This is a genomic window from Cronobacter dublinensis subsp. dublinensis LMG 23823 (assembly GCF_001277235.1).
Classification (GTDB): domain Bacteria; phylum Pseudomonadota; class Gammaproteobacteria; order Enterobacterales; family Enterobacteriaceae; genus Cronobacter; species Cronobacter dublinensis.
In genome coordinates this window covers 1,664,742-2,122,665 of the sequence record NZ_CP012266.1, presented here as the reverse complement: position 1 = coordinate 2,122,665, position 457,924 = coordinate 1,664,742, and the positions used below count along the sequence as shown (strand labels likewise).

Genomic DNA, 457,924 nt, shown 5'->3' with positions numbered 1-457,924 from the left:
CTTATCTTCTTCAGCCTGCATCTGACGGGCGACCCGGCGGCGGTGATGATGCCGCCCGGCGCCACATCGCAGGAGATTGCGGATTTCCGCCACGCGATGGGCTTTGACCGCCCCTTGCTTGCGCAATACGCCGACTACGCAGGCCACCTGCTGCGCGGCGATCTCGGCGACTCCCTGCGCTACGGCCAGCCGGTGTCGACGCTGATTGCCGAACGCCTGCCCGCCACCGCGCTGCTGGCGTTAACGGCGCTGGCCTGGAGTACGTTCGCCGGGCTGGCGCTCGGGCTTATCAGCGCGCTGTGGCGCGACAGCATCTGGGATCTGCTGGCGCGCCTGGTGGCCTTCAGTGGTCAGGCGGTGCCGGTGTTCTGGCTGGGGCTCCTGATGATTTTGTTCTTCAGCCTGCAGCTGCGCTGGCTGCCCTCCGGCGGCTACGGCGATCCGCTACAGCTCATCATGCCTGCCGTCTGTCTTGGCGCGTATTACATGAGCGCAATGGCGCGTCTGGTGCGCGCCAGCCTGATTGACGTGCTGGACCAGGAGTATATCCGCACCGCGCGCGCCAAAGGGCTCAGCGCCTGGCGGGTGCTGGTGCGCCACGGGCTGCGCAACGCGCTGATCCCGGTGGTGACGGTTCAGGGGATCTCGCTCGCCGCCCTGCTCGGCGGCGCGCTGGTCACCGAGATTATCTTCGCCTGGCCCGGTATCGGCCGCCTGGCGGTGCAGGCCATCCAGAACCGCGATTTCCCGCTGGTGCAGGGCGTGGTGCTGCTCGCCGCGCTGACGTTCGTGGTCGTTAACCTGCTGATTGATTTGCTTTATCTGGTATTAAACCCGAGGATCCGTTTATGACCGTTCAGCCGCATGCCGATGTGGATGCGACCCTGGAACTGCTGTCGTCACTCACCGCCTGGCAAAGCGTGGCGGATGAGCCCGCCGAGCAGCGGTCGCTCGCCGCCTGGCTGGAGGCCTGGCTTGTGGAGGCGCTGGACGCGCAGGTGATGCTGCCGGTCGCGCAGCAGCCCGCCGACAGCCCGCCGCTGGTGCACGTGCGCGTTGATATCGGCGCGCCCGACACGCTGGTGCTCTACAACATGTATGACGTGATGCCCGCAGACAGCGAGGGCTGGCAGGTCGACCCGTTCACCGGCGGCATTCGCCGCTGGGCCGATAAGGGCGACGTGTTTATCTCGCGCGGCGCGGAAAACAACAAAGGCCCGCTGGCGGGTATGCTCACCGTGGTGCGCGAGCTGTGGCAGAGCGGCATGCTCGCCACTAATCTTGAGATCCTGCTTGAAGGCGAAGAGGAGTGCGGCAGCGGCGCCTTACGTCGTTATCTCGCCCGCACGCCCTGCCCGGTGTCGCCTGCGCTCGCCGTGCTTTTTCCGTCGCTGTGCGAATATGGCGGCGGCGCGCCACGGCTGTATCTTGGCTTTACCGGCATGACCTCAGGCCGTCTGCGCGTCGCGGGCGGCGACTGGGGCGGCCCGCAGGCCGCCATTCACGCCAGCAACGCGGCCTGGATTGCCAACCCCGCCTGGCGGCTGGTGCAGGCGCTGGCCGCCATCGCGCCCGCCGGGCGCAACGGCGTGCTGGAAACGCTGCCGCTGGATGAGCCCGCCCTGCGCTGGCTCGACGAACTGGCGCCGCAGTTCAGCATTGCCGACGAGCTGACGATGCGTAAAAGCCAGCGGCTGACCGTTGAGGGCGACAGCCGCGAGGCGCTGGCGTTTTTACTTGGCAGCGCGGTGTTCAATCTCAGCGAAATCCGCACCTCGCCGCTGCCAGGGCGCGGTATTATCCCCCCGCTCGCCTGCGCCGAGTTCGCCCTGCGCACCCCGCCCGGCAGCTCGCCCTCGCAGCTGCTGGACGCCATGCGCGCGCAGCTCAGGATGCAGGCGATCGCAGGCGTGAAGCTTATTGTTGACGACAGCTATCCGGGCCGCCGCTTTTCCGAAGAAGACCCCGGCGTGCTGGAGCTGTTAAACAGCTATCACCAGCAGCAGGCCTGCCCGCAAATCTGGCCCTGGGCGCCCGGCTGCGCGCCGGCGTATGCCTTCGCGCCGGTTGCGCCCGCGTTTCTGATAGGCGGGCTTGGCTACGGCGGCAACGCGCACGGCGTGAATGAGTTTGTCACCCTGCGCGGGCTTACGCGGTTTACCCGGTCGCTTCGCGACTGGCTGCTCTCATTCTGACGGTTCAGGAGATACTCATGCGATTTCTGAGCGGCCCCCAGGTGGCAAGCCTCGGCGGGCTCGACCCGCACGCGGCGCTGCGCGATGTCACCGACACAGTAAGGCTGATAGCCGCAGGCGACGCCGTCATGCCTGCCGAAACGCACGTCCCGCTCGATACCCCGCCGGGCAAGATCTATGCGCTGCCCGCGCGCGTCGGCGGGCGCTTTAACGCCACGGGCGTGAAGTGGACTGCGCACCGCCCGCAGCCTCAGGACGGCCTGCCAATGGCGCTGACGGTAACGCTGATTAACCGTGCCGACAGCGGCCTGCCGGTGGGACTGGTGGAGAGCGGCGGGCTGACAGCCGTGCGCACCGCCGCCGTCTCGGCGCTCGCGCTGCGCCACGCCGCGCCGCGCCCGGTGAAACGCGTGCTGCTGCTCGGCGCGGGCGTCCAGGCGCGGGCGCATCTCGCGATGCTCAGCGCGCAGTTCCCGTCTCTTGAGGCGCTCGGCCTGTGGAACCGCACGGCGGAGCGTCTCGACGCCCTGAGCGCGGCGGCGCTGCCCTTTGCGTGCGAACGTTATCGCCATCCCGACGACGCGCAGGCGCAGCCGTGGGATGCGGTCATTACCTGTACCGGCGCGCAGCAGCCGTTTCTCGGCCCCGACTGGTTTACGCCCGGCAGGCTGGTGATGCAGATTGGCTATCATGAAGTGAGCTTTGCGGCCATTAAACGTGCCACACAGGTAGTGGTGGACGCCTGGGGCGAGTTTCGCCATACCAGCGCCAAAAGCCTGTTTCAGATGTATCGCGCTGGCGAATTCCCGGATGACGGCTGGGTGGCGGATCTTACGGCGCTGGTCAGCGGGCGCTGGCGTCCGGCCCCTGACGACTGCGTCTATTTTTCGTCGTTCGGCCTGAACGTGTTTGATATCGCGCTCGCCGCGCGCGTGTTGCAGGCGGCGGAGCGCGACGAGGTGGGCACGCCGCTTGCGCTGTTCGGCGCGCCTTAAGCGCTGTCGCGCAGGCGCAGCGCCTGATGCAGATCCGGCGCGCTGTCGATAAGCCGCCGGGTATACGGATGCGCGGGTGAGGCCAGCACCTGATGCGTCGGCCCTTCTTCCACGACCTCGCCAAGATAGAGCACCAGCACGCGATCGCAGAGCTGGCGCACCGCCTGGAGATCGTGACTGATAAACAGCACCGACAGTCCAAGCTTATCGCGAAGCTCTGCCAGCAGGCGCAGGATCTGGCCTCTGACCGGCAGGTCGAGCGCCGCCACGGCTTCATCCGCCACCAGCAAATCGGGCTCCAGCGCCAGCGCGCGGGCGATGGCGATACGCTGGCGCTGCCCGCCGGAAAACGCTGCCGGGCGTCGCTGCGCCCAGGCAGGATCCAGCCCTACCAGCGTCATTAATTCACTCACCCGCGCCGCGATGCCATCACCGTGGCGCAGCCCATGCACGCGCAGCGGCTCGGCGAGTTGCTCGCCGATGCTCATGCGCGGATCGAGGCTCGCGTAAGGGTCCTGAAAAATCATCTGCGCGCGGCGGCGCACGCGTTTCTGCTCGGCGCGACTCGCCTGCGCCATATCGACGCCGTCAAAGAAAATGTCACCGCTGTCCGCTCCGATAAGCCCGATGGCGGCGCGCCCGAGCGTGGTTTTGCCGGAGCCGGATTCGCCGATAAGCCCGACGATTTCGCCGCGCGCAAGGCTGAATGAGGTCGGATGCAGCACTCGCTGGCGCTCCGGCGGCACAAACGGCAGCCGCTGGCGGCGCGGAAAGCTTTTCACAAGACGGGTAACCTGCAACAGCGGCGGCGTCCGGCGTTCGATATCACGCGCCACGGGCGTTTGCGGCGTCGAGGCGGCGATGAGCCGCCGCGTCCAGTCCGCCTGCGGCGCGGTAAAAAGCGGCTCGACCGGGCCCTGCTCAACGATTTCCCCGCCGTTCATCACGCAGGCGCGGTCGGCGTAGCGCGCCACCACGCTGAGATCGTGCGTGACCAGCAGCACGCCCATGCCCATCTCCTGCTGGAGATTTTTTAAAAGCCCGAGGATCTGCGCCTGCAGGGTGACATCCAGCGCGGTGGTGGGTTCATCGGCAATCAGTAAATCCGGTTTGCCGCTGATGGCGCTCGCTATCATCACCCGCTGGCGCATCCCGCCGGAGAGCTGATGAATATACTGGCGCGCGCGCTTTTCCGGCTCGCCGATGCCGACATGACCGAGCAGCGCCACCGCCTCGCGCCATGCGGCTTTCCAGCCGAGCCCGCGATGGCGCACCAGCACTTCGGCTATCTGCTCGCCCACTTTCAGCACCGGGTTCATGCTGCTCATCGGCTCCTGGAAAATCATGGCGATGCGCCGTCCGCGAAGGCCAGCCGGGTATGGGGCGCCGGGGAGAATCGCGTGGGCGTCGTCAAAGCGGATTTCGCCGCCGCTCTGCCAGACGCCGCGCGGCAGCAGGCCGGTGATGGCAAGCGATGTGAGGGTTTTGCCGCAGCCGGATTCGCCGACCAGCGCGACCATTTCGCGGCGGTCAACGGTCAGACTGACGTCATGAAGTAATTCAGCCTGGCGACGTTGCAGGCTCAGATGGGATACGGTTAACAGCGGCACAGGCGGCTCCCGACAACAGGCTTTGGTCGAGCATATCGGCAGCCGCCGTGGTTAACAAGTTGTTATTGGGCTGGTTTATGATTCATCCTGGCCGACGCGAATAACCAGCTTGCCGAAGTTTTTCCCTTCCAGCAGGCCGATAAACGCCTCCGGCGCGTTCTCAAGGCCATCGACGATCTGCTCGCGGTAGTGGATTTTGCCGCTGGAGACCCACTGGCCCATTTCGCGCTGGAACTCCTCAATGCGGTGACCATAATCCTGATTGATGATAAAGCCCTGCATACGAATGCGTTTTTTAAGCAGCGTCCCCATCAGGAGCGGCAGACGATCCGGGCCGGGTGGCAGGTCGGTGGCGTTATAGCCGGAGACCAGACCGCACAGCGGCACGCGCGCGCCGGTGTTAAGCAGCGGCAGCACCGCGTCAAACACCTTGCCGCCGACATTCTCATAATAGACGTCGATGCCCTGCGGACAGGCGGCGGCGAGCTTATCGGCGAAATCCGGCGCGCGGTGATCGATACACGCATCAAAGCCGAGCTGCTCTACCGCGTAGCGGCATTTCTCTTCGCCGCCCGCCACGCCGACGACGCGACAGCCTTTGATTTTACCGATCTGCCCGACGCTCGCGCCCACCGGCCCGGTAGCCGCGGCGACCACCAGCGTTTCGCCCTCTTTCGGCGCGCCGATATCCAGCAGACCCATATAAGCGGTAAAGCCCGGCATCCCCAGCACGCCGAGGAACCAGGACGGATGTTCAGGCGAGCGGCCAAGCGGGGTCAGCTGTTTGGCGTCGCAGATGCAGTGATCCTGCCAGCCGCTATAACCGAGCACCCAGTCGCCGGGGCGAAAATCAGGGTGTTCTGACTGCTCCACCACGCCGACCGTACCGCCGACCATCACTTCGCCAATCTCTACCGGCGGTGAATACGACGGCGCGTCGCTCATGCGCCCGCGCATATACGGGTCGAGCGACAGATATACCGTGCGTACCAGCACCTGGCCTTCGCCCGGCGTGGCGACGGCGTCTTCCTCAAGGCGGAAGTTCTCCGCCACGGGCGCGCCGTGCGGACGGGACGCCAGTACCCAGCGGCGATTACGGGAAGCTTGTTGCGTCATGCTGTTCTCCTTTATTTTCAGGACATCCCCAAAGCGTAGTGCATTCACGTCAACTGGCGACGTTATTCAGACGCACAACCAGATAGACGCAGGGCGCGTCGCTTTGATTGATGAAATGGCATTCGTTCGGCGGGCCGAGCTCCAGGCAGTCGCCCTCGCGCATCCGGTGATGCGTGTCGCCTTCGCGAAACACCAGCTCGCCGCGCTGCACCCAGATAAGCTGGCGGGCGAAGGCGTAAGCCGAGGCGGGCATCGGGATATCGCTGCCGGCGGGCAGCTCCACCTGCACGAGATCGAGCGGCAGATCGGACTTCGGCGAGACGTGGCGGCGCAGGTAGTGGCTTTGCGGATCCTGCCAGACCGGCTGGTCCGCAAAGCGCAGCAGCCGCCCTTCGTTCATCTCGGCGCGGGCGATAAGCGTGGACATACTGAGCCCGAGCGCGCCGGAAAGCCTGCCTAACAGCGTCGCCGTCGGGCTGCTCTCGCCGCGCTCGATTTTATGGATCATGGCGCGCGAGACGCCGGCACGCTCCGCCAGTTCGGAGAGCGACCAGCCGCGCGTCTCGCGCTCAACGCGAATGCGCTCACCAATCCGTTGATTTAAAGTGTCGATTATATTATTCATTACGTAACATTATAGTGAACAACCACCGGGGTTCAACCATGCTTATTCGTCACGCCACCGCCGAAGACTGTGCCGCCATCGCCGACATCTATAACTACGCCGTACAGCACACTGCCGCCATCTGGAACGACGCCACCGTCGATACCGATAACCGCCTCGCCTGGTTTTATCAGCGCGGCAACGCGGGCTACCCGGTGCTGGTGGCCGTTGAAGGCAACAGCGTCGTGGGCTATTCCTCCTTCGGCGACTGGCGCGCATTTGACGGTTTTCGCCACACCGTCGAGCACTCCGTCTACGTTCACCCGGAGCACCACGGCAAAGGCATTGGCAAACAGTTAATGGCGCAGCTGATTGTCGAGGCGCGGGCCATCGGCAAGCATGTGATGGTGGCGGGGATTGAGTCGCAAAACGCGGCGTCCATCGCGCTGCATGAAAAGCTCGGGTTTACCATTACCGCGCAGATGCCGCAGGTCGGCACCAAATTTGGCCGCTGGCTCGATTTAACGTTTATGCAGCTCCAGCTCGATAACCGCCGCGAACCGGACGCCATCGGATGAATTCATCACTAAGTCTGCTGTTTCTCGCCGCCGCCGGCGCGGGCCTGGTGGTGCAGAATATGCTGATGGTGCGTATCACGCAGTCGGCGTCCACCATCCTGATTGCGATGCTGCTTAATTCGCTGGTGGGCATTGTGCTGTTCTGCGCCATTCTGCTGCTGCGTAACGGGACGGCGGGCTTTAGCGAGCTTATCGCCACCGTGCGCTGGTGGACGCTGCTGCCGGGCCTGCTGGGTTCGTTTTTCGTGTTCGCGAGCATCAATGGTTATCAGCATCTGGGCGCGGCCACGACCATTGCGGTGCTGGTGGCAAGCCAGCTTATCGGCGGGTTGCTGTTTGATATCGCGCGCACCAGCGGTCTGACGCTGCGCATGGTGGCAGGCCCCGTGGTGGGCGCGTTGTTGCTGGTGATTGGCGCCTGGCTGGTCGCCAGGCGCACGTTCTGAGGGTTACGCTTTCGGTTTCTGTCCGCTGCGGCGCGCGCTGACGGTCGCGAGCGCCGCCCAGTCGAGCTGTTCGTCGCCGTGGGCGAGCGCGTCGAGATAGTTATCGCGCAGCACGCCCGCGATGCCCATCGGCACGTTTTTACTCTCCGCCGCCTGCTGCGCCAGGCGCACATCCTTAAGCCCGAGCTTCATGGTAAACCCGGCGGGCGAATAGCGGTCTTCGGCAATCATCGCGCCATAGTTTTTATAGGCGGGCGCGGCAAACAGCGTGCCCGTCATCATCCCGAGAAAATCGCCTTTACCGACGTCATACGCCTCCACCAGCGCGGCGGCTTCGCCCATCGTCTCAATGGCGCTGGCGAGCATAAAGTTCGCCGCAAGCTTCACCGCCGCCGCCTGTGCCGGGCGGTCTCCAAACGGCCAGGTTTTCTGGCCCAGCACGTCGAACACCGGCTGCGCTTTTAAAAGCCACTCCGGCGAGCCCGCCGCCAGAATATTCAGATTGCCCGCCGCAGCGACATCCACGCGCCCCAGCACCGGCGCGGCCACGTACCCGACGCGGCGTTGCTGCGCGAGCGCTTCCATCGCCTCGGTAAAGGCCACCGAGACCGTCGCCATGTTGATCCACAGCGCGCCCGGCGCGAGCGACGCCAGCGCGCCCTGCTCCACCACGACGCTTTCGGTGACCGCATCATCGGCGAGAATGGTGATTAACACATCGGCGTCATAAATATCCTTGGGGCTTTGCGCCACCTGCGCGCCCAGCGCGCGCAGCGCGTCGGTCGGCGCGGGCGAGCGGTTCCATACTGTTACCGTAAAGCCTGCGTTGATAAGATTGGTCGCCATCGGCTGGCCCATGCCGCCGAGGCCGAGAAAAGCAATATGCATTTGAATTCCTTATAAAATAGTTCCGCCGCGGGTCAGCTCCGCCAGGCGTTCCGCCGCCTCGTGTTCGCGATCTTCTTTGTGCTGACGCCCGTGATGGGCAATGGCGGTGCGAAGCCGCTGCTGCTCGATATAGCGCTCCTCGCGGCTGAGCGCGGTATCGTCGCTGAGTTCAATCAGCAGTTCGTTCATGCGCGCGATTACGCGCGCTTCAATCACCGCGTCGACGCGGCTTTTGACGTCATCAAGGTGAGACATTCAAACCTCCTTAAACGCGTCGCCGCGGCAGGAGCCGCGGCGCAGTGCTTAGTTGATTTTCGCTTTCGAGAAGTCGCTGCCCATCAGGCTGACGCTGTACCCCGTCACGTTGCTGCGGGTCGCGTAGAAGGTGCGGCCATTGGCGAGCGGCACCCACGGCGCCTGCTGGTAGAAGATCTCCTGCGCCTGCTCGTAGAGTTTAGCGCGTTCTTCCGGCGCGCTGACGCGTTTAGCCTGATCGATAAGCGCGGTGTAAGGTTTGTCGCACCAGCGCGCGGCGTTGGAGCCGCTCTGGATGCTGTCGCAGCTCAGCAGGACGTCAGCGAAGTTATCCGGGTCGCCGTTGTCGGACATCCAGCCATACAGCGCGGCGTCGTGCTCGCCTTTACGGATACCGGAAAGATACTCGCCCCACTCGTAGCTGACGATTTTCGCCTTCACGCCCACTTTCGCCCAATCGCTCTGGATCATCTCGGCGATGCGTTTGGAGTTCGGGTTATACGGACGCTGCACCGGCATCGACCACAGGGTCGCTTCAAAGCCCTTCTCAAGCCCGGCCTGTTTCAGCAGCGCTTTGGCCTTCTGCGGGTCGTAGTCGTAATCTTTGAGATCCTTATTAAAGCCCATCATGTTCGGTGGGATGGGCGATTTCGCGACGCTGCCGCTGCCCATAAAGACCGCGTTAATGATCGACTTTTTATCCACCGCGTAGTTCAGCGCCTGACGGACCAGCACATTATCGAACGGTTTTTTCTCGGTGTTAAAGGCCAGATACCCGACGTTCAGCGCCTCGACGCTGTGCAGCGTCAGGTTTTTATCGGCTTTGATTTGCTCAAACTGCACCGGGCTCGGTGCCGGGATAATCTGGCACTCGTTGGTTTTAAGCTTGGCAAGCCGCGTCTCGACGTTCGGGGTAATCGAGAAGATCAGGTGTTTGGTCGGCACCTCGCCGTCCCAGTAGTTCGGGTTGGCGATATAGCGGATAAGCGAGTCGACTTTATACTGTTGCAGCGCATAAGGGCCGGTACCGATGGGCCAGTTATCGACGTTTTCCGGCGTGCCTTTTTTCAGCATCGCATCGGCGTATTCCGCCGAGAGGATCGAGGCGAAATCCATGCCCCAGTCTGCCAGAAACGCGGCGTTCGGCTCGCTCAGGGTGAACTGGACATGGTAGTCATCCAGCTTTTTCACGTCGGTGATGAGCTTATCGAGACCCACATCCTGGAAATATTCGTAGTTGCCCTGCGACACCTTGTGGTACGGGTGACTGGCGTCTTTCTGGCGCATCACCGAGAAGATAACGTCGTCGGCGTTGAAGTCGCGCGTCGGTTTGAAGAATTTATTGCTATTAAATTTCACGCCCTTGCGCAGCGTAAAGGTCCAGGTTTTACCGTCCGGGCTTACCTTCCACTCGGTGGCGAGCGACGGCACCGGCGTGTTGGTTTTCGGGTCGAAATTCACCAGGCGGTTGTAGAGCACCTGGGAGCTCGCCACAAAACTCGGCCCGGAGCTCGCGATTTGCGGGTTGAAGGACTCCGGCGATGCTTCGGAGCAGTAAATGATCGTATCGCTGTTCGCCGCGATGGCGCTTGCCGGTAACAGGGCGCTTAACAGCAGCCCGAGCAGTGTTTTTCCTGTCTTCATCTTGTGCCTTTTATTTTACTTTTCAGGAGGAAAGCCATCTCATCACAGCCCACATCAACTGGCAAATAACAAAAAACTGTAGCTTTATACCTTTCTGGCATTTTTCGCCTGAATATCAGCCAATTTTAGATAAAAATGATTTACGCTCTGGTTAAATCGCGTTAACACCGTGAATTTTTGCTTAAGTCAAGAAAATTCCTAAGATTCAATGACCCGAGAATTTACGCTTTTTCGCGTTTCTTTCACGCTTTGCTGGACAGGTCTATCGTTCAAAGTAGAGTCGTGAAAAAGTTTTTTCTTGCAGAGAGAATGACGTGGCAAAAATTCTATTGCGCAGTGGCGACCTCGATGACTTCCAGTCGGTAGGCGAAAATGGTCAGGCGGTCTTCGAGTCGGCGCTGCAAATCCGTGAAACGCTTCGCCTGCGTAAACAGCCGCTGGTGGAAACCCTGGCTATCCCTCAACTCAATGAAGAGGGCGATCGCGTGGACTGGTATTCGCCGGTCAGTGGCAAGGTGATGGGCTGGGCTTCCGCCAGCCATGAAGAGCGCGAGCGCGCCCTGCGCTTTCTGGAAAGCGCCCTTTCCGGCGCCCGCGCGCTGAGCAAGCGCTGCCTGGAGTCGGAAAAAACCGCCCAGCAGCTTTTTGGCGCGCTGCTCGCCAAAGCCGTGCAGTTCCCCGGCGCGAATTTCCTCTACCTGGTGGACGGCAAGCCGGTTATCACCTTCTGGGGCTTCGTTAACTTAAACCAGGGCGCGCGTGACGACGTGCTGGAGTGCCTGCGTGAAGCCGAGCCTGTCGAGCCGGAAATCCTCATGACGCCGCAGGACGAGCCGGAGCCAGAACCTGCGCCGGTTGTAATGACCGAGCCGGACGCCCCGCTGCTGGCTACGCCGCCCGTCGCACCGCAGCCGGCACCTGTCGTTTCGCCTGCCGTGCCGGCTCAGACCCAGGCCTCGGTGCTGGCGGCCTATACCACCGACGCTGACGACGCGCCACAGCCGCAAGAGACCACCCCGGCTGCGGCCGCGCCAGCTCGCCGCTCGCGTATTCCGCTCTGGACATGGCCGCTCGCCGCCGCCGTGGTCGTTGGCGCTATCGCCGCCCCGCTCACCTGGTACCAGCTGCAGCAAAAAGAGCCCGCCGCGCCGACCGTGCCGGTCGAGCAGATTAAGGCGCAGGAAATCGCGCCCGCGCCGGTGCAAGCGGTCGACGCGCCGCCGGTTGCCGCCGTCGCGCCCGCAACCACGCTGCCGCTCGCCGCAGCCCAGGTCACCCCGCCCGCCCCTGCGCCGGTGGTGGAAGAGAAGCCCGTCGCGCCTGCGCCGGTCGATAAAAACGCGCTGGTAATGGACGCCAATCAGGTGAAAGCGGGCACGACCCGTTTCCTTAACGGCACCTGGCGCCTCAGCATCGGCAGCCCGGACCCGATTACCGGCAAAGCGACCTCGATGCGTATTGAGATGAAGAGCAACAAAGGCAGCGCCCGCGTGACGCTCGGCGACAATATCGTCTGTCGCGCCGATCTGTTCTCGGGCCTGCACCAGTCCGGCGAGCTGATGATTAAGACCCGCGGCAAAGCCCGTTGCAGTGACGGCTCGCGCTACCCGATGCCGGAAATTTCCTGCAAAGCGGGCCCGAATGACATTGCTGAATGTACCGGTCGCTATGATGAAAAGACCGTTCTGCCCCTGACCATGAAGAAAGTGAGCGCCTGATTTATGCTGGCAAACCTGTGTGATTACAAACAGAGCGTCACCCTGATTGAAAACAGCGGGGTGCAGTTTCTTGATTTCGGCCTGACGCCGGTAGAAGCGCCCCACGACGGGCGTTTTGTCCGTAAAACCGCGAACGGGCCGCTGCTGCGCCTCGACTATGATATCGCCTCCGGCAAATTCACCCTGCCCGCCCGCAACGGCGGACAGCCGGAGGTGGTGAAACCGGAGAGCAGCGTCGCGCTGAGCCAGTCGCTCGCGATGATGGACGGCGTCTGGCTGCCGCTGCCGGTGCTGCGCTTCAACCCGCCGCGCACGTTCGTGCAGGGGCCGGATAACTGGGCGCGCGTGCAGATCCGCAAACTCAGCGAGCCGGACAGCGCGGGCAATACCCATCGCGTCACCCTCGCCTTCGATACCCAGATCCAGGTGGATGAAGGCGCGGCCTCGCAGCTTGCGCCCGTTGAAAACGACGTCCGTAACGGCACCCGCTTCGCACTCGCCTGGCGTGATGACGAAGTGGCCGATTTTCTCGACCAGACCTGGGTCGACGGCTGGCTGCGCGAGGCGTTCGCCCAGTATGCCGCCGCGCAGGAAGCGCGCAGCGAACAGGATGTGCAGCGCGCGCTGAAGGTATTTGAGTATCAGGCCCACTGGCTGAACGTGATGTCGCTGCTCGGCAACCAGCTTAACGTGCCGGAGCTGAAAATCGTCACCGGCACCCTGAGCTCGCCGGCGGTCGCGGTAGATCTCATCCTGGATGTCGGCAACACCCACACCTGCGGCGTGATCATTGAAGATCACGGCGAGGCCAACGACGGTCTGCGCCAGACCATGGAACTGCAGGTGCGCTCGCTGAGCGAGCCGCAGTTTATGAACGCGCTGATGTTCACCAGCCGTCTGGCGTTCGCCGAAGCGCGCTTCGGTAAACAGCATTTTTCGGTGGAGAGCGGACGCGACGAAGCGTTTGTCTGGCCCTCCATCGTGCGCGTCGGCGATGAAGCCCGCAAGCTGGCGATGCAGCGCCTCGGCACCGAGGGCAACAGCGGCATCTCCAGCCCGCGCCGTTACCTGTGGGATGAAACCCCGGCGGCGCAGGAGTGGCGCTTTAACCTGATGACGCCGAAAACCCAGCGCGAGCCGCTCGCGACCGCAGGCCCGCTGATGAACCTGATGAACGACGACGGCGAGCCGCTCTGGCAGTTGCCGCCGGAAGAGCGCCTGCCGGTGTTTTCGCCGCAGTACAGCCGCAGCTCGCTGATGACCCATATGCTGTGCGAGCTGCTCGCCCAGGCGGTGTGTCAGATAAACAGCGTCGCCAGCCGCCTGCGAATGGGCAACGCCAGCTCGCCGCGCCAGCTGCGTCAGCTGATCCTGACGCTCCCGTCGGCGATGCCGAAACAGGAGCGCGAGATTTTCCGCCGCCGCATGCAGGAGGCTATCGCGCTGGTCTGGAAAGCGCTGGGCTGGCACCCGCATGACGACGATTTCAGCGCCGAAAAAGGCCAGCGCCAGAGCCGCGTACCGGTCCCGGCTATCCAGATGGAGTGGGACGAAGCCAGCTGCGGCCAGCTGGTATGGCTCTATAACGAAGCGATGGTGCACTTCGCCGGCCAGACCGAGCGCTTTTTCGCAAGCCTCGCCCGCCCGGATCGCGAAACGCCGCCGGGCGCCACGCCGGGCCGTCAGCTGCGCGTCGCCTCGATTGATATCGGCGGCGGCACCACTGACATGGCGATCGCCGAGTACCAGCTGGATGACGGCGTCGGCAGCAACGTCAAAATCAGCCCGACGCTGCTGTTCCGCGAAGGATTTAAGGTCGCGGGGGATGACATCCTGCTGGATGTTATCCAGCGCTGCGTGCTGCCTGCGTTGCAGGAGCAGCTGCAAAAAGCGGGCGTCGCCGACGCCGCGACGCTGATGTCCACCCTGTTCGGCGATTCCGGGCGTATGGACACCCAGGCGATACTGCGCCAGCAGACCGCCCTGCAGCTTTTTATGCCGCTGGGCCACGCGATTCTGTCTGCGTGGGAGAACAGCGACCCGGCCGATCCGCAAAGCGGTCTCTACACTACCTTTGGCGAGATGCTGAAACAGCCGCCGACCCGCAATGTGCATAACTATCTCCATCTGGCGATTGAGCACGCGCTCCCCGCCGGCAGCCCGGCGTTTAACGTGCTCGACGTGCCGTTGCAGGTGAGCTTCAGCGAACTGGAAGAAGCGCTACATGCCGGTAAATTCAGCATCTGCGCGCCTATCCAGGCGCTGTGTGAGGCCATCTCGTACTACTGCTGCGACGTACTGCTGATAACGGGCCGTCCTGGCTGCCTGCCGGGCCTGCAGTCGCTTATCCGCCTGCTCCAGCCGGTACCGGTAAGCCGCATGGTGTGGCTGGATAACTACGAAGTGCATGAATGGTATCCGTTCAGTCAGCACCGCCGCGTCGGCAACCCGAAATCCACCGCCGCCGTCGGCGCGATGCTTTGCAGCCTGGCGCTCGACCTGCGCCTGCCGCGCTTTAACTTCAAAGCGGCGGATATCGGCGCTTACTCCACCGTGCGCTACCTCGGCGTGCTGGATAACGTCGTCAACACGCTGCGCGACGAAAACGTCTGGTATCGCGATATCGACCTCGACGCGCCGGGCGCGAAGCTCGATGCACGCTTACACTTTCCGCTGCGCGGCAACGTAACGCTCGGCTTTCGCCAGCTTGATAACGCCCGCTGGCCTGCCACGCCGCTCTATACGCTCTCGGTGAACTCGCCGGAGCTTGCCAAAGCCATCGCAGGCGACGGCGTGCTCAACGTGCGTCTGCAACTTACCGGCGGCGGCAAACAGCAGGCACCGGAAGGCTTTACCCTCAGCGAAGCCTGGCTTTCCGACGGCACCCGCGTGCCCCCGGAGCAGGTCACGTTTAAACTTAATACCCTGGCTGACCGTCGCAGTTCCGGCAGCCACTACTGGATCGACAGCGGGAGCGTTTATCTGAAATGACTGTTTCTACCTCCATGAACCAGAAAATCACGACGCCTGCCGCCCTGGCCCAGTGGGTCCAGAAGACCCGCGAACATGCGCCGCTGCTGGATGAAGAAGCAGGCCCCCTGCTGGCGCGCCTGAGCGCGCTTAACGCGCAGGCGCAGACGCTGAACGCACTGGCGAACGAACCGCGCACGCTCGGTATTTATGGTCATTCGCAGGCGGGCAAAGCGCATCTGCTCGCGACGCTTGCGAACGGCTCGCAGGGCCAGGTGGCCGTCGCGCCCGGCGATAAGCACCTCGACTGGCTCACGCATATCAACCCCGGCCACAGCGCGACCGCGATGGCCGTACGCTTCACCCGCACGCCGCAAACGCTGCCGGAAGAGTTCCCGCTGCGCCTGCGTCTGTTCAGCGAGGCGGAGCTGGTGCAGATTTTTCTCGCGCATTACCAGAGCAGCGGCCAGGCGCGCGCGGTGAGCGAAGAGGAGCTGCGCCAGCGTTTAGCGCAGCTACAGACGCTCGGCCAGACGCAACCGCACCCGGCCATCAGCGCGTCGGACGTCATGACGCTCGCCGCCCGCTGGCGAGAGCTCACTCCCGCGCGCCAGCGCACGATCGGCGATGACACCTGGCATCAGATGGCGCAACTGCTGCCCGCGCTGAACCTCAGCGAGCGCGTGCGCCTGTACGCGCTGCTGTGGGGAGATATCGCCGAGATGACGCAGCAGTTTGTCACGCTCGCCGAAGGCCTGCTGCTGGTCGGCCACGCCCGCGAAGTGGCCGCCCCGCTGAGCCTGCTGGTGGACAATTTTTCCCTGCCGGTTGAGGGCTTCCTGCTCCCGGCAGGCTCCGGCGAAGAGACGCTGCCGGACGAAGTCCTGGTGCGCGCGCTTGAACAGCAGCAGTTGCAGGGCATGGTCAGCCTGCCGCTGACTACGCTGACGCTGCTGTGCGCGGAGCTGACGCTGCCGCTCGCCACGCCGTCGGTGCCGGAAGGCGTCGATCTGCTCGACATCCCCGGCGCGAGTTACGGCCAGCAGGAGAGCCTGTATGCCAGCAAGACAGCGTTTCTGCTCGACTACTATCGTCAGCACCAGCAGCCGGACGTACTGATGGTGTGTAACGCCGTCCAGAGCCGCGCGGATATCGCGCCAGTGGCGCGCGCCCTGCTGCGCTGGGTGAACGCCACGCAGCCTGCCTCGCCGGACGCGCTGCCGGGCCTGGTGTGGGCGATTACGCCGCACGACGCGCGTTTTCTCGACGGCCAGCATCTTGATGAAGGCGTCCAGCGACTGCTCGGCAAACCGGGCCACACCTGGGGCACGTTACAGGCGCTCGATGGGCGCAACCTGCAACGCCTGACAGAGTGGCTGTCGCAGGCGCTCAGCGACAGTAGCCGCGCGCGGCGTCTCACGCTGCTTAAGGCGAACGCGAAGGCCCAGCCCGCGCTGCTTTTCAGCCGCTATCTGGCTCCGCTCTCCGCCGATGAAGCCACGCTGCGCGCCACTGCCGAGAACGGTGTGCGCACGTTGCAGCGCCAGGCCGCGCGCCACGGCGATCTGTTGCAGGCGCTGCTGCCGGATCCGGCCGCGCTGCAGGCGCTGTGCGAAACCGAAGAGCGCCATGAAGAGACGCCGCAGGGGCTGTTCAGTACCGAAATTGACCTCTTTGGCGAAGCGGTCGCTACTCGCCCTGCGGACGCTGCCTCCGGCGGGTCGCTGGCTCGTCGAGCGCATCGCCTGTGGGTGAACCATGTTCGCCAGTGGATGCAGAGCGAGGAGCATGCCGCGCAGCTCGGCGTCGACGCTGCCACGCTACACTGGCTTGGCGATACGCTGATTATCGCAAGCTACCGGCTGAACCTGGCCGGACGGCTGGAAGCGCTGGCCGCGCACGAAGGGCTCTCCGGCGCGCAACTGCGCGCTGAGCTCGGTAATTTCGTGAGCTGGCTCGGCTTCGAGCGCGTGCCGCAGGCGCAACGTCCGGCAAGCCGCGTCAACCCGAATGAGCGGCTGTTCGCCTCGTCAGTCGCCCACGACCAGCGCCTGACGCGTCTTGGCGAGAAACCGGTCCACGCGGCTACCCGTTACGTCTACGACTGGCTGGTGGCGCTCTATACCCGCGCCATTGAGAACATCGGCTACGAGCATCCGCTGGATATCAAACCCGCCGATCGCAAGACGCTCGCGAAAATCATCGGCCTTCGCTGACCCTGCCGCCGGCGCGTTCGCGCCGGCGTTTTATCGCCCTTCGGCTTGATTCCCCTGCCGGTTCTGATACTCCACCAGGCGGTTAACGCGCGCCTCGTTTCGCTCACCGCACCGGCTCGCCACAAAGGGCCGCCCGGTTGTCGCCGCCGCGCCCCAGGGCGCTGTGGTATCAAAGCCGGTATCAAATACGCTGTCGCGGACAAGCGCCTGGCCGTTGGCGGTGCGCCCTGGCTGATAGCCGGTCTCGCGCGCCCCGTGATCCCATGCCCGGCCCGCCTTCGCGTACAACGTTCGTCCAAACCCGCTGTCCGTTGTAAAGCGGCACTGCTGCACCAGAAAGCCCACGGGCAGGTTGTACGGCGTGGACGGCGCCAGCACGAAGGCCTCGCCTGCGCCACGCGAAGAGACGGTGTGGAAGTGAACGCGCTCGAACACGGCGCTCGCCGAACCAAAGACATAATCGACATCGCCTTCGAGATAACAATCGGCGACCCACATACGGCTGATGTGCGACGCCTCGCCCTGCGGCGCGCTGCGGCTGCTGAGCCAGAGCGTGTCCTGACGGCTGATAAGGCGCAGGCGTTCAAGCTGCACCCTGTCGCCGTCAGCATACAGCGCCACCGCCTGATGTGCCGCGCCGTCAACGTGGTCAAGCAGCGTATTGATGATGCTCAGGTTCACCAGCTGAATATCGTCACACTGCGCCATCACGACTGCGGAGGCGCGAGTGCCAATCTCCGCCGCGCCCAACGCGGCGATGCGCTGGTAGTCACGCCACGCCGGGTCGCCAGGCTGAAACTCGCCGTGCGCGTTGACCGCCGCCTGATACTGCCGCGGCGTAAAGCGCGCATCCAGCGCAAGCTCAAGGCGCACGTCATGGGGCGTCTCGCCGGTGCCATACAGGGTGACGGGCGGCGCACCGGCGGGCACATAGACCACGCCGCGATAGACGCCCGGCGCGATGGCTATCCATACCCGCGCGTCGCGCGGCCCTGACGCGACGGCCACGTTAACGGCCTGCTGCACCGTGCGGTACGGCCCTTTTCGCGCATCGACCTGCAACACGCGCCCTTCCGGTGGCGACGTGACCGATGCCGGGTGCCACGGCCCGTCCGGCTCCGTCAGCCAGCCGCCCCGCGCGAAGTAATGTTCCCGCGTGTAAGCGGCGGCCTCGTCGCGGCTCAAAACCGGGCGGGTCGACAGCGGTGCGGTTTTCAGCAGAGCTTCCGTCATTCTGTTCTCCTTGTTTAATTCAGTTGCATGGCTTAGTGGGTTCACTTGCGCGGCTTTGCCTGAACTGCCCGCCCGTTTCCGTGCGCCACCCGTGTGCGCCCGGTTCAACCGCAAACTTGCCGCCACTGCCAAACTGGTTATTTATACAGTCACAATGCCGATTTACGATGGTGTCAGCAAACCGGCGTTGCGGTTTTGCGAGGCCTCTTCCGAAGTCTGAAATCCAGGAAAAAGCGCAATCGCTTTTTGTTGCCGCTATGCTGAAATAGCGCTGCACCATCTGACTGAGGAAGGGTTATGAAAACGAAACGTCCGGGCGCAATGGCGCTCCTGCTTGCGGCTTTTACCGTCTGCGCCATGCCTGCGTTGGCTAACCCCGGCAACGGCAACGGAAATGGAAACGGCCACGGTAACAGCGGTAATCATGGCAATGGTCACGGCAATAACGGCAAAGGCGCCGACCACAACGCAAAACACAACGACAACGCATCAGGCCGTAAAAACTACGGCAAACCTGACCACGTCGAGTCAGATATCAGCTTCAGCCGCGCGCGCAGCCTGGCGGTGAATTATGGCCTCACCGGCTATGAGTCGCTGCCGCCGGGGATCGCCAAAAACCTGGCGCGCGGTAAACCGCTGCCTCCGGGCATCGCCAAAAAATCCGTACCGGCCAGTATGCTGAATGAACTGCCGTACTATCCGGGCTACGAATGGAAAATGGTCGGCGATAACCTGGTGCTGATTGCGCTCAGCACTGCGCTGGTGACCGCCGTTATCAATAACGTGTTTGACTGATAAACGCGTTAAGACGCGAAAGCCGGGCTCCGCCCGGCTTTTTTATGGGCGCGGGCTGAGCCCCAGCATGTCGCGCACCGCGTCCCGCTCCTGTCGTTCGCCCGCATACTCCTCGAAATTTTGCTCCGCGACCCTGATGATATGGTCGACGATAAACCGCGCCCCTTCGCGCGCGCCGGTTTCGCCCGCTTTCAGGCAGCACTCCCACTCAAGCGTCGCCCAACCGGGGTAGTCGTACTGCGCAAGCTTGCTGAAAATGGCCGTAAAGTCGATTTGCCCGTCGCCTGGCGAGCGAAAGCGTCCGGGGCGGTCAATCCACGGCTGATAGCCGCCATATACGCCGCTGTTCGCCGAGCGGTTGAACTCGGCGTCTTTGACGTGAAACGCGCGGATGCGTGAGTGCCAGTGGTCGATAAACCCGAGGTAATCCATGTGCTGAAGCAGCATGTGGCTCGGATCGTAAAGGATGTGGCAGCGTGGATGCTCGCCGGTGAGCGCCAGGAAACGCCCGAAGGTAGTTCCGTCATGCAAGTCTTCGCCGGGGTGCAGCTCAAAGCAAAGATCCACGCCCGCCTCGTCAAAGCTGTTCAGAATCGGCAGCCAGCGGCTCGCCAGCTCATTAAACGCCTCTTCCACAAGCAGCGGATTGTGCGGCGGCCACGGGTAGAAAAACGGCCAGGCGAGCGAGCCGGAAAACGTGGCGTGCGCGGTGAGGTTAAGGTTTTGCGAGGCGCGCGCCGCAAGCTTAAGCGTGCTGACCGCCCACTGCTGACGAGCCTGCGGATCGTGGCGCGCCGCCTCGGGCGCAAACCCGGCGAATGCCTTGTCATACGCCGGATGGATCGCCACCAGCTGGCCCTGAAAGTGCGTCGACAGTTCGCTGATTTGCAGCCCGACATTACCGAGTGTTTCGCGCACCTCAGCGCAGTAGTCAACGCTCTCCGCCGCTTTGGCGAGGTCGAAAATGTGCGGCAGATGCGTTGGCAGCTGCACCGCTTTATAGCCGAGCCCCGCCGCCCAGGCCGCCAGCGTGTCGAGCTGATTAAACGGCGGTCGGTCGCTGATGAACTGCGAGAGAAAAAGAGAAGGTCCTTGTAGCGTTTTCACTATCGCTCCTTATGCGCCTGCGCGCCTGTTCGCCACACCCGCGTTAAGCATAGCCTGGCGAGTGATACGCCAGGCGTATTACGCCCGCATTATCCATAAGCCATTGTTTTAGTAGGTGAAAGCCATTTAACCTAAATTTTTTTCGCGCCAGACCGATAACCGTCTGGTGGCAATCTTCTTTTTCAGAGATGCCGGGTCGTTGTGTCGCAACTTCACGCAAGGGAACAACATGTCAGTAAGGCGTTTTTCATTTCTCGTTTTCAGTCTGTTACTTTTTATCTTTCTCGTCAGTACCGTCTCTAACCTCTGGTCGCTTACCCGCAGCAACCAGTCGCTGGATAACGTGAATAAAGAAATTCGCGTGGTGCTTTCGGTGATTGACCCGATTAACCACAGCCGCACCCTGCGCGTGCGCCTGATGGAGGCGATGATCAACGCCTCTATTGGCGATGCGCAGAAAACGCAGGCGTCGCTGCAGAGCGCCAACGAGGTAATGCAAAAAGCCACGGCCGCGTTCAATAACTACAAAGCCGCTCCGGCAGTTGAAGGTGAAGAGGCGCTCGCCGCCCCTTATCGTCAGGCCTGGCAGGCGTATGTCGATGATGGTCTGCGTCCGTTGATGGATGCGGCGAGCCGCAACGACACCGCGCGTTTTAATCAGCTGGTCAGCACCACGATCCCGCAGCTGGATCGCCAGTTTGAAATCACGCTCGATCAACTGCTGGCGTTTCGCGAAAAATATGCCCAGCGTCTGAATCAGGATGCGCAGGACCGCTTTGTGAACAGCATCATCACCATCGCGGTATTTGCGCTGCTGTTTACGCTGCTGATTGGCGCGATGTTCATTCTGCTTAAGCGCCGCGTTCTGGCGCCGCTGGATGCCGCCCGTCTTCACTGCCAGCAGATGGCGGAAGGCGAACTGCACACCCCGGTGCTCTCCGGCTCGAAAGATGAAATCGGCGATATGCTCGGCTCACTGGAGCAGATGCGTCTGTCGCTGGTCGATATCATCGCGCAGGTGCGCGACTCCAGTCAGAGCGTGGCGCACGCCGCCGAAGAGATTGCCGCCGGTAACGTCGATCTCTCCGCGCGTACTGAAGAGCAGGCCGCGTCGCTTGGCGAAACCGCCGCCAGCATGGAACAGCTGACCTCGACCGTGAAGCACACCTCTGAAAACACCGCCGAAGCCAACAAGCTGGCAGGCAATATGCGCAGCGCTGCGCAGGAAGGCAATGCGATTGTCGAGGAAGTCGTGGTGTCGATGCAGGAGATTGAATCCAGCTCCAGTAAGATCGACAACATTATCGGCATTATCGAAGATATTGCTTTCCAGACCAACATCCTGGCGCTGAACGCCGCGGTGGAAGCCGCGCGTGCCGGTGAACAGGGTCGCGGCTTTGCGGTAGTGGCAAGCGAAGTGCGTAACCTTGCGCAGCGTTCATCGGTCGCCGCGAAAGAGATCAAAGAGCTTATCGAGCAGTCCGGCGAGCAGGTGGTGCTGGGCAGCGATCGCGTGGCGCGCGCAGGCGAGAGCATGAAGCGCATCATCGGTTCGATTAAGCAGGTGTCCGAGCTGATGTCGGAAATCGCGCTCTCTACCGGCGAGCAGAGCCGGGGAATTGAGCAGATAAACCAGGCCGTAGCGCAGATGGATTCCGTCACCCAGCAGAACGCCGCGCTGGTGGAAGAAGCCTCCGCTGCCGCCCACTCGCTGAAAGAGCAGTCACAGCTGCTGAATCAGGCAGTGGCGGTGTTTAAACTGAATTAAGACCACAACGACGTGACTGAGAGAGTTTAAGGAAAAACGCAAAGGCAGGCCGAAAGGCCTGCCTTTTTTTATGCTTACAGCGGTTTATCGAGCTTGATCACCCACAGCTCATTCTGCGAGGCGGGTTTCTCGAGCGGCTTAATGCCGATTTTGCTCGCGACCGGCTGACTGTCCAGCGTCAGATGGCCCTTGCCGTCCACGTTATAATCGTCCATCTCTTTTTTATCGCGCTGCGGCTCCAGCAGTTCCGATTGCAGACCGAAGTCGTTGTCGTTGATGACCGCGAGGGTTTGCGGGTCGATAAGCGCCAGCCCTTCGGCTTTCTCCTGCTGCCAGCCCGCCTCGCGCAAGTCCACCGCCAGCGTTTTACTGGCAAGCTTCACGCCGCGCGCGTTCAGCTTATCGGCATCGTCGAACTCCGGCGGCTGGGTGCTGTCAAGCGCGCTGAGATCGCTGGCCTTGCTTAAATCCACCACGTAGACGCGGTTGCGCATGGTTTTGTTTTTATCGCCGCCCTGCTCAATGAGCAGAATGCGGTGGTCGTCCAGCGCCACGATATCGCCGATTTTGGCATCTTTGGCTTTTTTATAGACGTCGATGTCAATCGGGTAGCCATACATCGCGGTTTTTCCGGTCGCCGGGTCGAAACTCACCAGACGCGTAAAGCGCGCGGTGTTTTTCGTTTTGCCGTCGATATCCAGCGTGCTCTGCACCGCCGCGATAATGCGTCCGTCCGGCATGCGGGTCAGCCCTTCGAAGCCGCGATTCGGCTGACGCCATTTGAGGATGTTCGGCAGCCCGCCCGCCACCCCCTCTTCGCCTTTACCCGCCTGCGGGCCGTGTTTGGCGATAATTGCGCCGCTGGCGTCGACATTTATGATAAACGGGCCATATTCGTCGCACAGCCAGTAACCGCCTTTGCCGTCCGGCGTGATGCCTTCGGTATCGAGCCCGCGTTTATCGCCCGTGAGGGTTTGCAGCGCATCGTTCAGCGCCAGTTCATTCGTGGCGCCGATAAGACCAGCGGGCAGCGGCAGACCGCTGATGTTGCCCTGCTCATCATGCAGCGGCATCGGGTCGCTCGCCTGCGCCTTATCTTTGCTGACGCGAATGGTCATCATCAGCGGCGTATAGTCGGGGCTGGCGAAGATTTTTGACTCCTGCTTGCCCATTTTCGGCGAGTCGGCATTTGGGCCGCGATCGGTCACGGTCGCGAAAATCAGGTCGTCGCCCTCTTTGCGCAAAAACAGCAGGCCGGAGCCCACGCCGACCGGCAGGCCGTCAGGAAACGCGCTCGCGTAGTTGCCGGAATAGACCACGTGATCTTCCTGCGGAAACGTGACCACAAAGCGTTCAAATTGCGGCGCGGCGGCCTGGGTGCAGAGCGGGAAAAGTGCTGAGAAAAGCAGCGCAAGGGGTTTGATTTTCATTATGCCTGAGTCCGGATTGGTCGTGGCACCTGTTATAAGGCGCGTGCGTGACAGATTAATGACAGCGCCGTTTTTCCCAGTGGATTCAGCGGGTCAGCGTCAGCCGCCGCGCATGCCAAAGCCGTGACGCCGACAGAGCGGACAACGCGTCTCGCCCTGGTGCCAGGCGCGCCAGGCTTCGCCGCACTGCGCGCAGCGGGCGTGATAAATCGTATAGCGGATAGCCGTCCCGGTATCGTCTTTACCCAGGCGCACTGCTTCAGCCGGACACACCGCCGCACAGTCGCCGCAGCCGGTGCAGTGCGGCGGGTCGAGCGTCAGCGTCTGTTCGCTGAACGTGATAGCGCCTGCCATGCAGGCTTTCTCGCACGCCCCGCACAGCAGGCAGCGCGTGGTGTCAAGCGTCACGCGATCCGCGTTGCATAGCGCACCGGTGGCGCGACGCGCGGCAAGATTATGCGGTACGCGCCCGCGTTCGCCCTGCGCGCCCAGGAGACGGCGCTTCGCCCGGCCCGGTGTCTGGCTGACCGGCACACACACCCAGCCCGGTTCGCCGCGCTCGCGCAGCCGCAGGTTAAGCTCGCCGAGCGCGCGCAGCCAGTGCGGAGACTGCAACAGATCCACCGCGACGGCGCGGATACCGTAATGCGTATGCCAGAGCAACAGCTCTTCAACGGCGACCGGCAGCGTAAACGGCCCGAGCAGCACGCCGTCGTGGTAATGGCGTTGCAGCGGCGCGAGGTTTTCCAGCGCGTCCGCCGGGCAGACAAACAGACAGATGCCGCAACCGGTGCAGCGCTCCGCCAGCAGCGTGAGCGCGCCGTCGCGCCACGTCAGCGCGCCGGTCGGGCAGCGCGTGACGCACCGCTCGCAGCGGCTGTGGCGTAAGCGTTTTCTGGCGCAGCGTGCGCCCACGCCAGGCGGTGCGGGCGCGAGGACGTCAAAAACGCTCATCAGACGTCGATTCTGAAAAACGCCAGGCGGAGCAGCAGTTCGCCAAGCAGGATAAGCAGGCAACCGGTCGTCTGCCCGCTGCGCGGCCCGTGCGGGCGCGTCAGGTTTATCATCAGCAGCAGCGCCCCGCCCGACGAGCAGCACCAGCCCGCCAGCCGCAGCCCGGCGCTGGCGTCAAACGCGGCGAGTGACTGCAGCGGAAAAGTCACCGGTACGGCCGCATGGGCCAGGAAGTGATAATACGCAGGCTGAATCAGCAGACGGATGAGCACCGCCGTCAGCGCCAGCAGTGAAAGGCGGCGGCTGAGCGCCTGCGCCGTCTGGTTGTTTAATACCGGACGACACGCCAGACGCAGTAGCGTTAGCGCCGAACCGATCAGCACCACCGAGCCCAGAAACATCGCCCAGGTATTGACGTGCTGCCAGGTCGTCACCGACGCGTGGCAGTAAATCGAGGCCATCGCGACAACATCGGCAAGCCCCACCAGCGTAACGAGCCACAACAGCGGCCAGGGCGCGCGGCGTTTCATCATCATCATCAAAAAGCTTAAGCCGAGCAGCGCCATAAACACGCCCGCGAGCGCAATCTCCCGACTCAGCCAGGAGCTGGAGAGGTGGCGCAGCGCGTTAAAGGCGTTTAGCGGATAGCCGAGATGCAGCGTCGAGGCGATGAGTCCGAGCCCGGCGGCAATCCCCACGCCCAGCAGCGCGGGCCGCGTGACGAGCGTTGCCTGCCCTGAGCGCGGCATCAGCCCGGCGGTGAGGCAGAGCATCAGCATCACGCCCACGGCCCCCTGCATCAGTAACGTAAACAGCACTAATGGAAACTCATGCATCATGTTGCTCCTCCTGTTGCGCGCCCTGATGCGGTTTAATGACGAGGTTTGGCCGGGTAAGTGAGGATGGTGGTAGCCCCTGCACCTCGCTTAACGTGCCGTATTGCGCGCGAAGCCGGGCGACGGGCCCGAACTGGATTGCCCCGAGCGGACAGGTGGCGACGCACACCGGCGCCTCGCCCTGTGCGAGCCGGTCGATGCAGAAATCGCATTTCGACATCTGTCCGGTTTGCGTGTTGCGCTGCGGCGCGCCGTAAGGGCACGACCAGGCGCAGTAGCCGCAGCCGACGCATTTATCGGTGTTCACCCGCACGATGCCGTCGCCGGGGCGCTTATGCATCGCGGTGGTCGGGCAGTTGCGGGTGCAGATGGGGTCGGCACAGTGATTGCAGGAGACCGACAGGGTATAAGCGAAGACGTTATTAATCAGCCCGCCCTCGCCCGTCGGCGTGAAGCCGCCGCCGTTCACCTCGTAGACGCGCCGGTAGCGACGCCCCACCTCCAGATCGTTTTTGTCTTTACACGCCACCTGGCAGGCTTTGCAGCCGGAACAGCGTGACGAATCAATAAAAAAGCCCAGTTGCTCGTCGCTGACCGGGGCATATTCTTTAAACTGACTCATGTTTAGTCACCTCGACCAGCAGGGTTTGATGGGCATTGCCTTTGGCAAGCGGAGTGATGCGCGCGCTCGTCAGCACGTTCGGGCAGCCGCCGTTATCGACGCCCTGCGCGTCGGGCTGCCACCAGGCGCCCGCCTGCATCGCCACCACGCCGGGAATAATGCGCGGTGTCACCTGCGCCGGGATTTGCACCACGCCGCGATCGTTATAAATCCGCACCAGGTCACCCTGCCCGATCCCGCGCGCCTGCGCGTCCTGCGGGTTGATCCACAGCTGCTGACGTGCCACCTCCTGAAGCCACGGGTTGGCGTACTGCGTGGAGTTAGCGCGGTTTTTCCCCTTCCAGGTGATGAGCTGCAGCGGGTATTTCGCGCGCAGCGCGTCCTGCGGCCCCTCCTGCGCCGGAACATAGTGGGAGAGCGCCGGGATCTCCGGGTGATTCATCTCCCAGAGGCGTTTAGAGAAAATCTCGATTTTGCCGGAGGGCGTCGGGAACGGATGGTTTTCCGGGTCGCGGATATTCTCTTCGAAGGCGACGTAAGGCGGCGCTTTAAGATAGACATGCGGTTGTTGACACAGCCCGGCGAAATCCGGCAGCGCGTGGTCCGCCAGCGCCTCGCGGGTTTTCTCCCAGATATGCTCCACCCACGCTTTTTCGCTGCGCCCTTCGCTAAAGCGCGCTTCGACGCCGAGCTTGCGCGCCACATCGCGCAGCCAGTCGTAGTCAGAGCGGCGCTCAAACGCGGGCTCCACCAGCTTTTGCGACAGCAGCAGGTAGTTACCGGTGCCCCAGGTTTCGCCGATGTTCCAGCGCTCCATAAAGCTGGTTTCCGGCAGCAGCACGTCGGCATAGCGGGCGCTTGGCGTCAGGAAGAGATCGCTCACCACGATAAACTCCACCTTGCTGTCATCTTCCAGCACTTTCACGGTCTGGTTGATATCCGGGTTCTGGTTCGCCAGATAGTTGCCCGCGAGATTAAAGATGAATTTGATGTTGCTGCTGAGCTTTTCAGCGTCTTTCAGCCCGCATTCCTGCGTGACCTTTTGTGCGTCGTCGCAGGCCTGCACCCAGTTCATGATGGAGATTTTCTCCGTCACCGGGTTTGGCACGCTGTAGGGGTCGGCGCAGAAGAGCCGGTTGCCGATGCCGCCGTAGCCCGCCGCCCAGCCGCCTTTAACGCCGACGTTGCCGGTTATCGTGGCGAGCAGCGTGGAGCCGCGCGCGGTGCGCTCGCCGCAGATGTGGCGCTGCGGGCCCCAGCCCTGGATAAGCGCGGCCGGTTTCGTGGTGGCGTAATCACGTGCCAGCTGGCGGATGGTCTGCGCGGGCACGTGAGTGATGCGCTCCGCCCACTCCGGGGTTTTCGCTACGTTATCTTTCTCACCGAAGAGATATGCCGTCAGCGATTCGCCCGCCGGTACGCCGGGCGGCATGGTGCTTTCATCAAAGCCAATGGCGTGGCGCGCGATAAAGGCGCGCTCGTGCAGGTTTTCACTGATGATGACGTACATCATCGCGTCCATCACTGCGTTATCGGTGGTGGGCAGTAGCGGCACCCACTGGTCGGCGAGCGACGCCACGGTGTCGGAATAACGCGGGTCGACCACGATAAACCGCGTCCCGTTGCGCTTCATCTGCTGAAAGTAGTGGTTGGTGTGCCCGAAAATGGTCTCGTTAGGGTTATGGCCCCAGAGGATCACAAGCTTTGTCTCTGCGAGCGTATCGAGCGAGCTGCCGCTGGCGGCGGTGCCGTAGGTATAGGGCGTGGCCGCCGCGGTGTTGCCCATGCTGACGGAGTGGTAGGACTCCAGATAGCCGCCGGTCAGGTTGAGCAGCCGCCGCGCCATTTTATCGCCGGAAAACGCGCCGCCGGAAACTGCCGTGTCGGTGTGCATAAAGCGCGACGCCGGGCCATGTTGATCGGTGATGCGCCGCAGGTTATCGGCAATCAGCGTCGTCGCCTCGTCCCAGGTGATGCGCGCGAATTTGCCTTCGCCGCGTTTGCCGACGCGCTTCATCGGGTATTTCAGCCGGTCAGGGTGGTAGACAAACTGCCGGTAGCCGCGCCCGCGCACGCAGGCGCGCATCAGCGGCATCTCCGGGTCGACTTCATCATCCGGGCAGGTGGAGATGCGCGTGACCACGCCGCCTTGCACGTGGGCGCGAATATCGCATTTGCCGCCGCAGTCAAACGTGCTGCAGGTCGGCACCACCGTTTCCCCAGGCGCTGATTCGCGGGCGATTTGCGCCGCGCGCGCCGCCCCTGCACGGGTAAAGAGCGGCGCGGCCGCGAGCGCCGAAGTGGCGAGCAGAAAGTCACGTCGCGACCATCCGCCCTCACCCGACTCATCCTTTTCGGTTACTGGTTTCATCATGCTCCCTCATCAAAAGGGCGTATTCTGCAAAGCCCTGCGACGGGAAAGCTTGATGAGTATCAATGGGAAAAAACTGAACGGCGCGGAGCGGAAAGTTTCAGAAAAACGGGGGGGCGCAACGGCATGAAACAGCGCCGCCCGACAGAGGCGGCGCCGTGGGCGTTACTCGTTATGCTGCCATTCGCGGGCGTCTTTAACGTCATCCGGCGTAACCGGCGCGGCCTCGTTGCCAAAGCTGCCGCGAATGTAGTTGGTGACATCCGCCGCGTCCTGGTCGCTGAGCGCCCAGCCGTAGCCCGGCATACTGTATGGCAAATGGCCCTGGGTGACGGCGGTTTTTCCGCCCTCCAGCACCACGCGCAGCAGCGTCAGCGTGTTGTCGGCGTTGACCGTCAGGTTGCCTTTCAGCGCCGGGACCGCGTAATCCGCGCCTTCGCCGTTGCTGCCGTGACAGGTGGCGCAGTAGCGCGCGTAAAGCTGATGTCCGTTCTCCATTTGGGCTTTCGCGGCCTTCGGCACAGCCTTTTTCGTCGACTCGCTGCCCGGCAGGCTTAAGAGATAACCGGCTATGGCGCGGTTATCGTCGTCGCTGAGGTATTGCGTGCTGTTGGTGACGACCTCATCCATCGGCCCGCTGAGCGCCGCGTGTTTGCTGCGCCCGTCGCGCAACAGGACGGTGAGATCGTCCTGCGACATTGTCAGCCCGCGCAGCGACGGCGCGTACCAGCCGTTAAGGGCTTCGCCCGCAAGGAACTGCTCGTCGCTCTCGTCGAAGGCTTTCTCCTGCATGCCCACGCCGCGCGGCGTATGGCACGCGCCGCAGTGGCCCGGCCCCTGCACCAGATAGGCGCCGCGGTTCCAGGCGGCGCTCTTGTCCGCCCGCGGCGTAAAGGGTTTATCTTCGACGAACAGGCTGTTCCAGAGGCCGAGCGGCCAGCGCATCGAGAGCGGCCACGGGATGTCGCTCTCGCGATTCGCACTGGCCTGCGGGGTGACCTCGTTTATAAGGTAGTCATAGAGCGCGCGCAGATCGTCATCGCTCATTTTCGCGTAGGACGGGTACGGCATTGCCGGGTAGAGATGGTGACCATCTTTCGCCACGCCTTCGCGCATGGCGCGGGCGAACTCGTCATAACTGTAGCCGCCGATGCCGTGCGTCTTATCGGGCGTGATGTTAGTAGAATAAATATCGCCAAGCGGCGTGGCGAATTTCAGCCCGCCCGCGAGCGGCGCGCCGTCGGCGGCAGTGTGGCACGCCATGCAGTCGCCCGCGCGCGCCACATATTCGCCGCGCGACATCCCCTGCGCACCTGCCTGCGCCGCCCACAGAGCCAGCGCCAGAATCGTTAATCGTTTCATGCGCCCACCCTCGCCATGTCGTGCAACTCTTTCACCGCGCGGTAACCCTGGTCGATGGCCGAGTTCGCATACGGGCTCCAGTCGGCGTCGGAATTGGCAATGGTGATGCGCCCCACCGGCTGACGCGCTTTTTCGATGATTTTCTGCGAGCCCTCTTCGTCATCGAACAGCCCGCTGAAGAAATAGGAGTAACCGTGCGACCAACGGTTGACCGTGATCGCCGCAATATCGCGCTCGTGATCAAACCCGGCCTCGCCGAACATGCCCTGCAACTGTTCGCGGATCATCTTTTCATGCACCTCGAACGGCGTGCCGAGCAGAAACGCGCGCCCCTTGCGAAACTGCTCGCGGGCGCTGAGCCCGCTGCCGGGGAACGTCGGCACATAGACCATATGCAGCCCGATCGGCGCGTTCGGGTCGCGCGGATGCGAATAACCGCCCATATCCACCGGGTAGTCGAGCTTAACGCGGCTGTACGGCGCGGCGGGCGAGTAAATCTCATGGACGCCGAGTTTCATAAACGGCTGCCAGTTGCGGATGACGACTTTGCTGTAGACCAGCGGCGCTTTAACGTTCTGTTTCAGCGCCTCCTGCTGGTCGTGCGGGATTTCCGGCACCAGATACGGGATCATCATGTTGTAGCCCGCCATCACGGTCTGCCCGGCTTTCACTTTATGCAGCTTGCCGTCGCGCAGGTACGTTACCTCCACACCGCCCGCCACGTTAGCCGCGTGCACGCCGGTGCTGTTAAGACGCAGACGCACCGGCTGGTCGGGTTTATCGAGCTGGCTGTAGTCGAAGGTCGCCATCACGATATCGTCCATGCTGTCGCCGGGCGCCACCGCGGGGATGAGATGACGCACCATCAGGCGCGCCAGGCCAGCGTTGCCGTCCGGGAAGTGATAGATATAGGGCTCTTCGAGGTCTGCCAGCGATTCGGCGTCCAGCGGCGGGAGATCCATCCCGTCGAGCCCCGGCAACGCGCAGATGCGGGCGTCGCTCGCTGAGGTGCCGTCGATGCCGATCGCCTGGAAATCGTTGGTGCGCTGTTGGAAATAGCGAATGGCGCTGTCGCTCAGGCCCACTTTTTCGCTAAGAAACTGGCGGTAGCTGTGGGTGTCGAGCCAGGCGACTTTATCCTCAACGCGCATGCCGGCGAGATAATCTTTTTTCCCGGTATGCAGCGCGATTAACGCCTCGCGGTCCGCCTGCGGCAGAGGGAAGTCGTTAATAAAGGCGCGAATGTCGCGGGCGTTCATGCGATCGGGCGGGATATCGTCCGCCACCGCACGACCCGGATCGCCGCTCACGATTTTATCGACGCCAAAGTTGGTTTTATCGAAATAGACGCCGCGGCTTAAATTGAGATCCGGGTAGAAGGTCTGGTCGAAGCTTTTCGCCATGCGCTCGATGCTGACGTTGAGCGTCTTCAGCAGGCCCATCGCGGTTTCGCTGAAGTTATTCGCAGGCGACTGGAAAGACTCGCTGCCGCCGTAGCCGAGCACGGTTTTCCCGTCGACGTGAAATTCGTTACGTTTGGCGTGGCCGCCGAAGTCGTCATGGTTATCCAGCAGCAGAATGCGCTGCTGTTTGCCGCGCAGCTCCTGCCAGAAACAAGCGGCGGCGAGCCCGCTGATCCCCGCCCCGACAATCACCAGATCGTACTGCTCCTCCACCGGAACGCTGGTCGGGTCAAACCGCTTGCCTTCTCGCCCCAGCGCGTGCGCCTGTTCAAACGAGCCGGGATGGTTGCCGCGAAGCCCCGTCAGCGTCGGCGGATAGTAGAGCGACTGCGTCGCGGTTTGCGGCGAGGCGCGCAGCACGTGCCACGGCGTCATTCCGGCGGCCACGGTGATAGCGACGCCATTGAGAAAATCACGGCGGGTGATTGCCATAGAACTTCCTTAAAGGACAAAAATTATTGTTTTCAGTTTGTTATATAATGGTACAGAATTTTTGCCTGCCGGACACCCCGGCAGGCGTGGGATGGCGAAGGTTTATGCGGAAAGTTTGCCGGTCTGGGCGACTTCGTCAAGCCGCTGCTGCATCTCTTTTAAGTTATCGAGCAGATTCGTGTCCGCCTCGGTGGCCGTGTCGCCTTTGCCGGTAATGACAAAGTGATAATTTTCTTCGCGACAGGTGGCCGTGTATTCATAGGCCCCGCCCGGCTGCTGTTTTTTGTCGATGGACAGTGACATACATCCTCCTTTCAGGTCGTCATCTCTTAAAAGGTAGAGTATTTTCGTGCGTTGCGTCGGTTTGCGCGCCGGTTATGGGATGGCGGAAGGTTCGGCCCGTTCGCCGTTATGGTTCACAAAGAAAGGCGTTGCTATGAAAAACGGATTCATACTGGCGGGCGTGCTCCTCACGGGCTGCGGGAGCGTTGACGATCTTAGCGCGCGTTATACCTCCGAAACCCCCGTGTCGGTTGAGCGTCAGGGGCAGAATGTCTGTCTGCAACTCCCTCTGCTGCCGGGTGAGAAGATCGTCTCGGCGATGGTGTATAACGCCCGTGAGCCGTTGAAGCAGACGATTTTCCCTCCTGCGAAGCAGGCCGTCTCCGGCACGTTTTGCATCACGCCCGCGGAGTTTACCTTTGCGGCAGGCAACGATTACCAGGCGGTGATTGAGGTCAATACGGCCCGCGATAATAAAAAATCGACCCGCCGCGCGTTTGGGGCGGTGATTCGCTTTGCTCATTAGAATGCCTCGTTTTCGTGCGCGATAAGCAGCTGTTGCGCGCGGACGTGAAGCGCATCTGCCCTGCAATAAACGCGCGTGTTACCTGCCATTTCTGATGTCTGAATCGGTGTTAGCCAGAAGGTCTGCTTTTCACTCTCACAGGCACGGCCAACATCGAAATGCGTATGGTTGAGGCAACAAGACAGATGACCGCCAGGGTCTGTTGCATGGCCCGGTGAATGACATTGATTTCAATCGGAAAAATTAGATTACCATAAGTGTCAGTGATAGAATCGCTCGAAATATTTATACTTGTGATAATAATGAAGAGCGAAATCGATAACATTCAAATACTTAGGGCTGTCGCTGCGCTTATGGTGGTAACAAGCCATTTTCTCAGTGGCACTGTTGGCGGCATTTTCAAATATAACGGTGGGTTTGGCGTCGATATATTTTTTGTTATTAGCGGATTTCTGATGGTTTATACTCAAAGAGATGATAAAAATTCAGTCTCTTTTTTGACCTCACGAATCCGCCGCATTTACCCTTTATATATCATAGTTTCGTTACCTCTCATTTTAACAACGTTTCCATTAGAGCGTTTTCTTGCAATAGCAGGTAACTTTCTTTTACTTCCCGGCCTTAATTTTCCTCAATACCACATGGCCAACGATCCTGCCTGGACGCTTGTCTATGAAATGATCTTCTATGTGATGTTCACGGCATCTTTGCTGGTGACAAAAGAGCCTGTGAAAGTGAGTTTAATAACATGTTCAATAATCATATTATGCCTGTTATTTGTGGGCACACACCAAAGGCTCGGCTGGGTTAACCTCGGTTACATTCTTTCAGATAAATTGATGTTGAATTTTGCGGCAGGCTGTATTCTTGCACTGTTGTTTAAACATATAAATATCAAAGTGAACTTTTTTATAGGGGTATCGCTAATCGCAGTATTCTGTTATCTGGCGTTAAACACCTTAACCCCCTTTGAGCGCATCTATAAATATGGCCTCCCGGCGATTGCCATCGTTGCAATAGCATTGATAACGAATCCGGGCAAAGGTCATATTTATACTTTTTTCCATAAAATTGGCGATGCGTCATACAGTATTTACCTGACTCATATCTATGTAATAATTCTCTTTAAGCAGTTCGTTGCAACCAATCATCAAAATTGGTTTGTATTATATTACTCATCATTTTGCTTCATGGTGTTTGCAGTTTTACTTGGTATGCTAATTTGTAAACTGATTGAAAAACCAATGGATTCCTGGCTTAAACTCTTATTTAAAAATTTTTCTTTTGCCCGCCTCAACGCTAAGAGGAATGACGCATGAAAAGAGACTACTCCATTGATTTCGCGAGAGTCATCTCATGCTTTTTAGTAGTAATGACCCATGTCTCTGCGTACTGGAACTATAAGTTCCAGTCGGAGTGGGAAGTGGTGAACTTTTATAATTCTTTATCGCGATGCGCAGTACCTGTCTTTGTTATGATCTCCGGCGCACTTCTGATTAAAAAAGATATTCAGATTCTGGAGTTCTACAAAAAGAAAATTCCGCAGGCTTTTATCTATCTTCTTTCGTGGTCAGTTTTTTATTACGTCATTTTTAGTAATAATGAAAAAGGATTTGTTGATTTTCTTCAAACCTTTTTCACAAAACAAACCATGTACCATCTCTGGTATATTTATTTTATTGTGGGAATGTATTTGCTCACCCCTTTCCTTTCAATGATTTATTATTCACTGGATGAAAAGCAGCGTTTAACTGCCTTAATTTTAATACTTATTTTCTACCAGGCGAACTTATTCCAGTCACTGACCGGCATTAATCTTTCAGGGAAGTTTAATTTTGCCTACTTCATCACTCTGAACTGGTATATGATGATAGGAAAATATATCCATGACATAGTGCTGCGAGGCAATAACACCTTAAGAGTCCTTACGTTATTTTCTCTATCAATTTTTGCAACAGCGGTTTTTAACAGCTGGCACTCTCATTACATTGGCAAGCCTGTATCTACTTTTTTGGATAACTATGCGTTAAATACAGCAATAGCAGCAATGTGTATTTTATACCTTTCAAAAACCGAACTTCCTGAAAAAATTAAAGTTCTGGCATCCAAAATATCCCCTTACACTTTTGCGATCTACTGCGTCCATCCGGCTATACTCATACCGTTAAGGCCCTACGTCTGGGAATACCGGTGGGGAGGTTATATGGTAATATATTTGCCCTGAGTTTGTATTGTCATGTTTCTGCTTTCGCTGGCGGCTGCCGTTGTGCTCAAGCATACGCCTTTAATAAAAAGATGCTGCTAAAACCATTATAAAAGCAGGGTTATGAGAAGATGCAAGGTTTATCTCCTGGTCCAGGGACATCAGGTTTGATGTAGTGTGGTCAATGAAGGGGATGACTCCAGCGGCTATGCCAACCCTGGCACAGTTGATAAATGGTTTCACAGCCAGACCGCGTATGGATTACTCTCTTGGCGGAAGCCTGGCGGGATAACCCTAAAAGGCCTGATCAAATATCAGGGTAGGATATATCGCAATCTGTCTATATGTTGTGGTTTCAGCCCTTCAGCAATAAGCTGCTGAAGAACATCGTTAAGAGAGGGATGGCTGATTACCTCTGCTTGAGGAACTGTTATGGCTTCCGATATGCTTATTGCCCGTCTTGAAAAACGCATTGAAACGCTTGAGAAAGAAAACCTTGAGCTCGCCGAGTGGAAAAAAGAGATTCAGCAAGAGATCGATAATATAAAAGGCAATAATCAACATCTCATCATCAGAAGTGAACTCACCCTCTATACGCTTTCTGCGCTCATCACATCCGGTTCGCTGAAAGGCATTTCCATTGACCAGCTAATAGACGATGCGACATTTGACCCTTCAGACATTGGCGATGACGTCATTTCCAAAGAGAAAGAGATTGTTGCTACGGTGCTGAAAAAGGTAAAAGGCCTATAACTTGCTGTCTGATAAGGAGATCCGCAGGGGTCTCTTTATTATTAATCGACACTTTCCAAGGTTCATCTTCGCCTTTAATTGTGGTTCTGGCAATGCGACTACATCGAGGTGGTCATGCTGCTCCATACACATCAGCGAAAGCGGATGCTGACTGAGAGTGCACTTTTCTTTCCCCGCTCAAGGATTTGTGGGTAAGCGTCGCCGAATGCGAGCAGAGATTGACGCTGTCGCGTGATGGCGTTGACGTTCTCCCTGTGAAGTCTGATGCCCTCTTTTGGAATCCGCATAGCAATAATGTTATGATTGGAGCTTCCTGAATTTGAGAGTATAAAAGATTCTCGAGCGTTATGTAGCGTATCGGTTCAGCACAAAATTAGCTCCAACCGTGAAATTATTAAATTAAGATTTCTGCCAGGGGTTCCAATGTTAGCATCAAAAGATTTTCTGATGTCAGTCTATGAAAGATGCAATGAGCACATTAAAGAACAGTCTTCAAAAAGAGATCAGACTATAGCATTCTATCTGGTTATCCTGTCGTTTTACATCGGTTCATATACGTCCGTCAGTAAAATGATGTCCAGTGAATATTCAACCATCCTTTTAAATCTGGTTGTATGTTTGATTGGCGGAATGACAATCAGAACCCTTTCAGGTTTACGCTCATGGCAAATGCAATACACTGACTCTGCCCTGGCGCTTAATAAAATACTCTCAAGAGATAATTTTGATTTTAACGACGTTAATGAAAGCATAAAATCATTTTTTCTTCTACAGAAGAAAAAGTATAGCAATATGGGTTTCCGCAGGATGCTAAAAGGGATTGAAAACAGAGTCATATTTTGCATAATCTTAATCTCTGGATTTCCAACAGCGATACTTGTAAAAGAAACTTTCTTATTGCTAAAAGTTAACAATGAGATATTCACCAACCTTGTTAAAGTGCTCGTTTATTTAACGTACGTTTTATTCTATCTTTATAACACGCGAACCATCATACGACGTTCTGCTAATGAACCAACATGGATTGTTAATTTTGAATAAATTAATTTTTGAAAACAATGTGTTGTCGGTCTCAGTTAACGAACTGGGTTACCTTAAGATCAACCAGAAAAATGGTGGCGTGGTAATTATTCCTGCCTATAAAACCAAATATGCAATCATTCAACACTTGAGGAATGGTGAGGTTTTGCATGAATTTCCTCGCGGATTCCTTGAGCCTGCCGAAACGCATATAGAAGGTGCGGAAAGAGAACTAAAAGAGGAGCTTAACTTAGAATCAATCGATAGTTATTCACTCGGCCAATTAATAACCGACTCAGGATTGATAACCGATAAAATTCAAGCGGTGATTTGTAATGTTAATGACATAAGTCTGCTTAACCCTCAAAAAGACGAAGGTGTTATTTGCTGCGAATTTTACTCAAAGGGCGAGATCTTCGACATGATAAAAAAAGGTTTAATAAAAGATAACTTCACCCTGTCAGCTTTTATGCTGTTGATTGCAAAAGCATCAGATTAAGCTGTGGCGCTGAGGTTTAAAAAATCTCACCGCGCTTTGCTTAGCGCCAGAAACGCTTACTTAAGCCGTGCGTAATTATTATACTTAAGACAGCGCGCGCTCTCTTTTTTTCGACGGCATATGATGTCTTCACAGCAGGGTAAGAGTGATAACATATTACGTTGTTAATAGCGCTCATGATTAATCTTTTAGATATTCGGTTAGCGATTGACAACGAGAGTATTTGGCATTGCCATAAAATGGGTAACCATGGGAACGATATGATTATTAACAGCAGCAACATCGCTACATTTGACATTAGCAATAACCTGCATTTGGTCATCAAAATTGTGGGCAAAAGTCACAGACGCGGATCTGAATCCGCAATTAATTGTTCTGGTTTCAACATCAACAAGGAGTTAGTTGATGGCATGACTGTTGGTGAGTATCAAGAGATGATTAAAAGACGATTTCATGAATCTGATCCTCAGTTCTCACTAACCAAGCATCTGAAATACGATATTGAAAAAGGGTATTTAGAATTGCATGGGTAGAATTTATTCAGACAACATAAGGTCGCTACGGCGGCCTTTTTTATGACTCGCTTAAGCCATCGTCGATGGAGCAGTGAAGGAATAATATAGTGAGATGATCAGATGACCAGGTAGGCCTGAGGATTAGGGAAATCTACGACGGGTCGGTTATCTGATTGAATGCTCTTAACCAAAACAGGAGGCGAAGGCCTGTTCTGGTTAACGAGATATCTAGCCCTTGTTGTCTTTTTACCCCTCTCAGTAGCGCTTTTTCCAGCCGCCTGTTACCGGGTAGTGAAGCTGATGATGCTTGTTCCGTTCAGGCTGTATAGCCCGCTTCGCTTTATGGATTTGCCGTTTTTCTGCTTCACGCTGGCCGTCAGAGTTTCACAGCGGATTGAAAAATTCTGTTTCAGAACAAGCTGGATAGCTTCTTCAACGTCTTCCGTTTCATATAAATCCTCTGTTTTATCTCCGCCAGGGGGAACAACACGGTAAGCAATTTTACCGGTCGCCTTGTTTTCCATCATGACAGGATAAAGCTTGTCACCGCTGCTGTGTGTCAAAACCAGTTTTTCAGTATGTCTCATAGGTGCATCTCCTTTTTTGCGGAATTTATAAAGCTGAAATGGGAGACGCAAGAAAAATTTAAGCACACGGCGGACACCCGGCAAAACGTTACGTTTCGCGGCATCGACAAAGCATATAACGCACTGGTAAATCGCGGCCTGTCATCTACTGAGTCACACAAATGCAAAGGTTATTTTGTGGTCCATGCAAAGTGGCTGATATCTGAACACTCCCGATATCAGCCACTTCTCCCCTTAGTGTTTTATCATGACATGCCGCACCACGGTGTAATCTTCAAGTCCGTACATCGACATATCCTTGCCGTAGCCGGAGAGTTTCTGACCGCCGTGGGGCATTTCGCTGACCAGCATAAAGTGCGTGTTCACCCAGGTGCAGCCATATTGCAGCCGGGCGCTGAGGCGGTGCGCGCGGCCGACGTCGCGGGTCCAGACGGATGACGCGAGGCCGTATTGCGAGTCGTTGGCGTACTCCAGCGCCTGAGCTTCATCTTCAAACGGCGTGACGCTGACCACCGGGCCGAAGACTTCGCGCTGCACAATCACGTCTTCCTGCTTCGCGCCTGCCAGTACCGTCGGCTGGAAGTAATAGCCCGGCCCGTCGACTTTCTCCCCACCCGTCACCACGCGGATATGCGCCAGCGCTTTCGCGGCCTCCACCGCCTGGATGACGCGATTCAGATGCGCCTGCGAACTAAGCGGCCCGAGCTCGGTGCTTTCATCTTCCGGCGCGCCCGTTTTCAGGCTGCTGACCGCCGCGCCGAGCTTTTCCACCAGTTGGTCATAAATCCCTTTTTGCGCATAGATGCGGCACGCCGCCGTGCAGTCCTGGCCCGCGTTATAGAAGCCGAACGTGCGAATGCCTTCCACCACGGCGTCGAGATCGGCGTCGTCAAACACCAGCACGGGCGCTTTACCGCCGAGCTCCATATGGGTGCGCTTTATCGACGACGCGGTGCGGCTGATGATGTGCTCGCCGGTAGCAATAGAGCCGGTGAGCGAGACCATGCGCACTTTTTCATGACCAGTCAGCGGGTCGCCCACCGTCTGGCCGCGACCAAACAAGACATTCAGCACGCCTGCCGGGAAGATATCTTTTGCGAGTTCGGCCAGTTTAAACGCGGTGAGCGGCGTTATCTCCGAGGGCTTCAGCACCACGCAGTTACCCGCCGCCAGCGCGGGCGCGAGCTTCCAGGCGGCCATCATCAGCGGGTAGTTCCAGGGCGCGATGGACGCCACCACCCCCACCGGGTCGCGGCGGATCATCGAGGTGTGATCCGCCAGATATTCGCCTGCAGCAAGCCCGTTCAGGCAGCGCGAGGCACCGGCGAAGAAACGAAACACGTCGGCCACCGCCGGGATTTCATCGCCCGCTACGCAGTGCAGCGGTTTGCCGCAGTTTTGGGATTCGAGCTGCGCGAACGTCTGCGCGTTCTGCTCGATGACGTCCGCGAGTTTAAGCAGCGCCCCGGCGCGTTCTTTGGGCGTGGTGAGACGCCACTGTGTAAACGCCGCGTCGGCGGCGTTGACCGCCTCATCCACCTGCTCTGCGCTGGCTTCGGCAATCTCAATCAGCACCTCGCCAGTGGCGGGGTTATAGACGGGCAGGCGCTCGCCCTTGCCTTCCACCAGCGCGCCGTTAATCAGTAATTGACTCTGCATAGCGTGTTCCTTTGAGGTTATTTGCCGCTACCGGCGACAGTTTCATCATCGCGCGTCAGCCACCAGGCCCCGAGGATGGGGATCATGGTGAGGATCATGACGCACAGCGCCACCACGTTGGTTACCGGCACGTCGCGCGGGCGACCGAGCTGGTTCAGCAGCCACAGCGGCAGCGTGCGCTCGTGGCCTGCGGTAAACGTGGTGACAATAATTTCATCGAACGAGAGCGCGAAGGCGAGCATGCCGCCCGCCAGCAGCGCGGTGCCGAGGTTCGGCATAATGATGTAGCGAAAGGTCTGCCAGCCGTCCGCGCCGAGATCCATCGAGGCCTCTACCTGGCTCCAGGCGGTGCGCCGCAGCCGCGCGATAACATTGTTAAAGACCACTACCACGCAGAAGGTGGCGTGGCCGACCACCATCGTGAGAAAGCCGGGCTCAATGTCTGCCTGTTTGAATGCCGTCAGCAGCGCGATACCGGTGATAATGCCCGGCAGCGCAATCGGCAGCAGCAACAGCAGCGATACCGCGCTTTTGCCGAAAAACTCCCGTCGCCAGAGCGCGGCGGCGGCGAGCGTGCCGAGAACGAGCGCCAGCAGCGTCGCGATCAGCGCCACTTTAAGTGACAACGTCACGGCATCAAGAATATCAGCGCGCTGCGCCGCAATCTCAAACCAGCGCAGCGTGAAGCCCTTCGGCGGAAAACTAAACGCCGACTCTTCGGTGTTAAAGGCGTAAAGCGCGATGATCGCCAGCGGAAAGTGCAGGAAAATCACGCCGCCCCAGGCGGCGATTTTAAGCGGCCACGGCGCGCGGTCAGAGTGCATCGAACGCTCCCAGGCGCTTCACGAACGCCAGATAAACGGCAATCAGGACAATCGGCACCAGCGTAAACGCCGCCGCCATCGGCATATTGCCGATAGCCCCCTGCTGAGAATAGACCATGTTGCCGATGAAAAAGCCCGGCGGGCCCACCAGCTGCGGGACGATGAAATCCCCAAGCGTTAACGAGAAGGTGAAAATCGAGCCTGCCGCAATGCCCGGCACCGCGAGCGGCAGCACCACATGGCGGAAGGTTTGCGCGGGTTTCGCGCCGAGGTCGGCGGAGGCCTGCAACAGCGACGGCGGCAGACGCTCCAGCGCCGCCTGCACCGGCAGGATCATAAACGGCAGCCAGATATAGACGAACACCAGAAACCGCCCCAGCCCGGAGGTGGAGAGCGTATTGCCGCCGATGCCCGGCAGCGTCAGCAGCGCGGTGAGAGCCCCTTCGAGCCCCATATGTTGCAAAAACCACTGCGCCACGCCGTCGCGCGCCAGCAGCAGCGTCCACGCATAGGCCTTGACGATATAGCTCGCCCACATCGGCAGCATCACGGCGATATAGAAAAACGCCTTCAGCTTGCCGCGGGTGTAGCGCGCCATATACCAGGCCATCGGGAACGCCAGAACGGCGCAGGCGAGAGAGACGGCGACCGCCATCACCAGCGTGCGCACAATAATGTCGTAATTGGCGGGGTTAAAGAGCGCGCGCAGGTTGGCGAGCGTCAGATCCGGCGTTACCGACATCGTGAAGTCGTCGAAGGTGTAAAACCCCTGCCATAAGAGCGTCAGGAGCGAGCCGAGATAGACGATGCCGAACCACATCAGCGGCGGCAGCAATAACAGGAACAGCCAGAGCGTCGGCCGCCGCCAGAGGAGCGTCGCGAAACGCCGCAGCAGGCCGCCGCTGTGCGCGGGAGGTGGGAGCGTCATATCCATCTTACCCCTCGCTCAGCCGGATCATGGCGGCGCGCGCCCAGGAGGCCATCACCGCCTGGCCTGCGCACAGCAGCGGCGCATCCGGCGCGGGCGACGGATTGGCCTGGCTTACCAGCAGCGTATCACCGCTCTCAAGCGCCAGCTCAAAGCGCGTGGCGGCGCCCTGGAACTGCACCGCCTGCACCGTGCCGCGCACCTGGATTTCACCGGGTTCGTTAAGCCGGATATGCTCCGGGCGCAGCGAAAACCTGCCCGGCGCGCCGCCGAGCTGCTGCGTCAGGGCGTCGCTCAGCACGTTGGCGGTGCCGACGAACCCCGCGACAAACGGCGTGCGCGGGCGCATGTAAAGCTCGCGCGGCGCGTCGATCTGTTCGATGCGCCCGTTATTGAACACCGCCACGCGGTCAGACATCGACAGCGCCTCGCTCTGATCGTGCGTGACGAACACAAAGGTAATACCCAGCGAGCGTTGCAGGTTTTTTAATTCGACCTGCATCTGCTCGCGCAGTTTGAGATCGAGCGCGCCGAGCGGCTCATCCAGCAGCAGGACGCGCGGCTGATTGACCAGCGCGCGGGCGATGGCGACGCGCTGACGCTGTCCGCCGGAGAGCTGCGACGGTTTGCGCGCATGGGTAAAGCCGAGCGCGACGCGCTCCAGCGCCTCGCGGGCGCGGGCAAGCCGCGTCTTTTTATCGACGCCTTTGACCATCAGCCCGTAAGCGACATTCTCCAGCACCGACATATGGGGAAACAGCGCGTAATCCTGAAACACCGTATTGACGTCGCGCGCCCAGGGCGGCAGCTGGCTCGCCTCCTGGCCAAACAGGCGGATCGCGCCCTCGCTTAACTGTTCAAAGCCCGCAATCATGCGCAGACAGGTGGTTTTGCCGGAGCCGGACGGCCCCAGCATGGAGAAAAACTCCCCGTCTTCGATGGTCATGCTGACGTTATCCACCGCCCGCACGTCGCCATAGTGGCGGGAAACCTGCTGAAACTCCACTGCATAAGCCATACGTCCCCCGCGCTTAGCGACCGCCCATAATAGCGATGTAATCCTGCGTCCAGCGGCTGTACGGTACGTATTTCCCGCCCTGCGCGACCGGCGTTTTCCAGAAGGCGATTTTGTCGAAGAAGGTAAAGCCGTTGGTTTCGCAGCCCTTCTCCCCGAGCAGCGTGCTGGCCTTACAGCCTTCCGGCACCGCCGGGAGCGAGCCGAACCAGGCGGCGACATCGCCCTGCACTTTCGGCGTCAGCGACCAGTCCATCCATTTGTAGGCACAGTTGGGGTGTTTCGCGTCAGCGTGCAGCATGGTGGTGTCCGCCCAGCCGGTCACGCCCTCTTTCGGAAAGACGGTAGCGATGGGCTGGCCTTCGTTTTTCAGCGCATTCGCCTGATACGGCCAGGCGCTGGCGGCCACCACGCCCTCGTTTTTAAAATCGCTCATCTGCACGGTGGTGTCATGCCAGTAGCGGTGGATCAGCTGATGCTGATCGCGCAGCGCTTTCAGTACCGCGCCGTATTGCGCCTCAGTAAGCTGGTAAGGGTCGGTGATGCCGAGTTCCGGCTGGGTTGCTTTGACGTAGAGCGCGGCGTCAGCGATATAAATCGGCCCGTCATAGGCCTGCACGCGGCCCTGGTTGGATTTGCCATCCGCCAGCGCCTGTTTGACAAACAGCACGGCCCAGCTGTCCGGCGGCGTCGGGAAGGCTTTGGTGTTATACATCAGCAGGTTCGGTCCCCACTGGTACGGCGTGCCGTAGACCTTGCCGTTGAGGTTGAACCATTCGCCTTTTACCAGGCGCGGATCGACGTTTTTCCAGTTGGGGATAAGCGCAGTGTTAATCGGCTGGACGCGTTTGCCCATGATGAGACGCAGCGAGGCGTCGCCCGAGGCGGTAACCAGATCATAGCCGCCTTTGGCCATCAGGCTGACCATTTCATCCGACGTCGCTGCGGTTTTGACGTTCACCGCGCAGCCGGAGGATTTTTCGAACTCGGTTACCCAGTCGTAGGCTTTATCCGTCTGGCCGCGTTCGATGTAGCCAGGCCAGGCAATGATATCGAGGCGGCCTTCACCCTGGCCGAGTTGAGAAAGCGGCTCGGCGGCGCTGGCGATACAGGTCGTCAGGCACAGCGCGGCGGCCGCGCTAAGCGCGAAAGAATGGGTCATGGTCGTTACTCCTGTCTGAATTATTAGTCGGCCGCCGTGCCGTAAAAATATCTCCCAAAATAACCATATACAGGCGCGGATAAACGCGCCTGCGCACGCTTGCGGAATTTATTCAGGTTGTGACAAACCGCGCACTCTTTATTGTTTCGGTGCTGAAGTTGCATAAAAGCAGCTGCGTTTTTTCACAGTGTAGACAGACGCTTAGCGTTGTGAAGCGTTTTCCGTTAACTATTATGATTTCGTATGCGTCGGCCAAAGCACTATTAACAGAAATAATCCCTGCGCAATAAGCCTTACTGGCGCAGGGATTTTTATTTCGGCAATAACCTGTTCTTTATTTGAGAATATAAAAGACAATAAACGCGCGGATTATTCCGCGAGGGATCCGATAGCGCGCGGCGCGTTTTTCAGCGCCTCGCGGATAAGCGCGCCTAAAGTTTTCACCGCCTGCTCTTCGCGCTCGTCCCACGCCCAGGAGGCGTTGAAGCGAAAATAGTTATGCCAGAGATTACCGGTGGTGAACATTCTTCCCGGCGCGATGCTTATCTGGTGCGCCAGCGCGCGCTCGTGCAGCTTTCCTGCGTCGAGCGGCGCGGGCAGTTCGACCCAGAGAAAATAACCGCTCTCGCTGCGATGGATTTTCACCGCGGCCGGGAAATGCCGGCGCAGCGACTGCCACGCGGCCTGTTTGCGCTCGGCGAGAAGGCGGCGCAGCCGCCGCAGGTGCGTGTCGTAGCGCCGGGTGGCGAGGTAATCCACCAGCGCCATCTGCATTGGCGAACTGGTCGAGAGCGTGCTCATCAGTTGCAGCTGCTGAATGCGCCGCGCATGTCGCCCCGCCGCCACCCAGCCGATGCGAAAGCCGGCCACCAGACATTTAGAAAATGACGAGCAATGGAGCGTCAGCCCCTGATTGTCCCAGGCTTTAACCGGCAGCGGCTTTTCGCGCCCGTAATAGAGTTCGCTGTAGACGTCATCTTCGATAAGCACGACCTGATGGCGCGCCAGCAGCGCCATCAGCTGCTGCTTTTTCTCCGCGCTCAGGGTAAAGCCGAGCGGGTTCTGGGCGTTGCTCATCAGCCAGCAGGCTTTGACCGGGTAGTCCTGGAGTGCCTTCTCCAGCGCGTCGAGATCGATCCCCTGCTGCGCGTCGGTGGCGACCGACAACGCCTTAAGCCGCAGGCGCTCCAGCGCCTGTAACGCGCCGTAAAAACAGGGGTTTTCGATAATCACCCAGTCGCCGGGCTCGGTCACGGCCTGCAGGCTGAGGTTCAGGGCCTCAAGCGCGCCTGCGGTGATGACAATTTCATCCGGCGAAACATTCATGCCCTGCATCGCGTAGCGGCGCGCGATGGCGTGGCGCAGCGCCTCGTTGCCCGGCGGCAGGTTCTCAATAACGCTCATGGCGTTCGCCGATCGGCTGACGCTCGACAGCGACCGGTTGAGCTGCGCCAGCGGAAAGAGGCGCGGATCGGGGAACGCGGAGCCGAACGGCACCACGGCGGCATCGGTGCTCGCCTGGAGCACGTCGAAAATATAGGTGTTGATGTCGACCTGCTCGTCGCGCGTCACCTGTTCAAGCGCCTGCGGCGCGCGGGCGGAGGGTTTCGGCGCGACGTAATAACCCGACTGCGGGCGCGCCACGATGACGCCCTGGCTTTCCAGCGTCTGGTAGGCGTGGCTGACAGTCATAAAGCTCATGCCGCTGTTCACCACCTGCTCGCGCAGGGAGGGCAGCCGGTCGCCGGGGTGCCAGACCCCAAGCGCAATCTGGTCGGTTATCTGCTGGGCCAGCCGCTCATATTTTTTCATCGCACCTCGCGGCATCCGGCCGCTTTCACAAGGGGTTAACGTAAAACGATTATCATCGTGCCGTCTGGTTAGATCAGGCAAGCAAAATCGCAACTTTTTATTTAACTGTTATAGTCAAATAACGTCTTTCTGTTTCTGCACGTTCGTGCTGCCCCTGATTACCATTGTCGCGGACAACTTTATGTCATGAGGTTTGCATGTTTGGTTTAGATGCGTTTCATCTGGCAAGGATTCAGTTCGCTTTTACTGTCTCTTTCCACATTATTTTCCCCGCTATCACTATCGGTCTCGCCAGTTATCTCGCGGTGCTGGAAGGGCTTTGGGTAAAAACGAAAAATCCGGTCTGGCGCTCGCTGTACCATTTCTGGTCGAAAATTTTCGCCGTTAACTTCGGCATGGGCGTGGTGTCCGGCCTGGTGATGGCGTATCAGTTCGGCACCAACTGGAGCGGTTTTTCGCAGTTCGCCGGCAGCATTACCGGCCCGCTGCTCACCTATGAAGTGCTGACCGCCTTCTTCCTCGAAGCCGGTTTCCTCGGCGTGATGCTGTTTGGCTGGAACAAAGTTGGCCCCGGCCTGCACTTTTTCTCCACCTGCATGGTGGCGCTCGGCACGCTGATTTCGACGTTCTGGATCCTCGCCTCCAACAGCTGGATGCATACGCCGCAGGGCTTTGAGATCCACAACGGCCAGGTGGTGCCGGTGGACTGGGTGGCGGTGATTTTCAACCCGTCGTTCCCGTATCGCCTGCTGCATATGTCGGTCGCGGCGTTCTTAAGCAGCGCGTTTTTTGTCGGCGCCTCCGCCGCCTGGCATCTGCTGCGCGGCAACGACACGCCCGCTATTCGCAAAATGTTCTCAATGGCGCTGTGGATGGCGCTGATTGTCGCCCCGATCCAGGCAATGATTGGCGATATGCACGGGCTTAACACACTTAAGCATCAGCCTGCCAAGATTGCCGCCATTGAAGGCCACTGGGAAAACCCGCCGGGCGAGGCGACGCCGCTGACGCTGTTCGGCATCCCGGATATGGACGAAGAGCGCACCAAATACGCGCTGGAAGTGCCTAAACTCGGCAGCATCATTCTGACGCACAGCCTCGATAAACAGGTGCCCGCGCTGAAAGAGTTTCCGAAAGATGAACGGCCAAACTCCACCATCGTCTTCTGGTCATTCCGCATTATGGTGGCGATGGGGCTCTTAATGATCCTGCTGGGCGTGGTGAGCGTCTGGCTGCGCTATAAAAACCGGCTCTATACCTCGCGTCCGTTCCACCACTTCGCGCTCTGGATGGGCCCGGCCGGGCTGATTGCCATTCTCGCGGGTTGGGTAACGACCGAAGTGGGCCGCCAGCCGTGGGTGGTGTATGGCCTGCAACGCACGCGGGACGCGGTCTCCGGTCACGGCGATTTGCAGATGAGCCTGAGCCTTATCGCCTTTATCGTGGTGTATACCTCGGTGTTCGGCGTCGGCTACAGCTATATGGTGCGACTGATTAAAAAAGGGCCGCAGCCGCTGGATGATATTCCTTCCAGCACCGACGGCAGGCCAGCGCGTCCGCTCTCGGCGGCAGGCGAATCTCTGGAAAGCGCAGAGGAGAAAGCGTAATGGGTATCGATCTTTCCATCATCTGGTTTGTGATAATCGTCTTCGCCACGCTGATGTATATCGTGATGGATGGCTTTGATCTCGGCATCGGCATTCTGTTTCCGTTCGTGCGTGACGGCCACGACCGCGACGTGATGGTCAACAGCGTGGCGCCGGTGTGGGACGGCAACGAGACGTGGCTGGTGCTGGGCGGCGCCGGGCTGTTCGGCGCGTTCCCGCTGGCCTACGCCGTGATCATCGACGCGCTGACCATTCCGCTGACGTTAATGCTGATCGGGCTGATTTTCCGTGGCGTGGCGTTCGAGTTCCGCTTCAAGGCGACGCCAGCGCACCGTCCGTTCTGGGATAAAGCGTTTCTGAGCGGGTCAATACTCGCCACCTTCTGCCAGGGCATCGTGGTAGGGGCGGTGCTCAATGGCTTTAAGGTCACGGGCCGCACTTTCAGCGGCTCGGCGCTGGACTGGCTGACGCCCTTTAACCTCTTCTGCGGCGTGGGGCTGGTGGTCGCTTATGCGCTGCTTGGTGCGAGCTGGATAGTCATGAAAAGCGAAAACCAGCTGCACCAGAATATGCGTCGCCTGGCGCGCTCGCTGCTGCTGGCGCTGCTGGTCGTGATTGCCATTATCAGCGCCTGGACGCCGCTTGCGCATCAGGCCATTGCCGATCGCTGGTTTACCCTGCCGAACCTCTGGTTCCTGCTGCCGGTACCGGTGCTGGTGGCGCTCTTCAGCCTGTGGCTCTGGCGTCAGCTGGCGAACCCGGCGAGCCATACGCTGCCGTTCGTCCTGACGCTGGGGCTGATTTTCTTAGGCTTCAGCGGGCTTGGCATCAGCATCTGGCCGCATATTATTCCGCCGGATATCACGCTCTGGGAGGCCGCTGCGCCGCCCGCAAGCCAGGGCTTTATGCTGGTGGGCGCGCTGCTGATTATCCCGATAATCCTGGTGTACACCTTCTGGAGCTACTATGTATTTCGCGGCAAAGTCCAGCATGGGGAGGGTTATCACTGATGGAACATCACGATTCGCCATACTGGAAAAAACTGCTGTGGCTGGTGGTTATCTGGTCGGCCAGCGTGCTGGCGCTTGGTGCGGTCAGCATGGTGCTGCGCCTGCTGATGAGCGCCGCCGGGCTGAAAACGCATTAATCTCTCTGGGGCCAGCCGCGACGCTGGCCTTTTCTTTTCTGTACGCTTTCCCACTCGTCCCCCTGTTGTTACCCCCCGCAAAAACGCTTATCATTAAACAATCCATCCAGACGGATTGTTTAACATGAGCCAGGCACATCATCGTTCAAAATCACCGGAAATTGTGCGCCAGACGCTGCTTGACTGCGCCGCGCAGGTCATCGCCGAACAGGGGCTTACAGGCCTGACGCAGGAGAAAGTGATCCGTCGTGCTGGCGTCAGCAAAGGCGGCTTACAGCACCACTTTCCTACCCGCCAGGCGCTGGTAGACGGCGTAGTAGCGCAGTTACAGCAGGCGCTGCTTGAGGAGATCCACACGCTAATGGCGCAGGATCCCAACCCAAAAGGCCGGGCGACGCGTGCCTATATACATGCCTGTGTTAGAGCGATGCCGGACAGTGAACAGGCAGTGCATCGCGCGCTGATGACCGCGCTCTTCGCCGACCCGGCGCTGCAACAAAACTGGGGACAATTTATCAGTGAAACTTTGCCGCGCGATGAAGACGACAGCGCGGCACCTGACATCGCCCGGCGTCGCCTGCTCTGCCGCATGGCCGCCGACGGGCTCTGGTTTGCCGCGCTGTGCGGCGATCACACGATGCCGCCAGACGATCGGGCGGCGTTAATTGAGACACTGTTAGCCATGACGGAGTAACGTATGACCTGGGTGCTGCTATCGGTAGCGATTGTTTGTGAAGTGATTGGCACGACGTTTTTGAAACTGTCGGAAGGGTTCAGCCGCCTGGTCCCGACGCTGGTGACGGCCGTCTGTTACGGCATTGCCTTCTGGTGTTTAAGCGTCACCATGCGCACCATTCCGACCGGCATTATCTACGCCATCTGGTCCGGGGTGGGTATTGTACTGATAGGCATCGTGGGCTGGATCTTCCTTGGTCAGAAGCTTGACCTGCCCGCCATGCTCGGCATGGGGCTGATTATTGCGGGCGTTATCGTGATTAACCTCTTCTCCCGTGCAGTGGCGCACTGAGCGCGCGCCGGGCGGTTCCGCCCGGCCATCGCTTTTACTTATTATTCCCTCCCTGCCAGGCCTGAACGTATTGCTTTGCAAACCTAAGGATAATCCTAATACGGTAAATATATTTTTATTAGGCCCTCACATATAGTCACATCATTATTAAGCCTATAAGCGCAGCGGTAAATAATACGTTCAAATATACCCGCGATTATTTCCTACAAGTATAATCACTTTAAGAAACCAATTACCTCGACACGCTCATTTTCATTCGAAATTACGGTATGTATTTTTTTGTCATTTATATGGATGAGATGCGGCAATTATAAAATATAAAAAGCGCACCACATCGCACCGTGAATTCCTCCGCTACCTTATGCTCACCCTGGCTTTCAGGTTATTCATTCAACGAGGTTTATCATGGTGCAGCAATCGGCAGTGCTGGATAAAGTGGCTCCTGCCCAGGACCGGCTGACGGTCAGGGAGAAATTAGGTTTCGGATTTGGTGATGCGGCCTGCAATATGAGCTGGGGACCGGTGACCATGTTTTTAACCTGGTTCTATACCGATATCTTTGGATTAAACGCGGCGCTTATCGCGACGATGTTTTTAGTGGTACGTCTGCTCGACGCTTTTATCGATCCGGTGATCGGCGCGCTCGCCGACCGTTATCCGACCCGCCACGGTCGTTTTCGTCCGTGGATCCTCTACGGCTGCGTGCCCTTTTGCGCCATCTGTATCTTCGCGTTTTATACGCCCGATTTAACCGGCGGCGCGAAAGAAATCTACGCCTTCGTCACCTATTTATTGCTCTCGGTCCTCTACAGCACGGTGAATATTCCTTACTGCTCGCTCGGCAGCGTCATTACTGCCAACCCTGTTGACCGCGTGGCCTGCCAGTCCTACCGCTTCACGATGGCTAACAGCGCCGTGCTGCTCTGCTCGCTGACCCTGCTGCCGCTGGTGGATTATCTCGGCGGCGGCAACCAGCAGAAAGGCTTTTTTATTACCAACGCCATGTTCTCGGTGATTGGCCTGTGTCTGTTTTTACTCTGCTTTTTTAATACCCGCGAGCGCATTATGCCGCAGCGTGAAAAGCAGGAAAATATCGTGCGTAATTTCCGCTCGGCGTTCAAAAATGACCAGTGGTTAATGGTCGTCGCCGGAATGTTTATCGGCTGTATTCCCGCCTTTGTCTGCGGCGGCGCTACTATCTATTTCACCAAATATTTAATGCATCTGGATAACACCATGACCACGCTGTTTATCAGTATTGGCGTGGTGGCCTGCGTGCTGGGCAATCTCGCGACCAGTTTCGTCACCCGTTATATTTGCAAAGTGAAACTGTATATCTCGGTGGGCTTTATTACGGCGGGCATTTCGGTCGTCATTTATTTTGTTGACCCGCAAAATGTGATGCTGATCTTTATTCTCAACACGCTACGCGCCTGGATTGGGGCCATCACCGTCCCGGTATTCTGGTCGTTTATCGCGGATGCCGACGATTATGGCGAGTGGAAACTGAAAAAACGCATGTCCGGTATTTACGCCTCCGGCAACCTGTTCGCGTTAAAAGTGAGTCTCGCTATTGGCGGCGCCATCACCGCGCTGGTGCTCTCCGCCACCCATTATGTGCCGGAAGCCGCCGTCCAGACGCCCGCCACCCAGCAGGCCATTATGATGCTGATTACTTTTATTCCGGCCATCGGCGGCGTGCTGACCTCCACCATATTCCTGTTCTACAAGCTGGATAAAAAGACGATGCAGAAAATTCAGGATGACCTGAGCGTCGGGAAATATGCCAGCGATTCCGCCCTTCGTTAATAAGGAGACGTTATGACCACGTTATCGTTCACGCTCGACCCGCAGAACGTGATTTCCGCCATCGACCCACGGCTGTTTGGCTCGTTCATCGAGCATCTGGGCCGCGCGGTCTACACCGGCGTCTATGAGCCGGAACACCCGCAGGCGGATGAAGACGGGTTTCGCCAGGACGTGATTGATCTCGTCAAAGCGCTGCACGTCACCACCGTGCGCTATCCGGGCGGCAACTATGTCTCCGGCTTTAACTGGCGCGACAGCATTGGCCCGAAAGAAGAACGTCCGGTGCGCCTCGATTACGCCTGGATAAGCAAAGAGACGAACCAGTTCGGCATCGATGAATTCGCCCGCTGGTGCGAAAAAACCGGCGTCGAGCCGATGATCGCGGTCAACCTCGGCACCGGCACGCCGCAGGAAGCGGGCTATTTTGCGGAGTACTGCAATCACCCCGGCGGCACGACGCTTAGCGATTTGCGCATTCAGCATGGTCGCCGCGAGCCGTATAACTTCCACCTGTGGTGCCTTGGCAATGAAATGGACGGGCCGTGGCAGACCGGGCAGATGAACGCCAAAGAGTATGCGATTAAAGCGCGTGAAACCGCGAAAATTCTGCGCTGCATCGACCCGCAGGCGCAGCTGGTGGCCTGCGGCAGCTCAAGCTCGGCGATGACGACGTTCCCGGAGTGGGATCGCATCGTGCTGGAGGAGCTCTACGACTACGTCGATTTCATCTCCTGCCATCAGTATTACGAGAACGAAGGCAGCGAGACGGATTTCCTCGCCTCGTTTGTGAATATGGACAATTTCATCGAAACCATTGTCAGCACCGCCAACTATGCCAAAGCCGTGCGGCGCAGCAATAAAGACATGATGATTTCGTTTGATGAGTGGAACGTCTGGTATCTGCGCGGCGACCCGTGGGACGCGCCGATGAAAGATCCGGCGAACCGCTTTCGCGTTGCCCCGCCGCTGCTGGAAGACCGCTACTCGTTCCTCGACGCGCTGGTGATGGGCGGGCTGCTCTGCTCGCTGCTGAATCACGCCGACCGGGTAAAAATGGCGAGCCTGGCACAGCTGGTGAACGTGATCGCCCCGATTTTCACCGAGCCTGGCAAAGGCGCGCTCTGCCAGACGCTCTTCTGGCCGTTCGAAATGGTCGCCAGCGTCAGCGATGGTGTAGTGTTGCGCCACCAGCTGCCGGTGCCGACGTTCGCGAGCAAATATGGCGACGCGCGCAGCGTGCAGTCATCCGTCGTGTATAACGAGGCGCGCGGCGAAATTTACGTCTTTGCCGTCAACTGCGACTTCACCACCGCCTATGAACTGGATATCAACCTGCCCGCCTTCAGCGACTGCCGTCTGACGGAACATAAGGTGCTGCGCAGCGACGATCTCTACGCCAAAAACACCTTTGACGATCCGAACCGCGTGCACCCGGAAATCATCGATTACCCGCACAGCGGCCTGCGCGATAACCGGGTCACGCTCTCACCGCTGACCTGGAACCGCATCACGCTGTCGGTCGCCCGCGCGTAAGGCGCGCCCACTACCTCTGACAGGCCCGCACCGCCGTTTTCGGACGGCGGCAGGGCCGCCGTATGCCTGAAAACTGACAACAATAAGAGAGTCCCCATGAAAAAGATGATGGTACTGCCCTGCGTGTTTAGCCTGCTGGCCCCCTGCGCGATGGCGGAAATCAAAGTGAACACGCCGCAGGGCGACCTGAAATTCTACGGCGACGTGGAATTTAACGTCGACGCGGCGAGCCGCACCGGGCAGCTCACTTCGCTTCGCACCTCTGACGATAAAGACTGGAAGCCGGGCGATCACGAAAAGTGGGATGTCAACGGCCGCATTCTGCTGGGCGTCGATGGCTATCGCGAAAAAAATGGCAATTTCGCCGGGTTCACGGTGCAGCCGCTGGCGGATCTGTCCGGGCATACCAACCTCGATGACGCGGCGTTTTACTTCGGCCAGCCGCAGGCGTGGAAAATCAAAGTAGGCCGTTTTGAAGCCTACGATATGTTCCCGCTCAATCAGGACACCTTTATTCAGTACTCCGGCAACACCGCAAACGACATCTACGGCGACGGCTTCGGCTATGTCTATATGATGAAAGAAGGCCGTGGGCGCAGCAGCAATGGCGGCGCGGTGCAGCTGAGCGGCGAATACGGCAACTGGTATTTCGAGCTGAACAACATGGTGAAAGACGGCACCACGCTGTTTGCCGACGACGCCTATCACGGCAACGCGCTGGAGAATAAAAAGAACGTCATCTATATGCGCCCGGTTATCGCCTGGCGCGACGACCACGTCTCCGCCGCCGTCGCGATGGAAACCAACGTGGTGAGCAATGCGTATGGCTATAACGACGCCCAGGGGCGCTTTCAGGATCAGTCAGACCGTACCGGCTACGGCGCGACCTTTACCTGGAACAGCCTGAAAAACGACCCGGACGACGGCACGGTGGTGAACATCAACACCGCGTACATGGACGCCACCGACGAAACTGACTTCAGCGCCGGGGCCAACGTGCTGTGGCGGCACCTGGAGCTCGGGTATATCTACGCCCATAACAATATTGATGATTTCAATGTGTCGAGCGTCGGCGACGAGGATGGCCAGCTGAAATATCCGGGTAAATATGACATTCACACCGTGCATCTTTCTTATGGCTTCACGAATGTGATGGATATGGACAACTTCAATATTTATCTCGGCGCCTACTGGTCGCAGCTGTCGCTGAAAGACAGCGAGTATGACAACGACGGCGATAAAGACCGCTACGGCGCGCGCGTGCGCTTTAAATACTTCTTCTGACGCCCTCGCCCCTTCGCGCCACGCGAAGGGGCCAAATATATTTTCCGCATTTAGATAGCCATTTTTGTTGGTTCTCATCCCTGCCGCCCTGCGTTTTTATAACGTCGACAGACCATAAATAACAACGGACGATAAGGGACATTCACCATGCACTTCTCTACTACCGCGCGCGGCGTGGCGCTTGGCCTCGCGCTCAGCCTGACGGCCTATGCCAGCGCCGCTCCGGTTAAAGGCGGCACGCTGATTTATCTGGAGCAGCAGGCGCACACGACGCTCTATCCGCCAGCGGGCGGGTTCTACCCCAACGGCGGCATCCTCAATCAGATAACCGATAAGCTGACCTGGCAGAACCCGAAAACGCTGGAGATTGAGCCGTGGATAGCCGAGTCCTGGAGAAGCAACGCCGACAAAACCGAATACACCTTTAAACTGCGCCCCGGCGTGACGTTCTCTGACGGCACGCCGCTTGACGCCACCGCGGTGGCGAAAAATTTCGATACCTACGGCCTTGGCAATAAGACGCTGCGCCTGCCGGTATCCGAAGTCATCAACAACTATCAGCGCAGCGAAGTGGTTGATCCGCTGACCGTGAAGTTTTACTTCAGCAAACCGTCGCCCGGCTTTTTGCAGGGCACGTCGACTATCGGTTCCGGGCTGGTGTCGCTCAGTACGCTGGCGCGCAATCTTGATGAGCTTGGCGATGCGCGCCATATCATCGGCTCCGGCCCGTTTGTGGTGCAGAGCGAAACCCTGGGCCGCGAGGTGAATCTCATCGCCCGCAAAGATTACCAGTGGGGGCCGAAAAACGGCGCGCAGCAGGGCCCCGCCAATCTTGACGGCATTAACATTCTCGTGACGCCGGAAGACAGCGTGCGCATCGGCGCGCTGCTGGCAGGCCAGGCGGACGCCATTCGCCAGGTACAGGCGTATGACGAGAAACAGGCCGCAGACCAGCAGTTCCCGGTCTATGCCGCGCCAACCCGCGGCGTCAATGACAGCATCGCTTTTCGCCCCGCTAACCCGCTGGTGGCGGATCGCAACGTGCGTCTGGCGCTGCTGCACGCCACCAACGCGCGTCAGATAGTCGACACGCTGTTCTCGCCAAACTACCCGGTCGCCACCTCGGTGGTCGCCAAAACCGCGCCCGGCTATCGGGATTTACGCGCGAAGCTGACGTTCGACCCGGCGCTCGCCAACCGCCTGCTGGATGAGGCCGGCTGGAAAAAAGGCGCAGACGGCCTTCGCGCTAAAGAGGGCCGCCCGCTCCGTCTGACGGTCTATGAGTCGCTGCCCCAGCCGCAGAATAAAGAAGTGTTGCAACTGGTGGCGCAGCAGTGGAAACAGGTGGGCGTCCAGCTGAACGTGCGCGCGGGCGACGCGGGTACCAAAGCGCAGGACAGCCTCGACCCGGCCAAAACGCCGGTTAACGTGGTGGAAGTGGGCCGCGCCGACCCGGACGTTATCAAAAGCCAGTTTCATCCGCTCAACCGTGACGCGCTGCTGCAAAAAGGCGGCCTGAGCCAGAAGACCGATTTTCTTGACGACAAGCTCAACACGCTGCTTGCGACCATCGCTTCAGAAACCGACCCGCAAAAACGCCTCGCGGCGGCGGGCGACGCGCAGGAATACCTTGTCGATAACGCCTATATCATTCCGATTTTTGAAGAGCCGCAGGTGTACGCCGCCGCGCCGTGGGTGAAAAACCTGGCGTTCGAGGCGGTGGGCCGTCCGAGCTTTTACGGCGTCTGGCTGGAAAAACACTGATGGAGATGCGTTATCTGAGCGCACGCGTCGGTCAGGCGCTGCTGGTGCTGTGGGCGAGCTTTACCGTCTCTTTTGTGCTGCTGCAACTGCTGCCGGGCGATGCGATCGCCATTAAATTTCAGAACCCGGAGCTTGGTCTGAACGCGCAGCAGATAGCGCAGATGCGTACCGCCTACGGAGCCGACGCGCCGCTGTGGCGGCAATACCTCGAAAGCCTGGGCGGCACGCTGCGGGGAGATTTCGGCTACTCACTCCAGGCGGGCGTGCCCGTCAGCGCCCTGCTGGCGGCAAGCCTTCCGGCGACGCTGCGCCTCGCCGCGCTCGGGTTTACGCTGGCGCTGGTTATCGCCCTCGCGCTTGCCGCGCTCTCCACCTTAAGCGCCGGTCGCGCGTTACGCCGGTTTTTTGCCGCCCTGCCATCGCTGTTTGTCGCGGTGCCGACGTTCTGGCTCGGCATTACGCTCATTCAGCTGTTTTCTTTCCAGCTGCGGCTGATCCCGGTGATTAATCCGGGGTTCTGGGAGGGGCTTATCCTGCCGGTGGTGACGCTGGCGGTGCCTGTCAGCGCCCCGCTGGCGCAGCTGATGATCCGCAATATCGACGTGGTGCTGCACCAGCCGTTTGTCACCGTCGCCCGTGCCAAAGGCGCGAGCCATCGCGGCGTGCTGTGGCGTCATGTGGCGCGCAACGCCCTGCTGCCCGTGCTGACGGTCGCCGGGCTGCTGCTGGGCGAGCTTATTGCGGGCGCGCTGGTAACAGAAACCGTGTTCGGCTTAAACGGCCTCGGGCAGCTCACCCGCGACGCGGTGAACAATCAGGATCTGGCGGTGCTGCAGGCGATTGTGCTGGTGGCGGCGTTCGGGTTTGTGCTGATTAATCTGCTGGTGGATCTGCTCTACCCGCTGTTCGACCCTCGCCTGTCGCTTTCCCGGAGGACGACCTGATGACCACACTTGATGTCTCACACGTTAGCACGCGCCGGGCGCGCGCGCGGCGTATCCCCCACCTGCCGCTGGCGTTAACCCTCGCCTGGCTGACGCTGGCGCTGGCCGCGCTGTGGGCGCTGTTCCCGTCGTGGTTTACCGCATTCGATCCGCTCATCGGCACGCCGGGCGCGCAGCGTCTGGCGCCGGGCGGCGCACACTGGCTCGGCACCGATCAGTTGGGGCGCGACCTTTATGCACGTCTGGTGTGGGGCGCGTCGCAGACGCTTAGCGGCGCGCTGGCCGCCGTCGTGCTGGGCCTCGGGCTCGGCACGCTGTATGGCGTGTTGGCTGGCGCGGCGGGCGGACGTACCGAACAGTGGCTGATGCGCCTCGTGGATGTGCTGCTGGCGATCCCGGGCCTTCTGCTGGCACTGTGCGTCATTATTCTGTTGGGGTTCGGAACGGTGAACGCGGCGCTGGCCGTGGGCGCGACGTCGGTCGCAAGCTTTGCGCGCCTCGCCCGCGCCGAAGTGGTGCGGGTGCGCCACAGCGATTATGTCGAGGCGGCGCGGGCCTGCGGCGGCTCGTTCTTCAGCATTCTCTGGCGGCACATTCTGCCGAATTCGCTGACCTCGGTACTGGCGTACGCGGCGCTGCAGTTCGGTAACGCCATCCTTGCGCTCTCAACGCTCAGTTTTCTTGGCTACGGCACGCCGCCGCCCACGCCAGAATGGGGATTACTGATTGCCGAGGGCCGCAACTACCTTGCGACCGCCTGGTGGCTGACCACGTTCCCTGGCCTTGCGGCCATCGCCGTGGTGCTGGCCGCCAATACGCTCAGCCACCATTACACCCGGAGATCCTGATGAGCGAACCCGTACTTGACGTGCGCAACCTGAGCCTCGGCTGGCGTCACGGGCGCGACGTGCGCCGCGTGGTGCATAACGTCTCGTTTTCCGTCGCCCCCGGCGAAGTGCTGGCGATTGTCGGGGAGTCCGGCTCCGGCAAAACCACACTCGCGCAGACCATTATTGGTCTTGCCGGGGAAAACGGCGTGCTGCTGGCGGGAGATATCCGCCTTAATGGCGAATCGATAGCCCATGCCAGCCCACGGCGAATGAACGCCCTGCGCGGCCAGGTGATAAGCCTGGTGCCGCAGGATCCTGGCAGCTCGCTGAACCCGGTGAAAACCATCGGCGATCAGGTCGCGGAAGTGTTAGCGCTTCACACCCGGCTTAGCCGCGGCGAACGCGAGGCGCAGGTGGTGGCGCTGCTTGAGCGTGTCGGCCTAAGCGAACCGGCGCTACGCGCGCGGCAGTATCCGCATCAGCTTTCCGGCGGCATGAAGCAGCGCGTGCTGATTGCCATCGCGCTCGCGCTGAAGCCTGCGCTGATTATCGCCGACGAACCCACCAGCGCGCTCGATGTGACGGTGCAGGCGCGAATTCTTGATCTGCTCGACACGCTGCGGCGCGATGCCGGGACCGCCGTGCTGTTTATCACCCACGATCTGGCGCTCGCCGCCTCGCGCGCCGACCGCCTGCTGGTGTTTCGTCACGGCGAAATCCAGGAGATCGGCAGCGCGGCGCAAATCACCCACGCGCCGCGCGCAGCCTATACCCGCCAGCTCTTTGCCGACGCCCCGGCGCTCGCCCACGGCTTTCGTGCGCGCCCGGCGGTGAGCGGGCAACCGGCGGCGACGATCCGCGGGCTGACGCAGCGTTTTTCACTGGGGCATGGACATACGCTAACCGCGCTTGACGCGGTAAACCTGACGCTTGAGCGCGGCCTGACGCACGCGCTGGTGGGCGAGTCCGGCAGCGGCAAAACCACGCTGGCGCGCATTCTGCTCGGCTTTCAGACACCGCAGCGCGGCACGGTGACGATTGACGGCATCGACGTTAACGCTACTGACCGCGCCGCGCGCCGCCAGCTGCGCCAGACTATCCAGATGGTCTGGCAGAACCCGTATTCTTCGCTCGACCCGCGCCAGAGCCTGCTGGCTATCATCGAAGAGCCGCTTCGCAACTTCACCCGGCTTTCGCGCGCGCAACGGCGCAACAAGGTCTGTGAGATGGCGGAGCGCGTGGCGCTCGCGCCCGATCTACTGACTCACAAGCCGCACCAGCTCTCCGGCGGCCAGCGCCAGCGCGTGGCGATTGCCCGCGCGCTTATCTGCGACCCGCGGATTGTTATCCTGGATGAAGCCACCTCAGCGCTGGATGTCACCGTTCAGGCGCAGATCCTCACGCTGCTTGAAGAGTTGCAGAACGATCTTGGCCTGACTTACCTGTTTATCTCGCACGATCTCGCCACGGTGCGCCGCTTCGCGCATCAGGTTTCCGTCCTGCGCGCAGGTCGGATTGTGGAGCATGGCGACGTCGCCGACGTCTTCCGCGCGCCACAGAGCGACTACACGCGCCAGCTGCTGGACGCCATTCCGCTTCCCCGCCCGTTAAAGAAGGATGTCGCATGACAACAAAACGCTTAGGTTTTTTTACCCGTCTGCTGGACCGCGTCAGCGCGGCCGAGCGCTACCGGCTCGCGAGCGAGCAAATCCTCCATGCCGAGCGCTGCGGTTTTGATACCGCCTGGGTGGCGCAGCACCATTTTCATGAAGCCGAAGGCGGGCTGCCCTCGCCGCTGCTGTTTTTAGCACATGTCGCGGCGCAGACCCGGCGTATCCGGCTCGGCACCGGCATTATCACGCTGCCGATGGAATCACCGCTGCGCGTGGCCGAAGACGCGGCGGTGCTGGATCTCTTAAGCGAGGGGCGCGTTGAGCTGGGCCTCGGCTCCGGCGGCACGCCGTCGTCGTTCCCGCCGTTTGGGCTGAACAGCGAGGCGCGCGGCGAGGCCTATGCCCGCCATCTGGCGCTGCTGCGCGCGGCGCTGAACGATGAGGCGCTGGCGGGCACGGATAATCACCTTTACCCGCCCGCGCGGGGGTTACGCCAGCGGCTCTGGCAGGCGACGTTTTCGGTAGACGGCGGCGCGCGCGCCGGTCGCGCCGGTGACGGCCTGATGCTCTCACGCACGCAGCCGCGCCCGCAGGATGCGCCGGAGCTGCCGCTGGACGCGCTGCAAAATCCCATCATCGACGCCTATCTCGACGCGCTGCCTGCGGGCATCGCGCCGCGTATTATGGCCTCGCGCACCGCCTTTGTGACCGATAACGGCGAAGACGCTCGCCGCTTCGCCGAGGCCGGTCTGGCCATTCAGGCCGCGCAGTTCCGCGCCCAGGGGCATCGTCTGACGGGCGACACGCTTGCCGACTATATCGCCGCGTTCGATGCGCATCTCGGCACGCCACAGGAGGTTATCGTGACACTGTCACAGGATACGGCGCTGTTACGCGCCACCGACCTCTCCTTCCAGGTGCATTCGATCGATCCGCCGCACCCATTTATTCTGCGCTCCATCTCGCTGCTGGCGCAGCAGGTGGCGCCTGCGCTTGGCTGGAAACGCGCCGTCCCGGCGGCGGAAAACGCCACGCTTAACCCGATTAAGGAAACCTTATGACGCATCATGCCGATCTGCTCGATACCCTGGCCGGGATTGTCCCGGGCTCCCCACTGGCGCTGGCGCGCGCCACCCGCGAGGCCGCTACGCTTAACATCGCCCACAGTGACGAGGCGCTCTTTGAGGGTGGCAGCTCCCTGACGCGCACTGAGCGCCTGCACCTGGCGCGGGAGGTGGCGCGCTGGCACGAGGATGACGCGTTAAGCGCGCATTACGCGGCGGCGCTGGGGCACGATCCGGAGGCCAGCGCGCGCATCGGCGCGGCGCTGGGCTATGCGGAGATCCTCGCTTTTCGCCCGGTGCAGGCGACGGCGCAGGACGTCGCGACGCTCGGCACGGCGGGTTTTAGCGAAGAGGCGATTGTCACGCTGGCGCAGGTGGTTGCGTTTGTGAGTTTTCAGAGCCGCGCGCTACGCGGTTACCGGCTGATCAGCGGCAGAACCGTGACGGGGGATACTGCCGTACCGCCTGCGGGGCGCTGGCATACCGAGCCGACAACCCAGCGCGGCGAGTCCGCCCCGACGGCGTTTACCCAGGACGAACTCGGCTGGGCGCCGTGGGTCGCGCCAAAAGCGCTGGCGGCGTTCAGCCCCGATGAGCAGGAGACGCTGCGCCGTTTCGGGCATCAGGATTCCGACTATTTCCGGCTGCTGGCGCGTAATCTGCCGGTACTGGAAGCCCGGACGCTGACGGATAAAGGCATTTTCTATACGCCGGGCGGGCTGGCGCGGGCGGAGCGTGAGCTTGCCGCGACGGTGGCGAGCAAAGTGAACGGTTGCATCTACTGCGCCTCTGTCCATGCCCGCAAAGCAAGCCAGCTTTCAAAAGCGAACGACGCGGTGCAGCGGTTGCTGGAGGTCGCGCCCGGCGAGAGCCTGAGCGCCGGGCAGTCGGCGCGCTGGAAAGCGATTATCGATTTCAGCGCCGCGCTGTCGGCCACGCCTTCAACGGCCGGCGCGGCTCACGTGGCGGCGCTGCGCGATGAGGGACTGACCGACCTCGAGCTATTGGATCTGGTGCAGGCCACCGCGTTTTTCGCCTGGGCCAACCGGCTGATGCTGACCCTCGGCGAGCCGTTCATCCCGGCCTGACCGCGCCGGGCGTGAATGCCCGGTTTACTGGTCGTTAAAGGGGCTTTGGTGATTCAGCACGGCGTCGATGACCTGTAACGCGCCGCTCTGGTTGTTAGAGCCGGTCGCAAAACGCGCCGTCTCTTTAACCTCGGCCGCCGCGTTGTCCATCGCGAAGGAGTATCTGGCGAGGCGCAGCATTTCGAGATCGTTTGCGCTGTCGCCTACCGCCACGCAGGCGTCCGGCCCGATATTCCAGCGCGCCATCAGCCGCTCCAGACCACTCGCTTTATGCGAGCCGGGGATTATCAGGTCGACAAAACCGTAACCGCTGGTGACGGGCTTCACGACGCCTTCGAGCTCGTTATGCAGATTCGCAATCAGCGACGGGATCTGGTTGTCCGGCAGGTTCAGCGAGAATTTAAAGATGATGTCGTCGATAGCGAAGAGATCTTCGACCGGCTTCAGGCGGTGATAGTGCTTCGACATCAGACTAGTAAACGCCTGCGGCGCGCCCGCCTGGTAATAGGCGCTTTCGAGCCCGCAGACCACATAGTTGAAATCGCCCTGCGCCGAGAGCGTGGCGATCACCTGATGGTACTGCTCGCGGGTGAGTTCGCCGTGGTGGATACGCTCGCCGTGGTCATAAACCAGCGCGCCGTTTTCCGCGACAAAGGCGATATCGTCCTTGATCTCCGGGAAGAACGAGATGAGCTGGTAATACTGGTTACCGCTCGCCACCACGAATTTAATGCCCTGCTGCTTCAGCGCCGCATACTGCGTTGTAAATCTCTCTTTGTCGTACTGTTTGTTGTCGTTAAGAAAGGTGCCGTCCATATCTACTGCGATGAGCTGAATCTTCATACTGCCTCATTTAGTCGTTACCACATCAGCGGCTCATGCTAACACTGTTTCATCAGGTTTCCATATGAGTAAAGGCGTAATCATTTTCATATGAAAGTGCCCGCACCAGTGCGCGGCGGGATGCGCGCCACACAAAAGATGACCGGACGGCGAGCGCCCGGCGGGAATTAACGGCTGCGTTTGGCGTGGCGTTCCCAGTTTTCCTGTTTCGCCTCGGCAGATTTTTTCAGCGCCACATAACAGGCGCCGCTGCCGCCGTGGTGGGCGAGCGCGGTGCAAAACGCCTGCACGTCGTCAAGCTCGGTGAGCCAGCGCGCCAGATAGCTGCGGATGATGTTGGCGTGGGAGTTATCCTCGCGCCCTTTGCCGTGGATGATAAGCAGGTTGCGCAGCCCGTCGCGCTTCGCCTGGTGAATAAACGCGAAGAGGGTCTGACGGCACTGCTCCACCGGCTGGCGCAGCAGATTCAGGCTCGCCTGCTGGGTGTATTTGCCGAGCCGCAGTTTATCCAGCACGCCCTGCTGTAGCCCTTCGCGGCGAAATTCGAGCGGCGTTTTGAGCGGAACTATCTCCAGAAAACCGGTCGTGAGCGGGTTGTCGAGCTGCAGCGTGTCGATGCGCTGCGCCGGGCGGCGGGGCTGCGGCTTCAGCCACGGTGTGGCGTCAGCGTTCTTCAGCGGTTTGACATCTTCCATGGCGTCAAGAAAGAGTGATTTTTCGTCAGGGTTCACGGTCAATCCTCCGGGACGTCTTCAGGGCGCACACTATATCCTCCCTTTCAGAATGGCTCAATGCGCAGTAAGAGGGGGAAATATTTTCATCAGGCGCGGGGATTTACCGGGCGTTAACCTCGTTTCAGACGGTTTGCGCAGATCACATTATTTATCTGCCTTGTGCGTTAATGTTAAATATCTGTGAATGAAATCACCCCTTCGCTGTGACAATGTGCATTTCTATTGCTATATATTTCTTATCCGCATGTTAAGGAATAATAATGGCGGCAACGAAAGCCAGGAAGCGCTGCTGTGTGTACTGTGGGGCCTGAATATGATGTCTTCAGGCTCTATTTTTTATTTTCCGAAGAAAATAAAGTCCGCTCTGTTTTTTCTGAAAATGCAGGCGACACCGCGCAGACGTTTATCCCGCATCTTGCGCTCATGACGAGCCAGGCGCGCCACAATGGCCGCTTCGGGCAAGGGAATGCCCGCGACATCCCCCTCCGGCTCCTCCTGTGGCGGTATGGTGAGCGCCCCGCCGCCATGCTATTTTTGACGCCCCAACAAGGAGAACGCCCATGCTGACTTTACTGGAAGACAAAATCGACACGCCGCTCGGCCCCTTGTGGGTGATTGCCGATGAAGAGATGCGCCTGCGCGCCGTCGAGTGGGAAGAACACAGCGACCGCATGGAACAGTTACTGGCCATCCACTACCGCCAGGAGGGCTTTCGCCGCGTGCGCTGCGACAACCCCGGCGGGCTGAGCGACCGCCTGCGCGCGTGGTTTGCAGGCTCTCTGGCGGCGATTGATGACCTGCCGACCGCAACCGCGGGCACGCCGTTTCAGCGTGAAGTGTGGCAGATGCTGCGCACCATTCCGTGCGGTCAGGTGATGCATTACGGCGAGATGGCGCAGCGGCTGGGGCGTCCGGGCGCGGCCCGCGCCGTGGGGGCGGCGAATGGCGCCAACCCGATCAGCATTGTCGTACCGTGCCATCGGGTGATCGGGCGAAACGGCACGTTAACCGGTTATGCAGGCGGCGTGGCGCGTAAAGAGTGGCTGTTACGCCATGAAGGTTATTTGCTGATTTAATTTACCCTGTAAAATAATATTTTTTTGGAATTATTAAACCTGCCGTAATTCAGATGGATGCATTAAACGTCAGATTTAAACCAGGATCTTTTACCTAATTGCGCCATAGCTGGATTTACCTGTGCGGTCAAAAGATGTTAAAATTGACCAATATCAATTAAGGCTTGAGCGAACTTATGATCCCGGAAAAGCGAATTATACGACGCATTCAGTCTGGCGGTTGTGCCATCCATTGCCAGGATTGCAGTATCAGCCAGCTGTGTATCCCTTTTACACTGAATGAGCATGAGCTGGATCAGCTCGATAATATTATCGAGCGTAAAAAGCCCATCCAGAAAGGGCAAACGCTGTTTAAAGCGGGCGATGAATTAAAATCGCTGTACGCTATCCGTTCCGGCACCATTAAAAGCTACACCATCACTGAACAGGGCGATGAGCAGATCACCGGCTTCCACCTGGCAGGCGATCTGGTGGGTTTTGACGCTATCGGCACCGCGCACCACCCAAGCTTCGCTCAGGCGCTGGAAACCTCGATGGTCTGCGAAATCCCGTTCGAGACGCTCGACGATCTCTCCGGCAAAATGCCGAGCCTGCGCCAGCAGATGATGCGTCTGATGAGCGGCGAGATCAAAGGCGACCAGGACATGATCCTGCTGCTGTCTAAAAAGAACGCCGAAGAGCGCCTCGCGGCCTTTATCTATAATCTGTCGCGCCGTTTCGCCGAACGCGGCTTCTCGCCCCGCGAATTCCGCCTGACCATGACGCGCGGCGATATCGGCAACTACCTCGGCCTGACCGTGGAAACCATCAGCCGTCTGCTGGGCCGTTTCCAGAAGAGCGGCATGCTGGCCGTAAAAGGCAAATATATCACTATCGAAAACCACGAAATCCTGGCGGAACTGGCCGGACAATCCCGTAACGTGGCATAAGCTTTTTCCCTCCGGCCGGATCGTTAAATTTTGCTGATTTATTGATCCGGCAGGGAATTCTCTCCTGTTTCATTCACACCATATGGGTTACTCTTAAACGACAAACTGTGGGTAAGCAGTTGTAAGGAGACCCTGTATGGCAAGGTATCAAAACATGCTGGTGGCCATCGACCCCAATCAGGATGACCAACCGGCTCTACGGCGTGCAGTTTATCTACACCAGCGAATCGGCGGGCGAATCAAAGCCTTTCTGCCGATTTATGACTTTTCCTACGAGATGACCACCCTTCTGTCTCCCGACGAGCGCACCGCTATGCGCCAGGGTGTCATCAGCCAGCGCACCGCGTGGATCCGCGAACAGGCGAAATACTACTTAGACGCGGGCGTTCCCATCGACATCAAAGTGGTGTGGCACAACCGCCCTTTCGAAGCCATTATTCAGGAAGTCCTGAGCGGCGGTCACGATCTGCTGCTGAAAATGGCGCACCAGCATGACCGACTGGAGTCGGTGATTTTCACGCCCACCGACTGGCATCTGCTGCGTAAATGCCCCTGCCCGGTCTGGATGGTGAAAGACCAGCCGTGGCCGGAAGGCGGTAAAGCGGTGGTCGCGGTGAATCTCGCGAGCGAAGAGCCTTACCATACGGGCCTGAACGAGAAACTGGTGCGCGAGACGCTGCATCTCGCCGAGCAGGTTAACCATACCGAAGTGCATCTGGTCGGCGCCTATCCGGCAACGCCGATTAATATCGCCATCGAACTGCCCGACTTCGACCCGAGCGTTTATAACGACGCGATTCGCGGTCAGCACTTGCTGGCGATGAAAGCGCTGCGCCAGAAATTCAGCATCGGCGAGCGCATGACGCATGTCGAAAAAGGGCTGCCTGAGGAGGTGATCCCGGATCTGGCTGAGCATTTGCAGGCCGGGATTGTGGTGCTTGGCACTGTCGGGCGCACGGGCCTTTCCGCCGCGTTTCTCGGTAATACCGCCGAGCAGGTTATCGACCATCTGCGCTGCGACCTGCTGGTCATCAAGCCGGACGACTACCAGAGCACGGTGGAGCTGGATGAAGAAGAGGACGAGGACGACTGACGTCTCACCACCCGAAGAAAACCCGCCGGTCGGCGGGTTTTTTATTGCCTGAACGACTGCGACAGGCGTAAAAAAACCGCCAGCGGGCTGGCGGTTTGTCGGGGTTAACGCTTACAGCGCTTTGAGGATAGCATCCACGCTCGCTTTGGCGTCGCCAAACAGCATCTGCGTATTCTCTTTAAAGAACAGCGGGTTCTGTACGCCAGCGTAGCCGGTGTTCATCGAGCGCTTAAAGACGATAACGTTCTGCGCCTTCCACACTTCCAGTACCGGCATCCCGGCGATGGGGCTCTTCGGATCGTCCTGCGCGGCTGGGTTGACGGTATCGTTCGCGCCGATGACCAGCACCGTGTCGGTATCGCTGAAATCGTCGTTGATCTCATCCATCTCCAGCACGATGTCGTAAGGCACTTTCGCCTCCGCCAGCAGCACGTTCATATGGCCCGGCAAACGGCCCGCGACCGGGTGAATGCCAAAGCGCACCTTGATGCCGCGCGCGCGCAGTTTCTCGGTGATTTCCGCGACCGGATATTGCGCCTGCGCCACCGCCATGCCGTAGCCAGGGGTAATGATGACCGATGTGGAGTTTTTCAGCATTTCTGCGGTTTCTTCCGCCGTGATCTCGCGGTGCTCACCCACTTCTTCGCTCTCGCCCGTGGAAGAGCCGTCCGTGCCGAAACCACCGGCGATCACGCTGAAGAACGAGCGGTTCATCGCCTTACACATGATGTAAGAGAGAATGGCGCCCGAGGAGCCCACCAGCGCGCCGGTGACGATCAGCAGATCGTTGCTCAGCATAAAGCCCGCTGCCGCAGCCGCCCAACCGGAATAGGAGTTGAGCATGGAGACCACCACCGGCATATCCGCGCCGCCGATGGACGCCACCAGATGCCAGCCGAACGCCAGCGCGATAAGCGTCATCACAAACAGCGCGAAGACCTGCGTACCGGTGCTGTCGGTCTGCACGAAAATCAGCAGCAGGATGAAGGAGACGACCAGCGCCGCCAGGTTCAGCTTATGGCGATTCGGCAGCATCAGCGGTTTTGAAGAGATCTTGCCGCGCAATTTGCCAAACGCCACTACCGAGCCGGTAAACGTCACCGCGCCGATGAAAATGCCGAGGAACACTTCGGTCAGGTGGATATTCACCAGTACCGGCGCGAGGCCCGGCTCATGGTGCAGGTAGCTGTTAAAGCCCACCAGCACGGCGGCGAGCCCCACGAAGCTGTGCAGGATAGCCACCAACTCCGGCATTTCGGTCATCTCGACGCGTTTGGCGAGACGAATACCGATAGCGCCGCCGATGGCCATGGCGATGATTATCCAGCCCACATTGCTGGCGTACGGCCCGAAAATGGTCGCGATCAGCGCAATCGCCATCCCCGCGATGCCGAACAGGTTGCCCTGTCGTGAGGTTTCGTGTTTAGAAAGCCCCGCCAGGCTGAAAATAAAGAGAATTGCGGCGACGATGTACGCAGCCGTAACTAATCCTCCAGACATGAGTAACCCCTTAGTTCTTCCGGAACATTTTCAGCATGCGCTGAGTGACGGTGAAACCACCAAAAATATTGATGCTGGCGATAAGAATCGCGATAAAGCTGAGGAAGCTTATCCAGCCGCCGTCGCCAATCTGCAGCAGCGCGCCGACCACGATAATCCCTGAAATCGCGTTAGTGACCGACATCAGCGGCGTATGCAGCGCGTGAGAGACGTTCCAGACCACGTAGTAGCCCACCACGCAGGAGAGCGCGAAGACGGTAAAGTGACCGAGGAAATCTTTCGGCGCGACGTTCGCAAGCCAGCCAAACAGAATAATGGCGAGCGCGATAAGCGCATATTTACGCCACGGCGACGCGGGCGCTGGCGGCTCTACCGGCGCGGCTTTCGGCTTCGCGGCGGCCGCCTGCGGCTGTGCGGAAACCTGAATCGGCGGCGCAGGCCAGGTGACCTCACCTTCGCGGATCACCGTCACGCCGCGCACCACGACGTCGTCAAAATCGACAACCACCGCGCCGTCTTTCTCTTTACACAGCAGTTTCAGCAGGTTAACGAGGTTGGTGCCGTAAAGCTGCGAGGACTGGGTCGGCAGGCGGCCCGGCAGGTCGGTATAGCCAATCACTTTTACGCCGTTGGCGGTGACGAAAACCTCATTTGGCACGGTGTATTCGCAGTTGCCGCCGTTTTGCGCCGCGAGATCGACAATCACGCTGCCCGGCTGCATGGAATCGACCATTTCACGGGTGATAAGCTTCGGCGCCGGTTTGCCGGGAATAAGCGCCGTGGTGACGATAATATCCACCTCTTTCGCCTGGGCGGCGAAGAGCGCCATCTCAGCTTTGATGAACGCCTCGGACATGACTTTGGCATAGCCGTCGCCGCTGCCCGCTTCTTCTTTAAAATCGAGCTCCAGGAACTCAGCGCCCATGCTCTGCACCTGCTCTTTGACTTCCGGGCGGGTGTCGAAGGCACGCACGATAGCGCCGAGGCTGTTGGCGGCGCCGATCGCGGCAAGGCCCGCGACGCCTGCGCCAATCACCATCACTTTGGCGGGCGGCACTTTACCGGCGGCGGTGATCTGGCCGGTAAAGAAGCGGCCAAACTCGTGCGCGGCTTCCACAATCGCGCGGTAGCCCGCGATATTCGCCATAGAGCTCAGCGCATCCAGCGACTGCGCGCGCGAGATGCGCGGCACGGAATCCATCGCCATGACGGTGACGTTTTTCGCGGCCAGTTGCTCCAGCAGCTGCGGATTCTGGGCAGGCCAGATAAAGCTAATCAGCGTCGTGCCTGGGCGCAGCAGCGCGATTTCTTCTTCCTGCGGCGCGTTAACCTTCAGGATGACATCCGACGCCCAGACTTCGGCGGTTTCCACCACGCTTGCGCCTGCGGCGATAAACGCGTCGTCATCAAAACTTGCCAGCTTACCGGCATCGCGTTCCACCGCGACGCTGAAACCGAGCTTCAGCAGCTGCTCCACCGTTTTTGGGGTCGCCGCGACGCGGGTTTCCAGCGCCACCCGCTCTTTTGGTACACCAATACGCATAGTATTCCCTTCCATCGATTTTTAAGATGGTCTGTCACTCGCTTAGCAGACGAAAACGCCCGGCGAAAAAGCGCGGCGCCGTGGTGTTCGCCATCCATATCGTTGTCACAAACTTTCTATAACCTACTGAAATAAACGCCTTCGATCCACCGTCGGGGACAACTATTTAACGGTTAATGAGTGAAAGTGTAGCGGCTTCGCCGTCTGGCAGGGATTTTTGCTTAAAAGTCGCGGTCAGCCGCTACGATTGTGCGCTTTTAGGTATGCAAAAAACGATTCTGCGCGGCGTAAGCGGCGTGGTTTAACAATGATTTAACTTAAAAAGTCATAAGCTTTATCAATTTTAGTGGTCAGAGGACGATTTTCGCCACTCATAACCTGAAGTTATTTATAAACCGCACGTGGTAGCATCAGGTGTGAAAAATGGCGCAGACATCCGGCACCTTTCAATGCAATAATCAACGACTAACCATTTCACACAGGCTGTATCAGTACCTGTTTTGCGCAAGGCGAAGGACTATTTTTATGAAGCTCAAGCACACCCTTCTGGCGACCGCGCTGTTTACCGCGGCTTCGCTGTCAGCTCAGGCGGCGACAGAGTTAACGCCGGAACAAGCCTCGGCGCTGAAACCTTATGATCGCATCGTGATCACGGGCCGTTTCAACGCCATTAACGAAGCGGCCAACGCCGTTTCCCGTCGCGCAGACGCTATGGGCGCGGCGTCCTATTACATTCTTGACACCAGCGACACCGGCAACAGCGGCAACTGGCGAGTGGTGGCTGACGTTTATCGCGAAAACGCGCCGAAAGCCGACGCCCCGAAAAACCGCGTCATCAACGGCGTGGTCGAGCTGCCAAAAGATCAGGCCATCGCTCTTGAGCCTTACGATACCGTCACCGTGCAGGGCTTCTACCGCAGTCAGCCGGAAGTGAACGACGCCATCACCAAAGCGGCGAAAGCCAAAGGCGCTGCCTCTTTCTGGATTGTGCGCCAGGTTGACACCAATCAGGGCGGCAACCAGCGCATCACCGCCTACATCTATAAAGCCGACGCGAAAAAACGCGTGCTGCAGAGCCCGGATGCCATTCCGGCAGACTCTGACGCTGGCCGCGCGGCGCTGGCCAAGGGCGGCGAAGAAGCCAAAAAAGTCGAAATTCCGGGCGTTGCCACCACGGCCACACCGAGCAGCGACGTCGGCCGTTTCTTTGAAACGCAGTCCTCAAAAGGTGGACGTTACACCGTCACTCTGCCGGACGGCACGAAAGTCGAAGAAGTGAACAAAATCACCGCCGCGCAGATGGTGCCGTTCGACAGCGTCAAATTTACCGGTCACTACAGCAGTATGACCGATATCTCCTACAACGTGGCGAAACGTGCCGCGAAGAAAGGCGCGAAGTACTACCACATCACCCGTCAGTGGGAAGAGCGCGGCGGCAATATGACCATCAGCGCCGACCTCTACAAGTAAGACCTTTCTCTCAAAATAAAGCGGCCCTGGCCGCTTTTTTTGTTTTTCCGCTACATTTTGTGTATGCCGCATTGCAAGCGAGCTTCGCACTCCGTAAAATCCCGCGCCTTAGTGCGATCCACCATTTTTATGCGCTTTAGCACAATAATTATTCTGGATCTTTCCTTTTGCTAAACAGGTTGTCTATGGAAAAGAAGCTTGGCCTCGCCGCGTTAACCGCGCTTGTTTTAAGTTCCATGCTGGGTGCCGGGGTATTCAGTCTGCCGCAGAATATGGCCGAGGTGGCAAGCCCGGCGGCGCTGCTGATTGGCTGGGGGATTACCGGTGTGGGGATCCTGCTGCTGGCGCTGGCGATGCTGTTTTTAACCCGCCTGCGCCCTGATCTCGACGGCGGCATCTTTACCTATGCCCGCGAAGGGTTTGGCGAACTGGTCGGCTTCTGTTCCGCGTGGGGTTACTGGCTGTGCGCCGTGATTGCCAACGTCTCGTATCTTGTTATCGTCTTCTCCGCCCTGAGCTTTTTTACCGACTCCCCCGAACTGCGCCTCTTTGGCGACGGCAACACCTGGCAGGCGATTGTCGGCGCGTCCGTATTGCTGTGGGTCGTGCATTTTCTGGTGCTGCGCGGCGTCCAGACGGCGGCGAGCATTAACCTTGCGGCGACGCTCGCGAAACTCGTGCCGCTCGGCCTGTTTGTGGTGCTGGCCGTGATCGCCTTCCATATGCCTACTTTTACGCTCGATTTTACCGGTGTCGACCTCGGCGTGCCCGTCTGGGAGCAGGTGAAAAACACCATGCTGATTACGCTGTGGGTGTTTATCGGCGTGGAAGGCGCGGTCGTGGTCTCCGCCCGCGCGCGCAATAAAAAAGATGTCGGCATGGCGACGCTGCTCGCCGTGCTCGCGGCGCTCACCGTGTATTTGCTGGTGACGCTGCTGTCGCTTGGCGTGCTGGCGCGCCCGGAGCTGGCGCAGATGCGCAACCCCTCAATGGCCGGGCTGATGGTGAAAATGATGGGCTCATGGGGCGAGGTGATCATCGCCGCCGGACTGATTGTCTCGGTGTGCGGCGCGTACCTGAGCTGGACCATTATGGCCGCCGAAGTGCCGCTGCTGGCCGCGCAGTATAAAGCGTTCCCGCGCCTCTTCGCGCGCCAGAACGCGCGCAACGCGCCGTCGGCGTCGCTGTGGCTCACTAACGCCAGCGTGCAGATTTGCCTGGTACTTATCTGGGCGACCGGCTCCGATTACAACACGCTGCTGACCATCGCCTCCGAGATGATTCTGGTGCCCTATTTCCTGGTCGGCGCCTTTCTTCTGAAGATAGCCCACCGTCCGCTGCATAAGGCAATTGCTGTCGGGGCATGCATTTATGGCCTATGGTTGCTGTATGCCTCAGGCCCGATGCATCTGCTGCTTTCCGTGGTGCTGTACGCGCCTGGCGTGCTGTTTTTCCTCTACGCGCGCCGCACCCATGTGGAAAACGTGGCGCTGAAAGGACAGGAGAAAATTGTCATCGGCCTGCTGCTGGTCGCCGCGCTGCCAGCCACCTGGATGCTGGTGCGCTAATTTCCCTGTCCCCTTAGCTTAAGGAGAGTCATGGTGAAAAAACTGGATAAGCCCATTGTCATCACCGGTGCGGGCCGCCGAATCGGTCTTGCGCTGGCGCACCATTTTCTGGCGCAGCATCATGATGTGATTGTCAGCTACCGCACCCGTTACCCGGCCATTGACGTGCTGGAGGAGGCAGGCGCGGTCTGCATCGAAGTCGATTTCTGTCATGACGACGGCATTCTGGCCTTTGCCGAGGCGGTGAAAGCGCGCACCGCCCATATCCGCGCGCTGCTGCATAACGCCAGCGCGTGGCAGAATGAAAGCCCGAATGTGCCGCCCTCTGAAGTGCTGTGCGCCATGCTGCAAATCCATGTGCACGCGCCCTATCTCCTGAACTTCGCCCTTGAGCCGCTGCTGCGCGGCCAGGGCCACGCCGCCTGCGATATTATTCACTTTACCGATTATGTCGTGGAGCGCGGGAGCGACAAGTACGTCGCCTATGCCGCCAGCAAAGCGGCGCTCGATAACCTCACCCGCTCGTTCGCCCGCAAGCTCGCGCCGGAAGTGAAAGTAAACGCCATCGCGCCGTCGCAGATCCTCTTTAACGAGCACGACAACCCGGAATACCGCCAGAAGGCGCTTAACAAGTCGCTGATGAAAATCGCCCCCGGCGAAAAAGAAATTATCGACCTGGTGGATTATCTCCTCACCAGCCGTTACGTCACCGGACACAGCTACCCGGTGAACGGCGGCCGCCCGTTGCGTTAACCTGTTGAAGCGCCGTTGCTGGCGCCACGCGCCCGCCCGGTGTATCCTGGTGTTTTTACCGCAACGCAGAGTGCTATGAGCAAGATCGTTTTTGTTGAAGATGACCCGGAAGTCGGCGAACTGATCGCCGCCTATCTGGGCCGCCATGATATCGATGTGATTGTCGAAAGCCGCGGCGATCGCGCTGAGGCGGTCATTGCGCGCGAGAACCCGGATCTGGTGCTGCTGGATATTATGCTGCCTGGCAAAGACGGCATGACGCTGTGCCGCGATCTGCGCACCCACTGGCAGGGGCCGGTCGTGCTGCTGACCTCGCTTGACAGCGATATGAACCATATCCTGTCGCTCGAAATGGGCGCCAGTGACTACATCCTGAAAACCACGCCGCCTGCGGTGCTGCTGGCGCGTCTGCGTCTGCATCTGCGTCAGAACCGGGCCGCGCCCGCGCCGGGCGATGCGGCCCCGACACACCAGCCGCACAAGGCGCTGCGTTTCGGCACGCTGTGCATCGACCCGCTGAACCGCCAGGTGACGCTTGTCGGCGAGCAGATTGCGCTCTCCACGGCGGATTTTGACCTGCTATGGGAGCTTGCCACCCATGCGGGCCAGATTATGGACCGCGACGCGCTGTTAAAAAATCTGCGCGGCGTGAGCTATGACGGGCTGGATCGCAGCGTGGACGTCGCGATTTCAAGGCTTAGGAAAAAGCTTAACGACAGCGCCACCGAGCCGTATCGCATCAAAACCGTGCGCAACAAAGGGTATCTGTTCGCGCCGCACGCCTGGGAAAGCGACGCGTAAGGGCTGCGTCGCGCGTCAGTGCGCGGCGCAATTCTCAAAGATTAAATCTGCGCCATGCCGCCGTCGACAAACAGCTCGACGCCGTTCACAAAGCTTGACTCGTCTGAGGCCAGAAACAGCACCGCTTTCGCCACTTCATCAGGGTGCCCGACGCGCCCCAGCGGGATCTGCGCGTTAAGTTCATTTTTAACGCTTTCCGCCTGCTCGCCGCCGCCGAAGAGTTCATTCAGCCCCGCGGTGTTCACCGGCCCCGGGCTCACGGCATTGACGCGGATGTGGCGGTCTTTGAGATCGAGTATCCAGTTGCGCGCAAAACTGCGTATCGCCGCTTTGGTCGCGCCGTAGACGCTGAAAGCGGGCGTACCGGTAGAGCCAGCCGTAGAAGACGTCAGAATCACAGACGCCCCGTCGCGCAGCAAAGGCAGCGCTTTCTGCACCGTAAACAGCACGCCTTTGACGTTGGTGTCGAAGGTCTCCTGATAGTGCGCTTCGGAAATAGCCCCGAGCGGCGCGAACTCGCCGCCGCCTGCGTTGGCGAAAATCACATCGATATGACTGTGGCGCTGCTGCACCGCTTCATACAAGCGGTCGATATCCGCAAGCAGGCTCATATCGCCCCGCACTCCTGTGACATTGTCACCTAACTGGCGCAACGCGTCGTCAAGGGCAGCCTGACGACGGCCGGTAATAAACACATGCGCGCCTTCGCTGGCGAAGGCTTTGGCGGTCGCAAGGCCAATACCGCTGGTGCCGCCGGTGACGATAACCACTTTGTTGCTAAAACGTGCGTTCATAGCTCTATCCTCAGTAAGTGATGACGGGATGTCATGGGCAGAGAATAAGCGCTTCCCATGAGGCTGTGTACCAGGACAAAATGGTACCCTGCGTTCTGTTTGAGGAACGATCGTGCAACCCGATCTCAATGACTATTTTTACTATGTCGAAGTGGTAAACCACGGCGGTTTTGCGGCGGCGAGCCGCGCGCTGAAGCAGCCGAAATCGAAACTGAGCCGCCGCGTCGCGGGCCTTGAGGCGCAGCTCGGCGTGCGGCTGATTGAGCGCTCCAGCCGCCGTTTTCGCGTAACAGATATCGGCCAGGCGTTTTACGAACAGTGCCGCGCGATGCTGCTGGAGGCCGAAAAAGCCCAGGCGGTGGTCGCCCAGGCGCGCAAAGAGCCACAGGGCGTGGTGCGCTTCAGTTGCCCGACGGGCATGGTGGAGATTATCCAGGCGCTGCTGCCCGCCTTTATGAATCGTTATCCGCAGGTGAAGCTGCAAATCATCGCCACGGACCGCCCTGTCGACCTGATTGAAGAACGTGTGGATATTGCGCTGCGCGTGCGCACGGAGCTTACGAGCGACGCTGAGCTGATCATGCGCTCGCTCGGGACGTCAAACCGGATCCTGGTCGCCAGCCCGGCGCTTGCCAACCAGTTGACGGACAATATCGACAGCCTCGCCTGCTACCCGACGCTCGGCACCAGCGATGACCCCGGTGAAATCCGCTGGGCGCTGGAACATGAACAAGGGAAGCGCTGTCTGATTGACCATCAACCCCGGCTGAGCTGCGCCGATTTCACCGCTATTCGTACGGCGGCCATCGCCGGGCTGGGGATAGCGCTGCTGCCGGACCACGTCTGCGCGAAGGCGCTGAAAACAGGCGAGCTGGTGCGGGTTTATCGCGGCTGGCAGGGCCAGCGCGGCATTGTGCATCTGGTATTTACCACGCGTCGCGGTCTGCCGCCTGCCGTCAGGGCGTTTATCGACCATCTGGCCGCGAATTTTCCGCACACGACGTCGGCAATAAAATAACCGCCACGGCGGGTGAGATATCTCCATGAAAAAACTCTTTATTCAGTTCTATTTGCTGCTGTTTGTCTGCTTTCTGGTGATGACGATGCTGGTCGGGCTGGTTTACAAGTTCACCGCCGAACGCGCGGGCCGCCAGTCGCTGGACGACCTGATGAAAAGCTCGCTCTACCTGATGCGCAGCGAACTGCGGGAAATTCCGCCGCACGAGTGGAACAAAACCATCAAAGAGCTGGATTTGAATCTGTCCTTTAAGCTGCGGATCCAGCCGCTCAGCCAGTTCCATCTTGATGACATCAACAGCCGGCGCCTGCGCGAGGGCGACATTGTGGCGCTGGATGATGAATACACGTTTATCCAGCGTATCCCGCGCAGCCACTATGTGCTGGCCGTGGGCCCGGTGCCCTATCTCTACTTTTTGCACCAGATGCGGCTGCTGGATATCGCGCTGATTGCGCTGATTGCCATTTCGCTGGCGCTGCCGGTGTTTATCTGGATGCGTCCGCACTGGCAGGAGATGCTGCGCCTGGAGGCGGCGGCGCAGCGGCTCGGCGAAGGGCATCTCGATGAGCGCATTCATTTTGATAAGGCGTCCAGCTTTTCGCGGCTCGGCGTGGCGTTCAACCAGATGGCGAATAACATTAACGCGCTGATTGCCAGCAAAAAGCAGCTGATTGACGGCATCGCCCATGAGCTGCGCACCCCGCTGGTGCGGCTGCGTTACCGGCTGGAGATGAGCGATAACCTGAGCGCGACGGAGTCGCAGGCGCTCAATCGCGATATTGGCCAGCTTGAGGCGCTTATCCAGGAGCTGTTGACTTACGCGCGGCTCGACCGCCCGCAAACCGAGCTGCACCTGACGCACCCGGTGCTGCCCCGCTGGCTGCATGAGTATGTCGATGACGCGCGTTCGCTGCACCCCGAGCGCGAGCTGATGCTGTCACGCGTCGATGAAGGCGATTACGGCGCGCTGGATATGCGGCTGATGGAACGCGTGCTGGATAATCTGGTGAATAACGGGCTGCGCTACAGCGAGCAACGGTTGCGGATTGGATTGTCGTTGCAGGGCGCGCAGGCGACGCTTGAGGTGGAAGACGACGGCCCCGGCATTCCGGAGGAGGAGAGCAGCCGGGTGTTCGAGCCGTTCGTGCGTCTCGACCCGAGCCGCGATCGCGCCACCGGCGGTTGTGGTCTCGGGCTCGCCATTGTGCAGTCGATCGCCACCGCGATGAGCGGCCAGGTGAGCGTCGCCCAGAGCACGCTCGGCGGCGCGCATTTTCGTTTCAGCTGGCCGGTAGTGCCGGGCGACGGTAAGTGATGTGGGATGTGAATAGGTGCGGGTTAACGGCTGAGTGATGGCTGTGGCGTGGCGGGTGCGTGGCGCTTAGTCGCACTCCATGACAGCCCATCCTTAAAAATACCCCGTAGGGTGGGTAAGCGGAGCGCACCCACCATTTCGCCCCATCCTTTCTGCCCGACGCCAGAGATCGCTATGGCCAAACCCGGCAAAACTGTGCTAAACATAAAGTATGTTGTAACTAATGTGAGAACACGATGGCCCGCTACGATCTGGTTGAACGCCTCAATGTGACTTTTCGCGAATTAGAGCACGCGCTGATGGAAATGCGTGATGGCCTCGCGGACTGCCGTCTGCTGGCGGGCCGGGTATTTACCCTGCCCGAGGTGGAAAAAGGCAAAGAGCACGATCCGCTGCTCACCATTACGGTGACGCAAAAAATCGGCAAGGAGGCGCAGGACGCGGCGCTGCGTCACTTCACGCATCTGTTCATTCAGCAGCAGTCAGAGAAACGCAGCAGCAAGGCGGCGGTGCGCCTGCCAGGCGCGGTCTGCTTTAGCGTTAATGACGCGCAGCATCAGGCGCTGCACGCGTTGGCTGAGAAAATTAACACCCTCAAAGCAGCGCTCGAAGAGATCATCACCGTGGAATCCGGCCTGCCCTCCACCCAGCGTTTCGAGTGGGTGCACCGCTACCTTCCGGGGCTTATCACGCTCAACGCCTACCGGCGGCTGACGGTGCTGGATAACCCGGCAACGCTGCGCTTCGGCTGGGCCAATAAACACATTATTAAAAACCTGACGCGCGATGAGGTGCTGGCGATGCTGGAGCGCGGACTTAAAGCGCCGCGCGCGGTGGGCGGGTTAACCAAAGAGCAGTGGCACGCGAGGCTGACGCAGGAGTACAACGACATCGCCGCACTCCCCCAGAAGGCGCGGCTTAAAATTAAACGCCCGGTGAAGGTACAGCCGGTCGCGCGCGTCTGGTATGCGCAAAACCAGCGGCAGGTGCAATACGCCTGCCCGTCGCCGCTGATTGTACTGTGTCACGACACCCGCGGCGGCGCGGTGCCGGATATTGGCGAGCTGCTCAATTATGATGCGGAAAACGTGCAGCACCGTTATAAACCGCAGGCGGAAGAACTGGTCATGATGATCCCCCGCCTGCATCTTTACCTCGCGCCCTGATCAGGACTTCATGCTGCCCACCATCGCTTCCGGGCGCACCCAGGCGTCAAACTCCTCCTCGCTGAGATAACCCAGCTTCAGCGCGGAGGCTTTCAGCGTTAGCCCTTCTTTATGGGCCTTCTTGGCGATTTCCGCCGCTTTGTCGTAGCCGATATGGGTGTTGAGCGCGGTCACCAGCATCAGCGACTCGTTAAGCAACTGGCTGATGCGCTCGCGGTTCGGCTCGATACCGATCGCGCAGTGGTGGTTGAAGCTCTCCATACCGTCCGCCAGCAGACGCACCGATTGCAGGAAATTATGAATAACCATCGGGCGGAAAACATTCAGCTCAAAGTTACCCATCGCCCCGCCCATATTCACCGCCACGTCGTTGCCCATCACCTGACAGCAGAGCATGGTGAGCGCTTCGCACTGGGTCGGGTTGACTTTACCCGGCATGATGGAGGAGCCCGGCTCGTTTTCCGGGATGGAAATTTCGCCGATGCCGCAACGCGGCCCGCTTGCGAGCCAGCGCACGTCGTTGGCGATTTTCATCAGCGAGGCCGCGAGCCCTTTGAGCGCGCCGTGGGCATGCACCAGCGCGTCGCAGGTGGCGAGCGCTTCGAATTTATTCGGCGCGGTCACGAACGGCTGGCCGGTGAACGCGGCGAGCTCTTTCGCCACGCGTTCAGCGTATTCCGGGTGCGTATTAAGCCCGGTGCCTACCGCCGTGCCGCCGAGCGCCAGCTCCGCCAGATGCGGCAGGCTGTGGTCGATATGCTTAAGATTGTGCTCAAGCATCGCCACCCAGCCGGAGATCTCCTGGCCGAGCGTCAGCGGCGTGGCGTCCTGCAGATGCGTACGGCCGATTTTCACGATATCGGCGAAGGCGCTCGCCTTGTCGCTGAGGGTCTTGTGCAGCACCTTCAGCTGCGGGATCAGCTGTTCGCGCAGCGCGATAACCGCCGCAACGTGCATCGCCGTCGGGAAGACGTCGTTCGAACTCTGGCTTTTGTTAACGTCATCATTGGGGTGTACTTTGCGCGCCATCCCGCGCTCGCCGCCGAGGATTTCGCTCGCCCGGTTGGCCAGCACTTCGTTCATGTTCATGTTGGTCTGGGTGCCGGAGCCGGTCTGCCAGATGGCAAGCGGGAACTCCTCCGGGTGCGCGCCTTCCAGCACCTCGTCCGCCGCGTTGATGATGGCGTTGCCGCGCTCGGCAGGCAGCAGGCCGAGATCCATATTGACCTTCGCGGCGGCGCGTTTCGTCAGCGCCAGCGCCTCGATAAGCGCGGTCGGCATTTTCTCGGTGGAAATACGGAAATGTTCCAGCGAACGCTGCGTCTGCGCGCCCCAGAGTTTTTCGGCCGGCACGTCGATGGCACCCATGGAATCTTTTTCACTGCGGTAGGCGGTCATTACTTTCTCCTTGATAACAAAGATGGGATGGCTCACATGCTTCAGGAATAAGTATTGATGCGTTAAAAAAACCTGCACGGCGCTTTGTGCGCTCTTGTGGGGTGGTTATGTGACGGTGGTGGGATGTCGGGGGGCGGCGTCGCCTTACCCGACACACAATTAACGGCAATTCAGGCCGGGTAAGCGAAGCCACCACCCGGCCAGAGTCATCTTACTTCAGGCACGCCGAGCACTGCCCGGACTGGATCTGCTGGAAGAAATCGTTGCCTTTGTCATCCACCAGGATAAACGCCGGGAAATCTTCCACCTCGATTTTCCAGATAGCTTCCATGCCGAGTTCCGGATATTCGACGCACTCCAGATGACGAATACTGTTTTGCGCCAGTACCGCCGCCGGGCCGCCGATGCTGCCGAGATAGAACCCGCCATGTTTCTTACAGGCGTCGGTCACCTGCTGGCTGCGGTTGCCCTTGGCGAGCATGATCATGCTGCCGCCGTTCGCCTGGAGCAGATCCACATAAGAATCCATACGTCCGGCGGTGGTCGGCCCGAGCGACCCGGAGGCGTACCCTTCCGGCGTTTTGGCCGGGCCCGCGTAGTAGATCGGATGATCTTTGACGTACTGCGGCAGCCCCGCGCCGCTGTCGATGCGCTCTTTCAGCTTCGCATGCGCGATATCGCGCGCCACGATGATGGTGCCGGAGAGCGACAGCCGCGTGGAGACCGGGTATTGCGACAGCTGCGCCAGGATCTCGCTCATCGGACGGTTGAGATCGACACGCACCGCTTCGCCCTCGCCAGCGCGACGCAGCGCCTCGGGAATATACTTGCCGGGGTTGCTTTCGAGTTTTTCGATCCAGATGCCGTCGCGGTTGATTTTGGCTTTGATGTTGCGGTCCGCCGAGCACGAAACGCCCATGCCCACCGGGCAGGACGCGCCGTGGCGCGGCAGTCGGATCACGCGGATATCGTGCGCGAAATATTTGCCGCCGAACTGCGCGCCGAGGCCGAGGTTGCGCGCCTCCTGCAACAGCTCCTCTTCAAGCTGTACGTCGCGGAACGCCTGGCCGTGCTCGTTCCCCTCGGTCGGCAGTCCGTCATAATATTTGGTGGAAGCAAGCTTCACGGTTTTGAGGGTCGCCTCCGCCGAGGTGCCGCCAATCACAAACGCCACATGGTACGGCGGGCAGGCCGCAGTGCCGAGCGTGCGCATTTTCTCCACCAGATACGCTTTCAGTTTGCCAGGCGTCAGCAGCGCTTTGGTCTCCTGGTAAAGATAGGTTTTGTTGGCGGAACCGCCGCCCTTGGCGATGCAGAGGAATTTATATTCGTCGCCGTCGACGCTGTAGAGATCAATCTGCGCTGGCAGGTTGGTGCCGGTGTTGACCTCTTTGTACATATCGAGCGCCGCGTTCTGGGAGTAGCGCAGGTTATCCTGGGTGTAGGTCTCATACACGCCCTGCGCCAGCGCGGCTTCATCGCCGCCGCCGGTCCAGACGCGCTGGCCTTTTTTGCCCATGATGATCGCGGTTCCCGTGTCCTGACAGGTCGGCAGAATGCCTTTAGCGGCAATCTCCGAGTTGCGCAGGAATTGCAGCGCCACGTACTTGTCGTTTTCGCTGGCTTCCGGGTCGCTCAGGATGTCCGCCACCTGCTGCTGATGCGCCGGGCGCAGCATGAACGAGGCGTCGTGGAAGGCGTGACGGGCCAGCAGCGTCAGCGCCTGCGGCTCAATTTTAAGGATTTCCTGACCTTCGAATTCAGAAACGGAGACGTGATCGCGGGTTAACAGATAATACTCGGTCTCGTCCTTTTTCAGTGGAAAAGGCTCTTGCCAGAAGAAGGGTTTGCCAGACATTGCACTCTCACTTACAGCTTCAGTTATGAAATGTGTCATCCGCCACATGGTCCATGTGCGGCATAAAAAAGCGAGTCGCCACATGGTACACAATTTTTTAACAAAAACTGAGACTAAACCGACTTTTTGCCCAGCCGGGTTACATCGGTCCGCTTTATTGGTTTAATACCAAAAACTTTTTTCCTCCGAATACAGGGACCGATCATGCAGAAACTCATTAACTCGGTGCAGAACTATGCCTGGGGCAGTAAAACGGCGTTAACGGAACTTTATGGCGTGGAAAACCCGAACGGCCTGCCGATGGCGGAGCTGTGGATGGGCGCCCACCCGAAGAGCAGTTCGCAGGTACAGGACCCGCAGGGCAACACGCGCGCGCTGCGTGAGGTGATTGACGGCGATAAAACCGCCCTGCTCGGCGCGCAGGTGGCAGAGCGCTTCGGCGAGCTGCCGTTCCTGTTTAAAGTGCTGTGCGCCGATCAGCCGCTTTCCATCCAGGTGCACCCGAACAAGCAGGCCTCTGAAGAAGGCTTCGCGCGTGAAAACGCGGCGGGCATCCCGCTGGACGCCGCCGAGCGCAACTATAAAGACCCTAACCACAAGCCGGAGCTGGTCTTTGCCCTGACGCCGTTCCTCGCCATGAACGCGTTCCGCGAGTTTTCTGAGATTGTCTCCCTGTTACAACCCGTCGCGGGCGCGCATACCGCCATCGCGCATTTCCTGGCCGCGCCGGATGCGGACCGTCTGCGTGACCTCTTCGCCGGGCTTCTGAATATGCAGGGCGAGGAGAAATCCCGCGCGCTGGCGGTGCTGAAAGCGACCGTCGAGAGCCAGCAGGGCGAACCGTGGGATACCATTCGCTTTATCGCGCAGTTCTATCCGGACGACAGCGGGCTTTTTTCGCCACTCCTGCTGAACGTGGTGAAGCTCAACCCCGGCGAGGCGATGTTCCTGTTCGCCGAAACGCCGCACGCGTATCTGCAGGGCGTGGCGCTGGAGGTGATGGCGAACTCAGACAACGTGCTGCGCGCGGGCCTCACCCCGAAATATATCGATATTCCGGAACTGGTGGCGAACGTGAAGTTTGTCGCCAAACCGGCGGCGCAGCTGCTGACCGAGCCCGCGAAAAATGGCGCGGCGCTGGAATTCCCGATCCCTGTCGAGGATTTCGCGTTCTCGCTGCACGATCTCGGCACGCAGCCTGCGAGCCTGGCGCAGACCAGCGCGGCCATTCTGTTCTGCGTCGAGGGCGAAGCGGTGCTCAGCAAAGGCGACCAGCGCCTGACGCTGAAACCGGGCGAATCCGCCTTCGTGGCGGCGAACGAATCGCCGGTCAGCGTGAGCGGCGTGGGACGTCTCGCGCGCGTCTATAATAAGCTCAACTAAGTTACTGATCTTTTAAGCAAGGATTGCTAAGCTTGGTTGCATCTTTACCAGTCACGCCAGACGGACCGCCGTCTGGCTTCGTTTTAAGGGAACTGAACTATGAAAAAATCGCTGGTCGCCGTGGGCGTGATTGTCGCTCTCGGGGTTATCTGGACGGGTGGCGCGTGGTACACCGGTAAGCAGTTTGAGAAACATGTCGGCGAGATGGTGGCCGAGGCGAACGCGCAGCTTAAGCTCAGCGCGCCGCAGGCCGGGCTTGAGCTTGGCTACCAGGACTACCAGCGCGGCCTGTTCAGCAGCCATCTGCAACTGGTGGTGAAGCCCGCGGCGGGCCAGCAGGAATCGCTGCTGAAGCCGGGTCAGAGCGTCGTTCTGGATCAGGTGGTGAGCCACGGCCCGTTCCCGTTAGCCGATCTCAAAAAGCTGAATATCCTGCCGGCGATGGCGTCAGTGCACACCACGCTTGTAAATAACGACACCACCAAAGCGCTGTTTGCGATGGCGAAAGGTCAATCCTTCGCGGACGTACAAACCCGCATCGGCTACGGCGGCGCAACCTCCAGCGACATCAAGCTGCAGGCGCTGAACTACGAGACCCCAGAAGAAAAAGTGGCGTTCAGCGGCGGCGACTTCCAGCTTGACGCCGATAAAGACGGCAACGACGTGAGCCTGAAAGGCGAAGCGGACAGCGGTCTGGTTAACGCCGTTAACGAATATGGCCAGCGCGTGCAGCTGACCTTCAACGGCCTGAAGGCCGACGGCAACACGAAAATGACCAGCTTTAAAGAGCGCGTCGGCGAGCAGAAGCTGACCCTTGAAAAACTGGCGGTCGCGATTGAAGGCCAGGAGATGGCGCTGCTTGAGGGCATCAGCCTGAACGGCAAATCTGACGTGGCGAAAGATGGCAAGAGCATCGACAGCCAGATGGATTACGTCATGAAAAGCCTGAAGGTGCAGAATCAGGATCTCGGCAGCGGCAAGATGACGCTGAAAATCGGCAACATCGACGGCCAGGCGTGGCACCAGTTCAGCCAGCAGTATAACGAGCGCAGCCGCGCGCTGATGGCGCAGCCGGGCATTATGGACAATCCAGAGCAATACCAGCAGCAGGCGACCGAGATCCTCGTCTCTTCCCTGCCGCTGCTGCTGAAAGGCAACCCGGTCGTTACCATCGCGCCGCTGAGCTGGAAAAACGCTAAAGGCGAAAGCACCTTTAACCTGTCGCTGTTCCTGAAAGATCCGAGCCAGACACCGGTGAGTGCCGCGCAAAACACCCCGGAAGAGCAACTGGATCGCGTCGTGAAAAGTCTCGACAGCAAACTGGTTATTCCGGTGGATATGGCGACCGAGATGATGACCCAGGTGGCGAAACTGGAAGGCTACCAGCAGGCAGACGCCGAGAAACTGGCGGGCCAGCAGGTGAAAGGCCTGGCGGCGATGGGCCAGATGTTCCGTATCACCACCATGCAGGACAACAGCATCGTGACCAGCCTGCAGTACGCAAACGGTCAGGTGAACCTGAACGGGCAGAAAATGCCGCTGGCAGACTTTATCGGCATGTTCGGTATGGCCGGTCTTGGCGCGCCAGAGCCGGAGGCGATGCCAGAGCAAGGCGCGCCGGGTGCGGCGCCTGCGCCGCAAGCCCCTGCGCTCTCTGTCCCGCAGCAGTAATGCGAAACGGCCTCTGCGGAGGCCGTTTTTTATTGGTGCGTCTTAACGGTACGCCACCAGCCGCGGGCCCAGTATAAGGCTCCCCGTCTGTTCATCGCCGTGCTGAATGCGCTGCAGGATACGCTCCGCCACACAGTGGCCCATTTCGCGCGCGGGCGTCGTTACCCACGTCAGCGGAACCTCATCAAGCCGCTCTTCCGGCACGTCAGCGAACGCCGCCAGCGTGACGCTGTTTTCAAAATAGCTCTCATACCCCGCCTCGCCGCTCTGCCGCCCGGCGCGCATCAGGCCAAACCACGCGCCCATCGCGACGGTGCTGTTATGGCAAAGCACGGCGGTGATGGTTGGGTTAACGCGCAGCAGTTCGCTAATGGCTTCCGCCGCCGGTTTTTGCCCCGCCGGGCACTCGACTATCCATTCGCTGTGAAATGGCAACCCGTATTGCAACAGCGTCGCGCAGTAGCCGCCGAGCCGTTCGGCGCGGGTGAGCGATGAGCTCGCGCCGCCGAGCCAGGCGATGCGCTGATGGCCACGCCGGATAAGATGCTCGGTCACCAACCGCGCCGCCTGTTGGTTATCCGGCCGTACCGTGTCCACTTCATCGTGATGGCTGGCGCGCGAGGCGAACAGCAGCGGAATGCCGCGTCCGCGAGCCTGCGCCTGCCATGCCGCGCCCTGCCCGCCGCCGCCTGCCACCACAACGCCGTCCACGCCCTGGTCGAGCAGCGTATCGAGACAGCGCTGCATCTGCGCCTCGTCGCGCCCGCCCTGCAGCAAAAACAGCACTCTTCCCTGCGCCTCCAGCGCTTCGGAGAGCCCGGCGGTCAGTTCGGCATAAAACGGCGTGGTGAGATCGCGCACAATCAGCCCGATGACGCCGCTCGGCCCGCCGCGCAGCGCCGACGCCTGCCGGTTGCGCACAAACCCTAACTGCTCAATGGCGTCGTTCACCCGCTGCCCGGTCGCGCTCGAGATGCGTCCTTTGCCGCTCAGCACCAGCGACACGGTGGCAACCGAGACCCCCGCCGCCTGCGCGACATCATTGATAGTGATTCTTTTCGCCTGTGTCATTGACTACGCTTTTGCTCCGCAACAGCTAGATAAAACCTTTTACCTGAACGGATATTATAGCCGTCAGGCCTGGGTAATGTTCTGTGATTCAACGCGCATTAAACTTTGGTAAAACGTTTTATCTTGCGATCCTTCGTTCAGGCGATGGGATCATTTAACGCGAGGAGTCGTTTATGACGGCGAATACGGTACAAAAAATCACGCTGTGGGGGTTTATGCAGCAGCTCGGCAAAACGTTTATGTTGCCGGTGGCGCTACTGTCGTTTTGCGGCATTCTGATGGGCATCGGCAGTTCGCTTAGCAGCCATGACGTTATTACGCTGATGCCGTTTCTCGGTAACGGCGTGTTGCAGCTCATTTTCATCTGGATGAGCAAAATGGGCTCGTTCGCGTTCAGTTTCCTGCCGGTGATGTTCTGTATCGCCATTCCGCTGGGGCTGGCGCGTGAGAATAAAGGCGTGGCGGCATTTGCCGGGTTTGTCGGTTATGCGGTCATGAACCTCGCGGTCAATTTCTGGCTGACCGCCAAAGGCATTTTACCGACTCAGGACGCCGCGCTTTTGAAAGCCAACAACGTGCAGTCGGTACTCGGCATTCAGTCTATCGACACCGGCATTCTGGGTGCGGTGATCGCGGGCGTCATCGTCTGGCTGCTGCATGAGCGTTTTCACAAGGTGCGCCTGCCGGACGCGCTGGCGTTCTTTGGCGGCACGCGCTTTGTGCCGATTGTCACCACCGTGGTGATGGGGCTGGTCGGGCTGACGATCCCGCTGATCTGGCCGTTTTTCGCCAAAGGCATTACCGGGCTGGGCTGGCTTATCAACAGCGCCGGGAGCTTTGCGCCGATGATTTTCGGCACCGGCGAGCGCCTGCTGCTGCCGTTCGGTTTGCAGCATATTCTGGTGGCGCTTATTCGCTTTACGGAGGCTGGCGGCACGCTGGATGTCTGCGGGCAGAGCGTTTCTGGCGCGTTGACTATCTTCCAGGCGCAGCTCAACTGCCCGACCTCGCATGGCTTTGCCGAAAGCGCGACGCGCTTCCTCTCGCAGGGCAAAATGCCGGCATTCCTGGGCGGCCTGCCAGGAGCGGCGCTGGCGATGTACCACTGCGCGCGCCCGGAGAACCGGCATAAAATTAAAGGGCTGTTAATTTCCGGCGTGATCGCCTGCGTGGTGGGCGGCACCACGGAACCGCTGGAATTCCTGTTCCTGTTTGTGGCGCCTGCGCTCTATCTCATCCACGCGCTGCTGACCGGGCTGGGTTTTACGCTGATGGCGCTGCTCGGGGTGACTATCGGCAACACCGACGGCAATATTATCGACTTCGTGGTGTTCGGCGTGCTGCACGGGCTGTCAACCAAATGGTACTGGGTGCCAGTGGTGGCGGGCGTCTGGTTCGCGGTCTATTACGCCATTTTCCGCTTCGCCATTGCCCGCTTTAACATTAAAACGCCGGGCCGCGAGGCTGAAAGCCCGACGGCAGGCGTCGCCACGCCAGGCGTGACGGGCAAATCGGGTTATGACGTGCCCGCTATCCTGAAAGCGCTGGGCGGCGCTGAAAATATCACGTCGCTGGATAACTGCATTACGCGTCTGCGCCTCACAGTGAAAGAGATGTCGCTTGTGGACAGCGCCGCGCTCAAAGCCAACCGCGCCATCGGCGTGGTACAGCTCAACCAGCACAATCTGCAGGTGGTGATAGGCCCGCAGGTGCAGTCGGTAAAAGATGAAATGGACAGCCTGATGCATTCGGTTCAGGCATGAGCACGGGAGGCAACATGTTCGATTTTTCACAGGCCGTGGATCGCCGCGGCACCTGGTGTACCCAGTGGGATTACGTGGCCGACCGTTTCGGCGTGGACGATCTGCTGCCCTTTACTATCTCGGATATGGATTTCCCGACCGCGCCCTGCGTGCTTGAGGCGGTATCGACGCGGCTCGCCCACGGCGTGCTCGGCTACAGCCGCTGGCAAACCCCGGATTTCACCGGCGCGGTGGCGCACTGGTACGCCACGCGCTTTGGCAGCCAGATTGCGCCGCAGACGCTGGTCTACGGGCCGTCGGTTATCTATATGGTGTCGCAACTGATCCGTCAGTGGTCCGCGCCGGGCGACGAGGTGCTTGTCCACACGCCTGCCTATGACGCCTTCCCGAAGGCCATCGAAGGCAACGGGCGGCGGGTGCTGAGCGCCCCGCTCGCGCTGACCGACACGGGCTGGCAGTGCGATATGAGCGCGCTGGAAGCCCGGCTGGCGCGCCCGACGTGTAAAATCATGCTGTTGTGCAGCCCGCACAACCCGACCGGTAAAGTCTGGCGGCGCGACGAGCTGGAGGCGATGGCCGCGCTCTGCGCGCGCCACGACGTGCGGGTCATCAGCGATGAAATCCATATGGATATGGTCTGGCAGGGGCAGCACACGCCCTGGTGCGAGGTCGGGCTGGGACGCTGGGCGCTGTTCTCGTCGGCGTCCAAGAGCTTTAACATTCCGGCGCTGACCGGCGCGTGGGGGCTTATCGCGCACGAGGAAGACCGCAGCGCGTATCTGCAGGCGCTAAAAGGCCGCGACGGGCTGTCATCGCCTGCCGTGCTATCGCTGGTGGCGCATATCGCCGCCTACCGCGAGGGCGCGCCCTGGCTTGATGCGTTGCGGGACTACCTTTCGGAGAACCTGCGTTTCGTGGCGCAGCGGCTGAACGACGCGTTTGCGCAACTTCACTGGCAGCTGCCCGAGGCGACCTATCTCGCCTGGCTGGATCTGCGCCCTCTCGGTATTGACGACGACGCCTTACAGCAGGCGCTAATTACGCGCGAAAAGGTCGCCATTATGCCCGGCTACACCTATGGCGAGGCGGGGCGCGGCTTTATTCGACTGAACGTCGGATGCGCGCGCAGCAAACTTGAGCAGGGCGTCGAGCGGCTTATTTGCGCAATTCGCTCACTTTAGAGGCAAAAGGGGCTGTTTCGGCCCCTCTTTTGTTGCGCAACGTAGCTTTCCTGTCGCAAATATTTTTATAATGGTCTGCACTTTATTCTAAAAAAGAGTGCCATCATGATTGATACCCGCCTTCCCCTTACCGACCTTCACCGCCATCTCGACGGCAACATCCGCGCGCAGACCATCCTCGACCTCGGCCGCCAGTTTAATCTCGCCCTGCCCGCCGATACGCTGGAGACGCTGCGCCCGCACGTGCAGATCACCAAAAACGAACCGGATCTGGTGAGCTTCCTCGCTAAACTCGACTGGGGCGTAAAAGTGCTCGGCTCGTTAGACGCCTGCCGCCGCGTGGCGTATGAAAATATGGAAGACGCCGCGCGCAACGGCCTGCATTACGTGGAGCTGCGTTTCTCGCCAGGCTATATGGCGATGACGCACCAGCTGCCGGTGGCGGGCGTGGTGGACGCCGTTATCGACGGCGTGCGTCAGGGCAGCCGCGATTTCGGCGTTGAAGCCCGTCTGATCGGCATTCTGAGCCGCACCTTCGGCGAAGAAGCCTGCGTGGCGGAACTCGACAGCCTGCTGGCGCACCGCGACCACATCACCGCGCTGGATCTGGCAGGCGATGAGCTGGGCTTCCCCGGCAGCCTGTTCCTCAACCACTTTAACCGCGGACGCGACGCGGGCTGGCACATCACCGTTCACGCCGGTGAAGCCGCAGGCCCGGAGAGCATCTGGCAGGCAATTCGCGAGCTGGGCGCCGAGCGTATCGGCCACGGCGTGAAAGCGGTGGAAGATCCGGCGCTGATGGATTTTCTGGCCGAACAGGGCATTGGCATTGAGTCGTGCCTGACGTCCAATATTCAGACCAGCACGGTGGCGTCACTCGCGCATCACCCGCTGAAGACGTTCCTCGAGCATAACATTCTCGCCACCCTTAATACCGACGATCCGGGTGTTCAGGGCGTGGATATCGGCCATGAGTATCAGGTTGCGGCACCTGCGGCAGGCCTGAGCGCGGCGCAGATCCGCACCGCGCAGGAGAACGGCCTGAAAATCGCCTTCCTCACGGAGGCGGAAAAACAGGCGCTGATAGCGAAAGTCAGCGCGGCCTGAGCCGCGCCGCCAGGTCAGGAGGCTGAGGCCTTCTGGCCTGCTTTTTGTTCATGGCGTCGGGCGTAACGCTGCGCCATGACCGCACAGACCATCAGCTGGATCTGATGGAAAATCATCAGCGGCAGCACCATGATCCCCACCTGGCTTGCCGGAAACAGCACGTTGGCCATCGGCACGCCGTTCGCAAGGCTCTTCTTGGAGCCGCAAAAGACGATGGTAATCTCATCTTCTTTATTAAAGCCGAGCAGCCGCGCCGACCAGACGTTGATCACCAGCACAATGGCCAGCAGCACCAGCGACAGCACAACCACCGCGAGCAGCGCCATACCGGTCACCTGATGCCAGATCCCCTGCACCACTGCCTCGCTGAACGCGACATAAACCACCAGCAATATTGAGGAGCGGTCGGTCATGCCGATAAGCTTTTTATGCCTGTCGACCCAGCGGCCAATCAGCGGGCGCGAGAGATGGCCAATCACAAACGGCACCATCAGTTGCAGCACGATTTTGCCAATGGCATCGAGCGTATTGGTATCGCCCTGCTGAGCCTGCATCATCACGCCGACCAGCACCGGCGAGAGAAAAATCCCCAGAATACTGGACGCCGAGGCGCTGCACACCGCCGCCGCCACGTTGCCGCGCGCCACAGATGTAAAGGCGATGGCCGACTGTACCGTCGCGGGCAGCGCACAGAGATAGAGAAAGCCCATATAGAGCGACGGCGGCAGCACGCTGTGCGGAATAAACTGCATCGCCAGACCCAGCAGCGGGAACACCAGAAAGGTGCTGATAAACACCACCAGATGCAACCGCCAGTGGCCCATCCCGGCCAGAATCGCCTCGCGTGAGAGCTTCGCCCCGTGCATAAAGAACAGCAGCGCAATGGCGGCCGTGGTGAGATATTCGAATGCCGTTTTAACGCGCCCTTCGCACGGAAACAGCGACGCGACGATCACGACGCCTATCATAATCAGTAAAAATGTGTCGATTTTCAGGCGCTTCAGCCAGCTCATTGTCAGTTCCTTGTTCTGTTGCAGGTCAATCTACTTTGCAACAAAAAGCCGATCCTGGCGAGCGATGCGGGTAAAACGGTGCCGGCGCGTGAGGTGCCGTTGAGGGAATGTAACGACGGGAAGCAGCAAAACGCCCCGACGGCTCACGCCGGGGCGTTAACGTTTAGCCGCGCAGGCAGACCGCGGCGCGGCGCTTCGCGGATTCAATACCCGCCTCGATAAGCTCCATTACCACAATCGCCTGGCTCGCCGGCACCGGGTTCTCGCCTTCGCCGCGAATGGCGCTACGCACGCCCGCGTAGTAAGCCGGATAGTTGCCGGGCACCGTGAGAAGCGTCTGTTCATCCAGCATATCGCCGCTCGCAAGCGTCAGTACGCCGTCGCGCATGTCATAACCCCAGTTTTCCTGCGGCGGGCGCACGCCGGATTTCAGGCTTTCTTCCTGCGGATCGAGTCCGAATTTTACATAGCTGCCGCGGGTGCCGTGAACGATATAACGCGCCGATTCACCCGCCGCCAGCATAGTGCCGTGCAGCACGACACGCCGCTCCGGGTAGGCCAGCACCGCGTGGAAGTAGTCCGTCGCCTGCGCGCTCGGGCGCAGTTCGGCCAGATCCACATAAATGCTCACCGGCAGCCCGAACAACTGCACCGCCTGGTCTAACAGGTGCGGCGCCAGATCGTACCAGATGCCGCTGCCCGGCCCTGCCTGTTCGCGCCAGCGGTCGCGCACCTGCGGACGAAAGCGGTCAAAATGAGATTCGAAATAGGCGATTTCGCCGATTTGCCCTTCGGCGATGATCTGCTTAAGCGTCAGGAAATCGCTGTCCCAGCGGCGGTTGTGAAAGACCGAGAGCACCAGACCAAGGCTTTTCGCAATGGTTTCCAGCTCACGCGCCTGCGACAGCGTGACGGTAAAGGGCTTATCGACCACCACATGTTTACCGGCTTCGAGGGCCGCTTTCGCCAGCGGGAAGTGGGTATCATTCGGCGTGGGAATGACAATGAGATCGAGATGCGGATCGTTGAACAGCTGTTTGGGGTCTGAGACCACCGGCACACCTGGCCAGTCGGCATGCACTTTAGCGGCGTCGCTGCTGGAAACTGCGGCAAGTTCCATGCCTGGCGTACCGGCGATAAGCGGCGCATGAAAGGTTTTGCTGGCGTAGCCGTAGCCGATTAATCCCACCCGGACGATATCGTTCATGTTCATTCCTCTGCTGAGTTAACCGTGGTATTTGACACCATTCGCAAGCGTCCCTCAACGGTTTCCTCACGCACCGTAAATAAACGGTTTATTTCAGAATTTTCATCAGTTTTCTGACGCTCTTAAGCGCATTTTTCGCCAAAACAATCCTATTGTCATAAATGCGCTCGCTCACTACGGAGCGGGTCTTACGTGAGCGAATTAATGTTTTGGTGAAATAAGCAACACGACTTAAAAGAAATAACGTGGCGTTTATCGCGCTATTATTGGCGCACAAAAAACAGTGAATAAAAGATAAGCACGCCCGGGCGATGAAGAAAAACCCCTGGAAATGGCAGGCCGTCGCGGCGCGCGGCGCGGCCAGCCGCCTGGCGCAGCATGGGTAAAGCGCATTTACATATTGTCGTAAAAAGACGGGGGTGAGGTCGCGCCGGGATATTGCCAGCGTTAACGAAGCGCGTTACTCTTTTGCCTCTTAAGGCGTCGGGCCTGCGTTAATTCTCAAGGAAAACTCTTAAATGTTATTCAGGCTTTTATTAAACCTGCATAACCTCGTTTTTGCGTTTATTCTTTACCCGGCCCGCCTTTCTGGCGAATTCTCCTTATTATTTATTGCGCGGATATCCATTAACATGACCGTTCAGGATTATTTATTAAAGTTTCGTAAAATCAGCACGCTTGAAAGTCTGGAAAAATTGTTCGATCACCTTAATTACACCCTTACTGACAATCAGGAAATCATCAATATGTATCGTGCTGCGGACCACCGCCGTGCGGAACTGGTGTCGGGCGGGCGACTTTATGACCTGGGGCAAGTGCCAAAAACCGTCTGGCGTTATGTGCAGTAGGCTGAAAGGTGGCAATCAGACAGAAAGTCTTTATAATCTTTGCGCTGTAATTATTCTTTAGCCATTTGTTGAATTTATATCCCGGGAGGTAATATGACCGACGCGTCGCCTGTGCGCATCGGAGGCTGGTTGCTCGCCCCTCTCGCCTGGTTATTGATGTCTTTACTCAGCACTACGCTTGCCGTCGCGCTCTATGTGATGGGGCTTGCGTCCCCGCAACTCCATCAGGCGCTCAGCGCGCAGGGCACGTCCGGCGTGGTTCTCTGGTATGGCTCGATGCTGTGCGCGATGGCGATGTGGGGATATACGTTCTGGCTGACCATCGCCTTTTTCAAACGCCGTCAGGGCGTGCCGCGCCACTATATTATCTGGCTGCTGCTGACCGTCCTGCTGGCGATTAAATCATTTGCGTTCTCGCCGGTGAGCGATGCGCTGGCCGTGCGTCAGCTGCTGTTCCCGCTGCTGGCCGCCGCGCTGCTGGTGCCTTATTTCAAGCGTTCCGTGCGGGTGAAACAGACGTTTGTCCGGGCAAAATAACCTTACAGATTCTCCGTTGTCGCGCTCTGTCGGATGTCCGATAATGAGCGGCTTTTTTCGTTTCAGGTCGAATAATGACTGATTATTTGCTGTTGTTTGTTGGAACGGTGCTGGTCAATAACTTCGTACTCGTGAAGTTTCTCGGCCTGTGCCCGTTTATGGGTGTTTCCAAAAAGCTGGAATCCGCGATCGGGATGGGCATGGCGACCACGTTCGTTATGACGCTGGCGACCATTTTTTCCTGGATTATCGATCACCTGATCCTGGTACCGCTTGAGCTGGTCTACCTGCGCACGATGGCGTTTATTCTCGTCATCGCCGTGGTGGTGCAGTTCACGGAAATGGTGGTGCGCAAAACCAGCCCGGCGCTCTATCGCCTGCTGGGCATCTATCTGCCGCTGATCACCACTAACTGCGCCGTGCTCGGCGTGGCGCTACTGAGCATCAATCTTAACCACACCTTTATGCAGTCGGCGCTGTACGGCTTCTCCGCCGCCGTCGGCTTTTCGCTGGTGATGGTGCTGTTCGCCGCTATCCGCGAGCGTCTGGTCGTCGCCGACGTGCCGCTGCCGTTTCGCGGCAACGCCATCGCGCTGGTCACGGCGGGTCTGATGTCGCTCGCCTTTATGGGCTTTAGCGGGCTGGTGAAGTTCTGATGAACATGATTGTTATAGCGGTCGTCGCGCTGACGCTGCTGGCGCTACTGTTCGGCATGCTGCTGGGCTACGCCTCGCGGCGTTTCGCCGCAGAAGAAGATCCGGTGGTCGATCAGGTCGATGAGTTGCTGCCCCAGAGCCAGTGCGGCCAGTGCGGTTATCCAGGCTGCCGCCCTTATGCCGAAGCCGTCGCCAATAACGGCGAGCAGATCAACCGCTGCGTCCCTGGCGGCGAGCCGGTGATGCAGAAAATTGCCACGCTCCTTAACGTCGAGCCGCAGCCGCTCGACGGCGAAGCGGCCGCAGAGCCGGTGCGTATGCTGGCCGTTATCGACGAGCCGAACTGCATTGGCTGCACCAAATGTATTCAGGCCTGTCCGGTGGATGCGATTGTTGGCGCCACCCGCGCCATGCACACCGTGATGAGCGACCTCTGCACCGGCTGTAATCTGTGCGTTGACCCCTGCCCGACGCAGTGCATTGAGCTGCGCCCGGCCGCCACCACAACGGATAACTGGAAGTGGGATCTCAACACCATTCCGGTGCGTAACATTCCTGTGGAACATCATGCTTAAGTTATTTTCTGCGTTCAGAAAAGAGAAAGTCTGGGATTTCAACGGCGGCATTCATCCGCCGGAGATGAAAACCCAGTCGAACGGCACCCCGCTGCGCCAGTTGCCGCTGCCGGGCCGTTTTATCATTCCGCTCAAACAGCACATCGGCAACGAAGGCGAGATCTGCGTGGCACCGGGCGATAAAGTCCTGCGCGGCCAGCCGCTCACCGTGGGCCGTGGTCGGATGCTGCCGGTACATGCCCCTACCTCTGGCACGGTAACGGCGATTATGCCGCACCCTACGGCGCACCCGTCCGCCCTGCCGGAGCTCTCAGTGATCATCGACGCCGACGGCGAAGACCGCTGGATTGCCCGCGACGGCTGGAGCGATTACCAGAGTCGCAGCCGCGAGGCGCTGATTGAGCGCATCCATGCGTTTGGCGTGGCGGGGCTCGGCGGCGCCGGTTTCCCGACCGGCACTAAACTGCAGGGCGGCGGCGATAAAATCGAGACGCTTATCATCAACGCCGCCGAGTGCGAGCCGTATATCACCGCCGATGACCGTCTGATGCAGGACTGCGCCGCACAAATCATCGACGGCGTGCGTATCCTCGCGCATATTTTGCAGCCGCGCGAAGTCCTGATCGGTATCGAAGACAACAAGCCGCAGGCGATTTCCATGATGCGCGCCGTGCTGCACGGCGAGCATAAAATCCGCCTGCGCGTAATCCCCACCAAATACCCGTCGGGTGGCGCGAAACAGCTGACCCAGATCCTGACCGGCAAACAGGTGCCGCACGGCGGCCGTTCTTCGGATATCGGCGTGCTGATGCAGAACGTCGGCACCGCGTTTGCGGTGAAGCGCGCCATTATTGACGGCGAGCCGCTGACCGAACGCGTGGTGACGCTTACAGGCGAGGCCGTGGGCCGTCCAGGCAACGTCTGGGCGCGTATCGGCACGCCGGTGCGTCACCTGCTTGAACACGCAGGTTTTATCCCGACCAGCGAACAGCTGGTGATTATGGGCGGCCCGCTGATGGGCTTCACCCTGCCCGGTCTGGATGTGCCGGTGGTCAAAATCACTAACTGCCTGCTCGCGCCGTCCGCCACCGAGATGGGCGCCCCGCAGGAAGAGCAGCACTGCATCCGTTGCAGCGCCTGCGCCGACGCCTGCCCGGCCGATCTTCTGCCGCAGCAGCTTTACTGGTTCAGCGTCGGTCAGCAGCACGACAAAGCCACCGCCCATAACCTGGCGGACTGTATTGAGTGCGGCGCATGTGCGTATGTCTGCCCGAGCAACATCCCGCTGGTGCAATATTTCCGTCAGGAAAAGGCCGAGATCCGCGCCATCGCCGAAGAACAGCAGCGCGCCGCCGAAGCCAAAGCGCGCTTTGAGGCGCGCCAGTTGCGCCTTGAACGTGAAAAAGCCGCGCGCCTGGAGCGCCACAAGAAATCTGCCGCGCAGCCTTCCGGCCAGGATCAGGATGCTATTCAGGCGGCGCTGGCTCGCGTGCGCGAGAAAAAAGCCGATGACCGGCCGATTGTGGTCGCAGCAGGCGAGAAACCGGACAACAGCGCGGTGATTGCCGCCCGCGAAGCGCGCAAGGCCGAAGCCCGCGCGCGCCAGGCGGAAAAAGTCCAGCAGGAGATGGCGGCGAACAGCTCCGTTCCTGCGATGGAAGCCACCGAGCCGGTTAACGAAACCGACCCGCGCAAGGCCGCCGTTGAAGCCGCTATCGCCCGCGCCAAAGCCCGTAAAGCCGCACAGGCAGGCGAGAGCGCGCCGGTTGCGGAAACCCCTGCCGAGCCGGTTGATCCGCGCAAGGCCGCCGTCGAAGCCGCTATCGCTCGCGCCAAAGCGCGTAAAGCCGCACAGGCAGGCGAAAGCGCGCCGGTTGCGGAAACCCCTGCCGAGCCGGTCGACCCGCGTAAAGCCGCCGTTGAAGCCGCTATCGCCCGCGCCAAAGCACGTAAAGCCGCGCAGGCTGGCGAGAGCGCGCCGGTTGCGGAAACCCCTGCCGAGCCGGTTGATCCGCGCAAGGCCGCCGTCGAAGCCGCTATCGCCCGCGCCAAAGCGCGTAAAGCCGCGCAGGCAGATGAGAGCGCGCCAGTCGCGGAAGCGCCTGCCGAGCCGGTTGATCCGCGCAAGGCCGCTGTCGAAGCCGCCATTGCCCGCGCCAAAGCGCGTAAAGCCGCGCAGGCTGGCGAGAGCGCGCCGGTCGCGGAAATCCCTGCCGAGCCGGTTGATCCGCGCAAGGCCGCCGTCGAAGCCGCTATCGCTCGCGCCAAAGCGCGCAAAGCCGCGCAGGCTTGCGAGCGCGCGCCGGTTGCGGAAACCTCTGCCGAGCCGGTTGACCCGCGCAAGGCCGCCGTGGAAGCCGCCATCGCCCGCGCCAAAGCCCGTAAGGCCGCGCAGGCAGATGAGCGCGCCCGGGCAGCAAATGAAGAAGATGACGCGGACTCTGCGCGCAAAGCGGCTGTTGCCGCCGCGATTGCCAGGGTGCAGGCACGCAAGGCTGCCGACAAGGTTGTTAACGAGGATTAAATGGTTTTCAGAATCGCAAGTTCCCCTTATACCCATAACCAGCGCCAGACGTCGCGTATCATGATGCTGGTGACGCTCGCGGCCGTGCCGGGCATCGCCGCGCAGTGTTACTTTTTTGGCTACGGTAGCCTGGTGCAGATTCTGTTAGCCATCGTGAGCGCACTCGCCAGCGAAGCGCTGATATTACGGATGCGCAAACTCTCGCTGAAAAGCCGCCTTGGCGATAACTCCGCCCTGCTGACCGGTCTGCTGCTGGGCGTGAGCATTCCGCCGCTGGCGCCGTGGTGGATGGTTGTGCTTGGCACCGTTTTCGCGGTGATCATCGCCAAGCAACTCTACGGCGGGCTCGGTCATAACCCGTTTAACCCGGCGATGACAGGCTATGTGGTACTGCTGATTTCCTTCCCGGTGCAGATGACCAACTGGCTTCCGCCGCAGCAGATTGCCGCGACCGCACCTGGCTTTATCGACGCGTTACAGGTGATTTTCCACGGCGTGACCGCAAGCGGCGATAGCATGGCGCAACTGCGTCTTGGTATCGATGGCGTAAGCCAGGCTACGCCGCTCGATACTTTTAAAACCGGTCTGCACGCCGGGCACCCGGCGGGCGAGTTGCTGGCGGAGCCGATTTACGGCGGCGCGCTGGCAGGCCTCGGCTGGCAGTGGGTGAACCTCGCGTATCTCGCGGGCGGTCTGTTCCTGCTGGCGCGCGGCACCATCCGCTGGCATATCCCCGCGAGCTTTATCGCGACGCTCGCGATATGCGCGACGCTCGGCTGGGTCATTGCTCCGGAGAAATTTCTCTCGCCGCTGATGCATCTGCTCTCCGGGGCGACGATGTTTGGCGCGTTCTTTATTCTTACCGACCCGGTCACCGCCTCGACGACCAATAAAGGGCGTCTGGTGTTTGGCGCGCTGGCGGGCCTGCTGGTCTGGCTTATCCGCAGCTTCGGCGGCTACCCGGACGGCGTCGCGTTTGCGGTGCTGCTCGCCAATATCACCGTGCCGCTTATTGATTACTACACCCGTCCGCGGGTTTACGGTCACCGGTAAGGAGTCGTCATGCTAAAAACTATCCAGAAACATGGCGTGACGCTCGCCGTTTTCGCCGCGCTGACCACCGGCCTTACGGCGATGGTTAACGCGCTCACCAAAACCACGATTGAAGGCCAGGCGGCGCTGCAACAAAAACAGTTGTTCGACCAGGTGCTGCCGCCGCAGATGTATGACAATGATATTCAGCAGAGCTGCTATCTTGTGAATGCGCCGGCGCTCGGTCGCGGTGAAAAGCAGCTGTGGGTGGCGCGTAAAGGCGACACGCCGGTTGCGGTCGTAATGCAGGCCACCGCGCCTGACGGCTACTCCGGCGCTATTCAGCTACTGGTTGGCGCCGATTTCAAAGGCACCGTGCTCGGCACCCGCGTAACGGAACATCATGAAACGCCGGGGCTTGGCGATAAAATCGAAACCCGCATCAGCAGCTGGATCACGGGCTTTACCGGTAAAGTTATCCAGGGGCCGGACGACAGTCGCTGGGCGGTGAAAAAAGATGGCGGCCAGTTTGACCAGTTCACCGGCGCGACCATTACGCCGCGCGCGGTGGTGAACGCCGTGAAACGCGCGGGCCTGTATGCGCAAACGCTGGCGCCGCAGCTTTCCACCCTGCCTTCCTGTGGAGACACCCATGAATGACGTGAAATCGATTCTGGTTAACGGGTTATGGAAAAATAACTCGGCGCTGGTGCAGCTGCTTGGCATGTGCCCGCTGCTGGCCGTGACGTCCACCGCCACTAACGCGCTCGGTCTGGGCCTTGCGACGACGCTGGTGCTGACGCTGACCAACGCCTCTATCTCCGCGTTTCGCCGCTGGATGCCAGGCGAAATTCGTATTCCGATCTACGTGATGATTATCGCGGCGGTGGTGAGTATCGTGCAGATGCTGATTAACGCCTACGCGTTCGGGCTGTATCAGTCGCTCGGCATTTTTATCCCGCTAATCGTGACCAACTGTATCGTGGTAGGTCGCGCCGAAGCGTTCGCCGCTAAAAATGGCCCGCTGCTCTCGGCGCTCGACGGCTTCGCCATCGGCATGGGGGCGACCGGCGCGATGTTCGTGCTCGGCTCGCTGCGCGAGATCCTCGGCAACGGCACGCTGTTTGACGGCGCCGACGGCCTGCTCGGCAGCTGGGCGCGCGTGCTGCGCATCGAAGTCTTCCATACCGACACGCCGTTTCTGCTCGCGATGCTGCCGCCAGGCGCGTTTATCGGCCTCGGCATGATGCTGGCGGTAAAATACTTGATTGACGAGCGCATGAAGCGCCGCGCCGCGAAACCCACCGTGGTGAAGGCCAGCCCGGAAAAAGCGTCATGAATCAGGCCAAACGCATCGAGATCCTGACCCGGCTGCGTGAGAATAACCCGCACCCGACCACCGAACTGCACTTTACCAGCCCGTTTGAACTGCTGATCGCCGTTCTGCTCTCCGCGCAGGCTACCGACGTGAGCGTCAACAAAGCCACGGCGAAGCTCTACCCGGTGGCGAACACGCCGCAGGCGATGCTGGCGCTCGGCGTCGACGGGGTGAAGGAGTACATCAAGACCATCGGGCTGTTTAACAGCAAAGCGGAGAATGTGATTAAAACCTGCCGCATTCTGATTGAGCAGCACGGCGGCGAGGTGCCGGAAGATCGCGCGGCGCTGGAGGCGCTGCCGGGCGTCGGGCGTAAGACGGCGAATGTGGTGCTCAATACCGCCTTCGGCTGGCCCACCATTGCCGTGGATACGCATATTTTTCGCGTCAGCAACCGGACGAAGTTCGCGCCAGGCAAGAACGTCGAGGCTGTTGAAGAAAAGCTGCTAAAAGTGGTGCCCGCGGAATTTAAAGTCGATTGTCATCACTGGCTCATCCTGCACGGGCGTTACACCTGTATCGCGCGTAAGCCGCGTTGCGGCTCCTGTATCATTGAAGATCTCTGCGAATACGCGGACAAGGTCTGTGAATAATCATTGCGGCGGCGGATGTCACCTTTGTCACAACCGCCACGTGATCATCCTCGCGAGAGCCGTCTGCCCTGCCCTTTCTGCCGTCTATTATTCCGCCATAAATCAGCTCGCCAGGTTAATCGTTTTTTTTCGACAGGAATTTTCTATAGATTTGTGAGAATTATCACATTTGCAACATCCTGTTAAATTTTCGTTGTGTTATCAGACTGGAAGCCTTGATACGCCTCGGTTATCAGCGTCACTGATAATATAAATATCGGCTATTCTACGTTCTCAAGGGCTATATCACTGCCTCAAGGGTTAATCAGCAGAACATATAACCATATCGCGCTTCAGCACCGCTTTCAGCAGTTAAAAAACCTACAATAGCAATTATCATGAAATTTAACGCTGACTCTTAGCGAAACGACTTGCCGATTATCCCGCCCGGCTTATATGTAACAGATTATTACAAAAGCCTTGTGCCGGCGGTCAGGATAGTGAACATTACCCGCCGTTTCTCACTTCATATAACAATAAAAGCGCATGCCTCCAGGCACTACGCGCATACCACCCCCGCGGTTAATGCGGGCTGTAAAAAAAGAGGTATATGTGTCGACTGCAAACAAAAAACCAGCAGAAAGCGTGAGCATCAACGCTTTCAAACAACCGAAATCGTTCTATCTGATTTTCTCGATCGAGTTATGGGAGCGTTTCGGTTACTACGGCCTGCAAGGGATCATGGCCGTTTACCTGGTTAAACAACTGGGTATGTCGGAAGCGGATTCCATTACGTTGTTCTCCTCCTTCAGCGCGCTGGTGTATGGCCTGGTGGCTATCGGCGGCTGGCTGGGCGATAAAGTTCTCGGCACCAAACGCGTCATCATGCTGGGCACCATTGTGCTGGCTATCGGCTATGCGCTCGTCGCCTGGTCCGGGCACGATGCTGGCATCGTCTACTTTGGTATGGCGACCATCGCGGTCGGTAACGGCCTGTTTAAAGCGAACCCGTCCTCGCTGCTCTCTACCTGCTACGAGAAAGACGACCCGCGTCTCGACGGCGCGTTCACCATGTACTACATGGCTATTAACATCGGCTCGTTCTTCTCGATGCTCGCGACCCCGTGGCTCGCTGACAAATTCGGCTGGAGCGTGGCGTTCTCGCTTAGCTTCGTCGGTATGCTGATCACGCTGGTCAACTTCATCTTCTGCAAAAAATGGGTCAAAGATTACGGTTCTAAACCGGACTTCGCCCCGATGCACGTCGGCAAACTGCTGGCGACTATCGTCGGCATCGTCGTGCTGGTCGCTATCGCCACCTGGCTGCTGCACAACCAGGGTATCGCGCGTATGGTGCTGGGCGTGGTTGCGCTGGGTATCGTGATTATCTTCGCAAAAGAAGCGTTCGCCATGCAGGGTGCGGCACGCCGCAAAATGATCGTGGCGTTTATCCTGATGCTCGAAGCGATTGTGTTCTTCGTGCTCTATCAGCAGATGCCAACGTCACTGAACTTCTTCGCTATCCGTAACGTTGAGCACGCCATTCTCGGCATCACGTTCCAGCCGGAGCAGTTCCAGGCGCTGAACCCGTTCTGGATCATGATCGGCAGCCCGATTCTGGCCGCTATCTATAACAAACTGGGCGACCGTCTGCCGATGCCGTTTAAATTCACCATCGGTATGCTGCTGTGTTCTGGCGCATTCCTGGTGCTGCCGCTGGGCGCGAAATTCGCCTCCGAAGCCGGTATCGTGTCCGTTAACTGGCTTATCCTGAGCTATGCCCTGCAGAGCATCGGCGAGCTGATGATTTCTGGTCTGGGTCTGGCGATGGTCGCGCAGCTGGTGCCGCAGCGTCTGATGGGCTTCATCATGGGCAGCTGGTTCCTGACGACCGCAGGCGCGGCGATGATCGCCGGTAAAGTGGCGAACCTAATGGCGGTGCCGGAAAACGTTACCGACCCGCTGCAGTCGCTGGAAGTGTACGGCCGCGTCTTCATGCAGATTGGTATCGTCACCGGCGTTATCGCCGTGCTGATGCTGCTCACCGCGCCGCTGCTTAACCGCATGACGCAGGAAGATAAGCCGAAAGAAACGGAAACTGCGCACGCGTAATTTATTGAGAAACGCGTTTCAGGCCGTCAGATTTCATGCTGACGGCTTTTTTTTTGCCCGTTCGCGCTCTACCATAATTTTGTTTATTCATGAGAAGGGAGTATGGCCATGAAATTGTTTTACAAAGCCGGCGCGTGTTCGCTTTCGCCGCATATCATTCTGCGCGAAGCCGATATCGATTTTACGCTGGTGGCGGTGGATCTTGCCGCGAAACGCACGGAGAACGGCGAGGACTACCTGACCATCAACCCGAAAGGCCAGGTGCCAGCGCTGCTGCTGGATGACGGTACGCTGCTGACGGAAGGCGTCGCTATCGTTCAGTACATCGCCGATCTTGTGCCGGACCGCCAGCTGCTCGCGCCGGTGGGCAGCATGACCCGCTACCATACGCTGGAGTGGCTCAACTATATCGCCACCGAGCTGCATAAAGGCTTTACCCCGCTGTTCCGTCCGGGTACGCCGGATGAGTACAAAACTATCGCCCGCGAGCAGCTGCAGAAGAAATTTGAGTATGTAAACGAGGCGCTGGCGCAGAAACAGTGGCTGATGGGGCTGCGCTTCAGCGTGGCGGACGCCTACCTGTTTACGGTGCTGAACTGGGCGAAAGCGGTCGGGCTTGAGATGCAGGCGTTTGACAATATCGCCGACTACCAGGCTCGCGTGAAGGCGCGTCCTGCCGTTGCGGCGGCGCTGAAGGCAGAAGGCCTGAGCGCGTAACATCGATAAATGCCGCGCCCGTTGTAGGGCGCGGTTTTTTTTTACAGTTTCACCGCAGTGAAGTAGTGCTCGGGCTGCGCAATGCCATCCTGCGCCGCGACGACCTGCAACTCATACTCTTCCATGCGTTTGGTGGTCACCATGATGTCGTAGACGGCCGCCGTCACATGCTCCAGGGCTTCGCGAAGCGTCGCGCCCTGCAGCAGTTTCACCAGCAGCAAACCGCTTGTCACGTCGCCCACACCAACCGGCTGACGCGCGCCGAAATCCACCAGCGGACGGCTGATGTGCCACGCTTCTTCGGCGGTCACCAGCAGCATCTCGAAGCGATCCTGCTGAAAGCCTGCGCGCGCGAGATGTTTCACCAGCACAATCTGCGGACCGCGGGCGATAAGCTCGCGGGCGGTCGCCACCGCCTCGTCGACGCTCGCCACCGGATGGCCACTCAACATTTCAAGCTCCAGCAGGTTCGGGGCGATGATATCGCTCGCCGGCAGCGCGAAGCGCGCGTGAAACTCCGCCACGCCAGGCGCCACGATGCAGCCTTTTTCCGGGTGACCCATCACCGGATCGCAGAAATATTTCGCCTGCGGGTTGGCCGCTTTCACCTGACGGACAATCTCCAGAATCTGCTCGCCCTGCTCCGCCGACCCCAGATAGCCGCTCAGCACTGCGTCACAGCGCGACAGCTGGCCTATCGCCGCGATGCCCTGCACAATCTCGGTCAGGTGCGACGGCGGCATTACGGCGCCGGTCCACTGGCCATACTGCGTGTGGTTGGAAAACTGCACCGTATTGAGCGGCCAGACGTTGGCGCCCAGACGGCGCATCGGGAATTCAGCCGCGCTGTTGCCGGCGTGACCAAACACCACGTGAGACTGGATGGCGAGTATGTTCTTCATTTTTTTCCGGGTGAAACGAGAGGTCGGGTTAAAAATAAAGGGCGTGGTTTCCCACGCCCTTGACTGGCAGAGTCTTATTTCCAGCAGACGAGGCAGTAATTTTTCTTACCGCGACGCAGCAGCGTGTAGCGGCCAAACAGGCGGTCGCTGTCGCTAAAGGTGTATTCCGGGTCCGCCTGCTTCTCACCATTGATGGTGATAGCGTTAGAGGCAATGGTTTTACGCGCCTGGCCGCGGGACGGCTGCAGCTCGGAATCCACCAGCGCCTGCATGAGGTCAGCGCCTTTCTCCATCTCGATCATCGGCACGCCATCTTGCGCGAGCTGTTCGAAATCCGCTTCGCTCAGCGCGTTCAGGTTGCCGTTGAACAGGCTTTCAGTAATGCGTTTCGCGGCGGCAAGGCCCTCTTCGCCATGCACCAGACGCGTCACCTGCTCCGCCAGCACATACTGGGCGCGCGGCGCTTTGCCGCTGTTTTTATCTTCTTCTTCCAGGGCGTTGATCTCATCAAGGCTCATGAAGGTGAAGAATTTCAGGAAGCGATAGACGTCGGCATCCGCCGTGTTGATCCAGAACTGGTAGAACTTGTACGGACTGGTTTTCTTCGGATCGAGCCATACCGCGCCGCCTTCGGTTTTGCCGAATTTGGTGCCGTCCGATTTGGTGATAAGCGGTACGGTCAGGCCGAATACCTGGTTCTGGTGCAGGCGGCGGGTCAGGTCGATACCTGACGTGATGTTGCCCCACTGATCGGAGCCGCCAATCTGCAGCGCCACGCCGTGCAACTTGTTCAGGCAGGCGAAATCGTAACCCTGAAGCAGGTTATAGGAGAACTCGGTGAAGGAGATGCCAACATCATCGCGGTTCAGACGCTGCTTCACCGCTTCTTTGTTGATCATCTGGTTGACCGAGAAGTGCTTGCCGATATCGCGCAGGAACGTCAGCACGTTCATGCTGCCGAACCAGTCGTAGTTATTCGCCGCGATGGCGGCATTGTCGCCGCAGTCAAAATCGAGGAACGGCGCAACCTGACGGCGGATTTTATCCACCCACTCCTGGACGGTGTCTTCGGTGTTCAGCTTACGTTCGGTGGCTTTAAAGCTCGGGTCGCCAATCAGACCGGTGGCGCCGCCGACCAGTGCAACCGGCTTGTGCCCCGCCATCTGAAAACGTTTGAGGCACAACAGAGGAACCAGATGGCCCAAGTGCAGGCTGTCGGCGGTGGGATCGAAGCCGCAATAAAGGGCGATCGGCCCCTGCGCCAGTCGCTGCGCTAACGCTTCTTCATCCGTCACCTGAGCCACAAGGCCCCGCTCCTGCAATTGTTGAATTAAATTGCTGCTTGCCATCAATTTCTCCATGTATTTACGACTGCACCTTTGCCGGTACACGGCTTTTCGCCCACTGGCGAACGAATAGAATTCAGGGAGGCATAGAATAAAGCGCAAGCCCTGGGAGCGCCAGCGCTTGCATAAGAAAATCGCTCACTTACGGGGCGAGACGGTCGATTTTCCAGCCGTCGGCGTCGCGCTGGTATAAAAAGCGGTCGTGGAGCCGGTGCTCGCCGCCCTGCCAGAATTCCATCTGGTCGAGGCTGACGCGAAAACCGCCCCAGAAGCTCGGCAACGGCACCTCGCCCTGCTGGAATTTCTGTTTGAGTTCGAGGAATTTGCTCTCCAGCACGCCGCGCGCGGAGATGCGGCTCGACTGCTTCGACACCCACGCGCCAATCTGGCTGTCGCGCGGGCGGCTGTGGAAATATTTCACCACTTCCAGCGTGGAAAGGCGCTCCGCTTTGCCCGTTACCATCACCTGGCGCTCCAGCATATGCCACGGGAACAGCAGACTGATGCGCGGGTTATTTTCAAGATGGTGCGCCTTGCGGCTGCCGAGATTGGTGTAAAAAACCATGCCGCGCTCGTCGAAATGTTTGAGCAGCACGATGCGCTGGTACGGCTGGCCCTGTTCATCGACGGTGGCGACGACCATTGCGGTAGGATCCGCGAGTTTCGCCTCGCACGCCTGAGCGAGCCAGCGCTCAAACAGCGGCAGCGGCTGGTCGGTTAAATCGCGGCGGCGCAGCCCGCCTTTGGTATATTCGCGGCGCAGATGCGCAATCTGTTGCAGATGGTCAAGATCAGACATAGCGTTGAACCAGTGAGGATCGGGTGGCGCTATTGTGCGCCCCACCCGCTAAAATCTCAACGCTTCGGGTTTTGTAACTGACAGTGATTTAACACAATATTGTCACGGTAGTAGACCGTCGCCTCGTCGCCTTTCGACCAGAACGCATAGATGCCGTCGGTATAGCGCACGCCCGAGGCGGCGCGGCCTTCGTTGAGGTGCAGCACTTTATTATCCAGCACGAAACTGACCTGCTGGCGCGTGTGATTGAGCGACACCGTCAGCGGTTTATCATCGCAGCGGTATTCAAGGGTATCGGTGTGCATGCGCTCGACCATAGCGTCATAGTAGCTACAGCCAGCGAGCATCGCGGGAAGCAAAACGACAAGCAGTTTCTTCATGGCATATCCTGAAAGCGTATTTCTGGAGGGGGCCGGGCCCCCGTAACGCATTCAGTCTATCTGCCTGACGGCAGCGGAAAAGTCGGCAAAGTCCGATTATTTAAGGGGTTGGCGGGAAAGATAGCGCCCAGCACGCTCGCCTCGCGCGCGCCGGTAACCGACGGCAGGTTGCCCGGCACGCCGCTCAACGTGCGGTACGCAAGCCAGGCGAAGGCCAGCGCTTCCATATCGTCGCCGCGAATGCCCATCTCATCAGTGGAGGAGACTTCGGTGCCAGGCAGGAGCGCCGCGAGGCGCGCCACCAGACGCGGGTTGCGTCCACCGCCGCCGCAAATCATCAGCCGCTCCGCGCCGCCGCTGAGCTGCACTTCGCGGGAGATAGTGCTGGCGGTAAGCTCAAGTAGCGTCGCCTGCACATCCTGCGCCGCCAGCCCTGCAAAGAGCGACAGCTGGCGCTCTATCCAGCCGTAGTTGAAATATTCACGCCCGGTGCTTTTGGGGGCCGGGGCGGAAAAATAAGGGTCGCTCAGCATTTGTTGCAGCAGCGGGCGCACTACGGTGCCGCTCGCGGCCCATTCGCCGTCTTTATCGTAGGGTTTGCCCTGCTGGCGCCAGATCCAGGCGTCCATCAGCATATTACCGGGGCCGGTGTCGAAGCCTTTAACCGGCTGTCCTGGAAACAGCAGCGACAGGTTGGCGATGCCGCCGATGTTCAGCACCATACGCCGCTCCGTCGGGTGCGCCAGCAAAGCCTGATGAAAAGCGGGCACCAGCGGCGCGCCCTGCCCGCCGAGCGCCATATCGCGACGGCGGAAATCACCTACAACGCACACGCCGGTGCGCGCCACGATCTGATTGTTGTCGCCGATCTGCATCGAATGCGGCGCACTGCCGGTAGGTTCATGCCAGACGGTCTGCCCGTGGCAGCCGATCGCCATGACATCTTCCGGGTTGAGGTTTTGCTGCTGCATCAGCGCGTTAACTGCCTCGGCAAACAGGCAGCCGAGCTGGTTATCGAGCCTGCCGAGCTGCGAAAGCGTCAGCGGTTGCCCCTGGCAGATGTCCAGAATCGCCGTTTTGATGGCCTGCGGCATCGGCCAGCTCAGGCTCGCCTGCTGCGCCACCATATGTTCGTCAATGGCGGCGAGCACCACATCCACCCCGTCGAGGCTGGTGCCGGACATCACTCCAATGTAGCGACCTGATTTCATACGTAATCCTTAAACCCTGTGTGAAAACGCGCGACGCAACACCACGCCCGCCGGCAGCCCTCAATCATAAACATTCACCCTGATTCGGCAACGGAATAATCCCGGACCGGTAAAAAAGCCTGCTTTCACTACGATGTTGATTTGCCGTTCAGGCAGGGCATTTTACGATTTTTATCATTGGGGTTGTGATCAAAGTGAAATATCGCGGTCATATGCCATATAATTTGAATATGATGGATGCTCAGGTGAGCATTTGTTGGTGAACAGGAGATTTACATGATTTCACGTGTACTGGTTGTTTCGCTGGTAGGTTTAACGCTGGCGGGCTGCGTCAACAATGATAGCCTTTCCGGTGATGTCTATACCGCCTCTGAAGCCAAACAGGTACAGAACGTCACGTACGGCACCGTGGTGAACGTTCGTCCGGTCAAGATCCAGGGCGGTGATGATACCAACGTTATCGGCGCGCTCGGCGGCGCGGTGCTGGGCGGCCTGCTCGGTAACTCCGTCGGAGGCGGCAGCGGCCGCTCCATTGCCACCGCAGCGGGCGCCATCGCCGGCGGCGTCGCAGGCCAGGGCGTACAGGGCGCGGTGAACAAGACCCAGGGCGTTGAGCTGGAAATTCGCAAGGATGACGGCAACACCATCATGGTCGTTCAGAAACAGGGCAACACCAAATTCTCCGCCGGTCAGCGCGTCGTGCTGGCAAGCAACGGCAGCCAGGTGACCGTCTCTCCGCGCTAAGCGGCAAGGCGTTGTCCCGCGCAGAAACACAAACGGAGGAGCCTGTGCTCCTCCGTTTTTTTATGCGTTGCAGGTTGTCATATTGCGGTCAGACGCGCCGCTTACTCTTTCGCTGACAGTGCCAGAATGTTTTTCTCAAGGCGGGCGACGATGCGCAGCATCTGGTCGTGTTCTTCCTGCGTAATGCCGGAGAGGATTTCGCCGCGCGTTTTCAGGATAACGTCTTCAAGCTGCGTAATGATGGGCGCGGCTTTTTCCGTCAGTTTGATACGTTTGGCGCGGCGATCGCTGGCGCAGGTATGGCGGGCGATGAGCCCCTTCTCTTCAAGCTGATCGAGCGTGCGCACCAGCGAGGGTTGCTCAATGCCAATGGCCTTGGCCAGTTGAATTTGCGACTGATCGGGCGGCAGCGCGTGGATATGATGAAGTGTCACCCAGTGGGTCTGCGTTAATTCCAGAGGCTTCAGGCGATGGTCAATCAGAGCACGCCAGATGCGCACCAGTCTTGTCAGGTCAGAGCCTAATGGCGATTCCAATTTCATCTCCTTATAATTAGCTTGCTAAGTTATTATACTGATTTTAGACTAGTGTGCAGTATTTAGGTAGCTAAAACAAATAGCCCGCGCTGGCGGTTAATACCGCGACGTCTATAATTCTAGACCAGAACGGGGCATCTGAAACGGCTGCCATCCCTCCGGTTTTAAAGGATTAATGTCTCGTGATATCGCGCTTTTTCACTTCAGGGTTTGCGCTTTCCGATCTCGTCGCTGGCGCGTCGGTCTATTTCCCCCCGCTCTTCAAAGCCGTCATCCTCGGTTTTTTTCTCTGGCTGATGGTGCATCGCCTGCTACGCGACTGGATTTACGCGGGCGATATCTGGCATCCCACCCTGATGGATCTCTCCCTGTTCGTCCTGTCAGTCAGCCTCGCGCTGATTATCCTGATGGCATGGTGACCACATGCGACTGAAAACGCTTAAATATTTTTCCACGCTGCTGGTCGTCGCCGCGGCGCTGCTGGCAGGCTGGGTGGTCTGGAATTACTATATGCAGTCGCCCTGGACGCGCGACGGTAAAGTGCGCGCCGAGCAGGTGAACATCACGCCGCAGGTTTCCGGCGCTATCACGCAACTGCCGGTGCGCGACAACCAGAAGGTGAAAGCCGGTGACCTGCTGTTCGCTATTGACGATACACCGTACCGCATCGCGGTGCTGAACGCCGAGGCGCAGCTCGCCCGCGCGCAGACCGATCTCGCCAAAGCCAATAACGAAGCGAACCGCCGCCGCCATCTGCCGCAGAACTATATCTCCGCTGAAGATCTTGATACCGCCAATATCGGTGTTAAAGCGGCCCAGGCGGCGCTTAAAATGGCGCAGGCCTCGCTCGAACATGCGCGCTGGCAGCTTGAGCAGACGCGCGTTGTGGCGCCCGTCGATGGCTGGGTGACCAATCTTTCGAGCCGCGTGGGCAACTACGCAAGCCAGGGCCAGCCGGTTTTCGCGCTGGTGGACAGCCACTCGTTCTACGTGGTGGGGTATTTCGAAGAGACCAAGCTGCGGCATATCCGCGAAGGGGCCCGCGCGAAAATCCTCCTCTACAGCACCCATACGCCGCTGCAGGGCAAAGTGGAAAGCATCGGGCGCGCCATCTACGACCAGAGCGTTGAGAGCGAGGGCAGCCTGGTGGCGGATATCAAACCCAACGTGCCGTGGGTGCGCCTCGCGCAGCGCGTGCCGGTGCGTATCGCGTTAGACAGCCTGCCGCAGGGCGTGACGCTGGTCTCCGGCACCACCTGTACCGTGTCGCTCACCGACTGAGCGCGGCGCCGATGAACCTCGACTGGCTGACCTGGCAGCACTCCCCGTGGGGCAAGGCGACGCCCGCGCAATGGCGCTACGCGCTTCGCAACGGCATCGCGATGTCGCTGGCGCTGACTATCGCTTACGTACTGGAGCTTGACGAGCCGTACTGGGCGATGACATCCGCCGCCGTGGTGAGTTTCCCGACCGTCGGCGGCGTTATCAGCAAAAGTCTCGGACGTATCGCGGGCAGTCTGCTTGGGGCCAGCGCGTCGCTGATTATCGCCGGGCATACGCTTAACGATCCGTGGCTGTTTGTCTGGGCGATGGCGCTGTGGCTCGCGCTCTGTACCTGGGTTTCGGGCTATTTTCATAATAACGCTGCCTACGCCTTCCAGCTTGCGGGCTACACCGCCGCCATCATCGCTTTTCCACTGGTCAACACCATCGAGACCACGGAGCTTTGGAATATCGCCCAGTCGCGCGTTTGTGAGGTGATCGTCGGTATTCTGTGCGGCGGGCTGATGATGATGGTCATGCCGGGCCCGCCCGACAGCGTGACGTTTCTCGGGGCGCTGCGCAAAATGCAGGGACGCCTGCTGGAGCACGCGAACATGTTGTGGAAGCCGCAGACGACCGATGCAATCCGCACCGCGCACGAGGGCGTCATCACGCAGGTGCTGACGCTTAACCTGCTGCGCATTCAGGCCTTCTGGAGCCACTATCGCATCCGCCAGCAAAATCAGTTACTCAATTACCTGCTGCACCAGCAGTTGCGGCTGACCAGCTATATCTCCGGCCTGCGCCGCCTGCTGCTGAACTGGCCGCAACCGCCGCAAACTTTATGGGACGGGCTCGATACGCTGCTGGCGGAGTTGGGTCATCCTAAGCCCTGCCCGCTGCGCGTGGCGAGAGTTCTGGCGACGCTTGCGCCGCCTGAGGACGGCGATTTCCGCCATCTGGCGTTCTGGCTGCGGCTGCGCGATTTCTGCCGCGTCTGGATGAACTGCCAGCGCTGGATAGCCCGACTCGATGCCCCGGCTGCCGATACGTCGTACAGCGTGCCCGCCGCCCCGCCGCTGGCGCGTCACACTGACAACGCGGAGGCGCTCTGGAGCGCGCTGCGCACCTTCTGCGTCATTACGCTTATCGGCGCCTGGACGATTAACACGCGCTGGGAGGCGGGCAGCGGCGCGCTGACGCTCGCGGCGATAAGCTGCGTGCTCTATTCCGCCTCGCCGTCGCCGCACAATTCACTGAATCTCCTGCTGCGAACGCTGTTGCTGCTGACGCTTTTCAGCTTTGTGGTGAAATTCGGCCTGATGGTGCAGGTGACCGATCTCTGGCAGTTCCTGCTGTTTCTGTTCCCGCTGCTCACCACTATGCAATTGATGAAGCTGCAACAGCCGCGCTTTGCCGGGCTGTGGGGGCAGCTTATCGTCTTTATGGGCTCGTTTATCTCGGTGACTAACCCGCCGGTTTACGATCTGGCGGATTTCCTCAATGACAATCTGGCGAAGATTTGCGGCGTGGCGTGTTGCTGGGTGGCGTTCGCGGTGCTGCGGCCCGGCTCCGACCAGCGCAAAGGGCTGCGCCATATCCGGGCGCTGCGCCGCGGGTTTATCGACCAGCTCAGCCGCGCCCCGCAGCGTGGCGAAGCGGCGTTTGAATCGCTGGTTTATCACCACATCAGCCAGCTCAGCAGCAGTAAAGACGACGCCACCCGCCGCTGGCTGCTGCGCTGGGGCGTGGTGCTGCTTAACTGCTCGCACGTGGTCTGGCAGCTGCGCGAATGGGAAACGCGCGCCGACCCGCTGTCGCAGGTGCGCGATATCTGTATAGAAACTTTACGGGACGTGATGAGCGTGAAAGGCGTGCGTCAGCGGCCGCTCGCGGCGGCGCTCGGCGAGCTTGAACGCATCAGCCTCACGCTTGCCCGCCATCATCAACCCGATGCGCGTCGGCTGGCGGGGATCATCTGGCGGTTATGGTGCTCGCTGTCGCAGCTCGAACAGGCGTCGCCCTCGCCGCAGGAGGACAACGCCAGAGGAACGGTTAAATAACGCCGCAGGCGTAGCGCCCGCCGCCACCGCCCAGCGGCTTCGGATGATCGGCCATATTATCGCCGCCGATATGAATCATCAGGGCTTTGCCCTTCACCTCTTTCAGCGTTTTAATGCGCGGCGCGGTCACCGGGTCGGTGGCCTTACCGTCATTATTGACGGACAGCACCGGCAGGTCGCCTAAATGTCCGTCGCCGTCCGGCCCGGCGTGTTTACCGGTTTTTTGCGGGTCGAAATGGCCGCCAGCCGCTTCGGCCGCCGCCATCTTGCCCTCTTTCATGGCGGGCTCGCAGCTGCCGTTGGCGTGAATATGGAAACCGTGATCGCCCGGCGGCAGGCCGTTGAGGTCGGGCGCGAACTCCAGCCCGTTGTCGGTCTCGCTGATTTTCACCGTGCCGACGGACTGGCCGACGCCCTTTTCGGTCGCGAGGCGCATGTCCACTTCTTTACTGGCAGCCTGAGCGGCGCCGCATGTCAGCAGCACCAGCGCCGCCAGAGTCAATCGCTTCATATTCCCTCCAGTTTTCAGGTGAGTCCCGTTAAGTCTATAACACCCTTGCGAAACACACCGGAAAGCGGGAATAAAAGCATTACGGCACGTCGTAACCGAGCGCGGCCTTGCGGATGCGGAACCACTGCTGGCGGGAAAGCTCAAGCGACAGCGCGCCGACGGCGCTTTTCACACGTTCGATTTTACCGGAGCCGATAATCGGCAGCGGCTGCGACGGCAGGCGCATCACCCATGCATAGACCACTTGCTCAGGCGTCTCTGCGCCCGTCTCTTCAGCCACCTGCTGCAGCTCGGCGCGCAGCGGCGCATAACGTTCATCGCTAAACAGTCGACCGCCGCCGAGGCACGACCAGGCCATCGGGCGAATGCGCAACTGCTGTAGCAGATCCAGCGTACCGTCCAGCAGCAACGGCTGATGCACCGGGGAGATTTCCACCTGGTTGGTGGCGAGCGTAAACGGCAGGCGGGACTGTAACAGCGAGAACTGCGCGGGCGTGAAATTAGAGACGCCGAAATGGCGTACCTTGCCGCTCTTGTGCAGCGCCAGGAAAGCTTCGGCTATCTCATCGGCGTCCATCAGCGGATCGGGGCGATGGATCAGCAGCAGATCCAGCACGTCGGTATTGAGCAGGCGCAGCGAGTTCTCCGCACTGTGCGTGATGTGCGCGCGGTCGGTGATGTAGTGACCAATCGCGTTTTCCGGTTTCGCCGTGGTGGCGATGCCGCATTTGGTGACGATTTCCATTTTCTCGCGCAGGTGCGGCGCGAGGCGCAGCGCCTCGCCAAACGCCGCTTCGCACTGGTAGTCGCCGTAGATATCGGCGTGGTCAACCGTCGTGATGCCAAGCTCCAGATGCTGCTCGATAAACCCAACCAGATCGCGGGCCGCGTAGTTCCACTCCATTAAACGCCAGTAGCCCATCACCAGACGCGAAAACGTCGGCCCCTGCGGCGCCATAAGAATACGCTCAACCATAAGTACCTACCTCAGAAAGGAAAATTGCGGAGAATTATACGCAAGCGGCGCGCTTAAAACAGTGAAGGCTGCTGCGGTTCTTCGTCGGGCTCATTGCGACCGGCGCGCAGCTTACGCAGCATGCGCTGGCGACACAGGCGCAGCACATCCTGTTTCTGGGCGTCGCTCATTTTCTGCCAGTTGAAGCGTTCGTCGCGGCTGCGCATACAGCCGCGGCAATAGCCGCGCTCATCTGACTGACAGATGCCGCGACAGGGGCTGGGAACGGGGAAAAACTCGAGCTGCTCGGCCACGACGGCTCCTCGTTAACATGATAGTTACAATTGAAGCCCGAACTGCGCCGGGATGCAAGTCCGCCGGTGAATGCGCGTTCATCGCGCTATTCGCCAGTCCGTTGAGCCTTCGTTGAACCTGCGATGCGCATCGTTATGTCTGTGTTAAGGTTTCACTAATCTTTGCACCGTAGACTGCCGCCAACGTTAATGGAGTCTTGATAATGGCAACTCTGAAAAAATTTCGCTGGAGCGATCTGCGGTTTAACCTTGTCAGCGCCCTGCTCTTCACGCTGATAAACGCGCTGTTTATCGGCCGCTGCTGGACGCTAATCGCGCCGCAACATCTGCACGATGTGCTGTTCGCCGCCACCATTCCGCTGGTGCTGTTCTGCGCCTGGCTGGTGATTTTCAGCGTTATTAATCTGCCGTGGCTGCGAAAACCCGTCCTGGTTATTTTGCTGCTCGGCTCCGCCGCCAGTAGCTTTTTTATGTATACCTACGGGGCGGTCATTGACCAGAACATGATGGTCAATATCTTCGAGACCAACTCGCAGGAGGCCACGGCGCTGGTAACGCCGCAGCTTATCGCGTGGCTTGCGATAGCAGGCCTGTTACCCGCGCTGCTGCTGAGCCACGTCGAGGTGACTTCCGGTAGCCTGCTCTGGACGGCCCTGCGCCGCCTGGTCAGCATTCTCGCGAGCCTGCTGGTGATTATCCTGGTGGCGTCTCTCTTTTATAAGGATTACGCCTCGCTGTTTCGCAACAATAAAAACATCACCAAGATGGTCACGCCGGCTAATTACATCAGCGGCATTGTGAAATATACCCATTCGCGCTTTTTCGCGGGCGACCAGACGCTGGTGCGCATCGGCGAAGACGCGAAAAAAGGCCCGCTCATTCGCCAGCAGCCGAAAAAAACCGTGCTGGTGGTGGTGATTGGCGAAGCCTCCCGCGAGCAGAATTATTCGCTCGGCGGCTATACGCGCGACACCAATCCGCAGCTTAAAAAACAGGGCGTGGTGTTTTATCCGCACGCCACGTCCTGCGGCACAGAAACGGCGGTGTCGGTGCCCTGTATGTTCTCCGGGATGCCCCGCGCGCATTACGATGCGGAACTGGCGCACCATCAGGAAGGGCTGATGGATGTGCTGGCGCACGCGGGCGTCAACGTGCTGTGGCGCGATAACGATGGCGGCTGTAAAGGTGCCTGCAACCGCATTCCACATACAGACATGACTGAATGGAAGCTTAACGACCTGTGTAAAGATGGCTCCTGCCTCGACGACGCGCTGCTGTGGCGTTTCGATAACGTGCTGGATGGCATGAAGCAGGATTCAGTCATTGTTCTTCACCTGATGGGCAGCCACGGCCCGGCCTATTATCGTCGTTACCCGGATAATTTCCGCCGCTTCACACCGACCTGCGACACCAATGAGATCCAGGACTGCGATCGCCAGGCGTTAATCAACACCTACGACAACACGGTGCTGTACACCGACGACGTGCTGAGCCGCACCATTGATGCGCTGCGCAAGCGCGAGTCGACCATGAACACGGCGCTGGTTTATCTTTCCGATCACGGCGAATCGCTCGGTGAGAACGGAATTTACCTGCACGGCACGCCGTATCTTCTGGCGCCCGATCAGCAGACCCATATTCCGCTGCTGTTCTGGCTCTCCGGCGATTACGCGCGCCAGTACGGCGTTGATACAGACTGCCTCGCGAAGCGCGCGGCGACGGATGAGGTCTCTCAGGACAATCTCTTCTCCACCGTGCTCGGCATCATGAATATCCAGACTTCGCTTTATCAGCCACAGCAGGATATGCTTAGCGCCTGCCGGAAAAGTTAACGTTTCTGGCGCTTTTGAATAAGGCGACTTGCATTAGACCGACCGGTCTACTAAATTGGAACGTATGAACCGAACACCTGAACACGACACGCGCGAACACCTCCTTGCCATCGGCGAGCAGCTCTGCCTGCAACGCGGCTTCACCGGTATGGGGTTAAGCGAACTGTTAAAAACCGCTGGCGTGCCGAAAGGCTCCTTCTACCACTACTTTCGCTCTAAAGAGGCGTTTGGCGTGGCGATGCTGGAGCGGCATTACGCGCGCTATCAGGCCTGCCTTGAGCAGCACTTCAGCCCGGCGGGCCCGGCGCGCGAGCAGCTGATCGCCTGGTTTGAAGAGACGCTCAGTCACTATTGCCAGACCGGCAAAATGACGGGCTGTCTGACGGTGAAGCTTTGCGCTGAGGTGTGCGATCTGTCGGAAGATATGCGCGGCGCGCTCGATAAAGGCGCGGCTCAGGTGATGGACCTGCTGGCCGGCGCCCTTGAGCGCGGACGCGACGCGAAGGCGTTTACCTTCAACGGCAGCGCGTACCAGCAAGCTCAGGTGTTATACGTGCTTTGGCTCGGCGCCAGCCTGCAGGCCAAAGTGTCGCGCAGCGGCGCGCCGCTCGAAAACGCGCTGGCGCACGTCAAAGAAATGCTTTAACTCAGCGTCTGCCGCCGGCAGCGCTTTTTTATTTCGCCCGTTACAAGACGACCGGTCTACTCAGGAGTGACTATGCAAGACGAAAAGCTGTTTACCCCGCTGAACGTGGGCGCCATCACCGCCCCTAACCGCGTATTTATGGCGCCGCTGACCCGCCTGCGCAGTATCGAGCCGGGCGATATTCCCACCGCGATGATGGCGGAATATTACCGCCAGCGCGCCAGCGCCGGGCTGATTATCAGCGAAGCCACCCAGATCTCCGCGCAGGCCAAAGGCTACGCGGGCGCGCCGGGTCTGCACAGCGACGAACAGATCGCCGCCTGGAAGAAAATCACTGCGGCGGTACATGACGCCGATGGCCGTATCGCCGTGCAGCTCTGGCACACGGGGCGTATTTCCCACAGCAGCATCCAGCCGGGCGGCGCAGCGCCGGTTGCGCCTTCGGCGATCAACGCAGGCACCCGCACTTCGCTGCGCGATGAAAACGGTAAAGCTATTCGTGTTGACACCACCACGCCGCGCGCGCTGGAAACGCACGAAATTCCGGGCATCGTTGACGATTTCCGCAAGGCCGTAGGCAACGCGCGCGACGCCGGTTTCGATATGGTCGAGCTGCACTCCGCGCACGGCTACCTACTGCATCAGTTCCTGTCGCCGTCCTCTAACCAGCGCACCGATCAGTATGGCGGCAGCGTCGAAAACCGCGCCCGTCTGGTGCTGGAAGTGGTCGACGCCGTCAGCAAAGAGTGGAGCGCCGACCGCATCGGCATCCGCGTGTCGCCGATTGGCAGTTTCCAGAATGTCGACAACGGCCCGAACGAAGAAGCCGACGCGCTGTATCTGATTGAAGAGCTGAACAAACGCGGCATCGCGTATCTGCATATGTCCGAGCCGGACTGGGCGGGCGGCGTGCCTTACACTGACGAATTCCGCCAGAAAGTGCGCGAGCGCTTCGACGGTGCCATCATTGGCGCAGGCGCGTACAGCCGTGAAAAAGCCGAGGCGCTGATCGCCAAAGGCTTGATCGACGCTGTCGCGTTTGGTCGTGATTACATCGCCAACCCGGATCTGGTTGAACGCCTGCGTAAGAAGGCCGAGCTCAACCCGCAGCGCCCGGAATCCTTCTACGGCGGCGGCGCGGAAGGGTACATCGACTACCCGACACTGTGATCAAAATTGATAGCGGCGGCCTCCCGCCGCTATACTAAAATACTGTTTCATACAGACGTTTTATCACAGTCCGTTTATTTAAGAGGATCTTATGCGCTTACTTCATACCATGCTCCGCGTTGGCGACCTGCAACGCTCCATCGATTTCTACACCAACGTTCTCGGCATGAAACTGCTGCGCACCAGTGAAAACCCGGAATACAAATATTCTCTGGCGTTCGTCGGTTACGGCCCGGAGAGCGAAGAAGCAGTGATTGAACTGACCTACAACTGGGGCGTGGAGAGCTATGAGCTCGGTACCGCCTACGGCCACATCGCCATCAGCGTGGACAATGCCGCTGACGCCTGCGAGCGTATCCGCAACAACGGCGGCAACGTGACCCGCGAAGCGGGCCCGGTTAAAGGCGGCAGCACCGTTATCGCCTTTGTTGAAGATCCAGACGGTTACAAAATCGAGCTTATCGAAGAGAAAGACGCGGGTCGCGGCCTCGGCAACTGATCCCTCCGGCGGGCGTTCTGCCCGCCTTGCTGCATCCCGTCGTGAAATTTGCCATAATGCGCGCTGCTTTAATTCCCCAAACTTAAGAGACGCTGATGTCCGATAACGCTCAACTGACCGGTCTGGCCGACCGTTTTCGTGGCTTTTACCCTGTTGTCATCGATGTGGAAACCGCCGGTTTTAATGCGAAAACCGATGCGCTGCTGGAAATTGCCGCCATTACGCTGAAAATGGATGCCGATGGCTGGCTCACCCCCGATGAGACGCTGCACTTTCACGTTGAGCCTTTCGAAGGCGCGATCCTCCAGCCCGAAGCGCTGGCATTTAACGGTATCGACCCGCATAACCCGCTGCGCGGCGCCGTCAGCGAATATGACGCGCTGCACGCCATTTTTAAAATGGTGCGCAAGGGCATGAAAGAGAGCAACTGCAACCGGGCGATTATGGTGGCCCATAACGCCACGTTCGATCACGGCTTTATGATGGCGGCGGCAGAGCGCGCGTCGCTCAAGCGCAACCCGTTCCATCCGTTCGTCACCTTCGATACCGCGGCGTTAAGCGGCCTGGCGCTGGGCCAGACCGTGCTCGCGAAAGCCTGCATCGCGGCAGGCATGGCGTTTGACAGCACCCAGGCGCATTCAGCGCTCTACGACACCGAGCAGACCGCCCTGCTGTTTTGCGAAATCGTCAACCGCTGGAAACGCCTCGGCGGCTGGCCGCTGCCCGTGGCCGCTGACAGCGCGACGCCCGAAGACAGCGAATAAGCGCTATGCGACCCACAAAAAAAGCGGCCCCGAAGGCCGCTTTTTTATTCGCGCATGGCGTGACGCCATTACTCGGCAGCCGGCGCTTCCGGGTTGTGCTTCGCGGCCGTTTCTTTGATCAGCTGCTGGAGTTCGCCGCGCTGATACATTTCAATCACGATGTCGCAACCGCCGACCAGCTCGCCATCCACCCACAGCTGCGGGAACGTCGGCCAGTTAGCGTATTTCGGCAGCTCGGCGCGGATATCCGGGTTTTGCAGGATATCGACATACGCAAAACGCTCGCCGCAGGCAGACAGCGCCTGTACCGCCTGAGCGGAGAAGCCGCAGCTCGGCAGCTTCGGTGAGCCTTTCATGTACAGCAGAATCGGGTTTTCAGCGATCTGGCGTTGAATTTTTTCAAGCGTAGTGCTCATTGTCTTACTTCCTCAAGCGTCATTACGGCGTTAGCTTTACATTGTAGCGGCTCCGGAGCGTCTCGAAAATGCATAATCTTGCGCTTAAGCCCGGTGCCGTGCCGTGGTGAAAGAGACGCAAATAATAACACTTTTCTCACAGCTGCCGATATTCTCCTCTGAGGAGGCGCGCTAAAATGCGCGTCGACGCAGCGGTAACTGGCGAAAAATGTTGCGCAGGTTAACGAAACTGCACGTCGAAGATGATTTGCTGCTTAACTTTGGTCATTTTTTTAGATTAGAATCAGCAAGCTCTTAAATTTCATCCGTTGGCATGATTGCCGGCTTTATGCAGGGGAATGCTCAGTGGCGCGCAAAACAAAAATTGCTCTCACGCTCTGTGCTTTATTAATGACTTCATCACTGGCTTTTGCGCCGCTCGCGCAAGCGTCGGAGCAGACGCGCGCCTCAAAGGTGCAAAAAGCGCACGCCAGTACGGTGAAAAAGAAAACCAGCACAAAAACCGTCAGGAAAAGCAACAACGTAACAAAGACAAAAACGAAAACGGCGAAAACCGCCAGCGAGAAGCGAACCACCACCGCAAAACGCACCAGCAAGACCTCATCGACTGCCAGTAAAACCGCTTCCCGCCGCACTTCCGGCACTTCCGTTAAACAGGCCAGCACGCATCTGACTGCGCAAGCCTGTTCAAAAACCCGTAAAAACCGCAAAACCCGATGCGTTAACGGGCCGCTGACTATCGCAGATGCGCATAAAGCACGCGTGAAGAAAGCCCAGAACACCGCCATGAACAAACTGATGAACCAGATTGGCAAGCCGTATCACTGGGGCGGCACCTCGCCGCGCACCGGTTTCGACTGTAGCGGTCTGGTCTGGTATGCCTATAAAGATCTGGTGAAATTCCGCATTCCACGCACCGCGAATGAAATGTATCACCTGCGCGATGCCGCGCCGGTCAACCGTGGCGAGCTGGAAAGCGGCGATCTGGTGTTCTTCCGCACCCAGGGCCGCGGCACGGCCGATCATGTCGGCGTGTATGTTGGCAACGGCAAATTTATCCAGTCACCGCGTAGCGGACAGGAAATTCAGATAACCTCGCTCAGCGAAGATTACTGGCAGCGCCACTATGTTGGCGCGCGCCGGGTGATGACCCCGCGCACGATCCGTTAATCCACGGTCGCTATCAACAAAAACGGAGAAGGTCACCCTTCTCCGTTTTCTTTTTCTGCGTTGCCCGTTTTATTCCGCGCGACAGGCTGTTTGCGTTTCGCGACGCCCGGAGAGCAGCACCAGCAGCAGGCCGAGAGCGGCAATCAGCGCGCCCATCACCGGCACCACGCTGTAGCCGAAGCCCGCATGTATAACCGCGCCGCCCGCCGCCGCGCCAAGCGCGTTGCCAAGATTAAACGCGCCGATATTGACCGACGACGACAGTCCCGGCGCTTCGCTGGCGACACGCATCACGCGCATCTGCAACGGCGGCACCACGGCGAACGTCGCCGCCCCCCACACCACCATGCTGACCGCCGCGCCGATCTCGGTTTTCGCAAGCCATGGAATAGCCGCCATGATGACGATAAGCAGCATCAGAAAGCCCTTCAGCGTGCCGTTCAACGAGCGATCCGCGAGGCGCCCTCCCAGATAGTTGCCAATGGAGAAACCGACGCCAATCAACACCAGCATGGCGGTAACAAACGCCGCGCTGGCGTCAGTGATGTGGTGCAGCACCGGCGCGATATAGGTATAGAGTGTGAACATTGCGCCCGCGCCGAGCACCGTGGTCAGCAGCGCGCTCACCACCTGCGGGCGCATCAGCACCGCCAGCTCGCTTTTGACATCCGGACGCTCGCCGCTGCCGCCTTTCGGCAGGGAGAACCAGAGGCTCGCCATCGCCACCAGACCCAGCCCCGCGGTCGCGAGGAATGACATCCGCCAGCCAATGGTTTCGCCAAGCCAGGTCGCGGCCGGTACGCCGCCGATATTGGCGATGGTCAGCCCCATAAACATGGTCGCGACAGCGCTGGCCTGCTTATGTTTCGGCACCACGCTTGCCGCCACCACGGAACCCAGCCCGAAAAACGCGCCGTGGTTGAGGCTGGTGAGAATGCGCGAGGCCATCAGCGTCATGTAATCCGGCGCCAGCGCCGACAGAACGTTGCCGAGCGTAAAGATTGCCATCAGGAAAATCAGCGCGCTGCGCCGTGCGCGGTGCGACAGCAGCAGCGTCATCAGCGGCGCGCCGATCATGACGCCGACCGCGTAGGCGCTGATAAGCATACCGGCGGCGGGAATTGAGACATTAACGCCATTGGCGATGACGGGCAGCAGGCCCATCGGGGAAAACTCGGTCGTGCCAATGCCAAAGGCACCAATAGCCAGTGCCAGTAACGGAAAATTGACTTTCATTCATTACTCCAGAAATTGTACAACAGCGCCGGTTCCCCGGCGTCACAGCAGGATGCAGAAAGCATGGCATTTTCAGGCCGACAGGATAAGTAACCAAAACAGCAAAATATTATTGCCTGTGTGTTAAAGAACACGCGCAAGTTGTTATTAGCGAATCATAAGGGAATAACAGGAGAAAGAAAGGAAACGACGGGCGAAAGAAGCTAAAGCGCAGGAATAGCAAAAAGAATACGGGAGAACAGGCGCGTTCTCCCGCGACACGCTTAATGCAGAATGGCGGTAAACGCGCCCGCCACAATTAAACCCAGCACAACAACGGTAGTGACCAGCGAAAATTTCAGATCGGAACTCATGGTATTCTCCTTAAAGACCCCATAAAAAACAGGTAGAGCGCATTTTTGCATAAACGCGCCGAAAAATCCTGCGACATTTAGCCAGATATGCGTTTTCCCTCTTCCCCTTTCGATAAAGATAAGCCAAAATTCGTCGCTACTTTATTCGGTACCGGCCATCGACCCCTCCTCACGATAAATGTCGCGTTTCCCGGCATGCCGCACGTCCCCTCGTGGCACACAGGGGTGTGTACAGGCAAACGATTAACCCGTGATTTTACAGGGCTCAGCGAGGGGTCTGGAGTGATGATTAATGGCAACAATTAAAGACGTCGCGAAGCGAGCAAACGTTTCTACAACAACAGTCTCACATGTAATTAACAAAACCCGTTTTGTGGCGGAAGAGACACGCAACGCGGTGTGGGCGGCAATCAAAGAATTACACTATTCGCCGAGCGCCGTGGCGCGCAGCCTGAAGGTGAACCACACCAAATCTATCGGTCTGCTCTCCACCAGCAGCGAAGCGCCCTATTTTGCGGAAATTATCGAAGCCGTTGAAAACAGCTGCTTCGCGAAAGGCTATACGCTGATCCTCGGCAACGCGCATAACAATCTGGAAAAGCAGCGCGCCTATTTGTCGATGATGGCGCAAAAGCGCGTCGACGGTCTGCTGGTGATGTGTTCGGAATACCCGGAGCCGCTGCTCGCCACGCTCGAAGAGTACCGTCATATTCCGATGGTCGTGATGGACTGGGGCGAAGCCAGAGCGGATTTCACCGACTCGGTTATCGATAACGCTTTCCAGGGCGGCTATCTCGCAGGCCGCTATCTTATCGAACGCGGCCATCGCGATATCGGCGTTATTCCCGGCCAGCTTGAGCGCAATACCGGCGTGGGGCGTTTCTCCGGCTTTATGAAAGCGCTGGAAGAAGCGATGATCAAAGTGCCGGAAAACTGGATTGTGCAGGGTGATTTCGAGCCGGAGTCAGGCTATCGCGCGATGCAGCAGATCCTCTCCCAGCCGCAGCGTCCTACCGCTGTGTTCTGCGGCGGCGATATCATGGCGATGGGCGCGATTTGCGCCGCTGACGAGATGGGCCTGCGCGTGCCGCAGGATATTTCCATCATCGGCTACGATAACGTGCGCAACGCCCGCTTTTTCAGCCCGGCGCTGACCACTATCCATCAGCCGAAAGAGACGCTGGGCCAGACCGCGTTCAATATGCTGCTTGATCGCATCATTAATAAACGTGAAGAGTCCCAGACTATCGAGGTGCATCCGCGCTTAATCGAGCGCCGATCGGTGGCGGACGGTCCGTTCCGCGACTATCGCCGGTAATTCCTGCCGGGAGCCCTCTCAGTCTGGCTCCCGCAACCACTCCTTGTTCAGCGTTTCACTGTCCCCCAGATAATCCAGCAGCCAGCGCAGCGCGGGCGAGGCGTCGCTTTGCCGCCACGTCAGGCAGCAGGCGGCGTCCGGGAATGGATTTTCCAGCGTCAGCGCCCGCCACTGGCCGCGGTCCAGCCAGGGTTTGGCGAAATGCGTCGGCACCATGCCGATGCACAGCCCTTCGCTCAGCGCGTCGGCGGCGCAGTGCCAGTCCGGCACCACCACGCGATGCTGATTATCAAGCAGCCAGGTGATCCGTTTAGGCAGCGAGCGCGATGTGTCCTCCAGCACCAGCGACGGGTAATCGCGCAGGCTGTCGTCGCTGAGCGCGCCCGCGTGCTGCGCCAGCGGGTGATGGCTCGCCACCACGCAGCGCCAGCTCAGCATCCCCATATCCCGAAACGCGAAGCGCCCGCCCCCCACCGGCACCGCCTGGGTCGCGCCGATGGCCAGCTCCACGCGCCCGTCCGCCAGCGCGTCCCACACGCCGTTAAACACCTCCTGCGACACCAGCAGTTCGACATCGGAGAAATGGCGGTAGAAGTCGAGCACCAGGCGGCGCGTGCGCTCGGGCCGCACGATATTGTCAACCGCAATGGCGAGCTGTCCGCGCCAGCCATTGGCAATCTGCTGACACTGCTGGCGGGTGATCATCATTTTTTTGATAACAGAACGCCCTTCGCGCAGAAAACAGGCGCCGGCGGGCGTCAGCACGACGTCGCGATGCCGACGCTCGAACAGCGACACCGCCAGCCACTCTTCCAGCTGGCGCACCGTATAACTGACGGCAGAAGGCACGCGATGAAGTTCCGCCGCCGCCGCGCTGAAGCTGCCGTTGCGCGCCACCGCGTCCACCACTTCGAGGGAATATTCAGACCACATTTTTGCCTGCAAAATTTTTGAATGGAGAGGGCAAATATTAACGTTTCACAACGCGGTTTGCACTCCGTACACTCCTGGCTCTTTCGCGTATTACGAAGTGAGCAAACATTATGCGACCTACAAAAGGCTTTCTTTTCTGGCTGGCCGGGCTGAGCGTGCTCGGTTTTCTCGCCACCGATATGTATCTGCCTGCGTTCGCGGCAATCGAAGCGGATCTGCGCACCGCGCCGTCCGCCATTAGCGCCTCCCTGAGCCTGTTCCTCGCGGGTTTCGCGCTGGCGCAGCTGGTCTGGGGCCCGCTCTCCGATCGTTTTGGCCGTCGCCCGGTATTACTGGCGGGCCTCGGGATTTTCGCGCTCGGCTGTCTTGGCACGGTCTGGGTGGAGAGCGCCGGCGCGCTGCTGGCGCTGCGCTTTATTCAGGCGGTCGGCGTCTGTGCGGCGGCGGTCAGCTGGCAGGCGCTGGTGACAGACCGTTACCCGGCGCAGCAGGCGCGGCGCATTTTCGCCACTATTATGCCGCTGGTCGGGCTCTCCCCGGCGCTGGCCCCGCTGCTCGGCAGCTGGATCCTCAATCATTTCGACTGGCAGGCGATTTTCGTGGTGCTGTTCGCCATTACGCTGCTGCTGATGATCCCGGCGCTGCGTCTGCCTGCCGGCGCGCCGCAAAATCACCATGAAGGCGAACCGCTGAGCTTCGCCATGCTGCTGCGCTCGTCCACTTACAGCGGTAATGTGCTTATTTACGCCGCCTGCTCCGCCAGCTTTTTCGCGTGGCTGACCGGCTCGCCGTTTATCCTGCACGCGATGGGCTACAGCCCGGCGGTGATAGGCTTAAGCTATGTACCGCAGACTATCGCCTTTCTGATTGGCGGCTACGGCTGTCGCAGCGCGCTGCAAAAATGGCATGGCGAAAAGCTGCTGCCCTGGCTGCTGGTGGGCTATGCGCTAAGCGTGGTCGCGACCTGGCTTGTGGGCTTAAGCGACGCGGTAACGCTGACCACGCTGCTTATCCCCTTCTGCCTGATGGCGATGGCGAACGGCGCGATTTACCCGATCGTGGTGGCCGCCGCCCTGCTGCCGTTCCCGCAGGCCACTGGACGCGCCGCCGCGCTGCAAAATACCCTGCAGTTGGGGCTGTGCTTCGTGGCGAGTCTGGTGGTTTCCTGGCTTGTTGCGACGCCGCTGCTCTCCACCACCAGCGTGATGCTGGCGACGGTCTTACTGGCGGGTCTTGGCTGGTGGCTGCGCGGGCGTCACGTCCCGGCACGGTAATCAGGCAGGCGATAATATGACGTTTTTGTTATTAGCTTGCTAACTGTCAATGGTTGAATCATCGTATTGCGAGGCCTATACTGGTTCGCGGCTCTACGATAAACACCATAAATATTATGTAGTAACGGGAGCCGCTGGCTCCCGTTTTTCTTGAATGACTTTTCTGGCAAGGGTCATCGCCCTTCCTCTGTTCTACGTCGGATATCAGGCTCGCGGACCTTTCCGTGATATTTCTCACATACCGAAAATTGCGACTACGCTGTTTGAAGGTTCTGGTCACAGTAGTGATGGAGAAGCTATGAGTTCATCGTGTCTGGAAGAAGTCAGCATACCGGATAACCACTGGTATCGTATTGTAACTGAACTGCTCAGCCGGGCCGGGATCGCCGTCAACGGCGCCGCCCCCGCCGACATCCACGTGAAAAACCCCGATTTTTTTAAGCGCGTGCTACAGGAAGGCTCCCTCGGTCTTGGCGAAAGCTATATGGATGGCTGGTGGGAGTGCGAGCGTCTCGATCTGTTTTTCACCAAAGTGCTGCGCGCGGGGCTGGAAGACCAGCTCCCCCACCATCTTAAAGATACGCTGCGCATTCTCGGCGCCCGCCTCTTTAACCTGCAGTCGAAAAAGCGCGCGTGGATTGTCGGCAAAGAGCATTACGATCTCGGCAACGATCTTTTCAGCCGCATTCTTGACCCGTATATGCAGTACTCGTGCGGCTACTGGAAAGAGGCCGATAACCTGGAGGACGCCCAGCAGGCGAAGCTGCGGCTCATCTGCGAAAAACTGCAGCTGAAGCCCGGGATGACGCTGCTCGATATCGGCTGCGGCTGGGGCGGTCTCGCCGCGTTCGCCGCGCAGCATTATGGGGTTTCCGTCACCGGTGTGACGATCTCCGCCGAGCAGCAAAAAATGGCGCAGGCGCGCTGCGAAGGGCTTGATGTCACTATCCTTTTACAGGATTACCGCGACCTCGACGCGCAGTTCGACCGCATTGTGTCGGTGGGCATGTTTGAGCATGTCGGCCCGAAAAATTATGCCACCTATTTTGACGTCGCCGACCGCAACCTTAAGCCCGACGGGCTGTTCTTGCTGCATACCATCGGCTCGCGCAAAACCGATAACAATGTCGACCCGTGGATTGATAAATATATCTTCCCGAACGGCTGTCTGCCCTCGGCGCGCCAGATAGCGGCCGCCAGCGAGCCGCACTTCGTCATGGAAGACTGGCACAACTTCGGCGCTGATTATGATAAAACGCTGATGGCCTGGTACGAACGCTTTCTGGCCGCCTGGCCGGACATCGCCGATAACTACTCTGAGCGGTTCAAACGGATGTTCACCTATTATCTGAACGCCTGCGCGGGCGCGTTTCGCGCACGGGATATTCAGCTCTGGCAGGTGGTGTTCAGCCGCGGCGTGGAAAACGGCCTGCGCGTCGCCCGTTAAGCGCTCACCCCGGCTCACGCCGGGGCTTTTGCCACTCCCTCTTACCCGCTTTGTGACATTTCTCACGCTTTCACGACGTTTCCTTCAATAAAAGTGATCCCGGCGACAATCAGGCTACAGACACATGGAAACCGGTTTCCATTTTGTTTCACACTGAGCGCCATTCCCCTTGCCTGATAAAGGAAACGCCTCATGAGTCTGTACCAGAGTATGGTCCATGTTATTGAAAACAAAATTACGCCGCTGGCGGGCGCGATGGGTTCGCAGCGTCACGTGGTGGCTATCAGGGACGGCTTTCTCGCCGCCCTGCCGTTTATGATTATTGGTTCGTTTCTGCTGGTGTTTATCTTTCCGCCCTTCTCGCCTGACACGCAGATAGGCTTTTGCCGCGCCTGGCTCGATCTCTCGCTAAAATACCGCGAGCAGCTGATGCTGCCGTTTAACCTCAGCATGGGCGTGATGACGTTTTTTATCTCCGTCGGCATTGGCGCAAGCCTCGGCAAGCATTACCAGCTTGACCCAATCATGACCGGCCTGCTGGCGTTTATGGCGTTTCTGCTGGTGGCCGCGCCCTATAAAGACGGTCATATCTCCACGCAGTATTTCTCCGGCCAGGGCATCTTCACCGCGCTTATCACGGCGATTTACGCCAGCGAAATGTATGCCTTCCTGAAGCGTCACAACATCACGATTCGCCTGCCGAAAGAGGTGCCGACCGGCGTCGCGCGTTCGTTTGAAATTTTGATCCCGGTGGTGGTAATTGTCTTTACGCTCCACCCGCTTAACCTGCTGATTGAATCCACGACCGGCATGATCCTGCCGGAGGCGATCATGCATCTGCTTTCGCCGCTGGTCGCCGCCTCTGATTCACTGCCAGCTATCCTGATTTCCGTGCTGATTTGCCAGATTTTGTGGTTTGCCGGTATCCACGGCGCGCTCATCGTCACCGGCATCATGAACCCGTTCTGGATGGCGAATCTCTCCGCCAACCAGGCCGCGCTCGCGGCGGGTCAGGCGCTGCCGCATATCTATCTGCAGGGCTTCTGGGACCACTACCTGCTGATTGGCGGCGTGGGTTCGACCCTGCCGCTGGCATTCCTGCTGCTGCGCAGCCGCGCCGTACATCTGCGCACGATCGGTAAAATGGGCGTTGTGCCGAGCCTGTTTAACATCAACGAGCCGATTCTGTTCGGCGCGCCGGTCATTATGAACCCGATATTCTTCCTGCCGTTTATCCTGGTACCGATGGTCAATGCCGTACTGGCGTGGACTGCCACCAAACTGGGCTGGCTGGCGCAGGTCGTCTCGCTGACGCCGTGGACCACGCCTGCGCCGGTCGGCGCGTCATGGGCCGCCAACTGGGCCTTTAGCCCGGTCATCATGTGCCTTATCTGTATGGTGATGTCGGCGCTGATGTACTACCCGTTTGTCAAAGCCTATGAGCGCACCTTGCAGAAACAGGAAGCGGCCCAGAACGCCCCTGAAAGTGACACTGTCACTAATAATGCCTGATTTTACCCCGCCTGCCGTACCGGCAGGCGTCTGACTGAGCTATGAGGATGGATATGCACTACTCATTTCCTGAAGGATTCTGGTGGGGCAGCGCCAGCTCGGCGCCGCAAACCGAAGGCGAAAGCCTGAGCCACGGCAAAACGCCCACCACCTGGGACCACTGGTTCCGTCTGCAGCCGGAGCGCTTTCATCACGGCGTCGGCCCGGCGCACACCTCGACCTTTTATCAGCACTGGAAAGAAGACATCGCACTGCTGAAGGCGCTCAATCACAACACGTTCCGTACGTCCATCTCCTGGGCGCGCCTGATCCCGGACGGCACCGGCGCGGTGAACGAGGAAGCAGTTGCCTTCTACAATCAGGTCATCGACGAACTGCTGCGCCAGGGGATCACGCCGTTTATCAATCTGTTCCACTTTGATATGCCGCTGTCGCTCCAGGAACAGGGCGGCTTTGAGAACCGCAAGGTGATTGACGCGTTTGAAGCTTACGCGCGCACCTGTTTTGAACTCTTCGGCGACCGCGTGACCCACTGGTTTACTTTTAATGAGCCGATCGTGCCGGTGGAAGGCGGTTATCTCTACGATTTCCACTACCCGAACGTGGTGGATTTCCGCCGCGCGGCGACCGTTGCGTATCACACCATGCTGGCGCACGCCCGCGCGGTGAAGGCCTACCACGAGCGTAACGACGGCGGCGAAATCGGCATCATCCTTAACCTGACGCCCTCTTACCCGCGCTCACAAAACCCGGCGGACGTCAAAGCGGCGCATATCGCCGATCTGATGTTCAACCGCAGCTTCCTTGACCCGGCGCTGCGCGGCACGTACCCGGAAGATCTGGTCGCACTGCTGGGCGAGCACGATCAGCTGCCCGCCTGCCAGCCTGGCGACAAAGAACTGCTGGCGGCAGGTGTGGTGGATCTGCTCGGCATCAACTACTATCAGCCGCGTCGCATTCAGTGCCGGGATTCGCAGGTCAACCCGGACAGCCCGTTTATGCCGGAGTGGTTTTTTAGCGCCTATGAAATGCCGGGCCGCAAAATGAACCCGTACCGCGGCTGGGAGATTTATGAGAAAGGCATCTACGACATTCTCACCCGCCTGCGTGTAGAGTATGGCAACCCGCGCTGCTATATCTCGGAAAACGGCATGGGCGTGGAAAACGAACAGCGCTTTGAGCATGAGGGACAGATTCAGGACGATTACCGCATCGAGTTCGTGCGCGATCACCTGAAATGGCTGCACAAGGGCCTTAGCGAAGGCAGCCGCTGTCTGGGCTACCATATGTGGACCTTTATCGATAACTGGTCCTGGTGCAACGCCTACAAAAATCGCTACGGCTTTGTGTCGCTCGATCTGGAAAGCCAGAAACGCACGATTAAAAAGAGCGGTGAATGGTACCGCCAGGTGGCGGCAAAGAACGGGTTTGATGAGTAACCGCGTGGCGGCCTTCGCGCCGCCACACTTTGCAGGAATACACGATGTCCACCATCAATGATGTCGCGCGCCTGGCGCGCGTCTCCAAAGCCACCGTATCGAGAGTGCTGAGCGGCAATCGCGGCGTGAAGGAAGAGAGCCGTCTGGCGGTGCTGCGCGCCGCTGAGATGCTCAACTACCAGCCAAACGCCATCGCGCAGTCGCTCTCCAGCCAGACCACACACTGCATCGGCGTGATTTGCGCCAGTGAACACATTCAGCAGGCCACTTGCTGGCTGCAGGCGCTGGAAAAACAGCTCAGCCAGCGCGGCAAACATCTGCTGCTGCGTTTTGCCAGTTCGGCGCAGGAGGTGACGCGTGCGCGCGCCGAACTCGACTCGGGCCTGTGCGACGCGCTGATGATCGTCGGCGCCCGCTTCCCTCTGCCACCACTGGATGATGACGTTATCCTGGTGGACTGCCTGAGCGCCGCCACGGCGCAGGGCATCCAGTTTGACTGGCTCTTTGCCGCCCAGACGGCGGTGCAATATTTATGCAGTCATCAGCGGCGCGATATCGCCCTGATTAACTTCCCGGCGGGCGACGCGGCGGCGGAAATCCTGGAGGGGTATCGTCAGGCGGCGGAAAACCATCTGGTGCCGTTTCATCGCCAGCGCATTATTGAAGACGAACCGGTGTTGCGCATCGCGCTGCAAAAGCTTATCAACAGCGGCGTGAAGTTTAACGCGCTGCTGGTCACCGACGACAGCCAGGCGCGCGAGGCAATGGCGATGCTGCGCGAATACCGCTTCGCGGTGCCGGAGCAGGTTTTGGTATTTAGTCTTGAGAGTTCAGGCCGCGGCGTCGGGCTTGAGGGTGTGCCAGCCATTACGTATTCGCTGGAGAACATCGCCCGGCAGGCGGTGGCGCTGCTGGCGGGCGATGCGCCCGGCGAACGGGTGCGGGGAACGCTGGTGAGCGCCTGAGCCCACCAGCGCGCGCTTATTCGGCGGGATTAAGCTGTGCGGCGATAGCCGCGGCGGCTTCGCGGGAGGCCAGCACGCGTTCAACGGTATCCACAACCGCCTGGGTCTGCGGATCGATTTCGATATTGACCCGCTGGCCCAGTTTCTTCACGCCAAGCGTGGTGCGCTGGAGCGTTTCCGGGATCAGGTAAACGCAAAAGCGCGTCGCGGTCACTTCACCTACCGTCAGGCTGATACCATCAATGCCAATAAATCCTTTGTGCAGGATATACTTCATCAGCGTCGGGTCCTGAATTTTAAACCAGATCTGCCGGTTATTTTCCGACGTCAGGATCTTCGCAACCTCCGCCGTGGTCATAATATGCCCGGACATTAAATGACCGCCAATTTCATCGCTGAATTTCGCCGCGCGCTCAATGTTCACCACGTCGCCGGTCTGTAAATCGCCGAGATTCGTAATACGCAGCGTCTCTTTCATTAAATCGAAGCTGACGCGATTGCCGTTAATTTCCGTCACCGTCAGGCAGCAACCATTGTGCGCCACCGACGCGCCGGTCTCCAGCCCCGGCAGCAGCGCGTCCGGGAGCTCCACCACATGGGTGCGGAAATTCGGTTTTTCATCGATAGCGACCACTTTTGCCGTGCCCTGAACAATACCGGTAAACATATTTGCCACTCCTGGATTCGCTTAAATGGCGGCGCGCGGCCGCAAGATTCATAGCCAGAACAATAACAGGTGGAATATCCCGTTGCCAGTCTGCGCAGGGTTAAGCGCATTATTTCACTGGCTTAATAGTGAACTCTCGCTACAATAGTCTGACACATTCCCCTGCATTTTCTTCTCGCTGCCCGTTGCGGCGGCTTTTTTGTCTTTCAAATAACAACAATATACAGGTGTTCACGTGCAGAAGTATTTTGTCGAAGCGCGTCAGTTATTAGCTCTGGCACTCCCGGTGATTTTCGCGCAAATCGCCCAAACGTCGATGGGGGTTGTCGATACCATCATGGCGGGCGGCTACAGCGCCACGGATATGGCGGCGGTCGCTATCGGCACGTCTATCTGGCTGCCAGCCATTCTCTTTGGTCACGGGCTGCTGCTGGCCCTCACGCCGGTTATCGCCCAGCTGAATGGCTCCGGGCGTCGCGAGCGCATCGCGCATCAGGTCCAGCAAGGCTTTGTGCTGGCAGGTCTCGTTTCCGTACTGATTATGGTGGTGCTGTGGAACGCGGGGCATATCATTCGCGCGATGGATAACATCGACCCGGAGCTCGCCGATAAAGCGGTCCATTACCTGCGCGCGCTGCTGTGGGGCGTGCCCGGCTATCTTTTCTTCCAGGTGCTGCGAAATCAGTGCGAAGGGCTCGCGAAAACCACGCCAGGCATGGCGATGGGCTTTATCGGCCTGCTGGTGAATATCCCGGTGAACTATATCTTCATCTATGGCCACTTCGGCATGCCGGAACTCGGCGGCGTCGGCTGCGGCGTGGCGACAGCGTCGGTTTACTGGGTGATGTTTATCTGCATGCGTTTCTGGGTCGGTCGTGCGGGCTCGATGCGCGACATCCGCCAGCTCCCGGGCGCCAGCCGTTTCGACTGGCCGGTGATCCGCCGTCTGGCCCAGCTTGGTCTGCCAGTGGCGCTGGCGCTGTTTTTCGAAGTGACGCTGTTCGCCGTGGTGGCGTTACTTGTATCGCCGCTTGGCATCGTTGACGTAGCGGGCCATCAGATAGCGCTCAACTTCAGCTCACTGATGTTCGTGCTGCCGATGTCTATGAGCGCCGCCGTGACCATTCGCGTCGGTTTTCGTCTCGGCCAGGGCTCGACGATAGGAGCCCAGACCTCCGCGCGCACCGGTATTGCGGTGGGGATTTGCCTCGCTGTGCTGACGGCGCTCTTTACGGTGGTTTTCCGCGAGCCTATCGCTCTGCTTTATAACGACAACCCGGAAGTAGTCACCCTCGCCTCGCACCTGATGCTGCTGGCGGCGATTTATCAAATCTCCGACTCCATCCAGGTGATCGGCAGCGGCGTGCTGCGCGGCTACAAAGACACGCGCTCGATTTTCTTCATCACGTTTATCGCCTACTGGGTACTGGGGCTGCCGATTGGCTATCTCCTGGCACTCACCGACTGGCTGGTGGAGCCGATGGGCCCGGCAGGCTTCTGGTTCGGTTTTATTATCGGCCTGACCTCCGCCGCCATCCTGATGATGTGGCGCATGCGTTATCTGCAACGCCAGCCGTCTGAGTTCATTCTCGCGCGCGCCGCGCGCTAAACAATCCGCCGCCGCTTCAGGCGGCGTTTTTTTGCCCCGATGACGGGCATGACGCGCCGCGCCGATCACTTTGTCAGCATTCTGCGCAAATACGCGGCAATCGCGTGAAATATGAAAGAAAATTGACGTTTGCCCCTTGCCATGCGCCGGGGCTGCCGTTAATATTCGTCCCCGCTGTCACACAGCAATGCGTTCATAGCTCAGTTGGTTAGAGCACCACCTTGACATGGTGGGGGTCGTTGGTTCGAGTCCAATTGAACGCACCATCCTAATGTGCGTCCGTAGCTCAGTTGGTTAGAGCACCACCTTGACATGGTGGGGGTCGGTGGTTCGAGTCCACTCGGACGCACCATTCAGAAGTATCCTTGCGTATCCTCTCTTTTGATTCCAGGTAAGCTCTGTAATGTAACGCCTCTGCGTCACGTTTCTTTACGAGCTATCCCCTGTACGATCACTCCCCTGTGCTTCACGCTGTTGCTCATCCACAGGCTATAGCGGATCCGGTTTGCAGGCTATGCGAGCCAAGTATCAGTGACTGCCGGGTCAGGTGGATCTGCAGCACGACAGCCGGGTCGTGCAGCTAAATAATCATTTCAATCTCTCCTGACTTCGTAACGTGTTGCGCCTCTTACCCGCAAATAAAATATCCCCGCCCGGGTCCACTGCGGATAAAACATCTCCCGCTGGCTGTTGATATCCGACTACAGGGCGTCCGCCGCTTCTGCAATGGCCGACAGCTGCGCTATTTGCTCGAGACAGAGCGCGATTTCCTGTAGCGCCTTCTCACGGTCAAGAACCTACCCGGCGGCTCTTGGCTGTCCGTCGGCACAGATAAACAGCCCCTTCGCCACGCGGATCACGCCGTGCTCGTCGGTGCGCAATTCAAAGCCGGTGCGGCGCGGTTTAACCAGCACGTCCACCAGCCTCTACTCGCCGAGTTGGGTTTTGTCGTATTCGGTGGTGAGGTGGATATGCTTTTCGCCGGAATTGAATACCCGCATTGTTCTTCAACTTGAATATACAAAGCGTAAACATTTTAAAAGCGGGATTATCGCCGTTTTATTGTACTGACAATATGTTCTGCCATTTTTTCTATTTCTCCCTGTGCCATAGGGGGATTACTTCTGGCCTGCCTGCTATCGCGTATGACATAAAACAATAAGTCAGGCTCTTCTGGAGCTTCCCCTTTGACAAACGCCACGTAACCATAATCAATTTGTTTATCATAACGGGTAAACTTTGCGGATGCGGCAACCGCCTTACGATTATCCATATCAGGATAGCTAAATCCTTTACCATACAATTTAATATCGCGAAATGAATGGCCATATCGTACGTTCCAGAAATATGTGACATAGTCTTTAGCGCTCATGTTAGGATCCGGGCGTCTTTCTCCTGGCCCAGACGAAGGCCCTAAATCCTGGAAAAATATGGTTACGTCCGGATGGTTTTTAAGCCGATATGTCACTCCCATATTGCGCGACTCGTGGCCCGAGTCATTCGCAATAAAACCGTAAGGAAGACAGAATCCCTGTGGGGAAGGAACCTCGTAGAGATTGCGTGGTCGAAAGCGACTTAAAAGAGAAAGAACCTCTGGTTCACTTTGCTGCCATTGTTTTTCTGCGGTTTGCGATTTTTCGCCTGTGTCTTTTTGGTATTCCCCCCAAAACAAATACAACCGCCTGTTTTTATTTATATATACAACTCTGGCTCCGGGTATATATGCCGCGAAAGAGTCAGGATAAGTTTTGATGAGATAGTCGTATTTTCTTTTAAACTCCTCCTCAGGCGTCATCGCTTCATGGTAAAGCTTTAAATTACTTTTCTCGAGTTCTCTTGATGACTCCTTAACAAAAGAAAAATCGGCTTTCACCTTTTCAAGATAACCGGAGAAATCGATATATGAGTCCGCCTCCGATGAAATGCCAATCATATAATTACTGTAATAAAATGCTGTGAACTGCGCCTGGATGGCATCATTGTCCTGCCAGTAGTTATTTTTCCCGAAAGTGATCCTTGGTTCAGAGTATTTCTGTATTAAGATACCATTTTCTGTTTTAGGCTCCTTGTTTGGTTTGACAAAGTCATCGATTGGGTACAGGGCCACCTCTATATTATCAGGCAACTGTAACTGATAATACCCTACGCACTCCGTCCTCCACGTCATACTCATTGCATGAGAGGATAACCCCCCCCCTGCCAGAAGCAGAAACAGCAGATATTTTTTCATGCTTCTTTCCCCTTCTGTTCATTGTTAGCGGCAAGTTGTATGTTTTTATCATTGAGTCTGATATTATCAGCGATTAACCGCATATTAAATGGCACCAGGTTGTTTTCACCTTCAGTCCAGTAAACCGGTAATGCTGTGAAATAACCTTTAACACTATTTAATTCTTTAGCAGCTGAGAAATGGCGGGACCTGTTCTGCTGCCAGAAGTTCAGGGAAAAAGGCATTGCACCGCCGGCACTGCCTGTCGGTGAATTTATGGCCATAACCGGCCAGACAGAGGCTGCGATTTTTTTTGATTCAGCCTGCGAAGTTACACCTACATTTGCATAATTACGATCCACTGGCTGATAAATATAGTTTTTGGGAATGAATTCAAATATTTTATCATAAACTCTGGCATTCTCCTGCGCAATCTCCTGAATCTTTTCCCAACCCGTCTTTAGCGCCGGTTTATCCAGTACTTCAGCGCATTCTGCGGCTGCACTTCCCATCCATTTACGCCATGCCTTTTGCCTCAGGTCACGGGCAAATTTACGGAAGGGCACCGCCGTTCCACTTCCATCCAGATCGGTAAAACCGTGTTCGGTATCCGATATCATTACTGCCAGCTCTGAATCCCTTTCACCCGACAGACTTCTGTCATTGATATTCGCACTGCCCACAAGAACATAGCGATCGTCCACAATCATCAGCTTACTGTGAACGTAAATCTGCTCCGTCACCGCCGTTCCGTTCAGTTCCGCATGGTCGCGCAAATTTAATAGCGTCACATACTCATTACAGGCCTCAAGTGGAATATGGGTAAACGCCATTCCACACTGCGCTTCCAGCTCTGCTGCTTTTCGCCACCACTCCTTGCGGGGTATCCCCTGTGCTTCAAGCTGTTGCCTGACCCAGAGGCTACGGCGGATCCGGTTTAGCAGGCTATGCGAGCCAAATATGAGTGACTGTCGGGTCAGGTGGATCTGCGCCACGACAGCCGGGTCGTCCAGTCGTCCTTCCGGGTGAACCGGCAGCATGATGTAAAGATGAAAAGCCTGTTTCATGTGGCTTAAAATCGCGCGCTTAATCCGATCCCCCAGCCATTCCGCCACCGGATTTTGCGGCGTCTCATCATCCGGTAATAAACGGGTTGCCCAGGCATCAAACTTTGGATGTAGCTTGCTGGCAACCGGACTCAATTCACTCTCAGGGAGAATAGACGAATTTTTAAAATCAGAGACAAAAAACTGGTTTTCAATATAAATATAATGCTCAGCTTTACTGATAAGGAGGTGAATACTTCGCAGAATATCATCCTGTTTCAGCCGTGGCTCTGGAACAGCTTCAGGCATATTTTTATATTCGGCGAGACGCATATTTAGCGAGGCGCTACGCAGCACTTGTACCTGACATGTGCCTTTTTTATCGGAGCATGTAACGGGTAATCCCAGATCCGGGATAAAGGTCTGAAATGGATTTTTAGGGCAATGACGAGAATAACTGTTCCAGCGTAATACAAAGTTTTTTACCAGATCCTCCACTGCCGGGCCTTCTATTTGTACCTGGTAATCCTGCCAGGGCATTCTGGGCTGTATTTCTGGGTCAAGGTATGTACTGTCCTTCGCACTTCCCTGCGACTGCCAGAGCTGATGTTTTAGCACCTCATCAATAAGATGCTGCACGCTTTCTGCCTCTTTTTTTTCCGCTTGTTTCTGCTCTTCATATCGCTCCGGATGCGAGTATATGGAATCAGGTACAACATATTCCTCTCCGGGAGAGTAGCCGGTACTGTGTGATACAGGCGGAATACATGAGTTATATCTGTTCATGCCCTGTCTTCCATCCGCCTCAGCATGTAGACCATAATGATCATCGTAGCGACCGTAAGCCAGGTCAATACCCCCGACAAACGCCACATTTTCATCGATAATGACGCACTTCTGGTGATGGGAAAAGAAAATCTCAGATTGAGATTTTGCACACTGTATATAAAAAACCTGCCGTCCCAGATAAGTGTTCATTGCAGCAAATACGCGTTCTGTTGCAGTAGCATAGGTTTCAACCTGTCCCGGATTTTTCCATGGCATAATATAAATCTGTAAACCCGCGTTGTTTTTGGCCGCCTCCAGTAGTGCATCGACCAGCCGTATTCCCGGTGCCAGTTGCGCATCCCAGTTTATCTGCCAGCCAGTAATGTACAGGCATTTTTTAGCCTGCGTTAAGGTTTTAAGAAGCGCCGCAAAATATGCTTTTCCACCCAGAAACGCCTGTACAGCGTTACCCGCTGTATATTCAGCAAAGTTCTCTGACTGTCGTTCAGGACCACTGGTATAGTGCACCCAGTGGCTGTGAGTAGCCGTCGCGGTGTAGCTTTCTTCGCTTGTATCACTGAAATAAACACTGCACTGGTTCATACCATCGTCGAGTTTTAGCGTTTTCAAGTTATTTATCCTCCCTGAGTGATTCGAGCATTGTTCCACTTACTCGCTGTTCGTCTTTTATACACTCTTTAAGTTTTTCACCCGGAGCCGTATTGACCCAAAGACAGTTAAAGAATTGATGAAATCCCATAGAATCCTGCGTACAGAGATCTTTTGTGTCTTCCAGACTAGAAGCTGGAATGACACTGAAATAAAGATGATGCGCCCGATGCCCGAAAACCAGCCATAGTTGACCCTCATATTTTTTTGCCAGTTCTGCCAGTTCATATTGTTGCGTTTCAGACTCTAATACTTTGCCATCTGCATCGGATTGACCTTTCATCACTGTCTCATCCGTTGTTATTGCCTCCATATAAGAATCCGCGATAACGATCTGCCATTTACAGGCTGGCTGGCAAATCCCGTTGATACCTGGCGCATCAGAAATACGCAGAACTGGTTTTATTTTTTTATCCGGGCTCTGTGAGAAAAATAAATTCACGGGCGGCATCACCGGCAGATTTAATGGCATACTCACCGGGGCCGCAACCAGTGTCCGCTCCACCCGCCTTAAATAAACCTGCTCCGTTCCATACTCGATGTTACCGGCCTCCAGCTTCAGGTAGCTTCCGCCGCCGATTAACGTGATGCGCTTTTTACCTGCAAACGAAATATCACTGACTGAGGTCACAGTAAGTTTCTTCTGCGCTGCCAGCTGCAGGCTGCCGTTCTGCGCCTGCATCTCCACCGGACCTTCGCCCGATTGCAGACCGAGCGGCCCGCTGTGGGCGAACAGCCCGAGTTTCTCGCCGGCCAGCGCCGTCATATTGCCCATCACGCCCACGCTGATATCGCCCCCCGCGTTCACCGCCACGTTTTTCGTCGCGGCCAGCTGCAGGTGTTCGCCGCTGGTGAACGCGACGCCCTGCGGCGCCGCGACGTGGAGCGTATGATTCAGCGGTTTCAGCCGCTGGTTAAACATCTCCCGCTGGCTGTCGATGTCCGCCTGCAGGGCGTTCGCCGCTTCTGCAATGGCCGACAGCTGCGCTATTTGCTCGAGACAGAGCGCGATTTCCTGTAGCGCCGTCTCACGGTCAAGAACCTCCCCGGTGGCTTTTGGCTGTCCGTCGGCACAGATAAACAACCCCTTCGCAACGCGGATCACGCCGTGCTCGTCGGTGCGCAGTTCAAAGCCGGTGCCGCGCGGTTTGTCCTGCGCGTCCACCAGCCGCCCCTGTCCGAGCTGGGTTTTACCGTATTCGGTGGTGAGGTGGATATGCTCTTCGCCGCGTTTGTCCTCCATGCGCAGTTCATTCTGCGAGGGCGTTCTCAGGATATTCCGGGTGCGGTTGTCGCGGGTGACGACGTCAGGGTGTTCGGAATCATGAAAGGCATACGCGATATAGGGCCGGTCCGGGTCGCCGCCGTCAAAGGCTATCGCCACCTCCGTACCGGTCAGCAGCGGCGTGTGCCAGCCGCAGGTGTCACCGGAATAAGGTTTCGCCTGCCGCACCCACAGGTAGTTGTAACCCCAGTCGTTGCCCTCCCGGTCCACGTCAAGCCTCACCCGGTAGCGGCCCGTGTCGTCGAGCCAGGCGTAGGTGTCTTTCGGGTCGCGGCTTTCCACACGTGCCGGGAGAGTGCCGTCAATCACCGGGCGCGGAATTTCAGCCGGGCGAAAGCAGTAGCGCTCGGTATAGGGCATGCCCCATACCGACACGTGCAGCCGCGAATCGCGCGAGGCGCGAAAGGTCGCGAGCGTGATAATTACGCCTTCCCGCAGCGCGCTTATCACGTCCCCCTGCGGCTCCAGCACCATGCCCGGCGTAAGTGTTGAGACGTTGCTGAAGAGATGCACCCGCAGCGCATTGTTGAGCTCCCGCTCGTGGCGGATGCGCGCATAAAACGCCCCGCTCTCGCTTACAGGCTCAGGCCAGGTGTCATCGCCCTGCTCCCGGTAAGGCTCCGCGTAGCGATAGTGTTCTCCGCCCGTCACCGCTGCGCTGCGCACGCTGACGGTCGCGTCCAGCGGCGTGGTGGCGGTGGGATAGTGGTAATCACGGGTATGCACCCTGCCCGTTACGGCGTTGTGCCACGTGCGCACGCCCCAGACCGCTTCTTTCGCGCCATCATGCAAACCTGACGGCTCGCGGTACGGCAGGCGGACGTCGAAAAGATAATAAAGCTGGCTGTCTGCAAAAATCGTCACATCGAGCTCGCGGGCGGTGTCCATCTCCGTGCGCCACCAGATCCCCACTTCGGCAAGAATACGCTGAACAAACGCCAGGTCGCTTTCGCGCCACTGCGTGATGAGTTCCCGCTCCGGGTAGGTGCGGGTGAGCCGAAACTCAAAATCCGCGCCTTCCAGCCCGTGTTCGCGCAGCACCTGTTCCACGACTTCCGGCACAGAGAGGTTCAGAAACACCCGGCTCTGGCAGGTATACGTGAGCAGCGCCAGCCGCGAGGAGAGCGTCACGCCGTAGTGCGACTGATCCGCACTGGTGGCAAACCACTCCAGCGCGGTGATCACGCCGTACACTGCCCTGCCGCCGTGCATGTGCAGGCCCGCGTACTTCATCAGCACCTGTTCTGGCTCGATACTGGCCTGCGGCGTGGTAAATTCAATATGCCAGCAAAACGGTTCGCTTAGCGCGTCCCGCCCGCGAAAGCGCAGCACGTCGGGCGTGACGTCACTGGCATGGATCCTCAGCCTGTAACGCGACTGACCGCCTGTCGCGTTTTCCACGTTATCGCCTGTCATACGTCACTCCTTCCTGCCCACGAGATTCAGCCAGCCGTCGCCGGGCTCAATCACGCGCGGTTTATCCGGGTCGAGATCGTCGCGGGTCAGCACCAGACGCCAGCGGTTGTCTTTCAGATCGGGCTGGTTAAACAGCCCCACAACCGCCACAAACTGCGCGTTTTCATCCATCGGCATATCCAGCGTGACATTGCCGTTGGGCATGATCAGCAGCTCGCGGGAAGCCAGCAGATCGTCTTTCAGCACCGTGTCAGCGTCTTGTAGCAATGTGCCGTAATCGGCCGCCTCGACGTTTTTACGATCCTTAAGCTGGTAGATCCTTATCATGGTCGCGAGCGGCGTCTGGTCGCCATCCACGTTAAGCGCCGCGCGGGGAGCAAAATCGAGATGCAGCGTGCTTATCTTTTTATAAAACACCGATTTTGCCATGCTGATTGTGCCGTCTTTAACCGTCTGGGTAAGGCCACAACCGGCAATGAGGCCACAGAGCGCAAGCGTCAGCGCATGCCATCCTTTGACTGTGGGCATAATTCTTCCTTTGTGAAATGTGATTAATCAAAGCGGTAATCGCCATCCCTGGCAGGCGGCAATGTCGTACAGGCCAGTGCCGAATAGCCGCCCAGATTGACGGTGATAAAAACGCGATCATCGCTAAGCCTGCCTTCTCTGAGCCCCAGCAGGCCCGTGCGGCCAAGCTGGATGCGCCGGGGTCTGGTAAGCCTGGGTGCAGGTAACAGATGCACCGGTATGCGCAGGCGCAGCCGCGCATCGCTGCGATAACCGAGATACACTCGCATCAGCGCCAGCAGGTCGGCGTGAAGCCGCCCTCCAGGCAGCCAGTCTTCAGCTTCCTGCGGATGGTGGGTGGATAGCGTGACGAGCACGCGGCTATTCGCCTCACGCGCCGTTTTCCCGAGTGTCGCGCGCTGCCTTAAGCGAATACGATCTTCATTTCCCAGGCCGCTGCGCTGGGTCACCCGCACCTTCACGGGATCGTGCTCGTTAATCTCAGCATGGGTGTGCGAGGCCAGCAGGCTCACCAGCGCATGGATCCCCTCGGCATTACGCGTAGGCAAACGCATGGTGCCCAGCAGCGCCAGAAACCGGGAAACGGGTGTGGCGACATGTTCAGCCGTGCCGGGAATGCCAAGCCCCACCAGCCCCAGCAGGCATTGCGACGTCGCGTCCGTCGCACCTGGCTCGAACGTCGTGGGGTACGCATATTTCCGCCAGATGCGGTAATACTGCGTCGCGATGCGGTGACTAAAGATATCCAGAAACGATGAGACCGCTTCATACCCCTCGCGCCGCTGGGCGATGTCATCGAGATAACTGCCGGGTAGCGGTGAATCCACCCCGTACATGCCGAGAAACGTGGTGCGTACGATGGGGAATCCGGGGTGCGCGTCGTCGGTTTCCACCCGGCATAACTCACTCGCCGGAAACCCCATCCCCGGCCAGGAACAGAACCGCACCGGGTCATTCGCCGGATGGCTGGTTGTGCCGAGTCGCGGCCTGTCGGGTTGATCCTGCTCCAGTAACTGGCAGAAGCGGTAGAAATTGACGCGCCAGATATCGTCGCCTAATTGCTGCGTCAGCCCGGTATGCGCTGACTGTGGTTCTCGCGCCATCTCAGTCGTTTCCCTGTCGGTTGTAATACCAGCGTGAGCTGGTTAAAAAGATGCACATCCGCGTAGAGCGCGAAGAAGCGATGCAGCATTTCGCCAAAGAGGTTCACATCGCCCTCACCCGAAAAGTGTTGCGCGTCCAGCGTCACTTCAATATCCACCCCTCGTTGCATAAAGCCCTGTTCGAAGCGGCGAATAAGGGTGTGCTTCACGGCGACGATCGCCTCCAGACGCCGACGGTTCATTTCATCATCGGTCCAGTCGTAGAGCGCCAGCGTGCCGCGGAGCACCTCCGGGTTATCCATCATGCTGAGGAAGTTCGAGCCCAGATGGCTCATGACCCGCCAGTGGAAACGATCGTTCGCCGGCGGGTAAAGCGGCAGGGTGGGCACCGTGAGATTCAGCACGCTGACCGGCACTTTACCTGTCTTCACCACGCGGTCGATAAGCGTGCTTTCCAGTGCCTTGCGAGGTAACTGACCGTTAGTGCCGGTGATACGTATCGAGAGCGATTCCGGTTTCTCGGCCAGCTGTTCTGTCTCAAAGGAGCGACCGCCCAGAATGAGCCAGGTGTCGTGCAGCCCGGAGGGCCCGCGCTTCACACGGGTGTGGAAATAGCGCTCCGGGGCATCAAAGCGCATCATGCCGCCCCGGTGGCGAAAGCTGGTAAACGGCACATACGCATGCCTGCCGTTTTTAACCGCGCCGTAAATCTCATCGACACTGTAGATTTCGGTATGACCATCCTGAATACGCAATGGCCGCAGCAGGTATTCATTTTCGAGAGGATTGAGCGTCAGCGGATCGGCTTCCATGCTGAAGAGATTGATCACCGGCGCGCAATGCAGACGAAAATTCTCTGTTTCGAACGGCAGGTCGGCAGACCACGCCTCGCTGAGCACAATATCAATCTCAAACCCGTCGCTGTCGGCGGAAAGTCCGATGGACTCAAGCCCGCGCAGTTCAACGAACATAAACTTCGCCCGGAAGCTAAAATATTCCAGTAACAGCTGATAGCCGCTGAAGGCGGAATCCCCTTTCGGCCACAGCCGGCCGGTATCGTCAAAACCCATCGGGCGGAACCAGCCCTCAAAGCGCACGCGTTCAGCGTGGGTGCCCACGTGTCGGGCATAAATGGCATGCACCTGACGCGTTAACGCCAGATGCAGCGCCGCACTGATGGGGTACTCGGCGTTAAGAAAAATAGCCACTTTGTCGATGCCGGATTTCGTCCAGTCCACGTTCTGGCTGCACGCAAAACGCAGGCGAATGGCGGAGCGTCCGTCGGTTTCGGTGTGCAGGCGCGCCTCGGCCAGATGGAGCGGCTGTAGCGTGACCTCTCGGGTGGTACGGTACTGGCAGGCTGTTTTTTGCGGCCCGACCGGGCGCGATAACACGGAAAAGCCTTCTGGCAGCGATTCCGCCTGGCGAAGCCCGCGCCAGTCAGGTGAAAACGCCACTATCGACAAGGACGGAATGGTGCGCATGTAGTGCGGCCATAGCAGGCTCACGAGCCCTTCCGTCAGCTCGGGCAGGTCATCGTCAAGCTTTTCACGAAGCCGCCCCATCAGAAACGCAAACCCTTCAAAAAGCCGCTCGACGTAAGGATCGCGCGCGCCAGGTTTATCCAGATTCAGCATCGCCGCCCGGTCCGGGTGAGCCTGGGAAAATGCCTTTCCGGCTTCGCGCAGATAGCGCATTTCAGCCTCGTAGTAGCGCAGGGTTAAATCATCCATGCCCAAATTTCCTGAATTATATTGTTAACAATGACGGCACAGCCGCCGGAACGGAGAAGTCAGCGCGTCCCCGGCCCCGCCATGACGCGTTGTATGAAGGGGGGCGGGAGAAACAGGGCGCGCCTTTATTCGGCATCCTGCGCGGGCTCGTCCTGCGAAGGGGCTATATCTTCCTCGCTGAAAATCGTTTCAGGCAGCCGAAACCCCTGCAGTTTCAGTAGCGCGAGCGGTCCATCACCCAGTTCAGTACGCAGAATAAATTTCAATGGATCCCCTTGTGGCGTGAGCCACACCAGTTGCAGGCGGCTGCTGTCGAGCGGCGTGACGTGCGCTTTACCCAGCAGCCGAATAAAGCCCCACTTCCCGCTGTTATTGCTGTAAAGCTGCATCCCGCTGGTGACGGTACGCCAGCTCAGGTTGACGCCCGGATACCAGGTCTCTCCTGGCCAGACAAAATCGCGCCAGCTGTCCATCTGGTTGAAGTAGTCGAGCTTTTGCCCGTCCAGGGTGAGTTGCATGCGGGCAATATTGCGTGACGGGCGCGCCATCAGTTCAAAACGCACGCCAGCATCACCCTGCGCGAAAACCGTATCCGCAATAGCGGCCAGCTGATTAATCGCGTCCAGAAACGCCGGGTTCACGGTCATGCCCTGGCTTGCGGAAGGATCCACCACCCAGCGGTTGCCCTCCTGATGCAAAATTCCGCCGAGGTTGTTTTTCAGGAACGTCGCGATGCGCCCGGAATCAGGGCGCAGGAACTGCGCCAGTACCGGCAATGAGGCATCGCTACCGGTCGCTTTGAACGGATAACGTCCGGCAAAGGCGGTGTTCCATTGTTGAACGAGGGTGGTTTTCCAGCGTTCGTTAAGACCACTGGCGGCTGGCGCCAGCACCTGACGCCAGGCCAGATCCAGCGGCTGCACAAACAGAGCCTGTCCAAAGCCGCTCCATTCCTGGCCGAGACTGGCCGCGACCAGACTGCCGTAATCGCGGGTGTCCGTAAGGTCGATAGCTTTCCCCTCAAATACCGTCTGCGCCAGCCGCTGCGCCATCGCCTGGGGATCGGGTGCGCTGGTGACCTGCTGAAGCTTGAGGCGAACCTGCGTAACGCGGGAAAGCCAGGACTGGAAGCTCAGATTACCGCTCGCCCCCGCGCCGTCTTTGCCTTCCAGCAACCCCGTCAACGGGCCAAAGACGCTATCCAGCGGTCCTTGCGGCCCCTGCGCCTGTTTAAGAAACGGCTTCGCGCTCTGACTGCCAATCAGCTTTTTGGCGGAATCCACCAGCGTATCCGCCAGCGCCTCGGTTTTCTGGCCGGTCTGCCCCTGATAATTCAGCGTGTTCATGAGCGCGACCAGTGGAGACTGGCGCACATCGGCCAGCAGGGTTAACTGAGCGATAGATTCCGATAACGATCCCGCCTCGATCCACTGGATGCTGTTAACCATACTGAGCCAGGCATTGCCAAAATCGGTGAAGTAGCGCTCCGTGAGGCGCGCTTTCAGCGCCTGCGGCGAAATATCGTTATCCGGCAGGCGATCTTTATCGGTCAACACCCAGTCAATGGCATCGCGGCGGGATTTCACCACGTCATCAATGGCGCTTTGCACCTGTTCTTCCCAGGCCTGGCGGGTGAACATTCCCGGCACGACTTCGTCGGTGGTGAAGAGCGTGGAGGCATCGGTATCACCCGTGAGATCCGCGAGCTGTAAATCCGGCCAGTTGCTGGCGATACGTTTGAGCATCTCCTGATACAACCCCGCTTCGGCGTTTCGCTGCCCTATCTGTTTCAGCAGGATCTGGCGGACCGTGCCGACAAGCTCGGCATCCGGTCTGATTTTCCACGCCGGGTGCGCCGGAAGATTCTGCGCATAAAACGCCAGCAGTTTTGGCGACAGCTCGCGCCACAGGCCATCCTTCACGCCTTCACGTGTTGGCCAGAGGCCCGGCATCGTTCGGGCAAACCAGTCCGCCTGTACTTTGTCTGGCTGCGCCAGCATCAGATAGCCTTTCAGCAGGTCATAGGCGCGTGGCGCGCCCTCTGCTCTGGCCCTGCTGACCGGCGGCAGACGAACAAAGGCATCCAGTTGCTGGTGAAGTTGCGCGGCCATCGCATCCCGCATCAGCAGGGCATTGTTGTGCCCGTACAGCGGCCAGAGCGACGCCAGCAGGGCCTGATCCAGATTCAGCCCAAAGCGGGAGTACCAGGGCGCGCCGGTGGCCTGCCTGAACTGCAACCGCGCGATGGTCTGCTGCAGCACCAGCTGATTTCGCAGGCGCTGCGAAAGCGGCAAACGGGTATCGGCGGCAGTGCTGGCGGTGCTTTGCGCGAGATAAATATCGGTACGGTTAATGCCAAGCGACAGCAGCGTTCCGCCGCCCCACAACACCGCTAAAGCCAGTAAAAAAAGCTGTGCTGCCCGCAGCCTGTCAAGGCCCGTTTTTTTCGGACGCGCCTGCGCGCAGTCATCCACCACGGCCTGCCAGGCAGGCGAATTCAAGCGGGTATGCGCAAGCGCGCTGTGGCTTGCGGTTACAAGCGACGGGCTGAACAGCACGCCGCGTAACCGGCAAGCGCAAGGCCCGCGCATCAACCCTTCGAGCAATGCGCCAAGCCGGGATTTCAGCTCGCCCTGCAGCCGGAAGGCCAGATGCACTAAACCATCATGCCGCGGCTCGGCCAGCATCTGCGCGATACCGACCTGGCGCATCCGCGGCGTCAGCGTTTCAAGCGTTCTCATCGCGTCTTCTGTCGTGGCGTCTGGCCCAAACAGCATGGCCATGGCGGGATCCTTGCGCGCCTCCTGCGGCCATCGCGCCTCATCCGTCAGCCATAACCAGACCGGCGCCTGCCAGCCAAGTAAACGCGCGGCCTGATGACGATAGCGGGCAAACGCATCGCGCTCTGTTTCTCCCGGGAGTTGCTCGCTGTTCAGCACATGGATAATGCCGTCGAGCGGACAACGGGCGCCCAGACGTTGCAGCGCATGAAGGAATGACGCCTCCTGGGGCAAAAGCCCGTCGCCGCCGTAAATCAGGACATTGCCGTCGCCCTCCTGCCACAGCTCGCTACAGAGCCGCGGTGCCGCTTTGTGAATGTCGTCGACCGCGCCAGTCACCAGCAAAACACGCACTCTGCGCCGCCAGAATCGCCCATACCGTATCCGCAGGTGCTCAATGACCGGGGCTTCACTGAAAACAGCATCGGGGTTATCGTCCGGGCCTGGTAATATTTCCTCTTCCTGCCGCGCCGCCTGCGTTTTATTTTTCCCCCACTCCAGCCGTAGCCCCGCTCTGCCCGCATATTCAAAGGCTTTATCGATAAGCCACCCCATAAGGATCATGACGAAAGCCAGCAGCGAGCAGACCGTCAGGATACGCGGGCCGTCAAAGGGCCCTGCGCCGGTATGGCTGGCCACCCACTGCGGGCAGGCGTACAGAAGAAAAGCGACTATCGCTTCCAGAAACAGCAAAGCGGCCACTGTGGCGCCAATCAGCGATCCTTTTTTTACCTTAGACATTCCCTGGCGTTTCCTTTATTCCATGTTGACGGGAAAGAACGACAACCCACATTTCATCGTTATCAGCGACCGGCTGTGCGACGACAACCTGTTCACCACGCGCATCGAACGCGGCCTGCGCCATTGCGATCGCAAGCCACACTGACGCTTTTCCGGCATAGCCCAGCACCGGATCCAGCGATGTGTTTTCCCCGGTAAGGCTGAACGTCACGCCGTTTTTTTCACAGGCGGTATTCCATTCAGCCCCGGCTATCAATGAAGGCCCGGTCACCCAGGCGCCGCGAAGCGATTGCGCGGGAAGCCCTGACCACAGCAGCGCCTTTGCGAGTGTGTCGGTAAGCGTAGCGGGGCGGCCCTTTTGCGGGCGATGCAGTTGGATGGCGTCCGGGAACGCTCTGGCTTTACGATTGCTGAGGATGGCGGCGGTCACGGCATCCGCACCGCCATTCTGCGGTGCTGAGGGAAACGACAGGGTAATGGCGACCAGAAGCGAAGGGGTATCCCAGTGGCAATCCAGCCAGCAGTCCAATGCCGCCATCCCCGTCCCCGAAAGTGTATGAAAGTTTTGCCGCGTACTGGCGGCGAGACTTTCTTTAGCCGATGCGCTCAGCTGAACGGCTATTTCCTCATCACCATCAATCAGCAACCAGCAGGGAATGCCCGGTGGCAATTGCGCTGCGACCCGCGTAACCGATGCTGAAATTTTTGCGAGCGCGCCATCCAGCGCTTTCGACAAATCAGCCTGATAGTCGGACAGCGCAGCGTAGCGAACCGCCGCCCCGCCCCCGCGCGACGCGATAAGCGCCGGTACAGGCAGGGCGCGCGCCATAACATCAAGCAGCCTGACGGCTTCTTTTCCTGCGGCAGTTTCTACCGTGCTCCCCAGAATCCAGGCGCACCGTTGTCCGCGACGGATTTCATCGGCCAGCAGAATTTCACGCTCCTCATTTCGGGCACAAATCGCCCGCTGTTCCGCCTTGTAACCGATACGGCGCAGGCAGAAGATAAAACCCCACAGGCAGAGAGGCAGACCAAGCGCGGTAGACAAGAAATCAACACCGGCGCGTGCGGAAGGCCAGTTCCAGAACGTCATCACCGCCCCCGTCAGCATAAAAATCGCGAGCAACAGCAACCAGCGGCGCGTTACCGGCCGTTTAGCGAATGGCGCTTTTTTGGGTACAGCATCCAGCCAGACGGGCATGATCAGGCCACCTTCGCGGGAACAAATGAACTGATGAGACTGCAACCACAGGCACATTTATGCCCCTGAAACGCGACCGGAATGCCGTTATCAAGGTAACGGGGATTGCCCTCAATAATCACCGTCATCCCGTGTCCGGGAACGGGACAGGAGACTTTATCCCCTTTTCTGGCAACGCCAATCCCGCCGAATTTCATTGTCGACGAGCAAGTAACAACCGCCCCACCGTGGGTGGTTTTATCGCCTTTACGAATAATGGGTAACATCGCGGTAATGTCCTCTTTAAGGTTTTTAGCTTTTTGGGAGGGTGGGTTTCTGGTATTTAGCGAGCCGGGGTGTTTCCTGGAGGCTGTGTTATTCATTAACGGGGTTGATAGCGTTTTGGTTACGGGTGCTGATGAGTTTCTTTTATGTTGGTTTGGGGTAGCTGGCGGATCACGCACCATCAGCGCCTGCCGGATCTCATCCGCCGTCACTTTTCCGTCACGGTCGCCGTCAATCTCCGTCATCAGGTCGCAATAAAACGGCAAAATTATTTATCTGATTTTATAAAAACACCCAATGTTATTTTTTTATTTTAAAATCATCAGCTTTGATCCAATATAACGACATTCCCCCGACAGAGCCTTGTATTCTATTTGATAATAAAAACCATCATCGGACATATCAATCAAGTTAAAGGAATCATTTTTCACAAGGTACGCTTTTGAATTCTGATTTCCACTTGGATTTTTATACAAGCAAACTTTTTCTTTTAGTACATACCCGACAAGCTGCTTTCGGGACAAGTAATCATCACCACCTGACAAAATAGATTTTCTTACAAGCATGCCATTATTAAAATATCTTCGCTTGACCTCTAAACAATCCGAACACTTGTCATTAATTAATAAAACCCTTTTACCTGTAGCATCAACCTTGTATACATTGCTATTCCAAACACCCTGATCTCGCCATGTGCTTATAATTCTATCATCTGTATTGGAAATATTACAAAAATTTCCCTCTTGACCAATTGAAGGAAAATTATTAATTTTATTATTTTCAATCCCGAATAAAACATAGCATTTATTCACAACTCCATTGGTACCTAAAAACAAAAACTTATCCTTTAGCAAGGATTTGATTTTGACCTCGGAGTATCCTGATGAAATAAACTTCCTCGCTGACATTGGCATTTCATATCCACTGCAAGTATTAGCATTGCAAGTTTCAGCCAAAACATTTACGCTAACCATCGTGCCAACTATTGCCGACACTATATATTCACACTTAATCATAATTAGGTTGTAATTTTAATAGAGTTTATTTTAGTTGAGCAATGTAAATTGATTTGCGCTTATTAAAGCTATAGACAACATTTACATCAGGCCCATAGCTATTACAATTTAAGAGAATGCTCAAGCCTTCTTTTTCTACGTTTTGAAAGATTGATGTCATAAAGAAGCCAAAGTCACAACCGTATAACCCAGGGTCGATAACCTGAATCTTTTTGCCACTATCTTTTTCAATGACATTAATTTTATTAATTACGACGCCGTTCTTGTCTTTTTCATAAAGACCTATGAAAATATGTTTTTTTGTATTCCCCCAAAAAGGTATTTCAAGTTCGCTCGCGTCACCCCTTAAAACCCCATCATGCAGATCACTAACTTTTTTTAAATTTATTAACAATTTGGCCCCTCCCCCTTCCCATAAACCACCTAATCCATCAATATTTTTAACTAGTTTCATGGGACAATTCTTAGCTTCATACTTCTCACCCTGTACAATAAATTTCTCGAAATCATATTTACCCGAAACCTCACATAACCATAATTTATCAGCGGCCTGAACTCCATATAATGGGATAGGGGTGTTATGATTATCGTAATAGTAACTACCTTCAATGTTAATGTCGTTACTAAATTTATAATGCTGCAATGACAAATGGATTAAATATGGCCCAATGGAGCCCTGATAATTGTTTACATCATATAACATCTGATTAGCCCGAACCGGCATGCATAATAGCATTACAAAAAAACAAATAACGTTTAGCGTTGCATTCATAAATATACCACCCATACATGAGACTAAAAAACATCCTTAAAAACATTCTCTTCTCTAATATTTTTGAAATGCTCTCTTCTTTTTTCATAACTATCAGTATGCAAATTAACCTTAGCAGTAATTTTATCCACAATCACTTCAGTATCGCTCTGGTCAGCAATCCCATAAAGTTCCTCTCGAAGCCAAAAATAAACAGCCGAACGCGCACAATAAACACCCTTTTCTAACTCAGTGGGATTCTCAATAAAATCTACACTTGGGCTCCAGTGTTCTTTATAATGATCAGAAACATCTTCATAATTAACTTTACCGGTAAGATGGATTCCTCCCCTGCCTCTTTATTTACTTCCATTACTTGAAGAAATATTTTCATTACCTAATCTATTAGCATATACTCTGTCAGCAATTGAAATTTCATCTGCGTGTTTTATTCTCCCATTAATTTTCTCACATGAATACTTTCTTGGTTTATTCTCGCGTAAGAAAACATTTAGAAGTTCATTACAAACCACAGCCACCACATAAATAAAATCACTCTAATTGTTTAAATTTAAATATTTTATTCTCTCATTTGTTTTATCCAAAAGGCATTTTTCATATATAGCTGCAAACCCTGCACCTGTCCTTGATTCATATGTTTCGTAGTCGCAGCTCGCATCTCTCATCTTAATCCAGGCTAGCTGGGATTTTTTCAGATAAACATCGCGAGATTGTGCTTGCCCATAAAATTTCGCACCTTCTTTCTTATATTCTTGAAGCTGAATTATATAGATATGATTAAGCTCTTTGCCAGCCATTAAATAGTCGCCATTGATTTTTCTATAATATTCCTGTTCGTAATCAGAAGACGCCGCTTGCGCAGCATAACATATTAAAAAGAGACTATTAAAAACCACACCCAATAAGACCTTCATTATAAATAATCCTTCCTTGCATTAAATCGCTCAAGTGGTACACCGAAAATAGTTCGCAAACGCACATCTGATATATTATTTTTAAAGGCTTGCTCTCCCTGATTTAAATCATTAATGAAAATCTTCTTGTTGAAGGGCAGTTATCTCCTCTGAAGGTTAAATCAATCAAAACATCTTGAATTTTTTGTTCAAAATTATCAAGTTCAGCCGTCACCTTCACATTGTCAATATCCACACCTTTTAATAAAACCCTCTTAATTACTTTATGTTGGTATTAATACACTGCTTTAAAAAGGAAGTGCTGCTGTTTTCGTGTAAGCGCTTGCTCATTTGAAAGGACTTAAATTATTAAAGTATGAGAGAGTTTCAATACCTTGTTTCCACGCCTCTTGGCAGCAAAATTTTAAGCGATGCCGACAATGGTTGTGAATGTTTTTCCATTTCTTGTGAAAGGAACTCTAAATATGTAGTTGTTTGCTGACCTAGATCCAAACCTCGGCCAAATGTAACACCTGATCTGCCAATAACAGTACTTTTGTTATTAGGAACATGTGGACGTCTGGAAAAGTAGAGACTATCTTCTATATCGCTCCCTTCTGAATCGAATGTTAACTGGCCAAAAGGAACTGTAAGCCATTTAAGATCCATTTCATCATTACCTAATTCCTTCATAAACACCACCGGGTGAAAATGCCAGACAGCTTCATCCTTATCGAAGGGCGGTACCCGACCGAACTAGTAATCTGCGCCCAGCTCTGCTGACCGGGTTATCCCCCCTAATGCCTGCACAACCTAGGCTTCATACGGACTGTTCATCACATTTCCACCGCCCGCTTCCTCTAAAGGCTGGAACCGCTGTTTCGCCAGCTCGTAATGCCTGATTTCTTCCATTTCGGCTCGTGCCAGCCGCCCCCGTTCATGTTGTACCACCGTGTTTTTGTCGTATTTTCCGCTGACATTGTTGCTTCCTGTGGGAGAAGTACTCCGCCCGGGTTCGCGGCAAAGGTGTTGAGGGTGGCGTTGTCTTCGCTTGCGGCATAAAAATTCAATCCCGGCCGCTACAAAGTGATCATCGATTTAAAAATTTTTAAAACAACAAAATGTTAGATATTTAGCGCGAATATTTTTTAATTACGTATTGCTTGATAGAATTCGCATTTTTATACTTGAAAGTATGTTGCTCATTATCATAGCCTGACAAATTGATGTCGCCGCCTAACTCTTTGTTAACAAAGATATTCCCACTTTCATCATAAGTATACCCGTATACTTTATAACGTTTATCCCTCCCCGCCCCCCATGATACGAGAGTTATGATATTCATCTTTAAATTTAACTTCATGAAAAAAAGGGTGCAAATTGCCGGGGCCATGTTGTGATAATTATCTATCACATCGATAATCATCTCGCCATTCTTATCTTCACGTATAAACGTTAGCAAATCGCTTCTTATATATTTTACGGAAACATCTTTGACCCTCTTCAAAACATAAGGCCCTTGCTCAATTGCCTCGTAATCAACAATATATTCCCGCCGGGTGGTAGGATCAACTTTTAAACCATTACTGCCACGGTTGCATACTGCATTTGCCAGGTTAAAAGGATCAGCCCAATCTTTATTAGCACTACTGTAGGATTTCGCGAAAATTAAGTTCAAGTCGTTATCAAAGAAATATATGTTATCAAATAACAACACCCCATCAGAGGAAGACGAATCCATCCTTAATCTAATCCCGAATGCTTTTCCCCACTGACAAGAGAATGTATAGTTTTGCTCATCTTTAACGTTGTTAGCATTACCTTCAAGCGCAATATCAATATTCCTAACCTTTTTCGCATTCGTTATCTGTAATGAAAAATAATTCACACCTCCACTTTGATTAGATGGATATAATTTAAAGTCTATTGCATACGCTAATCGATATGAAAATAAAGCATACAGTAAGATCACATTAAAAAACTTCATTAAAAACTCCCTTTTGTAAAAAGTTAATGAGATTATTATATCTGTCAGCGTAATGATTATCATAAAGATTAACTATTCTTGTTATAGAATCTGACACACTCCTGCTAATCCCATTATCGGCTCTGCTATATAAATCATTGTGATCCCAAAAGTACAAAGCCGATCTGGCTGCATAAATTGGCTCAATCAAAAAATCGGGATTACTCTCAAAATTAACAGACTCTCCCCAAACTTTTTCGTGATATGTCGTAAAAGACCTGTAATTATTTTTAAAGGTTAATTGTTTCATTCCTCTTCCGCGATATCTCCATCCATCTCCACTATTTATGTCACCATTCCCTTCTCTATCCCCATAGGCTTTATTAGCAATGTTTTCTTTATTTGCTGACTGCCTACCTGGAATATATCCATCCTTACTGGCTTCTTCAGGATGATCACGATAATACTTAAACTTACCTATAAGCACTTCCGGCCTATAATTAAACCCCTCACTCAAATTAAAGGCTGGCCCAACCTCCTGATAGATTTGGGCAAAAAAATGATAAAGTCTTTCCTTAGTATTAATATTACACTTTTCTAGATTACTTGTGAATTCTGCAGCAAGAGTATCGAGTACAGCGTCCGATGCGCATTGAGGATCAGACCAAATTTCCCTGAGCATATCTCGTGTAATTCCTTTTTTATTTTTTCTAATAGCTTCCAAAAACACCACCGGATGAAAATGCCAGACAGCTTCATCCTTATCGAAGGGCGGTACCCGACTCATCCACTCCAGATCCGCCTGCCATTTCTCACAGTACGCCATCTCAAGCGGATCCAGCTCTTTGTAAAACCCTTCCCAGCGGCCTGATGAACGCCCTTTGCACCACTCGCTGTGATGTTTCACCACCAGACGGTTCACCACATTTCTCACCAGCGGATCACGCACCGTCAGCGCCTGCCGGATCTCATCCGCCGTTACTTTTCCGTCACGGTTTCCGTCCATTTCCGTCATCAGGTCGCGATAAAATGGCGGCACCAGGCCGTACTGATAATCCGCCCCCTGCTCTGCTGACCGGCTTATCTCCCCGAATGCCTGCGGGACCCAGCCTTCATACGGGCTGTTCATCATATCCCCACCGCCCGCTTCTTCCAGCGGCTGAAAACCCTGCTTCGCCAGCTCGTACTGCCTGATTTCTTCGACATCGGTTTGTGCCAGCCAGCCGCCCCCGGTCACGTCGTACCACCGCGTTTTCGCAGCGTCTTCGACTGATGCTGCGGCTTCCTGCGGAAGAAGACACTCCGCGCCGGTCCGGGCCGTGGTGACGGTAAAGACGGGCTCTGCCTCCGTCTCCTCGCGAACAGAGAGCGCCCTGCCCTTTGGTACCCGCAGCCACGTTATCTCCCCGTCCACTTTTTCCGGGTTGGTCAGAAAGGCGGGCATTCTGCTGTCGGCGCTCAGCACTTCCAGATGCACAAACCATTCTTTATCCACCCGCGCGGTGCGCTCTGAGGGCGATTCCGTACATCCCATAAACCCCACCGGCGCGCCAGCGCTGACTTTCCACTCCTCCTTTTCATTCGTCAGCACCACGGTATCAGACGCGCCCTGCTGAACAGCCTTCTGCATCCATTCCGGCATCAGCGCCCTGAGCTCGCCGTCCGGCTCCATCAGTTCCGCGTCCAGCGTCACCCAGTACTGCGCCTGTCCCGGCACATCCCCGTTCAGTAACCGCGCCAGGCCAAAGGTGGTCAGGGTGGCTTTGCCCGCCTTCGTGACAACAAAACGCCCCGTCCGGGCAACCACAACGCGGTCGCCGGCGTTGAGACGCTTTTTCGTTTTCGGCGGCGCCGCACAGGCCCCGGCCTCGTCCTGTGCCCCCTCCGGCAGACCGTACTGGCCGGGAGTATATTTACGTAGCGATATACCGTCATGCCCCTCACGCACCCTGTAACAGGGGGACGACGGATAGTCCGCCACCGGCGCCAGATGCATATACAGGCAGTAAAACGTCAGCCAGCTTTTTTCATTCTGCGGGTCGGGCTGACACACCGATTTCACCAGCACAAAGCTGCTGCTGTACCGCAGCGGTTGCCCGCAGTACGGCGCGGTCAGATATGCGTGGTTTAACCGGTACGCCACAATCGTGCCGTCCGTCATAAACGCCAGCGGCACCGGATCGCCGGTGTTCAGGGCGTCGGGGTTCAGTGCCGAAAACGGCGCAGAAATATCACTGATATGAATGCCGCCATGCCAGAGGTCATTGGCGCCCAGAAGCCAGGTGCCGTGCGCCTCGCCGTCCACCAGCCGCATCACGTCATCCACCGAACGAAACACCTGGCCGTCCGTGTCCCTGATGGGGTAACTGATCCTCATGATGTCTCCTTATCGTGAAAATCGGTTGCGCCGCGATGGCTGAACCGGCGCCTGCGAGGTTTTCCCGAACGTCTCCTTGACACTCTCCACTGAAGCCCCCGTCCCCGTCACCTGATACGTCGCCACCTTCATCAGCATGTCGCCCCGCGACCCGTGCTCAATACCGCTTTTGCTCAGCTTCAGGTACGAGCCGCCGCCGTTCAGCGTCAGCGTCTCCGGCGTGCTGATAACGATTTCATCTTCGTTGCTGATGATGCTGAACCGGTCGCGTGCAAACAGCGCCATTGTGTTGTTCTGCGCCTGGAGCTTTACGTCACCCTGCCTGGCCACCAGCTTTGCGCCGTCCTTGTGCACAAACAGGCCCAGCGCCTTTTCCACGGCGACGGACAGGTTTTTCACTGCGCCCAGGTCCAGATGCTGACCGGCGTTTATCATCGTGTTCTGCGTGCTCGTCAGCTGAAGATGTTCGCCTGAGCTCAGCGCCACGCCCTGCGGCGCGCTCGCCAGCACCACCGCAGACTGCAGCTGCGCCAGCCGGTTCTGCGCCAGCTTCACCTGCGTGCCGATATCGCCGGTCAGCGCCCGCGCCGCTTTCGCCGCGTTATTCAGCGCCTGCATCTCATGGTTGGCCCGGGTTATCTGCTTCAGCGCGGCCGACATCTCCAGCACCGGCCCCTGCGCCTTCAGCTGCTCGTGCGCCGACAGGTATATCCCCTTCGCCGCCCGCACCGCGCCGTATTCGTCCGTGCGCAGCTCAAAGCCGGTGCCGCGCGCCTGACGCCGCGCGTCCACCAGATGCCCCAGATTTAACTGGCTCTTGCCGAACTCGGTGGCGAGCTTGATGTGCTCCTCCTGCCGCCGGTCTTCCATCCGTAATTTGTTGTTCGCGGCCGTGCGCAGCACGTTGCGGGTGTGGTTGTCGCGCGTCACGTGGTCCGGGTGGGCCGAGTCGTGCTGCGCGTGGGCGATGTACGGACGGTCAGGGTCGCCGCTGTCGAAAGCTACGGACACTTCCGTACCGTCCAGCAGCGGCGCGTGCCAGCCATAATTATCTCCCGCATAGGGCTTTGCCAGCCGCAGCCACAGATACGCACAGCCCTGCTCGCGGTCGCGGCGATCGAAATCAAGCTTCACCCGGTAACGCCCGGTGCCGTCCAGCCAGGCATAGATGTCGCCCTTCTGCGCGCTCTCGACGCGGGCGGGTAGCGTGCCCGGGATGACCGGGCGCTTTATCAGCGGCGGGCGATAACAGACCGTTTCACGGTACGGGATCCCCTCAAACGTCAGAAGAAAGCTGCTCTTACGCGAACCCCGACTGCGAACGCGGGTAATGACGACGCCTTCTTTCATTGCATCGGGCAGGCTGCCCCCGGTTTCCAGCAGCTGTCCGGGCGCCAGAAGCGGACTGGTGCTGCGCCCGGCGATGCGGGACTGTCCGTTGAGAATGCGTTCATGGCGCAGGCGGGCATAATACGCGCCGGTCTCCGGGCTGTCGGTAACGCCAGCATTCAGAAAAGGTTCGGCATAATGATATACCTCGCCGGTGGTCATGCCGTCCGCGCTGCTGACAGACGCTGAGCTGTCCTGGGGCGTCAGCGCCTCGCGATAGTTATAGTCTCGCGTGGTGACGCTGGCGCTCACCACCTGATGTGCGGTATGAAGACCCCAGACGCTCTCCTGGCCGCTGTCGCTCATCCCCGCCGGATGACGCAGCGGGAGCGTGACGCCTGGCAGGTAGTGCGCCTGAGAATCCAGAAAAACCAGCACCTCCTTTTCAAGGCGGCTGTCCATATCAAAACGCCAGAAAATCCCCACTTCCGCGAGCAGCCTCTGTACGAACTCAAGGTCCGTTTCCCGCCACTGGGTAATCAGCTCACGCGGCGGGTATTCCCGCGACAGGCGGAATTCGAAATCTGCCCCTTCAAGTTCATGCTGGCGCAGCACGCTCTCCACCACTTCAACGACCGACTGGTTAAGGTAAATTTCACTGCGCCTGGTGTTGTGCAGAAGGGCGATACGCGGCACCAGGCGCAGGGTATAACGGGTCTCATCGGCCGAGGTGGAAACCCGCCGGAAGGACTGCACCACGCCGTAAACGGCGCGCACATCTGTGGCAGGCGCGCCGGTGAAGCGCGGAGTCTGGAATGTAAAGGCGCCGGGTTTTAACAGTAGCGATTCACAAGCGATATCGGCATTTTCACAGGTCAGCGCGATGTCGTAACACCAGGGCGCGCTCAGGGCCTCTTCGGCACGGAAACTCAGCACATCCAGAAAGTCACTGCATCCATGAACATCCACCCGGTAACGGGACTGCCCCAGAAGCTGCGCCGTCTGAGCGGCGGCCTTATCCATAATGACATCACTCATCTTCGCTCTCCTTTAACATCGGTCGAACCCTGCGACCATGCCCGCAGGCGGCGCGGGCGTATTTCAGCAGCTGCCTTCGGGCATGCTACCGCCCGTCGCTGTTACCCGTAGCGCACAGGGTCGGGGGATTCAGGTTTTTGCAAAGCCGCCCGCAGGAGGCTTTGCAACAAAAACAGACGGTTTGCTGACAGCCGGGGCGTCAGGCGGTGGTGCGCGCGTTCCTCGACGCGCAATAAATGCCACCAACTGACGCTCTCTCTGTCTTATTAACCAGCGCCCTCCCTCTGAGGCGGCGCGGGGGTATCGCCTGTCGCCTGACAGGCGTCCGCCTGCGGCACCAGACGAATTTCAACGCGGCGGTTCAGCGCCCGTCCCTCTGCGGTGGCGTTGCTGGCGACCGGGCGGCTTTCTCCGTAGCCCTGCACCGCAAAACAGCGCTCCGGCACGTCGCCGGTGTCGCGCATCCAGTCGCGCACCGCTTGCGCGCGCTTGAGCGACAGCTGCTGGTTGGCGCGCTCGTCGCCGACATCATCGGTGTGGCCCGCCACCACAATCAGCCAGCCGGGCTTCGCCCTGATGCCCACCAGGGCGTTTACCAGCACCTTTGTGGAGCCGGGTTTCAGCGCCCACTGGCCGGTATCAAAGAGCGAAAGACTGTCGAGGCGGACGGTGTGAGGCGCGGGATCGCGCGGTGCTGGCGGCGGAATATACGTATCGATTGCCTGCTGTAAGGCGAGCCAGAGACGCGGGCCGGTGTATAGCCCGAGCCCGTAACGCACCGGTTCCCCCTGCCGTTGCCAGCGCTCCAGAAGCAGCGCGTCTTGCCGGAGAACGTCAAGCAACCGGGCTTTAGGCGCATAGTGCGTCATGGGGACAGCGTTCCAGCGCGCCAGATCGCCGCCGATGCGCGCAATGAGCCGTTGGTTATTGGCAATCGAGAAACCCAGCGCAGACAGCACGCAGCACAAAAGCAAAATGATGACCCGACAGGGCGTTTTCCCGCCCTGAAGCGGTGCCGTACAGGGCGAGAGAAGCGCGAGCAGCGGGTCGGCAAACCGCGGCGCCGACGTACCGCGATGCGCAACGCCCGGCCAATGCAAACGGCTGCGCCGGTATAACCACTGCGGCCACAGCGCCTCCCGGTCAGAGGCGACGCCACCTGTGCGGAACGCCACCGCAAAGGGATGCACAGGCGGAAACAGGCGATCGAGTTTGGTCAGTTCATCCATGACCACCTGGCGAATAAACGCCACCGCTTCATTCAGCACAGGAAGCGCGAGAAGATTACTGGCCGTCTGCTGCCACTCCTCAAGCGATGCCTGCGGCGCGTTTTCAGGGCAAACAAAAGGGTGATTGCTATGCACAATGACCCACGGCGTATCTGGCCCCGAGAAGCGGCAATCGAGCAGTACTGGCAGCGCAAAACCTGTGAGCGATGTTAACGGGCGGATTTGCTGGCGCAGGCTTTTAAGCCCGGCACGAAATACAGCTTCATCGTTATGTTTATCCGCCAGACAGCAATACATCACCGCAAGCTGGCCGGTCAGAGCCGATCGGTGAGTCTGTAGCTCCCGCACAAGCGCGCAGAGCTCACCGGCATTTCCGGCGCGTAGCCAGGCGCCCTGAGCCGTATGACGAACCGGCTGCGTGGGAAAAAGCGCGTCCAGCCCATCCCCACACACCAGCACCACCGGGCCCTTGTGCGAGTCAGAAAGTAACGCGGCAACCGTGGTCGCCTCTGACGACGACGCCCTTCTCCGGCGCGTCGTCCACACTAGCTGGCAGGCGACGGCCACCATCACGACGGTTATCAGCCCCCGGATGGCTAACGGCAAAGGAATAAACGACCACAGCAGCCACAGTAGCGCGGTAAGGCTGATGAGCGCAGGCAGGAGACTGGAAACCACGAGCGGCTGGCGCATTTTAATGCACCCCCCCGAACTGGGCTGACAGGAGTGCCTGAAGCCAGAGATGTCCGCTCCACCAGACAATACCCGTCGTTATCACCGTTAATACGATCCAGAACCCGACCGAGCGCAAAAGGTTAAAACGTCGTTTTTTAGCGCCGCGGACGATCAGTGAGAGATCCGTCTGTAGCGGTGGAACCCGCGCGCTCAGGGCCTTTAGTGTCTCCTCGCGCTGAGTCTGACTGACGGTTTTCACCCCATAAAGTCCCTGAAAACCGAGCGACAGTACGCGGTGATAGCAGATAAGCACGGCCAATAACGGCGCAGGCTGGCGCAACACTTCGGCGATGCGATCCCACATAACTTCTCCCGCGTTTAATGAGCCAAAATAACGGGCCTGCAGGGGAACCGATCGCCACGCTTTGTAGCCTTCGTCGCTGACGCGTATCTCTCCCTCTTCATTCACGGCTGGCTTACGGTTCATTACCGTTTCATCCAGCAACGCGCACTGCGCGTAAGAGATATGCGCGATACTGGCGTCGTCATAACCCACCTGTTGCAGCGCGTCGCGCACCGCCTCAACCTGAGCGCAGCAGTGGTTATACAGCGCGTCGCCGTCAGGCACCGGAGAGCCGTAGCGCAACAGGGTGACGGTAAGCCAGGTGTCGGCCATCAGGTTATCGATATCAATTTCTTGTCTCATGAGCGCAGCACCGCAAAGAGTTCAATGTCGAGCGCGCCCAGCAGGGATGGCACATAGAACATGCAGACGCCCTGCTCCAGCATGTCGCGCGCCGCCGCGCTCTCCATATCCAGCGCAAAGTAGTGATTTTCCAGACGCACCGGCAATGCTGCTGGCACCCGCGTCACCGGGATAAGCGATATCCCGTTCAGCGCACTGACCGAAATGGCGTTCACCTCATCCGGCGACCCGGCTTTACACAGTTCAGGGAAGCGCTCGGCAATCTGCCAGGCGGGAATATCGGAACGAACGGAAAGGTAGAAGTCGGCTTCCTCACGCAGGCGCATATCGTGCAGCGTGGTTTTCCATGTCTGGTCATCAAGGCGGGTCATAGGCAGCGCGATGACCCGTGAAGGCAGACTGGCCTCCAGTAACCCGGTAATGAGATCAAACAGCGGTGGGAAGGTGTTTTCCGGCTCTTTATGGTCGTAGCCGGGGATAACGTCGAGGTCATGTTCGAGTGAAAATGTCAGCATACTGCCTGCAAGCCTTGCCAGTTCAGCCCAGACCTGCTCAGGATGGCGAGCCGGGAAGCGTTCGTATTCGCTCAGTACGCGCGCGTGTGAATTAAGGGCGTTGAGCAGCCAGAAGAGCGACACGTCAGCGACGGCGAAATCTGCCAGCCGCTCGTTACTTTCACGGCGCATCGACATCAGCCGCAGGCGTCGGGAACGCAGCTGACGGTTTAGCAACACCAGTCGCTCACGCAACATCGTGCTGGCGCAGAACAGCGCTACAGGCGGAATAAAATTCGCATCCTGACGCCAGCCGCCTTGCCCGTCACGGATAAGCCTGCTGACAGGACACGTCTGCCAGGCCTCATTACTTTCATGGCCAAACCGTAAAGCCAGATTGAAGTGGGCCACCGCGACCGATTCCTCTTCAGGCCCAAACGCATCGGGCAGTGAAACCCACTCTTCGCGATAGCGTAATGGCCGTTCAGCGACCGAATCGGCCGTCTGAACATTGATGATGCCCGGCTGCATCAGCGGCAGAGCCAGTAGCACGGTAATGCTCTCCTGACCGGCCAGCTCATGTGGGTGGAGTTCGCGAGGCGGCGGCGGTAAATCGCTGTTAAGCGTATCCACCAGCGTGCCGTCGGGCAGCCACAGGCGAAGATGACGCACCTGAATCCGCCCGGCAGACAGCAGCTCGTCATCGAGTTCGACACTCTCCACCCCCCACGGAAACGGTGATGACAGCGCCGAGATACCCGCATTCGTGAACGCTTCCCATGCGCACTGCTGCTGGAACTGCTGAGGGGACAGCAGCGCCCCCTCGTTCCACAAGGGTCGATAGATTTTCATGACACCTCCGCGCGTCAGGCTTTCGCTTTCGGCATCTGCGACACCAGCGACAGGCTGACGTCCATGCCTTCCACCTGGAAATGCGGCACCGCGTAGAGCCTCACGCGAAAGAAACCGGGGTTGTCCTCGATATCTTCCACCACCACTTTCGCGTCGCGCAGCGGGTGCGACGCCTGCAGCGCGTCTCCCGGGTCGGTCATTTCCGTCACCAGACTCCGCACCCAGGTGTTCAGCTCCAGCTCCAGCAGACGCCGGTCTTTGGTGGTGCCGATGTTTTCGCGCTGGATAAGCTTCAGGTAGTGCGCGATGCGCGACAGCAGGAAGATGTACGGCAGCCGCGCGTTGATGCGGCTGTTCGCCGTCGCGTCCGGCGTGTCGTAGCGCGCCGGCTTCTGGGCCGAGTTCGCCGAGAAAAAGCATGCGTAGTCGCGGTTTTTGTAATACGACAGCGGAATAAACCCGAGCCCGGCAAACTCAAATTCGCGCGTCTCCGGGATCATCACTTCCGACGGGATTTTCACCTGGCTGCCGGTGCCCAGATCGTAGAGGTGAATGGGCAGGTCCTGCACCGCCCCGCCCGCCTGCGGGCCGCGGATCTGCACGCACCAGCCGTTGCTGATGAAGCTCCTCACCATGTTGGCGGCGAACGCGAACGCCGCGCTGGTCCACAGGTATTTCCCGTGTTCCGGGCCTTTCACCGCCTCCACATAGTTAAAGCTGCGCACCGGCACGGTGTCCGGGCCGTACGGCAGGCGGCCCAGCACGCGCGGCAGCGTCAGACCGATGTAGCGGGCGTCATCGGTGTCGCGGAACGCCTTCCACTTGATGTACTCCGCGCGATCGAAGTGGTTGCCGATATCCTTGATGGCCGCCACCTCCTCCATGCTCTCTTTCAGGAAGAACGCCGGGCCGGCCGCGCCGATAAACGGCATGTGCGCCGCCGCCGAGACCTTCGAAATCGTGCGCAGCAGCGCGATATCCTGCGCGCTCGCGTCAAACTCATACGCGGAAATCACCGCGCCCACCGGCTCGCCGCCGGGGGTGTCATATTCCGCCGTGTAGGTGTGCCAGTAGAGGCCGCTCTGGACGATTTCCGGCGCGTCCTCAAAATCCTGGCGCAAATCTTCTTTGGCAATATCCAGAATTTCGGTGCGCACGTTCTGACGGTAATTGGTGCGGTCCACCAGATGTTTCAGGCCGCGCCACAGCGATTCCACCTTCTGGAACGCCGGGTGGTGCATCACCGCGTCGAGCTGGCGGCTGATTTGCCAGTCAAGGTCGGCGATGTGGTGATCGAGCAGCGTTTTGTCGAGCCGGTCAACCTGCTGGCCGGCGCGCTTCAGGCGCTCAAGGAAAACCTGCACCGCGGCGGTCACGCGCTCGCCGGCGGAGGCGTCGGCCAGGCTCTGGCTGTCCTGCCAGGCGTCGATATCGCCCAGGGACGTGACCGGCTCCAGGTTGATTTTGTCAAACAGCGAGGCGTACACGCTGCCCGTGGTGTCGCGCGCCGGCGCACTGCCGGCGGCAGAAGAAGGGGTGTTCTGAACAGACATCAGCATTTCTCTCGTTGATCCGTATTACCCGGTCCGCCTCAGGCGTGTTTCGGGGCCAGGGCCGCCAGTTCCGCGCGCAGGTTTTCGCTCAGCGCCGGATCCTTAAGAATGGTTTCCAGCTCTTTGCGGAAGGTGGCGTTATCGAGAAGATTCGATTTGAGATCGCGCAGCAGATTACGCATCGCAAGCATGGCGTTGAGCGGGGGAATTTGTCGCGCCACCTGCTCCGGCTCGAAATCTTTCATCCGGCGAAACGACAGGCGGATATTTTCCTCGCGCCCGTCCCCCGCAAGCGTATTTTCAACGGCGAGGCTGACGGCGGGCGCAAATTCGCCGAGCACGCTGTCAAAATTGTTTTTATTGACGTCGATTTTTTTACGTTCGCACAGCGGCCGGTTTTCCTGACCGTTGCTGAAATCGCCGGTAACTAACAGCTTCAGCGGCAGCTCAACGCTTTTCTGCGCGCCGCCGGTATGCAGGCTTAATTTTAAATTAATGCGGGCTTTCGGAATTTCTTCCTGATATGAACCAGACATAGCATGTTCCCTCATAACAGCAACCTGACGTTGGCGGAAAGCACAGGGAACATCAGCGACAATCCCTGTCACCTTCTTTGCCGGATCCTTAAAGGCAGTTAAAAATAATTATCTGGAGTATGTTACGCACGAAAGCAGGCTAAACAAGAGGCCCGATTCCTATATATGTTACGCAGCATTTCAAAATAAAAAATCAATCACAAATAGCGTAGCGCAGGCAAAGCCGCACGCTCCGCGCCTTTGCTGACGAGCCAGAAAAAAATGGCTTACAAGACTCTTTTTTACTGTATCTGATAATAAAAAATGGCGTCCTGAATCAGACATCATCACGGGGAAATTCATCTCTTCGCCACAGGGAATTATTAAATTCATCACGCCAATATATTCCACACTGAAATATCACGAGAATAATAAAATCAATTAAAAATAACACCCTCAGGACTCATGACAATATTGACTGACTCAATTGATATTTTAGTTATTATCATTAGGAGTTTGGTGTTCGGCGAATAGCGTAAGGTGCAGATAAACAATGCCCCGCCTTTTTTATTCGGGCACCGACTATAAAAAAAGGCCACCGCTAACCTGGCGGTATCTGTCAAAACGGACGGGCATCATCACCTTCACGCCCGTGCGCTTTTACCGGTTACAGGCCACTCAGCCGATCTTCATCCGCTTTGGTTAGCGGACGCCATGTCCCGTTACGGATGGCGGTAATCGCATACGCCGCGCGCGCGGTTCTGCCGTTGCCGTCCGGGAACGGATGCCAGCCGGTTATCCAGGCGTAAAGACACTGCGGATAGAGCGGCGAGCGGTCAGAGACGGCGCTTTTCGCCAGTTGCTGGCTGAACAACGCGCGCCCGGAGAAAGAGGATGGCACCGGCGTGTCGTTTGGCACAATACCGCGCGGCGTGGTGCTGGCGTTCGGCGCGACGCGGCGGTGCAGCTCGTCGACATCGGCGATAGAGGAGATGGAAAAATCAAAGTTAAGGTAGTGCGAGAGATAACTGGTGATAAGCGGCGCGGAAATGGCCGCCGAGTTCGAGGCCCCGGCAATCCACTGCGCCGCTTCCTTTATCATCTCCTCCTGCGACTGCGGCGCGGCGGCAGCCCCAGGATGCGCCGGACTCAGCCGCTCGAAGTGCGCGGCAAGGCGCGCCAGCTTTTTGCACTCCACTTTCAGTAAAACGCCGAGCATCTCTTTGTCCTGGACGTCCAGCGCGCGCACGGTGTGCGCGATAAGCTGGTCCGCCGGGCCGCTGCCGATAGCGTGAGACAGTTCGTTATAACCGTCGGCTTTAGAATAATCGCTGGGTTTCAGCATCAGATGTTCCTCATCTTTGATCCGGCAATCGCGCGTTCCGCTGACGGAACGAATAAAAAGACTTTCAGTATTGCGTGCCTGCGCAGGTTCTGCCCGGATATATGCCGCAAAATATTTTAACGCTGCCGCGATCCGCAAGTTTCAGATAATCCTCATAATGACGTGACTATCTCCGGCCTTAGATCATGACCAAACCGCACGCCATATCGGCACGCGCTGACCGCGCTGAGGGATGACGCCGCCGTCCCCCTTATAAATAGTAGGGGCATCCGATGCGGCTCACGCGCGTTTACCACGCATGGCATACTGGAGGCGAAGCCCTTCTCATGACCTTTAACTTTTAAATGGAATTAGCATGAAAAAACTGCTGCTGGTGATGCTGATGGCCGCGACTGTCGCAGGCTGCGCCCCGCTCTCGCCTGAGGGGTGTAAAAAAACGCGCGCGCTTGATCCGTGCATTTATAAAAATACGGGGCGCGTCCAGGATAAAGACATTTACGGCAGGCAGGCGGCCGGTATTAAAACCGCGCTGGATGCGGCGCTCGCCAAACCGCATGCCTGGAACGGCAAGCGCTGCACCGTCCATCTTGATTTCGAGAAAGATGGCCGTCTGGTCAATTTTATTATTAAGGATGGCGACCGTGCTTATTGTCAGGCGCTGAAAGAGGCCGCCGGGCGCGCTGCCTTCCCGCCCTTTACTGACGATCGCGTATATAACGATATGGGATCGGCGCGCTGGGATATGCAGGGACAACCCTGACCGTAAGCGTATTTCGCGCCGCGTTATCTGCCACGGCGCATCAGTTTCAGAACATCGTGTTCGCGTTCGCCGCCTTTTCCGGCACGTCCTGAATGATGTCCCAGTGTTCGACAATTTTGCCATCTTTCACCCGGAAAATATCCAGCACGGCCTGCCCGCGATCGTGACTGCCGTTAGTCGAATGGACCTGCAGCCAGACCAGGTCGCCATCGGCCGCGCTGCGGATCACCTTCGCGCGCGACTGCGGGTTATCGCGGAAAAATCCGCTGAAGTAATTAACAAACGGCGCTTTACCGTCGGGGACATCCGGATTGTGCTGACGGTAGTCATCCGCCACCACGTCCGCCGCTGCGGTGTCATGCTGATTGAAGAATCGATCGTAGAACGTGATAACACGCTGACGATTGGCCTCTTCAACGTCGCTCTGCCGCGCAGACGCCACAGCACCATTCGCTGTAAGCAGACTCGCCGCCATCAATAAACCCGCCATTGTCTTTTTCATCGGTGCTCTCCTGATGTCCTTAAAAGTTGTCTTTTCATACCTGGTCACGAAAATAGACCTTAACGGGCACGGATGGTACAGTGCCTCCGGGACCTCAACAAGAGGTCATTATTTTCTGACTCAGTCACACCAATGTGACTAATAACGCGGGGTTAACGCACCAGCATGACGAAAAACGAACGTGACGATATCGCCCAATACGGGCAGCCCTGCCCGATACGCGATGTCCTCAATCAGATTGGCGATCAGTGGAGTTTGCTGATCCTTGAGGCGCTGGCGGGGCGCACGGTGCGGTTTAACGAGCTGAATCGGGAAATCGGCGATATTTCGCGCCAGATGCTGTCGCGCACGCTCAAGCGGCTAGAAATGGATGGCTATATCAGCCGGACGGTCTATCCGGAAGTGCCGCCGAGAGTCGAATATCAGCTCACCGCGCTCGGCAGCTCCTTTCTGGAGCCTATGCAAAAGCTCGTGCAGTGGGCGGATGAAAACCACGCCCGTATCTGCCAGGCTCGCCGTCTGCATCACGAACAGAAACCGTCATAAGCACGTAACGGCGGCGCTGACAATTACCGCCCGCTAATCGCCCAGTAAACCGTGGCGACGTGCGGCCCCGATAACCTCCTGCGCCGACACCGTCACCCACCGTTCAGCGTCAGGCGTGCCGACCTCCTCAAGCCATGCGCCGACCATGTGGTAGCCCAGCGTGTAGCCGTACCAGCGGGGCAGCGCGCCGGTGCCGAAAAACCAGGCGGCATGGTCGTAGGGGACGCCACCCAGCGCGGCGACGCTTACTGGCGCGGCGGTTAAGGCGGCGCGGTCAAGCGCGCGCTCCCAGGGCTCCGGCGGGCTGCCCATCAGCCAGGCGACAAACTGCCCCGCGAGCCCTTCGCTCACCAGCGCTTCGCCAGGCGTCCAGCCGTAGCCGGGCCCGGCCATCCGCAGACAATGATGAACTTCATGCAGGATCTGCCTGCGCAGCGTGCCGTCAGTCAGTGAGGAAGGGAGATGCGGGTTATCAGGGTCAATGCCCATACTGAAAAGCGCGCCGTGATACGCGCGGCCCGCAAGGCCAATCTCCGGGATAACGAGACCGGGCGCGCGATGCACCAGAATATCGAGCCGGGGCGGCGTCATCACTGTCGCCAGCGTCTCGCAGGCGGCGGTCGTCTCATCAATTATGCGGTCGCGGTAATCGCCTGAATCGCCCTGCGCCTGCAGCCAGTGTAGTGTCCAGCGCTCCATCGTAGCGTCTCCTTTAGGGTGAGCGGCAACCTTAACAAGAAAGGCCACTCGCGTGGCCTTTTTCTTTTACATCTTCTTTTGCAACTTCTGTTACAGCTCCGGGAAGACCAGGTTATTGCCTGGCGCCTCACGGTGGAGATGGATAAAGTTCAGGTGGCGCTCGTACTGGTCGAGAATATCGATAATCACCTGCTCTTTGTTGTAGTCCATCAGGTCGTTGCCCTGGCTGCCCTCCAGCAGGAACGTCTCAAGGCGGAAATAGTGCGACTTCCCGCTCCGGGCCCGGTAGGTAAAGCCCGGCACCGAATATTGCTGCGGCCAGACCTGATAAACAAAATCCTGCTCCTCGCCAAGGTGCACGCGCAGATCCAGGTAGCCCAGCGGAGGCTCCTCATCTGCGTCCACTTTACGCAGCGTGACGCGCCCGCCGCGCAATTCCAGCTCCTTCGCGACATCCTGCATCGCCGGGAAAATCACCGTTTCCATCATCTGCTGGGTGTAACGCGCGCCCGGATAGTTCATCAGCCGTGACAGGCGCTTTTTCCAGCTCAGACGGTCATTGCCAGACGGAATATAAGGCGCGGTGTCGCGGCTGGCGCTGGCGCGGCGGTGATCTTCCACCTTCAGCGATTTGTAGAGCCCGGCCATGACAAAGAAAATCACGAAGCTGAACGGCAGGCCCATTATCACCGTCGTGTTTTGCAGCGCCGAAATACCATTGGTCATCAGCATGCCCATGGTCAGCACGCCGATGGCGACCGACCAGAAAATCCGCAGCCAGTTGGCGGCGTCGCTGTTGATGTCTTTAAGCTTCGAGGTGAAGTTCGCCAGCACCAGCGAGCCGGAATCGGCGGACGTCACATAGAACAGCATCCCGGTGATGGTGGCAACCGAGGCGCTCAGTTTAAACGCCGGATATTCCGCCAGCAGGCTGTAGAAGCCGCGCTCCGCATGGGCGATGACTTCCTGCGCGAAGCCTGCGTCGCCGTGGATAATTTCATACAGCGCGGCGTTGCCAAACACCGACAGCCACAGCAGCGTAAAGGTAAACGGAATAATCAGCGTGCCGAGCACGAACTGGCGAATGGTGCGCCCGCGTGAAATACGCGCCAGGAACAGCCCCACAAACGGCGACCATGCCACCCACCAGGCCCAGAAGAAAAGCGTCCAGCTGTTCATCCACTGGCGCGGCATATCAAAGGCGAACGTATCGAGTGTCATCCCCATAAAGCGGTTGATGTAATCCCCAATGTTCAGCACCAGCGCGTTCAGCAGGAAGTCGGTTTTGCCCATAAACAGGACAAACAGGATAAGCCCCAGCGCCAGGATAACGTTGAGCTCGGACAGAAAACGGATGCCCTTATCGACGCCAGACGTGACCGAAATCGTGGCGATTACTACCGACAGCACAATCAGCGCCAGCTGCGCCGTCAGCCCTTCGGGAATATCGAACAGCACTTTCAGGCCGTAATTGAGCTGCACCACGCCGATGCCAAGCGTCGTGGCGATACCGAAAATGGTGCCAATCACCGCCGCGATATCGACGGTATGGCCTATCGGCCCGTTAATACGCTTGCCAAAGATGGGGTAAAGCGCGGAGCGGATGGTCAGCGGCAGGTTGTAGCGATAGCTAAAGTAGCCCAGCGCGATGCCCATCAATGCGTACATCGACCAGCCCGTCAGACCGTAGTGGAACAGCGTCCAGACCATCGCCTGGCGCGCGGCCTCGATAGTCTGCCCCGCCCCTGTCGGCGGCTGCATATACTGCGTCACCGGCTCGGCGACCGAGAAAAACATCAGGTCAATGCCAATACCGGCGGCGAACAGCATCGCCGACCAGCTCGGCAGGCTGAACTCCGGTTTCGACTGCTCCGGCCCGAGCTTGATGTCGCCATAGCGCGAGCAGGCCATGAAAATCACGAACACGATATAGAGCGTGGCGGCCAGCATGTAATACCAGCCGAATGTCGCCGAGACCCAGTTGACCGCGAGCTGGATCCAGGCGGCGGACTGTTCGCTGAAGAGAATAGTGACCAGTGAAAAAGTCAGAATCAGCGCGGCTGACGTGTAGAACACCACGGCGTTAATTCTGTTTTTTTCACTGGCAGGTGGATTCGTCATCGGTTACCTCTGGTTAATGTTCTGTCTTCCTGTAATGAAAGTGCGTGGTCATGGTTAGCGGCCTCGCCAGGCCCTTCTCTGCGCCCTCCGATAGTTCACAACGGTGATTAACCGCAAGATAGCGTAGCGTACCGTTCCGCTTTTGCGACAATCCAATCACAACATCTTAACAATTTATTTTTTTATATTGAACGTCCAATCAAAAAAAGTTCTAATAGTCTTAACATCGTGGTGAAGCGGGAGTCCGGGGTCATGCCAAAAGTGGGAATGCAGCCGATACGGCGCAGGCAGTTAATTGATGCAACGCTTAGCACCATCAATGACGTCGGGATCAACGACGCCACCATCGCGCAGATTGCGCGCCGGGCGGGCGTCTCGGCGGGGATCATCAGCCACTACTTCAAAGACAAAAACGGCCTGCTCGAAGCCACCATGCGTGACATCACCCGGCAGCTGCGCGACGCCGTCGCCGCCCGGCTGAAACCGCTGGCGCAGGCCAGCACCGAGGCGCGTCTGCTGGCGATTGTCGAAGGCAATTTCGATGACACCCAGGTTCACAGCGCGGCGATGAAAGCCTGGCTCGATTTCTGGGCCAGCAGCATGCATCAGCCGCAGCTCGGACGGCTTGAGCGCGTCAGCAGCCGTCGGCTGTTTTCAACGCTCGCCGCCGAGTTTCGCCGCGAACTGCCGCGCGAACAGGCGCGGCTGGCGGCCCACGGGCTGGCGTCGCTGATTGACGGCCTGTGGCTGCGCGCGGCGCTGAGCGGCAAGCCGTTTAATCTGGACACGGCCCGCACGCTCACCACTCAATTCATTCGCCAGCAGCTGGCTGGCGCCGAGCACCCTTGAGAAGGAGGAATCATGTCCCGATTCGCAGAACAGCAGCTTTACATTGATGGCCACTTTGTCCCGGCAGCGTCGGGCAATACATTCCAGACCATCAATCCGGCGAACGGCGACGTGCTCGCCGACGTCCATGAAGCCGGCCAGGCCGACGTGGATCGCGCCGTCGAAGCCGCCCGCAAAGGCCAGAAAATCTGGGCCGCGATGACCGCGATGGAGCGCTCGCGCATCCTGCGCCGCGCCGTGGATATCCTGCGCGAGCGCAATGACGAACTCGCCGCGCTCGAAACCCTCGACACCGGCAAACCGCTGAGCGAAACCCAGGCGGTCGATATCGTCACCGGCGCCGACGTGCTGGAATATTACGCCGGGCTTATTCCCGCGCTCGAAGGGCAGCAGATCCCGCTGCGCGACACCGCTTTCGTGTATACCCGCCGCGAACCGCTGGGCGTGGTGGCAGGCATCGGCGCGTGGAACTACCCGATCCAGATTGCGCTGTGGAAATCCGCTCCGGCGCTCGCGGCGGGCAATGCGATGATTTTCAAACCGAGCGAAGTCACGCCGCTCAGCGCGCTGAAACTCGCCGAAATCTACACCGAAGCGGGCGTGCCGGACGGCGTCTTCAGCGTGCTCAATGGCCGCGGCGCGGTCACCGGCCAGCTGCTGACGGAACATCCGGGCATCAACAAAGTCTCGTTTACCGGCGGCGTCGCCAGCGGCAAAAAAGTGATGGCGAACGCGGCGGGCTCGACGCTTAAAGAAGTGACGATGGAGCTTGGCGGAAAATCGCCGCTCATCATTTTTGACGACGCGGATCTGGATCTCGCCGCCGACATCGCCATGATGGCCAACTTCTACAGCTCAGGCCAGGTCTGCACCAACGGCACGCGCGTGTTTATCCCGGCGAAACTGCAGTCGGCGTTCGGGGCGAAAATCGCTGAACGCGTGGCGCGCATCCGGGCGGGCGACCTCAACGATCCGGCGACGAATTTCGGGCCGATGGTCAGCTTCGCGCACCGCGACAACGTGATACGCTATATCGACACCGGCATCCGCGAAGGCGCGCGCCTGCTGTGCGGCGGCAAGCGCATGAGCGGCACTGGCTTTGATAACGGCGCGTGGGTCGAGCCGACCGTCTTCACCGACTGTCGCGATGAGATGACCATCGTGCGCGAAGAGATCTTCGGGCCGGTCATGTCGATTCTCACCTATGAGAGCGAAGAGGAAGTGATTGCGCGCGCCAACGCCACCGAATACGGCCTGGCGGCGGGCGTCGTCACCCAGGATCTCAACCGCGCGCACCGCGTCATTCACCAGATTGAAGCCGGCATCTGCTGGATCAACACCTGGGGCGAATCCGCCGCCGAGATGCCGGTCGGCGGCTATAAACACTCCGGCATTGGCCGCGAGAACGGGCTGATGACGCTGCAAAGCTATACGCAGGTGAAATCCGTGCAGGTCGAGATGACCCGCTTCCAGTCCGTATTTTGATTGATTTTTAACCTGAGGAACGACTAATGGAATTTGATTACATCATTATCGGAGCCGGATCCGCAGGGAATGTTTTGGCAACAAGACTGACCGAAGACAGCGACGTCACCGTATTACTGCTGGAAGCGGGCGGCCCGGATTACCGCTTTGACTTCCGCACCCAGATGCCAGCGGCGCTGGCGTATCCACTCCAGGGGAAACGCTATAACTGGGCGTATGAAACCGAGCCTGAACCGTACATGAATAACCGCCGCATGGAGTGCGGGCGCGGTAAAGGGCTTGGCGGCTCGTCGCTCATTAACGGCATGTGCTACATCCGCGGCAACGCGATGGATCTCGACAACTGGGCGCAGCAGCCTGGCCTTGCGCGCTGGACCTATCTCGACTGCCTGCCCTATTACCGGAAATCGGAAACGCGCGATATCGGCGCTAACGATTATCACGGCGGCGACGGCCCGGTCAGCATCACCACCTGCAAACCCGGCAATAACCCGCTGTTCGCGGCGATGATTGAAGCGGGCGTGCAGGCGGGCTATCCGCGTACCGACGATCTCAACGGCTACCAGCAGGAAGGCTTCGGCCCGATGGACCGTTTCGTGACGCCGAAAGGCCGCCGCTCCAGTACCGCGCGCGGCTATCTCGACACCGCGAAGCAGCGTCCGAACCTGAAAATCATCACCCACGCCACGACCGATCGCATTCTGTTCGATAACAAACGCGCGGTGGGCGTGGAGTATCTCCACGGGGCCAGCAACGCGCCGCAAAAAGTCACCGCGCGCCGTGAAGTGCTGCTCTGCGCGGGCGCCATCGCCTCGCCGCAGATCCTTCAGCGCTCGGGCGTGGGTAACGCGCAGCTGCTGAAACAATTTGATATTCCGGTCGTGCATGACCTGCCGGGCGTCGGCGAGAACCTTCAGGATCACCTGGAGATGTATCTGCAATATGAATGCAAAAAGCCGGTCTCGCTCTACCCGGCGCTCAAATGGTGGAACCAGCCGAAAATCGGCGCAGAGTGGCTCTTTAACGGCACCGGCATCGGGGCCAGCAACCACTTCGAGGGCGGCGGGTTTATCCGCAGCCGTGAAGAGTTCGCCTGGCCAAACATTCAGTACCACTTCCTGCCGGTGGCGATTAACTACAACGGCTCCAACGCCGTTGAAGCGCACGGCTTCCAGTGCCATGTCGGCTCCATGCGCTCGCCGAGCCGCGGCCATGTACGCATTAAATCGCGCGATCCGCGCCAGCATCCGGCGATCCTGTTTAATTACATGTCGCACGAGCAGGACTGGCAGGAGTTCCGCGACGCCATTCGCATTACGCGCCAGATAATCAACCAGCCCGCGCTGGATGAATTCCGTGGCCGTGAAATCAGTCCGGGCATCGACTGCCATACCGATGAACAGCTCGATGAGTTTGTGCGTAACCACGCGGAAACCGCCTATCACCCTTGTGGCACCTGCAAAATGGGCAGCGATGACATGGCCGTGGTGGATGGTGAAGGCCGCGTACACGGGCTCGAAGGGCTGCGCGTGGTGGATGCGTCGATTATGCCGCTGATTATCACCGGCAACCTGAACGCGACTACCATCATGATTGGCGAGAAGATTGCGGATAACATCCGCGGTCGCGCGCCGCTGCCGCGCAGCACGGCGAGCTATTTCGTCGCAGGCGATCGCCCGGTGCGCGGCGAACCGCAGCGGGCGTAACGCTCACCGCCGCCGGTCTCCCCCACCGGCGGCGCTTTTTTCTGTGTGTTGCGCCGGGATCTCGTCCCGCAACCAGGCTTCAAACGCTTCAAGCGCGGCATCGTTAACGCCGCTCTCCACAGGTTTTATCAGACAAAACGTTTTGCTAATCGCGGCGGTTCCCGGCCAGGGCGCCACCAGCGCGCCGCGCGCCAGTTCCTCTTCCACATACCCCTGCGGCACCAGCGCCACGCCCTGCCCGGCAAGCGCGGCGGCAATCGCCATCTCATGCAGATCGTAGCGCGCGCCCTGCGCCGGGTTATCGAGATGCGTACCGGTCTCCTGCGCCCAGCGCTGCCACGCGTCAGGGTTCTGGCGGCGCTGGATGCGCGGCAGGCGGTTTAACGCAGCGTGACTCCCCCCTTCTTTCACCAGCGCCGGGTGGCACACCGGCACCAGCCGCTCTTCATAGAGCCTGGTGACGCGCATTCCGGCCCAGGCGGGGCTGTCAAAATGCAGCGCGGCGTCAAAACCGCTGCCGCTCAGGATAAACGGATCGGTGCGCGCGGCGATATTCAGCGTGATGTCGGGGTGGCGGGCAGAGAAACGCCCGAGTCGCGGGATAAGCCAGCGGCTGGTGAAGGTGGGCAGCGCGGCTATCTCCAGGCTCCGGCCCCCTTCTGGCAGACCCATCAGATACTGGGTGTCGCGCTCAAGCCGCTCCAGCGTTTCGCGCACGCGGTGGGCGTAGCGCGCGCCCGCCGGATTCAGCCTGACGCGGCTGCCGGTGCGGTCGAACAGTTTGCAGCCGAGCAGCGCTTCAAGCTTCGCAATCTGGCGGCTGATGGCGCCTTCCGTCAGCGCCAGCTCCTGCGCCGCACGGGCGAAATTACCGTGGCGCGCGGCCGCCTCGAACGCCTGCAGCGACGCGCTGCCGGGGATTTTTCTGCGCACTGGCACGCCTCCTGCAACCGGGCCTGCGCCCGTCAGTGATAAAAAGTCATTAAGGGGTGCCATAGTATCGTTTCACAGCCGTGATAGCAGCCTTTAGCATGACGAAACGTCATTATGCCGCACGCCCAGGAGGGCTGTATGAACCGTCCCGCTTTTCCCTCACGCCAGATTGGCGAATTCCAGGTCACTGCGCTCAGCGACGGCACGATGCCGGTAAGCCTCGATCTGTTAGCGGGCATCTCGCCTGCCGGTGCCGAGGCGCTCCAGCGCGACGCTGGCATCGCCAGGCCCGACGAGATCCTCATCAATGGTTATCTGATTCGTGGTCAGGGACGCGTCATGCTGGTCGATGCCGGTACCGGCGGGCTAAACCAGGCAGGCGGAGAACTACTCGCCGCCCTGCGCGCGCTTGGCGTAGCGCCGCACGAGGTGGATACGATTTTACTGACCCACGGCCACCCCGATCATCTCGGCGGCCTGCTGGACCGCCAGGGCGCGCCGGTCTACCCGCGCGCCGCGCTCTGGCTGCACCCTTTGGAAGCCGCATTCTGGCGCGACGACGCGCGCTTGCGTGCCGCGAATGAGCGGGTACAGCGCGCGATATCGCTTGCCCGCCGCACGCTTGAGGGGTACGCGCCGCGCCTGCGTTTTATCACCGACGAGGCCGTCATCGCAGAGGGTATCCGCCCGGTCTGGCTGCCGGGCCATACGCCAGGCCACACCGGGTTTCGCCTCGATTCAGGCGGTGAAAGCCTGCTTATCTGGGGCGATATCGTGCACTTCCCGTCTGTCCAGTCCGCGCACCCGACGGTTTCCATCGCCTTTGACCACGATCCGGCGCAGGCCGCCGCCACCCGCCAGACCGTGCTGGCGCAGGCCGCCCGCGAACAGCTCATGGTGGCGGGAATGCACCTTGGCGCGCCAGGGTTTGCATACGTGCGCGACACTGCCGACGGCTATCGCCTCGACTATGCCGAACGCTGAACTCTTGTCGTGCCTGAGCCGTTACTCGTCCGGCGTGGCGGGCGTATAACGTAAATAGCCCGCCACGCCGCCACCGCCATCATTAGGATGGTGGATGCCTTCGGTCACGGTGATTTCAGGAAAATCAAAAGGTGAAATACCGTCGAGGCATGCGACATTCACGCCATACTGATCCGGATTCGAGCGCCGCTGGTGGAAGGTATAAATGCCGCAGACCTGGCAGAAATAGTGCGCCGCCTGGCGGGTATTAAAGCGATACTCCGTCAGTTTTTCCTTACCTTCCAGCACGGTAATACCGTTTAGCGGCGCCGACACCGTAATGGCGCCGCGCATCCGGCAATAAGAGCAGTTGCAGCGCCGGGCGGTATTCAGCCCGTCCGTTAATTCCACGGTAAATTTCACGGCACCGCAGTGACACTGGCCATTCATTTTATTCATCGTGCATTCTCCTCGCCTTAATGCGATATTCCCGTGCAGCCCCTCGCCGTTTCGCGAAGCAACCTTCGTTCATTGTGCGATTTCAGCCGCGATTTTAGCGCGGCGAGTTTCGGCAACCGGGAGGGTTAGCGTATATATACTCTGTATCTGCCTTGCTTATAAATGCTGTTGCCTGAACGCCGCCAGGGCGCGCGTTGTCGTGCGTGGACAAACACCCGTACTCAGGCCTTTACAGGCGCGTTGCGCTAATTTAAGACTACACAATATTGCCCGCGCTTGCGCCACTGATATGCTGGTCGGGCAAAGGAGGAATCTCATGAATAATGTGATTTACAGCATGATTGCCAAAATTTCGAAAATGGATGCGGAAGCGAAAATTCTGACGGCTCAGGTGGAAGCGCAGGCGTTATTGTTAAGCGCCATGCTAATGACCATCGGCAAGAACGGCGGCATGGAAGAAATGGTTGAAGGGGTCAAAAAAGCGATTAACGCGGCGCTGGATGCGGAAGATAATCCGTTAAAATCGGATACGGAATTATTACTCGCGCAGTTTAATGAACTACTTTCTGTCGCCTGCCTTCTCGATAAAGAGAAACCGGAACTGGATGTCGACGCCTTGCGTAAACTCTCATCGTCGCTGACCAGCGAGAAGAAATTCTGAGACCGTAATAAACCGCTACAGGGGCTTAGCCCCCGTAGCGAGGAATTAATAAAACTGCCGGATAGCGCTTTCGGTTTCCTGCGCGCTCACGAGGCTCGAAAACCGCGCTACCAGATACGTTTCGCCATCAAGCTTATAACTCTCAATTGGCAACTCAAGCGTGGCCCCCTTCTCACCGCTAATGCGCATGATTTCTAACTCATCGGCAACAGCAACATGCTCGACCTGTCCGCCAGGCAGAATGGCAACGACGTTTTTTGGCATAGGTTAGCCCTCAGTAGTGATTAGAAAACGACCTTAACACAGCCCTGAGCGCCGCGCCTGATTTTATAACCCGCCGCCGCACGCGGGTATTGCGCCCTATCCGCGCCGCAACCGACTCAGACTAAAGCCGAGCGCCAGCAGCGATGCGAGAGCCGCGACCCACAGCGCGAGCCGGACGCCAGAGGCCTGCGCCAGCGCGTCAGTGCCGGGCGCGCCGAGGGCGAAAATCACCCCCACCAGCGCCGCCCCCACGCACTGCCCGAACATGCGCATAATCGCCAGTACGCCGGAGGCGTAGCCGCTGTGCTCGCGCGAGGCGTTCGCCAGCATCTCGCGGTTATTGGGGCTCTGAAAAATGCCAAAGCCCGTTCCGCACAGTAAGCCGCGCAGGCTGATATCCCATGCGCTCGCGTGAGCAGGCAGCAGCGCCAGCGCCACGAGCCCCGCCACAAAGACCGCGAGCCCGACGGTGGCGATAAGCGACGGCGCGTGGCGATCGGCGAGTCGTCCGGCATGCGGCGCGACCAGCATAATACCCACCGGCCAGGCGGTGAACAGCAGCGCCGCGTTCAGCGCGCTGTAGCCATACACGCTCTGAAACAGAAACGGCAGCGCCACAAAGGTCATTCCCTGACTGATAAACGACGCCAGCGAGGTGAGCGCCGCAAGGGTAAAGCGGGGGCTGGCGAAAAGCTGCGGCGGCAAAAGCGGCTCCGGCGCACGCTTAAGACGCCAGACCAGCGCCGCGCCCGAAAGCGCCGCCAGCGCGGCCCAGCCGAGCGTGGCGGACAGCGAGACGGCGTCCGGCGCCATCACTGCCGCGCCCAGCATCAGGGCTGAAAGCAGCGCGCCCGACACGTCAAACGGCCCGCGCGCCGGGCGACGGGCCTGCGGGAGCGTGCGAAGCGTCAGCCACAGCGCGAGCGCCCCCGGCGCGAGATTAATGGCAAACAGCCACGGCCAGCCGAGCCAGGCCAGCAGCGCGCCGCCGAGCACCGGCGCAACCGCCGTGCTGGTGGCGATAAGCAGCGCGTTCATTCCAAGAATGCGCCCCAGCAGCCGGTTGGGGAAAATAGTGCGCAGGATAGCTGGCGCGATGCTGAGCGTCGCCGCCCCGCCAATCCCCTGCAAAAAGCGCATCGCCACCAGCATCCCGAGCGAATCGGCCAGCGCGCAGCCGAGCGAGGCCAGCGTAAACAGCCCCACGCCTGCGGCGAACAGCGTACGAAAGCCAAGCCTTCCCGCCAGCGCTGCGAAAATCGCGAGCGTCATGGCCGCCGCGAGCAGATAACCGTTCGCCACCCACACGGCGTCCGCCGCGCTCACCTGTAATTCACGCGCGATATCCGGCAGCGCGATATTCACCATCGCGCCGTCAAACACGGCCATCGTCGTGCTGGTCATCACCGCCGTCATCGCCAGCGCGCGCTCGCGCCCCGGCAGCCCTTCATCGCCGGGCAGGCTCGAAAAAAGCGTCATTATCACCTCAGCGTCATTCATGCTTGCGTTAACTCTACTTCCAGGCGATACATGGCGGAAGACGCAACGATTGCACTGTAAACCTGCATGAAACGCCATATCTGATAAGGCGCCCGGAGGGAATGATGAATGAACCGGATCTCAACCTGCTGTTCGCGCTGGATGTATTGCTTACCGAGAAAAGCGTGGCGGTGGCCGCGCGGCGGCTCGGCTTAAGCGCCTCGGCGATGAGTCGCACGCTGGGCCGCCTGCGCGACGCCACCGGCGACGCGCTGCTGGTGCGCGCCGGACGCCAGATGGTGCTCACCCCTTACGCGCAGGCCATCCGTGAGCGCACGCAGAGCGCGGTGTTCGAAGCCCGCGCCGTGCTGCGCCCCGCGCCGCAGGCGTTTGCTATCGCCAGCCACCAGCAGACCTTTACGCTTCGCGCCAATGACGGCTTTGTGGAGGCGTTCGGCCCGCATCTTATCGTCAGCGCCGCGCGTATCGCGCCCGGCGTGCGTCTGCGTTTCGCGCCGAAGCCGGCCAAAACAGACCGGCCACTACGCGAAGGCGACGCGGATCTGGAAATCGGCGTGCCGGGCGAGATGGGGCCGGAAATCCGGCTGCAACGGCTGTTCCAGGACCGTTTTGTAGGCGTGGTGAGGGAGGCGCATCCGCTGGCCGCGCGCCCGGACGTGACGGCGCAGGACTATGTCGCCTGGCCGCACGTGGTGGCCTCGCGGCGCGGGCTGCTCACCGGGCCGGTGGATGAAGGCCTTGCGACGCTCGGCCTTGCGCGCACCGTCGCCGCCGTGGTGTCGGGGTTTCCGGCGGCGCTGGCGGTCGCGCGCGCAAGTGACCTGGTGGCGCTGGTGCCCGCGTCGTTTCTGATAAACCTGCCGCCCGCACCCGGCATCGCGTGGTTTGACCTGCCGGTGCCGACCCGCCCTATCACGGTATCGCAGATGTGGCATCCGCGCTCAGAGGCCGACCCGGCGCACCGCTGGCTGCGACAGTTTGTGCTCGCCGAATGCCGCGCGCTGATGCCGCAGGGCTGAATAACGCGCAAAAAAATCCCCCTTGCGGGGGATTGGGATCGCGGTGCGGTTGACGCGTTTATCCTCGCGCGGATTCCCGCAGCCGGGCTTTCAGCGCATTGTACTCGTCAATCACATACTGCTCGGCGGCCCGCTGTTCGCGAATCGGCTCGACGCGCACGGCGCAGTATTTGTACTCCGGCGTTTTGGTGATGGGGCTTAAGTTTTCCGCCACCAGCTCGTTACAGGCGCCAATCCACCACTGGTAGGTCATGTAGACCGCGCCCTGGTTCGGCCTGTCGCTGACCTGCGCGCGGGTAATGACTTTACCTTTGCGCGACACCACCCAGACCAGCGCCTCGTCTTCAATGCCGAGCCGTCTGGCGTCGGCGCTGTTGATTTGCGCGTAGCCCGGTTCGTCGGCGAGCGCGGCGAGCGCGGCGCAGTTGCCGGTCATTGAGCGGCACGAGTAGTGCCCCACTTCGCGCACGGTAGAGAGCACCAGCGGGTAGTCGTCGTTCACCCGGTCGAGCGGCGGTGCCCAGTTGCAGGTGAAGAACTGTCCGAGGCCGTTCGGCGTGGAAAATTCCTTCTCAAACAGATAATCGGTGCCCTGATCGGCGTCCGATTCATCACGACACGGCCACTGAATGTAGCCGAGCTCACCCATTTTCTCGTAGGTCGCACCGTAGAAATCCGGGCACAGCGCGCGCAGCTCGTCCCAGATCTGCTGCGTATTGTCGTAATGCATCGGATATCCCATGCGGGTGGCAATGGCGCTGATTATTTGCCAGTCGGTTTTCAAATCCCACTTCGGCTCCACCGCTTTAAAGAAGCGCTGAAAGCCGCGATCCGCCGCCGTATAGACCCCTTCATGCTCGCCCCACGAGGTGGACGGTAAAATCACATCCGCCGCCGCCGCGGTTTTGGTCATAAAGATATCCTGCACGATAACCAGGTCCAGGCTCGCAAACGCCTGACGCACCGCCGACAGCTCGGCGTCGGTCTGCAACGGATCTTCGCCCATAATGTACGCCGCGCGCACTTCGCCATGCCCCACGCGGTGCGGCAGCTCGCTGATGCGATAGCCGGTATGCGCAGGCAGCGATTCTACGCCCCAGGCGCGGGCGAATTTCTCGCGGTGCGCCGGGTTGTTCACATACTGATAGCCTGGGTACGTATCCGGCAGCGCGCCCATATCGCACGCGCCCTGCACGTTGTTCTGCCCGCGCACCGGGTTGACGCCCGCGCTCGGTTTGCCGAGGTTGCCGGTGAGCAGCGCCAGGCTTGTGAGCGACCGCACCGTCTCGACGCCCTGGTAAAACTGCGTAACGCCCATCCCCCAGAGGATCGCCGCGCTTTTTGCCTGGGCGTAAAGCCGGGCGGCTTCACGGATCTGCGCCGCGCTGACGCCGGTTATCGCTTCTACCGACTCCGGCGTATAGCCTTCGACTATCTTGCGATACTCCTCAAAACCTTCGGTACGGGCGCTGACAAAGGCGTGGTCCCAGAGATCTTCTTCGATAATGACGTGGCCCATCGCGTTCAGGAGCGCGATATTGGAGCCGTTTTTCAGCGCCAGATGCATATCCGCAATGCGCGCGGTTTCGATTTTACGCGGATCGCAGACGATAATTTTCGCGCCGTTTTTCTTCGCTTTAATCACGCGATTGGCGACGATCGGATGTGAATCCGCGGGGTTATATCCGAAGACAAACACTAAATCGGTATTTTCAATGCCAGTGATGGAGTTGCTCATGGCGCCGTTACCGACCGACTGGTGCAGACCTGCAACCGAGGGGCCGTGTCAGACGCGCGCGCAGCAATCGACGTTATTGGTGCCGATCACCGCGCGGGCAAATTTTTGCATCACGTAGTTGGTTTCATTACCGGTGCCGCGTGACGAGCCTGTCGTCATGATCGCGTCCGGGCCATAGTTCGCTTTGATATCGCCAAGCCGCTGCGCCACATAATCGAGCGCCTCGTCCCACGACACCGCCTCCAGCCTGCCGCCCCGCTCGCGGCGGATCATCGGCGTTTTCAGCCGCGGCGTGAGGATCTGGGTATCATTGATAAAATCCCAGCCGTAATAGCCCTTCAGGCATAAGTCCCCCTGATTGGTTTTGCCCATTGCCGCTTCCGCCTTAACGACTTTGCCGTTATCGACGATCAGGTTGATTTTGCAACCCGACGCGCAATAGGGGCATACCGTGACGACTTTCTTCATCGGTCTTGCTCCCGGTTAACTGCGTAGATAGTGGCGCATATAATGCAGAAACCGTGCCAGCCGTTAACCCACTGCCGGATAAGGGAATTTTTTATGACGGGGAGTTGTGCGGGTGTCGAGAGCCGCGCCTTTCGTCAGAAGTGACGTGACGAAAGGCGCGGTACGGCTTAGCGCGCGGGCAGCGCGTCGTAGCCTTTAAGGCGATAGTTCAGCAAAGAGAGCGCCCAGCAGGCGATAAACAGGCCGACCACGATGAACCCGGCGTTGCCGAGATTGTCATTCACGCCCGCCACCAGCTCCCAGATGCCACCGGTGAGGCCGAATTTATCCATCAGCAGCCCCAGCGCCTCAAGACCGCCAATCACCAGCGCCACCACGACGGAGGTGCCCGTGATAGTCATGTTGTAGTAGAGCTTGCGCTGCGGCTTGCTGAAAGCCCAGCCGTAAGCGCCGACCATCACCATATTGTCGAGGGTGTCGATAAGCGCCATCCCGCTGGTAAACAGCGCCGGGAAGACCAGAATCGACCAGACCGACATGCCGTTTGACGCGCCCGCCGCCGAGATCCCGAGCACGCCAATTTCTGTGGCGGTATCAAACCCGAGACCGAACAGAAAGCCGACCAGGTACATATGCCAGCTTTTGCTCACCAGGCGGAAGGTGGCGCGAAACAGCCAGCTCATCGGGCCGCCCGCCGCGAGCGCGTCGGCGTTTTCGCTGAGCGGCTCGCCGCGTTTCAGCCTGCTGAAGCTCTGCCAGATGCCGCGCAGGATGACCAGATTCACCAGCGCCATCGCCAGCAAAAACACCGCCGAGACGGTGGTGCCGATAACGCCGCCCACCTCGTGAAACCAGGCCATATCGTCTTTTATGGCCGCCGCCGTGGCAGCAATGGCGATGGACGCCAGCACCACGATGCTGGAGTGGCCGAGCGAAAACCACGCGCCGACGCCGAACGGGCGTTTGCCCTGCTGCATCATTTTGCGCGTGACGGTATCAATGGCGGCGATATGATCGGCGTCAACCGCGTGGCGCAGGCCGTAGCCCCAGGCGAGCAGGCTCGCGGCCATCAGCGCGGGGCTCTGATGGAAGGCGAAAAACGCCCAGATCCAGGCGGCCAGGTTAGCGAGGCCGAGCGCGGCCACCAGAGCCAGCGCGCGCGCGGGAAGACGAAGCAGTTGAGTCAGCATGACAACATTCCTGTAAGTGAAGAAAACGTGGCGGCGGCGATCGCCGCCTGGCCGAACGCCACCGCGCCATCGCCCGCGGGCAACGTCTGTGGCAGCAGCAGCCGGAAATCGTGAAGGTAAAACGCCAGACGCTCGCGCAGCAGCGCGTTATGCAGCACCCCACCGCCGCAGGCGATTGTCGTGATGCCGTGCGCGTTCGCATGCAGACGCGCGAGTGCGGCCAGCCCACCGGCGAGCGCATCATGAAACGCCCAGGCGCGCGCGCCTGAGGGGGCGTCGAACGCCAGCAGGCTCGCCCAGAAGGCAGGCATATCAAACTCGCCGCCGCTAAGTGACAACGTCACACTATGCGCGACCGCGCCATGACGGCGCGCCAGCGCCTCCAGACGACACGCCGCCTCGCCTTCGTAGCTTTGCGCGCGAGGCGCCACGCCGAGCATGGCGGCGACCGCGTCGAAAAGGCGGCCCGCGGAGGACGCCTGCGGCGCATTAATGCCCCGCGCCACCGCACGAACCAGCGGCTGCCAGGGCTTATCAAGAAGCCCTGCGGCCTCAGGAAGCGTCTGCCAGTCGGGCACGAACGCCTGCCACTGCGCCAGCCAGTTTCGCCACGGCTGGCGCGCCGCCAGGTCGCCGCCCGGCAGCGCCACGGCAGGCAGCCCGCCCAGCCGCTCGCAGCGCCGGTAATCCACCAGCAGACACTCGCCGCCCCACAGCGTGCCCTGCTCGCCCATGCCGATGCCGTCGAGCGCCAGCGCAACCACCGGCCCGGCGTCGCAAGGCCAGCGGTGCTCGGCGAGGCACGCGGCGATATGCGCGTGGTGATGCAGCACGTGGAGCACCGGCAGGCCCATCGTTTCGCCGAGCGCGGTCGTGCGGTAGCCGGGGTGCGCGTCCACTACGATCTGCTGCGGGTGAACATCGTAAATCTCGCGAAACAGCGCCAGCGCCTGTCGCCACTGCGCTTCAGTCTGCGTGTCGCCAAGATCGCCCAGATGCTGGCTCAGCACCGCCTCGCTGCCGCGCGCGAGGCAAAACGTATTTTTCAGGTCTGCGCCCAGGCAGAGCGTGGCGGGCACCGGCGCAACGCCGGGCGGCAGCGGGAGGGCATCCGGGACAAAACCGCGCGCCCGGCGCAGCATCTCGCCGCTCTGGCGCATCACCGAATCATCCATCCGCTGCAAAATGTCGCGATCGTGCAGCAAAAAGCCGTCGGCAATTTCGCCCAGCTGCGACAGCGCCTGGGCGTTGGTGAGCGCGGGCGGCTCGCCGCTGCGGTTGCCGGAGGTCATCACCAGCGGGCATTCGACGCCCTGCATCAGCAGGTATTGCAGCGGGTTCGCGGGCAGCATGACGCCGGTCTCATTGAGCCCCGGCGCGATAAGATCGCACAGCGGCGGCAGACAGGCGTTATCCACCAGCACAATCGGCGCGGCGGGCGTGGCGAGCCGCGCGCGAATATCGTCATCAAGACGGGTGTCCACCGGCAGCATCACCGCCAGCGGTTTGGCCGGGCGCTGTTTGCGCGTGCGCAGGCGCGCCACGGCCTGCGGGTTTTGTGCGTCGCAGGCGAGATGAAACCCGCCGAGGCCTTTGATGGCGACAATCTGCCCGGCCTTTAGCGCGGTGGTGGCAGCCTGGAGGGCCGCCTCTTTTTCGGCATGTCGCCCGCCGCTAACCCAGCGCAGCTGCGGGCCGCAGTCCGGGCACGCCACGGGCTGCGCGTGAAAGCGCCGGTCGGCCGGGTCGCGGTATTGCGCGCTACAGCGCGCGCAGAGCGGGAAGCCCGCCATCGCGGTGTTGGGCCGGTCGTAGGGCATCGCGCGAATAATCGTGAAGCGCGGGCCGCAGTGGGTACAGTTGATAAACGGGTAACGCCAGCGGGGGTCAGTCGGGTCGTTGAGTTCGCGCAGGCATTGCGGACAGGTGGCGGCGTCCGGGGTTATCTGCGTACGCATCGCCCCGCCGCCGCTTTCCCGTATGGAAAACGCCTCTGGCCGTTGCGGCCAGCGAAACGGCGCGGCGCTGACGCTGTCGATACGCGCAAGCGGCGGACAGTGCTGCCAGAGCGCGGCGATAAACGCCCCTTCGCCGCCGGTGAGGCGCACCTCCACACCAGCGCCGTCGTTGCAGACGTCGCCCGCGAGTTGTAACCGCTGCGCCAGTTGCCAGACGAAGGGGCGAAATCCTACCCCCTGCACCCGGCCCTGGATGCGTAAAATCGTGCCGTTCAGATTCATGGTCGTATCAGAAAGCGCGGGCCTGCGCCCGCGCGGGTTGAGCTATACCGCCGCGGCGTCGCGCAGGCGCGCCTTCATGCTGGTATAGGTGGTCTGGACATAGGCTTCGGCATCGCGCTGATCGGCGATAGCCTCCACATTCACCGCGCAATACTTGGTTTCCGGCGTTTTAGAGACCGGGTCGAGATTATCCTGGGTGAGCTCGTTACAGGCCCCGATCCACCACTGGTAGGTCATGTAAACCGCGCCGGGGTTGATGCGCTCATTAACATCGGCACGGCTGATGACGCGGCCACGGCGAGAGTTAACCCACACCAGCTGGCCGTCGCGCACGTTAAGCCGCGCGGCGTCCTGCGGGTGCATCTGCACGCGGCCCGGCTCGTCGGCGAGCGTCTGCAACGCCGCGCAGTTGCCGGTCATCGAGCGGCAGGAGTAGTGCCCCACTTCGCGCACGGTACAGAGCACCAGCGGGTAATCGGCATCCGGCTGTTCCGCCGGCGCGCGCCAGGCCGCGGCGAACAGCTGACCTTTGCCGCTCGGCGTATCGAAACGATTACCGGCGTAGAGGTACGGGGTGCCAGGGTGATCCAGCGTCGGGCACGGCCACTGCACATGGCCCATGTCGCCCATTTTCTGATAGGTCACGCCGTAGAACAGCGGGCAGAGCTCGCGCATTTCGTCCCAGATCTGCTGGTTGTTGTCGTAATGCATCGGGTAGCCCATAGCGGTGGCGATAAGGCTGATAATTTCCCAGTCGCGTTTGACGTTATATTTCGCCTGCACGGCCGCCTCAAAACGCTGGAAGCCACGGTCGGCGCAGGTGAAGACGCCGCCGTGTTCGCCCCAGGAGGTGGCAGGCAGCAGCACGTCCGCCACTTCGGCGGTTTTGGTCATGAAGATATCCTGAACCACCACGAAATCGAGCGCCTCGAAACCCTGACGTACCAGGCCCAGATCGGCTTCGGTCTGGAGCGGATCTTCACCCATGATGTAATAGGCTTTGACTTTGCCTTCGAGCGCCAGGTGCGGCACTTCGGTGATGCGCACGCCGATTTTGTCGTCCATCACCGCCGGGTCGATGCCCCAGGCGCGCGCGAATTTTTCACGCACCGCCGCGTCTTCGACATCCTGATAGCCGGGGAACTGATTGGGCAGCACGCCCATGTCGCACGCGCCCTGCACGTTATTCTGGCCGCGCACCGGGCCGACGCCCACATGCTCGCGCCCCAGATTACCGGTGAGCAGCGCAAGGCTTGAGAGCCCTTTCACCACGTCCACCGCCTGGCCGAACTGCGTCACGCCCATGCCCCACATAATGGTGGCGGACGGCGCGGCGGCGAACGTGCGCATTGCCTGGCGAATTTGCTGCGCGCTGACGCCGGTCAGGTGCTCGACCACCTCCGGCGCGTAGTCTTTGACGGTCTCGCGGTACGCGTCCAGCCCCTCGGTATAGCGCGCCACATACTCTTTGTCATACAGCCCTTCTTCCAGCAGCACATAGCCGAAAGCGTTCACCAGCGCCATATTGCAGCCGTTGTTGAGTTGCAGGTGCTGGTCGGCGATGCGCGCGGTTTCAATTTTACGCGGGTCGCAAACAATGATTTTCGCGCCGTTCTCTTTAGCTTTCAGCACGCGGCGCGCCACGATCGGGTGCGAGTCAGCGCAGTTGTAGCCAAAGACCAGCAGGCATTTGGAGTTTTCGATATCGCCGATGGAGTTACTCATCGCGCCGTTGCCGAGCGTCTGCTGAAGACCTGCGACCGACGGCCCGTGGCAGACGCGGGCGCAGCAGTCGACGTTATTGGTGTTAATCACCGCGCGGGCGAATTTCTGCATCACGTAGTTGGTTTCGTTGCCGGTGCCACGCGAGGAGCCGGTAGTCATGATGGCGCGCGGGCCATACTGCTCTTTAATGGCCGACAGACGCTCTGCGGTGTAGCGGATCGCCTCTTCCCAGGAGACAGCTTTGAACGCGCCGCCTTTCTCGTAGCGGATCATCGGCTGGGTGAGGCGCGGCGTCAGCAACTGGGTGTCATTAAGGAAATCCCAGCCGTAGTAGCCTTTAAGGCAGAGCTGGTTCTGGTTGGTAACGCCTTCGGCCGCCTCGGCACGAATGATTTTGTTGTTATCCACGACGAGCTTGAGTTTGCAGCCCGCACCGCAGTACGGACAGACGCTGGTGATTTTTTTCATCAGTAACAGACCTGTTAAAAGTGAAATCGATGGCTTAAAAAGCCAGGGATGAGAGGCCATCGAGCGCGGCGCGACGGCGGCGTTCGGCGCTGAGCGCTTCCAGACGGTTGCGATCGATGCAGACAATGGCGTTGGTCGGGCACGCGTCGATGCAGGCCGGGCCTTCTGCGCGGTGATGGCAGAGATCGCATTTATTAGCTTCGGCTTTTTCGGCCAGCACGTTGAGCCCGGCGCCGCTGTTACGCACCACAGGGCGCACGACCACTTCCATCGCGCCGTACGGGCACGCGACCACGCAGGTTTTGCAGCCGATGCAGCGCTCCTGATGGACATGGACGAAATCGTTGTCACGGCTGATAGCGCCGTTCGGGCAGACGCTCGCGCACGGCGCGTCTTCACACTGGCGGCACATGGTCGCGGTGGAAACATTCACGCCTTTCACAACGTGAATGCGGGGCAGAAAGGTTTGCGGCGTGAGCGCGGCGCAGTCCTGGTTTTCCTGATGCGACACCACGCACGCCACCTCGCAGGTGCGGCATCCAATACATTTACTTGAATCAGCAATGATGAAGCGGTTCATCATAGTCTCCGGCTGTGGGTTGAACCCACTCGCTAATACACAATCCGTGCCAGATTTTATTTGCTTGATTTTATTAAGGATTATTTGCGAGGGAGTGCGTCAGTGGCGTGTCATCGACACTTATGACGATAGAAATGACGGTATGACGGGCACAAAAAAGCGGGTCTGATAACCCGCTTCGTCGGTCTTACACGGTTAATGCCTTATGCGCACAGCTCCGTTTCACTGTGGGCAGCGCTGATAATCTGTTGCAGCCCTTGTTTACGGTAGTAGTTGTAACGCTCATGAAACCAGGCGGATTGCGCCTCGCTCATATTGCCGGTGATGGCGTCGATATCGATACGGCGTCCTTCTCCGTTCATACGGGCAAAACTGCTCGCCAGAAAATCAAAGTTCTTGAACGAATAAATGTCTTGTCTGTTCATCAGTTTCTCCCTCCACTCCATCAACTGTATACGATGCAGAACCGCGCTTTTTTTATTCAGAAGATTCCTGGTAGCCAGAGGCCGGTTTCGGAGCTATCTGGCGGGGGAAATGCGGGCGGGACGGCGTGTGCACGTTGTGTACCCGCCCTGGAAAATATGAAAACGGTAGGGTAGGTGGTTTTGCTCCGGCTAAAAAAAATCGGCCGCGCCGTTTCGCCGCAGGCCGGGGCGCACCGGAGGGACCCGGTGCGAGGGCAAGACAATACAGGGACGTATTGTCTTGCCCGACCCGTGGCCGGAGGGAAAAAGGCGCGGCTTACCCGAAGGGGCGATTTTCTGCCGGGAGCCGGGATTGCAAAGGGGGCGGCAGCGAGCCCCCTTTGCACGTTCGCGTGAGGAAGACGCACATATAAACGCGACGTGAGGGCGAACGGAACCATTTCCCCGACCTGGTATATTTCTCTTCCCCCGGAGTTTTCCCAAAACGCAAATGGTGGGTGCGCTGCGCTTACCCACCCTACAATTCACCTTCTCATGTAGGGCGCGCACCCGCCATCTTCACTACGCGCCCTCTTCCACCGCCAGCGCCGCGAACCCGCCGTTGCCTTCCCACTGCGCCAGACGACCATAAACGGTATCGACGGCGTGTTTTACCGCTTCGGTCATCGGGTAATAAAATCCCACGATATCGGGCTGGATACCGAGAAAAATCACCTCGCCCACGTCCTCGCGCAGCTGATCCACCAGATAATTGAGCGGCATATTGTGGGTCGTCATCATAAACATTTCGGAGATATCGTCCGGGTCGATGAGGCGGATCTCGCCGGGGTTGAGCCCCATCTCGGTCGCGTCCACGAGGAGCAGTCGCTGCGGGCGCAGCTCGCGGATCGCGCCGATGTCATTCTCCGGTGCGCTGCCGCCGTCTATCAGCACCCACTCGCCCTGCGGCGCGACGCGGAATTTTTCGGCAAGCAGCGGCCCTGCGCCGTCGTCGCCCATCATGCTGTTGCCCACACATAATAAAACGTCAGTCACGATCCCTCCTCACCATCACATATACCGCCGGTTCACGCTGTATTGCCTGCAACAGCCCGAGCAGCTCGCGGCTCCAGACCTGCTGCTGTTCGTTCTGGCGCGTCATCGCCTCGTCAAAGGCGCGCGCCAGCAGCGTGACGTGATTCTGGTCGATAACGATTTCGCCATAGCGCGGCACGCCCTGCATCTTGCGCTGCGCCTCGCCGGGCGCGAGCGTCGCTATCCACGCCTGGTATGCATCAAACGGGCAGATCAGCGACGCCTTCAGGCAGTCAATCACGCCCAGATGGTGGCCAATCGCCAGGCTGTAATAGATAACCTGCTGCGCCTGCGGCGGCGTCGCGTCGTTTTCATCAACGAATTTGCGCGACAGCCTGCTGAACACTACGGTTTCGCTCATCCGACGCGCTCCTGGGCGACCACCTCGTCAAGCCGGGCGACGATTTCGCTCAGCCGCGGGTCGTTTTCCTGCGAGAGCCACCCGGCGACGCTGTCGCCGCCGAGCGTCAGGTGGCGCATATAGTCGTCAGCTATCTGGCGGCCATAGCGATATCCGGCCAGACGCCGGGCGGCGCGGTCAACCCGCACACGCAGCGGCTGGACCATCTCCGGATGGAGGATCTCCGCCGCCTGGTTGTCCTGCTCGCCCGGCAGGCGCGCGTGAATTTTCTGCTCCAGCAGGCCGAGCGCCATCGCAAAGCCGTAGAGGGTCGCGGCAGGCGTCGGCGGGCAGCCGGGGATATAGACATCTACCGGCACAATTTTGTCGGTGCCGCCCCAGACGCAGTAGAGATCGTGAAAAATGCCACCGCTGTTGCCGCAGGCGCCGTACGAGATGCAGATTTTCGGGTCGGGAGCCGACTCCCAGGCGCGCAGCGCGGGCGAGCGCATGGCGCGCGTAACCGCGCCGGTAAACAGCAGAATGTCGGCATGGCGCGGCGACGGCACCACTTTGATGCCAAAACGTTCGGCATCGAACAGCGGCGAGAGCGTTGCGAAAATTTCGATTTCACACCCGTTGCAGCCGCCGCAGTCGACGCGATAGACATACGCCGACCGTTTGATGTTTTTCAAAAGCGAGGTTTTCATGCGCGCGATGGATTCATCCACCGTCACCGGAACGGGAATATTGTTGCTGTCGCGTGGGCCGAGCAGGTTCATCACACCGCCTCCTTCATTTCGCGGGTCAGGTCGATAAGCTCTGAGGGCGCAAGGCCCTGCTGGCGTTTACAGTCAGGGCAGGTTTCAAAGCTGGCGCGGTGGCGCTCGGCGCGCGCATCGCCGTTGTGCGCGAGCAGCGCTATCGCGTAATCCACCTCTTTTTGCACCGCAAACGGCTGCTGGCAGACACGACAGCGGCAGAGCGCGAAGCTCGCCTGCTGGAGAAAATCCTCTTTACGCCACACCGCCAGCTCATACTCCGGCGTGAGGCGGATGGCCGCCGTCGGGCAGACCTCTTCACAGCGCCCGCAAAAGATGCAGCGCCCGAGATTGAACTGCCAGTCGAGACGGTCGTGTTCGAAGTCGGTCGCGACGGTTAAGGCGTTAGACGGGCAGGCGTTAATGCACGCCGCGCAGCCGATGCACTGCTGCGGATCATGCTGCGGCTTGCCGCGAAAATTTTTGTCGACCGGCATCGGTTGCAGCGGATAGGGCTGCGTCGCCACGCCGGTTTTTAATGCTTTTTTGATAAAGGTAAACATATTGTCTCCTGTCGCCTGCGCGACGGTTACCCGGCAGGTGCGCTTTGCTTACCCACCAGCCCACCAGCCAGCGGCACCTATTTCAGCGGCGAATTTTTACGCTCAATGCTGTAACGCTCGAGCTCTTTGTACGCCACCACCTGGCTTTTCTTCTTGCGCACATCCACCACCGTCATACGGTCGGTGCAGGAGTAGCACGGGTCGAGGCTGCCGATAATCAGCGGCGCGTCGGAGACCGTATTGCCGCGCAGCATATAGCGCAGCGTCGGCCAGTTGGCGTAGGTCGCCGCACGGCAGCGCCAGCGGTAGAGCTTCTGGTTGTCGCCGGTCATGCTCCAGTGGATGTCGTCGCCGCGCGGCGCCTCGGAAAACCCGAGCGCAAAACGGTTCGGGATATAGGTAAATCCTTCCACCAGCAGCGGGCCGCCTGGCAAGTTATCAAGCCCGAAATCGATCATGTTGAGCGCGGTGAACACCTCGTTGATCCGCACTTTGAGGCGCGAAATCACGTCACAGCCCTGCTCGCTGTGTACTTCCATCGGCAGCAGGCCGTAACCGACAAACGGGTGATCGGCGCGGGTATCACGGGCGTGCCCGCTCGCGCGCACCATCGGCCCGACATTGCTGAAATCGCGGGCGATCTGCGGGTCGAGACGGCCAATGCCCGCGGTGCGCTGCTCGATGTTCGGCGTGCTGAGCAGAATATTCACCAGATCCTGCACCTCGCGGCGCATCTGCTGGGCAAGCAAACGGGTCTCGATCATGTCGTCTTTCAGCAGGTCGCGGCGAATGCCGCCAATCAGGTTCATACCGTAGGTTTTACGCGCACCCGTAAGAATTTCCGCCATTTTCATGGAGGTCTCACGCACCCGGAAAAACTGCATAAACCCGGAATCGAACCCGACGAAGTGGCACGCCAGACCGAGGTTGAGCAGATGGCTGTGCAGGCGCTCCACCTCCAGCAGAATGGCGCGGATCATCTGCGCGCGCTCCGGCACCTGAATGCCCATCGCATTTTCCACCGACGTGGTGTACGCGGTGCTGTGGGCGAAGCCGCAGATCCCGCAGACGCGGTCGGAGAGAAACGTCACTTCGTTGTAGCCCATGCGGGTTTCCGCGAGCTTCTCCATGCCGCGATGCACATAAAAAAGGCGGTAGTCGGCGTCGATAATGTTTTCGCCGTCGACGAACAGCCGGAAGTGGCCCGGCTCGTCGGAGGTGACATGCAGCGGGCCAATCGGCACCACGTTGTTTTTGGCATCGCCCAGCTCGTTGATGAACTCGTAGGTCTCTTTATCGCTGGTCGGTGCCGGGCGCTGGCGGTAGTCCATGCTGTCTTTACGCAGCGGATAGAGATCGTCCGGCCAGTCGTCCGGCAGCACCAGGCGGCGCTCATCCGGCAGGCCGACCGGGATAAGGCCGTACATGTCGCGCACCTCGCGCTCACCCCAGACGGCGGCAGGCACGCGCGGCGTCACGGACGGGAACTCCGGTTTATTCGCATCCACCTCGACCCGCACGGTTATCCAGCACTTCACGCCCTGCTCCATTGAGAGCACGTAGTAAACGGCGTAACTGCCGCACAGCTTGCGCTCGTCGTTGCCGAACAGCACCGACAGCCAGCCCCCCTGCTGGTAGTAAAGAAACTCCACCACTTCCGGCAGATAATTGATTTTCACCGTGACCGTCAGCTGGTCGCGGGTTTGCCAGGCTTCATCAAGCACCACGCCGGGAAACGCCTCGTGCAGCGCGCGCAGATAGTGTTGCCCTGTTTTTTCTTCAGACATCGTTCAATTCTCTTATCACGCCGCCAGCAAGGAGACGAAAGCTAAAAAGGCCAGGCCGAAACCGGTCCAGGTGACGCGCGATACGGCGTTAAAACGCAGGCGCGCCATGCTGTTTTCAAACAGTGCGATGACCAGCACGCCCACCAGCAGTTTGATAACCGCCAGCGCGAGCGCCAGCAGGCCGCCGCTCACGGTCAGGCTCGTCATCTGCCCCCAGGGCAGAAACACGCCGACGAACATCTGCAACACCACCAGTTGCTTAAGGCTGATGCCCCATTTCAGCAGCGCGAAACCCGCGCCGCTGTACTCGGAGAGCGGCCCTTCCTGAAGCTCCTGTTCAGCTTCGGCGAGGTCGAACGGCAGCTTGCCCATCTCAATAAAGGTGGCGAAAGCGCAGGCGGCGAGCGCCAGCAGCAGCGGCAGGCTGCGCGCGACAGGCCAGTGGTAAACCATCGCGGTGATGTGGCTGATATGCGTCGAGCCCGCGACCGTCGCGGCGACCCACAGGCCCAGCAACAGAATGGGCTCCACCAGCACGCCGAGCATCGCCTCACGGCTCGCGCCGATCGCCGTAAACGGGCTGCCGGTATCAAGCCCGGCGATGGCGAAAAAGAAGCGCGCGATGGCGAAGAGATAGACCAGCGTAATCAAATCACCCGCGCCCGGCAGCGGCGAACCCACCGTCACCACCGGCAGCGCAGCGGCGATGGTCAGCATGACCGCCAGCATGGCGAACGGCGTGAAGCGAAACACCCAGCCAGCGGCCGCAGGGGCCACGCTCTGGCGGCCCAGCAGCTTGAACAGATCGCGATACTCCTGAAGCACGCCCGGCCCGCGCCGGTTATGCAGGCGGGCGCGCACCACGCGGGTCACGCCCGAAAGCAGCGGCGCGCACGCGAACAGCGCCAGCGCCTGAATGAGGGGGAAAAGGATGTTTTGCATGTCAGACTCCTCGTGAAATCACGACCACCAGCAGCACGGCCAGCTCGACCAGCGCCAGACGGCGACAGAGCGCGGGCAGGCAGGCGCTCTGCCAGCCAGGCAGCCAGCGCGCCGGGTTAAGGATATGGCGAAGCGCTATCAACGGCGCGAAGGCGGCCTTAACCGGCCGGGCGAAACCGTGCGCGGTGATAACCATCGCCTGTTCATGGTCATAGCCGCAGACCCAGGCGGATCCACGCGAGCGCGACGCCAGACGATCGCCTTTAAAGAGCGTCATCAGCAGGAACGGCAGCAGCAGCGAGCCCGCCAGCAGCAGCGTCATCACCGGCTGCGAGACGGTCGTGCCCTGGGTGACGAGCGGCAGCGGGACGGCGCGCCCGAGCAGCGGCAGCAGCCACGGCGCGGCAATGCCGCCCGCCAGGCAGCAGAGCGCCAGTCCCGCCACGCAGAGGCGCATCAGCCAGGGCGCGTCGGTGGCGTTTGCCGCCGCCGGGGTGCGCGGCGCGCCGAGGAACGTCACGCCGTAGACTTTCGCCATACACATCACCGCCAGCGCGCCGGTGATGGCAAGCCCTACCGCCAGCAGCGGCCCGAGCAGACGCGCGATAAACAGCGGCTGCGCGCCGAAGTCAAAAAACGCCTGGTAAATCACCCACTCGCCCGCAAAGCCGTTCAGCGGCGGCAGCGCGGCCATGGCCATCAGGCCCACCAGCATGGAGAGTGATATCAGCGGCATGGTTTTGCCGATACCGCCGAGCTTTTCGATATCGCGATATCCGGTGCGATGAAACACCGCGCCCGCGCCGAGAAACAGCGTGGTTTTAAAGAGGCTGTGGTTGAAGAGATGATAAAGCCCGCCGACCAGACCCAGCGCGACGAGCGCCGGTTCGCCCAGGGAGATCCCGGCAAGCCCGCTGCCAAGCCCCAGCAGAATAATGCCGATGTTCTCAAGCGTGTGGTACGCCAGCAGGCGGTTGATGTTGTGCTCCATCAGCGCGTAGAGCCCGCCGATAAACGCGGTCACCATGCCGAGCGCCAGCACCAGCACGGCGCACCAGAGCGGCAGCGCGGCGTTCATCAGCGAGACGACCAGAATGCCGTAGAGGCCTACTTTCAGCACCACTGCGGAAAAGAGCGCGGCGGCGGGCGCGCTGGCCTGCGCATGCGCCTGGACCACGCCGCCGTGCAGCGGCACGATGCCCGCGTGTAGCCCGAACCCGGCAAGGCCCAGCAGCCAGACGCCCGCGCCAAAGGGCTGTCCGGCCGTGAGCGAGCTTAACGCCAGGATATCGAGGGTGCCGTAGTGCCGCCACAGCAGCCAGCATGCCAGGGCGAGCAGCAGCGTGCCGAGCCGCCCGAGCGCGAACCAGAGTTTGCCGCTCGCGCTGTCGGGGGTCAGGAACACGGCGGCGAGCGCCACTATCTCCACCATGACCACCAGCGCGCCGAGGCTCTGTACGGTGACGGCAAGCGTCGCCGCGCCGAGCAGCAGAGTCATCAGCGCGCCGCTGGCGCGTGTCTCGCCATCACGCGGGGTGATCAGCGTGAAAAGGCAGATAAAGAGCCCCGGCAGGCCGAGGGTGGCGAGCCAGATGGCGTTGAAAGCCGTCAGGCGCACATCAAGAGTGCCGACTTGCGTGGCAAGCGGCCCGGCGCTGCTGTGGATGAGCAACAGCCCGCCCGCCGCACTCGTGCACAGGCAACCCAGCGCGCCGCCAAGCCCGGCAAGGCGGGCGCTGAGCGGCTTATGCCAGGCGGTCAGCAGCGCCAGGAGCAGCCCGGCGCCAAAAGCCCCCAGCGCCGCCTGATAAAAGAAAATCGCGTTCATTGTTCTCCTCCGCGCGGCTGTAACAGCAGCGACAGGTCGCCCAGGTCGGCGTTAATGGTCAGTTCACGTTTGCGGCGGCTGGCGCGCGCGATGTCGTGGTTATCGACAATCTTCAGCGCGCGGGTCGGACAGGTACGCACGCAGGCGGGGCCTTCCTCGTCGAACTGGCAGAGATCGCATTTCACCGCCACGGCGCGCACGCCGGGCGTCCAGTCGAGAAACGCCCCGACGTGCGCAGGCGCAGGCGGCGCGGGCGGCGCTTTCGGGCTGTTGACGTTGGCCGGAATATGCAGCGGTCGGCTGCCGGAAAATTCAATCGCGCCAAACGGACAGGCGATGCCGCAGAGCTTGCAGCTGACGCACAGGCTTTCATTAAGCTGAATAGCTCCCGCCTCGCGGGTGATGGCGTTCACCGGGCAGACCTGCGCGCAGGGCGCGTCTTCACAGTGGTGGCAGAGCTGCGGTGCGGAGTCTTTCTGATTACGCATAACCGTCAGACGCGGCCTGGATTGCAGTCCATGCAGGCGGTGCGTCTCTGAGCAGGCGGCCTCGCAGGTGTGGCAGCCGATGCAGAGCGTGGAGTCGGCAATGATAAAACGGTTCACCAGCGGTTCCTCAGGTGATAGTCATTTTTGACGAAAAGTGACGATGACGGGCGATTTCGACAGTCCCGACATGTCGTCCTGTTAATGTGACGACGCATCGCGGGCCGCCAGGATGTCGCTGATGCGCAGCGGCGCGTCGTGTTGTACCGCGTCGTAAAGCCCGTCATAGACTGCGCCGATTTGGTCCAGATAGTGCGCCAGCACTTTTTCGCGGTCGCGAATATCCACCGCGCCATCAAGCCGTCCCTGCGTGTCAAGCTGCGCGGTGGCGAGCAGCGTCTCATCGCGCCCGTCGCGGCGGGCTATCAGGTAGTTGATCGTGCGGCAGTGAAAGCCCTCGGCCTGCTCCACGCGAATAGCAAAATGCTCAAACAGAAAGAAGCAGAGCCCGTTCTGCGGCTCGCAGCCGAGCGAATGGTGCAGTTTCTGGCGCGACAGCGTGATCGCCTGGACCAGCGTGTTGCAGTAGGTGTGCCAGTGCGCCTGTAAACAGCGGTGGCGGTCGGCGATAAATTCCGCCTTCTGGCTTAATTCGGAAAGGATCATGGTTTCTCGCTCATTTAACAGAGATACCGCTGTTTAGCAGGAACCATGCCATTTTTTATCTTGCTGTATTTAAAAGATTTATTTCAAAACGTCACCTCACGCACGCTGTCACGACATGTCATTTCGACAGCCTCGACACCCATGACGACAGCCCGCCGTCCGTCGTTATCCGCACTGGCACTCTTATTGCATTACTGAGCGCATCGTATCGGAGGCGTTATGCATGAACTCACACTCTGCCAGCGGGCAGTAGAAATCATCGAACAGCAGGCGCAGCAGCTCAATGCGCGCAGGGTTACCGGCGTGTGGCTGGAGATCGGCGCGTTCTCGTGCGTCGAGCGCGGCGCGCTGGAATTTTGTTTTGAACTGGCCTGCCGTGACACCCGCGCCGAAGGCTGCGCGCTTCATCTCAGCCAGCAGGAGGCGCAGTGCTGGTGTCTCCACTGTCAGCGTGACGTGCAACTGCTGACGACGCTGGTTCGCCGCTGCCCGCATTGCCACCACGCGGATCTGCGTATCGACGCCGATGACAGCGTGCAAATCAAGCGTCTGGAAATAGAACAGGAGTAGAAAATGTGTACAACCTGCGGTTGCCAGCACGGCAACCTCTATATAGAAGGCGATGAGCGCGACCCGCACTCGCCGTTTCGCAAAGCCCCCTTCGCCGCCGCCCCGCACCTGGTCGCCCCCATCACCACGGTTAACCTCAGCGCGTTTACGCCCGCGGTCGCCCCGCAGGGGGATCTGGATTACGGTCATGGCGAGGCGGGCACCCACGCGCCCGGCTTAAGCCAGCGAAAAATGGTCGAGATTGAAATCAACGTGCTGGATAAAAACAATCAGATAGCGCAGCGCAACCGCCAGCGCCTCGCCGCGCGCGGGCAGCTGGCGCTAAACCTGGTCTCCAGCCCTGGCTCCGGCAAAACCACGCTGCTGACGGAAACGCTCAAACGCCTGCGGGGCACCACGGCCTGCGCGGTTATCGAAGGCGATCAGCAGACGGTGAACGACGCCGAGCGCATTCGCGCCACCGGCACCCCGGCCATCCAGGTCAATACCGGCAAAGGCTGTCATCTGGACGCGCAGATGGTGCAGGACGCGATGACGCGCCTGCCGCTTGAGGATAACGGCGTGCTGTTTATCGAAAACGTCGGCAATCTCGTCTGCCCGGCCGGGTTTGATCTCGGCGAGCGCCACAAGGTGGCGGTGCTCTCGGTAACGGAAGGCGAAGACAAGCCGCTCAAATACCCGCACATGTTCGCCGCCGCCTCGCTGATGCTGCTTAACAAAATTGATCTGCTGCCGTACCTGAATTTCGACGTTGAGAAATGCATGGCGTACGCGCGTGAGGTCAACCCGGATATCACCATCCTGCTGGTTTCCGCCACCCGTGGCGACGGCATGAGCGCCTGGCTTGCCTGGCTGGAGGAACAGCGATGTGCATAGGCATTCCGGGGCAGGTCTGCGAGCTGCTCACCGGCAACCTCGCGCGCGTCGAGGTCTGCGGCGTCACGCGCGAGGTGGATCTGACGCTGGTCGGCACGCATGACGAGGCGGGCATGCCGCGGCTCGGCCAGTGGGTGCTGGTGCATGTCGGCTTCGCCATGAGCCTGATTAACGAGCGCGACGCGCGCGACACGTTAGAGGCGCTGCAAAACATGTTTGACGTGGAGCCGGATGTCGGCGCGCTGCTGTATGGCGAGGAGAACCGCTGATGCGTTTTGTCGATGAATACCGCAACCCCGACCAGGTGCTGCGCTTAGTTGACCGGCTGCGCGAGCGCGCTGCCCTGCTCCCCACGACCGCGCAGCATCCGCTACGCATCATGGAAGTGTGCGGCGGCCACACACACGCCATTTTTAAATTCGGCCTCGACCGCCTGCTGCCGGAAAACATTGAATTTATTCACGGCCCCGGCTGCCCGGTTTGCGTGCTGCCGATGGGACGTATCGATAACGCCACCGAAATCGCCCGTCGCCCCGGCGTGATTTTTTGCACCTTTGGCGACGCGATGCGCGTGCCGGGCAAAAACGGGTCGCTGTTGCAGGCCAAAGCGCAGGGCGCGGATGTCCGTATCGTTTATTCGCCGATGGACGCGCTACACATCGCCGAACAGCATCCGCAGCGCGAGGTGGTGTTCTTTGGCTTAGGCTTTGAAACCACCATGCCCGCCACCGCGCTGACGCTGATGCAGGCGAAAGCGCGCGATGTGGCTAACTTTTACTTTTTCTGCCAGCACATTACGCTTATCCCAACCCTGCAAAGCCTGCTGGAGCAGCCCGATAACCAGACCGACGCCTTTCTGGCGCCGGGGCACGTCAGCATGGTGATTGGCACCGGGGCCTATGATTTTATCGCCGGACGGTTCGCCCGCCCGCTGGTGGTCGCCGGTTTCGAGCCGCTGGATCTGTTACAGGGCGTGCTGATGCTGGTGGAGCAGCGCCTCGCCGGTCAAAGCCGCGTGGAGAACCAGTACCGCCGCGTGGTGCCGGATGCAGGCAACCCGGCGGCGCAGCAGGCGATCGAGGCGGTGTTTTGCGTCGAAGGCGACAGCGAATGGCGCGGCCTTGGCGTTATTCCCCACTCCGGCGTGCGGCTGCGCGAGCCGTACCGCGCTTTTGACGCCGAGGCGCATTTCGCGCCCGCGCCGCAGCAGGTCAATGATTCGCCGCTCGCCCGCTGCGGCGATGTGCTGACCGGGCGCTGCAAACCCGCCGAATGTCCGCTGTTCGGCACGCGCTGCAACCCGCAAAACGCCTTTGGCGCGCTGATGGTCTCTTCGGAAGGCGCCTGCGCGGCATGGCATCAGTATCGTTCAGAGGAGTGTGAAGCATGAACACCATTACCCTCGCCCACGGCAGCGGCGGCCAGGCGATGCAGCAGTTGATCAACCGCCTCTTTATGCAGGCGTTCGACAACCCGTGGCTCGCCGAGCAGGAAGATCAGGCACGTCTGCCGCTGGCGGAGCTCACCGCAAAGGGCGACCGGATCGCCTTCTCAACCGACAGCTACGTGATTGACCCGCTGTTTTTCCCCGGCGGCGACATCGGCAAGCTGGCTATCTGCGGCACCGCCAATGACGTGGCGGTCAGCGGCGCGCTGCCGCGCTGGCTCTCCTGCGGGTTTATTCTCGAAGAGGGTCTGGAGATGGCGACGCTTGAGAATGTAGCCCATAGTATGGCCGCCACCGCGCGCGCCGCGGGCATTCAGATAGTCACCGGCGACACCAAAGTGGTGCCGCGCGGCGCGGCGGATAAAATTTTTATTAACACCGCCGGGATTGGCGCGATCCCGGCCGATCTCCAGTGGGGGGCGCGACAGCTTGCGCCCGGCGACGTACTGCTGGTCTCCGGCACGCTTGGCGATCACGGCGCGACTATTCTTAACCTGCGTGAAAATCTGGGGCTTGAGGGCGAGCTGGCAAGCGACTGCGCCCTGCTCTCGCCGCTCATTCAGGCGCTTCGTGCGGTGCCGGGCGTGAAAGCCTTGCGCGACGCCACTCGCGGCGGCGTCAACGCCGTGGCGCATGAGTTCGCGGCAAGCGCGGGCTGCGGGATTGAGCTTCAGGAGCGCGCGCTGCCGCTGACGCCTGCCGTGCGCGGCGTCTGCGAGCTGCTCGGCCTCGACGCGCTGAACTTCGCCAACGAGGGCAAACTGGTGATCGGCGTGGCGCGCGACGCGGCGCAACAAGCCCTGGCTGCGCTGCGCGCCCACCCGCTCGGGCGTGAGGCGGCTATTATTGGTGAGATGGTGGCGCAAAAAGGGGTGCGCCTCGCCGGACTGTACGGCGTGAAACGCACGCTTGATCTGCCGCACAGTGAACCCTTACCGCGGATCTGCTAAACCCTGTTCCTGCGCAAGAACCTGATAAACAGGCTGCGGATACAATATTGATTTACGTTTTCGCCTTTTGCGAACGATTCTGGATGAGCCAATGTCATATACACCCATGAGCGATCTCGGCCAGCAAGGGCTTTTCGATATCACTCGCACTCTGATGCGCCAGCCCGATCTCTGCGCGCTGGCGGAGGCGCTGAAATCGCTGCTTAACGCCACAGGGATGGCGGATCGGGTCAACATTCTGCTTTATCACCCCAAACATCAGCGCACCTGCTTTTACAGCGTCGACGGCGTCGGCAACGCGGTGACGTATGAAGATGAAACTGTGCTCTCTCACGGGCCGGTGCGGCGGCTGCTGTCGCGCCCTGAAGTGCTGCACTGCCGTTATGACGAATTCGCGGAGACCTGGCCGCAGCTCGCCGCGCTGCCGCTCTACCCGGCGTTCGGCTACTACTGTCTGGCGCCGCTCGCCGCCGAAGGGCATATTTTCGGCGGCTGCGAGTTTATCCGCGACGCGCGCGAAAGCTTTAGCGAAAAGGAGTTCTCCCGGCTACAGACGCTGACGCAAATCGTGAGCGTGGCGGCGGAACAGATCCAGACGCGGCTTGGCAACAGCCAGGATTACGCGCTGCTGTGCCGCGAGCGCGACGACTTTCGCATTCTTGTGGCTATCACCAACGCGGTGCTCTCCAAGCTGCATCTCGATGAGCTGGTGACCGAGATCTCTCATGAGATCCACCGCTATTTCAGTATCGACTCGATAAGCATCGTGCTGCCCGCCGCGCGCAAGGGCAAGCTGACCATCTACTCCACGCACTATGTCGATGAAGCCGCGCCGCTGCACGACCAGAGCGAAGTGCTGGAGAAAGGCACCCTCTCGGCCCGCGTGTTTAGCTCGCGCGAAATGCTGCTGGTGAATCTGCATCAGCGCGACGAGCTCGCGCCCTACGAGCAGATGCTGTTTGAGATGTGGGATAACCAGATCCAGACCATCTGCCTGCTGCCGCTGATGTTCGGCGAGAAGATGCTCGGCGTGCTGAAGCTCGCGCAGTGCGAGGAGCATATTTTCACCGCCGCCAATTTAAAACTGCTGCGCCAGATTGCCGAGCGTATCGCCATCGCGGTGGATAACGCGCTGGCGTATCAGGAGATCCATCGCCTCAAAGAGCGGCTGGTGGATGAAAACCTGGCGCTGACCGAGCAGATCAACAATGTGCCGGCGGATTTCGGGGAAATCATTGGCCGCTCGGACGCCATGATGGCCGTGATGAAACAGGTGGAGATGGTGGCGAAAAGCGACAGTACGGTGCTGATCCTCGGTGAAACCGGCACCGGCAAAGAGCTTATCGCGCGCGCTATCCATAACCTGAGCGACCGCAACGGGCGGCGGATGGTGAAACTCAACTGCGCGGCGATGCCCGCAGGCCTGCTGGAGAGCGATCTGTTCGGCCACGAGCGCGGCGCGTTTACCGGCGCCAGCGCGCAGCGCATCGGGCGTTTTGAGCTTGCCGACAAGAGCAGCCTGTTTCTGGATGAAGTGGGCGACATGCCGCTGGATCTCCAGCCGAAGCTGCTGCGCGTGTTGCAGGAGCAGGAGTTTGAGCGGCTCGGCAGCAATAAAGTTATCCAGACCGACGTGCGGCTTATCGCCGCCACTAACCGCGATTTGCGCCAGATGGTGGCGGACCGCGAGTTCCGAAGCGATCTCTATTACCGTCTGAACGTGTTCCCGATCCATCTGCCGCCGCTGCGCGAACGCCCGGAGGACATTCCGCTGCTGGTGAAGGCGTTTACGTTTAAAATCGCCCGCCGCCTGGGGCGCAGCATCGACAGCATTCCCGCTGAAACGCTGCACGCGCTGAGCGAAATGGAGTGGCAGGGCAACGTGCGCGAGTTGGAAAACGTGATTGAGCGCGCGGTACTGCTGACGCGCGGCAATGTGTTGCAGCTCTCCATGCCGGAGCTGGCGTTCCGCCCGGCGAAAAAAACCGCCGCCGCCCTCGCGCCGCCTGACGACGTGCGCGAGGGTGAAGATGAAGTCGCGCGCATCACGCGGGTATTGAAGGAGACCAACGGGGTCATCGCCGGCCCGAAAGGCGCCGCCGCGCGCCTCGGCGTGAAGCGCACCACCCTGCTTTCCCGCATGAAGCGGCTGGGGATCGATAAGGACGCGTTGTAACCGTCGGGGGTGGCGGGTGCGCACCCGCCATGCCCGCTTTATGCCACCCGCCTGGCCTTACTCGCCTTTAAACATCGGCGGCGGCTGGCGGAAACGGCGCGTGAGCCACGTCAGGTACGCAAGGCCGAGCGCCGCCCAGATAAGCCCCATCGTCAGCGAGCTTTTTTCAAGGTTCAGCCACAGCACCGCGACCGTCAGCGCGCCCACCAGCGGCAGGATCAGGTAATTCACCCGGTCCTTCCAGCCCTTGTTGCGCCCTTCCCGCAGGAAGAAATGATTCACCACCGACAGGTTCACGAACGTAAACGCCACCAGCGCGCCAAAGTTAATCAGCGCCGTCGCGGTCACAAGGTCGAACGACAGCGCGCTCAGCGCCACTACGCCGACCAGAATCACGTTCAGCGCGGGCGTGCGCCATTTCGGATGCACGTAGCCGAAAACCTTTTCCGGGAAGACGTTATCACGGCCCATCACATACAGCAGGCGCGACACGCTCGCGTGCGACGCCAGCCCCGACGCCAGGGTGTTGACAAACGTACAGCACAGGAACACCGACTGGAACAGCTTGCCACCAACATAGAGCGCTATCTCCGGCAGCGCCGCGTCGGGCTCTTTAAAGCGTCCCATTGTCGGGAAGAAGAGCTGGATAAAAAACGACGCCGCGATAAAAATCACGCCGCCATAAAGCGCGGTTAGGAAAATCGCGCGCGGAATAGTTTTCCCGGCGTCCGGCGTCTCCTCTGAGAGCGTCGTTACCGCGTCAAAACCGAGGAACGAGAAACAGACGATGGTCGCGCCGGTAATGATAGGCAACAGCTGCGCGTTCTCGCTGACAAACGGTTGTACCGACCAGACGGTGCCCGCCCCTTCGCCCCGATGCAGCCCGTGGATCACCAGAAAGATAAACACCGCGATGATCGCCACCTGCACCGTCACAAACAGGGTATTGAAGTTCGCCACCAGATTGACGCTTTTCAGGTTGGCGATAGTCATGATCCCGACATAGAGCACCACCCAGATCCACTGGGGCACGTCCGGGAACATCGCGGAGAGATAGAGCTTCGCCAGCAGAACGTTGATCATCGGCAGGAACAGATAATCGAGCAGCGACGACCAGCCCACCAGAAAGCCGACGTGCGGGTTAATCGCCTGCTGGGCGTAGGTGTAGGCGGAGCCCGCCGTCGGGAAACGCTTCACCAGTTTGCCGTAGCTGATGGCGGTAAAGAGTACGCCCGCCAGCGCCAGTAAATACGAGGCCGGGACGTGACCGTTGCTGATGCCGGAGACGATGCCGAAGGTGTCGAATACGGTCATCGGCGTCAGGTAGGCGAGGCCCATCATCACGACCTGCCAGAGTTTGAGCGATTTGCGCAGTTGCGGACGCGCCGCTACGTTAAGTTCGACATTAGTCGCCATCGCGCATCCCCCCTGTCGTCTCTGTGCGGCAGGGCGAAACAGAGGCCGGAGGGGAAAGTCGTTGCGTGCGCCAGGCACGTGGGCTGAAACACACGGCAGGCGCAGGCCCGTCATTACTGCGGCTCAGGCGGGTGCCCGCACGCAGCGGACAGACATAAAGTGGCACCATCTCATTATCCTCGTAACGTATCCTGAACGTCGTCTGTAAGCCGCTGTCGCGCGTTTTCCTTCACGCGACACCGGAACGCCGGCGCGACAGGCCCGGCGAGCTTTCGCCGCGGCCTTCTGTGGCGCGGCGCGGTGCGTGCTGAACCGCTGCGGGTATAGACTACCTGTAGCCTGGATAACGCCCGCCTGCCATCAACGCGGGTAAGATTTCCGGCCAACCGTCAGGCGTTTTTCAGCATCCACTCAATTTCCGTTTCGGTGATGAGCCGCTCAAACTGGATAAGCTCGTCGTTTTTACAGGCGTGAAACACCTCGCAAAAACGCGCGCCCAGCCGCTCGCGCATCGCCGGATGAACCTGGAATTCGTACAGGGCGTCGCTCTGGCGGATAGGAAACGGCGTTCCTTCCTGCTCCAGACCGTTACCTTCCACGGCCTCGGGCAGCGGCAAGTCGTTTTCCAGGCCGTGCACTATACCTGCAAGCACCGCAGACATCACGAGATAAGGGTTCGCATCAGCCCCGGCCACGCGATATTCCACGCGGTGGCTGTCGCGATCGCCGCAGGGAATACGCAGCGCCACGGTGCGGTTGTTGTGGCCCCATGAGGCCTGTGTCGGGACATACATGCCCGGCTGGAAGCGGCGGTAGGAGTTGACGTTCGGCGCCAGCAGCGCCATCGAGGCAGGCAGCATGTCGATCATCCCGGCGAGGGCCTGCTTCAGCAGCGCGGAATCGTCGCCATCCGGGAGCGCCAGCACGTTCTGGCCATTATCATCAACGATGCTGATATGAATGTGCATGCCGCTGCCGGCGTGTTCTTCATAAGGTTTGGCCATAAAAGTGGCCTGCATGCCGTGCTTTTCAGCCACCAGCCGCACCAGCCGTTTGAGCGCCAGCGCGTGATCGCAGGCCTGTAACACGTTGTCGGTATGGTGGAGGTTGATTTCAAACTGGCCCGGCGAGGCTTCCGCCACCGCGCCGTCGGCCGGGATTTGCTGCATTCGCGCCAGCTCGTCGATATCGCTTAGCACGTCGGCGAAGCGGTCGAGATTGTCTACCGAGTAGACCTGGCTTTGGGTGTTGCGATCCTGGGTGCCGGGCGCGCACGGCGGCTGGAGATAGCCTTCCGCGTCGCGCTGGCGGTCAATGAGATAGAACTCCAGCTCTACCGCTACCACGGGGTGCAGACCGCGCTGGCGCAGCTGCTGCCAGAGCCGGTTAAGCACGTTGCGCGGCTCAACGTCAAAGGGAGTGCCATCTTCATCCTGCATGGTCAGCAGGAGCTGGCCGAGATATTCCGGGTCGGTCGCCGACGGCACAAGACTCCCCGCCACCGGCACGCAGCGGCGATCCGGCTCGCCGAGATCCTGCCCCAGCCCCGCCTCTTCCACCACATTGCCCAGAATATCCATCGCAAAAACCGAGGCCGGGAAGTAACAGCCCTTCTCGACTTTCAGCAAACCTGCCACCGGGATGCGTTTGCCGCGAAAAGTGCCGTTAAGATCGGTGAGCATCACGTCGACATATTCCGTCAACGGGTAACGCTCCAGATAGGCATTGACTTCGCGGGCAAACGCACTGGTTCGCCTCTCTTCACTGTGACGCACAACATTCTCTACTTCCACGATATTGGTTTCCATGATTCACCGCCGTTGTTGCAGATGCCGATCTGCGCAGTCAGACCGTTCGATATAATTTCCACTTTTAGAATCTAGATGCAACAGAAATGTTTTTCAAATGTTAAATGACGTTTGAATTTTAGTTACAGCGCTGCTAGATTGAGAAAATATTGACCAGCAAGGCGGTACAAAGGCGTATTTTGTACATAATTTAGTCCAGCGCGAGAGGATAGTATGGGCATTATATTTAACAGGTCGTTAATTGGCGTAGTGATGTGCAGAAACAGTATCAAGGGGCACCCGAGTCAGACGTTGCAAGAGAAGTACATTAACGCCGTGCTTAACGCTGGCGGCTTGCCGGTGCCCCTGCCTCATATCGTCGCTGAGCCTGTTCTTCTCGATCAGCTGCTGGCCGAACTCGACGGGATAATGCTCCCTGGCAGCCCCAGCAACGTCCAGCCGCACCTGTATGGTGAAAACGGCGATGAGCCTGCCGCCGACCCTGGGCGGGACACTCTGAGCATCGCGCTGATTGAGCGCGTGCTGGAAAGGCGCATCCCCCTTTTCGCCATCTGCCGGGGGCTTCAGGAACTGGTTGTCGCGACAGGAGGGACGCTGTATCGTCGGCTGTTCGATGAACCGGCCCTGCTGGAGCATCGGGAAGATCCTGAGCTGCCGCTGGAGCAGCAATATGCCCCGTCTCACGAAGTGCAGGTCGTGCCGGGCGGGCTTATCAGCAAACTGATACCGGGCTGCAACACCTTTTGGGTAAATTCTCTGCATGGTCAGGGCGCCCGCACGCTCGGCGCGCGGCTGCGCGTGGAAGCGCGCTCGCCGGATGGCCTGGTGGAAGCCGCAAGCGTTGTCGATCATCCGTTTGCGCTGGGGGTGCAATGGCACCCGGAATGGAACAGCAGCGAATATGCACTCTCGCGGCTGTTGTTCGAGGGTTTTATTACCGCCTGTCGGGGGTATCGGGAAGAAAAGCCCCGACCCGCCTGACGTTACTATAAAGGAAGAAAATCTATGAGCGATGTCACCCTGGCGCCGGGGAAGCGTTTAGCGCAGATCCGCCAGCAACTGGGTTTGTCGCAGCGCCGCGTCGCTGAGCTTTCCGGGCTAACGCATAGCGCTATCAGCACCATTGAACAGGACAAAGTGAGTCCGGCCATCAGCACCCTGCAAAAGCTGCTGAAGGTGTACGGGCTCTCGCTGTCGGAATTTTTTGCCGAACCAGAAAAACCGGATGAACCCCAGGTCGTTATCAATCAGGACGATTTGATTGAAATTGGCAGCCAGGGCGTCTCGATGAAGCTGATTCATAACGGGAACCCCCATCGCACGCTGGCGATGATTTTTGAAACGTACCAGCCCGGCACCACGACCGGGGAGAGGATCAAACATCAGGGTGAAGAGATTGGCACCCTGCTGGAGGGGGAAATCGTGCTGACCGTCAACGGCCAGACGTTCCACCTGACCGCAGGCCAGAGCTATGCCATCAACACCGGCATACCTCATAGCTTCAGCAATACCTCGGCCGGGATCTGCCGCATCATCAGCGCGCATACGCCCACCACCTTCTGATAACCGTTCAGCGCGTTCGGTTATAGAAGACGCCGGGCGCGCCTGACACGGGCCGCATCTGACCTGAGCTTCACGGGCATGTTTGCCTGCGGGCTTCTGCGTCGCAAATTCGGGCGGCTTGTTCCGCTCATTACGCGCTAACCCTTTGTTATTACAGGAGAGGCTATGGAATTTCATAACGTAAAATACTGGCAGCATAAGGCGGCGCAGCTGTCCATCGAAGGCCGGCTGTTTTATCAGGGCGCGTATCGCCCGGCGGCGAGCGGCGACACATTTACGGTGTTTAACCCGGCGACCGGCCAGGCGCTGGCGGAGGTGGCGCGCGGCGCGCGGACCGATGTCGATAACGCGGTGGCCAGCGCCCGCGCGGTGTTCGGGCGCGGCGACTGGTCGCAGGCGTCGCCCGGCAGTCGTAAAGCGGTGCTGCTGCGCCTCGCGGCGTTAATGGAACAGCATCACGAGGAGCTGGCGCTGCTGGAGTCGCTCGACACCGGCAAACCGATCCGCCATAGCCTGCGTGATGATATTCCAGGCGCGGCCCGCGCCCTGCGCTGGTACGCCGAAGCGGTCGATAAACAGTATGGCGAAGTGGCCCCTACAGGCCCGGAGGCGCTGGCGATGGTCGTGCGCGAGCCGGTCGGCGTGGTGGCGGCGGTCGTGCCGTGGAACTTCCCGCTGCTCCTCGCCTGCTGGAAGCTTGGCCCGGCGCTCGCCGCCGGGAACAGCGTGGTGCTGAAACCCTCGGAGAAATCGCCGCTGAGCGCGCTGCGTCTCGCTGCGCTCGCCAAAGACGCGGGCCTGCCGGACGGCGTACTGAACGTGATACCGGGCTTCGGTCAGGAGGCGGGCCAGGCGCTCTCGCGTCATCCTGATGTGGACGTGATGACCTTTACCGGCTCGACCCGCACCGGCAAGCAGTTGCTCATAGACGCGGGTGAATCGAATATGAAGCGCGTGTGGCTCGAAGCGGGCGGCAAGAGCGCCAATATCGTTTTCGCCGACTGCCCGGATCTCGACCAGGCCGCGGCCGCGGCCGCCGCCGGGATCTTCTATAACCAGGGCCAGGTCTGTATCGCGGGCACTCGTCTGCTGGTGGAGGCGTCCATTAAAGATGCGTTTCTGGCGCGCGTGAAAGCGCATGCGCAAAGCTTCACGCCCGGTGACCCGCTGGACCCAGACACCGTCATGGGCACGCTGATCGATGACGAGCACGCCGCCAGCGTGCGCCGTTATATCGAGCTGGGGCAGGAACAGGGCGCGACACTGTGGCTCGATGGCCGCAACCAGCCGCACGGCGCGAGCGTCGGTCCAACTATTTTTACCGATGTCGATAACCAGATGCGCGTCGCCCGCGAAGAGATATTCGGCCCGGTGCTGGCCGTCACGACCTTCACCGACGAGCAGGAGGCGCTGCGGCTCGCCAACGACAGCGACTACGGGCTGGGCGCGGCGGTCTGGACCCGCTCGCTCTCCCGCGCGCACCGCATGGCGCGCCGCCTGAAAGCCGGTTCGGTGTTTATCAACAACTATAATGACGGTGATATGACCGTGCCGTTCGGCGGCTACAAGCAGAGCGGCAACGGGCGCGATAAGTCACTGCACGCGCTGGAAAAATTCACTGAACTGAAAACTATCTGGATGAGCCTGGAGCAGAGCCATGACTGAACATGTAAACAGCTACTATGCCGCAAGCGCTAACCCGCACGCGCCCTTCCCGACGCTGTCGGAGTCGGTGCAGTGCGACGTCTGTATCATTGGCGGCGGTTATACCGGGCTCTCATCGGCGCTGCATCTGGTGGAGCAAGGCTATGACGTGGTGCTGCTGGAGTCGGCGCGCATCGGCTATGGCGCGAGCGGGCGTAACGGCGGCCAGGTGGTGAACTCCTACAGCCGCGATATCGACGTTATCGAAGCGCGCTACGGCGCCGACACCGCGCGGATGCTCGGCAGCATGATGTTTGAGGGCGGCGAAATCATCCGCGAGCGCATTGCGCGTTACGACATCCAGTGTGACTATCGCCCCGGCGGGCTGTTTGTGGCGCTTAACCGCAAGCAGTATCTGGGGCTGATGGAGCAGAAGGCGAACTGGGAGCGCTACGGCAATACCGGCCTGGAGCTGCTGGACGCCGACGCGGTGCGCGGGGAGATTGCGAGCCAGCGTTACACCGGCGCGCTGCTCGACCGCAACGGCGGCCATATTCATCCGCTGAATCTGGCGCTCGGCGAGGCCGAGGCGATTCGCCAGCAGGGCGGCCAGATTTTCGAGCAGTCGGCGGCGGTGAGCATTACCCACGGCCAGCCTGCCGTGGTGAAAACCGCGCAGGGCCAGGTGACAGCGCGCTATGTGATTGTAGCGGGCAACGCCTATCTCGGCACCCGGCTGGAGCCCGCGCTCGCGCGGCGCAGTATGCCGTGCGGCACCCAGGTGGTGACGACCGAGCCGCTGGCCCCCGAGGTGGCCGCGTCGCTGCTGCCGAATAATTATTGCGTCGAGGACTGTAATTATCTGCTCGACTATTATCGCCTGACCGCCGACAACCGTCTGCTTTATGGCGGCGGCGTGGTCTACGGCGCGCGCGACCCGGACGATATCGACCGGCTGATTATGCCGAAGCTGTTAAAGACGTTCCCGCAGCTAAAAGGCGTGAAAATTGATTACCGCTGGACGGGGAATTTCCTGCTGACGCTGTCGCGGATGCCACAGTTCGGGCGGCTTGAGAACAACATTTATTATATGCAGGGCGACAGCGGCCACGGAGTGACCTGTACGCATCTTGCCGGAAAGCTTATCTCCGAGGCGCTGCGCGGCGACGCCGAGCGGTTCGATGCGTTCGCCACCCTCCCCCATTACCCGTTCCCCGGCGGGCGGTCGTTCCAGATCCCGTTTACCGCGATGGGCGCCGCGTATTACAGCCTGCGGGATCGGCTGGGCGTTTGAGTGTTATGGTGGGTGCGCTTCGCTTACCCACCCTACATCAAACGTGAGGCCCGCCATCTCCCCCTTCCTTTATTACACGCAAAAAAAAGCCGCCCCCTGGGGGGCGGCTTGTGGTCATCTTACTACTATCAGAAGCTGACTTTCAGCGTCACCTGGCCGCCGTAGCCGCCGGTGCCGGCGTCATCGATGGTTTTGGTGTAGCCGGCGCGTACGCCAAGCGTCACGTTGTCGCGGATCTGGCCGTCGATACCTACATCCAGCGCGGCGGCGGTGCCGTCCTGATCCGGGCTGAAGGAGACTTCGCTGCCTGCCACGCCTGGCGCGCTGACGTTAACATCGCCTTTGGAGTCGAACGTCTGGATGAAGGACGGACGCACCCACCAGCTGACTGGCGGCGGGTTGCCTGTGGTCTTCAGCGTCGCGTTGTTGCCAAAGCGCAGACCGGCACGGACCTGCTGGCTGTGACCGTCGCCAAACTGAACATCAGCCGCGTCGTCGCCACCATCTTTCAGGTTCACACCACGGTACTGGTATTGCACCTGCGGTTCGAGCACCAGACCGCTGCCGATATCAAACGGCAGGCCGGTTTCGAAGGAGCCGACATAGCCCCAGCCGTGCGTTTTCAGACCGTCCCCGTCGCGCGGGTTGGTGTCAAAGTTATGACGGGTGCCTTGCGCCACCACATCAACCCACCAGCCGCTTTCATGTACACCGTTGACATACAGACCGGCGCTGTAAGCGTCGTCACGTACCGTACCCGCTTTTGATTTCTCGCTGCGCTGTACGTCGATGGCAGAGAGACCCGCCGCACCGTAGATGCCCACGCCCCATTCCATGGAAGACGCTGTCGCTCTCCACAGGTCGCTACCGATCTGCAGGAAGGTGTAGCCGCCTTTGCTTTCCGGCGTGTTGCCGTTACGCAGATCAGACGCGCCGTGGTCATGGCTCAACTGACCGGCCTGGAAGCGTGCCCACATGTTGCTGCCATCCTCGCCAGGCGTGCGCGCCGCGTAACGACGGCTGTCAAGCGAGCCAAGCAGCGCGCTGTCGTAGTCCATCGCCTGTGCATAGAGCGAGCTGTAGAGGTACATGGCCGAACGGTAGTTCTGCGGGCCATTCTCGTTGCCGTTGCCGGCCGCCGTGGTCAGATACCAGCTTTCGCTGCCAGCGCCCTGACGCAGGCTGTAGTTATACGCACCCGCCTGCAGGTTGTTCGCCAGGCTAAACGCGTCGTCGGTGGTGGTCGCGCCGTTGATGGCGTTCACGACCTGAATACCGTCGCCGGTGGTGCGTGCGCCCAGACCGCCCTGGTTACGGATGGCGATGCGGGTGTTGCCGGTCGCAGTGCCGCCATCAATGATCAGGCTGTCGGTGGTGGCCGTCCCGCCCTGGAACAGGGTGTTCAGGGTGATGGTGCCGCCGTTGCCCGTCAGGTTAGTGACCGTCAGGGTTTTCGGTACGAACGCGCCGGTCGGCGTCTGGTAGTCGATGGAGCCGCCGAGCGTCAGGTTATTGAGCAGGGAGTCATCGGTCATCAGCCAGGTCGAGCCTGCGTCAACGGTCAGATCGGTCGGGTCAATCATACCGGTCAGCGTAGAGCCGTTGGTCAGCTGCAGCGAGGTGCCGAGCTGCGCGACAACATCGGTGACCGCCTGCAGACCGCTGAACACCAGGGTGCCGCTTTGCAGCCAGGTGCCGCCGGTCTGGTTAAGCACGCCGCTGACGGTCAGTTTGCCGTTGCCTTCTTTATAGAGGCTGCCGGTGCCGCTGACGTTCGCCGCGATGGCGTTGTCGCTCTGATCGGTGGTGACGCTCAGTTTGCCGGTGTTGATGACGTTACCGGAGATCGCCGAGCCGTCTTTCAGTTCGGTGTTACCCGTCAGGATGCCGCCATCCGCCACGCTGAGTTTACCGCCGTTCTGTACCACAGTGTTGTTCGCGATGCCGTCCGCCGCGACGCTCAACAGACCACCGCTTTCCAGCAGCAGGTTGTTGGCAATCTTGTTAGCGATGGAGAACTGCCCCAGCGCGTTCTTACCGTCAACCGTCGTGTTGGTGCCGGCGATGATGCCCGCGCCGCTGTTCAGGTCGATACTGGTCGCCGCCGCGTCATCCGCCACGGCCAGCATGCCGCCCTGGTGAATGATGGTCTGGTCGGCCACGCCGCCCTGACGGACAAACTGCATGCCGCCTTTAGTGACGGTGGTCGCGATAGCCGTGCCGCCAAGCGTCACGCTCTGGCTGCCGTTCTCGCTGACCGTTGAGGAAGCCACCGTGCCGCCTTTGTTGACAACCTGATCGCCGATCACGGTGTTGTCGATAACGATCGCGCCGTCATTAACGTTCTGGATCCCGCCCGCCTTGATGATGGTCGAGATAACCGTACCGCCGCTGTTGACGTTCTGCGTACCGCCCAGATTGATGGTCGTGCTGGTCGCCGTACCACCGGTCAGCACGTTCTGAATGCCGCCGTTCTCAATATTGGTATTGAAGGTCTGACCGCCGTTGTAGATATTCTGCACACCGGTGGAATAGAGGCCGGTGTTTTTCGCTACCCCGCCGCGGTAAACGTTCTGTACCGTGTTGGCCGAAAAATCTGCGCCGTCTGCGGTACCGCGCACGTTTTGGACAGAGCCGTTAATCAGCGAGGTGTTGACCGCCGTCGCACCTGCAGCAATGTTCTGCACCGCGCCCGTTTCCATTACCGTGTTGACGGCGCGGGCGCCGCTCAGCAGGTTTTGCTCGCCGCCGCGGTTACGGGTTTCGGTCACCACTGCGCCGTTGTAGACCGTCTGCTTCGCATTGTCATTCAGCCAGGTTGAGGTAACGTTCGCTCCTTCATAGACGCGCTGCTCCGCCCTGGTGATTTCCGAGCCCGTGGTGGTGCCATAGACATCCTGCAGGCCGCCATCGATAACAATCGAAACTTCAGCGTTGGCATTTTTATTGACTATCTGATGCCCGCCATTTTTTACAATGCTGACAATAGATGTGCCGTCAACGACCTGCAGGCCGCCATCCACGAAGGTGAAATCCGTGGTGCCGCCGGTAAAGACGTTTTGTCTGCCGCCGGTAGAGATGGTGCCGCCGTAGGTGTAGCCTCCCGAATTAACATTCTGCACGCCGCCTTTTTCGACGCGGGTCTCGTAGGCTTTACCGCCGTTGCCGATATTCTGGGTGCCGCCGAGCAGACGGGTCGCCAGGGCTTTCGCGCCGTTGTTAACGTGCTGCTCGCCGCCGTTCATCACGGTGGAGATAGCGACAGCCTGGTTGCTAAGGATCTGGGTGCCGCCTGCGTTAATCACGGTATTACGCGACCAGCCGTGCGGGTCGACAAGCTGCTGACCGCCGTTGTTAATTACAGCGTCAAAGGACTGGCCGTCCACGCGCTGTACGCCGCCGCTGTTGACCAGCGTGCCTTTCGCCTGGCCGCTCGCCATGATGAGCTGGACACCGCCGTCGCTGACGCTGGTGCCGGACGCGGTGCCCTCTACGAGCTGGGTGCCGCCGCCGAACACGGTGCCGTCAGACGCTGCGCCGCCGAGTTTCACATGCTGGACACCACCGCTGTGCACGATGGAGCCCGCCGCCAGACCGCCGACGTTGACAAGCTGCAGACCGCCGTCGTTGATGACCGCTGAAATCGCCGTGCCGTCAACCGCCTGGGTGCCACCGCTGTTGATCTGCGCGTCCACCGCTTTACCGGTTTCCTGGACGAGCTGCGTACCACGATCGCCGATGCTGGTGCCGGATGCCGTACCCGCTACCACCTGTGTGCCGCCGGCGAAGATTTTCGCGGTGGACGAGGCGCCGCCTTTGTTAATGTGCTGCAAACCGCCGTCAGTCACGACAGAGCCGCGCGCCAGACCGCCGTTATTGACGATCTGCGTACCGCCGTCTTTGACGATGGCGGACGTCACGGTGCCGTCAACGCTCTGGACGCCGCCACGGTTAACGTGGGTGTCGTTCGCCATACCGGTTTTGCTGATGAGCTGCAGACCGCCGTCGCTGATGCTGGTGCCGGACGCCATGCCCGCGACCACCTGTACGCCGCCGCCAAAGATAACGCCGTCGGAAGACGCGCCGCCGAAGTTAACCTGTTGCAGGCCGCCGCTGTTAACGGTGGTGGCGCGCGCCAGGCCGCCGCTGTTCACCAGCTGGATGCCATCGTCGTTAACAACCGTGGAGGTCGCGGTGCCGTCAACGCGCTGCAGACCGCCCGAGTTCACCAGCGATGCGAAGGCCAGACCACCCGTTTTCACGTGCTGGATAGCGTCATCGCCGATAACGGTTCTGCCTGCGGTGCCGGAAACAGACTGAATACCGCCAAGCAGCACGGAATCTGACGCCGCGCCGCCGAGTTTCACATCCTGGACGCCGCCGTCGCGCACGACCGTTTTATTGGCATGACCGCCGTTCTGCACCAGCTGGACGCCGCCGTCATTGATGGTGGCCGCGTTTGCGGTACCGTCGACATTCTGCAGGCCGCCGCTGTTAACCGTCGCGCTGACCGATTTACCGGTCGCTTCGATGTGCTGCTCTGCCCCGGAATCGATCTGGGTGTTGGACGCGGTACCCGCCAGCTGCTGGACGCCGCCGAAGAGATGTGCGTCTGCCGACGCGCCGCCGAGCGCCACGTGTTGCAGACCGCCGCTGTTGACCTGGGTGTCTTTCGCAAGACCGCCGCTGTTGACAAGCTGCGTACCGCCGTCTTTTACGACCGCGGAAATCGCGGTGCCGTCAACCGCCTGGGTGCCACGATAGTTGATCTGGGTGCCAGTGGCTTTGCCGGTGACCTGCACCTGCTGCGAACCGCCGTCGTTCACGCTGGTGCCAGCCGCGTTGCCAGAGACCTGCTGAATACCGCCGCCAAAGATAACGCTGTCGGAGGCGGAGCCGCCTTCAGCCACATACTGCAGGCCGCCGCTGTTGATAGCGGTGCTGTCCGCCTTGCCGCCGCGGTTAACCAGCTGGATGCCTTTGTCGTTTATCGTGGTGGTTTTCGCCGTACCGTCCACGCGTTGCAGACCGCCTGCGTTAATCAGCGTACCGGAGGCATTCGCGCCCACCTGGACATGCTGCACGCCGCCGTCGCCGATGACGGTATCGCCCGCGGTGCCCGCCAGCTCCTGTGTGCCGCCGAGCAGCAGGGAATTGGAGGCCGCGCCGCCGAGTTTCACATCCTGCACACCGCCGTTGCGCACGACCGTGCTGTTGGCATGGCCGCCAACCTGAATCAGCTGGGTGCCACCGTCGTTAACGGTCGCATAGTTTGCGGTACCGTCCACGTTTTGCAGACCGCCGCGGTTGACCGTCGCGCTAACAGAAAGTCCGGTCGCTTCGATATGCTGCTCTGCGCCTGAATCGATCTGGGTGTTGGATGCGGTGCCCGCGAGCTGCTGCACGCCGCCGTAGAGATGGGCATCCGCCGACGCGCCGCCGAGGGAGACATGCTGCAGACCGCCGCTGTTGACCTGGGTGTCTTTCGCCAGACCGCCGCTGTTAACAAGCTGGGTGCCGCCGTCTTTGACGATGGCGGAAATCGCCGTGCCGTCAACGGCCTGGGTACCACGATAGTTGATCTGCGTGCCGGTGGCTTTACCGGTCACCTGAACCTGTTGAGAGCCGCCTTCGTTTACGCTGGTGCCGGACGCGGTGCCGGAAACCTGCTGGATGCCGCCACCGAAAATCACGCCTTCCGAGGCTGCCCCGCCCTGCGCGATATACTGCAGGCCGCCACTGTGGATAGCGGTGTTATCGGCAAGGCCACCCTGATTGACGAGCTGAATGCCTTTGTCATTGATGGTGGTGTTTTTCGCGGTGCCGTCCACATTCTGCAGGCCGCCTGCGTTAATCAGCGAGCCCGTTGCCGAGCCGCCGGTTTTCACGTGCTGTACGCCGCCGTTGCCAATAACGGTTTCACCCGCGTTACCCGCGAGCTGTTGCGTGCCGCCGAGCAGGATAGAGCCAGAGGCGGAGCCGCCGAGTGCGACATCCTGGATACCGCCGTTACGCACGATGGTGCTGTTAACGTGGCCGCCAGTCTGAACGAGCTGTACACCGCCGTCGTTGATCGTCGCGTAGTTCGCGGTGCCATCGACATTCTGCAGGCCGCCGCTGTTAACCGTCGCGCTGACCGATTTACCGGTCGCTTCGATGTGCTGCTCTGCTCCGGAATCGATCTGGGTGTTGGACGCGGTACCCGCCAGCTGCTGGACGCCGCCAAAAAGATGTGCGTCAGCCGACGCGCCGCCGAGCGAGACATGCTGCAGACCGCCTTTGTTCACCTGGGTGTCTTTCGCCAGACCGCCTCGGTTCACCTGCTGAACGCCGCCGTCTTTCACGACCGCCGCGATCGCTGTGCCGTCAACGGCCTGGGTGCCGCCGTCGCCAATCTGCGTGCCGGTCGCTTTACCGCTCACCTGCACCTGCTGGGAGCCGCCCGCGTTAACGCTGGTGCCGGACGCGGAGCCTGACAGTTGCTGGGTACCGCCAAAGAGATACGCATCCACTGATGCGCCCCCGGCCGATACATGCTGCAGACCGCCGCTGTTCACTTGGGTGTTTTTAGCCACACCGCCGCTGTTGACCAGTTGCGTGCCGCCGTTTTTGACATTCGCGGAGAAATCAATACCGTCAACGGCCTGGGTGCCGCGGTTGTTAATTTGTGTACCGCGAGTCTGGCCAGTAACCTGCACCTGCTGGGTGCCGCCGTCGTTGATACTGGTGTCGGATGCGGCGCCGGAAACCTGCTGAATGCCGCCGCCGAAGATAACGCCATCAGAGGATGCGCCGCGTACGCTGACAAACTGAACGCCGCCGTTGTTAACGGTGGTGTAATGTGCGAAACCGCCGACAATCTGATGACCGCCATCGTTGACGACGGTGAAGTTGGCCATGCCGTCAACCGCCTGGGTACCGCCGCTGTTAATCAGCGTAGTCGTCGCGGTGCCGCTATTGAGCACATGCTGCTCGCCGCCATTGCCGACCACGGTATGGACCGCCGTGCCGTCGAGGCTCTGCACGCCGCCGTTCAGTATAACGGTACGCTGCGCCTTGCCGTCTTTTTCAATGACCTGCTGGCCGTTGTTGATGGTGGTGCCGGTCGCCACGCCCTGCTGGCGGACAATCTGCACGCCGCCGTCGGTGAGCGTGGTTTGCTGCGCCAGCCCGCCTGCGACGATCTGATTGCCCTGCGCGCCGATCGTATGATTAGTGGTCGTCCCGCCGACCAGAACCTGCTGGGTGCCGTTAAGCACCTGCTCGTCCTGCACCGACGAGGTGACATCGGGCGTGAATGCGAACGCCCCGCCGCTGGCAAGCGCGCTTCCTACCGCCGCCGTCAACAACACCGCTCCGCTGGCGCGCTTGCCCTTCGCTCGCGTGAGCTCAGAGACTACGATAAACGCGCGCTGGACTTCACTCCACACCAGCCGGTAACTGCAATTAAGACTTCTCTTCATGTTGATGCCCTCGAAACCCGCTCACACCCCGTCACGCGGCGTGTTGATTTGGGTCTGCCAATGCTGTTGTTTTGATGTCGAATGGGTTGCTTTTCAGAGAGATAAGCCGCCGTAAGTGGCCTATCACCTGTTTACCCGTGATAAAACGCGTGCACTCGTACTGCCGGTCCGTGCCTTTGTGGCGCGGACACCAGAAATAGTCCTGATGGTCAAAATTCAGACGCACGTCATCCCAGCAGCCGTTGCAAACGTGAGTGTTGATGACGCGCCAGGGGGTATAAAACTCGCTGCCGGGCAGGCTGAAGCCGCTTATCAGCACCACCGGAATGCGACAGCCCCAGGCAAGCCAGGAGAGACCGCTGCCGAGGCCGATGAAAAAGTCCGCGTGCTCAAGCAGCGCCACGCGGTCGCGCAGCGGCAGGCTGCCGGTGAAATCTTCCGCGCCGTGCGGGATTTTGTTCCAGACGTAGCCGCGCCCGACCACGCGCTCTTTGTCGATGCACAGAACGCGATAGCCCTGCGCTTTAAGAAATTCGATAACCTCATGCCAGCCGCTGCCGTTATTCCAGAATTTGGCCTGGCTCGTGGATTGCGTGGCGATGCAGACATAGGGTTCGGCAATCTGGCGCGGGGCGTTCTGGCGCAGATCGGGCACGATTTCGCTTGGGTCGACGCCGAGAATATGACCGGCAGTGCGGTGCAGGCCGACGGCGCGAAAATCAAACGGCTGTTTGTCGAGATCGCCCTGAAAGAAAAGCCCGACGCGCCAGGTGGCGTAAGGCGGCTCGTGATGGGTGCGCTCGCTTGCCCAGCGATCCGGCGCGTAAAACTGCAGTTCCGGGTAGACCGGCGCGAAAAGATCGATAATCGGCTGCGCCATGGTGCATTCCACCTGGCAGCCGAACGTCTGGCGAAAGCGCTCTGCATAAGGCACCCAGCCGACCAGGTCGCCCAGCGTGCCGGTCGGAAAGGAGATCAACACCGGTTTGTCGCGCATATCGAGCGCGTGATCGAGCAGCGGTTCACTGTGCCCTTTCTTCCAGACCTGCAGACGAAAAGGCACGTAATATTTTTTGGTGCTAATGACCCAGCCCTGCGCGATATCACTCGCGAAAAGTATATTTCCAGTTTCGTTGTCGCTTATTTCAACGCGCCAGTCGCCCGCAGGCAAAAGCAGCCGCGCGCCGTCATTGAAATCGTACAAAATGCCTTCAGGCCCCTGCTGCGTGGGTTTTTCCGGGGGTAAAATAAAGGCGTAGCCATTACTGGCAGATGAAGTGACCGTCATCGCCATACCTACCTTAATTATCAGTATCAGGGTTATGCTGCTATTAAATAATTAACCCGACGCGTTTCAGACACACGTCAACTCTCGGACGAGAAAAGCCCAAGACAGTTATTTATCTGACATCTTGCCCATCCATTGAGCCGTCCGAATGATGGTTTTAGTGTAGCTACATCGTTACTTATTGCAAATTTTTACCAAATATAAAAACCCTTATAAATCAAAGGCATGATGAAAAGTCACATAGAGTGACTTTTTACTAAAGCTAAACTTTACAAGCATTTAGCTCTCCTATAGAGACACCACTTTAGGATTATCCTCACCTTGCAATATGCAGATAAGGGGTTTTCGGGGCGGGAAAGATATATTGCGGAGCGGCAAGCGAAACGCGGAAAACATACTCTTTGTTTATTTTCAATAGGACAAAAGGAAGCGATGCGGTCTTTCTTATGTCAAATATTAGTAGGGGTTTTGGGAATCTGCAGGATTTATTAACGAATAAAAATTAAACAGCCCGGATATATTTGAAGGTGATAATAGTTATTTTTAACACCTGCTGTTAATCATAATATAGATCCCGAAACGTTTTGGTCCGGGAAATATATATCGCGCACTTCTTCCTCTATTTGCGAGCGCTCTCACAAGTTATCTGTACAATAAATGTCATGCGATAACGTTTTGTCATGCTTCCTTAACGGCTAAGCAACAGAAACGAAGCGGTGGAAGGTTTTCCATTATGAAACAGCGTTTTTAATTCCTTTCTGCGCTTGTGGAAGCTATAATGCGGGCATTCTAACTTGAATGGTTTCAGCACATTGGATAACGCCTTTACCGTCGAACATTCGCGCTCTCGCCGCCTGGCTGAACCTCAAGCACACTTTCTCCTGCACGCTTTTTTGATGTCACCTATCCTTAGGCTGTGGCATCACAACTTTCGCAACACAAGTTTACCCGACCGGCAGAGCACGCCGCAGGGCATGATTTCCATATCCTTCAACTAAAGATTAAGACTGTCATGAAAAAGACGAAAATTGTTTGCACCATCGGCCCGAAAACCGAATCCGAAGAAATGCTGACCAAAATGCTCGACGCGGGCATGAACGTGATGCGCCTTAACTTCTCCCACGGCGACTACGAAGAACACGGTCAGCGCATCAAAAACCTGCGCAACGTTCTGGCGAAAACCGGCAAGCAAGCCGCTATCCTGCTGGACACCAAAGGCCCGGAAATCCGCACCATCAAACTGGAAGGCGGCAACGACGTCTCTCTGAAAGCGGGCCAGACCTTCACCTTCACCACCGACAAATCCGTCGTCGGCAACAGCGAAACCGTTGCGGTGACTTATGAAGGCTTCACCAAAGACCTGTCCGTCGGCAACACCGTGCTGGTGGATGACGGCCTGATCGGCATGGAAGTCACCGCCATTGAAGGCAACAAGGTTATCTGTAAAGTGCTGAACAACGGCGATCTGGGCGAGAACAAAGGCGTTAACCTGCCGGGCGTCTCCATCGCGCTGCCGGCGCTGGCGGAAAAAGATAAAAAAGACCTTATCTTCGGCTGCGAGCAGGGCGTCGATTTCGTTGCGGCTTCCTTTATCCGTAAACGTTCGGACGTTGAAGAGATTCGCCAGCACCTGAAAGCGCACGGCGGCGAACACATCCAGATCATCTCCAAAATCGAAAACCAGGAAGGCCTGAACAACTTCGACGAAATCCTCGAAGCGTCTGACGGCATCATGGTAGCGCGTGGCGATCTGGGCGTAGAGATCCCGGTTGAAGAAGTTATCTTCGCGCAGAAGATGATGATCGAGAAATGTATCCGTGCGCGTAAAGTGGTTATCACCGCGACCCAGATGCTGGACTCCATGATCAAGAACCCGCGCCCGACCCGCGCTGAAGCTGGCGACGTGGCGAACGCCATTCTGGACGGCACCGATGCCGTCATGCTCTCCGGCGAATCCGCTAAGGGTAAATACCCGCTGGAAGCGGTCACCATTATGGCGACAATCTGTGAACGTACCGACCGCGTAATGACCAGCCGTCTGGAGTTCAACAACGACAGCCGTAAACTGCGCATCACCGAGGCCGTGTGCCGCGGCGCGGTGGAAACTGCCGAGAAACTGGCTGCGCCGCTGATTGTCGTCGCGACCGAAGGCGGTAAATCGGCGAAGTCCGTGCGTAAATACTTCCCGGACGCGACCATCCTCGCGCTGACCACCAATGAACTGACCGCGCGTCAGCTGGTGCTGAGCAAAGGCGTGGTGCCGCAGCTGGTGAAAGAGATCTCCTCTACCGACGATTTCTACCGTCTGGGTAAAGAAGCGGCGCTGGAAAGCGGCCTTGCGCAGAAAGGCGACGTGGTCGTGATGGTTTCTGGCGCGCTGGTACCGAGCGGAACCACCAACACCGCTTCCGTGCACGTCCTGTAATAATATCCACCTTTTTTTAAAAATGATTAAAAAGGCGCCGAGAGGCGCCTTTTAATTTGGCTTAAATAGACGCTGTGAATAAAAAAGCAAATCGGATTTCACTATTTAACTCTGTTTCTTTCTAAGATGAATCCGATGAAAGTTTGCTGTTTTCCTTCATTTTTTTTAATGATCCGCGCAATGTCGATGCTTCTTTGAGCGAACGATCAAAATTAAGCGCATTCCCATCAAAAAAATATTCTCAACCTAAAAAACTTTGTGTAATACTTGTAACGCTACATGGAGATTAACTCAATCTAGAGGGTATTAATAATGAATCGTACTAAACTGGTACTGGGCGCGGTAATCCTGGGTTCTACTCTGCTGGCTGGTTGCTCCAGCAACGCTAAAATCGATCAGCTGTCTTCTGACGTTCAGACTCTGAACGCTAAAGTTGACCAGCTGAGCAACGACGTGAACGCAATGCGTTCCGACGTTCAGGCTGCTAAAGACGACGCAGCTCGCGCTAACCAGCGTCTGGACAACATGGCTACTAAATACCGTAAGTAATAGTACCGTGTTAAAGAAAAATGGCGCACATTGTGCGCCATTTTTTTGTTTCTCTCCTGCCCCGCTTTCTCTGCACACTCCCGACAGGCTCTGCTACAGCAGAATTGCTCACACTCTGCCATTCGCGCCTTTTTACACCCTACTGCACCGTCACATGCGCGACAGGCTGTACCGCAGCCTCTGACAGCCCGACGCCCGCAGGCGGCGTGACCGTTGCCCTGACGCTCTGTATCGGCGTAATCTGCGCGGGCGACGCGCTGTGCGCACTCACCGCCACCGGATAACCCGCGCGGCGCGTCAGTGCGTTATCGACCGCCATGGCGTCAGTGCCTGCATCGTCAATAAACTGTCCGAAGGCGGCAGTAATGACGACCGGCATCGTCTGCGGATTGTCCGCGTCGCTACGCGACAGCGGCTGGTGCACTTCGACATAGCGCTGACCGTCCGGCTCGCTGGCATATTTCACCGGCTCATTGATTATCTGCACGCGCGTGCCCCACGCCACCTGATTAAACAGCGCTTTAATATCTGCGGCTCGCATCCGGATGCAGCCAGAGCTGGCGCGCAGGCCGATGCTGTTACGCGCATTGGTGCCATGAATGAGATACTCGCCGCCGCCCTGCTGTAAGCGCAGCGCAAAGCGCCCGAGCGGGTTATTCGCCCCGGCGGGTATCACGGCAGGCAATATGATGCCCTGCGCCTGCGAGCGGGCGCGCATGGCGGCCGTTGGCGTCCAGGTTGGATTGGGGATTTTCTGGATAATGCGCGTCGACATCACCGGCGTTTCGCGCCCGTTCAGGCCGATGCCAATGGGATACACTTCTACGCGGTTTTCGCCGGGCGGATAGTAATAGAGCCGGAGCTCGGCCAGATTGACGACAATTCCTTCGCGCGGCGTGTCCGGCAGCAGCATCTGCGTCGGGATGGTCAGCTCGCTGCCAGGCGTCGGCAGAAACGGATCGACCGTATTGTTGGCCTCCAGCAGCAACAGCACGCCGGTCTGGAACGTTTCGGCGACTTTCTCCAGGTTTTTACTGACAGCGGGCACGATATAGGTCTGGTTCTGACCAATCAGGCGGCTGCCGGGCGGCGGCAGCGGGTAGTCGACAGCGTGGGCCTGCGTCGCGCCCATTACCAGCAGCGCGAGCATCGGGAAGGAAAAAGTGCGTTTCATAAGCACGACCTGTTTTCACCGGCGCAGCCGGAATGCTGAACATCCGCGAAGCCCGCAGGGGCCGCGCGTGACAGGAGAAAGCCGTGCTTTAAGATTAGCTCAGGTCGGCGGCTTTCGCGCGAATAGCGCGGATCATCGCCTCTAAACCCTGCGAGCGGGACGGAGTGAGGTGCTGCGTCAGCGACATCTCTTCAAACCACGGGCGCACGTCGAAATTCATGATGTCCTGGGCGGTCATCTGCTGATAGAGCGCGAACACCACGGCGATAAGCCCTTTAACGATAGCCGCGTCGCTATCGCCGCGCATTTCAATCACGCCGTCGTCACGCGGTGTCATTACTATCCAGACCTGGCTCTGACAGCCCTGAATGCGATATTGCGGCGCGCGCTCCGCATCATCAAGCGGGGCCAGACGCTGGCCGAGCTCGATGATATAGAGATATTTTTCTTCCCAATTAGCGCAGCGGTTAAAGTTACGCAGCAGTTTCTCTTTTTCCGGCAAACCAGCCATTCTTGCTCCTTTCAGCCTAACAGACGATGAATGCGGATAAGCCCGGCCACCAGCCGGTCCACTTCATCTTCGGTATTGTACATCGCGAGCGACGCGCGGCACATCGCAGGCACGCCGTAGAACTCCATCAGCGGCATCGCGCAGTGATGACCGGTGCGCACCGCAATACCGTAGTTATCCAGAAAACTGCCCACGTCATAGGCGTGATGTTTACCGAGGTTAAAGGCAATGACGCCCAGGCGCTCCGCCGGGCCGTAAATCTGTAAATCCGGCACCGCCTGCAGTTCGCGCAGCGCATAGGCCATCAGCGTGCGTTCGTAGTCGTGAATGGCCTCAAGCCCGATGGCATCGACATAATCCATCGCCGCGCCAAGCGCGATAATGCCGCCGGTGTTAGGCGTTCCAGCTTCAAAGCGCCACGGCGCCGCCGCCCAGGTGGTGCCCTGCGTCAGGCTGACGGTCGCAATCATCGCGCCGCCCCCTTCCCACGGCGGCATCGCCTGAAGGATATCTTCTTTGGCATACAGAATGCCGATGCCGGTCGGCCCATAAAGCTTGTGACCGGAGAAGAGATAGAAATCGCAGTCGAGCGCCTGGACGTCGACCTTGTGGTGCATCACCGCCTGCGCGCCATCCACCAGCACTTTCACGCCCGCCTGGTGCGCGGTGGCGATAAGATCAGCGACCGGGTTTTCCGTGCCGAGCACGTTGGAGACGTGCGTCACCGCCAGCAGGCGGGTACGCTCGTCGATGAGCGAAGGCAGTTTGTCGACCTGTAAGGTGCCGTCCTGATTAATCGGCAGCACGCGCAGCTGCGCGCCCGTGCGCTCGCAGAGCATCTGCCAGGGCACGATATTCGCGTGGTGCTCCATCGCGGTGACGATCAGGTTATCGCCCGCGCGCAGCTGGCTGTTGCCCCAGCTGTTCGCCACAAGGTTAATGCCCTCGGTGGTGCCGCGCACAAAGACAATCTCTTCCGGCAGGCGCGCGTTAATAAACTGCGCCGCGCGGGTGCGCACGGCTTCCATCCGCTGGGTGGCTTCTGCGCTCAGCGTGTGAATACCGCGATGCACCGCCGCGTAGCCGTGGCGGTAGAACTCCGCCTCGGCCTCAATCACCGCCGTCGGCTTCTGGGCGCTGGCAGCGCTGTCGAGATAGGCCAGCGGCTGGCCGTTGACCTCGCGCGACAACACCGGAAAATCGCTACGCACTTTCTGTAGAGAAAAACTCATGCCTCTCCCCCTGCGAAGCGCTGGCCGATACGCGCCAGCACCTGCTGTTTAAGCGCCTCGTCGTGGATGCTTTCGGTCAGCTCCGCGGCGAACGCGTAGATAATCATCTGCTGCGCCGCCTGTTCGTTGATGCCGCGCGAGCGCAGATAGAACATCTGCTCGTCGTCGATACGGCCTACGGTGGCACCGTGGCTGCATTTCACGTCATCGGCGTAGATTTCCAGCTGCGGTTTGGTATCCACTTCGGCAAGGCGGCCCAGCAGCAGGTTGTTGTTGGTCATCTGGCCGTCGGTTTTGATAGCGTGCTGCGCGACTTTAATCAGCCCGTTAAATACCGCGCGGCCCTTGTCGCGCACGATGGTTTTATGCAGCTGGCGGCTGTTGCAGTAGCCTTTGTTGTGCTCAAGCCAGGTGCGGGTATCGCACACTTCGTTATTCACCGGCAGCGCAAGGCTGTTGACCCGCAACGTGATGTTTTCGCCGTTAAGCTGGGTGCTGGTGTTGTGGCGCAGCACGCCCGCGCCGAGCAGATAGCTGCTGCTGGCGGCGTGCGCATCCTGCGCGGCAATGAGGTCATTATGCGCGAAGTGCCAGCTTGCCGGGTTTTCAAATGCCAGTTTGTAGTGATTAAGCGTTGCGTTGGCGCCCACCTGCAGGGTCAGGCGCGCGCCGGTGAAGTGCGGTTGTTCGTCACGGCTGACGTAGTGCTCGATAACCGTCGCCTGCGCGCCTTCGGCGAGCTCCAGATGATGCCGGTAGTGAACCGTGTTGATTTCATCGCCCGCGCGGCCCGCGCTGATATGCATCAGCAGCAGCGCTTTTGACGGCTGCTGGTTACGCGCCACGCGAATGTGCGTCACGCTCTGTGCGAGGCTCTCGGTGAGGTGTAGAAACGCCTCTGGCTGCACCGGCGCGGGCAGCCCGCGGCGGCTGTCGCTCACGGTGATGTCAAAGCCGCTGTTGTCTGTTGCGTCGCTCAATTCAGGCGCGAAGCGGCCATCGACAAACACCAGGCGCAGCGCGTCCACGGGCAGCGCCAGCGCGTCAAACGCGGCGCGCTCAAGCGGCTGCGGCGCAGGCGTCACAAAGTCGTGCTTCAGCAGGCCGTCGAGCGGCGTGTATTTCCAGTTTTCATGCTTGCGGGTGGGCAGGCCGAGACGCAGGAGCTGTTGCAGATGGTCGCGCGCCTCCTCGGAGCGCTCCCCGCCCTGCGCTTCAAACAGGCGATGCCACTGTTGCAGCGCGTTACTGCTGTTCGGTAAGCCAGCCATAGCCCTGCTCCTCCAGCTGTTTAACCAGAGAGAAGTCGCCAGACTTCACGATCCGCCCCTGATACAGCACATGGACGAAATCGGGCTTGATGTAGTCCAGAATGCGCTGGTAATGGGTGACGATGATAAACGCGCGTTTGCCGTCGCGCAGCGCGTTGACCCCTTCGGAGACGATTTTCAGGGCGTCGATATCAAGCCCCGAGTCGGTTTCATCAAGAATGCACAGATCCGGCTCCAGCACCGCCATCTGCAGAATATCGTTACGCTTTTTCTCACCGCCGGAGAAACCGACGTTAACCGAACGGGTCAGCAAGTCCTCAGGCATTTGCAGCAGTTTGATTTTCTCTTCCATCAGATCCTGGAAGTCGAAGCGGTCGAGCGCGTCCTGGCTGCGATAGTCGCGCACCGCGTTAAGTGCGGTTTGCAGGAAAAACTGGTTACTGACGCCCGGAATTTCCACCGGATACTGGAAGGCCATAAAGATGCCCTCGCCCGCGCGTTCTTCCGGCGACAGCGCCAGCAGATCTTTGTCTTTGAAATGCACTTCGCCGCCGGTGATTTCATAATCTTCACGCCCGGCGAGCGTCGCGGAAAGCGTGCTTTTCCCGGAGCCGTTCGGCCCCATAATGGCGTGCACTTCCCCCGGTTTTACCTCCAGGTTTAAACCGCGCAGGATAGCCTTCTCTTCCACGCTGACCTGTAAATCTTTAATGCTTAACATGTCTTATCCTTTTTCTCGCCTTAGCCGACGCTGTGCTCAAGGCTAATGGCTAATAATTTTTGCGCTTCGACCGCGAATTCCAGCGGCAGCTCTGAGAAGACATCTTTACAGAAGCCATTCACAATCATCGAGATAGCATCTTCTTCGCTGATCCCGCGCTGTAAGCAGTAGAACAGCTGGTCTTCGCCGATGCGTGACGTCGTCGCCTCGTGTTCAAGCTGGGCGCTGTTGTTGCGGCATTCCACATACGGGAAGGTATGCGCGCCGCAGTCCGGGCCTATCAGCATCGAATCGCACTGGGTGAAGTTACGGGCGTTAGTCGCAGTCGGCATGATTTTCACGAGCCCGCGATAGCTGTTCTGGCTTTTACCCGCCGAAATGCCCTTCGAGATGATCGTGGATTTGGTATTTTTGCCGATATGGATCATCTTGGTGCCGGTGTCGGCCTGCTGATGGCCGCTGGTCAGCGCCACCGAGTAGAACTCGCCGATGGAGTTGTCGCCGCGCAGGATGACGCTCGGGTATTTCCAGGTGATCGCCGAGCCGGTTTCCGACTGGGTCCAGGACATCTTGCTGTTTTCGCCTTCGCACAGCGCGCGCTTGGTGACGAAATTCAGAATGCCGCCGGTGTTGTTGTCGCCAGGGAACCAGTTCTGCACCGTGGAGTATTTGACTTCGGCGTCTTTATGGATGATGACTTCCACCACCGCCGCGTGCAGCTGGTAGCTGTCGCGCACCGGGGCCGAGCAGCCTTCGATATAACTCACATAGCTGCCTTCGTCCGCCACCAGAATCGTGCGTTCGAACTGGCCGGTTTTCTCGGCGTTGATACGGAAATAGGTGGAGAGCTCCATCGGGCAGCGCACGCCCTTCGGCACGTAGATAAAGGTGCCGTCGGAGGCGACCGCGGCGTTCAGCGCGGCGAAGAAGTTATCGTTCGAGGGCACCACGGTGCCGATGTATTTTTTCACCAGCTCCGGGTGATCGTGGATAGCTTCCCCGAACGAACAGAAGATAATCCCCTGCTCCGCCAGTTTTTCACGGTACGTGGTGGCGACGGAAACGGAGTCGAAAATCGCGTCTACCGCCACTTCGCGGCCTTCGCGCACCGGGACGCCGAGCTGGTTAAATGCCTCTTCCACTTCCTGCGTCAGGTAGCTGTTGCTGTTGCCGCCCGGCTGCTGGACGGCGCCCGGCTGGGACGCACAGGCGTCGTCGCAATGCCCGCAGGACGGCGCGGAGTAGTAGCTGTAATCCTGATAATTCAGTTTGTCGTAATGCGCATGCAGCCAGTGGGGCTCTTCCATCTCCAGCCAGGCACGAAAGGCGCTCAGGCGAAATTCGAGCATCCACTCGGGCTCGTTGCGTTTGGCCGAAATAGCGCGCACCACCTCTTCGTTGATGCCGTTCGCCAGTTCATCGGTCTGAAGCCGGGTAAAGAAGCCCTCTTTGTAGTTCAGGGGGCCGCTCCAGGTGTTCACATCGTCAGTTGCTTCACTGTTACGGGACATAATTACTCCGCCTGGACCCCAAAACTTTCGCCGCAGCCGCACGCGTGCTGCGCTTTAGGGTTATTGAATTTAAAAATCTGGTTTAAGCCTTCGCGCACGTAATCCACTTCGGTGCCGTCAATAAACGGCATCGCCTGAAGCGGTACATACAGGCGCGCGCCGTCGGCCTCGAAAACGAGATCGTCGTCTTTGGGCTCGCTAACCGTGTCCAGCACGTAGCCAAACCCGGCGCAGCCGCTCTGTTTCACGCTAAGGCGCACCCCCAGCAGACCCGGTTTCTGCGCCATTAAATCGCGAATATGTTTCGCCGCGTCTGGCGTCATCGTCAGGCCCTGCCAGCTGAACTCGGCGGGGTTAAACGTACCTGCTTGTGATTCCATTGGTCTGCCTCCTGGAAGTGAGTGCCTGTCAGGCGATAACGCTATGTTAGTGATAATAATTATCACTTCAACCTCTGCGGATCAGGGGTATTCCCGTTAAAGGCACTTTTTGAACACTTTTATTAAGCATAGACCGTCCATGAGAGCCTGCAGCGGGCAAAATATGAGCCATAAAATTATTTATTATCAATAGATTACCAACCGGAACGCCGGAATTAATTCATCATGCCAGCGCCTGACCAAAACATGTATCGGTTATACCTATTTATATAATAGCGCCGCTGTGACGCAGGGGTTGGCGTAAAGGGCGGTTATGACGGGATGCACAGAGAAAAGAAAAACCCGGCGGGCACCGGGTTTCGGGAGAGGTTTACACCACGGCGGTCGTCAGCCGGGATGAGCAGCAAAGCCGGTTTTCGTCATCGAAAATCTCAATCTGCCACACCTGATGGCGACGCCCGACGTGCACCGCGCGACAGACGCCGCGCACGCGGCCGCTGCGCACGCTGCGCAGGTGGTTGGCGTTGACCTCAAGCCCGACGACGTTTTGCTCGCCTTCGGTGCACAGATAGCCCGCGACTGAGCCGAGCGTCTCGGCCAGCACCACTGACGCCCCGCCGTGCAGCAGCCCGAACGGCTGATGGGTGCGGCGGTCCACCGGCATGGTGGCTTCAATTTCGCTGTCATCCAGCCGGGTGAAGCGGATATCCAGCAGCCCGACCATATTGCTCGCGCCCATGGCGTTGAGCGCCTCAAGCGTCGCTGTACGTCGCCAAATCATACAATCATCCCCAGTAGCGCCTGTAACGGGTGTCGCACGCCGCTGCCCTCGATGCGTTTCACCTGACTGCGGCACGAGTAGCCGGTCGCGAGACAGCGGGCGCGCGGCAGGCGCTGCATCGCCTGGTGCCACGACAGCTCATAGATGCCGAGCGAGTTCTTATGGTTGTTGACCTCATGCCCATACGTACCCGCCATACCGCAGCAGCCGACATTCACGCCTTCAAGTCTTGCGCCAAACTTCGCGAAAATTGCCGCCCACTGCGAAGCCGTGCCTGGCAGCGCGGTCACTTCGGTACAGTGACCAAAGAGATACCACGGCTCGCCGCCGACCGGCGCGGCCGGACGCGCCGCCAGCGCCGTGGTGAGCCACTCATGCACCAGTTGCACATGGAACTCGCCGCGCTCCGCGCCCAGCGTCTGTTTATATTCATCGCGATAGCAGAGCACCAGCGCCGGGTCGACGCCCACCAGCGGCATGCCGAGCGCCGCCACGCGGTTTAAGAAATCCGCGGTTTTGCGCGCAGTTTTCGCAAAGCGCTGGAGGAAACCTTTGATGTGCTGCGCCTTACCGTTCGGCGAGAACGGCAGCACCACCGGCTGGAAGCCGAGCTTTTCGCACAGCCGCACAAAATCGGCCACCACCTGCGCGTCGTAATAGCTGGTGAACGGATCCTGCACCACCAGCACCGTGCGGGCTTTTTCGGCTTCGGGCAGACGCTCCAGCTCCTCAAGCGTCATTCCGGCGCTCCGATGCCCTACCAGCTGCTGCTGGAGCGTCGGCGTGGAGAGCAGCGGCAAGTCGACCATGCCGATATGGCGCTCGGAGAGCGTGCGCACCCACGGCTGGCTCATAAAGAAGTTAAAGGTTTTCGGCGCGCGCGCCATCAGCGGCGCGTAGCTCTCGACGGTCGCGATCAGGTGATCGCGCATCGGGCGCAGATAGCGCGTGTGGTAGAGCTGTAAAAAGCGCGAGCGAAAGTCCGGCACGTCGATTTTAATCGGGCACTGAGTGGAGCAGGCTTTACAGGCGAGACAGCCGCTCATCGCCGCCTTCACCTCGTGCGAGAAATCATATTCGCCGCGCTCAGCGTGCCAGCTGTTGCGGGTCCGCTCAATCAGCGAGCGCAGGCTGGCGCGCTTTTGCGGCAGGGCTTTTTCCAGTTGCAGCGGATCAACGCCGCGGTCGGCGAGCAATCGCAGCCATTCGCGCACCAGCGTCGCGCGCCCTTTCGGCGAATGAATGCGGTTGCTGGTGATTTTCATCGACGGGCACATCGGGCTTTTCACGTCGAAGTTAAAGCACAGGCCGTTGCCGTTACACTCCATCGCGCCGCGCCAGGAGGTGCGCACCGCGAGCGGGATCTGCCGGTCGAAGGTGCCGCGCTTGACCGCGTCCACTTTCATCATCGGCGCGTCCAGACCATACGGCGCGCAGATCTTGCCGGGGTTCAGGCGGTTATCCGGATCGAACGCCGCCTTGATGCGCCGCAGCTCGTCATACAGCGTGTCGCCAAAAAACGCCGGGCTGTATTCGGCGCGAAAGCCTTTGCCGTGTTCGCCCCACAGCAAACCGCCGTAGCGGGCGGTGAGCGCGACCACTTCATCGGAGATGCGCTTCATCAGGATTTCCTGCTGCGGATCGCACATATCCAGCGCCGGGCGCACGTGAAGCACGCCCGCGTCGACATGGCCGAACATGCCGTAGCTCAGGCCATGACCGTCCAGCAGCGCGCGAAACTCGGCGATGTAATCGGCCAGATGCTCCGGCGGCACGCAGGTGTCCTCGGCAAACGGGATCGGCTTGGCGAGCCCTTTGGCGTTGCCCAGCAGACCGACCGCCTTTTTACGCATCGCATAAATACGTTCAACGCCCGCAAGATCCTGGCAAACCTGCCAGCCGATAATGCCGCCCTGCCCCCCGGCCATAAATTCATCAAGACGCGCGCAGAGCGCCGCGACGCGTCCGTCGATAAGCGCCTCGTCATCGCCCGCGAACTCGACGATATTCAGCCCGAGCATCTCTTTATCCGGCACGTCGGTGATAAGTTCGCGCACCGAATGCCAGACGATGTCTTCGCGCGCCAGGTTCAGCACGCGCGAATCGACGGTTTCAACGGAGAGCGCCTGCGCCTCGACCATAAACGGCGCGCTGCGCAGCGCCGAGTCGAAGGAGTCATACTTAACGTTCACCAGGCGGCGCACTTTCGGCAGCGGCGTAATGTCGAGCCGCGCTTCAGTGATAAACGCCAGCGTGCCTTCCGAGCCGCAGAGGATGCGGGTCAGGTCAAATTCTGAAAGTGAGTCGTTAAAAACGTGGCGCAGATCGTAGCCAGTGAGAAAGCGGTTGAGCTTTGGAAATTTCTCAAGGATCAGCGCGCGCTGCTCGCGGCAGCGCTCCAGCACGGTGTGGTAAACGCGCCCAAGCGTGGTCTGCGCGCGGCCCAGCTCCTCGGCAAGTGCGGTCGGCATCGCCTGAGTGTCAAGGATGTCGCCGCCCAGCAGCACCGCCCGCACGCCGAGCACGTGATCGGAGGTTTTACCGTAGACCAGCGAGCCCTGCCCGGAGGCGTCGGTATTGATCATCCCGCCAAGCGTGGCGCGGTTGCTGGTGGAGAGCTCCGGCGAGAAGAAGTAGCCGTAGGGCTTCAGGTAGTCGTTGAGCTGATCTTTAATCACTCCCGCCTCGACCCGCACCCAGCCCTGCTCCGGGTTGATTTCGATAATGCGGTTCATGTAGCGCGACATGTCGACCACGATCCCCTGATTCAGGGACTGGCCGTTCGTGCCGGTGCCGCCGCCGCGCGGGGTGAAGATCAGCGTCTTAAAGCGGGGTTCGGCGGCGAGGCGCGCCATCAGCGCGACGTCAGCGGTGGAGCGGGGGAAAATCACCGCATCGGGAAGGAGCTGGTAGATACTGTTGTCGGTCGCCATCGTGAGGCGATCGGCGTAGTTCGTGGCGGTATCGCCGGTAAAACCCTGTTGCTCCAGTGCCTGCAAAAAGGTCAGCACCGTCTGTACCAGCCCTGGCGCCTGAGAAATTTGTGGGATCATCGATCTTGACCCTGCCTGACATTTTGATGTTGGAAGTTATCGTTTGCGTTGTGCATTCAAGGTTGTATCACATTTTTATATGTCACGCCCGCCAGAAATGCGCCGGGGCGGCGGCTATTCAAACGCCCGGAAATCACTCATCATAAGAGCGCCCCGACCGGGGCGGGAACGCCCTTTGGGCGTAACGCGTATGACAAAAGGTGAATGTGGTTTATGGTAAAACTTCGACAGCCCATGGACGTGCCGCAAATTCTGCTGTCCGTGTTGTTTCTCTCGGTCATGATCATCGCCTGCCTGTGGATTGTGCAGCCCTTTATTCTGGGGTTCGCCTGGGCAGGCACGGTGGTGATCGCCACCTGGCCGCTGCTGCTGCGGCTGCAGAAAATGCTGTGGGGCAGACGCTCACTGGCCGTTCTGGTGATGGTTCTGATGCTCATCATGCTGTTTGTTATTCCGGTGGCGCTGCTGGTCAACAGCCTCGTGGATAACAGCGCGCCGTTTATTCACTGGCTCACTTCCGGCCAGATGACTATCCCGGAACTGGCGTGGCTTAACAGCATTCCGTATGTCGGCAATAAGTTGTATCTCGGCTGGCACAATCTGGTGGAGAGCGGCGGCTCGGCCATCATGGCGAAAGTGCGCCCGTATCTCGGCACGACGACCGGCTGGTTTATCGGCCAGGCGGCGCATATCGGGCGGCTGCTGATGCACTGCGGCCTGATGTTGCTGTTCAGTGCCCTGCTCTACTGGCGCGGCGAGCAGGTGGCGTTTGGCATTCGCCACTTCGCTATCCGGCTCGCCTCGAAACGCGGCGACGCCGCGGTGGTGCTGGCAGGCCAGGCGATCCGCGCCGTGGCGCTCGGCGTGGTGGTCACGGCGCTGGTACAGGGCGTGCTCGGCGGTATCGGCCTTGCGATTTCCGGCATCCCTTACGCCACGCTTCTGACGGTCGTCATGATCTTAAGCTGCCTGATACAGCTTGGCCCGCTACCGGTGCTGGTGCCAGCGATTATCTGGCTCTACTGGAGCGGCGACGCCACCTGGGGCACCGTGCTGCTTATCTGGAGCGCCGTGGTCGGCACGCTCGACAACATCATTCGCCCGATGCTTATTCGCATGGGCGCGGATCTGCCGATGGTGCTGATCCTGTCGGGCGTTATCGGCGGGCTAATCGCGTTCGGAATGATTGGGTTATTTATCGGTCCGGTGCTGCTGGCGGTGTCGTGGCGACTCTTCTCGGTGTGGGTGCTTGAAGCGCCCTTGCCGGAAGATAATTCGGAAACTGTGATCGAAGCGCTGGAAGAGAGCGATAAAGAAAAAGTAAAAAAGTAAACTGAGGCGGGGAAACCCGCCTTTTACTTAAGTAATACTTATTAATTATTTGACATCCCCACTGGTCAGACCCGTGATTTATCGTAAATTCCGTTCTTTGACGCGTTAATAATTCATTAACGCTGAACTATTGAGACGAATCCGATCGACGCTAAAAAGGGATAAGCCTACTATTAATCCACGGTTATAAATCAACGCCTTGATTTATAAACATGGAAATCCCCTGAGTGAAACAACGAATTGCTGTGTGTAGTCTTTGCCCATCTCCCACGATGGGCTTTTTTTTATTCTTCCACTGGCTATTTATTGCTCAACATGACACTCACTCAGCATCCGCCAGCTATTTCCCAGCACCTGGGTTTCGCCTTCCACAATAACGGTGCCGCGACTGCGAATATCGCCGCTATTGGCCCCAACGCGAATGTCAAACTCGCCAGGCTCGACAATGCGTGCGCCATCACGACGCGTGAAACTGAGCATATCGACCGGCACGCGGAACGTAACGCGCGCGCTGGCGCCAGGGGCAAGCGTAACGCGCCCGAAGGCTTTCAGCTCCTGCACCGGGCGGACCATCGAGGCTACTTTATCGTGCACATACAGCTGTACCACCTCGCTGCCCGCCTGCGCGCCGCTGTTGGTGACGGTAACCGATACCTCCACCTCGCCCGCCATCGGCACGCGCGCCTGGGCGATGTCCAGGGCGCCATAGCGGAATTCGGTCCAGGTTTTGCCGTAGCCGAACGGGTAGCGTGAGCCGAAGTGAAACGCGTAAGGCGTGCCGCCGCTTTTGAGCTTATGGTTGTAGTAGTACGGCATCGCGCCTGCGCTTTTCGGCACCGACACCACTAACCGGCCCTGCGGTTCCGCTTTGCCGGTCAGCAGATCCGCAATCGCGTGTCCGCCCTCCTGCCCCGGCGCCCAGGCCATCACCCACGCCGCGACGCGCGACTCCAGCCCGCCCAGGTGATAAGGGCGACCGCCGGTCATCACGACCACGACCGGCTTACCCGTTTCCACCAGCGCCTCCAGCAGCTGTTGCTGCACGCCCGGCAGTTGCAGGCTGTCGGTGTCAGAGCCTTCGCCCACGGTGCCGCTCTGGAACAGCCCGGAGAGATCGCCGACAAACGCCAGCACCACGTCGCTTTGTCCGGCGAGCGCCACTGCGTCCGGGATGAGCGACACATCGTCTGAGACCGGCGACTGCTGCATCGGTTTTTCGCCGCTGTCGCCGGGGAACACCGGCGCGCCCGCCATGCGTTTCTCAATGATATGACAGCCTTTGGCATAGCCTGCGAGCGCGCCACCGAGCTGTTCGCGCAGCGCGGCAAGCGGCGTCGTCACCTGGCTTGTCTGCTCCAGCATATCGCTGATGATGAGATGCACCGGGAAGCTGTAGCCGCTCAGCAGCGCCAGCGGATCGTCCGCCGTCGGCCCGACTACCGCCACGCGCGGCGTACCCTGAAGCGGCAGCACACCGTTATTCTCAAGCAGCGTCAGGGAACGCGCCGCCACCTCGCGGGCGATGCGGCGCGTCTCGTCGCTTTGCAGCGTAATGGCGTTCTCATCGGCATACGGCTGTTCAAACAGTCCGAGACGGAACTTTTCGCCCAGCACGCGCGCCACAATTTTATCCACTTTTTCCATCGTGATAAGCCCGCGCGCCAGCGCCTGCGCCAGATGGCGCGCGCAGTCGTCTTTCGGCAGTTCGATATCCAGCCCCGCATTAAAGGCCAGCGCCGCCGAGTGCGCCGCGTCCTGCGCCACGCCGTGGTGCTGATGCAGCAGGCTTACACCACCGTAGTCGGCGACGATAATGCCGTCAAAGCCCCATTGTTCGCGCAATACTTGTGTGAGGAGGAAATCATCGGCGTGGGTCGGCACGTTATCGATATCGTGATACGCAGGCATCACCGAGCCCGCGTGCGCCAGCTTCACCGCCATTTCAAACGGCAGCAGGAAGGTGTCGTTGAGTTCGCAAAAGCCGAGGTGCACCGGCGCATGGTTGCGCGCGCCTTCGCTGAACGAGTGGCCGACGTAGTGCTTGAGGGTCGCGAGCAGATCCCGCTGCGGCCCCTGTAGCCCTTTCACGTAGCGGGTCGCCATCACGCCCACCAGCCACGGATCTTCGCCAAAGGTTTCTTCCGTGCGGCCCCAGCGCACGTCGCGCGACACATCGAGCACCGGCGCGAGGCCCTGATGACAGCCGACGGCGCGCGCTTCACGCCCGATAGCCTGCGCGGCCTGCTCCACCAGCTGCGGATCCCAGGTGGAACCGTAGTTGAGCGACGACGGAAACAGCGTCGCGTCTTTGCATAGCAGCCCCACCAGGCACTCTTCATGGAACATGGCGGGAATGCCGAGCCGCGTCTCTTCCACCAGCATTTTCTGCAGACGGTTAGCGGCGCGCACGCCCTCCCGCGGCGCGACGATATGGGTGCCGAGCGGGCGGGTTATCTGCCCCGCGCCGCGTTTCAGACGTTCGGTCAGCGCCGCCTGCTGGGTCGCGCCGGAAAACTCATCGCTCAAATCGGTTCGCTCCCGGTGATCGCCCTCCGGCGACAGCACCAGCCAGTAAGCGTGCATCTGGGCGAATTTCTCCTCCGGCGTCATGCGGGCGAGCAAATCGGCGACGCGTTCAGCCACCGGACGGGTTGGGTCCTTATAGATAGTCATCGGTTACTCCTGAATAGCAGGCTTGAGTGAGGCGGTGTCTTCACGCACCTGGCGCTTTTGCACCAGCTCCGCGGCGATGGCGGCCACGCGGCGGCTGCTGAGCTGATAAAAGCAGAGCAGCAGCGCCATCAGCAAGAACAGCGCGCAGGGGATAAGCGTGAACAGCGCATTAATGGTGGTTAGCACGCTGGCGCTTTGCGTGGCCTGGTTTGGCAGGTAATCGACCATGCCGAGGATCCAGCCCACGACCGCGCCGCCGAGCGCCAGTCCGAGCTTGATGGCGAACAGCGCGGTGGAGAAGACCAGGCCGTCGAGGCGGCGTCCGCTGCGGTGCTCTTCATAATCCACCACGTCGGAAAACATGGTCCATTGCAGCGGCGTCGTGAGGTTCTGAATAAAACTGAAGACGATATTGATGGCGAATATTAACCAGACGGCGGTTGGGGGAATAAAGAAAATGAGCGTGGCGAGCACCACAAAGCTAATAATGGTCCACTGGTAGGAGCGCACGCGGTCATATTTCCCGAGCAGACGCTCAGATAATAACGCACCGGTAAGATTCGCCACCATGCCGGAGACAATAAATACAAACACCAGATCCGGGCGTAGCAGAACATACTTAACGTAATACATTGTCGCGGAGCCGCGCGTGACGACCGCGGTTAATAATAAAATATTAAACAGGAAAATGATGCGCCACTGGCTGTTGGCCGCCAGCAGTTTTAAATCTTTCAGCATTGAACTGTTGGCGTCATTGGCCGGCAGATAACGCTCGCGGGTCATGAAAAAGCAGCAGAAGAACAGCACCACGCCGAGCGCGCCCATCAGGCCCATCGCGTAGAAATAGCCCTTCTGGGCGTTGCCGTTGCCGAGCCAGTCGACCATCGGCAGCGCAATCACGGTAACGATAAGCCCGCCAATAAAGGAAAGCCCGAAGCGCCAGGATTGCAGCGAGTGGCGCTCGCGCGGATCCATCGTCAGCGAGCCTGGCATCGCGCAATACGGCACGTTAATGGCGGAATACACGAGGCTCAGAATGCTGTAAGTGACGCAGGCGTAAACGATTTTCGTGGTCTCGCCCGCCTGGGGCACATAGAAGGTGATGAGACAGCTGACGCCGAATGGAATGGCGAACCACAGCAGCCAGGGGCGGAAGCGGCCATAGCGGGTACGGGTGCGGTCCACCAGCGCGCCGATGCACGGGTCGACAAACGCGTCCACCACCCTGACCAGTAAAAACATGGTGCCCATAATAGCCGCAGGCAGCCCGAAAACATCGGTATAAAAATAGGCGAGAAATAGCGTCGCGGTTTGCCAGACCAGCGCGCTCGCCATATCGCCTAAGCCGTAGCCTATTTTATCTTTTGTCGTAAGAGCAGAGGTGAGGTTCATTATTATTGGCCTTATCAACGTTAGAAAGCGTGTTGTCTCGCACGCAAACCACGGGTGCGATATCAGGCCTAAGTATTGTGAACGCGCTGCCCTCCAACAATTGCAGAAATCCACAGCCAGTTTATGATTTTTTGCTTTTTCCCGTATTTGTGATGCGGTGCAAATTACCCGCTGAAAATAAAAAACCCGCCTTCCGGCGGGTTTTTAAATATATCGCACTTATTTTTTAAGCTCGGCCAGGCTTAACCAGGTTTGCACCACAGTATCGGGGTTAAGCGACAACGAATCGATCCCCTCTTCCATTAACCAGGCGGCGAAATCCTCGTGATCCGACGGGCCCTGACCGCAGATGCCGACATATTTGCCCTGCTTTTTCGCAGCGCGAATAGCCATGGAGAGCAGCGCTTTCACGGCGTCGTTACGCTCGTCGAACAGCTCGGACACGACGCCGGAGTCGCGGTCGAGGCCGAGCGCGAGCTGCGTCATGTCGTTGGAGCCAATCGAGAAGCCGTCGAAATGCTCAAGGAACTGCTCGGCCAGCAGCGCGTTGGACGGGATTTCGCACATCATAATGACTTTCAGCCCGTTCTCGCCGCGCTTAAGCCCCTGACGCGCCAGCTCGTCCACGACCGCTTTGGCCTGATCCACGGTACGCACGAACGGGATCATGATTTCAACGTTCGTAAGACCCATCTCGTTACGCACGCGTTTCACCGCATCGCACTCCAGCGCGAAGCAGTCGCGGAAGCTGTCGGCCACATAACGCCCCGCGCCACGGAAGCCGAGCATCGGGTTCTCTTCATGCGGCTCGTACCGCTCGCCGCCCACCAGGTTGGCGTATTCGTTGGATTTAAAGTCAGACAGACGCACAATAACGCGCTTCGGCCAGAAGGCCGCGCCGAGCGTCGCGATGCCTTCGGTCAGGCGGCCCACGTAGAATTCCACCGGGTTGTCGAAGCCCTTCATCATCTCGCGGATCTGGTTTTGCAGCGCGGGCTCCTGCTGGTCGAACTCCAGCAGCGCGCGCGGGTGCACGCCAATCATACGGTTGATGATAAATTCGAGACGCGCCAGACCCACGCCTTCGTTCGGCAGGCAGGCGAAGTCGAACGCGCGGTCCGGGTTGCCGACGTTCATCATCACCTTAAGCGGCAGATCCGGCATGGTATCTACGCTTGAGCTTTTCACGCTGAAATCGAGCAGATCGGCGTAGACATAGCCGGTGTCCCCTTCGGCGCAGGAGACGGTAACTTTCTCGTCGTCTTTAATGCGCTCGGTGGCATCGCCGCAGCCGACGACCGCCGGAATGCCGAGCTCACGGGCGATGATCGCCGCATGACAGGTGCGCCCGCCGCGGTTGGTCACAATCGCCGCGGCCTTTTTCATAATAGGCTCCCAGTCCGGGTCGGTCATGTCCGTGACCAGCACGTCGCCCGGCTGAATGCGGTTCATCTCGCTGATGTCGTGGATAACTTTCACCGTGCCCGCGCCGATGCGATGACCGATAGCGCGGCCCTCGGCCACCACTTTGCCCTGCGAATGCAGCGTATAGCGCTCCATCACCTGGCCGCGCGAGCGCACGGTTTCCGGGCGCGCCTGCACGATAAACAATTTGCCGGTGTGGCCGTCTTTTGCCCACTCGATATCCATCGGACGACCGTAGTGTTTCTCAATCTGCACCGCCTGTTTCGCCAGTTCCTGCACCTCTTCTGGCGTGATACAGAACTGGTCGCGATCGGCCTGCGGCACATCCTCAATGCGCACCTGCTTGCCGTGCTCCTGGGTATCGGCATACACCATGCGAATTTTTTTCGACCCCATGGTCCGGCGCACGATCGCCGGACGGCCTTCCGCCAGACCCGGCTTGTGAACATAGAATTCGTCCGGGTTGACCGCGCCCTGCACGACCATTTCGCCGAGGCCATACGCGGCGGTGATAAACACCACCTGGTCGAAGCCCGATTCGGTATCGATGGAGAACATCACGCCTGACGCGGCGAGATCCGAACGTACCATGCGCTGCACGCCTGCGGAGAGCGCCACGCCGCGGTGATCGTAACCCTGATGCACGCGGTAGGAGATGGCGCGGTCGTTAAACAACGAGGCGAAGACGTGCTTCACCGCCACCATCACGGCGTCGATGCCCTGCACGTTAAGGAAAGTTTCCTGCTGGCCAGCGAACGAGGCGTCCGGCATATCTTCGGCGGTGGCGGAGGAGCGCACCGCAAAGGAGGCTTCGGCGTCATCGGCAGAGAGCTGGGCGTAGGCGTCGCGAATAGCCTGCTCCAGTTCCGGCTGGAAGGGCGTGTCGACTATCCACTGGCGGATCTGCGAGCCAGCTTTCGCCAGTTCAGTCACGTCGTCGATATCGGTTTTATCCAGCAGTTCATAGATACGCTGGTTAACGCCACGGCTTTCGAGGAACTGATTAAACGCCTCGGCGGTGGTCGCAAACCCGTTTGGCACAGACACGCCCATACCGGACAGGTTAGTAATCATTTCACCGAGGGAGGCGTTTTTGCCCCCAACTCTGTCTACATCATTCATGCCGAGTTGGTTATACCAAAGTATGAGCGATGACGAGCCATTGTTGGACATCGAAGCAATCCTTTTATGATATATGAACGGGATTAAGAAACACCTGACAGCTGTTTTAGCCTGGCATAGAAAAGGCGTGGCGAAAAACGGTGAATCGTTCAAGCAAATTGAAAAATTCAAATTTTCAGACAAATTCTGCTTTTCGTAACCGATTGATTAGGCTCGATTACTGTTTTGATCTATGATTTACAGTGATATTCGTGAAGTGAAACGCACCTTTCATTAAAAATAAAAACAGCGTTTCACTTTCAAAAATGAGAGAAATGCCATGCCGCGTACTCAGGCATTATTTTATGCTTGAGATGATGCTCAATCTGAATTAAGGACCGGTACAATGGATAATGTTGTCGATCGCCAGGTATTTTATATTTCCGACGGGACCGCGATCACCGCCGAGGTATTAGGCCATGCGGTGATGTCGCAATTCCCGGTCAGCATCAACAGCATTACCCTGCCGTTTGTCGAAAACGAAAGCCGCGCCAGAGCGGTGAAGGAGCAGATTGACGCCATCTACCAGCAGAGCGGCGTGCGCCCGCTGGTGTTCTACTCCATCGTACTGCCCGAGGTGCGCGAGATTATTCTGCAAAGCCAGGGCTTTTGTCAGGATATTGTCCAGGCGCTGGTGGCGCCGCTTCAGGAAGAGTTGCGGCTCGACCCGACGCCGGTGGCCCACCGCACCCACGGCCTTAACCCGGCCAATCTCATCAAATATGACGCGCGCATCGCGGCTATCGACTACACGCTGGCCCACGATGACGGCATCTCCATGCGTAACCTCGACCAGGCGCAGGTGATCCTGCTTGGCGTGTCGCGCTGCGGTAAAACGCCCACCAGCCTCTATCTGGCGATGCAGTTTGGCATCCGGGCCGCCAACTACCCCTTTATTGCCGACGACATGGATAACCTAAACCTCCCGGCAGCGCTGCGCCCGCTCCAGCATAAGCTGTTCGGCCTGACGATTAACCCGGAGCGTCTCGCGGCCATCCGCGAAGAGCGCCGCGAAAACAGCCGTTACGCCTCGCTGCGCCAGTGTCGTCTCGAAGTGGCCGAAGTCGAAGCGCTCTATCGCAAACACCAGATCCCCTACCTCAACAGCACTAACTATTCGGTAGAAGAGATAGCCACCAAAATCCTCGACATCATGGGACTCAGCCGCCGGATGTACTGATAAACTAGTACAAAGGTGCGATAATCTGTGTTACGGTGGCGTCATATGACCTGATGAATCCTTTAATCGCCTTGAATTCAGGGCGGATTGGTTTATCGTGATGCCCATCACTTCCGGCGCTGATGCCGATGAAGCAACAGATTCTGAGACACCCATGATCAAAACCGATGAACTTCGTACGGCGCGCATCGACAGCCTGGTAACCCCGGCTGAGCTTGCCGCGCGCTATCCCGTCACGGAGGCGGTCGCAGGCCATGTGCTTGACGCCCGCCGCCGTATTGAAAAAATCCTTAACGGCGACGATCAACGCCTGTTGGTGATTATCGGCCCGTGCTCGATTCATGACACCCGCGCGGCGGTCGATTACGCAGGCCGCCTGGCGCAGCTGCGGGATAAATATGACGCCCGCCTTGAAATCGTGATGCGCACCTATTTTGAAAAACCGCGCACTGTGGTCGGCTGGAAGGGGCTGATTTCCGACCCGGACCTTAACGGTAGCTACCGCGTGAACCACGGCATTGAGCAAGCGCGTCGCCTGCTGCTGGAGGTCAACGCGCTGGGCGTGCCGACCGCCACCGAGTTCCTCGATATGGTGGTCGGGCAGTATATTTCCGATCTCATCAGCTGGGGCGCTATCGGCGCGCGCACGACCGAGAGCCAGATCCACCGCGAAATGGCCTCGGCGCTCTCCTGCCCGGTGGGCTTTAAAAACGGCACTGACGGCAACACCCGTATCGCGGTAGACGCCATTCGCGCGGCGCGCACCAGCCATATGTTCCTCTCGCCCGATAAACATGGCCGGATGACGATTTACCAGACCAGCGGCAACCCTTACGGTCATGTGATCATGCGCGGCGGCAAAACGCCGAACTACCACGCCCAGGCCATTAACGAGGCCTGTCTGGCGCTGCGCGAATTTAACCTGCCGGAGCGACTGGTGGTGGATTTCAGCCACGGCAACTGCCAGAAGCAGCACCGGCGTCAGCTCGACGTCTGCGACGACATTTGCCAGCAGATCCGCGCGGGCTCTACCCAGGTGGCGGGCGTGATGGTGGAGAGCTTTATCGCCGAAGGCACCCAAAAAATCGTCCCCGGCACGCCGCTCACTTACGGCCAGTCGATTACCGACCCGTGCCTTAGCTGGGATGACAGCGAAACGCTGCTGGCGCGCCTTGCCGACGCGGTTGAGAGCCGCCTCTGAGCGCAGTGCTTTCCAGCGCGAAATAAAAAGGGAAACCCACGGGTTTCCCTTTTTTTTGCGACTAGCTTGAACAGCTCACTTCGAGATGTTTGCCCCAGTCCGGCGGGCGATGCGTATAGTCATCGTCGCGATCGGCGAAGGGGTTACGCAGCGCGTCGAGCAGGCGCGACAACTCGCTCGCGTCGTCGCGCTCCGCCGCCTCAATCGCACGCTGGGCGAGCCAGTTGCGCAGCACCAGCGCGGGGTTAACGGATTTCATTAGCCGCTGGCGCGCGTCATCCTCCACGCCCTCTTCCTGCAACCGCGCGCGATAGCGCGCAAACCAGGCGTCAAACGTGGCGCGGTCGATAAATTCATCACGCAGCGGCGAGGCCGCCGAGCTCTGCTCGGTCACGCTCAGCATGCGGAAGGTGCGCGTGTAGTCGCTGCCTTCGCGCGCCATTAGCGTCAGTAACTCGCGCAGATAGTCGTTGTCGCCCTCTTTCTCGACGGTGAAGCCGAGCTTCGCGCGCATCTGCCTGCCCCACTCGCGCAGCAGCGCGGGCTGGTACTCATCCAGCAGCGCGTTAAGCCGCTCCGCCGGGATTATCGGCGAGAGCGCCTGCGCCAGGCGTTGCAGATTCCAAAGCCCCACGCCCGGCTGGTTGTCGAACGCGTAGCGGCCCTGATAGTCGGTGTGGTTGCAGATAAAGCCCGGATTGTAGTCGTCGAGAAATCCGTAGGGGCCATAGTCCATCGTCAGCCCGAGGACAGACATGTTATCGGTGTTCATTACCCCGTGGGAGAAACCGACGCACTGCCAGCTCGCCATCAGATGCGCGGTGCGTGTGACTACTTCACCAAACCAGAGCGCGAAGCGGTCCTCTTCCTGCGCCAGATGCGCAAAGTGGTGCGCGATAACGTACTGCGCCAGCTCGCGCACCCGTTCCGGCTCGCGGCGATAGTAAAAATGCTCGAAATGGCCGAAGCGCACGTGGCTTTCGGCGATGCGCATTAACATCGCGCCGCGCTCGGTGGTTTCGCGTCGTACCGGCGTATCGCTGGTGACGATGCTGAGCGCGCGGGTGGTGGGAATGCCGAGGCCGTGCATCGCCTCGGAGGCAAGAAACTCGCGCACCGTGGAGCGCAGCACCGCGCGGCCATCGCCCATGCGGGAGTACGGGGTCAGCCCCGCGCCTTTAAGGTGCCAGTCAAATTTGCGGCCGTCGCTAAGCTGCTGCTCTCCGAGCAAAATGCCGCGGCCGTCGCCGAGCTGACCGGCCCAGACGCCGAACTGGTGGCCGCTGTAGACCTGCGCCAGCGGCGCCATACCGGGCAGCAGCGTTTCGCCGCCCCAGACGCCCGCCGGGCCCTGATAGTCAAACAGCGCTGGCGGCAGTTCCAGCGTCTGCGCCAGCGGCGCGTTGTGGCACAGCAGGCGGCTGTTACTGAGCGGCGTGGGGGTGAGTTCGGTATAAAAACCTGGCAGTTCGTCGCGCCAGGTGGCGGTAAAATGGGGGTTTTGGCTCATGGCTCCTCCTGCGCTAAGTGTAGTGCGTTATGGAGGGGTTAAACACAGCCCAGGTTTAAGGTTATTGCGCCATCGCGAGGGTCAGGACGAGGGTTTCGCCGTCCATTGCGGGCCATAGCGCGCCCTGCACGCCGTTAAAACCGAGGCTGCGCGCCTCTCGCACCGCCTCGTCGTTATCGACGCCCGGCAGGATCAGCGTCTGGCAACAGGGCCCGACCTGGTTGGCGATGGCGTACATAAAAGGCTCAAACATGCCGCCTGCGCGGCGTTTCTGTACGAATGTTTTATCGAGCGTGACGCGCCGGAACAGCCCGTCGAAAATGGCGCGGCCCGTCGCCGCCCCGGCACCAAAGTTACAAAGCGTTAACGGAAAATAACGAGACAAAGAAAACATACTTTTATTTTCTTTACCTTTATTAAGTTCAGGAAAATTCTCATTAATACCTAATTCAAGAAACGGTAATTGCGCGAGGCGCGCCCGTAACGTCGGGCTCGATAAAATGGCATTGGCTATCTTATGATCAATGCTTACCATCGCGAAAAGTGAATTTTTAATAAATGCTTCGCGCCACTTTTCGATCAAGCTTATTTTTTCGTAAAAAAGCATTAATCTTTCTTCAGGATTAATACGCGGGATAATAAATTCCGTAGGAAAGCGCACCTGCGCGTTGAGGCTGGTGAAATTGGCGATGACTTCCATGCCCAGCAGCCCCCCTGACGGATGGGCGGTCGGGGCGAACAGCAGATGAGACTGATACCGTGTATCGAGCGAAACAATCATATTGTCTGCCCTGCGCGTTATTAATAGGAGCCCGCTATACTGGATTAAGTCACTATCACGTGCAACCAGGTTGATTCTGTTAAACTATTTCTCTGGCCGTTTCGGTGCCAATTTCAGAATACTCCTTACAGAAAGAGCTTATCCTGGTATTTCATTTGACACCAGCGCCTGCGAGATCCTTTACAGAATCGCGCTCAATCATTTGCGGCATAAATATTTGCGGTTCACATTCTTCGTCCAGTAATTTTCGCGCAGCGAAACGGGCCATGTCGCTAATTGGAAAGTGGACGCTGGTCAGTCGTGGACGAACAAAATCGGCGCGCTCGCCGCTGTCATAACAGACGCACGAAATATCCTGACCAATACGTAAGCCGTGTTCATTCATCGCGAGCATGGCGCCAACCGCCATCTCTTCATTGCAGCAGTAAACGGCGCCCGGCGTGGCCTTCGCGAGCAGCGCCTGCATCTGCGCGTAGCCGCCCTGGAGCGAATAATCGGCCTCCAGACAGGCAACGGGCGTGAGTCCTGCCGCCTGCATGGCGTCAAGAAAGCCCTGTAACCGCAGGCCGCTGGAGGCGCGTGTCCGCGGGCCGTGCAGGCAGGCTATCGACGTATGCCCGCGCGCCAGGAGATAATGGGTGGCCAAAACGCTGGCGGCACGATGATCAAAAGCGACGCAGCGCGATTCCAGCCCCGGCACCTCACGGTCGAGCACGACAAAGCGCCGCCCCGCCGCCGCCAGCGCGCGCAGCGCGTCATCCTCCAGCATCCGCACATGCAGCAGCAGCCCGTCGCAGCGCAGGTTATAAAGCTGGCTGATGGCGTCGCGTTCGTTTTGCGAACTGTCGCGCCCCTGGGTCACCAGCAGCTGTTTGCCGTGGCGCTGCGCCTCGCTCTGTACGGCATCCATCATCGCGCCGAAAAAACCGCCGCGATAAGAGGTGGTGACAAGGCCGATGGCGTGGCTCTGGCTTGAGGCGAGCGCGCGCGCTGCCGGATGAGGAGCATACCCGAGCGCCTGAATCGCCGCTTCAACGCGCGCACGGGTGTGCGGTTTGACTTTACTGTCGCCGTTCACCACGCGGGAAACGGTGGCGCGGGACACCCCCGCGTGGGCGGCGACATCTTCCAGAGTAACCATCGGACGCTCCCTTTTATCAACGAGACTCCCTGATAGTATCCGAAATTAGCGCGCCGGGTGGTCTTATCCCTGAAATTGCGGCAGGTAGTCGCGATTGCGCGTCAGTACCTCGTCGAGCAGGGCCTGAGCAAGCGTCGCATCGCCCACCAGCGGGTTGGTGATAAGCGCCAGCAGGCCGCTTTCGCGATCGCCCTCCACCGCCGCCTTGATAGTGAGCCGCTCGTAAGTTTTCACCTGGGTGGTTAACGCGTGCATGGCTGGCGGCAGCGCGCCAAACACCAGCGGATGCGCGCCCTGGGCGTCCACCACGCAGTTGGTTTCCACCACGGCGTCGTCCGGCAGGCCGTGGATCGCGCCCCGGTTGGCGGTATTAACGACAAGCGTGGCGCCGCGATGGTTATGGATAGCATCGATGAGCTCCAGCGCCACCTGCGAGTAGAACGCGCCGCCGCGAAAGCTGAGCTGTTCCGGCTTGTGCGCGAGCTGCGGGTCCTGATAGCACGCAAACAGCTCACGCTCGACCGCCATTACCTGTTCGGCGCGGGTGCCGCGACCGCGCGCCGCCTCGACCTCTTCTTCCAGCATCTGGCGGCTTAAGTAGAAATAGCGGTGGTACGGGCACGGAATGGCGCCCAGCGCGCGTAGCAGCGGCGCGGGCCACGGCGCTTCCTGAATGTTATTCATCGTAAGCGTGGCACCGTTGCAGAGCTTATCGAGCACCGCCTGCGTGCGGTCTTCGCCGCGCACTGTTACCTGATGCACCCAGACCATATGATTCAGCCCGGCGAAGCGCAGCGCCAGCTCCTGCGACGGTTCGCCGAGCATGGCGGCAATCATGTGATGCATGGTGACCGGCACGTTGCACAGCCCGATGATTTTCGCCTTGCTGTGGCGCTGCACCGCCTCGGTGACGATGGCCGCCGGGTTGGTGAAGTTGATTATCCAGGCCTGCGGTGCCAGCGCCTCCACTTTGCGGGCGATGTCGAGCATCACCGGGATCGTGCGCAGCGCCTTGGCGAACCCGCCGACGCCGGTCGTCTCCTGGCCTATCAGCCCATACTTCAGCCCCAGACGCTCATCGGCGGCGCGGGCGGGCAGCTGACCGACGCGCAGCTGCGTCAGCACAAAGCTCGCGCCGCGAATCGCCTCATCCGGCGTGAAGTGCACGGATACGCGCACGTGCGCCAGCCCGTTTTTGTCGAGCATCCGGCGGGTCAGGCCCGCGATGATGTCTACTTTTTCGCGCCCCGGCTCGATATCCACCAGCGCCAGCTCATGCAGCGCGATGGCCTCTTTGCGGGCAATCAGGCCTTCTACCAGTTCCGGCGTGTAGCTGCTGCCGCCGCCGATAATCGCGATTTTCAGGGTGCGTCCGGTCATGCTTTTCTCCTGTCGTTGCCGTTGACTGATTCATGAGAGCGCTCTCATAAAGCAGACTATAGAAGGCCGCCCCCGCATTCCGGCGTGAGCGGCCTCGCAGAAAGGCTAAAAACAGTCGGGAAAACACAGAGAAAAGTAAACCCGTCGCGCCGCGACGGGCTAAGGCTAGATGCGGCGCGCCTGCCAGAATTTTTTGCGCCAGTAGACGTTATCGAGCGATGAGCGCATCACGCCGCGGCTCGTTGAGGCGTGGATAAACTGGTTATCAGTGTCATAAATGCCGACATGCAGACCGTTCTGCCCGGAGCCGGTTTTGAAAAAGACTAAATCGCCCGGCAGCAGATCGTCTTTATCGATTTCCGTGCCAATTTCAGCCTGCTCGCGCGTCTCACGCGGCAGCCTCAGCGAAAAACGATCGCGGAAGGTCATCATCACGAAGCCGGAGCAATCCACCCCGCCGCGGCTCATGCCGCCGTAGCGGTAAGGCGTGCCGTACCAGTGATTCAGCTGATCGTTGAGTTCGGCAATCACGGTGATGGAGTCGGAAAGTCGCGCATTGGGCGGCGGCGCGCGGTGGGAGCTACATCCCGCCAGCAGCAGCGTCGCAACAAGTAAGATCCATAGCCGCATTTTTCAGGCAAATCCTCTGGCCTTATGATTTTTCGCTAATGTAGCCGCAGCGGCGTCGGCTGGCAAGATGGCCGCGTTCAGAGGGGATTAATCAGCATGCTGTGACCGGCGACCTGCAACCGGCGAAACGGAAGTCCGTAGGCCTCGCCGAGCCGCGCAGGCGTCATGACGTCGTCACGCGGGCCGTGAGCCAGTAGTTTGCCTTCCCGCAGCAGCCAGACGCGACGCGCGTGGCGCAGCGTATGGTTAAGATCGTGGCTGCTCATCACGACCGCAATACCCGCCTGCGGGAGCGTAAACAGCATCCGGTCCAGCGCCGCCTGCTGCGCGACGTCGAGGCTGTTCATTGGCTCATCAAGGATAAGCACCCTGCCCTCAGCGTGATTACGGGGGTGAATCTGGATTATCACGGCAGCGAGACGCACGCGCTGCCATTCGCCGCCGGAGAGCGTATTCACCGGGCGCGTCAGCTTGTCGTCGAGCATCAGGCCGTGCGCGACCTCTTCCAGCGCCGCGCCGCACTGCGCGCCGCCGTGGAGCGTCAGGTAGTGCCAGACCGGCATGGCGAACGGCGGCGTCTGCTGCTGGGAGAGATACGCCCGCTTGCTGGCGAGCGCGGCGGCGCTGAAGGACGCGAGCGGTTTGCCTTCAAAGCAGATAACGCCGGGGCCATCCGCCAGGCCCGCCATACGATGCAGCAGCGTGCTTTTGCCCGCCCCGTTGGGGCCGACGAGATGGACAATATCGCCCGCCTCAAGCGTCGCGGTAACGGGCCCCAGACGGTTACCCACCGCGACGTCGCACAGCTGCATCAGTACCGACATTATTTCGCCAGCGCCAGCTTAATGGCTTCCATGACGATCGGATCTTCCGGCGTCATATCCGGCGAGAAGCGCTGGATAACGTGCCCGTCGCGGCCTACGAGGAATTTCTCGAAGTTCCACAGGATGTCGTCCGGATAGAGCGGCGCGCGGCCTTTACTCGCCATACGCTCATAGAAACCGCTCTGCTCCGGCGCGACGGCTTTCGGCGCGGCGGCGATCAGCTTCTGATACAGCGGATGGCGGTTTTCGCCGTTGACATCGATTTTGCTGAACATCGGGAATGTGACGCCGTACGTGGTGCTGCAGAAGGTTTTGATCTCTTCTTCGCTGCCCGGCTCCTGGCCCAGGAACTGGTTGCACGGGAAGCCGAGCACGCGGAAGCCGGACGGCTCCCACGCCTTATGAATGTTTTCCAGCTGTTCGTACTGCGGCGTGAGGCCGCACTTCGAGGCGACGTTGACGATAAGCAGCACTTTACCTTTGAACTGCTCAAGCGAAATGGTTTCACCGTCAATGGTGGTCACTTCGGTATTCAGAATGTCATGTTGCATAGCTTCCCCTTAAAAGGATGGTGTTATGGAACTAGCGTCCAGCCCTTAATAATAGCCAGATAAAGACCGGTGCGCCCAGGGTGGCAGTCACCACGCCGATGGGCAATTCCGCCGCCGTCAGCGTCAGGCGCGCGAGGATATCGGCGACCAGCAGCACGCCGCCGCCTGCGAGCATCGCAGAAGGCAGCAGCGCGCGATAATCAGCGATGCCACACAGGCGCAGCACATGCGGCACCACTAAGCCGACGAAACCGATAGCGCCCGCCAGCGCCACGCTGACGCCCGCGAGCCAGCCGGTGGCGATGACCAGCAGATTGCGCCACAGCCAGACCGGCAGGCCGAGCTGGCGCGCGGACGTTTCGCCAAGCGCCAGCCGGTTGAGCGCATGCGCCTGCAGGCCGCCCCACGCCAGCGCCGGCAGGAGCGCCAGCATTAGCCAGCCCTGCTGCCAGTCGACGCCGCCGAAGCCGCCCATCATCCAGTACATCAGCTGGCGCAGATCGAGACTCGTTGAAAAGTAGACCGCCCAGGTCATCAGCGCGCTGCAGACGATGCCGAGCGCGACGCCCGCGAGCAGCAGCCGACTGGTGGAGAGATGACGTCTTGCGAAATGCAGCAGGATAAGCGTGGCGATAAGCGCGCCCGCGATAGCGCACAGCCCGAGCGCCCAGCCCGGCAGCGCGCCGCCGCCCAGCATCACCGCCGCCACCAGCCCAACGCCCGCGCCGTTGGAGACGCCAAGCAGGCCCGGCTCCGCCAGCGGGTTTTCAAAGAGCGCCTGCATCATGGCGCCGCATAGCGCCAGCGCCGCGCCGACCAGCACCACCGCGAGCGTGCGCGGCAGGCGAATTTGCCAGACGAACAACCTTCCCGCCTCGCCAGTCCATGCTGACGGCCAGAGCCAGATATCGCCCGCGCAGAGACTGACGACGATGGCCAGCGCAAGCGACAGCGACAGCGCCGCCAGCACGCGTTTTTCGCGGCGACGTTGGGTGCGAATACAGAGGGGAAGTGAGGCCAGTTGAGATTTCATGCCTTTGATTTTACGGCTCGCTTTACGCAGGGCAAAGAAAAAAGGCCGCGCGATGCGGCCTTTTTGGTCATGTCAGATTAGCTTTCTTTCGGCGTAGCGTTCTCAACGCGACTTTTCAACTTCTGCCCCGGGCGGAAGGTAACCACACGGCGAGCCGTAATGGGAATATCTTCACCGGTTTTCGGGTTGCGTCCGGGACGTTGGTTCTTATCACGCAGGTCAAAATTACCGAAACCGGAGAGTTTTACCTGCTCACCATTTTCCAGAGCACGACGGATCTCTTCGAAAAACAGCTCTACCAGCTCTTTGGCATCCCGCTTGCTAAGCCCAAGCTTATCAAACAGATATTCTGACATTTCAGCTTTTGTAAGCGCCATAGGTTCAATCCCTCAATGATGCCTGGAATCGCTCTTTTAGTGCCGTTACACATTTCGCAACAGTAGCGGCAATCTCGTCTTCTTCGAGTGTACGGCCGGTATCCTGAAGGATCAGGCTGATGGCAAGGCTCTTATAACCCTCCGCAACACCCTTACCGCGGTACACGTCAAATAAGTTTACGCCAACTACCTGATTTGCGCCAACTTTCTTACACTCGGCCAAAATATCTGCTGCCGGTACGTTTTCCGCCACCACAACCGCGATGTCGCGGCGGTTCGCCGGGAAGCGGGAAACCTCCTGCGCCTGCGGTACGACACGGTCGGCCACCTTGCTCCAGAGCAGCTCAAACACCACGGTACGGCCGTTCAGGTCGAGCTTGCGCTCAAGCTCAGGATGCACAACGCCAATAAAACCAATGTGTTCGCCATGTAAATAAATGGCAGCACTTTGACCAGGATGCAAGGCCGGATTGGCTTCTGCACGGAACTCAATTTCAGATAATTTACCGGTAAGTTCCAGAACCGACTCCAGCGTCCCTTTCAAATCGTAGAAGTCAACGCCGCCTTTCGCCAGATCCCAGTGCTCTTCATAACGGTTGCCGCACAGCGCGCCCGCCAGCATAAGATCCTGACGAATGCCCAGGTCTGCCTGCGTATCAGGTACAAAGCGCAGGCCCGCTTCAAAGATGCGCGCGCGGCTCTGCTGACGGTTCTGGTTATAAACAACCGTGGTGAGCAGACCGGTCAGGAGCGAGAGGCGCATCGCCGACATTTCGCTGGAGATAGGGCTTGGCAGGATCAGCGCCTCTTCGCCCGGATGCAGCAGCTGCTGCACTTTAGGATCGACGAAGCTGTAGGTGATCACTTCCTGGTAGCCATGATCGTTGAGCAGGGTTTTCACGCGCTTGAGCGAAAGATTCGCTTCACGGTGGTCGCCCATCACCAGCGACGCCTGTACCGGCTCGTTCGGGATGTTGTCGTAGCCGTAGACGCGGGCCACTTCTTCCACCAGATCTTCTTCGATAGCGATGTCAAAACGCCATGACGGCGGGACGGCCTGCCACTCGCCCTGCCCTTGCGTCACCTGGCAACCCAGACGCGTGAGGATATCCGTGACCTGCGCATCAGCGATGTGATGCCCGATCAGGCGATCGAGCTTGCTGCGACGCAGTGTGATCGTGGCGCGAGCTGGCAGGTTCGCTTCGCTGGTCACATCGATAACCGGACCGGCTTCACCGCCGCAGATGTCCAGCAGCAGACGCGTCGCGCGCTCCATCGCCTGGAATTGCAGCTGCGGGTCGACGCCGCGCTCGTAGCGGTGAGAGGCATCGGTATGCAGGCCGTGACGACGCGCGCGACCAGTGATGGCGAGCGGCGCGAAGAACGCGCACTCCAGCAGCACATTGCGGGTTTCGCCGTTCACACCGGAGTGTTCGCCGCCGAAAATACCGCCCATCGCGAGCGCTTTGTTATGGTCCGCGATAACCAGCGTATCGGCGTTCAGTGTCGCCTCATTGCCGTCGAGCAGCGTCAGCGTCTCGCCCTCTTTCGCCATGCGCACCACGATGCCGCCATCGATGCGGTCAAGGTCGAAGGCGTGCATCGGCTGACCCAGCTCAAGCAGGACGTAGTTGGTGACGTCAACCACGGCGTCGATAGAGCGGATGCCGCAGCGGCGCAGTTTTTCACGCATCCACAGCGGGGTCGGCGCGGTCACGTCGATGCCTTTCACAACGCGGCCCAAGTAACGCGGGCAGGCATCCGCGGCGTCAACCTGAATCGGCAGCGTGTCGTTGATGGTCGCCGCGACCGGCGCGATGGCCGGCGCGTTCAGGGTCTGCGCGTTCAGCACCGCAACATCGCGCGCCACGCCGATAATACCGAGGCAGTCGGCACGGTTCGGGGTAACGCTGATTTCGATGGTGTTATCGTCAAGCTTGAGATAATCGCGGATGTCAGTACCGACGGGCGCGTCTGCCGGCAGTTCGATGATGCCGTTATGGTCGTCGGAAATGCCAAGCTCGGAGAAAGAGCACAGCATGCCTTCAGACGGCTCGCCGCGCAGTTTCGCCGCTTTGATTTTAAAATCGCCCGGCAGTACTGCGCCAACGGTCGCCACCGCCACTTTGAGGCCCTGGCGGCAGTTCGGCGCGCCGCAGACGATGTCGAGCAGGCGATCGCCGCCGACGTTCACTTTAGTGACGCGCAGTTTGTCGGCGTTCGGATGCTGACCGCACTCCACCACTTCGCCCACGACGACGCCGTGAAACGCGCCTGCGACCGGCTCAACGCCGTCAACTTCCAGGCCCGCCATGGTGATTTGATTCGCCAGCGCGTCGCTGTCAAGGGCCGGGTTTACCCACTCGCGTAACCACAGTTCGCTAAATTTCATTGTTCTGTCCTGCCCTTATTTAAACTGTTTGAGGAAACGCAGATCGTTTTCGAAGAAAGCGCGCAGATCGGTCACGCCGTAACGCAGCATGGTGAGACGCTCCATGCCCATACCGAAAGCGAAGCCGGAGTAAACTTCCGGATCGATGCCGACGTTACGCAGCACGTTCGGGTGTACCATGCCGCAGCCCAGCACTTCCAGCCACTTGCCGTTTTTACCCATCACGTCCACTTCTGCGGAAGGCTCAGTAAACGGGAAGTAAGACGGACGGAAACGAATCTGCAGATCTTCTTCAAAGAAGTTACGCAGGAAGTCGTGCAGCGTGCCTTTAAGATTAGTGAAGCTGATGTTTTTATCGACAATCAGCCCTTCCATCTGATGGAACATCGGGGTGTGGGTCTGATCGTAGTCGTTACGATACACACGGCCCGGCGCGATGATGCGGATCGGCGGCTGCTGGTTTTTCATGGTGCGGATCTGCACGCCGGAGGTCTGGGTGCGCAGCAGGCGCGTCGCGTCGAACCAGAAGGTGTCGTGGTCCGCACGCGCCGGGTGGTGACCCGGAATATTCAGCGCATCGAAGTTATGGTAGTCGTCTTCGATTTCCGGGCCAGTCGCCACGGTAAAACCGAGTTCGCCGAAGAAGTTTTCGATACGGTCAATGGTGCGGGTAACCGGATGCAGACCGCCATTCTCAACACGACGACCAGGGAGCGAAACGTCGATGGTTTCCGCCGCGAGACGCGCGTTCAGCGCCGCGCTTTCCAGTTCGTTTTTACGCGCGTTCAGCGCCTGCTGAACCTGCTCTTTGGCTTCGTTGATAACCGCGCCCGCAGCTGGACGCTCTTCTGGCGGCAGCTCGCGCAGGGTGGTCATCTGAAGGGTCAGATGCCCTTTTTTCCCTAAATATTCGACGCGTACGTTATCTAACGCGGCAACATCCTGGGCGCTGGTTATGGCCGCCTTTGCACTGGCAACCAGATCTGCGAGATGTGGCATGGTTTTCCTCGTTATTCGGCGCTTGCGCCGGTTTGTTGAACTCTGTCTTGTTATTCTTCTGTTTCAGGTGACACGCCCGGCGCTTGCCTGAAACGGCGGCGCGTTCTGTCGCCTGCCACTTGAAACAGACCCATAAACGGCAGATATAAAAAAAGCCTCCTGATGGAGGCTTCTGGCGTCGATTTTCCGTTTCTTTTCTTACGCGCAAAGCCCCTCTGATTCAGGCGCTAAAGTAAAAAAAGAAGCGGAAAATGGCAGCGTTCATGCTTGCGTTACCCTGAGGCTTGATGGCGAATAGCCCTATTGAAAAGCTCGCCAGTAAAAATGTCAACAGATTGATATGGCACAAATTAAAAGAGGGAGACAAGCTCCCTCTTTCAACTGGCTTACGCCAGAGCTGCTTTCGCTTTTTCAACCAGGGCAGTGAATGCCACTTTGTCGAATACGGCGATGTCAGCCAGGATCTTACGGTCGATTTCAACAGAGGCTTTTTTCAGGCCGTTGATGAATTTGCTGTAAGAAATACCGTTCTGACGTGCTGCTGCGTTGATACGTGCAATCCACAGCTGACGGAACTGACGCTTACGTTGACGACGGTCACGGTAAGCGTACTGACCTGCTTTGATAACAGCCTGGAAGGCAACGCGGTATACGCGTGAACGCGCACCGTAGTAGCCTTTAGCTTGTTTCAAAATTTTCTTATGACGTGCACGTGCAATCACACCACGTTTTACGCGAGCCATAGTGCTCTCCTGTTTCTATTCTGTAAAAAAGTTAAAAGATAAACGGCTTATGCGTACGGCAGGCACGCGATGACCAGACCCAGATCGCCTTTGGAAACCATGGCTTTCGGGCGCAGGTGACGTTTACGCTTAGTCGCTTTTTTGGTCAGAATATGACGCAGGTTAGCGTGCTTGTGCTTAAAACCACCTTTACCGGTTTTTTTGAAGCGCTTAGCAGCACCGCGTACGGTCTTAATTTTTGGCATTTTAATTACATCCACTTCGCATTGTTAATTAAACGAAACGTAGGCGAACAAAATCTGTGAAGCCCAAAGGCTCCACAGACAATGCTACTTGAAGGCCTTACTGTTTCTTCTTAGGAGCGAGCACCATGATCATCTGGCGGCCTTCGATCTTCGTTGGGAAGGATTCGACTACTGCCAGTTCTTGCAAATCTTCTTTCACGCGGTTAAGCACTTCCATACCGATTTGCTGGTGGGCCATCTCACGACCGCGGAAGCGGAGCGTGATCTTGGCCTTATCGCCTTCTTCGAGAAAGCGAATCAGGCTGCGGAGTTTTACCTGATAGTCGCCTTCATCTGTACCAGGACGGAATTTAATTTCCTTCACCTGGATAACTTTTTGCTTCTTCTTCTGTTCCTTAGAAGATTTACTCTTTTCATAAAGGAACTTGCCGTAGTCCATAATACGACAAACTGGCGGCTCGGCGTTAGGGCTGATTTCAACTAAATCTACTCCAGCTTCTTCAGCCTTTTCGATAGCTTCTCTCAGACTCACAATCCCCAGTTGCTCACCTTCCAGACCTGTTAAGCGAACTTCCTGGGCGCGAATCTCGCCATTGATACGATTCGGACGTGCCGTTTGAACTCGTTTTCCGCCTTTAATACCTTATTCCTCCAGTTGTTGAAGACTGCGGCTGCGAATCTCTTGCTGCAGCTTTTCTATTACGTCGTTGACATCCAGGCTACCGAGGTCTTTACCACGGCGGGTACGAACGGCCACTTTGCCTGCTTCGACCTCTTTATCGCCACAAACCAACATGTACGGGACACGACGTAAAGTATGCTCGCGGATTTTAAAGCCAATCTTCTCGTTTCTCAAGTCTGCTTTTACACGAATGCCAGCATTTTGTAGTTTACGGGTCAATTCGTTAACGTATTCAGACTGCGAATCGGTGATATTCATCACCACGACCTGTACCGGTGCGAGCCACGTCGGGAAGAACCCGGCGAACTCTTCGGTCAGGATACCGATAAAGCGTTCCATTGAGCCCAGAATCGCGCGGTGAATCATCACCGGCACCTGACGCTCGTTGTTTTCACCCACGTAAGAGGCGCTCAGGCGCGACGGCAGGGAGAAATCGAGCTGAACGGTGCCACACTGCCATGCGCGATCGAGGCAGTCGTACAGCGTAAACTCGATTTTCGGGCCGTAAAATGCGCCCTCGCCCGGCTGATACTCAAACGGGATGTTGTTTTCCTCCAGCGCGACGGCCAGGTCGGCTTCCGCGCGGTCCCACATTTCGTCCGTACCGATGCGTTTTTCCGGACGAGTGGAGAGTTTTACCACAATTTTTTCAAAACCGAAGGTGCTGTACATGTCATAAACCATGCGAATACAGCTGTTCACTTCGTCGCGCACCTGCTCTTCGGTACAGAAGACGTGGGCGTCATCCTGCGTGAAGCCGCGTACGCGCATCAGGCCATGCAACGCGCCCGAGGGCTCATTACGGTGGCAGCTACCGAACTCAGCCATACGCAGTGGCAGGTCGCGGTATGATTTTAGACCCTGATTGAAGATTTGCACGTGGCCCGGGCAGTTCATTGGTTTGATGCAATATTCACGATTCTCTGAAGAAGTGGTGAACATCGCGTCTTTGTAGTTATCCCAGTGACCGGTTTTTTCCCATAACACGCGGTCCATCATGAACGGACCTTTAACTTCCTGGTACTGATACTCTTTCAGCTTGGAGCGGACAAACGTTTCCAGCTCACGGAAAATCGTCCAGCCGTCGTTATGCCAGAACACCATGCCCGGCGCTTCTTCCTGCATGTGGTACAGGTCAAGCTGCTTGCCGATTTTACGGTGGTCGCGTTTCGCGGCCTCTTCCAGGCGCTGGAGATAAGCATTCAACGCTTTTTTATCAGCCCAGGCCGTACCGTAGATGCGCTGCAGCATTTTGTTGCTGCTGTCGCCGCGCCAGTAAGCGCCTGCGGTTTTCATCAGTTTGAAATGATGGCAGAAGCGCATGTTCGGCACGTGCGGACCGCGGCACATATCGACGTATTCTTCGTGGTGATACAGCCCCGGTTTGTCGTCACGGGAAATATTTTCATCAAGAATCGCGACTTTGTAGCTTTCACCGCGGCTCACAAACGTTTCGCGCGCTTCCTGCCAGCTCACTTTTTTCTTGATGACGTCGTAATTGGACTCCGCCAGCTCGTGCATACGCTTTTCGAGGGCGTCGATATCTTCCTGAGTCAGGGTATGGTCAAGGTCGACATCGTAATAGAAACCGTTGTCGATAACCGGACCGATCGCCATTTTGGTATGCGGCCACAGCTGTTTGATAGCATGACCCAACAGGTGCGCGCAGGAGTGACGGATAATTTCCAGACCGTCCTCATCTTTTGCGGTCACGATCGCGAGCTGAGCGTCCTGGTCGATAATATCGGTAGCATCAACCAGCTCGCCATTCACGCGGCCTGCGATACAGGCTTTCGCGAGGCCCGGACCGATATCCAGGGCAACATCCATGGGGCTGACAGCATGGTCGTAATGGCGTTGGCTGCCATCAGGAAGCGTAATAACAGGCATTATAAATCCTTATTCACAGTGGTGACCCACACGCAAGATCACATATGATTTAAAAAGTAGTTTTAACTCAATAAGTTATGTAGCCATCTGACCAACACTCGCCAAATTGGTACACACTTTGGTACGCCAAGCCTTTTCGTATAACGTTACGCTTTGCGTCTATCACTATGGTAACACTAATAAAATGGATAAAGCTATCCGCGCCCGGGAAACCATGAAGTCCTGGCCGCGATGCCCGATCACTACCAGGCATCGCACATAAGCGACAACAGGCGTTTTTACCCGGCAAACTGCAACAGCGCATCGCCATCAAGGCGATAGCGTATCCACTCCGATTGCGGTGCCGCGCCAATGCTCAGATAAAAATCAATCGCGGGCTGATTCCAGTCCAGCACGCTCCATTCAAGACGGCCACATTGTCTTTTTACAGCGCACTGGGCGATGCTTTTTAGCAGGGCTCTCCCTGCCCCCCGGCCGCGAAACGCCGGGGAGACATACAAATCTTCCATATAAATGCCGTTACGCCCAAGCCAGGTGGAATAGCTGGTAAAGAAAACGGCATAGCCTACGGCTTTCCCTTCCGCCTCGCAGATGAGCGCTTCCGTTTTACTGTCTGCGCCAAAGAGCGTGTCGCGGATCTCGTCTGGCGTGGTGACCACTTCCTGCGGGGCTTTTTCATACACCGCCAGTTCATAAATCATCTCGTAAATGGCCGATGCATCTTCCGGGCGAGCCGGGCGAATCGTGTAGCTCATTGCTTTTCCTGTTATCTCATCATGGACAGATATTGATGGCGCTAAGCATAAGGCGTAATGTCCGAAGAATTAAGTGCAATGAAATCACGCAACGATGAATATTATGCATCCCACTTTAAGGCGACTGGATTTAAACCTGTTGCCTGTTTTTGACGCTATCTATCGCCACCGCTCCGTTCGTAAGGCAGCCGATGAACTCGCGATGAGCACCTCAGCGCTGAGTCACGCGCTGTCGCGACTGCGCGTTACGCTCAATGACCCGCTGTTTTACCGGGAAGGTCACCGGATGTGCCCCAGCGTCTACGCAACGGAGCTCGCGCCCTCTGTGGCGTCGGCACTGAAATTTCTCGATGAGCAACTAACTCCGCCGCCCGAGTTTGACCCTCTCAGCAGTACCGAATGTTTAAAGATTGCCATCACCGACTTCACCGCGTTTTGTATTTTCCCGGCTCTGATGCACCGGCTGCAGTGTCAGGCGCCCGGCCTGCGTTTTGAGTTGCGGTATTTACCGCACAGTCCGGCGCTCAATGAACTGCTGGCGGGCGAAATGGATCTGGCGCTGGGGTTCAGCGCACCGGAGGATATCCGCCATCCGGAGCTGGAGGAGATCAGCTGGCTCGAAGATGACTATGTCGTTATCAGCAACGCGCGCAGAGCCGGGCTTACACTTGAGGAGTATCTGGCTGCAAGACACCTGGTGGTGACGCCCTGGAATGAGGAGCGCGGTGTGCTTGATGTTCAGCTTGAACAGATGGGGTGCACACGCCAGATAGCAATTAAAACGCCTTCGATGCTGAGCGCGCCGTTCATCGTCGCAGAAAGCGATTTGCTCATGGCGCTTCCCCGCTTTGCCGCGCAGAAGCTGATCCCGGCATTAGCTATCAGGCTGTTTGAATTACCGTTCCACATCCCGTCGTTTGAAGTGAAAATTTATTCGCATCAACGAAGCGGTAAACGAGGCGCGACCGACTGGCTTAAGACGGTTCTGCACACGTTGGCCACGGAGCAGGCCTTAAAAAGATAACCGTCCTGCAATTAAAAAATATCGGGCGGTGCAATCTAATGCTGGCGCGTTATGCTGACATCCGTTCAGAAAACACGCGCTAACCGCTGAAATCACTCAAGTGTTGTGGAGAGAATAATGAGCCCCTGATGCTCGTCGAAGCCATTTTTCCTGTAGAAGAAATCAGAGGGATAACCTTTATGGGTATTGAGAAGAATCGCGTTCAGCCCCTCGTTTACAGACTGCACTTTAATGAAATCCATTAGCTGTGACCCGACGCCCTTTCCCTGATAAGCCGGGTCGACGAAAAACTCGTCAATATAATATTCAACCCCGCCCGGCCACGGCTTTCTGAAACCGATACTGACCGCCACGATATTCTCGTCACAACACGCAACGTAACCTCTGAAAAAGTTATTTCGCAGGTGTTCCTGAATAAAACTGATAATGGGCTGTAGTTCAGACGTTTCGAACCACGGCGCTTCCTGGTAGACCTTACAATACAGGTGCGCGCAGGCATTGATATGAGTGTCATTAAGTACGGAGAAAACAGTATTCATGGTAAACCCTGTCAGAGGTGCGACGTTACGCTAACAGCGCCCTGATGAGCGTCCACAAAAACCAGCCAAGAAGGATTATCTGCACGCCCTTCAGCGCCCGGCGGGCATAGCGCCATTCGTGTCGCTCCCGTGCATCGGCGTCCACAATAACACCGGAACGCTGCTGCTGTTTTTTTCTTCTCTTTCGCAGCATATCGTAGCAACAGAGCGCAATAAGCAGCACCAGAACGAGCTTAATAACAAGTGGGCTATTTAAGGCTTCCCAGAAGTATTGGCTGCTATTCATGTTGTGACCTTCGCTGGTTTGCAAACGCACGGCTTTTGCCCGCGAACGCAGGATTCAGGGCGCAGAGCAGCATAATCAGCGTGCTGCCCACCGGATAAAGAAAACATGGCGAGCGTAAATAATTTACCGCGAGCCATCAAACGGGTTTTCACGCCAATTCTGGTAGGGCTGTTGAGAGGGTAAATCCTCGATACAACGACAGGCGACTGGTTCAGTCATGACTATCGGGCTGCGGCGGGCTGGCTTGAGGTATAAACGCGCAGGCGTGGCGCACGACAGATAACCAAAAGAAAAGGCCGTCGGATATTCGACGGCCTGATGTTAAGAAGATCCTTTATGCAGCTTTATTGCTTCTGCGCCGTGCTGAAAGTCTCTTCTGCTTTCCAGAGGCGATATTTCACGTCGATATTTTTCGGGGTATACACCACCACCGGCAGTTTGCTGTTGTAGTTCTGCATCCCGGCGTCACCGAGGTTTGCCGTCACGAATTTCTTCTCTTTTTTGCCGTCCGGGCACGCCATCATCGTTGAGGTGAACATCACGGAGCCATCAGCGTTTTTCGCGGGCTCAAAAACGTAATAGTCATATCCCCAACCTTCCAGCGTCTTGCGCTCGAATTTTCCGCCCAGCTGATGTTTATTGCAGTCAACGTCGAGCGTTTGCCCAATCATCAGCTCGACTTTATAAGATGACTCATCCGGGCGCTCCGGCAACTGAATAACCTGACGGACCATACCTTTTTCGGCGGCCGGATAAGGCGCGATATTTTCAGCCGGTTTTTTACCCGCACATGCGCTGGTAGAAATGCACCCGGCAGCCAGCAGGCTTAACATCAGCGTAGAAATTTTGTTCATTATTGGCTTTCTCCATTTTCTTCTCTCCACGGTAAAACTGAACTCAATTTCATAAACCGTGACAATCACTACCATATTATTCATAAGCAGTATTTTATGTCACCTTTACGCAAACCTTCGCCGGATATTCGCTGTATTCTTTATTTTACAAAGTGTAAAAAGCCATGCATTTTGCATGCGCGATTTAACACTCAGAGACGCGGTGTCATCCCGTACTTCGGCGTTTTAATATTCGCCGCCCAGATTTTGGTTTCCCGCTGGCTCATTACCGTAAAATCTGAACGCAGCTTTGTAACCAGCGCATTGACCCTGTCAGCATCCCGAATCAGATAATGCTCAACTCTGTCGCCGCCATGCTCAGTACAGACATATTCAGCAGGGACGATGTCATTATTGATTTCGAGCGTTCTCGCCTGCGCCGGGCATTTCCCGACGGTCAGTGACGAGATAACCATATTGGCCGAGTGACGACCCGCCTGCGAGATGCTCAGCATCACGGGGCTGCCCTCCGGAGTTTGCGTCATGTCATACAAGACCGCGTCTTTTTCATACCACGTATTATATTCGCGCCCCTGACCCACAGCGCAGGCGGTTCCTAAGCTGCTGATATAACAGCAGCAGATAATAAATGTTCTTTTCATTGTTATTCATTGCCGGTGTGCTTGCGGCAATCATTCACAATCTGCGCGAGAGAATCAAGCGATTAAGATTTTTCTGAGGATAAAGCGCTAACGCCACGCTGAAACGCTGTAATGATGTGGAGGAAAAGACGGGCAGGAAACCCTGTGAATGCGCGCCGTCTCGGTGAGCGCAAAAAAGAAAAGCCCCCGAAGGGGCTTTGGATTACTGGTTAATACGTGGATGCTGATCGACGAGACGGGTGCGTTTTTCCTGCAACTCGGCTATCTCTTTATCAATATCTTCAATTTTCTGTTCGATATTGTCGTGATGCTCACGCAGGATCTCGCGGGCCTCCTGGATATCCGATGCCGCAGGCGTCGCGCCTTTCAGCGGACGGTTAGCGGTCTCTTTCATGGAGAAGCCGGTGATCAGGCCAACGACCGCGACTACCATCAGATAATACGCTGGCATCATCAGGTTTTCGGTGCCTTCCACCAGCCAGGCCGCCACGGTCGGCGTCAGACCGGCGATCAGCACGGAAATGTTAAAGGCGCTCGCCAGCGCACTGTAGCGAATATGCGTCGGGAACATCGCAGGCAGCGACGAGGCCATCACGCCGGTAAAGCAGTTCAGGATCACCGCCAGCATCAGCAGGCCGGAGAAAATCAGGCCAAGCACGTTACTGTTAATCAGGATAAAGGCCGGGATTGCCAGCACCAGCAGCGCCACACTGCCGAAAATCACAAACGGACGGCGGCCAAAGCGGTCACTCAGCAGGCCCATCACCGGCTGCACAAACAGCATGCCGATCATAATCGCGATAATAATCAGCACGCCATGCGCTTCTGAATAGTGCAGGTTATGCGACAGATAGCTCGGCATGTAAGTGAGCAGCATGTAATAGGTCACGTTGGTGGAAATCACCAGACCGATACACGCCAGCAGGCTGCGCCAGTGTTTCGTCGCAATCTCTTTAAAGGAGACTCGCGGACCGTGCTGCAGGCCTTCGCGATCGCCCTGCTCCAGCTTATCGACATGCTGCTGGAACGCCGGGGTTTCTTCCAGCGCATGGCGCAGATAAAGCCCAATCAGGCCGAGCGGCAAGGCCAGGAAGAACGGCAGACGCCAGCCCCAGCTCAGGAAGTTATCTTCGCCCATGATGGCGGAAATCAGCACCACGACACCCGCGCCGAGCACGAAGCCCGCGATAGAGCCGAAATCCAGCCAACTGCCCATAAAGCCGCGCTTACGGTCAGGGGAATATTCCGCGACAAAAATCGACGCGCCGGTATATTCGCCCCCGACCGAGAACCCCTGCGCCATTTTACATAGCAACAGCAGGATCGGTGCCCAGATGCCAATCGTCGCGTACGACGGAATAAGCCCAATACAGAATGTACTGACGGACATAATCACAATGGTGATAGCGAGAATTTTCTGGCGACCATATTTATCGCCGAGCATACCGAAGAACAGCCCGCCAAGCGGACGGATAAGAAAGGGAACCGAAAACGTCGCCAGCGCGGCGATCATCTGCACGCTGGGGTTAGCATCCGGGAAAAAGACCTTGCCGAGCGCATATGCTACAAAGCCATACACGCCGAAATCAAACCACTCCATGGCATTACCGAGCGACGCTGCGGTAATCGCTTTACGAAGTTTTGCATCATCAATAATCGTGACGTCACTCAAAGAGATCGGTTCTACTTTTTTTCTTTTAAGCTTCATATCCATCCTCATTGAATTCGCTCTTTGACTCGGGAGGTGGCAAAAGTGCCACTTACCGCCCACAGTCCGCTTCCTTCGCGATAAAGAAGGCTTATCTTTCTAAGACTTCCTTTAAGAGCGTAGCAGGATCTCTTCCCGCCGTTAGTAATGACACATCTGAATGTGCTTACCTGCGTTTTCAGATGCCTGACTCTTCTTTACCCTAACAGCGAATAAATCCGTGATCAACTTCACACGTTTATTTTATCGCGTTTATGATGCATAAAGCGGCATATTTAATTAGGCAACTAATCAATATCAGATGAAAATGCCTGGTCCGTATGGGGATATTTTTACAGCCATCCTGAGCGCCGTGAGAACCGCGAAATACGCAGGCGCAGCGCGATATTGTTATCAGAATGAACGCAAGCGGGTTCTCAGCAATGAGCGAGTACGCAGACATAAAAGAAAGGCGTGAGCGGGAGGGAATAAAAAAACCGGATCGCGGGATCCGGTTTTTAGTGCGGGCGTGGAAAAAGCGAGTCCATCAGGACCAGTCGCCCGCCACCAGCGTTTGCGCGTTAAACGCGTCATTCATTGACTGACCCGTCGATGACGCGCCCGGCTGGAGCATCGAGCCCGCTTCGATATCGCTTGCGCGCCATCCGGCATACGGGGCGGCGTCTTTTGCATTCACAGTAGTCGGGACAGCAAAGGCGCTGAAGGAAAGCACGCTTAGCGTCAGCGCGGCAGCAGCAGTTTTGATGGTATTCATCTTTATTATCTCTTTATTGCAGCATAAAAAAGGGATGGCGTTTTATTCACCACCGGTATGCGAATGGTAGATCCAGATCACACTTTTCAACAGTCAAATTATTTGTCGGGAGATTTCAAAGAAACTGAAATGGCTGGCAATTCGTTGAATAAGAAAAGATTAATCAGAACAGCAATGCTGCTTAAAAGACACGCAATGCTAAAAACCCGGCAGACGACGCGGCAAGAAAGCGGAGAAAAGCGAGGCATAAAAAAGGCTGGCAGCGCCAGCCTTTAGCATAATGCGCGGAGCGCCTTACATGCGGTAACCCAGCGTCACAGAGGTGCGGGTATCGGTGTGATCCGGCGCCGTCGACGGCGGGCTGGAGTTCCAGGTCACGTTGTAGGCGACTTTCAGCCCAAAGTGCTCGTTGATGGCCACATCCAGCGCCGTTTCGGAGTTGACGTTAGTATCATCGGAGCCGAACACGGAAACACCCTGGGTGAATTTAGCGTTGTCGGTCAGCTGCCAGGTATAGATACCAGACGCATAGCCCAGGCCCTGGGTTTTGGTATCGCCGTTGGTGTACTCGTCATAACGAATACCCGGACCGAATTCAAAGCGCAGGCTGTGAACCGGGCCGTTCAGGAACTGGCGACCGTAACCGAGTGTCGCCACGTCGCGCTCGCGATAACCGTTATACCGGTCCGTCAGCCAGCTTGCCTGACCAAACAGATAGTCATAATCGGTCACGTTCACACGGCTACGTCCGCCTGCCGCGTATTTCTCGGAGGAGCGTTCGTCGTTAGAAGAGGTGTTGCTGGCGTTGCCCCACAGCGACCATGCGGTGGTCTGGCCATACCAGGTCAGGTTGCTGTCAGCCGTTAAGGAAGAACTTTTGGTGTTGCCGGTTTGCGCCAGGTAACCCGCGTTCAAATTACCTTCGAACGGTTTTTTCGCGGTGGAAGGATCGTCCATGACAGTAAAAACGGAATTATCAGCCATCGCGTGCTGGCTCAGCAGCGCGCCACCCGCCAGCAGCATTGCCAGGGGTACTGTCTTAAAAAGCTTCATGTTGATTTTCAGGTCCATACAACAAAAAAAAGGACCATTACGGTCCCGTAACTTTTTCTCTGGATCAATAAAATCCGCCCACAGAAAGGTAACGAATTATAAAAAGAGCCCTGTGGCTTAGCAATGAATTCCTTTCGACATTTAAGAATAAGCGTACTCCGAAAAATAGCTTTTTATTTATAAAGGAAAGGCGCCGATTAAAATCGGGATATAGGTAAAATCAGCACGTTATTCATCCACCGTCTGGCTGACGGATGCTACGCTTAGGGCAGCTTTTAAAAATGGAGGCGATATGGTCCGTATTTATACGCTTACGCTGGCGCCCTCGCTCGACAGCGCCACGCTTACGCCGCAAATCTATCCTGAAGGGAAGCTGCGCTGTAGCGCACCGGTGTTTGAGCCGGGCGGCGGCGGTATTAACGTCGCGCGCGCGATTGTTCACCTGGGCGGCAGCGCGACCGCCCTCTTCCCGGCGGGTGGCGCCACCGGCGAGCATCTGGTCTCGCTGCTTCATGATGAACAGGTCGCGGTGGAAACCATCTCCGCCCGCGACTGGACGCGTCAGAATCTTCATGTGCATGTGGAATCGACCGGCGAGCAGTACCGTTTTGTGATGCCGGGCGCGGCGCTGACCGATGACGAACTGCGCCAGCTCGAAGAAAAAGTGCTGGCGATCGAACCCGGCGCGATCCTGGTGATAAGCGGCAGCCTGCCGCCTGGCGTCGGCGTGGAAAAACTTCAGCAACTGATTAAAGCGGCCCGCCAGAAAGGTATTCGCCTGATTGTCGACAGCTCCGGCGACGCGCTGGCCGCCGCGCTGGAAGTGGGCGATATCGAGCTGGTAAAACCGAACCAGAAAGAACTGGCGGCGCTGGTGAAACGTTCTCTCGACGCGCCGGATGACGTGCGTCAGGCCGCCATGGAACTCGTCCAGCAGGGCAAAGCCCGCCGCGTGGTGGTCTCGCTGGGGCCGCAGGGCGCCCTCGGCGTGGACGGCAGCGACTGCGTGCAGGTCGTGCCGCCGCCAATGAAAAGCCAGAGCACCGTCGGCGCGGGCGACAGCATGGTCGGCGCCATGACGCTGCGTCTCGCGCAGGACGCCCCGCTGCTGGATATGGTGCGTTACGGCGTGGCCGCCGGCAGTGCCGCCACCATCAACCAGGGCACGCGACTCTGCTCGCAGGAAAACACCGACCGCATCTACCACTGGCTCAAACACTAACATTCTGGCCAGCCGCCAGGCTGGCCTTTCACTGCTGACAAAGAGGTACGCCATGAGTAATGGAGAAGTCACCCGCTATGTCGTCACCATCACGTTTCATGAAAAAAGCCTGACCGACATTAACGAGCTTAATAATCACCTGACGCGCGGCGGTTTCCTGCTGACGCTCGCCGACGATGACGGGAAAATCCACGAGCTCGGCACCAACACCTTCGGGCTGGTGAGCGCGCTCAGTCAGGACGAGGTGCACAACCTCGCACAGGGGCTTGGCGAAGCGGCGCTCGACCAGAAACCGCAGGTGAGCGTCACCACGTTTGAAGCCTGGCTGCGCGACAACGACGCCGTGTAACGCCTTCGCGCACGCCTGGTTGTGCGCCCGCGCAGATTATCCGGCGCGCGGGCGCGCTAAGCTGAACGCCCTGACGGGAAACCTGGGAGAGACATCATGTGGCATGCCATTACGCGTTTGTTAAACGAACAGCTGGGCGCCGGTGAAATCAGCCAGCGAACCGAACTGCCGGGCGGTGAAATCCATGCCGCGTGGCGTATCAACTGGGCCGGGCGCGATATTTTCGTCAAATGCGACGATGTGACGCTGCTCCCCTGTTTCACCGCAGAGGCCGATCAGCTAAGCCTGCTGGCGCGCAGTAAAACGGTCACGGTGCCGGAGGTGATTGGCGTCGGCAGCGAGCGCGAATACAGTTTTTTACTGCTCGAATACCTGCCCCCGAAACCGCTCGACGCCCACAACGCCTTTCTGCTCGGCCAGCAGCTGGCGCGCCTGCACCAGTGGAGCGAACAGCCGCAGTACGGTCTCGATTACGACAACACGCTCTCCACCACCCCGCAGCCCAACGCCTGGCAGCGCCGCTGGGCAAGTTTTTTCGCCGAACAGCGTATCGGCTGGCAGCTTGAGCTGGCGGCGGAAAAAGGCCTGGAGTTCGGCGATATCGACCGTATCGTCGATGTCGTGCATCAGCAGCTCGTCTCCCACCAGCCCGCGCCCTCCTTACTGCACGGCGATTTGTGGTCCGGCAACTGTGCGCTGGGGCCTGAGGGGCCGTATATTTTCGACCCGGCCTGTTACTGGGGCGATCGCGAGTGCGATCTGGCGATGCTGCCGCTGCACCCGGAACAGCCGCCGCAAATTTATGACGGCTATCAGTCGGTCCTGCCGCTGCCGGCGGGCTTTCTGGCACGCCAACCGCTCTATCAGCTCTACACGCTGCTTAACCGTGCGACGCTCTTTGGCGGCCCGCATCTGGTCGCGGCGCAAAAAGCGCTAACGCATGTATTAGAGGTGTGACGAACGCGCGCCAAGGGCGCGCGTCAGCCTTTACAGGAATCCAAGCAGGGAAAAGAACAGATAGCCCAGCACCAGCACAATCACCGGCAGGACATAGAGCGGGAAAATTTGCAGGAAAACCGTGTGGCGCGGCACCACGATGCGCGACTCAAACGCCTCGCGGGTGAGCCCGTCATCGCCTTTGGCGCGCTCCAGGATCAGGCTGTCTTCGACATGTTCGCGCAGGAAACGCGCCTGACGGCACATGCGCGCGCCGGAGGCCTGCAACGCCAGCCCGACAAAAATCAGCAGATAAATAACCCAGAAACCGATATTGGCGTGACGCGCGAAATCGGGCTGCGGCGAGTTGTACCAGAACAGATTCAGGAACGGCGTGTTAAAACGCACCATCTCAATCATCACATGCGCGAAATCCAGCATCACGGCGTTGATGCCCGGCTGTTTCTCGCTGTGCTCATACATGAACTTCAGTACGGAGATAATCGTCGAGAGCGTGGCAGGAATAAAAATCACCCATCCGGCGATGCGTTTTAAGACACCAATGCGTCCAGCTTGTTGATACGTCATGCTTTCCCCTTGATAGCGACGCGAAAGACTGGCCTAAGTTTACCCTGTGAAGCGCCTTTACGCCTGAACTTTCCGGCATGGAACCGGAAAGCGGTAGCCATAACGCGCATTTACGGCTATTGATTAACCTTTCTCGCGAAAAAATAAGGAGTGACAGACGATGTCTTCACCGCGACAGATCCTCGCCGCAATTTTTGATATGGATGGTTTACTGATCGATTCCGAGCCGCTCTGGGATCAGGCGGAGCTGGAAGTGATGGCGACGCTTGGCGTCGACACCTCCCGCCGCCATGAGCTGCCCGACACGCTGGGGCTGCGTATCGATCTGGTGGTTGAGCTATGGTTCGCGCAGCAGCCGTGGAATGGCCCGTCGGTGGCGGAAGTCACACAGCGCATTATCACCCGCGCCATTACGCTGGTGGAAGAAAAACGCCCCCTACTGCCGGGCGTGGCGGATGCCATTGCGCTGTGTAAAGCGCAGGGGCTGAAAGTGGGCCTCGCGTCCGCCTCGCCGCTGCATATGCTGGAGCGCGTGCTCTCGCTCTTCGGGCTGCGTGAATCGTTTGACGCGCTCGCCTCCGCCGAACATCTGCCCTACAGCAAGCCGCACCCGCAGGTCTATCTGGACGCCGCGGCGAAACTAGGCGTCGATCCGCTCTGCTGCGTCACGCTGGAAGACTCCGTCAACGGCATGGTCGCCAGCAAAGCGGCGCGGATGCGCTCTATTGTCGTGCCCGCCGAAGAGAACCGCAGCGACGCGCGCTGGGCACTGGCGAACGTGCGGCTTCATTCTCTGACCGAGCTTGAACCCTGGCATCTGCTCGGTTAACCGCGTGTTGACCGCCGCCCTCCGGCGGCGGTTTGTCTCACCTTCTCTCCTGAAAACCGCTCGCCGTCATATTTTTAAAACGCAGTTTCATTTGGCTTTGTCTTTTCGTTCGCCGCCTCCTATCATTGCTGTGAATGCGAAAGGGAGTTGTCCCTGCGCCGCACAGATGAGCCAAAGAGGAACGGATGATGCTGGAGAAATTCTCGCTTGCCGGAAAAGTGGCGATGGTGACCGGATGCAATACGGGTCTCGGACAGGGCATGGCGCTGGGGCTTGCCGCCGCCGGGTGCGATATCGCGGGCGTCAGCCGTCGCCCGGCGCGGGAGACCGCCGCCAAAGTGCACGCGCTTGGTCGCCGCTTCGTCGCCATCGAGGCGGATTTAGCCAGCGCGCCGCCGCAGGCGCTCGTCACGCAAACCGTCGATGCGCTGGGCCGGGTCGATATTCTGGTGAATAACGCCGGGATTATCCGGCGCGAAGACGCGCTGAATTTCAGCGAGCAGGACTGGGATGAGGTGATGGATCTCAATCTCAAGGCGCTCTTTTTCCTCTCGCAGGCCGTCGCGAAGCAGTTCATCGCTCAGGGCTGCGGCGGCAAAATCATTAACGTCGCTTCGATGCTCTCGTTCCAGGGCGGCATTCGCGTGCCCTCTTACACCGCGTCGAAGAGCGGCGTGCTCGGCCTCACCCGCCTGCTCGCCAACGAATGGGCGCCTTTTGGCATTAACGTCAACGGCATTGCCCCAGGCTATATGGCGACCAATAACACCCAGGCGCTGCGCGAAGACGCTGAACGTAATGAGGAAATTCTCGCACGCATACCGGCGGGCCGCTGGGGGAAACCCGAGGATTTACAGGGGCCGGTGATTTTTCTCGCCTCGGCGGCGTCGGATTATGTTAACGGCTACACCCTGGCGGTGGACGGCGGCTGGCTCGCCCGCTAGCGGCGAAACGAGGCGTCACGCGGCCTGCGGTGACAAAGTGTTACACCGTCACCACTTTTCTCTACTGTATAAAAACCCTATACTGGATAGATTGACAGTTACAGGGTTTCATCATGACGGCGGAAGGCCACCTGCTTTTTTCTATAGCCTGCGCGGTATTTGCTAAAAATGCCGAGCTGACCCCTGTGCTGGCGCAGGGCGACTGGTGGCATATTATCCCTTCCGCCATTCTCACCTGCCTGCTGCCGGATATCGATCACCCGAAATCTTTTCTCGGGCAGCGCCTAAAATGGATCTCAAAGCCCGTGGCGCGCATGTTCGGCCACCGGGGCTTTACGCACAGCCTGCTGGCGGTCTTTGGCGGGTTGACGCTATTTCTGTTAAAAGTTCCGGAGTCGTGGATACTGCCCGCCGACGCGTTGCAGGGGCTGGTGCTCGGTTACCTGAGCCATATTCTCGCCGATATGATAACGCCCGCTGGCGTGCCGCTGCTGTGGCCCTGCCGCTGGCGTTTCCGCCTGCCGCTGCTCTATCCGCAAAAGGGCAATCAGCTGGAGCGAGTGCTGTGCATGGCGCTGTTCGTCTGGGCCGTCTGGATGCCGCAAAGCATGACCGACAGTAGCGCGATGAAATGGTCGTCGGCCGCGATCAACTCGCTGCAAAACACCTTCAACCGTTTTATTCATCACCAGATGGAACAGTAAATAAACTGAAATTGCGTTTTGATATAACCCATTCCATTTGGATATAAGGCCCTCTGTTTTGATTCTGATACCCTTTGCGGCATAAAGGCATGCCATTTCGGCCATGCTGGTTATAAAAAAATCAGGAGAACGGGGATGAATCTTCCACTGATAGCGAACGTTATCGCGTTCGTGGTTCTGCTGCTGTTGCTGGCGCGCACGCGCCACACCCAGTGGAGCCTTGCGAAAAAAGTATTACTTGGTCTGGCGATGGGCGTGGTCTTCGGGCTCGCGCTGCACACCATTTATGGCTCTGACAGCGAGACGCTGAAAACCTCCATCCAGTGGTTCAACATTGTCGGCAACGGCTATGTGCAGCTGCTGCAGATGATTGTCATGCCGCTGGTGTTTGCGATGATCCTGAGCGCCGTCGCGCGCCTGCATAACGCCTCTTCGCTCGGTAAAATCAGCGTTCTGACCATCGGCACGCTGCTGTTCACCACGCTTATCGCCGCCCTGGTCGGCGTGCTGGTGACCAACCTCTTCGGCCTGACGGCGGAAGGCCTGGTGCAGGGCAGCGCGGAAACCGCGCGTCTGAACGCCATTCAGACCAACTACGCCGGTAAAGTCGCCGACCTCACCGTGCCGCAGCTGCTGCTCTCCTTCGTACCGAAAAACCCGTTTGCCGATCTCACCGGCGCGAGCCCGACCTCTATCATCAGCGTGGTGATTTTCGCGGCCTTCCTGGGCGTCGCGGCACTGAAACTGCTGAAAGACGACGCGCCGAAAGGCGAGCGCGTGCTGGCGGCTATCGACATCCTGCAAAGCTGGGTGATGAAGCTGGTGCGTCTGGTCATGCAGCTGACCCCGTATGGCGTGCTGGCGCTGATGACCAAAGTCGTGGCGGGCTCTAACCTGCAGGACATCATCAAGCTCGGCAGCTTTGTGGTCGCCTCTTACCTCGGCCTCGGCATCATGTTCGTGGTGCACGGCGTGCTGCTCGCGGTGAATGGCGTCAGCCCGCTGCGCTATTTCCGTAAAGTCTGGCCGGTACTGACTTTCGCCTTTACCAGCCGCTCCAGCGCCGCCAGCATTCCGCTGAACGTTGAAGCGCAGACCCGTCGCCTCGGCGTGCCGGAGTCTATCGCCTCCTTCGCGGCGTCCTTTGGCGCGACCATCGGCCAGAACGGTTGTGCGGGTCTCTACCCGACCATGCTGGCGGTGATGGTTGCCCCGACCGTTGGCATTAACCCGCTCGATCCGGTGTGGATTGCGACGCTCGTCGGCATCGTGACCTTAAGCTCCGCAGGCGTGGCGGGTGTTGGCGGCGGCGCGACCTTCGCGGCGCTGATCGTGCTCCCGGCAATGGGCCTGCCAGTCACTCTGGTGGCGCTGCTGATTTCCGTTGAACCGCTTATCGATATGGGCCGTACCGCGCTTAACGTCAGCGGCTCTATGACGGCTGGTACGCTCACCAGCCAGTGGCTGAAGCAGACGGATAAAACCATCCTGAACAGCGATGACGAAGCCGAACTGGCGCACCGTTAATCGCCTCATCAATAGACCCGCAAAAACCGGCCCTGTGCCGGTTTTTTTTATGCCCGGAGCGTGCATTCAGGCCACAAAAAAGCCCGCACGACGGCGGGCTTTCTCTTCTGACAGGGATGGCAGGCTAAGGCTCAGGCGCGAATTGCACGCGGCATCGCTATTAGCGCGCCAGGCGTCAGATCTCATCCTGCTTAAGCTGATTGGCCCAGCGCTGGGCGGCTTCGGGCGAGCTGAACGCGGGCGAGCGACGAAAACGATCCCCGGACATCACAAACGCCACATACTTGCCCTTCAGCACCCAGACATCGTCAAAGCCCTCCATGCGGTCCGCATGATCCGGCGGTGCCGGCTCCACGCGGGGAACATAGCTGATAACGGGACGATTCTGATGACGAAGTGGTTTCATAAGCGTCGGATTCACTGGCTGAAAACAAAAGATAAACCACTATGATAGCGGATCGCGGCGCGTTGCGTCGCATCCTGCGTGCGCTGCGCCGTTCATTTGCCGGTTTTTACGCCGTCGCCTTTTCCGCAAGAACTTCAGGCCTGTTCTATAGTTACCTTACATTTCATGCAGTCATCCGACTGCGTTAGAAAAAGGAAAGGAGACGAGTTCAATGTCGAATGATGAGAAACGCCCTAACCACGAAGCGCCGTTCCATGACGCGCGGTCGTCCCAACCGGGCATGGGATCGCTGGCGCCGGATGATGGCTCCCACCGCCCTTCTCCGGCACCGACGCCGCCGGGCGAACAGCCGACCGCGCCGGGCAGCCTGAAGGCCCCGCAGGTGACTAACGATAAGCTCGGCGCGCTGGAGACCTTCCGCAAGGGCGGCGAGCACGAGGCGCTGACCACCAACCAGGGCGTGCGCATCGCCGACGATCAGAACTCGCTGCGCGCAGGCACCCGCGGCCCGACGCTGCTTGAAGATTTTATCCTGCGTGAAAAAATCACCCACTTCGACCACGAACGCATTCCTGAGCGCATCGTTCACGCCCGCGGCTCTGCCGCGCACGGCTATTTCCAGCCTTACAAAAGCCTGAGCGACATCACCAAAGCCGCGTTTTTAAGCGATCCACAAAAAATCACGCCGGTGTTTGTGCGTTTCTCAACCGTCCAGGGCGGCGCGGGCTCGGCGGATACGGTGCGCGATATCCGCGGCTTCGCCACTAAGTTCTATACCGAAGAAGGGATTTTCGACCTGGTGGGCAATAACACGCCGGTCTTTTTCATTCAGGACGCCCATAAATTTCCGGACTTTGTCCACGCCGTGAAGCCGGAGCCGCACTGGGCCGTGCCGCAGGGCCAGAGCGCCCACGACACTTTCTGGGATTACGTGTCGCTGCAACCTGAGACGCTGCATAACGTGATGTGGGCGATGTCCGATCGCGGCATCCCGCGCAGCTACCGCACCATGGAAGGCTTCGGCATCCATACCTTCCGCTTTATCAATGCCGAAGGGAAAGGCACGTTTGTGCGCTTCCACTGGAAACCGGTCGCGGGCAAAGCGTCGCTTATCTGGGATGAGTCCCAGAAGCTGACCGGCCGTGATCCGGACTTCCACCGCCGCGACCTGTGGGAATCCATTGAGGCGGGCGACTACCCGGAATATGAACTCGGCGTGCAGCTCATCCCGGAAGAAGATGAGTTTAAATTCGACTTCGACCTGCTGGACGCCACCAAGCTTATCCCGGAAGAGCTGGTGCCGGTGCAGCTGGTCGGCAAAATGGTACTAAACCGCAACCCGGATAACTTCTTTGCGGAAAACGAACAGGCGGCGTTCCATCCGGGGCATATTGTGCCGGGGCTCGATTTCTCTAACGATCCGCTGTTGCAGGGGCGTCTGTTCTCCTACACCGACACCCAGATAAGCCGCCTCGGCGGGCCGAACTTCCACGAGATCCCGATTAACCGCCCGACCTGCCCGTACCATAATTTCCAGCGCGACGGCATGCACCGGATGGATATCGACACCAATCCGGCCAACTATGAGCCGAACTCGATTAACGACAACTGGCCGCGCGAGACGCCGCCTGCGCCGAAGGCTGGCGGATTTGAAAGCCATCAGGTGCGCGTCGAAGGCCATAAGATCCGCGAGCGCAGCCCGTCATTCGGTGAATATTATTCCCAGCCGCGCCTCTTCTGGCAGAGCCAGACCCCGGTTGAGCAGCGTCATATCATCGACGCGTTCAGCTTTGAGCTCAGCAAAGTCGTGCGCAGCTACATCCGCGAGCGCGTGGTGGATCACCTCTGCCATATCGATATCTCGCTGGCGCACCCGGTCGCAAACAATCTTGGCATTACGCTCACCGAGGCGCAGATGCATGTCGCGCCGCCGAAAGACGTCAACGGGCTGAAGAAAGATCCGTCGCTGAGTCTGTACGCGGTGCCGGGCGGCACCGTCAAAGGTCGCGTGGTAGCGGTATTGCTAAACGATCAGGTGAAATCCGCCGATCTGCTCGCCATGCTGCAGGCGCTGAAGTCGCACGGCGTGCACGCCAAACTGCTCTACAGCCGCATGGGCAGCGTGACGGCAGATGATGGCTCGCAACTGGAAGTGGCTGGCACCTTCGCAGGCTCGCCGTCGGTCACGGTAGACGCCGTGCTGGTGCCGGGCGGTGCGGCGAGCGCGCTTGCTGACAACGGCGATGCGGTGTACTACCTGCTGGAGGCCTACAAGCACCTGAAGGCTATCGGCCTGATGGGCGACGCGCGCGGGCTGAAAAGCCGCCTGAACGTGCCGGACACCGGCGAGGAAGGCATTGTGGAAGCCGACGACGCCTCGGGCAGCTTTATGGATGATTTTATCCACCAGCTCGCCTGCCATCGCGTCTGGGCGCGCACGCCGAAAGTAGCCGCCATTCCGGCGTAACCGTTCTGCAAAAACCAAACGCCGCGTCATGCGGCGTTTTTTATGGGCGCTAGCCGGCGCAAAACGCAGGCGCAAAAAAACCGGCCGGAGCCGGTTTCTTTGCCTGCGAGGCGAATTACTGCTTCGGCGCCTGCGGGTCGGTATCGTACTCGGCACAAGTCTGGTAGCCAGAATTCAGCACGTGACCGGTTTCGTCCAGGGCGACGAAATAGGTTTCGGTTTTGCCGTTGCGGCTGCCCAGAATATAGGTCTGGCAGGTGCCGCGCGCGTGAATCATGGTCACTTCAGAAGACGGTTTACCCGCAATCTGCATAACCTGCTGACGGCTCATGCCTTTTTTCACATCTTTAACCACCGGCTGGGTAAACTGATCGGTCGTGCGATCGTAAGCGGTACACCCTGCCAGCATGGTCATTACAGCCGCTGCACTCAGAAATCCTGCAAACTTCTTGTTCATTGTGTCATCCTCTTTTTTTTCAGCGTGTGTGAATAAGCCTGGAATATAAAAGGCATTTTTTCAACCTGTTACCCAAAACGCGCACAAATTAAGAAAATTTCCCGCAGGGCGGGGAATGACGCAAAAAACGGCGTTCGCGCTGCCGGGTGGCGCGCCGGGCGTCGGTGACTTGTCGTTTTGCCCACAACGGGTTAGCTTTAACAAATCACTGTTTCAATGCCTGCGCGTTGCAGGCGAACAAGACTGGAGGGGTAAATGGCATTGCAACATGAAATTATTCAGGCGCTTGGGGTAAAACCGCAAATTGACGCCAGTGAAGAGATCCGTCGCAGCGTCGATTTTCTGAAGTCCTACCTGAAAACATATCCGTTCCTGAAAACCCTGGTGCTCGGCATCAGCGGCGGTCAGGATTCCACGCTTGCGGGCAAACTGAGCCAGCTTGCCATCAGCGAACTGCGTGATGAAACCGGCGACCAGAGCTATCAGTTTATCGCGGTGCGTCTGCCCTTCGGCGTACAGTTTGATGAAAAAGATTGTCAGGACGCGCTGGCGTTCATCCAGCCGGACAAAGTGCTGACCGTTAACATCAAAGAAGCCGTGCTGGCGAGCGAGAAAGCGCTGCGCGAAGCAGGTATTGAGCTGAGCGATTTCGTGCGCGGCAACGAAAAAGCGCGCGAGCGTATGAAAGCGCAGTACAGCATCGCCGGGATGACCAAAGGCGTGGTGGTCGGCACCGACCATGCGGCTGAAGCGGTGACCGGCTTCTTTACCAAATACGGCGATGGCGGCACCGATATCAACCCGCTGTTCCGCCTCAACAAGCGTCAGGGCAAACTGCTGCTGAAAACGCTCGGCTGCCCGGAGCATCTCTATCTGAAAGTGCCGACCGCCGACCTCGAAGACGATCGTCCGTCCCTGCCGGATGAAGTGGCGCTGGGCGTCACCTATGACAACATCGACGACTATCTGGAAGGCAAACCGATCGACGAGAAAATCAGCCAGATTATTGACGGCTGGTATCTGAAAACCGAGCACAAACGTCGCCCGCCGATCACGATTTTCGACGATTTCTGGAAGCAATAATCGCGCTTTTGACACGCCCCGCCGGGGCGTGTCACCCCGCTTAATCTTCGTTTCGCGTCACCGCACCTTTTTCAGGGATGACCTATGTCAGTGTCAACGCAGCGCGCCACGCTGCCGGGCCTTGCGGCCATTCTGCTCTGGAGCACATCCGTCGGGTTACTTCGCAGCATCAGCGAAGCGTTCGGCCCGGTGGGCGGCGCGGCGCTTATCTATACCGTCAGCGCGCTCTGCCTGATGGTGTCACCCGGTTTGATTCACCCAAAACGCCTGCCGCGCCGCTATTTGATTGTCGGCGGACTGCTGTTTGTCGGTTATGAAATCTGCCTCGCGCTGGCGATCGGTCTTGCTCATACCCGCGCGCAGTCGCTGGAGCTTGGGATGATTAACTATCTCTGGCCGAGCCTGACGGTGCTGCTGGCGGTACTCATTAACGGCCAGCGCAGCCGCGTCTGGCTCTGGCCGGGGCTGCTGCTCGCCATCGCAGGCGTGTTTCAGGTGCTCAAAGGCGACGGCGACTGGTCGCCCGCGCAGCTCTGGCACAACGTGCAGGATAACCCGGTCGCCTATACGCTCGCCTTCACGGGCGCCCTCGTCTGGGCGCTCTACTGCAACCTGACCCGCCGCTGGAGCAATGGTCAGAGCGGCGTGGCGCTCTTTTTTTGCGCCACCGCTGCGGCGCTGTGGCTGAACTACGCGCTGTCGCCCCAGCCGCCGATGCAGCCCTCTGCGCCCGCCGTCGCGCAACTGCTCTTTATGGGCCTTTCCACCGCAACTGCTTACGCCGCCTGGAACTACAGTATTCAGCACGGCAATATGACGCTGCTCGCCACCGCGTCTTACTTCACGCCAGTGCTTTCAGCGCTGCTGGCGAGCCTGTGGCTCGGCCTCGCGCCGGGCATCGCGTTCTGGCAGGGCGTGGCGATGGTGGTGGCCGGCTCCTTGCTCTGCTGGCTTGCGACGCGCAACCTGAACTGAAAATGGCGCTTTTTCAACCACACATTCCCTGATAGACTGGATAAGTAAACAGTATTCAGGAGAGTGATGTGGTGAGGCGTACTGGCGCGCCGCGGCTGGAGTTTGAAAAAGCGGCAATTTATGAATATCCCGAACATCTGCGTCCGTGGCTCGACGATCTGCCGAAACACCCTGGCGTGTATGTGTTTCATGGCGAAAGCGAAACCATGCCGCTCTATATCGGCAAAAGCGTCAATATTCGCAGCCGGGTGCTCTCGCACCTGCGCACGCCTGACGAAGCTTCAATGCTGCGCCAGTCGCGGCGCATCACGTTTATCCGCACGGCGGGCGAGATAGGCGCGCTGCTGCTGGAGGCGCAAATGATCAAAGAGCAGCAGCCGCTGTTCAATAAGCGTCTGCGTCGCAACCGCCAGCTCTGCTCCTTGCAGTTTAAAGGCGAAAAGCCCGAGGTGGTGTACGCGCGCGATGTCGATTTCTCCCATCAGCCGGGGCTGTATGGCCTCTTTTCGAGCCGCCGCGCGGCGCTCGGCACGCTGCAATCTATCGCGGACGAGCAGCAGCTCTGCTATGGCCTGCTGGGGCTGGAATCGGTGCGTCCTGGTCGCGCCTGTTTCCGTTCGGCGCTGAAGCGCTGCGCGGGGGCCTGCTGCGGTAAAGAGCCACTCGAGGCGCATAACGCCCGTCTGATGGACGCGCTGGAGCGTATGCGGGTTATCTGCTGGCCGTGGAACGGCCCGGTGGGGTTGCGGGAGAGTTTCGGGGAGATGACCCAGTACCATATCATCCATAACTGGTACTGGTTGGGCTCTGTCGCGTCGTTAAGCGAGGTGGCGAACATTTCACGCGCGCCGCAGGGCTTTGACAACGACGGTTATCGTATCCTCTGCAAACCGCTTATCAGCGGTGAGCACGAGATTATCGATCTCGGCGCGAGCGCCCGTTAAAGATAGGTAATCTCGCTAAACAGCAACTGCCCTTCGGTTTTCAGCAGCCGAAGGGTATGCATCCCCTCCTGCCACCATGCCCCCTGCTCGGCCGTCAGCAGTTTATCGTTCAGCTGCCACGCCCCACTCAGCACATAGACAATGCCGCCGCGCCTGTGGCGGGTGGTGAACGTGCGATCGGCGACGCGCACCTGCGCGCGACAGCGGTCGCGGCGGGTCATCAGATTAAAATCAAGCGACATGCGTCCGTCGGTGAGCTCCGCACGTACCGGGTGCTCGCCCGCGAAGGTAAACGGCTGATGACGCTTTAACGTGTGGCGAAACGCGCTGCCGCCGTGCAGCGTCACTTCGCCGCCATCGAGCAGCGTCACCACGCGATCAACCTGCGGGACGACATTGAACTCGCCATTGCTGGCGAGAGAGGCGATGCTGGCGCGCCAGTTGAAATCCCGGCTCGGCGGGAAGCAGCAAATTTCCCGTGTTTCACCTGCGCCGTTGCGCCACAGGTTCACCGGCATTTTTTTGACGTCAAAAAACTCCATCCCCACTCCTGGAAAACGCGTAATGCGTAAATCGCCTGCGGCTGCGCCGCGACGAAAATTATCGGTCTGGATCCACTGGCGCCGTTATCGGCAACGCCAGACGATTGCTGTAGCAGATACTGAAAACCGCCCGCTGGCGAAAAGCGCAGCGCGGCGGTAAAGGAGAATGATAACCAACAGAAATTACGAGGCAAGAGGCGCCAGAAAAGAAAAACCGCCGGTTCTGACCAGCGCCCCCGAAGGACACTGATCAAAACCGGCGGTCTTAAGCCAGTCAGAAATTATTCTGTATCTGCTGGCATTTTACCTTCAGGCGCAGGACGTTCTGTCAGACGCTTCTCAAAATTGGCATTAAACTGCTTTTTCTGCTCCGGCGTCAGAACGTTATAGATTTTGTTCTGGGTTTCCATATGCGCCAGCATACGGGCTTTGTGCTGCGCTTCCATTTTATCTATCTGCGCTTCGGCTTTCGCTTTATCGAAGCTGTCGCTGGCAATCAGTTCGTGCATCGCGCGGCGCTCTTCTTGCGAAGGACGTTCAAATTTGTCGCGCTGGGCTTTACGGATGTCGCGGATTTGCTGCTTCTGCGCATCGGTCAGGTTCAGCCCCTGGAACATCATATCGTGATGCGGGCCGCGGGGACCTTTATGCGGCATCATTGGCTTGCCGTTCGCGTCAGGCGCCGGGGCGTCCGCCGCGTGAGCCAGGTTAGCCGCGCCAAGTGCCAGTGTGGAAGCAACGAAGATAGCCGTTAATTTACGCATAATGTTGTCCTTACTTTCAGTTAATTCAGCAACAGGTTGTCGCCTTGACGAGATTAATTCTACGGGCAGATTCGTCAATCAGTCAGAGTCTGAGTAAAACAGTGAAAGCATAAAAAACAATTATTGTGCGATTATGAAGAAAATAAGGATAAACAGAGGAGAAAAGTTTTTAAATATCACAACTGATTGATTGTGAAGAGAGTATGAGCGCAGTATAAAGCCGCCGCGCTGTAAAATAAAGGAAACCGATAAGAATATTCCGCAATATATTGGCGGCACCGTCCGGCGCCGCCAGGTATTACATTTCGCGCAGCATTAATCCGGCCCGTAACCCGAGCGCGACCGACGGATTAGGAAACAACACCCGCTCAACATCCTGCGCGTAATAGCGCTCGTCGCCATCTTCCGCGAGCAGCGTACCCGCGCTGAAGGCGGTGAAGTTTTCCGTATCGCCGGACATATGCAGCACAAAGTGCTCGCTGCGCCGGGTCAGCTGCTGCGCCACTTCGAAGCGTCGCGGCGGCGTGTCGGCTGCGGGCAGCGGCGAGTCGTCCAGCAGGGCGGCCAGCGCCCGCCCGGTCAGCGCGAACTGGCTGAGATCGTTATGACCGAACGGCAGGGCTTTCCCCAGCTCCAGCGTGCAGCTAAGCGCGTCGAAACGCTCGCAGGAAAAATGGCTGAAGGTGCCGCCCGGCGCGCGGTGAAACACCAGCGCCTGTAACCTGGCGTCGCCCAGCCACGTCAGAAAGTCTTCCGGCCACGCGGCGGCGCGCGCGGGCAACACGCCGAAGCGCGGAAACTGCGAGCCGCGGATGGCAGTATGCAGATCCAGATGCCAGCGCACCGGCTCGTCGCCCGCCGCGAAAAACGTCTCCAGCGCCTGTTCAAGCCGCGCGGCGCGGGCGGTTTCATACCCCGGCGTCGCCTTTTGCCAGCGCCCGCCGAAAAGCCGATTCAGGTCGTAATCCATAAAGCGGCGTCCGGCACGCAGCGCCGCCGGGCTGCCCAGCACGACCAGCAGACGCCAGACGAGCGGTCGTTCGCCGCGCAGCAGCGGCGCGAGCAGCTCGCCGAGCATTTCCACCGGCGCGGTTTCGTTGCCGTGAATACCCGCGCTTATCACCAGCGCGCCGCGCGTAAGGCCTCGCGGCGTTAGCTGGATAATGCCCTCATCCAGCCATTCGACGGTGATCTCGCCGCATCGCTGCGTGAGGTGCGCTGGCCGCTCACCGCGCAGCGTCTGTGCGATAAAATCGTCCATAGCGGCTCCTTACAGCTGGAACGGGTAAACGCTGCCGAGATCAAGCAGGCGCGTCAGTTCATCCAGCGCCTCGCGCCCTTCGCGCAGCAGTTGCGGATCAACCAGATCCTGCTGGGTCAGCCGGTCGCGATAGTATTTATCGACCCAGGCATTGAGACGGTTAAACAGCGCATCATTCATCATCACCGCCGGGTTGACCGCCTGACGCTCGGCATCCGTCAGCACCACGCGCAGCCGCAGACAGGCCGGGCCACCGCCGTTCGCCATGCTTTCACGCAGATCAAAGACCTTCAGTTCGCTAATCGGGTTATCCGCCGCCAGCAGCGTATTCAGATAGCGCCAGACGCCCTCATGGCGACGCGACTCCTCTGGCAGCACCAGCACCATCGCGCCGTCATCGCGGCTCAAGAGCTGGCTGTTAAAGAGATAGGTCTGCACCGCGTCCTGCACCGAGACCTCATCGGCTGGCACCACCAGCGGCGTAAAGCCTGACACCCGGTCAGCGAGTTCATCCAGCAGCGCCTGCTGATGTAAAAACGCGTGCTGGTGGCAGAAGAGCACCTGACGGTTAGAGACGGCAATCACGTCGTTATGAAACACGCCCTGATCGATGACCGCCGGGTTCTGCTGGGCGAACACGGTACGCGTCGGATCAACCTGATTAAGCCGCGCCACGGCCTGCGAGGCCTCCAGCGTCTGGCGCGCCGGATAGCGGGCGGGCACCAGCGCCCCGCTCTCTTCGCGTCCGTAAATAAACAGCTGAACACCCGGCTCGCCATAATCGCCGCCGAGGCGGTTGTGGTTGGCCGCCCCTTCGTCGCCGAACATCGCCACCTGCGGCAGCGCCGGGTGGACCTCAAAACGGGACGCATCGCGGAAAATCGCGCGCAGCAGCCGTTCGGTGCCCGGCGCTTCGCTCGCGCGGTGAAATTTATTATTCAGGTTCGCCACCGTCAGATGCACTTTGCCATCCAGCGCATCGGCGGAAGGGCAGACCGTGGCGGCGTTTGCCACCCACATCGACGAGGCGGAGCTGGCGGCGGAGAGCAGGTGCGGCGCAGTGCGCCAGGCCTTTTCCAGCACCTGTTCGTCGCGGCCCGTAAAGCCAATCAGGCGCAGCGCCGCGAGATTCGGACGCTCCTGCGGCGGGATCACCGCCTGCGGGAAACCGGCGTCCGCCAGCGCTTTCATTTTGGCAAGTCCCTGTTTCGCGGCAAGCTTCGGGTTGGAAACCTGAAAGCGGTGCTTTGTTGACGCCTCATTACCGAACGACAGCCCGGCATAGTGGTGGGTCAGCCCCACCAGGCCGTCAAAGTTGACTTCGCGTGCCTTCATGCCTGCTCCTTAGCGCCGAAATCCAGACCGGGGTTTAACGTCGACGGCAGCGCGAACGTCGGGCTTTCGAGCGACGCCATCGGCCAGGCGCAGTAATCCGCCGCATACCAGGCGCTGGCGCGATGGTTGCCGGAGGCTCCGACGCCGCCAAACGGCGCCGTGCTGGCCGCGCCGGTGAGCGGTTTGTTCCAGTTCACGATGCCCGCGCGCGCTTCCAGCAGCAGCTGGTCGAATTTTTCCCGCACCGGCGAAATCAGCCCGCAGGAAAGCCCGTAGCGGGTGGCGTTGGCAAGCGCAATCGCCTCATCGAATTCGTCGTAGCGCCAGACGCCCAGCAGCGGCCCGAAGATTTCTTCATCCGGCACGTTATTAACGCCGGTAAGCTCGACGATGCCCGGCGTCAGCAGCGAGCTGCCCGCCTGTACCAGCGCGGGCGTCAGCAGCGGTTTGCCGCCGCGCGCCAGATGCCCCTGCCAGGCTTCCAGCACCCGCTCCGCCGCCTGGACGCTGATGAGCCCGCCCATAAACGGCTGCGGCTCAGCATCCCAGCGGTCAGGGCGCAGCCTTCCGGCAACCTCTACAAGGCGTGTCAGGAAGGCGTCGCCCGCCGCGCCGCGCTTCACCAGCAGGCGGCGCGCGCAGGTGCAGCGCTGCCCGGCGGTAATAAACGCCGACTGGATCGCCAGATGCACCGCCCCGTCGATATCGTCAGGATCTTCAACGATAAGCGGGTTATTGCCGCCCATCTCCAGCGCGAGGATTTTCTCCGGCTGCCCGGCAAGCTGGCGATGCAGCTGATACCCGGTGCCGGCGCTGCCGGTAAACAGCAGGCCGTCAAGCGCCGGCTCCGCTGAGAGCGCCTGCCCGGTGGCGCGCGCGCCCTGCACAAGATTGAGCACGCCTGCGGGCAGCCCCGCCTGCTCCCAGAGCTTCATCACGGCCTCGCCGGTCCGCGGCGTCAGTTCGCTCGGCTTAAATACCAGCGTGTTGCCCGCAAGCAGCGCCGGCACGATATGACCGTTCGGCAGATGCCCCGGAAAATTGTATGGGCCGAAGACCGCAAGGACTCCGTGCGGACGATGGCGCAGCGTCGCCGCGCCGTCCGGCATCGGCGTCTGCTGCTCGCCGGTGCGCACCTGATAGGCCTTCAGCGAGATGCCCACTTTGTTGACCATCGCGGTGACTTCGGTCGCCGCCTCCCAGCGCGGTTTGCTGGTCTCCTGCGCGATGATCCGCGTCAGGTCGGTTTTATTGGCCTCCAGCAGCGCCGCGAATTTTTCGGCGATAGCCTGGCGCTCCGCGAAGGGCCGTTTCGCCCAGGCCGGGAATGCCGCCCGCGCGGCGGCGCAGGCTTGCGTCACCTGCGCCTCGTCAGCCGCTTTGCCCTGCCAGAGCAGCTCGCCGCTGACCGGATCGCGTTTTTCGAGCGCCTCGCCCTGCCCGGTTTGCCACTCGCCGTTTATCCATATGCTCATGCTGCTTTCTCCTCAGGGCAAAGGCGCACCAGGCGTACCTGGTCGCCGTGCTGGCATTTCAGCGCGTCAAGCGTCGCGGCATCCAGAATCAGCCGGTCGGCGTCAGGTCTGGCGCGGATAAGCATCACGCGGAAATGATCATAATTTTCGTTCGACACCATACAGGCGGGCAGATCGTCACCCGTTGCCGGCTGGCCTTCCGCCACCTCGATGAGACGGCTTTTACGGATGGCGCGCACGCGGTCGATATCGCACTCAAGCGTCGGGCCGCCGTCGAAGATGTCGACATAGTTACGGTAGCGGAAGCCTTCGGCCTCCAGCACCGCGCGTGCGGGCGCGGTGTCTTTATGCACCTGGCCGATGACCGACTGCGCCTCTTCGGAAAGGAACTGGGTATAGATAGGATGTTTCGGCATCAGCTCGGCGATAAACGCCTTCTGACCGGTGCCGCACAGGTAGTCGGCGCGGCTGAATTCCATCGAGAAGAAGCGCTGGCCGAGGCTCTCCCAGAATGGCGAATAGCCGTGCTCGTCAATCACTCCGCGCATCTCCGCCACCACTTTTTCATTAAAGCGCTCGCGGAACGCGGCCATAAACATGAAACGGGATTTGGAGAGCAGATAGCCGTTGCCGTTTTTGCGCCAGTCCGGATCAAGGAACAGCGTGCAGAGTTCGCTGCTGCCGGTGTGATCGTTGCTGAGAAACAGCGTGGGCAGCGCGTTGTAAACGTTCAGCTCTTTTGAGGCGTGCACCAGCGTGCCGACGCGGTAGTTATACCAGGGCTCGCTGAGCCCGACGGCCACTTCGATAGCGCAGATCCCGGCAACCGTGCGGCTGTCGGTATCTTCCAGCACGAACACGTACCCCTGATCGCCCGGCGGCAGCGCATTACGCCAGGTTTGCAGCGAGCGCTCGACGCGCGCGCTGAGGGTTTTCTCATCCACCGGCAGCGAGGTAAGCCCGCCGCCGGTTTTGGCGGCAAGCCGCAACAGCGCCGGCACGTCGTCATGGGTTACGGGGCGAATTACCATCATGATGCGCCCTCCTTCAGCCAGTTTTCGCAGGCGCGGGCGACGCGCGCGAGCCCGGTTTCAATCTCCTGATGGCTGATGTTCAGCGCGGGCGCGAAACGCAGCACGTTAGCGCCGGCAATCAGCACCATCGCGCCTTCTTTCGCGGCAGCAAGCGAGATGGCCTTTGCCTTGCCCGCATACTCTTCTTTCAGCACGCAGCCGATCAGCAGCCCCAGACCGCGGATCTCTTTAAACAGGCCGAGGCGCTGATTAATCGCGTTGAGCTGCTCGACAAACGCCTCGTGGCGCGCTTTCACGCCGTTCAGCATCTCTGGCGTGTTCACGAGATCCAGCACTTCGCCTGCGACCGCGCCCGCCAGCGGGTTACCGCCGTAGGTGGTGCCGTGGGTGCCGACGCCCATCACCGCGGCGCAGCGCTCGGTGGTGAGCATCGCGCCAATCGGGAAGCCGCCGCCCAGCGCTTTGGCGGTGGAGAGCACATCCGGCGTCACGCCGTAATGCATGTAAGCGTACAGCGAACCGGTGCGGCCCACGCCGGTCTGGACTTCATCAAAAATGAGCAGCGCGTTGTGACGATCGCACAGCTCGCGCAGGCCCTGGAGAAACGCGGGCGTGGCGGGCACTACGCCGCCCTCGCCCTGCACCGGCTCAACAATCACCGCGCAGGTGTCGTCATTGATCAGCGCGGCGGCGGAGTCTAAATCGTTAAAGACTGCATGGTTGATTTGCGGCGGCAGCGGCGCGAAATCCTGCGAGTACGCAGGCTGACCGCCCGCCGAGACGGTAAAGAGCGTGCGGCCGTGGAAGGCATTTTTGAACGCCACGATGCCGCTTTTCTGCGCGCCATAATTATCGTGCGCATATTTACGGGCGAGCTTCAGCGCCGCCTCGTTGGCTTCGGCGCCGGAGTTACAGAAGAAGACGCGGTCGGCGAAGGTGGCATCAATCAGGCGTTTGGCGAGGCGCAGCACGGGCTCGTTAGTATACCCGTTGCCGGTATGCCAGAGTTTCGCCGCCTGGGTTTCCAGCGCCTGACGCAGTTTCGGGTGCGCGTGTCCCAGCGCATTTACCGCGATGCCGCCCGCGAAATCGATATACTCCTTGCCTTCCTGATCCCAGAGCGTGGAGCCCTCGGCCCGCACCGGGATAAACGCTGCCGGGGCGTATACGGGGATCATCCACTCATCAAAGTTCTGGCGGGTAATTGACTGCGACATAGCGACCTCGTCCGGTAAATAAAAGGTTGTGTATTTGTTAATAAAATGATGTTTGCGCTCTTACTGTAGATTGCACGCTTCGTGCCAGCCAGAGGAGAAAATGCATAGCGGTAAGGTGATAACGCTAAATCAATAACTTACAAACACAGGCTATTCACTTTAATTGCATAAAAAGTGAATACTTTTATGACGCGGCGGCCTTTGCAATAAAAAAATCCGCTCGATTATGCATTGATAAAATATTGTTCTGGAATTGTGATCGTTGCCGGGATTTGTCGTAAAAAGGTGCCCCATTTCAGGGCGCTGGCGCCATGATGGTGCGCTTTTGCTGGCTCATTGCCACTGACAGCGATGGTTAACACCTTGCCCGTCCGGGAGACGCGCAGGCGCTTTTTCTGATACCATCGCGGCACTCTTGTTCATCCAGTGTGTTCGCGACTATGAAATTCATCTCTTTTAACATCAACGGCCTGCGCGCCCGCCCACACCAGCTCGCCGCGCTGGTGGAACAACATCAGCCGGACGTTATCGGCCTGCAGGAAACCAAAGTCCATGACGATATGTTTCCTCTCGAAGAGGTAGCGAAACTGGGCTACAACGTGTTTTATCACGGCCAGAAAGGCCATTACGGCGTGGCGCTGCTGACCAAAGCGACGCCGGTTTCCGTACGCCGCGGCTTTCCGGGCGATGGCGAAGAGGCGCAGCGGCGCATCATCATGGCCGAAATCCCGTCCGCGATTGGCGATATTACCGTCATTAACGGCTACTTCCCGCAGGGCGAAAGCCGCGATCACGAAGTGAAATTCCCGGCCAAAGCGAAGTTTTATCAGGATCTGCAAGATTACCTGGATACGGCGCTGAAGAACGACAACCCGGTGCTTATTATGGGCGATATGAATATCAGCCCGACCGATCTGGATATCGGCATCGGCGAAGAGAGCCGCAAGCGCTGGCTGCGCACCGGCAAATGCTCCTTCCTGCCGGAAGAGCGCGAGTGGATGGGCCGCCTGCTGAACTGGGGCCTGACCGATACGTTCCGTCACGCTAACCCGGAAACCCGTGACCGCTATTCGTGGTTCGACTACCGCTCGAAAGGGTTTGACGAGAACCGCGGCCTGCGCATCGACCTGCTGCTGGCAAGCGCACCGCTGATGTCGCGCCTCGTTGAGACCGGCATCGATTACGAGATCCGCGCGATGGAAAAACCCTCCGACCACGCGCCCGTCTGGGCGACGTTCTCGTTGTGATTCGCACCGCTCCTCTCTTCGGGGAGGAGCGGGTTATGTGTTCCAGCTTCTATACATATTTTCAATCATTAATTACAGACAACGGTAATTACTCAATTCGTTTCACCACAGCGCGGCATACAACAAGCTATTTATATTTAATAAGAAGATAAAAAATATACTTATCTTCCATATGAATGTATTTATTAGAACGCATAATTAGAAATTATTTAGATTAATACTTATTACATTTATTTCATTGCTTACTCTTCATTTAGGGGTAAGGTTGTCCCTGCCTCATTTTACCCCCATAGATAAACAGATGACAAACAACAAAAATATTAATCGCAGTGTTATCGGGATTAACAATTTGTAATAAGCAGACTGAATATGGCTGCCGTACATTCTCATCAGACAGATATTTATGGATAAAGGTAAGAAGGCACACTAATCAGTTAAGCCTTAGAGACAATGTACTGAATACTCCGGTTAAAGGATTACCATGGCCGACACGAAGGAAAATAAATCAACTCCTGCCCTGCTTCACTTTCGATTCCCGGTTTCAAAAGATGAGCATGGCGGTGAATTTACGGATTGTGAGGCGTTTCTTGACCACCTGGGCCGTAGTGAATCCGGCGGGTCCTGGCCCGTGGGGCGCAACGGCCTGTGGCATGGCGGTATTCATATCACAAATGCCTCCGCCCCCTGGTGCGCCCTCGGCGGCCCGTTCGCCGGGTTACAACCTCTGCGCAATATGGCTGACGGTGAAGTGGTGGCCTATCGGGTGTGCAGCGACCTGAAAGCCGCCCGCTGGTGGGGAAAGCCTGTTCCTCATGCCAGTTCTTTCGTGCTGATTCGCCACTACGTCCAGCCCGGTGAAACAGAGCAAAGCGGCCTGACGTTTTACACGCTCTATATGAACCTTGCGCCGTGGAATGCGTATTCGCAAGGTGACACGGAGCACTGGAGCATCAACGTACGCTGTGGGTTGAACGCGTTTGCTGATGAACATCGGGCGTTTCATCTGGGAGCGCTGCCGAAGGGCACGAAAATCTGGTGGAACAGTGCCGACCCGGCGCTCAGGCGCGCTCACGGTGAAACGGTGATGGGCCTTGTCACGCTGCAACAGAATGTGCAGGAGCCCGGCATTGATTTATATGCAGGAGATAACGTCTGGGTATCCGTGAGGGATGCTGGCAACTTTAAACCTGAATATGGCGGCCCGGTTCGGCCTGCATGGTGGGCGCCGCTGTTGCCCCCTAATCGGCATACCTTATTGCTGGATAGCGTCGTCTGCCCCAATCCCATTTCGATAAAGGCCGGTGAGGCCATTGGTCATCTGGGCTGCGTTCGCTTGCCGGGTGCCTTTATCTCGTCACCACTGGAAGAGCAGTATCAGACCCATATTGAGTGCTTTACCGATGACCGCAACCTGGCGAATTTTTTGACCAACCCTGAACAGGTGGGCGAAGACAAACCGGCTTTTCTGAAGTTCATCCCGAACGTGACGGCATATGATTACCACAGCTGGCCGTTGCAATTTGAACCACGCAAGGCAGTGAGCACACTGGATACCGTTGTGCGGCTTGCGGATGCCCGCAGTGCAAAAGACGGCGTTACCGGACAGCTTTACTGGTGCACAGACCAGCAAGAAAGCTGGATACGTGATGAAGACACAAAGAAACTTTCACGCTATGACCTTGCAAGCCAGGGCTTTGAGCAGGTAAATATCCCTACCACCGGGTTTAAATATCTGGGAGAAAATCGCTCGCGGAAAGGGTTTATCCGCAAACTCATTGAGGTGCTGCATTTCGCCGCAAAGCAGGAGCAGCGTATAGCCTACGGGGCGATGAAATATGAATATGCGCGCTTGCTGGAAGATATTGATGCCGAGCGCGAATACGACGCCAGGCATATGCTGAGCTGGCTTTGTGTTCCGATACTCCGGCATTCTCTCAACAGGCTTATTATCAAGCACACCAGCGAATGGGCGCATTTCAGCCACGCCATGTGGGAAGAAGAGCATCTGAGTGACTACCGAAAAAATGAGCCCGGCGAAGCGGAATACTGGGACACAGTATTAAAAAATGAAGTATGGATACCTGACCTTGATAAATCGAAAGTCAACCTTCCGGCGGAATTATGGCATATGCATCCGGTGATGTTCCTTGACGCTATCTGTGTACCAAAAACCAGCGACTGGGCGCACAGCCCGTTTGCGGATTTAATAGGAAAAGCAGAATCCAATAATAATTACAACGCCTATAATGGATCATCAATACATGGCTACAAGCCAACATACCATGGAAATCTTACAACACTACCCCTATCTGAAATAATGAAAAAGCAGAAAAATAAAGAAATATTCGCCACAGGAAGATTTCAGATAATTCATGAAAATTTAGTTGCCGCAATTGATTTTTTAAACTTGAATATTGCTGATAAGTATGATGAGGAAATGCAGGATAAAATATTTACCGATTATCTTTTAAAAACCAAACGTCATCAAATAGGAGATTATTTATCTGGAAGAGGAGATTTATCTTCCGCTATGTATGCAACAGCACAAGAGTGGGCTTCAGTGGGAATTAAGAAGGGCCAATTGAAGCAAAGAGTTCCTTTACTTGATGCAGCTGGACATCAACAATATGATATTAACCATAAAGTTATTACTACACAGCACCCTGCAACATTTGAAGGTGAATCTTATTACAATGGCGATGGGATAAATCATGCATCAATTACACCACAGCAACTTCAAGAAGCTTTATTAAACTCACGATAACAGGAGGCAGCAATGCGTTATTTAGCATATGCTTTATTTTTCTTTTGCAATACCCTTTACGCGCAAAGTGTACCTAAGTTCGATAATTATAGTATAAAAGACGTTTACCGTGGCCCTGTAGCGCCGTTGCGTCTTTCTGACGATCAGAAAAATCACCTTTATGGTGAATATTTGTATGCAGCAGAAAACTCAAACAAAGTGAATTATGCAGGCCATTATATATTATTTATTTATGGATGCGGCGGAGGGGCTTTGTGTGCAGGCGTTAAAGATGCAAAAAATGGCCACTTATTAGAGACAGGAACTGATGCATACGACGCTAGCTTTTGGAATGGAGCCACTTTCAAAATAAACAGCTCTCTTTTAGAGATATCAGGGAAAACTTTCGAAAATAATTTTACAGCCACTGATTTCTTTGTGCTCGAAAAGGATGAGCTTAAGAAAATACACTCACAAAAAGACGATTAGAAAAAATGCGTTGTCGATCATGGTAGCGATCCTGACCATTCTAAGGATCAGTTGTAGACGACTTAAAGTCCGACACCATAGCTGATAACCAGGTTATCAGAATAATGAAAAATTTATCGCACTCAATATCCTTAAAAAAATTAAAGGTTTCTTTAAATGAACTTTAACAATATAACATGCAGCTTAATATTATTTAGCACCAACGCTATAGCATTTGCCAGTGAGGTTAATCCTCAGTTTTCAGATTTTTCAGTAGCAATAAGCAGTGGACCATTTACAGAACATATTGTGCTTGCCAGCAAGCAACAACATTTCACTGATAAATGGAAGCACATCATGCAACGTGAACTGGTAAAGCCAGTTAACTTTGCAGGTCATTACCGTCTCTATCTGAGCTGGAGTGGTGAATTACCTCAGGAATGTGGGGGCGAACGTTGGGTGTGCGGTTGGGTGATAGATAAAACAACCGGAAAAATCGTTTCTGAATTACCAGAATTTAATGGTAATCATGCATACTTATCTTATCATGCAAATAGCACGCCGGTTCCCTATATTACCGCGCCAGATACAGGTATATTTTCAACATCCTGACTTATTTCACGGCATCCCCGGTAGGGGGCCGCATTGCGGAAAAAGGACCATGCAAATCATTGACGTTGTGGCGGCGATTATTGTGCGCGAGGGCCGTCTGCTGCTGGCGCAGCGCCCGGCAACGGGCGATCAACCGGGCCTGTGGGAATTCCCCGGCGGCAAAGTGGAGCCCGGCGAAAGCCAGCCCGCGGCGCTGGCGCGCGAGCTTTCAGAAGAGCTGGCGATTGAGGCGCGCGTCGGGGCGTATGTGGCAAGCCATACGCGCGAAGTATCAGGCCGGGTTATCCGGCTGCATGCGTGGCGGGTTGAGGATTTCGGGGGCGAGCCGCAGGCGCTGTGTCATAGCGCGCTGGCGTGGTGCGAACCGCGCGAGGCGTTCGGCTATGCGCTCGCCCCGGCGGATATTCCTCTGCTGGAGGCGTTTATGTCCGAACGCGGCGCCACACCAGCGGATTCGTACTGAGGGTTTTCTCGTCACGCTGGCACTGCAACAGCACGCCATCGGCCTTGATCACCGCCCCTTCCGAATAGTTCTGATCCTGATAGACGCAGCACTGAATGCACTGCTGCGGACGCTGGCCGCCGGTGCTGAAAACTTCTTCCGGCACGTTGACCTGTACATCCGGGCGCAGCCTGTCGGCACCCGCCGGCAGCGTCGCGAGCAGCGCCAGCGCCGCGAATAAGCTCTGTTTCACTGACACCCTGTATCCCCTCTTGTTGCGTGATGACGCCGCAGCGCGACGTCTGTTTTCACTATAGCGCTTCGCGCTTTCCCTGAAAGAGTATCGGCCAGGCGAGTATAAGGTTTATGGCGCGCGGCAGGTTTACTCCGCAACAGGCTGCGCGCCGCCGCGTTTACGGAACGCGGGCTTTTTGCCGCCCTTGCCCCCGCGCCCTTTTTGCGCCTTCTGCGGCGCCACCAGCCCGCGGAACTGGCGTACCGGCGCGCTGCGCGCCTGGTCAATCAGCGAATAGAGCGTATGCACCAGCGGCTGCATGAAATCCTGGTAACGACACTGTTTCTCGCTGATTTGCGTTAGCGTCGATTCCCACTGCGCGGTCATGTCCGGGCGTGCGGCGAGCTCCGGCAGCGCGTGGATCAGCGCTTTCCCGGCAGGCGTCGAGTGAATATAGCGCCCCTGTTTTTCCAGAAAGCCGCGCCTGAACAGCAGCTCGATAATACCTGCGCGGGTGGCCTCGGTGCCGAGCCCGTCGGTGGCGCGCAGGATCTTTTTCAGATCTTTATCCTGCACGAACCGCGCGATGCCGGTCATCGCCGACAGCAGCGTGGCGTCGGTGAAGTGGCGCGGCGGCTGGGTCTGACGCTCGACGACTTCGCCGCGCTCGCACAGCAGTTCATCGCCCTTTGCCACCACCGGCAGCGGCGTGCCGTCGTTCTCCTCGTCACGCTCTTTTGCGCCGAGCAGCGTGCGCCAGCCCGCGTCTGCGAGAAAGCGCGCTTTGGCGATGAACTTGCCGCCCGCGATATCAAGCTCGATAACGCATTTGCGAAACTGCGCATCCTGGCAGAACTGCATCAGATACTGGCGCGCGATAAGCCCGTAAACTTTCGCCTCACCGTCAGAGAGCGACACCGGCGTGCTGCGCGCGGTCGGAATAATGGCGTGGTGGGCATCGACTTTTTTATCGTCCCAGCAGCGGTTGCGGCGCGCCGGGTCGACCGCCGGTTGCGGCAGCAGATCTGCCGCGTGGACGCCTATCGCTTTGAGCACCGCATGGCGGCCCGCAAAGTGTTCTTCCGGCAGGTAGCGGCAGTCGGAGCGCGGATAGGTAATGAGCTTGTGGGTTTCGTAGAGCTTCTGGCAGATATCCAGCACCGTCTGGGCGCTTAAGTTAAAGCGTTTAGAGGCCTCGATTTGCAGCGTCGAGAGCGAGAACGGCAGCGGCGCGGCCTCGCTTTCGCGCTTGTCGTTATAACTGGTGACGAGCGCGGGCTTGCCATCGATACGCTTTATGACATGCTCCGCCAGCGCGCGGTTCAGCAGCCGCCCCTCTTCGTCCTGATACGGCTCGCAGGCCTCGCTCGGCTGCCAGAGCGCGGTAAAACGCTCACCGGCGGGCGTGACGATATGCGCTTTGACGTCGAAGTAATCTTTAGCGACAAAGTTTTCAATCTCTTCATCACGCCGCACCACCAGCCCGAGCACCGGCGTCTGGACGCGGCCCACCGAGAGCACGCCCTGGTAGCCCGCGTTTTGCCCGAGCAAGGTGTAAGCGCGCGTCATGTTAATGCCGTAAAGCCAGTCGGCGCGGGCGCGGGCGAGCGCCGAGGTGCTGAGCGGCACAAACTCCCGGTTCTCGCGCAGTTTTTCAATGGCGCGTTCCACCGCCTGCGGGTTGAGATCGTTAATCAGGCAGCGGCGCACCTGCTGGCGCTTTTCGGCGGGCAGCTGCAGGTAGTCGAGGACTTCATCCACCAGCAGTTGTCCTTCGCGGTCCGGGTCGCCTGCGTGGACGATTTCCTGAGCCTCGCGCAGCAGCTTTTTAATCACGTTAAGCTGCTTTGCGACCGACGGCTTCGGCTGCAGCTGCCACTTCTCCGGCACGATGGGCAGGTCGGCGAGATTCCAGCGGCCATAGCGGCTGTCATAGGCGTCCGGCTGCGCCTGCTCCAGCAGGTGGCCGACACACCAAGTCACCACCTGGCCATTTCCGCATTCGATAAACCCGTCGCCGCGACGGTGCGGCTTCGGCAGCACGTCGGCGATGGCGCGCCCCAGACTGGGCTTTTCGGCAATAAACAACCGCATCGATTAGCGAATCTCCACCATTGGACGGCCGCCGCGCGCGGTTTTCAGCTCGCCGATGGCGCTGAGCGTGATGCCATGCTCCGCCGCCACGGCCTCTACCTGCGCCTGCGCCGCCGGGTCGACCGCCAGCAGCAGGCCGCCGGAGGTTTGCGGATCGCACAGCAGGCTGCGCCAGGCGTCCGGCATGTCGCCCATCAGGTGACCGTAGCTCGCGAAGTTGCGGCTGGTGCCGCCCGGGACCGCCCCCTGCGCAATGTATTCTTCTACGCCCGGCAGTTTCGGCACGGCGTCATACCAGAGCTCCGCCTGAAGGCCTGCGCCCTGACACACTTCACTGAGATGGCCCAGCAGCCCGAAGCCGGTGACGTCGGTCATCGCCCGCACGCCGTCAATCTGCGCGAAATCAGCGCCCGCTTTATTCATCGTACACATCACCTCCGTGGCGAGGCCCTGATGCTCCGGGCGCAGCAACGATTTCTTCTCCGCCGTGGTGAGCACGCCTATCCCCAGCGGTTTGGTAAGGAAGAGCTGGCAGCCCGCCTCGGCGGTGCTGTTTTTCTTCACGCGCGCGGTCGGCACGACGCCCGTGACCGCGAGGCCGAAAATCGGCTCCGGCGCGTCAATGGAGTGGCCGCCCGCAAGCGCGATGCCCGCTTGCTGGCAGGCGAAACGCCCACCTTCGACGACTTCGCGCGCGATTTCCGGCGCCAGCGTGTTGACCGGCCAGCCGAGTATCGCGATAGCCATAATCGGTTTGCCGCCCATTGCGTAGATATCGCTAATGGCGTTGGTCGCGGCGATGCGGCCAAAATCAAAAGGGTTGTCCACGATAGGCATGAAGAAATCCGTGGTGCTGATAACGCTCGTGCCGTTGCCCAGGTCGTAAACCGCCGCGTCATCGCGGGTTTCATTGCCGACAAGCAGGTTGGGGTCGATAAACTTCGCCTGATCGCTGTGCAGGATGGTTTCCAGCACTTTCGGGGAAATTTTACAACCGCAACCTGCTCCGTGGCTGTACTGGGTCAGACGAATCGCTTGCTCACTCATGGACCGCTCCTTGTTTGGTCAGAATCAGGTGATCGTTATCATTCGATAAATAAAGCGCGCTTATGGTAGCGCCTGAAAGGCGGGGTGGTAAGTATGCCTGTCTGAATTGCGCCGCTTTTGCTCACAATCCAGACAGTTTTGCGCGAGGGCTTCAGAAATAACGCACGAAGGGGGCGGTGTCGGGCAGGTTAATGGTGGTGGACGCCTTCAGCTGCGGGGTGCCGAGATAGAGAAAACCGACTATCTGATCCTGCTCGCGGCAGTCAAACGCCTCGCGCACCCGCGGGTTGTCGGTGAACGGGCCGCTGCGCCAGATGCCGTTAAAGCCCTGGGCGAGCGCCGCCATTTGCATCGCCATGACCGCGCAACCGGCGCTGACCACCTGCTCCCAGCGCGGCACTTTATGGTGCTCCTGGCAATGCGCGACGACGGTGATGATAAGCGGCGCGCGAAACGGCGCGTTGCGGGCTTTGTCGATTGCTTTTTCATCCTGACCGTCGGCGATGGCGGCGTTTTCCAGCAGCGCGCTGAAGCGCTCGCGCCCTTCCCCTTCGATAACAAAGAAACGCCACGGCTGGAGCGTGCCGTGATCCGGGGCGCGCAGGCCCGCGCGCAGAATGTTTTCCAGCGCGTCGCCAGTGGGCGCAGGCTCGGCGAGCCGCGAGGCGCTGCGGCGGTTGACCAGCATCTCTAATGCATCCATCTCAACTCTCCTGTGATGATTTTTAATCATAAAATTAACACAGCGGTATGTTTTGTTACACCCTACCGGCGTTTCCTGCTGACAAGGCCGCCCGGGGTATTTACACTTTGTCGGCGTCCCGCCTGTAGCGGGAGGTTACGGGGTTCCCCGTTATTCACGGATTAGGGAGAGTAAATGCGTACCCTTTGGCGAATTATTGCCGGATTCTTTAAGTGGACCTGGCGCCTGCTCAACTTCATCAGAGAGCTGGTGATGAATCTGCTGTTTCTGGTGCTGGTGCTGGTGGGCGTCGGCGTCTGGATGCAGTTCAACAGCGGCCCGTCGGAGCCGGGGCGCGGCGCGCTGCTGCTCGATATCAGCGGCGTGGTGGTGGATAAACCGTCGGTCAATAACAAACTCGGCGCGCTGGGACGTCAGCTGTTCGGCGCAAGCTCCGATCGCTTACAGGAAAACTCGCTGTTCGATATCGTTAACGCGATTCGCCAGGCGAAAGACGACCGCAATATTACCGGTATCGTGCTGGATCTGAAGGATTTCGCCGGGGCCGATCAGCCGTCGATGCAGTATATCGGTAAGGCGCTGCGCGAATTCCGCGACGCCGGTAAGCCGGTCTACGCCATTGGCGAAAGCTACAGCCAGGGCCAGTACTATCTCGCGAGCTTCGCCAACAAGATTTGGCTCTCGCCGCAGGGCACCGTCGACCTGCACGGTTTCGCCACCAATGGCCTCTATTACAAGTCGCTCCTCGACAAGCTGAAAGTGACGACCCATGTGTTCCGCGTCGGCACCTATAAATCAGCCGTCGAGCCGTTTATCCGCGACGATATGTCGCCGGAAGCGCGCGATGCCGATAGCCGCTGGATTGGCGAGCTGTGGCAGAACTATCTCGGCACGCTCGCGGCTAACCGCCAGGTACCGGCAAGCCAGATATTCCCAGGCGCGCAGGCGATGATCGCAGGTCTTGAAGCCGCTGGCGGCGACACCGCGAAATACGCGCTCGACAACAAGCTGGTGGATGAACTGGCGAGCAGCGCGGCTATCGACAAGGCGTTGGTAAAACAGTTCGGCTGGAGCGACAAGGATAAAGATTTCCGCGCGGTCAGCATTTACGACTACCCGGTGAATAAGCCGTCCGAACAGGGCGAAAGCATTGCCGTGGTCTTCGCTAACGGCGCCATCATGGATGGCGAAGAAACGCCGGGGAATGTCGGCGGCGACACCACCGCCGCGCAGATCCGCGACGCGCGTCTTGATCCGAAAGTGAAAGCGATTGTGCTGCGGGTGAACAGCCCCGGCGGCAGCGTGACTGCCTCTGAAACCATCCGTCAGGAACTGGCGGCGGCGAAAGAAGCCGGTAAACCAGTCGTGGTTTCAATGGGCGGCATGGCGGCCTCGGGCGGCTACTGGATCTCAACACCTGCAAGCTACATCGTGGCAAACCCAAGTACGCTGACGGGGTCTATCGGCATCTTTGGGGTAATCAACACGGTGGAAAACAGCCTCGATGCGATTGGCGTGCATACTGACGGCGTGGCGACCTCGCCGCTCGCGGATGTCGCCGTGACCAAAGCGCTGCCGCCGGAAGTGCAGAAGCTGATGCAGATAACCATCGAGAACGGCTATCAGCGCTTTATCGGTCTGGTCGCGCAGTCGCGTCACAAAACGCCGCAGCAAATTGACCAGATTGCCCAGGGCCACGTCTGGACGGGTGAAGACGCGAAGCAAAACGGGCTGGTGGATAGCCTCGGCGATTTCGACGACGCCGTGAAAAAAGCCGCGGAGCTTGCGAAGCTGAAAACCTGGCATCTCGATTTTTATCAGGATGAACCGAGCTTTGTGGATATGGTGTTCGCCAACCTGACTGGCTCCGTGCACGCGATGCTGCCGCAGGCGCTGCAGGCGTGGCTTCCTGCTCCGTTTGCTGACGCGGCGCTGGCGGCGAAAAAGGAAGGCGATAAACTTGCCGCCTTTAACGATCCGCAAAACCGTTACGCCTTCTGCCTCACCTGCGGCGACGTGCGATAACGCCTCAGCGTGTCTCTGTCACAGCCCGGCCAATGCCGGGCTGATTTTTTTCTGCAGCACCTCTATACTGCGCGGGTTTATGCACAACGAAAGCTATCCTATGCAAAAGAAATCGATCTACGTTGCCTATACCGGCGGCACCATCGGTATGCAGCGCTCCGAACACGGCTATATCCCCGTTTCCGGCCATCTCCAGCAGCAGCTGGCGCAGATGCCGGAATTCCACCGCCCCGAAATGCCGGATTTCACCATCCATGAATATGCGCCCCTGATGGACTCCTCCGATATGACGCCGCAGGACTGGCTGCATATCGCAGACGATATCAAGGCGCATTACGATGAGTATGACGGCTTCGTGATCCTGCACGGCACCGACACGATGGCGTTCACCGCCTCGGCACTGTCGTTTATGCTGGAGAACCTGAGCAAGCCGGTGATTGTGACCGGCTCGCAGATCCCGCTGGCGGAGCTGCGCTCCGACGGCCAGATCAACCTGCTGAACTCGCTCTATGTCGCGGCGAACTATCCGATTAGCGAAGTGACGCTGTTTTTCAATAACCGACTTTATCGCGGCAACCGCACCACCAAAGCGCACGCCGACGGCTTCGACGCTTTCGCCTCCCCTAACCTGCCGCCGCTGCTCGAAGCGGGTATTCATATTCGCCGCCTGAATACGCCGCCAGCTCCGCACGGCCACGGCGAGCTGCGCGTACATCCGATCACGCCGCAGCCTATCGGCGTGGTGACGATTTATCCGGGCATCTCCGCCGACGTGGTGCGCAACTTTCTGCGCCAGCCGGTACGGGCGCTTATCCTGCGCTCCTACGGCGTAGGCAACGCGCCGCAGAACGGCGAATTTCTGGAAGAGCTTAAAGAGGCGTGCTCGCGCGGGATTGTAGTGGTCAACCTGACGCAGTGTATGTCCGGCAAAGTGAACATGGGCGGCTACGCCACCGGTAACGCGCTGGCGCACGCGGGCGTTATCAGTGGGTTCGACATGACCGTCGAGGCGACGCTGACCAAACTGCATTATCTGTTAAGTCAGGGGCTGGAGCCGCAGGCGATCCGCGAGGCGATGATGCGTAACCTGCGCGGCGAACTGACCCCGGACGAATAAGGAGCTTTTCATGACTTCACGCGCCCTGCTGCTGGTCGATTTGCAAAACGATTTTTGCGCCGGCGGCGCGCTGGCGGTCGCGGAAGGCGATAGCACGGTGGATATCGCCAACGCGATGATTGGGTGGTGCCAGCCGCGCGGCGTGCCGGTGCTGGCAAGCCAGGACTGGCATCCGGCCGGACACGGCAGCTTCGCCTCGGCGCAGCACGCCGAGCCGTTCACGCAAGGCACGCTCGACGGCCTGCCGCAGACCTGGTGGCCCGATCACTGCATTCAGCAGAGCGACGGCGCCGCGCTGCATCCGCTGCTCAACGATAAAGCGATTGAACAGCGCTTTTATAAAGGGGAAAACCCAACTATCGACAGCTACAGCGCGTTTTTCGATAACGGGCATCGTCAGAAAACGCCGCTGGATGCGTGGCTACGCGCGCATGGCGTGGATGAGCTTATCGTGATGGGGCTTGCGACCGATTACTGTGTGAAATACACCGTGCTGGACGCGCTGAACCTCGGGTATACGGTGAACGTCATTACCGACGGCTGTCGGGGCGTTAACCTGACGCCGCAGGCCAGTATGCTGGCGTTTCAGGAGATGGCGGCGAGCGGCGCCACGCTGTTCACGCTGGACGACTGGCGCGAAACGCAGGCGTAATCCGTGTAAGCCCTTTAAAGACAAAGGCCGCAGCGTTATCTGCGGCCTTTTTTTACGGCGTCAGCACGCTTCAGCTTATTGCGGTTTCAGCGTCGCGATGGGCTGTGACTGAATGCCGAATTCTGCCTTGAGCTGTTGCTTGCTTTTCATCACCAGCTGACCGTCGGTGCCGATGGTCATGTGCTGCGGATTGGTGTTGTGGCGCATCTGCCAGAGCATTACCAGTTGCAGACTGTTCTCTTTCTGCTCCGGCGTTAACGCCACGCCATCGGGCCATTTCCCGAGTTCCACGGCGGTCGCGAGGCGCTCATACACTTCCGGCGTCATGCTGCTAATCAGGTCTTCAAGGTTCATCAGAACACGCTCCACTGGAATAATTTGCTGAATCGATTCTTCAGCCTTTGATCTGCTCGCCGTCGTCCTCGTCGGTGAAGCTGAGCGAGGCGGAATTGACACAGTAGCGCTCGCCAGTCGGCTGCGGGCCATCCGGGAACACGTGGCCCAGATGCGCGTCGCAGCTGCCGCAGCGGATCTCAATGCGCTGCATGCCGTGCGAGTAGTCGTTGAGATAACGGATAGCCTCTTCGCTCACCGGCTCGTAAAAGCTCGGCCAGCCGCAGCCGGAATCGTATTTGGTTTGCGAATTAAACAGCGGCGCATCGCACACCAGACAGTGGTAGACGCCATCACGTTTGTTATGCAGCAGACGCCCGGTAAACGGCGGTTCGGTGCCGTGATTCTGGGTGACGTAAAACTGCATTTCCGTCAGGGTATGTTTTAAATCGTCCTGGGAGTTTTGATTGGCCATAAGGTGACATCTCGGGGAGGTTTAAGCAGTTACATTACCTGCAATATTCTAACAAAACATTAACAGTAGCGTGCAGACTTTTGGTCTAAACTTAGCACTGAAAATGCAGCGGACAGGCAAATGTGACTCGCGTCACACTTTTATTTTCGACGCCCTTTTAAATTCCTGGCAGCGTCCCCATCTGGACATAAGCCCAAAAGGAAAATCAGGCCAGTCAGTCGTGCAAAGCTTGTCCATAGGATTGATTTGTCGCAATGATTGACACGATTCCGCTTGACGCTGCGTAAGGTTTTTGTAATTTTACAGCCAACCTTTTATTCACTAACAAATAGCTGGTGGAATATATGACTATCAAAGTAGGTATCAACGGTTTTGGCCGTATCGGTCGCATTGTTTTCCGTGCTGCTCAGAAACGTTCTGACATCGAGATCGTTGCAATCAACGACCTGTTAGACGCTGACTACATGGCCTACATGCTGAAGTATGACTCTACTCACGGTCGTTTCGACGGTACCGTTGAAGTTAAAGACGGTCATCTGATCGTTAACGGTAAAAAAATCCGCGTTACCGCTGAAAAAGACCCGGCTAACCTGAAGTGGGACGAAGTGGGCGTGGACGTAGTTGCTGAAGCAACTGGTATCTTCCTGACCGACGAAACCGCACGTAAACACATCACCGCTGGCGCGAAAAAAGTTGTTCTGACTGGCCCGTCTAAAGACAACACCCCGATGTTCGTTCGTGGCGCTAACTTTGATAAATATGAAGGCCAGGATATCGTTTCCAACGCATCCTGCACCACCAACTGCCTGGCACCGCTGGCGAAAGTTATCAACGACAACTTCGGCATCATCGAAGGTCTGATGACCACCGTTCACGCAACCACCGCAACTCAGAAAACCGTTGACGGCCCGTCTCACAAAGACTGGCGCGGCGGCCGCGGCGCAGCGCAGAACATCATCCCGTCCTCTACCGGCGCTGCTAAAGCTGTAGGTAAAGTCCTGCCGGAACTGAACGGCAAACTGACGGGTATGGCGTTCCGCGTTCCGACCCCGAACGTCTCTGTTGTTGACCTGACCGTTCGCCTGGAAAAAGCAGCGACCTACGAGCAGATCAAAGCTGCTATCAAGAAAGCCGCTGACGGCGAGATGAAAGGCGTTCTGGGTTATACCGAAGATGACGTGGTTTCCACCGACTTCAACGGCGAAATCTGCACTTCCGTGTTCGATGCTAAAGCAGGTATCGCACTGAACGACAACTTTGTGAAACTGGTTTCCTGGTACGACAACGAAACTGGCTACTCCAACAAAGTTCTGGACCTGATCGCTCACATCTCCAAATAAGTGAGATGGGTTTCTGATCTTAAGGGCGACTTCGGTCGCCCTTTTTATTTGGCTTTAAAGACAGAGGATTGCCAGAAATGATTAACACGATTTTTGCCCTGCCGGTGTCTGAACAGTTAACCCCTTACCTTTCCCGCCGTCAGCATGACGAGCTGGATATCGTGGTCGTCGACCATCCGCAGGTTCGCGCCGCGGTGGCGCTGCAGGGCGCGCATCTGCTCTGCTGGAAGCCTGCCGGTGAACAAGATGTCCTGTGGCTGAGCGACAACACCCCGTTTAAAAAAGGCGTCGCGCTGCGCGGTGGCGTGCCCATCTGCTGGCCGTGGTTCGGTCCGTCGGCGCAAAAAGATCTGCCTTCCCACGGCTTCGCGCGCAATCTGCCGTGGACGTTAAGCGCCCATAACGAAGACGATAACGGCGTGGTGCTGACGTTTGAACTGCACGCCAGCGACGCGAGCCGCCAGTACTGGCCGCACGACTTCACGCTGTATGCGCGCTACAAGCTTGGCAAAACCTGCGAAATGGAACTGGAAGCGCACGGCGAGTTTGAAACTACCTCCGCGCTGCACACCTATTTCAACGTGGGCGATATCGCTGACGTCAAAGTGAGCGGTCTTGGCGATACCTACCTCGATAAAGTCAACGGCGGCGAACAGGGCACGCTGAAAGACGGCGTCCAGGCCTTCCCGGACCGCACCGATCGCGTCTACCTGAACCCGGAAGGCTGCAGCCTGATCCACGACGGCGCACTCAACCGCACCATTGAAGTCGTGCATCATCACAACAGCAACGTGGTGGGCTGGAATCCGGGCCCGGCGCTCTCCGTGAGCATGGGCGATATGCCGGATGACGGCTACAAAACCTTTGTCTGCGTCGAAACCGCTTGTGTGACCACCCCGCAGAAAACGCGCGAAGACCAACCGTCTCGCCTCTCCCAGACGCTGCGCGTCGTGAAGAAAGCCTGATAACGCACGGCCCCGTTCACGGGGCCATTTTCTGCCCGCGCGTTGTCGCCCCGCCCTCACCTGTTATTTCGCTACACATCTCGCCATAAAAAAGGGCGCACATGGCGCCCCGCGAAAGAGTATCAGCGGATCAGAACGTATACGTTACGCCCGTCGACAGCAGCGCAGACCAGGAACGGTCCACCATCGGGCTGTCTTTCGCTTCGTCGCTCAGATGGGTGTAACGGCCGCTGCCGTAAACGCTCCAGCTGTCAGAGAGACGATAGGTGGCGGTCAGCTCCGCATACGGCGCCCAGCCGTCATCCGCATCGTAACGGCTCAGGCCGCTGCGGCGCGACTCTTTGCCACTCACGCCATAGTAGTAATCGTTCTGGTTTTCGCTGCTCCACTCCACGCCGATACCTGGGATAAGCGTCAGGCCGCCGTTGGTGTAGCGATAGAGCCAGCCCAGATCCCACACGACGCCGTTGCTGTTATCCAGCGTGTCGACCGCGAGAGAGGTGCGCAGGAAACCGTATTCAGTGTTGTGCACGTAAGAGAGACCCGCCATCAGCGTGGACTTACGCTCATCCAGACGGCGTAACGCGCGGCTGTCACTGTCGCCTGGTTTGAAATGTAACGGCGAGTAGTACGCCATAATGGAGAGCTTATCGGCAGTGTCGTTCCACAGGTAGTAACCGGCGCCCAGGCCGCGTACCCAGAAGTTATCACCTTCATAGTTGACGACCGGCAGCGGATAAACGTCTTTATCGTACTGCTTATACGGGTTCACCACCCATCCTGCACCCGCACCCACTGACAGTTTTCCTTCTGCGTGTGCAACGGTAGCGGCTGAAGCCATGAGGGCACCCAGTGCCAGAAATTTGAATGTGCTCACAGTGCATCAAGTCCTTTAGTCAAATGATCAGCTCGCGAAGTGTAACCGCCTCGCCCACTTTACCCCAAATTTTTTCGCATATCTTTACATCACCCGATCGCGCAGCCTCGCATTTCTGCGTGACAGCAGCCTTGCAATTTTATGACTTTGTGGTGAATCCGCGTCTTGCTCGTTAATGCGCCAGCAGAAACAACGGGATGAGTGCTTGATAAATCACTGGATCCCTGAAATGGCGGCATGCAAGATTTTCAAATGCCATCTACGCTTAAAAATAAGAAGGTGCATTACCCTGACCGCAGTAGCACAGTGCAACGCGCAATAAATGCATCAGTTGGCATTAGGGTTGCTGTACTCAGAATACGTCTTCCGGGAGCCTCCACTATTCATATGAACGGCTCTTTAACCTGTGCTAAAAAACGAAAGGACGGCATGCCATGAATATATTCGATCACTATCGCCAGCGCTATGAAGCTGCCAAGGACGAAGAGTTCACACTGCAGGAATTTCTTACCGTTTGCCGGCAGGATCGCAGTGCTTATGCCAACGCGGCAGAACGGCTATTGATGGCCATCGGTGAGCCAGTGATGGTGGATACTGCCCAGGAGCCACGGCTTTCCCGTCTCTTTTCGAACCGGGTAGTCGCCCGGTACCCGGCGTTTGAGGAATTCTATGGCATGGAAGAGGCTATCGAGCAGATTGTGTCGTATCTGAAACATGCGGCGCAGGGTCTGGAAGAGAAAAAACAGATCCTCTATCTGCTGGGCCCGGTGGGCGGTGGTAAATCGTCGCTGGCCGAGCGGCTGAAATCGCTGATGCAGCGCGTGCCGATTTATGTGCTGAGCGCCAACGGCGAGCGCAGTCCGGTTAACGACCATCCGCTGTGCCTCTTTAACCCGCAGGAAGACGCGCAAATTCTGGAAAAAGAGTACAACGTGCCGCGCCGTTATCTCGGCACGATTATGTCGCCGTGGGCCGCGAAACGCCTGCATGAGTTTGGCGGCGACATCACCAAATTCCGCGTCGTTAAAGTCTGGCCGTCCATTCTTGAGCAAATTGCTATCGCCAAAACCGAGCCGGGCGATGAAAACAACCAGGATATCTCGGCGCTGGTCGGTAAAGTTGATATCCGCAAGCTTGAGCATCACGCGCAAAACGATCCGGACGCCTACGGCTACTCCGGCGCCCTCTGCCGCGCCAACCAGGGCGTGATGGAATTCGTCGAGATGTTCAAAGCGCCCATTAAAGTGCTGCATCCGCTGCTCACCGCGACGCAGGAAGGGAACTATAATGGCACGGAAGGCATCTCCGCGCTGCCCTTTAACGGCATTATTCTCGCGCACTCCAACGAATCGGAATGGGTGACTTTCCGCAACAACAAAAACAACGAGGCGTTCCTTGACCGTGTTTATATCGTCAAGGTGCCCTACTGCCTGCGTATCTCGGAAGAGATCAAAATCTACGAGAAACTGCTTAACCACAGCGAGCTGTCGCATGCGCCATGCGCGCCAGGCACGCTGGAAACCCTGGCCCGATTCTCGATTCTTTCGCGCCTGAAAGAGCCGGAAAACTCCAGTATCTATTCAAAAATGCGCGTCTATGACGGCGAAAGCCTGAAAGACACCGACCCGAAAGCGAAATCCTATCAGGAGTATCGCGACTACGCGGGAGTCGATGAGGGCATGAACGGGCTCTCGACCCGTTTCGCGTTCAAGATCCTCTCGCGGGTTTTCAACTTCGATCATACCGAAGTGGCCGCCAACCCGGTGCACCTCTTCTATGTGCTGGAACAGCAGATCGAGCGCGAGCAGTTCCCGCAGGAGAGCGCCGAGCGCTATCTCGAATTCCTCAAAGGTTATCTGATCCCGAAATACGCCGAGTTTATTGGCAAAGAGATCCAGACGGCCTATCTGGAGTCCTACTCCGAATATGGCCAGAACATCTTTGACCGCTATGTCACCTATGCGGACTTCTGGATCCAGGATCAGGAGTATCGCGACCCGGATACCGGTCAGCTGTTCGACCGCGAATCGCTCAACGCCGAGCTTGAGAAAATCGAGAAACCGGCGGGCATCAGCAACCCGAAAGATTTTCGTAACGAAATCGTCAACTTCGTGCTGCGTGCGCGCGCTAACATTAATGGTCGCAATCCAAACTGGACCAGCTATGAGAAGCTGCGCACGGTAATTGAGAAGAAAATGTTCTCCAACACCGAGGAGCTGCTGCCGGTCATCTCCTTTAATGCTAAAACCTCCACGGACGAGCAGAAGAAACACGATGATTTTGTCGATCGCATGATGGAAAAAGGCTATACCCGCAAGCAGGTACGTCTGCTGTGCGAATGGTATCTGCGCGTGCGTAAATCGTCATAAAAAGCATCGCCCGGCGGCGTTCGCGCAGCCGGGCCTACAACGAAGCGAACCGTTGCCGGGTGCAGGCGCATCCGGCAAAACTGGCGCACAGAAAGTTGGTAAATGCAGTACGGGGGGGCATATGACCTGGTTCATAGACCGACGTCTTAACGGCAAAAACAAGAGCACGGTGAACCGCCAGCGCTTCTTGCGCCGTTACAAAGCACAAATCAAACAGTCGATTTCCGAGGCCATCAATAAACGCTCGGTGACCGACATCCAGAGCGGCGAATCCGTTTCCATTCCAAACGACGATATCAGCGAACCGATGTTTCATCAGGGGCGCGGCGGGCAGCGCCATCGCGTCCATCCGGGTAACGACCATTTCGTCCAGAACGATCGCATCGAGCGCCCGCAGGGCGGCGGCGGCGGATCAGGCAGCGGTCAGGGCCAGGCGAGCGCCGACGGCGAAGGCCAGGATGAATTTGTTTTCCAGATCTCCAAAGATGAATATCTCGACCTGTTATTTGAAGATCTCGCCCTGCCGAATCTGAAAAAGAACCAGCATCGGCAGCTGAATGAATATAAAAACCATCGCTCCGGCTACACCTCGAATGGGGTGCCCGCCAACATCAGCGTCGTGCGCTCGCTGCAAAATTCCCTGGCGCGCCGCACTGCCATGACCGCAGGCAAACGCCGGGCGCTGCGCGAGCTGGAGGCGAGCCTTGATGAAGCGCTGAAAAGCGAACCGGCGCAACTGCTGGAAGAGGAGCGTCTGCGCAGAGAGATAGCCGAACTGCGCGCCAAAATCGAACGCGTGCCGTTTATCGACACCTTCGATCTGCGCTACAAAAACTTTGAAAAACGCCCGGAGCCCTCAAGCCAGGCGGTGATGTTCTGTCTGATGGACGTTTCCGGCTCGATGGATCAGGCCACCAAAGATATGGCCAAGCGCTTTTATATTCTGCTCTATCTGTTCCTGAGCCGAACCTATAAAAACGTCGATGTCGTGTATATCCGCCACCACACCCAGGCCAAAGAGGTGGACGAGCACGAGTTTTTCTATTCGCAGGAGACCGGCGGGACGATTGTTTCCAGCGCCCTCAAGCTGATGGATGAAGTTGTGAAAGCACGCTACGACCCGGCGCAGTGGAATATCTACGCTGCGCAGGCGTCCGATGGCGATAACTGGGCGGACGATTCACCGCTGTGTCACGAAATACTGGCGAAGAAAATTCTGCCGGTAGTGCGTTATTACAGTTATATCGAAATCACGCGCCGTGCCCATCAAACGTTGTGGCGTGAATATGAAGATTTGCAGGCCACGTATGAGAATTTCGCTATGCAGCATATTCGCGATCAGGATGACATCTATCCGGTATTCCGCGAACTGTTTCATAAACAGGCCAGCGAAAACTGGAGCTAACTTTTGGGCCGACGCTGTCGGCCCCGTTATTTTTACGATTACCATAAATTAAAGCCACACTTAACTTTTATGTCAGCCCTGCTTAATTAAATAGCCATTTTCGTCCATACTATTTAGTAACACACCACCTCAGCATTAATAACCCTACAGATTTTACTTACAGCCGGTTCGCTATCAGTTATAGTGAGCGGCATTAAATAAGAACGACGCGGCGCCGTCGCAGGACCACCGTGAATCATGTCGAACAAGGTCTTCTTGGGCTTGAATAAAAATTCGGGGATGGCGGGGACAATCATCGCCAGCATATTTGCCGTCCTGGCTGTTGCGCAAATCCTCTTCTGGCGGATGGAAGCGAGCAGAATAAACGATTATAGCCAGGCGGTGCTGGCGCGTAGCGTAGCGCTGCTCCAGCAGGCAAATGATATTGCCAACCGTGAAGCGAAAATGACGCATTATTCGACGTGCGGCGAAGCCGATCTCAATGCGTTGCGCACGCTGATGTGGAATTATCAGCTCATTAAGGATGTCGGTCGCACCAGCGCCCACGGGATTTTATGCTCTGCCCTTTGGGGGCGTCTTCCCATTGCCCAGCCGCTAACTGCGACGGAAAGTTTTGTCGGCCGCAACGGCGCCCGCTGGTTATTAAATCTGCCGTTAACCGATACCATTAACGTCAGCGCCTGGTGGCGTAACGATCTGCTGGTGATATTTTCTCCTTTCATTTTTACCCGCTTTGAAAAAGATGCCGCCACGGCGCACTACAGCGCCATCATCACCAATACGCAGCACGATCATCGGTGGTTTACGCTCGGCCCCACCCAGGCGCTATTAAACGAAGGGGACACCACGTCCCATTACGCCTGGTATTTTATTACCCGCGAACAGTGTAATCGCCAATACGATCTCTGCGTGATTGCCGGTACGCACCCTTATGGCTTACTTCAGGCGAGCTGGTATACGCTCGCGCTGCTCATCGTGCTGGGTCTGGCGCTGGGCATTTCCGTTTGCGCCGGTCTCGCGCTTTATCGCCGGAAAAAAGCCTCTTTACGCACCCGGCTGGAAAACGCCTTAAAAAACGGCGAGATGCGGGTGGTCTACCAGCCGATTTATGAAATAGAAACCGGCCGGATGAAAGGCATGGAGGCGCTGCTGCGCTGGTATGATAATAATGGCGAGACGATTTCCCCGGATGTCTTTATTCCTCTTGCGGAAAAAGAGGGGCTGATGGGAAAAATCACCGAGTTTGTGACCATGCAGGCCGTGAGTGAAACCGCAGAATTATTGACCCGCTACGACCTCACGCTCAGTATTAATATCAGCCTTACCGACCTCTTCTCTCACCATTATCTTGATTTTCTGACGCAGCTTACGCAAAAAATCGACCTGGCCCCCAGCCGAATTATGCTCGAAATAACGGAGCGGGAAAACGCGACGCTGGCGCACATGGAAGCGGCAATATTATTATTTAAGCGACACGGATTTCTGATTGCGCTTGATGATTTCGGCACCGGTTATTCGACAATCTCCTGGCTGTCGCGCCTGCCTATTGATGAAGTGAAAGTCGACAAAAGCATTACTGATGCCATTGGCACGCCGACACTCAATAAAACGCTGCTGGTCAATTTAATTTTGATGTTGAAGGCAATGCCGCAGCAGATCGTATTTGAAGGGCTGGAACAGCGGTTGCAGGTCGATTATTTACAGGATAATTTTCCGGGGTGTTACGGTCAGGGCTGGTGGTTTTCGCGTCCTGTCGACTGCCAGGCGCTGCGCTTATTACTGACGATGCAGGCAAAATAAAACAGCAGCCCTGAGGCTGCTGTATCACAGATAAATTCAGCAAGCGAAACTATTTACGTCCACCGCTGTGGCTGTTCTGGCCGCCTTTTTTACCTGCTTCGGAAGCACGCTCCGGGTCATTTTTAAAATTCCCGCCGCTCTGCTGCCCGCCTTTTTTACCCGCTTCAGATGCTTTTTCACGATCTTCGGCAAAATTGCCGGAACCACCACGATGTTCTGCCATAACAACCTCCGGGTTTGGGTTTGTGTTACCAGAAAAAACGTTACTACAGTAAAAGCACTGTTAAAATCACTTCGCCTGTCGAAGACAGCATTACGCTCACCGAACAGGGCGCGCCTCCTTGCATTTTCTTTCGCAAACGTCGCGCAATCTGGGTTATTCCCGCCTGCGCCCCGATTGAGAAACTGATTCGCCTCGTCACGGCATAGTGCTTATTTAGCCGCCATGCGAATAATCATTATCCGCTTTATTACGACCGCTGCATTCATAAGGCACTCTTATGACCTTAATACACCTTTGCAAAGTAAGCCAAACGACAACACTGAATCTTTTTCGTATATCTGCGTCAGGTGGTTTATTTCCCTTGAGTTTATTTTGTGTAAATTTCCTGCGTTGCAAAATAAGCGAAGCGTCAGTATGGTGGAAAGTTCACGATATAAACGAGGCGAGACAGATGAAAGGTATAGATATTCACCAGCAACTGGTGGATTTACTGACCGCGGGCCAGGCGCGGTTTCGCGTAATGGAACATGAAGCGATGGGCAAATGCGAGGCAGTGTCAGAAATTCGCGGCACGCAACTCAGTCAGGGCGCCAAAGCGCTGGTCTGTAAGGTGAAGGGCAACGGCGTCAAACAGGTTGTGTCGGCGGTACTGGGGGCGGACCTCCAGGCCGACCTGTCACTGCTGGCGCAGCATCTTGGCGGCACGAAAGCGTCGCTCGCGAGCCCGGCGGAAGTCGATGAACTCACCCGCTGCGTCTTCGGAGCTATCCCGCCGTTCAGTTTTCACCCCTCGCTCCGGCTCGTCGCCGACCCGCTGCTTTTCGAGCGTCACGATGAAATCGCGTTTAACGCCGGTCTGCTCGAAAAATCGATTATCATGGACACCGCTGACTATCTGCGTCTGGCGAAACCCACGCAGATTGCGTTTCACCGCGCGGCGTCTACCAGCGCTTCTCAAGAAACCGCACCGCAATAATCAGCGTGGCGGCGGTGGCGAAAAAGAAGGTCGTTATCCAGAGCGCGTCGGGCGACAGCAGATCGTTCATCGTTTCTCCGGGTCTTACGTCGTCATCGGGGGATGCTGCATTCACTGTTACCGGCTTTTGATTGCAAAATAATGACAACGGTCCGGTGCAGTTCTTTTCTGACAAGGAGCTTTCGATGTTCGATATCACGCTGCTTATCCTGCTGGCGCTGGCCGGGCTAGGGTTTGTCAGCCACAACATGGCGGTAACGGTCTCGGTGCTGGTGCTGGTGCTGATTGTTATCCGGATGACGCCGCTCAGCGCGTGGTTTCCGTGGGTGGAAAAACAGGGCGTCACCGTCGGCATCATTATTCTGACTATCAGCGTGATGGCGCCCATCGCCAGCGGCACCCTGCCCACCTCCACGCTGTTTCACGCTTTCCTGAACTGGAAATCGCTGGTGGCTATCGCAGTCGGCATTTTTGTCTCCTTGCTTGGCGGCAAGGGCGTGGCGCTGATGGGCAGCCAGCCGTCGATTGTGGCGGGTCTTCTGGTCGGCACCGTGCTCGGCGTGGCGCTTTTTCGCGGCGTGCCGGTCGGGCCGCTGATTGCCGCGGGCCTGGTGTCGCTGCTGATTGGCCGCCAGTAGCCATGTGTTTTACCCTGTGCTTTTCATTTGCTGTTTTCGCGCGTCGTCACACCGCCGCGCGTCCATAAGGATTTTATGACTCACCTGACCTCCGATCGTCGGGGCGGCTGGCTGCTGCTGGCAGGACTTCTGACCATTGCCACCACGCTGCGCGTCACGTTCACCGGCACCGCGCCGCTGCTGGACGCCATTCGCCTCGACTTCACGCTCTCAACCGCGGCGACCGGGCTTCTCACCACGCTGCCGCTGCTCGCCTTCGCGCTGGTATCGCCGCTGGCGGCCGGTAGCGCGCGGCGCTTTGGCATGGAGCGCAGCCTTTGCGGCGCGCTGCTGTTTATTTGCGCCGGTATCGCCCTGCGCTCGTCGGGCGGCGCGGCGGCGCTGTTCGCGGGCACCGCGCTTATCGGCTGCGGCATCGCTTTTGGCAACGTCCTGCTACCTGGCATGATCAAGCGCGATTTTCCAGGCCAGGTGGCGAAACTCACCGGCGCTTATTCCCTGACGATGGGACTTGCGGCGGCCGCGGGCTCGGCGCTGGTGGTGCCGGTCGCGGCTGCAAGCGGCGGCTGGCGCGGCGCGCTGCTGGCGCTGATGGTCTTTCCGATGCTGGCGCTGCTGCTCTGGCTCCCACAGCTGCGCGCGCATCGCGGTGACGCCATCGGCGGCGCGGCGCGACAAAGCCGCGGCATCTGGCGCTCAGCGCTCGCCTGGCAGGTGACGCTGTTTCTCGGCGTCAACTCGCTCATTTATTACATCGTCATCGGCTGGCTGCCGTCGATTCTGATAAGCAGCGGCTATAGCGAGGCGCAGGCGGGGTCGCTGCACGGCCTGATGCAGCTCGCCACTGCCGTGCCGGGCATTGCGGTGCCGCTGTTGCTGGCAAAACTGCGGGATCAGCGCGCGATTGCCGTCCTGACGGCGCTGCTCTGTGCGCTAAGCCCAGTTGGGCTTTGGCTCTTTCCTGCGCAGGCGGCGTGGTGGGTGGTGATTTTCGGCTTCGGTTCGGGTGCTACGATGATCCTCGGCCTGACGTTTATTGGCCTGCGCGCCAGCTCCGCGCATCAGGCGGCGGCGCTTTCCGGTATGGCGCAGTCGGTGGGGTATCTGCTGGCGGCATGCGGGCCTCCGGTAATCGGCAGACTCCACGATCTGTTACAGAGCTGGAGCCTGCCGCTGCTGGCATGCGCCGCGCTGGCGGTCGTGATGGCCGTCGCGGGCGGGTTTGCCGGGCGCGCACGGGAAATCGGCGCGCCTTAGCGGTTTAGCGACGCGCGGCGCGCAGGAATTCACGCACCAGCGGCACCGGTCGTCCGTCGAGCGCGGCGCGCTCATGCTGGAACAGCGTCGCCACAAAGAACGGGTGCGTGGTGAGCTCCACCGCGCGCACGTCGCCGTCGTCATCCCAGCCGGTCACTTTCAGCGCGTCCGCGCTCAGCGCCTCAACGAATTCCGGCGACACGCCGAAGTTACAGCGATACGCCTCTTTAATTTCCTGCCGCCCGTAAGCGCGCGCGATAAGCGTATGCGGGCGCAGTTCCACGTCGCCGGTTTGCTCCACCAGCGAACAGCTGAGCGGCGAAATCACCAGTCTGCCGCCCTGCGCCGTTTCACCGTGGCCAGCGTCTTCCCAGCCCAGGACGTTGCGGGCATATTCAATCACGGCATGCTGGAAACCGCCGCAGGTGCCGAGAAACGGGATGGCGTTTTCACGAGCGTAACGAATGGCGATAAACGCGCCGTCTTCATTTTCATAGGGGCTGCCGGGAACGACCCAGATGGCGTCATAGCCCACCAGATCTTCCGCGCTGGCGATGTCTTTGGTCGGGAGCCAGTCGTAATCGGCGGTAAGCTCCAGCACGGCGGCGGCGTCGTCAATCGCGAGCGGGATAGCCTGGTGCGCGACAGTGTCGGCGTGATAGTCGCCAACCAGCGCGATTCGCAGTGTGGTCGTGAGTGGAGAGGGTTCCATGAGGGTTTCCTTATGCCTGAACGAATTGAGCACAACATAAGGAACATCAGCATACCGATCTGCGCGCCCGCTAACAACACTAAAAATCAGCGGGGAGATGCACGCTATTTTGCGAGACGTCTCGGGCAATCGCGCCCTGTGGTTTGCCTCATCAGCGCGCCAGATGGATAATTCGCACAGCGATAACCACAAGCAGGAGGCAATGATGATTACGCTAAAACGCGTTTATGACGAGCCGGACGCGCAGGACGGCTACCGGGTACTGGTGGACCGGCTCTGGCCGCGCGGCATCAAAAAAACCGATCTGCCGTTAGACGAATGGAACAAAACGCTGGCACCTTCAGCCGCGCTTCGCAAGGAATTACACAGCGAGGTTATCGACTTCGCCCACTTCAGCGAGCGCTACCGTGAGGAGCTGGCCGCGCGACAGGACGAAGGCGCGCGGCTGGCGGCTATCGCCCAGGGTGGCACGCTGACGTTGCTGTATGGCGCTAAAGACAGGCAGCAGAACCACGCGCAGGTGCTGGCGGCGTGGCTACGGGAGTGAACAGCGGGCGGGCGTAAAACGTCTTAATCGAGCAGCAGCGCCGTCTCTTCGAGCGGCAGCAGTTCGCCGTCAAGCGGCATCAGATGTTCGGCGCGAACAAACGCGAAACCGGTCTGTCCGTCTGCGGCGACAACATCGCCCGTCACCAGCCATAGCGGGCGAGCGCAGGCCAGCGGCAGCTCGGTCATAAAGCCCGTGACCGGGTTAATAAAGCGCTCGCCTGGCTTACAGAGGCTGAAGAGCTCAACCGATTTACCGATGTTTCCCCGTCCGGCGGTGGTACGGGCGCCGATGATAATGGCGAGAGCGCCTGGCTTGAGTTGTTGCATGGGGTCTTTCCGCGTTCGCAATACAGTAAAAGAAACGCCCAGATCAGAACATTCTTATGTCGCGATGTAAAGATTTCTGGATCAAAAAATCGTGCGATTTACGTGCGAATCTCTCTTTTTCTTCGTTTCGCGCCTTCGTTATGCTTCTGTGGGGCTCGTGACGCCCCGCAGAATCACCCTCCCGGCACTCTCCGCCTGCGCGCCTCATGCGGCTTGTAGCATCACAAAACGCCGTACCGCGAGTGCCCTGCCCGCATCAGTACCGCACCCGCAAACATGTTTCCTGCCCGTGCGCCGCCCCCCTGGAATTCGCCTGATTAGTCTGTATTGAGGTGCCGTTTAGAAACCCATCGCGCGAGGTCGATATACTTCGGCGATTCGCGTATTTAAGGTTTTTCTTATGTCGGTCATCACCCCTCACGCCGCCGGGACCCCGCGCAGCGGTATGGATCTTATGAAAGCCCTCTCTACTGGCACGCTGATGCCAGGCGGGTTATGGGCGAAAAAAAGCTATCGGCTTAAATTCGCGCTGCGCAGCTGCCTGTACCTGCCCGCCACGCTGCGCTTTATGGGTTCGCTGGCCGCCAACCCGCGCTTTGAGCAACTGCTGAGCGTACAGAACACGCTGCCGGGTAAAATTCATCGCCTCTATTTGCGCCTCGGCCTGAGCGCCAGCGAGCGCGCCAGCGCTATCATCAACCACTACCAGTTTGTCAGCGAACAGGCCCCGCCGCGTCTGGCTGACGCGCTGTGCGCCACGCGCCCGCAGCCGCTGTTTCAGCTGGCGGCGAAAGACAAACAGGTCGTCATCAGCATTTCTTCGGCCCACAAAGCCGAGCGCGAAGGCGAAAGCACGCTGTGGCTGCACTGCGATGACGTGCTGCTGGCAAGCCTCACCTTCAGCGTCGTGCGCGACGCCACGGGCTACGGCATTGCTATCGGCGGCCTGCAGGGCCCGCGCCGCAGCGTGCCGCACGAAGCCATCCGCGACGCCACCAAAGCCTGTTACGGCGTCTTCCCGAAACGCCTGCTGATGGAAGTGCTGTGGCTGATGGCAGGACAGTTCGGCATGACCCACTTCGAGGCGGTAAGCAACGACGGCCACGTATTCCGCGGGCTGCGCTACCGCTTCAGCAAGGGGCGGCATTTCTTCGCAAGCTACGATGAGTTCTGGGAGTCCATCGGCGGCGAACGTCGCGGTGCGCGGTATTTCGCCCTGCCGCTTGTGGCCGCACGCAAACCGCTGGAAGAGGTCGCCAGCAAAAAACGCTCCGAATACCGCAAGCGCTACGAGCTGCTGGATTCGCTGGCGGAGCAGTGGCGCGAACTGAACGCGCAGTAATGCTCAGGCGGCCTTCGGGCCGCTTTTTTATGGCGATCCCCCCGAGTTTGCGCAGCTTACCCTTCGGCTTGCGTATTGATAGACTGCGGCAGGTTTTGCATCGCTGATAAGGAAAACGCATGGCACAACAGGCTTTCGACTGGCAGTCGCTTGAAGACGCCGCCGTCACGATGATGGTCGCGGCCGTTCGCGACGTGCATCAACAGCACCCTCAGGAGCGTCTGTACGGCGCCACCTTCCATGCTTTCTATGACGACGGGGCTGTCATCTACTGGCCCTGCATCGCGGTGGGTACGGAGGAGAGCCTCGCGCGGCGCGTGGCGGAATATCAGGCGCAGGGCGATACCGCATCGACAGAATCGCTGACTGAGAGCCTGCGCTGGTCTTCGGCGGACCTGCCTTACAACATCGAACCGGATGAGCACGCCGAACGCCTGGCGCTCGATTGCTGTGATTTCGCGGCGCGCGACGGCACGTTTTCCGTGTGGGAGAAAACCTGTGAGTACTTTATGCGCCGCTTTCCGAAGGCCGCTAAAAAAGCGCGCCAGCAGCTGATCCGTGAAGGGGTGGTGGATAAAAATTTTATTATTATCGCCGAAGATGAAGCGGGAGAGCTTATCCCGTTAAGCCTCACCCGCGCGCAGCTGCTGCGCCATTTCCCGCACTATGACGCCGACGAAAAAGAGCGCCGCCGTCTGACCGCGCTGCCCCTCGACCAGCAGCTCAGCGAGCTGGTGCCGCTGGCGCTCGGTGTCGTGCGGGGCACGCTGTATGAAGGATACGAAGAACTGCTGAAAGCTATCGGGCGCCCTGCCGTCGCCCCGCTCGCGGCGGTGGTACGCGGCGACGCGCCAGGCGATCGCTGGCTCGCCAGCAAACTGATCGCCGAGATTAACGACGCTACCGATGAGGCCATCGCCGCGCTCTGCGGGCTGCTGGATGAGGAGCGCGCGGACAACTGCGATCGCGCCTGGGCGGCCTGCGCACTCGCGCGGCTTGGCAATATGGCGGCTATCGTCGCACGTGTTCCCGGACTGCCACTGGATATTGCCGCCGCCGGGCTCGCGGCACCGTATCGCAGTTTTCGCGATGACGGACGTTTTTTGCCGCTCGACTACCGCCCGCTCGAAGCGGCCCTGGAACAGCACCCGCAGCTTGAAGCCGCCGTGGCGCATGAGCTCCAGCCAGGACGCGGTTATTGTCACCTGACGCCAGATGAAATTCCGGCCGCCCGCGCCGGATTGACCTCACCCGTAGCGCTGATCCGCGCGCATGCGCAGGCGGTGCTGGAAGAGGCAGAAGATAAGCTTCGCTGATCCCTTCGCGCATAAAAAAACCGCCTGGCGGCGGTTTTTTTTATTTAGCATCATCTTCCGAGCGGTACGGTCCTTTTTCGTCGTCATCGCTGTCGTCGCGCTTACGCGTGACTTCCCCTTCCGGGCCCGGCGTGCCGCCCCCCTGCTCTTCAGCCTGTAAGCGGAAAGCCTGCTCTTTTTGCGATTCGCCGAAGTATCCGAAACCAAAAAACATGATGACCTCCTGTATCCATCAGTGTTAACACATTAAGTGTAGCTGACCAGAAAGCCTTCGCAGGCGCTCCACGCTTACCGTCTGTCTGAAAAGCACGGGCTTCGCGATGCGCGATGCCTGGCCGTTACATGCCTGCCGCTTTGTCGAGCACGCGCTGGATAGCCGACGAGAGCTCGTTGATTTCAAACTTCGCCACGTAGCCATCCGCGCCGACTTTACGCACGTGATCTTCGTTCGCGCTGCCGGAAAGCGAGGAGTGGATAACCACCGGGATTTTCTTCAGGTTCGCGTCCATCTTGATGTTACGCGTCAGCGTAAAACCGTCCATTTCCGGCATTTCGAGGTCGGTTAGCACCATCGCGATTTTATCGGTGATCGACTGTCCTTCCGCCTGCGCCTCTTTCGCCATCAGCTTGATCTTCTCCCAGGCTTCGAGGCCCGTGGTGTGCATGATGGCCGGGATGCCCATACTTTTAAGCCCGTGCTCCAGCATCGAGCGCGCCACTTTGGAGTCTTCCGCGACGATAGCGACCGCGCCCGGCTTCAGTTTGAAGCTGCGCTCCTGGACCACCGTGTTCGGCTGGCCGTCGCGCACGGACGGGATGATGTCATACAGGATCTGTTCAACGTCGAGCACCAGCGCCAGCTCGTTGCTCTGGTTGTCGCTGTCGAGCCGCGCAATGCTGGTGATGTTGCGGGAGCTGACGCCCGACTCCGCCGTATGCACCTGGCTCCAGTCGAGACGAATAATGTTTTCGACGGATTCAACCGCGAACGCCTGGGTGCTGCGCGCATACTCGGTTACCAGCAGCAGATTAAGGCCGGTAGTAGGCTTGCAACCCGTCACCGCAGGCAGGTCGACCACCGGAATGATCTGACCGCGAATATTCGCCATACCGAGCAGCGGCGCCTGCATGCCTGCCGCTTTGGTGATGGTTGGCATCGGCACGATTTCGCGCAGTTTGAATACGTTGATGCCATACAGCTCAGGTTTTTCCTCTTCGCTCGCAGAGCCCAGCCGGAAGAGCAGCAGTTCGAATTTGTTCGATAAAGCGAGATTCGCCCTCTCATCAATATCTTTCTGGAAGTTATCCATATTTGCCTCAAAGGTACGTGGGTGGTGGCTCATGCTGCGAAAAGGACAACACGCTGGTGCCTGGTTTCAGGCAAGCCGCGCGCCTGAATTTGCTTTAAATCGTTATCGGCAGCTTTTGGAAAAAATAGAGGGCACAGAAAGCGACAAAATGTCGATGAGGCGTAAAAAAGGAGAGCGAGCGCAAAAAATAAGAACGCCGCCCGCAGGCGGCACTGGAATAACAGCGAAAAAAAGGTGGTTTATGGCGCCTTATGCCATGCATCGCGCAGGGACTCCCGCCCACGCTGCTCCTCTTTTTCAGGAAGATCGTCCTCCTCCCACGGGTTGATGATATCCGGCGCGTCTTCCGGTAACCCGTGATGCTCATTATCATCCGCAAGCGGTCTGTCAGGATGGCGTTGGTCAGACATTTTTCTTTCCTCTTATCCTCGGGAGACAGGAAAAGTGTAGCCTGGCCTGCGCGCGGCGGACGCTTTTCTGCCTCTTCCCCCTCGCCAACGCCGTGCCAAGCGGCTAAAGTGAAACTTAGCGCCGACGCACTCACCAGAAGAGGTACAAATGACGGGCTCGATTGACGAAATTATTGAAAAACTTCAGACGCGCATCCTGGCGTACGAAATTCTGTTCCAGTCATTGCTGGAAGAAGTACCTTCTGTACTGAAAGAGCGCGTGGTCGACAATGCGCGCCACCACTTTGCAGGCCTTGAAGCGGGCGTCAACAGTGACCCGGAGCGGGCGCAAAAAATAACCGCCGCGCGCGCCGTGGTAGAGCAGTTGTTAGCCCGCAAGCACTGATCGCCGCATCAGAGCCTGAACGCGACGCCCCGGCGTCGCGTTTTCTTTCAAACCGGTTTGCGAGCCCTGCCGCCAAACGTGTGCAAGTCAGGCATTACCAGAACGGCATGGCTTCGCGCTCTGATAAGGTCGGGCTGAGGCAAGCCCTCTCGCTCGTGCTACATCACCGGGTGACTGGCCGCGAAAAACCAAAAGAAAAAGCCCGCAAGCGGGCTTTTTTTACGTAATCAGGGATTAGCGATGCGTATTCGTTTCTGAGTGGCTCATCGCATAACTGTCATAACGTTCGACATTGCCTGCCAGCATCACGGCCTTGCAAAATATGCATTTTGCGCCGTGCGGGTTTTTATCGGTCACGTCGAAACGGGAAATCCGGTACTGCGAGCCATGACACGCAGGACATCTGAAATGCAAACCTGCAGCGATCATGTTGTCTTTAAAGCGCCACCACGTTCACGGCTGACGGGCCTTTAGCGCCGTTTTCAACCGAGAATTCAACCTGCTGCCCTTCGGTCAGCGAACGATAATTATCGCCCTGGATTGCGGAGAAATGGACAAACACATCTTTGCTGCCATCTGCCGGCGCGATAAAACCAAAACCTTTATCCGCGTTAAACCATTTCACTGAACCATTCATTCTGTTAGCCATACTATTACCTTTATACTTGAGCCTTACGGCGAAAAATGGTTTGAAGAACAGAAAATTCAGTGCTTAAGAGGAAACTCAACAGAAGAGATATCGAAGATAACATCTGGAAATGAGCACAACTGAAGCGGAGGGTTTATCACAACCACCGCACACGGATTCTGCATATCAAACCGAGGAGTCCATTAACGCATGCCCGGAATTTTTAAGCAAGCAATACTCGGTCTTTTACAAAACTATATAATTAAATGACGCAGCGCATTTCGCTAGTGCATTATTGCGCTTACCGCCAGTGCCGTTTGAAAATAAATTACCCGATATCTTTTAAACCGTACGAGAAGCTTTTTATGTTTATGCAAAAATATATTCTCCTGCGGGTTTGCTCATTTCCTTCCCACGTTATATCGCTTCGTCAGGCCTTGTGAAAGAGTAAAAACCGGCGCGACACGTGCACCGCCCGCGAAATATTGTTAAGGTTTATCTCAGATCAACACGAAAAGAGGTAAGGATGAACGCGTTTGTCAGACCCACACTGACGCTCCCCCACCAGGAACAAAAACTGCTGCTGCACTCCTGCTGCGCGCCCTGCTCAGGCGAAGTCATGGAGGCGCTCCAGGCATCGGGTATCGATTACACCATCTTTTTCTATAATCCAAATATTCATCCCCAGAAGGAATATCTGCTGCGCAAAGAGGAAAATATCCGCTTTGCTGAACAACACGGCATTCCTTTTGTGGACGCAGATTACGACACCGATAACTGGTTCGAGCGTGCAAAAGGCATGGAGTGGGAGCCGGAGCGCGGCGTGCGCTGCACCATGTGCTTTGATATGCGCTTCGAGCGCACCGCGCTTTATGCTTATGAAAACGGTTTTAAAGTGATCAGTAGTTCGCTCGGTATTTCCCGCTGGAAGAACATGCAGCAAATTAATGATTGCGGGCATCGCGCCGCGGCGCCTTATGAAGGCATGGTCTACTGGGATTATAACTGGCGCAAACAGGGCGGCTCGGCGCGCATGATTGAAATCAGCAAGCGCGAGCGCTTTTATCAGCAGGAATATTGCGGTTGCGTCTATTCGCTGCGTGATTCCAATCTGCACCGTAAATCTCAGGGCCGACCGCTTATTAAAATCGGCACGCTCTATTATGGCGATGATGAGTCTTAAGCGGTTTGTTTGCCGTTAAGACGTTACGCACCGCGAGACCCGGCCCGGTATCAGACCGGGCTTATTGTTAATCGCCGCCGCAACTGCCTGAATCGCCTCCCGAGCCGCTGTCCGAACTGCAATTGTCGGAATAACTGCCGTGATGCGACGAGTGTGAATGCGTCGTGGTGGTGTCGCCAGACGTCGCGTGGTGGTTCATCGGGTGGTGCGTGGTGTCGGTATAATAGCTCGTATCGCCATTATGCCCGTGCGGCGCGGTGGTGAAGAGCCAGATGAGCGATTTTATGGCGTGCAGTACGACAGGAATACCGACCAGCGCCTGAATCACACGCGTCGCAGAAAACGAGGTCAGTATTATCTGATCCGCCGTGACATACTCAATAAGCGGTGTGAAGGCCATTATCTGTAGGAGGGCAAACCATGCGCCCAGCAGCAGGCAGTACATCAGCGCGCTGCACATAATGAACTTCACCAGCTGTTTAATCGTCAGCCGGTAGCCCCAGCGAAACGTATTTTTAAGCCAGGTCAGGTAGCCGCTTTTCATCCTTGTCACTCCTTTCTGATTTACGCCTGGTATAAGAATACCGGCGCTGCCCGCACAAATTAAGCTACCAGAATGAACATCACCCCTGTGTGTCGTAGCCCTACGGTTCGCCGGATAAAAAACGCGCAGCCACCAAATAAAAACACGAAATTGCGGGCTATTGCGCCAGGAAGTGTGTAAGGTGCCCCCTTCTCCCATTAAAGAAGATACTTATGGCTATTCATAAAAGAAAATCGCAAGACAGTTACCTAAGCCGCGTTACCTGCCCGAAGTGCAGCGAGAAATCTGAACACAGCTCCGCCCGCGTCAACAAGAAAAAAACGCTCATCTGCCCCACCTGCAACCATTTATTCGTTTCTGCGCCAACCCCAGCGAATTAAAATAAATTTCTGTTTCTGCGTTCCCGCAGCCGGTTAAAAGCGCCGGCCAGTCATGGTGCTTTTAATTAGCCTGAAACACGCGGCATCCTGTTGCTCAAATAACACGCTATTCGTTGCCCAGGTTTTATCCTGCGCCTGCGTATTGCCGTGCCCGTTATGCATCCGTCACCTTGCGGTGCCTTCTGCGCAAAGACCATGCGCAAACCACAGGGTTAAACCCGAGCTTACCCGCCCTCACCTGCCGAACAAGACGCCACAAAAACCTGTTACCTTTTTGCCTTTCTGCCCGGTATGATTCTGTTCAGTTGAGACGGTTCTCAGGTACGTAATAATACTTGCGACCGCACAAGCAAAAGCAGCTGATTCGATTAACAGGAGCGTTCAGAATGGGCATTGTTAAGCCAGAAGACATGGATGATATCTACCGAGTGATAGGCAAGGCGGTGTCACGACTGATAGCATCAGGAATACCTGTAGAGACCGATAATATTATCGCCCAGCTCAAAGATTCCGAAGAGCAGACGGTGGACGGCACCCGGCAAATATACGCTGAGGCGATTCGGTTAGTGGCGAGTGGCGTGGGCGGCGACATGCAACAATGGCTGTCCTGACGTCACATGCGCCAACGCGTCTCGCGCGGTAGTGAGGATCGTCTGACGGGCAATACATTTTGCCCGTTATCCGTCCCGCCCGTTGAGCTGTCGCCGTTGACGTGTTGCAAAAACACAACCGGGTATTTCTGCCTGGTTGTGTACACAAAGGAACTGAACCCTGGACACGCGTTTATCCAGACAATGTAGCGGTAGCGTGTGCCCACAGAGAGTAAAAATGAAAGATATTTTAGGTTTTTCAGGCGTCTTTTTATTACTGGCCGCAATCATCTTTTTTTGCAGATGGTTTTTCAACTCGATGCGCCAGGCAAAAAAAATCGTCGCCGAGGATAACGGCATGATGAAAATATCGTGCAATCCTTCCATTTTCGCCCGATTTGCCAAAAAAGAAGAGTACTTCTATGACAGCGAATATTTATACCAGGTGAAAAATGGTATTACGACGGCTAAAGTCCCTTTTTCAGACATTGTGCAAGTGAAGCCGGGTTACACCGTGCTTAATAACCGACGCAAATGGTCGGTGTTCTACCTTAAAGATGCCCAGAAAAAAGAGTTTCAGTTTTATCATAACATCACCTTTTTCAACCATAACTTCGCGGGTTTTATACTGACTGTACAAGAAGCCAACCCGGCGGCTGACGTCAAAGCGTTATCGGGGTTTAACTGGTGAATCATTCATATACCTATTTTCAGGAGGAAACAGATGCCAAAGTTTAAAAATTGTTTGATGGATACACTTTATTATGATGAGGCACCGTGGGTGGATTATCCTTGCGAAGTCAGTATTGAGGATGGTCTGATTGCTGTCGAATACGTCACCGAAGAGGGAAGATTTGTGTATAGCGGACATGAACAGACACCTGGGGTGTATATCCTGAAGGGCAATGACGATTGCGATGCAACACTCTACTGGTCAGATAAAACCCGAGTCATGTATGGCGGTTGGGTCAGTCAGGGTTATCGCGGCCTGTGGAAGATAACACTCGGCACTCCGACACCAGCCAACGTTGCATAACGTAACGTCCTTGCTGCTATTATCAGACCGTCAAAAAGATGGTGTGAGCAACGCATCATAAAATGAGGCTGTATTTGTCATAAAAAATACGACAAAGCGGTTAGAATACAGCCCTTTTATAATTTATCTTAGCGGTGACAAATACCCGACGTAGTTAATAGCGCCTTTTATATTTTTAACAATAAGGTCAGCCGCTTCGAACCAATGCATATGACGCAGCAGTAGATTTAGAAATTCATTACATCTGATTGGATTTAAAAGCTTTCATGCTTAATAAGCATCTAAACTTATTATTTTTACCTTCGCCATAACTCGTTGATTGTTTATAGTTTACGTAGAGTTTTGATAACTATTTCAAGGCTAAATGGAGGTTCGCTTGAGCACGTCCCTTTCATAATGCACTCATTATTCCAAAAGCGGACGCTCTTAAGCTTATGCTGTATAAATTAACTAAGAACAGACGCTATATTTTGTCTTGATTGACGCGGGATGAAAGCGCCTGATGGCTCTCTTTTCGTTCGCTATAGCGATCACCAAGATAATCAGCTTGCCCCTTGAGCAGCAGCGTAATTTTAAACAGTTCCTCAGCAACATCGACGATACGGTCATACCAGGGCGAAGGTTTCATCCGTCCGTTCTCATCAAATTCCTGCCATGCTTTCGCCACAGAGGACTGGTTAGGGATTGTGAACATCCGCATCCACCGGCCCAAAATGCGCATCTGGTTCACCGCATTAAACGACTGCGAACCGCCGCAAACCTGCATTACCGCAAGTGTTTTGCCCTGCGAAGGGCGAACCGCGCCTTCACTTAATGGTATCCAGTCAATCTGCGCCTTCATAACTGCGCTCATAGCCCCGTGCCGTTCCGGAGAACTCCACACCATCCCGTCACACCACCTGACCAGGCCGCGTAGCTCGGTGACTTTAGGGTGCGTGTCCGGCGCATCATCCGGCAGGGGTAAACCGGAGGGATTAAAGAGTTTTACCTCCGCGCCCATCGCCGCCAGCAGGCGACCAGCTTCTTGCGCGGCAAAACGGCTGTAGGATCGCTCTCTTACTGAGCCATACAGGATCAGGATCCGTGGCGGCTCCTGCAGGTGCAGGCGTTCCGTGATGTGTTGATCAAAGTATTCGGTGTTCAGGGCCGGAAATTGTTCCATCTTTCTCCTCCGGAGAGAACAGGTGATTTCAAAATAAATACATATGATTTAACATATATGTATTCTAAAGGGAACGGAGTTAAAAATGCTACAACCTGTTCAGCTTTTCAAAATCCTGTCAGATGAAACACGGCTTGCCATTGTCATGCTTCTCCGGGAGTCCGGTGAACTGTGCGTCTGCGATATCTGCGCGGCCACCTGTGAATCGCAGCCCAAAATCTCGAGACATATGGCTATCCTTCGCGATGCTGGGCTGGTTCTTGACCGTCGTGAAGGCAAATGGATCCACTATCGTCTGTCACCCCATATACCGGCGTGGGCAGCTGAGACAATCACAACGTCCTGGCAGTGTATGCGGGAGGATGTGCGTGAATGGCTGGATAAATCAGCCTGCACCTCCTGCTGATGCAGGAAAACATATTTACACAACCATATGTGATGGAGTCTGAGATGCTTTTGGCAGGAAGTATATTTTTACTGACGCTGATACTGGTGATCTGGCAACCCAGAGGCCTGAGTATTGGCTGGAGCGCGAGTATCGGGGCAGTGCTGGCGCTGGGAACCGGTGTCATTCATATCGCTGATATTCCCGTTGTCTGGAATATCGTCTGGAACGCGACAGCGGCATTTATTGCGGTCATCATCATCAGCCTGCTGCTCGATGAGTCCGGCTTCTTTGAATGGGCCGCACTGCACGTCTCCCGCTGGGGTAATGGACGTGGCCGCCTGCTGTTCACCTGGATAGTCTTGCTCGGTGCCACTGTTGCTGCGTTGTTTGCCAATGACGGCGCCGCGCTGATCCTGACGCCGATTGTGATTGCGATGCTGCTCGCACTGGGGTTCAGCCAGGGCACGACACTGGCCTTTGTCATGGCTGCAGGATTTATTGCTGATACGGCCAGCCTGCCGCTCATTGTTTCTAACCTGGTTAATATCGTCTCGGCGGACTTCTTCGGTCTGGGCTTTACGCAGTACGCTTCCGTTATGATCCCCGTGGATGCGGCAGCAATTGCGGCCACGCTGATCATGCTGCATCTCTTCTTCCGCAGGGATATTCCGGCAACGTATGACGTTTCGCTGCTGAAGAAGCCTGCCAGTGCGATCAAGGATCCGGCAACCTTCAGGGCAGGCTGGGTTGTCCTGTTATTGCTGCTTGTCGGTTTCTTTGTTCTGGAGCCGCTGGGGATCCCGGTCAGTGCGATAGCGGCGGCTGGCGCAGCAGTGCTGTTTGTGGTGGCGAAAAGAGGCCATGCCATCAACACCGGGAAAGTCCTGCGCGGTGCGCCATGGCAGATCGTTATTTTCTCGCTGGGCATGTATCTCGTGGTCTATGGCCTGCGCAATGCAGGGCTCACGGAGTACTTGTCTGGCGTGCTGAATCTGCTGGCAGACAAGGGGTTATGGGCAGCGACTTTCGGCACCGGCTTCCTGACGGCATTTCTCTCATCAGTGATGAACAATATGCCCACGGTGCTGATTGGTGCGCTGTCGATTGACGGGAGTACGGCGACTGGCATCGTCAAAGAGGCCATGATTTATGCCAATGTGATTGGCTGCGATTTAGGCCCGAAAATCACCCCGATTGGCAGTCTGGCAACTCTGCTGTGGCTGCATGTGCTTGCCCAGAAAAATATGACGATCACCTGGGGATATTATTTCCGCACCGGCATTGCCATGACTGTGCCTGTGCTGTTTGGCACTCTGGCCGCGCTGGCGTGGCGGCTCTCTGTCACTTTGTAATGAGAAACTGATATGAGCAACATTACCATCTATCACAACCCGGCCTGTGGCACCTCACGCAACACGCTGGAGATGATCCGTAACAGCGGCAACGAACCGACAATAATTTATTATCTCGATACGCCACCGACCCGTGATGAGCTGATTAAACTTATTTCAGATATGGGAATTACGGTGCGTGCATTACTGCGTAAGAATGTTGAGCCTTATGAACACCTGGGTCTTCATGAAGAGAAATTTAGTGATGAGCAGTTAACTGATTTCATGCTTCAACATCCGATCCTGATTAATCGGCCGATTGTCGTTACGCCGCTTGGCACTCGTCTTTGCCGCCCTTCAGAAACAGTGCTGGATATTCTACCGGAAGGCCAGAAAGGAGCGTTTACCAAAGAGGATGGCGAGAAGGTCATTGACGAAACGGGGAAGCGGGTTAATTAATCTGCCCACTTCAAAATATCGGACGCCTGTTTACGCTGTGCGGGCGTCCGCTTTTCGCTCATAGCGGACCTTGCAGCACGTATGTCCGCTTAGTGCCAAAAGCGGACTACGACTGTGTCACCATGCGGATTGTAATCTGACAGACCATTAAATGTATTAATTTCCCAATACATCAATAAGGTGGGTTACAAGTGCCCGCACCTTAGCTGAAGGCCTGGGGCCAGACGGAAATACGGCAAATGCTTCCAAAGGCTCAAGCTCATAGTCGGGTAGCAACTGAATCAGGCTGCCGTCACTTCGTTCCTGTGCCGACATGATGGTTGTCACGTTCGCTATGCACAGCCCTGCTGTTGCAGCAGCCAGAATACCTGACGCAGAATCTATTTTTATTCTCCCATGTAACGTTACAATCCACTCTGCACCTGCTTGACACAGTTTCAGTGTACTTTTCTCCCCAAAGCTTTGCTCATGCAAAAGCGCATCGTGGAAGGCCAGTTCTTCAGGCGTATTCGGTGCCCCTTTTTTGGCAAGGTATGCTGGCGACGCCACTAACATTCGCGGTACTGATGAAATCTGTCGGGCTCCAAACGTTGAATCTTCAAGCGTGCCCATCCGGATCGCCAGATCGATGCCTGCTGCAACAAGGTTCTGCCGTTCATCCCGCATAGTGATTTCAACTCGCAGATCGGGGTAACGCTCAAGAAAACTGGCTAAGGCTGGAATGACCACCCGGCTTCCGTACATAACGGGTACAGCAAGACGAATAGTGCCCCGGAGAGAGTCGATTCCCCGGGCCACATCTTCCACCTCCTCCAGTTCGGTCGAAGCCCGACGTGCGCCCTCCAGAAACACAGCGCCAGCTTCAGTAAGCGCTATGTTCCTTGTCGTCCGTAGTAAAAGCTTCACGCCCAGACGCGTTTCAAGCCCCGTGACGATACGGGAAGTCGAGGGCTGTGAAAGACCAAGTTCACGGGCTGCACGGGAAAAGCTTCCGGACTCTGCCACACGGATGAAAACAATGGTTTCAAGCCAGCGGTTATTCATTCATATCCCGAATAAGTGTTCTGCAAAAAACGGTTATTATTTTATCTGATGAAAAAGTTTACCCTGACTTCGCTGTAATAACCAACTCCGACAGTGAGGAAAATATGTCTGTTAAACTCTATGGGGATCCCGGCTCGGGCAGCCTGCGTCGTGTCACGACTGCCGCCACGATCATGGGTATTGATATCGAACGTATCAATATCGATTTATTCAAAGGGGAAAGTCACACCCCTGAATTTTTAAAGCTTAACCCGCACGGGCTTACTCCCGTATTAAAGGACCGCGACACAGTCATCTGGGAAGCATCAGCCATCAATCTTTACCTGGCCGAAAAAACCAACTCCAGCCTGTCCGGAAGAACTCAGGCAGAGAAGCTTGAGGTTTTGCAATGGATGTTCTGGTCCGGAGAGCAATGGCGGATCTTCTCCACCCTTCTTTTTGACGAGTGGGCAGGTGCAACTTTTACGGGCAAGCTGAAGAACGACGCTATTGTCCAACTGGGGATAAGCAAACTTCGCAGTGCTGCAGAAGTTCTGGAACGCCATCTTGAAACCCGCAGGTTCATCGTTGGTGATGCGTTAACGCTGGCAGATATTGATATTGCAGCGCCTTTTTCGCAATACAAACGAACCGGAGCGCCTTTTGAGGAGTTTCCTAACCTGATCGCCTGGCATCAGCGTCTGCTCGACACAGTACCCGCATGGGCTGATACCCGTGATGAAGTTGAAAAGCGAATTGCAGGCGTACTTAATGCTGTAAGCTGACCAATGAACGACTGAATCTGTCTGAACAATACAGCCAGTGAGATGCCTGATATTACGGTGCATATTAGGCCTTGCATTCCGAAAACCATGGAAGGAGCTTCTGCCTGAATCAGCCGCAATACTTTTTATTTAGCTTATATATTTGCTCTGATTTCAGGCACTAAACCCGTTGCCGTTTAACTCGAATATGTTGAGCACCCGGTAATACAGAAGTAAAAGCGAAGAAGTATTGTTACGAATGAATGTCCGCTTTTCGCTCATAGCGGACCTTGCAGCACGTATGTCCGCTTTGTGCCATAAGCGGACTTTATGAGCCTGAAGTCGTGTTTTATTATCCCTACTCCCCCGATTATCTTCTGGCAGACAGCAGTCTGAACTGCCAGCGTCCTTCTGTATTCAGTAAAGCCGTACCGGCCTGAGAAATCCGCCCCAGCGTAATTCCCCCGCACAGTGACAGTGCTACCGGAAGCCACTTATCCTCACCGAAAACGGCAATGGCGGCAGATGCGGCAAAAATCATCGGGACGCTTGATATCAGCCCCTTTGCAAAAAAGGTGAAATGAATGGTGCAGATCACCGTTGTAATGACGAAAACCGGTAACGTTGCGGCAACAAGCCCGGCAAGGCCTGCCGTATGGAGCATGGCAGTTGCGGTGTTATACAGGCAGCCCCACGCCACGCCCGCAAGCGCGCTTGAAATATAGTGCCAGTAGCCGCTGCGCGGCGCGCCCATGGTAAAATAAACCGGCATAGCCATAAACGAGGCTGCCATAACGCCGCTGCTATATAGCGGGCTGAGCATATAGCCTGCCACGTAAAGGGCGCAGGCGGCTGAAATCCAGATGCTCCAGTTAAAGGCGTAGCGTAAAGACATTCTTTCTCCCGGCGGGCACAAAGCCGCCTTACCAAATGGGTGTATACAGGAATAACCAGCGCGACCGGTAACGCCGCTTTACCGTCTCTTTGCAGTCAGGGTTTTCATCAGGACAAGCAGCGCAGCGCAGGCGACTATCCACGGCACGAGCATCAGGTTCATACGCTCCCATCCGGCTGTGCTCAGAAGACGACCTGCCGCAAGCGAACAGAGCAGAACGCAGACCGCTACGCTCATGTCGTTAAATGCCTGACCAGCCCCCTTTTCAGGCTCGCTTATCGCCGTGGACAGCAGGGTCGTGCCGCCGATGTAGAGAAAATTCCAGCCGATACCGACCGAGATAAGTGCAGCAGTGAACGTGCCATAGCCCTGCCCCGAGACGGAAAGCACGGCGTACAGCAGCAGGACCCCCGTGCCGGCCAGCATGACGTTCAGCACACCAGTTCGCGCTATCAGCCTGCCGGTAATGAAGGACGGCAGAAACATACCCAGCAGGTGCAGCTGGATCACCGTGGTGCTCTGCAGCAGCGTGTAACCATGGCGCTGCATGGCGAGCGGCGTGGCTGTCATTGCCAGCACCATGATGCCGAAGCCGGTGGCGGCAGAGAACAGCGCGGTCAGGTAAGCCGGCCGTGCAATAATCCGGAACCAGGCCTGACGAACCTTTTTATCCTGCGCCCTGTGCGTACCGGACGGAACGGTCAGGCCTGACATCAGAAGCAGGCCCGCGAGCGCCACCATGCCCAGCAGCAAAAAAGAGCCCATGAACGGGACCGTAAAGAGCGCACGTCCTGTTCGCGCAAGCCAGGGACCGGCCACGCCGGCCACAACGCCGCCGGCCAGCACCAGCGAAATAGCCGCTGAACCGGCGCTGCTGCCGGCCACTTCCACGGCAGCGAAGCGATAATACTGCGCAAAGGCCTGATAGATGCCGATGAGAAACGTGGCCGCACAGAGCAGCGTAAAGGAGTGCAGGTACAAACCGGCTGTCGCCGCCATGCCGGCAACAACTCCCGCCGCCGTGCCCGTAAGAAAGCCTGCCCGGCGTCCGGCGCGGCTCATCCACAGCGAGGCCGGAAAAATAGTCAGAAGCGTTCCCAGCCCCGCGGCTGCGATTGGCAGCGTGGCCAGTTCCGGCGAGGTCGCGAGCATCTGTCCCGCAAGACCGCCAACCGCCATCATCATGATCGAAACGGTCTGATAGAGCGCCTGAGAGCCCGACAGGATATACACCTGCACTGGCATACGTTTCATGTCTGTGTCCTGAATGATGCACGCAGCAGCCCCGGCCCGGTTCAGCGAACCAGGCTGATGCGAAGTAATGGTAAAGAGATAATCAGCCGGAAGCGGTACGTCGCGGTCCCGGCTGCCGGACCGGGCTTATATCAGGCCGGGGCCACGGAAGGTCCGCCGCCACTCGCTGGGGCTGACGTTAAAGCGGGTCTTGAAGCTCTGCCGGAACGAGACCGGCGACTGGTAGCCCGCCAGTGACGCCACGGTTTCGATGCTGTGATCGCTGGTTTCCAGCAGCTCCTGGCTGCGCTGCAGGCGCTGGGCGCTGAGCCAGTCCCCCACAGTCATGCCGGTGGCCTTGATGAAGTGCCGCGTCAGCGTGCGCCGGCTCATGCCGGAGAACCCCGCAATGGAGTCAATGTCGTGCCGCTTGTCCAGGTTGCGCCGCAGGTAGTCGATAAGGTCGTTTATCTGCTCGTCGCGCGTCGTCTCCGGCACCGCATGCTCAATAAACTGCGCCTGCCCGCCCTCCCGGTACGGGGGGATCACCATCCGCCGGGCGACGCGATTGGCCAGCGCACTTCCGTAGTGTTCGCGCACGATGTTCAGGCAGCAGTCGATGCCCGCCGCCGTCCCGGCCGACGTGACCAGCCGCTCATCGCTGGTATAGAGCGCGTTGCTGTCGAGGCGCACCTCCGGAAAGCGCGCGGCGAAATCCCGCTCAAACTCCCAGTGGGTGGACGCCCTGCGGTTGTTCAGCAGTCCGGCATAGGCGAGCACGTACGCCCCGAGGCACAGCCCCACGACTTCGGCCCCGCGCTGCCAGGCGCTGCGCAGCGCCTCCAGCAGCGCCGCATCAGGCCGCGTTTCGGGATGCTCCCAGAACGGCACAACGATGATGTCCGCCGCATCGAGCCGCTCCAGCCCGTGCTCCACATTAATTGAGATACCGGTATCGGACGCCACGACGCCGGGCTGCTCGGCGCAGATATCCACGCTGAACAAGCCCGGCTCGGGCATCGCCTTGTCAAAGACCATGGACGGCACGGAAAAGTGAAACGGGCTGAAGCCCGGCGTGGCGATAACGACAACGTGCAGCTTGGACATAATTCTGTACCCTTACTGATGTAAACCGCGATGATTATCCTGCTTTGTTCGGACTGGCGTGCGGCAGGCCGGAGCCTGCCGCACGGGCGCGCTTTCGTATCAGAAATTCAGCGTCTCGCCGTCTTCCGGCACCCGCACCCGATCCTGAATGCCGTTTTCCGCTGCAAAGGTGCGCAGCTCGTCACGGCTCAGCAGGCAGTGATTGACGGCCTCCATGTGTGACGCCACCACCGTGGCTGACGGCAGCACCTCCAGTGTGCGAAGGGCATCCTGCTTCCCCATGATGATGGCACCAATTCCGTCCACCGTCGCCAGGCCCATGTTCAGCACCACCACGTCAGGCGCGTGTTTTTCCAGGCTGCCCGCGTATGACGGAACCCAGATGGTGTCACCGGCAACGTACAGCGTCTTTTCACCTGCCAGGGAAAGCACCAGGCCGCACGCGTCGCCCAGGCGTTCGGCAACCTCTGGAATGGCGTACGCCTCATCGCTGCCGTGCTGGCCGTCGGTTTTTGCGACGTTGATGCCCGCAATGACATTGGTGTCCGCCAGCACGCTGACCGCCGTGAAGCCCTGCGATCGCAGCAGCGCCGCGTCGTTCTCATTCTGCGTATAAATCACCCGGTCTTTCGGGATCAGCTGCTGCGCCGCCTCGTCCCAGTGATCCTGATGCGTGTGCGTCACGATAATCACGTCCACGTCCAGCAATTCTTCCACGGTCAGCGGCAGCGCGACCATTGGGTTGCGCAGGTGCGAACGGGCGGTGCCGGGAAAACCGGGCCAGGCGTCTTTGTCAGACAGCATTGGATCGATAAGGAAGCGGACACCGGCGTAGTCGAGCTTCAGCGTGGCGTTACGAATTTGAGTGAGTTGCATTCTTTACTCCGTCAGGGAAACCGCAGCCGTGCGGTCTGTACATTGAGCAGGCAGTATAAAAAAGGCGCCATACCTTGCGTGAGTCGCGCTGAGGTCAATATTCGATGGAATAGGGCCAAAGATGGCTCTCCGGCTGATCATGTGTTTCCCTTTTATGCTTTCTTTCGTACCGGCTGCAGCGTTTACAGCCGGTGCCAGCGCCGGCAGATGCCGTAAGACCTTATGTAGTGTTTCACTTATCCTTCCGTGCGACGTCAATTTGACCCGAAATCATTGTATTTTGACATTTCTGCCTCTCACGGAGCGCATCGCACGCTCTTTATACTTTTGTGACTGTTAACACATGAGGAATGAAGAATGTCTTACGCAACCACCGACGACGGCATCGAGATTTACTTTGACGCAAAGGGCCGGGGCATGCCGGTTGTTTTTGTTGCCGGCTATTTTGGCATCAGTGATATCTGGCAGGCGCAGACGGACGCGCTGTCTGAAAAATTCCACACGGTCGCGTACGACAGCCGCGGCTACGGGCGCTCGGCCAAGCCGCTGCAGCCTGAGGCTTACAGCATTCCCCGCCACGCTGAGGACTTAAAAGCCGTGATTGATGCCGCCGGCATCAGGGGCCCGGTCGTGCTCGTGTCTCACTCTATCGGCTGTAATATCATTTCCACGTTTGCGGTGAACTATCCGCAGCAGGTTGCCGGACTGGTGTATACCGCCTGCTACGTGGACGGTAAGCAGATGCGTGACGCGGGCATGACGGTCGGGATGGTCTGCGAGGCGGTATCGACGCCTTCCGGCGCCGTGGCGTTTTATCAGCCGTTTGGCGTGACCGAAAGCGTCGGCGCGGAGGCGGCAAAATGGCCGGCGCACTCGATGCAGGCCAATGCCGCCGCGTTTCTGAATCACGAAATGGCCGATCAGTATGATGCTATTACTGCGCCAGCGCTTATTCTGCAGGGCGAAAACGACGCGCCAAACCCTCTTTCGTTTGCAACGGCTCTGCAGCAGGCGCTGGGCGGCGGCGCGGAGCTGAAAATCCTGAAAGGCGTGAACCACTTCCCGCCGCTTGAAGCGCCGGAAACCGTCACGGCGTTCGTGGAAGAGCATGCCAGGAAGTGCTTTGCTGAATAACCTTTTATAACGTAAAGGTTCGCTGAACAGGCCACCCGCCAAGGTGGCCTTTTTTATTTAAATATGCTGGCGTTCGCCGCTAAAAGCGTTCGGCAAACGTCCGCTTTTCGCTCAAAGCGGACCTTTACTTCTCTTTATTGCCTGAACAATATCCCTTTTACTATGCCCGCACGGTCGGTACATCAGCGAGTCGCGTCGCGTAACAGGCGACAGCATCTCGCGCTTTATCTGCCACGACTGCTGGATACCCTGTCCCGCAAAATAAAATGTTCCCCAGCCCTGCTGGTTGAGTTTGTCCATCAGTGACATCAGCGCCTCGCTGTTCGCGCGCGGCGCGTTCTCGTCAAACAGGTTCAGTTGCGCCACGCCCTGGCTGAAAAAGTCACCCAGCATCACCCCTGCTTTCTGGTACCGGTAGCCGTCGCGCCAGACCGCATCGAGGCAGCGCGTCGCCGCGGCGATAATGTCGCGCGAGTCCTGCGTGGGCGTCAGCAGTTTGCTTCCGGCGTGGTTGCCGTAATACGGCTCAGCCGAGAAAGGCGACGTTTTCACGAACACCGAAATGTACCGGCAGAACTGATGCTCGCCGCGGAGCTTTTCCGCCGCGCGCGCATAGCTGCAGATGCCCTGGCACATTGCGTCATAATCGGTGATACGCTCTCCAAACGAGGGGTTTTGATAAAATTTTGATAACCGTTCTTAACCTAATAATAAAAAACGGGAGCCCATCGGCTCCCGTTTTTATGTAACCCATAAAACAGATTACATATTCGCGATGATAGCGTCGCCAAACTCTGAACATTTCAGTAGCTTAGCGCCTTCCATCAGGCGTTCGAAGTCATAGGTCACGGTCTTGTTGTTGATAGCGCCTTCCATACCTTTCACGATAAGGTCAGCCGCTTCGAACCATTCCATATGACGCAGCATCATCTCTGCGGAGAGGATGATGGAGCCCGGGTTCACTTTATCCTGGCCTGCGTATTTCGGCGCGGTGCCGTGGGTCGCTTCAAACAGCGCGCATTCGTCGCCGATGTTCGCACCCGGCGCGATGCCGATGCCGCCCACCTGGGCTGCCAGGGCGTCAGAGATATAGTCGCCGTTCAGGTTCATACAGGCGATGACGTCATATTCCGCCGGACGCAGCAGGATCTGCTGCAGGAAGGCGTCGGCAATAACATCCTTCACAACGATCTCTTTGCCGTTGTTCGGGTTCTTGATTTTCACCCACGGGCCGCCGTCGATAAGCTCGCCGCCGAACTCTTCACGCGCCAGCTGGTAGCCCCAGTCTTTAAACGCGCCTTCGGTGAATTTCATGATGTTGCCTTTGTGCACCAGGGTCACGGATTCGCGATCGTTGGTGATGGCGTATTCAATCGCCGCGCGCACCAGGCGTTTGGTGCCTTCTTCGGAACACGGCTTGATGCCGATGCCGCAATGTTCCGGGAAGCGGATTTTCTTCACGCCCATTTCTTCGCGCAGGAATTTGATGACTTTTTCCGCGTCGGCAGAGTCGGCTTTCCACTCGATGCCCGCGTAGATGTCTTCGGAGTTCTCACGGAAGATAACCATGTCGGTCAGTTCCGGGTGTTTTACCGGGCTTGGGGTGCCCTGGTAGTAACGCACCGGGCGCAGGCAGACGTAAAGGTCCAGCTCCTGGCGCAGGGCAACGTTAAGGGAGCGAATACCGCCGCCGACCGGCGTGGTCAGTGGGCCTTTAATGGCAACGCGATATTCACGAATCAGATCCAGGGTTTCCTGGGGCAGCCAGACGTCCTGGCCATAAAGCTGGGTAGATTTCTCACCGGTGTAAATTTCCATCCAGGAAATTTTACGCTCGCCTTTGTAGGCTTTCTCAACCGCGGCGTCGACCACTTTCAGCATCGCTGGGGTAACGTCCACGCCGATACCGTCGCCTTCAATGAACGGGATGATCGGGTTGTGGGGTACATTCAGCTTGCCGTTTTGCGCTGTGATCTTTTCACCTTCCGCCGGAACTACTACTTTGCTTTCCATTCACCTCTCCTTCGAGCGCTTCTGGTTGTGACTCATTTTTGTTAATGATTTGTAATAGGCGTGATAATACTACCTCAATGTTCTGCCCCATGCCACGCCCTTATGAATAGGGTATAATGCGGCAATTGATAAAGCCTGAAAATAGTATGCAGAAAACTTCTTTTAGAAATCACCGGCTTGAGCGATTCAGCTCACAACATTCCGCTAAGCGCCGCAAACCCGAAGGCCCGAAACGGCTGATCCTGTTTAATAAACCCTACGATGTGCTGCCGCAGTTTACTGATGAAGCGGGCCGCCAGACGCTCAAGGATTTTATTCCTGTCCCCGGCGTCTATGCCGCAGGGCGTCTGGATCGCGACAGCGAAGGACTGCTGGTGCTGACGAACGACGGCGCGTTGCAGGCCAGATTAACCCAGCCTGGCAAACGTACCGGCAAAATCTATTTTGTGCAGGTCGAAGGCGAGCCGACGGAAGACGCGCTTGAAAAACTGCGCCACGGCGTGACGCTGAACGACGGGCCGACGCTCCCTGCGGGCGTGGAGCTGGTAGACGAGCCCGCCTGGCTGTGGCCGCGCCATCCGCCCATCCGCGAGCGCAAATCCATCCCAACCTGCTGGCTTAAGGTCACCCTTTATGAAGGGCGCAACCGCCAGGTGCGGCGCATGACCGCGCATATCGGCTTCCCGACGCTGCGCCTGATTCGCTATGCGATGGGCGACTATACTCTTGATTCTCTGGCCTGCGGCCAGTGGCGAGAAATTACGCTCAAATAAGGAGAACCGGATGTTCAAACCCCATGTCACCGTCGCCTGCGTGGTTCACGCGCAGGGCAAATTCCTGGTTGTGGAAGAGACCATCAACGGTAAGGCGCTGTGGAACCAGCCCGCCGGCCATCTCGAAGCCGATGAAACGCTCCTGGAAGCCGCCCGCCGGGAGCTGTGGGAAGAGACTGGCATTCGCGCCGAGCCGCAGCATTTTCTGCGCCTGCACCAGTGGCAGGCGCCCGACAACACGCCGTTTCTGCGCTTCCTGTTCAGTATTGAACTCGACGCGCCGCTGCCCACCGACCCTCACGACAGCGATATCGACTGCTGCCGCTGGGTGAGCGCTGAAGACATTCTCACCGCCGGGAATCTGCGTTCGCCGCTGGTGGCCGAGAGTATCCGCACCTGGCAGCAGGGCGAGCGCTACCCGCTCTCGCTTATCGGCGCGTTTAACTGGCCGTTCCACTGAGCATTACGTCACACCGCCCACAAATTTGTTTCGCCGCGAAACTTTTAACGGCAGCTTAACATGCTGCCGTCTGCCTCTACACTTAGCATCTTCTCCTGCCGCCGCGCGCTTCACCAACACACACCCGCTGTTTCTTCGGTAAACCCCCTGTTTTTACGTCGTCATACGCTGTTTGCGCCTGATTAAAGAACAAAAAACAAACGCCGATAGAACATTGACCAGGAGGCTCGTAGCGAAGGGAAAGTAATGATATTTCGTGGTTGATCCTGAGGAGCCGTGATGGCCAGACAATCCGTACATAAAAAGATGAGTACCCGCGCGCAGATGCTGCTGACGGGCGCGTTAACCATCACGCTGGGTTTTGTCGTCACCATCGGCGTGCTGAGCTGGCAGTCCAGCAATGAACAAAAATCGCTGGCCGAAAGCTACTTAAAACAGATAGCCCAGAGCGAGGCGCTGAAAATTCAGCAAGAGCTGAACTACGCGCGCGACGTGGCGCATAACCTTGGCCACAGCATGGCGTCCCTGCCCCGCGCCGGCATCACCGATCGTAAAGTCGCTGACCAGCTGCTGGAAGGCGCGCTGCGCGATAACCCCGATTACCTTTCGGTATCGGTGATTTTTGAAGAGAACGCGTTTGACGGACGCGATGCGGAGTTTGACGGCAAGCCCGGTCAGGCACCAAAAGGCCGTTACGCGTTTTTCGTCGACCATGATCAGGCGGGCGGCTACAAGTTCCATCCCCTGCTCTCGTACCTGACGCCAGGCCAGGGCGACTACTACCTGGTTCCGCAAAAAACCCAGAAAGATACGCTGATCGAACCCTACAGTTACGCCTATAACGGCGTGCCGACGCTGCTGACCTCGGTAGCGGCGCCGATTGTTTCCGACGGACAGCTCAAGGGCGTGGTGACCTCCGATATTTCGCTGGCGTCACTGCAGCAAAAAGTGAACCAGATCAAACCGTGGGAAGGCGGCGGTTACGCCATGCTGCTGTCAACGGCAGGTAAAATTGTTTCCTACCCGGATAAAAAGCTGACCAGCAAGCCGTTTCCTGGCGACACCGCCGGTTATACCAGCAATGTGGTGGAGCAGGACGATCCGATCCTCGGTGAAAAAGCGCTGGTTACGTGGCAGCCTGTCACCATCGGCAACAGCACGGATAAATGGTATCTGGGCATTGTGGCGCCGGTAAGCCAGGTGATGGCGGCCGCTAACCGCCAGCTGATGAACGCCATTATTTTGATGGTGGTGAGTATCCTGCTGGTGAGCGCGCTGCTCGGCATCGTCTTTAGTCGCAAAGTGCTCAAACCGCTCGGCGGCGAACCGCTGGAAGCCGCCACCATCGCGCTAGCCGTCGCCGACGGTAAGCTCGATAACGTGGTGCCGGTAAAACCGGGCGATCGCGGCAGTCTGTTCTACGCGCTGGATACTATGCAGTCACAACTGCGCGGCATCGTCGGGCAAATTAAAGAGGCCAGCGAGTCGGTTCGTCAGGGCGCGGGCGAGATAGTCAGCGGCAACATTAACCTCTCCTCGCGCACCGAAGAACAGGCCGCCGCGCTGGAGCAGACCGCCGCCAGTATGGAGCAGATCAGCGCCACGGTGAAACATAATGCCGCCAACGCGCACCATGCGACCGAGCTCACCGCCAACGCCACGCAGATCGCCAGCCGCGGCGAAACGCTCGTCGGCCAGGTGGTCCAGACGATGGCGCAGATTGACGACAGCTCGAAGAAAATCAGCGACATCACCACCATGATCAACAGCATCGCGTTCCAGACCAATATCCTGGCGCTCAACGCCGCGGTAGAGGCGGCGCGCGCGGGTGAACAGGGTCGCGGCTTCGCGGTGGTCGCAAGCGAAGTGCGAAGCCTGGCGCAGCGCAGCGCCAACGCGGTGAAAGAGATTGCCGCGCTGATCGAGGAGTCCGGCCAGCGCGTCGCCAATGGCGTGCAGCTGGTGAACGACGCCGGGAAAACCATGCAGGAGATGACCCAGGCGGTGCATTCCGTACAGACCATCATCGGCGAAATCGTCAGCGCGTCTGACGAGCAGTCGAAAGGCATCAGCCAGGTGACGATTGCCGTTAACGAGATGGATGGCGTCACCCAGCAGAACGCCGCGCTGGTGCAGCAGATGGCCGCCGCCGCAAGCTCGCTCGAAGAGCAGGCGCAGCAGCTGGCGCAAACCGTCGAGCAGTTCAGCATCGACGAGCGCTACGCATAACGCTCACGCGGGGCCGCCGCTGCGGCTCCGCGTCTTTTCCCCCGCCTTACGCCCTTTTCCCCGCCGTGCGTCGCGTCCCGCACGTTGCAATTATTGCCGTTAAACGCCTTTCTGCGTGCCGCGCGCGCAACCCGCCGCGCACAGGGGGTGTTTGCGTCGCCCGCGCGTGCTAGAATACGCCGCCTTTGTTTTATGTCGTGAGTGGTGCAATGTCTGATAACAGCCAGAAAAAAGTCATCGTCGGGATGTCCGGCGGCGTCGATTCCTCCGTTTCCGCTTACCTGCTGCAACAGCAGGGCTATCAGGTGGAAGGTCTCTTTATGAAGAACTGGGAAGAGGATGACGGCGAGGATTATTGCACGGCCGCCTCTGACCTCGCCGACGCGCAGGCGGTGTGCGATAAGCTCGGCATTGAGCTGCATACCGTAAACTTCGCGGCGGAGTACTGGGATAACGTGTTTGAGCATTTCCTGGCCGAATATAAAGCCGGACGCACGCCGAACCCGGATATCCTGTGCAACAAAGAAATTAAATTCAAAGCCTTCCTGGAGTTTGCCGCTGAAGATCTGGGCGCGGATTATATCGCGACCGGCCACTACGTGCGCCGCGCGGACGTCGACGGCAAAAGCCGCCTGCTGCGCGGTCTCGACGGCAATAAAGACCAGAGCTACTTCCTCTACACGCTCGGCCACGATCAGGTCGCGCAGAGCCTCTTCCCGGTCGGCGAGCTGGAAAAACCGGAAGTGCGCCGCATCGCCGAAGAGCTCGATCTGGTGACCGCGAAGAAAAAAGACTCCACCGGCATTTGCTTTATCGGCGAGCGCAAATTCCGCGAGTTCCTGGGCCGCTACCTGCCCGCGCAGCCGGGTAAAATCGTGACCGTTGACGGCGACACCCTCGGCGAGCATCAGGGGCTGATGTACCATACCCTCGGTCAGCGCAAAGGTCTCGGCATCGGCGGCACCAAAGATGGCGGCGAAGAGCCGTGGTACGTGGTGGATAAAGACGTCGAAAACAATATTCTGATCGTCGCCCAGGGCCACGATCACCCGCGCCTGATGTCTGTCGGCCTGATTGCGCAGCAGCTGCACTGGGTCAGTCGCGAGCCGGTCACCGCGCCGTTTAGTTGCACCGTGAAAACCCGCTATCGCCAGACCGATATTCCCTGCACCGTGCGCCCGCTTGACGACGACCGCATCGAAGTGCGCTTTGACGAGCCGGTCGCCGCGGTGACGCCCGGGCAGTCCGCCGTGTTTTATCGGGGCGACGTCTGTCTCGGCGGCGGTATTATCGAACAGCGCCTGCCGCTGCCGGTTTAACTGTGATGCCGCTTGCGCGGCGATGAATGAGACGCCGCGGTCAAAAAGGAGCACGTGTGGCAAAGAACTTCTATGACATCACCCTTGCGCTGGCGGGCATCTGCCAGTCGGCGCGTCTGGTTCAGGCGCTCGCGCATGAAGGCACGTGTGACGCGCAGGCACTGCGCGTGTCGCTGAAAAGCGTGATTGACCAGAACCCGGCGTCCACGCTTGCCGTGTTTGGCGGCGAAGAAGCCGGGCTGAAAACCGGTCTGGAGACGCTGCTTGGCATTCTCAACACCAGCAATCGTCAGGGCCCCGGCGCTGAACTGACGCGTTACACGTTAAGCCTGATGGTGCTGGAGCGTAAGCTTGCCGCCAGCAAAGGTGCGATGAATACGCTTGGCAACCGCATTGCCGATTTAAGCCGCCAGCTTGAGCACTTCGAGCTGGAGTCCGACACGCTGATGAACGCGATGGCCGGGATCTACGTGGATGTGATTAGCCCGCTCGGCCCGCGCATTCAGGTCAACGGTTCGCCGAATGTGCTGCAAAGCCCGCAGGTACAGGCCAAAGTGCGCGCCACCTTACTGGCGGGCATCCGCGCCGCCGTGCTGTGGCAGCAGGTCGGCGGCGGACGCCTGCAACTGATGTTTTCCCGTAATCGTCTGACCACCCAGGCGAAACAAATTCTTGCTCAATGTTAACCTCTCAGGAGTGACTGATGGAATTATCCTCACTGACCGCCGTTTCCCCCGTTGATGGACGCTACGGCGATAAAGTCAGCGCGCTGCGCGCCATTTTCAGCGAATTTGGCCTGCTGAAGTTCCGCGTACAGGTTGAAGTACGCTGGCTGCAAAAGCTGGCCGCACACGCAGCGATCAAGGAAGTTCCTGCTTTTGACAAAAACGCAAACGATTTCCTTGATGCGATTGTCGCGGGCTTCAGCGAAGAAGATGCCGCGCGCATCAAGACTATCGAGCGCACCACCAACCACGACGTTAAAGCGGTGGAGTATTTCCTGAAGGAAAAAGTGGCGGAAGTGCCGGCGCTGCACGCGGTCTCGGAATTCATCCACTTCGCCTGCACCTCTGAGGACATCAACAACCTCTCCCACGCGCTGATGCTCTCCACCGCGCGCGAGGAAGTGATCCTGCCCTTCTGGCGCAAAATTATCGACGCGGTAAAAGATCTGGCGCACCAGTATCGCGATATCCCGCTGCTCTCGCGCACCCACGGCCAGCCAGCGACGCCGTCCACCATGGGTAAAGAGATGGCGAACGTCGCGTACCGTATGGAGCGCCAGTACCGCCAGCTCGCGCAGGTCGAGATCCTCGGCAAAATCAACGGCGCGGTCGGCAACTATAACGCCCACATCGCCGCCTACCCGGAAGTGGACTGGCATCAGTTTAGCGAGGAGTTTGTGACCTCGCTCGGCATTCAGTGGAACCCGTACACCACCCAGATCGAGCCGCACGACTACCTCGCCGAGCTGTTCGACTGCATGGCGCGCTTTAACACCATCCTCATCGACTTCGACCGGGATGTCTGGGGATATATCGCGCTGAACCACTTCAAACAGAAAACCATCGCGGGCGAAATCGGCTCCTCCACCATGCCGCACAAGGTGAACCCGATCGATTTTGAGAACTCCGAAGGCAACCTGGGGCTGTCAAACGCCGTACTGCAACACCTGGCGAGCAAGCTGCCGGTCTCCCGCTGGCAGCGCGACCTCACCGATTCCACCGTGCTGCGTAACCTCGGCGTCGGCGTCGGCTATGCGCTTATCGCCTACCAGTCCACGCTGAAGGGCGTGAGCAAGCTGGAAGTGAACCGCGATCGTCTGCTGGACGAACTGGACCACAACTGGGAAGTGCTGGCCGAACCCATTCAGACCGTGATGCGCCGCTACGGCATTGAGAAGCCGTATGAGAAGCTCAAAGAGCTGACCCGCGGCAAACGCGTTGACGCCGAAGGCATGAAGCAGTTCATCGACAGCCTCGACCTGCCGGAAGATGAGAAAACGCGCCTGAAAGCGATGACGCCCGCCAACTATATCGGCCGCGCCATTCAGATGGTTGATGACCTGAAATAATCCGCACGCGACGCCACCTTCGGGTGGCGTTTTTCATTTCCCGCTTTACCCTTTGACGCCCCGCGCGATCCCCGGCTGGTTTATCCAATGTTTATGCCCTTTTGGTAATAATTGGCGTTAAACTATTTGCCAGATTAATAAATAAGGGGACGTCGCATGCGCGTGCTGGTCGTCGAAGATAACGCTCTGCTGCGGCATCACCTGAAAGTGCAGCTCTCTGAGCTGGGCCATCAGGTGGATGCGGCGGAAGACGCCAAAGAAGCCGATTACTACCTCAATGAACATCTGCCGGACGTGGCGATTGTCGATCTCGGGTTGCCGGACGAAGACGGCCTGAGCCTCATCCGCCGCTGGCGCTCGCACGACATCACGCTGCCCATCCTGGTGCTCACCGCCCGCGAAGGCTGGCAGGACAAAGTGGAAGTGCTGGGCGCGGGTGCCGACGATTACGTGACCAAACCGTTTCACATCGAAGAGGTGGTGGCGCGCATGCAGGCGCTGCTGCGACGCAACAGCGGGCTCGCCTCGCAGGTTATCTCGATGCCGCCGTTCGTGGTGGATCTCTCGCGCCGCGAAGTGACCATTAATGACAACCTGATTCGCCTGACCGCCTTTGAATACACCATTATGGAAACGCTTATTCGCAACGCCGGCAAAGTGGTCAGCAAAGATTCGCTGATGCTTCAGCTTTACCCGGACGCCGAGCTGCGCGAAAGCCACACGATTGACGTCCTGATGGGACGCCTGCGGAAAAAAATTCAGGCGCAATACCCCGGCGAGGCGATCACCACGGTGCGCGGCCAGGGTTACCGGTTCGATCTGCGCTAAATGAAAAGATTCCTGCGTCACTTTTTGCCGCTGTCGTTGCGGGTTCGCTTTCTGCTGGCGACGGCGGCGGTTGTGCTGGTGCTGTCGCTCGCTTACGGCGTGGTGGCGCTGGTGGGCTACAGCGTGAGCTTCGACAAAACCACCTTCCGTCTGCTACGCGGTGAGAGCAATCTCTTTTATACGCTCGCCCGCTTTGAAAATGGCAAACTGACGGTCGAGATCCCCGATCATATTGACCGCCAAAGCCCGACGCTGACGTTTATCTATAACGAAAAAGGCAAACTGCTCTGGTCGCAGCGCAACGTGCCGTGGCTGATGAAAGAAATCCGCCCGGAATGGCTCTCCACCAACGGGTTTCACGAACTGGAAACGCGCTTTAGCGATACCCGCCTGCTGCTTGACTCCGATCACGCGCTGCAAAAGCGGCTGAACGATTACGATCCCGACAAAGACGATGAGACCACCCATTCGGTGGCGGTAAATATTTACCCGGCCACATCCACCCTGCCTTCGCTGACGGTGGTCGTGGTCGACACCATTCCCGACGAGCTGAAAAGCTCCTGGAGCGTCTGGAACTGGTTTATCTATGTGCTCGCGGCGAATCTGCTGCTGGTTGTTCCGCTGCTGTGGCTGGCCGCCTGGTGGAGCCTGCGCCCGATTGAGGCGCTGGCCCGTGAAGTGCGCGAACTCGAAGAACATCACCGCGAACAGCTCAACCCCTACACGACCCGTGAGCTGACAAGTCTCGTGCATAACCTTAACCGGCTGCTGAAAAGCGAACGCGAGCGCTATGAGAAATACCGCACCACGCTCACGGACCTCACCCACAGCCTGAAAACGCCGCTGGCGGTGCTGCAAAGTACGTTGCGTTCGCTGCGTACCGGTAAAACCGCCGTCGAACAGGCCGAGCCGGTAATGCTTGAGCAGATAAGCCGCATCTCGCAGCAGATTGGCTACTACCTGCACCGCGCCAGCATGCGCAGCGGCAGTATGCTGCTGAGCCGCGAGCTGCACCCGGTGGCGCCGCTGCTCGATAACCTGACCTCGGCGCTGAACAAGGTGTACCAGCGCAAAGGCGTGAGCATTACGCTCGATATCTCGCCGGAGATCGTGTTTATCGGCGAGAAAAACGATTTTCTCGAAGTGATGGGCAACGTGCTGGATAACGCCTGCAAATATTGCCTGGAGTTTGTGGAAGTGAGCGCGCGCGTGGCGGACGATACGCTGCACCTGGTGGTCGAAGATGACGGCCCTGGCATTCCGGAGAGCAAACGCGCGCTGGTGTTCGATCGCGGCCAGCGGGCCGATACGCTTCGCCCCGGTCAGGGCGTCGGGCTGTCTGTGGCGCGCGAAGTGGTCGAGCAGTACAGCGGCCAGATCCTCACCGGCAGCAGCCCGCTCGGCGGCGCCAGAATGGAAGTGATTTTCGCCCGCCAGCAGTAGCCCGCTGGCGACGCTTCCGCCACTCTGCGAAAAAACCTGCCCGACGGCCACGCAGAGTGACGCGCGTCCGTTATAATCCGACTCATCTTCAGAGCCTGCGGAAAATAATATGGATTACCACGTAGAGATTAACTGGCCCGATTTCATCGAACGCTACTGGCAGAAACGCCCGGTGGTGTTAAAGCGCGGCATCAAGAATTTTGTCGACCCGCTCTCCCCGGACGAACTGGCCGGTCTTGCGATGGAGAACGAGGTGGACAGCCGCCTGGTCAGTCATCAGGACGGCAAATGGGAAGTGAGCCACGGCCCGTTTCAGAGCTACGATCATTTAGGCGAAAACAACTGGTCGCTGTTGGTGCAGGCGGTCAATAACTGGCACGAGCCGAGCGCGGCGCTGATGCGTCCGTTCCGCGCCCTGCCGGACTGGCGCATTGACGATCTGATGATCTCCTTCTCGGTGCCCGGCGGCGGCGTGGGCCCGCATCTTGACCAGTACGATGTGTTTATTATTCAGGGCGTCGGCCGTCGCCGCTGGCGCGTCGGCGAAAAAGTGCCGATGAAGCAGCACTGCCCGCACCCGGATCTGCTACAGGTCGACCCGTTTGAAGCGCTGATCGACGAAGAGCTGGAGCCGGGCGATATTCTCTATATTCCGCCAGGCTTTCCGCACGAAGGCTATTCGCTGGAAAACTCAATGAACTATTCGGTGGGCTTTCGCGCGCCGAGCGGTCGCGAGCTTATCAGCGGTTTCGCCGATTACGTACTGCAACGCGAGCTCGGCAGCCAGCGCTACAGCGACCCGGACGTACCGGCCCGCGACTACGCGGCGGATATCGTGCCCGCGGAAGTGGATAAGCTTCGCGAGATGATGCTCGATCTGATCCGCGACCCGGCGCATTTCAATGAGTGGTTTGGCGAGTTCATTACCCAGTCGCGCCATGAGCTGGACGTTTCGCCGCCGGAGCCGCCGTATCAGCCGGATGAAATCTACGACGCGCTGAAACAGGGGGACACGCTGGTGCGCCTCGGCGGCCTGCGCGTGCTTCGTATCGGCGAAGACGTGTTTGTGAATGGCGAGAAGATAGACACGCCGCACCGCCCGGCGCTGCATCAGCTCGCCAATGAAATGGTGCTGGATGAGGCGATGTTCGGCGACGCGCTGGAAGACCCGTCATTCCTGGCGATGCTGGCGGCGCTGGTCAACAGCGGCTACTGGTATTTCGCGGATTAACCGGGGTTGAGGTGGCGGGAGCGCTTCGCTTACCCGCCCTGGCGCACAACATAACGGTCATCTGAAACTGTAGGGCGGGTAAGCGTTAGCGCACCCGCCTTTTTCATGCACGCTTACCGCGCGCCCTCACCCCGCCCGTTGGGCGGTTAACTCGGCGATGCGCACAATCACGCGCACTGCTTTCTCCATGCCTTCAAGCGTCGCGAACTCGTGTTTGCCGTGGTAATTGTACCCGCCGGTGAAAATGTTCGGGCACGGCAGGCCCATAAACGACAGCTGCGCGCCGTCGGTGCCGCCGCGAATCGGTTTCATCTGCGGCTCGATGCCGCAATCCACCATCGCCTGACGCGCAATCTCGATGATATGCGGATGCTCGGCCACTTTTTCACGCATATTGTAATAGCTGTCTTCAATCGCGAGCTCGATGTAACAATCCGGGTGCAGCCCTTTACCAACCTCTTTGGCTATCTCCATCATACGACGCTTACGCGCCTCGAAATTCTCGCGGTCAAAATCGCGGATGATGTAATGCATCTCGGCGCGATCCACCGAGCCTTTCATGGTGTGCAGATGGTAAAAGCCTTCATACCCTTCGGTGCACTCCGGGCTCTCATCGGCGGGCACCTTCGCATGAATGCGCGCCGCCAGCGACAGCGCGTTCACCATCACGCCTTTGGCGGTGCCGGGGTGGACATTGTTGCCGACAATTTTAATGGTCACCGACGCGGCGTTGAAATTCTCATACTCCAGCTCGCCGATGCCGCTGCCATCCATCGTATACGCCCAGCGCGCGTCAAACGCCCCGACGTCGAAATGCTTCGCGCCTTTGCCTACTTCTTCGTCCGGCGTGAAGGCGACGCGGATATCGCCGTGGGGAATATCGCTCTGCGCAAGGGTCGCCATCGCGGTCATGATCTCCGCCACGCCCGCTTTATCGTCGGCACCGAGGAGCGTTTTGCCGTCTGTCGTGATAAGCGTATGGCCGAGCAGTTGATGCAGCACCGGGAACATCACCGGCGACAGGATCTCCTCGCCAGTGCCGAGCGCGATATCCCCGCCGCGGTAGTTTTCGACAATCTGCGGGTTCACGTTTTTCGCGGTGAAATCGGGCGACGTATCCACATGAGCAATGAATCCAATGGGCGGAACGGGTTTATTAACATTCGACGGCAGCGTACCGGTCAGCGTGCCGTGCTCGCTCAGCACCACCTGGGTCATCCCCAGGGCTTCCATCTGGTTTTTCAGCAGGTTTAACAGCTTCCACTGGCTTTCGGTGCTGGGAACATGCTTCACCCCGGCCCGTGACTGGGTATCCATCGTGACATATTGCAGGAAACGCTCGAGTAATTTATCCATGTTCTCACCCCCTGTTATTTTGTGACGTCATTATCATTAAGCATTAAAAGACAAATATTGTTTCAGGTCACCTTATACCCGGCGAAGAGGAATAATCCTGCCGGGAAAAAAGGAGTAGCCGCTCCGTATACGCCTTCGTGAATGAAAGCCCGCGAAAAACGCGCGAAACCGCCAGGAAAGCGTCTGTGGCATTGGCGATTTCAATGGTTTGCCGTAGAATGCCTGCCCTTATCACGTGCCAGACCCAAAGGTGGTTCATCACAAACCCCGCATCCGGTTTCTTCTTGATGCGTTTTTTACGGGACAGAGTAAAAAAATTGAATACACAGCCGCGCTCGCTTTCCCCGCTTCTACAACTGGCGGATATCGGGAAAAGCTTTGATGGTAAAACCGTCATTTCTGATTTCTCACTGACCATCAATCATGGTGAATTCCTGACGCTTCTCGGCCCTTCCGGCTGCGGTAAAACGACCGTGCTGCGCCTTATCGCGGGCCTTGAGAATGCTGACGCCGGGCGAATCACCCTCGATTCGCAGGACATCACCGACGTTCCCGCCGAACATCGCCACGTGAATACCGTTTTCCAGAGTTACGCCCTCTTCCCGCATATGACGGTATTTGACAACGTCGCCTTCGGCCTGCGGATGCAGAAAACGCCTGCCAGCGAGATAGCGCCGCGCGTGATGGATGCCTTAAAGATGGTGCAGCTTGAGGAATTTGCCCAGCGCAAACCGCATCAACTTTCCGGCGGCCAGCAACAACGTGTGGCTATCGCCCGCGCGGTGGTGAATAAACCCCGCCTGCTGCTGCTCGATGAATCACTCTCCGCGCTCGACTACAAACTGCGCAAACAGATGCAGAACGAGCTAAAAGCGCTGCAGCGCAAGCTGGGCATTACGTTTGTGTTCGTGACCCACGATCAGGAAGAAGCGCTGACCATGTCCGATCGCATCGTGGTGATGCGCGACGGGCGCATCGAGCAGGACGGCACGCCGCGCGAAATCTACGAAGAGCCGAAAAACCTCTTCGTGGCGAGCTTTATTGGCGAAATCAATATCTTTGAGGCGACGGTGATTGAGCGCGTCGACGCACAGCGCGTGCGGGCGAACGTGGAAGGCCGCGAGTGCGTGCTGTATGTCAGTTTCCCGGTCGCCGATGGCCAGAAGATCAAGGTGCTGCTGCGCCCGGAAGATCTGCGCGTTGAGGAGATCAACGACGAAGGCGAGGCCGACGGTCTGATAGGCTTTGTGCGCGAGCGCAACTATAAGGGCATGACGCTGGAGTCGGTCGTCGAGCTGGAAAACGGCAAAATGGTGCTGGTCAGCGAATTCTTTAACGAAGATGACCCGGATTTCGACCACTCGCTCGACCAGAAAATGGCCGTGACATGGGTGGAAAGCTGGGAGGTGGTGCTGGCCGATGAAGAGCTCGCGTAAATTCCAGAATATCGTGATCGCCACGATCGTCGGCTGGCTGGTGCTGTTTGTGTTCCTGCCCAACCTGATGATCATCGCCACCAGTTTCCTGACCCGCGACGACGCGCATTTCGTAAGCCTGGTGTTTACGCTTAATAACTACGCGCGCCTGCTCGACCCGCTCTATTTTGAGGTGCTGCTGCACTCGCTGAATATGGCGCTGCAGGCGACGCTCGCGTGTCTGGTGCTCGGGTATCCGTTCGCGTGGTTCCTGGCGAAGCTCCCGGCGAAGGTGCGCCCGCTGCTGCTGTTCCTGCTGATTGTGCCCTTCTGGACCAACTCGCTGATTCGCATTTACGGGTTGAAGCTTTTTCTCAGCACGCGCGGCTATCTGAACGAGTTCCTGCTCTGGCTCGGGGTTATCGACACGCCGGTGCGCATCATGTACACCCCATCGGCGGTAATTATCGGCCTGGTTTATATCCTGCTGCCGTTTATGGTGATGCCGCTCTACTCCAGCATTGAGAAGCTCGATAAGCCGCTGCTGGAAGCCGCGCGCGATCTCGGCGCCAGCAAGCTGCAAACCTTCGTGCGCATTATTCTGCCGCTGACGATGCCGGGCATTATTGCCGGGTGCCTGCTGGTGATGCTGCCTGCGATGGGGCTGTTTTATGTCTCCGATCTGATGGGCGGCGCGAAAAACCTGCTTATCGGCAACGTCATCAAGAGCCAGTTCCTCAACATCCGCGACTGGCCATTTGGCGCGGCGACCAGCATTACGCTGACGCTGGTGATGGGTCTGATGCTGCTGGTCTACTGGCGCGCCGCGCGCCTGCTTAACAAGAAGGTAGAGCTGGAATGATGGGTCGACTGCTGCGCGGCGGTTTTATGACCGCCATTTACGCTTATCTTTACATCCCGATCGTTATTCTGATTGTGAACTCGTTCAACAGTTCGCGTTTCGGCATTAACTGGCAGGGCTTTACCACCAACTGGTACAGCCTGCTGATAAATAACGACAGCCTGTTGCAGGCGGCCCGGCACTCGCTGACCATGGCGGTGTTCTCCGCCACGTTTGCGACCGCTATCGGCGCGCTGACGGCGGTAGCGCTTTATCGCTACCGGTTTCGCGGCAAACCGTTTGTCAGCGGCATGCTGTTTGTGGTGATGATGTCGCCGGATATCGTGATGGCGATTTCCCTGCTGGTGTTGTTTATGCTGGCGGGCATTGAGCTCGGGTTCTGGTCGCTGCTCTTTTCACACATCACGTTCTGTCTGCCGTTCGTGGTCGTGACCGTCTATTCGCGCCTTAAAGGCTTTGATGTGCGGATGCTGGAGGCGGCGCGTGACCTGGGCGCCAGTGAAATCACTATCCTTCGCAAAATCATCCTGCCGCTCGCGATGCCTGCCGTGGCCGCAGGCTGGCTGCTGAGCTTTACGCTGTCGATGGATGACGTGGTGGTCTCGTCGTTTGTGACGGGGCCGGGTTATGAAATTCTGCCACTGAAGATTTATTCGATGGTAAAAGTGGGCGTGTCGCCGGAAGTGAACGCGCTCGCCACCATTTTGCTGGCGCTGTCGCTGGTCCTGGTACTGGCAAGCCAGCTGCTGCTTCGCGATAAAACCAAAAGCCTGCCTCGCCAGGCCTTCAACTCAGGGGACGTAAAATGAAACAATGGTCACGCCACCTGCTTGCAGCGGGTGCTCTGGCGGTCGGCATGAGCGCCGCGCAGGCTGACGACGGTAAAACGCTCTACTTTTACAACTGGACCGAGTATGTGCCGCCAGGCCTGCTGGAGCAGTTCACCAAAGAGACCGGCATCAAGGTTATCTATTCGACCTATGAATCGAACGAGACCATGTACGCCAAGCTGAAAACCTATCAGCAGGGCGCGTACGATCTGGTGGTGCCGTCCACTTACTTTGTCGACAAGATGCGCAAGGAAGGGATGATCCAGAAGATAGACAAGAGCAAGCTGTCGAACTTTCATAACCTGGATCCGGCGATGCTGAACAAGCCGTTCGACCCGAATAATGACTATTCCGTACCCTATATCTGGGGGGCGACAGCCATCGGCGTGAACAGCGATGCGATCGATCCCAAAAGCGTGACGTCCTGGGCGGATCTCTGGAAGCCGGAATATAAAGGCAGCCTGCTGTTGACCGACGACGCGCGCGAAGTGTTCCAGATGGCGCTGCGTAAGCTCGGGCTTTCCGGCAATACCACCGACCCGAAAGAAATTGAAGCGGCGTACAACGAGCTGAAAACGCTGATGCCGAACGTGGCGGCGTTTAACTCCGACAACCCGGCGAACCCGTATCTTGAAGGCGAAGTGAATCTTGGCATGGTGTGGAACGGCTCCGCGTGGGTCGCGCGTCAGGCCGGCGCGCCGCTGGAGGTAGTCTGGCCGAAGGAAGGCGGGATTTTCTGGATGGACAGTCTGGCCATTCCGGCGAACGCGAAAAACGTCGAGGGCGCGCATAAGCTGATTAACTTCCTGCTGCGCCCGGACGTGGCCAAACAGGTGGCTGAAACCATCGGCTACCCGACGCCGAACCTCGCCGCCCGCAAGCTGCTCAAAAAAGAGGTGGCGGAGGATAAATCGCTCTACCCGGACGAGGCGACCATTCAGAAAGGCGAATGGCAGAACGACGTCGGCGACGCGAGCGCGATTTATGAGTCGTATTACCAGAAGTTAAAAGCGGGACGTTAACGTTTATCGGGGTGACAAGGTGGGTGCGCTGCGCTTACCCACCCTACGCAGAATAAGACCGTTATGTGAGTTTTAGGGCGGGTAAGCGCCAGCGCACCCGCCGTTTCCCTCTGACACCGCTGGCTCAAAGCCCTTTCAGCAGTTTCTCAACATACTCCGGCACCACCTGGCTTGCGAGCCCGTAATGCTTCTCTTCGAATTCGCTGCCGACCTGACTCGGTTCGAGATTTAACTCAACCGTATGCGCGCCCTGCAATTTCGCTTCGTGTACGAAACCGGCGGCCGGGTAAACATGCCCGGAGGTGCCGATGGCGATAAACACGTCGGCATGCGCCAGCGCCTCGTAAATCCGGTCCATGCCGAGTGGCATCTCGCCGAACCACACCACGTGCGGGCGCAGCGGCGCGGGGAACTGGCAACAGTGGCACTTATCGGCGGGCGTCACGTCGCCGGTCCACTCCAGCACCTGCCCGCTCTGCGAACAGCGTACCTTCAGCAGTTCGCCATGCATATGCACCACATTTTTATTGCCGGCGCGCTCGTGCAGGTTATCGATATTCTGGGTTATCAGCAAAAAGCGGTCGCCGAACGCCTCCTCCAGCCGCGCCAGCGCCAGATGCGCCGCGTTGGGCTTAATCTCCGGCTGCTGGAGCTGACGCCGCCGGGCGTTGTAAAAATCCTGCACCAGCTGCGGATTGCGCGCGAAACCTTCCGGCGTCGCCACATCCTCCACCCGATGCTCTTCCCACAGCCCGTCGGCGGCGCGGAAGGTGCGAATGCCCGACTCCGCCGAGATACCCGCCCCGGTTAACACAACCACCACAGGTTTATTCATCTCTTCAGGTACCATAATTCTGTCCCGGAAAAAAATTCGCTGGCGCAGCCGCTCGCGCAGCCGACGTTTATTCTTTCGAAACCGGCCCAGCCGGTGCAGACGACGCGATTGCATTTCAACTCCGTGAGCGTGTGAGATGGAGAAAAGCCGCGCCACGCATACCGCCTGCATCGCCATGACGTGCTTGCTCAATGCGTGGCACTTTCGCCACAGGCAGCAGATGGGCGGGCAGCTTCTCTGAGAGCGCCGTCGTCAGATGCGCAAACCCCGACAACCCGCCGCCCAGCACCACCAGGTGCGGATCCAGCACCGTGAGGAGGCTTGCCACACACACCGCCAGCAGGTCAGTGTAGCGCTCCACATGCGCCTGCGCCTGTGCATCACCCTGATGCCAGCGCGCAATAATTTCCGGCGCGTCCAGTGATTGATGGTAGAAGTGTTGCCAGAGCCATGCAAAGCCCCGGCCCGAAAGATAGTTCTCAATGCAGCCATGCTGACCGCAGCCGCAGCGAAGAAGCGGGATATCGCGCCCGAGGATCGCGAGCGCGTCCACCGGCAGCCGAATGTGCCCGAACTCGCCCGTGATAAAGCTGCGCCCGGTCACCGGTTTGCCGTCAACGATAACCCCGCCGCCGACGCCGGTGCCAAGAATAAGCCCCATTACCACCGGGTAAACGCGAAAGTCGTCATCCCAGGCTTCGGAGAGCGCGAAACAGTTGGCGTCGTTATCGATACGCACCTCGCGCCCAAGCCGCGCGCTGAGGTCGCGTCGCACCGCCCTGCCGCTGGCGGCGGGCAGGTTGGCCGCATAAAGCAGCCCGTCGTCGGTTTCAGGAATACCGGGAATGCCGACGCCAACGTGACCCGCGGCGCCGAAGCGGGAGTCCGCGTCGTTCACCAGGGCGGCGATAGCGTCAAGGAAATTCTCGTAACTGTCGTGCGGCGTCGCGACGCGGGTTTGCCATTGCAGGCGCCGCGCGTCATCGTACACCCCGAGGGCGATTTTGCTGCCGCCAATGTCAAACCCGTAATACATCCGCCGCTCCCTGATTTATTGCCCGCTCAGCACCCGCGCCGGGTCGATGCGGCTTGCGCGCCGCGCCGGATACCAGCTCGCCAGCAGGCTCAGCACCAGCGCCGTGACCAGCACATACACCACGTCCAGCGCGTGCAGTTCTGACGGCAGGAAGTCGATAAAATAGATATCGCCGGAGAGAAAATGATGGCCGATCAGTTTTTCAATCACGTGAATAATCGCGGTCAGCTGCCAGGACGCCAGCACGCCGACCACCACGCCGCTGACCGAGCCGAGCAGGCCCGCGAGCAGCCCGTACCAGACGAAAATCGCGCGGATCAGGCCGTCTTTCGCGCCGAGCGTGCGCAGCACCGCGATGTCGCTGCTTTTATCTTTCACCGCCATCACCAGCGTGGAGACGATATTAAAGCAGGCGACGCCTATCACCAGCACCATCGCCAGGTACATAATGGCGCGGATCATCTGGATATCGCGATACATATAACCGTAGGTGTTGATCCAGCTTTTGATGTAAACGTAGGCATCGGTGACCTGGCCTGCGTCACGCACCAGCTGGTTTGCGTTGAAGACATCTTTAACCTTAATGGCGATACCCGTGACACTGTCACCTAAGTTCAGATACCCCTGCGCATCGGCCAGCGGCACCATCGCGAAACTGTGATCGAGCTGGCCGCTTAGCTGCAGAATGCCCGCCACCTGCAAACGCACGCGTTTTGGCTGTAGCAGCTTATGGTCGTCGTCGGAATTGGGGATCATAATGGAAAGCCAGTCGCCCTGCTTCACCTTCAGCGCATCCGCAACGCCTTTCCCGATAATGATTTGCTGTTTGCCCGCCTGGAAACTCTGCCAGGCGTTATTCTGCACATAGCGCGGCAACGCGCTCAGGCGCTGCTCCTGCGCCGGGTCGACGCCTTTGACCTGAATGGCGCGCAGGTTCGCCCCGCTCTCTACCAGCCCGGTAAAGTTGACGTAGGGCGCTGCCGCGACAATGCCGTCGACTTTCTCAATGCGCGTCACGGCCTGCTGCCAGCCACGCCACGGCTGGTCGACCGGCTCAATTTCGCCGTGTGGCACCACCGCCAGAATGCGATTATTCAGCTCGCGCTCAAACCCATTCATAGCGCTTAAGCCCACAATCAGCACCGCCACGCCAAGCGCAATACCGACGGTCGAAATCACGGAAATCAGCGACACCATGCCGCTGCGCCGACGGCCCCGGCTAAAACGCAGGCCAATCAGTAACGATAACGCGGAACCCATTTACGCCCTCCCCATCAGGGTCAGTTCAGGGTTCAGATGCCCGTCGCGCATCTCCAGCTGACGCGAGAGACGCTTCGCCAGTTGCAGATCGTGCGTCACCACAAGAAACGCGGTGCCCTGGGTTTTGTTAAGCTCGCCAAGCAGATCGAAAATGCTGTCGGCATTGCGCGCATCGAGGTTGCCGGTCGGTTCATCCGCCAGCACCAGACGCGGGTTATTCACCAGCGCGCGTGCGATGGCGACGCGCTGACGCTCGCCACCGGAGAGCTCCGACGGGCGATGGCTGCTGCGGTGCGCGAGCCCCACGGCGTCAAGCATCGCCAGCGCCCGGCGCTCGGTCTCCGCCTTCGGCGCTTTACCGATAAGCAGCGGCATCGCCACGTTTTCCATCGCGGTGAAATCCGGCAGCAGGTGGTGGAACTGGTAGATAAAGCCGAGCTCGCGGTTACGCAGTTCGGCTTTGGCCGAGGACGAGAGCGTGCTGAGCGGTCGCCCGCTGAAAATCACGTCGCCGGAGGTCGGCGTGTCGAGCCCGCCTAACAGGTGCAGCAGCGTACTTTTGCCGGAGCCGGAGCTCCCGACAATCGCCATCATTTCGCCCGCGTCGATGCTGAAGCTGACGTTGTGCAACACATCCGTTTGCACTTTGCCTTCCTGGTAGCGTTTGCACAGGTTGTCGCACTGTAACAGCACAGAATTACTCATAACGTAAAGCCTCAGCGGGTTCGGTGGCGGCGGCGCGCCAGGAAGGATAAAGCGTGGACAACAGCGCGACGGCCATCGCCGCCAGCGCAATCCCGATGACCTGCAACGGTTCGATAACGACCGGCAGCGCCGCGCCGTCAAGGAACGCGCCGATGACCGGCATCAGGTTATTCAACTGACTGGCGAGCAGCGCGCCGAGCAGCGCGCCAAAGAGCGCGCCGATGACGCCCGCGCTCGCGCCCTGCACCATAAACACCGCCATGATCTGACGGCGCGTCAGCCCCTGGGTTTGCAGAATCGCTACCTCGCCCTGCTTCTCCATCACCATCAGCCCAAGCGAGGTGATGATGTTAAACGCAGCGACGGCGACGATGAGGCTCAGCAGCAGGCCCATCATGTTTTTCTCCATGCGCACGGCCTGAAACAGCTCGCCCTTGCGATCGCGCCAGTCGTGCCATTCAGTACCCGCCGGTAGCGTCTGCTGGCTCAGCACATCGACCTTGAGCGGCTCGTTCAGCCACAGCCGCCAGCCGGTGATGTTGCCCGCCGGGTAGCGCATCAGGCGCGAGGCGTCCTGGATATTCACCAGCATCTGATAGCCGTCCACTTCACTGTTGGCGGCGAAGGTACCGATGACGGTAAAGAGACGCTGGCTCGGCAGTCGACCCATCGGCGTAAACTGGCTTGCCGACGGCACCATCAGGCGCAGCTGATCGCCGCGCTTGACGCCAAGCTGGCCCGCAAGCTGTTCGCCGAGAATGATATTGTATTTCCCGGCGGCCAAATCCTGCTGTCTGACGTTCACCAGATACGGCGTCAGCGGGTCACGCAGCGTCGGATCGATGCCCAGCATCACGCCGACCGCCACGCTGCGGGCGCTTTGCAGCACCACATCCCCGGTGGTCAGTGGCGCAACGCGGTTAACGCCCTGTAAGTGGAGGCTGTCAGCAGGCAGCTGCTGCGGATTGACGGAGCCTTTAGATGCGCTGACTACCGCCTGCGGCATCAGCCCGAGAATGTTGTTCTGCAGTTCACGCTCGAAACCGTTCATCACGGAGAGCACTGTCACCAGCGCCAGCACGCCAAGCGTGATGCCAATAGTGGAGAGCCAGGAGACGAAGCGGCCGAAGCGGTCTGCTGCACGCCCGCGCATATAGCGCAGGCCGATAAATAACGCGACAGGTTGATACATGAAATCCGTCTTGTACGGTTGCTAATGCAAAGTGATCAACGATAATAAAGCCCAGATCTGATTTATGGAACCACTAACCCACTCTGTCGCCGGGTTTTTATCCCGGACACGCGGCACAACCGGAGCACGCTTCGCCTTCTATGCCTGAACAATATCGTTACACTCTGCCCGTCAAAGCGGGCGATCAGCGTCAACTGGGTGAACTTACCGGCGCGGCCTGCGCCGTCGAGGTGGCGGAAATGGCGGAACGCCACGCCGGCCCGCTGGTGCTTATCGCGCCGGATATGCAAAACGCCCTGCGTCTGCACGATGAAATTCAACAGTTTACCGAAAGCCTGGTGATGAACCTCGCCGACTGGGAGACGCTGCCTTACGACAGCTTCTCGCCGCATCAGGAAATTATCTCCTCGCGCCTCTCGACACTCTACCAGTTGCCGGGCATGCAGCGCGGCGTGCTGATCCTGCCGGTGAACACGCTGATGCAGCGCGTCTGTCCGCACAGCTTTTTGCACGGCCACGCGCTGGTGATGCAAAAAGGCCAGCAGCTCTCACGCGATACGCTGCGCACTCAGCTTGACCAGGCGGGTTACCGTCATGTGGACCAGGTGATGGCGCATGGCGAATACGCCACCCGCGGCGCGCTGCTCGATCTCTATCCGATGGGCAGCGAGCAGCCCTACCGCATCGACTTTTTCGATGACGAAATCGACAGCCTGCGGTTGTTTGACGTCGACACCCAGCGCACGCTGGAAGAAGTCGAGGCCATAAACCTGCTGCCGGCGCATGAATTCCCGACCGACAAAGCGGCCATTGAACTGTTCCGCAGCCAGTGGCGCGACCGTTTCGAGGTGAAACGCGACCCGGAGCATATTTATCAGCAGGTGAGCAAAGGCACCCTGCCCGCCGGGATCGAATACTGGCAGCCGCTGTTTTTCAGCGAGCCGCTGCCGCCGCTGTTCAGCTATTTCCCGAAAAACACGCTGGTGGTAAGCACAGGCGATCTCGAAGCGAGCGCTGACCGCTTCTGGGCCGACGCCGTGGCGCGTTTTGAGAACCGCGGCGTTGACCCGATGCGTCCGCTGCTGCCGCCGGAAGAACTCTGGCTGCGCACCGATGAGCTTTACGCGCAGCTGAAAGCCTGGCCGCGCGTGCAACTCAAAACCGAAGCGCTCGCCGATAAAGCCGCGAATACCAACCTCGGCTATCAGCCGCTGCCGGATATCGCCGTCCAGGCCCAGCAGAAAGCGCCGCTCGACAGCCTGCGCCGTTTTCTTGAATCGTTCACCGGGCCGGTGATTTTCTCGGTGGAGAGTGAGGGCCGCCGCGAGGCGCTCTCTGAATTGTTGTCGCGCATTAAAATCGCGCCGAAGCGCCTGCTGCGTCTGGAAGATGCCGCCGACGGCGGCTGCTACCTGAGCATCGGCGCGGCGGAGCGCGGGTTTATCGACACCCTGCGCCACCGGGCGTTTATCTGCGAAAGCGATCTGCTGGGCGAGCGCGTGACGCGCCGCCGCCAGGAGAGCCGCCGCACCATTAACCCGGACACCCTTATTCGCAACCTGGCGGAGCTGCGCCCCGGCCAGCCGGTCGTGCATCTGGAGCATGGCGTTGGCCGTTATGCCGGGCTGACGACGCTGGAAGCGGGCGGCATTACCGCTGAATATCTGATGCTCACCTATGCCGGTGACGCGAAATTGTATGTGCCGGTCTCGTCGCTGCATCTGATTAGCCGCTATGCGGGCGGCGCGGAAGATAATGCGCCGCTGCATAAGCTTGGCGGCGATGCCTGGAGCAAAGCGCGCCAGAAGGCGGCGGAGAAAGTGCGCGACGTGGCGGCCGAGCTGCTGGATATCTACGCCCAGCGCGCCGCCAAAGCCGGGTTCGCCTTTAAGCATGACAAAGAGCAGTACCAACTCTTCTGCGAAGGCTTCCCGTTTGAGACGACGCCCGATCAGGCGCAGGCCATTAACGCGGTGCTGAGCGATATGTGCCAGCCGCTGGCGATGGATCGTCTGGTCTGCGGCGACGTGGGCTTTGGTAAAACCGAAGTGGCGATGCGCGCGGCGTTCCTCGCCGTCGAGAACAATAAACAGGTGGCGGTGCTGGTGCCCACCACCCTGCTGGCCCAGCAGCATTACGACAATTTCCGCGACCGTTTCGCCAACTGGCCGGTGCGCATTGAGCTGCTGTCGCGTTTTCGTAGCGCCAAAGAGCAGGCGCAGGTGCTGGAGCAGGCCGCTGAGGGGAAAGTCGATATTCTTATCGGCACTCACAAGCTGTTGCAGAGCGACGTGAAGATGAAAGATCTGGGGCTTCTCATCGTCGATGAAGAGCACCGCTTCGGCGTGCGTCACAAAGAGCGTATCAAGGCGATGCGCGCCGACGTTGATATCCTGACGCTTACCGCGACGCCGATTCCGCGCACGCTTAACATGGCGATGAGCGGCATGCGCGATCTGTCGATTATCGCCACGCCGCCCGCGCGTCGTCTGGCGGTAAAAACCTTCGTGCGCGAGTATGACAACCTGGTGGTGCGCGAGGCAATCCTGCGTGAAGTGCTGCGCGGCGGGCAGGTCTATTACCTTTACAATGACGTTGAAAATATTCAGAAAGCCGCCCAGCGGCTGGCGGATCTGGTGCCGGAGGCGCGTATCGCCATCGGCCACGGCCAGATGCGCGAGCGCGAGCTGGAGCGGGTGATGAACGATTTCCACCACCAGCGCTTCAACGTGCTGGTCTGCACCACGATTATCGAAACCGGTATCGATATTCCGACCGCCAACACCATTATCATCGAGCGCGCCGACCACTTTGGTCTCGCGCAGCTGCACCAGCTCCGTGGCCGCGTGGGCCGTTCGCACCATCAGGCTTACGCCTGGCTGCTGACGCCGCCGCCGAAGGCCATGACCACCGACGCGCAGAAACGTCTCGAAGCTATCGCCTCGCTGGAAGATCTGGGCGCCGGTTTTGCGCTGGCGACGCACGATCTGGAAATTCGCGGCGCGGGTGAACTGCTGGGCGAAGATCAGAGCGGCCAGATGGAAACCATCGGCTTCTCGCTCTATATGGAACTGCTGGAAAACGCCGTCGATGCGCTGAAAGCCGGTCGCGAGCCGTCGCTTGAAGATCTCACCAGCCAGCAGACCGAAGTGGAGCTGCGGATGCCCTCGCTGCTGCCGGAAGCCTTTATCCCGGACGTCAACACGCGCCTGTCGTTCTACAAGCGCGTTGCCAGCGCCAAAAAAGAGCAGGAGCTTGAAGAGATCAAAGTCGAGCTTATCGACCGCTTTGGCCTGCTGCCGGATCCGGCGCGCAATCTGCTGGATATCGCCGCCCTGCGCCAGCAGGCGCAGAAGCTGGGCGTGCGTAAAATCGAGGCAAACGAGAAAGGCGGCACCATTGAGTTTGCCGAGAAGAACCATGTTGATCCGGGCTGGCTTATCGGTCTGCTGCAAAAAGAGCCGCAGCATTACCGCCTCGACGGTCCGACGCGCCTGAAGTTCTTCCGCGAGCTTGACGAGCGTAAAACCCGTATGGAGTGGGTGCGTCAGTTTATGGCGCAACTCGCCGAGCACACCCTGCCGTAATCCACCACGCCCCGCTCAGGGGCGTAACTTTACAATCCTTTGCAATCGTCCAGGGTTTCCCTGGACGAACCCCCGCCATACTTCTCTCTTTATCGATAAATTACAAAAACTTCTCGGCCTTTGGGATCTGTAAATGAAAAGAGAAAATGCGCGTTTTACCCGCTGGCTGTCCTGGCTGGCTTTCGCCGCGAGCGTGACGCTTGGCGCAAGCCACGCGATGGCGAATACGTACCCGCTACCGCCGCCTGGCAGTCGGCTTATCGGCGAAACCCTTTACCATACGGTCGCCGACGACGGCGGCTCGCTGGAAGCGATCGCCAAACGCTATAACGTCGGCTTTCTGGCGCTGTTGCAGGCCAATCCGGGCGTCGACCCGTATGTGCCGCGCGCGGGCAGCGTGCTGACTATTCCGCGCCAGATGCTGCTGCCGGACGCGCCGCGCGAAGGCATTCTGATAAACCTCGCCGAACTGCGGCTCTACTACTTCCCGCCCGGCGAAAACAGCGTCACTGTCTACCCGATAGGCATCGGCCAGCTTGATGGCGACACGCTGACGCCTACGATGCAAACGTCGGTCTCGCAAAAACGCGCTAACCCCACCTGGACCCCGACCGCCAATATTCGCGCGCGCTATAAAGCCCAGGGCATTGACCTGCCGCCGGTAGTGCCTGCCGGGCCGGATAACCCGATGGGCCATCACGCGATCCGTCTCGCGGCTTACGGCGGCGTGTATCTTCTGCACGGTACGAATGCGGATTTCGGTATCGGGATGCGCGTAAGCTCCGGCTGTATCCGCCTTCGCGATGACGACATCAAACATCTGTTCCGCGTGGTGCCGGTCGGGACGCGCGTGAATATTATCAATGCGCCGGTGAAAGCGTCGGTCGAACCGGACGGACGTCATCTGGTGGAAGTGCATCAGCCACTGTCAAAACGGATTGAGGACGATCCGAAGACGCTGCCGATTGTACTGAACGCGGCGCTGACGGCGTTCCAGTCTGCGCCGCAGACCGACCGGGACGTCATGGAGCACGCGCTGCTCCTGCGTTCCGGCATACCGGTCAACGTCACCACGCACTCGCCAGAACCCGCCCCTGACGCCATCTGAGCCCGGAACGAAAAAAGGCCCTGTCCAGTGACAGGGCCTTATGCTGTGTAAAGCGCTTCGGCTTATTTATAAATAACCGCCGTGCCGTGCAGGGTGTTCGGGCCATTTGCCGACGTGATGCGGAAGGATTTCGCACCGGCTTCATCCGCTTTTTGCGCCAGCTCAGCTTCCAGCGACGACAGGTTAGTGCCAGCGGTGGCGGAGATAGTACCGACTTTCTGCTGGCCTGCAGGGGTTGACTGGACCTGGACTGCAGCAACGCTTGCGAATGACAGTGAACTCAGGATGGCGGCGGCGAATAGCATGTTGACGTTTTTCATAGGGTAACCTTTTTTATCAGTAAGACGGACAGGTAACAGTGGGTCGTTAAGATTATTTAATTAACGATCGATAGTAAAATGATAGTTGTGATCTGCATCACCTGTCAATATTATTCTTAACGATCGTTATTTTAATGTTATCTTCACGCCTCACCGGCCATGAAAACCACATCCGGCGCGGTTTTGCTGGTACTCCCGAGGCAAAAAGGGGTATTTTGGAGGCAGGTTTGATAAAGAGGTTAAACGGCACCATGACAACAGACACCCAAAGTTGTGCAAAAAAAAGCCGTGGCCGACCGAAAGTGTTCGACAGGGAAGCGGCGCTTGATAAGGCCATGGCACTATTCTGGCAGCACGGCTACGAAGCCACGTCGCTGGCGCATCTGGTCGAAGCGACTGGCGCCAAAGCGCCGACGCTGTACGCGGAGTTCACCAATAAAGAGGGGCTGTTCCGCGCCGTACTCGACCGTTATATCGCGCGTTTTGCGCAGCAGCAGGAGACGCTGCTGTTTCGCGCCGATAAACGCGTCGGAGAAGCGCTGTACGACTATCTCTGCGCGGTGGCAAACTGCTTTGCCAGCAAAGAGACGCCCGCAGGCTGCTTTATGGTGACGACGTCCGCGGCGCTCGCCGCATCGTCAGACGAGATCGCCGCCACGCTCAAGGCGCGTCACACGCAGCGCGAAGCGATTCTGCTGCGTTTTCTGAGCGAGCGGCAGGCCCAAAACGAAATTCCGCAAGAATGCAACCTGCCCGCCCTGGTACGCTTCATCAGTTGTCTGGTGCATGGTATGTCAGTGAGCGCGCGCGAAGGCGCCACGCAGGAAGAATTAATTCAAATTGTGAATATGACCATGCGGTTGTGGCCGCACCTCCTGTAAAGCACCCCACTGCCACCTGAGAGCGGCTCCTGCCGCTCTCTTTTTTCATATTAATTCCATGAATCATCGCCGTTTCGCTGAAGGCCCTTCTGTGCTGTTTATTAATAGGAAATAACTGGCAAATATATCCTCCAGAGTCGCTACTCTTTGATCGTCATAAAAATGATTATTCGTGTGCTAATTAATTAGCACCATCAATTATTAGAACTGGAGTTATTTACGTCATGAAGACGGGGCCATGCAGGGACGAGGACGTTTTTCCACACAGTATCCGTGGTGTATCAAGTTTCAAAGAGGGAAGACAAGAGACGCGTTTTGGCTATACACCTACAGAAGGAAGATGAAAATGGCTTTGCTATTACCATTATTTAAGGTGTTAATAGTAATAACATTGTTATTTGGCCTTTGGTTGTTCTGCGGTGGTTCTATTCTTTATGCATTTTTGTCAGTGCTGATCACTGGTTTTATTTTATTCAGACAACACAGTGCTATGTAATTCAAACGCTCATGCCTCGCCTTCAGTGACGCATGAGCGTTTTCGCTTTTGCGCGCCGTGAATCTAATCGGCAGACATAAAAAAGCCCCTCTGCCTGAGTGCAAGAGGGGCAATGGTGCGTAACGCTATTTTATTTTCAGGTTTTCTGATTCAGTACCAGCTGTCCGTTGCTGTCGAGCGGAATACGGCTGCCCGGATCGTTGTCCATACGGATTTTGCCCTGCTCTTCCCCGATGCGGTACGTCACGTCATAACCCAGCATTTTCTCTGATTTGTCATAGACGGTTTTGCAGCGCTGCTGCTGCGTGGTGTAGGTATCACCCTCCTGCAGATGGCCCTGGATCTGGTTGCCGGCATAGCCGCCGCCCAGCGCGCCCACGACCGTCGCGACATCTTTACCGCGCCCGCCGCCGAACTGATGGCCGATAACGCCGCCTGCGACCGCGCCCAGTACCGAGCCGGTCAGGCGGTTTTCATCCTGCACCGGACGACGGTGCGTCACGGTGACATTACGACATTCCTGACGCGGCGTTTTAACCGTCTCTTTAATCGGCGTGGCGGAAACCACCTGGGCATATTTCGGCGAAGGACTGAACACATCCAGACTGGCCACCGCCGCCACGCCCAGCGCAGCAACCACCCCAATACCGATACCCGCTAACATTGATTTATTCACAGGAATTCCTCCCGGCTGTGCAATTAGTAACAATTTTGCAATTGAGTAAGCGAATGGCAAATCAGAAAACGACTCAAAAAAAGGAATTAGCCGGGGCGAATCAGCGGATTGAGAGAAGTCTGAAGGGAAAGTGTGACGGAAATAAAATGTCATCCGCCCCTGCGTGCGCAGAGGCGGATGCGTTACTTAGTGCAGCTTCAGGCGCGGGCGGATCACCCTGTTGATGCTGCCTACCAGCATCATCAGGCCAGTTTTGAAATAGCCATGCAGCGCTATCTGGTGCATACGGTACAGCGAGATGTAAACAAAGCGCGCGATACGTCCTTCGATCATCATCGAGCCGCGCATCAGGTTGCCCATCAGGCTGCCGACGGTGGAGAATTTCGACAGCGACACCAGCGAGCCTTTGTCTTTATAGACGTATGGCTTGAGCGGCTTGCCTTTGATCTGCGCCAGGATGTTATCCAGCGCGCAGGTAGCCATCTGGTGCGCCGCCTGGGCGCGCGGCGGTACGAAGCCGCCTTCCGGACGCGGACAGGAGGCGCAGTCGCCAATGGCGAAGATATCCGGGTCGCGCGTGGTTTGCAGCGTCTGCTCGACGACCAGCTGATTGATACGGTTGGTTTCCAGGCCGCCAATCTCTTTCATAAAATCAGGCGCTTTGATGCCTGCTGCCCAGACCATCAGGTCAGCCTGAATGAATTCGCCGTCTTTAGTGTTGAGGCCATCGGCCTGAGCGCTGGTCACCATCGTGTTAGTGAGAACGCGCACGCCAAGCTTGGTGAGTTCGTTATGCGCGGCACCGGAGATACGCGGCGGCAGCGCAGGCAGAATACGTTCTCCCGCTTCCACCAGCGTCACGTTCAGCGCTTCGTTGGTCAGCCCTTTGTAGCCGTAGCTGTGCAGCTGTTTCACCGCGTTATGCAGCTCTGCGGAGAGCTCAACGCCCGTCGCGCCGCCGCCGACAATCGCGATATTCACTTTGCCGTTAGCGCCGAGGTTGGCGGAGTATTTCAGGAACAGGTTAAGCATTTCCTGATGGAAACGACGCGCCTGATGCGGGTTATCGAGGAAAATACAGTGATCCTTGACGCCAGGGGTGTTGAAGTCGTTGGAGGTGCTGCCGAGCGCCATGACCAGCGTGTCGTAAGGAACCTTGCGCTCTGCCACCAGCAGTTCGCCTTTTTCATCACGCAGTTCGGCAAGGGTAATGGTTTTCGCGTCGCGGTTGATGTCTACGACAGAGCCTAGCTGGAACTGGAAACCGTGGTTGCGCGCGTGCGCCAGATAGCTTAGCGCGTCGACGCCTTCGTCCAGCGAGCCGGTCGCTACTTCATGCAGCAGTGGTTTCCACAGGTGGCTATGATTGCGATCCACCAGCGTGACTTTCGCTTTTTTGCCGCGGCCCAGTTTATGACCGAGCTGCGTGGCGAGCTCCAGTCCGCCGGCGCCGCCGCCCACGATAACGATCTTTCTTAATGGCGTAGTCAACGTGACCCCCTTAAAGTGTTTAACTAATTGTTAATTCAAAGTTATTAAAAATAGCTTTTAATTAACAATAGTTTAGCAACATGGCCCACAACAGTGACGAGCATAACATGAACGGTGCATTGGTCATACCAAATTTGATGTACATCAATTTTTATGCATTAAAGATAAACAAAATGGGCCAGCTTTTGCGGCTGGCCCATCGGTGGGGGTAAAAGGATTTTGCGTGAGTAACGCGGATTAGCCGAGCGCTTTAAATGCTTTAATGCGCTGCAGGTGCGGCGAAATATTTTTAAACTTATGCGTCTGTTCTTCATCCCAGACGATTTCGTAATACTGATGCAGCAGTTCGGCAGAACGCTGGCTGTCGAGCGCCTCATCCTCGCGCGAGAGGATAGCCAGGCAGCGGTCGCGGTTTTTCTCACGAAAGTTCTCTACGCACTTGGTCGCGATGTCCAGATACTCTTCCGGCCTGTCGATTTTGCCTTCCATGTTTTCATACGGAAACAGGTTCGGGTTGAAGATAACCTGCCGAATGTCGCACAGAAACCCGATGCGTTCCGCCCAGAAACCGCCAAGCCCCACGCCGCAGATGAGCGGACGCTCGTCGACGTTCAGCTGCAGCATCTTGTCCACTTCGCGCAGCAGATGCTGCATGTCGTGTTTTGGATGCCGCGTGCTGTAACTGATAAGCCGCACATCCGGATCGATAAACTGCAGTTGCAGCACTTTCTCATGGTTACCCGGACTGTTTGAATCGAAACCGTGTAAGTAGATAATCATCGCATTTTCATCCCAGCGTAGCAGCTTCAGGGCAACGAATTACCCCGCCTTGTGCGTCTGCCAGCGCTCATGCAGCGCGGTAAGTTCACCGCTTACCTGCTTCCATCGCGCTGACGCCATCAGTTCCTGACGCGTAATTACACCTTTATGATACAAACGTGTAACACGTTCTGCTTTGATCGGCGACAGGTTATCCAGAACGCTAACGGCACCCTTACGATTATTACAGACCAGGATCATATCGCAACCGGCGTCCAACGCCGCCTGGCCACGCTGCGCATAGCTGCCGAGGATCGCAGCACCTTCCATTGAGAGATCGTCAGAGAAAATCACACCGTCAAAACCGAGTTCACCACGCAGCACCTGTTTAAGCCAGTAAGGCGACCCGCTGGCCGGCAGCGGATCGGCATCGCTATAGACGACGTGCGCGGGCATCACCGCATCGAGCATGTTGTAACTAATGAGCTCACAAAACGGCAGCATGTCGTGGCGGCGGATCTCCGCCGCCGGGCGCGGGTCGCGCGGCGTTTCTTTGTGGGAATCGGCGCTGACGGCCCCGTGGCCAGGAAAATGTTTGCCGGTCGCTTTCATGCCCGCGCTCTGCATACCGCTAATGAAACGCTTCGCCATCGCCAGCACATTTTCAGGCTTATCATGGAAAGCGCGCTCGCCAATCGCGGCGCTGAGGTGGCCGACATCCAGCACCGGCGCGAAGCTGATGTCGATATCCATCGCTATCATTTCACAGGCCATCAGCCAGCCCGCCTCCTGCGCCAGCTTACCGCCCTCTTCCATCCCCAGCAGCGCAGCGAAGCTCTGTGCCGCGGGCAGACGGGTGAATCCGTCACGAAAACGCTGCACGCGCCCGCCCTCCTGGTCTACGGCCACGACCAGATGGTTATGCGAACTTTCGCGGATCTGACGCACCAGCTCGCGCAACTGCTGCGGATCGTGATAGTTGCGGGTAAAGAGGATAAGCCCCCCCACCAGCGGATGCCCCAGAATTTCACGCTCTTCGGCATCAAGCTCAAAGCCTTCCACATCCAGCATTACCGGACCCATGTTTCTCTCCCTTCGTATTCGCTTCCCCGCAGCTGGCGCCAGGCCTCGTCTGCGAGTGTGATAAATTTGCGGTCGCCGGTTTCCTGAAAGCGGCGCTCATACCAGCCCGCCATCAGTAACCCGCTCCACGGACGCCAGCGTGCTACCTGGCGGCGCAACAACGTCGCGTCCATCAGGGCGCGTTGCGCGTAATCCACAAGCAGCGCCTCGCGCGTCGCGTCGTCGAGCCAGACGCAGGCAAGCTCCAGTGCCACGTCGCCATCTCCCGCATACTCCCAGTCGATGAGCCTCAGTTGCGTCTGCGCCTGGACCAGGTTGCCGGGATGAACGTCCATATGCAGCGGCGCAAGACGCAGCGGACGCGGCTCGCCGCGACGGCGCAGCCGGTGCAGCAGGCGTAGCCAGAAACGCGTGCGGCGCGTCGGCGCGCTCTGCTGCCAGTCGCGCATCAGCAGCGGCAGCAGTTCGATACGCCAGCCAAAGCAGCGCTGACGATGCAGATGATACAGCAGCGCGCCGAGTTGCGGCACCGGCGGCAGCGCGTCGTGGATGTCGCCCGGCAGAAAAGTGACTGCCAGCCAACCGTTGTCGCAGCGACGCGGGCGCGGCGCGAGCGTTGCGGGCAGCCGTTTCAGCGCCCGATACTGGCGTGGACTGCGCGCGCGGCTTGCGCGCGCGTCGCGGCGCACCACCAGCGTTTCGTCGTCGACAACAACACGCCAGGCACCGTCGCTCAGGCCCGGTAGCGCACAAACGACACCGGCGGCCGAAGCCGCCGGAAAACTCTGCTGTAAGAACCCTTCCAGGCTCAGATTACTGGGTTTGCTGAACGGCACCTTTACCCGACCAGATGATTTCGCCGGTCTGTACCAGCATCAGCTGCATTTGCAGCGTAGGGGCGTTCACATTCCCGCCGGCATTGGCGTAAAGCACATACTGCGCGCCTACATTGCGGGCGATGCCGATGGCTTTACTGCGCGAGCCCAGGCTGTCCTGCGGCGAGAGACCCAACTGCTGTTTCGCCATGGAGAGCTGCTGTGCGGAGACCAGCGTGAATTTGCCGTTGTTCGCCAGCGCGCCGCGCAGGGCTTCGGTGGCGGGGCCGGTTTGCAGCGAGCCGTTGGTACGGTTATTGACGCTGTCAACCAGCAGTACGCTGCCGGCATTCACGCCGCCTGCCTGCAACATTTTGCCGACCATCGGTGCCATCGCGCTGCTCCAGTCATAGGTGCGCGATTTAGGCTCCGGCGTGGCGTTTTCAGCCGGGTGCTCAATCGGGCCAGGCTGCGCCGGAACAGACGGCACGGAGGGCACAGTCGGCACCGGCTCGGACGGCGGCGGGACAGGCTGCGTGGGCTGCTGCGTGCCCGGCTGCGCTTCTTCAACCGGCGCAGGTTTTTGCTCGCCGGGTACAATACAGCCCGACAGCGCCAGGGCGACCGTCGCCAGCAGCGCATAGCGATACATTCTGTTCAACATTTCCCCCTTCAGAGATAGAGATAAAGACGGGCTTTGCGGGCTGCCAGATAGTCGGTCTGGCCGTTAACCGTCACGCGCCCCTGCGCCGGAATGACCACGGTCTGCGGTACTTCCAGCGGCTGGCCTTCCAGCCCGTGGGCGTCGTACCAGTAAAAGCGATAGTGGACGGTAACGGGCGCGTCTTTGTTATTGTAAATGGTGGCGGCGGCGCCAGGCCTGCCGTTTTGCAAAGAAAAGTCTGGTTTTTCAGCGGTTATGCCGGCGGCCAGCACGCTGGACTCCATCACCACCGCCTGATCGTCGCTGACGGGAATGGTAGGCGCAGAGTGGCAACCTGCCATCAGCAGCGCGGCCAGCAGCCAGCCTGTGCGAGCACGCCCCATATCAGACACCTTTATGCGCAAGCATCGGCCCCAGCGCATGGCCACCGACCAGATGCATATGGATGTGGTAGACCTCCTGCCCGCCGTGACGGTTGCAGTTCATGATCAGACGATAGCCGTCCTGCGCGATGCCTTCCTGCTGCGCGATTTTCGCGGCGGCGGTAAACAGACGACCGAGCGCCTGCTCGTGCTCTGCGGTGACGTCGTTGACGGTCGGGATCAGCACGTTCGGGACGATGAGAATATGGGTTGGGGCCTGGGGAGAAATATCGCGAAACGCCGTCACCAGCTCATCCTGATAAACGATATCGGACGGGATTTCGCGGCGAATGATTTTGCTGAAAATGGTTTCTTCGGCCATGGTTTTTTTCCTTCTTGGATAAACGTTAAGAGTATGAGCGAGATAATCGCTTCCTTTCAACCTTTGGCCCGGTTTTTCTTTATAAAGCGGAAGCTTATAGTGTATCCCCGCCCTGTTGTCGCGCCGCTTCGCTTGTTTTTCTTTTCCTTTCTTCTTCTCGTCGATTTGTAACGCGTCTTACATTTGTTTACACCGCAAAAACAAATGATTATAGTTCTCATTTTTATTGACACTGGAACGTTGTTTTAGTCCTGCGATTTCTGTTCATCAGGCCGGATGCCATTGATGAGAGTCGTAATTCCACAGCCTGATGCACAGCATCATTTTATTCTTTTTAAGGGCAACACATGGCTAAGCATGCACTTCGTCAGGGCGTCGTTCCGGCGTCTTCCCTTCCCTCTTTGCTGGCGTTAAGTATTGCCAGCGCGCTGGCGGCTCCGGCGGTTTACGCGGCGCCTGCGACCAACGACACCATTGTGGTCGACGCGGCTGCTGACAGCGGCACGCCTGATGAGTCGCAGGATTACAGCGTAAAAACCACTACATCCGGAACAAAAATGCTGCTGGTGCCGCGCGATATTCCGCAGTCGGTCAGCGTGATTAGTCAGCAGCGCATGCAGGATCAGCAGCTGAATTCGATTGAAGACGTGCTGGCAAACACCACGGGCGTCACCGCCTCGCGTATCGACACCAGCCGCACTAATTTCTTCGCACGCGGTTTCTACATCAGCAATTTTGCCTATGAAGATATGCCGACGTTCCTGGATAACCGCTGGAACTTTGGCGACACCGCGGGCGACACGGCGATTTATGACAAAATTGAGGTCGTGCGCGGCGCAGCTGGCCTGATGAGCGGCACCGGTAACCCTTCGGCTTACGTCAATATGGTTCGCAAACATGCGGACAGCAAAGAATTTAAAAGCAATGTGTCCGCCACTTACGGCAGCTGGGATAAACAGCGTTACGTGATGGATTTGCAGGCCCCGCTGGTGGAATCCGGTAACGTTCGCGGGCGTGTGGTGGCAGGTTATCAGGATAATGACAGCTGGGTGGAGCGTAACCACTATCGCAAAAAATTCATCTACGGCGTTATCGATGCCGACATTACCGATTCTACGCAGCTGTCGCTGGGTTATGACTACCAGGAAAGTGAAGAGGACAGCCCGACCTGGGGCGGTTTTCCTTCTCTTTACAGCGATGGCAGCCGCACGCATTTCCGCCGTGGTTTTAATACCGCGGCCGACTGGGCCTATTCTAACCTCGATTCCACCAAAATTTTCGCCAACCTGACGCAGCGCTTCGATAACGGCTGGGAAGCGAAAGTTAACGCGATGCATGCGGAAACCAATTTCGATAATCGCCTGATGTATATCGACGGATTCCCGGACAAAACGACCGGCCGCTATAACGCCGCCCTCTTTCAGGGCGCATGGGGCGGCTGGAACGTCGGCGAGCGTAAGCAGGATTCGGTCGACGCTTTTGTGCGCGGCGGGTATGAACTGGCGGGTCGCCAGCATGAAATGATGTTTGGCGGCAGCTACAGCCGCCAGCGTAACAACTACGACAACGCATACCCGGTGAATGATAATTTCGGCCTGATGGATGTCGGTAACATTCATAACTATAACGGCGACACGCTGGCTAACCCCACCTGGTCTGATTTCACGCTTTATCAGCGTGATGTTATCCGCCAGAAATCCGTTTATGCCGCAACGCGCCTCTCCCTTGCCGATCCGCTGCATCTGATTCTGGGCGCGCGCTATACCGAATGGAACGCGAAATACAATCTCGAACGTAAGCCGGATGAAATCCGCCGCAGCAAATCGGATGACATCACGCCTTACGCGGGCCTGATTTACGACATCGACGATACGTGGTCGGCGTATGCCAGCTATACCTCCATCTTCCAGCCGAGCGGCCAGCGCGATGTGAACAGCGAGTTCCTCGACCCGACGACCGGTAAAGCCTATGAAGCAGGGGTGAAAGCGGACTGGTTTAACACGCGCCTCACGGCGTCTCTTGCGGTATTCCGTATCGAGCAGGATAACGTGGCGGTGAACACCGGCGTGATTATTCCAGGCTCAGGTGGGCAGACGGCGTATGAATCCGTTGACGGCACCGTCAGTAAAGGCGTTGAGCTTGAGCTGAACGGCGCGCTGACCGATAACTGGCAGTTAACCTTTGGCGCGAGTCGCTACGTGGCTGAAGCGGGCGATGGCGTGGCCGTTAACCCGGACCAGCCGCGCACGACCATGAAGCTCTTCACGCGTTATCAACTGCCGATGTTGCCTGAACTCACCGTAGGCGGCGGCGCGCGCTGGCAGACCAAAACCTGGCAGGACATCGCGGGCCCGAATGGCGACACGCGTATCACCCAGAGCGGTTACACCGTGGTCGATCTGTTCACGCGTTATCAGGCGACGAAAAATCTCGCCGTGCAGGCAAACCTCAATAACGTCTTTGATAAAGAGTATTACGATTATCTCGGCACTTATGGTGTGTATGGCGAGCCACGTAATTTCTCCGTCACGGCGAGCTACAGTTTCTGATGACCATCGTGTTGTGATGGCATTAAACTAGAAAGGGAGCCCTGTGGCTCCCTTTTTTATTGCGATTCACCGTCTCGCGACGCGTCATGCAGGCAAGAATCGCTGTCTTAACGCCTGGCCGATGGCCCTGACGCGCTCTTTTATGTATCGGCCGACCCTTCTGCCCTTGCGAATTTCAGGCGTAAAAAAAGGGAGGCTTGCGCCTCCCTTTATCTCCCCGACAGCCAGGATTAGCTGTTACGGATGTATTCATCCATTTCGGTTTTCAGGTTATCGGACTTGGTGCCGAAAATCGCCTGAACGCCGGAGCCTGCAACAACCACGCCCGCAGCGCCCAGTTTCTTCAGGCCAGCCTGATCCACTTTCGCCACGTCAGCCACGCTTACGCGCAGACGAGTGATACAGGCGTCGAGGTTGGTGATGTTTTCTTTACCACCAAACGCGGCCACCAGAGCCGGAGCCATCTCGCTGGTTGCGCCAGCTTTAGCGTCTTCGGTAGCGTCTTCACGACCCGGAGTTTTCAGGTCCATCGCTTTGATCAGCACGCGGAAGATGGTGTAGTACACCACGGCGTAGCAAAGACCGACAATCGGGAACAGCCACAGTTTGCTGCTGTTACCAGACAGAACGATGAAGTCGATCAGGCCGTGCGAGAAGCTGGTGCCGTCACGCATACCCAGAAGGATACAGATCGGGAAGGCCAGGCCTGCCAGAATCGCGTGGATAACGTACAGGATCGGCGCCACGAACATGAACGAGAACTCGATAGGCTCGGTGATACCGGTCAGGAACGAGGTCAGCGCAGCGGAGATCATGATACCGCCCACTTTGGCGCGGTTTTCCGGTTTAGCGGAGTGCCAGATAGCGATAGCAGCAGCCGGCAGACCGTACATTTTGAACAGGAAGCCGCCAGACAGTTTGCCCGCGGTCGGGTCGCCTGCCATGTAACGCGGGATATCGCCGTGGAACACCTGACCTGCGGCGTTGGTGAATTCACCAATCTGCATCTGGAAAGGTACGTTCCAGATGTGGTGCAGACCAAACGGCACCAGGCAACGTTCGATGAAGCCATAGATACCGAACGCGACAACCGGGTTCTGGTATGCAGCCCACTGGGAGAACGTCTGGATGGCGGAGCCAATCGGCGGCCAAATGAAGGACAGGATCACGCCAGTGAAAATCGCCGCCAGACCAGAGATGATCGGAACGAAGCGTTTACCCGCGAAGAAGCCCAGATACTCAGGCAGCTTGATACGATAGAAGCGATTGAACATATACGCTGCAATCGCACCGGAGATAATACCGCCCAACACACCGGTGTCCGCCAGGTGTTTCGCGGCGATCTCCTCGGCAGGCAGGTGCAACACCAGAGGGGCGACCACTGCCATGGTTTTCACCATGATGCCGTAGGCAACCACTGCCGCGAGTGCTGATACGCCGTCGTTATTGGTGAAGCCCAGCGCGACACCGATAGCGAAGATAAGCGGCATGTTTGCGAAAACAGAACCGCCCGCTTCCGCCATGACGTGGGACACCACGGCTGGCAGCCAGCTGAAGTTTGCAGAACCGACGCCCAGCAGGATACCTGCGATAGGCAGTACGGAGACTGGCAGCATCAGCGATTTACCCACCTTCTGCAGGTTAGCAAATGCATTCTTAAACATAATTGAGAGTGCTCCTGAGTATTTGTGCTTTTTTTACGCGTTTCACGCATCAGCCCGGGGGGAGAAACGGGCCATAAACAGGGGATCTGAGTCCCCTTTATTTATTACGCAGAGTAAAATAAATCACGCGATCTTTGTTTGACGGCTATCACGTTTCAAACACACCCTGGGGGAAAACTTGCAATTCTTTACATTAAGTGTTTCAGGATGTTTATAAATCGAGTCTCACCGCCTGAATTTCGGCGGTGAACTTTACTCGCTTTGACTATTAATTACGAGCTTTAAAATAACTCGGTTTATCAGGCAGATTGCAGCGCGGAGAGGTCAACATGGAACAGCGTGGAGAAGTTACGGGTGGTGGTTTCAGCGAGCGTTTCCAGGCTCACGCCCTTCAGCACCGCCATATATTCCGCCACGTCGCGCACCAGCGCAGGCTGATTCTCTTTACCGCGGTGCGGAACCGGCGCCAGGTACGGCGAGTCGGTTTCCACCAGAATCCGGTCGAGCGGAACATAGCGCGCCGCCTCGCGGATCTGCTCCGCGTTGCGGAAGGTCACAATGCCGGAAAAGGAGATGTAGAACCCCAGATCCAGCAGTTTGCCCGCCGTCTCTCTGTCTTCCGTAAAACAGTGTAGTACGCCTGAACAGTCCGTCACTTTTTCTTCGCGAAGGATAGCCAGCGTGTCTTCACGGGCATCGCGGGTATGCACGATAACCGGTTTGTTAAGCTCGCGGCCAATACGGATATGGTGACGGAACGATTCCTGCTGTCGGGCTTTCGTTTCCGGCGTGTAATAATAATCGAGCCCCGTTTCACCCATCGCGACAACGCGCGGATCGGCGGCGAGGCGACGCAGCTCTTCCACGTCATACTCTTCATCCTGATTAAGCGGATGCACGCCGCAAGAGTACGCCACATTTTCCCGCTCGCCGATAAGCGCACGCATGGCGTTGTAGCCCGGCAGCGTGGTGGCGACCGCCAGACAAAATTTCACGTCGCGAGCGGCGGCTTTCGCCAGAACGTCATCCACATTTTTATGCAGAGACTGATAATCCAGGCCATCAAGATGGCAGTGTGAGTCGACTAAAAACATAACGTCTCTCTCAGAGGTGATAAGAAGGAAGCGCGGCGTCAGGGCGCATGTAGCGCTCCCAGGTGAGTAACAGTTCAGTCAGCAGCAGTTCGCGATTAACCGCCGCGACGTTTAGCAGCCGTTCCCGGCAGCGGAAGAGCGAATCGAGCATCGCCTGCAGCACGGCGGGCGTAAAACGCTGGGCCAGCTGCGCCACCAGCACCTGATAATCGGTATTCACCAGCGCGCCATAAGCCCCGTGACGCCACTTCAGCGCGTCCATCAGGAAGGCGGCGAGCCAGTGGAGCCGAAACGCGGCCTGCTCATGATTGAGTGCGGGTAACAAGGCGAGCCAGTCGCCGCTCGCGAGCGCCGCTGCGGTTTTGTCGCCAAGCGCCACGCGCTGCTGCCACTGCTCCGGCTGGAGCAACTCCAGCGCCGCGGCGGGCGCACCGCCCGTGAGGCGCAGCGCGGCGTTAATGCGCGACGCATCCGCCTGCGTTTCGCGCGCAAGCCAGGCTTCAGCGTAACGCGGCTCCGGCGGCGCGAGATGCCAGCTGAAGCAGCGGCTGCGAAGCGTCGCGGGCAGCTGTTCCGGCTCGCGGCAGCCCAGCAAAAACCAGGTGTTTTCGGGCGGCTCTTCCAGTGTTTTCAGCAGCGCGTTGGCCGCCGCTTCCGTCAGTAGCGCCGCCTCTTTGATCCAGACGACTTTCGCCCCGCCTAGACGCGCGCGGTCGTAGAGCTTTTCGTTAATCTCGCGGATAGCGTCGATACCGAGCGTCGATTTGCCCTTTTCCGGCTCCGCCTGATAGTAATCCGGGTGCGTTCCCGCCTGCATCAGCTGGCAGGCGCGGCAGGCGCCGCAGCTTTTCTGCCCCTGCGGCTGCTGACACATGCGCCAGCGGCTCAGCGCGTAAATCAGCGCGTCATCGCCCATGCCCGACAGCGCGTGGATCAATACCGCATGGTGTCCCCTGCCAGCCTGCCAGTTGCCGACCAGATGTTCGAACGAGGGGCGCAACCACGGATACCATTTCATTATTGTTGCTCCTGCACCCAGCGCGTCACCGTAGCGCGAATATCGCGGCTGACGGCGTCCAGCGTCTGGCACGCGTCAATGGTGACGATGCGCGGATCCGTCGCTGCGAGCTCCAGATAACGCGCGCGAGTGCGGTTAAAGAAATCGAGCGACTCCTGTTCGATTCGGTCAAGTTCGCCGCGCGCGCGCGCGCGTTCAAGCCCGATGCGCGGGTCCACATCCAGATAAATCGTCAGATCCGGCGCGAAATCGCCCAGCACCGCCTGGCGCAGCGTGGTCAGCAGCGCGCGGTCAATGCCGCGCCCGCCGCCCTGATAGGCCTGGGTGGAGAGATCGTGGCGGTCTCCGATGACCCATTCGCCGCGGGCGAGCGCAGGCTTAATGACGGTTTCCACCAGCTGGACGCGGGCGGCGTAAAACAGCAGTACTTCGGCATTGTCGGTGATGACTTCATCGCCCACCGATTTAATGTCCAGCACCAGGCTGCGCAGTTTTTCCGCCAGCACCGTACCGCCCGGCTCACGGGTGAACGTCAGGTCGGTGACGCCAAGCGACTTCAGCGTCTCCACCACCAGATTGCGCGCTGTGGTTTTTCCGGCACCTTCCAGCCCTTCGATGACAATGTATTTACTGCTCATTTTTATCCTTAAGCGCCTTGAGATAATCCTGCACCGCACGATTATGGCTGGCGAGATTCGTGGTGAACGTGTGGCCGCCCTTGCCGTCCGCCACAAAATAGAGATACGGCGTTTTCGCCGGATGCGCCGCCGCCTTCAGCGACGCCTCGCCCGGCATCGCGATAGGGCCTGGCGGCAGGCCGCTGATGACATAAGTATTATACGGCGTCGGGGTTTCCAGATCTTTACGCGTGAGCTTACCGTTATAACTTTTGCCCATGCCGTAGATAACCGTCGGATCGGTTTGCAGGCGCATACCGATGCGCAGGCGATTGATAAATACCGAGGCGACCCGGTCGCGCTCGCTCGCGACTGCGGTTTCTTTCTCAATAATCGACGCCATGGTGACCAGCTGATTCGGGGAGCTGTACGGCAGGCCGTCCATCCGCGATTTCCAGACGTCATCTACCGCTTTCACCATCCGCTGATGGGCGCGCTTAAGCAGCGCCACGTCCGACGTATTCGCGGTGTAAAGCCAGGTATCGGGCCAGAACCAGCCTTCCACCCAGTCCGGATGCTCAAGCTTTAGCGCCTGCGCTACCGTCGCGTACTCGTCATCCTTCAGGGTGTGTTTAATATAGGGCGCTTCGCGCAGCTGTTTCAGCCAGTCGCTCAGCTTCATCCCTTCGACAAAGCGGAGCGGGAATTGCGCCTCTTTACCGCTCGCCAGCAGACGCAGGGCGTCACGCACGGTCATTTTCGGCGTGAATCGATAGGTGCCGGCTTTGAAGTGCGACAGCTCGGGCTCAAGGCGCAGCAGCCACTGAAAGACGCGCGGGCGTTTAATCAGCTTTTCATCGTAGAGCTGCTGACCGAGGGCGAGACGCCCGGTGCCAGGCTTGAGCGTAAAAATCGTATCTTTCGCAATCGGCAGCGGGCTGTGCGCCAGCTGGCGCACTTTCCAGTAACCGACGCCTGCCGCGACAGCAAGCACAAGAACCAGCAGTAGCGCGACGCGCAACATTTTCTTCATGGGAACCCGGTTATTCGCAATGGGAAATCAGATGGTTATACAGTTCGCGCGAGGCGTAAGCGTGACCGTCAATCTCACGCACCGGCGCCAGCGGCATCAGCGCGTTGCAGATAAAGACCTCGTCCGCTTGCGCGAGCGCGCTGATCGGCGCGTGAATTTCAGACAATCGCCAGGCTGAGTGATTCAGCAGGCCAATAATGTGGCGCCGCATAAGGCCATCAACGCCAGCCTGATCGAGACGGGGGGTAAACACCGCTTTTCCTTTACGCCAGAACAAATTAGCCGCACAGCATTCCGTAACCCACCCTTCGCTGTCAAGCACCAGCGCCTCATCGGCAGACGTCTGCTCAAGATGCGTGCGAATGAGCACCTGTTCGAGCCGGTTGAGGTGCTTGACGCCCGCGAGGTACGGGTTACGCCCGAGCCGCACCGGGCTCAGCGCGAGGCGAATGCCCTGCGCGCGCCAGGCGTTATAATGGGCAGGATACGCCGCGCGTGAAACAATGCGCGTTGGCGCGCCGCACCCGGCGATGCTGTAACCGCGTGAGCCTGCGCCGCGGGTAATAATCACTTTTACGACTGCGCTCTCCTGCCCCTGCGCCGCCTGGCGCATTTCTTCACGCAGCGCATCACCGTCCGGCTGCGTAATCATCAACCGCTCGCAGCCTTCACGCAGGCGTGCCAGATGCTGATCCAGCATGAGAACAACGCCATCCCGTACGCGAGCCGTGGTAAAACAGCCGTCGCCGAACTGTACGGCGCGATCGGCCGCGGGCAGGCAATTCTGGTCGATACCATTAATTAACAGCATAGAGGCTCCTTAACGGGTCGCGCAGTAGTCTGGCAGGATGACTGACGGGGGGCAAGAACAAGACAAGAGGAAGAAAGATGTACAAAGGCCCGCGCGGGGCGGGCCTTTGTGACGGCTGTCAGACCCTTTTGAAGATCAGAGAGCCGTTGGTGCCGCCAAAGCCGAAGGAGTTACACAGGGTGTACTCCAGACCGCTCACCTGGCGCGCTTCATGCGGAACGAAGTCAAGGTCGCAGCCTTCGTCCGGATTGTCCAGGTTGATGGTCGGCGGAACCGCCTGATCGCGCAGCGCGAGGATGGAGTAGATAGATTCTACTGCGCCCGCCGCGCCAAGCAGATGGCCGGTCATCGATTTGGTGGAGCTCACCATCACGCGTTTCGCCGCGTCGCCGAAGACCGATTTCACCGCCTGAGCTTCAGCCACGTCACCCGCAGGCGTCGAGGTGCCGTGCGCGTTGACGTAACCAATCTGGCTTGCTTCAAGACCGGCGTCACGCAGCGCGTGAGTCATGGCCAGCGCTGCGCCCGCGCCGTTTTCCGGCGGAGAGGTCATGTGGTAGGCATCGCTGCTCATACCAAAGCCGACGAGTTCAGCATAAATCTTCGCGCCGCGTTTTTTCGCGTGCTCGTACTCTTCGAGTACGATAATGCCCGCGCCGTCGCCCAGCACAAATCCATCCCTCTCTTTATCCCACGGACGGCTTGCCGCCTGCGGATTATCGTTACGGGTGGAGAGCGCACGCGCCGCACCGAAACCGCCAACGCCCAGTGGCGTACTGGCTTTTTCCGCACCGCCCGCCAGCATGACGTCAGCATCGCCGTAAGCGATGATACGTGCCGCATGGCCGATATTGTGCACGCCAGAAGTACAAGCGGTAGCGATAGAAATGCTGGGACCGCGCAGACCGAACATGATGGTCAGGTGACCCGCCACCATGTTAACAATCGTTGATGGCACGAAGAAGGGACTGATTTTCCGCGGGCCGCCGTTAACCAGCGAACTGTGGTTTTCTTCGATTAAGCCAAGGCCGCCGATGCCGGAACCGATAGCCGCGCCAATGCGAGGAGCGTTTTCTTCGGTCACTTCAAGACCGGAATCCTGCATGGCCTGTACGCCGGCGACAATTCCATATTGAATAAAGGCATCCATCTTGCGCTGTTCTTTGCGCGAGATAATGTCTTCACAGTTAAAATCCTTTACTAAGCCAGCAAATTTCGTTGCATAGGCGCTAGTATCGAAATGGTCGATCAGGCTGATGCCACTCTGACCGGCAAGGAGAGCTTTCCAGGTAGACTCTACGGTATTGCCGACAGGAGACAACATGCCCAGTCCGGTCACAACTACACGACGCTTAGACACGTTTGTCCTCCAGGGAGGGATGATATTAGTAGATACTTGTGGGACTAAAAGATAAAACTCAGGCGGTCGAGCGACCGCCTGGAGATGTTCACTTACGCCTGGTGGCCGTTGATGTAATCAATGGCAGCCTGAACGGTAGTGATTTTCTCAGCTTCTTCGTCCGGAATCTCAGTATCAAACTCTTCTTCCAGAGCCATTACCAGCTCAACGGTGTCAAGAGAATCAGCGCCCAGGTCTTCAACGAAGGAAGCATTGTTGGTAACTTCTTCCTGCTTAACGCCCAGCTGTTCGCCGATAATTTTCTTAACGCGTTCTTCGATAGTGCTCATACTCTTAAATTTCCTATCAAAACTCGCTTTCGCGATGGTTTTCGTAGTGTATAAAATGTTGAAAAAGTTGCAACTAAATCCCGGCAGGTCTTACCACGATTTTACGCTATTTTGCGGGCAATTGCCCTGATAACGCAAATAATTTTATTCGTGGTTAAACCATGTACATTCCGCCGTTGACGTGCAGAGTCTCACCAGTGATGTACCCGGCCTCGTCAGAGGCTAAAAATGCAACCGCGCTGGCGATTTCTTTTGCGTCGCCTAAACGACCCGCAGGAACTTCCGCCAGAATACCCGCACGCTGATCGTCAGACAGCGCACGCGTCATGTCCGTTTCAATAAAGCCCGGAGCAACAACGTTTACCGTAATACCGCGGGACGCAACTTCACGCGCCAGCGATTTACTGAAACCGATAAGACCCGCTTTCGCCGCAGCGTAGTTGGCCTGACCGGCATTTCCCATGGTACCGACCACAGAACCGATTGTGATAATGCGGCCGTGACGCTTTTTCATCATAGCCCGCATTACCGCTTTTGACAGACGGAAAACCGATGACAGGTTAGTTTCGATGATATCGTTCCACTCGTCATCTTTCATTCGCATCAGCAGGTTGTCACGGGTTATCCCGGCATTATTGACCAGAATGTCCACTTCGCCAAATTCTGCGCGAATATTTTCCAGAACGGATTCGATGGATGCCGCATCGGTCACATTCAGCATCAGGCCTTTGCCATTAGCGCCCAGATAGTCGCTAATCGCCTGCGCGCCGCTTTCGCTGGTGGCAGTGCCGACAACCTTTGCGCCGCGTGCGGCCAGGATTTCGGCGATAGCGCGGCCGATACCGCGGCTCGCACCAGTGACCAGCGCGATTTTTCCTTCAAAGCTCATGGTTTTCCTCGTTTTATTGCGCAAGTGCCGCTGACAGGCTGGCGGGCTCGTTAATCGCCGCCGCCGTCAGGGTGTCAACAATACGTTTCGTCAGGCCGGTCAGCACTTTGCCCGGACCTACTTCATACAGCTGCGTCACGCCCTGCGCTGCGATAAATTCAACGCTTTTCGTCCACTGCACCGGGCTGTAAAGCTGGCGCACCAGCGCGTCGCGAATCGCCTGCGGCGAAGTCTCGCATTTCACGTCAACGTTGTTGACGACCGGGATCTGCGGGGCGTTGAAGGTGATTTTTTCAAGCTCAGCGGCCAGTTTCTCGGCAGCGGGCTTCATCAGCGCGCAGTGAGACGGAACGCTCACCGGCAGCGGCAGCGCGCGCTTGGCGCCTGCGGCTTTACAGGCGGCGCCTGCGCGTTCAACGGCCTCTTTGTGACCGGCGATAACCACCTGGCCTGGCGAGTTGAAGTTCACCGGCGAAACCACCTGCCCTTGCGAGGCGTCTTCGCAGGCGTGGGCAATCGCGTCGTCATCAAGACCAATAATCGCCGCCATCGCGCCCGTGCCTTCCGGCACGGCTTCCTGCATGAATTTGCCACGCAGCTCAACCAGACGTACCGCGTCGGCGAAATCGATAACGCCCGCGCACACCAGCGCGGAATATTCCCCGAGGCTGTGACCGGCCATCAGCGCAGGCGCTGTACCGCCCTGCTCCTGCCAGACGCGCCACAGCGCGACGGAGGCGGTCAGCAGCGCAGGCTGCGTCTGCCAGGTTTTATTCAGCTCTTCCGCCGGGCCTTGCTGCACCAGCGTCCAGAGATCATAGCCCAGCGCCGCGGAGGCTTCGCGGAACGTCGCTTCAATAACGGGGAAATTTGCCGCCATCTCAGACAGCATTCCCACGGCCTGAGAACCCTGACCCGGGAATACAAAAGCAAATTGCGTCATTTTTTTATCCTTCTCGATTAAAAACGAACCAGCGCGGAACCCCAGGTGAAGCCGCCGCCGAAGGCTTCCAGCAGAACCAGCTGGCCACGCTGAATGCGCCCGTCGCGTACCGCTTCATCCAGCGCGCAAGGCACGGAAGCCGCAGAGGTGTTGCCGTGTCTGTCGAGGGTCACCACGACGTTGTCCATCGACATCCCGAGTTTTTTTGCCGTGGCGCTGATGATACGCAGGTTCGCCTGATGCGGCACCAGCCAGTCGAGCGCGGCGCGATCGAGCTGATTGGCTTCCAGCGTCTCGTCGACGATATGGGCCAGTTCCGTCACCGCAACCTTGAAGACTTCGTTCCCGGCCATGGTCAGGAAGGTCGGGCTGTCAGGATTCACGCGATCCTGGTTCGGCAGCGTTAACAGTTCGCCGTAGCTGCCGTCCGCATGCAGATGCGTGGAGAGAATGCCTGGCTCTTCGCTCGCGCCAAGCACAACCGCGCCTGCGCCGTCGCCGAACAGAATGATCGTGCCGCGATCCTCAGGATCGAGCGTACGCGCCATCACGTCTGAGCCTATCACCAGCGCATGTTTCACCGCGCCTGATTTTACATATTGATCGGCGATGCTCAGCGCATAGGTAAAGCCAGCGCAGGCGGCAGCGACGTCAAACGCCGGGCAACCTTTGATGCCTAGCAGGCTCTGAACCTGGCAAGCCGCGCTCGGGAAAGCGTGCGTGGCGGAGGTAGTGGCGACGATAATCAGGCCAATCTGTGTTTTGTCGATGCTGGTCATGTCAATCGCGCGCAGCGCCGCTTCGTGGCCCATGGTGGCGACGGTCTCGTCAGGCGCCGCAATGCGACGCTCACGGATACCGGTGCGAGTGACAATCCACTCGTCAGAGGTTTCCACCATTTTTTCCAGATCGGCGTTCGTCCGCACTTGTTCAGGCAGGTAGCTGCCTGTACCAATAATCTTCGTATACATGTACGCTCAGTCACTCTTGGGTAATACAGATTCCAGGCGAGCGGCAATCCGCTGAGGGACTTGTCGCTGCACCGCCTGCACTGCCTGTTCAATCGCGACCGCAAAAGCTCGCTGATTGGCTGCACCGTGGCTCTTAATCACCGTGCCGCGCAATCCTAACAGACAGGCGCCATTATACTGGTCGGGGTTGAGGTGACTGAATCGCCTTGAGAGGCTTTTTTGTAACCAACGCTTTAATAAAAGCCACCACCACGACCGTTTTTTTCCTTCGCCCTGCGATTTGAGCAGCGAAAGGAACATCCTGACAACACCTTCCATCGTTTTTAACGTGACGTTACCGACAAAACCATCGCATACCAGGACATCCGTTTTGCCGGTCAGTAATTCGTTTGCTTCGAGGTAGCCGATGTAGTTCAACGATGGCACTGTTTTTAACAGCGCCGCAGCGTCGCGGATGCTGTCGAGCCCTTTCGTCTCTTCTTCGCCGATGTTAAGGAGCGCGACGCGCGGATTTTTAATGCCGAGCACCTCTTCCGCCATCACCGAGCCCATAATCGCAAACTGCGCAAGCATGGTGCTGTCACATTCCACGTTGGCGCCTAAATCCAGCACCACCGTTTTGCCTTTCTGCTGATGCGGCAATATCGTCACCAGCGCTGGGCGCTCAATGCCGTCGACCGGCTTAAGCAGCAGTTTGGCAAGCCCCATCAGCGCGCCGGTATTCCCGGCGCTGATGCAGGCCTGCGCGCGGCCTTCTTTCACCAGCTCCAGCGCGATACGCATGGAGCTACCACGGCTGTTGCGCACAGCCTGAGAAGGACGGACATCACTGGCAATAACCGATTCTGCCGCAATGATTTGCAGCCGCGAACGTTGTTCAAAATCAGCTCTGGCAAGTAATGGCGTGATGGCGTCGGGGTCGCCGACTAAAAGAAGATGCAAATGTGGATCAGAATTCAGTGCCTGCAATGCTGCAGGCACTGTCACGGCAGGACCAAAGTCCCCGCCCATGACATCTAACGCCAGGGTTAGAGGTGTCAAGATATCGCCAGGTTACGGTTATCCCCGCTGGAGCGGGGAAAGCGCACTAAGCTCAATCACGCTTGCGCGTGATTACTTAGTGATAACCTTGCGACCGCGGTAGTAACCGTCGGCGGTGATGTGGTGACGCAGATGGGTTTCACCAGAAGTTTTGTCTACAGACAGGCTGGTGACAGCGGTCAGAGCGTCATGAGAACGACGCATACCGCGCTTGGAACGAGTGGGTTTATTCTGTTGTACGGCCATGGACCTTACTCCTCAATTACGGCTTATCCCCGCTCGCGCGGGAAACACCTGTTACTTACGCTTTAAACTGGCTAACACGGCAAATGGATTTGGCTTCTGTGCCTCTTCAGGCAATTCACCAAAGACCATGTCCGCCTCGGACACTTCACAGTGTTCAGAATCATGCACCGGAACTACAGGCAGGGCGAGGATTAATTCATCCTCCACCGTCGCCAGCAGATCGATTTCGCCGAAATCATTAACTTCAATCGGCTCATACGCTTCCGGGAGTGCTTCCGCCTGATCGTCGTTAGAGATCGGGCTGAAACAATACGTTGTGTGAACAACATGACTAAACGGCTGACCGCAACGCTGGCACGCGAGCGTTACCGTAACCGTCGCATCGCCTTTTAAAACGGCGAGACGCTGGTTATCGATAGCGAACGACATGGAGCATTCGACATCGCTGTCCACACTGACCACAGATTCGGCGATACGCTCTACCTGTTCAGGAGTATAGATACCCTGATAATCGAGGCGTTTTTGAGCCGTACGAACCGGATCAAGAGTCAGGGGTAATTTTACCTTTTGCATAGGGCGCGCATATTAACTTTGTAACGTCATAGAGTCAAAGAAAAAGGCGGGTTTGAAACACCTTTTACCATTTATTCGCACACATTGCGGCCGACAGTTTAAAATAGCGCTCATCGATTCGCTATCTTTCACTGAAAAATATGACCTCAATCGTGCTTGCTTCCACGTCGCCGTTTCGCCGTAGCCTGTTAGAAAAACTGGGTTTACCGTTTGAAACCGCAGCGCCTGAGACTGACGAAACCCCATACGCGGGTGAAACCGCACAACAATTAGTATTAAGGCTGGCTTTGCAAAAAGCGCAAGCGCTGCGGGAAAAATATCCCCGGCATTTGATTATTGGCAGCGATCAGGTTTGCGTGCTGAATAATACCATTACCGGCAAACCTCACACGTTTGAAAATGGCGTTAAACAGCTGCGTCAGGCGAGTGGTCAGGTTGTTACTTTTTATACCGGCGTTGCGCTTTATAATAGCGCCACCGGCGCGCAGCAATGCGATTGCGAGCCGTTCCATGTGCACTTTCGCACGCTGAGCGACGCGGAAATCGAGAATTACCTGCATCGGGAAACGCCCTGGTCGTGCGCAGGCAGCTTTAAAAGCGAAGGGCTTGGCATCACGCTCTTTGACAGGCTCGACGGACGTGACCCGAACACCCTGATTGGCCTGCCGCTGATTCGCCTGTGTGAAATGCTCCGGCGCGAAGGTATCGACCCCCTCTCCCATCGTTAGACGCCAGAAAGCAAAAAGCCCTGCATCGCAGGGCTTTTTTATTGCACGTTTAGTGCAAGGCGGCTTATTGCATTTCCGCCAGCTGACGTGCAACGGCCAGCAGTTCCTGTTGTTTTTCGCGCATTGCGGTTAGTTTTTCGTTGAACAGATCCAGCTGCTTCTGGTCAGTAAACTGCGCCATCGCGCCGGTGTACTGCACTTTATTACCGAGGCTGTTCAGGTAGTTGCCGATATCCAGCGCCTGGCCAAGAATCGCGTCGGTCAGAGAGAGCGTCTGGGTCAGCAGCGCGTTAGGACGCACCACGGTTTTCTGATAAGCCTGGTCAAAGACCGTTTTCAGGTCGTCCGGTTGTTTCAGTTTGGAATAACGATCTTCCACGCTCTTCATGGTATCCGCGCGTTTCGTTTCGATATTCCCCAGCTCTTTGCGGGATTTTTCGATAGTCTCGCGTTTTTCCACCATATCTTTTGCGCTGGACACGCCGCGCATCTGACGCATGGCCTGATCGTTACCTGAGAACGCTGCGGTCATTTCATTAGAGTAATCGCTCAGGATGGCGTAATCGTCCGCGTACTTGCCAAAGCTCTCTTTTTCCTGCGCGGTCAGCGTCGGAACCGACAGCGTTTTGGACGGCAGAATGCGGGTCTGAAGGAACTGAATAAAGGCTTTACGCTGTTCCGGTTCTTTATTGTTATCGCAACCTGCGAGCTGCCACACCATGCCTGTCAGAAACAGGGTAAAGAAAACACGTTTCCATGTCCGGGAATGTAACCAGGCCATTTTTATCTCCATGCGGTTGTATATGTATAAAAAAACACCCGGCCTAAGCCGGGTGTTCAGTATAGTGCATTTCACAACGCAGCGCGGGGGTAACGGGCGAGAACTACCACATTCGGGAGGCTGTCAGCCGCGCGCACGCAGCACTTTCAGACAAGCCTTAAGCTCAGCGTCCATCGGGGCCTCGACGCGCATCGTCTCGCCGGTGCCCGGATGCTCAAAGCGCAGCGCCGCCGCGTGCAGGAACAGGCGGTTCAGACCGGTCGCCGCGAGCTGTGCGTCAAACGCGCGATCGCCATAGCGATCGTCAAAGGCGATCGGATGCCCGGCGTACTGCGTATGTACGCGGATCTGATGTGTGCGGCCGGTGACCGGGCTGCAGCGCACCAGCGTCGCATGTTCGAAACGCTCTTCCACCTTAAAACGGGTTTCAGAGGGTTTGCCTTCCTGATTAACGCGTACGATGCGCTCGCCGCTTTGCAGAATATTTTTCAGCAGCGGCGCCTGCACCGTTTTCACATGCGACTGCCATTGCCCGCGCACCAGCGCCAGATAATCTTTCTGCATCCCTTTGTCACGCAGCTGCTCATGCAGCGAACGCAGCGCCGAACGCTTCTTCGCCACCAGCAGCACGCCGGAGGTGTCACGGTCCAGACGATGCACCAGCTCAAGGAATCGCGCCTCCGGACGCAGCGCGCGCAGCCCTTCAATAACGCCGAAGCTCAGGCCGCTGCCGCCGTGCACGGCGGTGCCGGAAGGTTTATTCAGCACCAGAATATGGTCGTCTTCATAAAGAATGACGTCGCTTAACGCCGCGACCTTTTGCAGATGCGGCGAAACGGCCTCTTCCTCGCGTTCGGCGACCCGAACCGGCGGAATACGCACTTCATCGCCCGCTTCAATTTTATATTCCGGCTTAACGCGTTTTTTATTCACGCGCACTTCACCCTTACGCAGGATGCGGTAAATCATGCTTTTGGGCACGCCTTTCAGCTGCGTGCGCAAAAAATTATCGATACGTTGCCCGGCCTGATCGGCGGAAACGGCAACGATTTTTACGGATGGCGTCTCTGTTTTCATGGTGCGCGATTCTAAATACCCGATGACCGTAGCGCCACACATTTTTATATGCTTATATTGAGTAGCGTATCGATTCGCACAGCTAATGAGTTCATTTCGTCGCCGCTTCGGTGGAACAGATGAACAAGAAGTTAAAAAACTGTGAGTAAGTCGATGCCAAAGGGCAAAAGTCAGCTTGCTATATCAAGCTCAGCAATGGAATAATGCGACTGTTTTCCGTGTTGAGACTTGTTTAGACAAGGAATTTTGCGGAATTACCAGTTTTGCCTGCTAGTCCTTCCACGCAGCAATGGCGTAAGACGTGTTGAACTTTCAGGCAGTTAGCGGGCTGCGGGTTGCAGCCTGGCCGGTAAAGGGAAGCTTCCGGAGAAACAATCCCGGTCATTCCTCTGATAATTGCGCTGTATTTCCACCTGAAATACAGGCTACCGACACTCTGCGCCTCTTAAGCGTCCGACAACCGGGAGGTTGGCGGCGCGAACAGTCACGAGGCCATCGGTTCTCTCCCGGTCAGCGTCACCATGCCCGTAGCTTTGTCGTCAATGTAAGAATAACGAGTAAGTTACGATGAAAAGAATGCTAATCAACGCAACTCAGCAGGAAGAGTTGCGCGTCGCCCTTGTGGATGGGCAACGTCTGTACGACCTGGATATCGAAAGTCCTGGACACGAGCAGAAAAAAGCGAACATCTACAAAGGCAAAATTACCCGCATTGAACCCAGTCTCGAAGCCGCATTTGTGGATTATGGCGCCGAAAGACACGGTTTCCTCCCTCTTAAAGAAATCGCCCGCGAATACTTCCCCGCCAGCTATGCCTCTCATGGTCGTCCGAACATTAAAGATGCCCTGCGCGAAGGCCAGGAAGTCATTGTTCAGATCGATAAAGAAGAGCGTGGCAACAAAGGCGCAGCGCTGACGACGTTTATCAGCCTCGCGGGTAGCTACCTCGTGCTGATGCCGAACAACCCGCGTGCGGGCGGCATCTCTCGCCGTATCGAAGGCGACGATCGCACCGAGCTTAAAGAAGCGCTTTCAAGCCTGGAATTGCCTGACGGCATGGGGCTTATCGTGCGCACCGCAGGCGTCGGCAAATCCGCCGAAGCGCTGCAGTGGGATTTAAGCTTCCGCCTCAAGCATTGGGAAGCCATTCAGAAAGCCGCAGAAAACCGCCCGGCGCCGTTCCTTATCCATCAGGAAAGCAACGTCATCGTGCGCGCGTTCCGCGATTATCTGCGCCAGGACATCGGCGAAATCCTGATAGACAACCCGAAAGTGCTTGAGCTGGCGCGCCAGCACATCGCCGCGCTGGGCCGTCCGGATTTCAGCAGCAAAATTAAGCTCTACACCGGTGAAATTCCGCTGTTCAGCCATTACCAGATTGAATCTCAGATAGAGTCTGCCTTCCAGCGCGAAGTCCGCCTGCCGTCCGGCGGCTCGATTGTTATCGACACCACCGAAGCGCTGACCGCCATCGACATCAACTCCGCCCGCGCCACCCGCGGCGGCGATATCGAAGAGACCGCGTTCAACACCAACCTGGAAGCGGCGGATGAGATCGCCCGTCAGTTGCGCCTGCGCGACTTAGGCGGCCTTATCGTTATCGACTTTATCGATATGACGCCGGTACGCCACCAGCGTGCGGTAGAAAACCGTCTGCGTGAAGCGGTGCGTCAGGATCGCGCGCGCATTCAGATTAGCCACATTTCGCGCTTTGGCCTGCTGGAGATGTCCCGCCAGCGCCTGAGCCCGTCGCTTGGCGAGTCCAGCCATCACGTCTGCCCGCGCTGTAGCGGCACTGGCACCATCCGCGATAACGAATCCCTGTCGCTCTCTATCCTGCGTCTGATTGAAGAAGAAGCGCTGAAAGAGAACACCCAGGAAGTCCACGCTATCGTTCCGGTGCCTATCGCCTCCTATCTGCTTAACGAGAAGCGTGAAGCGATTACCGCTATCGAGAAGCGCCAGGGCGGTGTGCGCTGCATCATCGTGCCAAACGATCAGATGGAAACTCCGCACTACTCCGTACTGCGCGTGCGCAAAGGCGAAGAGACGCATACGCTGAGCTACATGCTGCCGAAGCTGCATGAAGAAGCGATGGCGCTGCCGTCTGAAGATGAATATGCCGAGCGTAAACGCCCTGAGCAGCCAGCGCTCGCCACCTTCGTCATGCCGGACGTGCCGCCAGTGCCGCAGGAAACCAGCGCGCCGAAAGCCGCAGTCGCCGAAACAAAAGCGCCGGCAAAAGCCGCTGAGCCTGCGAAAGAAGGCTTCCTGAGCCGCGCCATCAGCGCGCTGAAGGGCCTGTTTGCGAGCGAGCCGCAGCCGCAACCTGCCGCGAGCGAGCCAGAGCAGCAGCCTGCGAAAAACCGTGACGAGAAGCAGCAGGAACGTCGTAACGGCCGTCGTCAGAACAACCGTCGCGACCGTAATGACCGCAACGAGCGCGGCGACCGCAGTGAACGCGGCGAGCGCAACGAGCGTGGCGATCGTCCTTCCCGCGATAACCGCGACAACAGCGAAGCGCGCGAAGAAAACCGCCGCAACCGCCGCGAGAAACAGCAGCAGAACGCCGAGGCGCGCGAAACCCGCACCCCGGTCGTGGCTGAAGACGCGGAGAAACCGGCGAAAGCGCGTGACGAGCAGCAGCCGTCCCGTCGCGATCGCAATCGCCGCCGCTCTGACGAAAAACGTCAGGCGCAGCAGGAAGTCAGCGAGCTGAACCGTGACGAGGTGGTGGAAGAGACCGAACAGGAAGATCGCGTCGTTCAGGTGATGCCGCGCCGTAAACCGCGCCAGCTGAGCCAGAAAGTGCGTATCGAATCGGTCACAGACGCTATCGAGCCGACTGACGTTCAGACGCCTGTCGCCGACACGCATGAAGACGCCGCGCCGCTGGCTCTGCCTGCTAACGTCGACGCGCCAGCCGCCACCGATGACAACAACCAGACCGGCAGCGAAAACGGCGGTATGCCGCGTCGCTCCCGTCGTTCTCCGCGTCACCTGCGTGTCAGCGGCCAGCGCCGCCGCCGCTATCGTGACGAGCGCTACCCGACCCAGTCGCCGATGCCGCTGACCGTCGCATGCGCGTCGCCGGAAATGGCGTCTGGTAAAGTCTGGATCCGCTACCCGCTGCCGCGTACGCAGGAGCAGGATGAGCAGCAGATGCCTGAGCAGAACACCGCGCCGGTCGCAGAGACCCAGGCCGTTGTCGCGCCGGTTGAGCCTGCCGCTGAAGCCGTGGTGGTTGAGCCGTCAGTTGTTGAGACTGCGCCGCAGGAGCCGGTCGTGGAAACCACGCACCCGGAAGCCATCGCCGCGCCTGTCGGCGCTGAGCCGCAGCTGATTGAACCGCAGGATGCGCCGGTCGCTGAACAGGTCGCTCAGGACGCGGTAGCGGCCGACGAACCGGTTATCGACGACGCTGATCGCACTGACGTCGCTGTTGCTATCGCAGAAAGCGCGCCCGTGCAGGCACCGCAGCCAGAAGTCATCGCGCAAACGCCGGTGAAAGCACCTGAGGCTGCCCCTGTCGCGAAAGCGCAGGAAGAGGAAGCGAAAGCGCCGGTCGTGGCCTTCGCCGCCGCAAAAGTCGCCTCTGCGCCGATGACGCGCGCGCCGGCGCCGGACTATGTGCCTGAGCCGCCGCGTCACAGCGACTGGGTACGGCCGGCGTTCGAGTTCAGCGGTAAAGGTTCGGCGGGCGGCCACAGCGCCACCCATCAGGCTTCTGCCCCTGCAACGCGTCCTCAGCCGGTGGAGTAATCCTCCCCGCACAAAAAAGCCGGTCTCTGACCGGCTTTTTTATTGCCTGTTTTTTTATGATTTCGCTTACGCACCCCGCGTTGGCACTCGCCGCATGCCTGCGAGCTCCGGCATCACCTCTTTCATCAGCTCCAGAAACCGCCGCAGCCGCGCCGGATAGTAGCGCGCCCACGGATAGAGCAGATAAACCGGCAGCGGCGGGGCCTGCCAGGCGGGCAGCAGCTGTACAAGCCGTCCCTCGCGCAGATCATCCTCTACCACCCACGCGGAGACCATGCCCGCGCCCAGCCCGTTCAGGATAGTGCGACGCACCGCATACAGGCTGTCGGAGCTTAAACGCGGCATAACTGGGAATGCCTGACGCTCGCCGGTCACGGCATGATTAAGCACGACTTCGCGACGATAAAACGTACTGAGCGCCACCCACGGCAGTGCCGCAAGATCCTCAATCGCGTTCACCGCCGGATAACGCGCCAGCAGCGCCGGCGTCGCCACGACGATACGCGGCACCTCAGCGAGCTGCACCGCAATCACCGACGGGTCGATATCCGGCCCGACATGCAGCGCGCAGTCGATGTTATCGCTGATAAAGTCCGGGGATTTATCGTTAAGCATCCACTCCACGCACAGGCCCGGATAGCGGCCTAAAAAGCCCGTTAGCGGGTCAATGAGCTGATCCTGCCCAAACGCGTGCGGAGCGCGCACGCGCAGGACGCCTACCGGCTCCCCTTCGGCGTTCTTAATTTCATCTTCCAGCGCCTGCCAGCTCGCCATGACGCTGCGGGCATGCTGATAGCAGCGCTCGCCGTCATCGGTAAGCTTCATGGCATGCGTGGTACGCAGCAGCAGCCTCGCGCCCAGCAGATCCTCCAGCGATTTCAGGCGGCGGCTCACGGTCGCCTGGGTCGTGCTCATCTGCACGGCGGCGGCGGAAAGCGAACCACTTTCGATAATACGCACGAAGGTGTGCATCAGCTCCACCCGGTCTATACGCTCAATGCCCATTCATTTTTCACTGGTTATACGTTACACGTATAACCGTTTTATCATGTCGGCCTCTACCGCGCCAGCCGCCGCTCGCTGACAATCAACCCGTACTGATTACTCACGAGGGTTTCACCATGAATAACCATAACGATACTGCACATAGCACCCCTGGGCTCTCACGGCTCTTGATCCTGATTCTGGCTATCGCGACCGGCCTGAGCGTCGCCTCGATTTATTACGCGCAGCCCATTCTGCCGCTTATCGGCAGCGATCTGCATCTCGGCGTCGACGGGATGGGGCTTATCCCGACGCTGACCCAGGCGGGCTACGCGCTCGGCATTCTGTTTCTGCTGCCACTGGGTGACCGTCACGACCGCCGCACCCTGATCCTGGTGAAATGTCTGGCGCTGGCCGTGATGCTCGCGCTCTACAGCTTCAGCGGCGGGCTGCACAGTCTGCTGGTGTTGAGCCTGTTAGTGGGCATGATGGCGACGATGGCGCAGGATATCGTGCCCGCCGCGGCCATCCTCTCGCCAGCGGGTCAGCAGGGGAAAATTGTCGGCACGGTGATGACTGGTCTGCTGCTCGGCATTCTGCTCTCACGCTCGGTGAGTGGCGTTATCAGCGCGGCCTTCGGTTGGCGGGTCATGTATCAGCTTGCCGCCGCCAGCATCGCGCTGACCGGTCTGGTGCTGTGGCGCGTCCTGCCGCGTTTTGAAACGCACGCCACGCTCAGCTACCCGGCGCTGCTGCACTCCATGGGCGGCCTGTGGAAACGCTACCCGACGCTTCGCGGCGCAGCGCTGGCGCAAGGTTTCCTCTCTATTGGCTTCAGCGCGTTCTGGTCGATGCTGGCGGTAATGCTGGCGGCGCAATTCCACATGGGCAGCGCGGTGGCGGGTGCCTTTGGTCTGGCGGGCGCGGCGGGCGCGCTGGCCGCGCCGCTCTCCGGCGCGCTTTCCGACCGCTTTGGCCCGGCGCGCGTCACCCAGCTCGGCAGCCTGCTGGTGATTCTCTCTTTTGCCGCCATGTTTGCCCTGCCCCTGCTCTCGCCTTCCATGCAGCTGCTGCTGATAGCGCTGGCGGCGATCGGCTTCGATTTAGGGTTACAGTCATCGCTGGTGGCGCACCAGACGCTGGTTTACAGCCTGGAGCCGAAAGCGCGCGGTCGTCTGAACGCCCTGCTCTTTACCGGCGTGTTTGTGGGAATGGCGCTGGGCTCGCTGCTCGGCAGTAAAGCCTGGGCGCTGGGTGGCTGGCCTGCGGTAGTGGCGCTGGCAACGCTCGCAAGCGGCGTAGCGCTGGTTATCCGCCTGACGCAGAAAGCGCGCCCGGCTGAGTTTGCGGCAGAACAGGCCGCACAACGGTAGGCAAAAAAAAGCCCGCTTCGGGGTGATGAAGCGGGCATATAAAGCATGCCCAATTTCATGACATGCTTCAAATCGACAAAACTTAACGGTTTAACTGGAACAGCGACATACCCTGCATATCGCTGAATGCTTTATAAGAAGCCTGAAGCGCCGCCTGCTGCATCACATAAGAAGAGATAGCCGAGTTCCAGTCCACATCAACGAGGCTGCTCATCTGCGAGGTCTGACCCAGCGCGCGCTCTGCGCCCAGCTCATCGAGGTTACCCAGTTCTTTCAGCTGCGTACCCACTTCCGCCAGAACCGTGCCGACGTTATCCAGCGAGTTGCTCAGGCCGCGCGAGGTTTTAGTCAGCGCGTTCAGCAGATTGGTCTGGGTCGTTTCATCCGCGCCTTCCATCGGGGTTTTCAGGGCCGCGATGGCGGAGTCGAGCATTTTGAACACGTTGGTTTCGCTCGGCGAACCGTCCGGCTCCGGCGTGGCGTTGCTGGTGAGACTGTTGAACACCAGATTGCCGGTATGACCGATAACCATGGTACGCGCCGAATCCACCTGCTGGGTAATGTTGTCCGTGCCGCCGTTATAGGTAATGTTGCCCGGCGTGCCGGAGAACGGCGCCGCATCGGTTTTGTAGCCCGCAAAAATGTAGCGGCCATTACCGTCAGCGCTGTTCGCGAGGTTCAGCAGCTGATCGCGCATCCCCTGCAAATCGGTAGCGACCGACGCGCGGTCGGTGTCGCTCAGCGTGCCGTTGTTGGCGTAAACCATTTTTTCCTGCGCCGAGGTGATGACGCTGGTCACCTGGCTCAGTACGCTCGATTCCAGCGACACTTTCTGAGTCGCGAAGGTACGCGCCTGAGTGTACTGGTCGTTCTGCGACTGCGCCTGGGAGAGCACCACCGCCTGTGCGGCAGAGATAGGGTCGTCAGACGGACGGTTAACGCGTTTGCCGGTGGACATCTGCTCACCGTATTTCAGCCAGGTCGCCTGCGAGTCGGTAATGCCCCGCATGTTCTGCTGATACATCATTTGTGTGCTAATACGCATCGTTCGTTTCCCTGTTAGCGAATCTGGAGAAGGGCGTCAAACAACGCGGACGCGGTCTGCAATACCTGGGCGTTCGCCATGTAGTACTGCTGAAAACGCTGCAGGTTGCCGTACTCTTCATCCAGGTTGACCCCGGAAATGGCCTGCTGCTGCTTGGTCAGCTGCGTCGCCACGTTAGTCTGCGTGGTGCTGGAGCTTTTCAGCGTGTTGGTTTTGTTACCCACTTCACTGATGAACGCCGCATAAGCATCGTTAAAGCTTTTGCTACCGCCGATAGTTTTGCTGCTTTGCAGTTCCAGCAGCGCTTTACCGTTACGGTTGTCGCTCTCGCCCGCCGTCGCGTCGGACGCCATCGCGATTTCCGACTCATCATGAACCGCGACGTCCATGCTGATAATGACGTTGGTCACCGGCTTAATGGTAAAGGTATCTTTGTTTGCCGCCGCACCCGTAATGTCAACCTTCAGGCCGTCGAACGACAGCGCGGTCAGGTTGCCTGAGCCGTCGGTCGTCGGCGTGGCGTTCACGATGGCGTTGTCAGACAGACGCGTCACTTTCCAGTTCGTGCCGTCATACGCCATCTGGTAATCGCTCGCTTTCACCGCCGAGCTGTCAGTAATATTCGCGGTCAGTGAGGCGGTGCCGACGTTGCGCGTGTTGCTCATCGCCGCCGCAGAGCCCAGCGTGAAGAAGGCTTTACCGGCGTCGCCGTTAGCGTCGAAGCCCGCTTCGTGCTGTTTGTTAAACGAATCGCCGAACGCGAGCGCCAGCTGGCCGAGGTTATTACGCGCCTGGTCAAGATCCTCAGAGCGGAAGGCAAACAGACCGCCCAGCGAACCGTTAGTGACCAGCTTTTCCGGGATCTCAATGTTGCCGGCAATCTTGTCAACGAACGCGATGGTGGTCCGCGCCGGGTCGGCGCTCGACGGCACGGCGGCAAGCTGGCTCGCCTTGCTGCCCTGCACCAGGTTATAACCGTTGCCCATCGTGACGTTAAAGGTGTTGCCATCCTGAACGGTGACATCCACGCCAACGATTTTATTCAGATCGCTCACCAGCTGATCGCGCTGATCCAGCAGATCGTTTGGCGAGGCGCCGCCGCCCATACCGGTCAGGCGGGTGATCTGCTCGTTCAGCGACGCAATCTGCGTGGCGAAGTTGTTGATCTGCTGGACACTGGCGGTAATAGCCGTGCTGACCTGTTTATCCTGGTCACGCAGATACTGATCCACCACCTTAAACTGGTTGACCAGACCGTCTGCTTTGCCGAGCAGCGTCTGACGCGCCGCCGGATCTTCGGCGTTGCTGGTCAGCGTTTGCAGGCTCTTGAAGAAATCCTGCATGGTGGTGGAGATGTTGTTTGTGGTGCCAGAGAGCATATCGTCGATTTTCGACATCTGCTCGTAACGGGTGGTTAACCCGCTGCTCTGGTTTTGCGCCGCGTTCAGCTGATTCGTGATAAACGCATCATATTCACGCTGAATACCGGACACATACACGCCGTTGCCGACCCAGCCGCCCTGCGTCATGGTGCTGTTAGACTGCCCCAGAACGGTGGTCTGGCGGGTATAGCCTGCGACGTTGTAGTTAGAGATGTTATTGCTCACCGTGCTCAGTGCGGTTTGCGCCGCACTCAGGCCACTCATGGCGCTATTAATTAAGCTACTGGACATGGAGGTTCCTTTTGAACATTCATACGCGGGTCCTGACGATAATTATCGGCAGCGCTTACGAGAACTTGAGCGGTTTCAGAACAGCGTCGACACATCCTGGCTGTACGCTTTGCTCACCTTTTCACCCAGCGATTTCATCTGCTGGATCATGCTGGTCAGCTTACGGGCGTAGTTCGGATCGGTCGCGTAACCGGCGCTCTGCAACGCTTTCGCGCCCTCTTCCGCCGACGCCGCGGTAGTGACCGCCGCGTAGCGCGGGTTGCGTGTCAGCATGCCCACGTAGTCCGACAGCGCCTCAAGATAGGAGCCGTAGACGCGGAACTTCGCTTTCACCTTCTTCGCTTCGCCGTTTTCATATTCGGTGGTTGTAATCTCCGTGACCGGCCCTTTCCAGGACGAGGTCGCTTTGACGCCGAAAATGTTAAAGCTTGGCTCGCCGTTTTCTTTGCGGATCTGGCGCTGGCCCCAGCCCGATTCCAGCGCCGCCTGGGCGAGGATCAGGTGATGAGGCACGCCGCTCTGCTGGCTTGCGAGCTTCGCGGGCAGGGAAAGCTGCGCCAGGAAGTCTTTGCTGTCGCCGGAGAGCGGTTCTTCATTCGAGGGCGCCTTCGGCATCGCCTGGCGCACAATCTGGGTAATCGCCTGGTTGCGGTAGCTGTTCATGGTGTCGATATCGAACTTCATCGGCACCTGTGAAGCGCTTTGCGTGGCGGCGGGCGTTTCAGCGCTGGCTGAAGGGTCGCCGCCCATCTGTTTCACCATCATGTCCGCAAGGCCGAGGCCCTTGCCCGCCGTCATCTGCTGGGCAATTTGCTGATCGTACATGCTGGTGTAAAGCCGGGTCTGATCGCTACTGAACATCCCATCCTTGGGCAGCGCTTCGCGCATGCTTTTCAGCATCATTTGCACGAACATCCCTTCCACCTGGCGGGCAACCTGTTTCAGGTTGCCGTTCGGATCCTTGCCGACCTTAGCTTTCAGGTCATTAAGCGATTGCGCGTCGAAGGCGGCGCTGGACAGTAATTTGCTATCAGTCAGCATCAGATGATTTCCAGTTTCGCGCGCAGGCAGCCCGCGCTTTGCATGGATTGCAGAATCGACATCAGATCCATCGGCGTGGCACCCAGCGCGTTAAGCGCGCGTACGACGCTGTTCAGGTTGGCGCTGGAGGTCACGCGCTGCAGCGCGCCGCCGGTCTGGCGCATATCGATCTGGGTCTGCGGCGTTACCACCGTCTGACCGCCGCCGAACGGCGTATCCGGCTGGCTGACGTTCGCCTGCTGATTCACCGTTACAGAAAGGTTGCCCTGCGCGACCGCACAGCTGTCGAGCGACACTTCGCGGTTCATCACCACCGAGCCGGTACGCGAGTTGATAATGACTTTGGCATCCTGTACCGCGACATTCACTTCGAGGTTCTGAATACCGGCCAGCAGCTGCACCTGAGAGCTGCCGCCGCTTGAGGCGCGCACCTGAACGGTACGGGCGTCGAGCGCCGTGGCGCTGCCATAACCGCGCGCGCGGTTGATGGTGTCGGCAATCTGCTGCGCCAGCGTGAAGTCGTCGTTATTCAGCTGCAGGTTGATGCTGTTGCCGGTGCCGAACTGGGTCGGCAGCTCGCGCTCAATTACCGCGCCGTTGGTAATACGACCGCCGTTGAGCTGGTTCACCTGCACGCTGCTGCCGCCCGCCGACGCGCCCGCGCCGCCGATCAGAATATTGCCCTGCGCCAGCGCGTACACCTGATTATCGACGCCTTTCAGCGGAGTCATCAGCAGCGTACCGCCGCGCAGGCTCTTGGCGTTACCCATTGAGGAGACCACCACGTCAATGGCCTGGCCCTGGCGCGCGAACGCCGGGTAAGAGGCGGTAACCATCACCGCCGCCACGTTTTTCAGCTGCATGTTGGTGCCCGCCGGCACGGTAATGCCGAGCTGGGAGAGCATGTTGTTAAGGCTCTGGGTGGTAAACGGCGTCTGGGTCGTCTGGTCACCCGTGCCGTCAAGGCCCACCACGAGGCCGTAGCCGATCAGGGAGTTTTCACGCACGCCCTGTACGGTGGTTAAGTCACGAATGCGGTCAGCCTGCGCGAAGGTCGCGACGAGCAGCAGCAGGAGTCCTGGGAGCGATTTAAACATTTTTCACCTCTGTTACATCGGCGATAAATTAAGGAAGAAACGCTGTAGCCATCCCATGTTCTGCGCTTCGTTGATATAGCCGTTGCCGACATATTCGATTCGGGCATCCGCCACCTGGGTGGACGGTACCGTGTTGCTGCCGCTAATGGTGCGAGGGTTAACCACGCCCGAGAAGCGGATAAATTCTGTGCCCTGGTTGATGGCAATCTGTTTTTCGCCCACCACGTGCAGGTTGCCGTTGGCAAGAACCTGATCGACGGTCACGGTCAGTGTGCCGCTGAAGGTGTTGCTGGCGTTGGCGCCGCCTTTACCATTAAAGGTATTGCCACCGGACGCGCTGATATCGGCGCGCGCATTGCCGAAGAGGCCCTGCAGGTAGCGCGGAACGGTATCGAGACCGAAGTTGGTCTTGCCGTCGCGGCTGGCGTTCGCAGACGAGCTCTTGCTCGCGCTGACGTTTTCTTGCAGCTCAATAGTGAGCGTGTCGCCGACGTTACGCGGACGACGGTCTTCGAACAGCGGTTGATAACCGTAGTTAATCTGCTGTACGGACTGGAAAATGGAACCGTTAACCACCGGCGCGGGGGCAGGTGCGGGCTGCGCGGTCGTCGCGCCCTGAACCAGCGGAGTAGAAGGCACCCAGGCACAACCCGAGAGGGTCAATGCGAGAGCTATCGCTAAAGGGCAGAGTTGCGCACCGGTCTTTTGCATTGCTTTCATCTTCAGTAGTGGCGTTCGGTGTGGCGTCACGCCACACCGAAACAGGCTTTAGAGTTGCGTCAGTTTTTGCAGCATCTGGTCAGTGGTGGAAACCGCTTTACTGTTAATCTCGTAAGCGCGCTGCACCTGGATCATGTTGACCAGCTCTTCCGCCACGTTGACGTTAGAGGTTTCGACATAACCCTGATACAGCAGCCCTGCACCGTTCAGGCCCGGCGTGCTTTCGTTCGGCGTGCCGGAGGACTGGGTTTCGGTGTAGAGGTTTTCACCAATACTTTCCAGACCGCTGTCGTTCATAAAGGTGGTCAGGTTAATCTGGCCGACCTGGACCGGCGCCGCCGTTCCCTGCTGGGTCACGCTCACCACGCCGTCGCGACCGACGGTGATGCTCAGCGCGTTCGCCGGGATAGTGATGGCAGGCTGTACCTGGAAACCGCCCGCGGTCACCAGTTGGCCGTTCTGATCCACCTGGAAAGAACCGTCGCGGGTATACGCGGAAGTGCCGTCCGGCAGCAGAACCTGGAAGAAGCCCTGGCCTTTAATCGCGACATCTTTGCTGTTGTTGGTCTGAGACAGGTTGCCCTGGCTGTGCAGACGCTCGGTGGCGACAGGGCGCACACCGGTACCGATCTGCAGGCCGGAAGGCAGCGTGGTCTGTTCAGACGACTGCGCGCCCGGCTGGCGGATGGTTTGGTAAAGCAGATCTTCAAACACCGCGCGCTGACGTTTGAAACCGTTGGTGCTGACGTTCGCCAGGTTGTTGGCGATAACGTCCATATTGGTTTGCTGGGCGTCGAGGCCGGTTTTGGCAATCCATAAAGAACTGATCATAGTGTCGTCCTGTTCATTAACTCATCGACAATAACTGGTTAGCACGCTGTTCGTTTTCATCGACGCTGGTGATGATTTTCATCTGCATCTCGAAACGACGGGCGTTGGCTATCATGTCGGTCATTGCTTCCACGGGTTTAACGTTGCTGCCTTCCAGCACCCCGGACATCAGGCTGATGGTCGGGTCGGCCTGCAACGTCGCGCCGCGGGCAGTCTGCGCCTGCGGGTTTAAACGAAACAGACCGTCGTCGCCGCGCACCACTTCCTGCGCGCCCGCTTTAACCATCTTCAGACGGCCAACCGGCGCAATGGTGTTCGGGGCGTCGCCCGGGTTCAGTACGGAAATCGTACCGTCGGCGGCAATCGTGACTTCCGCGCCTTCCGGCACCACGACCGGACCGCCCTCGCCCATCACAGGATTTCCCTGGATGGTGAGCTGGCCGGTCGCCGTGCGCTGGATGTTACCGTTGCGGGTATACGCTTCGGTACCGTCCGGCGCCTGTACCGCCAGCCAGCCGTCGCTGCCCTGAATGGCAACGTCCAGCGGACGGGAGGTGTAGTCGAGTGACCCCTGGCTCATATTCACGCCAGGGGTGGAGGCCGTGACCAGCGTACGGGTTGGCAATGACAGCCCTTCTACCGGCACGGCGCGCAGCGCGTTGAGCTGAGCGCGAAAGCCAGGCGTTGATGCGTTGGCCAGGTTGCTCGCCGTGACAGACTGCTGGTTCAGCGTCTGGCTGGCTGCGCCCATGGCGGTATAAATTGCGTGATCCATTAAGCCATCCCTTCAGACAATTAGCGCAGGTTAACCAGGGTATTGAGGATCTGGTCCTGAGTTTTGATGGTCTGCGCGTTCGACTGATAGTTACGCTGCGCGACGATCATGTTGACCAGTTCTTTACTCAGATCGACGTTGGAGGCTTCCAGCGCGCCGCTGGTCAGCTTGCCGAAGTTGCCGGTGCCCGCAGAGCCCAGCAGCGCTACGCCGGACGCGGTGCTGGCGGACCACACGTTGTCACCCTGAGAAGAAAGCCCTTCAGGGTTCGCGAAGTTCGCGAGAACGATCTGACCCAGCAGCTGGCTCTTCTCGTTGGAGTAGTTACCCACCAGGCTGCCGTCGGCGTTAACCTGATAACCGACCAGGTCGCCCGGCTTGTAGCCGTTCTGGTTAGAGGTCAGGATGACGTTGGCGCCGGAGTTCTGCTGCGTGGTGCCGCTCAGGTTCATGCTGAAGTTGAATGGCGCAGAACCATTCAGCGCAGCAACGTTAACCGACACCTGCTGAGAGCCCGCAGGCGCAGCGTTAGTGATACCCGTCAGGGCGCCGCTGTCGCTAAAGGACAGGCTGGTCAGCGGCGTCGTCGGGGCCGCGCCGCCAACGCTGGTGTCCATGTTGTAGATGTCCCACTTGTTGTCCGCGGTTTTAACGTAGTACAGCTTCAGGTTATGTTCGTTACCCAGGCTGTCGTAAACGGTCAGCGGCACGCTTTTGTTAAAGGTGCTGGAGTTCGTCGGATCGAACGGTGAGTTCTTCGGCAAGTCATCCGCAGAGTTCAGGTTCATCACGAAGTTCGCGCTGGTGGTTTTGCTTGCTGGCATCTGCGCGGTCGGGATAGTCAGCGGAATCGGGTCTGCGCCCTGCTGAACCACCGGCGGAGTACCACTTACTGGATAACCGGTGATACGCATACCCTGCATGTTGACCAGGTTGCTGTTGGCGTCCAGTTTGAACTGGCCGTTACGGCTGTAGTAAACGCCGCCGTTACCATCGAGCAGACGGAAGAAGCCGTTCTGACTGATTGCCACGTCCAGCTTACGGCCGGTGTTGGTGGTTACGCCGTCGCCGAAGTCCTGGGTAATGCCCGCGACTTTAACGCCCAGGCCCGCTTTCGAACCGGCGAACATGTCGGCGAAAGAAACAGAACCAGACTTAAAGCCATAGGTGGCGGAGTTGGCAATGTTGTTGCCGATAACGTCGAGGTTGGTGCTGGCAGCATTCAGACCGCTGACCGCTTGAGAAAAGGCCATTTCTTACTCCTGATAAGATTGAAGGCTTAAATAATTTGCCGTACCTGGTCGAGTGAGGCAGTCCCGTAGGTGCCCAGATCCAGCAGGTTCGAACCGTTGCTTCGCGTAATGCCGTTCACCAGCGCGAAGTTAAGCGGCTGCGCGACCAGCTGAGTGCCCCCGTTGCTTGCAGCGATGGAGACGTTGTAGGAGCCATCCGGCGCCTTAGTGCCGTCGCTCATCGAACCATCCCAAGAGAAGGTATGGACACCTGCGCTCAGCGCGCCGATCTCGATGGTACGAACGACTTTCCCGCTCTTATCAGTGACAGTCGCGGTAACTTTATCTGCGGCCTGTTGCAACTCGACGCCAAACGGTGTCGTGGTGTCTTTGCCGGTCAGAATGGTGCTGCCCGGGATCATCACGCCGTGACCGATAAGCGCGCTCGCCGCAAGCGACTGGCTGTTATCGATCTGGCCGGAGATAGATCCGAGCGTCGTGTTCAGTTTCTCGATGCCGCTCACGGTACTGATCTGCGCAAGCTGCGTAGTCAGTTCATTGTTCTGCATCGGGTTGGTCGGGTCCTGGTTTTTCAGCTGCGCCACCAGAAGCGTTAAGAAGCTGCCTTGCAGGTCAGACGCTTTACTCCCGGTCAGGCTGCTGCTGGAGGTCGCGCTTCCGGCACCGCTAGTGCTGTAATTCTCACTAATGTTGGATGTCACCGACATAACTCTCTCCTTTATTGACCGAGCGTGAGCGTTTTCAGCATCATGCTTTTCACGGTGTTCAGCACTTCAACGTTGGCCTGGTAGCTGCGGGAGGCGGACATGGAGTTCACCATTTCGCCCACCACGTCAACGTTCGGCATGCGGACATAACCCTTGGCATCCGCCAGCGGGTTGCCTGGCTCGTAGACCAGCTTGTCCGGCGCCTGGCTTTCCACGACATCCGTCACCTTCACACCGCCTGTGGCGGCGCCGGGCGCGGCATCAACCTGGAAAACCACCTGCTTGGCACGGTAAGGCTGCCCATCCGGCCCGGTCGCGCTGTCGGCGTTGGCAAGGTTACTGGCCGCCACGTTCATGCGTTTGGATTGCGCGGTCATCGCTGAGCCGGCAATGTCGAAAATATTTAAAAGCGCCATCGCGTCTTAACCCTTACTGTTGCTGCAGCACGGACATCATGCTCTTGATTTGGCCGCCGAGAACCTGCAGATCGGTCTGATACTTCAGGCTGTTGTCGGCAAACTGGGTACGCTCACGGTCCATGTCGACGGTGTTGCCATCCATCGAGGGCTGGTCCGGCACGCGGTAAAGCAGATCAAGAGAAGCGCCGGTCGACGCCTGAGCCGGTATATGGCGTGCTGAAGTCACGGCGAGCGACATGGTGCTGCCTGACGCGCGGCCCTGATCCATCACTTTTTTCAGTTGACTGGCGAAATCAATATCGCGCGCCTGAAAGCCTGGGGTATCGGCGTTGGCGATATTGGCCGCCAGAATCTCCTGACGCTGAGCGCGTAAATTAATAGCTTCCTGTTGAAAGCGCAGCGCGGCGTCCAGTTTATCGAGCATGATTCCTCCACTTATTCTGGTGAGTGTGCAAAGCTTATCCTCCCTCACGCGTGCGTTATCGTTGGAATAAACGCAAAATGCGTCGCTATTTGTTGCCTTGAACAAAAACAGAGCAGAGTAGAATCCTCCCTGTTCCGATAGTGGAGAAGTGCAATGAAGAGCCTGAAATTCTGTCTCGCCGCGGGTTTGCTGCTGTTAAGCCCCGGCCTTTTCGCCGATATGCTCAACGCCCAGCTGACGCCGTTCTTTCTGCAGCGTCTCGCAGGCATGAGTGACGCGGTGGTGGTGACGGTGAAAACGCCGGAGCCGCAGAGACTGACTTGCGACAATCCTGATTTCAGCCTGCCCGGCAACGCCCGTTTATGGGGGAACCTTAGCGTTCAGGTGCGTTGCGGCGATCAGAAACGGTATATGCAGGTCAACGTTCAGGCCTTCGGAAACTATGTGGTGGCAAGTCAGCCTGTCGCGCGCGGCGGCATGCTGGATGAGTCTAACGTCCGTCTGGAACGCGGCCGTCTGGATCTCCTGCCTCCGAAAGCTATGCTCAATCTTGACCAGGCGCGCGAAGCTGTTACCCTGCGTGACCTCGCGCCAGATCAGCCGATCATGCTGACGATGGTGCGCCAGTCCTGGCGTGTAAAAGCGGGTCAGCAGGTACAGATAATTGCCAACGGCGAAGGCTTTAGCATCAACGGCGAAGGCCGGGCCCTCAACAATGCGGCAGTGGCGCAGAACGCCAGAGTCAGGATGGCCTCAGGCCAGGTGGTAAGCGGCATTGTGGGTTCTGATGGGATTATTCTGATTAACCTGTAATCTTTATAAAGAATTCATCGTGACTGCCGATATAGTTAATCAACTAACGATGGATATCGGCTCTACGCCGCGAGCCCCTCTATGAGGAAAAAATCAATGAGCATTGAACGCACGTCCCCCCTGAAACCAGTGAGTACGGTGCAACCGCGCGAAAACAGTGAACCGCAGGCGCCGAAAGCCCGCCAGACGGAAACGACCGCGGCTGGCAGCGCCAGCGTCACCCTAAGCGGCGCCCAGGCAAAACTGATGAAGCCAGGCGCTGATGATATCAACGTTGAGCGTGTGGAAGCGCTGAAGGCCGCCATTCGTAATGGCGAGCTGAAAATGGACACCGGCAAAATCGCCGATGCGCTTATCCAGGAAGCTCAGAGTTTCTTGCAGGATAAATAATCTATGAGCCGTCTGTCAGAAGTGTTAGACCAAATGACAACTGTACTGAATTCGCTGAAGTCTGTGATGGACGCGGAGCAGCACCAGTTATCCGCGGGCAGTCTTAACGGCAGTGCGCTTCAGCGCATCACCGAAGAGAAAAGCTCGTTGCTGGCCACGCTGGACTACCTTGAACAGCAGCGTCGCAGCGAACAGAATTCGCACCGCGGCGCCCAGCCGGAAATGGCGGAGCGCTGGCAGACGATCACTCAGAAAACCCTGCACCTGCGCGATATGAATCTGCACAACGGCTGGTTGCTCGAAGGGCAAATGGCCCGCAACCAGCAGGCCCTGGCGGTGTTAAAACCGCACCAGGAGCCGGCGCTGTATGGCGCTAATGGGCAGACCTCCGCGAGCATGCATCGCGGCGGGAAGAAAATCGCCATCTGACCGCAAGGCAGAGGTTAACAACGCCCCTTTCTGGCAGGGAAACCTGCCGGAAGGTTTTCGCACATCGGTGGTTTGCCTGTAGCGGCCGTTTACTCGCTGGCGTATTCCCCGAAAAAACCGCAAAAAAAAGCGCCGGGCATAACCCGGCGCGTGCGTTTTATATTGCTTGCTTACATTGTGCGGCGCGCGAAATCGCGAACCCGGAAGCCGAGCAGCGTTAAGGTGGCGAAATAGGCGACGACGCCTGCCGCCACGACGCCTGCGAGACGCAGCAAACGCAGCGGCATGGTGCCCTGCGCCCAGTCCGGCATCAGCTGCATCACGCCCAGCAGCGCGGCGGACATCACCAGCACCGCGATAATCAGCCGCGTGAGAAACGCGCCCCACCCCGGCTGCGGCTGGAAAATCTTACGCTTGCGCAGTTGCCAGTAGAGCAGGCTCGCGTTCAGACAAGCCGCAAGGCCAATAGAGAGCGCCAGCCCGGCATGTTTCAGCGGGCCGATAAACGCCAGGTTCATCAACTGCGTCATGATAAGTGTCACTATGGCGATTTTAACCGGCGTTTTAATATCCTGACGGGAGTAGAACCCCGGCGCCAGCACCTTCACCACAATCAGCCCCATCAGCCCCACCGAATACGCCACCAGCGCCCGCTGGGTCATCATCGCGTCGGTCGCGGAAAATTTGCCGTACTGAAACAGCGACACGGTAAGCGGCTTCGCGAGAATGCCCAGCGCCACGGCGCTCGGCAGCGCCAGTAAAAAGCACAGGCGCAGGCCCCAGTCCATCAGACGCGAATATTCGTCATGGTTGCCGCTGGCGAAGCTTCTCGACAGCGACGGCAGCAGAATGGTGCCGAGCGCGACGCCCAGCACGCCGGACGGGAACTCCATCAGGCGATCGGCGTAATACATCCACGACACCGAGCCGGAGACCAGAAACGAGGCGAAAATAGTATTGATGATGAGCGAGATCTGGCTTACCGACACGCCGAGAATGGCGGGCCCCATCTGCTTCATCACCCGCATCGCGCCCGCGTCTTTAAAGTTGATTCGTGGCAGCACCAGCATGCCGATTTTCTTGAGGTGCGGCAGTTGATAGAGGAGTTGCAGCACGCCGCCGACCGTCACCGCCCAGGCGAGCGCCAGCACGGGCGGGTTAAAGTACGGCGCGGCAAACAGCGCAAAACCTATCATACTGATGTTCAGGAAGGTCGGCGCGAACGCCGGGACCGAGAAGCGGTTCCAGGTATTAAGAATGGCGCCGGCGAGCGAGGCCAGCGAGATCAGCAGAATATAAGGAAAGGTAATGCGCAGCAGCGACGAGGTGAGCGCGAATTTGTCTGCGGTATCGGCGAAGCCCGGCGCCGTCACCAGAATCACCCACGGCGCCGCCAGCATACCCGCCACTGTGACGATAAACAGCGCCAGCGTCAGCAGACCGGAAACGTAAGCCACAAACACCCGCGTGGCATCTTCGCCCTGCTTGCTTTTATATTCCGCGAGGATAGGCACAAACGCCTGCGAGAACGCGCCTTCGGCAAAGATGCGGCGCAGCAGGTTCGGCAGTTTAAAGGCGACGAAAAAGGCGTCCGTCGCCATACCGGCACCAAACACCCGCGCCACGATGGCGTCGCGCGCGAACCCGAGCACGCGAGAAAACATGGTCATCGAGCTGACCGCAGCCAGCGACTTCAGTAAATTCATTCTTGTTCTTTCCCATAAACACCGACGCCTGCAGGGCAGGCGTCAGGGGCTTTTCAGCGAAGCGCTTAGTCTACTCGACTGAAAGGGAAATACTACTGGCAGATACGCGCCGCGGTTACTCGCGCATCGCCTCGCGCCACAGCCGTTCCACCACGCGCTGGGCGAGGAGCGCCTGCTCGCCCGCGGTTTCAGGAACCGTCTGATTCTGCACGCAGTCGATGAAATGACGCGCGCAGCCCACGAAACCGCGCTGCTCCAGCGTGCTTTGCCAGCCGGGTACCGGACGATGCACGACGCCCGCGCCGCGCTCTTCCCGCCAGTCGCGCATGTCGGTAACGTCAATCAGCGCGCCGTCGGTCACCGCCTGCACCCATTCGCGCTGGCTGCCCGCGCGGCGATGCATGCTGGTGGTGATGGAAAGCGGCCCGCGACGGAAATGGTGCTCGGCGTACCACATTTCGCCCTGCGCGGTGGTCTGTAGCGCGCCGCTCGCAAGCGTCGCCTCACCGTCGCCGAGCCACAGCGCGGTATCCACCAGATGCAGATAATCATCGAGTAACGTAAAGCGCAGGTCGTGCGGGCCGACGCTGTCTTCGCGGTGTTTATCCATACGCAGCGACGCGGCCGCGCTGAGCGTCGCTTTCAGCTCGCGATACAGCGGCGCGAAACGGCGGTTAAAGCCGACCATCAGCGTCAGGTTGCGCTGCCTGGCCCGGGCCACCAGCCGCTCGGCGTCGGCAAGATTGTCCGCCAGCGGTTTATCCACACAAACATGGACGCCCGCGTTTAACAGCTCGCTCACCACCTGATAATGACTGCGGGTGGCGCTGTGTACAAACACCGCGTCGCACTGCGCGGCCAGCGCCTGTAGCGAATCGATATAGGGCATCCGGTAGGCTTCGCACACCGGCAGCGCTTTGGCGCGCGTCGGGGAGAACGCGCCCGTGAGCGTCCAGTCCGTCGCCTGCGACAGTACCGGCAGCCACGCCTTCTGCGCGATGCCGCCAAGCCCCACCACCCCTACGCGTAATTTCGCCACGATTATTCTCCCAGGTGTGCTAACAGTGACTGGAGGCGCTGGCGTAATTCAGCGACCTCAAGCTCCAGCGCTTCGACGCGAGCGGTTAAGGCATCGCTCTCTGGCGCGGGCGTGTCGTCGCTCGTGGAAAGCGTTGATGCGTCCGGCTCGCCGCAAAACAGATGCATATAGCGGCTCTCGCGCTTGCCCGGCTCGCGCGCAAGACGCGTCACAAACGGGCCGTCTTCGCGGCTCGCCAGCGTCTCCAGCGCGCGCTCAAGCGCCGCCGTATCGCTGAACTCATGCATACGCGACGCGCGGCTGCGCAGTTCGCCCGGCGTCTGCGCGCCGCGCAGCAGCAGCGTGGTGACGAGCGCGACTTCGGCGGGCGAGAATTTCAGGTCGCCGAACTCGGAATTACAGAAACGCTGCTCATATTTGGTGACGCGATTGCCAAAGCCGCTAACGGTGCGCAGGTAGTGACGCTTCACCAACTGATCCAGCACTTCCTGCACCTGCGCCTCGCTCAGGTTCATCACCGGCTCGCGGTTAGTTTTCTGGTTGCAGGCCGTTACCACGCCGTTGACCGAGAGCGGGTATTGCTCGGGCGTCGTGACCTGTTTTTCCAGCATACAGCCAATCACGCGCGCTTCCAGCGCGCTGAACTGATGTTTCATGATGTTCTCCTCAACGCCCCGGCGTCCATTCGCGCGCGGTGAGCGCGGTCAGCACATGATCGCGCCAGACGCCGTCAATCAGTAAGTAATCTTTGGCATAGCCTTCTTTTTCAAAGCCGAGGCGCGCCAGCAGGTCGCCGCTGCGCTGGTTATGCGGCATGTAGTTCGCCATGATGCGATGCATATGCTGGCTGCGCTGCATATAGCGGATGGCGCTGGTCAGGGCTTCAAACATCATGCCCTGCCCCTGCCACTTTTCACCGAGCGAATAGCCGAGATAACAGGCGTGGAACGAGCCGCGCACGACGTTGGAAAAATTCGCGACGCCGCGGATTTCGTTTTCATCGGGGTCGAGCAGCGCGAAATAAAAGGCGCTGCCCTGCTTGTGAAGTTCGTTGATCATGCCAAGCCGCGCCTGCCAGCCGGACGGGTAGCAGTGGCTTTCGTCGCGAACGGGCTCCCAGGGTTTCAGAAACTGGCGGTTTTCGGCGTAGTAGTCCGCCAGACGCCATGCGTCGCGATCGTGCACCAGACGCACCACCAGGCGATCGGTCGTTAATCTTATTTTCGGCACGTTACTTCGGTAGCCAAACATCGATACCCTGCTCCTTTCTCGGCATTATTCCTGACTCCTGCCCCGGACGGCGCGCCATCGCGGGCCTTACGTTGTACTATAACCGCGGCGAACAAAACAGTGAAAACAGTAACCTGCCATTCTTTGATGCACCGCGCGGCATAACGATGAATTTCATGAATCAATCATAGCGATCGATAAAAAAATATTGTCGCGCAAAAAGCCGCCAACGGACGCGCCAGGCCGTAAGATAGTCCGGTCTCTTCGCTTTTTTCCCTGGAGGGGAAATGTCCAGCGTGTCGCAGGCAAGAAGCCTGGGTAAATATTTCCTGTTAATTGACAATATGCTCGTGGTACTGGGCTTTTTTGTCGTCTTTCCGCTGATCTCAATCCGCTTTGTCGACAACCTCGGCTGGGCCGCGCTGATGGTAGGTATCGCGCTCGGTCTGCGCCAGCTTGTGCAGCAAGGGCTTGGCATTTTCGGCGGCGCTATCGCCGACCGGCTGGGCGCGCGTCCGATGATCGTCACCGGTATGCTGCTGCGCGCCGCCGGCTTTGCGACGATGGCTGTCGCCCACGAACCGTGGGTGCTGTGGGTGTCGTGCGTGCTCTCCGGGCTTGGCGGCACGCTTTTCGACCCGCCGCGCTCGGCGCTGGTGGTGAAGCTGGTGCGCCCGCAGGAGCGGGGCCGCTTTTTCTCGCTGCTGATGATGCAGGACAGCGCGGGCGCTGTTACCGGCGCGCTTATCGGCAGCTGGCTGCTGCAATATGATTTCCGGCTGGTGTGCGGCGTGGGCGCGCTGCTGTTTGTGCTCTGCGCGGGCTTCAACGCCTGGCTGCTGCCGGACTGGAAACTCTCCACCGTGCGCACGCCACTGCGCGAAGGTATGGGCCGGGTGCTGCGCGACAAGCGCTTCGTCACCTACGTGCTGACGCTCACCGGCTACTACATGCTGGCGGTGCAGGTGATGCTGATGCTGCCGGTCATGGTTAACGATATCGCGGGCGAGCCAGCGGCGGTGAAATGGATGTATGCCATTGAAGCCGTGCTGTCGCTGACGCTGCTCTATCCGCTGGCGCGCTGGAGCGAAAAGCGCTTTCGTCTGGAGCAGCGTCTGATGGCCGGGCTGCTGGTGATGACCTTAAGCCTGGTGCCGGTCGGTCTTGCCAGCAACCTGCAGCAGCTCTTCTCCTTGATTTGCCTCTTTTATATCGGCTCGATTATCGCCGAACCGGCGCGCGAGACCCTGAGCGCGTCGCTGGCGGACGCCCGCGCGCGCGGCAGTTATATGGGCTTTAGCCGCCTCGGGCTCGCCTTTGGCGGCGCGCTCGGCTACGCGGGCGGCGGCTGGCTGTTTGACGCCGGTCGCGCGCTCAACACGCCGGAGCTGCCCTGGGCGATGCTCGGCGTTATCGGCATCGGCACGTTTCTGATGCTCAGGTGGCAGTTCAGCCATAAACGGCTCGCACCGGGTCTCGTCGAGCAGGAAGGGTAAGACCAGGGGAGCGATTTGCTCCCCTGCGTTTTCTTTACCATACTGAAAAATCAGTAACCTGAGCAGGAGGAGAAACGTGAAGTTATATATTTACGATCACTGTCCGTTCTGTGTGAAAGCGCGCATGATTTTCGGGCTCAAGAACCTTCCGGTGGAGCTTATCGTGATGTCAAACGATGACGAAGCCACTCCCACCCGCATGATTGGCCAGAAAATGGCCCCGATTCTGCAAAAAGACGACAGCCGTTACCTGCCGGAAAGCATGGATATCGTGCACTACGTCGATAACCTCGACGGCAAACCGCTACTGACCGGTAAACGCAACCCGGCCATTGAAGAGTGGCTGCGCCGCGTGAACGGCTATGTTAACCGCCTGCTGCTGCCGCGCTTCGCCAAAGCCGCGTTCGATGAGTTCGCCACGCCAGAGGCGCGCCGTTATTTTACCGAGAAAAAAGAGGCGGCCATCGGGTCGTTTGACGACCATATGGCGCACTCCGCCGGGCTTATCAAAAACATCAGCGACGACCTGCGCGCGCTCGATAAGCTTATCGTCCAGCCAAACGCCGTAAACGGCGAGCTCTCTGAGGATGACATTCATCTCTTCCCGTTGCTGCGTAACCTGACGCTGGTGGCGGGCGTCAACTACCCTACCCGCGTCGCCGATTACCGCGACAACATGGCCAAGCAGACGCAAATTAATCTGCTCTCTTCCATGGCTATCTGACCCGCACGCCGGTGGCTCCCACCGGCGTTTTAAGCCGAATCCGCTTTTGCCGCTTCCACTGGCGGGGCATCCTGCTTTGTGTCAGGATCGCCCGACAGCACCAGAATGAGGGAAGCTTATGAAAAAAATGTTAGTCGCCGCGGCGCTTATCGTCAGCGGCTTGCTGGTGGGATGTAACCAGCTCACGCAGTACACCGTCACCGAACAGGACATCAATCAGGCGCTGCAAAAGCGCAATAACTACGCGAAAGATATCGGCCTGCCGGGCGTCGCGGACGCGCATATCGTTCTGACCAACCTCAGCAGCGCGATTGGCCGCGAAGAGCCGAATAAAGTCACGCTGACCGGCGACGCGAGTCTCGACATGACTTCGCTCTTCGGCAACCAGAAAGCGCTGGTGAAGCTCAAGCTCAAGGCGCTGCCGACGTTTGATAAAGACAAAGGCGCGATTTATCTGCGCGAAATGGAAGTGGTCGACAGTAGCGTAACGCCTGACAAAATGGCCCCGGTGCTCAATACGCTGATGCCGTATCTGAATAAGTCACTGCGCAGCTATTTTGAGCAGCGCCCGGCCTATGTGCTGAGCGAAGATCGCACCAACGGCGAGGCGCTGGCGAAAAAATTCGCCAAAGGGCTTGAAGTCAAACCCGGCGAAATCGTTATTCCGCTGACCGATTAAACCCCGCCCGGGGGCGCGATGCCCCCGAATTTTCATGAAAAGGATGCAAAGGAAAACGTTTACGCTTATCCTTAGTGCCCGGCATAAAACCAGCCATTACTGACTGTTTCCCCAAGCCGGAGCCTTCCATGACTGCACAACCCCAGGTTTTAAAAATCCGCCGCCCCGACGACTGGCATGTTCATCTGCGTGATGGCGACATGCTGAAAACCGTCGTGCCATATACCAGCGAAACTTACGGGCGCGCTATCGTCATGCCAAACCTGGCGCCGCCGGTCACCACCGTGGAAGCTGCTATCGCCTACCGCCAGCGCATTCTCGACGCGGTGCCGGCGCACCATACCTTCGAACCGCTGATGACCTGCTATCTGACCGACACGCTGGACGCCGACGAGCTGGAACGCGGCTTTAACGAAGGCGTCTTCACCGCCGCCAAGCTCTATCCGGCCAACGCCACGACCAACTCCAGCCACGGCGTTACCAGTGTGGATAACATCATGATGGTGCTTGAGCGTATGGAAAAGCTTGGCATGCCGCTGCTGGTGCATGGCGAAGTCACCCACAGCGAGGTCGATATCTTCGATCGCGAAGCGCGCTTTATTGAGACGGTGATGGAGCCGCTCAGACAACGCCTGACGGGCCTGAAGGTGGTGTTTGAACATATCACCACTAAAGACGCCGCCGATTACGTGCGCGAAGGCAACGACCTGCTGGGCGCGACCATCACCCCGCAGCACCTGATGTTTAACCGCAACCATATGCTTGCAGGCGGCATTCGTCCGCATCTTTACTGCCTGCCTATTCTCAAGCGCAACGTGCATCAGCAGGCGCTGCGCGAGCTGGTGGCGAGCGGCTGCGAGCGGGTGTTCCTCGGCACCGACTCCGCGCCCCACGCGCGTCATCGTAAAGAGGCGAGCTGCGGCTGCGCGGGCTGCTTTAACGCCCCTTCCGCACTCGGCGCCTACGCCACGGTGTTTGAAGAGATGAACGCGCTGGCGCACTTCGAAGCGTTTACCTCGCTCAATGGCCCGCGCTTCTACGGCCTGCCGGTGAACGACGGCACCGTCGAACTGGTCCGCGAAGAAAGCACCCTGCCGGAAACGATTGAGATTGCCGGCGATACGCTGGTGCCGTTCCTCGCGGGCGAAGCGGTTCGCTGGACGGTGAAAGGCTAAGGCAGCAAAAATATCACGGCCCCCTGTTGCATGACGCGCTGCAACACTGTATATATATACAGCATGATTAACAGGGGGTTGTTATGCGTATCGAAGTGACTATCGCCAAAACCACGCCGCTGCCGCCGGGCGCTATTGACGCGCTGGCCTGCGAGCTATCCCGCCGTATTGAAAGCCATTTTCCGGAAATGCCGAACCACGTGAGCGTGCGCTATGCCGCCGCAAATCAGCTGTCGGTGCTGGGTGGCGCGAAAGAAGATAAAGATCGCATCAGCGAAATTCTCCAGGAGACCTGGGAGAGCGCTGACGACTGGTTTACCACGGATTAACCCTCATTCCCGTCTTCTCTATGGTGTCAGTTTTCCGGGCTTCGCCGCCCGGTTTTTTTTATATTTGCCCCGCCTTTTTCTGCAATAGCCGCTTTTTTTCCTTTTCAGCATTTATCTCATTGATCGTCATTTTTAACTAAAATTTGCGAATAACCTGCCGTTTTATTGTTCAGTTAATTCAACTTCTGAAAAAAATGTGTTGCAGGGTATTTATTTCCTGCCCATTTTCCCTTATTGATTGATATACTTTATTTGCTTCAGAGAAGATAAGAAAACACGCATTGAACCTCATGAGTCGTTGTCTATAAACACGTATAAAGGGGGTTATGATGGAAAAAAATGAAGTAATACAGACGCATCCCCTTGTCGGATGGGACATCAGCACCGTCGATAGCTATGACGCACTGATGCTGCGGTTGCACTATCAATCCTCTCCGCAGGTGGATCGCGATGCGACCGAAGTTGGCCAGACATTATGGCTGACCACTGATGTAGCAAGACAATTTATTTCCATCTTAGAAGCCGGCATTGCAAAAATTGAATCCGGTGAGTACCAGGAAAGCGATTATCGCAAGCACTGATACCGTGCTTTCTTAAAACTCAAAGGCACCCTCCGGGGTGCCTTTATTTTTTCCCGCTTGAGAATTGTCCTGCTCTTAATTACTCTGCTAACCAATGGTTTTCGCGGAGTAATTTCATGGAATACGATCTGATTATCATCGGCAGCGGCTCAACAGGCGCAGCGGCCGGTTATTACGCCACCCGCGCCGGGCTTAACGTATTAATGACAGACAGCGCCCACCCGCCGCATCAGGAGGGCAGCCACCACGGCGACACGCGGCTTATCCGTCACGCCTACGGCGAAGGCGAGCGTTACGTGCCGCTGGTGCTGCGCGCCCAGGCGCTGTGGGATGAATTGCAGGAACTCGGCGGCGAGCGCATCTTCGAGCGTACCGGCATTATCAACCTCGGCCCTGCCGACTCCGAATTTCTGGCGAATGTGGCCGACAGCGCCGCGCGCTGGCAACTGCCATTGGAAAAGATGACCGGCGACGAAGTGATGGCGCGCTGGCCCGAAATTCGCCTGCCGGAAAACTACCTCGGCCTGTTTGAGCCTGACTCCGGGGTACTGCGCAGCGAAAAAGCGATCGCCACGTATATCCGCCTTGCTGAAGAAGCGGGCTGCGCGCAGCTCTTTAATTGCCCGGTCAGCGACATTGAGACCACCGCGGACGGCGTGCGCGTCACGACCGCTGACGGCGTTTATCACGCCCGTAAAGCGCTTATCAGCGCGGGCACCTGGGTATCGCGCCTGGTGCCGGGGCTGCCCGTTACGCCGGTGCGGAAAATCTTCGCCTGGTATCAGGCCGATGGCCGCTACAGTACCAACAACCGCTTCCCCGCCTTTACCGGCGAAATGCCGAACGGCGACCAGTTTTATGGCTTCCCGGCAGAAAACAACGAGCTAAAAATCGGTAAGCACAACGGCGGGCAGGTCATTTCACGTCCTGAAGAGCGCGTGCCGTTTGGCGCGGTGGCGAGCGACGGCGCGGAAGCGTTCCCGTTTCTGCGCAACTTCCTGCCGGGCATCGGCGGCTGTCTGTATGGCGCGTCATGCACCTATGACAATACGCCAGATGAGGATTTTATCATCGACACCCTGCCGGACGCGCCCAACGTACTGCTGGTGACGGGCCTGAGCGGCCACGGCTTTAAGTTCGCCCCGGTGCTTGGCGAAATCGCCACCCAGTTCGCCGCCGGTAAACCGTTCGATTTCGATCTCACGCCGTTTTCGCTCGCCAGGTTTAACACTTCTGCATGATTTTGCAGCGGGCCGGGAAACGCACCCGGCCCGTCCCGCCCTGGCGCACTGTCAAAATTATTGATTTCGCGCTGACAAAACCTGATAAAACGCTAAACTATTTTGCGGCTAATCATCCTTATTACGCTGCTACCGGGCATTATAACGAACAGGAAAAACGTTATTCGGCTGCGTTATAGCGGTTTCAGCAATCAATTAGCGTTTTTTACACGATATATCTTATTGTTCAAATTATTTGAATAATTTGTTTCGTTTTTTTGGTTTGCTTTTACCGCGCCCAGACGCCACTGTTTGAGTCATTCTTACTGATGGACGCATAATCATGCAGTGGCGTAACTCACCAACACGATATGGACATATCTCAGTACTGTTTCACTGGCTGATGGCGCTGACGGTTTACGGCATGTTTGCGCTCGGGCTGTGGATGGTCTCGCTCGGCTATTACGATGTCTGGTATCACCAGGCACCAGAAATTCACAAGAGTATTGGCATCATTCTGTTTGTCTTTCTGCTCGTGCGCGTGGTCTGGCGCTTTATCTCGCCGCCCCCGCCGCCGCTCGCCAGTTATTCACGGCTCACCCATATCAGCGCCGTCGCGGCGCATGTGATGCTCTATGTGATGCTGTTTACCATTCTTATCAGCGGCTATCTGATCTCAACGGCCGAAGGCAAACCGATATCCGTTTTCGGGTGGTTTGAGGTGCCCGCTTTCGTCAGCGGCGCAGGCGAACAGGCTGACCTCGCAGGAGACATTCACCTGTGGCTCGCCTGGTGCGTCGTGCTGCTCTCGGTGGTGCACGCCGCCGCCGCGCTGAAACACCATTTTGTCGACAAAGACGTCACCCTGAAGCGGATGCTCGGGAAAGCGTCACACTAACCATGGAGCGAAATATGAAGAAAAGCCTGCTGGGGGTCACTCTGGGTGCCCTGCTGTTCACCACCGGCTCAGCCGTTGCTGCCGACTATAAGATTGATAAAGAAGGCCAGCACGCCTTCGTTAACTTCCGTATCCAGCACCTGGGGTACAGCTGGCTCTACGGGACATTCCGCGATTTCGACGGCACGTTCACGTTTGATGAGAAAAACCCGTCGGCCGATAAAGTCAACGTCACCATTAACACCAATAGCGTTGACACCAACCACGCCGAGCGCGACAAGCACCTGCGCAGCGCGGAATTCCTGAACGTGGCGAAGTTCCCGAAAGCGACCTTTACCTCCACCGGCGTGAAGAAGGATGGCGATGAGCTGGATATCACTGGCGACCTGACCCTGAATGGCGTAACCAAACCGGTCACGCTTGAAGCGAAACTGCTGGGCCAGGGTAAAGATCCGTGGGGTGGCGAGCGCGCGGGCTTCGAAGCGGAAGGTAAAATCAAGCTGAAAGACTTTAACATCACCACCGACCTGGGCCCGGCGTCGCAGGAAGTGGATCTGATTATCTCTGTGGAAGGCGTGAAGCAGAAGTAATCGCCTTTTCGGCATAAAAAAAACCGGTCAGCTGACCGGTTTTTTTATACCTGCGGGTTATTCCGGGTCCGGAATGCCGAGCGTCGTGTTCAGCCGCCCGCGCGACTTATTAAAGATTTTATTGCCGTTCTCGCGACCCGCGCGGCGGCGGCGCTGCTCGTCTTCCGGCAATGCCATCTCTTCTTTGCACACTTCGCTGCAGCAACCGGCAAATTTCTCGGCGCACGCCGGGCACTGGATAAACAGCAGATGGCAGCCGTCGTTTTTGCAGTTGGTGTGGCTGTCGCACGGCGCGCCGCACTGGTGGCAGTGCGCGATGACATCTTCCGAGATGCGCTCGCCCATGCGTTCGTCAAACACGAAGTTTTTCCCGACGAACCGTACCGGCAGCCCCTGTTCACGGGCTTTACGGGCGTACTCAATAATGCCGCCTTCGATATGCCAGACCTTCTGGAAACCGTTATGGCGCATGAACGCGCTCGCTTTCTCACAGCGGATCCCGCCGGTGCAGTACATAACAATTTTCTTGTCTTTGTACTCCTGCATCATCTCCACCGCTTTCGGCAGCTGCTCGCGGAAGGTGTCCGCCGGGATCTCCAGCGCGTTCTCGAAATGGCCCACTTCATATTCGTAGTGGTTACGCATATCGATAAACACCGCATCCGGGTCATCGAGCATCGCGTTTACTTCCGCGGCCTTCAGGTATTCACCCACGTCGCTCGCGTCAAAGCTCGGATCGTCGATACCGTCCGCCACGATGCGATCGCGCACTTTCATGCGCAGCACCCAGAAGGATTTCCCGTCATCATCCAGCGCGATATTCAGGCGCAAACCATCAAGCGCCGGGTGGAAACCATACAGCGCCGCGCGAAACGCCTCAACGTTGCTTTCCGGGACGCTAATCTGCGCGTTGATGCCTTCATGGGCCAGATAGATGCGGCCAAAGACATTGAGCTCGGTGAAGGCTTGATAGAGCGCATCGCGCGTCCCTTTCGGGTCGTCGATGGTGAAATACTTATAGAATGAGATAGTGGTGCGCGGCTCGGTTTCGGCCAGCATGCGCGCCCTCAGCTCCTCATTCGATATGCGGTTGTGTAACACTGGCATGGTGTACGTTCCTGCTATCGGTGGGGGGAATAAATAACGGCCGGCATGATATAGCAATTACCGTTAATTTACATCCCTACATTTTGCGCTACATTTTCCACACCTTAGCGATTTTTTATCTGACAACAGGCGTCGCGGCGCGAACGGCAGAGAATTTTGGTCGTTCGCAAAAAAATGTCACAATACCGGCCGTGAAAGGGCTTCGCCTGCAATTAATGGAATTTTCATGACGCATTTACCGCAATTTTCTCGCGCACTGCTGCACCCCCGTTACTGGCTGACCTGGCTTGGCATCGGCCTGCTGTATCTCGTCGTGCTGCTCCCCTACCCGGTTATCTGGCGTCTGGGTCGCGGGCTTGGTCGCCTGGCGATGCGGCTGATGAAGCGTCGCGCGCGCATCGCGCATCGCAACCTGGAGCTCTGCTTTCCGCAAATGAGCGAAGCCGAGCGTGAAGCGCTGGTCGTAAAGAACTTTGAATCCGTCGGCATGGGGCTGATGGAAACCGGCATGGCCTGGTTCTGGCCTGACTGGCGCGTCGCGCGCTGGACGCAAGCGTCTGGCCTCGAGCCGGTTAAAGCCTTGCTGGCGCAAAAACAGGGGATTTTGCTGATCGGCGTGCATTTTCTGACGCTGGAACTGGGCGCGCGTATGTTCGGTATGCACACGCCGGGCATTGGCGTTTACCGCCCGAACGACAACCCACTGCTCGATTGGCTGCAAACCTGGGGACGCCTGCGCTCCAATAAAACGATGCTCGACCGTAAAGATCTTAAGGGCATGATCCGCGCGCTGAAAGGCGGCGAGATCATCTGGTATGCGCCTGACCACGATTACGGCCCGCGTAACAGCGTGTTCGTCCCGTTTTTCGCGGTCGATCAGGCCGCCACCACTTCCGGCACCTGGATGCTGGAGAAGATGTCAAACGCCAGTATCGTGCCGTTTGTCCCGCGCCGCAAAGCGGATGGCAGCGGTTATGAGCTGATTGTGCTGGAGCCGGAGCCAGCTCCGCCCATCGGCAGCGCTGAAGAGACCGCCGCCTGGATGAACAAGGTGGTCGAGAAGTGCATTCTGATGGCGCCGGATCAATATATGTGGCTGCATCGCCGCTTCAAGACGCGCCCGCAGGGCGTGCCGTCCCGCTACTGATCCTTCTGCCCGCAACGCGCGATGTTGCGGGCTCTCTTCACCCTCCCGCCCTTTTTTCCCCGTTCATTCTTGCAAATCGCAATCTTCGACTATTCTTTCCTGAAACAACCATGTCCGTTCAGGGAGTAAGCTATGACTATGTACGCCACGCTTGAAGAAGCCATTGACGCAGCACGTGAAGAGTTCCTCGCCGCGAATCCGGGAGTTGAGGAAGAGGACGCGGTTGTCGGGCTGTTCAACATGCAAAAGTATGTGCTGCAGGATGGGGAAATCATGTGGCAGGTGGAGTTCTTCGCCGATGAAACCGACGAAGGCGACTGCCTGACCGTGTTAACCGGCGACGCCGCGCAGAGCGTGTTCGACGGCGATTTCGATGAAATTGAGCTGCGCCAGGAGTGGCAGGAAGAGAATACGCTGCACGAATGGGATGAAGGCGAGTTTCAGCTGGAGCCGCCGCTTGATACCGAAGAGGGGCGCGCGGCGGCAGACGAGTGGGATACCACCCGCTAAGCGTTACTCATACGGGCCGTGATGCATATCGACCGGCAGCAGCAGCGTGTCGAAGATAAGTGAAAACGGCAGGTCGAGCATCAGAATAAAGCGCCACGGCCTGTCACGCACGTCCCACTGCACGCCGGGGTAATACTGGTTGCCATGTCCCTGCCCCGGCACGGCGCGACTGATGATGCTGCCACAGCCGCAGAGCATCCAGACGGCAAGCAGAACGGCGATGATTCTCAAAGGCGAACTCGCTTTTTTAACAGAGTGTCTTAAGTATAACAGCCCGTCAGACGGGCAAAAAAATGCCGGCCATCAGGCCGGCATTTTCATCTCTGACGTTAAACGCTTACTGCGCGCGCAACGCCTGCGGGTTGAGCTTCAGCTCGTCGTAGTGGCTGACCCAGGAGGAGTATTTCTCCGGGTGCGCCCAGAGGCGATAGTGCATACGCGCCATCGTCACCGGGTCGCTCAACAACACCAGCCGGCGGTCGCGGGTGAGCTTCTCCGGCGTATCGTTCAGCGCCTGCTCGACGTGACGATCGCGGGCAATCTCCAGCACGTGGCTTGCACGGTGACGCGCGGTCGCCATGGCGGTCGCCAGCGCGTTAAACGACGGATGGAACACCGCGTGCATAAAGCCATCTTCCAGTGAGCGGCTGCGGTTGAGTTCCAGATAACGATCGGTATCCACCAGTACCTGAGGCGGCGAATACTCTTCCGGGATCAGGAACAGCTTCCAGCGTTTGGTACGCAGGCCCACGGTCGCGCGGCTCGAAATCACCGACACGAACGGCGAGAGGATCAGCGAGAACACGATAGGCGCCAGCCAGAACAGGAAGCGCAGATCGAGCCACGCCATCCCGACGGCCCATACCAGGCCCAGCAGCAACTGCGAGCCGTGACGCAGGAACGCTTCGCCCCACGGGGTAGAGTCGTCGTCGCGCTGCGGCGAGTTCCAGACCACTTCCCAGCCGAGGAACGCGCTCACCACAAACACGGTGTGGAACAGCATACGCACCGGCGCCAGCAGTACCGAGAACAGCACTTCCAGCAGCAGAGAGAGCGTGACGCGCAGGAAGCCGCCGTACTCTTTCGGGCCTTTACACCAGATGAGAATGACGCTCAGCAGTTTCGGCAGGAACAGCAGCACCATGGTCGAGGCGAACAGCGCTATCGCCAGTTCAGGACGCCACTGCGGCCAGACCGGAAAGAGCTGACGCGGCTGCAGGAAGTATTGCGGCTCGGTGAGCGCATGTACCACCTGAAGCGCCGTGGAGAGCGCCAGGAACAGGAACCACAGCGGCGCCGACAGATAAGACATCACGCCCGTCAGGAACACGGCGCGGTGAACCGGGTGCATCCCTTTCACCAGGAACAGACGGAAGTTCATCAGGTTACCGTGGCACCAGCGGCGGTCGCGCTTAAGCTCATCCAGCAGGTTCGGCGGTAACTCCTCATACGAGCCCGGCAGATCGTAGGCAATCCACACGCCCCAGCCCGCACGACGCATCAGCGCCGCTTCCACGAAGTCGTGGGAGAGGATGGAGCCTGCGAACGAGCCTTCGCCCGGCAGCGGCGCCAGCGCGCAGTGCTCGATAAACGGCTTCACGCGGATAATGGCGTTATGGCCCCAGTAGTGCGATTCGCCCAACTGCCAGAAATGCAGACCCGCGGTGAACAGCGGCCCGTAGACGCGGGTGGCGAACTGCTGGCAACGCGCATACAGCGTATCCATGCCAGACGCTTTCGGCGACGACTGGATGATCCCGGCGTTCGGGTTCGCTTCCATCAGGCGTACCAGACCGGTCAGACAGTCGCCTGTCATCACCGAGTCTGCGTCCAGCACCACCATGTAGCTGTACTGGTTGCCCCAGCGACGGCAGAAATCGTCGATGTTGCCGCTTTTACGTTTCACGCGACGGCGACGACGGCGATAGAAAATCTGCCCTTCGCCCTGCACTTCGGCAATCAGCTCCATCCAGGCTTTCTGCTCGGCGACGCAGATATCCGGGTTGTAACTATCGCTCAGGATATAGACGTCAAAGTGCGCCTGCTGGCCGGTGGCTTTCACCGACTCCCAGGTCGCCCGCAGACCCGCGAACACGCGATCTACATCTTCGTTGCAGATTGGCATGATGAGCGCGGTGCGATGCTCAGGGTTGATAGGCTCATCCCCCACCGTCGAGGCCGAAATACTGTACTTATCTTTGCCGATAAGCAGCTGTAAAAAGCCCATCAGCGCGGTCCAGAAACCGGCGCTGACCCAGCAGAACAGGATAGCGAACAGGATGAGGATGCCGCTTTGCAGTACATACGGCAGTAGCTGCATCAGGGAAACCAGCCAGTCCTGGCCCATCATGTCAGCCGGGTTGATCAGCGCCCAGCCCTGATACGGCAGAATGGTTTTCATATACCACGTGGCGACAACAGTCTGGGAGAGCGTCAGCAGCAGCAGGATGTAACGGCGTATGGTGCCGACCGTACGCCATTTCTGCTCCGCGGCGCGCTCTTCTTTCGTCAGGCCCGCCATGTAGCGTGGCAGCACTTCGCGACCGCGCAGACGATCCCAGAAGCGCCCAATCGGGTTGGTGCGCCACGGGTCCGGGAACATGGAGGAACGCGTTGCCTTCGGCATCGCCTGGATCTGCGTGCGGCCTTCGTCGTCTTTGATCAGCTGATCGCCATTGAGCGAGTCTGACCAGCGCTGTTCAAGACGCGTTTTTACCGAGCCCAGCGGGGAGTCATCCTCGCGGGCCCAGACGCGCCCTTCGGCGTCCAGCGCCTGATGAAGGGCCTGCATGTCAGATGTCGGCAGCGCCGCTTTCTCGATGTCGGAAAGCGGCAGCAGGTCGATATACTCAGTAGACTTATTCATTGGCAGGTAGCTGATAACTCCAGGTTTCACTCAGCGGCTGGTCGGCATTTACAAGAGCCGCGCGCATTTCAGTGGTTTTCTTGGCGTCTTTGATTTTCACGCGCAGCGTCATACGCCAGCCTTTGGTGACCGGGTTGTAACGCACGCTGTTTTCCACGATTTCGCCGTTATCGCCAATGCTCGCCTGAGCGGTGACCGGCGTGTTGTCCGGCAGCTTTTGCATCTCGGTGCCGGTGAAATCCACCACAAACGCGATGGTGCCGTCCGGCTGACGAATGAGGTTCGACTGTTTCACGTCGCCTGTAGAGCGGCGGGTCTGGAGTACCCACGCGTTTTCCGGGGCATGCAGCTTGTCTTCATCGCGGCTAAAGGTGATGGTGTATTTGAAATTCATCTCCTTACCCGGCTCCGGCAGCTGATCCGGCGTCCAGTAGGCCACGATATTATCGTTGGTCTCGTCGTTGGTCGGAATTTCCACCAGCTCGACTTTCCCTTTGCCCCACTGACCCTGCGGCGTTACCCACGCGCTCGGACGCAGATCGTAGCGATCGTCGATATCTTCAAAGCGGGAGAACTGACGGCCACGCTGCAGCAAACCGAAGCCCTGCGGGTTTTCAGTCGTGAACGTGCTGACCGCGAGGTGTTTCGGGTTGTTCAGCGGACGCCAGATCCACTCGCCGTTACCGGCGTGCAGAGAGAGGCCGTTGGAGTCATGCAGTTCCGGGCGATAGTTCGTCGCAGGCGACGGCTGGTTCGGCCCAAAGAGGAACATGCTGGTCAGCGGCGCTACGCCAAGCTTGCCCACTTTATCGCGCAGGTACACTTTTGACTGCACGTCCACGACCGTATCGCGCCCGGGGGTAATGATGAAGCGGTAGGCGCCGGTCGCGCGCGGAGAATCCAGCAGCGCGTAAATGGTCAAACGTTTGTCGGTGGCTTTCGGACGCTCGATCCAGAACTCACGAAAGCGCGGAAACTCTTCGCCGGACGGCAGCGCGGTGTCGATAGCCAGACCGCGCGCAGAGAGACCATATACCTGGCCCTGACCGATAACGCGGAAATAGCTCGCCCCGAGCATGCTGACGATTTCGTCGTTTTTATCTTTATTGTTGATCGGGTAGAGCACTTTGAAACCGGCGAAGCCCAGGTCTTTGACGGTGTCTTTATCGTGCTGAACGTTGCCGAAATTAAAATAATCCGGGCTGTACTTAATTTTACGAACCGTATTGGCGGTCACTTCGTTAAGCGCGACCGGCGTGTCGAAGTACATACCCTGATGGTAGAATTCAAGCTTGAACGGGGTTTTGATTTTGCTCCAGTACGCTTTGTCATGATTGAACTGGATCTGTTGGTAGTCCGCGTATTTCATATCGCGGAAAACGGAGGGCAGGTTGCTTTTCGGCGCTTCATAGCCTTTGCCTGCTAAGGATTTCGCCTGTTTTGCGACGTCGTCGATAGTGAAGGCCCAACCCGAAGTGGTATAAAGTGACAACATCACTGCCGCACCCAGCCAACCCATTTTCATCATCTGTGTTTTATGTTTCATATAACTAAGCACTTCCCCCTTTGTGTGCTTAAATCAATCCGATCCATTTTAATGGAAACTTGCGGTTTCCGACAACACAATCCCCGCTTTGTTCAGCACGCCGGCTCAGGGATTAAACAAATGAATGCGCGCTATTTTCGCTTTGTGACGCTTTGCGAATTTGTCCTGGAGACAGTGTGTCGGCCTTCCTGTAGGGTGGGGGCCGAATCTAAAACAGAATCAGCCTAAGGGATAAGGCGAATAGTCCGAGATTTTATGGAGTGCTATGACGACGTCGACACAGAGAGAGTTTTTTCTCGATTCCATCCGCGCATGGTTGATGCTTTTAGGCATCCCCTTTCATATTTCGCTTATCTATTCCACGCACCAGTGGCATGTTAACAGCCTGACGCCCTCCGCGGGCCTGACGCTGTTCAACGATTTCATTCACGCCTTTCGCATGCAGGTCTTCTTTGTTATTTCAGGGTATTTTTCCTACATGCTGTTCCTGCGCTACCCGCGCAAACGCTGGTGGAAAGTGCGTGTTGAGCGCGTCGGCATCCCGATGCTGACCGCCATTCCGCTCCTCACGCTGCCGCAATTTTTGATGCTGCAATATGTGAAAGGCCGTACCGATGACTGGCATACGCTTTCCGGTTACGACAAATACAACACGCTGGTGTGGGAACTCACCTCACATTTATGGTTTTTGTTGGTGCTGGTGGTGTTCACGACGATCGGTTTACTGATCTTTCAGCAGATAAAAAACTGGCCGGAAGCAAAAAGCGCGGCGCTGGCGGAACGCCTGACATTAGGAAAACTCTCAGCGCTGTTTTTACTCCTCGGCATCGCTTTCGCCGCCCTGCGCCGCCTTATTTTTATCGTTTATGCGCCGATATTAAGCGACGGTTTGTTTAATTTTGTGGTGATGCAAACTTTATTTTATTCGCCGTTTTTCATTCTCGGCGCGCTGGCCTTTAAGCATGCCTCGCTAAAAGAGCGCTTCACCACGTTTTCGCCGGGCTGCGCGGTCGGCGCGACGGCGGCGTTTATCGCCTATCTGCTCAATCAGCACTACGGCAGCGGCGACGCCTGGATGTATGAAACCGACAACGTGATCAGCATGCTGATGGGGCTGTGGATGGTCAACGTGGTATTCTCGCTCGGCCATCGCCTGTTGAACTTTAAATCCTCACGCGTGACCTATTTTGTGAACGCGTCGCTGTTTATCTATCTGGTGCACCATCCGCTGACGCTGTTCTTCGGCGCGTACATCACGCCGCACATCCACTCGAACGCGCTCGGCTTTATCACAGGCCTGGTGTTTGTGATTGGCATCGCCGTGGTGCTTTACGAGGTGCATCTGCGTATTCCGCTGCTGCGATTCCTTTTCTCCGGCAAACCGCAAAATAAAACCCCGGCGCCAGGCACGGCGACGGGGTGATCGGACACGCGCCTTTGCGGCGCGTGGTTAGCGTGTGACTGGCGCGTCGTTAATGCGCAGCGGATGTGTTTTTGGGGTTTGTTTTGGGGTTGGTTTTGGGGTTGGTTTTGGGGTTGGATGTCAGAGCATCCACTCAACCGGCAGCCGGTACACCAGGCGCACCAGCAGGCGCTGCCAGAAGCGCGTTTTCGGCTCCTTTTTCCAGACAATCTCTTTGCCGTCTTTCTCTTCTATCCAGTTGATGCGTCCCCAGCGGTCGAGCCGTAGCGCCCATGCCGCCTCGCGCCGCGTGCGCGTAAAACGCTTATGTATCGCGCCCGCGAGCGTTTCGCTTTCAATCACAAACCCCATTTCGGTGTTGAGCATCGCCGAGCGCGGATCGAAGTTAAACGAGCCGATAAACACCTGATTCCCGTCAACGCTGAACGTCTTGGCATGCAGGCTGGAGCCGGAGTTCCCGGTAAGCCCACGATCGTGCGGCACACGGCCTGGATCGCGGGTCGGTTTCAGCTCATACAACTCAACACCGTGGCGCAGCAGTTTTTTGCGCCAGCGCGCGTAACCGGCATGCACGACCGCGACATCATTCGCGGCCAGCGAATTGGTCAGAATCGCGATTTTCACCCCCTTGCGGCGTAGCGCCAGCAGCAATGCCACACCGCCGCGGGTCGGCACGAAATAGGACGAGATAATATCAAACTGGGTTTTGGGCTCGCCGATAAGCGTCATCATGCGCTGTGGCAGCAGCGTATGGGTGCGCGCTCTCCCCTGCCCTTTGCGCGGGTCGTCGCTCAGAAGGCGGGTTTTAGCCCACACCAGCGGGAGCGTGCGGGTTTCGATATAGCTCGCAAAGCGTGTGCTTTCAAGCCGCTCCAGATAACGCTGCGCCACCGGGTCGTCCTTCCAGTGCGGCGGCAGCTGAACGCGGGCGTCAATCTCCTCGGCGTCAACCTCCAGTACGCTATCAAGCGTTGACACCGAGCGGCTCTTCCAGTAGCGCTCGAAATCCCGGGTAACGTCCGCCACGACAGGGCCAATTGCCAGCACATCAAGGTCGGAAAACAGCGGCTGCTCGCCTGCGCCGAAATAGGCATCGCCCACGTTGCGCCCGCCGATGATCGTCACCTCGCCATCCACCGTGAAGCTTTTATTGTGCATCCGGCGATTAAGCCTGGCGAAATCGGTGAGATAGCCCAGTGCGCGCAGCGTGCGAAACGAGAACGGATTAAAGAGGCGAATTTCGATATTCGGGTGCGCGTTGAGCAGACGCAGCGTGTCATCCATGCCCACGGTATTGTTGTCATCAAGCAGAATACGCACCCGCACGCCGTGCCGCGCCGCCGCCAGCAGCGCGCCGAACAGCAGCCGCCCGGACATATCGTCTTCCCAGATATAGTACTGAACGTCGATCGTCTCCTCGGCCATCTCCGCCAGCAGATAGCGGGCGGCGAAGGCATCGAGGCTGTCATCGAGCGGATGTAAACCGCTGTCGTTGGGGTGCTGGGCCGTGGTCGGCGCAATAGCGCGACCGAGCCGGGTATTATGCGCCCGGCTGTGCGTCGTATTGTCCCAGTAACCGCTGGTAAAGCAGGAAGTTTTCTTCGTCATAGCAGACAAAGTATACCTGCTGAAGCTGAGGGCGCCTGGTGAGATAATCCGAAACGGTATCAAAGGCGATTTGCGCCGCCGCCGCTTTCGGATAGCCGTAAATGCCGGTGCTGATTGCCGGGAACGCCACGCTGCGATAGCCGTTCGCGATAACCAGTTCAAGGCTGTTGCGATAGGCGTCCGCCAGAAGTTGCGGTTCGTTATCGTGCCCGCCGCGCCAGACTGGGCCTACGGTATGCACCACGGCTTTCGCCGCCAGGTTGCCCGCCTCGGTAATGACCGCATGCCCCGGCTGGCATTCGCCCTGCTGCTGGCGCACAACCTTACACGCGGCCAGCAACGCAGGCCCGGCAGCCCGGTGGATAGCGCCATCCACACCGCCGCCGCCCATCAGCGAAGGGTTGGCGGCGTTGACGATAACGTCGGTATCGATGCGGGTGATATCGCCCTGCACCACTTCAATGCGCCCTGACATACTTCTCTCCTGATAAACGCTGTTCATTCAAGTGTAGAACAGCGCGCCCGGTCGCCGTCAACGCTTAACGGTAGGTCAGGGTCAGGATGCCGAGGGTATGTTCAGGATTAAGGTAATCGAGGCGGCTGTGCACCCACGGCGAGTGGAGCTCGCGCACGCCAGAGGAGAGCAATGAGAGCGTCTGGCGATGCACCTGATGGCCGCGTGGGCAGGAGAGCTCAATGCGCGCGGCGTTATGCGCCACCGAACAGACCTCTTCAACAATAGCGCCATGAAAGGCAATGGTTCCGCCTGTCCGGGCCTGGGCTAACGCGGAGAATCCGACGAGTGCGGTAGCGATTAGCGTAAGGGAAAGCGACTTGTGCATATCGAGGTCTCCTGCAGAGGCGTTATTATTTTAACTTGCAATTAACATATAAATTACAAATTGACATAATTAAAGCCGATGCAGAAGAATTTCATCGTCCGGTAAAAATTATAAACAGATGTTAAATCAGCCCACTGGCGTTACAGGCGCCCTGGCGGTGACCACTGCCCGTAAAAACTCGTCGCGCCGCTGTCGCTGACGATGACCCGCAGCGTGATGATATCGTCAGCCGCGAGGTTTAAGAAGAAGGTGGATAATGCGAGAGGAGTGTTCGGTGACAGGGTCAACACTTTTCTCTGCTGCGTGACCACGCTGCCCGCCCTGCCTTGCCGGTGAAGCTCCATCTCAATACGGCACAGACAAGGGTGTGCCACGGTCACGACGGGCGTCACTTGCCAGCCGGTTCCCTGGGGCTGCGTGTTGAATGCTACCTCGCCGCTCAGGGCCGCGATCATCAGTAAATCCAGCATGGTGCGCTCCTGATGAAGCAGGGCCGTAGCCCTGCCCGTTGATAATCAATACTGAGAGGCGCTGGCGTGGTTGCTGTAACCGGTCTGGGTTACATACACCTGTGAACCGGACGCGGTCTGGTTGACCAGCGCGCCGTTTTGGACGCCGTTCTGGTTTACCGTCACGCCGGAGTCGTGACCATTCCATTGATCGATGGTCGAGTTGTTGGCGAAACCGTTCTGATTAAGCAGGATTTTGCTGTCATTAGCCCCCTGCCCGACATCTGCGCCGTTCGCCGTGCCGAGCTGATTGATTTCGGTCGTTGAGTTTTTAGCATCCGACTGCAGTGCGGTCGTATTGTTGTTAACGCCTTGCTGGTAAATTTTCAGCGTGGAGTTTTCAGCGGACTGATGGAAAGGAAATGCCATAGCGCTACCGGAAACAACCAGCGCGGCGATAACAGCGATTTTAATCAATTTCATGAGACAACCCCCATTGGAAAGATGATAAAAACACGAAATGGCGTTAACGCTGAATGATGCGAACGGCCATCATTGACTGCCTTTGTACAACAACTGCAGCTTTTTGCGTCCCTGCCTGGATAATGCTTGCACGGTTACCCACACCCTGTTGAGTTACCGAAGCGAGATTCCCATAGCCCTCCTGGCTAATCGTTGCCTGATTAGCGGCGCCTGTTTGCGTAACAGAAGCCACATTGGCATCCCCACGCTGATCGATAGCGGCCTGGTTAGCGATACCATTTTGCACAATCGTGGCCTGTAATTTGGTTCCTTCCTGGCCTATCCGCGCGTTGTTTCGTGAGCCTTCCTGGCCAATAACGGCTGCCTGATTCAGTGAAGAGCGGCTTAATTCATTTACGGCAAAGTTATATTCAGCGCCAGCCATATCCGTTTCAACCGCAAACACCGGCGGTGACGCTAACAGAGAAACAAAACAACAGCTCAGCAATAATTTCTTCATATTACACCTGGCCCTCAAGGCTTAACATTTTAAACCTCACGCCACAGGCGAAGATGAGCACCTGAAATCGGTAGATCGTCACGCCACGACAAGCAGTATGTCTTGCGATATTTATAAAAAACCTCACCTGTTTTTCGTATTTTATAACCCATCTCTGCAATTGAGGTATGATTCATTCATGTGAAAAAGGATTAGAAATCGCCGCCTCATTAATAAACCCGTCATACTTATTTTATTTTTTAATTATTACTACAAGCTCACAGCTTTGTTATTACTGAGAGTTATCTCCGGTTTTTTATTGAGGCGGCCGCTGTAGCACTCGCTGCCTGTCGTCATAGTAACGTTTGTCCCAGAGAGCCTGAAAAAAACTAAAAGCACTTTAAAATAAAAGAGTTAAACGCATTTTCCACTGAGATTAACCTGCCTAAAACCCTTCGCCATGCTACAACGAAGCTTAACCACCCCTAAACCATAAGAAATATTTAACAATTTTTAGTTACATTTAGTTACTTTTTTAACACTTGCTTTAAACCGCGCAATAGTTAGATTGGACCAATAAGAATTTTCTTGTTTTTATTTTTATCGCCAGCCACTGGCGACAGGTGTCTTTTATTTTTGGCTAACACATAACAATGCTCACCGATACGGAAGGCTGATGGATTTTCTTCATCAGCCGTGTGTAAATAAAACGGGGTTTCATCATGATTAATGAATTCCATGCGTTACATGGTCAGTCATTATTGTTGATCACCAAACCGTCCCTGCAAGCCAGCGCGTTATTGCATAATTTTAAAATCGCTCTTAACCTGGAGGGCAAAATTCATAACATTCAGCGCTCTCTGGAAGAGATACCAGCAGGATCGCTTATTCTATTAGATATGGCTGAAGCCGATAAAAAAAGCATTTCTTACTGGAAAGATAATCTCGGACGGCGTCAACAGACTGCAAAACTCATTCTGTTAAATGTGCAGGATGAATACCCCTTTCAGGAAATAGAAAAATGGCCGCACATTAGCGGCGTGTTTTACGCGACTGATGATGAAAAGCGCGTAATTGATGGGATGCGCTGCATCCTGCGGGGCGAGTGTTTTTTCAATCAGCGCCTGGCAAGTTACCTGATCACCCGCTCCGGTTTTTACCACTTCATGACCTGCGATGCCGTCCTGCTGACGCATCGCGAAAAAGAGATCCTCAATAAACTGCGCTTCGGTGCCTCTAACCTGGAAATCGCCCGCTCACTCTTTATCAGTGAAAACACCGTCAAAACCCATCTTTATAACCTGTTTAAAAAGCTGGCGGTCAAAAACCGTACACAGGCCGTCACCTGGGCAAACCATCACATGAGGGGCTAATTGATGAAGCGCTGGCTCTTGTGTGGCCTCATTACGACACTCTGGGGCGCGGCGGTGTGCGGGCATGCCGTTGAACCCGAGATCCCCGGTCTGGTTACCGACCATACGGTCTCCTCGGTCGGCCATGATTTTTATCGCGATTTTGCTGAGAAATGGGATACGCCTTTTGACGGCACTCTCTCAGTCAGTGAAAAGCCGAGTGCGCGCTGGGGTAGCTGGATAACCCTTACGCTCGATCAGGATGTGATTTACCAGACTTTTTTATTTCCTTCCCGCAGAGGGGCGGATAAAGCGGTTGAGCTTGCAATCGCGCAGGCCAGCGAGGCGCTGAAACAGCGTCAGATAGATAAAGCGTTACTCAGTACCGGTGATTTAACCGGCGATGAATTTTAATTCACTGAACGACGGAGGCTGCTATGCGGCGGACACTTGCTGTCATGACGTTATTGTTGCTATCACACTCGGGTCTGGCCGGAAATATGACCTTTCAGTTTCGTAATCCCAGTTTCGGCGGAAACCCTAATAACGGCCCTTTTTTGCTGAACAACGCGCAGGCGCAAAACTCTTATAAAGACCCGTCTTACGACGATTACAAAATTGATACGCCATCGGCGCTGGATAATTTCACGCAGGCGCTTCAGTCACAGTTGCTGGGTGGTCTGTTAACCAACATTAATAAAGGAAAGCCGGGTCGTATGGTCACCAACGATTTTATCGTCGATATCGCCAATCGTGACGGTCAGCTGTATCTCAACGTGACCGACCGAAAAACCGGTAAAACCTCCACGATCCAGGTTTCCGGCTTACAGTCAGGATCGACCAATTTTTAAATGCTGTGATAACAGAAGGATTACGACAATGCAGCGCCTGATCGTTCTTATCGCCACCATAATGTTAAGCGGATGCCTGACCGCGCCTCCAAAGGAGGCCGCAAGCCCAACCCTGATGCCGCGCGGGCAAAGCTATCAGGATTTGACGCATCTGCCGGAGCCGAAAGGGAAACTTTACGTCTCGGTATACAATATTCAGGATGAAACCGGGCAATTCAAACCTTACCCGGCCAGCAACTTCTCAACCGCCGTACCGCAGAGCGCCACCGCCATGCTGGTCACAGCATTAAAAGATTCGCGCTGGTTTATTCCTCTGGAACGCCAGGGGCTTCAGAATCTACTCAACGAGCGAAAAATTATTCGCGCCTCGCAGGAAAATGGCACGGTCGGCGATAATAACCGTATGCCGCTGCAGTCGTTAATGTCCGCCAACGTCATGATTGAAGGCTCGATTATTGGCTACGAAAGTAATATTAAATCGGGCGGCGCTGGAGCGAAATATTTCGGCATTGGAGCAGATACACAATACCAGCTCGATCAGGTCGCCGTGAATTTACGCGTCGTGAATGTCAGTACCGGCGAGGTTCTCTCTTCCGTTAATACCAGTAAAACAATTCTGTCTTATGAGGTGCAGGCAGGCGTCTTTCGCTTTATTGAATATCAGCGGCTGCTGGAAGGTGAGGTCGGGTATACTGCCAACGAACCCGTGATGCAGTGTCTGATGTCGGCAATCGAAACGGGCGTTATCTATTTAATTAATGATGGTATTACGCGCGGACTCTGGGAGCTTAACAATCCTGGCGCGGTGAACGATCCGGTACTGAAGAAATATCGCGATCTCACCACTCCCGCGGCCTGACTGGCTAATAAAAAACCCGCTGACGCGGGTTTTTTTATTTCTCAGCGGTCGCGGTTTTCTTTGGCTCACTGCGCTGCGCAAGCCACAGCCCGCTGCCCTTCATCGCTACGCCGAAAAGCAGCCCCAGCAGCAGCGCGGGCAGCACGCTTTTCCAGTCGCCCTGGCCTGCAAACGTCGCGCAGGCGCCGATAAACGTGCCGGGTACGAAGCCGAGCAGCGTCTGGCGCGACTGAATACACATCAGAAACGCCACCACGCCGGTCATGGCGTAGCTCAGCCACGTCAGGCCCGGCGCGACAGCGCTACCGGCGATGATCACCTGCGCCCACAGAACGCCGCTACACAGCGTGAAAAGGATCGTCAGAAACCCGCTGATACCGCCTTTTGGGCTGGCGAACCAAGCGGTACAGCCGAGAAAGCCCGCCCAGGACGGCAGGCCGAGCGCAACGGCGCTCCACGCCCAGAGGGCGGAGAGCAGGCCAGTGGTTAATGCGAGAGAAAAGTGTCTGTTCATGGCGGCGTATCTTAGCAAAACGCCGCCCATGAAATGCGATCTGGCGCACGTCATATGAAATAACGCACTGTGAGTTACATTTTATTTGTGATTTAAATCACATATTCAGATTACGCCGCACCGCCCTCTGCGTCATCCGCTTCTTGCCCTTCGTCCTCGTCTTCCTGCAACTCTTCCCACATCGCCTGAATGGCCTCGCGGGTAATTTGCGCGAGCGTGCGCCAGAACAGCGTCGCGGCATGCGCCTCTACTTTACCGAGGAACGTTTCATACCACGGGATCAGGAACTCGCCGAACAAGGTTTCCTGCGCTTCGATTTCATCTTCCGCTGACTGGTCTTCCAGCCACGACGCGGCCAGCAGCAGCAGGCCGAAATGATCTGCCGGCGCCTCGCCAAGCGGCATACCGCGCGCGGTTAAAAAGGCGCGCACCTCCTGCTCACTCCCCTGCTCAACCCAGGCGGAGCGAGTTGGCGCCACGCGGGCGTCATCGGCACCGAATAGCGCCTGGTAATCCGCCTGCACGTCTTCGGGCTGCGCGCTTTTTTGCAGACGCGCCAGCAGCTCGTCCTGATCCAGCGGCCAGTTTTGCGCGAGTTTACCGTCGCGGATAAGGCCGTAGATCGGCGCCATTACCGGGTCCTGTGGCGCACGGTACCAGAGCGAGCCCAGCAGGCGGCAAATTATTGAAAACTCATTCATGAACAGATTCCATTTCAGGCGATATTAGAGGGCGGCAAATTCAGCAATCGGCGTCATACCGCGGGTTTCAAGAAAATCGAGCATGCGGCGCGGCGTCACGTTAAGAATGCGGTCTTCGGGGAAATCCACCTCATCCAGCACCTTACGGCACTCGTGGAAATCGCCGAGCGTAAAGGCGGTGTGGGAGTCCGAGCCCAGCGCCACCCAGCCGCCCGCGTCGCGTACAGCGGCGGCAATCGCTTTACAGTTTGGCCCGCTGCCCTTGCGGGAGTGGGTAAACGAAGAGTTGTTTATCTCAAGCGCCACCTGATATTTCGCGGCTGCCGCGGCAATCGCCGGGATATCGACCGGATATTTCGGGTTGCCGGGGTGGCTGATGATATGGACTGTGCCGCTCGCCATCGCGGCGATCATCGCTTCGGTGTTGGCGTCTTTATCCTGCGGCGCGAAAACCGGCTCATGAAAACCGGCGACGATAAGATCGAGCGAGTCCAGCATCGGGCCGGTACAGTCTATCTCCCCGTTGCGGTTTTTAATATTCGCTTCGATGCCGCGCAAAATGCCGACGCCATCGACGACGCGCGGCCAGATGCGCATATTGATAAAGTGCCAGTGATGCGGCGCATCCGCCATATCCGGGCCGTGATCGGTGATGGCCAGAAGCCGGACGCCTTTTTGCTGTGCCGCGGCGATGTAATCATGCAGGTTGCTGTAAGCATGGGTGCTGGCGACGGTGTGCATATGCAGGTCAACGGGATACATGGCGCTCTCCTTTGTGATGTCATGCAAGGATAACAGGTATCCCCGGCGATTTTTAGCCGAATCACCGGGGCCAGCCGCTAGTAGCCGCGCGTCACGTCCACCTGATTTTGCGGCGCATCGCCGCGCTCAATGCGCGAGATGCTCTGCGCGATAAACGCGGCCGCCTCATCAGGACGCGTGACCGCCGCCACATGCGGAGTGATGCGCACATGCGGGTGACGCCACAGCAGGCTTTGCGCGGGCAGCGGCTCCTGATGAAAAACATCCAGCATCGCACCTTTCACTTTCCCGCTATCCAGCGCTGACAACAAATCGTCTTCCACCAGGTGCGCGCCGCGCGCCAGATTCAGGACATAGGCGTTATCGTCAAGCGCCGCGAGCAGCCCGGCGTTAATGATGCCCGCCGTTTCCGGCGTGTTGGGCAGGAGATTAATCAGCACGCGCGTGCCGCGTAAAAACGCACTCAGTTCATCCGCGCCCACGAAGCTTTCGATGTCGGAGTATGTTTTCCGGCTGCGGCTCCAGCAACGCACAGGGAACCCCCAGCCGCGCAGGCGTTGCGCCACCTGCCCGCCGAGCACGCCCGCGCCGAGCACGCCGACCGTGAAATCGGCATGGCGGTACTCTTCAAGCGGCTCCCAGCGCGCCTCGCGCTGTAGCGCCGCGTAATCATCGAAGCGGCGAAACCAGTGCAGTACCTGGCTTACCGCATATTCCTGCATCTGCGCGGCCATGCCGGTATCCTCCATGCGATAGAGCGGCACGCCGGGCGGCAGCAGATCCGGGTGTTCATTCAGGCGGCTTAAGAGCGAATCCACCCCCGCGCCGAGGACGAAAATCGCCTTCAGGTGCGTGCGCCCGCGCAGCATCTCATGCGGCGGGTGCCAGACCAGGGCGTAATCAGCGGGCGCGTTATCGCCGGTTTGCCAGGCACGCAGACGCGCGTGCGGCAGGTGGCGTTGCAGCAAAGGGGTCCACTGGGTCACATCAAAGGTGGGATGATAGAAAAGGATCTCCACAGGCGTCTCTCCGGGCAGGGTAATTTTAATTACCATAACAAAATCAGCCGCCTTTGTGGCGGCTGCGGGAAACGCTGGCGGCGTCAGCGTATGTTCACGGTGATAGAGGCCGAGCCCGAAAATTCGCCATTTTGCGGCGTTTTGCCGCTGAGATTGACCGGCGCCGTGAGAATATTTACCGCGCCGGTACGGCGCGAGATATCGGTGGCGGCGCTAAGCGGCATGGGCAGTTCGCCGGTATTGATGGGGATGACCTGTTCGCTGTCGTTTTTCATCAGCACGCCGACATCGGGGTTGCTGGTGGCGAGCGCCTCCGGCATGCCGTCTGCCGCCGCACCGGAAAACGTCATGGTTAAGGTCACACTGTCGCTGATGTTTTTGCAGATGTAGGCAATCGCCGTTTTTTTATCGACAAAGCCTTCTGGCTTGTGCCCGCGGGTGGTGAAGTTGCTGGCGAGCAGCGTGCCGAAATTGACGGTGATGAGTTCGCCCGAATTGATTTCACAGCTTTGCGGTACAGTAATCGTGCCCTGGACATAGACCTTGGACATCGGCTCGCCGGAGTATTGCCCCGGTCTGACGGTGCCGTAAATCGCGGCAACCGCCATTTGCGGGATAGTCATCTGCCCCAGGAAAGGTTGATTAATACGAAATGTCAGCGAACCGCTCTGCCCGGTGGTAAAGCTGTTCAGCGAGCAGCCGTTATTTTTTTTGTTCCAGATATCAGTAAACGGCACCGTCACATCGCCCACGTTGGCAATGTTAATCGCCGCTGCGAGATCGATATTGTCATTCACGCGAATGAACGATGCGCTGCCATATTGCGTAGCCGGAGCCAGATATTCACTTCGGTAATAGACCCCCGGATGGGGATCTTTATTCGTATCGCTGCTATCGCAGTCGCAGTGCGCGCTGTAATTTTCGGATGAACCGAACCGTTCGGTGAACGTTTTTCCCGGCTGGTTATCGTCAGGATTCGTGACAGTCGAAGTGGCGTCGACATGAAAAATCTTCGGGCCGCCCGTGGTATTGCAAAAGCCCGTCGCCGCATGAGAGTTCTGGACGCCAGCAACGCAGCAAAACAGCAACCCTGTGAGTGTGATTCTGAACATAATCGTCTTCTCTTTTTATCGACACGTAGCTGCCAGAGTCAGCAGGTCACCCTGGACTGACGGCGCATTGGGTAATGCTACGGAGGCCTGGCAGTGCTGATCCGCACGGTTCCCCCACTTGACCTGCACGACGCCGTTTTCTTTGACGCCTGTCAGATAAGCCACGCCGCCTTCGTCAACGATGCTTTCGTATCCGTCGACGCCGTCGAGCGTTACCAGCGCGCCAAACGGGACCGGCTCGCCGTTTGTCCGGCGCAGCGTTAACAGCAGGCGATGCCCTTCGCGCGCATCGATATGCGCGTAGACCAGCGCGCCTTTATTCGGTATCAGCGTCAGGTGGGTGTTTTCGGCGTCCACGCCCGCAGGCATGACCGTGGTATCAAGCGTGAGCTCGTTTCTTTCATAAGGTGAGAGCCAGGGGATAACCGCATACCCCAGCCAGTCGGTGGCGACGCCGGACTGATTTCTGAAGCGAATGTCGCTCGCGCCGTTAGCGTCTACCAGCGCGAAGGCATCGCCGAGCGGCTGGGCGAGCGTAACCCCGTGCGGATGCACCACCAGTGCGCCTGACGCGCCGTAGTTCCACTGGCGGGTCTCATCGGAGCGGTAGTAGCCGAGACTCAGGTTGGCGAAACGTGATTTGTAATTGAGATCGGCGCTGCTGTCCGCACCGTTATCCCCGTTGTGTCCCGCCTGGTTGTAGCTCTGCTGCAGCGAATAGCTCAGCCTGCCGTCATCCATCAGCGTGCCGCTGAGTCCGCTCTGGTAGCGCGTGCCGCCATCCTGATTCTGGCTTACGTTAAAGGTCGCCCAGCTGTTATTCAGCCAGCGGCTAAGCGGAATACTCACGCCCAGCGCGATTTGCCGGTCGGTCTGATCGTCTGTTTTATTCCATGCCGAGGAGAGCGTCCAGGTCATCCCTGATACGCTAAAAGCAAAGCCCGCCGAGAGATTCTGCTCTTTATCCGTCCGGTTCCAGAAGTCGCGCTGGTAGCCGTTAAGATAAAACGAGCCGATGCCGCTCAGCGCCTGGTTAATACTGATTTGCAGCTGGCTACGCTGCTGGTAGTACCCGCTGTAGCGGTCGTCATACCAGGAGGCCTCATGATTCGCCTCTTCAAAGTCGTAATAGCCGCTGGTGGAATAGCGATAACCCGCAAGCGTAATGGCGGTATCCGTGTATTCGATATTCTTGGAATACTGGAAGCGATACGACTGGCCGGTAGAGGTCGTGTTGTTTTGCAGCTGGCTGCGCGCCTGCGTGACGTCAACCGAGACCGAGCCCCACTCGTCAAGCCCGACGCCGACGCCGAGGGCTGCCGCCTGATACGTATCGGCGCCCATCGCGCCGCCGTAAAGCGTGAACCGATTATTCAGGCCGTAAATCAGCGTGCCCTGCGCAAAGGTGGGCGTCGCATCGTCCGGCCCGCTCGGATCGTACTCCCCCGCCGTCAGGCTGTATTTAAGCTGTCCGGGGCGCTGCATGATCGGTACGGCGGAAAACGGCTGGATAAAGCGCCGCTCTTTGCCGTCAGCTTCTTTAATCGTTACCTCCAGGTCGCCGCTGTGCGAGGTAGGGTAGAGATCGCTGATTTCAAACGCGCCAGGGGCGACGGTATCCTGAAAAATGATATAGCCGTTCTGGCGCACCGTAACTTCCGCGTTTGAACTGGCTATCCCGCGGATCACCGGCGCAAAGCCGCGCAGGCTGTCCGGCAGCATATTGTCGTCGGATGCAAGCTGCGCCCCTTTAAATTTCACGCTGTCAAAAATCATCGACGGGGAGTAGCTCTCTCCCAGCGTCAGCTGCGAGCGCCAGGGTTTGATATCCCGCTGCAAAAAGGTATAGACCGTATCCCAGCTCGCCTCGTCGTCGCTTTTGCTCCACGTGGAATAGTTACGCACGCGCCACGGGCCGATATTCAGCCCGTTCTGCATGTTGAGATACTGTGAGGAATCGCCTGCGTCGACGTCACTTTGCGTGTCCGTGCCGTTAAAGGTGTAGTTGCTAAAGAGCGCGGGAATGCCGTCATCCCAGTATTGTGGATCGACAAAGCCACGGACCGTGCGGCGCAGCGCCGCCTGTGGAATGCTGACCTCCAGCGCCATGTTGTGGGTGTTCAGCCTCACCGAGGCCGCCGGGATCAACGCGCCGAGATCCTCAATGGGCGCGAGCGGCGAGAGCGCCGTCAGCGCCGGATACGCCTCGGTTTTCACATTGAGTTCTTCCAGGAGCGCGGGCGTAATCACCGGATGCGTCTCGCCATGCGTGTCTACCGTCAAAGGGATCGTGCGGGTAAACCGCTCATCGCCGTTGAGGCGGATGCGTAGCGGATAATTCCCCGCTGGCAGCTGATCTTTGGTGCTAAAGATCGACAGGTCAACGCCCCGCTGCCCCGGATCGCCCTGCTCCATTAACATCGGATCAAACCACACTTTTTCTTGTGCGCAGGCGTCAGGCTGAGTGCCCGCGGTGAACACCAGCGCGGCGGCTACCATAAGCGCAACCGGCCGAACCGTGTCCGGCAGGCGGGGGTCAAAAGGGCAAGCAGTTCTCTTCACAGGCGCATTCCTTGCTGTACGGCTCACAGATTGCGGGTCTCAGGCTTCGTCACGCCGCCATAATCGTTAATGACGCGCCAGCTCACTACTCGCCCGGCCTCCGTTGCGGGCAACGCAAAACGCTGGCTGGCAAACGGGGCCAACATGTCCGCACTCTTTATTCTTGTCGTCCCAAGCGTCAGGTTATCGAGCACCACATAAAAGGGAGTGGGGTTCTCAACAACCAGCTGGCCAGCGGCGAGATGACATGCGAGCTGCTTATAGGCTGTGGGCGCATCAGTGGTAAGCGCTTGCGGTCGGTAAAAAAGCTTAATGCGAGTTTTGATCACCAGCTTGAGGGTATTAACGGCCTCCGGTGATGACGGTGGAATGGCGCGAATATTCACATAAAAAAGAGACTCGCGATCTTCTGGCAAGTTGCCGGTTTTCGCGATACGTAATTCATGGTCTTCATTGGGCTCAATACGGAACAACGGCGGCGTCACCATAAACGGACCGCGTGTTTTACCATCACCGGTATCAACCCAGGACTGTAATAAAAAGGGACTGGTGGCGCTGTTATTTTTGACGCCAAGAGCCGCCTCTTTTTTACTGCCTTCATAAATTATGCGGGTGCCGCCGACCACGATGCCGCCTGCAAACCCACTATTCACATTCATCAGCAGAATGAAAAAAAGAGTCACCCTGAGAATAAGTTTTCTCATCGTACGCATAATCAACTCACGTCGAAAAGGAATAATAAGCCGTCAGCCCGTGCTGGCGGCTTAATGGCACGTTAAACTGGTCAATGATTAACGATAATCAAAAGTGATATCTGTCGTACCGTTGGCCGCACCGGCACCGATGGTGGTGCTGGTGGATTCATAATATGCGATAAGGTTCAGATCCATAGTGGCATCGGTAATTTCGAATTTACGCGCTGAGAACTGGTTCATCGGAATAAGCGTACCTTCATCGTCGGTAATGACGATGGCCACGCCAGTCGCCCCGCCGTCAGCCACTTTCAGATAGTCTTTATTCACCGGATCGGCATCGCCTGTTAGATAAATACTAAAATGCGGGTTTTCACCCTCTTCCACGACCGGGCAATTTTTCAGCTTAATTTTCACCGGGATCGGCGGCGTTTTTACGCCTGTGGTCGCGTTAAATTGTTTTACCGAATATACACCCATATCGACATCAAGCACTTTATCATCATCATCGATTTCACAGGCCTGGTCGGTAATTTTCCCTGTAAATTTAATCGTTCCATCTGCTGCTAACGCTGAAGCGGCATTCATTGCCAGCGCTCCGGCAAGCATCATCAAACAGAGTTTTTTTCTCATATCTTCTCCATGATTAATTATCCCAAACTATATATTTAACGAATAAATATCGTTGCAGATTAACGCCACCGCATCTTATCCCCAGTTAAATAAGCTGACAATTACCAGTGTGGATTTTTATTTAAACTTACCAAATAACTAGCACATTATTGGCGGTCAGCGTTACATCAAATCATTCAGGAAATATATATATTGGCTCAATATTATCTCAAGTATGAACGCGTATAATGCAAATACATATATATCCTTATAGGTGTTAATGACTATCCTTTTGTTATTCTGGAATTTAATTTTCGGCCCTGCCATTATCAGGCGGATAAGTCATTCATGGTTATCTATTACGCAGCACATAATGCAACGCTCGCAAATGTCGCAGATTCAATAAATGGCTTTTTTTTTCTCCGGCTACGGATCTCGCTTATCAGCACTAAATGGTTATTTTAAGCACATTTTGTATGAAGTTTGTTTAAACGCTCCAGAAAGCACTAAATTTGCATTGACGGCTATGGGCCTTTCCCCTACATTAGCGCCCGTCCCGACAGCGTCGGGAAGACAATATGGTGAGGTGTCCGAGTGGCTGAAGGAGCACGCCTGGAAAGTGTGTATACGGCAACGTATCGAGGGTTCGAATCCCTCCCTCACCGCCATATTTAAGAGAGAGCCTGTACGCAAGTACAGGCTTTTTTGCGTTTATATCGCGTCAGCCCAGGGAGGGATGAGAACCCTCGACCAGGGTTCGACAGGCGGTTTACCGCCTGGACGGCAGGTCCGCTTGCGGGCATGCCGCCCGAAGGGTGAGGCCCAACGGGCCGAATCCATCCCTCCCTCACCGCCATATTTAAAGAAAGAGCCTGTACGCAAGTGCGGGCTTTTTTGCGTTTATATCGCGTCACCCCAGGGAGGGATGAGAACCCTCGACCAGGGTTCGACAGGCGGTTTACCGCCTGGACGGCAGGTCCGCTTGCGGGCATGCCGTCCGAAGGGTGAGGCCCAACGGGCCGAATCCATCCCCCCTCACCGCCATATTCAAAGAAAGAGCCTGAGCTAACACTCAGGCTTTTTTGCGTTTATATGCCGCAAACCGGACGGCAGGTGCGCTCCGCTTACCTGCCACGCACATCAAGCGCAACGGTTTTGTAGGGTGGGTAAGCATCAGCGCATCCACCGTTTACCGTGTCAACCCACCATACATCCGCGCCTTATCGCCGTGCGCCTGGTGTTGCCACCGGCTCCGCGACGCGCTCCATCGCAATCGGGATGCTTTTATATGCCGGAATGCCGCTCTGGGTATCGTGGCTGTCCAGCGGCACCAGCACATTGGCCTCCGGGTAATAGGCACCGACCGAGCCGGGCGCCATATCGATAACCACTACGGTCAGGTTGTGCATCCGCCGCGAGGTCGGATTGCCGTCCGGGTCGAGCGCGGTGATGTTCACCTGGTCGCCGACGCGCAGCTCGCGCTTCTCCGCTTCATCCGGGTTAATAAACAGCACGTCGCGCCGCCCCGTCACGCCCCGGTAGCGGTCGTTCAGACCGTACAGCGTCGTATTGTACTGGTCGTGGCTGCGAAGCGTCGTCAGCACCAGGTCGTGGCACTTCAGCGACCGCGGATCCTCATTAATCCCCTGCATCACCTTAAACTGCGCTTTGCCAGAAGGCGTATTCCAGACCCGCTCCGATGCCGCATTACGCAGCCGGAAGCCGCCCGGCTTTTTCACCCGCTCGTTGAAATTCGCAAAGGCCGGGAACACCGCCTCAATGGCGTCGCGGATAAAACTGTAGTCGCCGATCATTTTATCCCAGTCGACCACGGTATCGGGCAATGTCGCTTTCGCAAGGCCAGCCACGATCGCCGGTTCCGAGCGCAGATGCGGCGACGCCGGTTTCAGCATGCCGCGCGAGGCATGCACCATCGACATCGAATCTTCCACGGTAATGCTCTGTTCGCCCGATGCCTGCACATCCGTCTCGGTGCGGCCAATCACAGGCAGAATATAGTTATGCTTGCCGAGCAGCAGATGCGAGCGGTTGAGTTTCGTCGCCATATGCACCACTAAATCGAGATTTCGCATCGCGGGGAACGTCACCTGCGGGTCGGAAATCGCCTCCGCCAGGTTGCCCCCCAGGCACAGCAGCGCCTTGGCTTTGCCATCACGCATCGCCTGGATAGCCGCCACCGCGCCATGCCCGTGCTTTTGCGGCGGTGTAAAACCAAACACCCGCTCAATGCTGTCGAGCAGCGATTGCGGCGGGATCTCGGTAATGCCGACCGTGCGATCGCCCTGCACGTTCGAGTGACCGCGCAGCGGGCAAATGCCGGCGCCTTTTTTACCGATGTTGCCGCGCAGCAACAGCAGGTTGGCTATCTGCTGGACGTTCTGGGTGCCGTACTGATGCTGCGTAATGCCCATGCCGTAACAGATAATGGTGCGTTCGGCATTCGCGTACAGGCGCGCGATATTCTGGATCTCCTTACGCTCCATCCCGGAAACTTTCAGGATGTGATCCCAGTCGGTGGCATCAAGATCGGCCTTCAGCGCGTCAAACCCTTCGGTATGCTCCCGGATAAACGCCTCGTCGAGCACGCCCGCCTCGCCGTTGGACAGCGCCTCTTCATGCATCGAGAGCAGAATTTTCATGACGCCTTTCAGCATCGCCGCGTCGCCGCCGACCCGCACTTTATAGTAGGTCGAAGCAAGTTCGGTGGAGCTTAACGACAGCATCTCGATGGGGCTCTGCGGCGATGTAAATCGCTCAAGACCGCGCTCGCGCAACGGGTTAATCGCGACGATGGTCGCGCCGCGCTTTGAAACTTCGCGCAGTGTGCCGAGCATACGCGGATGGTTGGTTCCAGGGTTATGGCCGATGCACAGTACCAGATCGCAGTGGTCGAAATCCTCAAGCTCGACCGTGCCTTTACCGACGCCTATCGATTCCGGCAGGCCGACGCTTGTGGGCTCATGGCACATGTTGGAGCAGTCAGGAAAGTTGTTGGTGCCATACTCACGCGCGAAAAGCTGCCACAGGAACGCGGCTTCGTTAGAGGCGCGGCCCGAGGTATAAAACTCGACGCTGTCCGGGTCGTCATAACTGCGCAGGCGCTCGCCAATCTCCCGGAACGCGGTGTCCCATTCGATGGGCTGGTAGGTGTCGCTTTTGGGATCGTATTTCATCGGGTGCGTGAGACGCCCCTCGCCCTCCAGCTCAAAGGCGCTGCGCTCCCAAAGTTCGCTAACGGGGTGCGCTGCGAAAAATTCCGGCGTGGTGCGCTTGCTGGTCGCCTCCCAGGAAACCGCCTTCGCGCCATTTTCACAAAATTCGAACGATGACGCGTGCTGCGGGTCGGGCCAGGCGCAGCCGGGGCAGTCAAACCCCTGCGGCTGATTGACTTTGAACAGGGCAATCACGTCCTGCTTCACCGACATCTGGCCGCGGATAGCGTCGGCCACGGCCTTCAATGCGCCCCAGCCGCCCGCCGAACCGCCATAGGGCGCGATGCCGATAGTACGATTTCGCTCTTTCATAGTGCTCCACATTCTCTGTCTTATGGTTGTGTATTAAGCCTGGTACAGAAAATGGGATAAGCGAAGCAGACACCGTGTTATCCGGGCGCGCGGCGGCCCGCCCGCGTGGATGCGGCAGGCGAAAACGTCATTTCGTTTAACCCTTAACCGAACGAAAAAGAAAGGAGAAAATCTGCTTGACCGTTTTCATGCAGATCCCTATAGTAGCGCCCCGTTGCCCCGCTAAGCGTGGCAGCAAGACAATATGGTGAGGTGTCCGAGTGGCTGAAGGAGCACGCCTGGAAAGTGTGTATACGGCAACGTATCGAGGGTTCGAATCCCTCCCTCACCGCCATATTCAAAAAAAGAGCCTGAGCTAACACTCAGGCTTTTTTGCGTTTATATCGCGTCAACCCAGGGAGGGATGAGAACCCTCGACCAGGGTTCGACAGGCGGTTTACCGCCTGGACGGCAGGTCCGCTTGCGGGCATGCCGTCCGAAGGGTGAGGCCCAACGGGCCGAATCCATCCCCCCTCACCGCCATATTTAAAGAAAGAGCCTGAGCTAACACTCAGGCTTTTTTGCGTTTATATGCCGCTGCCGCGACCGGGACGGCAGCTGCGCTTCGCTTACCTGCCCTACCTGCATTAAACGCAACGGATTTCGTAGGATGGGTAAGCGCCAGCGCACCCCCCTTCTGGCCGCAAAGAAACCACAAAGATAAAAACAAAAAAAGCCCAACACAGGTTGGGCTTTTCTGACAGGCAAAAGGGGTTTAATCGTAGGCGTTAAGCGTCCGCTGGCAGAGCGCGGAGCGCACGCAGTCGGCTTTGCCGAACCGCACAATGCCAATCATCTCATCTTCCTCAAAACGCGCCAGCGCGTCGCTCAGGCCAGACTTCACGCCCGCCGGCAAATCGCACTGGGTGATATCGCCATTGACGATCACGGTCACGTTCTCCCCGAGGCGGGTCAAAAACATTTTCATTTGCGCGGCGGTCACGTTCTGGGCCTCGTCCAGAATCACGACGGCGTTTTCAAAAGTACGTCCGCGCATATAGGCGAACGGCGCAATCTCAACTTTGCCTATCTCCGGGCGCAGGCAATATTGCATGAAGGAAGCGCCGAGACGGCGCACCAGCACGTCATAGACCGGGCGAAAATAGGGGGCGAACTTCTCAGAAATATCGCCGGGCAGGAAGCCGAGATCTTCATCGGCCTGCAGCACCGGACGGGTGACAATTATCCTGTCGACATCCTTATGAATCAGGGCCTCAGCCGCTTTCGCGGCGCTGATAAACGTTTTGCCGCATCCGGCTTCGCCGGTGGCGAATATCAGCTGTTTGCTCTCAATAGCCTCAAGATAATGCGCCTGAGCGTCGGTACGAGCGACAATCGGCGCCAGATCGCGGCTGTCCCGCGCCATGCCGATGGCCTCTACGCCACTCATTTGCACAAGCGTGGTGACCGATTCCTCTTCACGCTGCCGGTGGCTGCGTGAATCTCGTCTGAGAACGCGTCTGGCTTCACGACGAGCTTTGATCACTGCTTTCTGTCTTCCCATGGATGGCACCTTGATAAGTTGGTTTACATGAGCCGCATCCTGATGATGGACGCGATTATGCGCACGAACGTCTGAGGTTTGGCTTCCTTTTAAGCCATGAATTGCCGGTCGAAAAGACGCGGTAGTACGGCTACGCGCACCGCTTACCGCATCGTCTGGAACAGTGGAAGAAGGTTGAAACGGGTTTGAGAGGGTGGAGATAACGCTGCCGGAGGAGGCTCCTCCGCGCCGGGGGGTGCGGGTTGTATTCCTTTTAAGTCCACTTCTGGACGCTACCATTCGCGATCTCCATCGTGCTACTGCTGACACTGTCGGGGAACTACCGCTAACGCTTTAAGTACAACAAAAATTATCAATTTTGCAACATAAAATTTACTAAAAGATAACTTTTGAGCCCCTCCTGACCATGATTCTTTTATGACAGAAAAATATTACAGAAATGTATCAACAGAATAGCTGCCACGAAAATGCGCTGCCACAGGCGCGCGAAAATTGTTAGCAAATGAAACATAAAAAACCCCGCCTCAAGGGGCGGGGTTTCTGTCAGGCTTTCAGCAGGCCGTCGGCCAGGAAGCGGGATTTATCCGCTACTCCGGGCAGCGCGAAGAAATAGCCGCCGCCGATGGGCTTCACGTACTCCTCCAGCGCTTCGCCGTTCAGGCGTTTTTGCACCGTTAAAAACCCTTTTTCCAGGTCGTGCTGATAACAGACGAACAGCAGGCCCATATCAAGCTGACCAGAATTGGTGACGCCCAGCGAGTAGCTGTAACCGCGGCGCACCATCAGGCTGGACTGCGTTTCTGGCGTGCGCGGGTTCGCGAGTCGGATATGGCTGTCGAGCGCAATCACGTTGCCGTCCGGATCCTTGCTGTAATCCGGCACGTCGTGCTCATGTTGCATGCCGAGCGGCGCGCCGCTCTGCTTGTCGCGCCCGAAGATAGTCTGCTGCTCTTTAAGCGGCGTGCGGTCCCAGAATTCGACGTGGAACTGAATAATGCGCACGGCCTGATAGCTGCCGCCTACCGCCCATGCGGGCTCGCCCTGGTCCGCTGTCACCCACACCACGTTATCCATTAGCGGCGCGTTGCGCGTATCGGGGTTTGCGGTGCCGTCTTTAAAGCCGAGCAGGTTAACCGGCGTCTCTTTACCAAGGCTGCGCGCCGCGTGATCGGAGATAAACCCTTCACGTTTCCAGCGCACGCTCAGCAGGTCGGGCGTGTGCTTAATGATGTCGCGCAGCGCATGGATAACCGTGTCCTGCGTATTGGCGCAGATTTGCAGCAGAAGATCGCCATGGCACAGCGCCGCGTCCAGCGAGTCGTTCGGGAAACGCTCCATCTTTTGCAGCTTTTTCGGCATCTTTGCCGCAAGCCCGTAGCGCGCGTCGAACAGCGACCGGCCCAGCGACACCGTGATGGTCAGGTTATCCGGGGCGATAACCGGCCCGAGAATACCGGAATCCATCGGCGGCAGGCGCGGGTTCGGCGTTTGCGGCGCCGGTCCGCCCGTGGTTAAAAACGCGATACGGTCGGTCAGCAGGCGGAACAGCCGTTCGAGGTCGGCCTTGTCCGCCGCCAGCACATCGAACGCCACCAGCATCATTGACGCCTGCTGCGGCGTCAGAATGCCGGCCTGATGCGCGCCGTAAAACGGCTGCGTCTGGGCGCGCGCATCCGGGGAGAGCGTGCCCGGCGCGCTTTTGGTCTGCGCGCCATGCGCGACCGGACAACCGCCGGTAACCGCGAGCGCGCCGGTCAGCGCGCCGAGGCCCTTCAGCAGACGGCGGCGCGCCGGTTGCGGCACGCCGTGATTATCATGTTCTTGCATAATGCTTAATCCAGCCCGAGCACGCCGCGCAGTAAGGAGAGATCTTCCGCAAGCGCCGTAATGGGTCCTTTCAGCGCATTACGATCAGCGTCGGTCAGCTTGTCGTAGGTCTCAAAGCCGTCTTTGGTACGGTATTTCGCGAGAATAGCGTCCACTTTTTTGAAGTTCGCATCCACTTTCGCAAGCAGCGGCGCGTTCTCTTTTTGCAGCTGCGGACGCAGCAGGTTGACGATTTTCTGCGCGCCGTCGATGTTGGCCTGGAAATCCCACAGGTCGGTGTGGCTGTAGCGATCTTCTTCGCCGCTGATTTTGCTGGCCGCCACTTCTTCAATCAGGCCCGCTGCGCCGCCCACCACTTTACCCGGCGGGAACGCCAGTTCGCTGATGCGTTTTTGCAGCTCCAGCACGTCGCTGTTGAGTTTATCGGCGTACTGCTCCATGCCTTTGACGCTGTTATCGCCAAAGAGCGCTTTTTCCAGACGGTGGAAGCCGGTGAATTTCGGGTCGGCCGCTTTCTGCTCGTAATCGTCTTCGCGGGCGTCAATGCTGCCGTCGAGATCCGAGAAGAGTTCAGCGATAGGCTCGATACGCTCGTAGTGCTGGCGGGTCGGAGCGTACAGGGATTTGGCTTTTTCGATATCGCCCGCTTTCACCGCGTCGGTGAAAGCTTTGGTGCCGGAGACCAGCGCGGCGGTTTCCGTCGTGACCCAGGCTTTATAGTCAGTCACCGCGCCTTCCAGCGACATCAGCTCGCTTTTCGCCGCCGCTTTCTCGCTGCCCGCGGCTTTGACGATAAGCTTGCCTTTCGGGTTGCTCAGCAGGCCGCAGGTCATGTCATATTCGCCTGGCTCAAGGTTGGCGGTCATTTTCTGGCTGAAGCCCGGCGCGATGTTTTCACGCTCTTCCACCACCATCACGCCTTTAAGAATTTCCCACTCCAGCGCCTTCTGGCTGTGGTTCAGAATAACGAACTGCGTTTTCCCGGCGTTCACCGTGAGCATCATCGGCTCGCACTGTTTATCGTTTACGGTCACTTTCACCTGCGGAATATCGGCCGCCTGTGCGGTAAAAGCGGCGCTGATAAGCGCCAGCAGCGTCACGGAAAGCGCGCTGCGGCGAAGTTGTTTCGTCATGACCCATCCCTCTAAAGTATGTTGTAACTAAGCCGCGCACGGGCGCGGCAAAAAAATCAGGCGTTCCCGGAGACCCGCGCGTCGGCGCGAGCCGGCAGCGCGTAGAGCGCCAGCGCCGGGATCAGATAGATAAACCATGCCGCCACTTCGCTGACGGTCGGCGCTTCCTGGTAGCCGAAAATGCCTTCGAGCAGCGTGCCGGTGAGCGAGTGCGTGGAAAGCACACCGCTGAAATCAAACGCCACCGCCTGAAAGTGATTCCACAGGCCAGCCTCATGGAACGCGCGAACGGCGCCCGCCGCCAGGCCCGCGGCCACCAGCAGAATAAACAGGCTGGTCCAGCGGAAAAACGCGCCAAGATTAAGCCGTATGCCGCCCCAGTAAAGCAGGAATCCGAGCACCACGGCGGTTCCGAGGCCCAGCATCGCGCCGAGCGGCGGCCAGATCCCGACATCCTGGCCAAACGCGGCCAGCAGGAAAAAGACCGACTCCAGCCCTTCTCGCGCCACGGCGAAAAAGACCATCATCACCAGCGCCCAGCCGTGCCCGCCGGGGCGTTTGAGCGCGCGATCCACCGCCTGCTCCAGCTCGCCTTTCACATTGCGGGAGACTTTACGCATCCAGAACACCATCCAGGTGAGGATCACAACGGCGATGGCCGCCACGATGCCCTCGAACAGCTCCTGCTCTTTTTGCGGGAACTCGCCGGTGGTTTCGTTGATAAAAATACCGAGGCCCAGGCAGAGCGCGGCGGCGAGAAACACGCCGACCCACATCACGCCGAGCCAGTTGCCGCGCTGGGTGCGCTTGAGGTAGCTGGCGATAAGGCTGACGATGAGCGCTGCTTCAAGGCCTTCACGCAGCATAATCAGAAAAGGAACAAACATTCGGGCACCTGTCAGTGTGAAATCAGGTCAACTGATGCAAAGAAACGTAAACGGGAGTGAAAGTGATTATCATTACCGCCAAAAGAAACACAAGCGAAATGTGGGGATAAGTATGACGAAGTGTAAAAGTTGCGAAGTTGAGTAGTCACCCGAGTAAACCATAAGCGAAATCTGCGGGCGTCTGCGCCGCGCCCCCTTCTGCGCTGTCAGAAATATTCATAACAAAAATATTCTGTCATCGCTTTTTCTTATTCCATTTGCCAGATAACGATGCGGGAAATTATGCTTAGCGCGCTGTTCACCGCCCTGTTTTAATGTGGCTAACTATTATTCTTTCAGACACCTGCGTAACTATGACAACCCTATTGCATTTTATTTTCGCCGTGCTGGCGATACTCCTGCTCGCCTGGCTTGCCAGCGTTGATCGTAAAAGCATTCGCCTGCGTTATATACTCCAGCTGATTGTTATCGAAGCGGCGCTCGCGTGGTTCTTTCTGCACGCGCAGGCGGGGCTCACGATTATCCAGTCAATTGCCGGCGCGTTCACTTCGCTGCTGCATTACGCCGCCCAGGGCACCGATTTCGTCTTCGGCGGCATGAGCCAGAAAGGCCTCGCCTTTGTGTTTCTCGGCGTTCTCTGCCCTATCGTGTTCATCTCGGCGCTTATCGGCATCCTGCAACACTGGCGTATTCTGCCGATTTTTATTCGCGTTATCGGCACGCTGCTGTCGAAAGTCAACGGCATGGGCAAGCTGGAATCCTTTAACGCGGTGAGTTCACTGATCCTCGGCCAGTCGGAAAACTTTATCGCCTATAAAGGCGTGCTTGGCGATCTCTCCTCGCGCCGCCTCTTTACGATGGCCGCGACGGCGATGTCCACGGTGTCGCTCTCTATCGTCGGCGCGTATATGTCGATGATCGAGGCGAAATATGTGGTGGCAGCCCTGGTACTTAACCTTTTCAGCACGTTCATTGTTCTCTCGGTCATCAACCCGGCGCGCCCGCAGGACGAGCCGGACGTGAAGCTTGAAAAGCTGCACGAGTCCCAGAGCTTTTTTGAGATGCTCGGCGAGTACATTCTCGCGGGCTTCAAGGTAGCGATGATTATTCTCGCGATGCTGATTGGCTTTATCGCCCTTATCAGCGCCGTGAACGCGCTGTTTCTGACGCTGTTCGGCATGAGCTTCCAGCAGTTGCTGGGCTATGTCTTCTATCCGCTCGCCTGGCTTATCGGCATTCCGGCGGCGGACGCCCTCACCGCAGGCGGCATTATGGCGACCAAACTGGTGGCCAATGAGTTTGTCGCGATGATAGAACTGCAAAAACTCGCGGCGACGCTCTCCCCGCGCGGTCTTGGGATCCTGTCGGTGTTTCTGGTGTCGTTTGCGAACTTCGCCTCTATCGGCATCGTCGCGGGCGCGATTAAGGGCCTGAACGAGCCGCAGGGCAACGTGGTGTCACGCTTTGGTTTGCGCCTGGTCTACAGCGCGACGCTGGTGAGTTTACTGTCGGCAGCCTTCGCCGGTCTGGTGCTGTAAACAACAAGGCGGGGACTTCCCCGCCTTTTTCAGAACTGTACGCACACGGTTTCATCAACCCGCATCACCGACTCCTGCGCGAAGCGTGATTTGTAAATCCCGCGCAGAGCTTCAATCCCCTTCTCGCTCGCGCTGTCGCTGGCGTGGATAAGCATCAGCGCCTTGCTCGGCTCACGCGCCACTTTCCCGTCGTTGCCGAGCCACTGACCGCGCGCGTCAAACACCGTCAGCCCGTCGCGAAAACGCGGCGTCACGTCGTTATCCACAAAACGCTGCCACTCCTGTTCCGTGATGGTCGCCCCGGCCGGACGGTTAAGCCCGAAATAGAGCGTGGTCTGCGTCATGCGGTTTTGCGCCGCGCACGTCGGGGTTTGCGTCTGTTCAGCCGCGTGCGGCGCGCAGCCCGCGAGCGCAGCTGCCAGCACGACCGAAATCACTACCTTGCCAATCGCCATCATCCTGTACCTTTGTTGTTATGGGTGAATGCGAAGATAACAGCGTAAATCGCGGCGTCTGGCAAGCTAGCGGATTGATGAGCAAGAAAAAACCCGCCAGGCGGCGGGTTTGTTAAGACGCTTAGTTAGCGCGAAGCTTCGACGGGGCCGGAGTGTGGTACTCCTCGTCCGCTTTCTCAAAGCGTGCCTGCATGGAGGCTGACGGCGCTTTGCCCATCAGGCTCACGATAACAATACCGAGGCTTGCGAAGATAAAGCCAGGAATGATTTCGTAGAGGTTAAACCATGCAAACTGTTTCCAGACAATCACCGTCACCGCGCCGATGATCATGCCCGCCAGCGCGCCGTTGCGCGTCATGCGCGACCACATCACTGACAGCAGCACAACCGGGCCAAACGCCGCGCCAAAGCCCGCCCAGGCGTAGCTTACGAGACCGAGCACGCGGTTTTCCGGGTTTGACGCCAGCGCGATGGCGACCAGCGCCACCACCAGCACCATCATACGGCCAACCCACACCAGCTCTTTCTGGCTTGCGCCCTTACGCAGGAACGCTTTGTAAAGGTCTTCGGTAATGGCGCTGGAGCAGACCAGCAGCTGGCAGCTTAACGTCGACATCACCGCGGCGAGGATAGCGGAGAGCAGAATACCGGCAATCCACGGGTTGAACAGGATCTGCGCCAGCTCGATAAATACGCGCTCGCCGTTCTGGTTCACGGCCGCCGCCTGGTCAGGATGGTTAGTAAAGTAGGCGATGCCGAAGAAACCGACCGCCACCGCGCCCGCAAGACACAGGATCATCCAGGTCATGGAGATGCGGCGTGCGTTAACGATGGTGTGGTGAGAATCCGCCGCCATAAAGCGCGCCAGGATGTGCGGCTGGCCGAAATAGCCAAGCCCCCAGCCCATCAGCGAGATAATTGCCACCAGGTTCAGGCCCTTGAGCATATCGATGTTTTCAATGCTCTTCTGCTTAATCACTGCCAGCGAATCATCCAGGCCCCCGACTGCGAAAATCACGATCACCGGCGTCAGGATCAGCGCGAAAATCATCAGGCTCGCCTGCACGGTGTCGGTCCAGCTTACCGCCAGGAACCCGCCGATAAAGGTGTAAAGGATGGTCGCCGCAGCCCCTGCCCAGAGCGCGGTTTCATAGCTCATGCCGAAGGTGCTTTCGAACAGGCGCGCGCCCGCCACGATGCCTGAGGCGCAGTAGATGGTGAAGAACAGCAGGATAACCAGCGCCGAGATAATGCGCAGCAGGCGGCTCTTATCTTCAAAGCGGCCGGTGAAATAATCCGGTAACGTCAGCGCGTTATTGTTGTGCTCGGTGTGAACGCGCAGACGCCCCGCCACCAGCTTCCAGTTGATCCACGCGCCGAGCGTCAGCCCGATGGCAATCCAGCTTTCCGAGATCCCGGAGAGAAATACCGCGCCCGGCAGGCCCATCAGCAGCCAGCCCGACATATCTGACGCGCCTGCGGAGAGCGCGGTGACGAGGCTCCCCAGACTGCGTCCGCCAAGAATGTAGTCATCAAAGTTTTTGGTGGAGCGCCACGCAATAAACCCAATCAGTATCATCCCCAAAATATAAACAAAGAAAGTCACCAGCATCGGTGTACTCGTTGTCATTTCACTTCTCCGCGTTATTACCGGGTCGCCCCGTTTATCACCGCCGGAACGCAGCGGTGGCGTTATTGTCGTATCGTGTGGCGGCAGTATCCTGCCGGAAGCGTTTTTTATTCACAATCGATTTAACACACCATTTACATGTTTTGCATCTGTGAAACCTGACCATTTTTTGAGAGGTTGCACTCGCTCACGCTTTTCCCGGTTGCACCTGTTAAAAATGTTAACCAGCCCAGAATTCTGAGCTTATAACCGCCTTTTCTCCCACGCGTCATAGCAATTTCATATTTAACATTTCATTCATTTTTAAGCTTGCTGGCGAGGTCACAGTTAACAAGGTTGCACAAAGTTGCAACATGATAGATATTGCCGATCATTCCCTTTTTCATACTGACGCGACACACAGGAGTAAGGCATGGGCACCACCACAATGGGGGTCAAGCTTGATGACGCCACCCGCGAGCGCATCAAAGCCGCCGCGACCAAAATTGACCGCACGCCGCACTGGCTGATTAAGCAGGCCATCTTTAATTATCTGGAACAGCTGGAAAACAGCGACGGCCTGCCGGAGCTGCCTGCGCTACTGGCCGGTGCCGCTAACGAGAGCGAAGACGCCGCCGTGCCGCCAGAAGAGAGCCACCAGCCGTTCCTCGAATTCGCCGAGCAGATCCAGCCGCAGTCGGTGAGCCGTGCGGCCATTACCGCCGCCTGGCGTCGTGCGGAGACCGACGCGGTGCCAATGCTGCTGGAGCAGGCCCGCCTGCCGCAGCCGGTCGCGGAGAAAACCCACCAGCTCGCCTGGAGCCTCGCCGAGAAGCTGCGCAACCAGAAAACCGCCTCCGGCCGCGCCGGGATGGTGCAGAGCCTGTTGCAGGAGTTTTCGCTCTCGTCACAGGAAGGCGTGGCGCTGATGTGTCTCGCCGAAGCGCTGTTGCGTATTCCGGATAAAGCCACCCGCGACGCGCTGATCCGCGACAAAATCAGCAACGGCAACTGGCACTCGCATATTGGCCGCAGCCCGTCGCTGTTCGTTAACGCCGCCACCTGGGGCCTGCTGTTTACCGGCCGTCTGGTCTCGACCCACAACGAAGCCAGCCTGTCGCGCTCCCTTAACCGCATCATCGGCAAGAGCGGCGAGCCGCTGATCCGCAAAGGCGTGGATATGGCGATGCGCCTGATGGGCGAGCAGTTTGTCACCGGCGAAACCATCGCCGAAGCGCTGGCCAACGCCCGCAAGCTCGAAGAAAAAGGCTTCCGGTATTCTTACGACATGCTGGGCGAAGCGGCGCTGACCGCCGCCGACGCGCAGGCTTATATGGTCTCTTACCAGCAGGCCATCCACGCCATCGGCAAAGCTTCCAATGGCCGCGGTATCTATGAAGGGCCGGGCATCTCCATCAAGCTCTCCGCCCTGCACCCGCGCTACAGCCGCGCGCAGTATGACCGCGTCATGGAAGAGCTCTATCCGCGTCTTAAATCCCTGACACTGCTGGCGCGCCAGTATGACATCGGCATTAACATTGACGCCGAAGAAGCCGACCGCCTGGAAATTTCCCTCGATCTGCTGGAAAAACTCTGCTTCGAGCCGGAGCTCGCCGGCTGGAACGGGATTGGGTTTGTTATTCAGGCCTATCAGAAGCGCTGCCCGTTTGTGATTGATTACTTAATCGATCTCGCTACCCGCAGCCGCCGTCGCCTGATGATCCGCCTCGTGAAAGGCGCCTACTGGGACAGCGAAATCAAACGCGCCCAAATGGAAGGGCTGGAGGGCTACCCGGTCTACACCCGCAAGGTCTATACCGATATCTCCTACCTCGCCTGCGCGAAAAAGCTGCTCGCGGTGCCGAACCTGATCTATCCGCAGTTCGCGACCCACAACGCCCATACGCTGGCGGCCATTTACAGCCTGGCGGGCCAGAACTACTACCCCGGCCAATATGAGTTCCAGTGTCTGCACGGCATGGGCGAGCCGCTCTACGAGCAGGTGGTGGGCAAAATTACTGACGGCAAACTCAACCGTCCGTGCCGCATTTACGCGCCGGTCGGCACCCACGAGACGCTGCTGGCGTACCTGGTGCGCCGCCTGCTGGAAAACGGCGCGAACACCTCGTTTGTTAACCGCATCGCCGATAACACGCTGTCGCTCGACGATCTGGTGGCTGACCCGGTGAGCGCCGTCGAAAAACTGGCCGCGCAGGAAGGCCGCGTCGGTCTGCCGCACCCGAAAATCCCGCTGCCGCAGGATCTCTACGGTGAAGGCCGCGTCAACTCCGCCGGTCTCGATCTGGCGAATGAACACCGCCTGGCGTCCCTCTCCTCCTCGCTGCTGAACAGCGCCCTGCAAAAATGGCGCGCGCTGCCGATGCTGGAAAACACGGTGGAAGAAGGCGAACTGACGCCGGTCGTCAACCCGGCCGAGCCGCGCGATATCGTCGGTTACGCGCGTGAAGCCAGCGAAGCGGAAGTGGCGCTGGCGCTACAGAGCGCGGTTAACAACGCGCCTATCTGGTTCGCCACCCCACCGCAGGAGCGCGCCGCCATTCTTGAGCGCGCCGCAGTACTGATGGAGGCCCAGACCCAGACGCTAATCGGCATTCTGGTGCGTGAAGCCGGTAAAACCTTTGCTAACGCCATCGCCGAAGTGCGCGAGGCGGTTGATTTCCTGCGCTACTACGCAGGCCAGGTGCGTGACGATTTCGACAATGAAACCCATCGCCCGCTCGGCCCGGTCGTCTGTATCAGCCCGTGGAACTTCCCGCTCGCTATCTTTACCGGCCAGGTGGCCGCCGCGCTCGCGGCAGGCAACAGCGTGCTGGCGAAACCGGCGGAGCAAACGCCGCTTATCGCCGCGCAGGGCATTCAGATCCTGCTGGAGGCGGGCGTGCCGCAGGGCGTGGTGCAACTGCTGCCAGGGCGCGGCGAAACCGTGGGCGCGCAGCTTACGGGCGATGCGCGCGTGCGCGGCGTAATGTTTACCGGCTCGACGGAAGTGGCGACGCTCCTGCAGCGTAATATCGCCGACCGCCTCGATCCGCAGGGCCGACCGACGCCGCTGATTGCCGAAACCGGCGGTCTGAACGCCATGATTGTTGACTCCTCCGCGCTCACCGAGCAGGTAGTGGTGGATGTCGTCGCCTCGGCCTTTGACAGCGCCGGTCAGCGCTGCTCGGCGCTGCGTGTGCTCTGCCTGCAGGACGAGATTGCCGATCACACCCTGACTATGTTGAAAGGCGCGATGGCCGAGTGTCGCATGGGCAACCCTGGCCGCCTGACTACCGACATCGGGCCGGTGATTGACGCCGATGCCAAAGCCGGTATCGAGCGCCATATCCAGACGATGCGCGCCAAAGGTCGTAAGGTCTTCCAGGCGGTACGCGACAACAGTCAGGATGCCCGCGAATGGCAGACCGGCACCTTTGTCACCCCGACGCTGATTGAGCTTGAAAGCTTCGATGAGATGAAAAAAGAGGTCTTCGGCCCGGTGCTGCATGTGGTGCGTTACAACCGCAACAACCTGGCCGGGCTGATTGAGCAAATCAATAAGGCGGGTTACGGCCTGACGCTCGGCGTGCATACGCGCATCGATGAGACCATCGCCCAGGTGACCGGCAGCGCACATGTCGGCAACCTCTATGTGAACCGCAATATGGTTGGCGCGGTGGTCGGCGTACAGCCGTTCGGCGGCGAAGGGCTTTCCGGCACCGGTCCGAAAGCGGGCGGCCCGCTCTATCTCTACCGCCTGCTGGCGAGCCGTCCGGAGGCGGCGGTGCAGACGACGCTTGAGCGCCACGACGCCCGCTATGCCCAGGACGCGCAGGTGAAAACACTCATCACGCGCCCGCACCAGGCGCTGACCGAGTGGGCGGCAGGCCGCCCGGAACTCAGGGCGCTGTGCGAGCACTATCTCACGCTGTCGCAAAGCGGCGTGCAGCGCACCCTGCCGGGCCCGACTGGCGAGCGCAACACCTACACCCTGCTGCCGCGCGAGCGCGTGCTGTGCCTTGCGGATAACGAGCAGGATCTGCTGGTGCAGCTTGCCGCCGTCACCAGCGCAGGCAGCCGCGTGCTGTGGCCCGACGAGTCGCTACAGCGCACGCTCGCAAAACAGCTCCCGGCTGCGGTGAATGCGATTATCGACTTCGCCAAACAGGATGTGCTGTTCAGCCAGAGCTTCGACGCCGTTATCTATCACGGTGACTCGGACCAGCTGCGCGCGCTGTGCGAAAAAGTAGCCGCGCGCGAGGGCGCGATTGTTTCGGTGCAGGGCTTCGGGCGCGGGGAAACCAACCTGCTGCTGGAGCGCCTGTGGCTGGAGCGCTCGCTCAGCGTCAACACCGCCGCCGCTGGCGGCAACGCCAGCCTGATGACTATCGGCTGATTCGGCAGACGGCTAGTAAAACAAAAAGCAGGCACTACCGCACCCGAATGCCCTCAATGATCATCCGCTGGACATTCTCGACGGTGCGGTTAAAAAACGCCTCGTCGGCGAGCGTCGCGCCGGTCACCGCCTCAACCTGGGTGGCGAAATCGGCGTAGTGCTGAGTAGTGGCCCAGATCATAAAGATGAGATGGTGAGGGTCGATGGGGGCGAGCTTGCCGCTGGCCACCCAGCCGGTGATGATGGCGGATTTCGTCTCCACCAGCGCTTTTAAATCGCCCTGTAATTCGGCCATCAGGAGCGGCGCGCCCTGGAGCATCTCCAGGCAGAACAGCCGCGACGCCTCGGGGAAGTCGCGCGATACCTCAAGCTTTAGGCGGATGTACTCGCTAATGGCCGCGAGCGGCTGCAAATCCTCGCGAAATGCACGCAGCGGCGCCAGCCAGATATCGAGAATGTGCTTTAGCACGGCGATATAGAGCGCCTCTTTTGAAGGGAAATAGTACAGCAGATTGGTTTTGGAGACCCCGGAGCGCTCCGCCACCTGTTCAAGGCTGGTGCCGTGAAGGCCGAACAGCGAAAAC

Annotated in this window: 422 protein-coding genes, 4 tRNA genes, 4 other RNA genes, 2 pseudogenes and 1 other annotated feature (2 of these 433 only partly in view); of the genes and pseudogenes, 191 read left to right on the top strand and 241 right to left on the bottom strand. The window is 58.4% G+C overall.

Going from position 1 to position 457,924, the window contains the following annotated elements; all coding sequences use genetic code 11:
- The 3 genes in view from AFK67_RS09665 to AFK67_RS09655 are tightly spaced (at most 17 nt apart) and all read left to right on the top strand, a layout consistent with a single transcriptional unit that may run on beyond the window.
- Window positions 1–852: the 3' portion of an ABC transporter permease gene (locus AFK67_RS09665; protein WP_007710216.1), read on the top strand. It extends 63 nt beyond the left edge of the window; only the last 852 of its 915 coding nucleotides appear in the window; its start codon lies off the left edge, out of view; its stop codon occupies window positions 850–852.
- Window positions 849–2,195: a M20 family metallopeptidase gene (locus AFK67_RS09660; RefSeq protein ID WP_007710218.1), complete on the top strand. Its 1,347-nt coding sequence runs from the start codon at window positions 849–851 to the stop codon at window positions 2,193–2,195. The genes AFK67_RS09665 and AFK67_RS09660 overlap by 4 nt, the downstream gene beginning before the upstream one ends.
- 17 nt (window positions 2,196–2,212) lie before the next feature.
- Window positions 2,213–3,190 carry an ornithine cyclodeaminase family protein gene (locus tag AFK67_RS09655; protein ID WP_038883695.1) on the top strand — a complete coding sequence of 326 codons (978 nt, stop codon included), beginning with the start codon at window positions 2,213–2,215 and terminating at the stop codon, window positions 3,188–3,190.
- Here the strand turns inward: AFK67_RS09655 and AFK67_RS21760 are convergent.
- The 3 genes from AFK67_RS21760 to AFK67_RS09640 all read right to left on the bottom strand — a co-directional run bounded on the left by AFK67_RS21760 (window position 3,187) and on the right by AFK67_RS09640 (window position 6,541).
- Entirely contained in the window at window positions 3,187–4,800 is a 1,614-nt protein-coding gene (locus AFK67_RS21760; RefSeq protein ID WP_007724622.1) for a dipeptide ABC transporter ATP-binding protein, read from the bottom strand. The genes AFK67_RS09655 and AFK67_RS21760 overlap by 4 nt on opposite strands.
- A gap of 75 nt (window positions 4,801–4,875) precedes the next feature.
- The gene (locus tag AFK67_RS09645) at window positions 4,876–5,916 is read right to left on the bottom strand and encodes an NADPH-dependent curcumin/dihydrocurcumin reductase (protein WP_007724625.1); all 1,041 of its coding nucleotides are present in this window, start codon (window positions 5,914–5,916) and stop codon (window positions 4,876–4,878) included.
- A gap of 49 nt (window positions 5,917–5,965) precedes the next feature.
- Window positions 5,966–6,541 (bottom strand): helix-turn-helix domain-containing protein, encoded by a 576-nt coding sequence (locus AFK67_RS09640; RefSeq protein ID WP_007724627.1) that lies wholly within the window; start codon window positions 6,539–6,541, stop codon window positions 5,966–5,968.
- A gap of 38 nt (window positions 6,542–6,579) precedes the next feature.
- Here AFK67_RS09640 and AFK67_RS09635 point away from each other — a divergent pair, with 38 nt between their 5' ends.
- Complete coding sequence (locus AFK67_RS09635; RefSeq protein ID WP_007724629.1) at window positions 6,580–7,098, top strand: GNAT family N-acetyltransferase; 519 nt, start codon at window positions 6,580–6,582, stop codon at window positions 7,096–7,098.
- A complete protein-coding gene (locus AFK67_RS09630) occupies window positions 7,095–7,544 on the top strand; it encodes a DMT family transporter (protein WP_007724633.1) in 450 nt (149 codons plus the stop codon). Before AFK67_RS09635 ends, AFK67_RS09630 begins: the two co-directional genes overlap by 4 nt.
- Window positions 7,545–7,547: 3 nt before the next feature.
- Here the strand turns inward: AFK67_RS09630 and AFK67_RS09625 are convergent, their stop codons facing one another.
- Genes AFK67_RS09625 through AFK67_RS09615 form a run of 3 tightly spaced genes read right to left on the bottom strand, consistent with a single transcriptional unit; the run spans window position 7,548 to window position 10,331 of the window.
- Window positions 7,548–8,432, bottom strand: a complete 885-nt coding sequence (locus AFK67_RS09625) for an NAD(P)-dependent oxidoreductase (RefSeq protein ID WP_038883700.1) — start codon at window positions 8,430–8,432, stop codon at window positions 7,548–7,550.
- Window positions 8,433–8,441: 9 nt separating this feature from the next.
- On the bottom strand, window positions 8,442–8,687 hold the full coding sequence (locus AFK67_RS09620) for a DUF2526 family protein (protein ID WP_007724643.1): 246 nt from the start codon (window positions 8,685–8,687) through the stop codon (window positions 8,442–8,444).
- Window positions 8,688–8,735: 48 nt separating this feature from the next.
- The gene (locus AFK67_RS09615) at window positions 8,736–10,331 is read right to left on the bottom strand and encodes an ABC transporter substrate-binding protein (protein ID WP_038868802.1); all 1,596 of its coding nucleotides are present in this window, start codon (window positions 10,329–10,331) and stop codon (window positions 8,736–8,738) included.
- A gap of 314 nt (window positions 10,332–10,645) precedes the next feature.
- On the opposite strand from AFK67_RS09615, the gene AFK67_RS09610 reads away from it, so the two are divergent.
- The 3 genes from AFK67_RS09610 to AFK67_RS09600 are packed head-to-tail and all read left to right on the top strand — an operon-like array spanning window position 10,646 to window position 17,235.
- Window positions 10,646–12,049, top strand: coding sequence for an SrfA family protein (locus AFK67_RS09610; protein ID WP_038883704.1), 1,404 nt, complete (start codon window positions 10,646–10,648; stop codon window positions 12,047–12,049).
- A 3-nt stretch (window positions 12,050–12,052) separates the two neighbouring features.
- The gene (locus AFK67_RS09605; protein ID WP_038883706.1) at window positions 12,053–15,040 is read left to right on the top strand and encodes a virulence factor SrfB; all 2,988 of its coding nucleotides are present in this window, start codon (window positions 12,053–12,055) and stop codon (window positions 15,038–15,040) included.
- Window positions 15,037–17,235, top strand: a complete 2,199-nt coding sequence (locus AFK67_RS09600) for a virulence factor SrfC family protein (protein WP_050569279.1) — start codon at window positions 15,037–15,039, stop codon at window positions 17,233–17,235. The genes AFK67_RS09605 and AFK67_RS09600 overlap by 4 nt, the downstream gene beginning before the upstream one ends.
- A gap of 30 nt (window positions 17,236–17,265) precedes the next feature.
- Here the strand turns inward: AFK67_RS09600 and AFK67_RS09595 are convergent, their stop codons facing one another.
- Window positions 17,266–18,468, bottom strand: a complete 1,203-nt coding sequence (locus tag AFK67_RS09595; RefSeq protein ID WP_007723584.1) for a putative acyl-CoA thioester hydrolase — start codon at window positions 18,466–18,468, stop codon at window positions 17,266–17,268.
- A 297-nt stretch (window positions 18,469–18,765) separates the two neighbouring features.
- Here AFK67_RS09595 and AFK67_RS09590 point away from each other — a divergent pair, with 297 nt between their 5' ends.
- Window positions 18,766–19,263: an anti-virulence regulator CigR family protein gene (locus AFK67_RS09590; protein WP_007723578.1), complete on the top strand. Its 498-nt coding sequence runs from the start codon at window positions 18,766–18,768 to the stop codon at window positions 19,261–19,263.
- Between the two features lie 42 nt (window positions 19,264–19,305).
- On the opposite strand, the gene AFK67_RS09585 is transcribed toward AFK67_RS09590, so the two are convergent.
- Window positions 19,306–20,370, bottom strand: coding sequence for a sugar phosphate isomerase/epimerase family protein (locus tag AFK67_RS09585; protein ID WP_007723575.1), 1,065 nt, complete (start codon window positions 20,368–20,370; stop codon window positions 19,306–19,308).
- 229 nt (window positions 20,371–20,599) lie between these two features.
- Here AFK67_RS09585 and AFK67_RS09580 point away from each other — a divergent pair, with 229 nt between their 5' ends.
- Complete coding sequence (locus tag AFK67_RS09580) at window positions 20,600–22,138, top strand: methyl-accepting chemotaxis protein (RefSeq protein ID WP_038883709.1); 1,539 nt, start codon at window positions 20,600–20,602, stop codon at window positions 22,136–22,138.
- A gap of 74 nt (window positions 22,139–22,212) precedes the next feature.
- Here the strand turns inward: AFK67_RS09580 and AFK67_RS09575 are convergent, their stop codons facing one another.
- From AFK67_RS09575 to AFK67_RS09540, 8 genes are all read right to left on the bottom strand, one after another.
- The gene (locus AFK67_RS09575) at window positions 22,213–23,568 is read right to left on the bottom strand and encodes an esterase-like activity of phytase family protein (protein WP_007723564.1); all 1,356 of its coding nucleotides are present in this window, start codon (window positions 23,566–23,568) and stop codon (window positions 22,213–22,215) included.
- A 99-nt stretch (window positions 23,569–23,667) separates the two neighbouring features.
- Window positions 23,668–24,522, bottom strand: coding sequence for a 4Fe-4S binding protein (locus AFK67_RS09570; RefSeq protein ID WP_038883711.1), 855 nt, complete (start codon window positions 24,520–24,522; stop codon window positions 23,668–23,670).
- Window positions 24,522–25,358 (bottom strand): dimethyl sulfoxide reductase anchor subunit family protein, encoded by an 837-nt coding sequence (locus tag AFK67_RS09565; RefSeq protein ID WP_007723560.1) that lies wholly within the window; start codon window positions 25,356–25,358, stop codon window positions 24,522–24,524. The genes AFK67_RS09570 and AFK67_RS09565 overlap by 1 nt, the downstream gene beginning before the upstream one ends.
- On the bottom strand, window positions 25,351–25,980 hold the full coding sequence (locus tag AFK67_RS09560; protein ID WP_007723558.1) for a DMSO/selenate family reductase complex B subunit: 630 nt from the start codon (window positions 25,978–25,980) through the stop codon (window positions 25,351–25,353). The genes AFK67_RS09565 and AFK67_RS09560 overlap by 8 nt, the downstream gene beginning before the upstream one ends.
- Complete coding sequence (locus AFK67_RS09555; RefSeq protein WP_038883713.1) at window positions 25,967–28,351, bottom strand: DMSO/selenate family reductase complex A subunit; 2,385 nt, start codon at window positions 28,349–28,351, stop codon at window positions 25,967–25,969. Before AFK67_RS09555 ends, AFK67_RS09560 begins: the two co-directional genes overlap by 14 nt.
- Before the next feature lie 165 nt (window positions 28,352–28,516).
- Window positions 28,517–29,713 (bottom strand): c-type cytochrome, encoded by a 1,197-nt coding sequence (locus AFK67_RS09550; RefSeq protein ID WP_038883716.1) that lies wholly within the window; start codon window positions 29,711–29,713, stop codon window positions 28,517–28,519.
- On the bottom strand, window positions 29,710–31,608 hold the full coding sequence (locus AFK67_RS09545) for an NAD(P)-binding protein (protein WP_007723550.1): 1,899 nt from the start codon (window positions 31,606–31,608) through the stop codon (window positions 29,710–29,712). Before AFK67_RS09545 ends, AFK67_RS09550 begins: the two co-directional genes overlap by 4 nt.
- A 102-nt stretch (window positions 31,609–31,710) precedes the next feature.
- On the bottom strand, window positions 31,711–31,911 hold the full coding sequence (locus AFK67_RS09540) for a hypothetical protein (protein ID WP_007723547.1): 201 nt from the start codon (window positions 31,909–31,911) through the stop codon (window positions 31,711–31,713).
- 133 nt (window positions 31,912–32,044) lie between these two features.
- Between AFK67_RS09540 and AFK67_RS09535 the strand changes: the two genes are divergently transcribed.
- The 7 genes from AFK67_RS09535 to AFK67_RS09505 all read left to right on the top strand — a co-directional run bounded on the left by AFK67_RS09535 (window position 32,045) and on the right by AFK67_RS09505 (window position 37,424).
- Window positions 32,045–32,416, top strand: a complete 372-nt coding sequence (locus tag AFK67_RS09535; protein ID WP_007723545.1) for a putative T6SS immunity periplasmic lipoprotein — start codon at window positions 32,045–32,047, stop codon at window positions 32,414–32,416.
- A gap of 302 nt (window positions 32,417–32,718) precedes the next feature.
- Window positions 32,719–33,735, top strand: a complete 1,017-nt coding sequence (locus AFK67_RS09530; protein ID WP_144421359.1) for an acyltransferase family protein — start codon at window positions 32,719–32,721, stop codon at window positions 33,733–33,735.
- Window positions 33,732–34,640: an acyltransferase gene (locus tag AFK67_RS09525; protein WP_032966665.1), complete on the top strand. Its 909-nt coding sequence runs from the start codon at window positions 33,732–33,734 to the stop codon at window positions 34,638–34,640. The genes AFK67_RS09530 and AFK67_RS09525 overlap by 4 nt, the downstream gene beginning before the upstream one ends.
- A 411-nt stretch (window positions 34,641–35,051) precedes the next feature.
- Window positions 35,052–35,372: a hypothetical protein gene (locus AFK67_RS09520; protein WP_007714457.1), complete on the top strand. Its 321-nt coding sequence runs from the start codon at window positions 35,052–35,054 to the stop codon at window positions 35,370–35,372.
- Window positions 35,373–35,795: 423 nt separating this feature from the next.
- Complete coding sequence (locus AFK67_RS09515; RefSeq protein WP_032966668.1) at window positions 35,796–36,413, top strand: hypothetical protein; 618 nt, start codon at window positions 35,796–35,798, stop codon at window positions 36,411–36,413.
- Window positions 36,406–36,891, top strand: a complete 486-nt coding sequence (locus tag AFK67_RS22810; RefSeq protein WP_071602736.1) for an NUDIX hydrolase — start codon at window positions 36,406–36,408, stop codon at window positions 36,889–36,891. Before AFK67_RS09515 ends, AFK67_RS22810 begins: the two co-directional genes overlap by 8 nt.
- 260 nt (window positions 36,892–37,151) lie before the next feature.
- Window positions 37,152–37,424: a hypothetical protein gene (locus tag AFK67_RS09505; RefSeq protein WP_032966670.1), complete on the top strand. Its 273-nt coding sequence runs from the start codon at window positions 37,152–37,154 to the stop codon at window positions 37,422–37,424.
- 263 nt (window positions 37,425–37,687) lie between these two features.
- Here AFK67_RS09505 and AFK67_RS09500 read toward each other — a convergent pair whose 3' ends face one another.
- The 7 genes from AFK67_RS09500 to AFK67_RS09470 form a co-directional block, all read right to left on the bottom strand.
- On the bottom strand, window positions 37,688–37,993 hold the full coding sequence (locus tag AFK67_RS09500) for a hypothetical protein (RefSeq protein WP_007714463.1): 306 nt from the start codon (window positions 37,991–37,993) through the stop codon (window positions 37,688–37,690).
- Window positions 37,994–38,227: 234 nt separating this feature from the next.
- Window positions 38,228–39,652, bottom strand: a complete 1,425-nt coding sequence (patD, locus tag AFK67_RS09495; protein WP_007714467.1) for an aminobutyraldehyde dehydrogenase — start codon at window positions 39,650–39,652, stop codon at window positions 38,228–38,230.
- Window positions 39,653–39,669: 17 nt separating this feature from the next.
- Window positions 39,670–40,476, bottom strand: a complete 807-nt coding sequence (locus tag AFK67_RS09490) for an ABC transporter permease (RefSeq protein WP_038883723.1) — start codon at window positions 40,474–40,476, stop codon at window positions 39,670–39,672.
- A complete protein-coding gene (locus AFK67_RS09485; protein ID WP_007714472.1) occupies window positions 40,466–41,410 on the bottom strand; it encodes an ABC transporter permease in 945 nt (314 codons plus the stop codon). Before AFK67_RS09485 ends, AFK67_RS09490 begins: the two co-directional genes overlap by 11 nt.
- 1 nt (window position 41,411) lies before the next feature.
- Complete coding sequence (locus tag AFK67_RS09480) at window positions 41,412–42,422, bottom strand: ABC transporter ATP-binding protein (RefSeq protein WP_032966673.1); 1,011 nt, start codon at window positions 42,420–42,422, stop codon at window positions 41,412–41,414.
- Window positions 42,423–42,435: 13 nt separating this feature from the next.
- Window positions 42,436–43,581: a putative ABC transporter substrate-binding protein YdcS gene (gene ydcS / locus AFK67_RS09475; protein WP_007714480.1), complete on the bottom strand. Its 1,146-nt coding sequence runs from the start codon at window positions 43,579–43,581 to the stop codon at window positions 42,436–42,438.
- 369 nt (window positions 43,582–43,950) lie between these two features.
- Window positions 43,951–45,393 carry an aminotransferase-like domain-containing protein gene (locus AFK67_RS09470; protein WP_038883727.1) on the bottom strand — a complete coding sequence of 481 codons (1,443 nt, stop codon included), beginning with the start codon at window positions 45,391–45,393 and terminating at the stop codon, window positions 43,951–43,953.
- A gap of 197 nt (window positions 45,394–45,590) precedes the next feature.
- Here AFK67_RS09470 and AFK67_RS09465 point away from each other — a divergent pair, with 197 nt between their 5' ends.
- The 14 genes from AFK67_RS09465 to AFK67_RS09405 all read left to right on the top strand — a co-directional run bounded on the left by AFK67_RS09465 (window position 45,591) and on the right by AFK67_RS09405 (window position 61,103).
- A complete protein-coding gene (locus AFK67_RS09465; protein WP_007714490.1) occupies window positions 45,591–47,000 on the top strand; it encodes a cytochrome ubiquinol oxidase subunit I in 1,410 nt (469 codons plus the stop codon).
- Entirely contained in the window at window positions 47,000–48,010 is a 1,011-nt protein-coding gene (cydB, locus tag AFK67_RS09460) for a cytochrome d ubiquinol oxidase subunit II (RefSeq protein ID WP_007714492.1), read from the top strand. Before AFK67_RS09465 ends, cydB begins: the two co-directional genes overlap by 1 nt.
- A complete protein-coding gene (locus AFK67_RS21750; RefSeq protein ID WP_007714495.1) occupies window positions 48,010–48,147 on the top strand; it encodes a DUF2474 domain-containing protein in 138 nt (45 codons plus the stop codon). Before cydB ends, AFK67_RS21750 begins: the two co-directional genes overlap by 1 nt.
- Window positions 48,148–48,271: 124 nt before the next feature.
- Complete coding sequence (locus tag AFK67_RS09455) at window positions 48,272–48,841, top strand: TetR/AcrR family transcriptional regulator (RefSeq protein WP_007714498.1); 570 nt, start codon at window positions 48,272–48,274, stop codon at window positions 48,839–48,841.
- Between the two features lie 3 nt (window positions 48,842–48,844).
- A complete protein-coding gene (locus AFK67_RS09450; protein ID WP_007714501.1) occupies window positions 48,845–49,174 on the top strand; it encodes an SMR family transporter in 330 nt (109 codons plus the stop codon).
- 405 nt (window positions 49,175–49,579) lie between these two features.
- The gene (locus tag AFK67_RS09445; RefSeq protein ID WP_007714503.1) at window positions 49,580–50,983 is read left to right on the top strand and encodes a glycoside-pentoside-hexuronide (GPH):cation symporter; all 1,404 of its coding nucleotides are present in this window, start codon (window positions 49,580–49,582) and stop codon (window positions 50,981–50,983) included.
- Between the two features lie 12 nt (window positions 50,984–50,995).
- Entirely contained in the window at window positions 50,996–52,516 is a 1,521-nt protein-coding gene (gene arfA, locus AFK67_RS09440) for an arabinosylfuranosidase ArfA (protein WP_007714504.1), read from the top strand.
- A gap of 96 nt (window positions 52,517–52,612) precedes the next feature.
- Window positions 52,613–53,800, top strand: coding sequence for a carbohydrate porin (locus AFK67_RS09435; RefSeq protein ID WP_032966676.1), 1,188 nt, complete (start codon window positions 52,613–52,615; stop codon window positions 53,798–53,800).
- A gap of 147 nt (window positions 53,801–53,947) precedes the next feature.
- Window positions 53,948–55,564 (top strand): TIGR04028 family ABC transporter substrate-binding protein, encoded by a 1,617-nt coding sequence (locus AFK67_RS09430; RefSeq protein WP_007714510.1) that lies wholly within the window; start codon window positions 53,948–53,950, stop codon window positions 55,562–55,564.
- Entirely contained in the window at window positions 55,564–56,508 is a 945-nt protein-coding gene (locus AFK67_RS09425) for an ABC transporter permease (RefSeq protein WP_007714511.1), read from the top strand. The genes AFK67_RS09430 and AFK67_RS09425 overlap by 1 nt, the downstream gene beginning before the upstream one ends.
- Entirely contained in the window at window positions 56,508–57,356 is an 849-nt protein-coding gene (locus AFK67_RS09420) for an ABC transporter permease (RefSeq protein ID WP_007714512.1), read from the top strand. The genes AFK67_RS09425 and AFK67_RS09420 overlap by 1 nt, the downstream gene beginning before the upstream one ends.
- Window positions 57,356–58,966, top strand: coding sequence for a dipeptide ABC transporter ATP-binding protein (locus AFK67_RS09415; RefSeq protein WP_007714513.1), 1,611 nt, complete (start codon window positions 57,356–57,358; stop codon window positions 58,964–58,966). The genes AFK67_RS09420 and AFK67_RS09415 overlap by 1 nt, the downstream gene beginning before the upstream one ends.
- Window positions 58,963–60,012 carry a putative FMN-dependent luciferase-like monooxygenase gene (locus AFK67_RS09410; RefSeq protein WP_038883733.1) on the top strand — a complete coding sequence of 350 codons (1,050 nt, stop codon included), beginning with the start codon at window positions 58,963–58,965 and terminating at the stop codon, window positions 60,010–60,012. Before AFK67_RS09415 ends, AFK67_RS09410 begins: the two co-directional genes overlap by 4 nt.
- Complete coding sequence (locus AFK67_RS09405) at window positions 60,009–61,103, top strand: alkylhydroperoxidase domain protein (RefSeq protein WP_007714521.1); 1,095 nt, start codon at window positions 60,009–60,011, stop codon at window positions 61,101–61,103. The genes AFK67_RS09410 and AFK67_RS09405 overlap by 4 nt, the downstream gene beginning before the upstream one ends.
- A gap of 24 nt (window positions 61,104–61,127) precedes the next feature.
- Here AFK67_RS09405 and AFK67_RS09400 read toward each other — a convergent pair whose 3' ends face one another.
- Complete coding sequence (locus AFK67_RS09400) at window positions 61,128–61,946, bottom strand: Cof-type HAD-IIB family hydrolase (protein WP_007714523.1); 819 nt, start codon at window positions 61,944–61,946, stop codon at window positions 61,128–61,130.
- A gap of 167 nt (window positions 61,947–62,113) precedes the next feature.
- Window positions 62,114–62,677, bottom strand: a complete 564-nt coding sequence (smrA, locus tag AFK67_RS09395; RefSeq protein WP_007714526.1) for a DNA endonuclease SmrA — start codon at window positions 62,675–62,677, stop codon at window positions 62,114–62,116.
- Window positions 62,678–62,971: 294 nt separating this feature from the next.
- On the opposite strand from smrA, the gene AFK67_RS09390 reads away from it, so the two are divergent.
- The 4 genes from AFK67_RS09390 to uspE all read left to right on the top strand — a co-directional run bounded on the left by AFK67_RS09390 (window position 62,972) and on the right by uspE (window position 65,778).
- Window positions 62,972–63,247 (top strand): hypothetical protein, encoded by a 276-nt coding sequence (locus AFK67_RS09390; RefSeq protein ID WP_032966682.1) that lies wholly within the window; start codon window positions 62,972–62,974, stop codon window positions 63,245–63,247.
- On the top strand, window positions 63,241–63,756 hold the full coding sequence (ogt, locus tag AFK67_RS09385) for a methylated-DNA--[protein]-cysteine S-methyltransferase (RefSeq protein ID WP_007714531.1): 516 nt from the start codon (window positions 63,241–63,243) through the stop codon (window positions 63,754–63,756). The genes AFK67_RS09390 and ogt overlap by 7 nt, the downstream gene beginning before the upstream one ends.
- 176 nt (window positions 63,757–63,932) lie before the next feature.
- Window positions 63,933–64,685, top strand: coding sequence for a fumarate/nitrate reduction transcriptional regulator Fnr (gene fnr, locus AFK67_RS09380; RefSeq protein ID WP_004385865.1), 753 nt, complete (start codon window positions 63,933–63,935; stop codon window positions 64,683–64,685).
- A gap of 136 nt (window positions 64,686–64,821) precedes the next feature.
- Complete coding sequence (gene uspE / locus AFK67_RS09375) at window positions 64,822–65,778, top strand: universal stress protein UspE (protein WP_007714534.1); 957 nt, start codon at window positions 64,822–64,824, stop codon at window positions 65,776–65,778.
- Window positions 65,779–65,889: 111 nt separating this feature from the next.
- Here the strand turns inward: uspE and pntB are convergent, their stop codons facing one another.
- Entirely contained in the window at window positions 65,890–67,278 is a 1,389-nt protein-coding gene (pntB, locus tag AFK67_RS09370) for a Re/Si-specific NAD(P)(+) transhydrogenase subunit beta (protein WP_007714536.1), read from the bottom strand.
- Between the two features lie 10 nt (window positions 67,279–67,288).
- Window positions 67,289–68,821 (bottom strand): Re/Si-specific NAD(P)(+) transhydrogenase subunit alpha, encoded by a 1,533-nt coding sequence (pntA, locus tag AFK67_RS09365; protein WP_007714540.1) that lies wholly within the window; start codon window positions 68,819–68,821, stop codon window positions 67,289–67,291.
- A 525-nt stretch (window positions 68,822–69,346) separates the two neighbouring features.
- On the opposite strand from pntA, the gene ydgH reads away from it, so the two are divergent.
- From ydgH to rstA, 4 genes are all read left to right on the top strand, one after another.
- Entirely contained in the window at window positions 69,347–70,291 is a 945-nt protein-coding gene (gene ydgH / locus AFK67_RS09360; RefSeq protein WP_007714542.1) for a DUF1471 family protein YdgH, read from the top strand.
- Between the two features lie 185 nt (window positions 70,292–70,476).
- Window positions 70,477–71,859 (top strand): amino acid permease, encoded by a 1,383-nt coding sequence (locus tag AFK67_RS09355; protein WP_038883736.1) that lies wholly within the window; start codon window positions 70,477–70,479, stop codon window positions 71,857–71,859.
- 30 nt (window positions 71,860–71,889) lie between these two features.
- Window positions 71,890–72,612: a dihydromonapterin reductase gene (gene folM, locus AFK67_RS09350; protein ID WP_007714547.1), complete on the top strand. Its 723-nt coding sequence runs from the start codon at window positions 71,890–71,892 to the stop codon at window positions 72,610–72,612.
- Between the two features lie 75 nt (window positions 72,613–72,687).
- Window positions 72,688–73,413, top strand: coding sequence for a two-component system response regulator RstA (gene rstA / locus AFK67_RS09345; RefSeq protein WP_007714550.1), 726 nt, complete (start codon window positions 72,688–72,690; stop codon window positions 73,411–73,413).
- A 41-nt stretch (window positions 73,414–73,454) separates the two neighbouring features.
- Here rstA and AFK67_RS09340 read toward each other — a convergent pair whose 3' ends face one another.
- Window positions 73,455–74,207, bottom strand: a complete 753-nt coding sequence (locus AFK67_RS09340) for a glucose 1-dehydrogenase (RefSeq protein WP_007714560.1) — start codon at window positions 74,205–74,207, stop codon at window positions 73,455–73,457.
- Between the two features lie 112 nt (window positions 74,208–74,319).
- On the opposite strand from AFK67_RS09340, the gene AFK67_RS09335 reads away from it, so the two are divergent.
- From AFK67_RS09335 to tus, 3 genes are all read left to right on the top strand, one after another.
- The gene (locus AFK67_RS09335) at window positions 74,320–75,225 is read left to right on the top strand and encodes a LysR family transcriptional regulator (RefSeq protein WP_007714574.1); all 906 of its coding nucleotides are present in this window, start codon (window positions 74,320–74,322) and stop codon (window positions 75,223–75,225) included.
- 25 nt (window positions 75,226–75,250) lie between these two features.
- The gene (rstB, locus tag AFK67_RS09330; RefSeq protein WP_007714583.1) at window positions 75,251–76,540 is read left to right on the top strand and encodes a two-component system sensor histidine kinase RstB; all 1,290 of its coding nucleotides are present in this window, start codon (window positions 75,251–75,253) and stop codon (window positions 76,538–76,540) included.
- A 236-nt stretch (window positions 76,541–76,776) separates the two neighbouring features.
- Window positions 76,777–77,706, top strand: a complete 930-nt coding sequence (gene tus / locus AFK67_RS09325) for a DNA replication terminus site-binding protein (protein WP_007718802.1) — start codon at window positions 76,777–76,779, stop codon at window positions 77,704–77,706.
- Here tus and fumC read toward each other — a convergent pair whose 3' ends face one another.
- Complete coding sequence (fumC, locus tag AFK67_RS09320) at window positions 77,707–79,104, bottom strand: class II fumarate hydratase (RefSeq protein ID WP_007718800.1); 1,398 nt, start codon at window positions 79,102–79,104, stop codon at window positions 77,707–77,709.
- 211 nt (window positions 79,105–79,315) lie between these two features.
- Window positions 79,316–80,962, bottom strand: coding sequence for a class I fumarate hydratase FumA (gene fumA, locus AFK67_RS09315; RefSeq protein WP_007718797.1), 1,647 nt, complete (start codon window positions 80,960–80,962; stop codon window positions 79,316–79,318).
- Between the two features lie 204 nt (window positions 80,963–81,166).
- Here fumA and manA point away from each other — a divergent pair, with 204 nt between their 5' ends.
- Entirely contained in the window at window positions 81,167–82,345 is a 1,179-nt protein-coding gene (gene manA / locus AFK67_RS09310; RefSeq protein WP_007718796.1) for a mannose-6-phosphate isomerase, read from the top strand.
- A gap of 99 nt (window positions 82,346–82,444) precedes the next feature.
- On the top strand, window positions 82,445–84,016 hold the full coding sequence (locus tag AFK67_RS09305; protein ID WP_007718794.1) for a YdgA family protein: 1,572 nt from the start codon (window positions 82,445–82,447) through the stop codon (window positions 84,014–84,016).
- 42 nt (window positions 84,017–84,058) lie between these two features.
- Here AFK67_RS09305 and AFK67_RS09300 read toward each other — a convergent pair whose 3' ends face one another.
- Window positions 84,059–85,087 carry a Mal regulon transcriptional regulator MalI gene (locus AFK67_RS09300; RefSeq protein WP_007718791.1) on the bottom strand — a complete coding sequence of 343 codons (1,029 nt, stop codon included), beginning with the start codon at window positions 85,085–85,087 and terminating at the stop codon, window positions 84,059–84,061.
- 173 nt (window positions 85,088–85,260) lie between these two features.
- On the opposite strand from AFK67_RS09300, the gene malX reads away from it, so the two are divergent.
- From malX to add, 3 genes are all read left to right on the top strand, one after another.
- Complete coding sequence (gene malX, locus AFK67_RS09295; RefSeq protein WP_007718788.1) at window positions 85,261–86,850, top strand: maltose/glucose-specific PTS transporter subunit IIBC; 1,590 nt, start codon at window positions 85,261–85,263, stop codon at window positions 86,848–86,850.
- Between the two features lie 14 nt (window positions 86,851–86,864).
- Window positions 86,865–88,031, top strand: coding sequence for a MalY/PatB family protein (locus AFK67_RS09290; protein WP_038883739.1), 1,167 nt, complete (start codon window positions 86,865–86,867; stop codon window positions 88,029–88,031).
- Window positions 88,032–88,136: 105 nt separating this feature from the next.
- Window positions 88,137–89,138, top strand: a complete 1,002-nt coding sequence (gene add, locus AFK67_RS09285; protein ID WP_007718784.1) for an adenosine deaminase — start codon at window positions 88,137–88,139, stop codon at window positions 89,136–89,138.
- Window positions 89,139–89,152: 14 nt separating this feature from the next.
- On the opposite strand, the gene AFK67_RS09280 is transcribed toward add, so the two are convergent.
- Together AFK67_RS09280 and AFK67_RS09275 are read right to left on the bottom strand one after the other, a co-directional pair.
- The gene (locus AFK67_RS09280) at window positions 89,153–90,151 is read right to left on the bottom strand and encodes a bile acid:sodium symporter family protein (RefSeq protein ID WP_007718783.1); all 999 of its coding nucleotides are present in this window, start codon (window positions 90,149–90,151) and stop codon (window positions 89,153–89,155) included.
- Window positions 90,152–90,314: 163 nt separating this feature from the next.
- The gene (locus AFK67_RS09275; protein ID WP_007718782.1) at window positions 90,315–91,358 is read right to left on the bottom strand and encodes an oxidoreductase; all 1,044 of its coding nucleotides are present in this window, start codon (window positions 91,356–91,358) and stop codon (window positions 90,315–90,317) included.
- 632 nt (window positions 91,359–91,990) lie between these two features.
- Here AFK67_RS09275 and ydgT point away from each other — a divergent pair.
- The 11 genes from ydgT (at window position 91,991) to gstA (ending at window position 102,309) form a co-directional block, all read left to right on the top strand.
- A complete protein-coding gene (ydgT, locus tag AFK67_RS09270) occupies window positions 91,991–92,206 on the top strand; it encodes a transcription modulator YdgT (protein ID WP_007663080.1) in 216 nt (71 codons plus the stop codon).
- A 93-nt stretch (window positions 92,207–92,299) separates the two neighbouring features.
- Entirely contained in the window at window positions 92,300–92,743 is a 444-nt protein-coding gene (locus AFK67_RS09265) for a DUF2569 domain-containing protein (RefSeq protein ID WP_007718777.1), read from the top strand.
- Window positions 92,744–92,817: 74 nt separating this feature from the next.
- Window positions 92,818–93,399 (top strand): electron transport complex subunit RsxA, encoded by a 582-nt coding sequence (rsxA, locus tag AFK67_RS09260; protein WP_004384912.1) that lies wholly within the window; start codon window positions 92,818–92,820, stop codon window positions 93,397–93,399.
- A complete protein-coding gene (gene rsxB / locus AFK67_RS09255; protein ID WP_007718774.1) occupies window positions 93,399–93,974 on the top strand; it encodes an electron transport complex subunit RsxB in 576 nt (191 codons plus the stop codon). The genes rsxA and rsxB overlap by 1 nt, the downstream gene beginning before the upstream one ends.
- Complete coding sequence (gene rsxC, locus AFK67_RS09250) at window positions 93,967–96,498, top strand: electron transport complex subunit RsxC (protein ID WP_007718770.1); 2,532 nt, start codon at window positions 93,967–93,969, stop codon at window positions 96,496–96,498. Before rsxB ends, rsxC begins: the two co-directional genes overlap by 8 nt.
- Window positions 96,499–97,551, top strand: a complete 1,053-nt coding sequence (rsxD, locus tag AFK67_RS09245; protein WP_007718767.1) for an electron transport complex subunit RsxD — start codon at window positions 96,499–96,501, stop codon at window positions 97,549–97,551. It begins immediately after the preceding gene.
- A 9-nt stretch (window positions 97,552–97,560) separates the two neighbouring features.
- Window positions 97,561–98,190 (top strand): electron transport complex subunit RsxG, encoded by a 630-nt coding sequence (gene rsxG / locus AFK67_RS09240; protein WP_007718764.1) that lies wholly within the window; start codon window positions 97,561–97,563, stop codon window positions 98,188–98,190.
- The gene (locus AFK67_RS09235; protein WP_038883741.1) at window positions 98,183–98,869 is read left to right on the top strand and encodes an electron transport complex subunit E; all 687 of its coding nucleotides are present in this window, start codon (window positions 98,183–98,185) and stop codon (window positions 98,867–98,869) included. The genes rsxG and AFK67_RS09235 overlap by 8 nt, the downstream gene beginning before the upstream one ends.
- On the top strand, window positions 98,866–99,501 hold the full coding sequence (nth, locus tag AFK67_RS09230) for an endonuclease III (protein WP_007718761.1): 636 nt from the start codon (window positions 98,866–98,868) through the stop codon (window positions 99,499–99,501). The genes AFK67_RS09235 and nth overlap by 4 nt, the downstream gene beginning before the upstream one ends.
- Before the next feature lie 591 nt (window positions 99,502–100,092).
- On the top strand, window positions 100,093–101,592 hold the full coding sequence (dtpA, locus tag AFK67_RS09225) for a dipeptide/tripeptide permease DtpA (RefSeq protein ID WP_032966983.1): 1,500 nt from the start codon (window positions 100,093–100,095) through the stop codon (window positions 101,590–101,592).
- Between the two features lie 108 nt (window positions 101,593–101,700).
- Entirely contained in the window at window positions 101,701–102,309 is a 609-nt protein-coding gene (gene gstA / locus AFK67_RS09220) for a glutathione transferase GstA (RefSeq protein WP_007718742.1), read from the top strand.
- 41 nt (window positions 102,310–102,350) lie between these two features.
- Here gstA and pdxY read toward each other — a convergent pair whose 3' ends face one another.
- From pdxY to anmK, 5 genes are all read right to left on the bottom strand, one after another.
- Window positions 102,351–103,211 carry a pyridoxal kinase PdxY gene (gene pdxY / locus AFK67_RS09215; protein ID WP_038872377.1) on the bottom strand — a complete coding sequence of 287 codons (861 nt, stop codon included), beginning with the start codon at window positions 103,209–103,211 and terminating at the stop codon, window positions 102,351–102,353.
- 74 nt (window positions 103,212–103,285) lie between these two features.
- Window positions 103,286–104,560: a tyrosine--tRNA ligase gene (gene tyrS / locus AFK67_RS09210; protein ID WP_032966976.1), complete on the bottom strand. Its 1,275-nt coding sequence runs from the start codon at window positions 104,558–104,560 to the stop codon at window positions 103,286–103,288.
- Window positions 104,561–104,699: 139 nt separating this feature from the next.
- Window positions 104,700–105,356, bottom strand: a complete 657-nt coding sequence (gene pdxH, locus AFK67_RS09205) for a pyridoxamine 5'-phosphate oxidase (RefSeq protein WP_038883742.1) — start codon at window positions 105,354–105,356, stop codon at window positions 104,700–104,702.
- A gap of 56 nt (window positions 105,357–105,412) precedes the next feature.
- Complete coding sequence (mliC, locus tag AFK67_RS09200; RefSeq protein WP_038872380.1) at window positions 105,413–105,736, bottom strand: C-type lysozyme inhibitor; 324 nt, start codon at window positions 105,734–105,736, stop codon at window positions 105,413–105,415.
- A gap of 56 nt (window positions 105,737–105,792) precedes the next feature.
- A complete protein-coding gene (gene anmK / locus AFK67_RS09195; protein WP_007718720.1) occupies window positions 105,793–106,947 on the bottom strand; it encodes an anhydro-N-acetylmuramic acid kinase in 1,155 nt (384 codons plus the stop codon).
- Between the two features lie 276 nt (window positions 106,948–107,223).
- On the opposite strand from anmK, the gene slyB reads away from it, so the two are divergent.
- Window positions 107,224–107,691, top strand: a complete 468-nt coding sequence (gene slyB / locus AFK67_RS09190) for an outer membrane lipoprotein SlyB (protein ID WP_007718718.1) — start codon at window positions 107,224–107,226, stop codon at window positions 107,689–107,691.
- A 101-nt stretch (window positions 107,692–107,792) separates the two neighbouring features.
- Here the strand turns inward: slyB and slyA are convergent, their stop codons facing one another.
- Window positions 107,793–108,233: a transcriptional regulator SlyA gene (slyA, locus tag AFK67_RS09185; protein WP_032966975.1), complete on the bottom strand. Its 441-nt coding sequence runs from the start codon at window positions 108,231–108,233 to the stop codon at window positions 107,793–107,795.
- Window positions 108,234–108,409: 176 nt separating this feature from the next.
- Here slyA and AFK67_RS09180 point away from each other — a divergent pair, with 176 nt between their 5' ends.
- From AFK67_RS09180 to AFK67_RS09170, 3 genes are read left to right on the top strand one after another with little or no spacing between them, the layout of a single operon-like run.
- On the top strand, window positions 108,410–108,646 hold the full coding sequence (locus AFK67_RS09180; RefSeq protein ID WP_007718712.1) for a DUF1656 domain-containing protein: 237 nt from the start codon (window positions 108,410–108,412) through the stop codon (window positions 108,644–108,646).
- Between the two features lie 4 nt (window positions 108,647–108,650).
- The gene (locus AFK67_RS09175; RefSeq protein WP_007718711.1) at window positions 108,651–109,508 is read left to right on the top strand and encodes an efflux RND transporter periplasmic adaptor subunit; all 858 of its coding nucleotides are present in this window, start codon (window positions 108,651–108,653) and stop codon (window positions 109,506–109,508) included.
- A gap of 11 nt (window positions 109,509–109,519) precedes the next feature.
- Window positions 109,520–111,553, top strand: coding sequence for an FUSC family protein (locus tag AFK67_RS09170; protein ID WP_007718709.1), 2,034 nt, complete (start codon window positions 109,520–109,522; stop codon window positions 111,551–111,553).
- Here AFK67_RS09170 and sodC read toward each other — a convergent pair.
- The 3 genes from sodC to AFK67_RS09155 form a co-directional block, all read right to left on the bottom strand.
- Window positions 111,546–112,064, bottom strand: a complete 519-nt coding sequence (gene sodC / locus AFK67_RS09165) for a superoxide dismutase [Cu-Zn] SodC (protein ID WP_032966973.1) — start codon at window positions 112,062–112,064, stop codon at window positions 111,546–111,548. The genes AFK67_RS09170 and sodC overlap by 8 nt on opposite strands.
- 79 nt (window positions 112,065–112,143) lie before the next feature.
- Entirely contained in the window at window positions 112,144–113,040 is an 897-nt protein-coding gene (locus AFK67_RS09160) for an aldo/keto reductase (protein WP_007718705.1), read from the bottom strand.
- A 53-nt stretch (window positions 113,041–113,093) separates the two neighbouring features.
- Window positions 113,094–113,333, bottom strand: coding sequence for a DUF1289 domain-containing protein (locus tag AFK67_RS09155; protein WP_007718703.1), 240 nt, complete (start codon window positions 113,331–113,333; stop codon window positions 113,094–113,096).
- 203 nt (window positions 113,334–113,536) lie between these two features.
- Between AFK67_RS09155 and eptA the strand changes: the two genes are divergently transcribed.
- The 5 genes from eptA (at window position 113,537) to rnt (ending at window position 118,244) form a co-directional block, all read left to right on the top strand.
- Complete coding sequence (gene eptA, locus AFK67_RS09150) at window positions 113,537–115,165, top strand: phosphoethanolamine transferase EptA (protein WP_038883743.1); 1,629 nt, start codon at window positions 113,537–113,539, stop codon at window positions 115,163–115,165.
- Window positions 115,166–115,229: 64 nt separating this feature from the next.
- Window positions 115,230–115,811 (top strand): TetR/AcrR family transcriptional regulator, encoded by a 582-nt coding sequence (locus tag AFK67_RS09145; RefSeq protein WP_007718698.1) that lies wholly within the window; start codon window positions 115,230–115,232, stop codon window positions 115,809–115,811.
- 72 nt (window positions 115,812–115,883) lie between these two features.
- Window positions 115,884–116,981, top strand: a complete 1,098-nt coding sequence (nemA, locus tag AFK67_RS09140) for an alkene reductase (RefSeq protein WP_007718696.1) — start codon at window positions 115,884–115,886, stop codon at window positions 116,979–116,981.
- A gap of 91 nt (window positions 116,982–117,072) precedes the next feature.
- Window positions 117,073–117,480: a lactoylglutathione lyase gene (gloA, locus tag AFK67_RS09135; protein WP_007718694.1), complete on the top strand. Its 408-nt coding sequence runs from the start codon at window positions 117,073–117,075 to the stop codon at window positions 117,478–117,480.
- A 95-nt stretch (window positions 117,481–117,575) separates the two neighbouring features.
- The gene (gene rnt, locus AFK67_RS09130; RefSeq protein ID WP_007718692.1) at window positions 117,576–118,244 is read left to right on the top strand and encodes a ribonuclease T; all 669 of its coding nucleotides are present in this window, start codon (window positions 117,576–117,578) and stop codon (window positions 118,242–118,244) included.
- Between the two features lie 68 nt (window positions 118,245–118,312).
- Here rnt and AFK67_RS09125 read toward each other — a convergent pair whose 3' ends face one another.
- Window positions 118,313–118,660, bottom strand: a complete 348-nt coding sequence (locus AFK67_RS09125; RefSeq protein WP_007718690.1) for a Grx4 family monothiol glutaredoxin — start codon at window positions 118,658–118,660, stop codon at window positions 118,313–118,315.
- Between the two features lie 345 nt (window positions 118,661–119,005).
- On the opposite strand from AFK67_RS09125, the gene AFK67_RS09120 reads away from it, so the two are divergent.
- A complete protein-coding gene (locus AFK67_RS09120; RefSeq protein WP_007718688.1) occupies window positions 119,006–119,830 on the top strand; it encodes a C40 family peptidase in 825 nt (274 codons plus the stop codon).
- A 69-nt stretch (window positions 119,831–119,899) separates the two neighbouring features.
- Here AFK67_RS09120 and AFK67_RS09115 read toward each other — a convergent pair whose 3' ends face one another.
- Window positions 119,900–121,066: an MFS transporter gene (locus AFK67_RS09115; protein ID WP_007718686.1), complete on the bottom strand. Its 1,167-nt coding sequence runs from the start codon at window positions 121,064–121,066 to the stop codon at window positions 119,900–119,902.
- Window positions 121,067–121,329: 263 nt separating this feature from the next.
- Window positions 121,330–121,419 carry a cytochrome bd-I oxidase subunit CydH gene (gene cydH, locus AFK67_RS22805; protein WP_032966972.1) on the bottom strand — a complete coding sequence of 30 codons (90 nt, stop codon included), beginning with the start codon at window positions 121,417–121,419 and terminating at the stop codon, window positions 121,330–121,332.
- A 292-nt stretch (window positions 121,420–121,711) separates the two neighbouring features.
- Here cydH and purR point away from each other — a divergent pair, with 292 nt between their 5' ends.
- On the top strand, window positions 121,712–122,737 hold the full coding sequence (gene purR, locus AFK67_RS09110; protein ID WP_007718682.1) for an HTH-type transcriptional repressor PurR: 1,026 nt from the start codon (window positions 121,712–121,714) through the stop codon (window positions 122,735–122,737).
- Window positions 122,738–122,755: 18 nt separating this feature from the next.
- Here the strand turns inward: purR and punR are convergent, their stop codons facing one another.
- Window positions 122,756–123,670 (bottom strand): DNA-binding transcriptional activator PunR, encoded by a 915-nt coding sequence (gene punR / locus AFK67_RS09105; RefSeq protein WP_007718681.1) that lies wholly within the window; start codon window positions 123,668–123,670, stop codon window positions 122,756–122,758.
- A 110-nt stretch (window positions 123,671–123,780) separates the two neighbouring features.
- Here punR and punC point away from each other — a divergent pair, with 110 nt between their 5' ends.
- From punC to AFK67_RS09080, 5 genes are all read left to right on the top strand, one after another.
- Window positions 123,781–124,944, top strand: a complete 1,164-nt coding sequence (punC, locus tag AFK67_RS09100; RefSeq protein WP_007718679.1) for a purine nucleoside transporter PunC — start codon at window positions 123,781–123,783, stop codon at window positions 124,942–124,944.
- Window positions 124,945–125,242: 298 nt separating this feature from the next.
- Window positions 125,243–126,391, top strand: a complete 1,149-nt coding sequence (gene cfa, locus AFK67_RS09095; RefSeq protein ID WP_007718677.1) for a cyclopropane fatty acyl phospholipid synthase — start codon at window positions 125,243–125,245, stop codon at window positions 126,389–126,391.
- Between the two features lie 192 nt (window positions 126,392–126,583).
- Window positions 126,584–127,903 (top strand): PTS sugar transporter subunit IIC, encoded by a 1,320-nt coding sequence (locus tag AFK67_RS09090; protein WP_007718671.1) that lies wholly within the window; start codon window positions 126,584–126,586, stop codon window positions 127,901–127,903.
- 53 nt (window positions 127,904–127,956) lie between these two features.
- On the top strand, window positions 127,957–129,342 hold the full coding sequence (locus tag AFK67_RS09085) for a glycoside hydrolase family 1 protein (protein WP_007718668.1): 1,386 nt from the start codon (window positions 127,957–127,959) through the stop codon (window positions 129,340–129,342).
- Window positions 129,343–129,386: 44 nt separating this feature from the next.
- Complete coding sequence (locus AFK67_RS09080) at window positions 129,387–130,307, top strand: LacI family DNA-binding transcriptional regulator (protein ID WP_038883744.1); 921 nt, start codon at window positions 129,387–129,389, stop codon at window positions 130,305–130,307.
- A 16-nt stretch (window positions 130,308–130,323) separates the two neighbouring features.
- On the opposite strand, the gene AFK67_RS09075 is transcribed toward AFK67_RS09080, so the two are convergent.
- Complete coding sequence (locus AFK67_RS09075; RefSeq protein WP_032966970.1) at window positions 130,324–130,974, bottom strand: riboflavin synthase; 651 nt, start codon at window positions 130,972–130,974, stop codon at window positions 130,324–130,326.
- 235 nt (window positions 130,975–131,209) lie between these two features.
- Here AFK67_RS09075 and mdtK point away from each other — a divergent pair, with 235 nt between their 5' ends.
- From mdtK to AFK67_RS09060, 3 genes are all read left to right on the top strand, one after another.
- Window positions 131,210–132,583 (top strand): MdtK family multidrug efflux MATE transporter, encoded by a 1,374-nt coding sequence (gene mdtK, locus AFK67_RS09070; protein ID WP_007718662.1) that lies wholly within the window; start codon window positions 131,210–131,212, stop codon window positions 132,581–132,583.
- A 189-nt stretch (window positions 132,584–132,772) separates the two neighbouring features.
- Window positions 132,773–132,849 (top strand) — tRNA-Val (locus tag AFK67_RS09065).
- Between the two features lie 9 nt (window positions 132,850–132,858).
- Window positions 132,859–132,935: transfer RNA gene (locus AFK67_RS09060), tRNA-Val, on the top strand.
- Window positions 132,936–133,287: 352 nt separating this feature from the next.
- On the opposite strand, the pseudogene AFK67_RS22535 reads toward AFK67_RS09060, so the two are convergent.
- The 23 genes and pseudogenes from AFK67_RS22535 to AFK67_RS08960 all read right to left on the bottom strand — a co-directional run.
- Window positions 133,288–133,566 (bottom strand): annotated as a pseudogene (locus AFK67_RS22535) (type VI secretion system Vgr family protein); the annotation flags it as partial.
- 65 nt (window positions 133,567–133,631) lie between these two features.
- Entirely contained in the window at window positions 133,632–134,813 is a 1,182-nt protein-coding gene (locus AFK67_RS09055) for a T6SS immunity protein Tli4 family protein (RefSeq protein WP_007718658.1), read from the bottom strand.
- The gene (locus AFK67_RS22530; protein ID WP_081642519.1) at window positions 134,810–137,236 is read right to left on the bottom strand and encodes a phospholipase D-like domain-containing protein; all 2,427 of its coding nucleotides are present in this window, start codon (window positions 137,234–137,236) and stop codon (window positions 134,810–134,812) included. Before AFK67_RS22530 ends, AFK67_RS09055 begins: the two co-directional genes overlap by 4 nt.
- Before the next feature lies 1 nt (window position 137,237).
- Window positions 137,238–139,976 carry a type VI secretion system Vgr family protein gene (locus tag AFK67_RS09045; protein WP_007718651.1) on the bottom strand — a complete coding sequence of 913 codons (2,739 nt, stop codon included), beginning with the start codon at window positions 139,974–139,976 and terminating at the stop codon, window positions 137,238–137,240.
- A 3-nt stretch (window positions 139,977–139,979) separates the two neighbouring features.
- Window positions 139,980–140,504 carry a type VI secretion system lipoprotein TssJ gene (tssJ, locus tag AFK67_RS09040; RefSeq protein ID WP_007718648.1) on the bottom strand — a complete coding sequence of 175 codons (525 nt, stop codon included), beginning with the start codon at window positions 140,502–140,504 and terminating at the stop codon, window positions 139,980–139,982.
- Between the two features lie 23 nt (window positions 140,505–140,527).
- Window positions 140,528–141,607, bottom strand: a complete 1,080-nt coding sequence (gene tssG, locus AFK67_RS09035; protein ID WP_032966969.1) for a type VI secretion system baseplate subunit TssG — start codon at window positions 141,605–141,607, stop codon at window positions 140,528–140,530.
- The gene (gene tssF, locus AFK67_RS09030) at window positions 141,571–143,340 is read right to left on the bottom strand and encodes a type VI secretion system baseplate subunit TssF (protein WP_032966967.1); all 1,770 of its coding nucleotides are present in this window, start codon (window positions 143,338–143,340) and stop codon (window positions 141,571–141,573) included. Before tssF ends, tssG begins: the two co-directional genes overlap by 37 nt.
- Before the next feature lie 125 nt (window positions 143,341–143,465).
- Complete coding sequence (locus AFK67_RS09025; RefSeq protein WP_038883748.1) at window positions 143,466–146,861, bottom strand: ImcF-related family protein; 3,396 nt, start codon at window positions 146,859–146,861, stop codon at window positions 143,466–143,468.
- Entirely contained in the window at window positions 146,854–148,062 is a 1,209-nt protein-coding gene (locus tag AFK67_RS09020; protein WP_007718627.1) for a KPHS_23130 family T6SS system protein, read from the bottom strand. Before AFK67_RS09020 ends, AFK67_RS09025 begins: the two co-directional genes overlap by 8 nt.
- A 2-nt stretch (window positions 148,063–148,064) precedes the next feature.
- Window positions 148,065–148,328 (bottom strand): PAAR domain-containing protein, encoded by a 264-nt coding sequence (locus AFK67_RS21735; RefSeq protein ID WP_007718625.1) that lies wholly within the window; start codon window positions 148,326–148,328, stop codon window positions 148,065–148,067.
- 306 nt (window positions 148,329–148,634) lie between these two features.
- The gene (locus AFK67_RS22795) at window positions 148,635–149,321 is read right to left on the bottom strand and encodes a hypothetical protein (protein ID WP_134792913.1); all 687 of its coding nucleotides are present in this window, start codon (window positions 149,319–149,321) and stop codon (window positions 148,635–148,637) included.
- A gap of 46 nt (window positions 149,322–149,367) precedes the next feature.
- Entirely contained in the window at window positions 149,368–150,114 is a 747-nt protein-coding gene (locus tag AFK67_RS09015) for a hypothetical protein (RefSeq protein WP_038883773.1), read from the bottom strand.
- 536 nt (window positions 150,115–150,650) lie between these two features.
- Entirely contained in the window at window positions 150,651–151,028 is a 378-nt protein-coding gene (locus tag AFK67_RS09005) for a lysozyme inhibitor LprI family protein (protein WP_038883752.1), read from the bottom strand.
- A gap of 366 nt (window positions 151,029–151,394) precedes the next feature.
- Window positions 151,395–151,700 (bottom strand): pesticin C-terminus-like muramidase, encoded by a 306-nt coding sequence (locus tag AFK67_RS21730; protein WP_071602737.1) that lies wholly within the window; start codon window positions 151,698–151,700, stop codon window positions 151,395–151,397.
- A 439-nt stretch (window positions 151,701–152,139) separates the two neighbouring features.
- Window positions 152,140–152,994 (bottom strand): hypothetical protein, encoded by an 855-nt coding sequence (locus AFK67_RS09000; RefSeq protein ID WP_032966964.1) that lies wholly within the window; start codon window positions 152,992–152,994, stop codon window positions 152,140–152,142.
- On the bottom strand, window positions 152,981–155,350 hold the full coding sequence (locus AFK67_RS08995) for a glycoside hydrolase family 19 protein (protein WP_038883755.1): 2,370 nt from the start codon (window positions 155,348–155,350) through the stop codon (window positions 152,981–152,983). Before AFK67_RS08995 ends, AFK67_RS09000 begins: the two co-directional genes overlap by 14 nt.
- Before the next feature lie 9 nt (window positions 155,351–155,359).
- Window positions 155,360–157,717, bottom strand: coding sequence for a type VI secretion system Vgr family protein (locus AFK67_RS08990; RefSeq protein ID WP_038883758.1), 2,358 nt, complete (start codon window positions 157,715–157,717; stop codon window positions 155,360–155,362).
- Window positions 157,718–157,983: 266 nt separating this feature from the next.
- Window positions 157,984–159,639, bottom strand: a complete 1,656-nt coding sequence (locus AFK67_RS08985; RefSeq protein ID WP_038883761.1) for an OmpA family protein — start codon at window positions 159,637–159,639, stop codon at window positions 157,984–157,986.
- A 1-nt stretch (window position 159,640) separates the two neighbouring features.
- Complete coding sequence (tssL, locus tag AFK67_RS08980; protein WP_007715547.1) at window positions 159,641–160,327, bottom strand: type VI secretion system protein TssL, short form; 687 nt, start codon at window positions 160,325–160,327, stop codon at window positions 159,641–159,643.
- On the bottom strand, window positions 160,324–161,673 hold the full coding sequence (gene tssK, locus AFK67_RS08975; protein ID WP_007715551.1) for a type VI secretion system baseplate subunit TssK: 1,350 nt from the start codon (window positions 161,671–161,673) through the stop codon (window positions 160,324–160,326). Before tssK ends, tssL begins: the two co-directional genes overlap by 4 nt.
- A 14-nt stretch (window positions 161,674–161,687) precedes the next feature.
- Window positions 161,688–163,232, bottom strand: coding sequence for a type VI secretion system contractile sheath large subunit (gene tssC, locus AFK67_RS08970; protein WP_038884965.1), 1,545 nt, complete (start codon window positions 163,230–163,232; stop codon window positions 161,688–161,690).
- Window positions 163,233–163,264: 32 nt separating this feature from the next.
- Window positions 163,265–163,762: a type VI secretion system contractile sheath small subunit gene (gene tssB / locus AFK67_RS08965; RefSeq protein ID WP_053532886.1), complete on the bottom strand. Its 498-nt coding sequence runs from the start codon at window positions 163,760–163,762 to the stop codon at window positions 163,265–163,267.
- Between the two features lie 646 nt (window positions 163,763–164,408).
- Complete coding sequence (locus AFK67_RS08960; protein ID WP_032967389.1) at window positions 164,409–165,086, bottom strand: Fic family protein; 678 nt, start codon at window positions 165,084–165,086, stop codon at window positions 164,409–164,411.
- A 355-nt stretch (window positions 165,087–165,441) separates the two neighbouring features.
- Here AFK67_RS08960 and AFK67_RS08955 point away from each other — a divergent pair, with 355 nt between their 5' ends.
- Window positions 165,442–165,846 (top strand): cell envelope integrity TolA C-terminal domain-containing protein, encoded by a 405-nt coding sequence (locus AFK67_RS08955; protein WP_007725249.1) that lies wholly within the window; start codon window positions 165,442–165,444, stop codon window positions 165,844–165,846.
- 46 nt (window positions 165,847–165,892) lie between these two features.
- Here AFK67_RS08955 and AFK67_RS08950 read toward each other — a convergent pair whose 3' ends face one another.
- Window positions 165,893–166,348: a nuclear transport factor 2 family protein gene (locus tag AFK67_RS08950; protein ID WP_007725245.1), complete on the bottom strand. Its 456-nt coding sequence runs from the start codon at window positions 166,346–166,348 to the stop codon at window positions 165,893–165,895.
- Between the two features lie 165 nt (window positions 166,349–166,513).
- Between AFK67_RS08950 and AFK67_RS08945 the strand changes: the two genes are divergently transcribed.
- On the top strand, window positions 166,514–166,894 hold the full coding sequence (locus AFK67_RS08945; RefSeq protein ID WP_007725231.1) for a winged helix-turn-helix transcriptional regulator: 381 nt from the start codon (window positions 166,514–166,516) through the stop codon (window positions 166,892–166,894).
- A gap of 33 nt (window positions 166,895–166,927) precedes the next feature.
- On the opposite strand, the gene AFK67_RS08940 is transcribed toward AFK67_RS08945, so the two are convergent.
- Window positions 166,928–167,593, bottom strand: coding sequence for a DUF2268 domain-containing putative Zn-dependent protease (locus tag AFK67_RS08940; protein WP_038883793.1), 666 nt, complete (start codon window positions 167,591–167,593; stop codon window positions 166,928–166,930).
- Window positions 167,594–167,683: 90 nt separating this feature from the next.
- Complete coding sequence (locus AFK67_RS08935) at window positions 167,684–169,714, bottom strand: choline transporter (protein ID WP_007725223.1); 2,031 nt, start codon at window positions 169,712–169,714, stop codon at window positions 167,684–167,686.
- Between the two features lie 252 nt (window positions 169,715–169,966).
- Here AFK67_RS08935 and betI point away from each other — a divergent pair, with 252 nt between their 5' ends.
- Genes betI through betA form a run of 3 tightly spaced genes read left to right on the top strand, consistent with a single transcriptional unit; the run spans window position 169,967 to window position 173,754 of the window.
- On the top strand, window positions 169,967–170,563 hold the full coding sequence (gene betI / locus AFK67_RS08930) for a transcriptional regulator BetI (protein ID WP_007725220.1): 597 nt from the start codon (window positions 169,967–169,969) through the stop codon (window positions 170,561–170,563).
- Window positions 170,564–170,575: 12 nt separating this feature from the next.
- On the top strand, window positions 170,576–172,048 hold the full coding sequence (gene betB / locus AFK67_RS08925) for a betaine-aldehyde dehydrogenase (RefSeq protein WP_007725217.1): 1,473 nt from the start codon (window positions 170,576–170,578) through the stop codon (window positions 172,046–172,048).
- Window positions 172,049–172,074: 26 nt separating this feature from the next.
- Window positions 172,075–173,754: a choline dehydrogenase gene (gene betA / locus AFK67_RS08920; RefSeq protein WP_007725215.1), complete on the top strand. Its 1,680-nt coding sequence runs from the start codon at window positions 172,075–172,077 to the stop codon at window positions 173,752–173,754.
- Window positions 173,755–173,757: 3 nt separating this feature from the next.
- Here the strand turns inward: betA and AFK67_RS08915 are convergent, their stop codons facing one another.
- Entirely contained in the window at window positions 173,758–174,687 is a 930-nt protein-coding gene (locus AFK67_RS08915; RefSeq protein ID WP_007725212.1) for a LysR substrate-binding domain-containing protein, read from the bottom strand.
- Window positions 174,688–174,825: 138 nt separating this feature from the next.
- Between AFK67_RS08915 and AFK67_RS08910 the strand changes: the two genes are divergently transcribed.
- Entirely contained in the window at window positions 174,826–175,671 is an 846-nt protein-coding gene (locus AFK67_RS08910) for an MBL fold metallo-hydrolase (RefSeq protein WP_007725209.1), read from the top strand.
- A 21-nt stretch (window positions 175,672–175,692) separates the two neighbouring features.
- Here AFK67_RS08910 and AFK67_RS08905 read toward each other — a convergent pair whose 3' ends face one another.
- Complete coding sequence (locus AFK67_RS08905; RefSeq protein WP_007725206.1) at window positions 175,693–176,109, bottom strand: GFA family protein; 417 nt, start codon at window positions 176,107–176,109, stop codon at window positions 175,693–175,695.
- Window positions 176,110–176,425: 316 nt separating this feature from the next.
- Between AFK67_RS08905 and iraP the strand changes: the two genes are divergently transcribed.
- Window positions 176,426–176,770 carry an anti-adapter protein IraP gene (iraP, locus tag AFK67_RS08900; RefSeq protein ID WP_007725203.1) on the top strand — a complete coding sequence of 115 codons (345 nt, stop codon included), beginning with the start codon at window positions 176,426–176,428 and terminating at the stop codon, window positions 176,768–176,770.
- Between the two features lie 45 nt (window positions 176,771–176,815).
- Here iraP and AFK67_RS08895 read toward each other — a convergent pair whose 3' ends face one another.
- A complete protein-coding gene (locus AFK67_RS08895; protein WP_007725201.1) occupies window positions 176,816–177,034 on the bottom strand; it encodes a hypothetical protein in 219 nt (72 codons plus the stop codon).
- Between the two features lie 96 nt (window positions 177,035–177,130).
- Window positions 177,131–178,513, bottom strand: coding sequence for an MFS transporter (locus AFK67_RS08890; RefSeq protein WP_038884118.1), 1,383 nt, complete (start codon window positions 178,511–178,513; stop codon window positions 177,131–177,133).
- A gap of 125 nt (window positions 178,514–178,638) precedes the next feature.
- Between AFK67_RS08890 and AFK67_RS08885 the strand changes: the two genes are divergently transcribed.
- Window positions 178,639–179,553 carry a LysR family transcriptional regulator gene (locus tag AFK67_RS08885; protein ID WP_032967382.1) on the top strand — a complete coding sequence of 305 codons (915 nt, stop codon included), beginning with the start codon at window positions 178,639–178,641 and terminating at the stop codon, window positions 179,551–179,553.
- A 58-nt stretch (window positions 179,554–179,611) separates the two neighbouring features.
- On the opposite strand, the gene fdhF (AFK67_RS08880) is transcribed toward AFK67_RS08885, so the two are convergent.
- The 15 genes from fdhF (AFK67_RS08880) to hycA all read right to left on the bottom strand — a co-directional run bounded on the left by fdhF (AFK67_RS08880) (window position 179,612) and on the right by hycA (window position 196,833).
- Window positions 179,612–181,759 (bottom strand): formate dehydrogenase subunit alpha, encoded by a 2,148-nt coding sequence (gene fdhF / locus AFK67_RS08880; protein ID WP_081591108.1) that lies wholly within the window; start codon window positions 181,757–181,759, stop codon window positions 179,612–179,614.
- A 167-nt stretch (window positions 181,760–181,926) separates the two neighbouring features.
- Window positions 181,927–182,949, bottom strand: coding sequence for a HoxN/HupN/NixA family nickel/cobalt transporter (locus tag AFK67_RS08870; RefSeq protein WP_038883797.1), 1,023 nt, complete (start codon window positions 182,947–182,949; stop codon window positions 181,927–181,929).
- The gene (hypF, locus tag AFK67_RS08865; protein ID WP_038883799.1) at window positions 182,943–185,189 is read right to left on the bottom strand and encodes a carbamoyltransferase HypF; all 2,247 of its coding nucleotides are present in this window, start codon (window positions 185,187–185,189) and stop codon (window positions 182,943–182,945) included. The genes AFK67_RS08870 and hypF overlap by 7 nt, the downstream gene beginning before the upstream one ends.
- A gap of 42 nt (window positions 185,190–185,231) precedes the next feature.
- Window positions 185,232–187,382, bottom strand: coding sequence for a formate dehydrogenase subunit alpha (gene fdhF, locus AFK67_RS08860; RefSeq protein ID WP_007725180.1), 2,151 nt, complete (start codon window positions 187,380–187,382; stop codon window positions 185,232–185,234).
- Between the two features lie 34 nt (window positions 187,383–187,416).
- Window positions 187,417–187,962 (bottom strand): electron transport protein HydN, encoded by a 546-nt coding sequence (gene hydN, locus AFK67_RS08855; protein ID WP_007725178.1) that lies wholly within the window; start codon window positions 187,960–187,962, stop codon window positions 187,417–187,419.
- Between the two features lie 203 nt (window positions 187,963–188,165).
- A complete protein-coding gene (gene glgS / locus AFK67_RS08850) occupies window positions 188,166–188,387 on the bottom strand; it encodes a cell surface composition regulator GlgS (protein ID WP_007725174.1) in 222 nt (73 codons plus the stop codon).
- A 561-nt stretch (window positions 188,388–188,948) separates the two neighbouring features.
- Entirely contained in the window at window positions 188,949–189,422 is a 474-nt protein-coding gene (hycI, locus tag AFK67_RS08845) for a hydrogenase maturation peptidase HycI (RefSeq protein WP_007725171.1), read from the bottom strand.
- A complete protein-coding gene (locus AFK67_RS08840) occupies window positions 189,415–189,822 on the bottom strand; it encodes a formate hydrogenlyase maturation HycH family protein (protein ID WP_007725169.1) in 408 nt (135 codons plus the stop codon). The genes hycI and AFK67_RS08840 overlap by 8 nt, the downstream gene beginning before the upstream one ends.
- A complete protein-coding gene (locus AFK67_RS08835; protein ID WP_038883804.1) occupies window positions 189,819–190,586 on the bottom strand; it encodes an NADH-quinone oxidoreductase subunit B family protein in 768 nt (255 codons plus the stop codon). Before AFK67_RS08835 ends, AFK67_RS08840 begins: the two co-directional genes overlap by 4 nt.
- Window positions 190,583–191,125 carry a formate hydrogenlyase complex iron-sulfur subunit gene (locus AFK67_RS08830; RefSeq protein ID WP_007725163.1) on the bottom strand — a complete coding sequence of 181 codons (543 nt, stop codon included), beginning with the start codon at window positions 191,123–191,125 and terminating at the stop codon, window positions 190,583–190,585. Before AFK67_RS08830 ends, AFK67_RS08835 begins: the two co-directional genes overlap by 4 nt.
- Window positions 191,126–191,202: 77 nt before the next feature.
- A complete protein-coding gene (gene hycE / locus AFK67_RS08825) occupies window positions 191,203–192,912 on the bottom strand; it encodes a formate hydrogenlyase subunit HycE (protein ID WP_007725151.1) in 1,710 nt (569 codons plus the stop codon).
- 15 nt (window positions 192,913–192,927) lie between these two features.
- Window positions 192,928–193,854, bottom strand: a complete 927-nt coding sequence (locus AFK67_RS08820) for a respiratory chain complex I subunit 1 family protein (protein WP_007725148.1) — start codon at window positions 193,852–193,854, stop codon at window positions 192,928–192,930.
- A gap of 1 nt (window position 193,855) precedes the next feature.
- A complete protein-coding gene (gene hycC, locus AFK67_RS08815) occupies window positions 193,856–195,682 on the bottom strand; it encodes a formate hydrogenlyase subunit 3 (RefSeq protein WP_007725145.1) in 1,827 nt (608 codons plus the stop codon).
- Window positions 195,679–196,287 carry a 4Fe-4S dicluster domain-containing protein gene (locus AFK67_RS08810; protein ID WP_007725141.1) on the bottom strand — a complete coding sequence of 203 codons (609 nt, stop codon included), beginning with the start codon at window positions 196,285–196,287 and terminating at the stop codon, window positions 195,679–195,681. The genes hycC and AFK67_RS08810 overlap by 4 nt, the downstream gene beginning before the upstream one ends.
- 81 nt (window positions 196,288–196,368) lie before the next feature.
- Complete coding sequence (gene hycA / locus AFK67_RS08805; protein WP_038883808.1) at window positions 196,369–196,833, bottom strand: formate hydrogenlyase regulator HycA; 465 nt, start codon at window positions 196,831–196,833, stop codon at window positions 196,369–196,371.
- A 219-nt stretch (window positions 196,834–197,052) separates the two neighbouring features.
- Between hycA and hypA the strand changes: the two genes are divergently transcribed.
- The 6 genes from hypA (at window position 197,053) to flhA (ending at window position 202,852) form a co-directional block, all read left to right on the top strand.
- Window positions 197,053–197,403: a hydrogenase maturation nickel metallochaperone HypA gene (hypA, locus tag AFK67_RS08800; protein ID WP_007725133.1), complete on the top strand. Its 351-nt coding sequence runs from the start codon at window positions 197,053–197,055 to the stop codon at window positions 197,401–197,403.
- A 3-nt stretch (window positions 197,404–197,406) separates the two neighbouring features.
- A complete protein-coding gene (hypB, locus tag AFK67_RS08795; protein ID WP_007725131.1) occupies window positions 197,407–198,279 on the top strand; it encodes a hydrogenase nickel incorporation protein HypB in 873 nt (290 codons plus the stop codon).
- Window positions 198,270–198,548, top strand: a complete 279-nt coding sequence (locus AFK67_RS08790; protein WP_007725130.1) for a HypC/HybG/HupF family hydrogenase formation chaperone — start codon at window positions 198,270–198,272, stop codon at window positions 198,546–198,548. Before hypB ends, AFK67_RS08790 begins: the two co-directional genes overlap by 10 nt.
- Window positions 198,548–199,669 carry a hydrogenase formation protein HypD gene (gene hypD, locus AFK67_RS08785; RefSeq protein ID WP_007725129.1) on the top strand — a complete coding sequence of 374 codons (1,122 nt, stop codon included), beginning with the start codon at window positions 198,548–198,550 and terminating at the stop codon, window positions 199,667–199,669. The genes AFK67_RS08790 and hypD overlap by 1 nt, the downstream gene beginning before the upstream one ends.
- Entirely contained in the window at window positions 199,666–200,676 is a 1,011-nt protein-coding gene (hypE, locus tag AFK67_RS08780; protein ID WP_007725128.1) for a hydrogenase expression/formation protein HypE, read from the top strand. The genes hypD and hypE overlap by 4 nt, the downstream gene beginning before the upstream one ends.
- Before the next feature lie 91 nt (window positions 200,677–200,767).
- Window positions 200,768–202,852 carry a formate hydrogenlyase transcriptional activator FlhA gene (gene flhA, locus AFK67_RS08775; protein WP_038883810.1) on the top strand — a complete coding sequence of 695 codons (2,085 nt, stop codon included), beginning with the start codon at window positions 200,768–200,770 and terminating at the stop codon, window positions 202,850–202,852.
- Window positions 202,853–202,909: 57 nt separating this feature from the next.
- Here the strand turns inward: flhA and AFK67_RS08770 are convergent, their stop codons facing one another.
- Together AFK67_RS08770 and AFK67_RS08765 are read right to left on the bottom strand one after the other, a co-directional pair.
- On the bottom strand, window positions 202,910–204,268 hold the full coding sequence (locus tag AFK67_RS08770; protein ID WP_007725123.1) for an APC family permease: 1,359 nt from the start codon (window positions 204,266–204,268) through the stop codon (window positions 202,910–202,912).
- Between the two features lie 389 nt (window positions 204,269–204,657).
- Window positions 204,658–206,076, bottom strand: coding sequence for a glutamine synthetase family protein (locus AFK67_RS08765; protein WP_007725120.1), 1,419 nt, complete (start codon window positions 206,074–206,076; stop codon window positions 204,658–204,660).
- Between the two features lie 213 nt (window positions 206,077–206,289).
- Here AFK67_RS08765 and puuD point away from each other — a divergent pair, with 213 nt between their 5' ends.
- The 4 genes from puuD to AFK67_RS08745 all read left to right on the top strand — a co-directional run bounded on the left by puuD (window position 206,290) and on the right by AFK67_RS08745 (window position 210,577).
- Complete coding sequence (gene puuD, locus AFK67_RS08760; protein ID WP_007725118.1) at window positions 206,290–207,057, top strand: gamma-glutamyl-gamma-aminobutyrate hydrolase; 768 nt, start codon at window positions 206,290–206,292, stop codon at window positions 207,055–207,057.
- A gap of 24 nt (window positions 207,058–207,081) precedes the next feature.
- Entirely contained in the window at window positions 207,082–207,639 is a 558-nt protein-coding gene (gene puuR / locus AFK67_RS08755) for an HTH-type transcriptional regulator PuuR (protein ID WP_007725115.1), read from the top strand.
- 165 nt (window positions 207,640–207,804) lie between these two features.
- Window positions 207,805–209,304 (top strand): aldehyde dehydrogenase PuuC, encoded by a 1,500-nt coding sequence (gene puuC / locus AFK67_RS08750; protein ID WP_007725113.1) that lies wholly within the window; start codon window positions 207,805–207,807, stop codon window positions 209,302–209,304.
- Window positions 209,297–210,577, top strand: coding sequence for an NAD(P)/FAD-dependent oxidoreductase (locus AFK67_RS08745; protein WP_007725112.1), 1,281 nt, complete (start codon window positions 209,297–209,299; stop codon window positions 210,575–210,577). The genes puuC and AFK67_RS08745 overlap by 8 nt, the downstream gene beginning before the upstream one ends.
- Before the next feature lie 128 nt (window positions 210,578–210,705).
- Here the strand turns inward: AFK67_RS08745 and AFK67_RS08740 are convergent, their stop codons facing one another.
- Both AFK67_RS08740 and AFK67_RS08735 read right to left on the bottom strand, forming a co-directional pair.
- Complete coding sequence (locus tag AFK67_RS08740) at window positions 210,706–218,040, bottom strand: AIDA repeat-containing protein (RefSeq protein WP_038883812.1); 7,335 nt, start codon at window positions 218,038–218,040, stop codon at window positions 210,706–210,708.
- A 31-nt stretch (window positions 218,041–218,071) separates the two neighbouring features.
- A complete protein-coding gene (locus AFK67_RS08735; protein WP_007725085.1) occupies window positions 218,072–219,334 on the bottom strand; it encodes an autotransporter strand-loop-strand O-heptosyltransferase in 1,263 nt (420 codons plus the stop codon).
- 788 nt (window positions 219,335–220,122) lie between these two features.
- On the opposite strand from AFK67_RS08735, the gene ynhH reads away from it, so the two are divergent.
- The 3 genes from ynhH (at window position 220,123) to lpp (ending at window position 222,302) form a co-directional block, all read left to right on the top strand.
- Window positions 220,123–220,326 (top strand): protein YnhH, encoded by a 204-nt coding sequence (gene ynhH, locus AFK67_RS23700; protein ID WP_418884783.1) that lies wholly within the window; start codon window positions 220,123–220,125, stop codon window positions 220,324–220,326.
- A 14-nt stretch (window positions 220,327–220,340) separates the two neighbouring features.
- Window positions 220,341–221,753, top strand: a complete 1,413-nt coding sequence (gene pykF / locus AFK67_RS08730) for a pyruvate kinase PykF (RefSeq protein ID WP_007748354.1) — start codon at window positions 220,341–220,343, stop codon at window positions 221,751–221,753.
- Window positions 221,754–222,065: 312 nt separating this feature from the next.
- On the top strand, window positions 222,066–222,302 hold the full coding sequence (gene lpp, locus AFK67_RS08725; RefSeq protein WP_002443218.1) for a murein lipoprotein Lpp: 237 nt from the start codon (window positions 222,066–222,068) through the stop codon (window positions 222,300–222,302).
- A 139-nt stretch (window positions 222,303–222,441) separates the two neighbouring features.
- Here lpp and ldtE read toward each other — a convergent pair whose 3' ends face one another.
- From ldtE to ydiJ, 9 genes are all read right to left on the bottom strand, one after another.
- The gene (ldtE, locus tag AFK67_RS08720) at window positions 222,442–223,476 is read right to left on the bottom strand and encodes a L,D-transpeptidase LdtE (RefSeq protein WP_007725078.1); all 1,035 of its coding nucleotides are present in this window, start codon (window positions 223,474–223,476) and stop codon (window positions 222,442–222,444) included.
- Window positions 223,477–223,570: 94 nt separating this feature from the next.
- A complete protein-coding gene (sufE, locus tag AFK67_RS08715; protein WP_007725075.1) occupies window positions 223,571–223,987 on the bottom strand; it encodes a cysteine desulfuration protein SufE in 417 nt (138 codons plus the stop codon).
- A gap of 11 nt (window positions 223,988–223,998) precedes the next feature.
- Window positions 223,999–225,219, bottom strand: a complete 1,221-nt coding sequence (sufS, locus tag AFK67_RS08710; RefSeq protein WP_007725071.1) for a cysteine desulfurase SufS — start codon at window positions 225,217–225,219, stop codon at window positions 223,999–224,001.
- On the bottom strand, window positions 225,216–226,490 hold the full coding sequence (gene sufD / locus AFK67_RS08705; RefSeq protein ID WP_007725068.1) for a Fe-S cluster assembly protein SufD: 1,275 nt from the start codon (window positions 226,488–226,490) through the stop codon (window positions 225,216–225,218). Before sufD ends, sufS begins: the two co-directional genes overlap by 4 nt.
- Window positions 226,465–227,211 carry a Fe-S cluster assembly ATPase SufC gene (gene sufC, locus AFK67_RS08700; protein WP_007725066.1) on the bottom strand — a complete coding sequence of 249 codons (747 nt, stop codon included), beginning with the start codon at window positions 227,209–227,211 and terminating at the stop codon, window positions 226,465–226,467. Before sufC ends, sufD begins: the two co-directional genes overlap by 26 nt.
- 20 nt (window positions 227,212–227,231) lie before the next feature.
- Window positions 227,232–228,722 carry a Fe-S cluster assembly protein SufB gene (gene sufB, locus AFK67_RS08695; RefSeq protein ID WP_007725064.1) on the bottom strand — a complete coding sequence of 497 codons (1,491 nt, stop codon included), beginning with the start codon at window positions 228,720–228,722 and terminating at the stop codon, window positions 227,232–227,234.
- Window positions 228,723–228,724: 2 nt separating this feature from the next.
- Window positions 228,725–229,102 carry a Fe-S cluster assembly scaffold SufA gene (sufA, locus tag AFK67_RS08690; protein ID WP_007725057.1) on the bottom strand — a complete coding sequence of 126 codons (378 nt, stop codon included), beginning with the start codon at window positions 229,100–229,102 and terminating at the stop codon, window positions 228,725–228,727.
- Between the two features lie 370 nt (window positions 229,103–229,472).
- Complete coding sequence (gene menI / locus AFK67_RS08685) at window positions 229,473–229,883, bottom strand: 1,4-dihydroxy-2-naphthoyl-CoA hydrolase (protein WP_007725056.1); 411 nt, start codon at window positions 229,881–229,883, stop codon at window positions 229,473–229,475.
- A complete protein-coding gene (ydiJ, locus tag AFK67_RS08680; RefSeq protein ID WP_007725053.1) occupies window positions 229,880–232,936 on the bottom strand; it encodes a D-2-hydroxyglutarate dehydrogenase YdiJ in 3,057 nt (1,018 codons plus the stop codon). The genes menI and ydiJ overlap by 4 nt, the downstream gene beginning before the upstream one ends.
- 213 nt (window positions 232,937–233,149) lie before the next feature.
- Here ydiJ and ydiK point away from each other — a divergent pair, with 213 nt between their 5' ends.
- Together ydiK and rprA are read left to right on the top strand one after the other, a co-directional pair.
- Window positions 233,150–234,268: an AI-2E family transporter YdiK gene (ydiK, locus tag AFK67_RS08675; RefSeq protein ID WP_032967388.1), complete on the top strand. Its 1,119-nt coding sequence runs from the start codon at window positions 233,150–233,152 to the stop codon at window positions 234,266–234,268.
- Window positions 234,269–234,448: 180 nt separating this feature from the next.
- Window positions 234,449–234,556: antisense sRNA RprA (gene rprA, locus AFK67_RS21710), an RNA gene on the top strand.
- Between the two features lie 15 nt (window positions 234,557–234,571).
- On the opposite strand, the gene AFK67_RS08670 is transcribed toward rprA, so the two are convergent.
- From AFK67_RS08670 to ppsA, 3 genes are all read right to left on the bottom strand, one after another.
- On the bottom strand, window positions 234,572–236,941 hold the full coding sequence (locus AFK67_RS08670; RefSeq protein WP_007725047.1) for a glycoside hydrolase family 3 N-terminal domain-containing protein: 2,370 nt from the start codon (window positions 236,939–236,941) through the stop codon (window positions 234,572–234,574).
- 3 nt (window positions 236,942–236,944) lie between these two features.
- Window positions 236,945–238,333 carry an MFS transporter gene (locus AFK67_RS08665; RefSeq protein ID WP_007725044.1) on the bottom strand — a complete coding sequence of 463 codons (1,389 nt, stop codon included), beginning with the start codon at window positions 238,331–238,333 and terminating at the stop codon, window positions 236,945–236,947.
- 219 nt (window positions 238,334–238,552) lie between these two features.
- Window positions 238,553–240,931 (bottom strand): phosphoenolpyruvate synthase, encoded by a 2,379-nt coding sequence (gene ppsA, locus AFK67_RS08660; protein WP_007725041.1) that lies wholly within the window; start codon window positions 240,929–240,931, stop codon window positions 238,553–238,555.
- 334 nt (window positions 240,932–241,265) lie between these two features.
- Here ppsA and ppsR point away from each other — a divergent pair, with 334 nt between their 5' ends.
- Both ppsR and AFK67_RS08650 read left to right on the top strand, forming a co-directional pair.
- Window positions 241,266–242,099 (top strand): posphoenolpyruvate synthetase regulatory kinase/phosphorylase PpsR, encoded by an 834-nt coding sequence (gene ppsR, locus AFK67_RS08655; protein WP_007725037.1) that lies wholly within the window; start codon window positions 241,266–241,268, stop codon window positions 242,097–242,099.
- Window positions 242,100–242,253: 154 nt separating this feature from the next.
- On the top strand, window positions 242,254–243,300 hold the full coding sequence (locus tag AFK67_RS08650) for a 3-deoxy-7-phosphoheptulonate synthase (protein WP_038883815.1): 1,047 nt from the start codon (window positions 242,254–242,256) through the stop codon (window positions 243,298–243,300).
- Window positions 243,301–243,361: 61 nt separating this feature from the next.
- On the opposite strand, the gene selO is transcribed toward AFK67_RS08650, so the two are convergent.
- The 17 genes from selO to AFK67_RS08570 all read right to left on the bottom strand — a co-directional run bounded on the left by selO (window position 243,362) and on the right by AFK67_RS08570 (window position 259,233).
- Window positions 243,362–244,810: a protein adenylyltransferase SelO gene (gene selO, locus AFK67_RS08645; RefSeq protein ID WP_007725034.1), complete on the bottom strand. Its 1,449-nt coding sequence runs from the start codon at window positions 244,808–244,810 to the stop codon at window positions 243,362–243,364.
- A gap of 61 nt (window positions 244,811–244,871) precedes the next feature.
- Entirely contained in the window at window positions 244,872–245,591 is a 720-nt protein-coding gene (locus AFK67_RS23570; protein ID WP_007725033.1) for an EAL domain-containing protein, read from the bottom strand.
- Between the two features lie 151 nt (window positions 245,592–245,742).
- The gene (locus AFK67_RS08635) at window positions 245,743–246,732 is read right to left on the bottom strand and encodes a LacI family DNA-binding transcriptional regulator (protein ID WP_007725032.1); all 990 of its coding nucleotides are present in this window, start codon (window positions 246,730–246,732) and stop codon (window positions 245,743–245,745) included.
- Window positions 246,733–246,795: 63 nt separating this feature from the next.
- Window positions 246,796–248,112, bottom strand: coding sequence for a 6-phospho-beta-glucosidase (locus AFK67_RS08630; protein WP_007725030.1), 1,317 nt, complete (start codon window positions 248,110–248,112; stop codon window positions 246,796–246,798).
- 165 nt (window positions 248,113–248,277) lie between these two features.
- Window positions 248,278–248,742, bottom strand: a complete 465-nt coding sequence (locus AFK67_RS08625; RefSeq protein WP_007725028.1) for an NlpC/P60 family protein — start codon at window positions 248,740–248,742, stop codon at window positions 248,278–248,280.
- A gap of 77 nt (window positions 248,743–248,819) precedes the next feature.
- Complete coding sequence (gene btuD, locus AFK67_RS08620) at window positions 248,820–249,566, bottom strand: vitamin B12 ABC transporter ATP-binding protein BtuD (protein WP_038883819.1); 747 nt, start codon at window positions 249,564–249,566, stop codon at window positions 248,820–248,822.
- Window positions 249,566–250,117 carry a glutathione peroxidase gene (locus AFK67_RS08615; protein ID WP_007725021.1) on the bottom strand — a complete coding sequence of 184 codons (552 nt, stop codon included), beginning with the start codon at window positions 250,115–250,117 and terminating at the stop codon, window positions 249,566–249,568. Before AFK67_RS08615 ends, btuD begins: the two co-directional genes overlap by 1 nt.
- Before the next feature lie 31 nt (window positions 250,118–250,148).
- Window positions 250,149–251,150, bottom strand: a complete 1,002-nt coding sequence (btuC, locus tag AFK67_RS08610; RefSeq protein WP_032967387.1) for a vitamin B12 ABC transporter permease BtuC — start codon at window positions 251,148–251,150, stop codon at window positions 250,149–250,151.
- A gap of 77 nt (window positions 251,151–251,227) precedes the next feature.
- On the bottom strand, window positions 251,228–251,527 hold the full coding sequence (ihfA, locus tag AFK67_RS08605; protein ID WP_007725015.1) for an integration host factor subunit alpha: 300 nt from the start codon (window positions 251,525–251,527) through the stop codon (window positions 251,228–251,230).
- Window positions 251,528–251,531: 4 nt separating this feature from the next.
- Entirely contained in the window at window positions 251,532–253,919 is a 2,388-nt protein-coding gene (gene pheT / locus AFK67_RS08600; RefSeq protein ID WP_038883823.1) for a phenylalanine--tRNA ligase subunit beta, read from the bottom strand.
- Window positions 253,920–253,934: 15 nt separating this feature from the next.
- Window positions 253,935–254,918 carry a phenylalanine--tRNA ligase subunit alpha gene (pheS, locus tag AFK67_RS08595; protein WP_007747462.1) on the bottom strand — a complete coding sequence of 328 codons (984 nt, stop codon included), beginning with the start codon at window positions 254,916–254,918 and terminating at the stop codon, window positions 253,935–253,937.
- A 145-nt stretch (window positions 254,919–255,063) separates the two neighbouring features.
- Window positions 255,064–255,188: a sequence feature (Phe leader region), on the bottom strand.
- Window positions 255,139–255,183 carry a pheST operon leader peptide PheM gene (gene pheM, locus AFK67_RS23270; RefSeq protein WP_106120997.1) on the bottom strand — a complete coding sequence of 15 codons (45 nt, stop codon included), beginning with the start codon at window positions 255,181–255,183 and terminating at the stop codon, window positions 255,139–255,141. Its footprint overlaps the feature before it by 45 nt.
- Window positions 255,189–255,304: 116 nt before the next feature.
- Entirely contained in the window at window positions 255,305–255,661 is a 357-nt protein-coding gene (rplT, locus tag AFK67_RS08590) for a 50S ribosomal protein L20 (protein ID WP_000124850.1), read from the bottom strand.
- Window positions 255,662–255,708: 47 nt separating this feature from the next.
- Window positions 255,709–255,906, bottom strand: a complete 198-nt coding sequence (gene rpmI, locus AFK67_RS08585; protein ID WP_001124225.1) for a 50S ribosomal protein L35 — start codon at window positions 255,904–255,906, stop codon at window positions 255,709–255,711.
- A 97-nt stretch (window positions 255,907–256,003) separates the two neighbouring features.
- On the bottom strand, window positions 256,004–256,546 hold the full coding sequence (infC, locus tag AFK67_RS08580; RefSeq protein WP_015741001.1) for a translation initiation factor IF-3: 543 nt from the start codon (window positions 256,544–256,546) through the stop codon (window positions 256,004–256,006).
- Window positions 256,547–256,549: 3 nt separating this feature from the next.
- Window positions 256,550–258,478: a threonine--tRNA ligase gene (gene thrS, locus AFK67_RS08575; protein ID WP_007725001.1), complete on the bottom strand. Its 1,929-nt coding sequence runs from the start codon at window positions 258,476–258,478 to the stop codon at window positions 256,550–256,552.
- Between the two features lie 278 nt (window positions 258,479–258,756).
- Window positions 258,757–259,233, bottom strand: coding sequence for a GNAT family N-acetyltransferase (locus tag AFK67_RS08570; protein ID WP_007724998.1), 477 nt, complete (start codon window positions 259,231–259,233; stop codon window positions 258,757–258,759).
- Between the two features lie 94 nt (window positions 259,234–259,327).
- Here AFK67_RS08570 and AFK67_RS08565 point away from each other — a divergent pair, with 94 nt between their 5' ends.
- Window positions 259,328–260,257 (top strand): LysR family transcriptional regulator, encoded by a 930-nt coding sequence (locus tag AFK67_RS08565; protein WP_007724996.1) that lies wholly within the window; start codon window positions 259,328–259,330, stop codon window positions 260,255–260,257.
- 92 nt (window positions 260,258–260,349) lie between these two features.
- On the opposite strand, the gene AFK67_RS08560 is transcribed toward AFK67_RS08565, so the two are convergent.
- The 6 genes from AFK67_RS08560 to AFK67_RS08535 form a co-directional block, all read right to left on the bottom strand.
- The gene (locus tag AFK67_RS08560; RefSeq protein WP_007724994.1) at window positions 260,350–260,796 is read right to left on the bottom strand and encodes a GNAT family N-acetyltransferase; all 447 of its coding nucleotides are present in this window, start codon (window positions 260,794–260,796) and stop codon (window positions 260,350–260,352) included.
- Between the two features lie 25 nt (window positions 260,797–260,821).
- Window positions 260,822–261,082 carry a hypothetical protein gene (locus AFK67_RS23060; protein WP_032967379.1) on the bottom strand — a complete coding sequence of 87 codons (261 nt, stop codon included), beginning with the start codon at window positions 261,080–261,082 and terminating at the stop codon, window positions 260,822–260,824.
- Between the two features lie 344 nt (window positions 261,083–261,426).
- A complete protein-coding gene (eco, locus tag AFK67_RS08550; protein ID WP_032967378.1) occupies window positions 261,427–261,936 on the bottom strand; it encodes a serine protease inhibitor ecotin in 510 nt (169 codons plus the stop codon).
- Window positions 261,937–262,127: 191 nt separating this feature from the next.
- Window positions 262,128–262,577: a hypothetical protein gene (locus AFK67_RS08545; protein WP_007724985.1), complete on the bottom strand. Its 450-nt coding sequence runs from the start codon at window positions 262,575–262,577 to the stop codon at window positions 262,128–262,130.
- A 202-nt stretch (window positions 262,578–262,779) separates the two neighbouring features.
- Window positions 262,780–264,285: a glycine betaine/L-proline transporter ProP gene (gene proP, locus AFK67_RS08540; RefSeq protein WP_007724982.1), complete on the bottom strand. Its 1,506-nt coding sequence runs from the start codon at window positions 264,283–264,285 to the stop codon at window positions 262,780–262,782.
- 526 nt (window positions 264,286–264,811) lie between these two features.
- Window positions 264,812–265,039 carry a hypothetical protein gene (locus tag AFK67_RS08535; protein WP_007724981.1) on the bottom strand — a complete coding sequence of 76 codons (228 nt, stop codon included), beginning with the start codon at window positions 265,037–265,039 and terminating at the stop codon, window positions 264,812–264,814.
- Window positions 265,040–265,102: 63 nt separating this feature from the next.
- Here AFK67_RS08535 and AFK67_RS22785 point away from each other — a divergent pair, with 63 nt between their 5' ends.
- On the top strand, window positions 265,103–265,315 hold the full coding sequence (locus AFK67_RS22785; protein ID WP_134792930.1) for a hypothetical protein: 213 nt from the start codon (window positions 265,103–265,105) through the stop codon (window positions 265,313–265,315).
- 18 nt (window positions 265,316–265,333) lie between these two features.
- Here AFK67_RS22785 and AFK67_RS08530 read toward each other — a convergent pair whose 3' ends face one another.
- Entirely contained in the window at window positions 265,334–266,092 is a 759-nt protein-coding gene (locus tag AFK67_RS08530) for a DUF481 domain-containing protein (RefSeq protein WP_032967386.1), read from the bottom strand.
- Window positions 266,093–266,384: 292 nt separating this feature from the next.
- Between AFK67_RS08530 and pfkB the strand changes: the two genes are divergently transcribed.
- The 3 genes from pfkB to AFK67_RS08515 all read left to right on the top strand — a co-directional run bounded on the left by pfkB (window position 266,385) and on the right by AFK67_RS08515 (window position 268,620).
- Complete coding sequence (pfkB, locus tag AFK67_RS08525; RefSeq protein ID WP_007724979.1) at window positions 266,385–267,314, top strand: 6-phosphofructokinase II; 930 nt, start codon at window positions 266,385–266,387, stop codon at window positions 267,312–267,314.
- A 52-nt stretch (window positions 267,315–267,366) separates the two neighbouring features.
- Window positions 267,367–267,663 (top strand): type V toxin-antitoxin system endoribonuclease antitoxin GhoS, encoded by a 297-nt coding sequence (ghoS, locus tag AFK67_RS08520; protein ID WP_007724978.1) that lies wholly within the window; start codon window positions 267,367–267,369, stop codon window positions 267,661–267,663.
- Between the two features lie 96 nt (window positions 267,664–267,759).
- Complete coding sequence (locus tag AFK67_RS08515; RefSeq protein WP_007724977.1) at window positions 267,760–268,620, top strand: fructosamine kinase family protein; 861 nt, start codon at window positions 267,760–267,762, stop codon at window positions 268,618–268,620.
- Window positions 268,621–268,650: 30 nt separating this feature from the next.
- Here AFK67_RS08515 and AFK67_RS08510 read toward each other — a convergent pair whose 3' ends face one another.
- A complete protein-coding gene (locus AFK67_RS08510; protein ID WP_007724975.1) occupies window positions 268,651–269,187 on the bottom strand; it encodes a YniB family protein in 537 nt (178 codons plus the stop codon).
- A 160-nt stretch (window positions 269,188–269,347) separates the two neighbouring features.
- On the opposite strand from AFK67_RS08510, the gene hxpB reads away from it, so the two are divergent.
- The 4 genes from hxpB (at window position 269,348) to AFK67_RS08490 (ending at window position 273,191) form a co-directional block, all read left to right on the top strand.
- Complete coding sequence (hxpB, locus tag AFK67_RS08505; protein WP_007724973.1) at window positions 269,348–270,016, top strand: hexitol phosphatase HxpB; 669 nt, start codon at window positions 269,348–269,350, stop codon at window positions 270,014–270,016.
- Between the two features lie 185 nt (window positions 270,017–270,201).
- Complete coding sequence (kduD, locus tag AFK67_RS08500; RefSeq protein ID WP_007724971.1) at window positions 270,202–270,960, top strand: 2-dehydro-3-deoxy-D-gluconate 5-dehydrogenase KduD; 759 nt, start codon at window positions 270,202–270,204, stop codon at window positions 270,958–270,960.
- Between the two features lie 113 nt (window positions 270,961–271,073).
- Window positions 271,074–271,664, top strand: coding sequence for a metal-dependent hydrolase (locus AFK67_RS08495; protein WP_007724970.1), 591 nt, complete (start codon window positions 271,074–271,076; stop codon window positions 271,662–271,664).
- Window positions 271,665–271,799: 135 nt separating this feature from the next.
- Window positions 271,800–273,191 (top strand): L-cystine transporter, encoded by a 1,392-nt coding sequence (locus AFK67_RS08490; protein ID WP_007724969.1) that lies wholly within the window; start codon window positions 271,800–271,802, stop codon window positions 273,189–273,191.
- A 175-nt stretch (window positions 273,192–273,366) separates the two neighbouring features.
- On the opposite strand, the gene cedA is transcribed toward AFK67_RS08490, so the two are convergent.
- Window positions 273,367–273,612, bottom strand: a complete 246-nt coding sequence (cedA, locus tag AFK67_RS08485) for a cell division activator CedA (RefSeq protein WP_265094090.1) — start codon at window positions 273,610–273,612, stop codon at window positions 273,367–273,369.
- 196 nt (window positions 273,613–273,808) lie between these two features.
- Between cedA and katE the strand changes: the two genes are divergently transcribed.
- Window positions 273,809–276,064 carry a catalase HPII gene (gene katE / locus AFK67_RS08480; RefSeq protein WP_007724961.1) on the top strand — a complete coding sequence of 752 codons (2,256 nt, stop codon included), beginning with the start codon at window positions 273,809–273,811 and terminating at the stop codon, window positions 276,062–276,064.
- A gap of 115 nt (window positions 276,065–276,179) precedes the next feature.
- Here katE and osmE read toward each other — a convergent pair whose 3' ends face one another.
- Entirely contained in the window at window positions 276,180–276,521 is a 342-nt protein-coding gene (gene osmE / locus AFK67_RS08475; RefSeq protein ID WP_007724958.1) for an osmotically-inducible lipoprotein OsmE, read from the bottom strand.
- A gap of 255 nt (window positions 276,522–276,776) precedes the next feature.
- Here osmE and nadE point away from each other — a divergent pair, with 255 nt between their 5' ends.
- The 3 genes from nadE to cho all read left to right on the top strand — a co-directional run bounded on the left by nadE (window position 276,777) and on the right by cho (window position 279,523).
- Window positions 276,777–277,604: an NAD(+) synthase gene (gene nadE / locus AFK67_RS08470; protein WP_007724952.1), complete on the top strand. Its 828-nt coding sequence runs from the start codon at window positions 276,777–276,779 to the stop codon at window positions 277,602–277,604.
- An 84-nt stretch (window positions 277,605–277,688) separates the two neighbouring features.
- The gene (yddG, locus tag AFK67_RS08465) at window positions 277,689–278,579 is read left to right on the top strand and encodes an aromatic amino acid DMT transporter YddG (protein ID WP_007724950.1); all 891 of its coding nucleotides are present in this window, start codon (window positions 277,689–277,691) and stop codon (window positions 278,577–278,579) included.
- A 68-nt stretch (window positions 278,580–278,647) separates the two neighbouring features.
- The gene (cho, locus tag AFK67_RS08460) at window positions 278,648–279,523 is read left to right on the top strand and encodes an excinuclease Cho (protein ID WP_007724949.1); all 876 of its coding nucleotides are present in this window, start codon (window positions 278,648–278,650) and stop codon (window positions 279,521–279,523) included.
- On the opposite strand, the gene ves is transcribed toward cho, so the two are convergent.
- The 8 genes from ves to AFK67_RS21705 form a co-directional block, all read right to left on the bottom strand.
- Window positions 279,520–280,065, bottom strand: coding sequence for an environmental stress-induced protein Ves (gene ves / locus AFK67_RS08455; protein WP_038872615.1), 546 nt, complete (start codon window positions 280,063–280,065; stop codon window positions 279,520–279,522). The genes cho and ves overlap by 4 nt on opposite strands.
- A 281-nt stretch (window positions 280,066–280,346) precedes the next feature.
- On the bottom strand, window positions 280,347–280,829 hold the full coding sequence (gene spy, locus AFK67_RS08450) for an ATP-independent periplasmic protein-refolding chaperone Spy (protein ID WP_007724943.1): 483 nt from the start codon (window positions 280,827–280,829) through the stop codon (window positions 280,347–280,349).
- A 298-nt stretch (window positions 280,830–281,127) separates the two neighbouring features.
- Entirely contained in the window at window positions 281,128–282,090 is a 963-nt protein-coding gene (astE, locus tag AFK67_RS08445; RefSeq protein ID WP_038883830.1) for a succinylglutamate desuccinylase, read from the bottom strand.
- Between the two features lie 9 nt (window positions 282,091–282,099).
- Entirely contained in the window at window positions 282,100–283,425 is a 1,326-nt protein-coding gene (gene astB, locus AFK67_RS08440) for an N-succinylarginine dihydrolase (protein ID WP_007724937.1), read from the bottom strand.
- Entirely contained in the window at window positions 283,422–284,900 is a 1,479-nt protein-coding gene (astD, locus tag AFK67_RS08435) for a succinylglutamate-semialdehyde dehydrogenase (protein ID WP_007724935.1), read from the bottom strand. Before astD ends, astB begins: the two co-directional genes overlap by 4 nt.
- On the bottom strand, window positions 284,897–285,934 hold the full coding sequence (gene astA / locus AFK67_RS08430) for an arginine N-succinyltransferase (RefSeq protein ID WP_007724933.1): 1,038 nt from the start codon (window positions 285,932–285,934) through the stop codon (window positions 284,897–284,899). Before astA ends, astD begins: the two co-directional genes overlap by 4 nt.
- Window positions 285,931–287,151 carry a succinylornithine/acetylornithine transaminase gene (gene astC, locus AFK67_RS08425; RefSeq protein ID WP_007724930.1) on the bottom strand — a complete coding sequence of 407 codons (1,221 nt, stop codon included), beginning with the start codon at window positions 287,149–287,151 and terminating at the stop codon, window positions 285,931–285,933. The genes astA and astC overlap by 4 nt, the downstream gene beginning before the upstream one ends.
- A gap of 224 nt (window positions 287,152–287,375) precedes the next feature.
- Complete coding sequence (locus AFK67_RS21705; RefSeq protein ID WP_164474025.1) at window positions 287,376–287,513, bottom strand: hypothetical protein; 138 nt, start codon at window positions 287,511–287,513, stop codon at window positions 287,376–287,378.
- 78 nt (window positions 287,514–287,591) lie between these two features.
- Here AFK67_RS21705 and xthA point away from each other — a divergent pair, with 78 nt between their 5' ends.
- The 5 genes from xthA (at window position 287,592) to AFK67_RS08405 (ending at window position 292,684) form a co-directional block, all read left to right on the top strand.
- Window positions 287,592–288,398 carry an exodeoxyribonuclease III gene (gene xthA, locus AFK67_RS08420; RefSeq protein ID WP_007724924.1) on the top strand — a complete coding sequence of 269 codons (807 nt, stop codon included), beginning with the start codon at window positions 287,592–287,594 and terminating at the stop codon, window positions 288,396–288,398.
- A gap of 481 nt (window positions 288,399–288,879) precedes the next feature.
- On the top strand, window positions 288,880–291,162 hold the full coding sequence (locus AFK67_RS08415; protein ID WP_007724921.1) for a hypothetical protein: 2,283 nt from the start codon (window positions 288,880–288,882) through the stop codon (window positions 291,160–291,162).
- 12 nt (window positions 291,163–291,174) lie between these two features.
- A complete protein-coding gene (locus tag AFK67_RS08410) occupies window positions 291,175–291,630 on the top strand; it encodes a hypothetical protein (protein ID WP_050555366.1) in 456 nt (151 codons plus the stop codon).
- Between the two features lie 156 nt (window positions 291,631–291,786).
- Window positions 291,787–292,221 (top strand): hypothetical protein, encoded by a 435-nt coding sequence (locus tag AFK67_RS22780; RefSeq protein ID WP_134792929.1) that lies wholly within the window; start codon window positions 291,787–291,789, stop codon window positions 292,219–292,221.
- Between the two features lie 49 nt (window positions 292,222–292,270).
- A complete protein-coding gene (locus tag AFK67_RS08405; RefSeq protein ID WP_007724917.1) occupies window positions 292,271–292,684 on the top strand; it encodes a pyrimidine (deoxy)nucleoside triphosphate diphosphatase in 414 nt (137 codons plus the stop codon).
- Here AFK67_RS08405 and AFK67_RS08400 read toward each other — a convergent pair.
- The 4 genes from AFK67_RS08400 to AFK67_RS08385 all read right to left on the bottom strand — a co-directional run bounded on the left by AFK67_RS08400 (window position 292,644) and on the right by AFK67_RS08385 (window position 296,742).
- On the bottom strand, window positions 292,644–292,922 hold the full coding sequence (locus AFK67_RS08400) for a DUF1496 domain-containing protein (RefSeq protein ID WP_032967375.1): 279 nt from the start codon (window positions 292,920–292,922) through the stop codon (window positions 292,644–292,646). The two genes, AFK67_RS08405 and AFK67_RS08400, sit on opposite strands and share 41 nt — an antisense overlap.
- A gap of 123 nt (window positions 292,923–293,045) precedes the next feature.
- Window positions 293,046–294,992, bottom strand: a complete 1,947-nt coding sequence (locus AFK67_RS08395; protein ID WP_038883834.1) for a DNA topoisomerase III — start codon at window positions 294,990–294,992, stop codon at window positions 293,046–293,048.
- Between the two features lie 3 nt (window positions 294,993–294,995).
- Window positions 294,996–296,039 (bottom strand): selenide, water dikinase SelD, encoded by a 1,044-nt coding sequence (gene selD / locus AFK67_RS08390; RefSeq protein ID WP_007724910.1) that lies wholly within the window; start codon window positions 296,037–296,039, stop codon window positions 294,996–294,998.
- A 151-nt stretch (window positions 296,040–296,190) separates the two neighbouring features.
- A complete protein-coding gene (locus tag AFK67_RS08385) occupies window positions 296,191–296,742 on the bottom strand; it encodes an NAD(P)H nitroreductase (RefSeq protein ID WP_007724907.1) in 552 nt (183 codons plus the stop codon).
- Window positions 296,743–296,916: 174 nt separating this feature from the next.
- Here AFK67_RS08385 and sppA point away from each other — a divergent pair, with 174 nt between their 5' ends.
- The 3 genes from sppA (at window position 296,917) to pncA (ending at window position 300,536) form a co-directional block, all read left to right on the top strand.
- Complete coding sequence (gene sppA / locus AFK67_RS08380; protein ID WP_007724904.1) at window positions 296,917–298,767, top strand: signal peptide peptidase SppA; 1,851 nt, start codon at window positions 296,917–296,919, stop codon at window positions 298,765–298,767.
- A 100-nt stretch (window positions 298,768–298,867) separates the two neighbouring features.
- Window positions 298,868–299,884 (top strand): asparaginase, encoded by a 1,017-nt coding sequence (gene ansA, locus AFK67_RS08375; protein WP_007724901.1) that lies wholly within the window; start codon window positions 298,868–298,870, stop codon window positions 299,882–299,884.
- Between the two features lie 10 nt (window positions 299,885–299,894).
- Window positions 299,895–300,536, top strand: a complete 642-nt coding sequence (pncA, locus tag AFK67_RS08370; RefSeq protein WP_007724896.1) for a bifunctional nicotinamidase/pyrazinamidase — start codon at window positions 299,895–299,897, stop codon at window positions 300,534–300,536.
- 75 nt (window positions 300,537–300,611) lie between these two features.
- Here pncA and AFK67_RS08365 read toward each other — a convergent pair whose 3' ends face one another.
- Together AFK67_RS08365 and msrB are read right to left on the bottom strand one after the other, a co-directional pair.
- The gene (locus AFK67_RS08365; RefSeq protein WP_007724893.1) at window positions 300,612–300,890 is read right to left on the bottom strand and encodes a YeaC family protein; all 279 of its coding nucleotides are present in this window, start codon (window positions 300,888–300,890) and stop codon (window positions 300,612–300,614) included.
- A gap of 40 nt (window positions 300,891–300,930) precedes the next feature.
- Window positions 300,931–301,344: a peptide-methionine (R)-S-oxide reductase MsrB gene (gene msrB, locus AFK67_RS08360; protein WP_007724889.1), complete on the bottom strand. Its 414-nt coding sequence runs from the start codon at window positions 301,342–301,344 to the stop codon at window positions 300,931–300,933.
- Between the two features lie 344 nt (window positions 301,345–301,688).
- Here msrB and gapA point away from each other — a divergent pair, with 344 nt between their 5' ends.
- Window positions 301,689–302,684 (top strand): glyceraldehyde-3-phosphate dehydrogenase, encoded by a 996-nt coding sequence (gene gapA, locus AFK67_RS08355; protein ID WP_007724885.1) that lies wholly within the window; start codon window positions 301,689–301,691, stop codon window positions 302,682–302,684.
- A gap of 77 nt (window positions 302,685–302,761) precedes the next feature.
- Complete coding sequence (locus AFK67_RS08350) at window positions 302,762–303,649, top strand: D-hexose-6-phosphate mutarotase (protein WP_007724882.1); 888 nt, start codon at window positions 302,762–302,764, stop codon at window positions 303,647–303,649.
- Window positions 303,650–303,779: 130 nt separating this feature from the next.
- Here the strand turns inward: AFK67_RS08350 and AFK67_RS08345 are convergent, their stop codons facing one another.
- Window positions 303,780–304,490 carry a MipA/OmpV family protein gene (locus tag AFK67_RS08345; RefSeq protein WP_202628426.1) on the bottom strand — a complete coding sequence of 237 codons (711 nt, stop codon included), beginning with the start codon at window positions 304,488–304,490 and terminating at the stop codon, window positions 303,780–303,782.
- Between the two features lie 470 nt (window positions 304,491–304,960).
- Between AFK67_RS08345 and yeaG the strand changes: the two genes are divergently transcribed.
- The 3 genes from yeaG to AFK67_RS08325 all read left to right on the top strand — a co-directional run bounded on the left by yeaG (window position 304,961) and on the right by AFK67_RS08325 (window position 310,100).
- Complete coding sequence (gene yeaG / locus AFK67_RS08340; protein ID WP_007724878.1) at window positions 304,961–306,895, top strand: protein kinase YeaG; 1,935 nt, start codon at window positions 304,961–304,963, stop codon at window positions 306,893–306,895.
- Window positions 306,896–307,016: 121 nt separating this feature from the next.
- Entirely contained in the window at window positions 307,017–308,300 is a 1,284-nt protein-coding gene (locus AFK67_RS08335) for a YeaH/YhbH family protein (RefSeq protein ID WP_007724876.1), read from the top strand.
- Between the two features lie 279 nt (window positions 308,301–308,579).
- Window positions 308,580–310,100: an EAL domain-containing protein gene (locus AFK67_RS08325; protein ID WP_007724872.1), complete on the top strand. Its 1,521-nt coding sequence runs from the start codon at window positions 308,580–308,582 to the stop codon at window positions 310,098–310,100.
- A gap of 49 nt (window positions 310,101–310,149) precedes the next feature.
- Here AFK67_RS08325 and AFK67_RS21700 read toward each other — a convergent pair whose 3' ends face one another.
- Window positions 310,150–310,323 carry a con-10 family general stress protein gene (locus AFK67_RS21700; RefSeq protein WP_007696594.1) on the bottom strand — a complete coding sequence of 58 codons (174 nt, stop codon included), beginning with the start codon at window positions 310,321–310,323 and terminating at the stop codon, window positions 310,150–310,152.
- A 451-nt stretch (window positions 310,324–310,774) separates the two neighbouring features.
- Here AFK67_RS21700 and AFK67_RS08315 point away from each other — a divergent pair, with 451 nt between their 5' ends.
- The 3 genes from AFK67_RS08315 to AFK67_RS08300 all read left to right on the top strand — a co-directional run bounded on the left by AFK67_RS08315 (window position 310,775) and on the right by AFK67_RS08300 (window position 313,194).
- Window positions 310,775–311,299: a YbaK/prolyl-tRNA synthetase associated domain-containing protein gene (locus AFK67_RS08315; protein ID WP_007724866.1), complete on the top strand. Its 525-nt coding sequence runs from the start codon at window positions 310,775–310,777 to the stop codon at window positions 311,297–311,299.
- Between the two features lie 185 nt (window positions 311,300–311,484).
- Entirely contained in the window at window positions 311,485–311,937 is a 453-nt protein-coding gene (locus tag AFK67_RS08305; RefSeq protein WP_007724862.1) for a DUF441 domain-containing protein, read from the top strand.
- A gap of 75 nt (window positions 311,938–312,012) precedes the next feature.
- Window positions 312,013–313,194: a CynX/NimT family MFS transporter gene (locus AFK67_RS08300; protein WP_038883837.1), complete on the top strand. Its 1,182-nt coding sequence runs from the start codon at window positions 312,013–312,015 to the stop codon at window positions 313,192–313,194.
- A 4-nt stretch (window positions 313,195–313,198) separates the two neighbouring features.
- Here the strand turns inward: AFK67_RS08300 and AFK67_RS08295 are convergent, their stop codons facing one another.
- On the bottom strand, window positions 313,199–313,906 hold the full coding sequence (locus AFK67_RS08295; RefSeq protein WP_007711226.1) for a CTP synthase C-terminal region-related (seleno)protein: 708 nt from the start codon (window positions 313,904–313,906) through the stop codon (window positions 313,199–313,201).
- 205 nt (window positions 313,907–314,111) lie between these two features.
- Between AFK67_RS08295 and AFK67_RS08290 the strand changes: the two genes are divergently transcribed.
- A complete protein-coding gene (locus AFK67_RS08290; RefSeq protein ID WP_032966315.1) occupies window positions 314,112–314,453 on the top strand; it encodes a DUF488 domain-containing protein in 342 nt (113 codons plus the stop codon).
- Between the two features lie 23 nt (window positions 314,454–314,476).
- On the opposite strand, the gene AFK67_RS08285 is transcribed toward AFK67_RS08290, so the two are convergent.
- Window positions 314,477–314,782 carry a periplasmic protein gene (locus AFK67_RS08285; protein WP_007711232.1) on the bottom strand — a complete coding sequence of 102 codons (306 nt, stop codon included), beginning with the start codon at window positions 314,780–314,782 and terminating at the stop codon, window positions 314,477–314,479.
- A gap of 400 nt (window positions 314,783–315,182) precedes the next feature.
- On the opposite strand from AFK67_RS08285, the gene AFK67_RS08280 reads away from it, so the two are divergent.
- Both AFK67_RS08280 and AFK67_RS08275 read left to right on the top strand, forming a co-directional pair.
- Window positions 315,183–316,124, top strand: coding sequence for a VirK/YbjX family protein (locus AFK67_RS08280; protein ID WP_007711235.1), 942 nt, complete (start codon window positions 315,183–315,185; stop codon window positions 316,122–316,124).
- Between the two features lie 119 nt (window positions 316,125–316,243).
- On the top strand, window positions 316,244–317,440 hold the full coding sequence (locus tag AFK67_RS08275) for a DUF4303 domain-containing protein (RefSeq protein WP_038883840.1): 1,197 nt from the start codon (window positions 316,244–316,246) through the stop codon (window positions 317,438–317,440).
- A gap of 40 nt (window positions 317,441–317,480) precedes the next feature.
- Here the strand turns inward: AFK67_RS08275 and AFK67_RS23175 are convergent, their stop codons facing one another.
- The 3 genes from AFK67_RS23175 to AFK67_RS23170 all read right to left on the bottom strand — a co-directional run bounded on the left by AFK67_RS23175 (window position 317,481) and on the right by AFK67_RS23170 (window position 319,160).
- On the bottom strand, window positions 317,481–317,654 hold the full coding sequence (locus tag AFK67_RS23175) for a hypothetical protein (protein ID WP_007670864.1): 174 nt from the start codon (window positions 317,652–317,654) through the stop codon (window positions 317,481–317,483).
- Between the two features lie 124 nt (window positions 317,655–317,778).
- Window positions 317,779–318,750: a chemotaxis protein gene (locus tag AFK67_RS08270; protein ID WP_007711244.1), complete on the bottom strand. Its 972-nt coding sequence runs from the start codon at window positions 318,748–318,750 to the stop codon at window positions 317,779–317,781.
- Window positions 318,751–318,989: 239 nt separating this feature from the next.
- Window positions 318,990–319,160, bottom strand: coding sequence for a hypothetical protein (locus AFK67_RS23170; protein ID WP_007711245.1), 171 nt, complete (start codon window positions 319,158–319,160; stop codon window positions 318,990–318,992).
- A gap of 148 nt (window positions 319,161–319,308) precedes the next feature.
- On the opposite strand from AFK67_RS23170, the gene AFK67_RS08265 reads away from it, so the two are divergent.
- Window positions 319,309–319,545, top strand: coding sequence for a hypothetical protein (locus AFK67_RS08265; protein WP_007711246.1), 237 nt, complete (start codon window positions 319,309–319,311; stop codon window positions 319,543–319,545).
- Window positions 319,546–319,779: 234 nt separating this feature from the next.
- Here AFK67_RS08265 and ymcF read toward each other — a convergent pair whose 3' ends face one another.
- Window positions 319,780–319,974 carry a cold shock small protein YmcF gene (gene ymcF, locus AFK67_RS22775; RefSeq protein WP_071601102.1) on the bottom strand — a complete coding sequence of 65 codons (195 nt, stop codon included), beginning with the start codon at window positions 319,972–319,974 and terminating at the stop codon, window positions 319,780–319,782.
- 7 nt (window positions 319,975–319,981) lie between these two features.
- Window positions 319,982–320,194, bottom strand: a complete 213-nt coding sequence (gene cspE, locus AFK67_RS08260) for a transcription antiterminator/RNA stability regulator CspE (protein WP_007711250.1) — start codon at window positions 320,192–320,194, stop codon at window positions 319,982–319,984.
- A gap of 505 nt (window positions 320,195–320,699) precedes the next feature.
- Here cspE and AFK67_RS08255 point away from each other — a divergent pair.
- Window positions 320,700–321,356, top strand: a complete 657-nt coding sequence (locus tag AFK67_RS08255) for an epoxyqueuosine reductase QueH (RefSeq protein ID WP_007711253.1) — start codon at window positions 320,700–320,702, stop codon at window positions 321,354–321,356.
- A gap of 67 nt (window positions 321,357–321,423) precedes the next feature.
- Here the strand turns inward: AFK67_RS08255 and AFK67_RS08250 are convergent, their stop codons facing one another.
- Window positions 321,424–321,900 carry a hypothetical protein gene (locus AFK67_RS08250; protein ID WP_007711256.1) on the bottom strand — a complete coding sequence of 159 codons (477 nt, stop codon included), beginning with the start codon at window positions 321,898–321,900 and terminating at the stop codon, window positions 321,424–321,426.
- Window positions 321,901–322,112: 212 nt separating this feature from the next.
- Between AFK67_RS08250 and AFK67_RS23365 the strand changes: the two genes are divergently transcribed.
- The 4 genes from AFK67_RS23365 (at window position 322,113) to AFK67_RS08235 (ending at window position 323,906) form a co-directional block, all read left to right on the top strand.
- Window positions 322,113–322,280 carry a YnfU family zinc-binding protein gene (locus AFK67_RS23365; protein WP_007747660.1) on the top strand — a complete coding sequence of 56 codons (168 nt, stop codon included), beginning with the start codon at window positions 322,113–322,115 and terminating at the stop codon, window positions 322,278–322,280.
- Between the two features lie 386 nt (window positions 322,281–322,666).
- A complete protein-coding gene (locus AFK67_RS08245) occupies window positions 322,667–322,891 on the top strand; it encodes a hypothetical protein (RefSeq protein WP_007711265.1) in 225 nt (74 codons plus the stop codon).
- Window positions 322,892–323,108: 217 nt separating this feature from the next.
- A complete protein-coding gene (locus tag AFK67_RS08240) occupies window positions 323,109–323,561 on the top strand; it encodes a hypothetical protein (protein WP_038883844.1) in 453 nt (150 codons plus the stop codon).
- A gap of 33 nt (window positions 323,562–323,594) precedes the next feature.
- Entirely contained in the window at window positions 323,595–323,906 is a 312-nt protein-coding gene (locus AFK67_RS08235; protein ID WP_032966320.1) for a hypothetical protein, read from the top strand.
- A gap of 463 nt (window positions 323,907–324,369) precedes the next feature.
- Here AFK67_RS08235 and arsH read toward each other — a convergent pair whose 3' ends face one another.
- Window positions 324,370–325,068, bottom strand: coding sequence for an arsenical resistance protein ArsH (gene arsH / locus AFK67_RS08230; RefSeq protein ID WP_007711270.1), 699 nt, complete (start codon window positions 325,066–325,068; stop codon window positions 324,370–324,372).
- 85 nt (window positions 325,069–325,153) lie between these two features.
- Between arsH and AFK67_RS08225 the strand changes: the two genes are divergently transcribed.
- From AFK67_RS08225 to arsC, 3 genes are read left to right on the top strand one after another with little or no spacing between them, the layout of a single operon-like run.
- Window positions 325,154–325,474 (top strand): transcriptional regulator, encoded by a 321-nt coding sequence (locus AFK67_RS08225; protein WP_032966322.1) that lies wholly within the window; start codon window positions 325,154–325,156, stop codon window positions 325,472–325,474.
- Window positions 325,475–325,518: 44 nt separating this feature from the next.
- The gene (locus AFK67_RS08220) at window positions 325,519–326,808 is read left to right on the top strand and encodes an arsenic transporter (protein ID WP_007711273.1); all 1,290 of its coding nucleotides are present in this window, start codon (window positions 325,519–325,521) and stop codon (window positions 326,806–326,808) included.
- A 12-nt stretch (window positions 326,809–326,820) separates the two neighbouring features.
- Window positions 326,821–327,246: a glutaredoxin-dependent arsenate reductase gene (gene arsC / locus AFK67_RS08215; RefSeq protein ID WP_007711276.1), complete on the top strand. Its 426-nt coding sequence runs from the start codon at window positions 326,821–326,823 to the stop codon at window positions 327,244–327,246.
- Window positions 327,247–327,402: 156 nt separating this feature from the next.
- Here the strand turns inward: arsC and AFK67_RS08210 are convergent, their stop codons facing one another.
- A complete protein-coding gene (locus AFK67_RS08210; RefSeq protein WP_032966323.1) occupies window positions 327,403–328,290 on the bottom strand; it encodes a LysR family transcriptional regulator in 888 nt (295 codons plus the stop codon).
- Window positions 328,291–328,394: 104 nt separating this feature from the next.
- On the opposite strand from AFK67_RS08210, the gene AFK67_RS08205 reads away from it, so the two are divergent.
- Window positions 328,395–329,054, top strand: coding sequence for a glutathione S-transferase family protein (locus AFK67_RS08205; RefSeq protein WP_007711278.1), 660 nt, complete (start codon window positions 328,395–328,397; stop codon window positions 329,052–329,054).
- A gap of 349 nt (window positions 329,055–329,403) precedes the next feature.
- On the opposite strand, the gene AFK67_RS08200 is transcribed toward AFK67_RS08205, so the two are convergent.
- The 4 genes from AFK67_RS08200 to AFK67_RS08185 form a co-directional block, all read right to left on the bottom strand.
- Window positions 329,404–329,826, bottom strand: a complete 423-nt coding sequence (locus AFK67_RS08200; RefSeq protein WP_235508998.1) for a DUF1097 family protein — start codon at window positions 329,824–329,826, stop codon at window positions 329,404–329,406.
- Window positions 329,827–330,006: 180 nt separating this feature from the next.
- A complete protein-coding gene (locus AFK67_RS08195; protein ID WP_007711282.1) occupies window positions 330,007–331,182 on the bottom strand; it encodes an MFS transporter in 1,176 nt (391 codons plus the stop codon).
- A 126-nt stretch (window positions 331,183–331,308) separates the two neighbouring features.
- Complete coding sequence (locus AFK67_RS08190) at window positions 331,309–332,268, bottom strand: GlxA family transcriptional regulator (RefSeq protein ID WP_007711284.1); 960 nt, start codon at window positions 332,266–332,268, stop codon at window positions 331,309–331,311.
- A 99-nt stretch (window positions 332,269–332,367) separates the two neighbouring features.
- Window positions 332,368–333,144 (bottom strand): MBL fold metallo-hydrolase, encoded by a 777-nt coding sequence (locus tag AFK67_RS08185; RefSeq protein WP_007711286.1) that lies wholly within the window; start codon window positions 333,142–333,144, stop codon window positions 332,368–332,370.
- A 357-nt stretch (window positions 333,145–333,501) separates the two neighbouring features.
- On the opposite strand from AFK67_RS08185, the gene AFK67_RS08180 reads away from it, so the two are divergent.
- Window positions 333,502–334,278: an alpha/beta fold hydrolase gene (locus AFK67_RS08180; RefSeq protein WP_007711289.1), complete on the top strand. Its 777-nt coding sequence runs from the start codon at window positions 333,502–333,504 to the stop codon at window positions 334,276–334,278.
- A 160-nt stretch (window positions 334,279–334,438) separates the two neighbouring features.
- Here AFK67_RS08180 and AFK67_RS08175 read toward each other — a convergent pair.
- Together AFK67_RS08175 and icd are read right to left on the bottom strand one after the other, a co-directional pair.
- A pseudogene (locus AFK67_RS08175) lies at window positions 334,439–334,947 on the bottom strand (DinB/UmuC family translesion DNA polymerase); the annotation flags it as partial.
- Window positions 334,948–335,040: 93 nt separating this feature from the next.
- A complete protein-coding gene (gene icd / locus AFK67_RS08170) occupies window positions 335,041–336,291 on the bottom strand; it encodes an NADP-dependent isocitrate dehydrogenase (protein WP_007747609.1) in 1,251 nt (416 codons plus the stop codon).
- 116 nt (window positions 336,292–336,407) lie between these two features.
- Between icd and rluE the strand changes: the two genes are divergently transcribed.
- The 9 genes from rluE to AFK67_RS08125 all read left to right on the top strand — a co-directional run bounded on the left by rluE (window position 336,408) and on the right by AFK67_RS08125 (window position 346,648).
- The gene (gene rluE / locus AFK67_RS08165; RefSeq protein ID WP_071602740.1) at window positions 336,408–337,064 is read left to right on the top strand and encodes a 23S rRNA pseudouridine(2457) synthase RluE; all 657 of its coding nucleotides are present in this window, start codon (window positions 336,408–336,410) and stop codon (window positions 337,062–337,064) included.
- 10 nt (window positions 337,065–337,074) lie between these two features.
- Window positions 337,075–337,524 (top strand): NUDIX hydrolase, encoded by a 450-nt coding sequence (locus AFK67_RS08160; RefSeq protein ID WP_007747604.1) that lies wholly within the window; start codon window positions 337,075–337,077, stop codon window positions 337,522–337,524.
- Window positions 337,525–337,803: 279 nt separating this feature from the next.
- Window positions 337,804–339,753 carry a methyl-accepting chemotaxis protein gene (locus AFK67_RS08155; protein WP_007711301.1) on the top strand — a complete coding sequence of 650 codons (1,950 nt, stop codon included), beginning with the start codon at window positions 337,804–337,806 and terminating at the stop codon, window positions 339,751–339,753.
- A gap of 209 nt (window positions 339,754–339,962) precedes the next feature.
- On the top strand, window positions 339,963–341,072 hold the full coding sequence (mnmA, locus tag AFK67_RS08150) for a tRNA 2-thiouridine(34) synthase MnmA (protein WP_007711304.1): 1,110 nt from the start codon (window positions 339,963–339,965) through the stop codon (window positions 341,070–341,072).
- A gap of 56 nt (window positions 341,073–341,128) precedes the next feature.
- Entirely contained in the window at window positions 341,129–341,758 is a 630-nt protein-coding gene (gene hflD / locus AFK67_RS08145) for a high frequency lysogenization protein HflD (protein ID WP_007711306.1), read from the top strand.
- A 17-nt stretch (window positions 341,759–341,775) separates the two neighbouring features.
- Window positions 341,776–343,146, top strand: a complete 1,371-nt coding sequence (purB, locus tag AFK67_RS08140) for an adenylosuccinate lyase (protein WP_007711308.1) — start codon at window positions 341,776–341,778, stop codon at window positions 343,144–343,146.
- Window positions 343,147–343,302: 156 nt separating this feature from the next.
- Complete coding sequence (phoP, locus tag AFK67_RS08135; RefSeq protein ID WP_007711310.1) at window positions 343,303–343,974, top strand: two-component system response regulator PhoP; 672 nt, start codon at window positions 343,303–343,305, stop codon at window positions 343,972–343,974.
- Window positions 343,975–345,417 carry a two-component system sensor histidine kinase PhoQ gene (gene phoQ / locus AFK67_RS08130; protein WP_007711313.1) on the top strand — a complete coding sequence of 481 codons (1,443 nt, stop codon included), beginning with the start codon at window positions 343,975–343,977 and terminating at the stop codon, window positions 345,415–345,417. It begins immediately after the preceding gene.
- A 109-nt stretch (window positions 345,418–345,526) separates the two neighbouring features.
- Entirely contained in the window at window positions 345,527–346,648 is a 1,122-nt protein-coding gene (locus AFK67_RS08125; RefSeq protein ID WP_007711315.1) for a ribosomal protein uL16 3-hydroxylase, read from the top strand.
- 126 nt (window positions 346,649–346,774) lie between these two features.
- On the opposite strand, the gene pepT is transcribed toward AFK67_RS08125, so the two are convergent.
- Window positions 346,775–348,004 (bottom strand): peptidase T, encoded by a 1,230-nt coding sequence (gene pepT, locus AFK67_RS08120; RefSeq protein WP_038872786.1) that lies wholly within the window; start codon window positions 348,002–348,004, stop codon window positions 346,775–346,777.
- A 287-nt stretch (window positions 348,005–348,291) separates the two neighbouring features.
- On the opposite strand from pepT, the gene potA reads away from it, so the two are divergent.
- From potA to potD, 4 genes are read left to right on the top strand one after another with little or no spacing between them, the layout of a single operon-like run.
- Window positions 348,292–349,440, top strand: coding sequence for a spermidine/putrescine ABC transporter ATP-binding protein PotA (gene potA, locus AFK67_RS08115; protein WP_038883850.1), 1,149 nt, complete (start codon window positions 348,292–348,294; stop codon window positions 349,438–349,440).
- Window positions 349,424–350,281, top strand: a complete 858-nt coding sequence (gene potB / locus AFK67_RS08110) for a spermidine/putrescine ABC transporter permease PotB (protein ID WP_007711321.1) — start codon at window positions 349,424–349,426, stop codon at window positions 350,279–350,281. The genes potA and potB overlap by 17 nt, the downstream gene beginning before the upstream one ends.
- Window positions 350,278–351,090 carry a spermidine/putrescine ABC transporter permease PotC gene (potC, locus tag AFK67_RS08105; RefSeq protein ID WP_007711323.1) on the top strand — a complete coding sequence of 271 codons (813 nt, stop codon included), beginning with the start codon at window positions 350,278–350,280 and terminating at the stop codon, window positions 351,088–351,090. Before potB ends, potC begins: the two co-directional genes overlap by 4 nt.
- Entirely contained in the window at window positions 351,087–352,133 is a 1,047-nt protein-coding gene (potD, locus tag AFK67_RS08100; RefSeq protein ID WP_007711325.1) for a spermidine/putrescine ABC transporter substrate-binding protein PotD, read from the top strand. Before potC ends, potD begins: the two co-directional genes overlap by 4 nt.
- Before the next feature lie 124 nt (window positions 352,134–352,257).
- Here the strand turns inward: potD and cobB are convergent, their stop codons facing one another.
- Genes cobB through lolC form a run of 5 tightly spaced genes read right to left on the bottom strand, consistent with a single transcriptional unit; the run spans window position 352,258 to window position 357,161 of the window.
- A complete protein-coding gene (gene cobB / locus AFK67_RS08095) occupies window positions 352,258–353,082 on the bottom strand; it encodes a Sir2 family NAD+-dependent deacetylase (RefSeq protein WP_007711341.1) in 825 nt (274 codons plus the stop codon).
- Window position 353,083: 1 nt separating this feature from the next.
- Entirely contained in the window at window positions 353,084–354,004 is a 921-nt protein-coding gene (gene nagK / locus AFK67_RS08090; RefSeq protein ID WP_007711343.1) for an N-acetylglucosamine kinase, read from the bottom strand.
- Window positions 354,005–354,019: 15 nt separating this feature from the next.
- Window positions 354,020–355,264, bottom strand: coding sequence for a lipoprotein-releasing ABC transporter permease subunit LolE (gene lolE, locus AFK67_RS08085; protein ID WP_038883853.1), 1,245 nt, complete (start codon window positions 355,262–355,264; stop codon window positions 354,020–354,022).
- On the bottom strand, window positions 355,265–355,969 hold the full coding sequence (gene lolD, locus AFK67_RS08080; RefSeq protein ID WP_007711349.1) for a lipoprotein-releasing ABC transporter ATP-binding protein LolD: 705 nt from the start codon (window positions 355,967–355,969) through the stop codon (window positions 355,265–355,267).
- The gene (lolC, locus tag AFK67_RS08075) at window positions 355,962–357,161 is read right to left on the bottom strand and encodes a lipoprotein-releasing ABC transporter permease subunit LolC (protein ID WP_038883855.1); all 1,200 of its coding nucleotides are present in this window, start codon (window positions 357,159–357,161) and stop codon (window positions 355,962–355,964) included. Before lolC ends, lolD begins: the two co-directional genes overlap by 8 nt.
- A 140-nt stretch (window positions 357,162–357,301) precedes the next feature.
- Here lolC and mfd point away from each other — a divergent pair, with 140 nt between their 5' ends.
- A complete protein-coding gene (gene mfd, locus AFK67_RS08070) occupies window positions 357,302–360,748 on the top strand; it encodes a transcription-repair coupling factor (RefSeq protein WP_038883857.1) in 3,447 nt (1,148 codons plus the stop codon).
- A 133-nt stretch (window positions 360,749–360,881) separates the two neighbouring features.
- On the top strand, window positions 360,882–361,856 hold the full coding sequence (ldtC, locus tag AFK67_RS08065) for a L,D-transpeptidase LdtC (protein ID WP_007711359.1): 975 nt from the start codon (window positions 360,882–360,884) through the stop codon (window positions 361,854–361,856).
- Between the two features lie 62 nt (window positions 361,857–361,918).
- On the opposite strand, the gene bhsA is transcribed toward ldtC, so the two are convergent.
- Window positions 361,919–362,176 carry a multiple stress resistance protein BhsA gene (gene bhsA / locus AFK67_RS08060; protein WP_007711362.1) on the bottom strand — a complete coding sequence of 86 codons (258 nt, stop codon included), beginning with the start codon at window positions 362,174–362,176 and terminating at the stop codon, window positions 361,919–361,921.
- A gap of 251 nt (window positions 362,177–362,427) precedes the next feature.
- Here bhsA and AFK67_RS08055 point away from each other — a divergent pair, with 251 nt between their 5' ends.
- Entirely contained in the window at window positions 362,428–363,057 is a 630-nt protein-coding gene (locus AFK67_RS08055) for a TetR/AcrR family transcriptional regulator (protein WP_032966327.1), read from the top strand.
- Window positions 363,058–363,689: 632 nt separating this feature from the next.
- Here AFK67_RS08055 and AFK67_RS08050 read toward each other — a convergent pair.
- The 8 genes from AFK67_RS08050 to hinT all read right to left on the bottom strand — a co-directional run bounded on the left by AFK67_RS08050 (window position 363,690) and on the right by hinT (window position 369,785).
- A complete protein-coding gene (locus AFK67_RS08050) occupies window positions 363,690–364,229 on the bottom strand; it encodes a glycine zipper 2TM domain-containing protein (protein ID WP_007711376.1) in 540 nt (179 codons plus the stop codon).
- Between the two features lie 186 nt (window positions 364,230–364,415).
- The gene (locus AFK67_RS08045) at window positions 364,416–365,720 is read right to left on the bottom strand and encodes an NAD(P)/FAD-dependent oxidoreductase (RefSeq protein WP_032966330.1); all 1,305 of its coding nucleotides are present in this window, start codon (window positions 365,718–365,720) and stop codon (window positions 364,416–364,418) included.
- A 237-nt stretch (window positions 365,721–365,957) separates the two neighbouring features.
- The gene (gene ycfP / locus AFK67_RS08040) at window positions 365,958–366,500 is read right to left on the bottom strand and encodes an alpha/beta hydrolase YcfP (protein WP_007711381.1); all 543 of its coding nucleotides are present in this window, start codon (window positions 366,498–366,500) and stop codon (window positions 365,958–365,960) included.
- Window positions 366,501–366,539: 39 nt separating this feature from the next.
- Window positions 366,540–367,562, bottom strand: a complete 1,023-nt coding sequence (gene nagZ / locus AFK67_RS08035) for a beta-N-acetylhexosaminidase (RefSeq protein ID WP_007711384.1) — start codon at window positions 367,560–367,562, stop codon at window positions 366,540–366,542.
- A complete protein-coding gene (thiK, locus tag AFK67_RS08030; RefSeq protein ID WP_038883859.1) occupies window positions 367,550–368,398 on the bottom strand; it encodes a thiamine kinase in 849 nt (282 codons plus the stop codon). Before thiK ends, nagZ begins: the two co-directional genes overlap by 13 nt.
- Window positions 368,376–369,041 (bottom strand): penicillin-binding protein activator LpoB, encoded by a 666-nt coding sequence (lpoB, locus tag AFK67_RS08025; protein WP_032966332.1) that lies wholly within the window; start codon window positions 369,039–369,041, stop codon window positions 368,376–368,378. The genes thiK and lpoB overlap by 23 nt, the downstream gene beginning before the upstream one ends.
- An 8-nt stretch (window positions 369,042–369,049) precedes the next feature.
- The gene (locus tag AFK67_RS08020; protein ID WP_007711392.1) at window positions 369,050–369,424 is read right to left on the bottom strand and encodes a YcfL family putative periplasmic lipoprotein; all 375 of its coding nucleotides are present in this window, start codon (window positions 369,422–369,424) and stop codon (window positions 369,050–369,052) included.
- Between the two features lies 1 nt (window position 369,425).
- On the bottom strand, window positions 369,426–369,785 hold the full coding sequence (gene hinT / locus AFK67_RS08015) for a purine nucleoside phosphoramidase (protein WP_007711395.1): 360 nt from the start codon (window positions 369,783–369,785) through the stop codon (window positions 369,426–369,428).
- Window positions 369,786–370,132: 347 nt separating this feature from the next.
- Here hinT and fhuE point away from each other — a divergent pair, with 347 nt between their 5' ends.
- On the top strand, window positions 370,133–372,334 hold the full coding sequence (gene fhuE, locus AFK67_RS08010) for a ferric-rhodotorulic acid/ferric-coprogen receptor FhuE (RefSeq protein ID WP_050569280.1): 2,202 nt from the start codon (window positions 370,133–370,135) through the stop codon (window positions 372,332–372,334).
- A gap of 230 nt (window positions 372,335–372,564) precedes the next feature.
- Here fhuE and ptsG read toward each other — a convergent pair whose 3' ends face one another.
- The 14 genes from ptsG to yceD all read right to left on the bottom strand — a co-directional run bounded on the left by ptsG (window position 372,565) and on the right by yceD (window position 384,923).
- Entirely contained in the window at window positions 372,565–373,998 is a 1,434-nt protein-coding gene (gene ptsG / locus AFK67_RS08005) for a PTS glucose transporter subunit IIBC (protein ID WP_007711399.1), read from the bottom strand.
- 299 nt (window positions 373,999–374,297) lie between these two features.
- Window positions 374,298–375,092, bottom strand: a complete 795-nt coding sequence (locus AFK67_RS08000; RefSeq protein WP_007711400.1) for a metal-dependent hydrolase — start codon at window positions 375,090–375,092, stop codon at window positions 374,298–374,300.
- A gap of 10 nt (window positions 375,093–375,102) precedes the next feature.
- Window positions 375,103–376,110: a DNA polymerase III subunit delta' gene (holB, locus tag AFK67_RS07995; protein WP_007711403.1), complete on the bottom strand. Its 1,008-nt coding sequence runs from the start codon at window positions 376,108–376,110 to the stop codon at window positions 375,103–375,105.
- Window positions 376,110–376,748, bottom strand: a complete 639-nt coding sequence (tmk, locus tag AFK67_RS07990) for a dTMP kinase (RefSeq protein WP_038883864.1) — start codon at window positions 376,746–376,748, stop codon at window positions 376,110–376,112. Before tmk ends, holB begins: the two co-directional genes overlap by 1 nt.
- The gene (gene yceG, locus AFK67_RS07985) at window positions 376,738–377,760 is read right to left on the bottom strand and encodes a cell division protein YceG (RefSeq protein ID WP_007711408.1); all 1,023 of its coding nucleotides are present in this window, start codon (window positions 377,758–377,760) and stop codon (window positions 376,738–376,740) included. Before yceG ends, tmk begins: the two co-directional genes overlap by 11 nt.
- Before the next feature lie 10 nt (window positions 377,761–377,770).
- Window positions 377,771–378,571 (bottom strand): aminodeoxychorismate lyase, encoded by an 801-nt coding sequence (pabC, locus tag AFK67_RS07980; protein ID WP_038883869.1) that lies wholly within the window; start codon window positions 378,569–378,571, stop codon window positions 377,771–377,773.
- A 118-nt stretch (window positions 378,572–378,689) separates the two neighbouring features.
- Entirely contained in the window at window positions 378,690–379,931 is a 1,242-nt protein-coding gene (gene fabF / locus AFK67_RS07975) for a beta-ketoacyl-ACP synthase II (protein WP_071602741.1), read from the bottom strand.
- A gap of 92 nt (window positions 379,932–380,023) precedes the next feature.
- Window positions 380,024–380,260 carry an acyl carrier protein gene (gene acpP, locus AFK67_RS07970; protein ID WP_000103754.1) on the bottom strand — a complete coding sequence of 79 codons (237 nt, stop codon included), beginning with the start codon at window positions 380,258–380,260 and terminating at the stop codon, window positions 380,024–380,026.
- Window positions 380,261–380,414: 154 nt separating this feature from the next.
- Window positions 380,415–381,149 carry a 3-oxoacyl-ACP reductase FabG gene (gene fabG, locus AFK67_RS07965; protein ID WP_007711418.1) on the bottom strand — a complete coding sequence of 245 codons (735 nt, stop codon included), beginning with the start codon at window positions 381,147–381,149 and terminating at the stop codon, window positions 380,415–380,417.
- Window positions 381,150–381,162: 13 nt separating this feature from the next.
- Window positions 381,163–382,092: an ACP S-malonyltransferase gene (fabD, locus tag AFK67_RS07960; RefSeq protein WP_007711421.1), complete on the bottom strand. Its 930-nt coding sequence runs from the start codon at window positions 382,090–382,092 to the stop codon at window positions 381,163–381,165.
- A gap of 17 nt (window positions 382,093–382,109) precedes the next feature.
- Window positions 382,110–383,063 carry a beta-ketoacyl-ACP synthase III gene (locus AFK67_RS07955; RefSeq protein WP_007711424.1) on the bottom strand — a complete coding sequence of 318 codons (954 nt, stop codon included), beginning with the start codon at window positions 383,061–383,063 and terminating at the stop codon, window positions 382,110–382,112.
- 6 nt (window positions 383,064–383,069) lie between these two features.
- Window positions 383,070–384,104 (bottom strand): phosphate acyltransferase PlsX, encoded by a 1,035-nt coding sequence (plsX, locus tag AFK67_RS07950; RefSeq protein ID WP_071602742.1) that lies wholly within the window; start codon window positions 384,102–384,104, stop codon window positions 383,070–383,072.
- A 72-nt stretch (window positions 384,105–384,176) separates the two neighbouring features.
- Complete coding sequence (gene rpmF / locus AFK67_RS21685) at window positions 384,177–384,350, bottom strand: 50S ribosomal protein L32 (RefSeq protein ID WP_004385196.1); 174 nt, start codon at window positions 384,348–384,350, stop codon at window positions 384,177–384,179.
- A gap of 51 nt (window positions 384,351–384,401) precedes the next feature.
- Window positions 384,402–384,923: a 23S rRNA accumulation protein YceD gene (gene yceD / locus AFK67_RS07945; RefSeq protein ID WP_007711428.1), complete on the bottom strand. Its 522-nt coding sequence runs from the start codon at window positions 384,921–384,923 to the stop codon at window positions 384,402–384,404.
- Window positions 384,924–385,063: 140 nt separating this feature from the next.
- Between yceD and AFK67_RS07940 the strand changes: the two genes are divergently transcribed.
- On the top strand, window positions 385,064–385,651 hold the full coding sequence (locus AFK67_RS07940; protein ID WP_007711430.1) for a Maf family protein: 588 nt from the start codon (window positions 385,064–385,066) through the stop codon (window positions 385,649–385,651).
- A 64-nt stretch (window positions 385,652–385,715) separates the two neighbouring features.
- Here AFK67_RS07940 and AFK67_RS07935 read toward each other — a convergent pair whose 3' ends face one another.
- The gene (locus AFK67_RS07935; protein ID WP_007711432.1) at window positions 385,716–386,432 is read right to left on the bottom strand and encodes a DUF3053 family protein; all 717 of its coding nucleotides are present in this window, start codon (window positions 386,430–386,432) and stop codon (window positions 385,716–385,718) included.
- 123 nt (window positions 386,433–386,555) lie between these two features.
- Window positions 386,556–387,509, bottom strand: a complete 954-nt coding sequence (gene rluC / locus AFK67_RS07930; RefSeq protein ID WP_007747491.1) for a 23S rRNA pseudouridine(955/2504/2580) synthase RluC — start codon at window positions 387,507–387,509, stop codon at window positions 386,556–386,558.
- 567 nt (window positions 387,510–388,076) lie between these two features.
- Here rluC and rne point away from each other — a divergent pair.
- Window positions 388,077–391,271, top strand: coding sequence for a ribonuclease E (rne, locus tag AFK67_RS07925; protein WP_007711436.1), 3,195 nt, complete (start codon window positions 388,077–388,079; stop codon window positions 391,269–391,271).
- Window positions 391,272–391,337: 66 nt separating this feature from the next.
- Here the strand turns inward: rne and AFK67_RS07920 are convergent, their stop codons facing one another.
- Window positions 391,338–392,276, bottom strand: a complete 939-nt coding sequence (locus AFK67_RS07920) for a LysR family transcriptional regulator (RefSeq protein WP_007711438.1) — start codon at window positions 392,274–392,276, stop codon at window positions 391,338–391,340.
- Window positions 392,277–392,392: 116 nt separating this feature from the next.
- Between AFK67_RS07920 and AFK67_RS07915 the strand changes: the two genes are divergently transcribed.
- A complete protein-coding gene (locus tag AFK67_RS07915; RefSeq protein WP_032966342.1) occupies window positions 392,393–393,628 on the top strand; it encodes an MFS transporter in 1,236 nt (411 codons plus the stop codon).
- 82 nt (window positions 393,629–393,710) lie between these two features.
- On the opposite strand, the gene flgL is transcribed toward AFK67_RS07915, so the two are convergent.
- The 11 genes from flgL to flgB form a co-directional block, all read right to left on the bottom strand.
- Window positions 393,711–394,673, bottom strand: a complete 963-nt coding sequence (gene flgL, locus AFK67_RS07910; RefSeq protein ID WP_007711442.1) for a flagellar hook-associated protein FlgL — start codon at window positions 394,671–394,673, stop codon at window positions 393,711–393,713.
- A gap of 14 nt (window positions 394,674–394,687) precedes the next feature.
- Entirely contained in the window at window positions 394,688–396,346 is a 1,659-nt protein-coding gene (gene flgK / locus AFK67_RS07905; RefSeq protein WP_007711443.1) for a flagellar hook-associated protein FlgK, read from the bottom strand.
- Between the two features lie 75 nt (window positions 396,347–396,421).
- Window positions 396,422–397,387, bottom strand: coding sequence for a flagellar assembly peptidoglycan hydrolase FlgJ (flgJ, locus tag AFK67_RS07900; protein ID WP_007711445.1), 966 nt, complete (start codon window positions 397,385–397,387; stop codon window positions 396,422–396,424).
- Window positions 397,387–398,484, bottom strand: coding sequence for a flagellar basal body P-ring protein FlgI (locus AFK67_RS07895; RefSeq protein ID WP_007711447.1), 1,098 nt, complete (start codon window positions 398,482–398,484; stop codon window positions 397,387–397,389). Before AFK67_RS07895 ends, flgJ begins: the two co-directional genes overlap by 1 nt.
- Window positions 398,485–398,496: 12 nt before the next feature.
- The gene (gene flgH / locus AFK67_RS07890; protein WP_032990808.1) at window positions 398,497–399,195 is read right to left on the bottom strand and encodes a flagellar basal body L-ring protein FlgH; all 699 of its coding nucleotides are present in this window, start codon (window positions 399,193–399,195) and stop codon (window positions 398,497–398,499) included.
- Window positions 399,196–399,252: 57 nt separating this feature from the next.
- The gene (gene flgG, locus AFK67_RS07885; protein WP_007663430.1) at window positions 399,253–400,035 is read right to left on the bottom strand and encodes a flagellar basal-body rod protein FlgG; all 783 of its coding nucleotides are present in this window, start codon (window positions 400,033–400,035) and stop codon (window positions 399,253–399,255) included.
- A 16-nt stretch (window positions 400,036–400,051) separates the two neighbouring features.
- Window positions 400,052–400,810, bottom strand: coding sequence for a flagellar basal body rod protein FlgF (locus AFK67_RS07880; protein ID WP_007711450.1), 759 nt, complete (start codon window positions 400,808–400,810; stop codon window positions 400,052–400,054).
- Between the two features lie 20 nt (window positions 400,811–400,830).
- Window positions 400,831–402,063 carry a flagellar hook protein FlgE gene (gene flgE, locus AFK67_RS07875; protein ID WP_007711456.1) on the bottom strand — a complete coding sequence of 411 codons (1,233 nt, stop codon included), beginning with the start codon at window positions 402,061–402,063 and terminating at the stop codon, window positions 400,831–400,833.
- 26 nt (window positions 402,064–402,089) lie between these two features.
- Complete coding sequence (gene flgD / locus AFK67_RS07870; RefSeq protein ID WP_007711457.1) at window positions 402,090–402,770, bottom strand: flagellar hook assembly protein FlgD; 681 nt, start codon at window positions 402,768–402,770, stop codon at window positions 402,090–402,092.
- A gap of 11 nt (window positions 402,771–402,781) precedes the next feature.
- Window positions 402,782–403,186 carry a flagellar basal body rod protein FlgC gene (flgC, locus tag AFK67_RS07865; protein WP_004385214.1) on the bottom strand — a complete coding sequence of 135 codons (405 nt, stop codon included), beginning with the start codon at window positions 403,184–403,186 and terminating at the stop codon, window positions 402,782–402,784.
- Between the two features lie 13 nt (window positions 403,187–403,199).
- Window positions 403,200–403,613, bottom strand: coding sequence for a flagellar basal body rod protein FlgB (gene flgB, locus AFK67_RS07860; protein ID WP_007711458.1), 414 nt, complete (start codon window positions 403,611–403,613; stop codon window positions 403,200–403,202).
- A gap of 153 nt (window positions 403,614–403,766) precedes the next feature.
- Here flgB and flgA point away from each other — a divergent pair, with 153 nt between their 5' ends.
- From flgA to flgN, 3 genes are all read left to right on the top strand, one after another.
- On the top strand, window positions 403,767–404,426 hold the full coding sequence (gene flgA, locus AFK67_RS07855) for a flagellar basal body P-ring formation chaperone FlgA (RefSeq protein WP_007747450.1): 660 nt from the start codon (window positions 403,767–403,769) through the stop codon (window positions 404,424–404,426).
- Between the two features lie 96 nt (window positions 404,427–404,522).
- Entirely contained in the window at window positions 404,523–404,816 is a 294-nt protein-coding gene (flgM, locus tag AFK67_RS07850) for a flagellar biosynthesis anti-sigma factor FlgM (RefSeq protein ID WP_032966346.1), read from the top strand.
- A 3-nt stretch (window positions 404,817–404,819) separates the two neighbouring features.
- A complete protein-coding gene (gene flgN / locus AFK67_RS07845) occupies window positions 404,820–405,245 on the top strand; it encodes a flagella biosynthesis chaperone FlgN (protein WP_032966349.1) in 426 nt (141 codons plus the stop codon).
- A 170-nt stretch (window positions 405,246–405,415) separates the two neighbouring features.
- On the opposite strand, the gene murJ is transcribed toward flgN, so the two are convergent.
- The 4 genes from murJ to rimJ form a co-directional block, all read right to left on the bottom strand.
- Window positions 405,416–406,951: a murein biosynthesis integral membrane protein MurJ gene (gene murJ / locus AFK67_RS07840; RefSeq protein WP_038883873.1), complete on the bottom strand. Its 1,536-nt coding sequence runs from the start codon at window positions 406,949–406,951 to the stop codon at window positions 405,416–405,418.
- A 115-nt stretch (window positions 406,952–407,066) separates the two neighbouring features.
- Complete coding sequence (locus tag AFK67_RS07835; protein ID WP_007711463.1) at window positions 407,067–407,990, bottom strand: Gfo/Idh/MocA family protein; 924 nt, start codon at window positions 407,988–407,990, stop codon at window positions 407,067–407,069.
- A gap of 2 nt (window positions 407,991–407,992) precedes the next feature.
- Window positions 407,993–408,646, bottom strand: a complete 654-nt coding sequence (locus tag AFK67_RS07830; protein ID WP_007711465.1) for a YceH family protein — start codon at window positions 408,644–408,646, stop codon at window positions 407,993–407,995.
- A 10-nt stretch (window positions 408,647–408,656) separates the two neighbouring features.
- The gene (gene rimJ / locus AFK67_RS07825; RefSeq protein ID WP_007711468.1) at window positions 408,657–409,241 is read right to left on the bottom strand and encodes a ribosomal protein S5-alanine N-acetyltransferase; all 585 of its coding nucleotides are present in this window, start codon (window positions 409,239–409,241) and stop codon (window positions 408,657–408,659) included.
- Between the two features lie 266 nt (window positions 409,242–409,507).
- Between rimJ and mdtH the strand changes: the two genes are divergently transcribed.
- The 9 genes from mdtH (at window position 409,508) to AFK67_RS07775 (ending at window position 416,912) form a co-directional block, all read left to right on the top strand.
- Window positions 409,508–410,716: a multidrug efflux MFS transporter MdtH gene (gene mdtH, locus AFK67_RS07820; protein ID WP_007711472.1), complete on the top strand. Its 1,209-nt coding sequence runs from the start codon at window positions 409,508–409,510 to the stop codon at window positions 410,714–410,716.
- Window positions 410,717–410,792: 76 nt separating this feature from the next.
- Window positions 410,793–411,440: a glutaredoxin 2 gene (gene grxB / locus AFK67_RS07815; RefSeq protein ID WP_007711475.1), complete on the top strand. Its 648-nt coding sequence runs from the start codon at window positions 410,793–410,795 to the stop codon at window positions 411,438–411,440.
- A 118-nt stretch (window positions 411,441–411,558) separates the two neighbouring features.
- A complete protein-coding gene (locus AFK67_RS07810) occupies window positions 411,559–412,119 on the top strand; it encodes a lipoprotein (protein WP_007747430.1) in 561 nt (186 codons plus the stop codon).
- A 128-nt stretch (window positions 412,120–412,247) separates the two neighbouring features.
- Complete coding sequence (pyrC, locus tag AFK67_RS07805) at window positions 412,248–413,294, top strand: dihydroorotase (RefSeq protein WP_007711479.1); 1,047 nt, start codon at window positions 412,248–412,250, stop codon at window positions 413,292–413,294.
- Between the two features lie 83 nt (window positions 413,295–413,377).
- The gene (gene dinI, locus AFK67_RS07800; RefSeq protein ID WP_004385233.1) at window positions 413,378–413,623 is read left to right on the top strand and encodes a DNA damage-inducible protein I; all 246 of its coding nucleotides are present in this window, start codon (window positions 413,378–413,380) and stop codon (window positions 413,621–413,623) included.
- A gap of 326 nt (window positions 413,624–413,949) precedes the next feature.
- Complete coding sequence (gene bssS / locus AFK67_RS07795; protein WP_071601104.1) at window positions 413,950–414,204, top strand: biofilm formation regulator BssS; 255 nt, start codon at window positions 413,950–413,952, stop codon at window positions 414,202–414,204.
- A 116-nt stretch (window positions 414,205–414,320) separates the two neighbouring features.
- Window positions 414,321–415,445 carry an N-methyl-L-tryptophan oxidase gene (gene solA / locus AFK67_RS07790; RefSeq protein WP_038883876.1) on the top strand — a complete coding sequence of 375 codons (1,125 nt, stop codon included), beginning with the start codon at window positions 414,321–414,323 and terminating at the stop codon, window positions 415,443–415,445.
- A gap of 322 nt (window positions 415,446–415,767) precedes the next feature.
- The gene (locus tag AFK67_RS07780) at window positions 415,768–416,322 is read left to right on the top strand and encodes a cytochrome b (protein ID WP_007711486.1); all 555 of its coding nucleotides are present in this window, start codon (window positions 415,768–415,770) and stop codon (window positions 416,320–416,322) included.
- 14 nt (window positions 416,323–416,336) lie between these two features.
- A complete protein-coding gene (locus AFK67_RS07775; protein ID WP_007711487.1) occupies window positions 416,337–416,912 on the top strand; it encodes a YceI family protein in 576 nt (191 codons plus the stop codon).
- Between the two features lie 57 nt (window positions 416,913–416,969).
- Here the strand turns inward: AFK67_RS07775 and trhO are convergent, their stop codons facing one another.
- The gene (gene trhO / locus AFK67_RS07770; protein ID WP_032966351.1) at window positions 416,970–418,019 is read right to left on the bottom strand and encodes an oxygen-dependent tRNA uridine(34) hydroxylase TrhO; all 1,050 of its coding nucleotides are present in this window, start codon (window positions 418,017–418,019) and stop codon (window positions 416,970–416,972) included.
- 226 nt (window positions 418,020–418,245) lie between these two features.
- Here trhO and AFK67_RS07765 point away from each other — a divergent pair, with 226 nt between their 5' ends.
- Window positions 418,246–419,166 (top strand): Kdo(2)-lipid IV(A) acyltransferase, encoded by a 921-nt coding sequence (locus tag AFK67_RS07765; protein ID WP_007711497.1) that lies wholly within the window; start codon window positions 418,246–418,248, stop codon window positions 419,164–419,166.
- Between the two features lie 132 nt (window positions 419,167–419,298).
- Complete coding sequence (locus tag AFK67_RS07760) at window positions 419,299–419,676, top strand: MysB family protein (protein ID WP_007711500.1); 378 nt, start codon at window positions 419,299–419,301, stop codon at window positions 419,674–419,676.
- 3 nt (window positions 419,677–419,679) lie between these two features.
- Here the strand turns inward: AFK67_RS07760 and AFK67_RS07755 are convergent, their stop codons facing one another.
- The 3 genes from AFK67_RS07755 to mdoG all read right to left on the bottom strand — a co-directional run bounded on the left by AFK67_RS07755 (window position 419,680) and on the right by mdoG (window position 424,070).
- Window positions 419,680–419,907: a YceK/YidQ family lipoprotein gene (locus AFK67_RS07755; RefSeq protein ID WP_004385242.1), complete on the bottom strand. Its 228-nt coding sequence runs from the start codon at window positions 419,905–419,907 to the stop codon at window positions 419,680–419,682.
- Window positions 419,908–420,013: 106 nt separating this feature from the next.
- Window positions 420,014–422,542, bottom strand: a complete 2,529-nt coding sequence (mdoH, locus tag AFK67_RS07750; RefSeq protein WP_007711505.1) for a glucans biosynthesis glucosyltransferase MdoH — start codon at window positions 422,540–422,542, stop codon at window positions 420,014–420,016.
- Window positions 422,535–424,070, bottom strand: a complete 1,536-nt coding sequence (gene mdoG, locus AFK67_RS07745; protein ID WP_085958809.1) for a glucans biosynthesis protein MdoG — start codon at window positions 424,068–424,070, stop codon at window positions 422,535–422,537. Before mdoG ends, mdoH begins: the two co-directional genes overlap by 8 nt.
- 283 nt (window positions 424,071–424,353) lie before the next feature.
- Between mdoG and mdoC the strand changes: the two genes are divergently transcribed.
- Entirely contained in the window at window positions 424,354–425,511 is a 1,158-nt protein-coding gene (gene mdoC / locus AFK67_RS07740; RefSeq protein ID WP_007711518.1) for a glucans biosynthesis protein MdoC, read from the top strand.
- Between the two features lie 120 nt (window positions 425,512–425,631).
- Here the strand turns inward: mdoC and AFK67_RS07735 are convergent, their stop codons facing one another.
- The 7 genes from AFK67_RS07735 to AFK67_RS23055 form a co-directional block, all read right to left on the bottom strand.
- A complete protein-coding gene (locus tag AFK67_RS07735; RefSeq protein ID WP_032966354.1) occupies window positions 425,632–427,119 on the bottom strand; it encodes a phospholipase D family protein in 1,488 nt (495 codons plus the stop codon).
- Window positions 427,052–427,594: an O-acetyl-ADP-ribose deacetylase gene (gene ymdB / locus AFK67_RS07730; protein ID WP_007711522.1), complete on the bottom strand. Its 543-nt coding sequence runs from the start codon at window positions 427,592–427,594 to the stop codon at window positions 427,052–427,054. Before ymdB ends, AFK67_RS07735 begins: the two co-directional genes overlap by 68 nt.
- Before the next feature lie 64 nt (window positions 427,595–427,658).
- Window positions 427,659–427,961 (bottom strand): YmdA family protein, encoded by a 303-nt coding sequence (locus AFK67_RS07725; protein ID WP_032966357.1) that lies wholly within the window; start codon window positions 427,959–427,961, stop codon window positions 427,659–427,661.
- A 140-nt stretch (window positions 427,962–428,101) separates the two neighbouring features.
- The gene (gene csgC / locus AFK67_RS07720) at window positions 428,102–428,431 is read right to left on the bottom strand and encodes a curli assembly chaperone CsgC (protein WP_007711526.1); all 330 of its coding nucleotides are present in this window, start codon (window positions 428,429–428,431) and stop codon (window positions 428,102–428,104) included.
- Window positions 428,432–428,476: 45 nt separating this feature from the next.
- Window positions 428,477–428,893 carry a curli major subunit CsgA gene (gene csgA, locus AFK67_RS07715; protein ID WP_007711529.1) on the bottom strand — a complete coding sequence of 139 codons (417 nt, stop codon included), beginning with the start codon at window positions 428,891–428,893 and terminating at the stop codon, window positions 428,477–428,479.
- Between the two features lie 43 nt (window positions 428,894–428,936).
- Window positions 428,937–429,392 carry a curli minor subunit CsgB gene (csgB, locus tag AFK67_RS07710; RefSeq protein WP_007711532.1) on the bottom strand — a complete coding sequence of 152 codons (456 nt, stop codon included), beginning with the start codon at window positions 429,390–429,392 and terminating at the stop codon, window positions 428,937–428,939.
- A gap of 542 nt (window positions 429,393–429,934) precedes the next feature.
- The gene (locus AFK67_RS23055; RefSeq protein ID WP_155885894.1) at window positions 429,935–430,111 is read right to left on the bottom strand and encodes a hypothetical protein; all 177 of its coding nucleotides are present in this window, start codon (window positions 430,109–430,111) and stop codon (window positions 429,935–429,937) included.
- Here AFK67_RS23055 and csgD point away from each other — a divergent pair.
- The 4 genes from csgD to csgG are packed head-to-tail and all read left to right on the top strand — an operon-like array spanning window position 430,094 to window position 432,433.
- On the top strand, window positions 430,094–430,744 hold the full coding sequence (gene csgD, locus AFK67_RS07705) for a biofilm master transcriptional regulator CsgD (RefSeq protein WP_007711534.1): 651 nt from the start codon (window positions 430,094–430,096) through the stop codon (window positions 430,742–430,744). The two genes, AFK67_RS23055 and csgD, sit on opposite strands and share 18 nt — an antisense overlap.
- 3 nt (window positions 430,745–430,747) lie before the next feature.
- Window positions 430,748–431,137 carry a curli production assembly/transport protein CsgE gene (gene csgE / locus AFK67_RS07700; RefSeq protein ID WP_007711544.1) on the top strand — a complete coding sequence of 130 codons (390 nt, stop codon included), beginning with the start codon at window positions 430,748–430,750 and terminating at the stop codon, window positions 431,135–431,137.
- A 23-nt stretch (window positions 431,138–431,160) separates the two neighbouring features.
- Entirely contained in the window at window positions 431,161–431,574 is a 414-nt protein-coding gene (gene csgF, locus AFK67_RS07695) for a curli production assembly/transport protein CsgF (RefSeq protein ID WP_032966358.1), read from the top strand.
- Window positions 431,575–431,602: 28 nt separating this feature from the next.
- Complete coding sequence (gene csgG, locus AFK67_RS07690) at window positions 431,603–432,433, top strand: curli production assembly/transport protein CsgG (RefSeq protein ID WP_007711548.1); 831 nt, start codon at window positions 431,603–431,605, stop codon at window positions 432,431–432,433.
- A 34-nt stretch (window positions 432,434–432,467) separates the two neighbouring features.
- Here the strand turns inward: csgG and AFK67_RS07685 are convergent, their stop codons facing one another.
- The 8 genes from AFK67_RS07685 to AFK67_RS07650 form a co-directional block, all read right to left on the bottom strand.
- On the bottom strand, window positions 432,468–432,947 hold the full coding sequence (locus AFK67_RS07685; RefSeq protein ID WP_032966361.1) for a DUF1097 domain-containing protein: 480 nt from the start codon (window positions 432,945–432,947) through the stop codon (window positions 432,468–432,470).
- A gap of 110 nt (window positions 432,948–433,057) precedes the next feature.
- Window positions 433,058–433,648 carry a TorD/DmsD family molecular chaperone gene (locus tag AFK67_RS07680; protein ID WP_007711551.1) on the bottom strand — a complete coding sequence of 197 codons (591 nt, stop codon included), beginning with the start codon at window positions 433,646–433,648 and terminating at the stop codon, window positions 433,058–433,060.
- Between the two features lie 24 nt (window positions 433,649–433,672).
- Window positions 433,673–434,410, bottom strand: a complete 738-nt coding sequence (locus AFK67_RS07675; protein ID WP_007711553.1) for a phosphatase — start codon at window positions 434,408–434,410, stop codon at window positions 433,673–433,675.
- 77 nt (window positions 434,411–434,487) lie between these two features.
- Window positions 434,488–435,429, bottom strand: coding sequence for a glyoxylate/hydroxypyruvate reductase GhrA (gene ghrA, locus AFK67_RS07670; protein WP_032966369.1), 942 nt, complete (start codon window positions 435,427–435,429; stop codon window positions 434,488–434,490).
- 83 nt (window positions 435,430–435,512) lie between these two features.
- Window positions 435,513–436,541 (bottom strand): fimbrial protein, encoded by a 1,029-nt coding sequence (locus AFK67_RS07665; RefSeq protein ID WP_038883883.1) that lies wholly within the window; start codon window positions 436,539–436,541, stop codon window positions 435,513–435,515.
- Window positions 436,542–436,556: 15 nt separating this feature from the next.
- On the bottom strand, window positions 436,557–439,103 hold the full coding sequence (locus AFK67_RS07660; RefSeq protein WP_032966363.1) for a fimbria/pilus outer membrane usher protein: 2,547 nt from the start codon (window positions 439,101–439,103) through the stop codon (window positions 436,557–436,559).
- 23 nt (window positions 439,104–439,126) lie between these two features.
- Window positions 439,127–439,816 carry a fimbrial biogenesis chaperone gene (locus tag AFK67_RS07655; RefSeq protein ID WP_007711561.1) on the bottom strand — a complete coding sequence of 230 codons (690 nt, stop codon included), beginning with the start codon at window positions 439,814–439,816 and terminating at the stop codon, window positions 439,127–439,129.
- Window positions 439,817–439,894: 78 nt separating this feature from the next.
- Window positions 439,895–440,428, bottom strand: a complete 534-nt coding sequence (locus AFK67_RS07650; protein ID WP_038883885.1) for a fimbrial protein — start codon at window positions 440,426–440,428, stop codon at window positions 439,895–439,897.
- 559 nt (window positions 440,429–440,987) lie between these two features.
- Here AFK67_RS07650 and AFK67_RS07645 point away from each other — a divergent pair.
- The 3 genes from AFK67_RS07645 to AFK67_RS21665 all read left to right on the top strand — a co-directional run bounded on the left by AFK67_RS07645 (window position 440,988) and on the right by AFK67_RS21665 (window position 441,451).
- A tRNA-Ser gene (locus AFK67_RS07645) sits at window positions 440,988–441,075 on the top strand.
- Window positions 441,076–441,122: 47 nt separating this feature from the next.
- Window positions 441,123–441,263: non-coding RNA, RtT sRNA (locus AFK67_RS21670), on the top strand.
- 48 nt (window positions 441,264–441,311) lie between these two features.
- A non-coding RNA gene (locus tag AFK67_RS21665) (RtT sRNA) lies at window positions 441,312–441,451 on the top strand.
- Between the two features lie 176 nt (window positions 441,452–441,627).
- Here AFK67_RS21665 and AFK67_RS07640 read toward each other — a convergent pair.
- On the bottom strand, window positions 441,628–443,952 hold the full coding sequence (locus AFK67_RS07640) for an FdhF/YdeP family oxidoreductase (RefSeq protein ID WP_007726526.1): 2,325 nt from the start codon (window positions 443,950–443,952) through the stop codon (window positions 441,628–441,630).
- Between the two features lie 246 nt (window positions 443,953–444,198).
- Here AFK67_RS07640 and AFK67_RS07635 point away from each other — a divergent pair.
- Together AFK67_RS07635 and AFK67_RS21660 are read left to right on the top strand one after the other, a co-directional pair.
- Window positions 444,199–444,286, top strand: a tRNA-Ser gene (locus AFK67_RS07635).
- A gap of 48 nt (window positions 444,287–444,334) precedes the next feature.
- A non-coding RNA gene (locus AFK67_RS21660) (RtT sRNA) lies at window positions 444,335–444,474 on the top strand.
- Window positions 444,475–444,706: 232 nt separating this feature from the next.
- On the opposite strand, the gene phoH is transcribed toward AFK67_RS21660, so the two are convergent.
- The 4 genes from phoH to efeU all read right to left on the bottom strand — a co-directional run bounded on the left by phoH (window position 444,707) and on the right by efeU (window position 449,342).
- Window positions 444,707–445,495, bottom strand: a complete 789-nt coding sequence (gene phoH / locus AFK67_RS07630; protein ID WP_007747389.1) for a phosphate starvation-inducible protein PhoH — start codon at window positions 445,493–445,495, stop codon at window positions 444,707–444,709.
- 543 nt (window positions 445,496–446,038) lie between these two features.
- Window positions 446,039–447,322: an iron uptake transporter deferrochelatase/peroxidase subunit gene (gene efeB / locus AFK67_RS07625; protein ID WP_007726522.1), complete on the bottom strand. Its 1,284-nt coding sequence runs from the start codon at window positions 447,320–447,322 to the stop codon at window positions 446,039–446,041.
- 5 nt (window positions 447,323–447,327) lie between these two features.
- Window positions 447,328–448,455, bottom strand: coding sequence for an iron uptake system protein EfeO (gene efeO, locus AFK67_RS07620; protein ID WP_007726521.1), 1,128 nt, complete (start codon window positions 448,453–448,455; stop codon window positions 447,328–447,330).
- Between the two features lie 56 nt (window positions 448,456–448,511).
- The gene (gene efeU, locus AFK67_RS07615) at window positions 448,512–449,342 is read right to left on the bottom strand and encodes an iron uptake transporter permease EfeU (protein ID WP_007726519.1); all 831 of its coding nucleotides are present in this window, start codon (window positions 449,340–449,342) and stop codon (window positions 448,512–448,514) included.
- A gap of 353 nt (window positions 449,343–449,695) precedes the next feature.
- On the opposite strand from efeU, the gene AFK67_RS07610 reads away from it, so the two are divergent.
- Entirely contained in the window at window positions 449,696–450,880 is a 1,185-nt protein-coding gene (locus AFK67_RS07610) for a NupC/NupG family nucleoside CNT transporter (protein WP_007726517.1), read from the top strand.
- Window positions 450,881–450,909: 29 nt separating this feature from the next.
- Here AFK67_RS07610 and AFK67_RS07605 read toward each other — a convergent pair whose 3' ends face one another.
- On the bottom strand, window positions 450,910–451,338 hold the full coding sequence (locus AFK67_RS07605; protein WP_007726515.1) for a DUF3574 domain-containing protein: 429 nt from the start codon (window positions 451,336–451,338) through the stop codon (window positions 450,910–450,912).
- Between the two features lie 118 nt (window positions 451,339–451,456).
- Entirely contained in the window at window positions 451,457–452,965 is a 1,509-nt protein-coding gene (putP, locus tag AFK67_RS07600) for a sodium/proline symporter PutP (RefSeq protein WP_071602745.1), read from the bottom strand.
- A gap of 412 nt (window positions 452,966–453,377) precedes the next feature.
- Between putP and putA the strand changes: the two genes are divergently transcribed.
- Window positions 453,378–457,340 (top strand): trifunctional transcriptional regulator/proline dehydrogenase/L-glutamate gamma-semialdehyde dehydrogenase, encoded by a 3,963-nt coding sequence (putA, locus tag AFK67_RS07595; RefSeq protein ID WP_038883888.1) that lies wholly within the window; start codon window positions 453,378–453,380, stop codon window positions 457,338–457,340.
- Between the two features lie 34 nt (window positions 457,341–457,374).
- On the opposite strand, the gene rutR is transcribed toward putA, so the two are convergent.
- Window positions 457,375–457,924 carry the 3' portion of an HTH-type transcriptional regulator RutR gene (gene rutR / locus AFK67_RS07590; RefSeq protein WP_007726507.1) on the bottom strand. The gene runs 89 nt beyond the window's last position, so only the last 550 of its 639 coding nucleotides appear in the window; the start codon falls outside the window, past its right edge; the stop codon is at window positions 457,375–457,377.

Excerpts from the sequence above, each read along its gene's own strand:
- spy (WP_007724943.1), bottom strand. The coding sequence starts at position 280,829 with ATGCGTAAATTAACGGCTATCTTCGTTGCTTCCACACTGGCACTTGGC.
- tssG (WP_032966969.1), bottom strand. The coding sequence starts at position 141,607 with ATGGCGCGAGAACCACAGTCAGCGCATACCGGGCTGACGCAGCAATTA.
- ymcF (WP_071601102.1), bottom strand. The coding sequence starts at position 319,974 with ATGATCGCTGCAGGTTTGCATTTCAGATGTCCTGCGTGTCATGGCTCG.
- AFK67_RS09550 (WP_038883716.1), bottom strand. The coding sequence starts at position 29,713 with ATGAAACGATTAACGATTCTGGCGCTGGCTCTGTGGGCGGCGCAGGCA.
- hinT (WP_007711395.1), bottom strand. The coding sequence starts at position 369,785 with ATGGCCGAAGAAACCATTTTCAGCAAAATCATTCGCCGCGAAATCCCG.
- gapA (WP_007724885.1), top strand. The coding sequence starts at position 301,689 with ATGACTATCAAAGTAGGTATCAACGGTTTTGGCCGTATCGGTCGCATT.
- tssF (WP_032966967.1), bottom strand. The coding sequence starts at position 143,340 with ATGGATGATTTAACCCTGCGCTACTACGAGGCTGAAATGCGCTATCTG.
- AFK67_RS07640 (WP_007726526.1), bottom strand. The coding sequence starts at position 443,952 with ATGAAAGAGCGAAATCGTACTATCGGCATCGCGCCCTATGGCGGTTCG.
- AFK67_RS21700 (WP_007696594.1), bottom strand. The coding sequence starts at position 310,323 with ATGGCAGAACATCGTGGTGGTTCCGGCAATTTTGCCGAAGATCGTGAA.
- yeaG (WP_007724878.1), top strand. The coding sequence starts at position 304,961 with ATGAATATATTCGATCACTATCGCCAGCGCTATGAAGCTGCCAAGGAC.
- mdoC (WP_007711518.1), top strand. The coding sequence starts at position 424,354 with ATGACGACGTCGACACAGAGAGAGTTTTTTCTCGATTCCATCCGCGCA.
- AFK67_RS09515 (WP_032966668.1), top strand. The coding sequence starts at position 35,796 with ATGTTAGCATCAAAAGATTTTCTGATGTCAGTCTATGAAAGATGCAAT.
- AFK67_RS08830 (WP_007725163.1), bottom strand. The coding sequence starts at position 191,125 with ATGTTTACCTTTATCAAAAAAGCATTAAAAACCGGCGTGGCGACGCAG.
- thrS (WP_007725001.1), bottom strand. The coding sequence starts at position 258,478 with ATGCCTGTTATTACGCTTCCTGATGGCAGCCAACGCCATTACGACCAT.
- AFK67_RS09500 (WP_007714463.1), bottom strand. The coding sequence starts at position 37,993 with ATGAGACATACTGAAAAACTGGTTTTGACACACAGCAGCGGTGACAAG.
- AFK67_RS09525 (WP_032966665.1), top strand. The coding sequence starts at position 33,732 with ATGAAAAGAGACTACTCCATTGATTTCGCGAGAGTCATCTCATGCTTT.
- AFK67_RS09415 (WP_007714513.1), top strand. The coding sequence starts at position 57,356 with ATGAGCGAACCCGTACTTGACGTGCGCAACCTGAGCCTCGGCTGGCGT.
- rluE (WP_071602740.1), top strand. The coding sequence starts at position 336,408 with ATGCGGCAATTGATAAAGCCTGAAAATAGTATGCAGAAAACTTCTTTT.
- tssC (WP_038884965.1), bottom strand. The coding sequence starts at position 163,232 with ATGCTGATGTCTGTTCAGAACACCCCTTCTTCTGCCGCCGGCAGTGCG.
- sufB (WP_007725064.1), bottom strand. The coding sequence starts at position 228,722 with ATGTCCCGTAACAGTGAAGCAACTGACGATGTGAACACCTGGAGCGGC.
- AFK67_RS09630 (WP_007724633.1), top strand. The coding sequence starts at position 7,095 with ATGAATTCATCACTAAGTCTGCTGTTTCTCGCCGCCGCCGGCGCGGGC.
- nagZ (WP_007711384.1), bottom strand. The coding sequence starts at position 367,562 with ATGGGTCCGGTAATGCTGGATGTGGAAGGCTTTGAGCTTGATGCCGAA.
- eptA (WP_038883743.1), top strand. The coding sequence starts at position 113,537 with ATGGCAACTCTGAAAAAATTTCGCTGGAGCGATCTGCGGTTTAACCTT.
- AFK67_RS09115 (WP_007718686.1), bottom strand. The coding sequence starts at position 121,066 with ATGAAAGTCAATTTTCCGTTACTGGCACTGGCTATTGGTGCCTTTGGC.
- betI (WP_007725220.1), top strand. The coding sequence starts at position 169,967 with ATGCCAAAAGTGGGAATGCAGCCGATACGGCGCAGGCAGTTAATTGAT.
- AFK67_RS21735 (WP_007718625.1), bottom strand. The coding sequence starts at position 148,328 with ATGTTACCCATTATTCGTAAAGGCGATAAAACCACCCACGGTGGGGCG.
- AFK67_RS07650 (WP_038883885.1), bottom strand. The coding sequence starts at position 440,428 with ATGAGAAAAAAACTCTGTTTGATGATGCTTGCCGGAGCGCTGGCAATG.
- betB (WP_007725217.1), top strand. The coding sequence starts at position 170,576 with ATGTCCCGATTCGCAGAACAGCAGCTTTACATTGATGGCCACTTTGTC.
- AFK67_RS08665 (WP_007725044.1), bottom strand. The coding sequence starts at position 238,333 with ATGAACCTCACCTCTGCTCTTACGACAAAAGATAAAATAGGCTACGGC.
- AFK67_RS08185 (WP_007711286.1), bottom strand. The coding sequence starts at position 333,144 with ATGCAACTCACTCAAATTCGTAACGCCACGCTGAAGCTCGACTACGCC.
- AFK67_RS08200 (WP_235508998.1), bottom strand. The coding sequence starts at position 329,826 with ATGGCAGCCTCGTTTATGGCTATGCCGGTTTATTTTACCATGGGCGCG.
- tyrS (WP_032966976.1), bottom strand. The coding sequence starts at position 104,560 with ATGGCAAGCAGCAATTTAATTCAACAATTGCAGGAGCGGGGCCTTGTG.
- manA (WP_007718796.1), top strand. The coding sequence starts at position 81,167 with ATGCAGAAACTCATTAACTCGGTGCAGAACTATGCCTGGGGCAGTAAA.
- hypD (WP_007725129.1), top strand. The coding sequence starts at position 198,548 with ATGCGTTTTGTCGATGAATACCGCAACCCCGACCAGGTGCTGCGCTTA.
- flgC (WP_004385214.1), bottom strand. The coding sequence starts at position 403,186 with ATGGCGCTTTTAAATATTTTCGACATTGCCGGCTCAGCGATGACCGCG.
- tssL (WP_007715547.1), bottom strand. The coding sequence starts at position 160,327 with ATGAGACAAGAAATTGATATCGATAACCTGATGGCCGACACCTGGCTT.
- cobB (WP_007711341.1), bottom strand. The coding sequence starts at position 353,082 with ATGCAATCGCGTCGTCTGCACCGGCTGGGCCGGTTTCGAAAGAATAAA.
- AFK67_RS08225 (WP_032966322.1), top strand. The coding sequence starts at position 325,154 with ATGCTACAACCTGTTCAGCTTTTCAAAATCCTGTCAGATGAAACACGG.
- betA (WP_007725215.1), top strand. The coding sequence starts at position 172,075 with ATGGAATTTGATTACATCATTATCGGAGCCGGATCCGCAGGGAATGTT.
- slyB (WP_007718718.1), top strand. The coding sequence starts at position 107,224 with ATGATTTCACGTGTACTGGTTGTTTCGCTGGTAGGTTTAACGCTGGCG.
- pncA (WP_007724896.1), top strand. The coding sequence starts at position 299,895 with ATGACTTCACGCGCCCTGCTGCTGGTCGATTTGCAAAACGATTTTTGC.
- flgB (WP_007711458.1), bottom strand. The coding sequence starts at position 403,613 with ATGCTCGATAAACTGGACGCCGCGCTGCGCTTTCAACAGGAAGCTATT.
- AFK67_RS08735 (WP_007725085.1), bottom strand. The coding sequence starts at position 219,334 with ATGGCGATGACGGTCACTTCATCTGCCAGTAATGGCTACGCCTTTATT.
- AFK67_RS08745 (WP_007725112.1), top strand. The coding sequence starts at position 209,297 with ATGACTGAACATGTAAACAGCTACTATGCCGCAAGCGCTAACCCGCAC.
- AFK67_RS09530 (WP_144421359.1), top strand. The coding sequence starts at position 32,719 with ATGAAGAGCGAAATCGATAACATTCAAATACTTAGGGCTGTCGCTGCG.
- ldtE (WP_007725078.1), bottom strand. The coding sequence starts at position 223,476 with ATGAAACGCACTTTTTCCTTCCCGATGCTCGCGCTGCTGGTAATGGGC.
- potA (WP_038883850.1), top strand. The coding sequence starts at position 348,292 with ATGCGTTTTTTACGGGACAGAGTAAAAAAATTGAATACACAGCCGCGC.
- proP (WP_007724982.1), bottom strand. The coding sequence starts at position 264,285 with ATGAAGCTTAAAAGAAAAAAAGTAGAACCGATCTCTTTGAGTGACGTC.
- phoQ (WP_007711313.1), top strand. The coding sequence starts at position 343,975 with ATGAAAAGATTCCTGCGTCACTTTTTGCCGCTGTCGTTGCGGGTTCGC.
- fdhF (WP_007725180.1), bottom strand. The coding sequence starts at position 187,382 with ATGAAAAAAATCACCAGCGTCTGTCCGTACTGCGGTGCGGGCTGCAAA.
- AFK67_RS09480 (WP_032966673.1), bottom strand. The coding sequence starts at position 42,422 with ATGGCTTATGCAGTGGAGTTTCAGCAGGTTTCCCGCCACTATGGCGAC.
- AFK67_RS09280 (WP_007718783.1), bottom strand. The coding sequence starts at position 90,151 with ATGAGCTGGCTGAAGCGCCTGAAAATCGACACATTTTTACTGATTATG.
- rne (WP_007711436.1), top strand. The coding sequence starts at position 388,077 with ATGAAAAGAATGCTAATCAACGCAACTCAGCAGGAAGAGTTGCGCGTC.
- AFK67_RS08270 (WP_007711244.1), bottom strand. The coding sequence starts at position 318,750 with ATGGATAACTTCCAGAAAGATATTGATGAGAGGGCGAATCTCGCTTTA.
- phoH (WP_007747389.1), bottom strand. The coding sequence starts at position 445,495 with ATGGGAAGACAGAAAGCAGTGATCAAAGCTCGTCGTGAAGCCAGACGC.
- AFK67_RS23365 (WP_007747660.1), top strand. The coding sequence starts at position 322,113 with ATGGCTATTCATAAAAGAAAATCGCAAGACAGTTACCTAAGCCGCGTT.
- AFK67_RS23060 (WP_032967379.1), bottom strand. The coding sequence starts at position 261,082 with ATGAATAGCAGCCAATACTTCTGGGAAGCCTTAAATAGCCCACTTGTT.
- AFK67_RS08950 (WP_007725245.1), bottom strand. The coding sequence starts at position 166,348 with ATGAAAAAGACAATGGCGGGTTTATTGATGGCGGCGAGTCTGCTTACA.
- AFK67_RS07725 (WP_032966357.1), bottom strand. The coding sequence starts at position 427,961 with ATGCACAAGTCGCTTTCCCTTACGCTAATCGCTACCGCACTCGTCGGA.
- AFK67_RS09170 (WP_007718709.1), top strand. The coding sequence starts at position 109,520 with ATGAACCTCGACTGGCTGACCTGGCAGCACTCCCCGTGGGGCAAGGCG.
- hxpB (WP_007724973.1), top strand. The coding sequence starts at position 269,348 with ATGTCTTCACCGCGACAGATCCTCGCCGCAATTTTTGATATGGATGGT.
- AFK67_RS07810 (WP_007747430.1), top strand. The coding sequence starts at position 411,559 with ATGAAAAAAATGTTAGTCGCCGCGGCGCTTATCGTCAGCGGCTTGCTG.
- AFK67_RS09425 (WP_007714511.1), top strand. The coding sequence starts at position 55,564 with ATGGAGATGCGTTATCTGAGCGCACGCGTCGGTCAGGCGCTGCTGGTG.
- bhsA (WP_007711362.1), bottom strand. The coding sequence starts at position 362,176 with ATGAAAAACGTCAACATGCTATTCGCCGCCGCCATCCTGAGTTCACTG.
- AFK67_RS09435 (WP_032966676.1), top strand. The coding sequence starts at position 52,613 with ATGAAAAAGATGATGGTACTGCCCTGCGTGTTTAGCCTGCTGGCCCCC.
- AFK67_RS08955 (WP_007725249.1), top strand. The coding sequence starts at position 165,442 with ATGAAAAAACTGCTGCTGGTGATGCTGATGGCCGCGACTGTCGCAGGC.
- pfkB (WP_007724979.1), top strand. The coding sequence starts at position 266,385 with ATGGTCCGTATTTATACGCTTACGCTGGCGCCCTCGCTCGACAGCGCC.
- iraP (WP_007725203.1), top strand. The coding sequence starts at position 176,426 with ATGAATAATGTGATTTACAGCATGATTGCCAAAATTTCGAAAATGGAT.
- selD (WP_007724910.1), bottom strand. The coding sequence starts at position 296,039 with ATGAGTGAGCAAGCGATTCGTCTGACCCAGTACAGCCACGGAGCAGGT.
- punR (WP_007718681.1), bottom strand. The coding sequence starts at position 123,670 with ATGTGGTCTGAATATTCCCTCGAAGTGGTGGACGCGGTGGCGCGCAAC.
- flgN (WP_032966349.1), top strand. The coding sequence starts at position 404,820 with ATGAGCCGTCTGTCAGAAGTGTTAGACCAAATGACAACTGTACTGAAT.
- gstA (WP_007718742.1), top strand. The coding sequence starts at position 101,701 with ATGAAATTGTTTTACAAAGCCGGCGCGTGTTCGCTTTCGCCGCATATC.
- AFK67_RS08250 (WP_007711256.1), bottom strand. The coding sequence starts at position 321,900 with ATGAAAAGCGGCTACCTGACCTGGCTTAAAAATACGTTTCGCTGGGGC.
- AFK67_RS08290 (WP_032966315.1), top strand. The coding sequence starts at position 314,112 with ATGATTACGCTAAAACGCGTTTATGACGAGCCGGACGCGCAGGACGGC.
- yddG (WP_007724950.1), top strand. The coding sequence starts at position 277,689 with ATGTCAGTGTCAACGCAGCGCGCCACGCTGCCGGGCCTTGCGGCCATT.
- csgA (WP_007711529.1), bottom strand. The coding sequence starts at position 428,893 with ATGAAATTGATTAAAATCGCTGTTATCGCCGCGCTGGTTGTTTCCGGT.
- csgE (WP_007711544.1), top strand. The coding sequence starts at position 430,748 with ATGAAGCGCTGGCTCTTGTGTGGCCTCATTACGACACTCTGGGGCGCG.
- AFK67_RS09080 (WP_038883744.1), top strand. The coding sequence starts at position 129,387 with ATGTCCACCATCAATGATGTCGCGCGCCTGGCGCGCGTCTCCAAAGCC.
- AFK67_RS09145 (WP_007718698.1), top strand. The coding sequence starts at position 115,230 with ATGAACCGAACACCTGAACACGACACGCGCGAACACCTCCTTGCCATC.
- AFK67_RS08945 (WP_007725231.1), top strand. The coding sequence starts at position 166,514 with ATGACGAAAAACGAACGTGACGATATCGCCCAATACGGGCAGCCCTGC.
- AFK67_RS08195 (WP_007711282.1), bottom strand. The coding sequence starts at position 331,182 with ATGAAACGTATGCCAGTGCAGGTGTATATCCTGTCGGGCTCTCAGGCG.
- AFK67_RS09600 (WP_050569279.1), top strand. The coding sequence starts at position 15,037 with ATGACTGTTTCTACCTCCATGAACCAGAAAATCACGACGCCTGCCGCC.
- AFK67_RS09160 (WP_007718705.1), bottom strand. The coding sequence starts at position 113,040 with ATGGTTGAGCGTATTCTTATGGCGCCGCAGGGGCCGACGTTTTCGCGT.
- AFK67_RS09290 (WP_038883739.1), top strand. The coding sequence starts at position 86,865 with ATGTTCGATTTTTCACAGGCCGTGGATCGCCGCGGCACCTGGTGTACC.
- AFK67_RS08020 (WP_007711392.1), bottom strand. The coding sequence starts at position 369,424 with ATGGGGCGTGCTCGCACAGGCTGGCTGCTGGCCGCGCTGCTGATGGCA.
- AFK67_RS07655 (WP_007711561.1), bottom strand. The coding sequence starts at position 439,816 with ATGCGTACGATGAGAAAACTTATTCTCAGGGTGACTCTTTTTTTCATT.
- AFK67_RS08315 (WP_007724866.1), top strand. The coding sequence starts at position 310,775 with ATGAAAGGTATAGATATTCACCAGCAACTGGTGGATTTACTGACCGCG.
- flgJ (WP_007711445.1), bottom strand. The coding sequence starts at position 397,387 with ATGCTGACTGATAGCAAATTACTGTCCAGCGCCGCCTTCGACGCGCAA.
- putA (WP_038883888.1), top strand. The coding sequence starts at position 453,378 with ATGGGCACCACCACAATGGGGGTCAAGCTTGATGACGCCACCCGCGAG.
- AFK67_RS07765 (WP_007711497.1), top strand. The coding sequence starts at position 418,246 with ATGACGCATTTACCGCAATTTTCTCGCGCACTGCTGCACCCCCGTTAC.
- AFK67_RS09300 (WP_007718791.1), bottom strand. The coding sequence starts at position 85,087 with ATGACACAGGCGAAAAGAATCACTATCAATGATGTCGCGCAGGCGGCG.
- AFK67_RS07895 (WP_007711447.1), bottom strand. The coding sequence starts at position 398,484 with ATGTTTAAATCGCTCCCAGGACTCCTGCTGCTGCTCGTCGCGACCTTC.
- cydH (WP_032966972.1), bottom strand. The coding sequence starts at position 121,419 with ATGAGTTCCGATCTGAAATTTTCGCTGGTCACTACCGTTGTTGTGCTG.
- AFK67_RS09580 (WP_038883709.1), top strand. The coding sequence starts at position 20,600 with ATGTCAGTAAGGCGTTTTTCATTTCTCGTTTTCAGTCTGTTACTTTTT.
- AFK67_RS08790 (WP_007725130.1), top strand. The coding sequence starts at position 198,270 with ATGTGCATAGGCATTCCGGGGCAGGTCTGCGAGCTGCTCACCGGCAAC.
- AFK67_RS09470 (WP_038883727.1), bottom strand. The coding sequence starts at position 45,393 with ATGAAAAAATATGAGCGGCTGGCCCAGCAGATAACCGACCAGATTGCG.
- rnt (WP_007718692.1), top strand. The coding sequence starts at position 117,576 with ATGTCCGATAACGCTCAACTGACCGGTCTGGCCGACCGTTTTCGTGGC.
- AFK67_RS07880 (WP_007711450.1), bottom strand. The coding sequence starts at position 400,810 with ATGGATCACGCAATTTATACCGCCATGGGCGCAGCCAGCCAGACGCTG.
- AFK67_RS21730 (WP_071602737.1), bottom strand. The coding sequence starts at position 151,700 with ATGAAGGAATTAGGTAATGATGAAATGGATCTTAAATGGCTTACAGTT.
- AFK67_RS09540 (WP_007723547.1), bottom strand. The coding sequence starts at position 31,911 with ATGTCACTGTCCATCGACAAAAAACAGCAGCCGGGCGGGGCCTATGAA.
- AFK67_RS07665 (WP_038883883.1), bottom strand. The coding sequence starts at position 436,541 with ATGTTCAGAATCACACTCACAGGGTTGCTGTTTTGCTGCGTTGCTGGC.
- purR (WP_007718682.1), top strand. The coding sequence starts at position 121,712 with ATGGCAACAATTAAAGACGTCGCGAAGCGAGCAAACGTTTCTACAACA.
- AFK67_RS07920 (WP_007711438.1), bottom strand. The coding sequence starts at position 392,276 with ATGGGCATTGAGCGTATAGACCGGGTGGAGCTGATGCACACCTTCGTG.
- rsxG (WP_007718764.1), top strand. The coding sequence starts at position 97,561 with ATGCTAAAAACTATCCAGAAACATGGCGTGACGCTCGCCGTTTTCGCC.
- sufC (WP_007725066.1), bottom strand. The coding sequence starts at position 227,211 with ATGTTAAGCATTAAAGATTTACAGGTCAGCGTGGAAGAGAAGGCTATC.
- nagK (WP_007711343.1), bottom strand. The coding sequence starts at position 354,004 with ATGTATTACGGGTTTGACATTGGCGGCAGCAAAATCGCCCTCGGGGTG.
- efeU (WP_007726519.1), bottom strand. The coding sequence starts at position 449,342 with ATGTTTGTTCCTTTTCTGATTATGCTGCGTGAAGGCCTTGAAGCAGCG.
- flgD (WP_007711457.1), bottom strand. The coding sequence starts at position 402,770 with ATGTCGGTGACATCCAACATTAGTGAGAATTACAGCACTAGCGGTGCC.
- csgB (WP_007711532.1), bottom strand. The coding sequence starts at position 429,392 with ATGAAGAAATTATTGCTGAGCTGTTGTTTTGTTTCTCTGTTAGCGTCA.
- csgD (WP_007711534.1), top strand. The coding sequence starts at position 430,094 with ATGATTAATGAATTCCATGCGTTACATGGTCAGTCATTATTGTTGATC.
- csgF (WP_032966358.1), top strand. The coding sequence starts at position 431,161 with ATGCGGCGGACACTTGCTGTCATGACGTTATTGTTGCTATCACACTCG.
- AFK67_RS08495 (WP_007724970.1), top strand. The coding sequence starts at position 271,074 with ATGACGGCGGAAGGCCACCTGCTTTTTTCTATAGCCTGCGCGGTATTT.
- AFK67_RS09445 (WP_007714503.1), top strand. The coding sequence starts at position 49,580 with ATGGTGCAGCAATCGGCAGTGCTGGATAAAGTGGCTCCTGCCCAGGAC.
- AFK67_RS09520 (WP_007714457.1), top strand. The coding sequence starts at position 35,052 with ATGGCTTCCGATATGCTTATTGCCCGTCTTGAAAAACGCATTGAAACG.
- menI (WP_007725056.1), bottom strand. The coding sequence starts at position 229,883 with ATGATTTGGCGACGTACAGCGACGCTTGAGGCGCTCAACGCCATGGGC.
- AFK67_RS07775 (WP_007711487.1), top strand. The coding sequence starts at position 416,337 with ATGAAGAAAAGCCTGCTGGGGGTCACTCTGGGTGCCCTGCTGTTCACC.
- AFK67_RS08985 (WP_038883761.1), bottom strand. The coding sequence starts at position 159,639 with ATGCGCCAGCCGCTCGTGGTTTCCAGTCTCCTGCCTGCGCTCATCAGC.
- AFK67_RS09025 (WP_038883748.1), bottom strand. The coding sequence starts at position 146,861 with ATGTCTAAGGTAAAAAAAGGATCGCTGATTGGCGCCACAGTGGCCGCT.
- AFK67_RS08055 (WP_032966327.1), top strand. The coding sequence starts at position 362,428 with ATGACAACAGACACCCAAAGTTGTGCAAAAAAAAGCCGTGGCCGACCG.
- trhO (WP_032966351.1), bottom strand. The coding sequence starts at position 418,019 with ATGCCAGTGTTACACAACCGCATATCGAATGAGGAGCTGAGGGCGCGC.
- astA (WP_007724933.1), bottom strand. The coding sequence starts at position 285,934 with ATGATGGTAATTCGCCCCGTAACCCATGACGACGTGCCGGCGCTGTTG.
- AFK67_RS09545 (WP_007723550.1), bottom strand. The coding sequence starts at position 31,608 with ATGGCAATCACCCGCCGTGATTTTCTCAATGGCGTCGCTATCACCGTG.
- flgL (WP_007711442.1), bottom strand. The coding sequence starts at position 394,673 with ATGCGTATTAGCACACAAATGATGTATCAGCAGAACATGCGGGGCATT.
- pdxY (WP_038872377.1), bottom strand. The coding sequence starts at position 103,211 with ATGAAGAACATACTCGCCATCCAGTCTCACGTGGTGTTTGGTCACGCC.
- AFK67_RS08770 (WP_007725123.1), bottom strand. The coding sequence starts at position 204,268 with ATGGCGACTAATGTCGAACTTAACGTAGCGGCGCGTCCGCAACTGCGC.
- hycC (WP_007725145.1), bottom strand. The coding sequence starts at position 195,682 with ATGAACGCGATTTTCTTTTATCAGGCGGCGCTGGGGGCTTTTGGCGCC.
- rstB (WP_007714583.1), top strand. The coding sequence starts at position 75,251 with ATGAAAAAACTCTTTATTCAGTTCTATTTGCTGCTGTTTGTCTGCTTT.
- AFK67_RS07685 (WP_032966361.1), bottom strand. The coding sequence starts at position 432,947 with ATGAACAGACACTTTTCTCTCGCATTAACCACTGGCCTGCTCTCCGCC.
- ydgH (WP_007714542.1), top strand. The coding sequence starts at position 69,347 with ATGAAGCTCAAGCACACCCTTCTGGCGACCGCGCTGTTTACCGCGGCT.
- AFK67_RS08870 (WP_038883797.1), bottom strand. The coding sequence starts at position 182,949 with ATGCTGACTCAACTGCTTCGTCTTCCCGCGCGCGCGCTGGCTCTGGTG.
- AFK67_RS08245 (WP_007711265.1), top strand. The coding sequence starts at position 322,667 with ATGGGCATTGTTAAGCCAGAAGACATGGATGATATCTACCGAGTGATA.
- AFK67_RS23170 (WP_007711245.1), bottom strand. The coding sequence starts at position 319,160 with ATGTCTGACCAACGCCATCCTGACAGACCGCTTGCGGATGATAATGAG.
- sufA (WP_007725057.1), bottom strand. The coding sequence starts at position 229,102 with ATGGAATCACAAGCAGGTACGTTTAACCCCGCCGAGTTCAGCTGGCAG.
- AFK67_RS08000 (WP_007711400.1), bottom strand. The coding sequence starts at position 375,092 with ATGTTTTTAGTCGACTCACACTGCCATCTTGATGGCCTGGATTATCAG.
- efeB (WP_007726522.1), bottom strand. The coding sequence starts at position 447,322 with ATGCAAGAACATGATAATCACGGCGTGCCGCAACCGGCGCGCCGCCGT.
- fabD (WP_007711421.1), bottom strand. The coding sequence starts at position 382,092 with ATGACGCAATTTGCTTTTGTATTCCCGGGTCAGGGTTCTCAGGCCGTG.
- pabC (WP_038883869.1), bottom strand. The coding sequence starts at position 378,571 with ATGCTGTTAATTAATGGTATCGACCAGAATTGCCTGCCCGCGGCCGAT.
- mliC (WP_038872380.1), bottom strand. The coding sequence starts at position 105,736 with ATGAAGAAACTGCTTGTCGTTTTGCTTCCCGCGATGCTCGCTGGCTGT.
- AFK67_RS09055 (WP_007718658.1), bottom strand. The coding sequence starts at position 134,813 with ATGAAAAAATATCTGCTGTTTCTGCTTCTGGCAGGGGGGGGGTTATCC.
- AFK67_RS08885 (WP_032967382.1), top strand. The coding sequence starts at position 178,639 with ATGAATGAACCGGATCTCAACCTGCTGTTCGCGCTGGATGTATTGCTT.
- AFK67_RS08285 (WP_007711232.1), bottom strand. The coding sequence starts at position 314,782 with ATGCAACAACTCAAGCCAGGCGCTCTCGCCATTATCATCGGCGCCCGT.
- rpmI (WP_001124225.1), bottom strand. The coding sequence starts at position 255,906 with ATGCCAAAAATTAAGACCGTACGCGGTGCTGCTAAGCGCTTCAAAAAA.
- ydiJ (WP_007725053.1), bottom strand. The coding sequence starts at position 232,936 with ATGATCCCACAAATTTCTCAGGCGCCAGGGCTGGTACAGACGGTGCTG.
- pntB (WP_007714536.1), bottom strand. The coding sequence starts at position 67,278 with ATGTCTGGAGGATTAGTTACGGCTGCGTACATCGTCGCCGCAATTCTC.
- hypE (WP_007725128.1), top strand. The coding sequence starts at position 199,666 with ATGAACACCATTACCCTCGCCCACGGCAGCGGCGGCCAGGCGATGCAG.
- AFK67_RS09560 (WP_007723558.1), bottom strand. The coding sequence starts at position 25,980 with ATGAGTCAGTTTAAAGAATATGCCCCGGTCAGCGACGAGCAACTGGGC.
- flgG (WP_007663430.1), bottom strand. The coding sequence starts at position 400,035 with ATGATCAGTTCTTTATGGATTGCCAAAACCGGCCTCGACGCCCAGCAA.
- AFK67_RS09615 (WP_038868802.1), bottom strand. The coding sequence starts at position 10,331 with ATGAAGACAGGAAAAACACTGCTCGGGCTGCTGTTAAGCGCCCTGTTA.
- AFK67_RS09000 (WP_032966964.1), bottom strand. The coding sequence starts at position 152,994 with ATGAAGTTTTTTAATGTGATCTTACTGTATGCTTTATTTTCATATCGA.
- cydB (WP_007714492.1), top strand. The coding sequence starts at position 47,000 with ATGGGTATCGATCTTTCCATCATCTGGTTTGTGATAATCGTCTTCGCC.
- AFK67_RS07830 (WP_007711465.1), bottom strand. The coding sequence starts at position 408,646 with ATGAAACATCAGTTCAGCGCGCTGGAAGCGCGCGTGATTGGCTGTATG.
- AFK67_RS07780 (WP_007711486.1), top strand. The coding sequence starts at position 415,768 with ATGCAGTGGCGTAACTCACCAACACGATATGGACATATCTCAGTACTG.
- AFK67_RS08350 (WP_007724882.1), top strand. The coding sequence starts at position 302,762 with ATGATTAACACGATTTTTGCCCTGCCGGTGTCTGAACAGTTAACCCCT.
- rsxC (WP_007718770.1), top strand. The coding sequence starts at position 93,967 with ATGCTTAAGTTATTTTCTGCGTTCAGAAAAGAGAAAGTCTGGGATTTC.
- AFK67_RS09265 (WP_007718777.1), top strand. The coding sequence starts at position 92,300 with ATGACCGACGCGTCGCCTGTGCGCATCGGAGGCTGGTTGCTCGCCCCT.
- flgA (WP_007747450.1), top strand. The coding sequence starts at position 403,767 with ATGAAGAGCCTGAAATTCTGTCTCGCCGCGGGTTTGCTGCTGTTAAGC.
- hypA (WP_007725133.1), top strand. The coding sequence starts at position 197,053 with ATGCATGAACTCACACTCTGCCAGCGGGCAGTAGAAATCATCGAACAG.
- solA (WP_038883876.1), top strand. The coding sequence starts at position 414,321 with ATGGAATACGATCTGATTATCATCGGCAGCGGCTCAACAGGCGCAGCG.
- flgM (WP_032966346.1), top strand. The coding sequence starts at position 404,523 with ATGAGCATTGAACGCACGTCCCCCCTGAAACCAGTGAGTACGGTGCAA.
- ihfA (WP_007725015.1), bottom strand. The coding sequence starts at position 251,527 with ATGGCGCTTACAAAAGCTGAAATGTCAGAATATCTGTTTGATAAGCTT.
- AFK67_RS09275 (WP_007718782.1), bottom strand. The coding sequence starts at position 91,358 with ATGAACGATATCGTCCGGGTGGGATTAATCGGCTACGGCTACGCCAGC.
- katE (WP_007724961.1), top strand. The coding sequence starts at position 273,809 with ATGTCGAATGATGAGAAACGCCCTAACCACGAAGCGCCGTTCCATGAC.
- AFK67_RS09405 (WP_007714521.1), top strand. The coding sequence starts at position 60,009 with ATGACGCATCATGCCGATCTGCTCGATACCCTGGCCGGGATTGTCCCG.
- pheS (WP_007747462.1), bottom strand. The coding sequence starts at position 254,918 with ATGCCACATCTCGCAGATCTGGTTGCCAGTGCAAAGGCGGCCATAACC.
- sppA (WP_007724904.1), top strand. The coding sequence starts at position 296,917 with ATGCGTACCCTTTGGCGAATTATTGCCGGATTCTTTAAGTGGACCTGG.
- punC (WP_007718679.1), top strand. The coding sequence starts at position 123,781 with ATGCGACCTACAAAAGGCTTTCTTTTCTGGCTGGCCGGGCTGAGCGTG.
- cspE (WP_007711250.1), bottom strand. The coding sequence starts at position 320,194 with ATGGCTAACAGAATGAATGGTTCAGTGAAATGGTTTAACGCGGATAAA.
- fabG (WP_007711418.1), bottom strand. The coding sequence starts at position 381,149 with ATGAGCTTTGAAGGAAAAATCGCGCTGGTCACTGGTGCGAGCCGCGGT.
- AFK67_RS09090 (WP_007718671.1), top strand. The coding sequence starts at position 126,584 with ATGAGTCTGTACCAGAGTATGGTCCATGTTATTGAAAACAAAATTACG.
- lolE (WP_038883853.1), bottom strand. The coding sequence starts at position 355,264 with ATGGGTTCCGCGTTATCGTTACTGATTGGCCTGCGTTTTAGCCGGGGC.
- ansA (WP_007724901.1), top strand. The coding sequence starts at position 298,868 with ATGCAAAAGAAATCGATCTACGTTGCCTATACCGGCGGCACCATCGGT.
- astE (WP_038883830.1), bottom strand. The coding sequence starts at position 282,090 with ATGGACGATTTTATCGCACAGACGCTGCGCGGTGAGCGGCCAGCGCAC.
- uspE (WP_007714534.1), top strand. The coding sequence starts at position 64,822 with ATGGCAAGGTATCAAAACATGCTGGTGGCCATCGACCCCAATCAGGAT.
- AFK67_RS09015 (WP_038883773.1), bottom strand. The coding sequence starts at position 150,114 with ATGAATGCAACGCTAAACGTTATTTGTTTTTTTGTAATGCTATTATGC.
- tmk (WP_038883864.1), bottom strand. The coding sequence starts at position 376,748 with ATGAGCAGTAAATACATTGTCATCGAAGGGCTGGAAGGTGCCGGAAAA.
- hycE (WP_007725151.1), bottom strand. The coding sequence starts at position 192,912 with ATGTCTGAAGAAAAAACAGGGCAACACTATCTGCGCGCGCTGCACGAG.
- AFK67_RS08615 (WP_007725021.1), bottom strand. The coding sequence starts at position 250,117 with ATGCAACATGACATTCTGAATACCGAAGTGACCACCATTGACGGTGAA.
- AFK67_RS09625 (WP_038883700.1), bottom strand. The coding sequence starts at position 8,432 with ATGCATATTGCTTTTCTCGGCCTCGGCGGCATGGGCCAGCCGATGGCG.
- AFK67_RS08255 (WP_007711253.1), top strand. The coding sequence starts at position 320,700 with ATGAACGCGTTTGTCAGACCCACACTGACGCTCCCCCACCAGGAACAA.
- AFK67_RS08405 (WP_007724917.1), top strand. The coding sequence starts at position 292,271 with ATGCAAATCATTGACGTTGTGGCGGCGATTATTGTGCGCGAGGGCCGT.
- csgC (WP_007711526.1), bottom strand. The coding sequence starts at position 428,431 with ATGCTGGATTTACTGATGATCGCGGCCCTGAGCGGCGAGGTAGCATTC.
- AFK67_RS09075 (WP_032966970.1), bottom strand. The coding sequence starts at position 130,974 with ATGTTTACCGGTATTGTTCAGGGCACGGCAAAAGTGGTCGCTATCGAT.
- AFK67_RS08240 (WP_038883844.1), top strand. The coding sequence starts at position 323,109 with ATGAAAGATATTTTAGGTTTTTCAGGCGTCTTTTTATTACTGGCCGCA.
- AFK67_RS08530 (WP_032967386.1), bottom strand. The coding sequence starts at position 266,092 with ATGAAGCTTTTTAAGACAGTACCCCTGGCAATGCTGCTGGCGGGTGGC.
- AFK67_RS08905 (WP_007725206.1), bottom strand. The coding sequence starts at position 176,109 with ATGAATAAAATGAATGGCCAGTGTCACTGCGGTGCCGTGAAATTTACC.
- murJ (WP_038883873.1), bottom strand. The coding sequence starts at position 406,951 with ATGAATTTACTGAAGTCGCTGGCTGCGGTCAGCTCGATGACCATGTTT.
- AFK67_RS08535 (WP_007724981.1), bottom strand. The coding sequence starts at position 265,039 with ATGAATACCATCAAAACTGCTGCTGCCGCGCTGACGCTAAGCGTGCTT.
- AFK67_RS08545 (WP_007724985.1), bottom strand. The coding sequence starts at position 262,577 with ATGAAAAGAACATTTATTATCTGCTGCTGTTATATCAGCAGCTTAGGA.
- AFK67_RS08205 (WP_007711278.1), top strand. The coding sequence starts at position 328,395 with ATGTCTGTTAAACTCTATGGGGATCCCGGCTCGGGCAGCCTGCGTCGT.
- AFK67_RS09465 (WP_007714490.1), top strand. The coding sequence starts at position 45,591 with ATGTTTGGTTTAGATGCGTTTCATCTGGCAAGGATTCAGTTCGCTTTT.
- bssS (WP_071601104.1), top strand. The coding sequence starts at position 413,950 with ATGATGGAAAAAAATGAAGTAATACAGACGCATCCCCTTGTCGGATGG.
- selO (WP_007725034.1), bottom strand. The coding sequence starts at position 244,810 with ATGAGCCAAAACCCCCATTTTACCGCCACCTGGCGCGACGAACTGCCA.
- puuD (WP_007725118.1), top strand. The coding sequence starts at position 206,290 with ATGGGCATTATATTTAACAGGTCGTTAATTGGCGTAGTGATGTGCAGA.
- AFK67_RS09565 (WP_007723560.1), bottom strand. The coding sequence starts at position 25,358 with ATGCATGAGTTTCCATTAGTGCTGTTTACGTTACTGATGCAGGGGGCC.
- AFK67_RS08635 (WP_007725032.1), bottom strand. The coding sequence starts at position 246,732 with ATGGTTACTCTGGAAGATGTCGCCGCCCACGCGGGGGTGTCCCGCGCC.
- msrB (WP_007724889.1), bottom strand. The coding sequence starts at position 301,344 with ATGGCCAATCAAAACTCCCAGGACGATTTAAAACATACCCTGACGGAA.
- xthA (WP_007724924.1), top strand. The coding sequence starts at position 287,592 with ATGAAATTCATCTCTTTTAACATCAACGGCCTGCGCGCCCGCCCACAC.
- ydiK (WP_032967388.1), top strand. The coding sequence starts at position 233,150 with ATGGTAAAACTTCGACAGCCCATGGACGTGCCGCAAATTCTGCTGTCC.
- folM (WP_007714547.1), top strand. The coding sequence starts at position 71,890 with ATGGTGAAAAAACTGGATAAGCCCATTGTCATCACCGGTGCGGGCCGC.
- AFK67_RS08740 (WP_038883812.1), bottom strand. The coding sequence starts at position 218,040 with ATGAAGAGAAGTCTTAATTGCAGTTACCGGCTGGTGTGGAGTGAAGTC.
- flgE (WP_007711456.1), bottom strand. The coding sequence starts at position 402,063 with ATGGCCTTTTCTCAAGCGGTCAGCGGTCTGAATGCTGCCAGCACCAAC.
- AFK67_RS09590 (WP_007723578.1), top strand. The coding sequence starts at position 18,766 with ATGAAAACGAAACGTCCGGGCGCAATGGCGCTCCTGCTTGCGGCTTTT.
- puuC (WP_007725113.1), top strand. The coding sequence starts at position 207,805 with ATGGAATTTCATAACGTAAAATACTGGCAGCATAAGGCGGCGCAGCTG.
- lpoB (WP_032966332.1), bottom strand. The coding sequence starts at position 369,041 with ATGTTGAACAGAATGTATCGCTATGCGCTGCTGGCGACGGTCGCCCTG.
- glgS (WP_007725174.1), bottom strand. The coding sequence starts at position 188,387 with ATGAACAGACAAGACATTTATTCGTTCAAGAACTTTGATTTTCTGGCG.
- AFK67_RS09660 (WP_007710218.1), top strand. The coding sequence starts at position 849 with ATGACCGTTCAGCCGCATGCCGATGTGGATGCGACCCTGGAACTGCTG.
- AFK67_RS09175 (WP_007718711.1), top strand. The coding sequence starts at position 108,651 with ATGCGACTGAAAACGCTTAAATATTTTTCCACGCTGCTGGTCGTCGCC.
- AFK67_RS09420 (WP_007714512.1), top strand. The coding sequence starts at position 56,508 with ATGACCACACTTGATGTCTCACACGTTAGCACGCGCCGGGCGCGCGCG.
- ydcS (WP_007714480.1), bottom strand. The coding sequence starts at position 43,581 with ATGACCCATTCTTTCGCGCTTAGCGCGGCCGCCGCGCTGTGCCTGACG.
- fumC (WP_007718800.1), bottom strand. The coding sequence starts at position 79,104 with ATGACCGCCTACCGCAGTGAAAAAGATTCCATGGGTGCCATCGACGTG.
- AFK67_RS09535 (WP_007723545.1), top strand. The coding sequence starts at position 32,045 with ATGAAAAACGGATTCATACTGGCGGGCGTGCTCCTCACGGGCTGCGGG.
- AFK67_RS08295 (WP_007711226.1), bottom strand. The coding sequence starts at position 313,906 with ATGGAACCCTCTCCACTCACGACCACACTGCGAATCGCGCTGGTTGGC.
- AFK67_RS09305 (WP_007718794.1), top strand. The coding sequence starts at position 82,445 with ATGAAAAAATCGCTGGTCGCCGTGGGCGTGATTGTCGCTCTCGGGGTT.
- AFK67_RS09340 (WP_007714560.1), bottom strand. The coding sequence starts at position 74,207 with ATGAACGCACGTTTTAGCAACAAAGTGGTTATCGTCACCGGCGGCACC.
- AFK67_RS09005 (WP_038883752.1), bottom strand. The coding sequence starts at position 151,028 with ATGAAGGTCTTATTGGGTGTGGTTTTTAATAGTCTCTTTTTAATATGT.
- nemA (WP_007718696.1), top strand. The coding sequence starts at position 115,884 with ATGCAAGACGAAAAGCTGTTTACCCCGCTGAACGTGGGCGCCATCACC.
- AFK67_RS09620 (WP_007724643.1), bottom strand. The coding sequence starts at position 8,687 with ATGTCTCACCTTGATGACGTCAAAAGCCGCGTCGACGCGGTGATTGAA.
- efeO (WP_007726521.1), bottom strand. The coding sequence starts at position 448,455 with ATGACGAAACAACTTCGCCGCAGCGCGCTTTCCGTGACGCTGCTGGCG.
- AFK67_RS09085 (WP_007718668.1), top strand. The coding sequence starts at position 127,957 with ATGCACTACTCATTTCCTGAAGGATTCTGGTGGGGCAGCGCCAGCTCG.
- osmE (WP_007724958.1), bottom strand. The coding sequence starts at position 276,521 with ATGAACAAGAAGTTTGCAGGATTTCTGAGTGCAGCGGCTGTAATGACC.
- ves (WP_038872615.1), bottom strand. The coding sequence starts at position 280,065 with ATGGAGTTTTTTGACGTCAAAAAAATGCCGGTGAACCTGTGGCGCAAC.
- AFK67_RS08840 (WP_007725169.1), bottom strand. The coding sequence starts at position 189,822 with ATGAGCGAAACCGTAGTGTTCAGCAGGCTGTCGCGCAAATTCGTTGAT.
- pepT (WP_038872786.1), bottom strand. The coding sequence starts at position 348,004 with ATGGATAAATTACTCGAGCGTTTCCTGCAATATGTCACGATGGATACC.
- AFK67_RS08940 (WP_038883793.1), bottom strand. The coding sequence starts at position 167,593 with ATGGAGCGCTGGACACTACACTGGCTGCAGGCGCAGGGCGATTCAGGC.
- arsC (WP_007711276.1), top strand. The coding sequence starts at position 326,821 with ATGAGCAACATTACCATCTATCACAACCCGGCCTGTGGCACCTCACGC.
- AFK67_RS07935 (WP_007711432.1), bottom strand. The coding sequence starts at position 386,432 with ATGGCCTGGTTACATTCCCGGACATGGAAACGTGTTTTCTTTACCCTG.
- cfa (WP_007718677.1), top strand. The coding sequence starts at position 125,243 with ATGAGTTCATCGTGTCTGGAAGAAGTCAGCATACCGGATAACCACTGG.
- hypB (WP_007725131.1), top strand. The coding sequence starts at position 197,407 with ATGTGTACAACCTGCGGTTGCCAGCACGGCAACCTCTATATAGAAGGC.
- rsxB (WP_007718774.1), top strand. The coding sequence starts at position 93,399 with ATGAACATGATTGTTATAGCGGTCGTCGCGCTGACGCTGCTGGCGCTA.
- AFK67_RS08180 (WP_007711289.1), top strand. The coding sequence starts at position 333,502 with ATGTCTTACGCAACCACCGACGACGGCATCGAGATTTACTTTGACGCA.
- AFK67_RS23570 (WP_007725033.1), bottom strand. The coding sequence starts at position 245,591 with ATGATTGTTTCGCTCGATACACGGTATCAGTCTCATCTGCTGTTCGCC.
- astD (WP_007724935.1), bottom strand. The coding sequence starts at position 284,900 with ATGAGCATATGGATAAACGGCGAGTGGCAAACCGGGCAGGGCGAGGCG.
- AFK67_RS22780 (WP_134792929.1), top strand. The coding sequence starts at position 291,787 with ATGAACTTTAACAATATAACATGCAGCTTAATATTATTTAGCACCAAC.
- AFK67_RS07680 (WP_007711551.1), bottom strand. The coding sequence starts at position 433,648 with ATGAATGAGTTTTCAATAATTTGCCGCCTGCTGGGCTCGCTCTGGTAC.
- AFK67_RS08515 (WP_007724977.1), top strand. The coding sequence starts at position 267,760 with ATGTGGCATGCCATTACGCGTTTGTTAAACGAACAGCTGGGCGCCGGT.
- astC (WP_007724930.1), bottom strand. The coding sequence starts at position 287,151 with ATGTCGCAGTCAATTACCCGCCAGAACTTTGATGAGTGGATGATCCCC.
- gloA (WP_007718694.1), top strand. The coding sequence starts at position 117,073 with ATGCGCTTACTTCATACCATGCTCCGCGTTGGCGACCTGCAACGCTCC.
- AFK67_RS07735 (WP_032966354.1), bottom strand. The coding sequence starts at position 427,119 with ATGACGAAGAAAACTTCCTGCTTTACCAGCGGTTACTGGGACAATACG.
- holB (WP_007711403.1), bottom strand. The coding sequence starts at position 376,110 with ATGAAATGGTATCCGTGGTTGCGCCCCTCGTTCGAACATCTGGTCGGC.
- ogt (WP_007714531.1), top strand. The coding sequence starts at position 63,241 with ATGCTGACTTTACTGGAAGACAAAATCGACACGCCGCTCGGCCCCTTG.
- sufS (WP_007725071.1), bottom strand. The coding sequence starts at position 225,219 with ATGAGTTTTTCTCTACAGAAAGTGCGTAGCGATTTTCCGGTGTTGTCG.
- AFK67_RS09490 (WP_038883723.1), bottom strand. The coding sequence starts at position 40,476 with ATGCACTCTGACCGCGCGCCGTGGCCGCTTAAAATCGCCGCCTGGGGC.
- AFK67_RS09505 (WP_032966670.1), top strand. The coding sequence starts at position 37,152 with ATGATTATTAACAGCAGCAACATCGCTACATTTGACATTAGCAATAAC.
- ppsR (WP_007725037.1), top strand. The coding sequence starts at position 241,266 with ATGGATAATGTTGTCGATCGCCAGGTATTTTATATTTCCGACGGGACC.
- malX (WP_007718788.1), top strand. The coding sequence starts at position 85,261 with ATGACGGCGAATACGGTACAAAAAATCACGCTGTGGGGGTTTATGCAG.
- AFK67_RS08160 (WP_007747604.1), top strand. The coding sequence starts at position 337,075 with ATGTTCAAACCCCATGTCACCGTCGCCTGCGTGGTTCACGCGCAGGGC.
- AFK67_RS08325 (WP_007724872.1), top strand. The coding sequence starts at position 308,580 with ATGGCGGGGACAATCATCGCCAGCATATTTGCCGTCCTGGCTGTTGCG.
- tssJ (WP_007718648.1), bottom strand. The coding sequence starts at position 140,504 with ATGCCCACAGTCAAAGGATGGCATGCGCTGACGCTTGCGCTCTGTGGC.
- AFK67_RS08275 (WP_038883840.1), top strand. The coding sequence starts at position 316,244 with ATGGCACAACAGGCTTTCGACTGGCAGTCGCTTGAAGACGCCGCCGTC.
- AFK67_RS08490 (WP_007724969.1), top strand. The coding sequence starts at position 271,800 with ATGAATCTTCCACTGATAGCGAACGTTATCGCGTTCGTGGTTCTGCTG.
- pykF (WP_007748354.1), top strand. The coding sequence starts at position 220,341 with ATGAAAAAGACGAAAATTGTTTGCACCATCGGCCCGAAAACCGAATCC.
- kduD (WP_007724971.1), top strand. The coding sequence starts at position 270,202 with ATGATGCTGGAGAAATTCTCGCTTGCCGGAAAAGTGGCGATGGTGACC.
- AFK67_RS08155 (WP_007711301.1), top strand. The coding sequence starts at position 337,804 with ATGGCCAGACAATCCGTACATAAAAAGATGAGTACCCGCGCGCAGATG.
- rsxD (WP_007718767.1), top strand. The coding sequence starts at position 96,499 with ATGGTTTTCAGAATCGCAAGTTCCCCTTATACCCATAACCAGCGCCAG.
- lolD (WP_007711349.1), bottom strand. The coding sequence starts at position 355,969 with ATGAGTAATTCTGTGCTGTTACAGTGCGACAACCTGTGCAAACGCTAC.
- AFK67_RS09125 (WP_007718690.1), bottom strand. The coding sequence starts at position 118,660 with ATGAGCACTACGCTTGAAAAAATTCAACGCCAGATCGCTGAAAACCCG.
- AFK67_RS07955 (WP_007711424.1), bottom strand. The coding sequence starts at position 383,063 with ATGTATACGAAGATTATTGGTACAGGCAGCTACCTGCCTGAACAAGTG.
- btuD (WP_038883819.1), bottom strand. The coding sequence starts at position 249,566 with ATGTCGGTACTGATGCAGCTGTGCGACGTCGCGGTGGGTAACCGTCTG.
- AFK67_RS08560 (WP_007724994.1), bottom strand. The coding sequence starts at position 260,796 with ATGAATACTGTTTTCTCCGTACTTAATGACACTCATATCAATGCCTGC.
- hypF (WP_038883799.1), bottom strand. The coding sequence starts at position 185,189 with ATGAATCTGAACGGCACGATTTTACGCATCCAGGGCCGGGTGCAGGGG.
- AFK67_RS07940 (WP_007711430.1), top strand. The coding sequence starts at position 385,064 with ATGACCTCAATCGTGCTTGCTTCCACGTCGCCGTTTCGCCGTAGCCTG.
- AFK67_RS08670 (WP_007725047.1), bottom strand. The coding sequence starts at position 236,941 with ATGACTATCTATAAGGACCCAACCCGTCCGGTGGCTGAACGCGTCGCC.
- putP (WP_071602745.1), bottom strand. The coding sequence starts at position 452,965 with ATGACAACGAGTACACCGATGCTGGTGACTTTCTTTGTTTATATTTTG.
- AFK67_RS08265 (WP_007711246.1), top strand. The coding sequence starts at position 319,309 with ATGACGGGCTCGATTGACGAAATTATTGAAAAACTTCAGACGCGCATC.
- AFK67_RS09450 (WP_007714501.1), top strand. The coding sequence starts at position 48,845 with ATGACCTGGGTGCTGCTATCGGTAGCGATTGTTTGTGAAGTGATTGGC.
- pheT (WP_038883823.1), bottom strand. The coding sequence starts at position 253,919 with ATGAAATTTAGCGAACTGTGGTTACGCGAGTGGGTAAACCCGGCCCTT.
- pdxH (WP_038883742.1), bottom strand. The coding sequence starts at position 105,356 with ATGTCTGATCTTGACCATCTGCAACAGATTGCGCATCTGCGCCGCGAA.
- rluC (WP_007747491.1), bottom strand. The coding sequence starts at position 387,509 with ATGAAAACAGAGACGCCATCCGTAAAAATCGTTGCCGTTTCCGCCGAT.
- hycA (WP_038883808.1), bottom strand. The coding sequence starts at position 196,833 with ATGATCCTTTCCGAATTAAGCCAGAAGGCGGAATTTATCGCCGACCGC.
- sufD (WP_007725068.1), bottom strand. The coding sequence starts at position 226,490 with ATGGCTGGCTTACCGAACAGCAGTAACGCGCTGCAACAGTGGCATCGC.
- mfd (WP_038883857.1), top strand. The coding sequence starts at position 357,302 with ATGCCTGAACAATATCGTTACACTCTGCCCGTCAAAGCGGGCGATCAG.
- patD (WP_007714467.1), bottom strand. The coding sequence starts at position 39,652 with ATGCAGAGTCAATTACTGATTAACGGCGCGCTGGTGGAAGGCAAGGGC.
- AFK67_RS08890 (WP_038884118.1), bottom strand. The coding sequence starts at position 178,513 with ATGACGCTTTTTTCGAGCCTGCCCGGCGATGAAGGGCTGCCGGGGCGC.
- AFK67_RS08300 (WP_038883837.1), top strand. The coding sequence starts at position 312,013 with ATGACTCACCTGACCTCCGATCGTCGGGGCGGCTGGCTGCTGCTGGCA.
- AFK67_RS08995 (WP_038883755.1), bottom strand. The coding sequence starts at position 155,350 with ATGAGGATCAGTTACCCCATCAGGGACACGGACGGCCAGGTGTTTCGT.
- AFK67_RS08395 (WP_038883834.1), bottom strand. The coding sequence starts at position 294,992 with ATGCGGTTGTTTATTGCCGAAAAGCCCAGTCTGGGGCGCGCCATCGCC.
- AFK67_RS08335 (WP_007724876.1), top strand. The coding sequence starts at position 307,017 with ATGACCTGGTTCATAGACCGACGTCTTAACGGCAAAAACAAGAGCACG.
- pyrC (WP_007711479.1), top strand. The coding sequence starts at position 412,248 with ATGACTGCACAACCCCAGGTTTTAAAAATCCGCCGCCCCGACGACTGG.
- AFK67_RS08125 (WP_007711315.1), top strand. The coding sequence starts at position 345,527 with ATGGATTACCACGTAGAGATTAACTGGCCCGATTTCATCGAACGCTAC.
- fnr (WP_004385865.1), top strand. The coding sequence starts at position 63,933 with ATGATCCCGGAAAAGCGAATTATACGACGCATTCAGTCTGGCGGTTGT.
- rimJ (WP_007711468.1), bottom strand. The coding sequence starts at position 409,241 with ATGTTTGGCTACCGAAGTAACGTGCCGAAAATAAGATTAACGACCGAT.
- AFK67_RS08935 (WP_007725223.1), bottom strand. The coding sequence starts at position 169,714 with ATGACGAATCCACCTGCCAGTGAAAAAAACAGAATTAACGCCGTGGTG.
- AFK67_RS08305 (WP_007724862.1), top strand. The coding sequence starts at position 311,485 with ATGTTCGATATCACGCTGCTTATCCTGCTGGCGCTGGCCGGGCTAGGG.
- AFK67_RS07610 (WP_007726517.1), top strand. The coding sequence starts at position 449,696 with ATGACAACCCTATTGCATTTTATTTTCGCCGTGCTGGCGATACTCCTG.
- AFK67_RS09655 (WP_038883695.1), top strand. The coding sequence starts at position 2,213 with ATGCGATTTCTGAGCGGCCCCCAGGTGGCAAGCCTCGGCGGGCTCGAC.
- mdtH (WP_007711472.1), top strand. The coding sequence starts at position 409,508 with ATGTCCAGCGTGTCGCAGGCAAGAAGCCTGGGTAAATATTTCCTGTTA.
- AFK67_RS23055 (WP_155885894.1), bottom strand. The coding sequence starts at position 430,111 with ATGGAATTCATTAATCATGATGAAACCCCGTTTTATTTACACACGGCT.
- AFK67_RS09635 (WP_007724629.1), top strand. The coding sequence starts at position 6,580 with ATGCTTATTCGTCACGCCACCGCCGAAGACTGTGCCGCCATCGCCGAC.
- AFK67_RS08210 (WP_032966323.1), bottom strand. The coding sequence starts at position 328,290 with ATGAATAACCGCTGGCTTGAAACCATTGTTTTCATCCGTGTGGCAGAG.
- csgG (WP_007711548.1), top strand. The coding sequence starts at position 431,603 with ATGCAGCGCCTGATCGTTCTTATCGCCACCATAATGTTAAGCGGATGC.
- arfA (WP_007714504.1), top strand. The coding sequence starts at position 50,996 with ATGACCACGTTATCGTTCACGCTCGACCCGCAGAACGTGATTTCCGCC.
- lolC (WP_038883855.1), bottom strand. The coding sequence starts at position 357,161 with ATGTATCAACCTGTCGCGTTATTTATCGGCCTGCGCTATATGCGCGGG.
- AFK67_RS09400 (WP_007714523.1), bottom strand. The coding sequence starts at position 61,946 with ATGAAGATTCAGCTCATCGCAGTAGATATGGACGGCACCTTTCTTAAC.
- AFK67_RS09595 (WP_007723584.1), bottom strand. The coding sequence starts at position 18,468 with ATGACGGAAGCTCTGCTGAAAACCGCACCGCTGTCGACCCGCCCGGTT.
- slyA (WP_032966975.1), bottom strand. The coding sequence starts at position 108,233 with ATGAAATTGGAATCGCCATTAGGCTCTGACCTGACAAGACTGGTGCGC.
- AFK67_RS22785 (WP_134792930.1), top strand. The coding sequence starts at position 265,103 with ATGGTAGATCCAGATCACACTTTTCAACAGTCAAATTATTTGTCGGGA.
- puuR (WP_007725115.1), top strand. The coding sequence starts at position 207,082 with ATGAGCGATGTCACCCTGGCGCCGGGGAAGCGTTTAGCGCAGATCCGC.
- ppsA (WP_007725041.1), bottom strand. The coding sequence starts at position 240,931 with ATGTCCAACAATGGCTCGTCATCGCTCATACTTTGGTATAACCAACTC.
- acpP (WP_000103754.1), bottom strand. The coding sequence starts at position 380,260 with ATGAGCACTATCGAAGAACGCGTTAAGAAAATTATCGGCGAACAGCTG.
- fhuE (WP_050569280.1), top strand. The coding sequence starts at position 370,133 with ATGGCTAAGCATGCACTTCGTCAGGGCGTCGTTCCGGCGTCTTCCCTT.
- sufE (WP_007725075.1), bottom strand. The coding sequence starts at position 223,987 with ATGGCTGGTTTGCCGGAAAAAGAGAAACTGCTGCGTAACTTTAACCGC.
- ldtC (WP_007711359.1), top strand. The coding sequence starts at position 360,882 with ATGAAAAGAGAAAATGCGCGTTTTACCCGCTGGCTGTCCTGGCTGGCT.
- icd (WP_007747609.1), bottom strand. The coding sequence starts at position 336,291 with ATGGAAAGCAAAGTAGTAGTTCCGGCGGAAGGTGAAAAGATCACAGCG.
- AFK67_RS09570 (WP_038883711.1), bottom strand. The coding sequence starts at position 24,522 with ATGAGCGTTTTTGACGTCCTCGCGCCCGCACCGCCTGGCGTGGGCGCA.
- nadE (WP_007724952.1), top strand. The coding sequence starts at position 276,777 with ATGGCATTGCAACATGAAATTATTCAGGCGCTTGGGGTAAAACCGCAA.
- AFK67_RS08385 (WP_007724907.1), bottom strand. The coding sequence starts at position 296,742 with ATGGATGCATTAGAGATGCTGGTCAACCGCCGCAGCGCCTCGCGGCTC.
- flgH (WP_032990808.1), bottom strand. The coding sequence starts at position 399,195 with ATGCAAAAGACCGGTGCGCAACTCTGCCCTTTAGCGATAGCTCTCGCA.
- AFK67_RS08990 (WP_038883758.1), bottom strand. The coding sequence starts at position 157,717 with ATGAGTGATGTCATTATGGATAAGGCCGCCGCTCAGACGGCGCAGCTT.
- mdoG (WP_085958809.1), bottom strand. The coding sequence starts at position 424,070 with ATGATGAAAATGGGTTGGCTGGGTGCGGCAGTGATGTTGTCACTTTAT.
- tssK (WP_007715551.1), bottom strand. The coding sequence starts at position 161,673 with ATGAAAATCTATCGACCCTTGTGGAACGAGGGGGCGCTGCTGTCCCCT.
- AFK67_RS07605 (WP_007726515.1), bottom strand. The coding sequence starts at position 451,338 with ATGATGGCGATTGGCAAGGTAGTGATTTCGGTCGTGCTGGCAGCTGCG.
- arsH (WP_007711270.1), bottom strand. The coding sequence starts at position 325,068 with ATGGAACAATTTCCGGCCCTGAACACCGAATACTTTGATCAACACATC.
- tus (WP_007718802.1), top strand. The coding sequence starts at position 76,777 with ATGGCCCGCTACGATCTGGTTGAACGCCTCAATGTGACTTTTCGCGAA.
- AFK67_RS08235 (WP_032966320.1), top strand. The coding sequence starts at position 323,595 with ATGCCAAAGTTTAAAAATTGTTTGATGGATACACTTTATTATGATGAG.
- lpp (WP_002443218.1), top strand. The coding sequence starts at position 222,066 with ATGAATCGTACTAAACTGGTACTGGGCGCGGTAATCCTGGGTTCTACT.
- ghoS (WP_007724978.1), top strand. The coding sequence starts at position 267,367 with ATGAGTAATGGAGAAGTCACCCGCTATGTCGTCACCATCACGTTTCAT.
- add (WP_007718784.1), top strand. The coding sequence starts at position 88,137 with ATGATTGATACCCGCCTTCCCCTTACCGACCTTCACCGCCATCTCGAC.
- AFK67_RS08765 (WP_007725120.1), bottom strand. The coding sequence starts at position 206,076 with ATGGAAACCAATATCGTGGAAGTAGAGAATGTTGTGCGTCACAGTGAA.
- AFK67_RS08960 (WP_032967389.1), bottom strand. The coding sequence starts at position 165,086 with ATGCTGAAACCCAGCGATTATTCTAAAGCCGACGGTTATAACGAACTG.
- mnmA (WP_007711304.1), top strand. The coding sequence starts at position 339,963 with ATGTCTGATAACAGCCAGAAAAAAGTCATCGTCGGGATGTCCGGCGGC.
- AFK67_RS21750 (WP_007714495.1), top strand. The coding sequence starts at position 48,010 with ATGGAACATCACGATTCGCCATACTGGAAAAAACTGCTGTGGCTGGTG.
- ptsG (WP_007711399.1), bottom strand. The coding sequence starts at position 373,998 with ATGTTTAAGAATGCATTTGCTAACCTGCAGAAGGTGGGTAAATCGCTG.
- rpmF (WP_004385196.1), bottom strand. The coding sequence starts at position 384,350 with ATGGCCGTACAACAGAATAAACCCACTCGTTCCAAGCGCGGTATGCGT.
- AFK67_RS08630 (WP_007725030.1), bottom strand. The coding sequence starts at position 248,112 with ATGACCGGACGCACCCTGAAAATCGCGATTATCGGCGGCGGCAGCAGC.
- AFK67_RS23175 (WP_007670864.1), bottom strand. The coding sequence starts at position 317,654 with ATGTTTTTTGGTTTCGGATACTTCGGCGAATCGCAAAAAGAGCAGGCT.
- mdoH (WP_007711505.1), bottom strand. The coding sequence starts at position 422,542 with ATGAATAAGTCTACTGAGTATATCGACCTGCTGCCGCTTTCCGACATC.
- AFK67_RS08410 (WP_050555366.1), top strand. The coding sequence starts at position 291,175 with ATGCGTTATTTAGCATATGCTTTATTTTTCTTTTGCAATACCCTTTAC.
- AFK67_RS09640 (WP_007724627.1), bottom strand. The coding sequence starts at position 6,541 with ATGAATAATATAATCGACACTTTAAATCAACGGATTGGTGAGCGCATT.
- AFK67_RS08345 (WP_202628426.1), bottom strand. The coding sequence starts at position 304,490 with ATGGCTTCAGCCGCTACCGTTGCACACGCAGAAGGAAAACTGTCAGTG.
- AFK67_RS08510 (WP_007724975.1), bottom strand. The coding sequence starts at position 269,187 with ATGACGTATCAACAAGCTGGACGCATTGGTGTCTTAAAACGCATCGCC.
- astB (WP_007724937.1), bottom strand. The coding sequence starts at position 283,425 with ATGAAGGCACGCGAAGTCAACTTTGACGGCCTGGTGGGGCTGACCCAC.
- yceG (WP_007711408.1), bottom strand. The coding sequence starts at position 377,760 with ATGAAGAAAATGTTGCGCGTCGCGCTACTGCTGGTTCTTGTGCTTGCT.
- ycfP (WP_007711381.1), bottom strand. The coding sequence starts at position 366,500 with ATGATTATCTACTTACACGGTTTCGATTCAAACAGTCCGGGTAACCAT.
- AFK67_RS08625 (WP_007725028.1), bottom strand. The coding sequence starts at position 248,742 with ATGCGGCTATGGATCTTACTTGTTGCGACGCTGCTGCTGGCGGGATGT.
- dinI (WP_004385233.1), top strand. The coding sequence starts at position 413,378 with ATGCGTATCGAAGTGACTATCGCCAAAACCACGCCGCTGCCGCCGGGC.
- AFK67_RS08365 (WP_007724893.1), bottom strand. The coding sequence starts at position 300,890 with ATGAACCTTGAAGACCTGATTAGCAGCATGACGCCGGAAGTGTATGAG.
- AFK67_RS08190 (WP_007711284.1), bottom strand. The coding sequence starts at position 332,268 with ATGTCCAAGCTGCACGTTGTCGTTATCGCCACGCCGGGCTTCAGCCCG.
- tssB (WP_053532886.1), bottom strand. The coding sequence starts at position 163,762 with ATGTCTGGTTCATATCAGGAAGAAATTCCGAAAGCCCGCATTAATTTA.
- eco (WP_032967378.1), bottom strand. The coding sequence starts at position 261,936 with ATGAACAAAATTTCTACGCTGATGTTAAGCCTGCTGGCTGCCGGGTGC.
- nth (WP_007718761.1), top strand. The coding sequence starts at position 98,866 with ATGAATCAGGCCAAACGCATCGAGATCCTGACCCGGCTGCGTGAGAAT.
- btuC (WP_032967387.1), bottom strand. The coding sequence starts at position 251,150 with ATGAAATCTCAACTGGCCTCACTTCCCCTCTGTATTCGCACCCAACGT.
- AFK67_RS09355 (WP_038883736.1), top strand. The coding sequence starts at position 70,477 with ATGGAAAAGAAGCTTGGCCTCGCCGCGTTAACCGCGCTTGTTTTAAGT.
- AFK67_RS08415 (WP_007724921.1), top strand. The coding sequence starts at position 288,880 with ATGGCCGACACGAAGGAAAATAAATCAACTCCTGCCCTGCTTCACTTT.
- AFK67_RS09410 (WP_038883733.1), top strand. The coding sequence starts at position 58,963 with ATGACAACAAAACGCTTAGGTTTTTTTACCCGTCTGCTGGACCGCGTC.
- AFK67_RS08280 (WP_007711235.1), top strand. The coding sequence starts at position 315,183 with ATGTCGGTCATCACCCCTCACGCCGCCGGGACCCCGCGCAGCGGTATG.
- AFK67_RS09045 (WP_007718651.1), bottom strand. The coding sequence starts at position 139,976 with ATGACAGGCGATAACGTGGAAAACGCGACAGGCGGTCAGTCGCGTTAC.
- AFK67_RS08565 (WP_007724996.1), top strand. The coding sequence starts at position 259,328 with ATGAATATTATGCATCCCACTTTAAGGCGACTGGATTTAAACCTGTTG.
- sodC (WP_032966973.1), bottom strand. The coding sequence starts at position 112,064 with ATGAAGCGATTGACTCTGGCGGCGCTGGTGCTGCTGACATGCGGCGCC.
- AFK67_RS09605 (WP_038883706.1), top strand. The coding sequence starts at position 12,053 with ATGCTGGCAAACCTGTGTGATTACAAACAGAGCGTCACCCTGATTGAA.
- ydgT (WP_007663080.1), top strand. The coding sequence starts at position 91,991 with ATGACCGTTCAGGATTATTTATTAAAGTTTCGTAAAATCAGCACGCTT.
- anmK (WP_007718720.1), bottom strand. The coding sequence starts at position 106,947 with ATGAAATCAGGTCGCTACATTGGAGTGATGTCCGGCACCAGCCTCGAC.
- hydN (WP_007725178.1), bottom strand. The coding sequence starts at position 187,962 with ATGAACCGCTTCATCATTGCTGATTCAAGTAAATGTATTGGATGCCGC.
- AFK67_RS08570 (WP_007724998.1), bottom strand. The coding sequence starts at position 259,233 with ATGAGCTACACGATTCGCCCGGCTCGCCCGGAAGATGCATCGGCCATT.
- AFK67_RS07760 (WP_007711500.1), top strand. The coding sequence starts at position 419,299 with ATGACTATGTACGCCACGCTTGAAGAAGCCATTGACGCAGCACGTGAA.
- phoP (WP_007711310.1), top strand. The coding sequence starts at position 343,303 with ATGCGCGTGCTGGTCGTCGAAGATAACGCTCTGCTGCGGCATCACCTG.
- AFK67_RS08650 (WP_038883815.1), top strand. The coding sequence starts at position 242,254 with ATGATCAAAACCGATGAACTTCGTACGGCGCGCATCGACAGCCTGGTA.
- pntA (WP_007714540.1), bottom strand. The coding sequence starts at position 68,821 with ATGCGTATTGGTGTACCAAAAGAGCGGGTGGCGCTGGAAACCCGCGTC.
- AFK67_RS09235 (WP_038883741.1), top strand. The coding sequence starts at position 98,183 with ATGAATGACGTGAAATCGATTCTGGTTAACGGGTTATGGAAAAATAAC.
- rplT (WP_000124850.1), bottom strand. The coding sequence starts at position 255,661 with ATGGCTCGCGTAAAACGTGGTGTGATTGCACGTGCACGTCATAAGAAA.
- yceD (WP_007711428.1), bottom strand. The coding sequence starts at position 384,923 with ATGCAAAAGGTAAAATTACCCCTGACTCTTGATCCGGTTCGTACGGCT.
- AFK67_RS09020 (WP_007718627.1), bottom strand. The coding sequence starts at position 148,062 with ATGCCCGTCTGGCTGGATGCTGTACCCAAAAAAGCGCCATTCGCTAAA.
- AFK67_RS08220 (WP_007711273.1), top strand. The coding sequence starts at position 325,519 with ATGCTTTTGGCAGGAAGTATATTTTTACTGACGCTGATACTGGTGATC.
- AFK67_RS07915 (WP_032966342.1), top strand. The coding sequence starts at position 392,393 with ATGAATAACCATAACGATACTGCACATAGCACCCCTGGGCTCTCACGG.
- AFK67_RS07675 (WP_007711553.1), bottom strand. The coding sequence starts at position 434,410 with ATGTATCCCGTTGACCTGCATATGCACACCGTCGCCAGCACCCATGCT.
- potC (WP_007711323.1), top strand. The coding sequence starts at position 350,278 with ATGATGGGTCGACTGCTGCGCGGCGGTTTTATGACCGCCATTTACGCT.
- rstA (WP_007714550.1), top strand. The coding sequence starts at position 72,688 with ATGAGCAAGATCGTTTTTGTTGAAGATGACCCGGAAGTCGGCGAACTG.
- potB (WP_007711321.1), top strand. The coding sequence starts at position 349,424 with ATGAAGAGCTCGCGTAAATTCCAGAATATCGTGATCGCCACGATCGTC.
- rsxA (WP_004384912.1), top strand. The coding sequence starts at position 92,818 with ATGACTGATTATTTGCTGTTGTTTGTTGGAACGGTGCTGGTCAATAAC.
- AFK67_RS09575 (WP_007723564.1), bottom strand. The coding sequence starts at position 23,568 with ATGAAAATCAAACCCCTTGCGCTGCTTTTCTCAGCACTTTTCCCGCTC.
- AFK67_RS09430 (WP_007714510.1), top strand. The coding sequence starts at position 53,948 with ATGCACTTCTCTACTACCGCGCGCGGCGTGGCGCTTGGCCTCGCGCTC.
- flhA (WP_038883810.1), top strand. The coding sequence starts at position 200,768 with ATGTCATATACACCCATGAGCGATCTCGGCCAGCAAGGGCTTTTCGAT.
- AFK67_RS09485 (WP_007714472.1), bottom strand. The coding sequence starts at position 41,410 with ATGGATATGACGCTCCCACCTCCCGCGCACAGCGGCGGCCTGCTGCGG.
- AFK67_RS08895 (WP_007725201.1), bottom strand. The coding sequence starts at position 177,034 with ATGCCAAAAAACGTCGTTGCCATTCTGCCTGGCGGACAGGTCGAGCAT.
- potD (WP_007711325.1), top strand. The coding sequence starts at position 351,087 with ATGAAACAATGGTCACGCCACCTGCTTGCAGCGGGTGCTCTGGCGGTC.
- AFK67_RS08820 (WP_007725148.1), bottom strand. The coding sequence starts at position 193,854 with ATGCAAAACATCCTTTTCCCCCTCATTCAGGCGCTGGCGCTGTTCGCG.
- purB (WP_007711308.1), top strand. The coding sequence starts at position 341,776 with ATGGAATTATCCTCACTGACCGCCGTTTCCCCCGTTGATGGACGCTAC.
- AFK67_RS09555 (WP_038883713.1), bottom strand. The coding sequence starts at position 28,351 with ATGAAACCAGTAACCGAAAAGGATGAGTCGGGTGAGGGCGGATGGTCG.
- flgK (WP_007711443.1), bottom strand. The coding sequence starts at position 396,346 with ATGTCCAGTAGCTTAATTAATAGCGCCATGAGTGGCCTGAGTGCGGCG.
- ymdB (WP_007711522.1), bottom strand. The coding sequence starts at position 427,594 with ATGTCAGGGCGCATTGAAGTGGTGCAGGGCGATATCACCCGCATCGAT.
- AFK67_RS09455 (WP_007714498.1), top strand. The coding sequence starts at position 48,272 with ATGAGCCAGGCACATCATCGTTCAAAATCACCGGAAATTGTGCGCCAG.
- AFK67_RS08910 (WP_007725209.1), top strand. The coding sequence starts at position 174,826 with ATGAACCGTCCCGCTTTTCCCTCACGCCAGATTGGCGAATTCCAGGTC.
- AFK67_RS09645 (WP_007724625.1), bottom strand. The coding sequence starts at position 5,916 with ATGACGCAACAAGCTTCCCGTAATCGCCGCTGGGTACTGGCGTCCCGT.
- fumA (WP_007718797.1), bottom strand. The coding sequence starts at position 80,962 with ATGTCTGGCAAACCCTTCTTCTGGCAAGAGCCTTTTCCACTGAAAAAG.